Here is a 461,373-nt window from a genome sequence, read left to right on the forward strand (position 1 = left end):
GATTGAAACTTGGTATAATAGAAAAAGATTACACACGGCTTTAGGCTTAAAATCTATTGAAGAATTTGAAACAGAAATGAACAATCAAAAATTAGCAGCATAATCTCTCTTCTTTTTGTCCAGTTTTTTGTTGCAAGTCCACTATTTTTGTATGTCCTAATTTGAAACACGACCGTAGGGTGTTTATTGGAAATCAATTAGCAAAATAATTTTATATCTTTGTTATACTCATGTTAAGGGATGAGTACAAATTAATATTTTTAGCTTGAGCAAATACAATGCATTGTATTTGCTCTTTTTTTTTGAAAAATAAAAACCCTTACTAATTGTAAGGAAAACTAAAACACTTCATGAGCATAAACGCATAGTACAGGATATACAATGTATTGATATGGACTATCTTATTATTATTTATACATTAACAATTTAATACATGAAAACACTTCATTTTGAAGTGTTTTTTGATGACGATGTCATTAAAGTGTAGTTAAGTCATTAAAATACAGACAACGGCTTGAGTGTTGTTAAGTCTTATCGCTTTAAAGTAAAATGCCCTGTATAGCGTTTTCCATTTTGCCTATAGACTACAAACCAATAGTCGGAAGCTGGTAAAGGATTCCCTTTTAATGTACCGTCCCACCCATGACTTGTTGGTTTTAATTGCGTGATGAGTTTACCATACCTATCGAAAATATAAATAACGTTTTGTGGTTCTTTATTGGAGTTTTTTATATTCCATGTTTCGTGTACTCCGTCTCCATTAGGTGTGAAATAGTTAGGATAATATAATAAGTAAACCTCTTGATTAACAATACCACAACCGTTTTTATCTCTTACATAAACCGTGTAATCATCGATACTTAAATTGGTAAATACATTACTGTCTTGATAGGTTATATCATCTAACGAGTATTCATAGTCTCCATTACCTTCTACGGTTACGGTAATGGTGTTATCATTTGGAGTCCAATCTACGGTTTCAATATTAGTAATTGTAGCTATGTTAGATTCTACAACGGTAATTTGTTTTGTGGTTTCGCATACTAAATCTCCATAAGTATTTATGGCGGTTACACTATAGGTTCCTGCTTCAAACACGGCTATATGCTGCGATGTTTCTCCTGTAGACCATAAATAACTATCGTAACCTGCATCGGCTGCTATATCTACAGAACTTCCTTGGCAAATAGTCCATTGAGACGGCATAGTTAAAACGGGTTGTTCATTAACTATTAACTCAAAACTTGTGGTGTTATAGCAATTAGTATTATTTGTGTTTTCTACTCTTACATATACTATTTGCGGGTTTATAGTATTGGTAAACGTATTGCCTAATGCATTGCTGTTGGTTTCTGCGTCATTTTGTGTTAAGTGGTAACTTATTATGTTATCTGTACTCGATTGCCCATTTAAAATAGCCGTGTTTTGATCGCTTAGTGTAAAGGCTTCAAAACCATCATTAGTAGCATCATCACAAATACTTATGTTTTCTGGAGTATTAGCTATTGGTAAATAAGACACGCCTATTTGAAACATGGTGGTATCAAAACAAGCATCGTTATTATTGTTTTCTATTCTTGCATATAGGGTTTCAGTTACTGATGTACTGGTATAACTATTAGGTAACGGATTCATTTTTGTATCTGCATCGTTTTGAGTACTATAATATGTAATTGTATAAACCGTATTATCTTGCCCATTGAGTACTTCTGTGTTATAGTCTAACAAATTAAACACATGTGCTCCATCATTTGAGGCATCGTCACATACAAAATCATTTTGAACTGTATTTGCCACAGGTTGACTACTCACTGTAAAACTAAATGACGTCTCTGCAAAGCATATTGCATTTGCTGGGTTTTCTACTATTGCTGTTATGGTTTGCGTTTCTGTAATAAATGGGTTTGGTAATGGGCTTGGCAATGCATTTCCGCTAGAATCTTGGTAACTTACAGTTACATTGGTTTGCCCATTTAATATTGTGGCTTCAATGGTAGATGTATCGAAAGCAAATTGCCCATCGTTATTATCGTCGCAGGCGTTTAAGTCTGAAACTGTATTTGCTGTTACTCCTGCATCTATTGTAATATCTATTGTGGTCCATACCGAGCACGTACCATCTGGGTCTTGCGAATTGGTATTTGTCATGGTGGCGGTTATAGACTGCGAACCTGTTACCAATGGGTTTGGTAATGGGTTTGGTAATGCATTTCCATTAGCATCTGTAAAGGCTATAGCTACATTGGTTTGCCCTTGTAATAATTCTGCGTTTATTGTAGACGTGTCTATTGCTTCTGTGCCATCGTTTCCGGCATCGCACTGTTCTATTACAATTGGTCCTGTTGCTAATGGTAAGGGTTCTACATGTAAGGTTATGTGTTGCCCTAAGCCTAAACAATCGTTATTGACAGCGCTGTCTACGCGTATGTATATGTTTTGCGTGTTTGGGTAGCCTATATTATAATAATTACTAATATCTGTAATGGGATTATTTTCTGCTAAAGCATCGGTTTGATTACGGTAATAGTTTATGATTAGTTGCTGTCCTGTGGGAAACAGGGCTTCTATTTCTGTGGTTACCGTACTAAAATTAAATGCTGTAATGCCATTATAGGCATCTGCATCTGTAGCATCATCACATTCATAAAAGTCCCTTGTAAAATTTAATGGTATTTGTGTTGTAGAGACTAATAAGTTTACTTGTGTGGTTCTATAGCAACCATTTGCATTTTCTATTCTTGCCCAAACTGTATCGCTACTTACTATTTGGTTTGTATAGGCTGTTGGGTTTGTTATGGTATTGGTTGCTGTTTCTGCTTCGGCTTGGGTTTCGTAAAAGGTTATAGTTTCGTTTGCTGCATTAGTCGTGATTTCGTTAGCAACTTCGTTTAGGTTAAAATTGCTAAACCCATCGACATCGTCATCGCATTGGCTTAGTGTTACTACTGCTGTTATTGTTGGTAAGGCAAACACTTCTATAGTAAAACTGGTTTCTGCCACACAAACGGCATTGGTATTATTTTCTACTTGTACGTAAATGGTTTCTGTTGTACTTGTATTTTGGTAATTACTTGGTGTTGTTATTTCGTTAGTTAACCCTGCATCTGTATAATAATGCACCGTAAAGTTACTTGCTGATTGTCCATTTAGTATGTTTGCTTCGTTTTGGGTTAAATTAAAACTAATAACGCCATCGGTATCTGTACCTACACTTGCATTGTCGCAAAATTGTAAACTAGGCACGTTTTGGCTGGGTGTTGGACTATTAAATACTTGTACGTTAAAGTTTGTTGTAACCTCACAGTCTGGGTTATTACTATTTCTAACACTTGCTATAATATTCTGCGTCCCGTATGCTATTGTATTGGTATAGCTACTTGGGTTAGCTATAGGCGTATTGTTATTATAATCTGTTATGGATGCGTAATACAAGACCTCGAATGTAGTAGCCGATTGCCCGTTTAATATACTTGTATTTTGGCTTGTTAAATTAAATGTATGCAAGCCATCGTTATTGCTGTCACAGATTAATAGGTCTTGTGGTTGGGTGGCAGTGGGTTGCTCATATATAGTAACCGTTCTAGAATCTGTTGATGCATTACCAGATACAGTTACTGTTAACGACACCTCGTAATCTCCTGGTGTAGTATAACTATGGGTTGGATTTTCTAAACTAGAGGTTGTACCATCTCCAAAACTCCATAAAATACTGTCGTAGGTTGCTGGTAAGCTTGCACTAAATTGTGTGGTTTCTCCAAAACATAAATTTTCTGTTTGAAAGGCAACGTTAAAAAAGGATTGGATAAATGGTGGTAGGCCTCTTTTACATTTTTTTCCATTTAAATATAATCCTTCGTATTGATAATCGCAGCTAGCTCCTACAAAATTAGGATTATCTATATAATCTATATAATTACGATAACCTTTTGCCACATATATTTTTCCACTAGAAGCTAATTGTAAAGCTCCATAGGAATCTATTTCTGTAGTTAATAAGAATTGAGATTGTATAATATCAAAATTTGAACCTGCTTCAAGATTATATTGATAGACTCCAACTCCAGTTATACTTACATAAAGCAATTTACTATTAGGAGAAAACTCTACTCCATAAACTTCTTGATTATCAGAGGGCACATCTAAAATCGTTAACGGATTAGATACTATTCCTGTCGTTGCATCAAAATTAAACAACTCAACTTCAGCAACACCTAATAATCTTACTACCGCTAATTTTGTGCCATCTGGAGAAATTTTTATTTGACCAATTGCCTCAAAATTATTCCCTCCTACGTAAGTTCCTACAGAGCTTATAATAGGAGCAGTATTCACTCCCGCACTTGACACATTGTATGCTATAAATTCATCACTTTCCCATTTATGACTCACTACCCAAAATTCGTTTGTCGTATCATTTTTTATAGCAGTTATTTTTTCGGTTGTAGAGGTTTCTAATAATATATTTTTATTTGCAGTGATTCCTCCCAGTCCGCCATCTAAAGCCATATCTACTTCAGAATACTGTAAGCCATTGGATCCTAAAATATTATCTACTGTAAATATATAATAGGTATTAATATCTTCTGGTTTAGGGACAATAATGGCCGAATGTGTACTCGACACATCTCCATTAAGCCCTGTCCCGTTTAGCATAACCGTATGGTTTCTATTCCATACAGTAACACCATCTGTATAGAATAATAAGTTTCCAGAAGTATCTGCAATTGTCGCACAACCTTCCTCTGTATTTAATGCACCGTCTAATAGCGGTACTGGCATACCGCTATTAAAATCTAAGCCTGCATTTTCGCCAAAATACCAAATATTGGTTTCGTTTTGGGCAACTACTATTCTAGAAAACACTAACATTAAGACTATCAATACGATGTTAATAGCCTTTATATTAGTGTTTTTTTTCATTTTTTTCATTTTTTATATTACAAATAAATGTCTAAACATAGACACAATAACTATAGATTCATTCCTTTTTAGTATTGAAGTTATTTTAGATTAAAATTAATAAGGCTTAGAATCTTCAAAAATCAAATTTTCTGGAATATATTTTAAATGGTTAGAACTTTCGGCTTTTACATCTAGTTCTATAACTTTTACCAAAATAGTTTCATCAATTTGTATTCTAGAAATTGTAAAAGCATTTAATGTTTCAATATTCCATATAATCATAAAACCATTATTAGTGCCTTCAAATTTAAAAACCTTGAATTCAAACTTATTACTTTTCTCTTCAAAAAAATCATCTTTTGACTTAAAAGCTTTCAAAGAAATTTTCAACCAATTATCTAACATTTTTTCAATAATTTATAAATGTGCTTTCTAGTACTATATACCCGATTATATTCTTATAAGTTTACACTATAACCTCTAGAAAAACTTAATATACCATTGATAAAAAACAAATGTCTTTAATGGTTTCATTTGCAATAGTTGTTAATGTTACTATTTAACCTACTACAGTTGTGGCATGTTTCGTAACTACAACTTCAAGTTTAAAAAAGTTAGCATTATCCGTACCTGCCTTACCATCAGAAAACCTAGAGGCAAAATATAATAAAGGCATTAGTTTTTCATCCTATAATATCATTTTTTTAATAAGGGGATGCTCCTTCAAACACTAAATTTTCAGGCAAATACCCCAATTTATTTAAACTATCCCTGTTTTCAGAGTCAACATCAATTACATCAACTAATATATTTTTACCTACCTTCATTCTAGATACAGTAAAAGCATTTAATGTTTTTATATTCCATATAATCATAAAACCATTATTAGTGCCTTCAAATTTAAAAACCTTGAATTCAAACTTATTACTTTTCTCTTCAAAAAAATCATCTTTTGACTTAAAAGCTTTCAAAGAAATTTTCAACCAATTATTTAACATGCTTCCAATATTTTATAATAACATCACATCAATTAATTTAAAGTATTCAAGGTGTCTTCAGCCAATTTAATTAGTTCATTATATTCTTTTGTTTTTTTATTTAACGACAATCTCTTAAAGAAAACAATACTTTCTTTTAGAAGCATGCTAGTAAATAGTTTTTTAGAAACCACAAAAGTGTCATTTTCTATTGTTATTATAATTTTTTCACCTTTACTTCTTTTTAATTCAACAAGTAATGGCTGATCTGGAAACGAAAATGAACTTTCTATATTTCCTAAAACTAAAATTTGATGTAACGCTGTAATAAAATAAGAATATAATTGATCTATTAAGTCCCAATGTTTAAAGGACAAAACTTCTCTTCCATAACTCCATATACAAATACATCCTTCTAGATAAAAACTACTTTCTTTTAAGTAAAAACTTAATTCGCTATTATTAATATCTTTAAATCTATAGAAATAATCATTCCATACTTTTGAAATAGTATCAATATCCTTAATTACTTTTCCTTTTTTTCTCAAAAAAGATTCTATGTGTAATTCCTTAGTGTGTATATAATTGTCCAATTGTTCCATTTTTAAATATTATAACACATAGTCCTTAACACTCATTTTTAAGCAAAAAGAACTAAATATCATCTTCTAAATTATCGTAGACAGCTTCTACTCCATATATTTTTATTATACTCCCTATTTCTGATAGTATTATATCAAAATCGACCTCTTCATCTTCTAACATTTTATTAAACACTGTTTTAATTGATTCTATTTTTAAATCAGGAACAATTAGCATATCTGCACACCAAAAATAACCATCCCTACTCATTAATGTTTGAATATTCTGGACTGTAAATAGTGTTACAAAAAAAAACACTTCCGTTTTCTAAAATAAAATGAACATCTATATTATCATTAAAAACACTTTTTATATTATACCCTCCAGGGAATTTCACTTTATAATTCATATTAAAATAATTTAAATATTCTATTAATAACCTTTTGTTGAGTATCCTTATTTGAATATCCTAAAATATTTATCCCAGTACTTGTATTTTGATAATATACTCTCGCACCACCTTTTGATCTAGCTTCGAATATATTATCTCCTATTCTTTTCCCTCAAAGAACTCTATTATATTTTTTAATTAAAAGGATTATAGAAGTCTATTGTCTCTCCTGTATTTTTATATTTATACTCCCAAATATTTCTTTTCACCTCCTTACCTATCGTAGTTCTTTTATTAATTTCTAAAGAATTAAAATCTAATTCAATACCTCCAAAATCTCCTCCAAACCATATCTTTAATTTAAACTCTATATCATCCTTATTTTCAATATTAATATCCTGTAAAACCACATGGAATTTTGTTTCAGAAGAATTAAAAGTTTTATAAATATCATTTAACGGTTTGTACGTGCCTTTTGTTTTCTTAAAATTTGTAACCCCAGAGTATTTTAGTTTTATAAATTCTCTAAACCCCTCTTAACAGTATCTGTAATTATTACAAACTCTTGCTTAACTTCATTAAAATTATAACTTATAAGTAATGCTTCAATTATATTTAAATCTTTTATGTTTTGCACTTTTTGCATTCTTTTTTTATTTAATGCATCCGAGCATTGTATCTATTTTTATATCTTGATACTCTTCCCATTGATCATTATAATAGTTAAGAACTATATTGTTATCTTTTTTTAAAACGATTGAATAGTCTTCTTTAACAATCTTAACTAAATCTACAACCCAATTAATTTTATTATTAACATTGTAGGATACAATTTTATCAACAAAGAATACAATAAAAAGCATGTTTGATAAATCTTGATAAAAATCCTTAATCGAAAATTTTGATATTAATTTATATTCATTATTAATTCCATTAATAATGTAACCTATATTTCCAAAAATTATACTAAAATAATTAGGATTTGGCATTGAGCAAAAAGCATTTATTTTTTTAAAGCCATACAAAGTTTCATCTTCTCCGCCATCAATTACTAATAAAGTTTTAGTTAAAGTTATTTTATTTTGAATTTGAACTATGTGCTTCTCATTATTATTTTCTTTTGGAATGAAAAAATTATTAATAGAATCTTTCAAATAAAAAACCTCATCTACTATGTAATTGCATTCAAAAGTATTTATCTTTCTCATTTATTTATTTCTTTTAAACATTCTATGAATAATCACTTCAGTTCTTCCACTAAGTGAAGGTCTAGTTCCTATCTCGTAATGACCATCAATCATCCCTCCTCTTTTTGTATTAAGAATGGATCCTTCTAACCTATATGTTCTTCTATTATTTGTTAAATTTTTTCTCCCTTTTTTAAAGTGTCCGATTATTTCTTCAGACAAATTTTCTTTTTCAACTATTCTTCATCTCGTATTTTGTTTCTTGCTTTTTCAAGTATCTCTTTATAATCACCTTTCAATGTACCTGACACAGACTCTTCTAAAATTGATTCCAAGTCAAATAATACTCTTTCTTCTGCCTGGTCTTCAAATAATGATGGTATTTCACTTTCATTAAAACGAGTTAACCACTCAAGAAGCACTAGTGCTTCATCATTATTAAAGCTTAAAACTATATTGTCATTCTGTTTTTTAGATTCCATACTAATTTAATCCTCCATGTTTTAATACGTTCATTAATTGTTCAGAGCCAAGACGCCAACCACTATGGAATGAACCATTTGGATTAACTATCACATTCAACCCTGAATTTGCATCTAAATAATGTGTTACTGAATTACCTCGATATGTTCCATTCACAGCCTTAACTCCTGACGAATTAATATGTTGATTTAATGCAGAGTTAAATTTTCCTGCATTTACTTTATTGTAATTACCATTAACACCAAAATCAGCAGCATGTTTAAATTTCTTTTGAAGTTGTTTAGCTGATGTATTTACAATTCTACTGCTTGCCTTAGCGGGAACATTTCCTCCAGCTATTATACCTGTATATTTAGCAGAAACTGGGTTTAACAATTTTCGTCCAACTCCTTTGGCATAGGATTTAACACCTTGTTTTACGCCTGTTTTTATAACACCTTTAACTAAAGATGCCGACCCTAAAGTAAATACATCTGCTACTAGACCACCAACACCTAGTGCCACTTGCCAACCATTACCGTCTCTAATACCTTGGTATATGTCTTTTACACTACCTACAAAAGGTATAAAATCGGTAACTGTATCTGCAATATCTGCAGCTGTAATACCACTACCTTCTCCGTTTAAACTATTTCCATTTGCTAAATGATTTATTATAGGTACAAACGAAGTTATGTCTGATATATTAGAACTTTCGTTACTTGTAGCTTGGTAAACCCCTATAGGTTTATCTAGCTTATAATCTAGACTATAGGGGGATAGCCCAGATGTTATTTCTTGTGCGTTATTTCTACTGGTTGCAGAGATAGGGTTTGCTGGTTTTGCTCCAGAGCCGCTAGATTGGTCTGTTAAATTAGTAATTAAGGCATAAGTACCCACAGCTGCCGATGCTACAAAAAGTGCTTTTACTATAAAGGCAACAGCTAAACTTTCTAGAAAAAGCTCACCACTAGGATCTGTGTATAATAATGGATTATTAAGTACATAACCATACCTATTAAAATTTTGGGTATCCCCAAGGTTTTGAATAAAGTTATCAGGCGCTAAAAAACGACGTAATTTAGCATCGTACAGTCGGCCATTCATGTGTATTAAATTTACGCCTTGCAAATGCTCGTGCCCTGTGTAGCCTCTGTCTATAAATTGTAACTGGTTTAGTGTATTACCATCTCCATCGGCTACTTTAACAATATTTCCCCAAGCATCGAAATGGCGTTTTTCTTTTACATTACCATCAGCGTCCGAAATCATTAGAATACTCCCTAAATAATCACGATGTAAATAATAGTAATCTGAAGCAGTTTCTGAAATTTGCTCTGAGCGCCAAATTACTGGAGCAGAATACGCATCACCGCCTATATAAGTTACAAATGTAGTTTTTAATGTACTACTATCATAACTAATTTCCATACTACCATCGTAGGCATAATGTTTACGGTGTCTACGTTGTAAGGCATTGGTTTCTGTACCACCATAAAAACTATGCGAACGCCCCATAAAAGCATTGTATTGGTAACTTATTTTTTCTTTACCAACTTCGTTTATTTCAACAGGCTTTTTAAAGGCATTGTAAGTAACTTGTTGTAAATTGTTTTGTTGGTAATATAGGTCGCCTTGGTTATTTAAGTCTAGCTTATCTAATTTATAAGCATTGCCTACATAATTATAATCCCCTACAGTATTATTAGAAGTAATTCTTCCTCTGTCGTCATAGGTATGGTTATTGGCTCCATTATTATCGTTAAAAGCGACTAGTCTGTCTAGGTTATCATAATTAAAAGTCTCAGACCACGAAAACAAGCTATTGGTTCTGCTATTTAACACCCCTCTTTGTGTATCGAAATTAAAGTTGAGCTTCATAATCTCTTCGGGAGAGGTATTCGCATTCTTGTTTATTTTACTTTCTGCTAAATACCCATAAGCATCGTAAGTATTTTCTTCCTTAATACCATTACCCATAGTGGCTGTTGTTAATTGCCCCCATGCATTAACACCTTCTAAGCTCCATATTGTTTCGTTAGTAACAAAATCGTTTATGGCTTTTAGTTCTCCGTTTTGGTATACATTTTTTATCTTTTTTGTACTCGTTGCATTATTTAGTAATAATTTAGCATAGTACTCTTCTGTATCTATTCTACCTAACGCATCGTAAGTTAGTGTTTTATTAAACTGTGCATATGTATTATTCTCGTTTATACTGGTTATTCTATAGTGATTATCGTAAGCGTAATTATAGGTACTATTATTACCATCTGCGTTGGTTAAAGTAATTGTATTTAAAAATTTACTTGTTGGATGGTATGCATATTGTATATGCATGTTGGTGTTATCTCCTGTGATGTGTTTTTCGAGAACTTTACCTTCATTAGTATATGTGTAGTTTGTTTCTCCCTTAGGTGTTGTTTCTTTTGTTAACTCTCCAAAACCATTATAGGAATACTCATAAGTTCCTGCAGAAGGGTCTATTAATTTTGTTTTACGTCCCCATCCATCTTGTTCTACAGAAACAATAGTACCATTGTAATTGGCTGTTTTTAAATTACCATTGCCATAGTAATTGTAATTAATAGTTCCTCCTGGATCAGTAACCGAAACCGTGTTACCCATGGCATCTTTAGTTGTTGTTACTACTTTGGTACCATCGTTTACAGTTGTTTCTAATTGGTTATAATTAATATCTATAACTCTTCCTGTGTATAATGTCTGTGTTATTGGTCTCCCGTAAAAATCGTACGTTGTTTCATTCCAATGTGTAGCAGCATTACCAATATAAGGTTCACTTTCTTTACTTACACGGTCGAACTTGTCATACTCGTAACTAACATTTACCCATTCTCCTAATATGTTTTTATCTTTTATAGTAGTTAGTCTACCTAAAGGATCAAATATTTTAATCATACTACTCCCATCGTCTGAAATATCGGTTACAGTATACGAGTAATTGGATTCAACAAAACTATTCGTTAATTCATTCCCTAAATAATCTATTAATTTTACTGGTCTATACCACGAATCATACTCATAAGTAGTTTCTTGACCAAATGGATTAATCTCTTTAGTTAAGGTTCCATTATTGGCATTATATTCATACTGTATAGCGAGTCCCTCTACATTAACTAATTTTGTTAAGAAACGCTTGGAAGCATCGTATTCGAAATTTATTTCTCGAGAAGGTGTGTTGTGAGGACTTGTTATTTTTTTAGTAACGTTTCCATAACTATCGTACTGAAAGGTTTCACTATCAAAAGGTGTATTATTTCCTTTTGTTTTCTTTTCTGTAAGTAAATAGTTTGTATATGCGTATTGTCGTTCTGTACTAAAAGTTTCACTTCCAATTGTTTTTGTTTCTATTTCGCTTATTGGTCTTCCTACATAATAATTTGTTCCCAGATTATTTTCATAGATAATGTCTGAAGTCATCGTTCCTGCTCCTAAATAATTATCAGTTATTTTGGTCGGATTATTATAATTATCATATAAATAAGAGGTATTTATATTAATTCCTTCTAATGCATTTTGCGTTAAACTTGATGTTACCCAAAGCTTAAAAACTTTACTAGCTGAGAGTGAAAATGCGTTATTATAATCTGTTTTAACAGTATAATTAGATGTAGGAACACTAAACGAAAAATTGTGAGGTGTAATATACTCTACTTCTTTTGCTCCTCTTAATTCTGTATTATAGATTGAGGTACTATAAATAACATCATCTACACCCGTATGCCAATTACTTTGAGACATCCCTTGAAAACCTAAAAAACCTAAGCCTTCTAAATTAAAGACTGCTCCTTTATAAAAGTACTCTTGTTGTAACGTTTCGGTGTTATTACAGACTCGCTTTAGAAGGGTAACGACATAAGTATCTGGGTCTACTTGTACATTTACATTAGGATAATTAGCTTGATAATTGGCTTGGTATACTGAATTTAAATTAGTTCCAGTAGCATTATATTGAAATGGATCTAAGTTATTATAATCTATGTTATATGTCACCGCATTATTAATAACCGACTCTAATAAGACATCGCGTCTATGATCCATATTAAAAGTAAAAGAGGTTACCCATTTATTACTAATGGATGCGAAACTTAAACTTTTAGTTGGTTGATTGGATGTTAAAAATATGGGGATTGGATAGAGTCTTAAATTTCCTGTTCGGGTTGCAGAACCTCCTAACTGGAATTTAGCACTCCTTACATTTACTGATGGTTGCATACCCATATTTTTATAGACTTTTATGGTTTGACTTCCATTAGAATGTGCTGTATATGTTTTTGTATTATATTCTACAATATCTGTTCTACCATCTCCATTAACATCGGCAGCTATTAAATTGTAACCATTAAATATCGTTGTTTCGTTTTGAAAGTCTGTTTGTGTATCTAATTCTTTATATGTAAATGGAAAATCAATAAACTCTGACTGCTTATGAAAACTAACTCCAGTAGACATGTATGTATTAAATTTATTACTACCATTACCAATTGGATCCATAAAATCTGTTTTTCCGTCTCCATTAAAATCTCCCATTAGAAAATTTTGTCCTGGTTGAATGGATGCATCATTGGTAATTTCCCATAACAATGTAAGATGACCTGTTTCGTTTAAACTAGAAACAAAAAGTTTTCCATCTGTAACATGCATGATATCTGTTTTACCATCTCCATTAAAATCTCCTGTATAAATCTTATCTGTATCTTTTACTACTTGCTCTGTGAAACCTGCTCCAGTTATTCCTATAGACACATCTTGTTTTAAATCGATAAAGTGTACTCCATTATAGTTTACAGTATATGTACCACATGAATAACAAGTACCACCACCTCCATCTGGGTCATTAGGATCGTATGGATCTCCTGGGTCATTTGGATCTGGTATTCTCCCATGTTCATTTGTAGCTTTTCCTGATTCTATAGCTTTCTTTCTAGATTCGAATTCTAAGTTACTTTCATTAGTTAATTTTGTAATTGATTTAGAATTATCTTCTACTCCTACAGATTGTCTACAAGGATATTCTGAACAGTATTTATTGGTATACGCTTTCCCTATCGCTAAAACATCTGTTAAACCGTCTCCATTGAAATCTCCAGAAACGTATATTTTAGGAATTGCTTTTTTAGTTACATTACCAGGGTAATTTGTATAATTGTATGTTGGTGCATTCCATGTTTTTGTATACTGATAATTAATCGGTTGAGTTATTCCATTACCGTAAACTTTAAATTTAACATCATCTACATCTGCCTCTTGAACCACTGCAATACCCTCGCCACCTATATATTTATTATTGGAATTAATCCAATTAACAGGAAAAATAGTCTCAAATAATCCTGTATTTATTTCATAGGGAGTATTATTACCTCCTGGCTCTAAATCTTTAAATAACCAAAACTTATTTTTATTATTAAGTGGTGTAATAAAGAAGTCCATTTTTCCATTTCCAGTTAAATCTAAGGACGTCGCTTTAGAATTTCTTTGTTCTATATTAGTTAACCCTAAATCTGTTGTAATATCTGAAGCTGTTATTGTTTGTGGAGTATTGGTATAATTAAAATATACAGGGCTATGATTTAATGTTCCGTCTCCGCTATATTCTGTAATACTCTCTACTCTAGAATAGTTAAGGCTTGTGGTATTATATGTTATTTCGTATGTTCTGTATGTAACATTATTACTTTTAACTTCTATTTTTTTAAGTCTTCTTGAGGATGCAAAAACCCTATCTTTAATATACCCTTCTTCTAATCTTCCAGTGTTTTCCGTAGTAAACTCAATTTCATTAATACTTTCTCCACCAAATTGACCACCATACATAATTTTCTTTATACTTATACTCCCTTTGTTATTAAGTTCATATGCGTTATTATACTCGTATTTTATTCTCAATCCTTGAGGATTTTGCCAGTAAGTAATAGCGTATCTTGTAGGTGTTATAGAATTATTATTAGCTCCATAGTGCCCAATAGATCCATCTGGATAATTTACTACAAAATAAGCTGGCCCATATTCAGCTCCAAACGGAGATACACCATAAGAGGTTATTTTTAAGTTAGAATAACTTTCCGTTTCATAAACAGCACCATCTCCTGCATAAGTTCCACTTTTTAGTATTAATCGCTTACCATCTAGCGCAAAACGATCTAAATTATCAAAATCTACTTCATCTATAACTCCATCATAAAACTTACTAGATGGAATCCTACTTATAAATGATACGCCACTTACATTCCATCCATAACCCGCTTCTCCATTTCCTCTTTGACTGTTATATGTTAGTGAAATATCTGGGACAACACCATTAATTCCTGTAGGTACCGCAATTGGTAAATTATATATTGCCCCTCCAGTGGAAGATACTGATAACTGACCTAAGGTTTCCCCAATTCCTTCGTTTGAATTTTTGTTAAACTGTTGTTGGTTTAGAGTTTTATTGCTATTAGAAACTCCTGTAAGCACAAGATTATCCTCTTTTCTATCTAATACCCCAATTTTTTTATATGTAAAATCATCTGCTTCACAAGTAGTCTTCATTTCTTGAGAAAACCCTAATAAACTAGCTAAGAATAATACTAAACTAAAATGTAATGTTTTATTTGTCATTTCTATATCTGCTTTATTATTCTTTAATTATTTTTTTAGTTATGCTCTCACTACCATCATTAAAATGGATGTGTACAAAATAAACCCCTGATGGTTTGCCTGATAAATCGACTTCTAAATCTTTAGAGTTATAATCTGTTTTATTAAATTCTTGTATTAAAACAGAGTTTATAGTGTAAAGCTTTATAAACTCTACTTTTTGTGTGAGTTTTGAGTCTATTTTAATTGTAGCGATTCCTTTTGTTGGGTTTGGAAAAATCACTATTCTTTTTGAATAATTCTTAGTCTCATTTTTCAAATCTTCTGTTTTTACAATATCTTCTTTAGCATGCTCTTTACTCTCTTTAGAAGAAACAGAAGGCGTACACATATTCCCGTCTGGGCAATACAGACGCTGTATTTGGTTTCCAGCAGTATCATAACTTAAAAACAATTTTGAATTTGGGTTAAGACTTAACAATTGGTTAATTGTAGATTCCCCGCCATTAATCTCCTCTATCCTTGGTTCGTATAAGTACTGTCTATCTTCTAAATTAGGGTCGTTGTATAGAAATGAACGTAACATTAAATCTGTAGCTGTAGACTTAAATTTAAAATCTCTACCTAAAGTGGAAGCTACTACAACTTCACCTGTTACTCCATCATAAATCGCCCCCAACATAGATCCAGAATATCCGACAGGATGCACATAACCAACTAACAGATACCATCGATCTAACATAGGTAAATCTCCATACCAAAAGTAAGGATATGGATTCTCTGTTCCGTTTAAATTTAAAACATTTACATTATTGGCTGCTCCACTTAAACAACCGAAATAAGTAATGCCATCGGTTGAGTTTGTCTTTTTTATCCACACCGATAGTCTATACGTTTTTGTATTGTCTATAGTTTTGTATGCAGAATAAATACCACCTTCTTCTACACTAGAAGTATTTGGCGTTGCTTTCCATAACACAACATTTTCTCCAATATGGTTATGCCCAAGTTCTCTATTATTAGAACTTGCAGAGCCATAAGTACTAAAATCTGTAATACTACCTGTGCCTACGGACCAGTCTGTAAGATCTAATAAATTTTGGTTTTGAGATTCACTACTACTACTTATTAATAAGCAAAATAATGCCACTTTAAAAAAGAGGAGTTGTTTATAATTCATATTGATTAATTTAAAGGGGTTTTTATTTTTAAGAATCGGCTAAATTAGGTATTATTATTGGTTAAAAAAATACGTAGATCTACGTATTTTTTTTAACCAGAGATCTATTATAATTTCGTCTGGACAAAGAATCAAAAACAATACCACTAAACAAACAGAAATTGAGTAATGTATCGTTTTGATTGAGTGAAAGAGTATTTCTACTAATAAAAATATTCATTAAAAAACAATTAATAGTAAATAGGATATTGCCCTTTATTTTTATAGCTAAACACAGAACTCTGCCTAAATCAATACAACAAGCCAACTAACTCTTTGATTATTAGCACATGTTGGTTCGATAGTGTTATATGAGGGGGAGCAAGTTACAAAAGCCTTCACAGAAATGTGGAGGCTTTTTTTATTTACTACACATCTAATGAACTAAATGCTTATACTTAACTAATAGGTCTACATGTTTAATTTATATAAATTGTTCGAATAATTATTTTAACAGAACTGTTCTTAATTTTAATTTTGATAGGTAGGCATAGAAGTTAACATCATTGCCTAAAATAAAAAAAGAGGTTACCCATGCATGAACAACCTCTATCATTATATACATTTTAAAAGTATTAATGTTTTCTCATTATAGTTTTGTTCTCTTTATTAAAAGCTATAACAATAGAATTACTTTGAGCTTTTATTATCTTTAATCCGTCATCTATAGTTTCTTTTTCTCTCTTTCTATATAGCTTTCCATTTATTTTAACTAGCACCATTTTAGTTTCATTCTGAGTACTTTTCACAAAACCATAATATTCTATATTTGGCCAAATTAATTTTTTAGCACTCTTGTTTTTATTAACCGCAATTGTATATGTGCTTGTTTGTTTATTATTTTTCACTATTCTTCTTTTAGAGGCTTTAAATGGATCTCTACTAGTTAATTTAAGCGTAAAGGTATCTTTTGCAATAGCATAATCTATAGTTGAATTTGAAATATTAATTGTATTCTCTTGTAATACTATCGATTCTTTTACAAAATATTTATATACAACGCTTCCCCAAATAACAATTAGGAATATAATTAAAATACCATTTAAATACTTTTTATCCATTTTTTACTGAATCTCTATGGTTCGTATAATACTAGCATCACTAGTATTACCTGCAGCATCTGCTGCCTTTACTCTCCAATAATATGTTCCAGTTGAAGCAAACGTATATTGGTAGGTATTGTTTTCTGTTTGAAATGTTTCAATTATTGTATTAAAATTAATATCTGTAGCTATTTCTATTGTATTTGTAATAGATGATTGTAAATTACCTGTATCTGTGCCATTAGCCCAATTAAAGGTAACTACTAAATCTGTAGTAGTCTCCATATCATTTGGAGACATTAAAACAGGTTGATTAGGAGCAACTCTATCTATAAATATAGAGCGCTGAGAGTTTGGTGTTTCTGAGGTTGTATTTACAGCTTTTACCTTCCAAATATATTCTGCATCAATGTTAAAAATCGAAACGTCTGTAATTGCATAACTTCCTGTTGTAATATCTACTATTGGACCAACTATTGTTTGCTGGCCTCCGTCGTTTCTTATTAACTCAAAAGTATAACTATCTGCCGTTACTATTGGAGACCATGTAAAAGTAAAAGCACTATTATTTGTATAAATAGCATCTTCTGGTGTTAGCAACGTTAGGTTTTGATTGGTTAAATTTTCAGAAGATTCCACTGTAAAATTATGGGGAAATGTATAAGCGGTTTCGTAAGCAAAGTTAACGCCTTTTACCCTCCAACTGTATGTTCCTGGATTAATAGTATAATTAAATGTGGTTCCAGTAACTAATGAGTCTAAAATAGTGGTTTGCGCACTACTTGCTATTTGTATTCTGTATTGGTCTGCACCGTTTACATTAATCCATGAAAAATTAGCAGTATTTCCTTCTATTACACTACCTTCTGTTGGTGCTATAATTTGCACAATATTATCTGTAATATCTTCTTCTACGATATCATCACAAGCATATACTAATACTAGTAATACAAAGATTGCTATGGCACTATTTATTTTTTTCATAATTCTGTAATATTATTTTTAAGTACAGTTTTGTTTTTTTAGTTTGATAATTTTTTTTCGAATATAGTTTTGTACTTACTACTCTAGATTCTTTATATTTTTTTTCAATATTATAAAGCAAATCGACAAGGTTATTAAACATACCTTCTACTATTATTTGATTAGAATACACTTTAAATTCTATATCTAAATACATATGTACATCATCTATAGAAACAACATCTACCTCATTATTTTGCTTTGTAATAAAATCTAAAATACTTGATTGTACCAGCTCTGGTTTTAAATTATTTCCTCCTATAATATTATCTAAATTCTTAACCTGTTCTTTTAAACTAAATAGCATATAGTGCGATTGGTTTATATTTGCTAATTGGTTTTCTACAATATTAAGTTCCTTTTTAGCCGCCAATGTATGGCGTATGTTTTTTTTATATACTGCTAAAAAAAGAATAACAAATCCTATTATTACAGCAAAGAATTTTTGTTTATATGTTAAATTGTTAAACACTTATAGTTTAGTTTCTATTTTAAAGGTATTTATGTTTTTATCTGATTGATTGTATTCTACTATTTCAAAGGCCTCAATCCACTTTATAGCCTCTAACTGTTTTACCCAAGTATTAAAACTATCGTCACTTAAGGTTTCGCCTTCGATAATAATAATATCTGATCGTAAATTAATTTTTTCATTGGGTCTAATTTTCTTAATCTCTGGAAATACTGCTATTGTTTTTAATGTAATATCATTTGAGATAGAATTGCTTAGTTCTGAAATATATTTTGTAATAAAGTTTTTATTATTTATTCTGTTATCTAATAGAATTTTTTCTTTTAAAGCGACTTCTTCTTGTAGTTTACTGACGTCTACTGCCATTTTTTGAGCACTTATAAAACTTACGCGTTTTAATGTTAATTGCTCTTGATAATAACCTTTTAAATAATGGCTAGTAAATAGTAGACTTATTATAAATACAAGTGCTAAAATGCCTGCTATTTTAAACCTCTTTTTATACTTATATTCTGATTTATTTACATTAAAATCAGGGCCATCTTCTTCTATAGCTTTATTTGGATACTTATAATTAAAAAATGATGCTAATAATGGTATTTCTGATTCTGTAAAGGTTTCCTCATTTATTGTATACCGTTCATTGGTAGTTGTTTTATTTTTAAAAGCAACAATACGATTATCTAATAGTTCTATAGCGTAGTATTTGGATTGTATTGTTAAACAGCCTTTTAATAATGGTAATAAATTTGCCATTACAAAGGGGCCAAAAGCTACATGGTATACAAATAGGTTTTGTTTTTTTAATGCATCTATATGAACACTTACACTTGTTTTTCTACATACTGAGGCATATACTTTATCACCTTGATGATATTCGTAAAAATAAAAATCGTCTGGATTTGCTTTAAAAATTAAGTTATTTCTATAGCCTACTGTATTATCTACAATTTTATTTATAACATTATCTCCTTCTATGTATAATAATACAGGGTAATCCTTTTCTACTTTTTTAAAAAAAATATCGTCTAGCTCACTATGTGTATAACGGTCTTCTATTTTAAGTTCCTCACCTTTTAACTCAATAGTTAATAATGAATAGCTTAGATTATCTTCTTTATTAGAGACTCCAATAACATAAAACTTATTTTCCAGAATTAATATGTTCTTAATTATGTTACGCATTAATATGTTACTGTTGGTTTAATAAATATATGCAGTTTTGATTTTTCTTTACGTTTTTTACGACTACTAAAAAACCATTTTATTACTGGAATTCTAGAAAAGAATGGGGTTCCTGTTCCTGAATTTTCATTTTCTAATTCATCTAAACCTCCCAACAATACCATCTCGTTATTTTTAACTCTTACCATAGATTCAAATTGTTGTGTGGCTTTTCCTGGTGGTGCATTTTCACCTGCTCTAGCCAAGAAAGAGCTTTTTTCTACAGCTATAGTTAAGGTTACATTCTCATCTTTAGATACAAAAGGTGTAATATTAATGCTTAAATTAGCTTCTGTAGATTTCCATGAACCACTTTGTAAAATATTATCATTAACTCCTCTATTTATTAATTGATTGCTTTGCTCAAAATAATAACTAGTTTCTCCAATTGAAGAATTTGCTTCATGCCCATTAAGGGTTACTAGCTTTGGCGTTGATGATAGTTTAATTAGCGAGTTGTTTTCTAAGGCTTTTAAGTTTAAATAGAAATTTTCTGTTACTTTACCTAACTTAACTATTCCTAAACCATTGAAAGCATCTATTAAACTATTTACAGAGGTAGAGTTTAAAGCAACTTCACTGGTTGGAAATAACACTCCAGAGGTTGTTCGTTGTTGGTTATCTATTCCTGCTTGTAAGCCTGTTTGGATTTCGTACGATTTTTGATACTGAACTATTATGACTTCTATTTGTATTACTGGTACTACACGATCTATCTCCCTTATATAGTCTTTAAATTCCTGTATGTGATTTCTTGATCCAGCAACAACAAACCCATTAAGTTCTATAAATTCTTTTACTTCTAAATTTTCTATAACCGATTTTGGCAAAGATGCTTGTACAGATTCTATAGACCTGTTTTCTAGTTGCACTAATTCTGTTGTACGTAACCCTTCTGTTTTATGTTCTCCTATTAAATATAAATCGTCTGTTTTTTTATAAGTATACTTTTCTCCTTTAAACAAGTGATCTAATAAATTATCGAATGTTATTTCATTAGCTATTAAAGTTGTTTTAACACCTTCTGGTGTATTATACATAAAAAAATTAATGTGTAGTTTCTCTGCTGCCTCCGTTAACATATCTGTTGCATCTGCTTCAAATGCTTTTACATTTAAAAACCCTTGCGTATTTGTTGTTATTTCGAAACTTCCCGAATTCCCTTTAATATAAGTACTTGGCTTACCTCTTTTTCGCCCGCCTCTTATAACACTTGTAGCATTGTCTATGTTTTGTTTAGGGCTTGTATCTTTTTCTAGGAAGTAATTTTCGTTTTCATCTTTAGTTAGTATCAAACTATTAGATTTTGCGACCATTTCCATTACCTGATCGAATGGTCTATTTAAAATATATGCTGATACTTTTTCAGTTTTAACATTAGGTGCTAATACAATATTTCGTTTAGATGCATCTGTTATAGCTTGTGCTACTCTAGGTAATGAATCATTTTTTAGTTTAACAGATAAAAACTGATTTTGATTATTAAAACTTACATCTATTGTTTTTATTTGTTTTGGTTTTTCAACAATAATTTTTTTCTTTTTTTTATTAAAAACAATGATAGTATTCGAAATACTTGCTTCTAAATTATATTTTTTTACTAAAAATAGAAAGACTTCTTTAATGGGTATATCGAAAAAATTCCCTGTTACCATTTCATTTAATTCTGAGTCTACACTTACATTTAATTTATGCTCTCCCGCTAAGGTGGTTATAAAATCGTAGAGTGTTAATCCTATTAAATCAATCCTAATAGCATCGTTTAATCCTTCTCTTGTTTTAGAGAGTTCTTCTAATTTTTCTTGAAAATTTGCAGTTTCAGATTGTGAATAGCCTAAATTGAAGATGCAAAAAAAGAGTGTTATTACTATATATTTATAGGACATTGTTAAGTATTTATAAGCATTGGATAAATTTCATCTAAAGAGGTCAATCCTTTCAACAATAAATCGAAAGCCTTATCAGACAATCTATTGTCGTTAATAAAATTAGCTTGTTCTAGTGTATTATTTTTTATAGCTTCTGCTACGTCACGGTTTATTGGTAATATTTCATAAATAGCACATCGTCCTTTGTAGCCTGTATGGTAGCATTGATCGCACCCTTCTGCTAAATAATGTGTTTGTATTGGTTTAGGCATTGTAAAAGAGTGTGGCAAATCTAATTCATTAAAATCTGCTTCTTGTTTACAGTTTTCACAAAGTGTTCGTACAAGACGTTGTGCTACCGATATATTTATGGTTTCTGCAATTAAAAATGGAGGCACCCCCATATCTATTAATCTTGAAATAGTTCCTATTGCAGAGTTTGTATGTATTGTAGAAAGCACTAAATGCCCTGTTAAAGAGGCTCTAATAGCCATTTGTGCCGTTTCGCCATCCCTTATCTCCCCTAACATTATAATATCTGGATCTTGCCTTAAAAACGATCTCAATGCAGAGGAAAATGTTAAACCTATATCTTCTTTTAATTGTACTTGATTAATACCCTTTAATGTATATTCTATAGGGTCTTCTACCGTTACAATATTTCTTTTTACTTCATTTAAATATTTTAACGTCCCGTATAATGTTGTTGTTTTACCAGATCCTGTTGGCCCACTAATTAAAACTATTCCGTTTGTTTTTTTAACGGCTTCCATATATAGGGCTAATGCTTCATCTTCAAAACCTAGCTCGTTAATATCTAAATGAGAGGCGTCTCTTCCTAAAATTCTCATCACTACTTTTTCCCCATGATGCGTTGGTAAAATTGAAACCCTAACATCGAAATCTTGATATTCTATTCTACCATCTTGTGGCAATCGTTTTTCTGTAATATCTAGGTTAGATTTTATTTTAATTTGATTAATTAACTCTAAGTAATAGTCTTTTTTAATATGGTTTTTTTCAATTAAATGCCCATCTATTCTTAAACGCACTCTTACGTCTTCTTCATATATTTCTATATGTATATCACTAGCATTTATGTGTTTTGCTTCAAAAATAAGTTCTTCTAAAAAATCATTACCGTAAGATACTATTTTAGGTTTATCTTCATTTGTTCTGTAATAGGTTGATAATGCTTTTCGTATTAATGATGTATTTATAGTTTCTAGTATAATTGCTTTATCTAAAATTAACTTTAGCTCATCTTTTATACTAGTAAGTTGGTTTGCTTTTTCTTCATCTATATAAAAAGATATTGTTTTGTCTTCTAATGCTTTTGGGATTATTGAAAAATAATTGGCAATCTCAGCGCTTATAGACTGTTTTAAATCGACACTTAAACTTAAGCCTTGTATGTTATTAGGTGTTTTCAAAATACAAAATCCATTTTTAAAATATTTTTTGCAAATAGGTTAAGGATTAAAAATAGTGCTAAATATCCTGCTAATGGAATCATTTTATCCTTTTGAAATAATGTATATACTATACCATGTATTATTAATGAAAATATGAGGCCTACTATAAAAAACAGTATAAAGGCTCTAAAACTAAACAACGGTGTCACTGCTATAAAAAAAAGAACATCTCCCATTCCTAATGTATTATCTATAGGGTTTACCAATGCCTTTTTTTTAATTGAATAGTATATAACTATTCCAATAATATTTATTAAAATAAATAGTAAATTGTATAAAATATTTTCTAAAGCAAGGGTTTCTGACACATAGTTTATTACAATTGCTAGAATAAATATTAAAATAGGCAATAGTATATGTATGCTTCTGTTTTTTACATCTTGAAATAAAACAAAAAATAAAATAATACCCAGAATAGATATAGAGATAGTATATACCAATTTAGTCTTTTATTATTTCTTTCAACTCTCTATTCTCATCTATTTGCCATGTACTATAAACCCCATCTCCATCTAAGTCTTGAAGCGACGTTGCAGTAGCTTTAAACCCACTTAAAGAGGCTTCAATAATTTCAATTTTATATACCGCAAGACCACCTTCTGCAATTGTTGCTACTTGCTCAAAGTTTATTTCTTTAAGGTCTGCCGAATATTTTGAATGTCTATAAAAATGGTTTTTCTCTAAACTATGCACCATGGTTAACATATTCTGCGCTTCTATAGATTTTGCCATTCCTACAACTGGCGCCTGACTGGGTAGTACCAAGTATATTAAAATACCTATAATACAGAGTACTATTAATATTTCGGAGAGAGAATAAGCTTTTAAATGATGGCGTTTTTGTTTTGTCCTTATCATTTTTTTAGTGTTTAGAAGAGGTAACTGTTTGAAAAATAGCTCACAAATATATAATTTTTAATTAGTTTTCTATGATTTTACTTAAATCAAATAATGGAGAGTACATAGCTACCATTATAAATCCAACAATTCCTCCTATTATTAAAATCATTAGCGGTTCTAATATGGTTCCAATCATTTTAGTAGAGTGGTCTATGTCTTCGTTGTATTGATTCGCCAATCCATCGTACATTTTATCTAGTTCATTTATTTGTTCTCCTATTGTTGTTAAAGATATTATTTTGGGTGTAAAGAACTTATGTTTTTTTAAGCTATTAGTTAACGTCTCTCCTTTTAAAATATCTTTCTTACTAGTGGAAAGAGCTTGTTTTAAAGGGTAAAATGTAATCATCTTTTCTGTGAGTTCCAAGGCTGTTATTAGTGGTGTTTTTGCTGATAATAATAGGCTTAACGATTGGCAATATCGTGCTAAATATATTTTTTGAATTAAATTTCCAAAAAAAGGTGTTTTTAGGAGTATTGTTGCAGTTATTGCTTTGTATTTATTATTCTTCCTGAGTAAACGATGAGCAATAAGCAGTATGGCTATAACACCCCCAAATAGGGCTGCTATTAAGCTAAAATTATCTGAAATTTTCACTACAAATTTGGTGATTTCTGGTAATTCTTTTCCAAACTGTTGAAATACACTTGCAAACATAGGAACTACATAGTTTAGCATAAAGTATAATACTATAAATGTAATTAGTAATACAAATACAGGGTATGCTAATACTGAAACTATTTGTCGTTTTATTTTAATTTTTCGCGTATAGAACTTTTGTAACTGATCGAATATTTCTGGTAAACGTCTAGTTTCTTCTCCTATTTTAATACTATAATATTCGTAAGGCGAGAAAAAGGCATAATTCTGTATGGTTTCATGCAATGGCTTCCCTTTTACAACAGCATTGTTTATATCTTTATATACTGAACGTATGTATTTATTTTTTTGCTGTTCTGTTAAAATAATTAATGCATGATTAAAATCTACTCCAGATTTTATAAGCGTAGAAAACTCTCTATAGAAATCTTCTTTTTGCTTATCTGGAAAGCGTTTAAAAAATGAGTTTTTTAGTTTTAAATCTAGCTTTATAGACTCCTTTTTATTTCTCTCTTTTGCAAAGGAACTAACATCAATCTTCATTAAAATATTTTTTATTTATTTGTTCTGCATTATTTTGATTTAGAAAATAATAAGCTACAATATCTTCATTTAACAATTCTAAAGTTAATTCTAATCGTTTTGTACTATTTGTTTGTTTGTTTTTAAAGATATTAAAATCTAAAACTTTTAATTTAAAAGTATCTAAAGTTTCTAATCTCATTCTTAATATGTATGCTTTTTCAAACTTATAACTTACACTAGAATTATTATATTGTTTTAAAAGAAGTGTATTGTTTTTTACACTAAAATTATTAGCTGCATTTATATCATATTTTATGGTTTTATTAAATATATTATATTGTAATATCTCTGTGCTTTCTTTTTCAAATAATAGCATTTGCTTATTAAACATGTTAATCATCATATAGCTTAAGCTTATAATAATACTTAGAATTAAAAGATTAAATAATGTTTCTAATAGGGTAAAACTCTTTAAAAACCTACTCATATGTATAAGGTATTATTTTCTTTACATTATAAACATTATTTATTGTTTTTATAGTCCATTTTAAGACTGCTATTTTTTCATTTTCTCTTATTTCTACTGTTTTTATAATACTATAGTTTTCATATTTATAACTATTTGCTTCATAGTCTTTAGTCTCTAATACTTCTTGTGTTAAAAATTCTACTTTTTGCTTCGCTTTATAATATGTTATAGGCTTATCTCGTTTTACAACATTTATATAAATAGTAAATGCAACTAACACACAAACTGATATAATAACTATTGCTATTATCGACTCTAGTATGGATGAGCCTTTAAAAGATTTAGAATGTTTTAATAACAACATATTCTTTTTTAATGCTTTTAGTTTCAAATAGAGGTAGACCTACAAAATTACGTGGTAAACTATCTCTGTTAATAGTCGCATTTAAAATAACATTTTCATATTGAGACGATTTTGTTTTCAAATAAAACCTATCTGAATAAATACTCCCTATTATTTCTCCTTTAACTTGTGTTCTTCCGTAACAATAAATATCTCCAATTATAGTAGCTTTCTCTTCAATAGTTAATTTACGTTTTAAAGAGCCTATGTAAGTATTTCCATCTATAACGATACCTCCTGCTAATTTGGCGCCCTTTTTTATATCTACAGTAGCAGAATCTATATCATTTTTTATATAAATACTTGATGGGTATAATAGTTTTGCTTTTTCTTTAATAACAACTTTTTCGTTTGCTATAATTTGAATATTACCTCTAAATCCTGAATCTATAACTACTTTTGGAGCCATTAATACAATATCTTCTAACGTAGTTGTGGCATTAATTGTTACAGGGTTATTAGTTTTTAATATGAGATTGCCTTTACAAGTTAAATTATTAAGGCTTGTTATTCCATTTAAATCCAATACTTTGGTTTCGTTCTCAAAACTATTAATTATAATTTCGCTTTCAATAGTTTCTAACGATATCTTATCGTAATCATCAATAGGCACCGTAATATTTTTACTTAACTTAGGTAATTTATCTCCAGATTTCTCTTCATTGCCTTTAATAACAACATCATTATTTATTTTATTGTTAATGTAAGTTTGTTCTGTTTTTCCTATTGGTACTTTTATATTTCCATAAATTCTAGATTTACCAGAAAGTTTTAATGGCTTATCGTAATCTGTTACATATAAAGCTAGGGCTGTATTATTTTTTTCTTTTGTACCTACTAAAGCTATTTTACAAATTGTATCATTTTTAAAAATAGTTTTAATCATTAAAATATCGTAGAAACCCCAATTTTTTTTTTCTGCATAAGAGTAGATTCCATCCTCGAAAATATCTATAGTAGATTCTTTATTAATGCTAAGTGTTTCTATATTATTTACATAATAGTTAAATGCTGAGTTATTTCTACTTATTAGATGATTACTCATTTCTAATTTAACATTTAATGCATTTTGATAATGAGATATTAAAACCAAGCTCCCACATAAAATAGATATGATAAGACATAAAAAAATAGCGTTACTTAAAGACGATGCTTTGTAATGGTTTTTTATAATCATTTATTATTTATAGAAACTAACATTATTGAAGTTAGCTCTTTTTGTTTTCTGCCTGTTTATTCTCTTTTTTTGTTTGAGTTGGCTTTTTTTTCTTTTTAAATAACCTTTTAAAAAAACCTTCCTTTTTAGATTCTTTATTTTTTTTCTTGAAAAGCCTATTAAAAAATGAATTTTTAGAAGTTTCATCTTTTATATGTAGTATTCCTTTTTTGTAAATTGTAGTGTCTTTAGTTTGTAAATTAACCCAAATACCTGTTTTATTGTTTTTTCTGTAACGTCCTTTTTCTATTGTATTACCCGCTTTATCGTAAGTAATATAATCCCCATTTTTTTCTCCTTTATGCCAAGTTATAACTGCTTTTAATTGCCCATTTTTATACCAAGTTTTCCAAAACCCATTTTTTAATCCAAAAACAAACTCTCCTTTTTCTGCTAATTGATTGGATTTATAGAATTTAGAATACGTTTTATGTAATACATAGCCACCAACATCGTATCTTGAAGAATGAACTTCTCCAGATTTAAACCAGTAATAATCTTTATCTTTATCTAATGAAGAAATTTGTTTTAAGGAAACATAACACTCTATATCAAACTCTCCGCTTCTTATTATTTTTTTTTGAATATCATTATTTGGCTCTATAGTTTGTACAGAAAGTAAGAGCATACAACAAATTAGAGTAAATTGTTTTAACATAATATAAAGTTAACTGAACAAATATAGTTTAAAATAATTAATGTATTTAAGTTTATAAGGTGCTAAATACAAGCACTGTTTGTTACTTTTTAATGTCTAACAAAACTATTAATGTGTTTTTAATAATCTTGCTTTAATTTAAATATTTATTTTTTGTTGAAAATATAAAATTAAGCTTATCGAAAAGTAATCAGTAGTGCTTAATATCATTAAATAAACGAGTCTTTTAAGTTTCTTTTTTGAAAGATTAAATACACAAGTATAAGAAAAACAGAAACTACTCTCCACATAAATGGATCCTTTTATTATTCTATTTATAGTATTATGACTGGTATTATTTTCATTATTATACAAAGGAAGGACTATTTTAAACAAGTCATTAGAAATAAAGACTTGTTTTATTGAAATCTATTACATTTGCAACTTATGTCCCTACTACTTAAAACATTTACTTTAATAGAAACTTATAATTTCGATTTTGGAAACGTTCGTTTTTATGACAACTTTTTAATTACCGAACTAAATGAAGGCATCTCTTTTGACATTGATGATGCCATGAAAATTTCTGAATTGGTTTCTTTTCATTTTAAAAATAAGCCGTTTGCATACATCTCTAATAGAGTAAACTCTTATGCTAATGTTCCTGTTAATTATCTTAAAATAAAAGAGGTATTTCCTACCATTAAAGTATTTGCAGCTGTAACTTATTCTGAGCTACAAAAGTCCATTATAAGTATAGAGAATAGTTTTTTAAATGGAATGTTAACCGATTTTAATAATTTGGATGATGCTATAAAATGGTCTCAAAACAAATTATTAGAGGACTAGTTTTTTTTAGAATTCTTGCCAACCTAGCTTATAATGTTTTCCCCTCTTTTGCGTACTCTTTTTTGATTCCTTCTATAAGATAAGATTCTTTTATTACATGCGTTCCACTTGCTAATGTTTTTAAACAAGCATACTGTACTATATTTACAATATTAGCACCTGTTATTCCATATTTCCTTGAAAGCGATTCTAACGACAGAGTTTCTTCTAATGGAATTTCTTTAGGCAAATTATTTTCCCACAAACGTAGACGCTCAGCATGTGTTGGTATTTGAAACTCTATTATAGATTGAAAGCGTCTTGTAAACGCCGTATCTATATTGTTTTTAAAATTTGATGCTAGAATAACCAACCCTGGATGTGCTTCTATTCGTTGAAGTAAATATGAGACTTCTTGATTTGCATACTTATCATGCGCATCTCTTACATTAGTTCGTTTACCAAATATAGAATCGGCTTCATCGAAAAATAGAATCCAATCTTTATTTATGGCTTTATCAAATAAACTAGATAGGTTTTTTTCGGTTTCCCCAATATATTTAGAGACTACCATAGATAAATCTATTCTATAGACATCTTTATTGGTATACTTTCCTAATAAACCTGCTGTTAATGTTTTTCCTGTTCCAGGTGGTCCATAAAACATAACTCTATATCCTGGCTTTATAATGCTTCGCATATTCCAGTCGTTCATTAAGGTTTCGTTATGTTTTAGCCAGACTTCAACTTCTTTTATTTCTTGAATAGTTTTGTCTTTAAGTATTAAATCTTCCCATTCCATATCGGTTTCTATTAAACTTGCTGGGAATTCCTGACTTAATTGTGGCTTTAAAATAGCACCAGTTGTTATTTTAGCCAAATACTCTTCATCTATAAGTATACGGCCGCTCATTTTTGGTTCTCCAGCTGGAACTACTTCTAACATGAGAATTTTATTTTTAAATAAAAAAGACTCTGTTTGTATGTAGTCTATACCTTGTAAGCGTTCTTCTATATCATTTCCATACAAAATGTATAGTGCTGTTTCGGCTGTTGGTAAAATACCGCGATGGTTTTTTCCTTTAATGCCTCCAAATTCTGCAAATTCGCCTCCATTTGGTAAAAATTCGGTAATAATATTACTTAGAAAACTAGGACTTAATTGTGGTACTAATGCCAGTAATAATAGTATTACATCTTCATTTTCTAATCTATAGTTTAAAATAAATTGTGCTAAATACGATGGGTTATGTTCTATATTAAATTCTGGAATCGATAATACTTCTCCTGTTAACTCTAGAGTTAATCGGTGCTTTATTGTGTCTTCTAAGTGATTAAATATCGCCTTAAAGGTTGTTTTTGAATTTATATTTATGATTCCGTTTTTGTCCATTTATTTTACCTTATTACATTCTTTTCTCTTGAACTAAAATTTTAAGCGCCCAAAATTTTAACATCTTTTGAAACTATAGCAAATGCTGTTGCTAAAGAATCTGGATTTAATAACTTACATGCATCTATATTTAATTCTGCTATCGCATCATCATAACTTGACATACTCATAATTGATACAACAGTTGTATTTCTTAATTGTTTTAAATACAACTCAAAATCATTCCTTTTTTTACAACTTACAGCGACTTTTAAAAGTTTCACAACCCCTCTAGGGTTTTGCCCTGTATAGACATCTGGAACTTCAATTAAAGGGCTAAACACCGAATCTCCAAGGACTCTCTCTAAATCATCAATTGATTTCATTGCCGCATCGAACGTAGCTATTCCTTCTCCTGACACCTTCCAATAGCCTATTACTTCATCATCATATGTACTCCAAGCTTCCTTCTCTATTATTTTTAAAATACTTTCCTTTGATACAGCTATTTCATTTTCAGCTTGAGCTCCAAGAAATATACTTAACAACTCTATACTTATAAAAGATTGCTTTTTTATATAGTCTTCAATTATTTTAAGAGCATCCTCTGGTTCCGCTATAGAATCTATAATTGGAATACCAGCTAAATGATGTCCTAAATCTGCTTCCTTCCATAAAGTATCAGAAATAGGATCACTATAACTCCATCTAGAAAAACTCTCCTCTATTTTACTCCAAAACAACTCAGGTACCTTTTTTACTTTAGGGATTTTAGCATACATTAAATTCATTGTTTCTTTTAACTTCTCTTGTTCTGAAGTAAAATAAGCAGCATTTCTTAACCACATAGCCCTAGGGAATGATGCTAATTCATTACAAACAAATTCTGGGCCATTATAATCGCTATTATATATATAAACAAATGGAGACACTTCAATCTCTCTGCTAGGCCATAAGTGTATTGCTAAAACTCCATCTGAATCCCTTGCTATTGGCAAAAAAGCAGGCGATACAAGTCTGCATAGCCTAGCAATAATTTCCACTAACAAATCATCTTCTACAGGCTCAAACATCAAATTCTCTAAAGCTTTTCTATTAATTAGATTTAATATTTTTTTTGCTGAATTATTTACAAATTCAAATGCAGTCTTATCCATTATATAATTAATTTAATCAAAATATATTTAGTTCTTTTATACCGTCAACACTTTCCCAATTACTACTAGACTTTCCTTTAAGTTCATCCGTTGCCGCTTTTCTTTCTTCTTTTGTACCATCTCTATTAGATTTTTCTAATGCAACAACAACTGCTAAATGAGCCTGTCTAGCTCCAGCTTTCGCTACATTCCCCACTCCTTTTTGAAATTTATCAACTTCAGTAGACCACAACTCATTTTCTTTTTCTAATGCTGCATTTAATTCCGTTTGAAAAAACTGTGATGATAACACTTTTGGTGTATCTGTATCTCCATCACTTCCTGCAGTAAACGTAGGTACTGTAGCACCTGCCTCTAGTATTAAGTTCCTGTACTCTTCTTTATCATCTGCTGATAGTTCATTAAATTTCTTTAGATAAATTAATCTAAGTTTCTCGCCATTCAATCTCCTTAAAACTTCTGCTGCTGTTTCTCTACCAAAATGAGCTCTCCAAAAATCTGCATCAGTATTTGTCTTTTTTATATGGGTATGCTTATTAATATTTATAGCCATTAAATTATCTCCTGGTGTGTGTTGTCCCTTAGGCATTTTTGCTATATCATTAATCCATTTATTTTCTTTAATAAACTCTCGCTTTTTTGCTCCTGTAGAAAAACTATTTATTACACTTTGCGCCTTTATTGAAATCCATTTCAACAATCCTTTAGAAGGAACATGATGTGCCTCTTGCTGTTTTGCACCAGATTTAGTTTTTAAATCTTTATACAAACCAACTTCTGGCTTATGTCCTCCTTCTGCCCCCTCTACTGCAGATTCTAAAACAAAATCGTTAGGAGCTATTCTTATTTTATAATCCATATCACCATCTTTTTGATCTTCTTTTGGATCTTTAAAAGTGATTTTCATTTTAATAGGCTTTTCTAATTTTTTGTTATACTTTTTCTCAAGTTTATCTGCTAGTTTTTCTTTTTCTTTACGAGTTTCTTTATAGTCCTTATTTTTAATTGGTTTAGACATTTCTTTTGAAGCTTCTTTTCCAAATTTAGCGTGCTTCTTTTTATCCTTGTCAGAGGTTTTATTCTTACCCTTTTTCTTGCTAAAAATCTTACTAAACTTAGCCTTAGCTTTCTTAATCATTTTTGTAACCGCCTTATCTATACGTTTACGTACCTTTTTAATGATTTTCTGAACTTTTTTAACAAGTCCGCTAAGTCCTATCAATTTAGCAAATAAACTAATAACAAGAGGTAATAACATGGCTAAACCTTTCTCTATAGCTTTCGCTACTCCTGCTACATTTCCACTTGCTAACGACCTAATAGCCTCAATTAGAGATGGTATTAGCATGATTGCAGATTCTACAAAGAATACTATAAGATCTTTAATTGCCATTATGGCTTTTATAAATCCTGCACCAGGAATTAATAGACTTAATAACCATTTTATACCTGCTTCTATTACTTGCGTAATTAGCATGCTCTTTATGGATTCTATAATGGTCTCTTTAAGATCTGTAAATTGTTCTTTAATGTGCTCCCACATTCCAGAAACCCCTTTTTCTCTTATAATTTGAAACATTTCGAAACCTTTTTCCATAGCTTCAACCATAGGCTCTCCTAAAAGTAATACTGCTTTTTTACGCATAAAATCCCACCCTAAACCTAGTACCTGCATGACTAAACTAAAGATTCCTTTAAGACTAAATAAGTCGTCTGGAATAGTTATACCAACTGGTCCCATCGCTCCTGTTAACCAAGTAACAAAACCACCTAACATGTGTTTTTGTATGTTAGCCATAAACATATCAATCCCTTTACCAACACCTTCGAATAGTGTAGAGACAAAACCTATTGGATCTTCCATAATAACATCCATAGCATTTTGTATTTCTGCTAAAAGGGTTGCTATTAAATCTCTAAGTTTTTTTATGGTTTCTATAATCCCATTAATAAAGCCTAAGGCTGCATCTATAAGCCCACGATTAGCGGCTTTCATTTCTTCTATACGTGCATCTACAGCATTTAAGCCTTCCATGTATTGTTCTGCTAAACTATCTACTAACTCGTCTTGTTTACTGTTTACCGAATCTTCTAACTCGTCGAATTTATCGTTAATGTCTTCGGCTGCTTCTTTTCCTAATTTTTGAAGGTTTTTAGGTAGCGACGCTACATATTCTTGTACTTCTTGTTTACCTGTTGTTACTCGTGTTTTGGCTTCGGTTAATTTTGTAGCGACATACTCTGCTACTTTAGTAATAACCTTGTCCATAGTGTCTATATATACTTGACGCCCTGTAACAAAGAAATCGTTTACTTCGTCTGGCATTCCTGCAAACTTATCTTTAACCCAACGTCCCGCTCCAATTAATCCGCTATAGCGTCTTGCTTTGTATGCACTCATTTTTGCATCTACATGCTGTTCAAATTTTCTTTTTGCTAAATCTGTTCCTGCTTTAAATGCTGTTTTTACGTCTGTATCTAAATCGTTAAGTATTTTTTCTACATCTGCTTTAGACTTCTCGTAAATTTTATTTATCTCTGTTGCTATACGTGTTCGCTCCGAAGTATCGTTTGCTCCTGTTTTAGTTTGTGATCCTGCAACTTGATTTAATAATTGACCTCTCACCTGATGCATTCCTGCTAAGCCTGCTTGTTCTTTTCCTGCCGCGCCTGCTTTAACATTATTAAGTACGCCTTGCTCTTTTTTACGTAATTGTGCTGGTGCTGTTTCTGCATCTTTTTTAGCCTCCTTTTTAGCATCTAACCCTTTCATAAAAGACGGTTCGTTAGATTTTTCTAACTGCTCGTCTGTTACTTTATTATTAGCCATTTGCTGGTCTACCTCTGCCACATTATCTTCTAGTGGTTTATTAACCTCAGCATCTCCTCGTTTTGGAGGCATTGCAGCTGTTGGATTTGTTGTCGGTGGCTTAGCTCCTACTGGTGCTTCTGGTAATGGTGTTACTTCTCGTTCTGGAACTGCATCAACATTAGGTTCTTGCTCTGTGGTTTGTGCTACTGGCCCTGCTGCTGCTGCTTTTTCTCCTTCTACATCTTGTGCTGCTGCCTCATTTACTTCGTCTATATTATTATTTTCATCGAAGTTAGCGGCTTCGTCTTGATTAGCTGGTAATTGCATTGCTGCAATACGCTCCATTAATTTCGCTTTAAAGTCTGCTGCATTAAAGGTTCCTGGCTCGGCTTCTGCCATAGCATCCACTTGTCCAGATTGCGCCATACTTTCTCTTTCATTTGCAGGAGAAACTGCAGCACTTTGTGCCGCACTTGCAGAGGCTTCTGGTTCTTCGTGGTCGCCTTGTGCTTTTGCAGTATTATCTATTCGTCCTTCTAATTTTTTAAAGTTTGGATCTTCTTTAGGGTTTCTTGGTGTTGTGGTTACTGGCGCAGCTTCTTTTTTACCTCCTTTCCCTCCTACTTTTCCTTCTACTCCTTGTTTCCCTTCTACTTTGTCTAACTGTGTTCCTGCTTTAACTTCTGCTCCTTCTACTTTTACGTCTCCTTTTCCTGTTTCTAGGTCGGCTACATCCCCTTTGCTTTTGGTGTTAGTTCCTGCTTTTATTGGCGTTTCGGCTTTTGAATTCTCTATTGCTTCTTTTCCTTCTGCTTTAGCTTTAGAGGCGCCTTGTTGAATTGTGTGTGTTAACTCATGAGCAATAAGTGTTTGTCCTTCTTTAGAGTCTGGACTAAATTTTCCTTCGTTAAAGAAAATATCATTTTTATTGGTAAATGCTTTGGCTCCTAAATCTTTATTCATTTGAACAGAGTCTGAGCCTGTATGAATTCTTACACCGCTAAAATCTGCTCCAAAACCTGATTCCATATTGGTTTTTAAGGTCGATGGCATTTCGCTTCCTTTACCTTTTGCTCTTTTAATTCGGCTACTTAGGTTTGTTTTTTTAGGTGTTGAAACATTTAATTTTGCTTGTACTTCTTCGTCTTCCTTAGCTTGAACACTCTCTTCTTCTTTACTCTGTATTTCTTCGTCTTCCTTAGACTGAACGCTCTCTTCCTCTTTACTCTGTACTTCTTCGTCTTCCTTGGCCTGAACGTTCTCTTCTTCTTTACTCTGTACTTCTTCGTCTTCCTTAGACTGAACGTTCTCTTCTTCTTTACTCTGCACTTCTTCGTCTTCCTTAGACTGAGCGTTCTCTTCTTCTTTACTCTGCACTTCCTCGTCTTCCTTAGACTGAACGTTCTCTTCCTCCATTTTTTGCACCTTTTCTTCTACTGGTGCTAATTGTACTGTTGGTGTAATGTTTTGTGCAATAGATTTCTCCTGTACTTCTGTATCTTCTTGTTTTTGAATTGTTGGTGTTGCTGTTGGTGAGAAAAATGCCGAATCTCCTCCTAATGTTCCTCCTTGTTGTTTAGATACAACTTTATCTGCAACTGTATCTGCTTCTACTTCATATTTATCTCCAGGCTTTCCAACATTAAGCTTAGCCTGTATAAAAGCACTTTCTCCTTTTGCTTTTTTAAAAGGGTTAGAGTTGCTAGGCTTAGCGTTGGTGTTATTTTTTGCTGCTGGTGTAAACATATATTACCTTACATTTTATATTTATTGCGTTATTTTTTTATTTTTTTACCAATCTGTATATATTAATTTATCAATCCAAGGCAATTTACTTAGACTCAAAGTCCATGGTAGTTTATCTAATAATAGATCGAATACCTTGCGTTCTACTATTATTTTAGGGTTTTTATTTTTAAAACTTATTTTTCCAGAGCGTTGTAAAAACTCATTACGCAATAAGCTTGTAGAGGCATTATTTAACGCTTTCCAATGTTCTACAACTGCTGTTAATAAATCTTCTGCTTTTTCTTTTAAGTCTTCTGGTATTACAACTTCTCTTCTAATTGATTGTTCTATAGCAATACCACAGAGAAATTTTTCGAATACCATATTGTTTTCATACTGCTGTTCTTTTTTTGTTGCTAAATAGTGTAATAAGTGAATTGCTAATTCTGGGTTTATTATTTCATTTGCTTCATTTAATAGTTTACAGGTAGTAAAAAAGTTTTTTAAGTAGGGATGCAGTATAATTAATCCTGCGTTTTTAACGTAATATTCTCCTTTATTCTCTTTCTTAAATTCAGGGATATAAGCTCGTTTTTTAGTTAAATCGAATATTTCCTTTTGTTTTAAAGTTAATGACTCCTGACTAATTTTATTGGCTTTTGGTGTTTTTAGTTCATTGTCTGCTTTTATCTTCTTTTCTTCTGTATTTCCCTCTACATTTACTTGATTTTTAAGATGGTTTTTCTCTTCATGTCTTGGCTTTAAATCATCTTCTTTGTTTAAGGTTTTCCTTCTTTCATCTTCTTCTCTATTAGCATTAGTTATTGAAGTCTTTATTTCTTTTTCTTGCTTCTTAACTGCTATTTCTTTTTTAATAGTATTTTCTAATGTTTCATTTATTGTTTCTGCAGTGTGCTCTACTGCATCTTTATCTTTTTGACTTTTTTGTTCTTTATTTTTTTCATCTAGCGCATTTTTTTCACTCAAAGATTCGTTGGTATAAGCCTCTTCTTTACTTTTATTAATTTCGTTTATTCCCTTTGCCTTATTAGTGTTTTTTGTTTTTTGTTTTAGAATATTTTTAGATCGTTTACGGTCTTCTTTTTTGTTTTCTGTAGTATTTTCTAAAACATCTTTTGGTTCTTTTTTAACTTTTTCAGTTTCAGTTTTGCTTGCTTTTAAATCGTTTTCTTCTTCTACAGATTCAGAATTGCCTAATATTTTTTGAATACTATTTGATATCTGTTTTTTTTCTGATTCTTTAGCTTTATAATTCTCAATGCTAAATGGGTTTTTAGCTGTTAGTTCGTTTAATGTTTTTTCGGGAATTGCTTTAAGTATCAATGTTGTTAATTCTACTATTTCATTATTCTCTTTTACTGGTTTAGATTCTAATACCATAATAAACTTAGAGACTATATTTTCTTTATTTTCTTCTATACAATATTGGATAACTTGTTCCCAAAACCATTGCTTATATTTAGGTTTTAATTGATTAATTAATGTGTTTATTATTTTATCTCTTTTTAAAATTGTTATGATTTCGTTTTTAAAAACTTCTGATAGAATGGTTACTATTTGTATACTAGAAAACTGATTTATAATTCTATTTTTAACGCTAGGGTTTTCTATTTTTCTTTTAAATAGTGTTTTAAAACTGTTTGTTTTAAATAGTTTAATTATTGCTTCTTTATTGTATTCTGTTGGTGTTTCTTTAGTATTCCACCAAGGCATTGTTCCATACTCTAAAAAGAAAATAAAGATTTCTTGCTTGCTTTTATTTATGCTTAAAAAAACAGCTTTGTTAGGGGCTTTACTTGGGTTGCCTACTATTTTTTTTACTTCTTCTTTTATTTGTTTTTTTATATTTTCTTTTAAGGCTTCAAAGTTATTTCTACTATCTCCTGTTACTTCTAGTTTTAGTTTAGGTATTTGAATTATTTCTGCTGGCAATTCCTTTTCTAGAGTTTTAAAATAGTTCTCCATGTATGGAAATATGTCTTCTTTTAAAAACCCATCAATATTATCTTTGATTGCAAATGCCGTTTTTTTACTATTGGTATTTACATCAACAAAAACCTTGTTTATAATATGTTTATGGGTGCTATTCATAATTAAATAATCATTATAACTAATTAATTTGGTGCTATTTGACCGTCTAACAACGGTAATAGTTCTTGTATTATAAATGTTCTTAAATAATTTACAACTCCTGTGTCTTTGCTATATAATGTTAAGTAATCTCTTAATTCATTATTTGTATCAAAGACTATGTTTTTATTTTTTAACGTTTCTAAACTAGATTTAAGTTTATCCATTATTGCTAGAATACTATCTTGCTGATCTATTAACACTTGTTCTGGCTGGCAGTGTAACACATTAAATAGTAGTTTAATTTGGGCACTATAAAACTTGGAAGTTATTATAAACTCAGGCCCTTCTTTTAACTGTAGTAACGCAGCTGTTCCTAGCTCTAGCAGATTAGTAAATTGCCCATTTATTATTTCTGGGTTTTTATTTCCATTTAAAAACGCTTGTATCTCTGGTGTATTAACTGTTGTATAATACTCTACTATTGGCATTAATACATTCTTTTTAATTGCTGCATCAAAATTTGAAGGAATGGTTAATGTTTCATGGTCATTTTGAATAGCCATTGTTGTACTTGAGATACAATCTAATCCATCTTTTACTTTAAAGGATTTAATTGTTTTTGTGTTTGACCCACAGGTACTAATTGCTGTTAATGAAATATCTATACTATTAGTTTCAAAAGCGTTTACATCTAATTTTACTTGAGATCTTGTTGTTCTCTTTATAACTTGTCCTCCAATTTTCCAAACATAAGAGTCTGCTAATTCTGATGTGTTTTTAAGTATTAAAAATGTACCTTCATTGTTTTCTTCAATATTTGCTGTAAAATTTGCTGTAGAGGCTTCTTTTAGAGTTACGGCTAATAAATTATCTCCGTTTATCCCTAAGTTTATAATTCCAGCGCTTGTTAATTGCGTTGCGCTTGGTATAAATACATAGTTCCCTAATGGTTGCAAGACAACTCCTGGCCCTTCTGGCACAGTATTGTTTATAGCGGTTGGTAATGTTGTTATAGCATAAGGATTGTCGTCATTAAGACAAAATTCAACTTGATTTTCTGGTAATGTTATAGCAAAATCTGGATAGTTTACTGTTTCTGTTATTTGTACTGTGGTAATACAGCCTCCAATGTTTGTTACTTGTAATTCTACAGTAAATACATTCTCTCCTTTGTCTATAGGCAAATTAAATTTTAGCCCTTGTTTTGTGCTTACTATTTTATTGTTAATTTTCCATTGGTATGTTAATTGGTCACTAAGCCCTACTGGTGCAGCTCCATAACTTCTAAATAAATTACCATTTGCCCAGAAAAAGACACCTTGAGCTTTAGAGATATTAACTGCTAGTAATTGATTTATTGTTATTGTTGCATTTGTCGGTAATCCTAAAACTGAAAATTTAATTATTTTACCAAAATTATCGGTGTTAAAATCGTTAGGAATTATAATTAGTTCGTCTCCTTGCACTTCTACGCCTTGGAAATTACCATTTGCTATTTCTATTGGCGCATCGACTGGGTTTTTACCTGTAAATGGTATTTTTATAATTTCTGAGTTTGATATGTCTAAACAATAGGTTTCGTCTATTGTTAAAGCGACGTCTATTGGATCGTCGAAAATAATGGTTTCTATTGCTATATTATTTTCACAAAAACCATTACTAATGGTTAATGTTGGCGTAATACTATTCTCTGTATTTACTGGTAGGTTATATGTTATTACAATTTCTCCATCGGAATTAGGTATTTCGTTAGATAGTTCTCCTTTTCCAAAATCCCATGTATAGGTTAAGTTAGGTATAGCATTAACTACTGTGTATGTTACTGTTGCTATCGTTTTTGCATTATTGTATACTACTTGTGGTGTATTTACACTAATATTAGGGTCTGCGTATACTGTTATTTTTGCGCTTGTTTCTTCTCCATTTACTGTAAATGCTATTTCTGTACCGTGTAGGCTTGCATCTGTTAATGCTGGATCGAAAACGGGTTCTCCTAGTTCGTTTGTTGTTACTCCACTAGCTATACCTTCTGGAACTTTAGCTTTTATATCTGCATTTGCTGGAGATGCTTTAAATGGTAATGGCGTTAAATCTACTCCATTTTTTAAACAAATAAATGTCTGAGGTAAGCTAAGCGAAATTGGATCTTTTGGTACAATAAAGTTTATTGGTGAGCAATCTGAACAACACATATATGGTAATGCAAAATCTGCAATTACTGTATTTTTTGCTGCTATATTGGCTTGCAATACGGTGTTTTCTTCAAAGTATATTTTAGTATTTGTTCCTACTATTGCTGGGTTTGCAAAGTGAATATAGTTTTCTTCTTTTTGTAATATTCTATCTGTAATACGTATAATTAGTTTTTTTCTATCTGCTATTGCTTTTATTGATCTTTCTCCTGCTCTTTCCCATATATTATTTAAGAAAATAGCTAAGTTATTTACTGTTTCTTCTATTGTTTTTCCTATAAAAACGATTTCGCTTAGTGGGTTTTGAGTATCGTCTATAACTTTATGTAAAAATGCAAAGTTTGTACTTAATCTATTATCCCATAGTTTAATTTTACCTTCATCTCCATCTAATCCTTCGTCGTCTATATTGGGTTGTTCTAAGAAGTCTAATTCTAAGGAGACGGTTTCGTATGTTGGTTTGTCTGCTGCATTTTCTGTTAAATATGCCATAACAAACGTTCCGCCTTCTCTTACTCCTGCTTTGTGTTCTAATCCTGGATGTTTTTTTACAAATTCTGATAATTGAATTTGTGCTAATATTTCTTGTTTTCTTTTTTCTATTTCTTCTAATAGAATTTCTAGTTTTTTACCAGAACAGCATACTGTTGATAGCTGGTTTATTATTAGTCCTAATATTTGCTTAGAGCCTTCTTTTATTTTTGTGGTTTGGTATTTAGCTTGCAAGTCTTTAACGCGCTTACATAATTGGTCTATTGTTAGTTTATAGTTTGTAAGCGTAAATTTATCTATCTGCGTTATTCTATCTGGAATTCTATCATCTAAAATATAAGAGTATACTAATGTTTCTGTTACATTAGTAAATATAAAATCTGCTAATGGTGCTTCTGCTTCCCATTCTGGTAAGTCTTTAATTTCTGCAGCGCTTGCATTAAATGTTGCTAATATATCATTAGCCGAGCCTTCTTCGTTTAGTTTTATGGCATTCTCTAAAAGAATCCCCAATGTATTTTCTTCTACTGTTAATTGTTCTTTTACAATATTTGTTTTTACTAAGTCTGTTTGTTGAGTAAATTGTTCTAATTGAGAGCTATTGCCCGATAGCATTTCATTTGTAACCGAATTTCCTACTGTTCTAAAAGTTCCCGAAGTTGGGCTAATATCATCGTTTGTAAGGACAACTGTTCCCCCAGTTGTTACACCTCCTGCTGCTCCTCCATCTGTTATTACGGTTGGACCTTGTGGAGCTATTTCAAATTCGAATCCGTTATTTACTGCTACTACATTGGTTCCTACTTCTGTTGTACTAAATGCAGAGAAGAATCTACTCATTTCTGAAAGAATACAGTTTTGCTCTGTTCTCCATGCATTAAGTAATATACTTAAATCTTCAAATTGGCATTTGTAGTCGTTTAAGTTAATTGTTTGTGTTGTTGCATTTATAGACAATACTTTAACATCGAAATTTAAACCATTGTCTTCTTTTTTTCTTAATATTTGGTCTAAGGCATCTTTGTATAATTTTCCTTGATGTCCTTCTATTCTATAAAAATTATAATTATCTATATTATACGATAATGGTTCTTGTACTGAAGGGGTTTGTGCTAAATTACCTCTTTTATAGCTTAAATTATAGTGTGATCTTAAATTGCTTAATTTCTCGAAGCTCCAATCTTTTAAAAGCGTATTATCTACATCGTAATAAAAAGGAATCGCTTTGTTACCTAATTGTCCTGAGGCTTGAGATGGTGTTATTTTTATTGCATCTCCTTTATTAAAATCGATATAGCTCGTTGCTAATGCTGTTATTCTATTTATTAGGCTAATTACTTTTTTATAGTTTGCATCTTCATGACCTATTACTGGAGATTTATAGAATTGATGCCTAAAGGTTAAAAAGGGTTTTACTTCTTCTATTCGTCCTATCATTAAGTGTTTTGGAAATGCACCTATATTTGGACAACATGCTACATTAATATGTAGTAGCAAATCTTTAATTTCGTTATAGGTATCTATTAAATCTTTTAGTACATCGTAACGGTATTGGTAGTCTGTTGGCGTCCCATTAGAACTAAAGTTAAATAAACTGTCTATTCTTGTATCTAAAGACGCTCTATTAAACCTAGATAAAATTGTTTTTAATCCTGTTTTAAGGTTTGGTATTGTATTATTTTGTTTTATTGCATTAAAATAGTTTTGCTTTAGTGTTGTAAAAGTTGCCGTATTTTTAGTGTTTAGTATTATTCTTTTTGCACTTACTTCTGGCAATGCTACAAAGGTTTCGTTCCAATTATGTTTATTGTAAATAGCATCTTGACCAATTATATACCTTGCGTTTTCTAAAGTTACTAATAGTACTTTTAATTTTGAAACTTGCTCTATTCCTTGATTATCGCATGATAGTTGTGTGCATAATTCGCCTTCTTTAGAGTAGTTTTCTACATACAGCAACACTACCATATTTTTTATATTGTCTAAGGCTTCTAATGCTGTGTAGGATTCATCTCCTGTTTCTGCTAATTCCCATAAATCGATCTGCTCATTGTCTGGGTTTAAAAAATGTTTGTATTTTACATTTGCATCTGTAAACTTCTTATAAAACTTGTATGTTTTTTTAGATAGGTTTATAGATTTTAGTGTTTTATCTTTTACGCCTTCTTCTGTAGTCGATGGATTCTGCAATGCTACCAAGTCGCCATCTGTTGTAACACCTCTTCCTTGTGTTATTTCAATGGCATTTTCTGTTTCTATATATGTTAACTTAAATCCACAGGCTATCCCAACACCGCTAAGGCTTGTTCTCGTTAAACGGTCTTGATCATCAAAATAATCTAAAAACTCATTTAGCTGATGTTCTGTTAGTACTTGGTTTGTACTAAATTTTCTATATTGGGTGGTTATATCTTTTAATTTAGTTTTCATCGCTGTTTATTTTAAGTGTTCCCAAATTGGTTTGTCCTAATATGATTCTTCCTTCTAATTCATCGCTCTCATCATTACAGTCTAATAAACGCCCTACGGGATAGATTGTATTTAATTGAGACATAGCATCTATTAGTTTTTTATGTTCATTATTGTTAATTGTTGGTTGCTCTTGTAATGCTAAATTTGTTTTAGCAAAGAGGTAATTTTTATAGGCTTCTTCAAATTGCCTTAAATCATTTTCATTGTCTTCTACAACACCTCTTCTATATCCTACCCAGCAAATTTTAGGTAGTATGTGCGCTGGTAATTCTTCTTTAATAATATTTTCCATGTAGCGCCTAAAATCTGGATTTGAGAATCGGTATGTATAGCCCGGCAAAATAATGCTTACACGGTAGGAGTAGGGGTCTATATTACACTCATCGCACTCGTCTGCACATATTTGTATAAATGTATCTTCGTCTGTTGTTTGCTTGGTAACATCTGGACGTAATAGCATGTGCTCTACTAAAAACATACCTTCTTCTGAGAATTCAGTTTTTATAAAATCTACTAAATCTATTATTCCTTGTTTTAGGTTTTTAAGGGTGTTATAAAATATAAATTGTTTGGCTATTATATAATTTGTACTCGATTTAGGTTCTTCTGGGTTAATAATTTGAAAGGTGTATACTCCTGCATCTGTTTTATTTATTTCTATGGTATCTATAAGTGTTTCATTCTCTACCTTGTTTTCAAATTGTTTTTCTATTGTTTTTTCTGAAACTTGAATAATTTGTAGTATGGCAAAATAGAGTTCTTCTGATGCTTTGCTGGCTGTTTTATAGTTTGTTGTAGATGATAAAACAATGTCGTTATTACTGTTACGAACTCTCCATCTGTATTCTTCTGGTGCATTTTTATATACTTCAACAAAAGAATCTGTTAAATGGCGTCTTGTATAGTTTTTAACACCTACTAATCGTGATACTCTTTTTTGAAATCCTGAAACATTATCTGTATCCCACAGTGCTTTATTTTCTTGCTTGTAATAATTAAAAGCACAGCCTCTTTGGGAGCTAATTGCTACATAATCTTTTAAAAAGGCTTCTTTGTTTGCTAAAGTCATTTCGTCTGCAGAGCTACCGTATAAGGTTTTCATTAAAAATGTATAATCGCCAAAGCGTTCTGCAAATCGTGCTAAGAGATGGTCTAAAATTTTGTTTCTTCGTTCTATATTATTATCAAACTTATCGAACAGTAGTTTTGTTAGTGCGTCTTCGTTTGCTTTTGGATAATTTTTTACTAAATCATCAAAATCTTTTATACCGTGTAAGGCTTGAGTAAAATATGTTTTTGTTTCTGATCCATTTATAGATAATAGGTCTTTAACTTTACCCAAGTGTTTAAAATAGTTTGCTAATATTTTATCGAAAAACAATAGGTACGCTTTTAATTGTTTTGCTTGTGCTTTCCTTTCTGTTGTGGCTCTTGCGTTTAATCCATCTAGACCAATACCATAGGTGTCTGGAAAATCATTTTGTATGGTGTTATACTGGCTGGTCTCTAAACTAATGCCTTTAGGTATGTCTAAGTTTTTATTTGTTTTGGCTACTTTTTGCGCTTCTATAGTATCTGTTTTTAATGCTTCAGAAAAACGTAATACTTCTGCTTCGTTTATATTTAATGGCAACACTCCTTTATGGTAGTTAAAGGTGCTTCTTTCACAAAGTTTAGGTTTTTTGTTAGGGTCTATACAAATAATCCAATCGTTTCCTAATGGTTTGGAAGCGTCACAATGCCCTATTGAAATGTCTTTAATTAGTTTTACGCCTTCAATATTCATTAGTATTTTCATTAAGTCCGAAAGTCTAACTTCTGTTCTTAATTCGGCCGCTTTTAACTCTTCTATATCTATAAAACCATTTTCTAATGATGGGCCATCGAAAATTTGATCGGGTGTATAGCCTTTTTCTAGCATTTCTTTTATGCTGTAAAAACGTAGTTCTGGAGAAAAATAGTTATTGATTTGATAGAGTACGTTTGCATGCACTTCTTCTTCATTAGCTTCTATATCTACTTCTATATTAGCACAAACTGAAACGCCTTGAGTTTCTACAGTATTTATGGTTACTATATCTTCACATAGGTTTCTATTGTTATAGTATGCTTCTTTTACTAATTCTAGTATATCTTCTTTTTCTTGCTCTGTTAGGTCTTCTTCTAAGGCATCGTATTCTATAAATAGTGCATACAATCCTTTGAGTTGAAATTTATTTTTAAAGGCTTTATCTAGCGTACTAAAATCATTTTCGTTATATGATAGTTTATTTTCTTTGCAGTTTACATAAACTGTTTTCTCATATTTACGAAGCCAACAGTTTTTAACTCCTTTAACATCTATAAATAGTTTTCTATAATCGTTTGCTGTTAGTGCTTTTGTAGGAAATACATCTGCTGCTTTATAAAATTGGTTTTGAATAGTATTATTTGAATCTTTTGAAGCTAATAGGTTTTCTATAGGCATTTCTATACGCATCCCTAAATCTGTGATAGCATAGCATAGCATTTCCATAATAGTTATGCCTGGATCATGGGCGTTTAAATCTGTCCATAAACTACTTCCTAATTGCTCTATATATTCTATTCCTTTTTCTCTTAAGAAATGGAAATCTAAGTCGTTTTTTGTAGCAACGTCTTTTGGTATCGATATGTGTTTTTCTACGCTTTGCATTCTATTGTTGCTTCTGTTTTTTGTTGTTTACATGGCGATTCTGCTAATGTTATACTGTGTTTTTTAGCAGATACTAAAATAGATTTTGGGTTTAATGGTGTAATACTATTATTGCTAGAAACGCCATCTTTATCCATACTTACATTTTGTAAATAGTCTACATACTCTAATTTCTCTAAATAGTCTATTAATACACTTCTATGTAGTGTTATACCAAATTCTATTTCCTTTGTGTCATCGTATGCCCATGGTGACAAAAACTTAATAATGTCTGTTTCTAATTTTTTGGTGTAGAAACTCTCGTCTAGACCTTCATAAAATTTCGCTTCTAGTGTTATGGTTACTTTTTCGTAATTTGGGTTTATTACTTTTGCATTTACATGCATGGTATTAAGTGCATTTAGGTAGTTTTCTACTTTATTCATTAATGCTTTACTTAATCTTGGCTCGAAAATATCGAACACGTTTTTATTTACTGTATCTGGTACTACTACTATAGTTACTTCTCCTGCTGCTGTAAAGTTTTCTTCTTTTGTATGGTTTAGACATTTTACTTTATAGATTTCTGGAAATTTCTGTAATACTAGGTGTTCGTAATCCCATAGTGTTATTGCTCTATTTTTATGTCTTAATCGTTCGCTAATTCTTCTATAAAATAGTGCATCGGATTCTTCTGGTATGCCTCCAAAGGAGCTATAGGGTTGTTTTATAGATTTTATTTGTGGTTTTCTTGTTATTAGTTTCGATATGGTTTCTGCTGGTAGTCCTTTTTCTAAATGAGATAATTCGTTCTCATTGTTTACAAATGTTGCTTGTACGGCTTGCGCGTGTATGTTTATAGCTTTACAAACGGCATCGTAATCTCTATGCATTCTTGCTCGTAGCCATATTAATCCTTCTGGGAGTTCTGTATTATGTTTTGTAGCTTCTTTAGGTATGCTAATTTTTACAATTCCTGAGGTCAAAAAGTTATCTGTATTATTAGATATTATATCATCTTTTAAGCTTTTCCATTTATTATCGCATAGTATAGACCAGTTTATTTTTTCATTAGTATTAAAAGAGGGCACTAAAGGGTTTTCGCTTCCTTCTAATACTTGAACTAATAAAGCTACAGTTTGTGACACTTCTGCATTTTCTAATCCTATATATAATGCGCCTCCTTTACAGTATTTTGGAACTAAATAGGTATTTATATTATTAGTATCGAACACATCTTTTATTCCGCTACTTTGCTTTATTATTTTTAAATAGTTATGTTCTTCTTTTTGACCAAATGGATGGTTATGAAATAACTGTATTCTATTAGCATCAAACGCTTCTCTTGTTTCTAACAAATCTGCTTCATTTATTGGTAATGTTTGAGAAGCAATGTTTATTGTTTCTTGTGCCGAATAGTCTAATGTTATACTTTCTACTATAGGTGTGTAAGGTTCGTTTGGAATTAAAGGGTCGTCCTTGCTTGTTAATGCTAAAGCATAGAGTCTTGGGTATATTTCATGAAGAAATGTTTCTTCTAGCGACAAACGCATTGGCCCTGCTTTATCTATTTTAAAAACAGAGTTGTTTGTCCATTTAATATTACTTTCAAAATCTTCTGTTTCCTCATTTGTTTTGGGGTCTTTTATTTTTGTAAATAATATTTGCGGTATTGCTTCTATACTCCATTCTTCTTTATGAAGTAATGCTTTTTCTGCTTTAAAATGGCTGTTGCTTGTTACTATAAACTTATCATTACTTATTGCTATTGGTTTTCCTTTTCCATCTTTAAGTACAAATTGACTTGGTTTGGTTGCTAACTTTTGTGTTTTTAAATAGGCCTCATACCAAGTTTTAAAGTCTTCTGGTGTATTTTTCCATTTTAAATTAACGTTTATCTTGTTCCAATTTTTAGAAAATACTTCTGGGTAGTCTATATAAAAGTTTGAATTTTTAACTGGTTTTGTACTAAATGGATAAAATGGTTTTACAGTTTTTAATACTCCATTATCATTTTCTAGTAACAACGATTTTGCGCCTTCTACATTTACATTTACAGTAATTTCACTAACTATTCTATTTACTATAGCACTATAAAACTTGTATCCTTTTTGGTTTGCTGTATCTATAGTAAAGCATACTAGAGGAAATTCTGTATTGTATTTTTTTAATAAGGTTTCCTCGTTATAATTAACTAAAGCGTCTGTGTCTTTACTTAATTGAAATACTAATTTTACTGATTGGTTTGATGGAATAGCTGTTACAGATTCTCCTGTAATGCCCTCTATTTTAAGTCCTGGTATGTCTATCCATTTTTTAGTACCACTTGCTTTAATAGATAGAATGTTATCTAAATCTGCAGCTGTAAAATTACTTATATTGTTTTTATTTTCTTCTGCTTTTTCTTCAGTAAAGTCTATTGTTATTTCTACTGTTCTTAATCCTTCTTTTAAATTAAGTAAAGGGGATGCAATGGCAAATCCAACCTGCGCATTTTCTAACTCTGAATACGCTTCGTTTTCTGCCGAAGTGTAACCAAAAGGATACCAATAGGGTGCTTCTTCTGGAAGGGCTTCTTTTACTCCATCTAATGTATTTGCTACTCGACTTACTTTAAACTCTGGTACGTTAGTACCTTTAAAATTAGGGTCACTGTTTTTTAAACCATTATAAACTGTTTTTAAACTTGCTACACTTGCTTTATTTACAATTAACTCCTCTTCTGTTTTATATTCTCTTGGGTTGCCTTCATTATCTTTTTTAGCATTTAAAGCTGTTTTTGTTTTTATTTGCTCTTCACTACTTTTTTTGGCTAATTCAAAAATAACGTGAACCTTATCTGGTGTTGCTGCTAGTTTATTGACTTGTAGCAGCTCTTTATAATAAAAGTCTAGGTGTCTTTTTGTGATGCCGTTAAAGCGTTCTTTTGAAAACTCTAACAGTTGTAGAAAGCAAACAAATAATGTTAAATGTGGCGTTAAATTTTTATCATCTTTATATTGCGATAATGTTTTTGATATAGACTCTTTTAATACAGAATACCTAGGGTCTTCTCGATCTGGAACATTACCATCTTCTAGTTTTAAATTATTAAAAAAGCCTTGCCAGTTCCCAGAAGGGTTTTGGGCATCGTTTGTGTTGTAATAATTAATATTTTCTGCAAAATTATAAGCAAATAGAATCCAATCTTCAATATCAAAATCATGCAATTGAAAGGTTTTTGGATCTAACACGTCTATAAATCGCTGCCCTTGCCCTGTACCGCTTCTTTTTAATACTTTATCTATGTTATTGCTATTGCTCATATTAGTTTACTAATTAATATCTGTTCCTTCTTCTTTATAGAACGGGAATACTACGTTTGTTCTCGAATTTGTAGCTCTTATTCTATATTCTATTTCAATAATTAACTTTCCTTCTAAAGGATCGGATTCTGATATGTCTATTTTTATTACATCTATTCTTGGTTCGTGATAAAGTATTGCTGTCTTTATAAGCTCTGTTATATATGTAATTAGTGTTCGGTCTAAATTTTCGAATAATAATTCTTCAAGGTTGCAACCATACTCTGGTAACATTACACGTTCTCCTAAACGGGTTGTTAATAGAATGTGTAGACTACTTTTTATATCTTCTTCGTCAGAAATCATCTTCACACTTTTCTGCCCCATTTTAAATTCTGGAGGAAAACTCCATCCTACTCCTAAAAACGATTTTTTATTTTCCATTTTATCCTATTAAAACTGTTGGTTCTCCTAATACTATAGTGCCTCCATGTGCTGTAGAATCTCCTAATCTTGCCGCTGGTGCTCCTCCTATTAATACTGTTGTAGACCCTAATATTATAGAGTCTGGCGGCCCAACGCATGTTGCCATGTCACCTACTCTTGCTGCTGGTAAGCCTCCTATTAATACCGTTGGTTCTCCTGCTGGTAAAATTGGCCCGCCTACATGGGGTACAACTCCTGTTACCATTGGACATACATGCATGTCTGTTATTCTTGCTGCTGGTGCTCCCATAATTGTTAATTAATTTGTACTAGCGATCCTTTTAATACTGCAATTGCACTTGTTGATACTTCTGCTCCTGCCGAGCCTTCTGCTTTAAATTCTGCATTTGCTATAATGTTTACGTTGGTTCCTTCTATACTTACATCTCCTGATGCTTTTATACCTATATCTCCTGCACTTTCTAGCATTATCCCACTGTCATCTATAGTTATTACATTAGAGTTATCGTCTTCTATTATAATGGTTCCCGCATCTTCATCTAGTGAAATTACTTTTCCTGCTGGTGTAGAAATGTTTATTGATTTTTTATCGTCATCAAAAAGCACTTTCATTTCACTTCGTGTTACAAATCCTTTTTCATGGTTATCATCGCTTGCTGTTATAGGCGATGGTTTTGCACTACTATGTAACATGCCTAGCACTACAGCATCATTGGGATCTTGATTTATAAAGCCTATTATAACCTCATCTTCTATTTCTGGTCTAAAAAAGGCGCCTCTATTTTCTCCTGCGTCTAATGATGCGACTCTACACCAAATGCCTTGCTCTTCGTTATTAATTATTGGTATTTGTACTAATATGCGATCTTCTCCATCTGGGTCTTCTTCTAATTGAGACACTATGCCTATTTGCAAACCACTTATTGCTGGTAATAAGCCAGATGCTGGTTTTGCGCTCACCTCGTAAGTTTCTGAGTACCATTCTGGGTTTAAACCAAATTGCGCATCTACTAACCAGTTTCCATCTATAATTTTATGGCTTACTCCTGTGATGTAAACATTACCGTTAAAACGATCTCCTACGCCTTCTAGCTTTATTATTGTATTTGGTTTTACTGCTGGAATGCCTTGAAATTTCATTCTTCCTCTTACTTTCGCCAACTGTTGAAATAGCCATTTACCATCTGCCCAATCTTGCAATTCGGTATCTGTAACTGCTCCGCCGTGTCTTAATTCTAGATTTTCTAAGCCAATAACACTGTTTAAATCATCGTTAGATATGTTTCCATTTAATGCTACTGCTGGATCGCTTCCTTCTATTTCTATGAGCTCTTGATCTGCATGATTCCATCCATAGGATGATACTTTTTGTATTTGATGTCTTGCATCTATTTCTGCATCGAAATCTAATAGTGAAGCGCCAAAGGTTACGGTTTCTATTTCCGATTGTCCTACATCTGGTTTTGCAATAGTAATTTCTCCGTCTTCTACAAAACATAATTTTCCATTGGCTTGTGCTCTTACTACCATAAAATCCCAATCGGATGCGTTGTATTGTACTAATTCTGCATGTGTGTGAGTGGTTGCTTCTACTGAGCTTGACAGGCCATAATTACTTATTAATTCTTCTGCAATGTCACTGTCTTTACTATCATAAAAATAGTTGCTTTTTCTTCCTACAGTCATCTTTACTGCTTCGTCTTTGCATTCTATTATAAGCTGTGCTCCATTAGCTCTAATGCGTATATTATGCTTAATTACGATACCTTTAAAAATGGTTTCTTCGTCTGAGTGATACCCTGCTGTTATTTCTATAGCTTTACCCGGAATTAAGAACTCTTCGTTACTTAATTCGAAATCTCTTTTTGCTGCATTTCCATCTATTAAAACAATTTTAGCGGTTGGGATTCTATTAACCTCTTTGTTTACTACAATACTTTTTACTTCGTATATTTTTGAAAGTTCTTCGCCTTCTGTTAATATTTTAAAAGTAACTAAGTCTGCACTTTTTGAAGTTTGTATGACGCCGCTATTATTCATTTATGATTGTTTTGTTAATGGTGGAAAAAATAATTCTTGTCCTGCTTTTAGTTTTCTAAAATTTACTAAGTTGTTTACTCTTGCTACTTCTAAATAGTACTTAGAGTCTCCATAAATTCTATGGGTCATTAATGGCAAAGTATCTCCATCTTTTGCAACTCTGTAGTGTGTTAAGTCTGGCGATTGGTTATTTTCTCTTGCGGCTCTTAAGTTATCGTCTACCGATCCTCGTACTTTAATTTTTGCTACTGCTCGTATTGGTGTGCCATCTGGTGCGAACAGCTTAAATTCTATACTTAAATCTACTAGTGATCCTTTAAATAATAATGCTCCCCATCCAACTTGTAAATAGTATGGTTTATGCTCTTCTCCACTGTAATCGAAAACAATTTTTTTAAAAGCATCTATTTTATCTATAATGCCATCTTTTTTATTTGGTTCTCCATCTATAATACCTGTACTATCAAATAACAGCTCGAAATCTAATTCTTGTGGTGCTATTCTTAGAAAATTAGGTTGCTTTGTACTTGTGCCTTGCCCTTGTTGTTCTTCGTACTCTGGCTTGTATACAACAACATATTTGTCTGGGTTTACTAAAGTTGTAAACTCACCGCCATCTACTGGACTATTAAATTTTTCATCTGTATAGGCTTTTATTGTCAGTTTTTTTAATTCTCCTTCCCCCATTTTATCGTTCTTTTGCTTGCTCTAAAATTTCCATAACGCCTTCTATACAAGCTTCAATTATTGCTTTAGTACTTTTTTTATCATCAGACTTTCCACCTTTTGGACTTCCAGAAGGACCTTCATCTACATTAATTTTAATGTGCATTTCTTTAATTTCTATTGGCATTATTTATAGTATTTCGAAATAGTTATAGGATAGTTCTAATGTTTCAATAACAAACTTATTTTCTTCGGCATTAAAATCGCTTACATTCCATTTTACTGGAAACGCATTTTTTATATTCCATGAGCGTAAGGGTTTTGCTGTAGCCGATGTGGTAATGTCTCCTTCTTTAACTAGAAGGTTTACCATGATATCTAAGGGTTCAAAATTGTAATTTTCTAGTGCTTCTCTGCACCAATCGATTACTTTAGAGTCCACTATCATTCCACGCTTTAAAACTAAATTTGGATATTTAGTTTTAACTGGTAACTTGTACTTAAACCTATTCTCTCCACCTTCGGCAATCTCTTCGGTTTCCAAGTCTATAGATAGACCTGAAACCGATTGAAATTGATTGTCCTTAGTATTTTCATCGCTTCCTAATGAAAACTCTACCGAAAAATAAAACCCTACTGGTGGAAAATACTTTGCCATTATAGTATTGTTAACTTGTTAACAGAGAATACTGCTGTTTCTATTGCTATTTCGTTAGCATCTGCTTTTAGGTCTGTAGATTGTATTTTCTTAATAAAAGCTCCCGATGCTAACCAAGACATTACTGGGTTACCGTCTTCTCCTAATAAACTTATTGTTAAGTCTCCTCGGTATTGCTCTCCATTTTCTTGGAAATAAACTGTTTTAGCCCATTGTGTATAAAACTCTTTTGTTTTACCCACAAAGGTTCCTCTTTTAAGGGTAATGTCTGCGTATTTAAACATCCCTGCTTGCTTTCGTTTGTGGAACTCGCTATCTGCTCCTCCTCTATATTCTATGGGTTCGTTTTCAAAATCTAACCCTGAAACTTCAGTACAGTTAAATTCTGCACCTCCAAAGTCTACTTTAAAATAAAACTTTGATATTGGATATTCTGTTGCCATGATTTATATGCTTTTTTAAATTATTTAATAATGTTAATTATGCTTCTTGCATTTTATGAGAGAATTTTAATACAATAAACTCTGCTGGTCTAACGGCTGCCATACCTATCTCTACAATCATATTTCCTTCTAAAATATCTTGCGCTGTCATTGTTTCTCCTAAACCAATGTTTACGTAAAATGCAGATTCTGGTGTTGGTCCTGCAAGTGCTCCTGCTCTCCATTGTAAAGTCAAGAAGTTGTTTATCATTGCTTTTATCCTTACCCATGTGTTAGCATCGTTTGGCTCGAAAACAAATTGCTCTGTTGCTTTTTTAACAGATTCTTCTACCATGTTAAAGAAACGTCTTACTGGTACGTAACGCCATTCGTTATCGTTTCCTGCCAAAGTTCTTGCTCCCCATACTAATACGCCTTTTCCTGTAAAGCTTCTAATAGCATTAATAGATTTTCCTGCTACGGTGTCTACATTAAGGTCTTTTTGGTCATCGTGAGATACTTGTACAGATGGCTTTACTGTGTATGTAACGCCAACATTTGCTGGTGCTTTCCATACGCCTCTATCTGTATCTACTCTTGCATATATTCCTGCCATTGCCGAACTAGGTGGTAGTTTTATTGGCATAGAATTTATTTCTGCTTTTATACGATTATAGGTTTGATCGTCTTCATCCTTTAATACGTTTAATTTTTTTACAACTGCACTTCCGCTAGATGTTGGTAATGCAGAAATAAGATCTCTTAATTCTCCTGCTCCAGTATCGTCTAACTTATCTACTTTATCTGTTATAGCATCTGCTGCTACATTATCGTCGTGTGTTCCTAATACACGTTGTAATGATGGATTATTTGTTGCTGATGCTGTTAAATAGTCTACTTCCTTAATTAAGGTTGCTTTAGTAGTATCGGCATTTAATCGATCTATTGTTTTGTTTAAATCTAGATTTAATTGTTCTAAAACATTGGTTATCCATGTATCTAAAGCATTAGCTTGGGTTGCTGCTGTTGGTTCCTCACTAGCAATGGTTAATGCATCATTAAGCTGCCCTTTTACTTTGTCTACTTCTGCTTTTACTTCATTTATTTTAGATATAAATGATGGAATCATAGCTACTGCATCTGTATCTTGACTAGGTCCTGCAGGAATAGCATTAACATCGTCTGCTAATGTTTTTAGCTCTGTTATTAAATTTCCTAAATTATTGGTTTTAGTTTTTGCCGAAATATTAATTACTTCTGCTTGTAGGTTTCTAGGTGCTGTTGTACTAATGGTTACATCTATTGCTGTTTCATCATACCTGTAATCTAGAATAGTTTCTAAAAACGGATAGTAGGCCGCTCCATATTTTAAGTAATCTTTTCCTAAAGAAATTCCATTTCTTAATCCTGCATCTGGTAGAATGTCTGGATCTGCTGGTACTTTATTTGCAAATGGCAAATCTGAGTATGTGTCTATAATTGTAAAACGATCTTGTAATTCGTTACACTGTGTTAATGCATCTCCATATACGGCATAAAAATCATCGTAATCTGCCAATGATGTAGCATCTGGAAAAACCAATAATGTTGGCTCGTCTACTTTTCTAATTTCGGCAAGACCGTTATCTAAAGGGCCTTTTGTAACAGAAGATACTTTATTAACTTCTCCTTCTCCATATTGTCCTACAGATGTAATGTAACATGGCCCTCCTCCATTAGCAAAATATAACTGTAATGAATAGTACATTAAAAATGGAGATTTGTTTGCTGCCGATGGTGGTGTTGCTGCCACAACGCCATCTATTACATTTACTGTAATATCTGTTTCTGCTTTTGCCAAACCAAAATGATTTTCGTACTCCAACATAGAAGTAATACGTGTTGGCCTTTCATGTAAATCGCCAGTAACTTTTCTAATAGCTGTTTCCGTATACCCTATAAAGGCCGGAATAGCTGTTTCTACTTGAGCTACAGAAGGCGGAAACTTTACAATCTCCTCTATGTAAACTCCTGGTGTTTTGTAAGATGTCATAATTTTTAATATTTAATTTTAAATGAATACTTCTGAATAATATTTATTATTCTCTTTTTTAATAATCTCTGCTGTTGGATTTGGAAATTTATAATCGCTAGGATTTGTAGTTGGAGGGTCTAGTCCTGCTGGTAAAAAATCTGAGCTATTAATTTCTACATAGCCATTTTTAGAGGACCATTTTTTATTTTTAGTTGTTAATGTTGCTCCATCTGATAGGCTAATGAATCTCCAAAATGTTCTCTTATTTATAAAACTGATTATAAAGTTTGGATGTTCATTTATTGCGTATTGCTTTAGCCCTTCAAAAATTAATAAGTCTTGTGTATTATCGTCTCCTTTTATGGTTAGCCTTACGTAGCCCACTACGCCTTTTTTCTTTCGTTTTTTTATAATAGTATCCAGAAGGCTATTTACTGCGCTTGTTTTTTCACCATTAGTTAAGGTATCATCGGTTTCAATAGTATTAATTTCGTTTACTATAGAGAATTGATCTGTAATTAATTCATCTTCTTCTGCTATAGCTCTTATTAATGTTCTTGTAGATACTTCTTTAAGTAAAAAATTAGAGTCTATTTTACCATCTCCATTTTCAAAAAGGGTTTCAAAACTATTAGATTCTCCTGCTGGTTTTTTATTAGTAAACAAGTACATTCTATCATTATCAAGACCTGTACTTTGGGTATAGTTATAAAAGTATGGGTCTACAGCTTTTAGCTCGAAGGTTAATGTTAACTCGTCTCCTAATTTTATTATTGGCGCAAATTTATCTTGCACTTCTTCTATAGTACTCATTAATACTCTAAAACCTTGTTTATCTTTTTTATAGAGCATACGGTGGTTTTTTAGTATTTCTGTGGTTGCTGCAGTTGGAGAAACTATAAGGTACTTTGAAAAGTCATATTTTTTTAATGCTTCTTCTTTCTCTTCATCACTCATTGCATTATTGTTATTGGAGGTAAGGAACTTTTCTTGTCCATTATCCAAAAAATAACCGTGGTGAATGTTTATATTAAATAGTGTTTTATACTGCATACCTAGTTATTATTTAAATCATTACTAAGTCCAGAAATAACTGTTCCTTTTTTAAGAGTAACTTCTCTTTCTATTTCTATTAGAGATACTTTATAGATTGCAGATGGATATTGTTTTCCTCCTAATGTTCCCCATATATAATTAAGCTCTTCAAACGATGGGGTAAACAAGTCCACCAAAAACCTAAAATTATTAACATTACTTAATTCACCTTCTCTTAAAAATGTAGTATTCTCTTGTGTAAACACCCGTTTTCCTTGAAAGTACTGCATTACTTTAGAGATGCTTTTTAAGGACTCTGTATAAGTAGAATTATTAGCACTGAATAGTACATACAGGTTTAAATTAATTTTAGGGTTTTTATAATTTACTTCTGTACCGTTAATTTGATTGTTGGAGTGATTTTTTAGTGTATACTCTTCTTTCATATTAAGTAGTGTAAGGATAACACCACTAGAATCTCCTTCTCCTTCTTGCTCTATATTAGCAATGTTCTCTAAAGAGACCGTACTTACTTCAAAGTAATCGTTTATTTCTTCGGTTATAATCTGTAAGATTTCAAAAATCATTGAACAGAATTTTTATGGATTAATAGCTTTAATTGCGAGAATTAAAAGTACTTCCACTATTTATATTAATAGCAGGTTAAAAAACCTATTTATAGAAAGTTGAAAGACCTATTTTTTTACAGGAAAAACACTGTTTTTATTTTTACACACAATATTGTTGCATTTTTTGCAGAGATAGATGTGCTCTTAAAAAAACAGAATTCTTGTTCTTTTGAAACTGTAAATAGGTTAAAAAATGTATTTTTGAAGGAAGTTTCTATGGAACAAATTATGTAAACCTAAATATTTTAAGGTATTATTCATAACTCATTTTTATAAAACAAAACTAGACATGTAAGTTTTTAAATAACTTAATTGCATGAATAAAATAACAGAAATATATCCAGTCATTGAAATGAGTCCCTGGCGTGTAAATGAAAATGCAAATTTAAAAACTGGCGAAGATTATGAAAAATTCGCATTAGGTGTTTTTAATGACGCAGGAATTAAAAATATTAATAGACTAGATAAATACGCTTATAGTTCTATTATTGTTTCAGACATTAATGATGAGGATTTAAGTGTACTCATTAAAAAAGAACTTCAAGATGCAGAGATCTCAAAATACCAACTAGAAAATGTTTGCGATTTTGAAGGCGGATTAGTTATAAGATTTGAAAATGGAGAAGTTATTAACCATAGTTGTTGTGGCAGTCTTTCTAACTATAAAAATTGGTTAGAATTAATAAAAGACAAACCTAAATACTGGAAAGAAATTTGGATAGGACATCCTTGGATTTATGGTAAAGTAATAGAGAATAAAATTTTACTATCAAACCCATTAGACGAAACTAATCCTAAACCCAAAGAAAATGATGCTAAATTTGAAATTGATTTTTTAGATTTTAAAAACAAACTATTAGATGCAATTAACGATTTGGCTCTTTTAAAAAAACGAATTCGGACAATTCTTCTTAACGAGAGGAATCAATTTGCAAATGAATTACCTGAATTACTTATTGAGAATGAATTAAAAATGAATCCTAAAAACGTATAATTATATACTTAAGATTTGCTTCTTTTTTTATAATCTACCATTAACGCCATAAGTTTATCTGTAGAAATATTATAGGTTGACTGGAATGCTCCTTCGTTTCCAGACAAAAATTTAGATACTTTTTTTCCTGCATTCCATTTTTTATGCTCATCTGTGTAATTATAAAAAATCATTTTATTTCCACTAATATAGCCTTGTCTGAAATCTTTAACTTCAGGCCATTTTGTAAAATGAGCACGAAACAAGCTTTTAACTTCAAATCCTTCTTCATTTAATTTTATATATGAAGCATTAGGGTAAAATTGAATTAAAGACACAATAACTCCAAGTCCAAAAAAAGTAATTACTAACCACCCAAAAAATGGCTTATCTTTTAATGCCATAATTCCTAATGCAACAAAAGCAGAACAAACCAGAAGCAAGATTAAGTTACTCCATTGCTTTGGTCTAAATATCTTATGCTGGTTTTTCATAACGAGATACAATAATAATTAACTCATTTTTTGTAGTGTTTTATTCTTTTCTTTTAAAATAGCTAATTGCTTTTCTAAAAATGTAATGGCTTGTTCTGTTTTATAACTTGTTTTAGAGGCTAAATCTTCCATTTCCTGCTTAAGTTTCTCTTTCCCAGAAACTGCTGCTTTAGATAAATCGTCTTTTACCTCATTAAAATCTTTTACTAGTTTATCTTTTACATCCTTACCTTCTTTTTTAAGGGTATCTCGGGTAACACTTCCTTTTTCTGGTGCAAGCATTACACCAATTCCTGCGCCTATTAATACGCCTAATACTAAAGCTCCTTTATGAATCATGTTTTATTTTTTATACAATTAAACTTCTTTTACTTATATGTATCAAAATCCGTTTTTTTGTTACACACACAAAGTCAATGACTTAAAAAAACATTATTGGTTAAGTACTATGGAAGGTTTCTGTCGCTATTAAAAGCCACGTTCCTTTTGTAATCTCTCATATGCTTTTTGTACTTCTCTAAATTTAGCTTCTGCTCCTTTTTTATGCTCTTCTCCTAAATGTTCAACTTTATCTGGGTGGTATTTTTTAACCATCTTTCTGTAAGCACGTTTAATTTCGTCTGGCGTTGCTTTTTTATCTATTTCTAATATTTTGTAGGCATTGTCTGCACTGTTGTAAAACATTGCTTTTATACTTTCGTAATCTCTAGAGCTAATTCCTAAATACCCAGCAATGGTATATATTTGGCGCACCTCATCTTCTGTAACCATTTCATCTGCTTTAGCAATACCAAATAAAAAGTGTAACAACTGTAAACGCGATGCATGATCCATCATTTGTTGAATTTGTTTGCAAACCTGACGGGTAGGTATATTTTTTTGCGTGTTTATTTCTTTAAATAATCTAAAGGCATTATTAGCGCGTTCTTTACCATACATGTTTACAAATTGCTGACGCACATAATCTAACTCACGCTGATCTTGTTTTCCATCTGCTTTAATAACTATTGAGGCTAGTATAAGTAAACTTACTTCAAAATCTCCAGGTTTTGTTTGAGACCGACGTTGTGTTTGCGATCTATAATTAGGTCTATTTCTAGAACTACGTCGTTGTCCATACTCTGGTCTACTAGTTCTAGGCTGCCCTTCTCCTATATATTTATCTCCTGAAGAAAACGCATCTCCTAAACTCCCTAATGCTAAACCTATTATTGCTCCTATTGGCCCTCCAAAAGACCAACCTATTGTAGCACCTATCCATTTTAATGCACCCATTTATGTATAATTATGTTCTGTCTGTAAATATAATATTTTGTTTGTTGTTGCTTTTATGTTTTTGTTACGATTTGTAACTATAAATATTAAAAAACTAAACTATAGACTGACCTTATGACACCATAAAAGTTATAATGCAACATATAAATAAGTATTGCATGGTTTTTGATTAACTTTGCATAGTTAGAATTAATAAACATAAAATATAGAAAATATGTATCCAGCAGAATTAGTAAAACCTATGCGTGAAGATTTAACAAATGTAGGTTTCCAAGAATTACATACAGCAGATGCTGTTGATGCTGCTATAGCAAAAGAAGGAACAACTCTTGTTGTTGTTAATTCTGTTTGCGGATGTGCAGCTGCCAATGCAAGGCCTGGTGCGATAATGAGTACTAAAAATGCAAAATCTCCTAATAATTTAGTAACTGTTTTTGCAGGAGTAGATAGAGAAGCTACTGATAAAGCAAGAGCACATATGGTACCTTTTCCACCAAGTTCGCCAAGTATTGCTTTATTTAAAGATGGACAATTAGTACACATGTTAGAGCGTCATCATATTGAAGGACGTCCGGCAGAATTAATTGCAGAAAACCTTAAGGATGCTTATAACGAGCATTGCTAATATTATAATTAGCATTAAAAATATTAAACCACTACATTGTTTTTGTAGTGGTTTTTTTATGTGTATTTTTGACAATACAAGCAGGTATACCATATTGCAATGATGAAATTATTAGCTTATCCTTTAACTATTATTTATTTTATATTTTTTGGATTAACACTTTTAGTGTTTCATCCTATTCAATGGTTTTGTTTCAATGTTTTTGGTTATCAAGCTCATAAAGTAAGTGTCGATTGGCTTCAGTTTTTTTTAATGCGTTGCCTTAATATCTTAGGTTCTAGATACACTTTTAATAATCCTTATACTATTTCTACAAAACAGCCACTTATTATAGTTGCTAATCACCAAAGTATGAGTGATATTCCTTCTTTAATATGGTTTTTTAGAAAACACCACGTTAAGTTTGTTAGTAAAAAAGAGTTAGGTAAAGGTATACCAAGTGTCTCCTATAATTTACGTCATGGCGGATCTGCATTAATAGATAGAAAAAATCCAAGAGAAGCTATTATAGCTATTAAAAATTTCGCAGAATATATTGCAGAAACTAATCGTGCTGCTGTTATTTTTCCTGAAGGTACAAGAAGCCGAGATGGTGTCCCTAAAAAATTTCACACTAAGGGGTTAGAAACTCTTATTAAATATATTCCTAATGCTTTAATTGTTCCTGTATCTATAAATAACTCATGGAAAACGTTAAAGTACGGTAAGTTTCCTATGGGATTGGGTGCGCATTTAAAGTTTAAAGTACACCAACCTATAAAAGCTAGTGATTTTGAAACCAAAGTTCTTTTAGACAATTTAGAACAGACCATTAAGGACGCTATTGTTGTTGAAAACGCTATTAAATAACCTTTTAATTTTTCCTTTTTTAATACTTAATATGACGACAGATTTTTATATTTCCAAAACAATAACTTTTGTAAAAGAACAACTAAAAGGTGCCGAAGGTGGTCACGATTGGTTTCATATAGAGCGTGTTTATAACAATGCAATGCTTATTGCAAAAAATGAAAATGTAGATGTTTTAGTTGTTGCTCTTGGAGCCTTATTACATGATATTGCAGACAGTAAATTTCATGATGGTGATGAAACTGTAGGTTCTAAAGTGGCTAGAGAGTTTTTATTTAGTATTAATGCAGACTCTACAGTTATTGAGCATGTTATACAAATTATTGAAAACATCTCTTTTAAAGGTGGTAATGTGGCACAAAAATTTAAATCTCTAGAGTTAGATGTTGTACAAGATGCCGATCGTTTAGATGCTATTGGAGCTATTGGTATAGCTCGTGCTTTTAATTATGGAGGCTTTAAAAACAGGACTATTTACGATCCTGAGATTAAACCTAATCTTACCATGACGAAAGCGGAATATAAAGCTTCAACGGCTCCTACTATTAATCATTTTTACGAGAAATTATTGCTTTTAAAAGATAGAATGAATACTAAATCTGGTAAAAAAATAGCTTTAGAGAGACACCAATATATGCTTGGGTTTTTAGAGCAGTTTTATGCAGAATGGAATGGTAAAAAATAATATTATAACACTTCTCGATACTATTTGTTCGTTCCTCGCAAATCACTGCTTTAGATTTGTTTTTCTATTTAATTTTTATCAAATTATCATTTCTAGTGCTTCTACAAAAGAGAAGTGTGTCGACAAGTTTTAAATATAATATTTTAAAAACGAGTTCTCAAAACAATTTTAACTGCCCGTCTTTACACGTTTCATGCAATACTATATTTAGTTTTGGCATTGTTTTGTCTTTAAAGTATTTTAACCTCGCTAACTTTATTAAATTATTTATCTGCTCTGCTATTTTTCCTTCTCCACTCATACGTTTACCATAACGACTATCGTTAAGTGTGCCGCCATGGCAACTTTCTATTTGGAGTAATACTTTATCTGCTCTATCAGGCATTGTTTTTTTTATCCAATCTGAAAATACTTGCCCTATTGCTCCATTTAACCTAACTATTGTATGCGCTATAGATAGTGCACCATATTCTGAAACTGTTTTGGCTAACGGTAAAATTTCATGACTGTTTATAGATGGTATTATTGGTGCTAACATTACATTTACTGGAATATTATTTTCACTGAGTATTTTAATTGTTTCTAATCGTTTTTTACTCGTGGTTGTTCTAGGTTCTAAAATACGTCTCGTGTTTTCAGATAAGGATGTAATGGAGAGGTTTACACTTATTAAGTTATCTTTTGCTAGCTCTTTTAGCACATCTAAATCTCTTAGTATTAATGCATTTTTAGTAATTATTGAAACGGGATGCTTGTATTTTAAAAATACTTCTAAACATTGCCGCGTAATTTTAAATTCTCGTTCTGCTGGCTGGTAACAATCTGTATTACCAGACATAACAATAGGGTGAGCTTTCCAACTTTTCTTTTTAAGTAATTGTTCTAAAAGTTTTGGTGCGTCTTTTTTAACTAAAATACGTCTCTCGAAATCTAACCCAGCGCTATACCCCCAATATTCATGACTATTTCTAGCATAACAATATATACAACCATGTTCGCAACCTTGATATGGGTTCAAAGAAAAGGTCATACCAACATCTGGACTAGTAACTTTGTTAACTATAGTTTTTGGAAACACCTCTAAATATAAGGTCTTGTTTTTATCTGCTTGCTCTCCTTCCTTCGCACAAAATTCTAAAAAATCATCACGTGTTTCGTGTTGCAATTCGAAAAAACGATTATGAACATTTAGTTGTGCACCACGCCCTTTTATTATAGAGTTATCCAACATATTTTATAATTTCTGTGAAATTACAAAATATTAAAACAAAAAACAGATGTTATATTTTATGTTATTAACAAATGATTTATTTTCCTGGAAACTCAGCTTTACGCTTTTCTAAAAAGGCTGTTGTTCCTTCTTTAAAGTCTTCGGTACCAAAACATTCTCCAAATTGCTCGATTTCTACATCATACCCATTTACACCATCTTTAAAGTTTGCATTTACTGCTTTAATAGCTTTACTAATTGCCACAGAGGAGTTGCGCATAATTTTGCTGGCAATTTTTTCTGCTAATGTTATTAATTCTTCTGGTGCAACAACATGGTTTACTAAACCATAACTTAATGCTTTATCTGCATCTATCATTCCTGCTGTCATAACCATTTCCATAGCGCGCCCTTTGCCTACTAATTGAGGTAAGCGTTGTGTTCCTCCATATCCTGGTATAACTCCTAAAGAGACTTCTGGTAATCCCATTTTAGCATTGGTACTTGCTACTCTAAAATGTGCTGCCATTGCTAGTTCTAATCCGCCTCCTAATGCAAATCCATTAACTGCTGCAATTACTGGTGTGGATAAGTTTTCTACAAAATCGAATAATAATGTTTGTCCTTCTGCTGCTAATTTACCTCCATTTTCTACATTAAAGTCTGCAAATTCACTAATGTCTGCTCCTGCTACAAAAGCTTTATCTCCACTTCCTGTAATAATAATTACTTTACTATTTACATTTTCGTCTGCTGCTTTAAAAGCATTATGTAGCTCATTAATTGTAGCCTTATTTAAAGCATTTAATTTGCTTGGACGGTTAATAGTTATTGTTGTAATTCCTTTTTCGGTTGTGGTTAAAATATTTTCGTAGTTCATTGTAAAATATATTTTACATTCCCTGTTAATAGAGAATTTTTTTAATTAGTATTTTATTTTTTTAAACAGATTCTATCCTTTTGGAAAGGCTACTGTAAATGTAGTGCCTTTTCCTTCTTGAGATACAAAGGTAATTGTTCCGCCATAAGTTTCCACAATATTTTTCACCATTGGTAATCCAAGCCCCATTCCGCTTGTTTTTGTTGTAAATTTCGGCTCGAAAACTTTAGGTTTGTTCTCTTCGGTAATACCTACTCCATTGTCTGACACTTTAATCTTTACTGTTTCATTTTCTTCAGATACTGTTACAACTATTTTTGGAACTTGCCCTTCTGGAATGGCTTGTATACCGTTTTTAATTAGGTTTGTTACTACACGTATTAATTGTGTTCTATCGAACTTTGCTATTAATTCCTCTCTGTCTGGTTGGAATGTAATGTAGTTTTCATTAAATATATCTAACGATAAGTGTACTACTTCTACAACATTTAGCATTTCGTTTTGCTGAGCCGGCATTTTAGCAAAGTTTGAAAATGCGCCAGCTATTTTACTCATTGTATCTATTTGTTGTATTAGCGTTTTACTGTACTCATCTAATTTATGGTGTATATTTTCATCATTTGGGTCAAATTTACGCTGAAAGCTTTGTACTGTTAGACGCATTGGTGTTAATGGGTTTTTAATTTCGTGCGCAACTTGTTTCGCCATTTCTCGCCAGGCTTGTTCTCTTTCGCTTGCGGCAAGCTGTACAGCACTTTCTTCTAACTCATCAATCATACTATTATATGAATTTACAAGAATAGAAATTTCTTCACTCATATTTTCTATAACTACTTTTTCGTTTCGCTTTTCTAACCTAGTTTCGCGTAATTTATCTCCTATTGCTTTTAAAGATTTTGTTATGTATTTAGAAACAAAGAACGCTAAAGCAATACCTATTAAAAGCACTATTAATGAGGTGTAACTTAACCTCTCTAAGAATTCATCTAACTCCTTTGCCAAAAACTCATCTTTTTCAAGATAGGGTAAGTTAATTATTGCTAAGGGCTTAGACCGTTTATCTAATATGTAAATATAAGAGGACAGAAAAGTGTCTTCTCCTTCTTGTCGTTTTTCTACGTAACGATGTTCAGCAGTATTTGAAAGTGCATTTAAAACTTCTGCGTCGAGACATTTTTTTTCTGCTCTCTCGTTTAATTCTGCTTTAGAGGATATTAAAAAACTCCCTTCTAAATCATAAATATCAATAGATTGATTATGTATATCTGCTGTTTTATGAACTTCTTCTTTAAAAATTAAAGAAACCTTATCTGGAATAATTTCATAAGATGTTTCTTTTAATTCGTAGCTTAAACTTGCTATTATAGCACGTTCTTTACGTTCTAGTCTTTGTTTATTGTAATCTTGTGTTTCTTCATTGTATTGATGTATTGCTACGGCTGCGATAAGTATAGAAGACAACAATACTAACAATATCATTGCAATAAAGATACGTACTCGTAAGGATAGTTTTTTTAATCTCATGTATGTTTTTTAAATAGCTTATACAGTTCGACACAATAATCACACCACTATTTATAGAAATAGATTTTAAACTTATTTAAGCATCAGGATTTTTCTCCCTAATACGCTTATATAGCTTAAAGCCTAACATTAATAATATTGCTAAAACAAAAATACCTACCACTCCAAAAATCCAATTGATAGCGTTTTGCAATATCACTAAAAATACAACTGCAAATAAAATAAAGGTTGCGCCTTCATTCCATAACCTCATAAAACTAGAGCTCTTTTTAACAATGTCGTTTTGTAATTGCCTGTAATATACATGTGTTTGTATTTGGTACGCTATTAATAGTACTACAAAACCTAATTTTACATGCATCCATGGCTGCTCTAAATAACCAGGCCTTAATATTAATAATAAAATAGCAAATAAAGTAGCTAGTATAGAAGAGGGCCATGTAATAATAAACCATAGCCGTTTTGCCATAAGTTTTAGTTGTTTTCCTAAAATCTCTTTTTCTGGAGAGGGTTTATAAAAAGCTTCTATTTGGTATACAAACAATCTAGGAATATAAAACAGCCCTGCGAACCAAGTTACTACAAAAATTAAGTGTAATGCTTTTATGTAATAGTAATATGCTCCCATAATAAATTATACCGTAGCAACAGGTTTTACTGCCCATTTGTTAATCCATTTTGCTAAAAGAGAAACCCATGCTGCATCTGTATTTAAGCATGGCACTGTTGTAAAGTCTCCGCCTCCAACTTCATGAAAAATTTCTTCGCCTTCCATTGCTATTTCTTCTAAGGTTTCTAAGCAATCACTTACAAATGCGGGTGTTACAATTGCCATACTGTTTACACCTTTTTTACCTAAACGCTCTATAGTTCTATCTGTGTATGGCTGTAACCAAGGATCGAACCCTAAGCGCGATTGAAAAGATGTAGAGTAAGCCGCTTCGTTTAAATTTAACTTTTCGGCTACTAATCTAGTAACTTCATAACATTGGTGTCTGTAACAAAACTCGTGTGCTTTAGATGGTGTGTTACAACAACTCCCATCTATTTTACAATGCGATTTTGTAACGTCACTTTTTCTTATATGTCGCTCTGGAACACCATGATAAGAGAACAATACGTGTTCGTATGTTTTATCTTTTAAATGCCTTTCTATAGAATTTGCTAGTACATCTATATATTCTGGCTCATTATAAAATGCAGGTAAGGATTCTATTTTTAAATCTGGAAAATCTGTTTTTCGTATCTCTTCAGCCAATACTAATATTGTTTCTGTTGTAGCCATTGCAAATTGTGGATATAATGGAATTAACATTACTTCCTCTACACCTTTGTCTACTAATTCCTGAAGTCCTTTTTTAATAGTCATACTACCATAACGCATAGCTAATGCAACAGGAAATTCTACTTGTTGTTGCACTTTGTCCTTTAGCTCTTCAGATAAGACAATTAACGGTGAACCATTATCCCACCATATTTTTTTGTAGGCTTCTGCAGATTGTTTTGGTCTTGTGTTTAAAATAATTCCTTTTACAAGCAATGTTCTTGCCCATAGCGGAACATCTATAACGCGCTCGTCCATTAAAAATTCTCCTAAATATTTTTTAACATCTTTTGGTTCTGGGCTATCTGGAGAACCTAAGTTAACAAGTAAAACGCCTTTTTTCATTTACACTCTTTTTCTTTTAATTCGCATTACCTTATAAAGTACAGACAAAATCACTGTTAATTTAATTATTAGGTAAGGGAAGGTTATACACTAGACATTCAATAAAACATACTTAATAACAAAAATACAACTCTAAATTATAATACACCCACAAATTAAACGTTCAAAATAAAGAAAGAGTACTTAAAGCATATTATAAAAGTATCTTAATTAAACCGTATTTTGTAACTTTCAAATTATTTTTGACACTATTACTATATATATTTACAATTCTATTCTAACTTTTTAATGACAAAAAAACTTCTATACCTAGCCTTGTTTTCCTTTTTAATAAGCTTCTCTCAAGAAAAACAAAAGAGTTTACTTTGGGAAATTTCTGGTAATGGTCTTGAGAAACCCTCTTATATATATGGTACCATGCATGTAAGCAAAAAGGTTGCTTTTAGATTAGATGATGTGTTTTTTGAAGCCTTAGAAAATAGTGAGTCTATCGCTTTAGAGTCTGACCCTTCTACATGGTTAGAACATAATTACGAAACGCTTTCCTTAATTCCTCAAAATTTTTCTAGTGGTTATGATAATTCTTTTTACAGTGCGCTTTTTAAAATGGAGCCTCCAAAGGAGTTAATGATAAGACGTATTATTCGTTCTGATAATAATATGATTAATGGTTATTTATATCGTAAGCAGTCTAATCTAGATAATTTTGAAGAAGAGACCTATTTAGACATGTTTATATACCAAGCTGGTAAAAAGAAAAATAAACCTATTATTAGCCTTGAAGATTTAGAAGAAGCGCAATATTTAACCTCTAAAGCAAGTAAAAATGCTTACAAGAAAAAATTAGATCCTTGGCTTGCCGAGTTATACGAAAAAGAGAATCCTTATTTATTACAAGAAAACACCTATAGAGAGCGTAATCTTGACCGTTTAGACTCTATAGGAAACGCCTCTAATACCGAGTTTTTTAGAGAGCACATGCTATATAAAAGAAATAGTAATATGGTTACTGTTTTAGATTCTGTATCTAGAAAAAAATCTGTGTTCGCAGGTGTTGGCGCTGCACATTTACCTGGAAAAAAAGGCATGCTAAATTTACTAAGAGAAAAAGGGTATACTGTAAAACCTTTATTATCTAAAAGAACGAAAAAAGGGAAAGAAACAAAACAAGCATTAGAAAATTTTGTAGCTATACCAAGTTTAAAAATGTATACTACTCCAGATGGCTTTATAAGTTTAAAAAGCTTTACAGAGCTTAAAGAGTTTTATTATGGTGGCCAAAAGTTTATTATAGCTCCAGATATGACTAATGGTGCTTATTTAGCAATAAGCAGATTTAATACTTTCGAATATTTACCAAACGACAAAACCATTTCTTTAGACAGGTTAGACAATTTCTTGTTTGAAGATATACCGGGAGATATTGTCTCTAAAGAAAAAATAAAAACGCCGTTTCCTGGTATAAGTATATTAAACAAAACTAAAAAAGGGGATTTTCAAAAATATCATATTTATAAAACACCTTTAGAGCTTATTATTATAAAATTAGCTGGCCCAAAAGACTATGTGTTAAATTATGAAAAAGATATTTTTAACTCTATAAAGTTTAAAGAACGCTCTGCAAAACAAGAACTAATTACATCTCCATTTAACAAATACGAAGTTTTGCTACCTGCATTTAATAATTCTGACAACCTCTATAATGCTGGAAACAAACTCATGCAAGGTGTTATTAATAATGACTATTATTTTGTTAAAGAATCTGTAGTACCAGACATTAATTACATAGAAGAAGATGCTTTTGAAGCCAAGTATAGTGTAGAAAAATATCTTGAAGATTTGGATTTAAATATTAGTTCTGCTGGTTTTACAGAAACAAATTATAAAAGCTATAAAGCGGTTGCCAAAATAGATTCTACATCTAATAGAAGTATTCATTTAAAAAGTATTGTAAAAGATGGTAGTTATTACCTTTTAGGTTATGTTGGAGAAAAAAGTAACAATGCCGAAACATTCTTTAAGTCCTTTACTTTTAAAAACACTCTTTATGATGGTTTTGAAAAACATACAGATACATCTCTACATTTTTCTGTATTAACAAATACAAAACCTATTACCGCTCCTTATAATAATTACAATACAGAGCATCAAAAACCTTACGATAGGCAAAATAAAAAAACCATATACTTCTCTAAAGCAAATGAACAAATATATGTAAGCAGAACAAAGTTTCATGACTTAAAAATGTATCATAACATTGATAGTTTATGGAATGAAATAGATACTAATTTAAAAGTAAGTTCCGAAGATTTTCAGCCCATTATTACTCACAGAAAAAAAGGTTCTAATAACAATAGTTACACATATAGCTTTAAATACAAAGATTCTTTAAGTGCTAAAGTTGTTTCTGTAAAAAACATATTAAAAAAAGGAGTGCTTTTCGAGATTAAATCCCTTGCAGACTCAATAGCCAAGCCATCTGCATTTATAACCAATTTCTATAATAGCTTTATACCCAAAGACACCCTTTTAGGAACATCCATCTTTAGCGATAAAACAGATCGTTTTTTTACGGCTTTAAAAAACGACGATAGTATAGTATTAAACACAAATGGCATGATAAAGTTTAAGAATAAACATGCCAATAAAATTATTAATCTTTTAAAAACCTATACATTTCCAGAAAACAAAGCACATATTAAAAGCGACTTAATAGAACAATTGGGTAAGTTAAAAAACCCAAAAGTTATTCCGTTTTTAAAAACAATGTATATAGATTCGTATTCAGATCCGCAAACACAAACCGATATTTTAAAAGCGATTTTAAGTCGTAAAAACAAAACCGCACAGAGTCATTTTATAAAATTACTAAGCAAAGATTTACCTATAGAGGCTTATGCAATAAAACCGTTATTTAGAACTTACAGGGACTCTTTAGAATTAAAAAAAGAGTTATACCCAGAACTTTTAGAATACTCAAGTATAAGAGAATACAAAGAGCCTATATATAATTTACTGGCTAAATTAAAAGATAGTGGATTGGTAAAACCAAAAATTTACAAACGTTATAAAAAGCAAATTATAAATGATGGTAAAATAGAGGTAAAGCGTAATTTAAGTAAAGACAACGATTACAATTATAGTGCATTAGATATATATGTAAAGCTTATTTTTCCGCATAGAAAAGAACAATTAGCAAAAGAGTTCTTTAATAAATTATTAGATGTTAAGGATGCTTATGCTTTAACAACGTATTACGTATTACTAGAAGAAGCTAACGAAACTATACCAAATAAACTTAAAGAAAAAACACTACATAACTATAAAAACCAAGCCTTATTAGTTAGAATGCTTTATAAAAAAGGACTAAAGCCAAAGTACTTAAAGCAAAACATAGATCAAGAAAAATACGCTAAATCTTATTTATTTGATAATGAAGAACTAGAAGGCGACAAAGACTCCATTACGTTTTTAACAGAAAAAACATTTAAAACAGATAACGGCAAACAAGGGTCTGTATATTTTTATAAACTACATAAAGTTACTGACTATGGAGAGTATAACAGATTGTATTATGTAGCCTTTTTAACTCCAAAAAACTCAAATGACATTGCAACTAAAAGATATTATAAGTCTGAGTACAGAGGAAATAAAATAGGAGAAACCGACAAAGATGAAGATTTAATAGAAGACGTTTTAGAGCTAATAAAATATAAAACTAGAAAGCGTATTAACACAAAGCTTTAAACTATATTACAGACTGAATATACTTTTTAGGAGTAATTCCATATTTCTTTTTAAATGCAGCAATAAAATGACTAGAAGTACTATAACCTACTTTTAGTCCAACTTCATTAACATTATGCTCACCAGATTCTAACAATTTTCTAGCAAATTCCATTTTATAATCAAATAAAAAACTAAATACAGAGTCTCCATAAATTTGCTTAAACCCTTCTTTTAGCTTCTTAAGGCTTAACCCTATTTCATCTGCTAACGCTGTTAAAGTTGGTGGCTCTGCCATTCTGTTAATTACAATATCTTTAGCCTTTCTAATTTTTATAACATTAGTCTCATCTACTAAAAATGGACATTGTTCAATATCTGCATCTTCACCTCTGTTAAAGTACAGACTTAACAATTCGTATGCTTTTCCTTTAAAGTAAAGATTCTTAATAGACTGATTTAAATTGTAGTTAATTAATTGATTTAAAACAATAGCCATAGAGGGCGAAATATTACCATCTTTATAATATTTTTTATCCTTGTTATCCTCACTTAAAAACGTAATATAATCTGCCTCTTGTGAAAATAATCCATGAAACTTTTTAATAGATATAAGTATCGAAATTAACCAAGTATTTGTGCTTGCTTCTAAGTTTATAGGCAAATCACGCTGCGGATTATATAATAATAACGAATGTTCCTCTAACACGTCTAAAGCATATCTACCATTATTAAATTTAAATTTACTATCCCCCTTGATACAAAAATGAAACTGAATAAAACTACTATCTATTTCTCTTACAACTGTTTGAGAGCTATCTGTTTCATTTTTATAAGTTAACACATAAACGCCTTCATCTACTTTTGTTTCATTAAAAGAACCTGTAGCGACATTTTTTAAATTACTATTTTCCATATTTGTGAGCCTATTTATTTAGATTCATTCTAAACTAAAACGCTAAAAGCATTGCTATGACTACAAAAATAGGTATAAATACCTGTTTTTACTATAAATAGGGTATAAAACCCACATAGCGACACTAAAAGTTCTTCTAGCGTTATTTTTTTTTAATCACTACCTCTATTTTTGTGCATGCAATAAAAAAGCACAGTAACGACTAAATGCAGCATAATAAAACGACATATTTCTACGCTATTGGATTAAGCTACAAAAAAGCTGATGCAGAGATAAGAGGTCATTTTAGTTTAGATGAAACTGCTAAGCTTAATTTACTTAAGCAAGCAAAAAGCAACACTATAGAAAGCTTAATTGTAACTTCAACTTGCAATAGAACAGAAATTTATGGCTTTGCAGAGCACCCTTTTCAATTGATTCAATTACTCTGCGATAATACTAAAGGTACTGTAGAAGAGTTTCAAAAAGTAGCATATATCTATAAAGGTAAAGAAGCAATAAATCATTTATTTCGTGTAGGCTCTGGGTTAGATAGTCAAATTTTAGGAGATTTTGAAATTATTAGTCAACTTAAAAAAAGTGCGAAATTATCTAGAAAATTTAATTTATTAAACTCCTTCATAGAACGTTTATTAAACTCTGTTATACAAGCAAGTAAGCGTATAAAAAATGAAACGGAAATTTCTTCAGGAGCAACATCTGTTTCTTTTGCATCTGTACAGTATATTTTAAAAAACGTGAAAGGCGTTTCAGATAAAAATATTTTACTTTTCGGAACTGGAAAAATAGGAAGAAATACTTGCGAAAACTTGGTAAAACACACCAAGAATGAGCATATTACTTTAATAAACAGAACAAAAAATAAAGCAGAGGCTATTGCTGGAAAATTTAACTTAGTAGTTAAAGACTATTCCGATTTACAAGAAGAGATAAATGCTTCAGATGTTTTAATAGTTGCAACTGGCGCACAAAATCCAACAATAGATAAATATTTAATTCAATCTCAAAAAGAGTTATTAATATTAGATTTATCTATTCCCAAAAATGTAAATGCAAATGTTTCAGAATTAGACAATGTAACTCTTATACATTTAGACGATTTATCGCAAATTACCGATGAAACATTAGAAAACAGAAAAGCACACATTCCTCTTGCTGAAAGCATAATCGAAGACATAAAAACAGAATTTAATAGTTGGCTAGAAACACGCAAATTTGCACCAACAATTAAAGCTCTAAAACATAAATTATTAGACTTTAAAGCTGCCGAATTAGATACGCAACGCAAAAAAATATCTAATTTTAATGAAGAACAAGCAGAATTAATAAGTAATAATATCATCCAAAAAATAACCAATCACTTTGCTCATCATTTAAGAGAAGACAACATTTCTACTAATGATAGTCTTGAGCTAATAAAAAAAGTGTTTCAGTTAGAACAATCACAAAATGTCTAAAACAATTAGAATTGGTACTCGCGACAGTGAGTTAGCGTTATGGCAAGCCAAAATAGTACAAAGTCAATTAGAACACTTAGGTCATAAAACAACATTAGTTCCCGTAAAATCTACAGGAGATATTGTATTAGACAAACCACTTTACGAACTAGGAATAACAGGCATTTTTACCAGAACTCTAGATATAGCCATGCTTAATGGAGACATTGATATTGCGGTACATTCGCTTAAAGATGTCCCTACAGTATTACCAAAAGGTATAGTACAAGCCGCAGTTATAAAACGTGGGAATGTAAGAGACACCCTTGTTTACAAAGACAACGAAGAGTTTTTAAGTTCTAGAGAAGGTATTATTGCAACCAGTAGTTTACGTCGTCGTGCACAATGGTTAAACCGTTATCCTACCCATAAAATTGAAGATATTAGAGGTAACGTCAACACGCGTTTACAAAAAGTTGAGGATAGCGAAACGTGGAATGGAGCCATATTTGCAGCAGCAGGATTAGGCAGATTAAACCTAAGACCAGAAGAAGCTATTAATTTAGATTGGATGGTTCCAGCACCTGGGCAAGGCACCATTATGATTACTGCACTAGGAGAAGATGAAGACACACTAGCCATCTGTAAAGAAGTTAATCATGAAGAAACAGAGATTTGCACGACAATAGAACGCACCTTTTTAAACAGATTAGAAGGTGGTTGTACAGCTCCAATTGGCGCTTTGGCCTTTATAAAAGATGAAGAAATTCACTTTCACGGGATTCTTTTAAGTCCAGATGGCACCAAAAAGATTGAAATAAAAAGAAGCAAAAAACTAGGTGAACATAGTGATTTAGCAGAATTTAGTGCCGATTATATTATAGAAAAAGGAGGGAAACGCTTAATGGATAACATTAAAAATTCGCACCGAAAGACTAATATATATTCTACAAAGACATTTACTGAAGATCAGCGTTTATTATTTAACGAAAAAGTAGTAGCAGAAAGCTCAGACTTTATAAAAATAAACATTAACAGAATACACCCGCGCCATTTAAAAAATGAAATTAAAAATGTTATAATTACAAGTAAAAATGCTGTAGAGTCTTTAATTACTAACTACTCGGCAATAGAATTACAGTTTAAAAACATTTATTGTGTTGGGCGCCGAACAAAACGTTTAATAGAAAACAGAATAGGCCCAGTAACACATACCGCAAAAAATGCAAAAGCGCTTGCAGACCATTTGGTTGAGTATATAGAAGGCAACGAGGTAACTTATTTCTGTAGTGATATAAGGTTAGACGAATTACCTACAATCCTTACTGAAAATAATATAAAAGTTAACGAAATAGAAGCTTACCAAACAAAATTGGATGCTTTAAAAATTGATGATACAGTAGAAGGCGTTATGTTTTATAGCCCATCTACTGTAAAAAGTTATAAGCAGGAAAACAATGTTAAAGATGGTATGATCGCTTTTTGTATTGGAGATACCACTGCAAAAGAAGCAAAAAAACATTTTAAAGATGTTAGAGTTGCTAAGCTACCAACTGTAGAGAGTGTTATTGCATTGGTAAACGAACATTATAATTAGCTGTTGGCCTTTTGCCTTTAGCTTTTGGTGACACTCTAAGATAAAATAACGACTAAAATTATAAAATATGAGGGATTTTAGAAAGTTTGAAAAACGGTATTGAAATCGTTAAACAGATTTATAAACTTTCAGAAAAATTACCCAAGGAAGAAAAATTTGGTTTACGAAGTCAAATAACAAGAGCAGCAATATCAATCCCTTCAAAGATTGCAGAAGGGTGCAGTAGAAATAGTGAAGTAGAGTTTAAACGCTTTCTAGAAATCGCTTTAGGCTCACTTTTAAAAATAAAAACACAATTAATTATTATTTCAGAATTAGAATTAATACCATCTCAAAAATACAGAGGCTATTATGACTTTAATTCAAAAAGAAGGAAGAATGATTAATAGTTTAATTAATAAAATTAGAAATAGCTAAAGCTAATAGCGAGTATTAAACGACTAATAGCCAAAAGCTAAAAAATAATTAAAAAAGATTTCCGCCTTCGCGGAAATGACAAAAAGATATGTTGAAAAACGATTTATTTTTAAGAGCATTAAAAGGAGAAACTGTAGAGCGTCCACCAGTATGGATGATGCGTCAAGCTGGGCGATACCTTCCAGAGTTTATGGAAATTAAAGCAAAGTACGATTTCTTTACACGTTGTCAAACACCAGAATTAGCTAGTGAAATTACTGTGCAACCTATTCGCCGTTACGGTATGGATGCTGCTATTTTATTTAGCGATATTTTAGTGATTCCGCAAGCCATGAATATCGAGGTACAGATGAAACCTAATTTTGGACCTTATCTACCAAACCCTGTACGTTCTCAAAAAGATGTCGACAATGTTATCGTTCCAGACGTAACTGAAGCATTAGACTATGTTTACCAAGCTATAAAAGCAACTAAAGAGAAGCTTAATAATGAAATTCCATTAATAGGTTTTGCTGGTTCGCCATGGACTATTTTATGTTACTGCGTACAAGGACAAGGCAGTAAAAACTTTGACAAAGCCAAAGAATTCTGTTTTACAAATCCTGTGGCGGCTCATCAATTATTGCAAAAAATTACAGACACTACCATTGCTTACTTAAAAGAAAAAGTAAAAGCAGGATGTAATGCTGTTCAAGTATTCGATTCTTGGGGAGGCATGCTATCCCCTGTAGATTATCAAGAATTTTCTTGGAAATATATTCAACAAATAATAGATGCTTTAAAAGACCATGCTCCCGTAATTGCTTTTGGAAAAGGCTGTTGGTTCGCACTTAACGAAATGTCAAAATCTGGAGCATCTGCTTTAGGAGTAGATTGGACATGTTCTGCACAAAATGCACGTTATTTAACAGGAGGAAATATTACACTACAAGGTAATTTTGATCCTACGCGACTATTTTCGCCACCAGCAGAAATTAAGAAAATGGTACACCAAATGATTAACGAATTTGGTAAAGACAAATATATTGTTAACCTTGGTCATGGAATTTTACCAAACATTCCATTAGATAATGCAAAGGCGTTTATAGATGCTGTAAAAGAATATAAAGCGTAAATCCATTTTATATTTTTAGGTTTAAAATGAAGATTTAATGTCAGTTCGAGTGATTTTGAGGCACAAAAAAATTGTATCGAGAACTTATTTTTAAAATAAATTCTTATTCTCCGATATAAATTTCACTCATTTTCAATCGTATAAATGCACTCAAATTGACGAATTTCGCCAAAAAACACAAATAAATTACACCTTTTTTTAAGGTATAATTATGTAACATAAAATAGGTTTTTACGTCTTTTAAGCATTCACAATCAAAATAGAATAAGATGATAAAAAACATATTTTCAGGAATAAAAGCCTATTCAGGAACATTTGCCCTTATCTCCAAACTAAAACTTTGGAAGTATTTTCTTGTCCCCGTAATTATAAGCATTATTACCTTTTCTATTGTGGCTATTACCGCCTATGGATTATCTGATAATATTGGAGGATTTATAGCTAAAATATGGCCTTGGGAAACCGGAAAAGAAACCTTTACTTCTATTTCTAGTTTTCTAGGAGGACTAACAATAGTCGTTATTGGTTTTATACTTTATAAGCATATTGTTATGGCTTTATCTGCACCGTTTATGAGTCCTGTTTCCGAAAAAATTGAAACGCATTTAACAGGAGTGCAAAAACATGAGCATAGAATTACTTCCTTTAAAGAACAGTTATGGAGAGGCATTAGAATTAATGTAAGAAACCTCTCTAAAGAACTCTTACTAACTATTCCTATTTTAATATTCAGTTTTATTCCTGTTATTGGCATATTTGCAACCATATTACTATTTTTAATGCAAGCTTATTATGCTGGTTTTGGTAACTTAGATTATACTTTAGAACGTCATTTTAAATATAACGAAAGTGTAAAATTTGTTAGACGGCACCGTGGAGTAGCTATAGGAAATGGTATTATATTTATGCTGTTTTTACTAATACCCCTTATAGGAATTATTATTGTTTTACCACTCTCTGTAACAGCTGCAACCACAAAAGCAGTAGAATTATTAAAAGCAGATAACGAACGCATTGTAAGCAAACAAAAACAAGTAGTAACTAAATGATAGCACATTTTAATGGCTTTTACATTGATAAGATTACTTTAGAAGATGCTAAAAGTATTCATCTACTTATGGTTAGCAATGCTGAACGCTTCCAACGTTATTTCCCAAAAACATTAGAAAAAAACACTACCGAAGCACTTTCGGAAGACTTTGTAAAATCTAAAACTAATAGTTTTAATTCTAAAACAGAGTTTCTATTTACAATAAAAGAAATAGCAACAAATAGTGTAGTTGGTTTAGTGTATATAAAAGAACTCGATTGGAATACTAAACAAGGAGAATTTGCCTATTGTATAGATGTAAAATGCGGAGGTAAACAATTGATGAGTAAAGCAATTAAAGTACTTTCGGAATATGCTTTTACAGACCTTAATTTAAAGACACTTCAAATTATAGCACACAAAGACAATGTACCAAGTGTAAAAGTGGCTTTAAATAACAACTTTAAATGGGTAAAAACATTAATAAACGAATATACGCCTGTGGGTGAATCACCTATAGATATGGAACTTTACGAAAAATATAAATAAGGTAGAAGACCTGTCAGGTTTTAAAAACCAGATAAGTCTCTCAAAATAAAAAAAACTTAAAATGAAAGATAAATTCTTTAACTACATACATGAACTACAAGATCGCATTACTTCAAAATTTGAAACCATAGATGGTAAAGCAAAATTTAAAGAAGATATTTGGGAGCGTGCTGAAGGTGGCGGAGGCAGAACACGAGTAATAGAAAACGGAAATGTTATAGAAAAAGGAGGTGTAAACATTTCTGGTGTACACGGTAAGTTACCAGAAACTATGCAAAAGTACTTTGGCGTAGAAGATGCAAACTTTTTTGCTTGTGGTTTAAGCCTAGTAATACATCCAAAAAGCCCAATGGTTCCTACAGTACATGCCAATTGGCGTTATTTTGAAATGTATAATCAAAAAGGAGAAATGGTAGATAGTTGGTTTGGCGGCGGACAAGATTTAACGCCATACTACTTGTTCGATGAAGATGCTAAACATTTTCATGAAACCTGTAAAACAGCTTGCGATAAGCATAATCCAGAGTTTTATCCAAAATATAAAGCACGTTGCGACGAATACTTTTATAATTCTCATAGAAATGAAGGTCGTGGTGTAGGTGGCTTATTTTTCGATTACTGTAAAGCATCAGAAACAATGACTATGGAACAATGGTATAATTTTGTTACTGAAGTTGGAGACAGTTTTTTAGAGGCATACGCACCAATTATGGAAAAAAGAAAAGGACTAGAATATACTAAAGCACATCGTAAATGGCAGGAAATACGTCGTGGTCGCTATGTAGAATTTAATTTAGTGCACGACAAAGGTACCCTTTTCGGTTTAAAAACGAATGGAAGAATAGAAAGTATATTAATGAGTTTACCACCCCATGTACAATGGGTTTACGACCATCATCCAGAAACAGGTAGTGAAGAGGAACGTTTAATAACCATTTTACAAAATCCAATAGAATGGGTTTAATCATAATCATCATTTAAAACTATGAACTGCTACTGTGGAAGCCAAAAAGCATACACTAATTGTTGCGAAATTGCTCATAAAAACAACGGACGTACTGCAACAGCAGAACAATTAATGCGCTCTAGATATAGTGCTTTTGTTTTGGCTAATGGCGATTATTTAATGAAAACGCACCATGTTTCTACAAGACCTGTAAAAGAAAAAAAGGCCATTGTAAAATGGGCAAAATCTGTACAGTGGATAAAGTTAGAAGTTTTAGAAACCTCAAAAGGCAAACCACAAGACACAGAAGGCACAGTAACGTTTAACGCTTTTTTCTATGAAAACGGAAAAGTAGATGTTATCCACGAAAAATCTGCTTTTATAAAAGACAATGAGCAATGGAAATATTTAGGATTAAGCAACTAATAACCCTAAAAACAAACATGTTAAAACTTATTAAACGAACAGGCTTAATTATAAATTGGAAAACGCTAATTATTACGTCTTTATCCATTGCCTCTACTGCATTTTGTTTGCATTTTCATATAAAAGCAAATTTCCCTTTAACACTAATAAGCACTGCAATTGTATTTCCAATAGTATTTTCTATAGGAGGAGCATATAAGCGTCGTGAAGTAGCTTTAGATGAATATGGCTCTATTAAAGCGCATGGTCGCTCATTATATTTTGCAGTGTCAGATTGGTTAGAAAATCCCCCTAAAGAATTAAAAGAAGAATTAAAAATACATTTAGCAGATTTAATGAATTCTTGTAAACTCATTTTTACACACTCTGTAGACGAGTTAGAACAAAATGAAAAAGAAGTTTACAATAGCTTTAGAAAACTGTCTTTATTTATAAAAGATATGCGCAGTCATGGACTCCCTTCTGGGGAAGCCTCCAGATCTAACCAGTTTTTAAGTAAAATGATGATTTCTTTTGAGCGCATTAAACATATTTATCAATACAGAACACCAAGAACACTACGTACTTATAGCGATATATTTATAGTAGTTTTACCCATAATATATGGCCCTCATTTTGCCGAGAATGTAACCAGTTACAACTATGGCTTACAATATGCAGTACCTATTTTATTTAGTGTTATTTTAGTTGCATTAGACAATATACAATCGCACCTAGAAAACCCATTTGACCAACAGGGAGAAGACGATGTTGATATTAATGTCGAGAAATTTATTCGTAATTTGGAGTAAGGTTAAACTAATTTATATGCCTTGATTTCTTGTACTCATTAAAAAAACATCTGTATTTAATAATTTATTTCCATATAGTCACCGCTCTTGTTGTTTTTATAAATGACGTACTTATATGATGCAGTCTTGCTTTTAACAATAGTTTTCTACCTTCAGTTTGTCGTGTATAAATCAATTTAGAGTCTCCTACAAAAGCATTCCAATGTTTCTGAAAAGCAAGAGCCTTTTTCTTTTTATCTCCAAATATCTCAGGAACTGGGTAAAATTTTTCAATATCTAAAGCTTTTTTAAACCAACTTTTTTTAATTATTAAATAACGTGGCGATTCTATTGGTGCTAACAAATCGCTTAATGCATTATTAAATTGGGTTTCTTCTAATTGGGTTCCTCCCACCAATCCGCAAAAAATAGCGCCATCATTCTCTAAATACGATTCCACATGTAATATTTCAATAGAAGAGGTTAAATAGTTAAGCGTATTAAGCGTTGCTAAAATAGCATCTCCAAATTTGTGTATTTCTTTATATAAAAATCCATGTTTTATATAAAGTTTTACTGCCTTATATAGTTTTACTCCAAAAGAGGCTATTAATGAAGCCAGCAAAATGTATATAAAAAACAAAAGTCCTTTATTAATAACAACTTGAATATTACTTGCAATAAACTCAAGAAAAAATAATGATATAGAAAAAGTTAATTCTAGAAAAACAAATTTTACAATATCTAGAAAGTAGGCTTTCTTTTTAGCCTTAAAGGGAATGTCATCTAAGTAGTTAAATCGTATTTTCTTACCCAATTTCATACCATTCCCAATAGCACTTTGCCATTTTTGGGTTATTAAATTACGGTTAGACGCCAACTTTAATGTGTTTGTATTTAAAACATCTAACGTTTCTCCATAAATATAATCTGGAAACTCTATACGCTCCATTCCATTTTCAATAAAAGGATAATCGTTATTAGATACCCCTAAAAAGGTTTCAAAACGTCTTCTTAAAATGTCTACATCGTGCCCTCCAGTGTCTACACTTGGATCTATACAAGCTAAATGCCAAATATTACCTGTTTTATGTGGTTTATCTTGCTGTTTGCGAATAGCTCGTCCTCGCATTTGATTTGATGATACAAAAGAACCTACAAAAGAAGCGAGCACTAAACTATTAATAGAAGGCGCATCCCAACCTTCTCCCAACAACGACTTAGTGCCTATAAGTACTTTTATAATTCCAGCTTCGAATAAACGTGTGATGATACTAATTATAGCTTTTTGATTGTTTTGAGACCCAGAAACACTTAAAAAATTAGAATCTAGTGCAGAGAAAGAAAATGAGTGTGCTTCTGCATAACTTTTAAACGTCTCTAAAATAGAATTGTGTATAATAACAATACTTCCTGTTAAAACAGCAATACTTGGTGTTTCGGGAAAAGATTGCTTTATAAAATGAAAAATAGGAATAACCCCAATTTTATTAATCTCTGAAAACGTGTTTGGTGTTGTTTTTAAAAACTCTTTTCTAATATAATCAGTTAATATAACACAACGTAATTGATTTTTTAAATGAGCGTATTCAAAGTTTACAATAGTTTCAATACTTTTTAATTTACTTACACTATTCGTTAAAGACCTGTAAATGTGGTGTTGCCCTGTAAAATTCACAGTCTTACTATCAAACAAGTGAAGCTTTTTTAAGTTTTTACTTAATGAGGATAAGTAATCTTCATCTTTATCTTTATAAAGCTGTTCTCTATCTGTAACTAATAGATTTTGCAATAGTACTGTTAACCATTCTAAAGACAACTCTGGAAAATCTATAGTTTCTGTTTTAGAAAAGCCTAAAATAGTTAATTTCTCTCTAGATATTTTAAATCCTGTAGCATTCAAAAAAATTAAAATAGACGAAAAATATGCTGTATTACCATATAATTCATCTAAATAATTAACTGTATCAGTATAAAAGCGATGATTTTTAATAAATGTAATAAACACGTCATCTTTAATTAATGCCTCAACAAAACTGGCCGATTTTTGTCTAAAATCGTAAATAAAGTCTATCTCTAACTGTTCTGGTTTAGACAAATACACATAGTCTTGATGCGGACATAAATCTGTTGCTCTAACTAATTCTGGAACAGAAATCTCTTCATCAATCTCACCACAGAGTGCAAAATATTTCGAAATTTCTGCTTGCTCACTATCATAAGGAGGCGTAGCAGTTAAAGCAACATTTATAATAGGAATATTGTTTTTTAAAATCATTAAACACTGCCACCAAGCATTTTTTAAATGGTGTGCTTCATCTAAAACAAAAACATCAATACCTTTAGTTTTAAAATAAGTGTAGTAACACTCATCAGTTTCAAATGTTTTATAAAATGCATGTAATGATTGGTAAGTTATAAATGTAATTGTAGCTGGCTCGCTAATATTAAAAGAAACCGATTCAAAACTTTTATCTTTAGTAAAAAACTGCTGTAATCTACTTTCCCATTGGTTTCTAATTGCTAGCGTTGGGCTTAGGATAAGGGTTTTCTTGTTTATTCTTTTTACAAGCTCTATTCCTAATATTGTTTTACCAGATCCTGGAGGCGCTATAATATGAAAGTGATTATCCTCTATATATTTTTCAAAATTATTTAAAACTCTAGATTGATACGTTCTCCATGTGTAAATAAAGTTTAGTTTTTCTAGTGATGAACCCAATACATAAATTATTTTAATAGTTAACTTTGCTAAAAGTAACGAATTCTAAAAATCTGAATTGTTATTTATATAAAATTTAAGTTATGTACCCAATAAGAAGAAACAGAAGACTAAGAACAAGTGAAGCTATAAGAGGTTTAGTTCGTGAGACTATAATATCTCCCAACGATTTTTTAGTGCCATTATTTGTAGCAGAAGGTAAAGGTATAAAAGAAGAAATTGCCTCTATGCCTAACTACTATCGTTTTAGTTTAGACCTACTAGAAAACGAAGTAAGAGAACTATGGAAACTAGGGTTAAAATCGGTTTTATTATTTGTAAAAGTACCCGATAACTTAAAGGATAATAAAGGCACAGAAGCCTTAAACCCTAACGGCCTTATGCAACGTGCCATTAAAACAGTAAAAACAGTTTGCCCAGACATGTTAGTAATGACAGATGTTGCTTTAGACCCATACTCTTCATTTGGACATGATGGTATTATAGAAAATGGAAAAGTTATAAATGACGATACAGTAGAAGTTTTGGCAGAGATGAGTTTATCTCATGCCGAAGCTGGCGCTAATTTTGTAGCTCCTAGCGACATGATGGATGGGCGTATTTTAGCCATTAGAGAAACCTTAGAAGACGAAGGCTACACAGATACAGGAATTATGAGTTATTCTGCAAAATATGCCTCTGCGTTTTATGGGCCATTTCGTGATGCTTTAGATTCTGCTCCAGCAGATGTAAAAGATATCCCAAAAGACAAAAAAACCTATCAAATGGATTATGCTAATCGTTTTGAAGCCATTAGAGAAACCGAAATGGATATAGACGAAGGCGCAGATATTGTTATGGTAAAACCTGGACTGTGCTACTTAGATATTGTTCGTGAAATTAAAAACGAAGTCGATGTTCCTGTAGCTGTTTACCAAGTTAGTGGAGAATATGCGATGTTAAAAGCTGCTGCCGAAAAAGGCTGGTTAGACCATGACGCCGTAATGATGGAACAAACTATAGCTATTAAGCGTGCTGGTGCGGATATTATTGCAAGTTATTTTGCTAAGGATGTAGTGAAATTGATTAATAATTAATTTAAGCAACAATATTATATTCAACATCTTAAAATTGCCCTAAATAATTAGTAAACAGTATTAATGTTTTTAATAAAATAGAACCATGAAGATAATTTTTCTATTTCTTTTCGCACTCTTTTTTTTCAGTTGTAATCAAAATACTAAAACTGAAAAAGAAATGGATACAACTGAAGTAAAGCCAGAAGAGAAAAAAGTTGAAAAAGAAATTATAATAGACTATACAAATATAGATTGTGATTCTATAAAAAACACTTTTGTATTTGAAGGATTAGAAATAGGATACAAATTCGAAAATAAATTATTAAAGTATTATGAATGTCTAAACAGCAAGTCTGAAAATAAATATGATGACAAAATTAAACAGTTAAAGGACTACGCTGGGGTATCTAACGAAGGAGATGTAATATTAGCAAGAGAAAACCTTTCTCCTTATGAATATGTTCTTTTAGATAAAAAACTTAACGAAATTACACGCTCTAAATACATATCACACAATCATAATAATATCCTTTTTAAAAAAATAGATACTATTGAAACATTTGAAGCATATCTCTATTATGAAGACACTAATAAAGCAGAATATCTAAAAATTAGAAGCAACAATTATTTAAAATTAATTGACATACAAAATAAGCCTCTTAATAAAATGAGGTTTCATGCTATTAGTTTCTATGACAAAGAAGAGTTTATGGAGGTAAAATGGGTTCTTAATTATGGTATAGTAGATTTTAATGGTAAAGTATTAATTCCTACTAATTATAGAGATTTAAGTTACGATTATAATAGGAAAGTTTTTAAAGCGCGATATAAAAGAAGATGGGGTGTAATTGATTTAAATAATGAAATTTTAGTTCCGTTTAAATACAAAAGTGAAGAATTAGTAGAAGCAGAACTAATGAGATTATAGTATATAAATCTCATAATATGTAAGTTATTAAATAAGGTGTCGACTTCTAGAGAAACATTTTAGACAATGAGACATGCAATCACCTTTATTCTTTTAGTAGTAACTGTTACTATAAGCAGTTGTATTGGAGAAGATATTATAAATGATGAAATCGATCCCGAATTAAGAATTTTAAATCCTATACAAAGTATTGCCGTTTCTGAAACGCACCAATACAATGCTAGATATTTTAACAATATTGGTCAAGAAGAAGAAGCTACAGTTACATGGTCTGTTTTAAATGAATCTATTGCTTCCGTAACATCCAACGGTTTACTTACAGGAATTACAGAAGGAGAAACAATAGTTAATGCCACTGTAACTTCTAGCAATGGAACAGTAACGGAAACCAATACCTCGGTAACGATTACAATGGATACTGTTACCCAAGAGCCAATTGTAAAAACAGGAGTTATAGCCACAACAAGCAGTTATACTTTAACAGGAGATTTTACAATAGGAGAAGTTGAAAACACAGATAATCTTTTACTTTCTGTACAAAGTAATTATCAAGCCTCTACAAATCTTCCTGGCTTATATTTATACTTAACAAATAACCCAAACTCTATTAATGGGGCATTGTCTTTAGGACCTGTAACCGTTTTTAATGGCGCACATACTTACGCAATAGATAATGTTGGTATTAACGATTACACTTATTTGCTTTACTGGTGCGAACCATTTGGAGTAAAAGTAGGAATAGGAACAATTAACGATTAATAATTTTTAATAATGAATTCAAAACAACTTACTTTATTAGTATTCTTAGTCTGTTTATGTTCTAAACCAGCATTTTCACAATGGACAAAAGAAAAAGGAAAAGGGTATTATAAATTATCTGCATGGTATTTGGAGTCAGACCAACACTATACAGATACCGGAGACACAGATCCTAACATAACTAGAGGACAGTTTAATATTAATTTTTACGGAGAATACGGGCTTACTAAAAAACTAGACATTGTTGCCTATGTTCCTTTTTTCTCTAGAGTATACCAAAACGATGTAATTTCTGGAACTTCTGGAGCAACAATTGGTGTAGGAGAAGACCTTAACTCAATTGGAGATATAGATTTAGGACTAACTTATGGCTTTATAGACACTGGAAAATTTGCATTATCCGGAACCTTAAAATTTGGACTTCCAACTGGTAACGATTCTGGAGGTAGTGATGATAGCTACCAAACAGGAGATGGAGAGTTTAACCAAATGGTATTAATAAATGCTGGTGCTCCATTTAAATTAGGTGAAACCGCACTTTACTCTAAAGCTTATATTGGGTACAATAATCGAACTCAAAACTTCTCTGACGAGTTTAGATCTGGGTTAGAAATTGGTGCTAACTTTTTAAATAAAAAGTTATGGTTTATAGGGCGATTAGACATTGTTAAATCTTTAAACAATGGAAGTTTAAATGCACAAAATAGCCAAGGTAGTATTTTTGCAAATAATGTAGAGTATACTAGTCTAGGAGGAGAAATTGCTTATTATTTTACAAAAAAATGGGGTGCTTCCTTTAACTATACAGGAGCAATAGATGGTAGAATAATATATGCAGCGCCTTCTATTTCTTTTGGGGTATTTCTAGACATTAAATAACAAATTATATTAGCACCGTTTTTATACTATAAAACACAATTAATATTGTAAATTTATTGCATGAAAACGGTATTACTTTTATGTGCTTTAGTAATTACTTTAGGCTTTTCTTTATTTATTTTAGTGATTAAACAAGAAAACACAAGGGCGTTATGTGGCACACCAACTCCTCAATTTATATGTGGCACTAAAAGTTTAGCAGCATTTAACCTTAATAAGAGCGCAATAAAAGGAAAAAGTATTTTTAATACTAATTGTGCAGCCTGCCATAAATTAGATAAAAGAATGACTGGGCCTGCACTAAGGCATTTGAGTGAAAAATACGATTCTATAACACTCTACAAATATATTCAAGGGAAGCCCACTAAACTTTTAAACAGGACAAATTCAACATTTACTTGTACCTTTTTTCCTCAATTAACACAGCAAGACATTGCTAACTTAATAGAATATACTAATTAAGTCCTTCATTTTTTAAATAGTTAGCAATGACACTTAAAAACTCAGAACAGTCATAAGGTTTATAGAAAATAGCATTCATTCCTGAGTCTAATATTTCAACATACAACTCTAAAACCCTATAATTGTTAAAGCTATTTAAGGCGACATCACCTTTCTTTTCAACGTTTTTATCTAGCCAATAAATCTAGAAAAAAGCTAAACTCTGCTCCTTTACCCAAATCACTTTATAAATGAATATTGCTTCCAAATAGCTTTAACAATTTTTAATCTATTGCCAAACCTAACCCTGTTTCTTTATAACTATTATCATTTATAATCTGCGAAATAACTAAGCCATTATAATTTACAGAAAACTATCGTTTTTTTAATTAAATTAGCGGAAACAAAATCACTCAATGACTTTACTTATATTTTACGCTTTTATTTCAATATTTTTTTCTTTTTTATGCTCTATTTTAGAAGCTGTTTTATTAAGTGTAACACCAACATATATTAATGTAAAAAAGAAAGAAGGTAAAGGCTTTGCTGATGAATTAGAAGCTTTAAAAAAAGATGTAGACAGGCCTCTTATTGCTATTTTAACTTTAAATACCATTGCCCATACAGTTGGCGCTATTTTGGTAGGTGTGCAAGCTAAAGTTGCTTATGCCGAATTATATGGCAGCCAAACTCAATCTATTTTTGGAGTTACATTTACTGAGGACCTTATGGTTGGTGTTGTTTCTTCTATAATGACTATTTTAATATTAGTGGCTTCAGAGATAATACCAAAAACTATCGGTGCTACATATTGGAAAAAACTATCAAATTTTACTACAAAAGCACTAAAAGTTCTAATCTTTCCTTTACGTTGGACTGGTATTTTATGGATTTTACAATTAACCACAAAACTCATTGGTGGTAAAGGACACCACGGAAGCGTATTAAGCAGAGAAGACTTTCATGCCATGACCGATATGGCTGCAGAAGAAGGTGTATTTTTAGAAAGTGAAAGCACAGTTATAAAAAACCTATTAACATTTAAAGATGTTGTTGCCAAACATATAATGACGCCTAGAACAATAATGAAAACAGAAAATGAGACCACCACTGTGGAGGATTTTTTTAATAAAAATATAAATCTTCGTTTTTCTAGAATTCCAGTATTTTCAGGAACAGTAGATAATATTAAAGGGCTTGTTTTAAAAGATGAAATCTTTAAAGAAATGGCTTTAGGGAATGGCTCTAAAAAACTATCAGAAATTACTCGCCAAATAATTATTGTTAATCGCGATTTAGCAATACCTAAACTATTTGAACAATTAGTTGAAACTAGAAATCACATGGCTTTAGTTGTAGATGAATATGGTACCGTAAGTGGCTTAGTAACCATGGAAGATGTTATAGAAACTCTACTAGGTTTAGAAATAATGGATGAAAGCGATAATGTATCCAACTTACAAATGTTAGCCAGAAAAAATTGGGAAATTAGAGCAAAAAAATTAGGTATATTAGAAGACGAAACTAATAATGAATAATATTAATTATGGAAACTTGTTATATCAATTCGCCCCTAGGAATTACAAAAATTAAAGGAGATGAAAATGGTATAGTTTCGGTTTCTGTACTTAATACCGAAGAAAAAGTTTCTGATATCATTCCTGAAGCTTTAGAAGATTGTGTCTTTCAACTTAACGAATATTTCGAAGGAACTCGCAAAGAATTCAGCTTAAAATTAAATCCACAAGGTACAGCATTTCAAAATAGTGTTTGGAATGCTTTACTAACTATCCCGTATGGTAAAACTACATCGTATTTAGCACTCTCAAAACAGTTAGGAGATGTTAAAGCTATTAGAGCTGTTGCAAATGCAAACGGTAAAAACCCACTTTGGATTATAATACCCTGTCATAGAGTAATAGGTAGCGATGGTAGTTTAACAGGCTATGCAGGAGGATTACATAGAAAACAATGGCTTATACAGCATGAAAGCCCCTATAAACAACAATCTTTATTTTAGTAAATGTATAGAGTTTTAGTAACATTTCTAAAGCGGTTTTTTAGCGAAAGCCAAATCTACAAATATGGCTTTAATTGGTCGCCAATGTACAGACGGACTACAGCAAGACTAATTATGGTTAGTAAAGACCTACATTATGTAAAAATTAGAATTCCTATTAACTGGAAAAACAGAAATTATGCTGGTTCAATTTTTGGAGGCAGTATGCTATCTGCAACAGACCCTATTTACATGATTCAGCTCATTCAAATATTAGGAGACGACTTTGTCGTTTGGGATAAAGCAGCAAGTATTAATTATAAACGGCCAGCGAAAGAAACTATTTATGGAGAATTTGTTTTTTCTGCTGAAGAAATACAATCGATTAAACAACAACTTGTTAACCAAAATGAACTAGAAATAATAAAAAATATGACACTTGAAAACACAAAAAATCAAGTATTTGCCGAAGTTTCAAAAACCATCTACATTGCTAACAAAGCCTACTACAAAGAGAAATTAAAGCGACGACAATACTCTAAAAAATAGTATGCACGCATATTATTAATTTCTTATCTTTAATTCCTAAACTCAGTGTAATGAAATTTCTTAAAAAGCTATTTAAGGTTATAGTGGTATTATTCGCTTTAACCATCGCAATCTTATATATTACAGATACAGATTATTTAATTAAAGCTGTACGTACAATTTACATGAGAGGGTATACAACTGCTTTTTTAGACGATTATAAACGTTTTGATAATAGAACTATAGCTAATGGCAAACCACAAGCTTGGCCTAACCATAAAGATTACAACAGCGTTAAAGAAACTGAAGCCTTACAAAAAGCAAATAACGATTATGGCACCATAGCCTATGTTATTATAAAAAACGATAGTATTTGGTTTGAAAACTATTACGATAATTACAACGCAAATTCCAAATCTAACTCCTTCTCTATGGCCAAAAGCTATGTTTCTGGTTTGTTAGGAAAAGCAATTATGGAAGGTTACATTAAAAACCTAGACCAGCCCGTGAGCGATTTTCTACCAACATTTAATGAAGGAAACGCAGCAAAAATGACTGTAGGAGATTTATCATCAATGGCATCGGGAACTAATTGGGACGAAGCCTATTACTCACCTTTATCCATAACAACACGAGCCTATTTCGATGATGATTTAGAAAAAGTAATGCTAGGCTTAAAGGTTGTAGACGAGCCCGGAAAAGCCTTTAAATACGCAAGTGGAGACACACAAATGCTTGCTATGGTTATAGAAAAAGCTACTGGTAAAAAACTATATAACTATCTTGAAGAAAGCTTTTGGAAACCCCTTGGAGCAGAAAATGAAGCGTTTTGGCAAGTAGATAGTGATGACCACGATCTAGTAAAAGCTTATTGCTGTATAGCAAGCAATGCTAAAGATTTTGCTCGTTTTGGAAAACTTTATAAAGATTATGGTAAATGGAATAATCAACAAATTTTAGACTCTACTTTTGTTGCAAAATCGCTAAAACCACGTTTTAGTGATGTATATGGTTATGGTTGGTGGTTAAAAAACCACAAGGGTAAAAACTTTAAAATGATGCGTGGTCATTTGGGACAGTATGTAATAGTACAACCAGAAGATAATGTAATTATAGTACGTTTAGGGCATCAAAAATCTCCAGATGCTGCAGTAGGAAGCTTTACTAATGACATTTCCATTTATATAGACGAAGCTTATAAAATGCTGAACTCAAAACTTTAAAAATACAATTTATGATCTCGAAACTTAATTTAGAGAACATACTGTTCTTGGATATTGAAACCGTACCCGAAACACAACATTTTTCAGAATTAAGCGAAACTAAACAAGAATTATGGGATTTAAAGTCTAAATACCAACGTAAGGAAGAGTTTTCCGCCGAAGAGTTTTATGAACGTGCTGGTATTTGGGCAGAATTTGGAAAAATAATATGCATCTCGGTTGGTTATTTCACAATGCAAGGAGATATTAGATTATTTAGAACAACTTCCTTTTTTGGAGAAGAAGCTAAATTATTAAAGGATTTTAAAAACTTAATCATTTCACATTTTAGCCAAGCAAAACATTTACTTTGTGCGCACAATGGCAAGGAATTCGACTTTCCGTATATAGCCAGACGTATGATTATAAATAATATTGAATTACCATATAAACTAAACCTCTTTGGAAAAAAACCATGGGAGGTATCACATTTAGACACTTTAGATTTATGGAAATTTGGTGACTACAAAAACTATACATCATTAAAATTATTAACTAATGTTTTAGGCATACCATCGCCAAAAGACGATATTGATGGAAGCGAAGTGTATAGTGTTTATTATGAAACTAATGATATAGACCGTATAGTTACTTATTGTGAAAAAGATACTATTGCTGTAGCACAAATTTTACTAAGACTTCGAGGCGAAGCTATTTTAAATGAAGATGAAATTCTTCATGTATAAAACTATTTAAATTAACAAATAGTTCTCACACATAAGTTTATCAACGTTAAACCATAATAATATTATATATTAAAAAAGCCTCGAATGATATCGAGGCTTTAAAATACAGTTAGTTAATTATAATTATTCTTTAATAAAACGTTTAGTCATTTTATTGCTCTCATTAGAAAACTCTACAACGTAAACAGCTGCCTCTAAATTAGAAACATTTATACTGCTACCTTTTAGCTTTCCTGTAGAAACAACTTGCCCTAGCATATTGTATATTTTATAATCTAAGTTTTCTGTAAATGTAGAAACATTCAATAATTCTCCTTTAACTGGGTTTGGATAAATTTTAATATCAAATGTAGTGCTACTATCTGTAACCGCTCCCCCAGTAGTTAAAGCATTAAAAGTGGTAGATGTCGTTAAATTTATATTATCTATAGCCACGTCAGACTGCCATGTGCCTCCAGTGATACGATTAAAACGTAACTGAAGTCCAGATCCAACATAAGCAGAAATATCTAAAAAGACTGCATTCCACTGATTACCTTGATTACCTGTTTGATTCCAAATACTTGTCCATGTAGCACCATTATCATTACTAGCTTCTAAATCTATACGGCCACCATCTGTAGAGCCAAACATATGATAATCAAAAGCAAATGCAGCACTAGAAGCTCCATTAAGATCTAAACATGGTGAGTTTAAAATAGCTCTTTTATTAGGAAAACCTGTACCGTTACTTGATGCCTCTACATACATATAAGAAGCGCCTTCAGATCCTGTAGATGGCCCAGTTCCATTAGAAGGTGTACCACCTGAATCACGAGTCCAATTTAAATCATCTCCACTCGCTTGCGTCCAAAGTCCAATACTAGACTCAAATCCTTCATTATAAGGAGCCGTTTCTCCTCCAACACATCCAGAATTGCCTCCTCCTGCTATTAAACGGGCATTATCTAATGCAAAATCCGATTGCCATGTACCGCCTGTAACACGATTAAAACGTAATTGAACAGAACCTCCTACATATGCAGATAAATTAATTGAAACGGTATTCCATTGGTTCCCTTGGTTTCCTGTTTGGTTCCATAAACTTGTCCAAGTAGCACCATCATCACTACTTGCTTCTAAATCTACACGCCCCCCATCTGTTGAGCCAAACATATGGTTATTAAAAATAAATGTTGCCTCAGTTTGAGTTGTTAAATCAAAACATGGTGAGTTTAAAATAGCTCTTTTATTTGGGTAGCCTGTGCCGTTAACTGAAGCCTCTACGTAAACATAAAAAGCGCCATCTGCTCCTGAAGATGGTCCTGTGCCGTTAGATGGTGTTCCACCTGAGTCACGAGTCCAATTTAAATCGTCTCCAGTAGCCTGAGTCCAAAGTCCAAAATCAGCTTCAAAACTTTCTCCATATGGCAGAGAATTAACTCCATTTAAACAGCCTCCAGGTGGTGGTGTTGAATTAGTCGTTACATTTAGTGTATTACTAAATCCAGAGTTATTTCCTGCGGCATCTTTTGCGCGAACTCTAAAAGCATAAGCTGTATTAGCAGTAAGTCCTGTTACTTGCATTGTTGTATTTGTAACATCTCCTAAACTAGTATTTCCTTGAAAAACTTCGTAAGCAGTAACTGCGACGTTATCTGTAGAAGCATCCCAAGATAAATCTACAGTTGTTTGTGTAATTCCAGTTGATACTAAATTTAAAGGTATACTAGGCGCCTCTGTATCTACAGTAGTAGATGTAATATTAAAAGCATCTATGGCTATATCTCCTTGCCAAGATGTACCTGTTGTAGCTCTGTACCTTAATTGTATTGTTTCGCCTACATAAGCAGATAGACTTACACTTTCACCAACCCAATTAATACCTTGATCTCCTGTTTGAGACCATATTTCTGTCCATGTTTGGGCACCATCTACTCTAACTTCTAATCTAATAGTACCAACGGCATTACCAATCATTTGATAATGAAAATTAGCTGTTGGATTTGTTAAACCTGTTAAGTTAAAACATGGAGAGTTTAATATTGTGTTCTTGCCTCCAAAATTTGGACTAGACGCTTCTACATACACATAATATGTGCCTTCAAAAGCACCAGTTGGCCCTGTATTATTAGAAGGCGTACCTCCTGTATTAAGTGTCCAGTTAAAATCGTCTCCTGTATCTTGAGACCAGCTACCTAATGTATTCTCGAAACCTTCGCTGTATGGAAAACTAGCAATTGTAGTATCGCATGTTATTGGAGGTGGAGGAGAAGAACAACCACTTGTAAAAGATGCCGTTTGATCATTATTAGTGTTAGTTCCTCCATTCGTATTTTCTACAGCATCTACTCCCACTCCTCTTTTAGCAAAAGCATCCCAAATTAAACAATTATATTGTCCTCCATAAAGATCTTGATCTGCTTGTAAAATACCATCTCTACCAGAAACAAAACCTGGATTGTTAGCCGTATTTTTAAGTCCTTCAATAACTAAAGCCATAGCAATGTTATTTCCTCCAGTACCTGTATATAGGTTAGAATCATAGCCTTCTAAATCTATAAGATCCCAAGTCATATCCCATAAAATAGTTGCAAATGCATAACCAACTCCATGAGGTACAGAAAGTCCAGAAATATCATTATAATCTGTTCCATTAACTGCTGTATCTGTAGAATACCTTGTAGGACGAATTCCACCACCATCTGTCGCTTGACCTATAGCGTACGTACCTACACCTCTTGCTGTATTTCTAGTATCTCCTGGACGAATGGTTAGTATTAACCCCAGCCAGTCCGACCATCCTTCTCCCATTTGTTCCGATCCTCCTAATGCATTAGTTGATGGCCCTCCAACTAATCGTGTTGAAACTCCATGACCATATTCATGAGCAATAATTACATTATCTAAATCACCATCTCTAGTAGGATTTGTAAATAAAAACATTTGCATTCTTGGATTACTTCCGTCTGGAGGAGTAGCAAAATTTGCATTATTTGTTCCGCTACCGTCTTGAGCATCTGCATTTACAGAATCGCTACCTGCCCCTCCTTTACCATAATTGTTTTCTTGAAAATTACCAGATGCTTCGTTAAAACCATACTGATAGGTTATATCATGTATAATATTATTCCAATAAAACAAATTGGTAGTTGCTGCTGGTAAAAATGTTGAAGGTGCATTGTTTAAGTTTAATGGAAAATCAAAATTTAATGCACTTCCTCCATCTGGAGAAACACCTATTCCATTATTACCATTGGTATCATCCTGTGCTCTAACATTATTTCCTATTGTTGTGGTAAATTCTGCTCCAGCACTACCGTTAGTGTCATGCCACCCAAAAGGAGATGCTATTGCATTTGCTGGATCTGTAACTATTGTTCTACTTCCATGATTAGGGCTTTCTATTCCCAAAGGATATACATTGTAAGACCCTCCGCCAACTACAAATTCTGTTGTAGTTTTTTCTTCTCTTAAAAATAAATCCGTTTTTTCTACAGTAGAAATACTTTCATTGTTATGATCATGGTTTTTATGGTTAGGATCTCCAAAATTGCAAGAAACAACCCAATCTTCAGTATATAGTATTTGTCCTGTATTTGCATCAATATTTTCACTCCACCAATGCTCACCATTTTTTTGATATAGGTTAACATTCCAAACCAACCTCAACCTTTCATTATATTTTTGGTATAATAACTTAACTTTAATAGGTTCCGAGCTTATTCCAGAATTTTTATATTCATAAATACCATTCTCATTTTTAACTCCTTTTAGCGTAGGGTTTTTTAAACGATGCTTATTAATTGTTTTTAATATAGCATCTTCTGGAGTAATTGATGGTATTGCTGCATTTGCTTTAGATGATATGTCTGAAACAAACTGATTAATTTCCCATGTTACTTGATTATTTTTAATTGTTAATTTATAACCAGCAAACTGAATTGGAATATTATTGTGATACTGTTGTACGTACACATGCTGGATATTTGGATTCAATGATGGAACGACATCTGTAATTTTCCATTCGGCCAAATCCATTTTTTTAGCTTCAGAAACTTCTGAGATGCTATTAAAATGATTTTGAACAACGTTTTTAACTTGTCTTTGAGAGAATGAGCTTTGTACTGCAAAGATTAGCAGCAAAAACAATTTGTAACTGTTTTTCATAATAATAATTTAGTGGATTAGTTAATATTCTGTTTTATAGTATATTAAAGTAATAAAAAAACCGAATGATTATTCGATTTTTAGTTTTTTTTCGATGAAAAACACTTAAAGACATCAAATTCATACAGTTTTAACGCTTTTATTAACAAAAAAAGCCCTGATTACTCAGGGCTTTAACAAAAATTAAATTTGGTTGATTTCTACAAATTATTGTTTAATAAACTTTTTAGTAATAACCTTGTTATTTACATTAAACTGAATCATATACAATCCTGTTTTAAAGTCGCTAACATTAATACCATTTCCTGTAGTATTTCCTCTCTCTACTTCTTGGCCAAGCATATTAACTATTGTGTACGATAAATTCTCCGTAGTTTTAATATATAAAATATCTTTTACAGGATTAGGATAAATGCTAATTGCAATAGTTTCTGCAACTAACTCTCTTACATTTCCTCCACCAATATTTACAGTATAGTCTTCTACCTCTCCATATTGGAAGCTTTCGCAAGATGTTGGCACACCATTATATTTCATAGATACTCGCATTCTTGTTACTCCATTTGCAACATTATTTGGTATAGTAAATGAACCACTTACTGGGCTTGTTTGCGATGCTGCTTTAGTCCATACAGTTTCTCCAGAATCTGTAAAGTCTCCATCTCGGTTGTAATCTATAAATACGGCATAACCTTCATTATATTTAGTTCCCGTCCATGTTGGTGTTATAGTTATTGTAGAAGAAGTTCCTTTAGATAAGTTTGTACTTGTTGATGTAAAATTTGAATATCCTGTACTTGTAGTACCAACTCCAGATGCTTTATTAATTGATCCTATTCTTACTCTAGAAATATACTCATCGTTTGTACTATTTCCATTTGATGAACAATAGTTAACTGTTGGTGTAGATCCTACAATATTTACTGTATAATCTTCCACTTCTCCATATTGGAAACTTTCGCATGATGTAGGTATACCGTTATATTTCATAGATACACGCATTCTGGTTGCTCCTGTTGCCGCTCCAGTTGGAATGGTAAATGTTCCTACTGCTGGTGTAGTTTGAGATGCTGCTTTAGTCCAAACAGTTTCTCCTGCATCTGTAAAATCACCATCTTTATTATAATCTATAAATACAGCATAACCTTCATTATACTTAGTTCCTGTCCAAGTAGGTGTTACTCTAATAGTAGCTGTAGCTCCTTTAGATAAATCTGTTGAAGTATTAGTAAAATTTGAATACCCTGTGCTTGTAGTACCAGCTCCAGATGTTTTGTTTATAGACCCTAACTGTACGCGACTAATATACTCATCGTTTGTACTATTTCCATTTGATGCGCAATATTGGTTACCTGTTTGGCATGGTGAACAAGATCCTCCACAATCTACTCCAGTTTCGTCTCCATTTTGAATACCATCTGTACAAGTTGGTTGTGGTGTTACCGATCCGCATTTATCTGATAAAGCTAAACTTCTTCGTGCTCCACCAGCTTCTAATACTGCTCTCATTCTATTTTTTTGACCTAATGTAAATAAGTTCATACATGAATCGTTTGTATAATCCATATAATTTTGTGGCATATCTGTAGATGAGCAAGATACTTGACCAACTGGACAACCACTATTAGAGGTTCTATGTGTAGGCGTATCGCTTACAAAGTCATTTCCACAATTTGAATCTCCCCAAATATGGCGTAAGTTTAAAAAGTGTCCTATTTCGTGAGTTGTTGTTCTTCCTCCATCATAAGGAGCCGTCACTGCTCCAACTCTACCAAATGCATTATATATCATAACTAATCCGTCTGTGGCAGCCGATCCCCCAGGAAATTGAGCATAACCTAATAAATTAATTGTTTGTCCTTGAGATACTGTTGTCATTTTTGGAACAATCCACATGTTTAAATACTCTGAAGTATTCCATGGGTTTATACCTCCTGATGATGCTCTTTTTGCATCATCATTAGCCCCCCAATCTTGACGTGTTGTTTGTTTTCTTGTAATACCAGTTGTAGCATTTCCATTAGGGTCTATTGTAGATAAACAAAACTCTATTTGCGTGTCTGCCGCTTGAGACCATGTATTATCTGCATTACTATTTGTACGTCTAAAATCTTCATTTAACACATCTAATTGCGATTGTATTTGAGCTTCACTAATGTTTTCTGTGCTATTTCTATATAATACATGTACAACTACAGGAATAGTAATTATCTCTCCGTTAATTTTATTCGAGGATGCTTCTAGTTCTGCAACTTTAACCTTAGTATAAGCCTCAATCTCCTCCATTCTTTGTTCAAGATTTGGGTCTTTCTGTTTTCTAAGTTCTAAGTTTTCCATTGTACCACATGTTCTTTCTTGAGAAAAAGTAGTTAATACAAAAAGAAAACTAAATAATGATAAAATAATTGTTTTTTTCATGAGGATTATTTAATAATTTAATTAATATTCTATGATATAGACAATAAAAATATCTAAAAACACAGAATATTTATTCTGTTTTGTTTTTTTTCGATTAAAAGCGTTGAAGAAAAAAATCGTTCGCGAAAAAGTATGGTTTTTACCGTAATGCAAGAGGTTAAATTTTCCTTCGTTAAACAAAAAAAGCCTCGATTTTCATCGAGGCTTCTAACAATAATTAGTGGTTGGTTAGTTATAATTATTGTTTTATAAACTTTTTAGTGATTATTTTACTATTTGAATTAAACTGAATCATATATAATCCAGATTTTAAATCGCTAACATTAATTTCGTTAGATTGTGTTCTACCTTTTGCAACTTGTTGTCCTAATGCATTAACTATTGTGTACTCTAAATCTGAACTAGATTTAACAAATAATGCATTACCTCTTACTGGGTTAGGATATATACTTATAGTATTAGATAAGTTCTCTTGTGTATCTATTAAAGTATTATTTACAACAGTTGAAGAACCAGAGATAGATAAATTGTCTACCGCCATGTCTCCTTGCCATGTAGTACCTGTAACACCATTAAGTCTTAATTTTACATTACTATTACCTGCATAAGTATTTAAATTAACTGTTGCTGTTTGCCATGAGTTCCCTTGGTTTCCAGATTTACTCCATACAGAGCTCCATGTGCTTCCATCGTCTGTACTTGCTTCCAGAGCTAAACTCCCCATAGCATTAGATCCATACATGTGGTATCTAAAAGTTATTGTTGCACTACTTAAAGAACCAAAATTTAGACAAGGAGAGTTTAAAATTGCTCTTTTTGTTGAATAATTTGGTGTTGAAGATTCCATATAAATATAGTAACTTCCTTGATTAGCACTAGATGGCCCTGTATTTCTTGATGGTGTTCCGCCACTTCTCAATGCCCAATTAAAATCATCTCCACTAGCTTGTGTCCATGACCCTAATGTGTTTTCAAAGCCTTGACTGTACGGGAATGATGTTATTCCAGATGTGCAACCTGTAGGATTACCTCCACCACCTCCAGTAGTAATATTTACAGTGTAATCTTCTACTTCTCCATATTGGAAACTTTCACAAGATGTTGGTACTCCATTATATTTCATAGATACACGTAGTCTTGTTTCTCCAGATGTTGCCGAAGATGGCACAGTAAACGAACCAGAAACTGGTGTTGTTTGAGACGCTGCTTTTGTCCATACTGTTTCTCCTGCATCTGTAAAATCTCCATCTTGGTTATAATCTATAAATACCGCATAACCTTCATTATATATTGTACCTGTCCATGTTGGTGTAATTGTAATTGTAGAAGATGCTCCTACTGATAAATCTGTTGATGTACTTGTAAAGTCTGAATATCCAGTACTAGTTGTTCCTACGCCAGATGTTTTATTTATAGATCCTATTTGTACTCGACTAATATACTCGTCGTTAGTATTGTTTCCGTTAGAGCTACAGTAACTAACGCCACCTCCGCCGCCTCCGCCAGAGTACGCTGCACCAACACCAACGGCATGCCATGCATTTGTTACTGCTATTTCTTCTGCTCCACCTGCACCATATAAATCTTTTGCTGCTTGTATAGCTCCAGTTCTTGCATTTGCAAACGTTGAGTTAGCAGACAAATAATTGTTTAATGTTCTGTATGCAATTTTAGCCGATTTATCCATTCCAATACCAGAAACATTAAATGCATTTCCAATATCATTTGTTCCACTACCTCCTACTACACTTAAATAGAACCAGTAGTTTAATACGCCTGAATTTGTATGTACTCCACAGTAATCGTTTGCTTGAGTTGGAGTTCCACAGTTAGGGTTTTTCCAGTATGTTCCACCATAAGTATCTGGTTGGTTACGATCATTAGGGTTACTCATAGAACGCAATGCTATAGATCCAGATCTTCTATCTATTTCATCTCCTATTAACCATGTATCTGCGCTTGGGGCTGCATCATTTCCATTTCCTTTAGCATAGTGTTCTACTGCTGCTCCCCAAATATCGGAGAATCCTTCATTTAAACCACCAGACTCTCTTCTGTATGCTAAATTGGCTGTATTTGTTGTCACTGCATGACCAATTTCGTGCGCTGCTACATCTAAAGATGTTAAGGCATCAAAGAAACCATTTCCTTCATTTCCATTAGAGGACCCATCACCATAAGTCATTACACTTCCATTCCAAAAAGCATTATCATATCCTGCTCCTCCTGGTTGGTTATCGTAATGTACCCAACTGTTTATTGCAGCACCAGAGCCATCAAAACTATTTCTTGAGTGCGTTGCTTGCCAATAATCGTAAGTTACTTCTGCTCCCCAATGCGCATCTAACGCAGCATTATCTTTATTAGAGTTGTTAAATTCTGCAGCTGTCCAATCGTTATTAGCATCTGTAAAATTCGTTGTTGGGTAACTATTTTGTCCTCCACTATTATAAGTATTAACGCCTCCACCTCTAGTGTTATCTCGTAGAGTATAAGGAGATCCAATTTGTCTAGTAGTAATTGTTCTTGTACCACTGTATCGTGTTGCAGCATTACCTGTTGCTCTATACTCCATTGTTTTTTCTACCGTATGCCCATGCTCATCACTTACTGCACCTAAGTTAGATGCTGAATTAGCATGCTCACCAACGTGCTTTATTACACTATTGTAAAATAAAGGTGCTCCTGTAACGGCATCAATATATAAAACACCTCTGCTTAGAGGTTGTGTTGCATAAATATCGTATTTATATGCTAAATAGGCATTATTAGCAGTGTTTTTACCTTGATAATCTAAATTAGGCAATAATACTAATTCTCCTTCTGGTTTGGTATAACCCAATTTATTTGCTGCTTCTACATTATCCCACATATAGCTTTGAGCTCCTATATGGTTTAATGCTGCTTGTAAACCTTGTTCTTTAGTTAATACAGGTGTAGTATTTACATCTTTAACATTGTAAAACTCTCCGCTCATAGTATTTACTCTACCATTTTTTGCATGTAATGTATAAGTGGCAAATTCTACAGCAACCCCGTTATATTTTTGTTGATATTTATGGTGTACATACCCTAGATTATCTGTTTCAGATTTAATCTGAACAAAAGTGTCATTCTCGCCTGATTGTAATTGATTTTTAAAAAGTGTATTAGCATCTTGTAACCTATAAGATGACTCTTTTTGAAAGACAATTAAACCAGGTTCTCCATTAGCATTATTAATTTTTTCTGAAAGATTTTTTTGTTCTTGACCATAACTTGATGTGCTAACTAGACCAGCAAGTAATGGAAGAGCAAGAACGCGTAGTACTTTTTTCTTCATAATTTAATGAGGTTTTTGGTTGATTAATTAATTTTTTGTGAATTTTATTGAAAAATCCGTAATAAATGTATCAAAACTCGACCGAACAAATAGTCGGGTTTTTATTTTTTTCGATAAAATACATATCGAAAAAAAATCATTCTCTAAAAATTACGGGTTTTCCCGTAATGAACTTATTCTTAAATATTTAGTTATAATTTCAAAAATTATTTAATACATTTTTTACTCTATTTAATGAAGATTACCCTTTTTTTCAATTATTATATGTCATTCGTCGGATATAAACCACTATTTAAAGTTTTTAATACTAAAAGTGTTAAAAAATTATATTTTATTTAATAAATTAATATCACTAACCAAAATAATATAATATAATGAGTAAAAAAACCAGTTATTTTCTAGGGATTTTACTGACTATTATTCTAGGTACAATTCTGTATTATTATTTATGCTGTAAATCTTGTTATGAAGACAGCAACAAAACAACAGAAATTGAGACAATAGTCCCTGAAGCCCCCAAAATTAAAGATCCTACAAAGCACAAATTTTCTATTATAGATTCCAAAAGCGGTATGTCTTTTAAATCTATTGGTAATTTTAATTTTAAAGCTTCAAGCTTTTCTATTCTTAACCCTGTGCCAGAAGACCTAAACTCTGAAGTTAGAAAACTAACTAATTATTTAAACAACAATACTAATAAGGCTATTGATGTTACTGGGCTTTACACTAGTACAGAAAAAAACAATAGTGCTTTCCCTAATTTAGGACTAGCTAGAGCCAATATTGTAAAAAATCATCTTATTAAAAACGGAGCTTCATCTAAGTCTATAAATATCTTTGGAAAAATAAACGATAGCTTAGTACCAAATACAAAAGGTATTTATTTTGGCCCTGTAGCATATTTATTAAAAACAATAGATACCAGCGATAAATCTGCAAATGATGATTTAGCTGCTTTAAAAGAAACGATTATAGCGAACCCTTTAATCATGCATTTTGAAATAGGAAACACTAGTATAAATCTATCTCCAGAACAGCGTGAAAAAGTTGCAAAAATATCTAGATATGTAGATAAAACTGATAATGCTACAATACAAATTATTGGGCATACAGACAGTAAGGGTAAAAGAGCAGATAATATTATATTAGGACAGAATAGAGCTAATGGAATCAAGGAATACTTTAAAAAGAATGGAATCTCTGAATCTAAAATAAAAACCTCTTCTAAAGGGCCAGACCAACCTATTGCAGATAATACTACCAAAGAAGGTCAAGCAAAAAACAGAAGAGTAGTAGTAACCATTAACTAATAAAACAAAAAAATTATGTGGTGTATATTAATCCCAATATTAGTAGGACTTATAAGTGCTGTTTTAGGCTACTTATTAGGGCGACTATTAAAAAACAACAGTAATGTAGATATTAATGTATTTAAGAACAGAATAGCCATATTAGAGGCAGATCTTGAAAAATGCAGAGCCAGCAATAAAAAAAACACTAATGTAGATAATGGTGTTGCTTCTGGTGCTGGTAATGGTGGCTTAGGATCTAACATGATGGCTTCTAATATAACTGCAACACCTACAAGTGAAAATATAAGCACAGTTGTTTTTAATGCAGATGCTGCAAAGTCTATTTTTGGAAAACGTATTAAAGAAAATGACTTAACTGTAGTTGAAGGCATTGGCCCTAAAATACAAGAATTATTTCATAATCATGATGTAAAAACATGGGTAGAACTTGCTAATTGTAGTGTAGAAAAATGCCAATCTATTTTAAACAGTGGTGGAGAACGCTTTAAAATACATAAACCAGGAACTTGGCCTAAACAATCGCTTTTAGCGTCTCAAGGTAAATGGCAAGAGCTTAAAGACTGGCAAGATAGACTTGATGGTGGTAAATAATAAAACCTATCTAAAAAAGCCTTTTAATTAAAAGGCTTTTTTAGTTTAAATAGATTGAATATATTTATCTAATTCTTCTTTTGAATCTAGTTTTAGTTTTTTTCTAATTCTGGAGCGAGCCATTTTAATGGAGTCTTGACTTACACCTCTTATTATTGCTGTTTCTTTTATAGATAGATTTAACTTTATAAAGGCACAGACTTCTCTTTCTGTTTTAGATAGCGATGGGTACCTTTCCATAATTATAGCCTCAAAATTAGTATTAACATTGTTAATATCACTTTCTAATACAGAGAGTCTATTTTCTAATGTAATTTGCGCCTTAACATCATTAATTATAGATAGTAAACCACTGCTTTTATCTTCATTATTTTTATTAACAAAAAGCTCCATTCTCTCTAAAAGAAGTTTTAAAAAATTTGTTCTAATTTTTTTATCTGTAATAATGCTTACAATATCTTTATTTTTAGCTTCTAATTTTTGGTTTAAAATTTTCTTTTCTAAAGTTGTATTTTCTAAAACCAATTTAGTTATTACATTTTCTTGTTTTATTCTAGAGTTTCTAACCTTGAATAATAAAAATAATACTAGAATTATTATTAAAAATAAAAATAACACAGCATACAAGTAGTGCTGTTTTTGTTTTAATTCTTTTTGTTTTAAGGAAGCGATTCTTCTTTCTAGTTTTATTTTTTTCTTATGACTATTTTGAATTAAGTTAACATAACTATTAAAAACATTTTTATTTAATGTATCCTGGTATTTTTCTTTATATTTTAAACTCTCTTGGTATTTAGTAGACACGTAAACATAATCTTCTAGTTTGTTAACCTGTTTTAAATAATGTAATTTAAGTTTTAAATACAACTCGTAACTATTTACATCTGTTTCTTGGTTAATTTTACTTCCAAAAAAAACACTTAATGAATCATCTAATTTCTCAAGGTTTTTATAGTCTTCTAACAGCAAGAGACAATTATACTTTTTTACATCTAATTTACCAGCACTAGTTAAGTGATTATTTAGCCTATAAATATTTGAAGCTTTATTATAACATGAATACGCTTTTTTGTATTCTTTATTTTCGATTTTTATATGGCCTATATTTTCTTCAATGTTTGCTTCAAAAATCTTATGTGGTTTTAATTCCAGATTCAATTCTTTTTTCGCCTTATTAAAATAATGCAAGGCCTTTTTTAAATCTCCTTTACCATTATTATAATAAAAGAACCCTAAATCATTTAGAGACGAGGACAACCACAACTTATTATTTAGTTGTTTCGCTTCTCTATGAGCCTTTTTATATGCTAAAAGAGCATTATCATAATCTTCCTTTACAATATATATTGCGGCTATATTATTATAATTGGTAAACCTTTCTATGTTAGGATTAGGGCAGCTTGTATCCATTAACTTAGAAATCTCATAGTATAGTTTTAGTGCTTCATCATATCTAGATGCCATCTTTAAATAAACGGCGTAATCGGACATAATAGAAATAGCATATATTTCGTTTTTCATGCCATACTCTTCAACGACACGATAGGCTTCAGTAATATAATTTAATGCTTCTATTAGCTTATTCTCATTATGTCCAATTATAGCAAGCAACCTATAACAATATATTTGTAGTTCTATGTCATTATTAATTTTAGCTTTTTCTAGAGTATTTATAGCAAGATTATAACTTTCTTCTGGAGTTTCTAAAAATTTAGCGTTGTAAAAATCATCTTTTATTCCTTTTAAGAGTTTAGAATCGTTTACATTATAATTAGCTAAGCAGTGCTCAGGAAAAAGTTTATCCTGACTGTAGGAAAAGGTTGAAAAAACAAAAAAATAGATAAATAAATAATTAGGAAACATATAAGTAGGGAGCATGCGTGCAAAAATAAATTTTTCTGCATAATCTCTAAATTTGATTTCCAAAAATAGATTGAAAAAAATAGATTGTTACATTTTGTTACCTGTAAATTTCATTTTAAATAAAAGCTTTGTATTAGATTAGCCCACCCCCAAACCACTAATACCTATAATCATGCTATGTATTCACAACTACATTTTCAGGAATCGACTCTGGATTCTAACAAACTATTATTCTACTACATTTTTAGATTTTGTATGCAAATAAAAAGCATGTAGAATCAATAAAATACAAAGATTCTATTGTTCTATATAATGTATAGTTAACTACTAAACATTATAGGGATATTTTACCCTACCGCTATTTCTATAAATTTTAACAAAAAACTAATTAATATTCTATTCATCATGAAAAACAAATTAATTATACTGGTTCAACTTACTGTACTATTTCTCTTCATAAAATTGCCTGCACAGGTAGGTATTAACACAACGTCTCCCAATCCCTGTTCTATATTAGATATTTCATCAACAGATAAGGGCGTGTTGATTCCAAGAGTGAATTTAACTAGTACATACGATACTTTAACAATATTAAATCCAATAACTTCTTTATTAGTTTACAATGTAGCAACAACTACAGGCACCAATAGAGTTTCTCCAGGATTTTATTTTTGGGACGGCACAAAATGGTCTTCTTTATTAGACAACTCTAATACTGTAAGTAATTGGTTAATTACTGGTAATGATAATATTACCTCTAATATTTTTTTAGGTACTACAAACAATAATAATGTAAGTATACGCACCAATAACACAGAGAAAGTAAGAATCACTGTGAAGGGACAAATTGAAACCTACAATATAGGACAATCTGTTTTTATAGGAAGAAACTCTGGAAACAACAGTAATATAAATCCTACTCTTGCAAGTGTATTTATAGGTGAAAACTCTGGATTTAACAACTCTAATGGTATACGTAATACTGCAGTAGGTGCTTTTTCTTTTAGAACCAATAGTTCTGGAATAGAAAATGTTGCTATAGGCCATAATGCTTTAACTAACAATACAAATGGTAATGGTAATGTTGCTCTTGGTTTTAATTCGGGAAGATTAACTACATCTGGAGCAGACAATGTCTCTATTGGTAGAAATTCTGGTCCTAATGCAAATTGGATTGGAAACTCTGTAAGCATAGGCACTAACGCTACAACAACTGGGTGGGGTCAAGTAAGAATAGGTAGTACAAGTGTAAGTAGTATCGGTGGTTTTGCCAACTGGACTAATTTATCTGATGGTCGTTTTAAATTTAATATTAAAGAAAATATTCCTGGTCTAAACTTTATAGAAAAGTTAACACCTGTAAGCTATAATGTAGATTACGAAAAACTAAACACTTTTTTAGGGGTAACTCCTTCCAAAACACATACTAATTTTATTAAAGAGAAACAGGCTCAAAGGCAAATAGGCTTTATTGCTCAAGATGTAGAGCATACTGCAAAAAGCTTAGGCTTTAACTTTAGTGGTGTTGAAATCCCTACAGACAAAAATAGCTCGCATTATGGATTAAGATATAGTGAATTTGTTGTCCCTTTGGTAAAATCTGTTCAAGAGCTAAAACAATTGGTAGATTTACAACAAATAGAAATAGAAAAGTTAAAAGCTTTAATTAAAGAAAATAAAAAATAACCCCTATAAACTAACTTTATTCTATGAGAGCAATTTCACTTTCTTTCTGCAAAATTAATTTTCTAGACAGAAATAGGGTTGCAGAAATAATTATTAACGATGGAGAGCTTTTAAACCTAAAAAAAATAACTGAACTACATCGTGTCCTTTTAAACCAATATAGCTCTAATTCTTTTTATTTATTAATTAATAAAAAAAATAGTTATTGTTATACGTACAAAGCTCAGTTAAGATTAGCAGACTTATCATTAATTAAGGCTATAGCTATAGTTAATTATACGAAAATTAGTGAACTAAGCACAAATTATGTAATGAATTTTGGAAAAAAAAGCAGAATTAAACATAAAAGTTTCTATAACAGAGAGTCTGCTTTAAATTGGCTTGAACATATTAGCTATACTTCACCTTTCTTAACACTCTAACTGCTTCTTTGTAACGTATGTAAATATCAGCGCCAAACTTTTTTAAAAAGGGTTTGGCTGCTTTTAGTTTGTCGAGTGCTTCTGGAAACGAGTTAAGATAACAGATTAAATATTTTACAGGTAAATTTTGTAATTCTTTAACTTCTATTAAATTTAAAGATATCCCTCTTTTTAATTTTTCTAATAAAGCATTATTAGCATTATAGGTATGATATAACATTTTTTTATCATATTGAGGAGGCTCAAAAACTAAAGTACTATCGATTGTGTAATTTGCATTATTTCCAAAATTTATAATCGTCTCTTCAAGAGGGTAATATTTAAAACTATTTTGAAGCCCCAATTTTACGTATTCAACAATTTTAAAACTATTATTATCTATAACAATAGACACCTCATCTAGTGCCGAAAAAACAAACGCACCTGCTCATTTATAAGCTCTATATCTACTCTAGAGTAAAAAATCTCATCCTTAACTTCCTTTTTTTGCCCAGACCAACACACCACAAAATACTCCTTAAACACTTTGTATTGAGGATTGTAATCTTCCCTGTTCTTCATAAAATCAAAGACACCATCTAATGTATACTCTATATTGTTTTGCGAGTGATTTTCTATGGATTGCACAATTTTAGAATTGACATCCTTTATATCACTTTCAAATACTTTTGGCATACTTATGCTACCGTCTCTAAAAAAAACAGTTCCTCCAAAATACTTCCAAATATTTTTCCGAAGAGAGGTTAATTTATCAATAGGGCGAATAGTAACTAAACCAACTACCTTATGTTCTGGTAAATGAGGAAAAGGTACATTTTCATACTGCACTATTGGTGGGTTGGTTAAATATGCATTTATAAGGTTTTGAATTTTACTATCATCAAAAAAATCAACACCTATAATATTATTATCTGCATCTTCAACCCCAATAACTATAAAAGAATTGTTTTTAGGGTTACTATTAGACAATGCGCAAACGTGTTTTAAAAACTTAGCTTTCCCTTCTTTTTGCCCTATATCTATTTTGCGTTTTTTATCATAAAAACTGTTCTCGTCATTATGAGCGAGTAAGTTTTTAATTAAAAGACGCTTATTAATCATAATCTATTTTAATTAGTTATCTATTTCAATCTGTTACACCTATAATAACTCCAAAATCACCTTCTAATTGCTCCCAATGTTTTGCTGGTAAATAGGTTTTAGAAACAAAACCATCTAAATATAACGCATTTTTACACCCATTGTTTTTAAAGTAGGTAGCAAAATCGTAAAAATTAATTTTTGTTTTAGACATTGCAAACAATAACTGCCCATTAGGTAATACCCCTACTCCATTTCTAATATTTAAATTTTTGGAATCTTTATTAAATTTTGGATGCAATGCCCCATCAATTAATAACATTGGTCCAGATTGTGTTGCATATTCAATATTTTTATTAGCGATAAAATTAGATGTTGTTACCACTTTAGCATCCTTACTTCTTGTTACGTAGAAAACACCATTAGGTTGCAAATAAAAATTACCATAGCCCTTTGTTGCTTTATCAATTTCTGAAAGTTCTTTAAAATCTTCAATATATAATCCTTGAGGCGAACCCTCTTTATTATACATCCCACCATTAGTAGCAAATAACAATTGTTTATTATTTTTTTGAAGCTTGGTTTTTAATCTTTTAAAGTTAAAGTAATTAGAGTCGTTATTTTGTTTCCAGTAGAATTGTAGATTTTGGGTTTTGGGATCTGCAATGTAACTTAATATTTCTGGAGATACTGTTAAAACAGTTTTATCTGCTTTTTTACATGAACATAATATAACAAAGCTTGCCAATGTTATAACTCCTATATATACAACTATTTTTTTTATCATAGTAAATGGAGTTCTTTATTTATATTTTCTCTAGCTTTTATTTCAAATTGATTCTTGAAATGTTCTGAAAAAAATAAGGATTTCTTTTCTAAAAAATGCTTTAAGACTTTTTTCCTTCCTTTGTTATACACAAAACTAGGGTACAGGCTATATTCCTTTCTTATGTTTAAGCTGTATTCCTTATAAATATTCCAGTTTGCACCTAATATTGATAAATCTAAATCTAGAAAATATCCATTATCTTCGTTTTTATAACACAATATCTCATGTTTTTTAGTTGAAACGATTAAATCTGATATTAACTGTAATCGTTCTTCATTAATACTAAACGATTTTAAGCAATTTACAGCAAAAATGGCACTTTGTTCTTCATTATCACTTTGGGTAGATTTGTATACAATATCGTGGTACCAAATGGCAAAATGTAACGCATCAAAATCTATAATTCTCTTCTTAACATTCTCCGCTTGAATTAACATATTATAGATATGTGTAGCATTATGGTAATGTCTATTTTTACTCGTGTAAGCTAAACGAATTTCATGCCAAAAACGGTCTATAACTTGTTGGTCTTTACAATATTTTAAAGCCAAATTAGTCCACTCCGTTTTTAACCAATCTATCATATTTCTTTTTTAACAATAGTAGCACTAGCTTGTGCTGTACAAAACATTAAAACATCTGCAATATTAACATGGGGAGGTCTTGATACTGCAAAATAAATAACATCGGCAACATCTTCTGCTTGTAGCGCTTTATACCCTTTATATACGTTATCTGCAACGGCATCTCCTTTGTAACGTACTTGAGAAAACTCTGTTTCTACTAAACCTGGGTTTACAGACCCTACTTTTATTCCGTAATTATTTAAGTCTATTCGCATACCTTCAGTTACCGCTACAACAGCATGTTTACTGGCACAATACACATTTCCTTTTGGATAGACTTCTTTCCCAGCAGACGATCCTATGTTTATAATGTGTCCAGAGCACCTCGCTGTCATTTGTGGTATAATTGCTTTACTTACATATAGCAAACCTTTAACGTTAATATCTAACATAGCATCCCAATCTTCTAGGCTTCCTGTTTCTATAGGATCTAACCCATGGGCATTTCCAGCATTATTTATAAGTATGTCTATTTGCCTAAACGCTTCTGGCAAGCTTTCAATAGCATTAAAAACTGCTGTTTTATCACGAACATCAAAATTTAAAGTATGTATCTCTGTTTGTTTAGATAAAGCTTCTTTAATTGTATCTAAACGCTCTTGTCTCCTACCACAGAGTATTAACTTAATGCCATGTTTTGCAAATTCGTGAGCCGTTGCTCTACCTATTCCACTTGTTGCTCCTGTTATTAATGCTACTTTATTTTTCATATTTATTTTCCACGAAAGAGGATTTTTTTTTAATTCAACTTCTATTTTTACATTATGATTACTGCTTTCACAGAAATCAAAATTAAGGAACTTTATGCCCTTGTGAGGCCACCAACATTAAAAACCAATCTTCTAATTCTAAATCTATTGCTAATGCTTTACTTGCATTACCTATTCTGGTTAGATTCGTCGTTCCAATTACTGGATGTATTCCTGCTGGATGCTTTAAAACCCATGCTAGTAGTAATTGATCTTCGGTGGCGTTATACTTATCCATAAGTTCACCTAACTGTTTATGAATACGTCTAGTTTGCTCTACATCTTCTTTAAAAACAGTACCTAAAGGTGACCACGCCATAGGCTTACAACCTTTAATTATCATATCGTCTAAAACACCATTGTGCATAGCCTTATGTTGTGTTAAAGAAAATTCTATTTGATTAACAGAGACCTCAACAAATTTAGAGATTAAATCTATTTGAGATACCGTAAAATTAGAAACTCCAAAAGCCTTAATTTTACCTTGTTTTTTTAATACAGCAATAGCTTCTGCTATAACTTCTGGATGCATTAATGGGCTTGGTCTATGCAATAACAATAAATCTAAATAGTCAGTTTTTAAATTTCTAAGAGATTCCTCAACAGACCATACAATATAATCTTTACTGTAATTATAATGTTTTACACGATTGTAACTTCTAGACTCTCCAATATATTGAATACCACATTTAGAAATTAATTTAATACAGTCTCTAGCAATTCCACTTTCTGCTAAAGCATTACCAAAATCTAATTCTGTAGTATAATCACCATAAATATCTGCATGATCAAACGTATTAATAGCATTATCTTTACAACAATGCAACCTATCTATTATCTCTTTTTTAGAAAGTTTAGCGCCCCATTTCCCCCAAGTCATTACACCTGCAATAACTTTAGAATACTCATTATTAATCATGTTTTATTTTTTGAACTTTAAAAATAGGGAACTAAATAAGGTTAACGAGTGTTAACAAGCGGAATTTTTAACCAATTATTAACAACGTATCATTAAAAATTTTAACAATTTGCACTTCCCGAATATGAATGTTAAATTCGTGAGTTTTAAAAATCAAAAATGATGGAAGATACAGGTACAATTGATATTAAATCTATTAATGAAAAAATTGAAAAAGAAAGCGCATTTGTCGACATGCTAACGCTAGAGATGAATAAAGTTATCGTGGGCCAAAAACACATGATAGAGCGTTTACTAATTGGTTTATTAGGACAAGGGCATATTCTACTTGAAGGTGTTCCTGGTTTAGCAAAAACATTAGCCATTAACACACTATCTAAAGCAATAGATGGTAGTTTTAGTCGTATTCAGTTTACACCAGATTTATTACCTGCCGATGTTGTTGGTACCATGATATACAACATGAAGGATAATGATTTCTCCATTAAAAAAGGACCTATTTTTGCAAACTTTGTTTTAGCAGATGAGATTAATAGAGCTCCGGCAAAAGTACAATCTGCATTACTGGAAGCCATGCAAGAAAAACAAGTAACCATTGGAGAAGAAACCTTTAAGCTGGACAAACCATTTTTAGTAATGGCAACGATGAACCCTGTAGAACAAGAAGGAACCTATCCTTTACCAGAAGCACAGGTAGACCGTTTTATGCTAAAAACAGTTATAGACTACCCTAAGCAGAATGAGGAACAATTAATCATGAGAGCTAACTTAAAAGGTAGTTTTGAGAAAGTAAACCCTGTTGTTTCTATTTCGCAAATATTAAAAGCACAAGAAGCTGTTCGTGACGTGTACATGGATGAGAAAATTGAAAAATATATTTTAGATATTATTTTTGCAACACGTTACCCAGAAAAATATAAACTAGCAGATTTAAAACCACTCATTTCTTTTGGAGCCTCTCCTCGTGGTAGCATAAATCTTGCAACAGCAGCTAAATGTTATGCCTTTATTAAGCATAGAGGGTATGTAATTCCTGAAGATGTACGCGCAGTTGTATACGATGTTTTAAGACATAGAATTGGTATTACCTACGAAGCAGAAGCAGAAAACATTACCTCTGTAGATATTATAAATAAAATTGTAAACGAAATAGAAGTGCCATAGTCGGCAGTAAACAGTTTGTAGTAAGCAGTTGTTTACTCTCAAACTTTTAAATACTGTTACTGCAAATCGATGACTATAAGAAATGGATACTAAAGAATTACTAAAAAAAGTACGTAAAATTGAGATTAAGACACGTCGTTTGTCTGATCATATTTTTGGAGGAGAATACCATTCTACCTTTAAAGGTCGAGGTATGACTTTTAGTGAAGTTAGGCAATACCAGTTTGGAGACGATGTACGTAATATAGACTGGAATGTAACCGCTCGTTACAACGAGCCTTATATTAAAGTTTTTGAAGAAGAGCGCGAATTGACCATGATGCTTATGGTAGACATTTCGGGATCAGAATTATTCGGAACAGACCAACAGTTTAAAAATGAGGTAATTACAGAAATTGCAGCGACATTAGCTTTTTCTGCAACACAAAATAACGATAAAATAGGGTTAATTCTGTTTACAGACGACATAGAACTTTATATCCCTCCAAAAAAAGGACGTTCTCATGTGCTTAGAATTATTCGTGAGCTTATAGAATTTAAACCTAAAAGTAAGCAAACCAATATTGCAGAAGCTTTTAAGTTTTTAAGAAACGTTATGAAAAAGAAAGCTATAGTATTTGTACTTTCAGATTTTATCGCAGACGATTATAAACAAACACTAAAAATAGCTGCTGGAAAACACGACGTTACAGGTATAAGAATATACGACAAAAGAGAAGAAGCTATCCCTAATTTAGGAATGGTGCAAATGCAAGATGAAGAATCTGGAGAATTAATGTTGGTAAACACAGCATCAAAAAAAATACGTATTAATTACAGTAAATTCTATAAAGAAAAAGTAGACTATTATAAAGACAGCTTTGCAAAATCTGGAGCAGGAACTATAGATTGCCGTGTAGATGAAAGCTATGTAAAAAAGCTATTAGGCTATTTTAAAAGAAGAAATTAAATTAATGACAATTTAATAATGACGTATTACGAATTAAATAAAATAAAAAACAGATTACACCTTAAGCCTAGCAAAACAAATGCTTGGGGTCTTATCTTTTTCTCTATATTATTTTCTATATTCTCTATATCGCTAAATGCACAAGTTAAAACCTCTATAGACTCAACCTCTGTAAAAATTGGTGAACAAATAACTTATAAAATAGAAGTTGAAGTAGACACAACATCATTTGTTGTATTTCCAGAAGGACAAACATTTCTTCCTATGGAAATGATAGAATCTTTTAAAATAGACACCACTAAAGTAAATTCAAAATACAACCTAATTAAAAAATATGGATTAACGCAATTCGACTCTGGTAGCTACACAATTCCAAGACAAAAAATTGTTATTGGAGATAAACCTTTTCTAACAGATTCTTTACGTGTTGAAATAAAAAACATTGCTATTGATACTACTAAGCAAGGCTTATACGACATAAAACCAATTATAAAGGTTGAAAAAAGCCCAAGTAACTGGTGGAAATACCTTTTACTAGTTTTAGCAATTTTAGGCACAATAGCCTTTTTAATATACTGGTTTATATTTCGTAAAAAACCATTAACAGAAGAAGAAGAAATAGCATTACTTCCTCCTTATGATAGAGCTAAGTTAGCCCTACAAAAGCTAGATAACTCAGGGTATCTTGAAAATGAAGCCATGAAAGAATATTATTCTGAGTTAACCTTTATTATCAGAAAATATTTAGACGAAAAAGTCTACGATAAAGCCCTAGAAAGCACAACAGACGAATTAGTTTCTAGATTAAATCTTTTAAAAGATGGCAACCAAATAGAACTAAGCAAAGAAGATATTAGAAACATTGAAACCATATTAAAACGTGCAGATTTAGTAAAATTTGCGAAATCTGAACCAGACATTGCCCTAGCAGAAATTGATAGAAAAACAATTGATCTGGAAATAGACCACGTAAAAGAAGCTTTACCAGAACCCACGGAAGAAGAAAAACTATTAGACCAACAATATAAAGAAGAACAAGAACGTAAAAGTAAACGTAAAAAAATAATACTAGCGAGTGCTATTGTCATTTTTTTAATGCTAGCAACATTTACAGGGTTTGGTATTAAATATGGGTTTGGTTATGTTAAGGACACCATTATAGGTCATGAAAGCAAAGAGTTATTAGAAGGCGATTGGGTTACTAGCGACTATGGAATACCATCAATAACCATAAGTACGCCTAAAGTTTTAAAACGAATAGAGACACCTATCCCAGATGCATTAAAAGGTAAAATTAATGTCTCCACATTTGGTTATGGTAGTTTAATAGATGGCTTTAATGTTATGGTTTCGACAACAACTTTTAATAAACCACCACAACAAAGCAATCAAGAAACAGATAATAAAAATAACACTACAGACTTAAATAAGGCCATTGATGGAAACATACAGGTTTTTGAGCAACAAGGAGTCCAAAACATTATTTTAAATAAAGATAAATTTACCACACCTAACGGAGCCGAAGGTGTTAAAACAACAGGAAGCGGTGATTTCCCAACATTAATAGAAGGTAATACAGAAAAAGGAAAATTTACTTTATTTACTTTTTCTTCAGAAAATGTATTACAGCAAATAATAATGACTTGGAGGCATGACGACACATACGCAGATCAAATTGTAGAACGCATGATTAACTCAATAGAATTAAAACCTAAAGAAGAAGAATAATGTTTGAAGGCATAGAATTTTTAAACAAACCCTTTTTCTGGTTGCTTACACTGCTACCAGTAGCAATATTGTGGTATATACTTAAGCACAAAAAACAAACAGCAGAACTAAAAATATCTAGTTTAAAAGGATTTAAAGTTACCAAATCGTGGCTCCCTAAATTAAAGCATGTGTTATTTGCTATCCGCTTAATAGCATTAGCACTTTTAATAACAGCATTAGCTAGACCACGTACAGTAGATGTATCAACAAAAACAAAAACAACAAGAGGTATAGATATTGTTATGGCTATAGATGTTTCTGCTAGTATGCTTACTAAAGATTTAAAACCAAACCGTCTAGAAGCTTTAAAAAATGTTGCTACCGACTTTATAAAAGGAAGACCAAACGATAGAATAGGTCTAGTGGAATATGCAGGAGAAAGCTACACTAAAACACCTATAACAAGTGATAAATCTATTGTTTTAAGATCACTAAACGAAATAAAATACAACTCTATTATAGAAGGCGGTACAGCTATAGGGATGGGGTTAGCAACTTCTGTAAACAGATTAAAAGATAGTAAAGCCAAAAGTAAGGTTATTATTCTATTAACAGATGGAGTAAACAATTCTGGATCTATAAACCCAAAAATTGCAAGTGAACTTGCTGTAGAATTTGGTATAAAAACCTACACTATAGGACTAGGAACAAATGGTATGGCTTTATCCCCAATATCAAGAAGTAATAACGGACAATTTAGATATGGAAGAGTTCCTGTAGAAATCGATGAAGCATTACTAAAAGAAATAGCACAAGTAACCGGAGGTAAATATTTTAGAGCAACAAACAATAAAAAGTTATCAGCTATATACGACGAGATTAACAAGTTAGAAAAAACAGAAATAGAAGAGTTTAAATTCTATAATTACGAAGAAAAATTCCGCTTTTTTGTTTGGGTAGCTGGCCTTCTTTTATTGTTAGAGTTATTATTACGCTACACAATATTTAGAAGTTTCGTGTAAATGACAAAAGGAATCATCATACAAGCTAGTTCTAGAAGCAAAGGCAACACCTTCGCTATGGTATCTTACTTGCAAGAGCAAACAGGTTTTGATGTGGTAGATTTAAGCACAAAACAAATAGGTCATTTCGACTATGAATTTAAAAACCAAGATGACGATTTTAATGCGCTGTTTAAAAATATTGTTACAAATTACGACACCATTATACTAGCAACACCAATATATTGGTATACCATGAGTGGATTGCTTAAAGTTTTTTTAGATAGAATTTCAGACTTTTTAAAAATTGAAAAAGATTATGGAAGACAACTTAGAGGAATGCAAATGGCTAGCCTAAGTTGCAGTGATGAAAACGAAATATTTGATGGATTCACTATGCCTTTTGTAGAAAGCGCAAAATATTTAGGAATGTTTTATAAAGGGCATATACATACATGGCTTGAAAATGAAACTATTTCTGAAACAATGAAAACAAAAATTAAAACATTTAGTGAACGTATTATAGCTTAACACTAAAACGAAATAAATTATGTTCGATTTATTAGAAGAAAAAATATGGTTTTGGACACTACTAGTTATCCCAGTAATTGTAGTACTATTTTTAGTGCTTCAACTCTGGAAACGTAGTGCGCAAAACAAATTTGCTAACAAAACAATAATAAATAGGTTAAGCCCTAACAAATCTGTTTTTAAATCTATATTAAAACTCATAGTCTTATGCTTAGCATTTGCCTGTCTATCTATAGCTTTAGTAAACCCAAAAAACGGATCTAAACTAGAAACTGTTAAACGAGAAGGTGTAGATATTGTATTTGCTGTAGATGTCTCTAAAAGTATGTTAGCCGAAGACGTTGCACCAAATCGTTTAGATAAATCTAAGCAGTTAGTAACACAAATTATTAATAATTTAGCAAGCGATCGTGTAGGAATAATAGCCTATGCAGGAAAAGCATTTCCGCAACTGCCTATAACAACAGACTATGCCTCGGCAAAAATGTTTTTACAAAACATGAATACCGATATGCTGTCCTCTCAAGGAACAGCAATAGATGAAGCCATTACACTAGCAAAAACCTATTACGACGACGACCAACAAACCAATCGTGTATTAATTATAATATCCGATGGAGAAGACCATGGCGCATCGTCTACAAGCGTAGCAGAAGAAGCTAGCAAAGAAGGTATTAGAATTTTTACTATAGGCGTAGGTGACACTAAAGGAGGCCCAATACCAATAAAACGAAATGGAGTTGTACTTAATTATAAAAAAGACAGGCAAGGAGAAACAGTAATAACACGCTTAAATGAAGACACTTTAAAAAATATAGCAGAAGAAGCTGATGGCGCCTATATAAATGGACGTGTAACAGCTAATGTTGTAGACGAGATAAAAGAAATTCTAAATAAAATGGATAAAACAGAATTTGAAGCAAAACAATTTGCCGATTTCGAAGACCAATTTCAATGGTTTTTAGGCATCGCCATCTTCCTGTTATTTTTAGACATTTTCCTTTTAGAACGAAAAACAGAATGGCTTAAAAAATTGAATTTATTTAACGAAAACTTTTAACCAATTAGCAACACAGCTAATTTTATAAAATCATTAACAAGAAAAAGAAAGATGATTTTATACCTTTAAAAGTCAGAAAAGCACGAAGTTAAAATAAAATGAAACAGATAATAATTTACATACTACTACTAACAACAGTATTTTCTTATGCTCAAGAAGAAGATAAAGCCTTAGAATTAGCTACAAAAAAAGCTAACGATTTAGTATACAAAGCAAATGATTTGGCTAGTAATGATGATTTTATTTCTGCAGAAATGGAATATCGTAAAGCCTTATCTCAAAAGCCAACAAGTGTCGCAGGCACATACAATTTAGCACACTCATATTACAAAGAAGGCAATTACGAAGAAGCCTTATACCGTAATAAACAAGCAGCAAAAAATGCAACAGACAAGGCCGAAAAACATAGAGCATATCATAATATAGGTAACATTTTAATGCAAAATAACGAATGTAAACAAGCTGTAGAAGCCTACAAAAATGCCTTAAGAAACGATCCTACCGACGATGAATCTAGATACAATTTAGGTCTTGCCAAAGAATGCGCAAAAAAACAAGAACAAGAGCAAGAACAAGACGACAAAGGAGACGATAAAAAAGATAAAAAAGAAGACGAGAATAAGGACGAAAAGGATAAGAAAGAAAAAGACAAGAAGGACGAAAATAAAGAAGATCAAAAAGATAAAGGCGATAAAGACAAAAAAGAAGGAGACGACCAAAAAGACGACAAAGGAAAGCCTAAAGATGAAAAAGACGATAAAGGAAAAGAAGGAGACGATAAGAAAGAACAACAAAAACCACAGCAACAACCTGGGCAATTATCGCAACAGCAAATTAAAAATTTGCTAGAAGCAATGAATAACCAAGAACAAAAGGTTCAAGAAAAAATGAATGCTAAAAAAGCAAAAGGAGTTAAAGTACAAACAGAAAAAGATTGGTAAAACAAATAGAAAACAACAATTTAAATTTTGTTAATCGTTGTTCATTAACCATTATGAAACAAATAAAGCACATAACGTTACTTCTATTAATACTTAGTACAAGTATACTTTCGGCTCAAATAAAATTTGAAGCAAAAGTAAGTAAGAAGAAATTAGGAATAAATGAGCGTTTACGCGTTGACTTCGAAATGAATAAAGACGGAGATAACTTTAACGCACCTAACTTCGACAACTTTAAAATTGTAGCTGGACCAAACCAATCGGTAAGCACCTCTTGGATTAACGGAAAACGATCCTATAAAAAAACATATAGTTTTTTCCTTGCACCACAAAAACGAGGAAACTTCACCATTAAACAGGCAACCATTGTAGTAGATGGGCAAACTTATAAAACATCCCCTATAAAAATTACTGTAACTAAAGCTGTAGACAAACCAAAAGATGGCAACAACGCCGATTATATTGCTTCAGAGAACATTCATCTAGTTGCAGACGTTTCCAATTATAACCCTTATTTAAACGAAGCAATAACTGTAGAATACAGACTGTATGTTTCACCAAATACAGGAGTAAGCAATTGGCGAGAAATAGACAACCCTAAATTTGATGATTTTTGGAGCCAGAATATAGATATAAAAGGACTTAAAATACTTAATGGTACCTACAAAGGAGAAGATTACCGTTATGTTGTACTACGTAAATCTGTATTATACCCTCAAAAAACAGGAAAATTAAGTATAGAGCCACTTAGCCTTGATATCACAGTAGACGTCCCTACCAATAGAAGAGACATCTTTGGAGGACGTTTAATGACACAAGTACACAAAACCGTATCTGCAGGTAATAGAACCATTAATGTAAAACCATTACCAGAAGCAGGAAAACCATTAGATTTTACAGGAGCTGTTGGAGAGTTTCAATTTAATTTATCCACCTCTAAAACAGAACTTAATGCAACAGAATCCTTACAAGCCAAAGTAGAAGTCTCTGGAAAAGGAAACTTAAAATTGTTTGAGCTTCCAAAACTAAACTTACCAAGCTCATTAGAAGTATACGAACCAGAACATCAAGAAGCTATAAAAACAAACACAAGTGGCATGCAAGGCCGTATAGCAGACAGTTATACAATTGTTCCACAATACAAAGGGAAGTACCCAATACCTAGCATCTCATTTTCGTATTTCGATATAAAAACAGAAACATACAAACGTCTTTCTACCAAAGAAACAGTTATAAATGTGTTAGAAGGCCCAACTTTTGGTAGCTCAGAAAACACAACTAGCACAAATAACGCTTCAGGGAAACAAGCTGTAGTACTTAGTAACGACCAATTTGCGTTTATAAAAACCAATGCAAATTTAGAACCAAAACAAAGTACAATTTTCTTTAAGTCTACCTCATTTTGGACAGCACTACTTCTTCCTTTTTTAGCCATACCTTTAGCTATAGTATTTAGAAAAAAGAAAGCAGAACGCGATGCCGATGTTGTTGGCAATAGATTAAGAAAAGCAGACCGTTTAGCAAAACGCTATTTAGGAGAAGCAAAAAAAGCACTAGGAAACAAAGAAAGCTTTTATATTGCTCTAGAAAAAGCATTACACAACTATTTAAAAGCTAAACTTAATATAGAAACTAGCGATTTTAGTAAGGATAGAATTAAAACATTATTATCTGAACGAAAAGTAGAAATTTCAGTTATTTCAGAATTTGACAGCCTTCTAGAAAGCTGCGAGCTGGCACGATATACGCCTTTTACTTCTGTAACCATGCAGCAAGATTACGATAAGGCAGCACAAACTATTAATAAAATAGACAAACAGATAAGATAAGTTTTATTAAGCATAAAGATTATAAAAGCAATGAAATCATTATTATACATATTACTTTTTCTTTTAAGCGGAAATATTTCTGCACAAGACAATACTGTTTTCGAGCAAGCAAATAAGCTATACAACGACGGTAAATATGCTGAAGCTTTAGATAAATATAACGCCATTTTAGAAGGCGACTCGCACTCTGCTGAACTCTATTTTAATATTGCTAATGCACACTATAAACTAAATCATATTGCACCTAGTATATATTACTACGAGAAAGCTGCAAAATTAGCACCAAACGATGCCGATATAAAAAATAATATGGCCTTTGCCAATAACATGAAAATTGACGCCATTGAAACCTTACCAGAAATTGGTATTAAAAAATTCATGAATAAAATAACTAATAGTTTCACTTTCGATGGTTGGGCTAAACTCTCTGTTGTTTTAGTCTTTGGCTTCGTTATTTTATTTCTGTTATATTACTTTACATACACTACTACTGCAAAACGATTATACTTTATAAGTAGTTTAGCTTCTATATTTTTAGCCTGTATTGCTTTAGCATTCACCTTTCACAACTACAACCTAGCACAAAAAGACAAGGCAGCTATTGTATTTGCGCAAGAAAGTCAAGTTAAAAGTGAACCAAATAATAGAAGTGATGAAGCCTTTGTATTACACGAAGGTACCAAAGTACAAATTTTAGATACGGTAAGCGACTGGAAAAAAATTAAAATTGCTGATGGAAAAACTGGCTGGATTCCGCAAAAGGATATTAAGGAACTTTAAATCTCTGTTTCCTCCTGTTCCTCTTCCCCATTATTAATAATACTAGGAAAAATCATAGGCGCTAACGACTTTACAGGCTTATAAAGAATAGAATCGTTAATATTTTCTTCGTCTATAAACGTAATGGTATTATTCATTTTATTAAAAACGATTAATACTACACTTAAAATCAATCCAATTTTAAGCATTCCAAAGACGCCACCAAGTAACTTATTTAAAATTCCTAAAGAAGCAAAATCGGCTAGCTTTGTCAATGCTTTACCAGCTAAAGCAATAACCACAATAATAATGACAAAGGTAATTGCAAATGCGGTTATATTTATAGTCTGCTCGCTCCATTCTGTTTTACTTTCTAGATAAGATGCTGCAAAATTACTAAAGTGTATAGCTCCATAAACCCCTCCTACTAAAGCGACCAAAGATGCAACCTCAACAAATAACCCTTTCATAAACCCACGAACCAAGCCAAACAATAAAAGTGCAGCTAAAACAATATCTATAACAGCCATAATATTATATTTAATGTGTAAATATAACTTAACTTTGCGATTATTATTTTTATAACAAAAAAATATTTCTACATATAGGAAAAATAAACATGTCCAGAGATCAAGAATTAAAAGAACGTTGGGAATTGGTAGTACAAAAACTATCTAACCAATTTGCAGATGGAGAAACTTTAGATTTAGATGCTATTATTTATTTAATAGGCGTGCAAGAATTAGGGCAATTAGAGCGTAAATTTAAAAAAGACCATAAGTTAGATTTAATGCATATTGCTATTTGCAAACTCTTAGAACCTTACGGCTATTACGAATTCGATTTTGTTGATAAAGAAGGCTGGCCACATTATAAAGTAAAAGAGCAATTACCACATTTAAAAGCTGGAGAGCAAAGTGTTTTAATGAAAGAAGCCATTGTAAACTATTTTTTAGAAATAGAATTCATTAATTAACATAATTTTGGCACATTGTTTGATGCGTTAAAAGAATCAAAAAACGAACAAACAATGAAAAAATTAATTTTACTTTTAAGTGTTTTTGTACTCACTTTTACATCTTGTAATAATGATGATGACTCTCTACCACCTCCTGCAGTAAACCCAATCGTTGGTACTTGGACCTATCACAAATCTTTTGAAAATAATGTAGAGCAAACATTAACAGATTGCGAAAAACAAGAAACTCTAATATTTAATGCCGATGGAAATTACATGTATACTTATTATGAGGTTATTTCTGGAACTTGCCAATTAGAAGAATCTACATCGGGCACTTGGACTAACGAACAAAATAGTATGTACACAATAACTGTTGGAAATGAATCTAGCACAGAACCTGTTACTTTTGAAAACAATACCTTCTTTATAATTGATACCGAAACCATACAAGGAGAAACGATAACTTATAAAGAAGTATACATAAAACAGTAATAACTTATAGCTATTAAATCAATTTAACACCTTCACTAATCAGAAGGTGTTTTTTTATACGAGATATTTAAAATAGCAAACGGTATTATACATAAAATCACTAAATTTGCCATCATTTTATAATGACCATCATGATAGACAGGATAAAAGAACTTATCGCAGAAGCAGAAGCATTTAAAGCACAATCTAAAGAAGAGGTTGAAGCGTTCCGTATAAAATACTTAGGTAAAAAAGGGTTGCTAAACGATTATTTTGCTGAGTTTAAGAATGTAGCAAACGAACAGAAAAAGGAGTTTGGCCAAACTATTAACAAGCTTAAAAAAACAGCCGAAGAAAAAGTCGCAGCTTTAAAGAACGAATTGGAAGCTAATGAGGAAGAAAAAGGGCTTTTTGGCGACTTATCTCGTCCAGGAGAACCTATTGCTTTAGGCGCACGCCACCCAATATCGTTAGTAAAAAACCAAATTACAGATATATTTTCGCGTATAGGTTTTAATGTAAGTGAAGGTCCAGAAATTGAAGACGACTGGCATAACTTTACCGCATTAAACTTGCCAGAATACCACCCAGCGAGAGATATGCAGGATACGTTTTTTATTCAAACAAATCCAGATATTTTATTACGCACCCACACTAGTTCTGTACAAGTACGTTATATGGAGAATAATCAACCACCTATTCGTACTATATCTCCTGGTAGAGTATATAGAAACGAGGCTATTTCAGCACGTTCGCACTGTTTTTTCCATCAAGTAGAAGGTTTATATATAGATAAAGATGTAAGCTTTGCAGATTTAAAGCAAACATTACAATACTTTACAACCGAGTTATTTGGGAAATCTAAAATTAGATTACGTCCGTCGTATTTCCCGTTTACAGAACCAAGTGCAGAAATAGATGTGTACTGGGGACTAGAAACCGAAACCGATTATAAAATTACTAAAGGAACTGGATGGCTAGAAATTGGAGGTTGCGGAATGGTAGACCCTAACGTTTTAGAAAACTGCAAAATAGACTCTACCGAATATTCAGGGTTTGCTTTTGGTGTTGGTATAGATCGTATTGCGATGCTATTACACCAAATAAGCGATATTCGTTTGTTAAGCGAAAACGATGTACGTTTCTTAGAACAATTTAAGAGTGCTTTGTAGAATTACAAATTAATATAAAAACTAAAGCCAAATGTGATTATTACATTTGGCTTTTACTTTTTTTCTTGTTTATTAAACTATAAAAAATCTCATAAATTCACTTATTTCATATGCCACAAAAAGAGTTACAATAGACAATTCTTTGATCATCCTTTTTTTCTTTACAAGTCTTAAAAAACAACACGCTATTGGTATTATCATTAACAGTTGTATTAGGCTTGTATATGGATAATGTTGTATTTTAAAGAAAAAGGAAACAAAAGCAGCTAAACCAATTACTAGATTCAACCAGTTTTTGTGCAATACACTATAGATAGAGTATATAAAGCTCAAAACTCCAAAACTTACAAACGCTATATTTATTAACGCATTAATTTCCGAAAAAGGCAAAATAAGGCTTAGTAGTAAAGCGACTAAAACACCTTTTAAAAAATTGGGTTTTGTTTTTTTATAAAGAAGAATTCCAACACAAATTCCAATGATGATTATAATTCTTAATTCTTCCATATTAATTCAATTAACTCTATGCTATTTCATATATTTCTATTTATCTAAAGCATAATTACTAAAAAGGTATTTTCTATTTCTTCTAATTAACATCATCAAAACAAGTAATTATACTTACTTATTTTTATCTTTTGAAGATTAACTCATATTTGTAATAAAAACCAACCAAATGTTATAACATATAATCAATAGAAAATAACTTCTTCTTATTTTTGCACAACCAAAGTATTAATTTAAAATCAGATTTCTGCCTACGCAGGAAATATTATGAAAAAAGATATCGATATCCCAAAAGTAGAAGATGTATACATTGCAGTAGTTAATGAGTATAACGACATTTATAAAACGCAAGATTGGAATGCTTACATTATAAATGATAAAACAGAGGATTTAGATATTATTATAATAGTTACCAATGGGTATTCTGAAGATAAAATTACGTCAACATTTCGTAAAAAACTAGACAAGCTTCCTGCTAAAAGCTATGCAAAAATAGAATTAATGCAAGAAGAATTATTTGCGCTTAATAACCAGTTTAAAGTGTCTTTTTTTCAAGGCAATAAAATGTTTGATAAAACATACTTATTTAGAAAAAACACTATTAATTTAAAAGCTTTACAACCCATTCCTTTAATGGAAGCGAGAGGTGTTTTGGTAAAATAATATGCCTGTTATATACCATACTCTAAATTAAACAGATATTTAAAGAGCACTTAAGAAAAAAATAGACAACTTAATCCTTTAAAATTTTTGTTGTAAAAAACCCATCTCTTGCCGAAATATTTAACAAATACAACCCAGAACTTAAAGCAGACATATCTACAACCGTAGTTTCCGTTGTAATTGCATCTTTTTTTAATACTAGCTTCCCCGTTATATCATGAAGAGCAATACCAACAGGTCCTTTAATAAAATTAATATATAATTTATTTTTTACAGGGTTAGGAGATAAAGAAATAGATTGTATCAAATTAAATTCTGGTGTGCTTAAATTATCTATTAAAACCGATTGCGAAGAAGTACTTGTCTCCCCACATTTAGTAACAGTTAGTGAAACTACATAATCTCCATTTGCTAAATAAGCATGTGTTGGATTAGATTCTGTAGAAGTATTACCATCTCCAAAATCCCACAAATAACTATCTAAATTACCTACAGAGTTAAAAGAGACTTCTCCATTAACTATTGTTGGCGTAAAACTAGAATTGGCAGGGTTTACAGTAAAATCCCAATCTGAAATAACATCGTAGATAATCGTTTTTGTAGCCAATTTTATTGTAGAAGTTACAGTTTCAGATAAACTAGAATTCCAAGTAATTAAAGTAGGGTCTAGTTTATATATCATAGTATAAAAAGCAGTAGCAGCAGCATACGTCCCAGTTAAAGATGGATGAGATCCATCTCCAGCATATAAGTCTATTTCGGGGTGATTTTCCCTTAAATAACGCCAAACAGCACCAACTGGAGATACCTCAGCAAGATTATTATTTGCCATAAATGTATAAGTTGTTCTAATAGCGTCATCCATGCCTTGATAAGTACACACCCAAGGGTAAGTTGCACAATTATTAGCATCTCCATTTTCGCGTCCCCATGTCATATAAAACATAGGCTCAGAACATACGTTGTTAGCTCTAATAGCATTACAAAGGGTAGTAGCGTGAGGATATACATCTGTTTCCATTTGTTCCTCATTTAAAGATGTTTCTTGACTTTGCGCTTGTAACACTACATAATCCCAATCATTAGAGTTAATTTTATTTAAACTGGTGGCATTAACAACATGATTTAAAAAACGGTGCCCACCAGGTGTATTAGAATCGTACTCTAGAACATTCCCTGTACTATTAGCCATATTACTTACCATTAAAGGTAAATTATTAGATGCTGTATAACTATTTCCTAAAAAAAGAACCTTCTTAGAATCTTGCCCATGTAGTAATAACGAAAAAAAAGTAAAAAGAATAAAAGGTAAGTAATGTTTCATTTTTAGTAATCTAAAATAGTTATACAAAGTTAACGTGCTGTTTTTATAAAACAACTTAAAAGCTTAGTTCCCTAATTACATCATTTTAACTCTTACAATATATTAATCCCCAATAGTCAAAAAAAGTATAAAAAACCTTAGACATATTGCACAATTAAGAATGTACTTGTACACTTAAACGATAAATATGCATCTGTCGTTCATTTTTTCAAATAAACTAGACTCGATTCAAATGGTTTTAGCTGTAAAAAAAACACCTAAACCCCTAAAAATAAAGCAAAAGAATAAAAAATTACCAAACAACAAAATTACACTTTATCGTCATTTTATGTCTTTTAACCGAAATTAACCATGATTTCGTCTTTTTTATAAAAAGAAAGACAACACAATTCTTTTATTTTGATGTAAATACTTACAAATTATGTATAAAACCTCTCAAATATTAATATTCGTTTTCCTATTATTTAACTTTAATAGCTTTTCTCAAACGGGGCCTGGTGGTGTAGGAAATACAGACGGAACTTCCGATTTAATTCTATGGTTTAAAACAGATAACGGTTTAACTACTTCTGGATCTAATGTATCATCATGGGAGAATTCTGCTGGTTATTCAGAATTTAACCTAACGCCTTCAAGTGGTACAGCACCAACAATAGTTTCTAATGCTGTTAATGGTTATGACGAAGTACTATTTAATGCTCAAGCTTTTTTGTACACAGGTTTAAACCTAACAACAAGTAATTTTGTAACTAATGAAGCATCAACATTTACAGTAACACAATTAGTTTCTAAAACAAGTTCTAATACATATGGTACTTATCCTTTAAATGCCAATCGTTTTAATGCTCATATACCATGGAGCAATAATCAAGCATATTTCGATATAGGACAATGTTGCGGATCGTCAGCTAGAGTTAACATAACACAATCATTAAGTAGTTACTACAACTATTCTGTATGGACCTATGGTGCTAATGCAGCTTCAGGAAAACAAATGTATAGAAATGGAAACTTATTAGTAAGTAGAAACGGCACCTCTACATTTAATAGACATAGTACAAGTAGGTTTCAAATTGGTCAAAATTATAAAGGAAAAATCCCAGAAATAGTTATCTATAAATCTAAAGTAAATACTGCCCAGCGCATTATTGTAGATAATTACCTTTCTGCCAAGTACGGATTATCTTTATCCTCTAACGATTTATATACTCAAGATAATTCTGGTAATGGAGATTACGATCATAAAGTAGCTGGTATAGGTCAAGCATCAGATGGCACTAACCATACAGATTCTAGAGGAACAGGAATTGTACGTATTAACACACCATCTGCACCATCTAATGGAGCATATTTATTTTGGGGAGAGAATGTTAAAGACGCAAATTATGAATTTTCAACAGACCCTGTTAGTTATACAGAGCAATTAAGCTCTAAATGGAGAGTATCTAAAATAAACGATTTAGGAACCGTAACAGTTAGTTTTGACATCTCTGCAATAGATCTCTCTGAAAAACAAGATTGTCAACCTTTACAATTAATAGTAGATAGCAATAGCAACTTCTCTACAGCAGTTGGCTATAACCTCACAATAACAGGCAATACAGCAACAGCTACTAATGTTTCATTTAACGATAACGATTATTTTACATTACAATTTTTAGATGAAATTACATGGGATGGAGCTACATTTTTTAATGGATCTGGTACAGCAAATGCACCAAATGATACTAACGAATGTTTAAAATTAACTGTAAAAGCAGGAGCTACAGCTATATTAACAGCAAACGCACACGTAAGAGAAATTGAAGTAGAACCTGGAGCTACACTAGAAGTAGAAAATGGTATTTTATTAGAAGTAGAAAATCAAGTAGTAATAAATGGTACAATAGACCTTCAAAAAGAAGCTCAACTAATTCAAAACCATACAGGATTAAGTGCAAACTCTGGTAGTGGAGAATTAAAAATAAGCCAACAAGGTTCTCTAAACTTATATAACTATAACTACTGGAGTTCTCCAGTAAATAGAAGCGGTACATGGAAAATTAAATATTTAGAAGAAACCAACGGCGTTGTAAATTTTGCATTTCAAAATGATGCAGACCCAACAACAAGCCCTATAACACTTAGTAGCAAATGGTTATATGGTTTTAATGCAGTTCAAGGCAATTATTATGGTTGGAATTATTTAGGTATAGAAACAGATATCTTACCAGGAATTGGTTATTCTATGAAAGGGTCTGGTAGAACCCCCACACCTTCAATGTCTTTATTAGAAGAAAACTACTTTTTTAAAGGCATTCCTAATAACGGAGATTACTCTTACACAGTTACAGCAGGGAATAACTTCTTAGTAGGAAACCCATACCCTTCTGCATTAAATGCTATACAATTTATTAACGATAATTTATCTGCTATAGATGGAACCCTCTATTTCTGGGAACAGTTTGAAACAAACGATACACACATCACAGCAGATTATCAAGACGGGTATGCTACCTTAAATTTAATGATGGGTATTAGCGCAGTAGCTGCACCAGATACTAATGGAGGAACATCATCTAAAGGAGCCCCAAAAACAAACATTCCAGTTGGTCAAGGCTTTTTTGTAAATGTAGATAATGGAGGGACTTTAGTCTTTAAAAACTCGCAACGTATTTTTGCAAGAGAATCTTTATCTGAGTCAACATTCTTTAAAACAGGTACTTCAGTTAGTACTAATACAGATAATCGTACAAAGTTATGGCTAACCTTCACAGACGCCATGGATAGAGAAAGAGAATTAGGTTTAGGCTACGACTCTAATGCTACTAGCGGTTACGATAGAGGTTATGATGCTATAGATTACAGTACTATTCCAGATAACATATCTTGGGCCATTACAGATTATAAATTATCTATACAAGGGCTACAATCATTAAGTATAGAAGATGAAATGCCACTATTTACAAAAATAGAATCTCCAGGAATTTATACATTATCTTTAAAAGACACTGCAAATTTCCCTGAAGACCTTCCTATCTATTTAAAAGACAATTTAAATAGTACATACTATAACCTAAAAGAAGCTCCAGTATCCTTGTTTTTTGAAACAGGAGAAAGCGATACAAGATATTCTATAGTATACAAACAAGAGGAAACTTTAAGCGTAGACGAAAATACGCTTACTAATAGTGCTTTTTCGGTTACTTATAATAACCAATCACAGCAATTAACTCTTAATAATTATAAGGAGTTAGGTGCTATTAAAAACTTAAATATTTACAATTTATTAGGGCAAAAGATAATATCGTTAAATACATTAGAAAGTAACACAATTACATTATCTCAATTATCTAATGCAGTTTACATAGTAGAAATTATAGAAAAAGACAATGGTAGATTTACTCGAAAATTTATTAAAGATTAATAAATGATTAGTTGATATTGGAGGCGTTATTTCCTGCCAAAATCGGCAGGAATTTCCCCCCAAGCTTTTGTTTCCCATTTAACAATAGTAGTTGTATAGGTATTATTTTTAAGCCAAAGTTCTGCACGATCTACTAAATCGTACACTGGTTTATTTTTAGCATTGCGTTCTAATTTAGAGTTACATTTCTTTTTACGCACCCAACTCATAGCTGTTTTAGAATCTGTATATATAATACGATCACTTTTATGCTTTTTAAGAAAGCTTAACCCGTGTACTAAAGCTAAAAACTCACCTATATTATTAGTTCCTTGCTCAAAAGGTCCTTGTATAAACAACTGTTTCTTACTTTTAGTATCTACACCACGATACTCCATAATACCAGGGTTTCCACTAGAAGCAGCATCAACTGAAATAGAATTATAATTTGGCTGTCCTATTTTTTTTAATTCAGCAGCACTTAATCCACTTTTAAAGGTTTTATTCTTTCCTATATAATCAAAATAATTACCCTCTAAAGCCTTTTTGGCAGCATCTAAAGAATCGAAAGATTTATACTGTGCGCCTTGAAAATCTTTAATCTGCTTTTTACAGTCTTTCCAAGTTTCAAAAACACCAGTTTTATGTCCTTTCCAAACGGTATAATATTTTTTCTTTTTAGACATTCTTCGTCATTTCCGCGAAGGCGGTAATCTTTTTTATATAATACTTAACTTTTCTTATATGAGATTTTCTACTTAACTAATTTCTCTTAAAACACTAGCCAATCTATCAAAATCAACATGAGTACAAATTTTAATCTTTTACATAAATAATTAACTATTCAAGTAATTCCTCAACTACCTTCGGAAAGTACTCCATTTCTAATTCATGAATCTTTTTAGCGACATCCTCAGCAGAATCCTCAGGTAAAACCTTACATTTTGCCTGAAAAATGATTGCACCTTCGTCGTAATGCTCATTTACATAGTGAATTGTTATGCCCGTTTCAGTTTCTTTTTGGTTAACTACGGCCTCATGAACATACATACCGTACATACCTTTTCCTCCAAATTTTGGTAACAATGCGGGGTGTACATTTATCACTTTATTTGGAAATTCGTTAATAATATGCTCTGGAAATTTCCATAAAAACCCAGCAAGAACAATTAAATCTGGCTGAGCTAACTTTAAAATATTAAGTACATCATCTGTACCCGTAAAAGCTGTTCTATTAAAAGACAATGCACTAACTTTCAGTTTTTTACACCTATCCAACACTTTGGCATGAGGATTGTTAGTAAGAACTTGAATGACAGAAGCATTATCTCTGTTGTGAAAAAACTTAATTAAATTTTCAGCATTAGTTCCACCTCCGGAAGCAAAAATTACAATACGTTTCATTTTACAGACTATAATGTTAAAATTCTTCGAACAAAAAAAAGAATAATTATTAACAATTATGGGGTAAAAGCCAATAACTTGAACTTTATTTATTAAATTCGAAACACATTTTCACAGTAAACTGTTGTTTTAAAATAAAGTTTTTTATTTTTGCGTCTTAATTAAAACTAAAAAATTAAAATTATGTCAGACATTGCATCAAGAGTAAAAGCGATAATCGTAGACAAATTAGGAGTTGATGAAAACGAAGTTGTTACAGAAGCAAGCTTCACAAACGACTTAGGAGCAGATTCATTAGATACTGTTGAGTTAATTATGGAATTCGAAAAAGAATTCGATATTCAAATTCCAGATGACCAAGCAGAAAACATTGCAACAGTAGGTCAAGCAGTTTCTTATATTGACACTGCAAAAAAATAAGCACTAAAATTTATGGAACTTAAGCGAGTTGTAGTTACAGGACTAGGAGCACTTACGCCAATTGGAAACACCAAGGATGAATACTGGGATGCTCTAATTAATGGAAAAAGTGGCGCTGCGCCTATAACTTATTTTGATACTGAAAAGTTCAAAACAAAATTCGCTTGTGAGTTAAAAAACTTTAACGTGAACGACTTTATACACAGAAAGGAGTCACGTAGAATGGACAGGTTTACGCAGTACGCAATGGTCGCATCCGATGAGGCTATTGCGGACTCAAACCTAAATTTAGATACCGTTAACAAACTACGTGTTGGCGTTATCTGGGGAGCAGGAATTGGAGGTCTAGAAACATTTCAAAACGAAGTATTAAACTTTGCAGAAGGAGATGGAAGCCCTAGATTTAATCCTTTCTTTATTCCAAAAATGATTGCAGATATCGCTCCAGGAAACATTTCTATAAAAAATGGCTTCATGGGACCTAACTATACTACCGTATCTGCATGTGCCTCTTCTGCAAACGCCATGATAGATGCCTTAAACTATATTCGTTTAGGACATTGTGATGTTATTGTAACAGGAGGTAGTGAAGCTGCCGTTACTATTGCAGGAATGGGAGGATTTAATGCCATGCATGCTTTATCTACAAGAAATGAAAGTCCAGAAACAGCCTCAAGACCTTTTGATGGAACTAGAGATGGTTTTGTATTAGGAGAAGGTGCTGGAGCAATTATCTTAGAAGAATACGAACACGCTAAGGCAAGAGGCGCTAAAATTTATGCAGAAGTTGTAGGTGGAGGCTTATCATCAGATGCGCACCATATGACAGCACCACACCCAGAAGGAATTGGAGTTGTTGCAGTAATGCAAAACTGTTTGCAAAACGCAGGTTTAAAACCAGAAGATGTAGACCACATTAATACACATGGTACTTCTACGCCTTTAGGAGACGTTGCAGAACTAAAAGCAATCTCTCAAGTCTTTGGTGAACATGCCAAGAACTTAAATATTAATTCTACGAAGTCTATGACAGGGCATTTGTTGGGAGCAGCTGGAGCTATAGAGTCTATAGCCTCAATATTAGCTATAGAACATGGTATAGTACCACCAACAATTAACCACACAACTGTAGACGAAAACATAGACCAAGAATTAAATTTAACCTTAAACAAAGCACAAAAAAGAGACGTTAAAGTCGCCATGAGTAATACTTTTGGATTTGGTGGGCATAACGCTTGTGTATTATTCAAAAAATTAGACTAAATCTCGAATGAAACGCATTCGAAACATATTCGGTTCTCGTTCTAAAGAAAACGAGGGCTTTTTTATGGCCATATCTAAAATTTTAGGGTTTAAACCTAAAAATTTAAAACACTTCGAGACTGCGTTTACCCATCGTTCTATGAATATAAAAAACAGTCAAGGACACACTGTTAATTATGAACGATTAGAGTTTTTAGGAGATGCTATGCTTAGCGCTGTAATAGCAAACCATTTATATCTAGAAGTCCCTAGCGGAGACGAAGGTTACTTAACAAAAATGCGCTCTAAAGTAGTAAGTAGAGAACACTTAAACGAGTTAGGTCGTGGGTTAGGACTTATAAACTTAGTACAAAGTAAAATACCAAAAGGACAATTTGGAGACAACATACATGGTAATTTATTTGAAGCTTTAGTAGGCGCTATTTACCTAGACAGAGACTATAAATACTGCGAAAAGTTTATTTACAAACAGGTTATTATACCCTATGTAGATATCGAAAAACTCGAAGGAAAAGTAATAAGCTATAAAAGTTTATTAATAGAATGGTGCCAAAAAGAAAAGAAAACCTTTAACTATAATGTTTATGAAGATACAGGAAACGATAACACACGTCATTTCTCTGTAAAACTCTCTATAAACGATAAAATTGTATCTAAAGCAAGAGCCACTTCTAAAAAGAAAGCAGAAGAAAAAGCTTCTAAACGAGCCTTTTTTGTCTTTCAAAATCAGATCTCTAAAACACTTTAAATATAAAATAGGTAATAACCAACATGCCTATAAAAAACCTAACAATACTATAACGTTTGCGTAACTATTTCGTACAAAAATGTGCAATAATAAAGGTTTTATATGCTATATTTACAATTAATTTTAGCAATAAATGGCCATTCATAAACTTGTTTTAGATGACTTTTTAGAAACAGAAGTATATACTTTAATAGGTATACATTGCACTATAGAAGACTATAGATTAGCATATCTTTTAAATAAGGCTTTACAAATAAACCTAACCAGAAAACCAAAAGATCTAGACAACTGTAACCTAAAAACTACCTATTCTATTTTTGAGTGGGAAAGCCCATCGCAGTTAGCCACATGGAATTTAGTATCAAATAGTTGTAAGGTAAAAAGTAATCCAGACACCAATACAGTAAACTCGCTATTTAATGCGCAACAAACCAGTACTAAAGTATACTATTTAGTACCAGAATATAAAAAAGTAAACTATATACTAAAAATAGAAAATGAGTTAAATAGTAATAGACAAAAACTTATTTTAGACAAAATACTAAACATACCGCAAGTTGTTACAGCATATAGTATAGATGCAGAACAATTAAAAGCAAAAGACAATTTAATATTTAACTAATGTTAAACAGAAAAAAAACCAAAATAGTAGCAACCTTAGGCCCAGCAACAAGTACAAAAAAAGTATTAAAAGCAATGCTTGAAGAAGGCGCTAATGTATTTAGAATTAATTTCTCTCATGCCGATTATACCGATGTTAAAGAACGTGTACAGATGATTCGTGAATTAAATGACGAATTTGGTTATAACGCTTCTATTTTAGCCGATCTACAAGGCCCTAAACTACGTGTTGGGGTTATGAAAGGAGAAATTATTGTAAATCCAGGAGACGAAATTGTTTTTGCAACAGGAAAACGATTCGAAGGCACAAAAAAGCGTGTCTACATGACCTACGACAACTTCCCTCAAGATGCAAAACCAGGAGAGCGCATACTTTTAGACGATGGTAAACTCATTTTCGAAGTCCTTTCAACAGACAAAAAAAGCGAAGTAAAAGCCAAAGTAATACAAGGCGGACCATTAAAATCTAAAAAAGGTGTAAACCTCCCAAACACCAACATATCTCAACCCGCATTAACCGAGAAAGATATAGAAGATGCAAAATTTGCATGCCAACTACAAGTAGATTGGATAGCATTATCCTTTGTGCGCCACGCAGAAGATTTAATGGTATTACAAGAACTAATAAAAGAAAACAGCGAACATAAAATTCCTATAATTGCAAAAATTGAAAAACCAGAAGGCGTCGCTAACATCGATAAAATTGTAGCCTATTGCGATGGCTTAATGGTAGCCCGAGGAGATTTAGGAGTAGAAATACCAGCAGAAGAAGTACCACTAGTACAAAAAAAGCTAGTACTACGTGCAAAAAAAGCAAGAATACCTGTAATTATTGCTACGCAAATGATGGAAACTATGATAAATAGTTTAACCCCAACACGAGCAGAAGTAAACGATGTTGCTAATTCTGTAATGGATGGAGCCGATGCCGTAATGCTATCTGGCGAAACCAGTGTTGGCCAATACCCAGTACAAGTAATAAAACAAATGGCAAGCATAATACGAAGTGTAGAAGACTCTAGCCTAATACAAGTACCACAAGAGCCACCACACATACGTACTAAGCGTTACATAACAAAATCTATATGCTATCATGCAGCACATATGGCCAATGAAATAGATGCAAAAGGCATCTCTACACTAACCAATAGTGGTTACACAGCCTTTCAAATATCGGCATGGAGACCAAAAGCACACATATTAGTATTTACATCCAATAAACGTATACTAACACAACTAAACCTATTATGGGGCGTAAAAGCCTTCTTCTACGATAAGTTTGTAAGTACAGACGAAACCATAGAAGACGTAAACCAAATAGCACAAGACAAAGGCTATCTAGAAAAAGGAGACATGTTAGTAAGCCTAGCAGCAATGCCAATACAAGAGAAAGGCATGGTAAACACACTTAGAGTAACAGAAATATAGAAAACAAAAAGAATCTATAGTAATCTGTTTGCAGTACTTACTCGAAACTCTATAAATAATAATACATAGGGCGTTACCCAAGGGTCGCGCTTTCATTACTCGCTCTCTGCGAGGAGCTCAAACAAATCATTCAATCGCTAACGCGAGGACAGTAATTTATAAAAAACCAGTTATAACACTATAGCTGGTTTTCTTATTACACACAAAACCCATAAAATATATTTTACACAATTATTTAAATAAAGACTACAATAAAAAAGAATACAACCATTCCCCATTGTAGGGTTTTTCACCCCAAAACTGTTAAATAAGTAATAATATTATTATAATTAACAATTTTAGTGTAATTATTAATAATAAAAACCCACTAAAACTTATATTAATAAAAACCCTAGACATTATGTTAAGTACACAAATAGAAACTATAGAAAAAGAACAAATAAAATATTTAAAATTCCCTAAAGAAGAAGTATTAACTACCAAAACCGAACAAAACGAACGCTGCATAACACTAAAACGCGCTATGGCCTTAGGCAATTTAGAACGCGGTAAAGTAGGTATTTTATTTATGGATAACGATGGCTTTAAAAAAGTAGAAACAACCGTTTGGGGCGTAACAGATAAATCTGTAATACTAAAAGAATCTACAGTAATCCCTTTAAAACGTATTTTGTGGGTATCCTAGTTACTACCAAAATACTTTAATTAATACTAACAACGACCAACCCCTTTATTTTGTCAAGAAAAACAATGCTTAAAAGATTAACCTCTATACTTTTTGGCATCACCATATTGTTTTTACTCTGTATTATAAAAGCATTATTTAATACAAATAGCATGTAAACGCTAAGGTCTATTATTAAAACTCAAACTTTAATTGCACAGTAACCGCTTTAGGCTTTTCTTTTTTAACCACTTTCTCAGTATTTAAATTCGATAACGAAATCCCTAATAAGCGTACAGAATTATTCAACGTATCCTGGTAGAGTAAATCTTTGGCCGTTTCTAAAATTAAGGCCTTATCGCTAATAAAATATGGCAATGTTTTACTGCGCGTTTGCAAGGTAAAATCACTATACTTAATTTTTAAAGTTACCGTTTTACCGGCCACTTTACTTTTACTTAAACGCCTAGCAACCTCATCGGCAATATGGTCTAGTTTTTCTAGCATAAAAACCTCTGACGACAAATTCTCATTAAACGTACGCTCTGCAGCTAACGATTTTCGTATACGATTGGGTTTTACCTCACTATGCTGTATGCCTCGAACTATATAATAATAGTACTTGCCCGATTTCCCAAAATTGGTTTCTAAAAATTCTATAGATTTCGATTTTAAATCGGCACCTGTAAAGATGCCTTTTTGGTACATTTTTTCGGCAGTAACCTTACCAATACCGTAAAATTTTCTAATATCTAAAGCCTCTAAAAAGTCTAATACTTCTTCAGGGTTAACTGTTTTTTGTCCGTTGGGTTTGTTATAATCGCTTGCTACTTTAGCAATAAATTTATTTATAGAAATCCCTGCCGATGCCGTTAAACCTACTTCATTAAAAATACGGGTGCGTATCTCTTCGGCAAGCATAGAAGCACTTGGGTTTCCCTTTTTGTTTTCGGTAACATCTAAATAGGCTTCATCTAGAGATAAAGGCTCTACCAAATCTGTATACTCATGGAAAATAGCACGTATTTTTTTAGAAATCTCATTATAACGATCATACCGTGGGCGTACAAAAATTAAATCTGGACATAAACGTCTTGCCTTAACACCGCTCATAGCACTACGTACACCATATTTACGCGCTTCGTAACTAGCAGCACTCACCACACCACGTTGGCTACTGCCACCAACAGCCAACGGTTTACCCTTAAGCTCAGGATTATCCATTACTTCTACAGACGCATAAAAGGCATCCATATCTACATGAATAATTTTTCTAATTGGTAAATCGCTTTGCATGGTGTAAATTTATAACATTAAAGTAAAAAGCTCTAGGTTTTTAACGCTAACTAAAGTTGGTGCTTACTTTATAACTTGCTATAACACTATAGCAAACCATATTAATCGATAATAAAAACCACCTTATGGCTACACCTCCACCTCCTGGATTTAAAAATGAATTAGAATATTTACAAAATACTTTAGAAGCAGAAATTCCAAAGAGTCAGTATCAATTGAATAATCTTGGCCAAATAGTATACTTGAAATTATCTGATATTGGCTTATACACTATAGATGCACTATCGCATTTAAAATCCCTTAAAGAACTATTAGTTGTAGGAAACTTGATATCAGATATAACACCATTAAAAAATCTGTCTAACCTAGAAGTATTGGATCTTAGTTATAATAAAATAACTAATTTAGAATCTATCTCAGGGCTGAAAAAATTAACTTATTTTCATGCAAGAGACAATCAAATTCAAGATATTGAACCACTCGAAAATTTAAAATTCTTAAATAACCTATCACTGTCTAGAAATAAAATTAGAAATCTAAATCCGCTTGAAAATTTGATTAAATTAAATCATCTTTTTTTAGGTAATAATCAAATTCAAGACATCAAACCGCTTAAAAACTTGAATCAATTATCGGTCTTAGAACTTGATAGTAATTATATAATGAGTATCGAACCTCTTAAAAACTTAATTAAATTAAGACAATTAACATTAGGTGACAATAAAATTTATAATATTGAAGCTCTAAACAATTTACACGAGCTTAACATACTATCAATTCCATTTAATCAAATATCTAATATTTTCCCTCTAGAAAGTTTAAGGTCGTTAACTCAACTGTCTCTTAACAATAATCAAATATCTTCAATTAGAGCTATTAGAGAATTAAACAAATTAACTCGTTTAATACTTAACAGCAACGAAATAGAGCATATTGAGCCTCTGAACAATCTAACTAAATTAATTCAACTATCTCTTTCAAAAAATAAAATTACAAAAATAGAACCGTTAGAAAATTTAAATAAATTAGGACAACTAGATTTATCTAATAATGAAATATCTAATCTTACTCCTTTAAAAAAACTACTTCATTTAAAAAGTTTAATTATTCGAGAAAATCCAATAGAAAACATTCCTACAAACATATTAAACAGCTCTGCACAAGAAATTATACGTTGGTTAAATGAAAACACAAACCAACCAGAGTATAAAAAACAGCTTTTAAAAGATATTAAAGTATTACTGTTAGGCAACACCAACATAGGCAAATCTAATTTATTATTTCTATGGCAACAACATTATAAAGCTATAGACGGCAGAACAAAATACCCAGAAAACAGTGACTCTACACATGGTTTGGTCTACGAAAGCTTTTCTAAAACAAAAGAGAGTACACAACTACACCTTTGGGATTTTGGTGGGCAAGACTATTTTCATGCCACACACCAGCTCTTTTTTAGCCCAGACGCCTTGCATATTATACTCTGGGCAAAACAACATCCTACCCGTAAGGCTAACGAGCAAGTGTTTCAATTAGATTATTGGCTCCGTTGTGCAGAGCAATTAAGCACTAGTAACAATGCTATAGAAACCGTATTAGTAGAAAACTATATAGACCTAGAAAACACTGACAGTACAGAATATTATACACACTTTCCAGAAAGTGCACATTTAAAAAAGTTTGCAGTGTACTCGCCTCACAATACAGAAGCTTCTAAACAATCCAAATCAAACTTTGTAATTAATACTTGCTCTGTGAGTTTACTAAAAAAACAACGTATTAATGGCTTATTCGAAATATTAGAAGAACGTATAGACCACATACAAAGCAAAAACAAATATCCTTCAATTTATATAGAGATTAGAGATAAACTGGCTAATTCCAATAAAACCGTTTGGACACTTAAAGATTATAAAACCGAGTTTAAAGAAACAGACAATACCATATTAAAAACACTACACCGAGCAGGTTGTATTTTGTACTTTCATGAGCAACTACCCAATATTATTTTTAATAAACCAGAAGCACTTTTAAATTTAATATATAAAGACATTTTAAATGAAAAATTACAAAAAGCCCATGGGAAAATTACTGAAGAAATTAAAAATGCAGGTAAAAGCAATAATTTAGGACTCACAGCTACAAACATAGAAACCCTGCTCGATTCTTTTAATTTAATATTTAAAACCAAAGGCAAAAAAGATAAACAATACACTTGGTACGTACCACAATATTTACCAGAAGCCGAACCGAGTTGGCTAGAATTACTAAAAAAATACACCTTTAGTTATGCTAATGTGGTAATCACTTCCGATCACTATTTAATGAATGTGATTCTGTTAGAAATTTTTCAAGAATACGGTGTCGAAATTAAGCGCAACGAAGACCAATCCTATATGTTTTGGCAAAATGGCTTAATTATAGAAAAGGACGAGCAATTGCTATTAGTAATATACGATAGACAGAACATGACATTACAATTGTACGGCGACCAACAAGGCAATAATTTAAAACTGCAAAAAGAAGTGGTCGATTTTGTTTTAAAAACAACAACTCCAGAAGAAAAAAATGTAATGGATTATCGCCATTCTGAAATTAAATTAGATGCAACCTCAAAAGGCGAAACATTTGATATACCAGATAAACATAAGGATAGAGATAGCTGGAAAAGCGATATCATAGACATTATGGTAAGTAAAGACGGTAAATATTACATAAACATTAACGAACTCTACAACAATGTAGAGAGTAAAATGTACACTGTAAAAGGTTATGATTATACAGATAATAGTAATTTTAAAACCTTTTCGGTATTTAGTTTTAATCAATATTTAGCAGACAAAGACCAAGGACAAATGAAAAAAGTAGCCATTAGTTATTCTAAAGACGATTTAACCTTAGTAAATGAATTTATAAAAAACCTAGTACCGTTACACGACGATGGTTTAATAGAAAACCCTTGGTATTGTTCGCAATTAGAGGCTGGTAGCGAATGGAACAAAGAGATACAAGATAAATTTAAACAAGCCAATATTATCTTTTTTATGGTAAGCCCAAATTTTTTAGCAACCAAATATATTAAAGAGCATGAAATTAAAACGGCCATTGCCAGACGCGAAAAAGAAATAGTAGATAATATATTACCGAGACAACAATTAAAAATAATCCCCATTATTTTAGATTTTTGCCGTTGGGACCGTAAAGACGACCGTTATAACTTAGGGAAGTACACTGCCTTACCTTATACAGCAAAACCTGTAGCAGATTTTAAAAACAAAAACAAGGCATGGTACATTATAGAAGAATGCATACGTACTGCAATAGAAAAAGATAACGACCCAGAATTTGACACCAACTTAAGTAAAGCCGTTAAAAAGATATATGAAGACATTATTAATAGTAAAGTTTAGAGTACAAATTTTAATGGTTCTCGATACTAAATTTCTAAAAAAAGGAATTTCACATGAACTGACGCTAGTACTTCAAAACTATCTCTATCCGTCACTTCGAGTGATTTGTGAGGTACGAGCAAATTGTATCGAGAAGTCTTAGTAACTATAACACAATATAACGTTCAAAAAACAAAATAGTTCTCGATACAAAATCCTAAAAAGGATTTCACTCGAACTGACGATAGTGCTTAAAAACAAACCCAAAACGTCACTTCAAGTAATACTGAGGCACGAAGCATTGTATCGAGAAGTCTTAATAGATTATAGTCGCGTACTTACGAGATTATTGTGGTTTCATATAAAATTAATAGATTTAGCATTAGATTTAGAGACTAATTAAAGAGAGACTTCCGTTTTCACGGAAGGCAAGCATGATAGAAATAGAACGTAAATTCCTAGTAAACTCTACAGCTTTTAAAGCCGAAGCTTTTAAAAGTACGCGTATTATACAAGGGTTTTTAAGCACAGACAAAGCACGTACCGTACGTGTACGCCTAAAAGGCGAACTGGGTTTTTTAACCATAAAAGGTAAGTCTACAAACGATGGCTTATCGCGTTTTGAATGGGAAAAAGAATTACCAAAACACGAAGCAGAAGCTCTTTTAAAACTCTGTTTAAAAGGTATTATCAATAAAATACGATACGAAATAAAAGTAGATAGCCATATTTTTGAAGTCGATGAGTTCTTTGGAGACAATAAAGGTTTAATCGTTGCAGAAGTAGAGCTAAACACAGAAACAGAAACGTTTACCAAACCCAATTGGTTAGGTAAGGAAGTAACTGGAGATATTAAATACTACAACTCACAATTAAGCAAACACCCCTATACATTATGGAACTAAATAAATACGTTATAATTGCTCTATTAAGTGCATTATGCTTTACAAGTTGCAAAACAGAACTTGAAAAAGAAACGACTATTACCGAAATAAAAGAAGAGGTCATAGAGAAAAAACAAACCACGAAACAACTTTTAGAAGAACTAAAAGCAAAAGGTTTTAAAACGTTTAATTATTATGACGAAACCCTTAAAGACACCGTTGTTATGCAACAGTATTTTATAGCCTTTTTAAAGCGTGGTAAAAATCGTTCGCAAAACAAAGAGGAAGCAGCTAAAATACAAGAACAACACCAAGCACATTTAGGTAAAATGTACGAGTTAGGTTATGCCGATATTTCTGGGCCAATGGGAGACGATGGCGATATTAGAGGCATTACTATTTACAACGTACCGACTTTAAAACTAGCCGATAGTTTAGCCAATGCTGATCCTGCTGTAAAAGCTGGAAGATTAGAAATAGAAATACACCCTTGGTGGGTTGGTAAAGGGTTTCCGTTACGCTAGTTACTCTTCTTCATTACCCATATCCTCATAATCATAATCTGGATATAAAAAATGGTTGTATGGAAAACGGGTTATGTGTATATCTCTAACCTCATCGTACACACGCTTTTTAAAATCTTCTAAGTTTTGTTTATTTATGGCCGAAATAAACAGGGCATTGTTTCCTATTTTATTCATCCAAGTTTTACGCCACTCATCTAAACTATAGTGTTTTTCGGTACGTTCTGCTATTAAATCGGTATCATCAAACGGTTCCGCTTCGTAAGCATCAATTTTATTAAACACCATTATGGTTGGCTTATCGGCACTTTTAATTTCACCTAAAATTTTATTTACAGAGGCAATATGATCTTCAAAATTAGGATGCGAAATATCTACTACATGTAGTAACAAATCGGCTTCACGAACCTCATCTAGAGTACTTTTAAAAGAATCGATCAGTTGTGTTGGCAACTTGCGGATAAACCCAACGGTGTCGGATAACAAAAACGGTAAATTTTGAATCACCACTTTTCTAACCGTTGTATCTAATGTAGCAAAGAGTTTGTTTTCTGCAAACACTTCACTTTTACTAACGGTATTCATTAAAGTAGATTTCCCTACATTGGTATATCCAACCAATGCAACACGTACCATTTTACCTCGGTTACCACGTTGCACAGACATTTGTTTGTCTATCGCTTTAATTTTCTCTTTTAGTTGCGAGATACGGTCGCGAACAATACGTCTATCGGTTTCAATCTCTGTTTCTCCAGGTCCACGCATTCCAATTCCACCTTTTTGTCTTTCAAGGTGTGTCCACATCCCTCGTAGTCTTGGCAGCAAGTATTGGCATTGTGCTAACTCTACTTGGGTTCTTGCATAGCTAGTTTGTGCACGTTGTGCAAAAATATCGAGTATTAAATTAGTTCTGTCTAGTACTTTACAGTTTAATATTTTACTTATGTTTCGTTCTTGAGAAGCCGACAACTCATCATCAAAAATGGCTGTACCAACATCATTATCCTCAATAAACTGGCGTACATCTTCCATTCTACCACTTCCTATATAGGTTTTAGGATTAGGCATGTCCATTTTTTGAGTAAATCGCTTTAAAACCTCTCCACCTGCAGTATACGTTAAAAACTCAAGCTCGTCTAAATATTCTTTAGACTTAATCTCATCTTGTTCTCTTGTTACTACTCCTATTAATACTGCTTTTTCTAAAGCTATATCTTTTTTTTCTAACATAAATAAATTTAAAGGACAAAGTTACATAATTGAAAGCAGATAAAATTTGCTATTTTTAGCCTTTTCAAACTTAATTGATGTTAAACCTCTTTAAATCGAAAGCTAAAAAGCATACGGTAGCTTTTTACAATATTGAAAACCTATTCGACATTTACGATGAGGAATTTACTCGCGATGACGATTTTGTTCCTACTTCCGATAAGCGTTGGACTATAAAACGCTACAGGAATAAACTAAAAAAAATAGGCTATGCTATTTCTAATATTGGAAAAAAAGAAACCAAAAAGCACCCTGCAATTATTGGTTTAGCAGAAGTAGAAAATGCCGATGTTTTAATAGATTTAGTACAATCTAAACACATAGAGGACTTTAATTATAAGTTTGTACACTACGACTCTAATGATGAACGCGGTATAGATGTCGCATTATTATACGACGACTCTGTTTTTAAAGTAGCATATTCTGAAACATTTTCTGTAGAATTAATTGAAGAAGATGGTACGGTAGATTACACTAGAGATATTTTATTAGTTAGTGGTTTGTTTGAAGGTTTAGAGCTTCATGTTATCGTTAACCATTGGCCATCTAGACGAAGTGGCGATGACCAAACCGAGCCAAAACGTATGGCTGCCTCACAAAAGGTTAGCTATATTATTTCAAAAATAAAAGCAAAAAATAACAATGCTAAAATTATTGTTATGGGAGACTTTAATGATGACCCAGCAAGTAATAGCATTAAATCTTTAGTAAAAACTAATGGTTTGTTCAACCCTATGGACACCCTTTTATCTCAAGACCGAGGTACAACAACTTACAGAAAACAGTGGAATTTATTCGACCAGATTTTAATAACACATAACTTCTTTGAACGTAAATCTAATAGCCTACGCTTTAAAAAAGCTAACATTTTCGACGAAGATTTTTTAAAGCTTTACGACGGTAAATATAAAGGCAGCCCGTACAGAACTTATGTAGGCAAACGATACAAAGGCGGCTATAGCGATCACTTCCCTGTATACATAACCATCTATAAAAAATAAAATCTAAAAACTTATTAATTAAGCTTTTAACCCTTAGTTAAACATTTTATTAAAAATAATAATGTATCTTTAGTATTCAAAAATAATACTTCCCTAGGTGTCTTGTATTAATAGCATAAAACAAGTACTTAAAGATTATGAATACACCTTCGCATAGAAAGCTTAGGGGTTATGCTTTTGATCCCTCTTTATCAATACGATTAGACACGCACAGTATTAACGAGATAATCTACCAAGTGCCTTGGGAGGATATAGATTATACAGACGGAACCTTAAGAGGCGAATACATAGAAGTTATTGATTACGATCCTACTGTAGGAGAGTTTTATGAAACTGTAGATTTTAAAAGCGAATCTTTTTTAGCTCAAAACGGACTATCTCCAAGCGAGAGTAACCCTAAGTTTCATCAGCAAATGGTTTATGCTGTTGTTATGACGACCATTAAAAATTTTGAACGCGCTTTAGGTAGAAAAGTACTTTGGTCTACCAGAAAACTAGAATACGACCCCGCACTAGGTAAAGATAAATACGAGGAATATATAGATAGAATACGTATATATCCACATGCCATTAGAGAGGCAAATGCCTATTACAGCCCACAGAAGAAAGCCTTATTATTTGGTTACTTTCACTCTAACCCAATAGACCAGGCAGACCAAATGCCAGGAACTTTAGTTTACACCTGTTTAAGTCATGATATTATAGCGCATGAAACCACTCATGCCATATTAGATGGGTTGCAACATCATTATAATCACCCTACAAACCCAGATGTATTGGCCTTTCATGAAGGATTTGCAGACATTGTTGCGCTATTTCAACATTTTTCATTTCCAGATGTATTAAAACACCAAATAGCTAAAACAAAAGGAGATTTATCTAGACAAAATTTATTAGGAGAACTAGCACAACAATTTGGAGTTGCTATTGGACATTATGGTAATTTAAGAGATGCCATAGGCGACATTAATGAAAATGGAGAATGGGAACCTAAAAAACCCAACCCAAATGAGTATAACGAAATTATGCAACCCCACGAAAGAGGCAGCATTTTGGTTGCTGCTGTTTTTGAAGCTTTTTTATCAATATACCAAAGGCGTATAGCAGATTTAAATCGAATAGCATCTAACGGAACAGGTATTTTACCAGAAGGAGAGCTACATCCCGATTTAGTAAATAGATTGGCTACAGAGGCCTCAAAAACAGCTCAACATATTCTACACATGTGTATTAGAGCTATTGATTATTGCCCGCCAACCGATATTACTTTTGGAGAATACTTAAGAGCCATAATTACCGCAGATAGCGACTTAGTAAGTTCCGACCCTTATGCTTATAGATTAGCTTTTATTGAAGCTTTTAAAAAACGAGGTATTTATCCTGTTGGTATAAACTCATTAAGTATAGAAAGTTTAAGGCATCCAAAAATTACTATCTCGGAAGAACCAGATTCACTTATTAAAATTATTGCTTCTTTTTTACGTAGTTATGCCAATAGAATAGCTTACCATACCCATAGAAAACATATTTATGAAATAACAACAGCAGTTATATCTGGAATACCACTAAGAGAAGATTCTGAAAGAGAATACAATAGAAAGATCAGGAGACAAAAAGATGATTTTAAAATACGAGCCGTTTCAGAATCTAAGGCTCCATATACTTATAATGAAAAAGTGGAAGCCTATTCAGAGCATTTACAGTATTTACGAAATATTATGGATATGCAATACTATGAACAAGTTATAGGCTTACACAAAAGAGTTAGTGTTAAATTCAACAAATTCTCCGAGTTTGTTGAATTAACAGGTCTCGTTTTTGGAGATAGCGGTAAGCGCTTTGGTATAAAAGACTCCTCTACAGATTATGGTAGAAATATGGCAGCATTTTCTATTCAAAACCTTCGTTTAGTCTCTAGAGTTGGCCCAAATGGTAACAAAGTAAACCAAGTTATTTTTTCAATTATTCAAAAATCTGCTGTAGTAATGAAAGATAATAAAGTTGTAAAACCATATACTAGCAACCTTAATAATAAGCCTAGTTTAAAGGATGGTGAAAAACTATTTTCTTACAAAGGTAGTTGTACCCTTATAATGGATTTAGACACTAGAGAACTAAAATACTCTATTAACAAACCTATATTATTAAAAACATCTAAAGGCATAGTACTTAATAAAAAGGAAATTGAAAAACAATGGTTATTTCAAAATGAAATTACTGTAAATGCCATGAGCGAATTTCAAAAATACTTTAGTGCGCAAATAAATGATAATGCTTTTGAGCCTTTTGCACTACTACACCAACACTAAAAAATTATGATTAATACTAAAACGATTACAGCTGTAGATGTTAGAATGTACGGTACAGGAACAGGAGATTGTTTTGTGCTAAAGTTTTTTTCTAATACATCTGCTATTTTTACAATGATGATAGATGGAGGCACTTGGAAAGGTACCAAAAAGCATTTAACACAATATGTTGAAGATTTAAAAGCATATGTTAATGGCCATATTGATTTATTAGTTATTACTCATGAACACAAAGACCATGTGTATCTTTTTAATGCGTGTTCAGATTTATTTATAAACGATTTTACCTTCGATGAAATATGGATGGCTTGGAGCGAAGATGAGCAAGATGATTTGGTAAAGGAATGGAAAGAAAAATTTGGACAAAAGAAAAAGGCACTCGCCATAGCTTCAGATGAAATAAACCTTAAATTAAAAGATACAGCATTAACCAACCAATTAAAAAGAGGGTTTAAAGGAGAAGAAATTGTAAACCGATTTAATAATTTTTCAGAATCTCTAAACGATTTTAAAGAACTTCATTTTTCGCCAGATAAAACAAAGAAATATAAAGGCGGTTTAAAGGGCATGGAAATAATAAAAAATGAGATTGCTAAAGACAATATTAGATATTGTAAACCTGGAGAAATAGAATCTATTACTAAATTACCAGGAGTAAAATTTCATATACTTGGTCCTCCAGAATCTATTAAAGCTGTAAAAAAAGAACATGGCAAAAAAGGAACTAACGATACTTACGAGCATAATAAGGTGTTAAAACGCAGCGATTCATTTTCGGCAGTAATAACAGATAAATCTTCTAGTGTTGGCCAATCGCCGTTCGATTCTAAATATAAAACCAATTGTACAAAAATTAAGGACTACTATAAAAAAGAAGATACTTTTTGGAGAACTGTAGATTTAGACTGGCTAGTAAGTGGTGCGGGTAATCTTGCGTTAAGAATTAACACTGGTATTAATAATTTAAGTCTTGCAATGGCAATTGAATTAGAAGACTCTAAAAAAGTATTGCTATTTCCTGGAGATGCAGAGTTTGGTAGTTGGGAAAGTTGGCATAACATAGATTGGGACAAAAAACCTGAAAATGGAAAACATTTAACCGAAGATTTATTAAATCGTACCGTTTTCTATAAAGTAGCACATCATTTAAGCCATAATGGCACAGCTAAAGACAAAGGATTAAAAATGATGACCTCTCCAGATCTTGTTGCTATGGCAACTTTAGACTTTAATGCTATTAGTAGTAATTGGAAATCGACAATGCCAAATAGAGGAATTTTAAAAGATTTAATAAATAAAACTAAAGGACGTTTAATTATCATGAACGAAAAAGATTTATTTTATGATTTTGATGAGAAAATTCCTCTAAGCCAAAAAATTAAAGAGGAGCGTTTAAGGTTAAACGAAAAACAACAACAAGCATTTAATGAGGCTTACACGCCAAAAAAACTATACAAACAATACAGAATAACCGTATAAAACTAAAACACTATTACAATGGCTACAGCAAATAAAAAACCCATTATAAATTGCCATACTCATATTTTTAAAGGGGAGCATGTGCCTCCTTATTTAGCAAAGGCATTTGTACCTTGGCCTTTTTATAAACTATTAAGTGTTCCTTTTATTTTATGGATATTTAAGCGTTTTATAACCAAAAAAAACAAAAAATATAAAGATCCATATATAGAGCAGCAAAGAAATAAAACTAAAACCAAAATAAAAGTACAGAGAAATATAGTGCTTAAAACCATAATTATGGTTTTAAAAACAGCTATTACTGTACAAGCTATTTTTATTGTATGTAATTGGTTAAAACTTAACACCAATAATAACTTTATCTATAAAATACAAAACTGGCTAACAGAACATAATTTATTAGTACCTCTAGACCATTTAATTATTACTATTTTAATTGTTGTTATAGTTATTTTATTTGTAAAATCTGGGCGAAACTTATTGTGGTTTATAGCAAAAAAGTCCATAAAACTACTCTCTATTTTACCAGGTAAAATGACTCGAGATTTAATTGATCGTTATATACTGCTTGGGCGTTTTACAATATATCAAAAACAAACCACTACGTTTTCTAAACTAGTACAGCAATACGATTCTGGTAGTAAGTTTATAGTATTACCTATGGATATGGAGTATATGGGCGCTGGGAAACTAAAAAAAGGCTACGAGTATAAAGACCAAATGCAAGAATTAGCAGATATTAAAAATAAAAGTAAAAATAAAGATGCTATTCTACCTTTTGTATTTGTAGAGCCTAGACGCATTGTAGAAGACAAAACACAACTAAAATATCACTTTAATGATAATACAGGAACTGTAACACTACAAGATTGTTTTATAAAAAGGTATATAGAAGACGAAAAATTTAGTGGTTTTAAAATATATCCTGCCTTAGGGTATTATGTCTTTGATGAGACATTATTACCATTATGGAAATATGCTGCAGATAACCAAATTCCAATTATGACGCATTGTATTAAAGGAACCATATTTTATAGAGGTAAAAAGAAAAAGGAATGGGATACACATCCAGTATTTGAAGAATACATTAGTCTAGAAAAAAAAGAGCGTGGTCCTCTATTACTACCTCAGTTAAAAAACATAGATTTCTCTTTAAATTTTACACATCCTTTAAATTATTTAGTACTACTAAAAGAAGAACTGTTAAGAGTTTGGGTTGGCAAGTGTTCGCAAAAAACTAAAGACCTTTTTGGTTATACAAACAGTAATACTAAACTAAAATGGGATTTATCGCATTTAAAATTATGCCTTGCTCATTTTGGGGGAGAAGATCAGTGGTGTAAATATTTAGAGTCTGACAGGTATAATTATACTGCAAAACTAAAAACAAACCCTGAGGCTGGTATTGACTTTATTAATACTAAAAATAAAGATGAAACAGAGATTAGCTGGAAAAAGCTAGAAGATTGCTGGAAACACGTGGATTGGTATTCCATTATATGCAGTATGATGCTGCAACACAAAAATGTCTATGCAGACATTAGTTATATTTTATATAATGAAGCCATTTTTCCGTTATTAAAAGAAACCATTAATCACCCAAACTTAGGTGACAAAGTATTATTTGGAACCGACTTTTTTGTAGTACGTAACCATGCATCAGAGAAAGGTCTGGTATCTAAAACATTAAGTAACTTATCTAATGAAGAATTCGATAAAATAGCACGAGAAAATCCAAGTAATTTTATAAAACCAACAGAAAACCTCTAGTATAATCATATCCATATTATAATAATTAAACTAGTTTAAATAAAAAATTAACATTCTTAACATTCACCTTACATTTTAGAGTTCTTTTCATAATTTATTCTTAACATCTAAATTTTTACAAATAGTAAAACAATATATTTATTTGCGTTGTAATTTTTAATAATTGTAAATAAATTATAATGAACACTAAAAGAACACTGTTATTATTTTTAATAACTTTAGGTATATTTTATAAAATAACTGCTCAAAATGGAACGCTAACTGGTACAGTTAGTGATTCTAGTTTCCCTTTACCTGGAGCTTCTGTATTAATTCCTAATACAATAAAAGGCACCTCAACAGATTTTGATGGTAAATTTACACTAAACAATTTACCATCTGGTGTAATCACCATTGAGGTTTCCTATATAGGATTTAATAAAAAGAGTATTGAAGTTACTATTAAAGACAACGAAAATACAGATTTAGGAATAATAAATTTAACACCTTCATCTGAACAGTTAAACGAAATTGTTTTACAAACAGGAACAAAACGAAATAGCGAAGCTAGAGCATTAAATATCCAGAAAAAATCTTTAGCGATTTTAAATGTAATCGCTGCAGACGGTATTGGAAAACTACCAGACAGAAATGCTGCCGAAACTGTACAAAGAATACAAGGAGTCTCTATTGAAAGAGATCAAGGAGAAGGACGTTTTGTATCTGTAAGAGGTTTACCTCCTTTCTGGTCTTCTACAACAATAAACGGTAATAGATTGCCTACCGCAGAAGAGGAAACAACGACACGTGCAACAGCTTTCGATTTTTTCCCATCTGAAATGATTGCTTATGTTCAAGCCGCAAAAGCAATAACTCCAGATATGGAAGGAGATGGCATTGGTGGTTCGGTTAACTTTATAACTCAAACTCCTCCCACTAAAGAAACATTATCGGTAACCATAGGTACAGGAACAAATGTAAAAGCAGAAAAAGCAAACTATAATGGCTCTTTTACATACGGAAACCGTTCGGAAAATGGAAAACTTGGTTTTTTAGTAAATATATCTCATTGGAATCGAAATTGGGCAACAGACAATTTTGAAGCACGAAGAAAAGGAGACCAAGGCGTTTTTAGGTTAGAATTAAGAGATTATACAGGGCAAAGAGAAACAACAGGAATTAATACTGCTTTAGACTACAAATTAAACGCTAACAATACTTTAAATTTTAAAGGAGTATATGGCACATTAGTAGATGAAGAAACTCATTATAAGCATAGAATTCGTTTTGATAAGTATGATGAAGCAAATAATACAACCCGTATTGAGCTACAAAATATTAACAACGAATTAATAACCGAATTAACCGCTTTAGATTTTGGAGGAGAACATAAATTAGCTAATGGTTCTGGCACCTTAGATTGGAACATTGGAACTTACGAAAATGAGTTTAGATACGGAAACATACCAAATGCAGAAGACAACAGTTATTTTGTTTTAAAATTTAATCAATCTGGTGTTGGCATTAAACCAGCTTATGCTATATCTAGGCCAGATGGAGCAGATGACCACAGAGCATATTGGAAAGCGGATGGAGGACCTTTAGACTTTAACAATCCCGAGTCTATTTTTAATGTGTTTTCAGACTCTAATTTTAAGCTAGATCCAGCACAACAATCATTAGCTTCAGACGGATTAAATTTTTATAAAGTATATGTAAATGAAAAAGATAAAGTTGTATTATCTATAAATTATAAACATGATGTAAATGATATATTTTCTTTAAAATTTGGAGGAAAATACAGAGATAAAGAACGTATTGCAGAATATGGAGATTATTTTTACACGTTTAATCAAGATGTAACTTTAAATGATTTATCTCAATATTTAATTGAACAACCAGGCAAGTCAGATTTCCTAAAAGAACTTACTGGTAACGCCTCTAACGCTTTTAATCAGGTTTTATCTACAGCTGGAATGAGTGAGTTTTATAACTTAAATCAAGGTGGTTTTTCTTTTATCCTAGGAGATTCAGATGCTTTAGCTTCTGGCGGAGGATTATCTAGAAACTTTACAGTAAATGAAAAGCAATATGCTGCCTACGGAATGGCTACTATTAAACCATCTGAAAAACTTACAATTGTTGGTGGCGCGAGGTTAGAGGTTACTAAAACTGATGTAAAAGGCTTTTCTTATGATGAGGACAACGAACAACTTAATAGAGTAAATAACAAAAAATCATATCATGCTTTCTTACCCATGTTACATGTAAAAATGAAGCTTACAGATAAAAGTAATTTGCGTGCTGCAATTACAAGAACATTTGCAAGGCCAAATTTTGGAGATATTTCTCCAGGTGTATCTTTTAGTGAAGCAGACAATGAGGCTCAAGGTGGTAACCCCAACTTAAACCCAACATTTTCATGGAATGGTGATCTTCTTTTTGAACATTATTTTTCAAACGTAGGTATCTTTAATGCTGGAGTATTTTATAAAAAGCTAAAAGATCCTGTCTTTTCATCTACCTCCTTTATAAATACTATAGAAACTAAAAGGCCAGAAAACGGTGGAGAAGCCTACATTGCTGGGTTAGAATTAGGAGCAAATATTCGTTTCGACATCTTTGCTAAAAAAGGGTTTTTAAGCAAATTAGGTGTACAAACTAACGCAACATTTATGGATTCTAAAATGACGATTCCTAATGGAGATGTTAACGGAAACGATCGTGAAATTAACACACCTTATCAAGCCAAAAAACTATATAATGCTCAGCTATATTATGAAGATGATAAATTAAATATAAGAGCTGCATTTAACCATAAAGGCAAGTACATTGTAGATTTTGGAAACCAAGATATAAACGATGAGTATTATGGTAAATATTCTACTCTAGATTTATCTGCTTCATTACAATTAAATAAAAGATTTTCGCTGTTTTTAGATGTTAATAACATTTTAAACGAGCCTTTAATTTATCACTATGGCGAAAACGATACAGCAAGACCAAAACAAGTTGAATATTACGGTGTAAAAGGAAGTTTTGGTATTAAATACAACCTTTAACACAAATTAGTCTTTTTTAATTAAAGTTGTTTATTAATAGCTCTCTGTAAAAGGAGAGCTGTTTTACTATTTAAATGCAAAAAATTAAAACAAACCATTTCACGTTTATAATACAAGCTTCAATAGCAGCCTTTGGCACCTATTTTTGCATGTATGCTTTTAGAAAACCCTTTACCGTAGCAACATACGAAGGTTTAAGTTTTTGGGGAATAGATTATAAAATTTTATTAATAATTGCTCAAGTTCTAGGTTACACACTTTCTAAGTTTTTAGGAATAAAAATCATTGCAGAAATGAAAGCCAATAAACGTATTCACTATCTTATTGGTTTTATTCTTTTAGCAGAATTAGCCTTGCTTGGTTTTGCAGTAATACCAGCGCCTTATAATATTAGTTTTTTATTTCTAAACGGTATTCCTTTAGGTATGGTTTGGGGTATAGTCTTTTCTTATTTAGAAGGTAGAAAAACAAGCGAAATTATAGCAGTAGTATTATGCTCTAGCTTTATTATGTCGTCTGGAATAGTAAAATCTGTTGGTAAATATGTTCTCGATACGCTTCATTTCTCTCAACAATGGATGCCTTTTATTACTGGTTTATTTTTTATTCTTCCCCTACTTCTATTTGCCTTTTTATTAGAGCGTTTACCAAACCCAACAAAAAAAGATCAAGAAAGTCGTACAACAAGAAAACCCCTTAACAAAAAACAACGCACACAACTTTATAAAGAGTTTGCATTTCCACTAACCTTAATTATTATATTTTATATTTTTATAACAGGGATACGAGATTTTAGAGACAATTTTGCTCGTGAAATTTGGGATGATTTAGGCTATACAGATAGTGTAAGCATCTATTCTTTATCTGAAATACCTATAGCTATATGCGTCTTAATTATTATGGCTTTAATAGGTTCTGTTTCAAAAAACTTTAAAGCTTTTAAATATTACCATATAGCCATTTTGTTAGGAGGTGTTATTATTGGCCTGTCTACTCTAGCCTTTCAACTACAAATAATGTCTCCTGTTATATGGATGATTTTATCTGGTTTTGGTATGTATTTAAGCTACCTTCCTTTTCAAGGTATGTTTTTTGATCGTATGATAGCTACTTTTAAAATTAACGGTAATGTAGGGTTCTTAATTTACATTGCTGATGCCTTTGGGTACCTTGGAAGTATCTTAATTCTATTATATAAAAACTTTGGAGACGATAAAATGTCTTACTTATCATTTTTCACCTATTTAATATATGTTATCTCATTATTATGTATAACTATAGCAATATCTTCTTATTACTTTTTTAAAAAAAAATATCGTAAAAAAACACCAACAACAATACTATTAGCATATGAACAATAAAATATACGACCTAATTATAATTGGAGGAGGCGCGTTAGGTTCCTTCCATGCCTACCATGCTTTAAACCTTGGATTATCTGTTTTAATGATTGAAAAAAACTCTAAACCTCAAGGCGCTACAGTACGTAATTTTGGACAAGTAGTACCTTCTGGCATGAATACCAAATGGCAAAACTACGGAAGAACAAGTTTAAACATATATAATACTATTCAAAACCAATTTGATATTAGTATTAGACAAAACGGAACCATATATGTTGCTTCAAACGAAGAAGAAGTTCAATTAATTGAAGAATTGCATCAAATTAATAAAGCAAACGATTATGAGTCTCATTTACTAACCAAACAACAATGTTTAGAAAAGTATAATGGATTGAAGGCAGATTACTGTAATGCTGGCTTATTTTTCCCTCAAGAAGTTACAGTAGAACCAACAGTTATGATTCATAAATTACGAGAATACATGATTGAAAACTTCAAGTTAAACTATTTATCTAATACTACAGTAATAAATACTCAAGAAGCTAATGGTTATGTAGAAACAATAACTTCAGGTGGACAAGTCTATAAATCCTCTAAAACAGTTATTTGTAGTGGAAACGATTTTAAATCCTTATACCCAGAGGTTTATAACAAAAGTGATTTAGTAGTTTCTAAACTACAAATGATGCAAACAAAACCTCAACATAATTATAAACTTAATGGTTCTATTTTAACAGGATTAACCATTAGACGTTATGAGGCATTTGAAGAGTGTGCTTCATGGAAAACTGTTAAAGCAAAAGAACTTGCCGATAGCTTCGAAAAACAATTTGGAATACATATTCTATTTAAACAAGCTACAGATGGCTCTGTAATTATTGGAGATTCTCATGAGTATGCAGGTGCAAAAAATAGCGATGATCTAGACTATAATTTAAATATGGAAATTGATGATTTTATGATAAAAGAAGCTAAAAAAATTATTAATCTTCCTACTTATAAAATACAAAATCGTTGGGCAGGATTTTACAGCCAATGTAAAACCAAAGATATTTTTGAACACCAAGTAAGCCCCAATGTACGTATTGTAACGGGAATAGGAGGAAAAGGTATGACTGGTAGTGCTGGCTTCTCTGCAGAGAGCTTAAATAAAATTTTAAACTAAAATACAATAAATGAATACAATAAAAATGGTAGTGCTTGATATGGCAGGAACTACAGTTAATGAGCATAATGTTGTTTACAAAACATTACAAAAAGCAATTACTAATTATGGTATAGATATATCGTTAGATAAAGTATTAGAAATTGGAGCTGGAAAGGAAAAGTTTCAAGCCATAAAAGATATTGTAAACACTATAAATTCAAATACAAACGTTAATGTAGAAGCTATTTTTAGTGATTTTAAAACACTATTAGACCAAGCCTACAATACACTGGAGGTCTCTCCCGTAAAAGGTGTAGAAGATGTTTTGTTAAAATTAAAAACCGAAGACATAAAAGTTGTTTTAAATACAGGGTATAATAGTATAGTAGCTAATAACTTACTACAAAAATTAAAGTGGAACCTAGGCACTCATTATGATTTATTAATTACTGCCGATGATGTAGATAAAGGAAGACCACACCCAGATATGATTTTAAAAGCAATGCATCATTTTAATATAGATAATCCTTTGCAAGTATTAAAAGCTGGAGATTCTGCCATAGATATAGAAGAAGGTAAAAATGCTAATTGTGGTATTACAATAGGCGTTTTATCTGGCGCGCAAACAAAAGAACAATTAATGCAGATGAATCCAACCTATATTTTAGAATCTTTAGCAACATTAAGAACAGTTATTTAATAATAGTTAGATAATAAAACAAACATTAACTAACTGTTATGCATACTTAAAGTAATACTAATTTTAATGTTATGAGTTTTACAAAATGATTACCAATAGTCATTATTTTAATATTTGTAAATAAAATGATTTAATTTTAATTATTAATTTACAAATATTAAAATAATGAAAACAAAAACTATCAACGCATTAATTGTTTACCTATTATTAATTTTTCTCGGTTGCGAAAAACCAGACATTTCAAATAATACAGACGAAGTAAATAACACTCCTCAAACACTAAAATCTAACAAAAAAAGAAAAGTTTTATTAGTTGGTATTGATGGCCTACAATTTGAAAAAATTGCAGGAGTAAATACACCTAATATAGATAAGCTAAATATAGTACGAGCGTACAGTGCTGGCATTACGGGAACAGCATCTGAACAAAAAACGAAGAGCGGCCCAGGGTGGACAACAATATTAACAGGTGTTTGGCTTAACAAACATGGCGTTTCAGATAATAGCACATCTAATAGATCCCAAGCTAAAAGTGTTTTTCAATACATAAAAGAATATAACCCTAGCTTAAAAACAAGTAGTATTGCAACTTGGTCTCCTATTCATGATTTCTTTACAGAGCAAATGAATTTTGTAGATAATAGATACGATGGAGGCAATGATGATAATGCAGTAACACGAGCTTTAAACGATTTAAATACTAATAACCCCGATTTCCTCTTTGTTCATTTAGACGAAGTAGATGGTGTTGGGCATAGTTCTGGTTTTGGTACTAATTATAACAATAGTATTGTTAAAGCAGATACTAGATTAGGTAGTATAATGGATGCTATTGAATTAAGAGAGCAAACATTAAATGAAGACTGGTTAATTATTGTAACTACAGATCATGGAAGAAGCCCTAATGGCGGATACTCTCATGGAGACCAAACCTTATCAGAAAAAAATATTTTTATTGCCATGAATAAAACCGGCAATGAAGAATTTAACGAAACTGCCAATTCTGTGCCAAATACAGGTTTTAATGGCTTATATAAAATTCCAGCACAAACAGCCATTGTCCCTACAATATTAACCTATTTGAGTGTACCTATTAAACCCGAGTTTAAATTTAACTCCACTTCTTTAATAAATACTGTTGGTCCAAGAAAAGTAATGTTAGATGAAAACAACAAGCTTTTTTGGTTATATAATGGTAGTGAATCTGCCAACATATACAGAAATAATGAACTTATAGCAACTGTAAGCGCTAACCAAGGTACTTATAACGATACTAATGCCTCTACTATTTCTGGAACAATAAACTATACTATTGAAATAAATAACCAAATAGGCTCTGTACAATTTAATAACTCAAATATTATAGCAGCTTTAGATTGGAATGATGCTTTAGATATTAGAGCTTATTTTTTTAGAAACGATTTAAACTATTTAAGATATAATAAAGCTACAGACCAAACAGATGCTGGATATCCGCTAGCAATAAATAGCAATAACTGGCCTGGTTTAAACGACTATAAAAATTTAATAACTGCTGCTTTTAAAGGGAGCAATGATAAAGGGTATTTTTTCTTAAATAATGGTACGTATATTCGTTATGATATGGATAACGATAGTATGGATTCTGGATACCCACTTAATATAGATAATTCTACATGGCCAGGATTAGAAAACTATGGAAATAAAATAGTCGCTGCTTTTAAATGGAATAATAGTAAGGCCTACTTTTTCTTAAATGATGGTACTTATGTCCGCTATAATCTTTCTAACGACAGTGTAGACAGTGGTTACCCAAAAGCTATTAACAATAGTACTTGGCCTGGTGTAGAAAATTATGCTAATATGATTACTGCTGCTGTAGATTGGAACTCACAATACTTTTATTTGTTTTTAAGTAATAACACCTATATAAAATACAATAAACTTACAGATAGTGCAGTTTCGGGATACCCTAAGCCTGTTAATAATACTACTTGGCCTGGTTTATTAAATTAATCTGAGTAAAAATATAATACAAGCATCACGCAATCCGTGGTGCTTCTATTTTCTGGAACATGCGGTAAACGTCCATTAAAATAAATAGAATCTCCAGCTTTTACTAACACTTCTTCGTTATCTATTATATATGTGCATTCTCCACTAATAACATATTTAAACTCCCATGCATCTGTAATAATTTTATCTCTTTTAGAGTTTGGTGAAACAGTAAGTAAAACAGCCTCAAAACCTATAGCATTTAAACTTTTACCAAATATTTGATGATATGTAAAACCCTCTGCTTCAATTTCTTTTTCTATAAATTGCTGCTCTTCTTTTTTTACATGTATAAACTTAGCGCCTGTTTTTTTCTCTACAGCTTCAAAAAAGGTACTTGTATCTATACTTAAAGCATTTATAAGGCCTAATAAAACAGGTAAAGAAGGAATTGTTCTTCCATTTTCTATTCTAGATATTAACCCATTACTAACTCCAGCATCTCTAGCTAAATCGCTAATAGTTATACCTTGTTTTTTTCGAATTGACTTTATGCGCTTACCAATACCAATTAAAAAATCATCCATTCTATTCTTTTTTGTAAAAAAACAAAATTTAATCTACAGTATTACATGTTAATATATAAAAATAAAAGAGGGTGCTAATAACACCCTCTTTATAATTATCAAAAAAATTGTTGTTCTATTATTTTCCTAACATTAACAGTTCATTACACACCACTTCTGTAGTGTAACGCTTCATACCATCTTTATCTTCCCAAGTACGCGTTGTTAACTTGCCTTCAATAGCTATTTCCTTTCCTTTCGCAACGTACTTTTCAATAATCTCAGCTACTTTACCGAAAGCAACAATGTTATGCCATTGGGTGTCAACAACCTTTTCTCCTGTAGCATTTTTATAGCTCTCATTAGTAGCTAAAGCAAATTTTGCTAATATTTTACCCGATTCTAGATTAATAATTTCTGGATCATTACCTAAGTTACCAATCAACTGTACTTTGTTTCTAAGTGTGTTCATAATTTCTATATTTTAATTGTTTAACAGTTAATACTATTGAACCTTCATGGATTCAACACTGCAAATATGAAACAACAACCAAATACTATTCGGTTAACACACATTTAATTTCGTTTGTAAACATTTGTAGTCGTTTAAATTCGATTAATTAGAAGGATAATCCTTAGCAATCCTAAGGATTATCCTTAGCACTTTTTTAGTTAATCTTTTTACCTTTATTTTTTTAAACCCTACATTTTTTGAATAGTTATTATATAATAGATAATGAAAACGATCTAGTTCAAAACATTAGCAATGTTATGGCAGATTATTCTACGTTTCATTCTTTAGGAAACTCTTCAAATTATGAAGAAGCCATGAATACTATTTTAAAACGCAAACCAGACATTGTTTTTTTAAATTTAGATAATGTTTTAGACAATTCTTTTCAGTTTGTAACAGAGTTAAATAACTATTTAGAAACTATTCCTCATTTTGTAGGTATTTCTACTACCAAAGATTTCGCATATCAAGCTATTAAGCATAATTTCTTAGACTATTTAGTAAAACCTCTTTTAGAATTAGATTTAAGGAAATTTATATTAAAATATAAAAAAAATCACGCTGTCTCTTGTAATAAAATGTTGTGCTTAAAATCTTATAACGATTATCAATATATTAATATTGATGAAATTATGTTTCTTAAAGCAGATAACAATACAACAGATTTTTACATTAATGATGGTAAAATTATAAGTGCGTACAAGACCTTAAAAATTTTTGAAAATTCTTTACCTAATAATTTTTTAAGAATTCATAAAAGCTATATAGTAAATAAAGATTATGTCTCTAGAATTAACTATAGCAAACTTAAATGTACGGTAGACCGAACCTCTCATAAAATTCCTTTTACCAAAACTTATATTCATAATATTGAATTTATAAAAGAATCCTTATCTAGTTTATTTTCTCCAAATTAAAAGTTCTACTTGTAGTTTTTATAAAAAAACTACTCTAATTTATCAAATAAAATTATCGCCTTAGAAAAGCACATTTAAAATTAGTAAAACCTTAAAAAAAAGCATTTCCCTAGCGTAGAGGTGTTGTTTACTACTATACTCTAGGCGTTCACTAAAGCCAGTATTGTTTTCTAGTTCAATCCTTTATATCCTACTACATTTGTAGTATAAGAAGCTTCTAAACCAAACATTAAATAAACAAACCCAACAAAGCCACTCCAAATTTTTGGAGTAACTAACTAATTTAAACAATCTAAAACTTATACTATGAAAACCTCAACAAAAATACTCGCGTTACTACTTTTTGCTTCATTATTTTTCTCTTGCTCAGTAGAAGACGTTAATGAAGATAACTCACAAAATATCGAGTTAGCTACTGGAGGCGAAGATTCCTCTGAAGTTGATGACGATAGAGACCCAAACGGAGAATAAAACTATTTTTTATAGTTAAAAAAAGCCTTAAGCCTAAGTTTAAGGCTTTTTTTTTTAGCTTTGTTAAACCACAAATAATTACCCGCTATAATCTTAAACTTAAAACTACATATTACTAAATATTGTTTCATTTTTATAACACTAATTGTGTTATACAATTGTTCTGATAATAAAGAGCCAGTAACAGAGACAGTAATAATAGAAAACGACTCTATTAGAAACAAGCGTTTATTAGATGAGGCTTACGAGATTTCTTTAGGAGAGGACTCTATTAGTTTTATAGAAGCTAACAAAAAAGCCTATAAATCCTCTTTAAAATTAAAAGACACTTCTGGAATAGCCGAAACACATTGGAATTATGGTACCTATTACGCAAAAAAAGAAGTATTCGACTCTTCTTATTACCATTATTACCAAGCCTACAAATCTTACGAAGCAATAAACAACGATTATTTTTCTGGAAAAATGTTGTTTAATATGGCCTTTGTTCAAAGTAGGTTTAAAGATTATACTGGTTCCGAGAGTAATCTTTTTGAAGCTATTTCAAAATTTGAGCCTCTAGATAAAAATTTATCTCTTTATAATTGCTATAAGCTTTTAGGCACCATTTATAAAGAATTAGAAGATTACGAAAACTCTATTAATTATCACAATATTGCTTTAGACTATTTAAAGCGTGTTAAAAATAAAAAAGGCAATATAAAGGAAGGTGCTTTAAATGATATTGCTATAACTTATCAAAAACAAAAAAATTACGATAAAGCTATTGAGTATTTAGAGCGTGTACTAGAATTAAAAGATCTATCTACAATAAACCCTAAATTATACGCCAAAATCATTGATAATTTAGCCTATACAAAACTTTTAAAGAAAGATACACTAAACATAAAAAAAGACTTTGAAAAAGCATTAAGTATTAGAAATAAAGTAGAAGATTTTTCAGGTATAGTAATAAATAAACTGCATTTAGCAGAGTATTATATAAAAGCACAAGACACAGCAAAAGCAATTACTTATGCCAAAGAAGCCAATACTTTGGCTAATTCAACTAAACACCATAGAGACATTCTATCTTCCTTACTTTTACTATCTAAGGTAGACACAAAAAATGCTTCTAGTTATTTAAATGAATATGTTTCGCTTAACGAAAGGCTAGAAAAGCAAGAACACAAAATAAAAAACAAATTTGCTCGTATACGTTTTGAGACAGATAATTACATTTATAGATCCGAAAAACTATCATCACAAAACACCATAATTCTAATTACATCAATTGCAGTAATATTTATACTTATATTATTACTATTTATTAGATCTGAACGTGCTAAAAACAGAGAGTTAATATTAGAAACCCAGAAAAAGCAAGCAAATGAAGATGTTTATAAATTAATGCTTAAACAACAGTCAAAGCTAGAAGAAGGTCGATTAAAAGAACGCAATAGAATATCTGAAGAATTACACGATGGCGTTTTAGGCAAAATTTTTGGAACAAGAATGGGGTTAGGATTCCTTAACCTTCATGGAGAACCAGAAGACAAAGCCAAACAACAAACATACATTGATGAGCTACATAAAATAGAACGAGAAATTAGAGCCATTTCTCACGAACTAAAAAATGATGTTTTACTCTCTAAACAAGACTACATTACACTTATTAAAGCCTTAGTAGAAGAACAAAGTATTGCAGGGAATTTTAAATATAATATTACAACTATAGATGAAGAGTATTGGAATGAAAGTAGCGATGTTATAAAAATAAACTCCTATCGTATTATACAAGAATCTCTTTTAAATATTATTAAACACGCAAAAGCGACAGATGTAAATATTACTTTGGGTTATACAAATGAAAATCTTAACTTTACTATTGAAGACAATGGCGTAGGATTTAATAATAAAAAAATAAGTAAAGGGATTGGAATTTCTAATATAAACTCTAGAGTAAAAACAATAAACGGCACCTATTCTTTAGTCTCCCAAAAAAACAAAGGTACCAAAACCACTGTATTAATTCCTTTTAAGACTAAAACCAATGAAACCGATTAATGTATTAATTATAGACGACCACCCTATAATTGCAGATGCCTACAAAAGTGCAATGTTAAAAATAAGTAAAACAGAAGAAACTTATAATTTTAATATTAAAGTAGCAAACGATATCGATACAGCTATTTATGAGCTTAAAAACACAAATGATAACAAAATTTTTAACATTATATTTCTAGATATTAAACTTCCTAAATCTAGTAATGGTTTGTTACTGTCTGGAGAAGACCTAGGTCTAGAAATAAGACGTATTACCCCAAAATCTAAAATTATTGTGGCAACTACTTACAACGATAATTATAGACTTAATAACATATTAAAAAGTATAAACCCAGATGGCTTTTTAATAAAAAATGATATCTCTTCAGATGAATTGGTAGAAGCCATAATAACCGTAATAGAAAAACCACCACATTACAGTAAAACGATATTACAACTATTACGTAAACAAGTTACTAACGATTTTATATTAGACAAAATAGATAGGCAATTACTATACGAATTATCTATAGGAACAAAAATGGGAGACCTACCAAATGTAATTCCATTATCTATTGGCGGTCTAGAAAGACGTAAACGACAATTAAAAGTTTCTTTTAATATTGCTAAAATGGATGATAAAACCTTAGTAGAAATAGCAAAACAAAAAGGTTTTATTTAAATATTAAGCAAGTTTCCTTAGCAATTATAAGGAAAAGCCTTAGCAATATCTCTTCTTTTTTATATAACTTAGTTACTCCTTGAATACTAGGAATTTCCTCCCACAGCAAAAAATCATTGCGTCACTATTTTTTAACTAAGTTATAATACCCCAAACATTATGAAATTAGAAGACATATTAGAATTAGAGGAAAAACAATTATATAACGAAGCCTACCATAGCTATAATATTTTACTAAATGAAAAAAAACAAGATTTCAAACTCTGGAAACACTATTATTTCTTTTTATGGTATATGCTAGATGTTGTAGATGGCCAATTTACTATAGATATAAATTTACGCAGAACGCTAGTTATAGAGTTTAAAAAAGGGCTAAAACTATTTAAAAACATACCAGAGTTTAATTTTATTACAGGCTATACTATATCAATCATGCCATACATATTTGGTAATTGTAATAAATATGAAAAAAAAGGAATACAACTGTTAGAAAAAGCAAACCACCTAGAGCCTAACAATTCTATATATAAAATGACATTATTAGGAGCACAATGGGATTTTGGTGGACAAGAGCGATCTTACAACGAGGTTTGTATAAAATCTAAACAAGAAATACTTAAAAAATATAAAGGTAAAGGACTAATAGATAGCTATTTTAGCAGAACCCTAAACAGGTATGAAGAAGTATTAAAGTAAAAAAAATGTTTTTCCTTATTAATACTAAGGATTTTCCTTATAGGTATTAAAAGTTAATAATTTATCTTTACAATAATAAAATTATAGACATGGTCAAGTTTATAAATGTTATTAATAAAAAGAATGAATAATAGTAAAAAGAAGCTTAACTGGCTTTGAAAGTTATTTTGATGGGAGCAAAAATAATATATCAAACCAGTTAGCTTTTTTTATAAAAAACATATAATATAAAGAAGCTATTATAATCAATAAATTGATTGATTAAAGATAACCAAAATCTAGCTGGCGATAAATCACTTAAGTGTAGGGACTTCAAGTAGACTAAGTCGGTTAGATTTTTTTTATGCGTTTATTAAACAATAAAGCAACTCTTCACCTTGTATTCCCTTATTACAGGTCTTATTGTTAAACTTATAAGTTTGTTACAATTATATTAAGTTTATTATCTTAGATTATTAAAATAATACCTCTACAGTAATGAAGCTTATATTAATTCTTGCACTCTCCTTTAGTCTAAGCTATTGTAATAGCCAAAACACCTTACAATATAACAATAACAAAAACGCTCCAAAAGCAACACTACAAGACGTATCATGGATAGCTGGACATTGGATGGGGGAAGCCTTTGGAGGGATTACCGAAGAAATATGGAGTCCTCCCCTAGGAAATTCTATGATGTTTAGTTTTAAACTAGTTAATAATGGTAAAGTAGTATTTTACGAGCTAGGAGCCATTACCGAAACTAATGGCACACTATTACTTCAATTAAAACATTTTGGTCCGGACTTTAAAGGCTGGGAAGAAAAAGACGACTCTGAGGTTTTTAAATTAGTAAAAATTGAATCTAATCGTGCTTATTTTAACAACTTTACCTTCGAAAAAATAAGCGATAACGAAATTAATCTTTATGTAGTTATTAGTGAAGAAGGAGCAACAGAAGAAGTTAAATTTAATTATAAGAGAAAACTATAATGATTCGTATAGAAACAGAACGATTAATTCTTCGCGAATTTATAGATAGCGATGTCGATGGTTTATTTGAGCTGGACTCTAACCCAATAGTACACAGATATTTAGGCAATAATCCTGTAAAAAGCAAAGACGAATCTTACAAGTACATACAAGATTGCAAACCAAAATATAAAAAACACGGTATATGTAGGTTAGCAGTAATAGAAAAAGCAAGTGGTAATTTTATTGGTTGGTCTGGCCTACGCTTTATAGATGATTATACCTTTAACAATCATACAAATTTTTACGACGTTGGTTACCGGCTAATTCCTAAATACTGGGGCAAAGGTTATGCAACAGAATCTGGTATAGCATCGGTTAACTACGGGTTTAACACCTTAAAACTAGATACTATTTATGGTATTACAGAATTAGGTAACGAAGCATCCCATAAAGCACTTTTAAAAATAGGTCTAGATTATCTAGAAGATTTTTATTACCCAAAAGAACAACTAAAACTACGCTGGTATAGTATTAAAAACAACTAAAACTATGGAAAGAAAATGCCCAGAATGTGGTGAGAAAATTGCAGGTAGAATAGATAAAAAGTTTTGCAGTGACTACTGCAGAAACTCGCATAATAACAAATTAAATAAAGATGGTAAAAACCTTATTAGAAACATTAACAATAGACTCCGTAAAAATTGGCGCATATTAGAAGTTTTAAACCCTAACCAAAAAACAAAAACCACTAAATCTAGATTAATAGAGCACGGTTTCGATTTTAATTACTTTACAAGTACTTATACAACTAAAGCTGGTAAAATATATTATTTTGTATACGATCAAGGCTATCTTCCTTTAGAAGATGATTTTTATGCCTTAGTAAAAAGAACATAACACAGCCATAGCAGATTTACTGTAAACACATTAAACCTTGTAAATCATTTCCAATTTTGTCCCTTTAACTCCATAGCAGCTTTTAAAATATCTTTTTGACTTATTTGTCCAACCAATTTTCCATTCTCTACAATAGGAAATCGGCGACGTTTAGATTTTAAAAATTTATTAGCAGCATCAAAAACATCTAAATTACCATCTATGGTTTCTACATCTTTAACCATATGCTTTTCAATTGTATTTTGCTCCATTGGCATATTGTAATAACGGCTTTCGCTTATCTGTTTTATACAATCGCCTTCAGAGATTATACCTACCAATTCATTTTTATCATTAACAACCGGTCCGCCAGAAATACGATGTTTTATTAGCATATTAATTACCTCTTCTACAGATTGATTTGGGTTAAATGTTATTAAATCTCTAGACATATAATCACTAACTTTTAAAGGCGAACTATCTGCTTTTTGCTCTTGTCCTTTTCTTGCCCCTTGAAAACTTTTAATACCCATAATATCTTTTTTTAGTTTAAAACTAAAGTTACTCATTTTTAAACACTTAACCTAAACACAAATAACTATCAATAATTTCTTATTTTTATAACTCCCATAAAACCTCAAACTAATGTTTAAAAAAAGCATAGCATTATTACTAATTATATTTTCTGTTTATGTAAGTTTTGATGCGCTTTTACCAGATCATATTTCTTCTATAAATACTAGTAAAACACAATTTTCTACAGCTCGTGCATTAACACATTTGTCAGAAATTTCTAAAGCACCTCATTTTGTTGGTAATGCTGAACATAAAAATGTAAGAAATTATATAGAACAGCAATTACAAAATCTAGGATTAAAAACACAAATACAAGAAGGTTACACTATAAGCCAATGGGGAAACCTTACTAAAGCAAAAAACATTTTAGCTAGAATTAAAGGAAGTACAAAAGGCAAAGCACTAATGCTATTAACACACTATGATAGTAATCCACACTCTTCATTAGGCGCAAGCGATGCTGGATCTGGTGTTGTAACCATTTTAGAAGGCCTTAGATCTTATTTAGCAGAAGGAAAAACACCAAAAAATGATATTATTATACTTATTTCTGATGCTGAAGAACTAGGATTAAATGGTGCCGATTTATTTGTAAATCAACACGAATGGGCTAAAGATGTTGGTTTAGTTCTTAACTTTGAAGCTAGAGGTAGCGGTGGCCCAAGTTATATGCTTATTGAAACTAATAATGGCAACGCTAATTTAATGAAAGCTTTTGTTAAAGCAAACCCTAAATACCCAGTAGCAAACTCCTTAGCTTATAGTATATACAAAATGCTACCTAATGATACCGATTTAACAGTATTTAGAAAAGATGGAAATGTTAATGGTTTTAATTTTGCTTTTATAGACGATCATTTCGATTACCATACAGCATTAGACACATACGATCGTTTAGATAGAAACACTCTAGAACATCAAGGCTCGTATTTAATGCCTTTGCTTCATTATTTTGCAGATGCAAATTTAAATAACTTAAAAAGTACCGAAGATTATATCTATTTCAATGCTCCTTATTTTGGAACAGTAATTTATCCTTTCAATTGGATTTTTCCAATGTTAGTATTAACTATTATTGCATTTATTGGCTTATTAATATATGGTTTCAAAAATAAAAGACTAAAAAGGCAAGAAGTCTCTAAAGGTTTTTATGTATTTATAACTACTTTAATAAGCTGTGGCTTATTTGTTTTTTTAAGCTGGAAATTAATTAATATTATATACCCAGGTTACAAAGAGCTACTACATGGCTTTACATACAATGGCCACAGTTATATATGGTGTTTTGTATTATTAAGTCTCGGTATTATATTTTATTGTTATCATAAAGTATACAAGCCTTTTAACACAGCAAGTTTATTAGTTGCTCCCATAACATTATGGCTTATTATTTGCACTCTGGTAGCTTTTAATTTAAAAGGTGCTAGTTTTTTTATTATTCCTGTAATTTTTGCTTTGTTAGCCTTTTTTGTTCTGCTAAAACAACAAAAACCTAGTATTATATTATTAACCTTACTTTGTATTCCAGTGTTGTTTATAATAACACCACTCATTAAAATGTTTCCTGTAGGTTTAGGATTAAAGATTCTTTTTGTAAGTGCAATTTTTGTTGTTTTAATTTTTGGACTTACACTACCCGTTTTTGGTTTTTTTAAACATAAAAAACGATGGAGTTACCTATTCTTTTTATTTGGAATCTTTTTCTTTTTTAAAGCACATTTTAACTCTAAATTTACAGCAAACACACCAAAACCTAATAGTTTAGTTTACATCTTAAATAACGATGATAATACAGCACTTTGGGCAACTTACGATACTACTTTAGATGCTTGGACTAAAAACTTTATTGGAAATGCACCAAAAGAAGCTTCTTACTTAAATAAAAATATATTTAATAGTAAGTATGCTTCTGGGTTTACCTATGCTACAAAAGCGCCTATAAAAACTATTTCTAAACCAAAAATTGAAATTTCTAACGATACTATTATAGGAAACAAAAGGTATTTTAATATCTGTATAATGCCCACAAGAGCGGTTCAACGTATGGAAATTTTTTCAGACTCCACAAACGTCTTTCATTCTTTTAAAATTAATGGTGTAAAAGCCTATAGAGCAAAAGACTCTGATTTTGTTTTCGAAACACGAGAGCATAATAGATTATTTAGCTATTATGTTACAGACAACGAACCACTAGACCTATTCATTAGTGTTCCTGCTGCACAAAAAACATCATTACAGCTACATGAAGCTACTTTCGATTTACTAGAGAATAATTTATTCACTATACCAAAACGGGAAGAAAACATGATACCAAAACCGTTTGTTTTAAACGATGCAATTATTACAAAACAGTCTATTAACATTAATTAGCATTGTTTTAAGAGTTTAAGTCTATATTTTTTTTATTTTGGCAAACCATAAACACAAAACAAATGAAACGACTATTAGTATTAGCGCTTTTAACAAGTTGCTATTTTGTAACTGCGCAAAATAAATCTGAATTAACTAAGCATTACGAAGCCTATTATAAACAGATGAAAACACAAGGCGATGCCCAAGGTGTTATTAATGCCTTAACACACTTAAATGTTATTGCGCCTTCTCAAGCTAGAAAAGATACTTTAGCTTATGTTTACTTAAACGAAGGAAAACACATACAAGCCATTAATACTATAGGCTACGAACCCAATGCAACAGACTCTAATTTAGCTAAGGAAATCAAGGCAGTTTCATTAAAATCTTTAGGAGAAGCTAAATTAGCAATACCACACTTTGAGGCGCTCTTTAAAATAAACCCAAGTCCTAATATTGCATACGAATTAGCTGAATTAAATTTACAACTAGGCAATCTAGTAGAAGCTAGAAAACATAGTGCTTTTGGTGTTAACAACTCAAAAGATGACATGTTAAAAACATACTACGAAACACAACAGCCTTATCAAGTACCTTTAAAAGCTGCCTTTACTTATTTAAGAGCATTAATTAAGTTTAATGAGGATAAAAAAGCAAACATAGACACTGCTGTTTTAATGCTAGACGAAGCCATAAAACAAGCGCCTAACTTTAACTTAGCGTATGTAAGTAAAAAAGCAATATTATCTTTAAAAGCAAAACCAGAGACTGGTACAGCAGCCCCAAAGAATTAAATAAGAAAAAACATATTTAAAAGCAGTAATTAGAAGGTTCTAATTACTGCTTTTTTGATTTTAATCATCTTTTTTAGGTAAAATTTGTAACAGCTAACTATTATTTAACGTCCTATTTTATTACTAATAAATCAAACATTGAAAAAGCATATTGTTAATAATTGCTCGAAAATAGCATAGATGTAAAATAAAATACGCAGAAACGTTTTTGGTATATAAAACTATAATAAATTATGAGTGTAGATGGAACGTATGGCAGGCTAAGTGGACATAACCTAAGGTTTAAAGAATTGCGAAGAAAAAAATTAGATCGCAGAGAATCTAAAATTTGGAAGAACACATACATTTTGCAGAATAATAAAAAAGAAACTCATTTTAAATCTGTCCTCCAGAACAGCTAAACAAAATTAAACAACAAATACAAAAGAAAGTTAAACGTCAATTGTACATAGACCTCTTTGTTTTTGCAGTATCAATGATTCTAGCTAGTTTGTTATTTATTTTTTTATTTGTTAAATAACCATAGCATTTACTTTAAAAAAACACCGTAACAAAAAATGCAACCCTAAATAGAGTTGCATTTTTTGTTATTTTAAACTTGGTATTATTACCAAATTCTCACACGCTTTTCTGGTGCTATATACATTTTATCTCCTTCTTTAATATCGAAAGCTTCATAGAAAGCATCAACGTTTAATAATGGTTGTACAGCTCTATTCATTCCTGGTGAGTGCGGATCTGTTTTAATTCGTGTTTTTAATGCATCATCACGCATTTTTGTTCTCCAAACGGTTGCCCAACTCATAAAGAAACGTTGCTCTGGTGTATACCCATCTATTTTTTCTACTTCTTTACCTTCTAAACTCATTTGTAAAGCATCATAAGCAGCAAGTACACCTCCTAAATCTCCAATATTTTCTCCTAAAGTAAACTCTCCATTTATATTTACATCTGGTAACACTTCTATAGCACTGTATTGATCTGCTAATGCTTTACCTAACCCTTCAAATTGTTTTAAATCTTCGTCTGTCCACCAGTTATTTAAGTTTCCATCTTTATCATAACGCGCACCAGAATCATCAAAACTATGAGAGATTTCATGACCTATTACGGCTCCAATACCTCCATAATTAACAGCATCATCTGCTGTGTAATTATAAAATGGTGGTTGTAAAATTGCTGCCGGAAATACTATTTCGTTGTAAGCTGGATTAAAATAAGCATTTACCACTTGTGGTGCCATAAACCATTCGCTTTTATCAACTGGTTTACCTAATTTTTCTAAATCGTCTTTAAAATTCCATGCTCTTGCGTTTAACATATTTTGAAGATATGTTCCGCCTTCTTCAACACCTTTTATGTCTAGTGCAGAATAATCTTTCCATTGGTCTGGATAGGCAATTTTCACTTTAGTAGCTCTTAATTTCTCAATTGCTTTCTTTTTAGTGTCTTCGCTCATCCATTCTAGCTTATTAATTCTGTGCTCGAATGCTAAAATGACATTTTTAATCATTTTTTCTGCTTTCACTTTTGCTTCTGGTGGAAACTTTTTATCTACATATAACTTTCCTAATGCTTCACCAATAGTTCCGTTTAATGTTTGTAAGGCACGCTCTTCTAAAGCACGTTGTTTTTTAGCACCACTTAATTCTTTACTGTAAAAATCCCAGTTTGCTTTATTTAACTCTGTAGATAATAATCCTGCTGCATTATTTAATGTAGACCAACGTAAATATGATTTCCAATCAGAAACATTGTTCTCTGCTAATATATCTTGTAGAGCATCAAAATATTTAATTTCGCTAACTATTACTGTATCTAATTGTTTTACACCAATTCCTGTAAAGTAATTTTTCCAGTTTACTGCTGGAACCATTTTTTGTAAGTCTTCTATAGATCTTGGGTTATAACGCTTACGTGCATCACGACGATCTACTTTATCCATTTTAGGTTCTGCTAATCTAGTCTCGAACGCTAAAATTTGCTCTGCTTGTGCTTTAGCATCTGCTTCTGTGTCTCCTAAATACTGTAGCATTCTAGTAATATGCGCCACATACTTTTCTCTTTTTTCTTTAGAATCGGCATCATCTTTTACATAGTAATCTCTATCTGGCAATCCTAAACCTCCTGTTCCTAAATAAGCTACATTTCTGTTACTGTCTTTAGGGTCCGATCCTACTCCAAAACCAAAGAAACCTGCACCTCCTGTTGGCTCCATTTCTATTAAAAAGTTTTGTAAATCGTCAATGTTATTTATAGCTTCAATTTTAGCTAAATATGGTCTTACTGGATCTAATCCTTGTTTATTTCTTCCAACAGTATCCATTATTGTTTGAAATAATTGTACTGCTTTTTCTTGGTCTGATCCTGGTAAAACTTTAATACTTTCTAAGTCTTTATTATCAGACATTGCTGCTTTTAAAATAGACAAAGCATCCTCATCAGTTTTTTTACGCAACTCTGCAAAACTTCCCCACGAGGTTCTATCGTCTGGAATCTCGTTAGTTTCTAGCCATTTACCATTAACATGTTTAAAAAAGTCTTCATTAGGTTTTACAGATGTATCCATAAAATCTAAATTAATACCAGGTACTTTTTCTACTTCAACTTTTGCTTGTGCAGTGTCTTCTTGTTTTGCATCTTCTTTACAAGCTACAATGCTTAATAAAGCAAAAGTACCTATGATTGATAGTTTTTTCATTTTAACTTTTTGATTAGTTTTTAATTGTACAATTTACTTAGATATTTTTAAGTAGTAAATAAATTAACATTTTCATAATTTTTTTTAACAAAAAACGCGTTCAAAGTAATGAACACGTTTTACTATATATAAAAAATTGTAAAAAATTTAATTTTTTGCTTTTAGAGTTTTGGTTAGTTTATCGTCAAATGTTTTCTTTAGTTCTATAACATCCTTTACGTTTTCATTAGGGATAGCAATTGAGAGTACATAGTGTGCTACTTTCCACTCATTATTTTCTAATTTCATTATACCAGAACCTCTACATAATTTCATTTGTGTATCTAATAACTCATCAAACCATGCTAGTTTTTGATCTTCATAAATGTAAATGTTACGTTCTACAGCGGTAAAGCTCCATGCTTTTCCTTTATCGAAATAAGGTTTAGAAAAAGCTTTAAAAGCTTTAAGTTGCCAATTTTCGGTAGCATCCGTGCCTATAAACACACCATCTTTGGTCATTAAGTTAAAATAAGCATCAAAATCAGCATTGCCGGCTGCTTTATGCCAAGCATCTAATGTCTTATTAATGTCTTTTTTTAAATCTACTTTTGCAACTACTGGTGTTCTTCCATTATCTAACTTTGGTGTTTCTTGACTAAAACTGTAGGTTACAAAACATACAAATAGGAGGGTTAAAAATGCTTTCATTCTATTTCTGGTTTTATGATGTTTTGAGCTTCTTTTTCGAATTTTTTATTAATTAATAATGTAACATAGGAAAAGGCCTGAAATACTTCTTTTATAACTAATAAATGTTCCTTTTTCGTAGTTGTAGATAACCTTGTAGCTTCTTCTAACTTATATAATTTTGTTTTTAAAACTAATACCCTAGCACGAACAGCTGCAGTGTCTATATTTTCTGGTATCGTTGTTTCTAAATCCTCTATTGTTGTTTCAAACACAGCCTTATCATCTATAAAAAAACCAAAATCTCCATTATTAACTGCTGCAATGGCAGTTGCTATAGTATTATATGCTAGCCAAGAATCTAGTGTGTTTTTAGCTTTAGTATCTACACCATAATCTAAAAATTGAATTTTAGCTATGTCTTTTTTAGACACCAAAGTAGTGTCTTTTAGCTTTGTTTCCTTAACAGTCCCTTCTGTTGTATCTTGTGTTTTTTTACAGGATACTAAACAAGCAAGTAGTAACAGTACACTTAAAAATTTCATTTATTTATTATTCTTTTTTTCGGCCAAAACATACAAAATAATTATTTTGATAATATTAAAATTAAATCTTTTTATTTTATACATGGTTTAACTCTTTGAATTACAAATATATTGCATTCAATACGTTCGTTACGATAAATTATATAAAATTTATGAGTCGATTTTTACCTAAAAATTACGATATTATGATTAAAATCTTATTATTTTTACGCATTATCTAATTTATGCTTAAAATATGTCATCAAGAATTTTAATTATTGGAGCTTGTGGTCAAATTGGGTCTGAACTCACTTTTAAACTTAGAGAGATACATGGAAACGATAATGTTATTGCTAGTGATATTAGCTATAACAACCTAGATGTTGTTAATTCTGGTCTTTTTGAAATTATTGATGCCATGGATTACGCATCGGTTAAAGTATGTGTTGAAAAGTATAATATAGATACAGTATACCTAATGGCTGCTATGCTTAGTGCCACAGGAGAAAAATACCCTATGAAAGCATGGGATTTAAACACAAGTTCTTTGTTTCATGTTTTAAATCTAGCTAAGGCTAATATTATTAAAAAAGTATATTGGCCCTCTAGTATTGCTGTTTTTGGTCCATCTACTCCAAAAGTAAACACTCCACAATATACTACTATGGAGCCTACTACTGTTTATGGTATTACTAAGCAAGTTGGAGAACGCTGGTGCGAGTATTATAATCAAAAATATGGGGTAGATGTTAGAGGTATTCGTTATCCTGGTATTATTAGCTGGAAAACCATGCCAGGTGGTGGTACTACAGATTATGCTGTTGAAATTTACCATGAAGCGGTAAAACATAAATCTTATGAGTGTTTTTTATCTGAAGATACTGCTTTACCTATGTTATTTATGGATGATGCTATTAAGGCAACTGTAGATATTATGGCCGCAGACGATAATGCTATTAAAATACGATCGTCTTACAACCTAGCTGGTATTACTTTTACGCCAAAAGAAATTGCTGCTTCTATACAAAAATACATTCCTGATTTTAAAATTACTTACAAACCCGATTTTAGACAAGACATTGCTAATTCTTGGCCGCAAAGTATAGATGATAGCGAAGCTAGACAAGATTGGAACTGGCAACATGATTACGACTTAGATGCTATTACTAAAGAAATGTTAGAGCAGTTGGGTAAAAAGTATAATAAGTAATTATCTTTCTTACTAATACTTCAAACTTAATCAAACTCTACTGTAATAGAATCTCCGTATCTTCCATTATAATTAATAAATATTGGTGTTTGATATGTTCCTGAAGGAAACATCCCACTATTTACATTCATTTGAAATGTTAGCATTGTGCCTTCAGAATTCACACTTACTGGTGAAGATGAAGACTCATTATAAGCATAAATAGAGCCATTATGAGCTGCTATTCTAATTCCTGGAACTAGATTAGTTCCTGTTAAAATTAGTGTGTCGCCAAAATTATAGCTTGATTGGTTTGAAGATGTAATTACAGGAACGTTTTCGGCAAGCACATCAATTAATTCAATCGTTTCTGTTTTTATAACATCGTCTACTACATATTTTAAAGTATAATCACTAGCAGTAACGATATTATTAGGGAATTCTATTTGAAAATTTGTGAATATATCATCTTCAAAAGTGGTAAAACTATAATTGCTGTAACTTAATTCATAGCTGTTTGTAGCATTAGCCAAAATAATTTTTGAGTTTGGAAGTGTTAAATCAACATTTTGAGTTCTAACATAAGGTTTAGCATTACTGTAGTAAGCAGTAGAAAAATCACTTGTAGAACTTACACTGTTTACGGTAGTTATAAGTAATACCTTTGTCCTAACAGTATATATATTAAACGTTCCATCTTCTGCCGTTACAGTATATTCAACGTCTTCTAAATAGTTTTGAGCATCATCTACTCCTGGCGAAAATGTAGCATTTTCCGAAACTGTAATGGTAGGAACTAAAAGTTGTGCCGTATCTCCATAAACCTCTATATCTATTGTTAAAGCATCATGATTTATAACACCATCAAAAGTATTTCCATTATTACTAAGTTGAAAACTTAAAATCTTTTTTTCGTTAGAAGGCACAGCAATCTCAGTATTATTGGTAGTTACAGTGTAAACTGCCTCATCTCCATTTTCGGCTGTAACTGTATATATAACTGGCTGACTAAAATCTTGTATTGATGTTGGATCTGGAGAAATTGTTGCTTTAGCCGAAAATACTATTTGTGGAACAATGTTACTATTTACTTCTAATCCCACTGTTTCTATTTCAATAGTTTTATTTTGTTCGTTAATTACCCCTGCATAATTAATATCATTAGGCTTTATAGTGAATGATATAACTTTATTTTCAGAACTCAACTTTGCTTCTTGCGAGTCGTCGTCTTTTGAACAATTAATAAATATTAAGCTAACAAAAAGTAGTATTAAGGTTTTAAATTTCATAGTTAATTATTGATTAAGAGCACAAATATAAATAATGTATTCTAAAACTATTATAGTTTTGTTAACGATGCATGGTATCTAAAATCTCGATAACCTCAGCTTTTTTACGAACAGAAACGGGTACATTTTCACCATTTTTAAGCATTAAATAGCCGCCATCGGTTTTTATAAATGCACTTATACATTGTAGGTTTACTAAATGACTTTGGTGAATACGTAAAAATTCGTAAGGCTTTAACATATCTGCAAAATATTTAAGGGTTTTAGTAACAAATACTTTTCTACCATCTTGAAGGTGAAACACCGTATTATTGCTATCCGACTCGCAACGTACGATATCGTCAAGGTTTACAATAATAATTTTATCTAGTGTGTGTAACGATATTTTATTAGGTTTTTTTTCTGGCGCAGATAATGTTTCCTTTAAAATATCTAGTCGTTCTTTATTAGGTTTTATTTGTGCTTTTGCTCTTGTTATAGCTTGCTCTAACTCTTCATTAGAATAGGGTTTTAGCACATAATCTATGGCTGCAAACTTAAATGCTTTTATAGCAAACTCATCACTTGCTGTGACGAAAATGATTTTCGATTTTAATTCTGGAAAAATCTCTAGCACATCAAATCCAGTACCATCGCCTAATATAATATCTAAAAACAGAATATCGGGCTGTGCTTTTCGTAATGCTTTTGCGGCTTCTACTACACTTCTTGCTGTATCTATAATTTTAATTTCTGGATGCTTAGTTTCTAAGTCATTTTTTAGAAGAGCCATAGCATCTTCTAAATCTTCTACTATAATTGCTGTTAGCATAATTTGTTTTTAATAATCTGTTTCTAATGGAATTTTAAAGGTAATATTTGTGCCTTCTACAATGCCATTATTGTTTTTAATTTCTGAAATCTGTAATGCATCTACTCCCGAAATCGATTCCAATCGTTCTCTTGTTACTTTAAGTGCCATAGATTGATGATCTGTTTTTGGTTTTGCTTCTTGAGATGTAAAAATACCAATCCCATTATCTTTTATGGTACAGTATAAATGTGTTTCTGTTGTTTTAAAAGTGATATCCAATTGCCCTTCTTTTTGCCCTTTTAAAATACCATGCCTAATCGCATTTTCTACAAAAGGTTGTATTAACATTGGAGGCACTAAAATTTCTTCTGGGTCTAAATCACAATTTAAAGTAATAGTATGTTCAAATGATTTTTCTGCCATTAGTTTCTCTACTTCAATATAATGACGCAGTGTCTTTATTTCTTGCTCTAGAGTAATTGTTTCTTTTCTAGAATTAATTAACGTTTCACGTAATAATGTTGCAAAATTATTAATGGTATTATTCATTTTATCTGGCTTTGTTATCGCCATAGCTTTAATACCATTAAGGACATTAAATATAAAATGCGGATTCATTTGCAAGCGTAATGCTTTTTGCTCTAAAGACAACAAATGGTTTTCTAGCTTTAGGCGTTTTTGTTCTGCTTCGTTTTCACGTTTTAAACGCTTAATATAACGCCAAGTAAATAGTGCTAAAAGGGCTAATATTACAGCAATAAGGGTCCACCGAAACCATGCTTTTTTATGTAATGGACTATCCATATAAAATGCGAAAGCTATTGGCTCGCTATTTTGCCAACGGTTATTTCTGGATTGTACTTTAAATGTATGCGCACCATATTCCAACCCTCTTAGACTTTGTGTATTATTAGTTGTCCAAGGGCTCCATTCTTGGGCATCTAATTTTGTACGGTATTGGATTTCGGTTGGATGATCTAAATCTACAGTTTTATAGCTAAAGCCTATTTGAGTTTGCTTTGGGGTTAATTGCAAAACGGTATTATTATCTATCCATTGCTTTATAGCTATAGAATCTACTGTTTTAAAATTTACTTGCAAGTCTTTAAAGTAAACTTTAGGCTTTAAGCTTTCTTTACTTATATCACTTGGCTTATATTGTGTTAAACCATAAATAGCACCAAACCATAAATTACCTTGCTCGTCTTTTTCTACAGCATTTAAACAGGTCTCAATTCCTAAAAATCCATCGTTCCTTCCAAAATGAACAACATCTACAATAGTGTTTTCTTGATTTAGTGTTATTTTATCTACACCACTTTCGGTTCCCGCCCATAAATAGCCTTGATTATCGAAGATAAGTTGGTATATATTTCCTGAATAAACTTTTTTCTCTCCATTTAGCTTTTTAAAATCGCTTACGCCTTTAGCATTAAGAGTTGTCCACCATATACCTCTCCCAGCAGTTCCTATAAATAATTTATCATTTTGAAATAGTAAGACTCCTATCGATATTTTTCTATTTAAAACAGCTTCAAAATGTGTTACTTTTCCATTTTTAATATAACCTAAATCGCCACTTTGAGTGGCGTACCATAATCGTCCTTGGTTATCTTTAACCATTGTTGTTATGTATAAATCTTTAATTCCTTCTTTGCTTCCAAATGTTTTTTTAATATTTAGTTTTTCGTTTGCAGCATTGTAACTAAACTTTGTAATTCCGCCCGAATAACTAGCCACCCATGTATTTTTATCTTCCACTACTATTTTTCTAATCCAGTTGTGTGGAAAGCCTGTTTCGGAATTTAAAATATGGTTTTTTATTACAGTTTTAGTGAAGCGTTCTTCTTTTACATTAAACACATCGCTAGAGTCTATAGCAATACTATCTACTGTTTTTGTTTCTCTGTAAAGCAATCCTCTACCATCAGATCCTGCCCAGATATTTCCTCTACCATCGCTTGCAATCGTTTTAATTTTTACATTAGAAAAGGTTTTATATCCAGGTATCTGCTCTATTCCTGATGTATCTATTTTCACCAAACCTTTTTCGGAATTAGAGAGCCAAAGTGCATGCTTTGCTTTATGTACTGCATAGACTCGATTTCCCTTTAAACCATTGTTTTTATTAAAATGCTGAAAGTTATTTTGGAAGTATTTATACAATCCCCAACCCGAAGTTGCTATCCAAATGTTAGATTGTTTATCGGTAATTACTTTTCTAATATGCGGTACAGCTAATCCTGTTTTTGTATTAATAAATGCTTTTTCTGTATTTGTTTTTGTGTCTATTATAGATATACCATCGTTATGAGTTGAGATCCATAATTCATCTTCATTAAGAATAGCCATCTCATTAATATTTAATGGTTCACGCATTAAAATAGGACGTTTTAAATTGTCTACGTTATAAATAAAAGTACCATCATCAAAAGTAGCAGCATAAATACGGTCTTTATATGCGGTAACCGCAGTAAAATCATTAAACTCTAAGCGTTCTATAGTTTCGGCTTTATTATTTAACTCGCTTAATTTCCAGAAGCCTTTGTCTGTTGCCATCCAATAAAAATCATTGTAATAAATAATGGCCTTAATTTTACTTTGGTTTAGTATTGGGTTTATATTAATTTTTTGAAGACTATTATTATCTAAAAGGTGATATAATCCTTCAACAGTTGCTATATATTTTTCTCGTTTAAAATTATATATTTTGTTTACTTGTGGTGCTTCAATATTTACAAATACATCTTTTCTTTTTATTGAAAGGCCTCGTCTGCTTCCAATATATACAGCATCTTCTAAAACGTATAATGCATGGATGTAGTTGGATAATAACCCATCTTTTTCTTTCCAAACTTGAAATGTTTGTCCATCAAAATTACACAACCCACCACCTTGTGTCCCTAACCATAAATAGCCCATATCGTCTTGAACAACGTCTAATACTTGAGATTGCGGCAAACCATCTTCTATAGTATATGCTCTAAGTTGCTTGTTCTGACCAAAACAAGACGTAGAGACTATTCCAAAGCACAAAAAAATAAAGAGGAGATAAAAACGGTTCAATAGAATTATAATTTAATTAGGTTACTAATACAAGAAATTTATTCTTCAGCTTAAAACAAATATAACTAAACTAATGTTTCAGTTATTGTATTCTTTTAAAGCGAGAAACACTACGCTTAAAAAGCGCAGTGTAACTCATTGATTAAATAGCGTGATTACTCTTTAGCTTCTGAATAAAATAAGTAGCAGCAATCTTCGGTAGATAAGGTTTCGGCAGTTGCTATTAAATTTTCTGTTTTTTGTAGTTTATTGTCTTTCCAAACAACATATAACGATTCGCTTGGTACTTCGCAACTGTCTGTAATGGTATTTAATACTATAATATCGTCTACGCCTTCTATACCTTCGTTACCTATGTTTTGTACATTAGCATAGTGTAATACATCTGAAGCGATTATCATTTTATCTAATTCCACTCCATTTTTAACAGCTCTTAATTGGTATTGCTTTTCATCGTCGCTGTTATAACCTGCTTCTCCAAATACAAATCTTACTTCGGCATTAGCTTGACTTACAAATGTTTTTTGCGAAATTAAACCGCCCCAAATCCATCCTTCTTGTGGTCCTAGTTTTACTTTGTACCATCTGCTTGTTATACCGTTTAATTCTTGTGACTCTTCTGTTTTTTCTAATAATCTTACGTTAGTTCCAATTCTAATTGTTGTTAGTTTTTCGCAAAAAGTAGATGGGCAATCTCTCATAGCTACATCGTTTGCTAAAAGGTATTTTGATGCATTTTGTTTAGACTCTGCATAGGTGTCGAATTCTACTTCTGGAGTTTGTGCAAATACGTTTGCTGTTACGACTAAAATTAAGGCTACGAATGTGTTTTTTAAAGTGTTCATAATATTTTGTTTTAATGGGTTTGTTTTTATTTATACTCCAAAGGTACTGGGGGAATACTCTTAAATATTAGCGCTTCTAGAATTCGTAGTTGCTAAACTAGAATTCGTTTTAATAGTTATACTTGCTAGTAAAACAACTACGAATTCTAGTTGCTAGAGCACAAAAAAGCCTTACAAAATACATTGAAAGGCTTTACTATTAAAAACTATGATATCAACTATCAAAAAAACAATAATCAGTCTGTTTTATATTATGCTGCGGTTTTAATTTCATATAAAGGAGATGTATTTATTTTATCTAAAGCAATTACTTTTCCTGCTTCTATCCCTCTACTAAATGCCTGAAGTACTGTATATGAAAACCATATACTCAATAATTTATAAGGTATTTGTAGTGCATCTTTTACTCCTAATTTAGAATCGTCTACATGCACCCAACGGTCTAAAGGTTGCTCGTACATTCTATCCATAATTTGTGCTTTTCCAAAGTGCTTTTTAAGTCTAATAAATATTTCTACATCAAATAACCATCGTGTTATAAAAGCGGTATTATATGCTACAGGAATAATGCTACGTCTAAATACTTTTGCTCCACATTGTGTATCTTCTATTGGTAATCCTAAAATTAAAAACACAATAAGTTTTACAATTTTTGAAAATAGGTTTCTAAATACATTACGTTCTATTTGCCCATCTCCTTTTCCTCTAGAACCGTATACTAAAGATAAATTATCGTTATTATGCAAAGTATCTACCAACTTTTTAAAGTCATTAAAATCGGTAGATAAATCTGCATCAATAAACCCAATATAGTCTACATCTTGTCTGTTAAATAAGTAACGTGCACCAGAACGTACAGCTGCTGCTTTTCCAGCATTTTTCTTTACATCTACAATACTTACTCTAGTTCGTGCTTCTTTTTGTACGGTTTCTAAAACAGATAATGTGTCGTCTTTACTTCCATCGTTTACAAAACATAAATGATAGGACTCATGAGTTGTTATAAATTCTATAAAAGCATTAACATTTAATCGTTTTGCTTCGTTGTAGCATGGTATAATAATTCCAGTTTTCATAGTAGATTTGTTTAAGATTATACCCCAAAATTAGAGGAGATAGCGGCCTTATTTTGGTGTAATTCGATGGTTGGAAGTTTTCTGTAGACGAATGTGTTTTTTGTTTCGATGGCACTACTCGTCGAAACAAAAGATTGTTATATCTTTATTAAAATGAAAAACAGGACTCTTTATTAATGCCTAAAACATCAAATAAATATTTAATAGCGGCTTTACTTATTGGTATTGCATTTCATGGTACGTCTATTTTTTTTACATTAGAAACCACATACGATGCACTAATACACCTCTTTTTTGCAGATCATTATGCTAATAGCTGGTTTGAACCTTGGAATTATAAATGGTACACTGGTTTTACGGTTATGAGCTATCCGCCATTAGTACACCAAGCTATTGCCGCTTTTTCTTTTATTGGTGGTTTAAAATTTGGACTATTTACTGTAGCCTTAATAAGTATCCTCTTATTTATTACTGGAGTCTATCGGTTTTCTCTACTTATTACAGCTAATAGAACTGCTGCTGGTTATGCGGCTATACTTGCGGTATTATCGTCTTCGTTTGTAGAAACCCTGCATGTGTTTGGACAATTACCAAGTATTATAGGGATTTCGGTATTAATGCATGCGTTACCAGAAATTTATTTATGGTTAAAAACAGGAACGTATCGTTATTTATTAACATCTCTGTCTTTAATAGCTGTAACAGTTTGTTCGCATCATGTAACTCCTATTTTTGGAATGGTCTTTTTTATTTTCCCATTAATAGGTATGGTTATTATGGATGCCTCTAAAGAGAAAGTGGGTACAATGAAAGCGGTTACTTTTAAAGTATTTTTAAGCTCCTTTTTTAAGTTATTTAAGCGCATTGTTGGTTTTGGAATGCTCTCGTTAGTTATTATTATAGGTTGTATTTTACCGTATTGGATTAATTCTAAAAATAATCCTATAACACAAGTGCCTATTCCTCATGGCTCTCGCGATAGTTTTCTGGAAGTTACCTCATCTGGTTTGGTTTTCTTTTTAATTCCTTGGGGTATTTTATTGGTTTTATTGCCTTACTTTTTTTACAGATACTATAGTAAACGTTATTTGTTTTTTGGGTTGTCCTTTACCTTATTAACTGTTTTAGGAACTGGAGGTACAACACCAATACCAAAGCTTATTTTAGGGGATACAGCTTTTAATATTTTAACCTTAGACCGTTTTACGCTTTGGGCTTCTATAATGGCATTACCACTATTTGGAGAATTTGCCTATCGTTTTATTGAAACTGATTTAAAAACCAGAATACAGCATAAGTTTGGAGCTATATATCATCGCATTATTGTTGGCATTTTAGCAGGGCTATTTATATTCATGACGATTTTTACAATGAGTTTAGGATACTTTAGGCCCTCTCAACCTCAGAAAATTAAAATGCTCCCTATTGTTAATTTTTTAAATCAAGATCAACATGACCAATGGCGCTATTTAACTCTAGGGTTTGGCGACCAAATGGCATGGCTTGCGGCGCAAACCAACGCGTTAAGTGTAGATGGCAATTACCATTCTGCAAGGCGTTTGCCCGAATTAACGACCAGAGCTATCGAACGTTTAGAGAATTCTAAATTTAAGGGTATTGAAGGCATTGGTTCGCTACAACAGTTTTTAACGGTTCCAGAAAAATATAACTTAAAATACATTTTTTCTAACGATAAGTTTTACGATCCTATTCTGTATTTCTGTGGTTGGCAACGTTTACGACAATTAGAAAACGGTATCCAAGTATGGGAAAAATTAAATGTTCCCCCAATAGCTTCGGTATTACCAAAAAACGATGTTTCTAGATGGCAAAAAATACTTTGGGGTGTTGTTCCGTTTTTAACTGTACTTATTGCTTTTGTTTTAAATATTCAACTGTTATGGATTCGTGCTTTAAAAACAAAAGTGAAGACAATTCCTGAGTATCTATATTTTAAAACACAGTACAATAGTTTTTCAAAAGGACTCTTAAAAATTACACATATTTGGTCTGTTATTCTTGCAGTTATTGTATGCTATGGAGTCTACATATTTTATTTAAAAAACGATTCGCAACGTACACCCGAAAATGCAGTTCTAGCCTATTATAATGCTATAGATTTTAAGGCTTTTGAAGAGGCTTACAATCTTATAGCCCCTAATAGCGAATTATCTATTGCACAATATATGTTAGAGATTTCTGTAACCGATGGCCTATTGAGCTCTTACGCTAAATTAGAAACAATTACCACGGATATTACTTATAAAAATGATAGCATAGCAACTGCCAAAGTAGAAACTAAATGGATTACACCGCTAGAAAAGATTGCTAAAACGGACTATAAAACTATCGTTAAGCATTATAACAAGTGGTATTTACAGCCAGACGATTTAGATACAGATTTACCTCCAGACCAACTGTACAGTAATAATACAACAACATTTTACAACCAAGGACGCAGACGTATTACTAGTGAGCAAACACACCACGAGGATGTATTAAAACAACCTATTCTAGAAGTGCTAAAAGCAACATTGGTAAAATACGATAACCACTATGCCATAATTGGAGAAATACAGAATATAGATAATACCCCAGCAGATGTTGTTTTAAAAGGTACATTATATAACAGTGCAAATAAGTCTCTTGCCACGTACAATGCAAAATACCATGTAAAACATAAACTCATGCCCAAAGAAACGAGTGCTTTTAGAATTAATTTTGAAGGCATTGCATGGTCTAAAACCAAAGACTCTATTCCTAAAACATTTAATCCAGACGAGTTTACACCTGTAGAGTTTAGCGAGCAACCTACTAAATTTAACCTTCAAGTTGCTGGCAACGTATCGGGATCAGATTTATACAAAAAAACAACGCTTAGTGCTATTAATATAAATAAAACAACTATTAACGGTACCTTATTTAACAGTGGTGTAGAAGAGGTAACCATACCACAACTTTTAATTACTTATTATAACGAACACAAACAAATGCTTTGGGTAGATCATTTGTTTTTAAAAGACGGTATTAGGCAACAACGACAGCAACAATTTAATTATACATTGCTAAAAGCAATGCCAATACAAATTATTTCTAACGATATGAGTAATTGTTTTGTAAACGGCCTACCAAATAGGGATATTGCAACAAAAATAATAAGTAATAGAATTAAAAACCACACCTATAATACATTGCAACCCATAACGCACCCTAACTATAGTTTTATAAAAATTGAATTAAATAATTACATAGGAAACCCCAACTAATGCGTATTAAACAACTATACATATTACTACTTGGTCTTTTACTATTGTCTTCTGCTACTTTAGTAGAGTTTACAGAATATGCCAATATAGAGCTACTATCTAAAGAACGCTCCTTTAAAGCTGGCGAGAATATAATATTACGGTTTTCTGCATCTAACAATGAAATTCCAGACCTATATTGTACCCACAGTTATGGTACAACAGTAATTGAACCAGTTTTAAAAAAGAATACTATGGAGTATCACATTCCGCAAAGTATTGGCAATAAATCTGGTGTAGTATTTTGGCAACTTATTAATCAAAACTTATCGGGACAATTTGAGATTATTCCTAAAGCAAAAGTAAATAGCCTGGAAACCTACATTGGACCACCAAGTATTGCTGCTGGCGGAACCGATTATGCTATGTTAGTTGTTATCCCAACTGACGATTTAGATAACCCTTTACAAGTGAATACGCCTGTAAACATAAAACATTGGTTTTTAGCTTCTCAAGAAAACGATACTGTACACACTAAAAATTTTATAGCTTATAAAAACATCTATTCTAAGCCCGAAACTGGCCGTATTTTAATAGCCACAGACTGTTTAGGCAATGACTCTAAAGAGTACGATATTACTATTTTAGCAGCACCTCCTACTAACTTTACAATTTCTGCAACACGCCATCATGATTATGCCGATGGCAATCAAATCACTCAGTTTTCTACCTCGATACTAAAAGATACTTACAACAATGTGGTTAATGATGGTACCTATGTTGAGTTTTTAATAACAAATTCAGAAGGAAATAATTTAAAAACTAGTGGTACAACTATAAAAGGTGTTGCTACAGCTAGCTTAATTCATCCAGATTATAAAACCCAATGGGCTATACAGGCGTTTGTAAATGGTATGGCCGAAAGTAATAGCATAACACTTAATTACAAACAGGTTATTACGGATTTCGATATTGCTTTTAAGAATAATACGGTTACAGTTGGCCCGCTTAAAAGTTTTATGGCGCAACTTATTCCAGATGGTTTACAAGTTTCATTATCTATTGTAAAAGAAGGTACGGTAATACATTCTACAACAAAGCCATCTAAAGCTGGTTATGCCAATTTCAATTTAAAACAATTAAATCTAGAACAGGGCATTTACTCAATAAGGGTTACAACTGCTGGGTTAGAAAAAACACTTCAAAATATAACCTATGAGTAGTATAAATAAAAACATATTACGAGGGGTTTTAATAAGTTCATATATTGTTATTATTGCAGTATGCGTTTACGGTATTAGCGCATTATATAGTTATTTAAATACTGGAGCAGACCGAAGTACTATGCTGCATACTGAGCTTAAAAAAATAGACCAGTATTTACCCAAAATAAATTGGACTCCTTTAAATAATGAGGGAAGACCAATGGATAGTGAAACCTTAAAGACTATTGAAAATGATTATTTAGATGCTTGGTATGTTAAAAGTATTGCCTACAAGACAAACACAAAACAAGGCATTGAAGATTATTACACTAATAATGCAAGACAAAATATCTATAATACAGTAACCACAAATAGTGCTAAAGGTATTACCATAGCGTCAACTTCTTTAGAGCATCATCCTACTTTAGAGTTTTTTAGCGAAGATGGACAATTAGCCGTTATCACAGACCGTAATGTTGTAGAATACAAGCGTGTTTATAACACAGAAACATTACTTTTAGAAACTACCGAAACGTCTACTTATAAAGTGGTTTTATTATTAGAAGACGGTTTTTGGCGTATTCGCCACATGGTAAAACAGCAAACCGAAATAACCAAAGAAAAGAACTCCTTAATACCAATAAACAACTTAGTAATAAAAGGCATTAATTATTATCCTAAAGAAACACCTTGGGATGTTTTTGGGAAGGGTTTTAATATTGAAACAATTGCTGAAGATTTTAAAATTATAAAAACTACAGGCTTAAACACTATTCGAGTTTTTGTTCCATACGAAGACTTCGGAAAGGCAAATATTAATCCTGAAAAATTAGAAAAGTTAAAACAACTTTTAGACACTGCCGAAGCACAACAACTTAAAGTGGTCATTACACTATTCGATTTTTATGGTGATTATTCGGTTTTAGATTGGACATTAACACACCGACATGCTGAAACACTTGTGTCTACCTTGAAAAATCATCACGCTATTTTAGCGTGGGATATAAAAAACGAACCTAATTTAGATTTTGAATCTCGTAATGCTTCTTTGGTAACTGCTTGGTTAAAGCAAATGCTGCTAGTTGTAAAATCTGCAGACCCTAATCACCTAGTAACTATTGGTTGGTCTAATAGTGACAGCGCTAGTATTTTAAAAGACGAGGTAGATTTTGTATCATTTCATTATTACAAATCACTTGATGATTTAGAGGCGACTTTTACAACCTTAAAAGAAAACATTCCAAATAAACCTATTGTATTAAGTGAGTTTGGAATATCGTCTTACAGCGGGTTTTGGAACTTTTTTGGAAGTTCGGAAGCAACACAAGCAAACTACCATAAAACCGCGCAAGCTATTATTAAACAACAGAACATTCCGTATATGTCTTGGACCTTATACGATTTTAATAACGTGCCAAAAGCAGTCGTAGGGAGACTGCCTTGGCGTAGAAATATTCAAAAAAATTTCGGGTTTATTTCTATAGATGGGACAAAAAAGATGGCTTTTAAATTTATTTCTAAATCGGAAGAGTAGGCTTATACTTTCAATTCTATACCTATAACATAACTTATAGCTTTTAATAAGCTCTTCTCGATGCAAAATTCCTGAAAAATAAATTCTATTCGAAGTAACGACCAATTAAAAATTAAAGTTAAATCGAGTGCTTCTGAAGCATGAAGAATTGTATCGAGAACCTTTTTTACAGAGCTAACAAACTATTATATTTCTCTACATTAATCGCTTCAAAAGCTTCTAAATACAAATCTGTTATTTTTTCCATTGGAAAAGCTGTTGCTGCCTTATAATTTGCTTTACCTAAAGCAACTCTATAGCTGTCTTTAGTTATAATTGCTTCTATAGCTTTTGCTAAACTTGTTACATTTTCTGGTTCAAAAAATTCACCTCTGTAACCTTCATCTTTTACTAATAAAGCTAAATCTCCTAAGTCTGGCATAACTACCGCTTTACCATAACTTCCTGCTTGGTGTAATACTCCAGAACTTCCTGTTGTAGAAGTATACGGAAACACCACTACCGCACTATTGTTAAATAATGTAGAGACTTCATGTTCTTCTACATAGCCTGTAAAACGCAATTGCGAAACGTGTTTATACTGTTCTTGTACTTTTGCTAAATATCCTGGTACATTTGGGTTGTCTGTTCCTGCAATTACAATTTCTAAATCTAAACCAGTATACTTTCTAACTTTTTCTACAGCTTCAATCATGGACTCTACTTTTTTATAGGTCCCAAATTTTCCAAACGTCATAATCTGTAATGGGCCATCTGGTAAAGTGTAGTCAGGCTCTTTTTCGGAAACCTCGAAAGTACCATGTGGTATTAATTTTATGTTTTTGGCATTGTATTTTTCTTCTAAAATAGTTACATATTTTTGCATCGTTACAGCTAATACATCGGTTTGTAAAACTATTTTTGTAAGTGTTGTTCCTATATAATTGTATATTTTTTTAAGTATCGGGTTTTCTGTAAACCCTGCACTTTTTAAATCTACTTCTTCTAAAATATTATGTAACAATACAATATTTGGAATGCGTTTTAATTTGCAAACTAAAGGTAAAAATAAGCCTAATGCTGCTGCTGCTTTTTTATCGCCAAACTTCATGAATTGTAAGTTAAATAAAACAGCATCTGGTTGTGTTTGGTTAAGTGCTTTGGTAACAGTGTAAAGGTTTAAATAACTATTAAACTTCCAGCATTGTTTTACCGTAATTTTACAACTGCCTTTAGTAAATGGTAGATCTTTAGCCTGTGGTGTTTCATCGGTTAATAATATTAACTCTGTAATGTCTTCCTTTTGTCTAAAATGTTTTACTAAATGAAAAGCGTATTCATTAAGTGTTACTTTACTAGGCGGATATGCGGTTACAATGGCTAATTTCATAATAGTTATGTTTTAATTACATTACAAATTTGAAGATTTTAATGCATTATAATGGAGCAACTCAGATGAGTTGCCATTTACTGTAGACGAGTTGCAAATTGCTTTAGGTGGTGTTGGTTTTTGATTTAAAAAATAGACTATTTAGGAACTGGTAATACATCAATAACTTATCGCACGGTTCACACAAGAGCTTAAAAACGTTTTATTACATTTATTTTCTATTATTATATTTTAGATGATAGCATTACCAAAACCTAACCTATATAAAATGATAAAAAGGCTTCTATAACCAGCTATTTCTAAGTTATCAGCTAAAGGATTTATATTAACTTTAATAAAGAACTCATTTATAGATGTAAATTTTGGTATAACTTTTGATTTTTAGTAAACAATATCGTTTATTTTTAGTAAACATTTTTGTTTACTTTTTAAATCTTTTATATTTTTATATTAAATAGCAAAAATCATGTTACCCAAATTAAATAAAATTAAAGGCATACATCCTGGTACTCTATTAAGGTGGGCATTAGATCATAAAAATCTAAAAGGTTCTGAATTAGCTAATGCTATTGGTGAACACAAACAAACAATAAGTGCTATTCTTAATAAACGGAGAGACATTAATCCAAGTCTTTCAATTAAATTATCAAAAATATTTAAAACCGAGATAGATTACTTTATGTTACTACAGGCAAGCTATGATGTAAAAATAATAGCAGATTCTGAAACAAAAAAAACACCTAATATCAATAACATTAGGAGAATACTTTTTTGGGATACAGATTTTAATACGATTGATTGGGATAAAAATAAAAAAGCGATTATAAAAAGAGTTTTAGAAAGAGGAAATACAGCTGAAATAAATGAAATCATTGCATTCTATGGAAAAAAGACTATCGCTAAAGAGATTAAATCAATGACAAAAAGTTATTTACCGTCTTTTGATAAAAATGTTATAAAGCATAATTTAATATAATGGATTTACACTTAAATACGGTTTCCGATTTACTGTGGGATGCTCTTAAACAATTAATGTTAATTGAAGAATTTAATAATTTTAGAATTGTTGGAGGCACAGCATTAAGTCTTCAATTAGGTCATAGAGAATCAGTAGATATCAATTTATTTACAGATGCAGAGTATGGCAGTATAGATTTTTATATACTAGAAACTAAATTAAATGAAATGTTTGCCTATGTAGATTCATTATCAGTTGATTTGGTAGGAATGGGTAAATCCTATTTTATTGGTAATACTAAAAATGAATTAGTAAAATTGGATTTATTTTATACCGACCCTTTTGTTTTTCCTGTTATTCTGGAACAAAATATTAGATTTTCGAGTATTGAAGAAATTGCTGCAATGAAATTTGAAGTCATCGCTAATGGTGGTCGAAAAAAAGATTTTTGGGATATACACGAACTATTAGAAACGTTTACCTTAAATAAAATGATTGACTTTTATCTCAAAAGAAATCCATATGGTTATTCCAAAGAAGAACTACTGCTTAAAGTCATTGATTTTTCTAATGCAGATAACGATTTTACGCCAAACTGCTATAAAGAAAAAGTATGGGAATTAATTAAGTTAGATTTTGAAAAATTAGTAAAGAAATAAAGTCAATCTGCTAAGAAATGTATAATCAAACCCCACACAATTAGTCTCTAACCCTAAAATAATCTAAAAAGAAGAAAGCTAATTGTACTATTAACAACAATACCATAGCTACAATTTGCATGGTTACAACCTCAGCTAGACTATTATGAAAAACCATAATTAACCCGACTTGTAGTAGCCCGAAAACACCCGATAATACCACAGGAATATAACGATCTAAAGACAAATAGTAGTATGCAAAAATATTAGACACAGCAAATAAGCCTGTTGCTAAAGCATATTGCCATAATAAAGGTGACATTATTAAATAATCTTCACCAAATAGTAGTGATATAACCAGTTTAGGGCATAACGCACAACCTAATATAATTACAGAAGCAATAGCAGAAATATACCCCACATATTTAAGCAAAATAGGCGCTGTAGCCTTTCCTTCTTTTTTTAATTGTACTACCGTTGGTAATAATAGCATAACAAACATCCAAGCTATAAAGTAAACAATACGACCAATAAGAGCTAAAGCCGCATATAAACCAGCATCGTAAGCATCGAAATAGTGTTTTACCAATAAAATATCGCTGTTGTTTATTATAATTTGTGTTAATTCGTAAAACGCCGTTATAGCGAAAAAATTACGGACTAACTTAGTATTGTAAGTGACTTTAGTTGTCGTTATTTTAAAGTTTTTCATTTTAAAAGGCAAGAGTCCAAAACCTAAAGACACCAAAATACCAATAGCCACTGCTGTAGATGATGGAATGTCTAGAAAATATAATAACCCTAACGTTATTAATAAACGACTTAGCATTTCTGTTTGGTAGGTAATAGATAACGATTTAAACGCTTTTTTACCTTGAAAAACCCCTCTATTTACACTCATTAAAAAGTATAACGGCACCCCAAAGCCAAAGACCACAAATAATGTAGATGTCGCTGTATTAAATAGCTCTTGTAATTGTTTTGAAAACACAATAGTAGCAATACCTAAAAGCAAGCCTACAATTACTGCATTTCTGTACATTCTAGAAATAAAACTAAAAAAAGCATCTGCTTCAAAAAGTACCGAGAATTTTGCAGTTACTAATTGAAACGTCATTGCCATAAACGATAACACTAATAAAAAGGTTATTAAAACAGCAGCATCTGCAAAAGCTTCTGGTCCTAAAAGGCGTCCTAGAATAAGGTTATATAAATAATTTCCGCCGTTTACAACCAGAACACTTAACATAAATACGTGTTCTGGCGTAATTGTCTGTTTTAATATTTTAGTGTTAATAGTCATGTTAAAAGGGTGTTTTTTATGGCTACAATTAAGCCACTTGGTAATAATTGAATTCTTCGTATATGTCTTTGCAGCCGTTACCTGTAACAAAAAAGCCTTTGTATTGTTTTAATGCACTTGCAAACAAGGTTTTAAAAGCGGCAACACCGTTAGCATCTATTTCTGTTACCTTATCAATGTTTACTGTAACATCTTTAACCGTTTCTATTTTATGTTCTAAATGAATAATAAATGCTCTAGATGTTGTTGCATTAAGGTTTCCTTGTAAGTAAAATGTTCCGTTGTGTTCTAAAATTTGTAAAGCCATAATATTAAAATTTAAAAGTGTTAGTGATTGTTTCTGTTACAAATATCATCACTAAAGCTGTTTTATTATGGCAAATTTCGGCGAGATGCCATTTACTGTAGACGAATGAATCGCTTCTATTGACTAACTTGCATATAGTTAAAAATCAATGATGACATTAAAACACACCATAACCTTAGCCCTTACTTTTATTGCCTTTTTGGGGTACTCCCAAAATATGCAAGAAGGATTTACGTATTTAGAAACTGGTAAATACAATCAAGCAGAAATATTTTTTAAATCTGTTTTAGCAGACTATCCCAATAATAAAACTGCGAAGTTATGCTATGGAAGAGCAGTAGGTTTAAACGGAAACGCAACACAAGCAGTATCTATTTTTTCAAGCTTATTAGACACTTACCCTAATGATTTTGAAATACAACTTAATTATGCCGAAAGCCTACTTTGGAATACAAACTATACTGAAGCAAAACAGTATTACAAAACATTGGTTTTAAAAAACAACACAAGTTTTCCTGCGCTTTTAGGCTATGCAAACACATTGTCTAATCTTAAGAGTTATGATAAAGCTTTAGAATATGTTACTAAAGCACTAGCTGTATCACCTGATAATGTCAATGCATTAACTTCTAAAAAATACATACAGTTAGGGTATGCTAACCAATACATACAAAACCAAGAGTATGATAAAGCTTTAAGTTTACTACAAAACAATCTAACGTTTTTTAAAGACGATAAAGACACGCTTTTAAATATTGCTAACATTTACCTTATTACAAATGCATTAGATAAAGCAAAAACAACGTACCAAACTATTGCTGTAACCGATGCTGTTACTGCTTTAAACGGATTGGCTTTGGTTTCGCATTTAAAAGGGAAAGACAAAACAGCATTACAACTTAGCACTAAAGCGTTTTCTAGTGTTGAAACCCTAACTGATACCATTATAATTAACCAAACAAAGGAGCGTTATATACAAGCCTTAATTTGGAATAAAAAATATAAAACTGCTGAAAAGTTAATTGATACCTTATTAGTAGAGTACCCTGAAGAAAACTGGGTATTATCGCTACAAGCTACACTTAATATTTACAAAAGTAATTTTAAAGAAAGTATTGCTAATTACAATGCTATTTTAAAGCATGATAGCTTGTCTTTTGATGGTAACTTAGGAAAAGCCAATGCCCAAAAAGCGGCTGGTTTATTCGATGGTGCTTATGCTTCTGCGGATAAAACACTACAAATTTTTAAAAACCAAAAGGATGCCTTACAGTTTTTAAAAACACTAAACCAACAGTTTACACCGTTTATAGAAACAAAAGCTGCCTATACTTTTGATAATGGCGATAACGAAGCGGTTGCATTACAAACACAAATTAATTATCCTTTAACTACTAAGTTTAAATTATTAGGGTATTATAATTACAGAAACACTACTAATGCGGTTACTAATGCAGAAGCAACGTCTCATGATGCTGGTTTTGGTGCAGCCTACCAATTATTGCCAAACATTACCGCAAAAGGAACTTTTGGCCTTACCTCGGCACAAGCCAATACAAATAATTATACGCAATTATTAACCGATATTTCTTTTGTTATAAAACCGTTTAAATTACAAGTTTTAGATTTGGGTTACAAACGTGAGTTACAAAATTTTAATGCCGAATTACTAGATCGTGAAATTGTACAAAATCACTTTTACGCCAATTATAACTTAAGTACTAACTTTAATTTAGGCTGGTTTACCCAATACTACTATACAGCGCAAAACGATAATAATAACCGAAATTTACTATTTACCTCATTGTACTATAATATTCTAAGCAAACCGGGTTTAAAAGCAGGTGTAAATTACCAATATATTACGTTTAAAAATCAAGTACCAACCCTCTATTTTAGTCCAGAACAGTTTAATGCCACCGAAGTGTTTGCAGAGCTTATTAAAAATGAAGCAAGTGCTAAACCTAAAGAGTGGTTTTACCAATTGACAGCTGCGACTGGATTACAATACATTGAGGGTAATAGCAGCCAAAGCACTTATCGCTTTCAAGGAAAACTAGGCTATAAATTATCCGAACGCTCGTTGGCAAATATTTATGGTACACATAGTAATATTGCTTCTGCTACTGCCTCTGGTTTCAGGTTTACCGAAATAGGCCTTCGTTTTAAGTGGTTTTTGATGGATGGGTCTAAGTTTAGATTTTAAATTAATCAAACATCATTTAAAAATTTCTAATTCAGTAGTTGAGATTTTCTTAAGTGATTTATTGAAATATCTAGATACCTATCATCAGAGAATAGTGTCTTTTTTCTATTATTCCAATTATAAAGTTTTTCTTTGATTAAATCTTTATCTGAAATCTTATCTGTTTGAGAGATATAATCAATAGACGATAATAATTCTAAACCAAATGATGAATAAAACCCTGTCAAAAACTGATTTGTTTCTAATACAATCTTTTTTAATTCATCATTTTCTTCAATATAGTTTTTAACATCTATTTCAGAATCTATTAATAAATTTAATTGCTCAAATGGTTTTTTATCTTTTCCTGCATACCCCATAAGGTAACTACCATTTAAATAATTTAATACATGTCTAACCTTTCCAGAATATGGACCATAAAAATTAGCAGAATAATTTAATTTAAAATATTTTTCAGCACCAAATCTCTGCAAAAAGTAACATAGTTTTTCACTAGCAAATTCTGATACAAACTCTCCATTTTTCACTAATTCGAAGAGCATAAAGAGTAACATTGCTCTAGCAGGAGTCAATTTAACTCTCTCTTTCTTTAAAACCTCTTTAACATGAGCATTTGGCTCGTAAATAAAAAATTCACAATCTTCAATATTAGAAAGTCTATTTTCAATTATTTCCTTTACTTTAAACCATTGTAAACCTCCATTTCCACTTCCTAGAGGAGGAATTGCTATTGATTTTATTTTTTCTTTTTCAATCACTTTAATAAGTTCCTCCAAACCTTTTTCAATATATTCATACTCTGAAGGACTCTTCCAATGTTTTTTTGTTGGAAAGTTTATTATGATCTTTTCTCCAGTGACAGTATTCTGGTCTTTAGTCACAATTAACTGACCTATTTCAAACTCTTTTTCATTACATATATTTTTGTACAGTCTATAATTATTTGGAAATAATCTCTTGAATTGTAAAGCTATTCCTTTCCCCATAACACCAACAGTATTTACTGTATTAACTAGTGCTTCTGCTTTACTATCAAATAAATTACCTGTTAGATATTTAATCATAATTTAAAAATATAAGTTTGGCTTTACAATTATTTTTTTTTGAACTCCCATACCTAAAAGTTTCTGTTTTGAATTTTGGTCAAAAGTAATGAAACCAAGAATATCATTATATTCTAAGTCTTGTTTTATTAAAAACTCAGCTTCTTTTCTTCTTTTTAAATCCAAATCATTCTCATCATTCCAAAATTTAGCATTTATTGCTTTGAAGTCTAATTGATTTTTTATTCCTTTAATATCTTTTGGTGTATAGTATTTTGAAAAACCATTAGTGGCATGACCGTCTGTATATATGAAATTTAAGTTAGCATCTATTATTTTTTGTATACTAGTAACACAGTAAATAATTTTACTTGGCTTAGTAATTTTTACACCATTATATCCTTTTTGAATTACATATAACATTGGAGTCCTACATCCTAAATAAAATGGGATATAATCACCTAATAAATCTCCATTAGGAGTATCAAAACTATCTCTAGTATTAATTAAACTATTATCTCCAATTGATTTATAATTTTGGTTTGATTTAACTGAATCCTTATGAGTTATTCCATTTCCAAAAATATGAGGGATATTTTCGATATGAGTCATACGATAAATATATATCTTTTTTAAATCCATCTAAATTTTGGAAAATTAATATGTGATAATTAACATGAACTATTGAAGTAAATATACCAATTAAATTGTAAAACAAAAAAAAGGCAAAAGAACCTCTCAACTCTTCTGCCTTAAGGTTAAAAAATAACCTGCTATTAATCAAACATTCATCGTATTATTATTTTTGCAGTTTTATAATTTGTGATACCACTTTTTATACTGTAGAAATATAATCCAGACGGTAATGTGCCACGTTCTAACTGTACTTCGTTATTCCCTTTTATCATGTTTATAGCTTCTTGCTTTACTAACTTTCCTATTTGGTTGTAAAGTAATAGTGTTCCTGTTTCTGCTTTTGGTGCGCTAAAATAAATAGTGGTTCCGTTTACCATTGGATTTGGTATGGCTATGGATTGCTTTATAGCATCTTCGGCTTCAAACGTTTCAACAGATAATGTATTTTTATTGGTAAAACCAATGTTTTCTAATTGCATGGTTTTAGTTTCTGTGGTTCCATTTTCGGCGACCATTGTAAAGACTATCGTTACTACATCGTTTAGGTTTAATGGTTCGCCATTTGTAGAGGCAAAATCATTGTAAGCTATTATATAATCTTGTGGATTTTCGGTTAATGTTACTGTAGCTTTGTATTGTTCTTCCCAGTTGTTAATGCTTTGTTTTACAAATCGTATATTTAATGTTCCTGTGCCTTTCCCTGTAAACATAAAGGTATCGTAGTTAGATAAATCTACTGCTTTAAATCGTGGTGTTAATGCTCTGTAGGCAGCAACATATTCGTTTGTATCTGCGGTTAAATTTAAGTTACGTTCTATACCAAATACATTGTCTGAAAAGTCTGTTTCGTTTGGTAAAATACTATAGTCTGTAACATTAGTACTTTCTGCTGCATCATCAATTCCCCATGGGCCATCGGACATAAATAAATCGTCTGGTGTTTGTATACCATCTCCTATTCTAAAACCAACATCGAATAAATTACCTGTATCTACTTCTAGATTTGTAATGTAATTAGTTTCTAAGTTTAATGACGATGTTACGTACTCTATCTCGCTTGTTTCTGTAGCTCTCAGTCCTGCATCGAAAGTAACGGCTTCACTCGCATTGGTATTTACAATTTGTAAGTCTAATTTACCATTAGTATATGCTCCTTTTCTAACAAATACAGTTGGTGGTGTAGAATTGTTATATGCTGTTACTGGTTTTTGTACATTTAATAGGGAAACAACTTCTTCTGCCAGTAATAATAAATCGTCTAAGGTATTTGCCCAAATTTGAAAGTTATAAAAGGCAACGTCTGCTTCATATTTATCTAAATTCCAGTGGCTTTCTATTTCAAAGGCTTCATCGTTTTGTATTGTTTTTGCCGAAAGGCTAAGCACAAACTCCATAGAGCCGTCTGCATTTTTAATAATCGATTTTATAAACTCTTGTCCGCCAATATCTATTGTAGATACCGAAATTAATTGTGCGCCTAAAAGTCTATCGCAAATATACTTTGTGTGTTCGTAAACGCCATTTTCGGTTTTTAAGGCTAGTATGGATGCTATGGCTTCGTTATTATTCATGTAATCTACAGCATATAATTCGGTAGCATTGGTAATGGTTACTAAATCTAATGGCGAAGATTCTATAATATATTCTTCATTAATAGCATTTACAGGTATTAAATCGGTTAATTGAATGTTAGTATTAGCCGTTCTATAACCATAATTTGTTGGTTTTACAAAACGATTGACTGTTGCTCTGTTAAACTTATAACTGGTTTTTGCTCTGTTAAAATTACGCTTGTTTATTAATTCAGACAGTCTATTATTACTTTCCAATCCGCCTCCATTTGCACTAGAGGTTGGTGCAGCTATTGTAGGGCAAGCTTCTACTCCAGAACACGAAGGATCATCACAATCTATTAAGCCATCGCCATCATCATCTATTCCATTATCGCATATTTCTTGTGGTACTGGTGCAGTTGGGCATCTTGCGCCATCGTTACTTGAACTAGATGGCCCAAAAGCAAAAAGGTTAGAGTTTATGGCATTGCTTCCGTTTAAGTCTTGCACATTTTGAATAACATAAATAGTTCCGGTTTGGTTGGCAGAGACATAAAAACGTCCTGAAGCATCAAAATATACAGCTCCATAGGTATAATTTAATCCCGATAATATTGGAACTTCTCCTAGATTTACAACTTCGCTAGTTTCTGCATTAATTCTATATAAAATATTTGTGTTTTTTTCTACTGTATATAATTGACCATCTACTGCATTAAATGCCCAATCGTGTATACTTATATTTTGTGATAATGTTTCTGTTGCCATATGCTGTGCATAATTAACAGATTCTGGGTCAACATTTATTTTATAGTAAGTTGTTCCGCCTCCTTTTAAATAATAAACACCTGCGCTACTTACATCTCCTATATATCTATTAGAGGTTGGTAACTCGTCTATATAAAATTGAACAGTGGAAAAGTCTTTACCAATACGTACTATTGTTTTAGCTGGTGAACTTAACGACCCCCAAATAAAACCATCTGCTGGATTGTATGCTGCTGCGTTAATGCTTCCTGGTGTTACATTTTCTGCAACTACAAAAGCGTTTCCTGATGCTAAATCTATTGCATACACATCATTATGTTGAAATAAATAGGCATTGTAGTCGCAATTAAAAGGGATATCTTGAGCTGTTGTTCTATTACTTAATAGAAAGAAAACAAGTAATATAAAGCTTGTTTTGTAAGAGTAGTTTTTACGAGTCATAATGTTTCTAGTTTATGTTATAGAGACAAAGCTAGTTTGTAATACTCTTATTTTCTGGACTTTTCGATTGCTATAGTTTTCGCTTAGTTGAATACCTTTTAAGTGTCGATGAATGGTTTTTTGGTATTTAATACGCTCTTAAAAGATAAATTAGAAAAAGTGGATTCTAGTTTTCTTAGAAATGAAAACCGAACGTTTAAATCTCTTTATTGTATTCTATAAAAATCGACTTGTGAATTTGAGCTAAAAAAAGAAAAGGCAAAGCGTTTTCGCTTTGCCTAATCTAAGCTATTAATTAATTTCATCCTTAGGGAAAAATACTGATACAAAGGTAGTTACACGACAAGCCTTACAGAGATTTTAAAATTTAAAAACCACCTAAATACGATAAAATGCTTAAATAACCGACAAAATACTACAATAGGTTTAACCGTTGCATTAATTCTGGTCTGTTAGAGCGGCTCACTGGTACTACATCTTTTTTTATAAGCACGCTATTATCCTCTATATCAATAATTTTGCTAACATTTATAATGTACGACCGGTGTACTTTTAAAAAAATATCTTTAGGTAATTTTTCCTCTATTTTCTTTAAGGTAGAATGTACTGTGTAATTTTTATCTTCAGTTTTTACATGTATATAATCGCCTTTTGCTTCTATAAGGTAAATACTTGGAATGTCTAATTTTATTAATCGTCTGTCTATATTTATATATAAATCATTCCCCGAAGTTGTTTCCGAAGCTTCTTTTGATAGTGCTTTTGCAGTTTCTACAGCAGCTTTCTCTGCTTTTTTTATTGCTTTTTCAAATCTTGGAAACACTATAGGTTTTACTAAATAATCTACAATACAATCGTACTCGAAAGCTTCTATTGCGAAATTAGAATCGGATGTTGTTAGTATTATTTTTGGCAGATTTTTTAAGGTTTGAATAAAATCGAACCCTGTAAAATCTGGCATGTGTATGTCTAAAAATATTAAATCGATTTCGTTTTGATTTAAATATTTTATAGCTTTAATAGCGTTAGGAAACTCTGCTACAACATTTAGGTTGTCTATTTGCGAGCATAATTGGTTTATAATTAATCTTGCCGTGGTTTCGTCGTCTATAATAATGCAGTTCATAGGTTAGTTAGATTGAAGCGTAGTTAGGTATTGTGTTATGTGTTTTAAAATACTATCAAATTCCTCTTTTAAAACAGTATTGTTTTCCTTAAGGTTTTCTTCGTATTTAACAGCGATTTCATAACTTTTCTCTAGTCCTAAAATACTAATTTTATGCTTAATTTTATGTACATTTTCGGCGGTTTCTTTATATTTTTTTTCAGCTATATTTTTAAAATAGATTTCTTTTTCTTCAGGAAATTCTAATTGTATTACGCTAATCAATTTAGCTTCGAATGCGTCATCTCCTCCAGATAATTGTTTTATATAATTTAAATTGGGTTGTTCCATTGTATTTATTTTTTAATTGTAAAATAAAATGTTGTGCCCTCTTTTAATTGCGATTCTACCCAAATTTTACCGTGGTATAAATCCACTATTTTTTTTACTATAGATAAGCCTATGCCTGTAGAGTCTTTGCTTTTATTTAAGGCATGAAAAATTTTAAAAATTTTATCATGGTACTTTTGCTCTATACCCACACCATTATCTTTTACAGAAAATTGATAGTGCGATTTGTGTTCTAAATAATCTATTTCTATAAGGCCTTTTGCTTTATCGTTAAACTTTATTGCATTGCTAATTAGGTTTTGAAACACTTGTTTTAACTTCGTTTTATCGCCTTTTATTTTTGGTAATGTTTTTAATGTGTGTATAGAAATATGTTCTGGTACAAATAGCACTTGTTTTAACTCTTCTACAAGTTCATTTAAATTAACATCTTGCGCATCGGAGTCATTAGCACCTACACTAGAGTATTCTAAAATATCTGTAATAAGTTGCTCCATTTTTTCTAAAGTGGTTTCTATAAGTTCGAAATTTTGAAGACTCGTATCATCCAACTGCCCTTTGTTATCTTCTTTTATCCAAGCTGTTAATGCATTAATGCTTCGCAACGGTGATTTTAAATCATGAGATACAATGTGTGCATATTCTTGTAGTTCTTCATTACTTTTTGCCAATGCTACTAACAACTCATCATTTTTAGCTTCTACTTTTTCACGTGCTCGTAAATTAATAGCACTTTTTAACTGCATGGCTACCAAGCTAGCAATATTTTCTATGGTTTTTAAATGTTGTGTATTAAAGTAGTTTTTGTGTTTATGTTCTGCATCTATAATACCTATGACCTCTCCATTGTTTAAAATTGGGATTGTTATTTCTGAATAACGGTGTTCTCCATCTACTATATATGCTTTATCTTTAGAGGTGTCATTTATAATTTCTGCCACTCCTGTTTTTGCGACTCTACCAACTATGCCTTCTCCTAAAGGTAATACTATGGCATTTACTATTTCGTTACCTTTTTTAACCTTGTCGCCATAAGCGGCTATTTGTTCCATGGTTTTTTGTCTTGTGTTTACTAAATAAATTACACAATCTTCGGTACCTAAAAACTTAGCGATACTATTTACTATTTCCCATGCTATTTCATAAATATTCATTTTCCCTAAGACAGATTTCGCTACTTCATTAATCATATTAATAATGAGAGCTTTTTCTCTTTGGGAGGTGATATCTTCTATTAAAGCTACTTGATATTTTATTTTTCCTAATTGATCTCTAACTGCATTAACGCTTGTTTTTGCCCATATTCTAGAACCATTTTTTTTCCTGTAGCGTTTGTCTACAACAAAATTGTCTATCTCTCCTGCATCCATTTTGTCGATATGAATTTTAGACTCAGGAAAATCTTCGGGAACAGAAATATCTTTTACAGTTATATTAGTTAGTTCTTCTTCTGTATAGCCTAAGGAGTACTGAAATGCTTTATTTGTTTTTACTATTTTACCAAATTGGGTTAATGCTATACCAAATGGTGCATTTTCTACAATAATATCTAGTTGTGTTTTTTGTTCTTCTATTAACTCTGCTGTATATTTAGATTCTGTTATGTCTCTTATTATGCCTTGCGCAGCAATAGGTTGTTTTTGTTTATCGTATACAATACTAGCATTAATATGCACCCATTTTACTTCTTTTTGTTTTGTATATACTCGTGCAGTATAATCAGAAAAATAGCCTTTATCTGTTAGCTCTATAAAGGACTCCATAGCATACGCATAATCTTCTTTATAGACTAGGCTTATAACATTAACTGCTTCTTTGGTTATATCATAGCCAAAGAGGTCTACAGCGGCATCATTCATTTTAATAGCGTTGCCTTTTAAATCCATAACAAGATAGGCATCGTTAATGTTCTCAAAGATGCCTTGCAATTGTGCGGTTTTTTCATCTAAAAGTCCTTCTAATTTCTCATTAGCGTGTTTTAGTTCTTCAGCTGTATTGTAGAGTTGTAATGATTTTTCTTCCAGAATTTTCTCAGCTTGTTTCCTAGCAAGTTTTTCACGCTTTAAAGCGCGTTGAAGTATGTCAATTTGATTTTGACTCATTAATTTTTATTAATAATAAATTTTACTTCGGTTCCATCTTCTTTTATATTTTCTAGAGTAATGGTTGCGGTCGAGTTAAAGTGTTCGAACGTTTTATTCATTAATCCTAAGCCAAAATGGTGCATTGCTCTACTAGATTTATATATCATTATTAATGAATTCTCTGTTTTGCTCTCTATAACAAATGTTGGTAATTCTGCATCTGGGTATATTTTACGTACCTCAACATGTATATGGTTTTCTATGGACGACAACATTTCTATTGGGTCTTTATAGGTTGCCAATAACTCTGGATAACTGTCTTTTAAAACACCAAAAAAATGTTCTGCATAAACTAATAACAAATCATCAATAGAAATGTTAGTATTTTCACTTAAATGTTGTAATAATTGTAACATTTCTGAAAACTTGTAGGTGCCAACCGATGTATAAACTCCTCCAGATTCTAATTGAGAGTTATTAATAATATTATCTACCATTTCTAACCCAAATTTGTCTTCCACAAGATCTAAAAACTCAGTAAAAACTATACCTTTCATATTATGTTGTTGTTAATTCGTTTATACTCCAATACGATAAAAGTGTTTCTATTTTAGAAACATAATCATCATATCGTAGTGGTTTTAATACATAACCTGCTATTCCTATTTTATAACACTCTAATAAGTCTTTTTGGTTATTAGATGTCGTCAACACTATTGTAGGGATGTGTTTTAATAGGCTATCTTTCTTTAAAATAGATAGAAATTCAATGCCATTAATTTTTGGCATATTTAAATCTAATAAAATAATATCAGGTAGCAATTCTTTTTGCTCTAAAATTTTTAAAGCATCTTCACCATTTCTAGCCTCTATAATATTATGGTTTAATTTTAAAGTTGAAATTGATCTGTTCAATTTCATAATTTCGATAGTATCATCTTCTATTAAAAGAATGTTTAGAATTGATTTCATTGTAAGGGTTTAATGAATTTAATTTATGAAAGTAATATAATACTACAGAGCTTGTAGATTGTTTCGTTTAATCCGTTTTAAGTGTCGGTGAATAACGTTTAAGTGTCGACGAATGGTTTTTTATACTTATTCTAGTACACCTTTTTAAGCTAAAAAACCCTTCTGGGGATAGAAGGGTTTTAACTTAAAATCAATTCAAAATCAAAAAAACATCTAAAATTATGTAAGCTTTTAATTTGGGACAAAAAAGCCTTTTAATCGTTATACTTACTATTAATTTATTTATTATGAAAACTTATTGATACAAAGGTAATTGCAATACCAATTATTATATTTTTTTGGTCTTAGAAAAATCAATCAACACGATGAAATGCATATAAAATCGATAAAATACTTAATTTGTAGTCTTTTTCAAGCATCTATCACTTACGTAACACGTTAAATATCAAACAAATAAAACACACTTTATTAATATTACCCAAACGTTCCTTTATAAGAATATAAAATTAGTGTATAGTTTATCTGGTTGTTCGTTTTGTATTATAATACTATTTATAACGTCATACTGAACTTGTTTAAGCATTGCATAACATTTAAAAGACATAGAGGCCTCATGGTGAAAACCTTAAAATAGTTTATTATTATTTTATTAGTAATATCGTTTATAATACTATTATTCGCAAAAAGAGAAGTATTAGTAGTTACATCTAGCAAACCTTTAGTATTTTTAATACTAAATTATAAGCTTATGGCAACACAACCTAAATTAACGCGGTTTAACCAAAATGTACTCTCTAAATATCAAATTTATAATGGTATTTTTATGACACTACCTTTCGATACTATTACTAAAACAGGCGTTTTATTACCATTGTTTCATGAAACTTGTAAAAAAGGTTTTGAAAAAGGAATGAATCCAGAGGCCATTGTAAATAGTTTTTTCGAAAAATATCAAGCAAGGCGTTCGCCAGAAAGTCGTATTAATTTACTATTCCGTTTTATTCAATACATAGAGCGCCAAGTGGTGTTGTTTGATGCTATAGAAGATGCTGCTTTTCCTGTTATTAATAATATGGATGGTATTGGGACATTACGTAGCTTAAAAGAAACTGTTGTGGCCGACAATAAATTAGAAACGCTTCGCAATTACTTAGAAGCGTTTAAAGTACGTATTGTACTTACCGCTCACCCAACACAGTTTTACCCTGGTTCTGTTTTAGGTATTATTACCGATTTAACGGCTGCTATAAAAGCAAACGATTTATTAAAAATAAACGATTTACTAGCTCAGCTTGGTAAAACACCTTTCTTTAAGCATAAAAAGCCAACACCTTACGACGAAGCCGTAAGTTTAATTTGGTATTTAGAACATGTGTTTTACGATTCCTTCGGAACAATTTACGATTATATACAACAAAATATATTTGATGGTGATACTATAGATAACGATATTATAAATGTAGGGTTTTGGCCCGGAGGAGATAGAGATGGAAACCCATTTGTAACGCCAGAAATTACGTTAAAGGTAGCCAAACGCCTGCACGAAAGTATTATTAAAAACTATTATAGAGACATACGGAGGTTGAAACGAAAGTTAACCTTTCAAGGTGTCGAAGAACGCATTATAGCTTTAGAAATAGAACTTTATAATCTAATTCTAGATAAACCTTCATCTTTAACATTAGAATATTTCATTACAGAGTTACAGGCCATAAAACAAGTTGTTATTAAAGAACATCAATCGCTATACGTTTCTGAGCTAACAAGCTTAATCAATAAAATTCATTTATTTGGTTTTCATTTTTCTAATCTAGACATTAGGCAAGACAGTCGTGCTCATAATAATGTATTTAATACTATGGTAAATACATTAGCAGAGCATGGAAGTACTATTTTTCCAGCTAATTATCATGACTTGTCCCCAAAAGAACAAGTTAAATTGTTAGCTAAAATAAAGGGTACTGTAGATTTATCGTTAATACAAGACGAAGACACATTAAAGGCTTTACACACCATGAAAGCCATAAAAACAATACAAGAAACTAATGGTGAACGAGCTGCAAACCGCTATATTATAAGCAATAATCAAACCGCATTAAACGTGATGCAACTATTTGCCATGTTAAAATTAGTTGCTTTTAATAATGACTTAACTGTAGATATTGGGCCTCTTTTTGAAACCATTACAGATCTTGAAAATGCGCATTTGGTTATGGAAGAGTTGTATACCAACCCAGAATATGCAGCACATTTAAAAGCGCGTGGTAATAAACAAACCATTATGCTAGGTTTTAGCGACGGAACTAAAGATGGTGGTTATTTAATGGCAAATTGGGCCATTTATAAAGCCAAAGAACGCTTAACCACTATATCTAGACAATACGATATTACTGTTATTTTCTTTGATGGGCGTGGCGGACCTCCAGCACGTGGTGGTGGAAAAACGCATAATTTTTATGCCTCTTTAGGGCCAACAATTGAAGATAAAGAAGTACAGCTAACCATACAAGGACAAACTATTAGCTCTAACTTTGGCACACCAGATTCGTCTCAATATAATTTAGAACAGCTTATTAGCTCGGGTATAACTAACCGTTTAAACGACTCTAATGCACTCATGTCTCCTAAGAATAGAGACGTTATGAATCATTTAGCTACTTTAAGTTATAATACCTATTCCGATTTTAAAAATCACCCCAAATTTATTTCTTATTTAGAGCATATGAGTACTCTAAAATATTATGCCAAAACTAATATTGGAAGTCGTCCTTCTAAACGTGGTAAGGCCGAAGGTTTAGTATTCGAAGATTTAAGAGCGATCCCATTTGTTGGGTCTTGGAGCCAATTAAAACAAAATGTACCAGGTTTTTTTGGTGTTGGCACCGCTTTGAAACATTATGAAGACGAAGGTACTTTTGAAAAGGTTAAGCAACTTTATAAAACCTCTAGTTTCTTTAAAACACTTATAGAAAACAGTATGATGTCCTTGTCTAAATCGTTTTTCGATTTAACAAAATATATGAGTGAAGATCCAGAATACGGCGCATTTTGGTCTATTATTTATACAGAATACGAAACCTCAAAACGTCTTATTTTAAAATTGACAGGTTATACCGAGCTAATGCAGGAAGAACCTGCAGGAAAAGCTTCTATTAATGTTCGCGAATCTATTGTATTACCATTATTAACAATACAACAATTTGCTTTAAAACAAATACAGCAATTAGAAAAAGCAGATAACAAAGATACTGAGCGCATTGCTATTTACGAGAAATTGGTAACACGATCGTTGTTTGGTAATATTAATGCGAGCCGTAACTCGGCATAAAAATAAAAGAAGCTTTTACAAATTAGTAAAAGCTTCTTCTTTAGTTTTTTTGTTCGAACAATTAATTTTAAAAAGATTAGTCTATGTCTACACCTGGAGCATCGCCAGATACTGTTTCAGTTAAGTCTTCTAACAATTCAAAAGTATAGGTGTTTCCTATTTGGTTTCCTTGGGTATCCATCATTCTTCTAGAAATTAAAAAAGCATAACCAGGACTAGAATTAAATAATCTTGCGCCTTTATATGTAAATACTTTATCTTTACTATTAGACTCTGTTGATTCAGAAATAAGTAAACTTGGCTCTGCAAAGTTTTCTTCTATTTGCGACGTAATTTCTACAGTTACATAAGCGACTACGTTATTAGGGTCATGTATTATAGTGGTAGATGTGTACGTATTCTCTTCATCTTCGTTTTTACTAATCTTGGCTGTTTTTAAATAAGGGGTTCCTTCTTTTTTAAATTTAGCACTTGTAGTAGATAATGTATTTAAGCCTGTCGCTTCTATGTTTTCTTTTTCACAACTACAAAAAGTAACAACAAAAACAACTAACAATAATTTAGTAATATTCATTTTAATAGGGTTTTTAATTGGTATTAAGATAAAAGTAAACTGTTTAGAATAAATAATTTTATAATACTTTCTGAAAGTGTACTTCGAACTTCTAAACCATTATCTTATCAACTTTAAATAGCTATTAAGCTCTTCTTTTACTTTACCCTTTAATAAAAATAGACCTATCATGTTAGGAACTAACATAGAGAACACCATAGCGTCGCTAAATAGCGTTACCGAACCTAAAGTAATGGCTGCTCCTAAAACAGTAAACATGCAAAATAGTGTTTTATAGATATATTCGTACTTTTTATTTCTGCCAAATAAATAACTCCATGCTTGATAACCATAATAGGACCATGATATCATAGAGGAAAAGGCAAATAAAATTACCGCCATAGAGAGTACATAAGGAAACCAAGACACACCACTTTCTAATGCAGAAGCAGTTAACAGCACACCTTGCTCATCACTTAAAATGGTTCCTGGAACGATTTGCCCAGTAATTATTAACACTAAGGCTGTCATGGTGCACACGACTACGGTATCTATAAATGGTTCTAAAAGAGCCACTAAACCTTCACTTGCAGGATATTTAGTTTTTACGGCACTATGCGCTATCGATGAACTCCCTATGCCTGCTTCGTTACTAAAGGCTGCTCTTTTAAAGCCTTGTATTAGTACACCAACAAATCCACCTGTTACACCTTCTGGGCTAAATGCCCCATTCCAAATAGCTTTAAAGGCGTTAGGTATTTCGCTAAAATTTAGCCCTAAAATAGTTAATACAGCTAATAAATATATAACTACCATAAAGGGCACCACTTTATCGGTAACATTTGCTATTTTTTTAATGCCTCCTATAATAACAATCCCGACTAACACAGCCATTACTAAACCAAAAATCCAACCTTTTCCATGAATAAAACTTTGTTCTGCTCCTGTAACATGTTCAAATAATTTAAAGGCTTGATTTACCTGAAACATATTACCGCCTCCAAACGATCCACCAATGCACATCACTGCAAATGCAATTGCTAGAATTTTGCCTAGTTTTGGTAAACCTGTTTCTTGCAATCCTTTTTTTAAGTAATACATTGGGCCTCCAAAAATAGTTCCGTCTACGTCTACTTCTCTATACTTTACTCCTAAAGTACATTCTACAAATTTTGAAGCCATGCCTAAAAAGCCAATTAATACCATCCAGAACGTTGCACCAGCACCACCAATAGATAGTGCGATGGCAACGCCTGCGATATTTCCTAAACCTACGGTTGCAGATACTGCCGCGGTTAAGGCTTGAAAGTGACTTACTTCACCTTCACCTTCTACTCTAATGGTATCTGGGTTATCACCTCCTACATTAGATACCGATGTTGATGCTGTTACTACACCATCGTCTTCTAAGTCATCGTATTTACCACGCACTACTTGTATGGCTTTAAAAAAGCCTCTAAAATTGATGCCTTTAAAGTAAATGGTAAAATAGCTTGCGCCTAGAATAAGCACAACTAATACCCAAGGAATACCTACCGTATCGGTAATTGGGATTTCAGCAAATACGGCATCGGTAAACCAACTTGTGGCTGCACTAAATTGTTCGTTTACTCTGTCGTCGAAAGATTGGGTTTGTTGTAGTAAAAGCATATCGTGATTTTTTTGGCAAATTGTACCAAAAAGGGTTACGACAAAAGGTTACGTACTATTGAAATTAGTAACCAAATATGGTTAACCATATAGTTACTTGTTTGGTACTAGTTCTAAAAATAAGGCATGGAAAGGCAATGTTAATGCGAGTAATGCCAATAGTTATCAGGATTGTATCGAGAATCAATTTTTAATACAAAACCTTATTCTCGTTACTAATTTTATACATTTTCAATCGTAGAATATACTCGAATTTAGGAATTTATGTAAATCTCCGAAAACTTTACTCCTCTTTTTTAAGTGTAGAAAAATCTAGAAATCCATTTTTTATTGCAAAGTCTATTAATTGTTCTTTTCCTCCGGTACCGCTAATGTTAAGGATTTTTTTTATTTGGTGAATGTGGGTTTGCAAGCCATCTACACTTATATTCATATCACTAGCTAATTCTGAATACGATTTTTTTAAGCCGCTATATGCTAGATTGCCTAAAACTTCTTTTTGTCTATCTGACAATTCAATTTTATTAGTATTTTCTATAATACTAATCTCGTTTTTTAAGTGTTTAATTGTATCTAAATGGCTTTCGTTTGCAATACTGTATTGTTCTAATTCTTTTTTAATTTTCGAATTTTCTAATGCTAATGTTTGTGCTAAATTTTGCTGTTCTTCTTTTTCAGATAAAAATTTCCAACTGTATAATAAAATTGAAAATAATAAAATGAATAAAAATTTAAATGAAATTGAAGTTATACTTCCCACTAATGCCCAAAACTCTTGATTTATAAATTCCACTGCTTGATCTTGTGGAATAATACGATGTGATACTGCTATAATTATTAATATAAACAATGTAAATGTTGGCAAATACATAAACTTCATTTGTCTACTAGAAAAGGCTTTATTTAACTCAAATAACAAGGAAATTGCTACAAAAATAGAAATAGGTATATCTATGAGCCATGTAAAATTTGTACTTAACTCATTATTGGTAAACGATGTGGCTAAGAATACAAAAGCTATCATCCCTAACACACCAGAAAATAACATTATAAACTCTTTTGTGGTAAACTGCTCTACCAATTGCACCCCTAAACCTCTTGGCTTTGAGTGCTCTATTGAAGGTAAAGACAATACTATAAATAGAGAGTTTGCTAATGAGATTAATACTCCCCAATAGATTACAAACTTATTAGAAACTCCCGTAAAATTAGTAAACACTAAATTTCCTAAAGCGCCTATTCCCCATGCGAAAATGGCTAATCCAAACCATTTAATACCTTGAACAGACGTTAGTTCTTTACGCTTTTGAAATTCTTTTACATAAATACGCTGAATAACAATAGATGTTATTATACAAACAATAGCTGTAACCGTGTATTCTACTATATTTAACAAAAGAAAGTTGTTTTAATGCTAAAGATATAGCTTTTTTTGAAAGCCTTATTAGTAAAAAGATTACTCCTTAATCTTTTATTAAATTTAGACTATTCATTTTTTATGAACTACATGACAACATTGAGCAACCTACTTTATGCCTAGCCCATTCTGGACGTTTCGCATACCATTTTTCGTACTCAGGTTGCTCATTATATGGTTTTTTAAGCATCTTAAATAGCTCATCTATTACTCTATAGTCTCCTTTATTAGCTGCATCTATTGCTAGCTGTGCCATATAGTTACGTAACACATATTTAGGATTTACTGTATTCATTTTTTTTCTTCTTTCTTCTGTAGTGCTATCGTCTCTATTTAAACGAGCAGCATAATCCTGAAACCAAGCTATCCATTTTTTATTTATATCTATCGAAACACCATCAGGCTCATAAAATGCATCTTTAATAATGTTTACCCCTTCTAAAGGTTTTTCAATAGAAAAAAGAGATAAGTTTCTAAAAAAGATGGTCATATCTGTTTCGGTTAACTGAAGTATTTCTTCTAATTTAAAAATTAGATTTCTATCTGTTTTTTCTTCAGAAAACAGCCCCAGTTTATTTCGCATCATAGCTAAATATTGCTGCTCTTCTTTCTCTTTATAAGAGTTTAAAATATCTTCTAAACCTTTAGCCTCTCCAATTATTGGATATAGTGCATTTGCTAATTGATATAAGTTCCAAAAACCGACATCTAGTTGTGCTCCATAACGGTAGCGTTTAAATTGATTATCTGTAGTGTTTGGAGTCCAATTATGGTCGTAACCTTCCAACCAACCATAAGGTCCGTAATCTATAGTATGCCCAAGAATAGACATATTATCTGTATTCATTACTCCATGTACAAAACCAACACGCTGCCAATGGATAATTGTTTCTAATGTTTTGTTTAATACTGCTTCAAAAAAGTGTAAATATGTTGTTTTAGATGGTTTACCAAGCTCTGGATAAAACTGTTTTATGGTATAGTCCACCAATTTTTTTAATGTTCTTACATCTTGTCTCGCTGCAAATATTTGATAACTACCAAAACGCAGAAAACTAGGGGCAACTCTACACACAATAGCTCCTTTTTCGTATTCCGAATTTCCATTATACATAATATCTCGTAAAACCTCATCTCCTGTTAAAGCTAAAGACAAAGCTCTAGTTGTAGGAACTCCCAAATAATGCATGGCTTCACTACATAAATACTCTCTAATTGAAGACCTTAAAACCGCCAAACCATCTGCTCTACGAGAATACGGTGTTTCTCCTGCTCCTTTAAGTTGTAGCATCCAACGTTGATTTTTACATTCAACTTCAGCTAAATTAATAGCACGACCATCTCCTAACTGTCCTGCCCAATTGCCAAATTGATGACCTCCATAACACATAGCAAAAGGGCTGGTGTTTGGTAATATTTTATTTCCTGTAATTATTTTTAAAAATGTTGGAGTACTAGCCTCTTCTTGAGATAAACCTATTGCATTAAGCATATCTAAAGAAACATGCAATAGTTCTGGTTTTGCTGTTTTCTTAGGTGTAACATAAGAGAAACAGGCTTCTGCAACTTGTCTTCTTGAGTTCTCCTTAATTGGATCTGCTGGCAACTCTTTAATAAATGTATCTACTATATTAAGTTTCATCTTCTGCTAAATCTTATTTATTATTAAACCTTTTATAAGTTTGTAACACTCCTTCTTGAATAATTATCTCTCACAAAATTAAAATGTTTACTAAACAAAAGTAGTTAGTATAATTTCAAAAAACAGAGATATCTTTCTGTAATACATCTGTTTTTATAGTATTTTTAGAACTACTCCTCCATATTTTAGTTAAAAACAAATCTGAAATAAAAAATATTAATTGTATATTTATCTCGTCTCACAAACAATAAAGTGAGATTCTTTGCTTTCTAACATTAAGGAAGAGAATAGGGAAAGCAATTATATGTTACGGAAATAAAACCGTATACCTTAAATCTAGAGTATTGCTCTAATTTAAGGTATACGGTTTTTTTAATTTAAAATAATATGGCACAAATTATTAAAAGAGAAGACATTAACAAAATAATTCCATTAATAGACAGTATTACTCTTATGGAAGATGCTTTTATAAACTATAGTTTAGGCAATGCAGTAATACCACCAGTAGCAGAATTACTGTTTGAAAACCCGCCGGGAGACGTACACATTAAATATGGTTATGTAAAAGCAAACGATTTTTATTGTATTAAAATAGCTTCTGGTTTTTATGAAAACACAAAACTAGGCATTTCCTCTAGCCAAGGGCTAAATTTATTATTCAATCAAAAAACCGGAGAATTACGCGCTATATTATTAGATGGAGGAGATTTAACAAATAATCGTACCGCTGCTGCAGGAGCATTGGTTGCTAAATATTTTGCACCAAAAAATATAAAAGCGGTTGGTATAATAGGCACAGGTATTCAAGCAAAATTACAATTACAATACCTTCAAAAATACACCCCTTGTAAAACTGTTTGGGTTTGGGGCAGAACCATAGATGCTGTTAAAAAATACAAAAAAGAACTTAGTTCAGAATTTAATATTCATATAGCAGAAAATACTTCAGAACTAGCAAAAAACTGTAATTTAATTATTACAACAACACCTTCTGTAACGCCCTTACTTTTAGCAAAAGATATACAACCTGGTACACATATAACTGCTGTAGGCTCTGACACTTCTGAAAAGAGAGAATTAGAAAGTGAAATATTGAATAAAGCAGACATTGTAATTTCAGACAGTATTCCACAAAGTAAAAGTAGAGGTGAAATATACAGAGCGACTAAGGATGGGATTATTTCTCCAGATAAGGTTATAGAACTAGGGCATGCATTACAAGATGTTTCTAAACAACGTTTAAACGACAATCAAATTACTGTTGCCGATTTAACAGGTGTAGCTGTACAAGATATTGTTATTTCACAATCTGTCTATGAAAATTATATTATAAAAAATAATTCCAAACTGTAAATTATGCTTAAATATATTAGTAATAAAGGAGGTGGAACTCCCGTAGATTTTGAAACTGCCATTCTTGATGGTTTTGCCGTAGATGGCGGATTGTATGTTCCTGAAAAACTCCCTAATATTACAAGGGAACAATTAAAAGCATGGAAAACGTTAGACTATGTAACATTAGCTTTCGAAATTCTTTCTCTTTTTATAGATCGCTCTATTATTTCAGAAACAGAGCTAAAGCAATTACTAAAAGAAGCCTATACGCCATTTGAAAAAAAAGAGGTAATACCTCTATATTCCTTACAGTCCAGAAAGAATACTTTTATCATGGAATTGTTTTATGGGCCTACTATTTCTTTTAAAGATGTTGGTCTTGCCTTTTTAGTAAATATTGTAAACTTCTTCTTAAAAAGGCGTAATGAACACTTAACTCTTATAGTAGCAACCACAGGAGATACTGGCCCAGCAACAGCTTTTTTTACCGCCGGTAAAACAAACCTTGATGCCTGGGTATTATATCCTAAAGGAAAAATAACAGAGGAGCAAGAGCGACAAATGACAACGCTTCAACATGCAAACATACACCCAGTAGGTGTTTCTAACTGCCCAGATGGAGGGGATGATTTAGACCTTCTAATAAGTAATTTATATGCTAATAAACGTTTTAAAGACAAGTTAAAACTATCTAGTGTAAACTCAATTAACTGGGGACGCATTATGATGCAAACAGTACATTACTTCTACGGCTATCTGCAAGTAGTAGATTATATTGGAGAGCCTGTAAATATGGCTGTTCCTTCTGGTGGGTTTGGTAATTTATGTGCTGGATCTTTAGCTCGCGAGATGGGACTGCCAATACAATATTTAGTAAGTGCTAATAATAAAAATGCTTGTTTACATCGCATATTTTCTGAAGGAGTATTCTCTAAACAACCTATTTTCGAAACAGTATCTTCAGCAATAGATATTCTTATCCCTATTAATTTTTGGAGGTATTTATATTTTGTTATTGGTAAAGATTCTAAAAAAATAAAATTATGGATGCATCAATTTAAAGGCACAGGAATCGTAAAATTTGATAAAGAAACATTTTTTAAATACACCCAAAATTTCTTATCAAATAGTGCTACAGATGAAGATACCATTGCTTTAATAGAAGAAATTTATACTAAAGAGAACTACCTATTAGATCCTCATGGCGCTGTTGCATTGGCCGCAACAGATACTCTAAAAGCAAGGTTAGGAGATACAAAATTAATATGTTTAGCAACGGCGCACCCTGCAAAATTTCCTGAGATTATTAAAGAGGCATTACAAATTGAAGACCTACCAAAACAGGCGTTACACCATTCTATAGAAACAGAAAAAAGAAGGTGCCAAAAAGTGCATTTGTGTGACTATGTTCATTTAGAAGAAGCTGTAGTTCATGCTATGGAGACAAATTGGGATCTAACTAAAGGTATAAATAGATAAAAAATGACTCAGTATACAACTTTAAAACACCAAGATATTAATTCAATTTTAGCCTTATATAATAATGACATTGTAAAATCTTACGTAATATTAAGTGGAGGTTCAGAAAACACAAACTATTTAGTAACAACTAATAACTCTAAATTTGTGCTTACGGTTTGCGAGCATAAATCATTAAAAGCCGCAATTGAATTAACAAAACTATTAAACCATTTAGCCAATCATAACTTTTCTACCTCTAAAGTTTTATCGTCAATTAAAAATAAACCTATAATAACATGGAATAATAAACCCGTAATGCTTAAAGAGTATATAGAAGGTAAAATTATGAAAAATTTACCATCTCATTTACTTGAATCTATTGGTAAAACCCTTGCAGAATTACATCAAATAAAAGCCCCAAACTATGTCTCTAATGTAATTAGCTATGGCAAAGAAAAATTTAGAGAGGTTGCCGCTTACGATTCTGAATCTACATTTAGGAAATGGTTAGAGGAGATACATAAATATGTTCTTAAAAAAACACCCAAAGCCTTACCAAAAGCATTAATACATAGCGATCTTTTCTATAACAATGTAATTATTAACAACAGCGAGTCTCAAGCAACTATAATGGACTTTGAAGAAGCTAGTTATTACTACCGTGTTTTTGATATAGGGATGGCAATTGTGGGGCTTTGTAGTGAAAACGCTATACTAGATTTACAAAAAGCACAGTGTATACTAAAAGGTTATCAAGACAAAAACAAATTAAAATACACCGAAACTAATAGTTTAAAAGTCTTTACAGTATATGCTGCCGCTGCTACAGCTTTTTGGAGACATAAGCACTTTCGTGTAGATGAGCCAGATTCTAAAAAACTAAATCATTATTTAGAAATGAAGAATTTAGCAGATTATATTAAACACTTACCAGACGATTGTTTTACTATAACCAGCACCTAGATAACAAATTATGCCACAATTTAAAGATATTACACTCGACAAAATATACCAAGCACAAGAACGCATCGCTCCTATAATAAACCAAACTCCGTTACTAAAATCAGCACCACTTTCTTCTAAATTAAACAAATCTGTTTTTCTAAAATTAGAAAACTTACAACCTACTGGTGCTTTTAAATTACGTGGCGCAGCTAACGCTATTTTAAGTCTTTCTAATAAAGAAAGAAAACGAGGAGTGGTTACTATGTCTACTGGCAACCATGGTAAAGCAATTGCTTATGTAGGAAAACAACTTGGTATAAAAACCGTTATTTGTATTTCGGAATTAGTACCTAGTGTAAAAATTAAAGCAATGGAAGCCTTAGGTGCAAAAGTTGTTATCTCTGGAACAAACCAAGAGGAAGCAACCAATAATGCATTGAAAATACAACAAAATAAAGGACTCCGTTATATTTCTGCTTTTGATGATCCTGACATAATTGCTGGACAAGCCACTACAACATTAGAAATATTAAAACAACAACCACAAACCGATACTTTAATAGTTCCTGTTAGTGGTGGCGGATTAATGAGCGGTATGGCATTTGCCGCTAAAACTATTAACCCGAATATAAAAACAATTGGAGTAACAAATGATACAGAACCAGCTATTTATACAAGTATAAAAGCAGGCCATATTGTTCAAGTTAAAGAATTTAAAAGTTTGGCAGATGCTCTTCCTGGCCCTATTGCAGAAGATAATAAATATACTTTCGAAATGTGCAAAACCTATGTTGATGCTATTTTATTAATTTCTGAAAAACAAATAGCACAAGCCATGACTCATGCACTTCTTAAAGAAAAACAGGTTTTAGAAGGCGGTGGTGCAGCTACTATAGCACTTTTATTAGATAAAAGAATTCCTGATTTTATTGGGCAACATATAGCAGCTGTTTGCTCTGGAAATAGTGTAGATATGGATGTTTTGTTGTCTATTATTAAAAAGTATAAAGATGAAATAAATTAATACTAAAGACACTCTCATAGCATATAACTACAAAAAGACCTCAATTAATTTAATCAAAACTCACTTTTTAAGTTAATAGATATAGCCGATGTCACGATTGTGGATAATATTGTGGACGAAACAAAATATATAGAGGCTAAGCTAAGATAATAGCACACAACTTTTATAAAGGCTCTTTTTTTTAAAACATTACACAAACATTTATAAGTATAGACCAGACCATAACTGTAGGACGAACTAATTATAACGGTATTGGTTGCGCAACTCCTACTTATAAATAAAATCGCCTTATTTGGTTGTACTGTATAAAAGATAAAGCCTTTTAAATAATTTAAAAGGCTTTATCATCTCTAAAATATTCCATTTAAAATTAAAATAGAATTTTATCTATGAATAACTGTTGAAATATTCTATTGGTTTCTATTATAAAACTCAAAAGAAATAGAAGCACTTATGCTACCCCAAGACAGGTATAATGTATTTGGAGAATCTTGGAATAAACTCACATCAAACACTTCTCCAGCCGTTACAGGAATATATTGCGACGTGTAATTAAATCCATATTTACTATTAAAAGACTGGTACATAGCATACCCATTATTAGACAACGTAAATGGCGAACCGTCTTTATTAAATAAAATACTAGACTTACTTTCGTCTGGTGTACCTTCGTAAATAATAGAAGAATATATTTTTATATGTGTTACTCCAACAGGAATTGTAATTTCAGTATTATTAGTACCACCTAAACTTGAAGCATAATTATCTGAAACACCTAACCATCTTAATTTAGTAAGCGTATTACTTGGTATTTCATTATTTGGATTTGGATTTGGTGTTCCTTGGTTTTTTGCACGTACCGCTCCTAAATAGGTAAATGTATTTTTTGCGCGTCCACTCTCTTTAGCATATAAAGCATACGGAACACTTAACAATTGGCTAATACCTGTAATAGTGTACGAACTACCTCCATTTACATCGGTTTCTGTTTTTACATAATACGTTCCGCTGCTCCAATCTATTGTGTTAAATGTACCCGAAACCACTGTTCCTGTTCCAATTTCTATACTAACTAAACCATTAGCATTCGTTGTTGGTGTTTGTGTCTCTGTATAAACACTTGGTCCATTAGTAAAACCTTGTATAATACTAATTTGCATCCCTACAGTTTGGTTGGTAATTAACGCATCTGAAGCGTTTCTTACAACAGCCTGATAGCTCATTTTCTCAGGAGATTGCGCATATAAACCGAATGTAATTAGTATAGCGAATAATAAAGTAATGTTTTTTTTCATAGTATTAATTTTTGATGATTTTGAATGTTTTAATAGTTTTTTGATTTCTAAATACAGTCATGAAATAAGTAGTAGCTGGTAGATAATCCATTTGAATTATTGTGTTACTCGTTACCAACTTTTCTGTAGTTATTAATTTCCCCGTTATATCTATAATTTGAAAGCTAAGCTCAGAAACATTTGTGTCCTTTAAACGCAAGTTTAAATAATCCGTTGTAGGGTTAGGAAAAATAGAAGCTTCTAATAAAATTGCTGTATTATCAACACTTAAAGTTTCAGAAATTTCGAAGGATTGCTGTACACCTTGAGTAATAGTTCCATTTGAACCTGTGTAAGTATTGTACGTTAATTGCCCTACCGAATAACTAACACTACCACCACTACCTGTTGCCACTTCCCCAGAAGCATTTATAGATTCCTGGGCAGAAAGGAAACCAATTCCAAAAAGGAAGCAGATGGTAATTAAGCCCGTTTTTTTGACTTTCATAAATTAATTAATTTTAATTATTGTTATTTTACATCGTTTTAAGTAGTTACACATTAAAATGCTCTTAACACCTCTTGGGCAACTATTTTATTGTGTCGCAAAAGTAGTTTGACAAGGCTATTTCTCAACAATTACACATACGCATTAGATACGTAGCAACTAATTATAGGGTACGCAATAGTTACGCATGCGCAGCTTATTTAGCAGTAATCTATTATTTTTTATACCAAAGCCCTTACATTAGCAATATGAAGTTAAAACACCTTCTCATATTTTTTAACCTATGGCTTGTAGTTAGTATTAACACTATAACAGCTCAATCTAATGCACAAGAAGTTGCAGCTATTATCGACACAATTAAGTCCTTAGAAAACGAACCATTAAAGCGTGTAGAGTATGTTTCTAAAATTGATCATTTATACATAGAAATTTATTCTCCTCAATTTTACACCTACGTAAAAAGAGAATTTGATGCTGCTAGTACAATAGAAGATCTTGATGTAAAATTTGACATATATCATTTAATGGAAGCTATCTATTATGCATTTAGCGATTATGATAGCGCAGCAACGATTGCGTACGATTTATTAAAAATTGCACAACAAACAAAAAAACCAGAACACCTCTATTTTGCATACTCTTCTATAGCTGCAGACGAAGAGCAATTAGGAAGCACCTACAAAGCCCTAGAGTTTTTATTACAGGCAAATGAATATACGGCGCATGACGAGTCGCTAAGAGCGAAATCGAATATAGAATTGTCTTATATCTTTATGGATTTAGATAATTATAAAGAAGCTTATAAATACATTTTAAAAGGTATTGATATTGCTACAAAAGAAAACAATACGTTACAATTAATGTATGCCTACTCCACTATGGGGGAGTATTATTACCAAACCGAAAACTACAACCAAGCATTATTATTTATTGCTAAAGCAGATTCTATTGCAGAAATAGATAAAGAGTTAGCAACCTCACGTGATATTATGGAAAATAGTATGACTGCAGGAGCTATTTATATTGAAAAAAATGAGCCTATAAAAGCTAAACACTACTTAAATAAGGCAATGGCTTTAGCAAACCAAGCTAACGATCTGGAAACAACATCGCTTATTTATTCGTTTTTAAGCAAGCTAGAAGAACACAAGAAAAACTATATACAAAGTTTAGAATATTATAAACAATATACAGAACTTAACGACTCTATTTTTAACGAAACATCAAGCAAACAATTAAACGCACTAAAAATAACTTACGAATTAGAGAAAAAAAACTTAGAAATTGTAACTGCTAAAAAAAATGAAGAGTACTCTAAAAAACAAAGCTGGTTAGTTATCTCTATCGGCATTGTGTTTATAGGCGCTTTAATATTATTATTACTTTATTCTAAATCGAAACTAAAAGCTTCAAAAATAGCTACAGAGTTAAACAATAAAAAGAATAAAATTAATAAGATTGAAATTAAAAATCTAGAGTTCGAAGTACAATTGAAAAATAAAGAACTCGCAGACTTATTTCTACACCAATACGAAAAAGCACAACTACTAACCAATGTTATTGATAATATAGACCGTTCTAACGACGAATTAAAAACTAATTTACAGGAACAATTAAATAAAAATGAGGATTGGACAAACTTTAAGCTTCATTTTGATAAAGTACACGAAGGATTCTTTAAAAAGCTAAACGAAGTTGCGCCAAACCTTACCTCTAAAGACATTCGCTATTGCGCTTACATTCGTATGAATTTAACTTCTAAAGAAATTGCAATCATGCTCGGTATCTCTCACAGAACTGTACAAGGCATTAGAGGTCGTGTTAGAAAAAAATTAAATCTAGACTCTAAAGACGATTTGGTCTTGTATTTAATGAATTTATAGAGGATCTATTACTTATTATACTTTATGTACTTAAAAGCTTCTAAAAAACTAAAAAAGCCTTTCAATTACTTGAAAGGCTTTACAATTTCTAAGTGGTCCCACTTGGGCTCGAACCAAGGACCACCTGATTATGAGTCAGGTGCTCTAACCAACTGAGCTATGGGACCGAAATCGGAGTGCAATATTACTACTTATTTTAATTACGAGCAAGAAAAATTATTGCTTTATTTCTTGGCATAGCTCAATTAATACTCCATTTGATGATTTTGGGTGTAAAAAAGCAACCAATTTATTGTCTGCTCCATGCTTTGGTTTTTCGTTTAACACGATAAACCCTTCTCCTTTAAGTCGCTCTATTTCAGAGACTATATCGTCTACATCGAAGGCAATATGGTGAATACCTTCTCCTTTTTTCTCTATAAATTTAGCTATTGGGCTATCTGCTTTAGTAGCTTCTAATAATTCAATTTTATTTTCACCAACTTTAAAAAAAGAAGTATTTACACCTTCGCTAGCCACTTCTTCTACCTTATAATGTGGTTCTCCAAAGAGTTTTGCAAACAACTCGTTCGAATTTTCTAAACTCTTTACAGCGATCCCTATATGTTCAATTTTATTCATTGAAAATTTTATTTTCATTTCCGTGAAGACAGAAATCTTAATTATTATATATTTTTTATTCTCTTTTTACTATTCATTTTTCATTAAAAACAGACCTCTTTCCTTTTTAAGGTACGAATTTTGCCTTCAAAAGTAAGATAATCTTTAAATAACGTCTATTTTTGCACTATAAAAACCTAAGAACTTGTTTCTTAATAGAGTCATTGTACTTAAAAATAGACCATTACGATACAATGATTTATAAATTTTAATGAAGATGGAAGAAAGTCAAAGACAAAAAAAAATTGCTTCGGTATTGCAACGCGATTTAGTAGACATTTTACAAGGTGCTGCTACACAAGGTGGTATGCGAGGTGTTATTATATCGGTTTCTAAAGTATCTGTCACCGTAGATTTATCTATGGCAAAAGTATATTTAAGTATTTTCCCTAATAATAAAGCACAAGAATTGGTTGAAGGTATTAAATCTAATCAACCCTTTATTAGACATGAATTAGCACAACGTACTAAAAACCAATTACGACGCATGCCTCAACTTCAGTTTTTTGTTGATGATTCTTTAGAATACATTGATAAAATTGAACAATCTTTAAAAGGAAAAGACAACCCTATAAATGATCCTGATTTATTAGGTAAACGTAAAAAATCATAATTATACTCTACAATTTTTACTGTACAATACATGAACAACATTTATAATCTCATTATTTTTTTATAATATTATAGTTTATGAATGTATCCTATTACATCGCCAAACGTTATTTACGCTCTAAGAGCAGTAATAATGCCATTAATTTTATTACCTACTTAGCTATTATTGGTATTGTGTTAGGCTCTGCTTCTTTACTTGTTGTACTCTCTGGTTTTGCAGGATTAAAGGATTTTACTTTAGAGTTTTCTACAATTATAGATCCCGACTTAAAAGTTGAGACTGTTATAGGAAAATCATTTACAACCACCGCTGAACAAGACCAAAAACTTAATACTATTGAAGGAGTTACAGTTTTCTCTAAAGTAATTGAAGAACGTGTTTTAGTGTCTTTCGACGAGAATAAACACCCTGCTTACATAAAAGGGGTTGACGAAAATTACAGTACAGTCAATGTTGTAGATTCTATAATTCGTAATGGTAGTTGGTTAACTCCAAAAACAAACCAAATTGTATCGGGTTATGGTGTTGCCAATATATTATCTATTGGTGTTTTAGACTATGGTAAAAGCGTCTCGTTATTTGTGCCTAAACCTGGAAAAGGACAAATTACTTCCCAGAAACAAGCCTTTAAACAATTAAATAGTGTAAATGTTGGTATTTTTGATGTAAATGAAAAGCTTAACGATTCTTATATTTATTCTTCTATAGATTTTGCTCAAGAGCTATTAAGCTTCGATAAAAACGAAATTACTGGTATTGAATTTAAACTTGATGAAAATGCCAATGAGGAAACTGTACGTTCACAAATACAATCTATCTTAGGTAACACTATTAGTATAAAAAATAGAACTCAGTTAAACGATGCTTTATACAAAATGCTTAATACAGAGCATTTAGCTGTTTACTTAATACTAACTTTAGTTTCAATCATCTTAATTTTTAATGTTATAGGTTCGCTTATTATGATGATTTTAGATAAAAAGAAAACCTTGAACACTCTATTTAGTATGGGAACTACACTACAAAATATTCGCCGTATTTTCTTTTTTCAAGGTATTACTATGACTGTTTTAGGAACTATCGTGGGGTTAATTATTGGATGTATAGTTGTTGTATTACAACAACAATTCTCTTTAGTTATGATTACACAAAAATTACCTTACCCAATGGCTTTAAGCGTAGAAAATTGCTTCCTTGTTTTTATTACAATAACTGTTTTGGGTATTATAGCTTCAAAACTTGCTTCGGTAAGAATTTCAGAAAGTATGTTAAAAACAGAGTAATTATTGTACTTGAAACGGATTCTTATCGAATTGATAATCTGAAAAATCTCTTAAAACAGCATCAAAAGCATTAAACACATCTTTAGAATCATCACTCGTTACCATTTTAGTTCGGTATTCTTTAAAATGCGGAATCCCCTTAAAGTAATTAGTATAATGTCTTCTAGTTTCTAAAACCCCAAGAATTTCGCCTTTCCAATCTATAGCCATTTGTAAATGACGTCTTGCAGCATCAACTCGCTCTTCTATGGTAATAGGTGTTAAGTGTTCTCCTGTTTCAAAAAAGTGTTTTACTTGTTTAAAAAACCACGGGTTTCCAATAGTAGCACGACCAATCATACAACCATCTAGTCCGTAAACATCACGCATTTCCATAGCACGCTCTGGGCTGGTAACATCACCATTTCCAAATACAGGAATATGCATTCTTTGGTTATTTTTTACTTCAGCAATTGGCTTCCAATTGGCATCACCCTTGTACATTTGCGCACGTGTACGTCCGTGTATTGCAATGGCTTTACAACCTACATCTTGTAAACGCTCGGCTACCTCAACAATTTTTATAGAATCGTGATCCCAACCTAAACGTGTTTTTACTGTAATTGGTAAATGTGTACGCTTTACCATCGCCTCTGTTAGCGAAACCATTAAATCGATATCTTTTAAAATACCTGCGCCAGCACCTTTAGACACTACTTTTTTTACAGGGCATCCAAAATTAATATCGATAATATCTGGCTTAGAGCGCTCTACAATATCTACAGTTTGCAGCATACTGTCTAAATTAGCTCCAAAAATTTGAATTCCTACAGGACGCTCTTTCTCGTAGATATCTAACTTAATAACACTCTTTGCAGCATCACGTATTAAACCTTCGCTAGAAATAAATTCTGTATATACTACATCGGCACCTTGCTCTTTACATAATGCTCGAAAAGGTGGATCGCTTACATCTTCCATAGGTGCTAAAAGCAACGGAAAATCTGGTAGTTCTATGTTATCTATTTTTACCAAAGTATTCTTTTTTTGAAGTGCAAAATTACAGTTTTTTATGTAAATCAATTATTCTCAGAGCAATTATTGTATTTTTAGAATTAAAATAATACTGTTTGAACATTCCTTTTGAACCTCATCTTTTTGGCTACAACATCAATATTCATCTCATTTTAGAGTATGCTGCCTTTTTTATAGCCTTTAGATATTATGTTTACATCCGAAAAAACACAGATGATAGTATAACATCGTCCAACAGATTATCTATTATTTTAGGTGCAGCTATTGGCGCATTAATTGGTTCTAGATTAGTTGGTTTATTAGAAAACCCGTTAGCAGAATTTTCTCAAGAAAACCTCATTCAATTACTTAATACTAAAACCATAATGGGAGGGCTTTTTGGCGGTTTATTAGGTGTAGAAATTGCTAAAAAAATTATTGGAGAACGTACCTCATCTGGAGACTTATTTGTCTTTCCTATTATCCTTGGTATTTTTATTGGCCGTATAGGTTGTTTCCTTTCTGGAATTAACGAATTTACCTACGGAAAACAATCTCACTTTTTTACTGCAATGGATTTAGGTGATGGTATTTTACGACATCCCGTTGCGTTATACGAGTTATTGTTTTTAATAGTTTTGTTTTTCAGTTTAAAGCAGTTAAAAAAGACTGTTGTTTTAGAAAATGGTGAACTATTTAAATGGTTCATGATTCTCTATTTTGGTTTCCGGTTTTTTATAGAGTTCTTAAAACCTAATGTATTTTACGTATTAGGGTTAAGTACTATTCAACTTTTATGCATAATTTGTATCCTGTATTATAATAAAACCCTTTTAAAACGCTTAAATCATGCCCGTTAGAAAATATACTTATTACGATTTTACATTAAGTTTATGTCCAGAATGTTTGCGTCGTGTAGATGCCAAAATCGTTTTCGAAAACGGTAATGTTTACATGCTTAAACGTTGTAAAGAACACGGAAATTCTAAAGTACTTGTTGCAGATGATATAGAGTATTATAAAAACATAAGAAACTATAATAAGCCAAGCGAAACACCATATACATTTAATACAAAAACAGATTACGGTTGTCCATACGATTGTGGTTTGTGCCCAGACCACGAACAGCACTCTTGCTTAACAGTTGTAGAAGTTACCGATCGCTGTAATTTAACATGTCCAACCTGTTATGCGGGGTCTTCTCCAACCTACGGAAGGCATCGTACTTTAGACGAAATTAAAACCATGTTAGATACTATTGTAGCTAACGAAAAAGAACCCGACGTTGTACAAATTAGCGGTGGTGAGCCAACGATTCACCCGCAGTTTTTTGAGATATTAGATTATGCAAAATCGCTTCCTATACGGCATTTAATGCTGAATACTAATGGGATTAAAATTGCTAAAGAAGAAGGATTCGCCGAGCGTTTAAAAACCTATGCTCCCGATTTCGAGATTTATTTACAATTTGATTCTTTTGAAAACAGTGTGCTTCGTGAATTGCGTGGTGCCGATTTAAATACTATTAGAGAACAAGCTATTGCTAATTTAAATGCCGTTAACTTATCTACAACTTTGGTCGTTACGCTTCAAAAAGGATTAAACGACCATGAAATAGGAAAAATTATCGATTATGCATTACTGCAAAAATGTGTACGTGGTGTAACACTTCAGCCTACACAAATTGCTGGGCGTTTAGAGCATTTTAATCCTGAAACAGATAGAATGACATTAACAGAGGTACGCCGAAAAATTATGGAACAAACGTCTGTTTTTAATAGCGACGATTTAATTCCTGTACCTTGTAATCCTGATGCTTTAGTTATGGGCTATGCACTCAAATTAGGCGGGGAGGTATTTCCGTTAACGCGATATATAAACCCAACAGATTTATTAGATAATAGTAAAAACACCATTATTTACGAGCAAGACGAATCCTTACATGGTAAAATGATAGAATTATTTAGCACAGGTAATTCTGTAGAAGTTGCTGAAGAAAACCTAAAGTCCATTATGTGTTGTTTACCTAATATAGATGCACCTAATTTAGGTTACGATAATTTATTTAGAGTTATTATTATGCAATTTATAGATGCTTATAATTTTGATGTTAGAGCCATAAAAAAATCATGTGTGCATATTGTAGATAAGGATAATAAAATTATCCCTTTTGAAACTATGAATCTTTTTTACAGAGATGACAAAAAACAACATTTAGAAGTATTAAGAAACGAACTGTAATATGGGAATATTATTAATTACACTTTTAGTATTAATATTACCTGTTTTCTTTTTGTTTGTGTTAGGCAATACAGTAAAAGCGAATAACAATAAAGACAGAGCAAAATTATTTTATATCTTAGGTGTTGTCTATTTAATAGTAGGCTTAGGTGTTTGTGGTACTTTATTATTAGATTTTAGAATAAATTAATTTATAAAAAGAGCAAATATTTATGGTAATATGATGTAATAAACGTAATAATTATGACATTTTTAGAAGTAGGAAATTTAGACGGCATATTTGTATTAATAGGGCTTATTATGTTTGGTCCAGCTATTGTGCTATTTATTGTTGCCATAATATTGGGTGTTAAAAATAAAAAGAAAGCTGCTAAAATATTTTGGATTTTAGGTGTGGTCTATTTATTAATTAGCTTGGGTATTTGTGGTACTATATTAGCTGGTTATTAATACGTTTTAAAACCCACAAACCGTAAATACCAAGAAATAATTCGGCAGCAGTTCCAAAAACATAACCAAATGTTGGGATGCCATCTAATAAAATACTCACGACTCTACCAAAACCTAAACCTAACATAAATACAATATTGGTAGTAATGGCGGTTTTAAAACAAGTTGCTTTAAACAGTCCTAAACACCAAAGTGTAGAACAACCTAAATAGAGCCCCATTATGGCTTTATAAAAATTATGTTCGTCTATGGTTTCCAATTGCATATCAAAGGACAAGTCTGGATTAAATCCATAAACGAAAGCCACAGGAACAACAATTAATAATGAAATTATTAAGTGAATTTTATTAATAAAGTCGTTTTGGGTTTTTATCATGTAATAATGACTTAAAATGTTACCTCAACTTCAACCTCTTCTCCATTTCTATTCACAACAACTTTGGTAGTATCACCTTTTTTATAAGTAGATAATGCTTTCATATAACTCATCATGTCCAAGATGTCACTATCTCCCATTTTAATTACAATATCTCCTTTTTGTATACCTGCATTGGTTGCTGGCGTATCTGCTCTAGTACCATCTATTCGCATACCTTTACCATCAAATAAATAATCTGGTGTAACGCCTAAACCTACTTCAAATTTAGGTACGGCATCACTTTCATTTTTAGTCGCTCTAAATGGTAGTTTTCCGTTATTATCTAAATCGGTAATAACTTCAAAAATATAATTAGAAATGGTTTGCATCCCCTCATAATTAAGCTTTTCTACATCATCTCCTGGTTTGTGGTAATCTTCATGTTGTCCTGTAAAAAAGTGAAGTACAGGAATATCTGCATTGTAAAATGAGGTATGGTCACTTGGGCCAACGCCAGATTCTTTTTGTACTAATTTAAAACTAGTATTATGTGCTTTAAGCGTTTGTTTTAGTATTGGAGAAGTCCCAACGCCATAAACAGCTAAGGTACTGTCTTGTTTTAAGCGGCCAACCATATCCATATTAATCATATAATTGACTTTTTTAGTATCTATTGTTGGGTTCTTTACAAAATAATTAGAGCCCAATAAGCCCATTTCTTCTCCAGAAAACGCCATAAACAAATAATTGTTTTTAGTATTTACACCTTTTAATTTACTCGCTAAATTTAATAATACTGCAACACCGCTGGCATTATCGTCTGCTCCATTATGGATTGCGGTTTCTCCTCTGTGCAAAGATCCTTCAGCTCCCAAACCTAAATGGTCGTAATGCGCTCCAATAATAATAGTATGCTCAGCTTTATTATTTATATAACCAATAACATTGGTTCCTGTAATAGTACTATCTCCGTCTTTTACAGTATAGTTTACTGCTTGATGTGGATCTGTTTTAGGTCTAAAAGAAAAAGTTTGAAAATAATTATCAGTTCCTTTAGGTAGCAACCCTAAGTCTTTAAAACGTTCCGAAATGTATTTGGCAGCTTTCTGTTCCCCATTGCTTCCGGTTTGTCGTCCCTCTAAAGCATCAGATGCTAAGTAAGCAACATCATCTTTTATACTTACAACACGCTTACTTTCTGTTGTACAACTGATTAAAAACATTAAAAAAAAGGAAGCTATAGCGTATTTCATTTTAAGAAGTATTAATTTTACACAAAATTAGGCATTAATTATTATATATACTTAGCATGCGATTTACTTACTTTTTATTTATCTCTATAGCCTTTTTTTCTTGTAAAGAAGAAAAGAAAAACGAAACTACAACCCCTGTGGCAGAAACTCCTGTAACAAAAAACCCGTTAATATATCCAGAAGAAAAACATTTTAAAGACTTACGTCAAGTAACATTTGGTGGAGATAATGCTGAAGCGTATTGGAGTTTTGATGATAAACAGTTAGTGTTTCAATCTAATAACGAAAAATGGAATGTAGGTTGCGACCAAATGTTTTTAATGAATGCAGATGAAACCTTTAATGGTAGCATTCCTCCAATGATTAGTACAGGAAAAGGGCGTACTACTTGTGCTTATTTTTTACCAGATAACAAACATATTATTTACGCTTCTACACATTTAGGCGCAGAGGAATGTCCAGACACACCGTTGCGTAAAAACGGAAAGTATATTTGGCCAATTTATGATTCTTACGACATTTTTGTTGCAGATTTACAAGGTAATATCGTTAAGCAATTAACTAACGAGATTGGTTATGATGCCGAACCAACGGTATCTCCTAAGGGAGACAAAATTGTATTTACCTCAACTAGAAGTGGCGATTTAGAGCTATACACTATGAATATAGATGGTAGCGATGTTAAACAAATAACTAACGAATTGGGTTACGATGGTGGTGCATTTTTCTCTCCAGATGGCACACAGTTAATTTTCCGTTCTTCTCGCCCTAAAACAGAAGAAGAAATTAAAGATTATAAAGATTTATTGGCCGAAGGTTTGGTAGAACCAACAGAAATGGAGTTATATATATGTAATGCAGATGGAAGCAACTTAAGACAACTTACAGATTTAGGCAATGCTAATTGGAGTCCGTTTTTTCACCCTTCTGGGAAAAAGATATTATTCTCTTCTAATTTTGAAGCAGAGCGTGGTTTCCCTTTTAACCTTTATCTTATAGATACAGACGGTAAAAACTTAGAGCGTGTAACGCATGGCGAAACCTTTGATGCTTTTCCTGTGTTTTCTAACGATGGTAAAAAATTAGCCTTTTCATCTAATAGACATAATGGTGGCGGGCGCGATACTAATTTATTTATAGCCGAATGGCAAGATTAATTATTTAAACGATTACGCTCGCTTGACGATTTTGTGCGTTGGTTAGTTTTTAAAGTTGTATTGCCAAATTTATAGCTAAATCCTAATCTAATATAACGATTGTCTAAATCTCTAAAATTAAAGTTATCCTGATTAGCATATTTAGAAATAATTTCAAAATCCTGCATATTAAATAAATCGTTTACTGCTAAAGAGAGTGTTCCTTTTTTATTAAATATTTTCTTTTTAACGGATAAGTCTGAAATTAATCTTGGAGCGACTCTTCTAAATCCACTTTGATTTTTACTAATGTATGTTAATCCAAAATCTAGACTCAAGCTTTTATCCTTTAAAAAAGAAAGGCTATTACTTAAGGTTGTATAATTGGTCCATTGATCTGCTTTTATAGCATTATTATTAAAAACCGTTTCATCTTGTATATTATATATAGAGGTATATAAGTACACCGACCAGTTTTCTTTTAAATCAAACGATGTTGTAAAATCTAACCCAAACTCTCTTGTCTTATTTAAGTTTATTGGAGAGTAAATAATAATGTTGTCTGTATTATTTTGCAATGGCAACTCAAAAATATTCGATTTTGTATCCTTATAATACAATTCAATATTGTAATCTGAAACCGTAGTTCCTATTAACACTCTATTAGTAAAAGTAGGTTGTAGTGTTGGGTTTCCTGAAACAATTGTATTATCATTTAAAAAGAAATTAAACGGGTTTAAAGATTTATAACTAGGTCTCCCTATACTTCTTTTAAAATTAGTATAAACAGTTGTTTGGTCAGACACTTGATGGCTTATATTCAAGGTTGGAAACAGCTCTAAATAATCCTGATTATTCTTTTCGCTAGTATGCACAGATTTTCCTTCAATGTGGGTGTGTTCTGCTCTTAATCCTGCAGAAAAACGCCATGCCTCCCATCGTTTATCAAAACTAATATAGCCAGCAAAAATAGATTCTTTATAACTATAATCATTCGTGTTATTTACATTTAATGTTTGCTCTCCTGTATTAGGGTCTATATCCAATTGTACTATATCGCTCTTTGTTTTTATGTTAGACGATTTAAGCCCAGCACTAAAGGATGCCTTATTTTCTAAAGACAAATCATAATCTATTTGTGTCGTAAAAATGTCTGTATTTTGATTACTATTCGTTCTAAAAATAGTTCTAAAATCAAAGGCATTGTTTGCATCAAAATAATTACTATTTACCATCTGGTCTCTATCGTAATCGTATGCCGTAAGATGACTATTAATAGATAATGTAGATTTACTATTAAGTTTATGCACAAAGTCTAAATCGAAACCTAGATTATGTTTTTTATCTCTAGATAGGTTATGTGAATCGAACCGAAAGTCTATGGCATCGTTAGCATCAAAAATTATCGATTCTCCATTTGTTAAATATTTAAAATAGGGTAAAAACAAAAGATTCGAGCTTAAACTCAATGTGTTTTTATCGTTTATTAAATAATCGAAATTAAAGTTTAAATTATGAGTTTCAGACCATGTATTCCTGTTTAACCTAGAATCCCAACGCTCATTAATATTATTATTAGCATCTAAGTAATTAACTTTTTCTTCGTTATTTCTGTTAATTTTATTTTTTGAAGCACTATAGTTAGCGTTAAGACTCACTTTTTTAGTTTTATAAAACTGACTTATTCCAGCATTATATCTAGGAAAAACACCTTGCCTGAAATTTGCAAAAACATTACCTCTATATCCCGTAATTAAATTTTTAAGCATTACTATATTTAATACAGCACCATTATCTGCATCATACCTTGCAGAAGGGTTAGTAATAACTTCTATTTTTTGAATACTATTTGCCGATGAGTTTTCTAATAGTTGTGTTAATTCACTAGATGATAAATTTACCTTTCTGTTATTAATATATATCGTAGGTGTTGTATTTTTAACAGAAATTTCATTATCAAAAATTAAAACACCTGGTGTACGTTTTAATACTTCTAAAATAGAGCCTTCACTTAACGATGTGTTAGCGATATTAAAAATTAAACGATCTGATTCTTTTTTTAAAGTTGGGCGTTTGGCAGTTATTACAACCTCTCCTATATTTTCTGTAGTGGCTTTTAAAATAATAGGATCTAAACTAGTATTTTTAAACAACTCTAAGGTACTTTCTCCTGTTTCATATCCTAAAAAAGAGGCCTTTATTATATATTTCCCTGGTTTTAACCCTTCAAATTTATAGAGACCTTCATCATTTGAAGACATTCCTTTTAACTGGTTAACCTCTAAGTTAACAACTTCAAAACACAGAATATTGGCATAAGGAATTGGCCTATTTTGTTCGTCTAGTAAAACCCCAGAAATAGTAAGGTCTTGAGCAAATATTACTGTAGACCAAAACAGTAAAAAGATGTACAGAGAATACTTCAAAAAATATAACTTTTATTTGCTTCGCAAGATAGTATTTGTTTATCACTTATTATTACGGTAAAAACCGTAAATTTAAAGGAGCTGCTCCCTAAATAAAATTCAAGAAAAACTTAATAAATACTCTATATTTGCAACATCTTACACATGGGAAGATTTTAGACTATGAAGAACATTAGAAATTTTTGCATTATTGCACACATCGATCACGGAAAAAGTACGTTAGCAGATCGTTTACTTGATTATACAGGTGCTGTAACTGCTCGTGAAAAACAAGATCAACTTTTAGATAGTATGGATTTAGAGCGCGAACGTGGTATTACCATTAAATCGCATGCCATACAAATGGAATATATTTATGAAGGCCAAGAGTATATTTTAAACTTAATTGATACACCTGGTCACGTGGATTTCTCTTACGAAGTGTCTAGATCTATTGCGGCCTGCGAAGGTGCTTTATTAATTGTAGATGCTGCACAAAGCATTCAAGCGCAAACCATTTCTAACCTATACTTGGCTTTAGAAAATGATTTAGAGATTATTCCTGTACTTAATAAAGTAGATTTACCTAGTGCTAACCCAGAGGAAGTAACCGATGACATTGTGGATTTATTAGGTTGCGACCCTAGCGAAGTAATACACGCTAGTGGAAAAACAGGGTTTGGTGTAGATAATATATTAAAAGCAATTATAGAACGTATTCCTGCTCCAGAGGGAGATCCTGAAGCTCCTTTACAAGCTTTAATTTTCGATTCGGTTTATAATACTTTTAGAGGTATTGAAACTTATTTTAGAGTCTTTAATGGAGAAATCAAAAAAGGGCAAAAAATAAAATTTGTTGCTACAGATAAAGAGTATTTTGCTGACGAAGTTGGTACTTTAAAGCTTAATCAAGTTGCAAAACAAAGTGTAAAGGCTGGAGATGTAGGGTATTTAATTACTGGTATTAAAACCGCCAAAGAAGTTAAGGTTGGAGATACTATTACAGATTTTGCAAACCCAACAACTAATATTGTTGAAGGTTTTGAAGATGTAAAACCTATGGTATTTGCTGGTATTTATCCTGTAGATACTGAAGATTATGAAGAGCTTAGAAGTTCTATGGAAAAGCTTCAATTAAATGATGCGTCTTTAGTATTTCAGCCAGAAAGCTCTGCTGCATTAGGTTTTGGTTTTCGTTGTGGTTTTTTAGGGATGCTACACATGGAAATTATTCAAGAGCGTTTAGAGCGAGAGTTTGATATGACTGTAATAACAACAGTGCCTAACGTATCATACTTTGCTTATACTAATAAAGAACCCGATGTTCCTTTTACAGTAAACAACCCAAGTGATTTACCAGAACCAACGACTATTAACCGTGTTGAAGAACCGTATATAAAAGCCACCATAATTACTAAAGCAGATTTTGTTGGTAATGTTATGAGTTTGTGTATAGAAAAACGAGGGATGATTACTAATCAAACGTATTTAACACCAGAACGTGTGGAGTTAACATTCGATATGCCTTTGGCTGAAATTGTTTTTGATTTTTATGATAGATTAAAAACGGTTTCAAAGGGTTATGCTTCTTTTGATTATTCGCCAATAGGTATGCGAGTGTCTAAATTAGTACGATTAGATGTCCTGTTAAATGCACAACCTGTAGATGCTTTGTCTGCATTAATTCATGCCGATAATGCGCAACAAATTGGTAAGAAAATGTGCGAGAAGTTAAAAGAACTTATTCCTAGACAACAGTTTGATATTCCTGTACAAGCAGCTATTGGGGCAAAAATTATTTCTAGAGAAACCATAAAAGCATTACGTAAAGATGTAACGGCTAAATGTTATGGTGGAGACATTTCTCGTAAAAGAAAGTTATTAGAAAAACAGAAAAAAGGAAAAAAACGTATGCGACAAGTTGGTAATGTAGAAATACCTCAACAAGCATTTATGGCTGTATTAAAGCTTAACGACTAGTATACTTTTTAGAAAAATAAAAAATGCCTTTAATAATTTATTAAAGGCATTTTTTATTCAAAATAGGCGCAGCTCTAGTCCATTTCCGACTCTACAACTTCAACATCAAAAGGTTTACCTAAATATACTAAGGTCTTTTCATCTCCAATTTCCATAGTTTTACTATGAGATGATATAATAGTTAACTCTCCTTCTTTATCTTTAATAAATAACGGAATAATATCTTTATTTTTATTAGTTATCTCTATTAAACTATTATAATGATCTTTATCTCTTATTTCTATTTCCTGAATGCTAGGGTATTTTCTTGTAGCATTTGTTAACGTATTAAAATCATCTGTATGCGAAAACAAACCTTCCTTTGGGTTATTGTTTTCATCTTGCATTTCATCAACAGAAACTAATCTAAACGACCCATTCTCCCCGAACTGCTTACTAAACTTGTTAATTGCATATTTATTAATGTCTGCATTTCCTGTTAAGGCCATTAAGTAACCCATATCACTAAGTTCTATATTATCTAATAAAGTGTCTGAATAGATATTAGTATTTATGGCTTCTAAGCCCAATTCTTTGGCTTTATTTATGTTATTTTGATTACTATCTATTAATACAACGTGTCTACCATTAGACTCTAAATAATGTCCTAATAAGCGAGAAACTTTTGATGCTCCTACAATTAAAATACCATCAGATTTTGTTAAAAAGACACCTACTAACTTTGCAAACAATCTAGCAGTTGTAGCATTAAGTAAAACTGTTCCTAAAACAATCATAAATACTAATGGGGTAATATATTCTGCTCCTTCTACGCCTTGTTTCATTAGTTTACTACCAAACAGCGAAGCAATTCCTGCAGCCACAATCCCTCTTGGTCCTACCCAGCTAATAAATAACTTTTCGTTTACTTTAAGCTTAGAGTTTGCAGTGCTGAGAAAAACAGCCAAGGGTCGTACAATAAATACAACTAAAACAAATAGTACTGCTGTTTTCCAATTATATAATAATAGCAAATCATCAAAATTAATATTTGCGGATAGTAATATAAAAAGTATAGAAATTAATAAAACACTTAAAGATTCTTTAAAATATAATAGTTCTTTTAAGTTCTCTAATTTTCCATTTCCTAACACCATTCCCATAACAACTACTGCCAATAAACCAGACTCATGTGCAAAGATTTCTGACTCAACAAATACTAACAATACAGCAGAAAGTGATACAACATTTAAAAGGTAGTGCGGAATAAACTTTTTATTAATAGCGTAAGCCAATGCGTGCGCAAATGTAAAACCAAAAGTAGTCCCAAAAAGTATAATTTTGCCAAACTCTATTAATGCTGTTTTAGTAAAGCCACTATCGCCCTCTACACTTATAAACTCGAAAACCAGTACTGCCACTAAAGCTCCTATAGGGTCTATTAAAATACCTTCCCATTTTAACACAGTAGAGATGTCTTTTTTTAATGGAATATTTCTAAGAATAGGTGTAATTACCGTTGGTCCTGTTACTATAATTAATCCTGAAAATAAAAAGGATAACTCCCAACTTAAACCAAAGGTAAAATGTGCTATAAGTCCTGCTCCAAAGAATGTTATAGCAGATCCTAGAGTAATTAACTTTGTAATTACGGGGCCTACGGTTTTAATCTCAGATCTCTTGAGTGTTAAGCCTCCTTCAAATAAAATAATACTAATAGCTAACGATACAAAATAATACAAGCTTTCTCCCGGAAACAATCCTTTTTCGCCTGTCCAAACGGGTTCTATCCATTTACTACCATCTTCGCTTAAAAATTCTGCAGCTATAGGCCCTACAAGTAAACCTATTAATATTAATGGTAAAATAGCTGGTATTTTAAACTTCCATGCAACCCACTGTGCTAAAATACCTAGTATAATTATTCCTGCTAACTCTAACATATAAAACGTTTTATGTGAAAATAAATAATTTAATTAATATTACCTTTATTTTATTGAGCTAAAAATAAACCTTAAAATCTTTAAATATGGTCTGTTTCAAAGTTTTTTTAAATTAAAAAAAATGTTATCTTTCAATTTTTCTGAATTTAAAATACGTGACTTTAAAACCTTTTAAAAGTATTGGCATTGGTGTAGCATTTTCACCAAACTTAAAAGCAAACCTTTTTGAGGTAGCTCGTTTATCACAGTTTTTTAATTCTAAATTAATATTAATTCATGTTGGTCCAGCTTCTCAAGAAAAAACAGAGGCTTTAAAAATTATCTTAGATAATTTTAGTTACATAGATTATGAGGTCGTTTTTAAAACAGGTGACCCCGTTAATGTTATTTTATCTATTTCTGAAGAAAAAAAAATAGACTTATTAGTGCTTGGTGCCTTACAGCGAGAAAACTTTTTAAAATACTACGTAGGCTCCATTGCTAGAAAAATTACTAGACGTGCTAAATGCTCGATTTTATTATTAATTAAACCTTCTATAGAAAGAGTATCTTGTCAACATATTGTAGTTAATGGTTTAAAAGACCCAAAAACGGAACAAACCATAGCCACTGCTTTTTATGTTGCCAAGCAATTACGTGCAGATCGTATTACTATAGTTGAAGAGATAAAACAAAATGAAGTTGCTATAAAAGTAGATGATGACAAATCATTACGGAAGGCTACTATTTTCAAAGAACGATTAAAATTAAGGGAAGAAACACGTATTAAAGAAATTATTGCACACATTCCTGAAACATACACAAAAAATATAGCAATAAAATCACAGCCCATTTTTGGAAAACAGGGTTACTCTATTGGGCATTATGCACAAATTTCTCGTGCCGATTTATTAATTATGAATGCACCAACAAAAATGACTTTTTGGGATCGTCTATTTCCACATGATATTGAACATATTTTAACCGAATTACCAACCGATGTTCTAATTATTCAATGAGCCCAAAAAAGGATAATATAGCTCAGTTTTTTAAAGCATTACCCAAAAATATTTTTTCTGGTTTTGTTGTAAGTCTTATTGCTTTACCTCTAGGTTTGGGCTTAGCTATGGCAAGTGATGCTCCTCCAATTTCAGGAATAATAGCGGCGGTAATTGGTGGTTTTGTTGTATCTATTTTAGGAGGTAGCCATGTAACTATTGCTGGACCAGGTAATGGTTTAGTTGGAGTACTGTTAATAGCTATAACAACTCTAGGTATAGAAAGTGCATATGCTGCTATTATATGTTCTGGCGGTTTACTAATGCTTCTTGGTTTTTTGCGACTAGGCAAGTTAGCAGATTTTTTTCCATCTTCTGCAATTCAAGGCATGTTGGCTGCTATTGGTTTAATTATTTTAGGGAAACAATTTCATATCATGTTAGCGCATCGTATAAAGCGAGAAGACACTATAGATTACCTTTTAGAGATTCCGTATACTATTAACGATGCTATACATTATGACAACACAGGGCTTATTTATGCTGCCATTGCTGGTGTTTTAAGTTTTGCTATAATGATATTTTATTCAAAAATTAGAAATAAATATTTGCAGCTAATTCCTGCTCCAATGTGGATTGTTATTCTGTCTATAGCCTTTAGTTATTATTTTGAATTAGTAGCACATGAAAAGAACCCTATAGATATTAGTTACATGATTTCGGGCATACCAGAATTCTCAGAAATTATAGCACAATTACCTTCGGTTAATTTTAGTAAAATAGGATCGTTTCCGTTTTGGACAAGCGTTTTAGCTTTAACCCTTATAGCAAGTATAGAATCGTTATTAAGTATAAAAGCAGTAGATAAATTAGATCCAGAAAAACGACGTTCTAATGTTAATCGCGATTTAAAAGCGTTAGGGCTAGCAACTGTAGGTAGTGGTTTTTTAGGCGGACTAAATGTTGTTACTGTAATAGCGCGGAGCTCTGTAAATGTAAATAACGGGGGAAGTAACCGTTCTTCTAACTTTTTTCATGCTACATTTCTAGTCATATTTATTGTATTATTTAGCTCACAATTAACTAGAATACCGCTTCCTGCATTAATGGCTATTTTAGTATATACAGGTTATAAACTAGCTTCGCCTAGCACTATTCGTAATATATTTTCTATTGGTAAAGAGCAGCTTATTATCTTTTTTGTTACACTTTTAGTAACCTTAAAAATTGGATTAATAACAGGTATAATATCTGGAGTTTTAGTTACTTTTATTATCCATGTGGTTATAAACAAAAACTTTGGTTTGTTTGCAAAAAACGTGTTAAAACCAAACGTTTTAATGTATAAAGAAGTAAATGATGAAAACAATTACTATTTAAGTATAAAGCACTTTTGTAGTTTTTTAAACTATTATAAGTTAAAGGAAAAAATTAATGCCATTCCAGAAAATGAAGATGTCGTTGTAGATTTTTCTCTTTGTAAGTTTGTTGACCATACTGTTATGGAAAACCTCAACAATTATCAAGAGTTATTTAAAAAACGTGGTGGTACTTTTGAGGTTGTTGGTTTAGATCTACATGATACAGACTCCAAACACCCTTTTGCTTTACGCCGCTTACTTCCTGTGCCAAATATTATTAAAAATAATTTAACAAGGAGACAAACCAGTATTGAAGAATTAGCTATAGACTACAAGCTAAACTACATGCATGAAAAACAAAAAAACATTGATTTTTTAAATACTTTTTTATTCTTTAGAACAAAGCAAATAAACCATATTTATAATCAGTTAGTAAATACAAATGAAGCATTAACACTTTTTGATATTGAATTTTCTGAAGGAGAGTTTATTGCAAAAGAAGTAGTACGCTCTACAATGCTATACATAGATTTAAACAAAGACATTCCTGAGTTTACGTTAGACCGAGAGGGTTTTTTAGAGAAAATTTATGCATTTGCTGGTTTTAAAGACATCCCAATACAAAACCATAATGACTTCTCTAATCGTTTTTACTTATTAGGAGAAGACGAAACTAAAATAAAAGCGCTTTTTAATGACGATGTCACCCACTTCTTTGAAAGTAACCCTTATTATCATATAGAGTCTAACGGTAGTAGCTTACTAATTTTTGGACGCGAACGCCAAGCTAGTATTAAAGAAATTAAAGCGCTTTTTGATTTTGGTAAACGTTTAAAAGAGGTACTCTCTTAATTAAACTGTTTTCGATTTTTTTTGGGTTCTTAAAAACTCTATTATTACAATTAGTATTGCGCTTATTCCAAATAAAGGAAACACAAGTCCTAATAAAACAATACAGGCTATTATACCATAACCAACTTTAAATTTACCAGGAACTTTTGGTGTTCCCCAATTGCCTTTTTGTTTGCGTTTTAAATACGATAATAACCCTGCAATACTTAAACATAATAACAATACAGCAATACTTAGCATTAAAAACCAATTCCATTGCCCAAATTGTCCTTGGTGAAAAGCCATTAACCATAGTCTACCTCTCATTAAAATACCTACATCTCCCCATTCGTGTTTAACTAACTGCTCGCCTGTATATTGATCGAAATGAAAGCGTTTTTGTTTCCCTAAATTAAAGGTGGTATTAAAAATACTATACACTCCTTTTTCGTTTTTAGGCAAACCAATACTTACTTCGCCTTCTAAATTAATAGATTTTGCTAACGCAACTATAGCATCTAAAGGCATTGCTTCTCCTGTTGCTTTCGATTGTACTGTACTTGCATCCCATGTTTTTGGATATCCTGTATTAGTTACTTTTTGAACCCATTTAAAATTAGCTCCAAAAACATCTGTCCAAGGAAAACCACCAGCTAATGTTAGTAACAGTAATAATGAAATCCAAAAGCCTAAAACGGCATGTAAGTCTCTAAATAACATACGTTTTCCTTGCTTAAGTCTTACCGTAAAAAATCCTTTTAAGCCTTGCTTTTTACTAGGCCAAAACACATAAATTCCAGTAATAATTAATACCACCATCCAACTAGCAATAAACTCGATAATTTTGGTTCCAAATTTGCCTAAAAGTAGCTCGCCATGTAATTTTCTAACGGTATGCATTTTAGAATCTTTAGGGCTTATTTTTCCTGAAACCTCTCCTTTATATGGGTTAATATAGACACTATTTTTATGGCTAAATCTCCCAGAAACAAATTCTGTTGCTTTATTTTTTTTATTGGGTATCACCATAATATTTGGCTGTTTTTTAGCAACTGTTTTTGCTAACTCCCATTGTTTTTGAAACGATATGGCATCACCTTCTGCTTTTATAACCTTTATGGCTTCTTGTTTTGGTCCATCGTAATTATCTTTAAAAAGATAAATACCTCCAGTGATTGCCAATAGTATTATAAAAGGTAAGGACACTAACCCTGCTATAAAGTGCCACTTCCAAAGCCATTGATTTAATTTATTGTTCTTTTTTAACATTATTAAATACTTTAAAAGCAACCTAAAAGATTTGTTTTATTTTACCTTTCAGGTTGCTTATTTATATTAAAACTTATATTTCAACCCAAAGTGAAAAGCTCTAGGGTTACCAATGGTGTAAGAATTCTCGCTTCTAAATCTATTATATGATGCTCTTGCAGCATATAAATCATCAAATAAGTTAAGCGCATGTACCCAAATATTAATACCTTTTATTTCGTATGATATAAGTGCGTTAAATATATTATGCCCATTATAAGTTGCAGTACTAAAAGTACCATCCTCGTTATCTATTTGGCCTTCAAAACTAGTGTTGTATTTTCCAACCAATTCATGTGTAACACTAATGGCAAGGTTTTTAATAGCATTGGGTTTATATATTATTTTAGAGGTTCCTAAAAGTTTTGGTGCTGTTTCTCTATCGGTATCAGAATAATCTACTCCTCGATCAAAAAAGTCTACATACCTATGTTTTGCAAAACTTCCATTATGGCTAATGGTTAATTCTTGAGTAGGTTTATAATTTACACCATATTCTATACCATACGACCTTGTTTTACCTGCATTAGTATTAAAAAACTCATCATTTTCATCGCGAAGGGTAATTAAAGTATTCTTTCCTTCTAAAAGATATATGGCAGCATCGATTTGTAAGTCTTGTGTTGCCTTAAAATAAGTTCCTATTTCAAAATTATTATAGTTACTTGGTTTTAAATCAAAAACATCACCTCCTACACCTACAAAACTATTTCTGTATAATGTAGACGTTTGCGGTGGGGTAAATCCGTTAGAGTAATTAGCATATAACCCTAAAAATCTATTTACATTATAGTTTACTCCTAATTTAGGAGATACGTTATTATAGTTGTTTTTTGAGTCTTTAGGCCCTGCAATACCATCTACTAAATTATTATAATCATATTCAAAACCATCATAACGTAATGCTGCTGTTACTTTTAAAGCATTTGTTGGGTTTATTTCATATTGTAAATAGCCAGCATAGTTTAAAATACTAGCTTCATAATTTAAAATAAAGTCATCTCCGCTGCCTGTAAAGTCTATATTTTGTCCAGTTTCTGTGTCTACAATTACCGAAAGTCGTTCTGCAACATAATCTTGGGGCGAATAATCTACAGAAGACCCTACAATTAAAGACGAATTAGCAAAATCAAAATCCATTTTATGTTGTATTAAACCAACATAACTTTTAAAAGCATTATTATTTAATTCTCCACTACCAAATCCTGTTAACTGGCCTTGGTTTCTAAACTGACGAATGCGATATGATGGGTTTTGCCCCATTTCGTTAGCTCTTAAAACAAAATTAAAGGCTGTTTTGTGTTTTGTATTCCACTGTTTGTTTATTGTACTTCTTACCCTAAAAGCAAAAGCGTCTCGTTCTGTAAACGTTTGATCGCTTTCGTAGTTTCCGCCTCTGTAATCCGATTCACTTAGAGAGCCTGTCATGTCCGATCTATAGTCTACTATATCAAAAACATTGGTCCACTCTAAAGTTGGAGATAAATGGTTTACATTTTTAAATGTTAGTGCAAATTTTTCGTAATTACTATGTTGCACTGGGCCATCTTCTCTTTTTACATATTGTGTTCCTAAATAAAATCCAACATTTTCGCCAGCGTATTTAGACAATTCTAAATCGTAACGTGTTAACCCTAAATCGTTAATTTGAAATCCAGCACTTCCTGTAAAATCTCGGGTTGGATTTTTAGTTATAAAGTTAAAACTTCCTCCAATAGCTTCACTTCCATAAATACTAGATGCTGGCCCTTTTAATACCTCAACTTTATTATATGATATGTCATTCATTTCTAATAAAGCGTTATGGTTAAATACCGCTGTAGGTCGTATTGGTAAACCATCTTCTACATACAAAAACAATGATTTTGTTGAAATTGGAGTACGTGCGGCCATAAAATGCTGCTCGTTGCTTGCCGCTCTAGAAGTAGACATTAAAACACCTGGTACATCATTTACCAATTGATCTATACCAAAAGCTTTAGTTTGTTCTATTTCTTTTGCTGTAATAACAGAAATAAAAGCTGGTACTTCCTTTCGTTGTTGTGCTTCTCTACTTGCAGAAATAACAACCTCATCTAAAAGTTCATCATTCTCTGTTAGTATAATTACATTATTTATTTCTGAAAGGTTTTGCTCTAAAGTGGTAAACCCTACAAAACGAATAATAACCGTTGTATCATTTTGTAATGCTATAGAGAAGTTTCCGTTTACATCGGAGATAGTTGTATTATTTAAATCTGTTTTAGATTGAATTGTTGCTCCTTGTAAGGGTTGGTTATTATTATCTAATACCTTTCCCTTATATTGGTTTTGCGCGTATACGCATAAACTCGTAAATACCATTACGAGTTGTAATATATGTTTCATCTGTTTTTTTATTTTTTCAGACAGAAGCAACTAATAGTAATAAAACCATATTATGCCTTATATTACATTAGCACTTCCTTTTTAATTTAGTTTTAATACTTAACAATAATGTGCATTGCATTTAATGCCTAAAAAATAAGCATATACACATCTATGCTTGAAAGTCTTTCTGTTTTCAAACATTATTTTTTGATAGAATGTAAACTAAATAAGCCGAGGAGGAGGATCTATACAATCCTTAAAGAGAGATAAAAATTGATTATTATAGCTCCAATTGTTTTGTGCTACAACTGCATTACTTTTTAACTTGTAATTGTAGTTATATTCTTGAAAATAAACAGGAAAAAAAGCTTCAAAAAATGTTGCTAGATATGTAGTATTAGTCTCATCTACATCTGTAGCATTTAAGGTTAGCTGTTTTGCTAAGTGACATTTACCATTACATTGTAATTGTGGTTTTTCTTTATTAACACAATACGTTTCTATAATGTAATCAATATTTAATTCAAAATAAGCAACATAGCCTAAATTATATACAGGCCTAAGTGCAAAAGCAAGAAATAATATGTATGTAAAATAGACTTTCAATTTAGGCAATAAATTATATTTGCGATTGCAAAAATAGTCCATTTATACAGCATAACTATTATACTCTCTTAATAAAATCTTAACGTTTTCCTATTTTTCAAGGTATTTTAGTACTTTGCAGGGCAATTATGAATTTATATCCAATACTTGCTGGTAATTTTAAATTAGATGGTGGCGCCATGTTTGGTGTTGTCCCTAAATCTCTATGGACCAGAACAAACCCTGCAGACAGTAATAACATGATAGATATTGCTGCCAGATGCTTATTAATTGAAGAAGGAAACCGACTTATTTTAATAGATACTGGTATGGGAAATAAACAAAGCGATAAGTTTTTTGGTTACTATCATTTATGGGGAGATGATACTATAGATAAATCTTTAGCTCAATATGGTTTTCATAGAAATGACATAACAGATGTGTTTATGACGCATTTGCATTTTGATCATTGTGGTGGAACGATACAGTACAATAAAGACAGAACACTTTTAGAACCCGCTTTTAAAAATGCTAAATTTTGGAGTAACGAAAAACATTGGCAATGGGCAACACAACCTAATCGTCGTGAAGTAGCCTCGTTTTTAAAAGAGAATATTTTACCAATGGAAGAAAGTGGACACCTAAATTTTACAGCGCTTCCTGAAAAGGATATTCTAAAAAATTCTGCTTTAGGGTTCGACATTTTTTTTGCCAATGGTCATACCGAAAAGCAAATGATTCCTATGATTAATTATAAAGGAAAAACCATTTGTTTTATGGCAGATTTATTACCAACCGTTGGGCATTTACCAATCCCTTTTGTAATGGGTTACGACACTAGACCTCTACTAACATTAGATGAGAAAGAAAAGTTTCTTAATCTAGCAGCAGATAACAATTATTATTTATTTTTGGAACATGATGCGCACAACGAAATTATAACTGTAAAACATACGGAAAAAGGCGTACGATTAAACGAAACATTCACTTGTAAAGACATTTTACATTAAACTTAACTATATGAAATTAATTAATAAAGCAGTATTATTATCAGCAGTTTCTGCTGTAATGCTATCAAGTTGTGGTGGTGGGGCACCAATTCTATCAACTCCTATAGAGAACATAGACAATACTCCTATTAAAGAATCTCCTTTAACTGAAGCAGAAAAACACAACTGGGGACATTTAGATTTAATAAAAGACACTATCCCTGGAATGAGTGTAGATAAAGCTTACTCAGAAATTATTAAGGGTAAAAAAGGGCAAAAAATTATTGTTGCTGTAATCGATTCTGGAATTGATATTAATCATGAAGATTTAGATGGCGTACTTTGGACTAATAAAAAAGAAATTCCTAATAACGGAATTGATGATGACAAAAATGGATATATAGATGATATCCATGGATGGAATTTTCTTGGAGATGGACATGATGAGCAATTAGAATATATTCGTTTAGTTGCTAGTGGAGATACTAGTGCTCCAAGGTATGCAGAAGCCAAAGCTATGTATGAGAAAGATTATAAACAAGCTTTAGCTGGAAAAAACAGGTTAGATCAAATTTATGGTAGATTAAAAGATGCTCATGAAACCTTAACTGCTCACTTTAAAAAAGAAGATTACACAAAGGAGGAAGTAAAGGCTATAGATGCTGGTGACAATGCAGAATTAAAAGGTGCAGTTGAAACAGCTAACTTTGCTTTTGCTAATGGTTTAAGCTCTTTAAAAGAAGCTGTAGAACAAGTAAAAGGTGGAGTAGAGTATTATACAGATCAAGTAAATTACAATTTAAATAAAGATTTTAATGGTCGTAAAACTGGTGATAATCCAGATATTTTTAACGATAAACCAGGTTATGGAAACGGAAACGTTTTACCTGTAAAGAAATCTGAAAGCCACGGAACACACGTTGCTGGTATTATTGCCGCAGAACGTAACAATGGACTTGGAGCTAATGGTGTTGCTAATAATGTAGAAATTATGAGTATTCGTGCAGTTCCAAATGGAGATGAGTACGATAAGGATGTTGCAAAAGCAATTCGTTATGCAGTTGATAATGGTGCTAAAGTTATTAATGGTAGTTTTGGTAAGAGTTTTTCTCCTCATGCAGACTGGGTTAGAGATGCTATTAAATATGCAAGCGACAATAATGTTGTTTTTGTTCATGCAGCAGGAAACGATAGTAAAGATGTAGATACAGAACCAAATTTTCCAGACGATAATGTTAACTACGTAGAAGTATCTAATACTTACATTAGAGTTGGAGCATTAGCACCAAAATACGGAAGCGAAATGGTTGCAGGTTTCTCTAATTATGGAAAAAAGAATGTAGATGTATTTGCTCCAGGAGCACAAGTTTACTCTACAACACCAGAAAACGAATATAAAACTATGGGAGGAACATCTATGGCTGCTCCTGCTGTTGCTGGAGTTGCTGCTCTAGTTTGGTCTCAATACCCAAAATTAAAAGCCTCTCAAGTAAAACAAATTATTCTGGATTCTGGTTTACCAATTCCAAATAAAGTTGTTGTTGGAGGTAACGCTCAAGATATTAGACCTTTTGCAGACTTAAGTACATCATCTAAAATAGTAAATGCATACAATGCCTTAATAATGGCATCACAAATATCTAAATAATATAGGTACTCTTTTAAAAACCCCAACGTTTACTGTTGGGGTTTTTATTTTAATACAGAATATGTCATCATAAATTATTTTGACATGTAATAACACTAAAAACAAACAGATGAAAAAGACTCTTTTATTCGGCCTTTCAGCTTCTTTAGTATTACTGTCTTGTAATACATCTAAAAGCGTTACAAGCAATACAACATCTAGTAGTACTAGTACAGTAACTAATACGGCTTCAAAATCTACTTATTGGCAGCAACATGTAGATTATAAAATGGACATTGATATGGATGTAAACAACTACCAATATCAAGGCACACAAAAATTAGTGTATACTAATAACTCTCCAGATGTATTAAATAAAGTTTTTTATCACTTGTATTTTAATGCGTTTCAACCAGGTAGTGAAATGGACGTTCGTTCTCGCACTATTGCTGATCCAGATGGAAGAGTTGGAGACCGTATTAGTAAGTTATCTCCAAATGAAATTGGTTATATTAAAGTAACATCTTTAAAACAAAATGGAACTATACTTAAACACGAAACTGTTGGTACTGTTTTAGAGGTTGACTTAGCTAAACCAATTCAACCAGGAGAAAAAGTAACTTTCGATATGGTTTTTAATGCTCAAGTTCCTGCACAAATTCGTCGTTCTGGACGAAACAATAAAGAAGGTGTTGCTTTATCTATGACGCAGTGGTACCCTAAATTAGCAGAGTACGATTTTCAAGGTTGGCATGCAGATCCTTATATTGCAAGAGAGTTTCATGGTGTATGGGGGGATTTTGATTTAAAATTAACTATTGATAAGGATTATGTAGTTGGAGGAACTGGTTACTTACAGGGGGAACCTACTGTTAAAGGGAATAAAAAGACATTACACTATAAAGCGCCAAACGTTCATGATTTTACTTGGGCTGCAGATCCAGAATATATTCATGATACTATGCAAGTACCTAATGGCCCTTTATTAAACTTCTATTACAAAAAGACATTACCTACAGAAAATTTAAAATTTTGGAAAGATTTACAGCCAAAAACGGTTGAATTAATGCAATATTTTAGTGAACATATTGGTAAATATCCTTACGACCAATACTCTGTTATACAAGGTGGAGACGGAGGTATGGAGTATGCTATGTGTACTTTAATTACAGGAAAACGTAGTTTTGGTAGTTTAGTTGGCGTTACTGCACATGAATTAGCTCATACTTGGTTTCAGTTTTTAATGGCTACAAATGAGGCTAAACATGAATGGATGGACGAAGGTTTTACTAGTTACATTAGCGATCATGCAATGAACACTATAATGGACTATAAAAAACCTATTGCTAATGCAGGTGGTTATGCTGCTTATAACTTTTTAGCAAAATCAGGAACAGAACAACCACAAACAACACATGCAGATCGTTATGATACAAACAGAGCTTACGGCATAACTGCTTATGGTAAAGGGTCTGTATTTTTATCTCAACTTGGTTATGTTATTGGAGAAGATAACTTAAAAGAAACTCTAAAGCAATATTATAATAACTGGGCATTTAAACACCCAACACCTAATGATTTTATTCGTGTTGCAGAGAAAGTATCTGGCTTAGAATTAGATTGGTATTTAATGGATTGGACACAAACTACTAATACTATAGATTATGCAGTTAAAAGTGTAGATAATACAACGGTTATTTTAGAGCGTATAGGCTTAATGCCAATGCCTTTAGATGTTACTGTAACTTATACAGATAATGCTACTGAAGAATTTAATATTCCTTTACAAATGATGCGTGGAGAAAAACCAACAACAGCTACTATTTTAAAGGACTGGGCTTGGGCATATCCAACATATACTTTTAATACTAAAAAACCCGTAAAATCAGTAGTAATTGATTCTAAAGGGTTAATGGCTGATGTTAACAAAGAGAACAACAAAAATTAAAAATAATTAATTTATAAAACTAAAACCTCATCTAAAAAGATGAGGTTTTTTTATTTAAACAACCTTACACCAATGCCTATATTATGTGTTGGGTTTTCTACTGTATTTAGATTTAATCTATAGCTTGCAAACCAACGTCCCTTTCGGTTGTACTGCAAACCTACACTTATGTTATTTAAAGAGCTTGTATTTCCTCCTATCTCGCTAAAAGCGTATAAACCACTTCTAAATGTTTTAGGGTGTTCTATAACTTTAGTTACTGTTATTTCTCGAGGTACTTTTAGCTTGTAAGATAATTGACTATCTAATAAATTACCACTTAGTAAATTATAACTATAAATATCTATATCATCATTACTTAAAGTATCTTTATATACTCTTGCCTCTTCATAAAGCGATAAGTCCTTAATATCTGCTTTTGTTTCTACTATATTGGAAACATCCTTTTTATTTACATAAACTGTTTTATACTTAACAGTTTGCACTTTAAACGTATCGATTTTAGTCTGCCATACAGTATCTCTTGTTAGTGTTACTTTGGGCTCTTCATTATTAGTCTTAAAACGACTACATTGTTTTAAAACTAAATTACAGATAACTAATGCCAGAATAATTAACAATAGTAATCTTTCTGTTTTTATTGAAAATTGCATCATTAAAAATGTGTTTTATTGACATAAAAAGTAACCTTCCCAATTATTCTATTAGGAAGGGTTTACTACTTTTTCTTAAAGATTTTGATTGTAATTACGCTTATTTTGATGCTTCTTTTGAAGCCTTATCGTCTTCTGAAAGTGTTTCTATTGTTTCTTTTAAAGGTGTTAATTTTATTAAATTAACTAATGCTCTAAAAGGGTTTACACCATAGATTGTATTATAGTTTTCTAAAATTGATTTTATCTCAGTTATTGCTATAAAACCAGCTATTATTTTTAAAAAAGGCACTTCGTTTACAATGTGCTTTTCTAAAAAGAAAGCTGCAAGAATAACCAGATTATAAATAAAAAATTTAGAAATGGTATGTCCAATTCGTGAACTACGTATAGGGATATGGTTTTTAATTGCGGCATACGATCCTGTAATAAAATCTACCAATATTAAAAACACCATTGTTACCATAACACCATTAACAGGCGACAAAAGCGTAAGTAACCAAAAGGTAAATTTGACCACTCTATCCATTATGTCTTGTTTTAATCTGTTATTTTTTTGAGTTTTTTATAGTCTAACACACGACTTTTTGCATAGGCTTTAATACAGACCATGTTGCGTTGATTACCTCCTAATACATACACATAATTTTTAGTTTGCTTAATAAAAAACCCTACATGACCTTTCCAGCTTTTTGGGCTTTCTCTCCAAAAAACAACTATATCTCCAATTTTAGGCGTGTTAGTAGATTCTCCTACAGTAAGCCAGCTTCTAGCTGTTAATTTTTTAGAGTGTTCGTAACCAGCTGTTTTTGCAACCCAATTAGCAAAAGCACTACACCAAGCTGTTTCGTCATGTAATTTTGAACCATTAAACCCTATTTCATTGAAATATTTTAAAATCCTGAGGTTGTCTTTAGACCCAATAATCTCCTTAACGCCATACTCAGATAGCGCTGTATTAATTATACTCATACATATGTTTGATTTTTAATTTTAAGCAGACTAAACTTTTTAGCTAAAGGTTTCTTTTTATATATTTCCTTAATCAGGTGAGATTAAACCTAGCTTTTTAAGTTTCTACTTAACACGAATTAATATTAACTCCGGTAAACCGTTGTTAGAAAAGCGAATACAAATATAATCATTTTACAAAACAAAAACAAACATTTTACAGATTAATTTATATTTTTTTGTAATTTGTTTAAAAACGTAATGTTCTAAGAAAAATTTACTTCCTTAACGTTTACTATTCAGATTTAGTAACGCTGTCTAATAGTTTTAAAAGTGTCGGTATTCTGTGTTCTCCATGAAGTTGAGACACTATATCTATAGCCCTTTTTAAATCCATTCCAATTGCAGAAACGTATAATGGATTTTTGCTTTGGCCTTTAAAGACTTCTTTTGAGACCTCATCTGTGTTATGAAAAGAACGTTTAGCTACACCTATAATTGGTATTTGTTTATTTAAAGCTTCGTACAGATGCCCACCAAGACCCAAACTACAATTGTTATCTACATACACATGGCCATCGACAATAATAGCTTCTATTGTACTTAAATCTACTTTTTCAATAACTTCAAGCAAACATGGCAACTCTCGCTTGTAAAATTGTCCTGGTACATACTCTTCTACCTCATCAATTATTTCAACTAAAGTTTTTACAGAGGTATCATCTGTGGTATTAAATAGTACACCCACACTTTTAGCGTAAGTTTCTTTGTAGTGTACGTCCAGAGCTAGTAGCATTTTAGTTTTAAATTTATAATTATCCTTAAAGCTAAATTAACATTTGTGTTTTTTATATACTAAACAAAAGAGCATCAAATTAAATTTGATGCTCTTCTTAACATTTAACGAGATTACGAACTAACTATTGTTTCTATTCGTTCCCCTTTTTGCCATATAGAGTGATGAATCAACTCTCCTGTTTCATCCCATATCTTAAAATCTCCATCTGGTTTAGCAAAATATTTCTTATACTCACTTTTAAGTTGTCCATTTTCAAAATATTCTCTTTGAACACCTCCTAAATGGCCATTTGTAAACTCTACTTCGTCTCTTAAATTTCCATTTTCATAGAAAGACTCAGTAATTCCTGAAAATAAATCTCCTTTGTACTTATATACTGGTGACCCCGAATTATCGACACCGAAAAGTTTTAACACAGTATCGACATCATTATCGTTTATTCTTATCATTATAAAATTTTTTATTTACTTAAAGACTATTGATTCATTAAAGAAAATGCCATAAAACCATTATCTAAACTTATACTTATTATTCATCTTCTTGAATACTTAAGTGTTCGCTTAACGTTTTATTATCTATAAGCATATCAGGAAATTCATCCATTAATTCTGTTATAAAAGGAATATAGAAACTTTCTGTAGCATGGTCTGGTATTTTATAATCCATTTGACTTATTGAACCATAATCTTCTATTATACCAAAAGTACTATTAAAATCTTCTACATTAGGTAAATCTATACTTATATAACCTAAATCGTCACCTTTACTTATAATAAAGATATCTTCTTCATCCTCTTTTATTTTAAGATTCTGATTTCTGCATACTTTCTTTAAATGTCTTTCAAAAACATCTTTATTTATATACTCTTTATTTGAAAAAATATTTGTTAAATCTGCCATTTTTAATATAATTTTTTTATTTGATCTAATTCTGTTAAAATAATAACTCCTTGACTTTTTAAAGTTTGCAATACTGATTGGTTAACGCTTCCCCCATTTGTAAATTGTTTTATAAAAAGCACTACAGGTTTTCCTTCTACATTAATATATTTCTGAGTAGTCTCATCTAAATATTTTTTAAATTGGTTTTTAAATTTACTAGATTTTGTGGTACCTGAAACATTAAATTTAACTTCAATATGATATTTTGATACTCCTACATCAATGTCTCCTAAAACCTCCTTAAATTGTCCTTTGCTATTTTTCCCAAAAACATTATTTGCAAAACTTGTTAACTCGTCATGCTTAAGAAATTCTTTTGCCACCTCAGCTTCTAACGAATCTGATAATAAATCTTGTTGTTTTTTATTTATAGCATTCCAATCGCCTCCTACATCATCTAGTCTTTTATAAGCTGGCTTCCCTTTATTTATAAAATCATCTATTTTAGTGAACATTTCTTCTCTAGTCTGCTTTAGCCACTTTAGTTCTGTTCCATACTTGTTTTTTGCTTTCCAAAAACCTCCTTCTAATTTAGGTATTGATGCTATTAATTCATCTAAATACTCTTGAGGGGAAATTTTTCTTGCTTTAGATTCTTTGTATACTTTTCTAAAAAAATTCTTTACATCGCCATTTTTTTGTTTGACTAAAACTTGTACATTTTTCCATGACAATGTTGGTTTTTTATTAGAGATACTAGAAGTAAAACACCCCAAAACTATACCCGTGTCTTTCTTGTAAAGAATTTTTAAATTAATATCTCTACGAATTGCATTTATAGTTTTTCTTTCTTGTTTTAAAGCTTCATAATATAAGCTTATTATATTTAATATATTTTTCATTCTCATATTATTTTACCTTGTTATTGGACATAGTGTTAATATATCATCTTCAAATTTACTTGCTCTAAAGCCTAGCTCCTCTATCAAACTACGTTCTTTAGTGGTAAAGAATGATTTATAGGCATCATCTACAACTTTTGAAACTTTATTTGCAGCTCCTTTAAGGCTGTTTAACAACTCATCTATCCATCCTTTTAAAGTTTCAAAATGCTTAGGTATATTTTTCACAAAAGATTTTACACTTCGCATAATCTTTAAAAAGAGCTCTACAGAAATTGTTATTTTTCTGTGCACTCCTTTTGCTACTTTACTAGAGACACGCCCAATTGCTTTCCCTAACTCTACATACGATCGTACGGCTCCTCTAATACCTTCGGCAACTGTACCTACTCCTGCTGTAGCCATAAAAATAAGGACCTCTTGTGCTATAAAACCAATTATATAACCCGTATAATAGCCAATACTATCAAACGGAATACTAACATCTGTAGCTTCACTAGCGGCATCTTTTATGTCTGAAAGGCTTAAGTTTTGCAAGCTTTGTATTGCACTAATACCTAACTCTCCTACTTTTTTTACAATAAAAAACTGGAAGCCCATGAACGCTTTTAAATTATCTAAGGTTATGGCATTGGTTATTATTTCGATACCATTTTCTAAACCTTCTATAATCATCCCCATATATGCTCCTGGAGAGTTTACGAATTTTACACCTTCTTTTAAAAGTGCGTATAACCCTTTACATATTAACGCTAAAATATCGAAGACTGTTTTTAAAAGGTCTACCAAACTATTTATAATACCCACTAATAAGCCATTATAAAACTCGAAAGCGCCTTTTAATGCAGATTGTATAAGCTCTAATAATGTTGTTAAATATTCTGGTATTTTATCTATAAAACGCTCTACACTATTTAATCTATTACCTATAAGTTTATCTAGTGGTTTTACACTTTTTAATTTTGTTACAATGTCCTTAATTTTTGGTGTAAACGGTTTAAAATACTCTTCATCTATGGCTTTCGATAATTTTTTTGGAGAAAAGCTTTCTGTTATTAATTTATAGCCTGGTAAAATAGGCTTATAATCTGGATTTGGTTTTCCTTCTTTAGTAGCTTCCCACCTATTGTCTGACAACCTTAAATTATCATGTATACCTATAGATACATACTCGAAAAAGTTTCCTAATGGTGCTAAAGTAAAATCTGCTGCAATTTCTACTAGTCGTGTTCCTAAATGTAAAAGTCCTCTTTTTAAGATTAAGAAAAAGGAGTTTTCATTTTCTGTTCCTTTATCTTTAAGATGCTTTTTTATTATTTGCGATACATAACCTGTGTCTACACTATTACCAAAAGTTCTAGCTATTCTTGCCATTTTTCGAGTTGGTAAAAATGTTCTATTATCTATGCCTGCTCCAGATTTAACTCTAAACACCGAACCAAAAATATTACTTGAGTCGTCGGCTTCTATAAATAACACAACTTCTCTATCCATAACTTGATTTATATTCAAGTAGGCGCGTTCTAATTGTGCTCCGTCACTGGAAATAAAAACGGTTACAAAAGCATCAATATCTTCAATTTCGTTTGCTATACGGTTTTGTTTTTTTGAGCCCTCAAACGGTTTTCCTTTTGCTGTTATAACCACCTCATCTAATTCTGTTGCTCCATCTAAAATGATATAAAACTGACCATCTATTTTATAATAATCTGCTCCGTTTGAAATAAGAAAATCTGGGCTATTTAACAGCTCTTCACTTAGTATAAAATTCGAAATATGACCTACTTTTGAGTTTGGGTTTAACTCTAAATACAAATCGCCATATTCTCCACTTAATGCCTCATGAAAATTAACTTTCCATGCGTCGCTACCTTCTACTGGCTCGACATTAACATACCTATTTTCGCTTGTAGGCAACTGCTCATCGAACGTTTGCTTTTTTTCCTCATTAGAAAACACAACAATATTCCTAAAACTCACTTTATGATCAAAGTTCTTGACTCCATAGTCATTTGAATTCATAATTTCTTCTTTTTAATTGTTATTGAATTATTTTAATCTAAAAGGTCTTGTAGTTGATTCTCTGGATATAGTATTTTAGTTTCTCTTAAATACTTAAGTATTGTATTTGCTTCTTCTTTACTAATCACTTTTAAGTCTATATGGTAGTTTTTATCTCTAGTCCATATTTCTGTATTTATTAGTGGAGAATCTGCTACTACTATAATATCCCAATCTTTGCCTTTTAGCATGTTCCAATTCTCAATGCTTGTTTTTGCTCTACTACCATACAATACTATTTTGTGCACTGTAGTAATGGTTTCTATTTGCTGTTTTAAATCATTGAGAATGTATGGCAGCACAGTATCGTGCTGCCATATCATTTCTAATTTCACTTGACTCATACTAAAAATCTATCTATAGGTAGGTTTGCATTTAAGTCTGAGTTTGATAACATTGTATCACTCTTATCTGCAATTCTATCTAAGTAATCTTTAGGAGCTGTTACTTTTAAAGCTTCTTCATTAATCGAAATTTTTAATACATCGTAATTAGGGTCTATTAGACTTCCTTTCTCTGTAAATCTTTCGAAAGTGAATGTTGGAACTTTTTCAATATCTACTTGAAATTGAATTTTTAAAGGCTCTCCTTTTTTGCTAAACATTTGTTTAGCTTCTACCCCAGGTATTAAAGAAATTTCTTCTGCTAGTTTTTGATAAATAACGCCTGAACTTGTATTTCCATTCCATGTAGCATCTCTATGTATTTCTATTTTTTGTCCCATACATGTAAATACTAAAGGAAATGCTTGCTCTCCATCGTACTCTCCTATATTAGTAAAGTAACTCCCTGAGTTATCTGTAAAACTAAACTCTACGGTTTTTCTTTCTTGTGATGCATCACTGACAACACCATCTTCACCTCCAATTAAAGTATTGGTTTGTTGAATTGGGTTATCTGTTAATGGATTGCCTTCAGAATCAAAAATTGGATTTCCATCGGAATCAAATAACGCAAAGTCATCGCAGTCTGTGTTACATGGTAATCCTTCTACATTTAGCCCTATAGATCCTGCTTGTAAAACGGTTAAGCTTGTTGGTAAACGTGTTTCCCAAGTTTTCTCTACTTCGCCTTCAATCGTTTCCATTTCTTCTGCAATAGACACATATAAATCGTTGTCTTGATCTATAATTAATCCTTCTCCATTCCAGATTTCTCCTGTAGACATGTACCAGTTTATAGCATCTTCAAATCCTGGGCGTACTGGTATTACCGTTCTTGCCATACCTGATTGTAAGAAGGCTTGAAAAATTGGATCTGCTGCATCTTGCGATTGGAATAATGCTTTCCAATCTGCTTCTTTAGCATAGAAATATGGATAGAATATGTAAGCCATAATTTCCCAATCGAATGCTTGTTCAAAGAATTTAACTGTTGAAGCATGATCTTGTAGTCCTTCATTCTTTTTAACTGTAGATAAACCTGTTGATTCGTCTACTGGGTTATAGTTATCTTTAGAGACTTTGCTTTGCTCTATTAATAATTCTATAGCTATACGTTTTAACTCTCTTTTCTCTATACTTCTGTTAAGTAACGGGTTAAAGCTTAGTTTTTCTCTATCTCCAGTATTTGCTTCTAACTCTTTAGCTAATGTTGCTTCGTTATATTCACGTAAACGGTCGTTATATGCTTCTATAATTGCATTATAGGTTTCGTTTTTCCACTCGTTATAATACGCATCTGTACGCTCACATCTTACTACAACATTTACATTGGTTACCCAGTTAAGGTTAAAGTATCCAGATACCGGAACTTCTTCTCTATAATAAGGCCAAATACCTACAAAGTTTCCACTATTAACTCCTAAATTAAGTCCAGCTACGGTTACTTGTACTTGTCCGCTATGCTGCTTTCCAGAGGTTTTAGCTGCTGTTGCTTTATAGCCTTTAGGCACTTTAATAACCTCTTTAGAGGCTTTATTTGTTAATCTGCCACCATCTCCGCCTTGCTGAGATTTTGTTAATGAGGTACCTACATAGCTATAATATTCTGGAGCTGCACTTACTTCTGCTCCATATTTAGCTGCGTAATATTGGTAATTTCCTTCGTGTAAAAACCCTGCATGCTCTATACCATAATAGCTTAATGGTTTTGGTGCTTCTGGTAAAATTACTGCCGATGTGGTATCTGTACCGTCTTCTAAACTTTTATATATTGCTTCTTTAAAAAAGCGTGCTGGTTCTGGTATAGCAAATTCATACATTAATCGTTTACCGTAGTTTATTAACTTGTTTTTGTAGATTTTATCTACCCAACGGTAAACTCCAGTAATATGCTTATCTCCTTTTCTATTATCGAATCCGTGTGTGTTATTTTCTTCGAATTCTCTTAAAATTCTAGAGGTACGTTTTCTACTTACCTTTTGTACTATACGCTCCATTGCACGCTCTGTAACTTCTTGTGCATAGGTTTGTGCTTGACTGTTTGAATTTGATGTAGAGCTTGATGTTGAAGCATCAAAATATGCGCCTGCTCCAAATGTTATATTTCCACCTGGTGTTTTACCGCTTACACTAGCATTTGCTCCAAAGTTAGTAGACTTGTCCTCGTTAAGTACAGTTGCTACTTCGCTTTGCATTTCGTTACGCTCTGTAGTTGTTGTATCTGTTAAGTTTTCTACTTCTTTTTCAGAAGTTTCCTCCGTCGTATTTTCTATACTTGTTAAGCTTCTTGTAGAACGTTCTTTGTACTCACGCGCCATAATATTCTCTATGTGAGAGACTTCTCCTGGAACATAGCAGCATACTTCTTGCTCTACGCGTCTAAAATCTGCAATACCTAAACTTGTTACACCATATATTTCTGGCTTTTCTATATCTACAGGTGTTGTATCGTCTCCTTTTACAATTTCGCAACATCCGTTAAATACTAAACGCCTTTTAGAACTATCGTTTGTTACATCAAACCTTAGTGTTACGCCATTATTTAAAGTAAATGTTCCTGAAAAACGATAACTTGCCGTATTACTTAACGGTTGGTTTATTGGAAAAAATAATCTCGCACTTGTATTGTCTAAACCTCCATTTACTTGCGCTGTTGTTCCTGCAATTTTTACTCCTGAATCTAAATTTGCTAGTTCGTAAGATACATTAGACACTTGCACACCAGAATATCCTGTTCCTAAAAACATGTTTAACCCAGGGTTATTAATTGCGCTTAAATTAGACACAAAAAAGCAATACGGATCTAACCTTAATTTATTACTACTTACTGCTGTTTTAACACCTCCTACTAATACGGTTTTTGGCGTAGTTCCTTCCTCGTTATCTATAATAACTTGAGTTTCGTTTTTAATTTTCGTGTTAATTTGCTCGTATACTTCAGAAAACTCTTCGTAAATACCTAACTCTTGCTTTTTAAAAACATCCATAGCTTCATTAGACAGAACTCTGTTAAGCTCTCCCTCATTTACAGTTTTACGTTTTGTAAATTTGAATTTTGGTAATTTTAAATCTGGATAACTTTCTATTACTCTCTTTTCTCCTGTTTTTGGATCTGTTTCCTCTACAAGTACTGGTGTTGCCGCATCAGTAATTTTATCTACATTGGCATTGTACTCTATTAAAGCTGCATCGTACTCTTTCTGTAATGCTTTATTAGATTTTGCTTCTACTTCTTTTAACTCACTATCTAGCTTTCTAAAAACCTCTACATTACTTTTTGCAGTTTCAATTTCTACTGCTTTTAACATGGCTCTTTCTTGAGCTTCTGTTATGCGTCTTGGTTTTGCTACTCTTGGTTTTACCTCATCTGAAAATAATGATTTTGTAATAACAACACTTGCACAGGCTCTACGTGTAAATAACTCTTCTTGGTCTGCTGTAAATACAATATCTGACTTTAATGATGCAGAAAACGTATTAAATGCTACTAAAAACTGATCTGCAATTAACATCTGTATTAATGCCTCGCGTACATGTACAGATTTTTTAGTTACTGTTTGGTATATTAAGTTTTCCCAAATGGTTAATTTTAAATTCCCTAATGGAGTAGCTCCATTTAAATTATCTTTAATTGCTTTATACGATAATCCATTTTTATTACGCATTAACCAAGATGAAAACTTGTACAACCCTTCGTTTTGTTTACGTACATCTGTTCTGGTTTTATAAGCTGAAAACGTTGCTGCTTTTTCTTGTAGTTTTGCTGCTTTTTCTGCCTCTCGCACCCCTTCTATTGCCTTAACAAATGCACTACTTCCTTCGTTTGGATGAAATACAAAACCAGGATGGTTTTCCTTTTTGTCTATTAATTGTGGGTTACGTACGGTAACAAACTTAAATAGGTTTTGTTTAATTTCTTTGCTCATGTTTACTTTATTAAATTTTATACTTATTATTAAATTCTTGTTATCAAGAACTGCTGTCGTTTCGCTTTTCTAACAGATTTACCTTAATACAAACCTTTAATAATAAAAGGCATTACTCTCCACCCTATTCAATAATATGTTTGAATAGTTAACCGTCGTTGTTTGATTTTTTAAGACGTCTATTTTATGTAAAATCAAGAAATTGTCGTTTTTTATACAAATGATTGATTAATAGCTTCTTTTGCATAATTACGACCTAATCACAATACAAATATACAACATTTTACAAACACAAACAAACATTTTACAATGTTTATTTGTAAAATGTTTAATTTAGTTGTTTAGAATTCTTTGAAGTGTTTTGTAATTATGTAATTTGTTGAGGTTTAGATGATTTTACTGTATAAAAAAAGAGCATCAAAATAATGATGCTCTTAATATTGTTTGTTTGTCCCGTCCTAAAATAGCGATACACTAAAACCTTAGTGTAATGAAAACATCAGAAAACAATGGGTACACCAAGCGTACCCAAAAAGATTACTCGCTCTCTTTTAAACTTCAATTAGTTGAAGAAGTAGGGCAAGGACATTTGACAAAATCACAACCCAGATAGCGCGGATTTGCAATTCGTGCCAATACTAAAACACATTTAAAACCAAAATATCTATCTCACTATCTAAACTAGTATAATTTCTTGCTGAACTAAAAACATAATCTTCTGGTTTTTCAACTATTTTATCTACCACTGGGTTATTATGTATATAATTTAATTTCTGTTTGATAAATGTATTTGAAACACACATCTCTGCATGATAACCATCTTGCCATACTTTATAATTTTACTCACGTTTTAAATGAGCGCAAGCTTTTTTAAAATAATCTAACAACCATTCTCTTCTACTTTCTGGATAAACTTTTATTGTTTCTATTATTTGTTTTGAAGTATACTTCTTAAAATCTCGTATAATATTAGACAAAATATAACCTTCTTTTGCTTTACATAACAAATGTAAATGACTAGGCATAATACAATAAGCATATATTTCTAAGCCTTTTTGTTTTTGACAATAATCTAAAGCTTTTATAATAACATAACGTTGCCTTAATCGAGTAAAAACATCTATCCAACCTACAGTTGTTATAGTTATAAAATAACCTGTAGCCATGGTGGCTTTGTATTTTGTTGACATAAATTCTTTTTTTTACAATTTAAGCTTTTATATAATGTAAAAAGAGCGTCTAAATTGACACTCTTTTTTACTCTTTAAAGGCACGGATTCCAAATCCGCGCTATCGGGTTATTTAGGACTAGACATAACATAAAAACCCTACAATGATTTCTTAATAATGTTATCAATAAATTCGCTAAAACTATTAGCTATTTTTCTTTTTAATTCTCCGCCCTCATCTAAATATGCTGGATGACTTGCATAAACAGGCGGATTTTCTGGGTCTTCTGCATCTGGATCATTAAAGTAAAAAAAGTCAAACTGTTCACCTCCATCTAATTCGCTTATCACCCAAAAATCACCTCCTTCAATTTTTAGATTAGCTTTTTCAAGGGTCTTTTTTATTTCATTTTGCCTCTCTAAAGAATATTCTAATGTAGTGTTTGTTATTCCTAAATTACATCTGTTTCCGCCTATATTCAAAAATTCTTGATAAGCTTTTGGGAAAATTACATTCTGTTCATTTTGAAATTGTTGTATTTCTAACTCTTTTACACCAATATTTATTCTTTCAAATATTTTTGGTGTGTCTTTCATTAATTGTAAGTATTGTATATCCATAATTATGTTATTCTTTTAAAAATCGTTTAAATTTCTCAATATCAATATCTCCTTCTCCATCAGGAAACTTAACATAATCAACATTAATAGTAGTATATTGTCCTAAGTTTTGTTGACGTAATAGTATTTCTCGTTTACATATAGTACAAGGTATAAATGTACTTTCCATATCTATTTCAATAACCAGCTCATCAATATCTATACCTTTTTTATCTGCAAATAAAATAACATCTTCTTCTATGTCTCTTAACAATGGGATTATTGCTTTATATTTAGTAGACATATTTGTTTTTCTTTAATCTAAGCTTTTTATAAATGCAAAAAGAGCATCGTATTTGATGCTCTTTTATTCTTTATTCAACATAAAAGCCCTACAATGATTTCTTAATAATGTTATCAATAAATTCACTAAAACTATTTGCTATTTTCCGTTTTAAATCTCCACCTTCATCTAAATATGCTGGATGACTTGCATAAACAGGTGGATTTTCTGGGTCTTCAGCATCTGGGTCATTAAAGTGAAAAAAGTCAAACTGCTCACCTCCATCTAATTCGCTTATAACCCAAAATTCTCCACCTTCAATTTTTAAATTAGCTTTTTTAAGAGTTTTCTTTACGTTATTTTGACTTTCTAGGTTATAGTCTAATTGACAATTATCTATACCTAAATTACAATACTTTCCTGCTAGGTATAAAAACTCTTTATAAGCTTTAGGAAACATAACCTGATAATCCTCTTCAAATTTTAAAATATCTTCTTCAGAAACTCCTTCATTTGTAATATTAAACACATTAGGTGTGTTTTTCATTAGTTGTAAATATTCTATATTCATATTCTCTATTCTAAATATTCTTTATATTCCTTTATACTGTTTTTAACAATTTCACCAGCTAGCGCTTGTCTGTGGCGAGTGACTAAAAAACAATATGTAAAATTTAAATAAATACTTTTTTAAAAATACAAAAGCCACAGATATTACACTGTAGCTTTTGCTTAGTCTTCTTTAATAATTTCTACGTTAATTCATTTATAATTTCATCTATAAATTCGCTAAAACTATTAGCTATTTTTCTTTTTAAATCGCCTTCTTCGTCTAAATAAGCAGGATGACTTACATAAACAGGTGGGTTTTCTGGGTCTTCTGCTTCTGAATCATTAAAGTAAAAGAAATGAAACTGTTCTCCCCCATCCAATTCACTTATCACCCAAAACTCTCCACCTTCAATCTTTAAGTTGTTGTTTTTAAGTATTCTTTTAACGTTGTTTTGACTTTCTAAATCATAGTCCAACATTGTATTTGATAATCCTAAATTACACCTTTTTCCTCCTAAAATTAGGAACTCTTGATAGGCTTTTGGAAAAAGTACGTTCTGCTGATTTTGAAATTGTTCTATTTCCTGTATGTCAACACCAATATTTGTTCTTTCAAATATCTTTTGAGTGTCTTTCATTAATTGTAAATATTGTATATTCATTATTATATTTTTGTTTTAAAAATTGCTTAAACTCTTTACTGTTTTCAATAGCTTCTCCATCCAGAAATCTAGGATAATCTATATTAATTGTAGTAAATTGACCTAAATTTTATTGACGTAATAATATTTCTCGCTTACAAATAGCGCAAGGAATAAATGTACTTTCCATATCTATTTCAATAATCAACTCATCAATATCTATACCTTTTTTATCTGCAAATAAAATAACATCTTCTTCTATGTCTCTTAACAATGGGATTATTACCTTATATATTAGTAGACATATTTGTTTTTCTACAATTTAAGCTTTTTATAAATACAAAAAGAGCATCGTATTTGATGCTCTTTTATTCTTTATTCTAAATAGAAACTCTATGTTGATTTCTTAATAATATTATCAATAAATTCACTAAAACTATTTGCTATTTTCCGTTTTAAATCTCCACCTTCATCTAAATATGCTGGATGACTTACATAAACAGGTGGGTTTTCTGGGTCATTAAAGTGAAAAAAGTCAAACTGCTCACCTCCATCTAATTCGCTTATAACCCAAAATTCTCTACCTTCAATTTTTAAATTAGCTTTTTCAAGGGTTTTCTTTACGTTATTTTGACTTTCTTTATCATAATCCAAAGAACTAATATCTATATTACAATAACCACCTGCTAAAAATAAAAATTCTTGTTCCGAAATTCCTCGGTTCTTTGAACCAAATATTTCTGGAGTGTTTTTCATTAAGTTTAAATAATTAATATTCATAATCTTATTTTATAAATTTATTAAATTTTATACTGTTTTTAACAATTTCACTAGCTAGCGCTTGTCTGTGACGAGTGACTAAAAAACAATATGTAAAATTTAAATAAATACTTTTTTAAAAATACAAAAGCCACAGATATTACACTGTAGCTTTTGTTCGTTTTGCAAATCTTTACTGTCACTCGTCTGCGACGAGTGCTAACCTAGGGCTTTTACTTGTTTTTATTCATAGAATGCCTTTAGTTACTTTTGCAAGTTTTGCCAGCTTTGTTAAATGCCTAAATTTTAAAATATTACCAACACCTGTAAAGGTTGTTACAATATCTAGCACTAGCCAAGCGAGATATATAATGAGTTATTATTCTCTAAAGCTGATTCACAGATTTCTTTTAAACCACTATATGCCTTTTGATAAGGCTCTTCAATATAGTTTTGAATATCTGTTAACTGATTATAAAACTCTTCAACTCTAGTGCATTCCCAGTCATCATTTTCAAACCATCCTTCTCCTGCTCTCAAATAATTATATATTATACTTTCTTTATTATAATCTTGGCTTAAAGGAATTAAATTTAATATAGATGACCAATAACCATCCCATATTCGTAATTCAAATAAGATTTTTCTATCACTACTTTTTTCTTTAATTAATAACTCAGTTTCTCCCTCAAATCCTTTATATAAATCAATTTTTCTCATATTTATCTGACTTTAAAATGTCCTTCATTTAAAATTTGTAATTCTTTATTTTAAAAATCAAACTCCTTTCTTTCGAAGTCTTTTTCAAAATTAAAATTGTGATGTAAATAATAATTTTCCTTGCTTATATATTCGTACGTGTCATTTTCGTTTTTTATAATAAACCTCCTTCTTGGTGTTTCACTTATAGTAGGATCATTATAAAAAGAAACTAAACATTGGGGCGTGCCATTATAAAGAAAATACATAACATAATCTTCATTCTCTACATTAATATTAAAAACCCAACCCTCTTGCTCGTAGTACCCTTCATCTTTAATAGGATAAAGTTTAATTTTACTATTCTCTATAGAAATTGTTTCTAAATTATAACTTCTGTCTTCAATATCATTTAAGATATTTAATGCTATAACTTCTATCTCTTGTTTTGTTACCTTTTCCATGTTAGTATTTTATATTTCTCAATATTCTAACTTTAGAGGATTCAATCCTTATTTTTTCTGTTTTATAGATTGCGTTTACTTATAAAACTGTTTTAAACACACCTTCTACTCTTGGATTATCTTTCCATGTATTGAAAAGTTTAAAAAACTCTTTATTATTCCTATATATAACTAGCTAGAATACTAAAAAAACACCTATAACATTACTTCCTTTCTGTATATTGAATTTATGTTCTTAAATTCAAGTTTAATTTCATCTACATTTAATGCCTTTGTTTTTGTTTTCAAAAACGCTATCGGGTCAAGACAGGGGAGTTTTAATCTAACTCGACCTTATAATACTTCCCTTCTTCATCTTTCTCTATATCGAACAAAATCATATTAAAATTATTGTATAAGACAGGTTCTCCTGTTTCATCAGAAATAAATAAATGATCTGAATTATCAAAAATAGCCTTTATAAAAACTGTCCAACAAGGAATAATTTTTCCTTCCATTTTTCCTGCTAAAATCTCATTATCTTTTTCAAATATTAATCCATCAGTACAATCTTCAAGATAGAATTCTTCTCGAAAATCTTTCATTATTTGTTTAGCCTTTTTTATTATTTGTTCTTCTGTATGTTTCATAATTTTATTTTTAATATCGGCACTCCTGCTTTTAACCTTTCGCTATTAACTTAACTAAAACTTACTGTAAGTTCTTTCTTAGTCCAATATCGTTAAATTTAAAAACTTTAAAAAACACAAAAGCTACAATAATATTATTGTAGCTTTTATTATCAATTATACTATGCATTTAGCACTTATAACTTACCCTCCCGTTTCAATTTGGATAGACGTCTTTGTTCTTCTTTTTTCGATTGTTCTTCAGGTGTCATTAAATCCCATTCTATAGTTTTTATTTGTTCATGAAGATCATAATATTCATCAAATAAAAGGTTGTTTTCATTTACATATAAATCTAACTCTTCGTCTGTTTTAAAGCCTTTTGAAATTATTGGTTTTAATTCCTCAATTCTCTGCTTATATACCTGTAATTGCTCTTTTAAGTCCATAATTATTTTTCTTTTAATATTACTTCAAATATTCTATCATTTCTTCTACTTGGTAAAGGATGCATTATTTTTTTTATAGACAATACATCAAACTCTGTACCTGATTTAAAAAGGAGTTCTGCTTCATGAGGCAGCATTGAAGCTTCTTCGATTAATTTAGCATTTTTTCCTTGTACTTTAAAAATTACGTTTTGTAAAGGATTATCTATTAACCAAGAATTAAGTGCTTCGTCCGAGTGTGTTACCGAAAAAAAACCTTTTTCTTTATAAATGCCTCCCTCTTTGAAAATTTTTCTTAAATCTTTTTCACTAAAATACGCAGATCTTTTTAAAAAACCTCCATTATATGAAGAGTTTGGTAACTTAGACAAAGCTTTATTAAGTACTCTTTGCATAGCCAGTAATTCATCATCTAAATTAACTCCTAAACCACGTAATGATTTATTTAAACGAATATAAGTACTCCCTGTATACACTCTAACCATTGCAGAAAAATCTGCTGACATCCATTTTTCAAATATTTTATATTTCTCAACAAATGTTTTTGCTTTTTTATAAGCTGGATTTTTATTTAATAACGTTATACTTTCTTGTAAAATCCCTGACAACTCATCCAAATCATCAACAATTTTGTTAACCTGTTTTTGCTTGTTAACATCCTTAGTTTTTTCAATTAACTCATATCCTACATCTCTAGTTTTTCTAGCTTGAGTTCTTAATAAATTATCTATACCATCTACACTTAATGTAGCAATATCTAATAGTATTAAAAAATCCCTTAAATGTTGACAAAATGTTTTTTTACCATTATTATTTTTCTCAGCTCCAGGATCACATTCGTTTACAAAATTTAACATAGTACCTAAAGCACCCGAAGCAACTTCTACTGTTGCCAAACCTAGCTTTAATTTAATAACATGGTTTGCTTTATGAAGCTTTAACAAGTGCCTAAATTTTAACAAGTTACCAAAACCTATTAAGGTTGTAACTGCATCTAAAGTAAGCCATGCTGTTTTTTCAAAATTATCCCAAGCTGCTTTATCATCGAAAGCTTTTAAATAAAATGCTGGTATTGGTGTACTTGGCAATGTAAGGGAGCCTTCTTGATTGACTTCTGGTAATTGAATAGGTTGAAATAAATGATATTTTCCAACTATTTTTGGATGGTGTTTACCTTTTACCTGTCGTGTAACAAACATTGTCGGTCTTTTATAACCTGGTAGAAAATGGAAATTAAAACCGTTTTTATAAAACCCTAATATTTTTTTATTTTGATATGCAAGATAATTAGGTCCTGTTTCTTCATTGTCTACATACAAATCTTCGTTTTTATAACTACTGTTTGCCCAAAAAACATATATCATTTTTACAAATTTCGTAAAATTATCTTCACCTCCTCTATCGTTTAGTTTCATATAAAGTAATTCGAAAATAGAAAAGGAGCCTATCTTCTCGTCTATTAATATACTTAGAAAGTCATTATTCCCTTTTAAATCACTTTTTTCTTTTAATTTTTTATTAAGTGCTGTTAAGATATTTAAAACAGCTTTTTCTTCGTTACTTCCTGTCTCATCTACTAAACCTCCTAATAGATTTTTTAAGTCTGAAACTATATCGAACTTTCTTCTTGACTCTATTACAAACTGGGGTGCAAATTCATAAACTTTATCTAATTTATTTCTATCTCTACCTGTTTTATAAAATTCGTTATTAAAAGCCGCACGTATTTGATACATTATTTTTGAATCGAAACTAATATTTATCTCTTTTAAGAATAAAGATAACTCATCAAAGTTTTTACTCTCTATTACTATACCATATTTTTTATTAAAAGGATCATCACTTTTATAACTATTGAATGGAAACAAAACTCTGTATTTAAAAAAGTCTTTTTCATAATTAATATTAAAGCTAAAAACAGCTTTATTTTTATTTATTGTTTTACCTTTATACGGAGATAAAAATGCATCAAAAAAATACTCTTGCTCTTTATTTTTATATGTAATTTTACTTGTGTTACTAATAAACCATGTTGAATCTGGATATTTATTACTATTCCCTAAAAGATAGTTTTCAAGATTTTTTCTTAAACTTAATTTAGTTATCATCCCCCTAAGAAGACTATCTGGATTGTAAATAAAACTTCCTGCGTTAAACTTATCAACCAATTTATTATAGTCTACAACACCTGTCCAAATAAAGTTAAAATCATTTGTTAAGTCATCAAACTCAAAAGGAGACTCAAACCCCAGCCGTTCGGCAAATTCAAATGTATTACTCATTTTTCTTTTTTTTAATTGTTAAACATTTGTTTAGTTATATTTAAACACACCTTACTAAGAAGTTGTTTTTGTTGAGGTACTAGATGCTGCTGCATCATCTATAGCACGTTTTAAAGCTTCTACAGATATTTGTGCAACGGTCTGCCTGTTACTACCTTCTGTTGTTAACTTTAAATAGCCATTATCTATATCTACGTTTTCAATTAAACGGCTTTGTACCTTTTCTAATTCAGTAGGATCTAACTCCCCAGCTACCGCTAGTTTGTAACTAGTGGAAGCAAGAGTAAAAACACACAAAAGTAGGTTTTAACTTAACATAAAGACTTAATGTACTACCAAAACCTATTTTAAAAAAATTAAAATATCTTACTAATAACAAAAGCTTTTACATTTCTGTAAAAGCTCTTATTTTTATACTTACTCGAATTTGCCACTAGCTAAAAGCTAGCAGGAGCGGGTAGCCTTAATTTTTATCTAAAAAGCTTTTCCACTCTTTTAATAAACTTATTAATTCTTTTAAAGGCATCACTACTCTTGGTGAATCTGTTACATCTTCAAAAGGTTCAAAGTATGCTGTTTCTCCTTCTACTTCAAAATAACCCGAAGCATTACCAAAACTCCATGACATCTCAGGGTCTTGAATATCATCAAAGACCTTTTCTCCTTCTATTATGCTTTGTAAATCATTTATCACATTCCCCCAATCCAATTGCTCTCCCATAAAATATGATAAAAGCATATATTTTTCATCAATTGCTTTAGGACCTATAACTTCTGATCCATCTATTAAACTTTTTACTGTAAATGCTATTTTATTCATGATTTAGATTTTTTAATTATTGTATTACTGGGTAAGCATTTACATGATTGCAAATTTTAAATAAACACTTTTATAAAGTACAAAAGCCACAGAATAATCTTTGGCTTTTGTTTGTTTTCTAATATTTAACTAACATATTATTAATTATAAATAAAGTTTAATTCATTAAGAAACTCAATAATAGTTTCTTGATTAGATTCATTTAAATTAATTTCAACTTTTTCATCTTCAGAATATTTTTGAAAAAAGACATTTGCTTCCTCTGAAGAATTAAAATAATTAATACTTCTTAAGTCTTTCATTAAACTGATAATACTGTTATTACTATTATCTTCTCTTTTTATTACTAATTTTGATTTCATTTTATCTATTTATTTCCCATCTATTATTCACCTCTAACAAATAACTAAAAAAATTAAACAAATACTTCTACAAAATACAAAAGCCACAGAATTATCTGTGGCTTTTATTTATTTTCCTTTAACTACATTCATCACAGACAAACACTAGTTAGTAGAAATACTATAAATATTATTCTTCATCTATTACGTTCATAGATTCTAAAAACTCTGTAAAAGAATTAGCTACTTTATACGGCCCTTCATCTGAAAAATAAATATAAATTTCACCATAATTTCCAGTTTGATAACCCATTGCTAAATAACCTCCTTCTATTGTTCCAATTGGCAACAATTTAGGAAATAAAAAATCATGTTTTCTATTATAGTATTCTTCCAAAGTCCCACCTCTATCACTTTTTAATTTATGAAATGTTGCCAAACTAATTTCTTCTCCTTTAAAAGAAAATTCATATTGTTTTTCCCAAGGAACACTCCCTCCATTGTATTTTAATAGGTGTGTTTTATAATCTTCAGGTAACTCTTTCCCTATAAGCTGCTCAAAAGCTTGAACATCTATTTCGGTTATTGATTCTCCATATGTATTAAATTCTAACATGATTAATAGTTTTTAATTATCTATAACCTTTGAAATATACAAACAAAGGAACTACAGTAAGATTACTGTAGTTCCTTTTATTTTTTTATCACAAACGAGTTTAAAATAGAGAGCCTTAATTTTTATCTAAAAAGCTTTTCCATTCTTTTAATAAACCTATTAGTTCTTTTAAAGGCATCACTACTCTTGGTGAATCTGTTACATCTTCATAAGGTTCAAAGTATGCTGTTTCTCCTTCTACTTCAAAATAACCTGAAGCATTACCAAAACTCCATGACATCTCAGGGTCCTGAATATCATCAAAGACTTTTTCTCCTTTTATTATACTTTGTAAATCGTCAATTATTTTATTTATTTCAAATTTTGCGTCAGTGACAAATAAGCCTAACAAATCATATTTATTATCATTGGCTACTGCCCATTTCACTTCTTTTTTAAATGTCAAGTATTCCATATTATTCTCTTAAAAAATTATATATGCTGTTTCAATTTCTTTAGTTGATCTATTTATATAAAATTCAATCATTAAACCATCATTAGTTTTTCCAACAAATCTACGATTATTATGTTCAATAATATTTTCTGTAGCTTCAAAAACTATATTCCTCACCTTTTTAATATCCCAATTTTTAGGCCACATTGTTGATGGGTTATTCTTAAACTTCCATGCGTTCAATTCTTTTACAAAAAAGTCTAATTTCACTTGTCGAACCGTTTCTCCTGTAGATAATTTTTTTGTAAACACATTTTCAGCTATTCTAACAGAATTAGGATCTAATTCTTTTAAAAAATGTGCCCCTCCTACAGAATCTATTTTATAAGCTTGGTTTGGAAGTAAATCCTGAAAAACTCTTCCCCCTTGACCAATTGTATATTCGTACACTTCGGCAATATAATTAGGGTTAGGTTCTCCATTAGGTAGTTTTTTTAGAACATTAGTATTAACTACCGTAACTTTAATGTGACCAAACCTAATATGGTCTATAAATTTAGAAGAAAATTTAAACACTTTGAAACCAAACCTTTTTAAGTTTGAATTTTCTTTTGCCAAACCATCCAAATGTTTTTCAATAGTTACACCCGCTTCTTTTGCACTCTCTTCTAATTCATCAATAACCTTACCAATTTCTTTTTCTGGTATATTAGTAACAACTTCTTCTCCTTTATGTACTATAGATATTTTTCCATCTATTTTTTTGTAAGTATAACAAAATGTTCCCTTTTTTCCCATAACGTAACTATTTATTTGCCAATTGGGCAAAGGGTTAATAATCCTGTTACCTCATCATACTTTGTAGGTTTATATCCACGGTTTTTAAAGTAGTTCCTACTTTTTGTAGACTTAAAAAAAGTATTAAAAACATCGTCTAATGCTTTAGCAACACCTCTAACGGCCTCATCTAACACTTTACCTACGTTAGCAAGTACTATATCTAAGAACTCTAGTAGTTTATTTTTGCCTTTTCGTATGATACCAACAATGGTAGACCACATACTCATAATGCTTTTTATACTAAAAGCAACTGTTTTAAAAGCCACTTTAAACACCAAAGCCATAGCATTTTGTACAGCAATTATAATTTTTGCCAGTACTTTTCCTGCTTTTCCTAGCTTAGCTATTTTAGTTGCTAATAGCCCTGGAAAGAAAAAGGACAATATAATATCTACAATTAATAATATAGCATAAGCGATATAGTAAGCCCATTCTGCATAATTTAAGCCTTCAAGTGTTTTTCCTGCTTTGTTAAAAATACTTGCTAAAAGGCGCAACCTAAATAACTCGAATTTTAAGAACGACTGTTTAAAAAAGTCTAACCAATCTATAGCTCCAAAGCTTTGCAGGGTGTTATCTATATTTTCTAAAGTTAAGTTATAATATAAACCAAAGTTTCTAATAAACGATTTTGTTTGTTCTACTTTAGTGCCTATTGCTTCGCCTATTTTGCTCACTCCTGCTATAGCTAGTTTTATTATAAATAAAAATAGCCTTATTACATCGGCCACAAAGTCTACTAAACCAGACCAAAGCCCAGAGATAAATGCTAACACAACATTTATTGCCGTATTAACTCCCTTTATTAGTTTTTCTAAAGTGTTATTTAAAAACTCTTTTAGTTTACCAAGCGCTCCTTTTATTTGTGTTTTCATACTGTTAAACACACGCTCTATCTCTTCGGAATACAAATAAAAAGCTGCTGCTCCTGGCGCTAAAACAAAAGCAAAAGGGCCTGAAACGATAGTGGCTAAACCTCCTGCTGCAACCATGTTTTTGAAGCTTAACTCATCTATTTTACTACCTATAACATCTAATGATGAGGTGAGCGTTTTTATTTGCTCTTTTGTAATATTTACTGCTGGTTTAAAATCTTTATGATCTGGATTCCAAAAGCTAGGATCTATTTTTAATGATCCTTCTACAAACTCATCGAAGCCTTTGATAGCTGAGTCTATCATTTTTTCTGCTAAAACTAAACCTACTGTAGCAGCCGGTCCAGCTACTTTTCGTGCTTTTTCTATAATAGTAATTAAAGCACTTTGTAATGCCGAAGTATCATCGACTCTATTAACTATACTGGTTAATTGGTCTGATGTTATTTCGTAACGCTTATTAATAAAGGCTGTTAATGACTTACTCGATTCACTAAAGTCTATGCTTTCATCTTGTTTAAAGCGCATAATGGCTTTAGAAAAATCTTTATCATTTTTTTCTAAAAGAATGATTTGTTCTCCTTTTTTAGGCACTAATCCGTTGTGTGTTTTTAGTATTTCGGCGCCATCGGTTCCTATTATTAAAACAACGGTTCCTATTTTTTTTCTTTTCCCATCTATTTTAGTAACTCTATTGGTTCTGTATACTTTATTTATTCCACCGCCTGTGTACGTTTCCTCTATTATAGTTCCGCCATATTTTCCAGATTTATTTTTTACTTCTACACATTCTACTCCTTGAAAAAAATAGTTTAAAAAATTATCTGTTGTACAGGTTTGAAATATAGAGCTAGAAACAGGAGCGTTTGCAGCAAAAGCATTAGCGGCATTAGAAATACCATCGGGAAAATTAACATTACCAAATGGGCTATTTTCATTTAAATTACTCATTTTCTAATTTTTTAGTTGTTAAACAATACATAGCCTCTTACTTTACCCAACCTTATATTGTTACACACAAGGTTAGGTAATAGTTGTAAGAGTACTATACTTACCTAATGTTTAGCTTATCTAGCTGTTGTTTTTATTACAGGGTCTGTATCTTGAGTTCCGCCAGATGTTGGAGGTAAAGCTTCTTCTGTTGTATTCCCGCCAATTAAAGTATTAGTTTGCTTAATTGGATTGTCTGTTACTTGCTCTCCATTAGCATCTAAAATTGGTTTACCATCACTATCAAACAACGCAAAATCGTCGCAATCTAAATTACACGGTAAGCCTTCTACTTTTAAACCTATAGATCCTGCTTGAATAACGGTTAAGCTTGTTGGTAAGCGTGTTTCCCAAGATTTTTCTACTTCGCCTTCTATGGTTTGCATTTCTTCTGCAATAGATACATACAAGTCATTATCTTGATCGGTAACTAATCCTTCTCCATTCCAAATCTCTCCTGTTGCCATGTACCAATTTACGGCATCTTCAAATCCTGGACGTACAGGTATTACCGTTCTTGCCATACCAGATTGTAAAAAGGCTTGAAAAATTGGATCTGCTGCCTCTTGAGATTGAAATAATTCTTTCCAGTTTTCTTCTTTTGCATAAAAATATGGGTAGAATATATACGACATAATATCCCAATCGAAAGCCTGTTCAAAGAACTTCACAGTAGCTGCATGGTTTTGTAAGCCTTGGTTTTTTATAACTTTAGACACACCTGTAGTTTCGTTAATTGCTGTATAGTTATCTTTAGAGACTCTGTTTTGGTCTATTAATAACTCTATAGCCACACGTTTCAACTCTTTACGCTCTAAGCTTCTATTTTGTAAAGGGTTAAACTTTAAGGTTTCTCCGTTAGATTCTGTCCCTAACTCTTTAGCTAACATAGCTTCGTTGTACTCACGTAAACGATCGTTATAGGCATTCATAATTGCGTTAAAAGTTTCGTTTCTCCAAGCATCCATAACTGCATCTGTTAACTCGCAATCTACCGTTAGATTAAAGTTATATATTCCTATATCCCAACTTGTTAAACTTACACCTACAACTTCTGTTATTGGTTTTACAAAAGACACATTAATAGGGAAGTTACTTGTTTGCCCAGGGACATAAATTTTTTTACCTCCAATAAACAGTTCTGCATGCATATTACTCCATGTTGCACTATGGTTTCCGTGTCTTGGATCGAAATAGCCTTTTACGTTTTTTGCTTTGTATCCATCTGGAATATCTATATCGAAACCTCCAGATCTTACCCAACGGCCAGAATCTCCCCAAACATCGATAACTTCTTGTTTAGAAACAGTTTTGTATTGCTCTGGAAATGCTGGCACTTCGGCATTATACAATCCTGCAATTTCTTTATAGTTTCCTTTATTTAAATCTTCGGCATTACGCATTTTAATACTATAACTTAAATTTTTTGGATGCGTAGGTTTTGTAGGTAATACTACCGCAGAGTCTAATTCGCTATTTTCTGTTTGCTTAAAAATAGCTTCTTTAAAGAATCTTGCTGGTTCTGGTATAGCAAACTCATACATTAAACGTTTACCGTAATTAATAAGTTTGTTTTTGTATATTTTATCTATCCAACGGTATACACCTGTAATATGTTTATCGCCTTTAGTATTATCGAAGCCGTGTTTATTATTTTCTTCAAATTCTTTTAAAATTCTAGAGGTGCGTTTTTTACTTACTTTACGTACTATACGCTCCATAGCTCGCTCTGTAACTTCTTGCGCGTAAGTTTGTGCTTGACTGTTAGAGTTTGATGTAGAACTAGAGGTAGAAGCGTCAAAATAAGCACCTGCAGAAAAATTAAGACTTCCGTACAACTTACCACTTACACTTGCATTAGCGCCGTAGTTTTTAGATTCATCTTCATTTATAACAGACGATACCTCACTTTGCATTTCGTTACGCTCTGTAGTAGTTGTATCGGTTAACTTCTCTGTTTCTTGTTCTGTAGTTTCTTCGCTAGTGGTTTCTATACTATTTAAACTTCTTGTTGCTCGTTCTTTATATTCACGAGCCATAATATTTTCTATATGAGACACTTCGCCTGGTACATAACAACATACTTCTTGTTCTACACGTCTAAAATCGGCAATACCTAAATTAGTTATACCAAAAAGTTCTGGTTTAGATATGTCAATTGGGTCTATTGTATCGTCTCCTTTTACGATCTCACAGCAACCATTAAATCTTAAAAAACGCATTGAATCACTGTTAGTAACGTCAAACCTTAATGTTACACCATTATCTAAGCTAAATGTTCCCGAAAAACGATAGTTAGCACTATTATCTATTGGTTGAGGTATAGCGAAAAATAAACGTACTGTACTATCGTTAAGCCCTGCTCTGGTTTCAACAGAGGTTCCTGTATATTCTATATTTGTGTCTAAATTTAATAATTTGACCGATGCATTAGATGCTGTAGCATTAGCATATCCTGTTCCTAAAAACATTGATAAACCTTGCCCAGTACTTATTAAACTCTTTCTAGCTGCAAAAAAGCAATATGGTTCTAAATTAAATGTGCTTCCGCCAACAGTAGTTGAAACCCCGCCAACAACTACTGTACTGGATGTTTTAGGACCTCCCGCAGCTACAACTTGATTTTGTGTTTGTATTTTAGTATTAATTACTGTATATACTTCGGAAAATTCATCGTAGACATCTAATTCTTCTGTGTTAAAAAGTGCCATTGAACTAGCTGACAATTTTCCGTTTAAATACCTAGAGTTTATAGCAATTTCTTTATCGAAAGTAAAGGTTGGTAATTCTAACCCTGGATAGGTTTTTGTTGTCGTTTTTACTCCTGTTTCTGGATCTATTTCTTCAACAAACACGGGCTTTATTTGCGCCATTAAATTATCTACTGTCGCTTCATGTTTGCTTAATGCTGCATCGTACGCTTTTTGAGAATCTTTATTGTATTTAGTCTCTATAGTTTTTAATTCTTTTTCTAAAATTTTATAGGCATCTATACTTTCTTTAGCTGTTTCAACTTCTATTGCTTTTAACATTGCGTTTTCTTGAGACGCTGTTAATTTTCTTCTTTTTGATGGTACAGGTTTTACTTCATCTGAAAACAATTCTTTTGAAATTACTACGCTTGCACAAGCACGACGTGTAAATTCTTTTAATTCAGCTTCCGTAAACTTATAACCTCCACCTCTAGCTATAGGCTCAAATGGTCTGTTTATAAATTCGTTTAAAAACTGATTAGCAATAAGCATTTGTATTAACGCTTCACGAACATAAACTGACTGTTTTGTAATGGTTTGATATATTAGGTTTTCCCAAAGCTTAATATCTTCTTTCTGCTCTATATTTAAAAGTGTTGCACCATTTAAGTTATCTTGTATAGCATTGTAAGTTAAGTTATTTTTATTACGCATTAACCAGTTAGAAAATGCATATAAATTTTCGTTAATTGCAGCTACTTCTTTTCTAGTTTTAAAAGCATAAGCAGCCATCTCATTGGCCTGTTCTTGGATTCCAGCTCTTAATTCCTCTGGATTAGTTGAATCAGCAATTACTTCTGAAAAAACACTGCTCCCGTTAGGGTGAAACACAAATCCAGGATGCCCCTCTTTTTTATCTATTAATTGCGGGTTACGCACTGTTACAAATCTGAATAGATTTTGTTTAATCTCTTTACTCATTTTTAATGTTTTAATTATTATTTTTTTGTTTTTAAAACTGTTATTGTTCACTTTTCTAACAGTTTACCTTAATACAAAGCCTTAAGTTTTAGGCATAGTTTTCCACCCTATTCAATATTATGTTTTGAATAGTTAACCGTCGTTGTTTGATTTTTTTTAAGACGTCTTTTTTATGTAAAATCAAGAAATTGTTACTCTTTTTCTATACAAATGTTAATCGATTATTAATTTGTAAAGATTTAGAGGTAATAGCTCTGCAAAAATAAAACATTTTACAAATAAATACAAATTATGTTATAATTATTTTTGTAAAAAGTTTAAATTTTATACTTAAATAAATATTATTATGTAATATGATTTAAATTTAAAGTTTAACCATCTATTAAAATAAGACTATAGACTGTACACTTCTATATACTTATTTTTTATAATGGTGTATAAAACGCATTGAAAAAATTAGATTTTTGCTGTAGAGTTTAAAAGCCGGTAAAAATAAAGGCCTTTATTTTTTTTAGAAATACAAATTCTTAGGGATACTGATTTTCTTTTGTTTAACATGTTTTAATTATTGATTTTTTATTACACATTATAAATTGTGGTTTAGCGATGCGTTAGCTGTATTAAAACGCTACTCTTTTTTATTTATTTTAAATAATATTGATAATTCTGTGTTAAAATATACCATCAATACAATAGCTTATAGTCTAACATATAAGTCTCTATAAATTATAATTAGTTACAAAATATTATGGTATTTCAAAGTTGGATTTTTTTATAAAACATAAAAAACAATAATGAGTAAAGCCCTCCAATTTATTAGGTAACGCGCTTTTTATATAAAATTAACAATTTGTTTATTAAATTTTATACAAATGTTTGATTTATAGATAATTTTGTATATTAGCAATGTGTTTATCGTGTAAATATACCACATTTTACAAATCAAAACAAACATTTTACAACCATATCTGTAAAAAGTTTAATTTTATTTTATTTTATTTATGGAGACTATTGACGAGAAAATAAAAGCTATTATCACTCATTTTAAATTAAACAACTTTTCTTTTTCTAAACGCATTGGCGTTACTGGAACAACTGTAGATAGTATAGTTAATGGTAGACCTCAAGCCGATGGTTCTAGAAAAAAAACAAAACCTGGATACGATGTTTTATCTGCTATTATAGATGAGTTTGACATTAACCCAGATTATCTTTTTGGTAAAAGTACAGTAATGTTAAAAGAAGATATTCCAGAAATTCAAACATATTCGGGAGTGCCACAAGTGGTTTCTGTTAACCAAGAAAACGAAGAAAATGTAGTTTATGTACCTGTAAAAGCTAGAGCAGGATATTTAGATGGTTATGGAGACACTGAGTTTATTGAAACTTTACCTTCTTTTAATATGCCACACCTTAATAATGGTACCTTTAGGTGTTTTGAAGTACAAGGCAACTCTATGGTACGTACTTTTTTTGATGGTGATTTAGTTTTTGGTAAATATGTAGAAAGTTTAAATGAAGTAAAAGATGGTCGTGTTTATGTTATAGTAAGTAAAAACGATGGTATTGTTTTAAAACGTGTTATTAACAGAGTAGAAAAACGAGGTAAGCTTATTTTAAAAAGTGATAATAAAGATGGTAATTACCCAACTTATACTATAGATGTTGAGGATATTATGGAAATTTGGTACGTTACTATGTTTGCGTCTAAACAAATGCCAGAACCTGTAGATATTTACGATAGATTGCACGAACTAGAAAGCCAATTAATAGAGCTTAAAGATGCGCTTAATACTAAAGCTATAAAAAATTAGAAGATTTTTTGCTTCTAAACTCATGAAACTTACATATAATAAAACCGAAAAACTAAAAAGCGAAAAAGCTATTGGACAGTTATTTTCTGAAGGCGAGAGTATTTCGGCATACCCTTTGCGTTTAGTCTATTTAAAAAATAACGAACAATTAAAAGTTGGTGTTTCTGTTAGTAAACGTCATTTTAAAAAAGCAGTAGACCGTATTAGAATAAAACGCTTAATGCGTGAGGCTTACAGGCTTAATAAAACACTATTGTTAGACAACAACATAACTAATTATTCGTTTATGATTTTATATATTAATAAAGAGCTGCCAGATTTTGAAACTATAAACAGAAAAATGAAGGCATTATTTATTAAATTTAATGACCGTATTTCTAAATTACCAAAATAACAAATGTTACTAATAATTTGGAATTACTTAATTAAGATGAATTTTAAGCGTTTTTTAAGATAAATTCAATTTAAGAATCTTCATCTTGCTTATTAAACAAATACACCATGAAAACACTTTTAAAACGAAAAGTTATTATTCCTGTTTTTGCTGTTACTATATTATTTACAGGAACAGCTTTTACTAAGTATAATAACGATTTCTTTGAAATTGCTAAGCAAATAGAAATATTTACAACGCTATTTAAAGAACTCAACATGAATTATGTAGACGAAACCAATCCGGGTGATTTAATGGATAATGCCATTAAAAATATGCTAAACGAATTGGATCCCTACACTCGTTTTTATAATGAGCAAGATGTTGAGGCCGAACGCATAAAACGTACTGGAGATTACACAGGTGTTGGTGCCAGAATAAAAACGCTTAAAGATAAACTTGTTGTTATAGAACCTTATAAAGATTATCCTGCGGATAAAGCAGGTTTAAAAGCGGGAGACGAAATTATTAAAATAGATGGTGTACTCATTTCTACATATAAAGATGATGCTTCAAACTTACTTAAAGGTACACCTAACTCTTCTTTTGTTGCAACTTATGTAAGACAAGGTAAAGAATATACAGCTACAATAAAACGCTCGGAAATAGAAATAGACGCAGTACCACACTTTTCTATGGTAGATGAAAAAACAGGGTATATTGTTCTTAAAAAATTCAATACAAAAGCCTCTGCACAAACAGGCTATGCTTTAAAAGATTTAAAAGCGCAAGGTGCAGAACGTATTATTTTAGATTTAAGAGGAAATCCTGGAGGTTTACTTCGCGAAGCTGTAAATGTGGTAAACTTATTTGTACCCAAAGGCCAATTGGTCGTTACCACAAAATCTAAAGTTAAAAAATACAATAGAACTTACTACACTAAAAAAGACCCTATAGATACAAAAATTCCTGTAGTTGTTTTAATTAATGGTGGTAGTGCCTCTGCAAGTGAAATTGTTTCTGGAACGTTACAAGACTTAGACAGAGCTGTAGTTGTAGGAGCTAGAAGTTTTGGTAAAGGACTAGTACAACGCCCTAAAAAACTTACCTATGGTACTCAACTAAAAGTAACTATTTCTCGTTATTATACGCCTTCTGGTCGTTGTATTCAAGCTTTAGATTACTGGAATAAAGATGAAAAAGGAAATGCAGTACGTGTAGAACAAAAAGATTATAAAGAATTTAAAACCAAAAATGGTAGAAAAGTCTTTGATGGTGGTGGTGTATTCCCAGATGAGGTATTGGCTTACTCTAAAAACTCTGCTATTACAAAAGCAATTCTTAATAGTCAAAGTATTTTCGATTATGCTACTAAATACTATTACAGCCATAAAATAGAAGATATTAACACCTTTAAATTAACAGATAGCGATTTTTCTAATTTTAAAAAATATTTAAAAACTAGCGATTTTTCTTTTGAAACTGATACAGAAAAATCGCTATCTAAAGTTTTAAAAGTTGCTAAAACAGAAAAGCTAGACGACGACATCCAAAAAGATTATAATACTTTAATATCTAACTTAAATAAATCAAAACTTCGCGCTATAGATGAAAATAAAACACAGTTAATGGGTTTATTATCTGACGAAATTGTTAAACGTTATGTTTACAGAGAAGGTTTATACGATTATTACAAAATACACAATGCAGAAATAAAAAAAGCAACAGAAATACTAGCTAACCCTAATATTTACAATAAATATTTAAGATAACTCTTATAAAATTATAGCCCTATTTAAAATTTGGTATATTTAATGCTGTACTGATAATTATGAAACGACTACTTATTATATTATTATTAATTTCTAATATTACTTTTTCGCAAGAAGAAATTACACATGATGTTTATTTTGATACAGATAAATACATTGTACCATTAACCGAAGAAAATAGATTACTCTTATTTATTTCTTCTTTAGATGATATAGACATTGAAAAAATATCTATATACGGGTTTTGTGATGATCGTGGTACAGACCAATATAACTTAGAACTCTCTCAAAACAGAGCAGATAAAATAAAAGAATTGTTTTCGGGTTATGGTATAGATCCAGACTTAATAACCAACGTAAACGGAAAAGGAGAAATTCTTTTAAAGATACTAAATGAAACAGAGGTTCATAAAATAAGAGGATTAAATAGGAAAGTAGAAATTATTGTTACTACAAAACAACCAAAAGAAAATGAAGATAAAGCGGAAGAGGTTGTTGTAAACAATGGTCCAAAAACTACAGACGATATAGAAAATGGTACCATTAAAAAAGGAGATAAAATACGTTTAGATAAAATATACTTTAAAACCAGTTATAGTTATGTAACTGCCGAATCTAAAAAAACATTAGAAAAAATAGCTAAACTTTTAGTAAAACACGATAACATTTATTTTACAATTCAAGGTCATGTATGTTGTACACAAATGAGTAGAGATGCTGTAGATAAAAGAACAAGAAAACGTAATTTGTCTGTAGCACGTGCCAAATACATTTATAATTACTTAGCCAAAAAAGGAGTAGATAAAAAACGCATGAAATATGTTGGGCTAAGACGTAAATTTCCGCTTGGTGGACCAGCAAAAAATGACCGTAGAGTTGAAATTTTAGTTACTTATGTTGGTAAGAAAAACTAAATTCTAGTATAAAATATTACAGTAAAAAGCAGCTAAATTTAGCTGCTTTTTTTTACTCCAAATTTAAGTTATCTATAAAATGTTAATAATAACAGATAACTAGCATAGTCTTTTATCGTAAGAAGTTTACCACTTATCCTAAGTCATGCACTTAAACCAAAAATATTTGAAAGTTAACTAAAATGTTTCGCCACTTCTTTATATCGCCATAGCTTTGCGGCGCCCAAACAAATTAAAAGAAATAATGAAACATTTTGCCTTATTATTAATCTCTATTTTATCGCTAAATATTACCCTAGCTGCCAGTGGTATTAAGAAAGATAAACTTAAAGAAAAAGACAATGTTACTTTAAGTCATGAGGTTTATTTTAATACAGATAAATATGCTTTAACAACAAAAGAGTTTAAAAAACTATTAGAGTTTATTAAAGCAACAGAAACTATAGATATAGAAAGAATGTCTATAATTGGTTTTTGTGATGATAGAGGTAGTGCTGAATACAACCAACAGTTATCTAATAAAAGAGCTAATGCTATTAGAAATATAATAGCAGATTACAGAAATAGCGATAAAAAGCCAGAGATTGTTAAAACTAATGGAAAAGGAGAAATAGCTTTAACAACTTCTGAACAAGCTTTATTTAACGAATTAAGAACATTAAACAGAAAAGTAACTATAGTTATAGCACCAAAAAAACTAATTGCTGGTTCTTTTTACGGAGAAGATCTTAAAACCGGAGACTTAATAAACTTAAACGGTTTAAAGTTTAAAATGGGGTTACGCTATTTAACACCAGAATCTGTAGAAACTTTAAAAGAATTAACAGCTTTTTTAGTAAAAAGAGACGATATCTTTTTTACAATTAACGGCCATGTGTGTTGTACAGAAAACGGAAGAGAATCTAAAGACAAGGAAACAGGAAAACTTAATTTATCTACAGTAAGAGCTAAATATATTCGTGATTATTTAGTAAAAAATGGTGTAGATGCAAGACGTATAAGATACCAAGGTATGAAAGGACAATATAATCTAGGTGGCGATGCTAGCGAAGATAGACGTGTTGAACTTTTAGTAAGATATATTTCTAAGTAGTTTATTTTAGTAGGTAATAGCTTTGAAATTTAAAAACTCACTTCTTCCCAAAGTGAGTTTTTTTATTCTATTGTAATACTATTTAGTACTTTTTCATCATCTAATTTATGAAGTCCTGCAGGACTTATATATAAATTATGAAACACCTCATTAATATTACCTAATTTAACTTTATATGCTACTAATCCAGATTTGGTATTTATACGTAAATAAGTACAAGAATCTATCCATTTAACATTAAATACATTAGTTTTACCATTAGTAATTACTGTTTCTAGTTCTTTATTATTTTTAATATTTCTAATTATAGTGTCTCTATCATCAACTAAAAATGTTCCATATTTTAACACATAACAATCTTTATAATTAGATACAAATTCTAATTGTTCTCGTTCTATAATAGTTTTAACAGGTGTAGTTTCTTTTGTAAAAAGAAATTGCTTTATAAATATTGAAATAAAAAAAGTAGCTATAAAAATTATATAAGCTCTTGCATAACCTAAACCTACTAAATTGTAATTAATTTTACTGGAAGATATTAAAGTAATAACTAAGCTGTACAATAAGAGTGTCCCTAAAATTATCCCTACTATATTTACATAAATACTAGATTTAAAAATGTTAGCATTTTGTCCTAAAATAAAAAAAATAAAAAATAATTCTCCTGCTAAAATAGCAAGTATATACTGCTTTTTGTTTTTCATTTATCCTCTAATCATAACAATATGTGGTATATTGTCTTCTAGATACTCTTCGCCTACTTCTTTAAAACCTAGATTATTATAAAAACGTTTTAAATACGTTTGTGCAGATATTTTTATTGTAGTTGTATTATACTGTGTTTTTACGGCTTCTATAGAAACTTCCATTATAGTATAACCATACTTAAATTGCCTTTCGTGAGCTCTAACCACTACTCTACCAATACTAGCATAATCAAAATAATCACCAGGTTTAAACATACGTGTATAAGCCACTAATTTATCTCCCTTGTACCCTAAAACATGTAAAGCATTTTGGTCTTTTCCATCTATGTCTTGGTAAATACAGTTTTGTTCAACCACAAAAACTTCACTACGTAATTGTAATAATTGATACAGCTCGTTTGTAGTTAATTCTTTAAAAGCTTTTACTTTTACATCTATCATAGGTATTAACAATGCGCAGGTATTTTATCTACCCTATTTTGGTGTCTTCCACCTTCAAAATCTGTTTCTAAAAAAGTATCTACCATTTGTAAAGCTTGCGGTATAGCTGTAAAACGAGCAGGAATACATAATATGTTAGCATTATTATGTTGGCGTATTAAAGATACAATCTCTTTAGTCCAGCATAAACCAGCACGAATATCTTGATACTTATTAGCTGTCATAGCAACACCATTTGCACTTCCACAAATTAAAATACCAAAGTCTGCTTTTTTATTTATTACATCTTTAGCTACAGGATGTACAAAATCTGGATAATCTACACTATCATTTGCATCTGTACCATAATTAGTAACAGTAATACCTTTAGCTTCTAAATGTTTTGCAATAGCAAATTTGTAATCTGTTCCTGCGTGATCGTTTCCAATAGAAATAGTCATGTGTTTAAGTTTTTTATTTCCCTATAGCGGAAATTTTAGTAGTTGTGTTATTAAACCTCAAAGTTAATAATTACATAACAACTACCTATTAATAACCTTTACATTATTAACAAGCTTATTTAATTTTGATAAATATAATTTTTAGCTATTAACAGTTATTACCTTTTAGTTCTATTTTTTGAAGTAAAAACACAATTTTAAAATTAGTATTTGCAAGCTTTATTTTAATATTTATCTATTAAAATAATTAAATTACTCATTACTAAATGGTTATATACGTTATCAACAATCGTGTAAAATTGTTCATTACTTAACGTTTAGATAATGATTACTTGTTAATATCTTATCAAAGGTTTTTAAAACTTTTATTAGGTTTATTAAATTAATTTTTCCATCACAGAATAGATGTGAAACAACCAAAAAAGTTAGCACTTTTTTTTGGTCAATTTTTCAAGCTAAAAAACACACATACCAACATGTAATTTTTAATTTTTTATTAAAGATATCTTGTTAAACAGAGTTATTAACACCTGTTAATAGTAATTTTAATTACTTTAAAAATGAGCACTTTAAATACATTATAACTTGTTAATAGAGTACTTTAATAAACAAATCAAACAAAAACTTAAAAAAGTTATACCGCTATTAACACCCAATAATAAGCATCAATATTTTTTTTAAATTTTTAAAAGAAAAAGATATATATGTATATATGTGTGGATAACTGTTTTTATTAATTTAATTTTAAAGAAATATTGATTTAATATTAAAAGTGTAGCTTTGCAGTAATCTTAATAGATTGATTTAAAAAGAATTCATATCCTTTTAAATCCACTTCCTATGAATTTAAGTTCGTCCGAACGTAAATAAAATCAATACTTTTAAGAGAATTAATTAATAAGATTTTCACTGAATTAGTGAAAACAAGAAGAAATAAATGACAAGAAAGAAAACAAGGAAATCGTCGAAGAATAAGATTTCCAACCTTACAAATACAATTCTAAGTATTTTAAAAAAAGATAGAAACCAATCCTACAATTATAAACAAATAGCTGCTAAACTTGGAGTAAATGATGCCAGTAGTAGAAATCAAATTATAAAAACCTTAGCTAAACTAGCTGCTAAACAAGAAATAGAGCAAGTAGATCGTGGTAAATTTAAAGCTATTAACAATGCAGAATACCATACAGGAATTTTTGATGCTACCCAAAAAGGCTCTGGCTATGTTATTTGTGATGATTTTGAAGACGATATTTTTATAGCATCAAACAATGTTAATAAAGCATTAAATGGCGATGAGGTAGAATTATATGTTTACAAGCGAAGAAAAAAAGGAAAATTAGAAGGAGAGATTACAAACATTATAAAACGTGCAAAAACAGAGTACGTTGGTGTAATCCAAATACACGAAAAAAAGAATTTTGCTTTCGTAGTAGTAGATGGAAACAAAATGTATAAAGACATTTTTGTACCCATAAATAAAACAAATAAAGCAGAAGATGGAGATAAAGTACTGGTTTCTCTAGAAGATTGGCCAGAACGCTCAGATTCGCCTAATGGAAAAGTACTTAAAGTATTAGGAAAACCAGGAGAACACAATACCGAAATACACTCTATTTTGGCAGATTACGGTTTACCATACGAGTTTCCTAAAGCAGTAGAAGACTATGCCAATAACATAGATTTAGAAATAAAACCAGAAGAAATAGCTAAACGAAGAGATATGCGTAAAGATTTAACCTTTACCATAGACCCTAAGGACGCTAAAGATTTTGATGATGCCTTATCCTTTAAAATATTAGATAATGGCTTATACGAAGTAGGAATACATATTGCAGACGTATCGCACTACTTAAAAGAAGGTACCGTTTTAGACGATGAAGCATACGAGCGTGCAACCTCTGTATATTTAGTAGATAGAGTAGTACCAATGCTACCAGAAATATTAAGTAATGGTGCCTGTTCGTTAAGACCACATGAAGAAAAATATACATTCTCTGCAGTGTTTCAATTAAACGATAAAGCCGAGATTAAAAACGAATGGTTTGGTAGAACGGTAACCTATAGCGATGCCCGCTTTGCATACGAAGAAGCACAAGCAATTATAGAAAATAACGTCACTTTAAACAAAGCAGAAGTTATTAACACTATTAATAAAATAGATACTACAATTCCTGCAGAAGTATCGTTAACAGGAAAAGAATACAAAACCAATTCAGAAATAGCACAAGCCATATTAAAACTAGATGAGTTAGCTAAAATTATGCGTGGCAAACGTATGCGATCTGGAGCATTATCTTTTGATAAAGTTGAAGTAAAATTCAATTTAGATGAAGAAGCAAACCCAGTAGGAGTATTCTTTAAAACCAGCAAAGACGCTAATAAATTAATTGAAGAATTTATGCTATTAGCTAACCGCAAAGTTTCAGAATTTATAGGAAAACAAAAACCAGAAAAAACATTTGTTTATAGAGTACACGATGAACCAGACGAAAGTAAATTAGCAGCTTTACAAGGAGTAGTATCGCAGTTTGGGCATAAACTAAACCTTAGAGATAAAAAAAGTATAGCAGCTTCTTTAAACCAGTTATTAACCGATGTAAATGGAAAAAAAGAACAAAACTTAGTAGATACTCTAGCAATACGTACCATGAGTAAAGCCGAATATACAACAGATAATATTGGGCATTACGGTTTAGCATTCGATTATTACAGTCACTTTACATCACCAATACGTCGTTATCCAGACGTTATGGCACACCGTTTATTACAACGTTATTTAGATGGTGAAAAAACGGCCAATGCAGAAGTTTACGAAGAAAAATGTAAACACTCAAGTAATATGGAAAACTTAGCAACAAAAGCCGAGAGAGATTCCATTAAATACATGCAAATACGTTTTATGCAAGACCACCAAGACGAAGAGTTTGTAGGTGTCATATCTGGAGTAACAGATTGGGGTATTTATGTAGAAATAATATCTAACAAATGTGAAGGTATGGTAAGAACTAGAGATATAAAAGATGATTATTACGAGTTCGACCAAGACCAATTTGCATTAGTAGGAAAAGAAACTAAAAATATGTACCAATTAGGAGATGAGGTCGTTGTAAAAGTAAAGCAAGCCGATTTAGTAAAACGACACTTAGATTTTGATTTAATAGGAAAAGTAGAAGACTAAATGTACTAATTACAATTTGTAAATAGTACATTTATATAACACCAGAGTACAAAATATATTTTGTACTCTGGTGTTTTGTTTATTAACAAAACTGTATTTATGGTTTTGTACTACATTTAATACATTATTATTTATATGAGAGCAGGAATCTTTGATAAAAGTTATTAGTATTTTAATACTTTTAAGTAACAATTTAATAAAAACAACTACCAATAAGAAACTTAAAAATTATGATTTTAACCACGACAAACTCAATAGAAGGCTCAAGAATAGTAGAATACAAAGGCATTGTAACCGGCATATCTTATAACTCAAGTTACTCGTATAAAGGTAATAACATGTCTTTTAAAGATATGTTTAAAATGTCTAAATACTACGAAGCATACGCAGCAGGATTAGAGCAAATAAAAGAAGAAGCCTTTCAAAAACTAAAAGAAAATGCAGACGCATTAAAAGCCAATGCAGTAGTAGGTATAAGTGTAGACGTAGAAGCCATAGCAAACTCTAATACATTAATGGTATCAGTAACAGGAACAGCCGTAAGCATTGTAAAAGAATAAAATAATTACAATAATACCAGACTAAAAGCAGTTATATACAAAAGAGTAATAACCAGAAGTAAAAATTTAAACATATAAACTGTAACAATTACAAAAGATAAGGCTCTTTACTTAAAACAATAAAAAATTAAGACATGAGAACTATAACATCTGTATTACTATTATTTATAACACTAACAGCTTTTGCACAAAACCCAAAAGAAAAAAAAGTAGGAGACTTTACAACAGTAAAAGTTTTCGATTTAATACATATAAGCTTAGTAAAGTCTAACGAAAACAAAGTTATTATTACAGGAGAAGACGTAGACGATGTAGAAATAGTTAATAAAAATGGAACCTTAAAAGTACGCATGCGTTTCGATAAAATATTTAACGGATCTGAAACCTTTGTAGCAGTACATTACACAAATTTAAAAGTTATAGATGGTAATGAAGGCGCTATAATAGTAGGAAACGAATTAATAGAACAAGACGAAATAGAACTAAAAGCACAAGAAGGAGCTGTACTAAAAATAGGCTTAAATGTAGATAAAGTTTCTATAAAAGCTATTACTGGAGGTGTTGTAGAAACTAGAGGAAAAGCAAATTCGCAATCTGTACTTATTAATACAGGAGGTATTTATGAAGGCAAAGCCTTCGAAACAAAAAACACAGAAGTAAAAATAAGAACAGGAGGAGAAGCAGAGGTAAACACAACAGATGTTGTAGATGCTAAAGTAACAGCAGGTGGCGATATTTATATTTACGGAAACCCAAATACAGTAACAAAAAAAACAACTTTAGGCGGACGTATTAAACGAGTAGATTAACACTATTTTTTTATAAAAAGTAAAAGCTACAGTAATATTACTGTAGCTTTTTTGTTTAATAGTAATTAATAAACTTGTAACTATTACTAGCAAATAAAGACTACTATTTTTAAATAATTTCTTTACTTTGTAGTAAATCCGTTTTACTTATATGTTCGATGATATTTTAGCAGCAATTCCTTTTGGTATTATATTAGCATTTACCATTGGTCCTGTGTTTTTTGTTTTACTAGAAACTAGTGCAACAAAAGGCTTTAGAAGCGCTATAATATTTGATGTAGGTGTAATTTTAGCAGATATTGTTTTTATTCTTCTAGCCTATTACAGTACTAATAACTTATTAGAAAAAGTAAAAGACGATCCTAACTTTTTAATATTTGGAGGCGTTTTGCTAATTGTTTACGGTATTATTTCTTTTATAAAAACCTCTAAATCTTTTAGAACCATAGTAAAAGAATACCATAAAGTAGAAATACAAAAAGACTATTGGAAACTCTTTGTAAAGGGCTTTTTACTTAATTTTATAAACATAGGCGTACTTATTGGTTGGTTAGGGTTTATTGTTATAGGAAACTCCATTACAACCTCTAAAAATGGTGTAGTTATTTTTATAAGTACTATGTTAGTAAGTTATTTTGTTGCAGATGTAATTAAAATATTGGCAGCCAAACGACTAAGAAATAAATTAACACCAAGACGCATTTTTAAAACTAAAAAAATAGTAGCTCTATTTATTTTAGGATTTGGAGTCTTACTACTTACTCAAGGTTTATTCCCAGAAGCTTACGAAAAAAACAAAGAAAAATTAGAGAAAATTAATCCTATAAAAAAGGCTAAGCATATTGAGTAAACCTAGAAAAAAAGCGCTTACTTTATCGCTAAGAATAGCATTATCTTCTGTTATTCTAGGTCTTTTATTTAAACTACATCACTGGCCTTATGGTAATGAAATAATTCTTATAGCTTGTATAGCATTAGTTATTTTATATAGTGTTCGTTTTGCACTTAAAAAAACTAAAGTAGTGTTAGATTATGTTAAGCTACTTTTAATAGTATTATGGGCTTTTAATTATATAAATAGTACATTACATTTTATAAATTTAAGTACTTTTTTAAATTATATGCTTCTTATTTTATTAGGCTATTGGTTTATAAATGAAGGTACAACCTATTTCTCTAAAAATAGAAAATTAAAAGACATTAAAGATTTAAAAACAGGCTATTATGTAGCTTGGATTATTACTATCATTCCTTTAATATTAGGTATTTTATTTAAAATTCAACACTGGCCATATGGAGCTTTATTAACTACAGTTGGTTTTTTATTTTTAAGTGTCATGATTTTGGTGGATTATTTTGTCACGGAATAGATATCAATTAAAATAATTTTAATGGCACCCACACATACCATATTTGCTGTTATTGTATTTATTGTATGTTATATAATAGCTTACACTATAAATATTAAATATAAGCTAAAACCTAAACCTAATAGGTACGAAAGTATAGATGGTTTAAGAGGGTTTTTAGGTGTTAGTGTATTTATTCATCATGCTAGTATATGGTACGTATTTGCTAAAACTGGAGCTTGGAAATTGCCAAAATCTAACCTCTATGTTCATTTGGGGCAAACGAGTGTCTCTTTATTTTTTATGATTTCCAGCTTTTTATTTATAAGTAAGCTATTAAACTCTAAAACAGCTTTTAATTGGAAACAATTTTACAAGTCAAGACTTTTAAGATTGGGTCCGTTATATTTATTCAGTCTATTACTACTACTTATATGTATTATGGAAATTAGTAATTGGAAAATAGTAGTAGAATTTAAAACATTTATAATTAGTATTTTAAAATGGTTAGGTTTTACCATATTTGGAGAACCAATACTAAACAATGTATACTACACACCGTATATAAATGGAGCAGTTTGGTCATTACCTTACGAGTGGTTATTGTATTTTAGTTTGCCAGTATTATCAATAATTATATCTAAAAAAAAGCCTTCAATAGTAATAATAATTATAAGTTTAGTATTCATTGTAGTGTTTAGTATTTATCATGGTTATGGCTACCATCACTTACTATCATTTATGGGAGGTGCAATAGCACCATTTATAAAAAAATACAGCAAAATAAAATTGAATTTTAATACGCTATTTTTTAGCATTTTAGTGCTATTCTGTTTCTTTTTAATAATTCAATTTAGTAGTTCGTATTCTATAATTTGTAAACTATTAATTACAATAGTATTTACTATAATCGCTCTAGGAAATAACCTTTTTGGTATTTTAAAAAATACTACATTAAAATTTTTAGGAGAAATAAGTTATAGTACTTACTTACTACATTGCATTATCCTTTTTGTAATTGGTTATTATATTATAGGTTTAGAAAAAATGAAAAGCTTTTCTGAAAACGAATATTGCTTACTTATATTTTTAATAGCACCGTTAGTAGTTTTAATTAGTTTCTTATCTTTTTATTGGATAGAAAAACCTTTTATGCAACTATCTAAGAAATTAAAAACAAAAACCTCCAAGTAATACTTGAAGGTTTTATTAGTTTAAAATTGTTGTGAGTATTTTACAGACTAACTCTCTTCCTCTCCAACATGTTCTCCTTGTGTGGTTACAGAACCAGTAGAAGCATTACCATAAACAGGTGTTTCATTTCTTAAAATGTCTAGAACTCTAGCAAAATTACTAGAAGTCATATAAGGTGTTTCTTGTCTTTTTCCTTGAAAAGTTGTAAAATAGAATTTACCTAAATCAATTTTTGGATCCCATAAAGCTTGGTAAGCTTTTAATTTTGTCCAACCCGTTGTACCTTGTGCATGATGTGCCATAATTATATGTTTTATTAATTAATAGTGATGCAAATGTACTATGGTATTATAATTATTTAACCAGTTGATATACTGTTTTTTAAAAGGGGTTTTTCCTAGAAAAAGAAAAATCGGATGGTTTTACCTAAAATAGCGAAGCTTATTTTAAAGTAAACATAACTTTTGATATTGATTGGTAGTACACCTTACCATCAATTTTTCATAAAAATTAGAGTATAAAAAAACCTCCAAGTAAACTTGAAGGTTTTTTAGAGGCGCCGAGCGGATTCGAACCGCTGTACAAGGTTTTGCAGACCTCTGCCTAGCCACTCGGCCACGGCGCCCTAAATTCCTGTGGAAACAGGAATCTCATTTATGTTTATCTAAACGAGTAGGCAAATGTAAAAAAAATTACGGTTTTACACTATTACTCGTTGTTTTTTCTTTTTCTATTTAATTCTATGGTTACCATTTGTACATCGCCACCAATAGGAGGATTAATTTTACTTACAGTAACCGTTGCTAAGCTAACTAATTTATCCTCAGTAAAAATACGATCTAAAATACGCTGTGCAACATGCTCTAAAAGAGCACTAGGAATAGCCATTTCTTCAACAACAATTTTATTTAAAAGAACATAATCTACAGTGTCGTTTAAGTTGTCTGTAGTAGCACTTTTCTGTAAATCGGCCTTAACCTTTACATCTACACGGTAATCGCTACCAATTTTAGTTTCTTCTTTTAAGCAACCATGATAAGCATATACACGTATATTTTCTACTTTTATAATTCCCATATGTTGAGTATTAATTTTTCTTTAAAATGTGGTCCAAAGAAAGCGTATCTTTATCAAAAGTCATAGCTAAAAATATTAAAAATACACTTCTTACAAAAACATGTTGTAAATCCCATATAGGCGATTGCAGTCCATGACCAAAGGTTACAATTAATAAAATTAAAGCTAACCCATAGTATGCCTGTTTCCTAAATAACCCTAGTAGAAGCAAAGCACCAAAAATAAGCTCTCCATAAGACGTAAAATAAGCAGAAAATTTTAAAATAAAAGTAGGCAGAAAAGTGGCTTCGAACGATTTAAAACCACCGTTGTAAATGGCTTCTACACCCATTTTAAAAACTTTACCAAAGCCTTGCCAAAAGAAAATAAGACCAGTAAGTAATCTTACAAAAAGTGTAATAAGTTTAATATCCATAATGAAAGTTAATTTATATAAAAATAGGTTTTATAATAAACTAGGTCGTAAAAAATAGACATATACAACATAAATAAGCTTATTTAACAAGCCTGTTTCTATAAAAAGATAGTATTTTGCTAAAAATACTTTTAATGAGTTTAGAACTTTCTATTGATTCTATTGTAGATATTTTAACACTAGCAACAGCATTAATGTTAGGCTTTTTATTTTTAACAGTAAAAACAGAAAATAAAAAAGCAAACCTTTTTTTAGGATTATTTTTATGGAGTTTAACAATAGAAGTATTAGGAGTATTAACTCAAAGTATTTCTGAAGATGTTTTTAATATTCCAATAACAGGATTGTTTACCATTCTGTTTTTATTTCTATACGTAAATCAAACCATTAATAATACTTTAAAAAAATGGTATCTATTATTATTTATTCCAGGTGTTGTAATAAACGGTATTAATTATTTAAATATAAATATTAATTTGCTAGAAATATTCGATTATATTTTTAACATATTTCTATTAGTTTATATATTAAACACATTAAAACAACATAAAAATAATATAAGCAATTATTACTCAGACTTAGAGCATAAAACACTCTCATGGATTAAAACCATAGTGTTTATTTATTTAGGTTTTCATGTTTTGTGGATTGTAGAAGACATAATAAGTTTTAAAAATGAAGACATTATAGAATACTTTGCAAGCTTATCTACAATTCTTACTTTTTTTATGGTGTATTGGATAGGGTATAATGGATTTTCCCAATCGGAAATATTTAAAAGCAAACTATTTATCCTTTCTAAAAAAGAAGATGACAATATAGAAGATAAAATAGATATACTTTACGAAGAAAGTAAAAAAGAATACATTAAAATAAAAACAAGAATAGAAACAGAAAAGCTATATACAAATAGGGCATTAAATTTGCGAAACCTTTCTGCTATTTTAGAAATCAAAGAAAAAGAACTATCAAAACTTATAAACGAACACTCTAAAACTAATTTTTATCAATTTATTAATGGTTTTAGAGTAGCAGAATTTAAAAAACTACTAGCATCGCCAAAAGCAAAGCAATTATCCATATTAGGCTTAGCAGAAGAAGCAGGATTTTCTTCTAAATCAACATTTTATACAGCATTTAAAGCAGTGGAAGGTATTACTCCAAAACAGTACGAAATGTCTTTAAAAACGTCCGAATAGAAGCAGCCGGACTCTTACAGTCGCATAATTCTTAGAGCAGGCCGTTATTTTGCTGTAAACACAGTATAAATAATTTTAAAAGCTCAAAAAAACTATGAAAAAAGTAAATTCATTTTTATTGATTGCAACATCAATAATCTCATTAAATTGTACCTCTTGCTCAAAAGACGATAGCCCTACAATACCAACCACACCAGTACAAATAAATTCTGGTAATGACCCTAATTTTACTATAGTTGCAAATTCCGATGCTGGTTACACAGCATTTAACAGAAAAGTTGAGGTTTTTGGCATTCCTATATATGCAGTAACTGCAGTTGAAGATACTAAACTGTTACATGCAGCTAACATAATGGCTCAATACTTAGATAATGATGAAAATGGTACAGTAGATAATTTGGCTGTTTTAACAGCTATGAAAGATAATAATGCCTTTTTATTTCTATGGAAAAATGAAAGTGATATAGAAAATATAGAACCACCAGCAGGAGCAGAGGGCCAAGATCTTGGAAATGACGAAACCATTCCAGTATGGCATACAAATGGACATACAGGGCAGTTTGATGCTTCTTTAGAAGAAGTATGGCACATAATTACACATGCCGGTTATGCAAGTGCCTATCCTACTGTTTTTGGAGAAGATGCAGGAACTTCATTAAGCAATGCAATGGATACAGCAAGAGGAGGAAACTTTACAACAATACCTAATCCATATCCAGAAGGAGCATGGTATACATACGATGATGCTACTTGCAATTATAATTGTATGACTACAGAATATATATACTGGGCAATGACCTCTATTTTAGGAGCACAAGAAAACCGATTAGGTGAAATTAGTCAAGAATGGGATTTAAATACAAACGCATTAGTACAAAGCACAGATACAGCAGTATACAGTTTATTAACAGATTCGCAATACAAGTTTCCAACAATATTACCAGACGGTACTTACAGACAATAAATTACTAAACAAGCTTTTTTTATAGTAAAAAAACAAGTAACTATAAAATATTAATAACAGTAACACTTCGTTGAAATAAATATAATACATCATTTCAATCTTTTAAAAGTATCATTCCATATAAATAAGTTGTTACCAATAACAACACAAGTTTCTACAGGAGAAGATGTACATATAAAAGCTGCTATAAATTATATATTACAACAAAAAAATACTATAAAAATAAGTTTTATAAAAACGAATATAGAACCCCTTATATTTACATTAAGCCTTTCTAGTTTATGGAAAGTTTTTTTCTATTTATATCTCGCTTTATTTCTATAAATTTGTGCTTTAATTCAATATAATGTCTGAAGAAACAAAATCGCTCAACTTTATAGAGCATATCATAGAAGAAGACTTAACGAACGGATTATCTAAAAACAACTTACGTTTTAGATTTCCACCAGAGCCTAATGGTTATTTACACATAGGCCATACTAAAGCTATAGGTATTAGTTTTGGTTTAGGAGAACGTTACAACGCACCAGTAAACCTTAGGTTTGATGATACTAACCCCTCTAAAGAAGAGCAGGAATATGTAGATGCTATAAAAGAGGATATTAATTGGTTAGGTTATCAGTGGGCAGAAGAATGTTACTCTTCAGATTATTTTCAAACCCTTTACGATTGGGCAATACAATTAATAAAAGAGGGAAAAGCCTATGTAGATTCGCAAACTAGCGAAGCTATGGCAGAACAAAAAGGAACACCAACACAACCAGGTGTAGATGGACCATATAGAAATAGAACAATTGAAGAAAATCTGGATTTATTTGAAAGAATGAAAAACGGAGAATTCAATGAAGGTGAGCATATTTTACGTGCAAAAATAAACATGCAACATCCAAACATGTTAATGCGAGACCCTATAATGTATCGTATTTTAAAAGCACATCATCACCGTACTGCAAACGATTGGTGTATTTATCCAATGTACGACTGGACACATGGAGAAAGTGATTATATAGAACAAATATCGCACTCATTATGTTCACTAGAATTTAAGCCACACAGGGAGCTTTACGATTGGTTTTTAGACCAAGTAGTAGTTACAGATAAGTTAAGACCTAAGCAACGAGAATTTGCTCGTTTAAACTTAAGTTATACTATAATGAGTAAACGTAAACTTTTAAAACTAGTAGAAGATGGTATTGTATCGGGGTGGGACGATCCAAGAATGCCTACAATATCTGGTTTACGCCGTAGAGGATACACACCAGCATCTATTAGAAAATTTGTAGAAACAGTAGGAGTAGCTAAGCGTGAAAATGTTATAGAAGTTTCTCTACTAGAATTTTGTGTACGCGAAGACTTAAATAAAAAAGCAGCACGAGTAATGGCTGTTTTAAACCCAATAAAACTAGTAATTACAAATTATCCAGAAGATAAAGAAGAGTGGTTTGAAGCAGAAAATAATCCAGAAGATGTAAATGCAGGTTCTAGAAAAGTACCATTCTCTAAAACCTTATTTATAGAAAGAGAAGACTTTAAAGAAGAAGCCGGTAATAAATTCTTTAGACTAACATTAGGAAAAGAAGTAAGACTTAAAAATGCTTACATAATAAAAGGAGAAAGTGTTGTAAAAGATGATCAAGGAAATATTACTGAAATTCATTGTACATACGATCCAGAAACTCTAAGCGGTAGTGGTACAGAAGCAAGTTTAAGAAAAGTAAAAGGAACCCTACATTGGGTATCTAAACAACATGCTATTAAAGCTGAGGTTAGGGAGTATGATCGTTTATTTAGCGATGAAGCTCCAGACAGTCATGGAGATAAGAGTTTTATGGAATTTATAAATCCAAACTCTTTAAAAGTTATAGAAGCCTTTATAGAACCAAGTTTAACAACTGCTAAGGTAGGAGAGCAATTTCAGTTTCAAAGAATAGGATACTTTAACGTAGATAAGGATACAACCAAAAACCATTTAGTATTTAATAAAACAGTAGGATTAAAAGATTCTTGGGCTAAAGTAAAACCAAAAGAAAATAATAATAATAATCAAAAACCACAACAACAGCAATCGCAACGTAAAGCGATAGATGTTATAAAACAATTAGGTAAAAAGTACACTAATTTACCAGAAGAAAAGCAGCAAAAGGTAAAAGCAGAAATTCTTGAGTTAGCAAAAAATGTAAATTATGATGAACTAGAACCTTTATTTGACACAGCTGTTAAAAAAGTTGGAACACGTATAGCGGTTATGCTTACTTTAAGTATTTTATTAAAAAACGGACTTAATAAAAACGATGCTATAAATGCATTTATAACAAAAGCACTAGAAGATAAAAACGAACTATTAGTATTAGAAGCTAAAGCTATATAAATAAGCTTATTACATAAATTAAAAACCTTAAAAGAGATTTCTTTTAAGGTTTTTTTGTACATTGAAAAGACTAACTTAATACAATCTTAAATTATGGAACCTAATATTTATGCCATTATAGTTGCAGCCATAGTGCCAATTATAATAGGGTTTGTATGGTACAACCCAAAAGTTTTTGGAAATGCTTGGATGAAAGCTTCTGGATTAACAGAAGAACAATTAAAAGGAGGAAATATGCTTGTTATTTTTGGAGTTACATTAGTATTATCTTTTTTATTAGCATTTTTTGCGCAAACATTAGTAATTCATCAAATTGGAGCATTTGGAATGATAGGAGGGAAACCTGAAGACTTAGAAGCAACCTCTTCTTATTTCGCTTTTATGGAAGAATATAAAGATGCCTTCAGAACTTATAAACATGGAGCATTTCATGGTGTTTTAGCAGGAGTATTTTTATTTTTCCCAGTAATAGCAATTAATGCATTATTTGAACGAAGAAGCTGGAAATATATATTTATTAATTCTGGTTATTGGATTGTTTCTTTAGCTGCAATGGGAGCAATTGTATGTGGTTGGGCATAGTGTAAAGTTGCTTAATTATTATTAAAATAGCTATTTAAAAGTCTTAAATTTTGTATTATTAATGTAATATAAAGTTATATTGTAAGACTTTTAAGTAGCTTCTTTTTTTATTTACTGTAATTGATAGACTTTAAAATTTATAAAACAACAAAAGCACTACCCGATTCTTGGGATGCTTTACCTACTAAAGATATTTTTTTAAAACGCTCATTTTTAAGTGCTTTAGAATTATCATCACCTAAAAATATCTTTCCATATTATTTAGGCATTTTTAAAAAAGAAAAGCTAGTAGGCATAGCTATTATACAACGTGTAGAAATGTATTTAGATGATATTTTTAGAAATACATCATCTAATAGCTTTAAGCAGTTAGCAAAACGTGTAGTTTCAAAAATTGTTAGAGGGAATGCTTTAGTTATAGGAAATTTAATGCACACAGGGCAACATAGCTTATTTTTTATAGAAGAAGAGATATCATATCAAGACTATCTTAAAACAATTTTTAAAGCCTTAAAAACACTACAAAAACAAATAAAAGAAGATTATAATAAGAAAGTAAGAATTATAGCTTTTAAAGATTATTTTGAAACAGATCCTATTCATAAACAAGTAGAATTATTTAAAACAAATAAATTATATAAAGTACAAGTACAACCAAATATGCTATTACCAATTAAAGCAGATTGGGAAACAGCAGAACACTTAATAGCATCCTATACCAAAAAGTATAAAAAACGTTATAAAACAGCTAGAAAAAAGAGCAATGGAATTGAGCGTACAGAGTTAAGTATAGATGCAATTAAGCAGTACGAAAAAGAACTATATGTGCTGTATAAAAATGTTTCAGATAATGCAAGAGTGAATTCTTTTGTTTTATCTAAAAACCATTTTTACACTTTAAAAAAAGAGTTGAAATCTAATTTTAAAGTTTTCGGCTATTTTTTAAACGATGAAATAGTTGGTTTTTATACCCTTATTTTAAATTATAATACATTAGAAACATACTTTTTAGGATACAATAAAATAATACAACAGAAGCATCAAATGTATTTAAACATGCTGTACGATATGGCTTGTTTTGCAATAGAATATAAATTTAAAACTATTGTATATGCTAGAACAGCAATGGAAATAAAAAGCTCAGTAGGAGCTAAGCCCAATACAATGCATATTTACATGAAACATACTAATAACTTTATAGCTAATACAGTTTTAAAATTTATAGTTAAGTATTTAAACCCAGTTAGAAAATGGACAGAAAGAAATCCTTTTAAATAAAAAAACAGTTTTAAAATTAATTTTAAAACTGTTTTTTTATCAAGTTTAAAGCATACACCTATTCTTTACTTAATTTTTTATTTTTTTTAGCTTCTTTCATAGCCTCTCCAATTTCATTACTAGCAGAAAAACTAGCAACCATGTCATTTAGCATATTACTTCCAGCTTGTGGTGAATTAGGTAGTAAAATTAAATTACTATTAGTCTCTCCACCTATAGATTGTAAAGTATCGTAGTGTTGTGTTACTACTATTAAAGCAGAAGCTTCTTGAGAGTTAATACCAACTTTATTTAATACTTCTACAGATTCCTCTAATCCACGTGCAATTTCACGACGTTGATCTGCAATACCTTGTCCTTGTAAACGTTTACTTTCTGCTTCAGCTTTTGCCTTTTCTACAATTAAAATACGTTGTGCATCTCCTTCAAATTGTGCAGCAACTTTTTCACGCTCTGCAGCATTAATTCTATTCATAGCTTCTTTTACTTGTTGATCTGGATCAATATCGGTAACTAAAGTTTTTATAATATCATAACCATATTCCATCATCGCTTCATTAAGCTCAGATTTTACTGCAATTGCAATATCATCTTTTTTAACAAAAACATCATCTAATTTCATTTTTGGTACTTCAGCACGAACAACATCAAATACATAAGAAGTAATTTGATCATGAGGATAATCTAGTTTATAAAAAGCATCATACACCTTATCTTTTATTACTTTGTATTGTACAGAAACTTTTAAACGAACAAAAACATCATCTAAAGTTTTTGTTTCAATAATAACATCTAGCTGTTGAATTTTCAAGCTTAATCGACCAGCTATGCGGTCTACTAATGGGATTTTTAATTGTAAACCAGATTGACGAATACTTAAAAACCGACCAAAACGTTCTATAATTACTGCTGTTTGTTGTTTTACAATGAAAAATGCGGATATAAATAGAAGTAATCCGAAAATAGATAATACAATTAATAATACAGGCATAATACTTTTTTTAAATGATTAGAAAATAATTGAATACTAAATTAAGTTATATTTGCGCAAAAATCCCTTAAATTTAATATGAAAAAAATACAATTTATCTTATTAGTAGTACTAACACTAGGTTTTGTTACAAATTCTTTTGCACAACGTAAAAGTTATGATATAAAAAATGGATTTGGCCTGTCTGGTGGGATTACACAATATGAGATAATTACAGATAACTTTAAAACAACTAAAGGAGAAGGTTGGATAGGTGGGATGTCTGCTACCGTATCTCTTCCTCATAGATGGTACGGCGTTAGTTATGGTATGCAATTATCTGAAAATAAGTTTGGTATAATGGGGCGTACTAATCCTGTAGATGTTACACAACAAGAAATAGAGTATAAAATATTTAAAGCACAATTAGTATTTTTATTCCACATAAAATTAGTAGACGATTTTGTTACACTAGATGCAGGACCAGTATTACAATATAATAGTAAACTAGAACTTGTAGATAAGTCTCAAGAAAATTATTTTATATCTGGTTATAATAATTTGAAAGCAGAAGACATATCAGATATTTCAAATGTAAACTTTAATGGAGCGATAGGTTTAAGTGCAGGTTTTAGTCATTTTAGAGTAAAAGCACAATATATTTATGGCTTTACTAATATCTTTAGTAAATTAAATAGTCAAGACCTTAATATTGGTGATAATAATGCCAAATTTAAAGGGACACAATCTATGATTGCCCTTACTGCAATGATAACATTTTAACCATAAAACCATAAAAAATATAAGGTAAAGTAGGGTTTTGTTGCCTAATGTTGTTTATATTAAAGAATTAATTAATATAAAAAACAACTAAAATGAAACAAAAACTACTATTATTGTTTGCTTTATTTTTTAGTATTTCACAGTTTACATCTGCTCAAATGAGTAAACAAGATGTAGCTTTGAATTGGCTAACTAAAAATAAAGACATGTTAGGCGTTCAGCCAACACACGATTTCGAAATGCTGTTTAGCAGAGCTGGTTTATCTGGAGAAACCTTCCGTTATTATCAAATGTTAAATGGAGTACAAGTATTTGGTGCAGAAGTTACAATTCACGTCTCTAATAATGACGAGGTTACATATCATGCTAGTTCTTATGATAGAACAATAGCTGCTATAAATACAGTACCTTCTCTTACTGTAAATGAAGCCTTAGAATTGGCTAAAACTAATTTAAATGTAGCATCTTCAGATGTTATAGATAATACAAATAAACTTTACGTTTATAATAAGCAAGGAGAAACAAAACTAGTTTACAGAGTTTATATTCAAGCTTATTCTAAAACAGGAGCTTGGGAAGTTATGGTAGATGCACAAACAGGAGCTATTTTAAGTTCTAAAGATGTTGCTATTTACTACAAGCACGATCACGATAAGGATAAAAAGAAAGGGAAAAATAAAAAAGAAGCAAAAACTAATTCTGAAGCAGCAGTAATGGCAACAGGAGCAGGTTTTGTTTTTGAGACAGACCCTTTAACAGCTACAACAAGTGCTTACGGAGGTCAATATGTAGACGGAAACGACGCTACAAACGCTGCTTTAGATGCAGCTAGAACTTCAGTTACATTATTAGATATAGAATTTGCTGGAGGAAATTATACACTAAAAGGGCCTTACACACAAATTGCTGAGTTAGACTCACCTAACAAAGGTTTATTTGTACAAGCATCTAACAACTTTGAGTTTAATAGATTTGAAGATGGTTTTGAAGCTGTAAACGTTTATTACCATACAGATAAAAGTATGCGTTACATTAATAACGATTTAGGAATTTCTTTAGCACCACCACAAAATGGAGGCGTAATTCGTTTTGATCCACATGGAGCAGGAGGAGCAGATAACTCTTTTTATACATCAGGAACTTTAGTTTTTGGTGAAGGATGTGTTGACGATGGAGAAGATGCAGATGTTATTTTACACGAATTAGGACATGGATTACACGATTGGATTACTAATGGAGGATTATCTCAAGTAAACGGTTTAAGTGAAGGATCTGGAGACTACTGGGCAAACTCTTACAAGAGAAGTTTAGGACAATGGTCATCTACAGATGCTGCTTACAACTGGGTATTTGGTTGGGATGGACACAATACTTGTTGGCCAGGAAGATCAACAGTTTACACTGCACAATATCCAGGAGGTTTAGTAGGTCAAATCCATACAGATGGACAAATGTGGGCAACTACATTAATGGAAATTTGGGAAGACATAGGTCGTGAAAAAACTGATAAAGCATTTTTAGAAGGTTTAGGTATGACAAACGGTAGTACTAACCAAGAGCAAGCAGCAATAGCTGTTAGACAAGCAGCAATAGATATGGGAACTGCTGGAGGTTATACTTGTGCAGATATACAAGCTATGACAGATAGATTTACAGCACAAGGTTATAATTTACCTGCATATACTTGTACTTTAAGTGTAGATGAATTTGCAACTAGCAACATTTCTATTTACCCTAACCCAACAAATGGTATGATTACATTAAAGAACATTACACAAGAGTATGATGTTAATGTATATAACATGTTAGGACAAAGTATGAAACAACAATCTGTAAATAGCTCATCTAATACAATAGATGTTACTAACCTTTCTACAGGAACGTATTTTATTAAATTTAAAGGATACGATAAAGTATTAAAATTTATAAAACTATAATGTTTTAATACAGATTAAACATAAAAAAAGCGACCATTAGGTCGCTTTTTTGTTTTATATACTTTAAAAAAAGTTTATAATATACCAATTACTTTTTCTAAACGTTTAATGGTTTCATCTTTGCCTATCATATACATAATATCAAAAACATCGGGTCCCTGTAAAGCACCTACTAAAGCTAATCGTAAAGGCATCATTACTTTACCAAAACCAATGTCGTTTCCAGTTATCCAACCTTTTACTTCTTTTTGAAGCGTTTCTACTTCAAAATCAGAAATATTTGAGACTATAGATATTACAGATGTTAAGATCTCTTTAGTACCATCTTTAAAAGCTTTTTTAGAGGCTTTTTCATCGTAGTTTTCTGGAGCAACAAAGAAATAACTGCTTAATTGCCAAAAGTCGCTTACAAAGGTTGCTCGTTCTTTAATTAAATCAACAACCATAGCAATGTAATTAACATCAATATCGGTTAATTCAGAATACTTAGCTTTGAAAGCTTCAGCTAAAGCTTCATTATTTTGCTCTTGCATATAGTGGTGATTAAACCATTTTATTTTATCTGGATCAAAACGAGCACCAGCTTTATTTACACGATCTAAATCGAAAGCAGAAATTAATTCTTCTAGGCTAAAAAGTTCTTGCTCAGTGCCTGGGTTCCAACCTAAAAAGGCTAAAAAATTAACTACTGCATCTGCAAAATAACCTTCTTCCTTATAACCCGTTGAAATAGCACTTTCTTTAGGATCTTTCCACTCTAAAGGAAACACAGGAAAGCCTAATTTATCACCATCACGTTTGCTTAATTTACCTTTTCCTGTAGGTTTTAAAATTAATGGTAAGTGTGCAAATTCTGGAGCTTCCCAGCCAAAAGCAGTATATAATTGTATATGTAAAGCTAAAGAAGGCAACCATTCCTCTCCACGGATTACATGAGAAATTTCCATTAAGTGGTCGTCTACAATATTAGCTAAATGATAAGTCGGCATACCATCGCTTTTAAATAAAACCTTATCATCTAAAACATTAGTGTCGATTTTTATATCTCCTCTAATTATATCTTTTAGATGTAGTACTTCATCTTGAGGAGATTTAAAACGAATAACATAATGATCTCCAGCCTCTAATTTAGCTTTAGTTTCTTCTGTAGAAAGAGATAATGAGTTATTTAATTTTAATCTATTATGCCAGTTATAAATAAATGTTTTACCATTAGATTCATGGTCTTTTCTATGAAAATCTAATTCATCTGCAGTATCAAAAGCATAATATGCATTACCAGAAGCAATTAATTTATCTGCATATTGTTTATATAAATGTTTACGCTCACTTTGTCTGTATGGACCAAAAGTTTCATTTTTTCCAGGACCTTCATCAAAAGGAATATTACACCAGTTTAACGCATTAATTATATAACTTTCTGCACCCTCAACATAACGATTTTGATCTGTATCTTCTATTCTTAAAACAAAAGTACCATTATGTTTTTTAGCAAATAAATAGTTGAATAGTGCTGTACGTACACCACCAATATGTAAAGGTCCAGTTGGACTTGGTGCAAAACGCACCCTAACATTTTTAGACATTATCTGTGTTTTTAATAACAGCAAAGATACTTTGATAAGACTAAAGATGAAAGGTGAAACAGACTTGATTTATAAAAACAGGTTAAGTTTTTAATCTATAATCATGGATTTAGGAATTCGTTTATTCATTACGTAAAACCAAAGTGGCGGAATTAAAGCTAAAACCATAGCTGTTGGGTAACCACAAGGCATTTGTGGACTCTCGTCATGACAGTCTAAAATTTTACAATGAAAAAGTTTATCAAATTTTAAAATACACTTCTTTTTTATCTACTCTTTTAATAGAAAATTGATTGGATTAGTTAAGGAGATACATAACGTTTGCCTATTTACAGGCCATATACCTAGTTACTGTTGGCAGTATCTCAATCTTCAATTACTGACCAATCATCAACCCATGCTACTTCATATTTTATGATTTTTTTATCTGATTTTTTTTCAATAATATATATATTATTAAACGGATTATATCTTAAAATATTTTTGGCTTTTTTTTCATTCATGTATTTTAAATTCACAAGTTTAATATTATCTAAACTTTTTATTGAACAGGTATCTTTAAAACTTTTTGTTCTGTGTGATGTAAAAGTTTCATTGCAAATTCTAAAATATATATATTCTGCATTAAAGTCTTTTCTAAACTTATTTAAGTTTAGAGAGTTACCTAAACCATCTTCAATAATACATTTTTCTTTACTCTGGCTATTGAATAATAGATAAACAGATTCTTTTTCTCTACTTTGCGAATAAGAGGATATAGATGATAGTATAAAAAATATGATTATTAGGTTTTTCATTATACCTAAAAATAAAATAAAACCTTTAAATATTAAAATACTTAAAGGTTTTATTAAAAAGGTATATTAAAACTTATTGCTTAATAAATTTTATAGAATGGCTTTTATTTGTTTTAGTTTTAACATGTAATATATATAGACTTGCATTTAAATTAGAAACATCTATTTTATTTTCACTAATAGTATTGCTCTGTATTTTTTTACCTAATAAATCGTAAATTTCATAGGACTCTATAGTTTCTTGGGTATTTATGTTTAAAATACTCCCTACAGGATTTGGATAAATAGATAAAGAGTTCTCTATAGTATTTATATTTTCAGCTCCATCAAAAGATTTAAATAAAGCCTTTATATGTTCTTTAACCTCTGTTGTAAATACGGTATCTAAATTACTGTCTGAGTTTTTAAAACCGTTTAAGGTTAGTTGATAAGACCAAGCCTCATCATAACAACTATCGCAACAAGATGGAACATACATACCAATAACATACAATTTATTGTTTTCAAAAGTATAATTAGGAAACGTTGTGGTTAAATCCCAAGTTGGGTTTGCCGATGTTGGTAATTGGCTGCTAAAACCACCTATATTACTAGACCACGAAAACGAATTTGGAGCCATATTTACAAAATCTATTGGCGCATTAAAAGGGAATGATGCCAACTCGTAAACGAACCAATAATACTTGTTATCATCATCATTATTAAAGCAAGAACCTTCAGTAAGCAAAGCATCATCCACGATATCTATTGTATTTATAGAACCAGTTATTTGCTGTGGATTCCCTTGATTTTGGATAGTTAAACTTAAGTTTTGATCTAATTTTTGTTGTACAGAAATATCATCTATAGCTAAGTCATTTCCATCACCCAAACCATCTTCTTTTAAAAGAATTTTAATGGTAGTTACATCACTTTCCCCTGTAAAGCATTCAGTAATCTGTAACCAATCGCAAGGATTTGTAGGATCTGTATTTATTTTTTCCCAACCGTAAAGTTGTCCATTAATTTCAAACTGAATTTCTGGTAAAATATCAAAAGTACACTGCGGCATATTTTTAAAATTTGCACAAAGCTTGTAATTTTTTTCAGGATCTGTATTTATTGTTTGTTCCCATACCGTAGCAAAAGTTCCTGCAGACTGTGTAGTCTTTCCGTTAACCAATAAAAATTGACTATTATTTGCATATTGTGTAGAATCTGAACAAAAAGAGTGATCGTTTATAGTAGCTCCAAAAAGTGTTGCATTATTATCTATGTTGTAAGCTCCAGGAAATAATGATGCATCATTAGTATAATCGCTAGAAAAACTTGTATTAGTAGACTCAAAATTTCCATTATCTACTAAATTCTCTCCTTCGCAGCAGTATGCACCTTGGTTATTTGGAGCTAAAGTTATACAAATATCGTCTATGGTTAAATTTACTTGACAACCATCGGAAACTTGTTTAAAAGGGTAAACCCACAATTGCGAGTAGTTTGCTGTAGGAGTAAATGTAGTCGTTATACTGGTCCAGTTGTTTAATGAAGCAGATGCTGGTTGGTTTAGTATAATATCACCTGTAGGTGTAGCTGTCACTGCACCTGCATTATTTGTTGCAACTATAAACACTTGAGAATTAGTAGCTATGTTTTCTGTGCAATCAGCATTAACACCATCAGTTTTTATTCTAAAGGAAATAGTATAAGTTGTATTTGCTGTAAAGTTAATACTACCAGCAATAGACTCTCCGCCACCTGCATGCGACCATAGCCATGCATAAGCATTAGTAGGGTAGCCATGTAAAGATGGAGAGCCACTAGATCTAACCCAGTTAGTTACACAGTTGCTTTGAAATGCAGAATCCCCACCGCAAGTTGCTGTACTGAAATCTCCATTTGTTAATAAATTGTTTGGACAATTATTATCTTGTCCTTGAGTTGTAATTACAGACATTATCAATGCCAGATAAAAGAATAGTTGATTTTTTCTCATGATTAAATTAATTAAATAACGCCTACTTTATTGTTTTGGCTGTTCGGCTTATACCATTTTTACAGCAGGCAAAGTTATCTTGGAACTTAATTTTTATACGCAGTGTATTCCTCCTTTTTAAAGCGTTATGAGGTCAATTTTATTTAGGTTATTTAACCCTGCTGTTTAAAAAGTTGTTAAAAAGTAAAACCTTAAAAATCAAAATCGTATTTTAGAGAGTTAAAAACTAGAAATTTTGAATAGCTTTAAAAACATACAAAGTAAACTAGAACAGTTTATTAAAAAATACTATACCAATGAGCTTATAAAAGGCGCTATTTTATTTTTTAGTATTGGGTTACTCTATTTCCTAATTACACTACTTGTAGAATCTGCACTTTGGTTAAACACTACAGCAAGAACCATTTTATTTTGGTTGTTTGTAGCTGTAGAGATCGGTTTATTTTACAAATTTATTGCTATTCCATTAGCAAAACTATTCAAACTAAAAAAAGGAATAAATTATGAAGATGCTTCAAAACTAATAGGAAATCATTTTCCAGAAGTAAACGATAAATTGCTTAATGTACTCCAGTTAAATGCAGAAGAATCTAACTCAGAGTTACTTGCAGCAAGTATAGACCAGAAATCTGCAGAATTAACACCAATTCCGTTTAAATTAGCCATTAATTTTAAGAAGAATGCTAAATATTTAAAATATGCTGCTATACCAGTACTCATTATTATTATAACAGCAGTTTTTGGTAAAATGAATTGGTTTAGTGATAGTTACCAACGTGTAATAAATTACCAAACAGCTTATGAGCCACCAGCACCATTTCAATTTTTTGTAATAAATGAAAACTTACAAGCTCTAGAAAACAAAGAATTTAGATTAATAGTAAAAACAGCAGGAGAAGTAGTACCAGAAAACGCCCAAATAACATTTAATAATGAAACCTATTTTTTACAGCAACGAGGCGCTGGAACATTCGAGTATGTTTTTGAGCAGCCAAAAAAGGACATTACATTTAAACTTTCTGCAAATAATGTAACCTCTAAACCTTACACGTTGAGTGTTGTAGAAGTGCCAACTTTGTTAAGTTTTGAAATGCTACTAGATTACCCAAGTTACACCAAAAAGCGAGATGAAGTTTTAAAAAGTACAGGGAGTGCAGTTGTTCCACATGGAACAAACATTACATGGAAACTAAAAACAAAAGCAACAGACAAAGTTTATTTATATTCTAAAGATACAATAGTATTTAATAATGAATCTAAAGACGATTTTAAAGCGTCTAAGCGCGTTTATAATAATTTAGATTATAGTCTTAGCACAAGTAATAAAAACCTTAAAGACTACGAGAATTTAGCGTTTAATATATCGGTAATAAGAGACGAATACCCAGAATTAAGCTTAAAAACTAAAATAGACTCGCTCGATCAACAATCACTATATTTTTTCGGACAAGTAAATGACGACTATGGATTATCTAAATTACAGTTAGTCTATTACCCAAGTGATAACGATACAAACAAACAATACCAACCAATAGAAATTTCTAAAGCTACTTTTTCAGAATTTATAAGTGCCTTTCCAAATGACTTAGATATAAAAGAAGGCATTGCTTACGATTTGTATTTTGAAGTATTTGACAATGACGCTGTAGGAAAAAATAAAAGCACAAAGAGTACAGTATTTACATACAGAAAAAGAACCAAAGAAGAAGAGGAGCAAAAACAACTACAAGAACAAAATGAAACCATTCAAGATTTAAATAAATCTTTGGAAAAATTCGACAAACAACAAAAAGAATTAGAAGAACTCTCTAAAACACAAAAAGAAAAATCAGAATTAAATTTTAACGATAAAAAGAAATTTGAAAACTTTTTAAAGCGTCAGAAACAACAAGAAGAAATGATGCAGAAGTTTAACAAGAAGTTAAAAGATAACCTTGAAGAATTTCAGAAAGAAAACAAAGAAGAAGATCAATTTAAAGAAGATTTAAAAGAACGCTTAAAAGAAAACGAAGAGCAACTTAAAAAGGATGAAAAACTATTAAAAGAACTAGAAAAGCTTACCGAAAAAATAAACAAAGAAGAATTAGCTCAAAAACTTGAAAAATTAGCAAAGCAAAATAAAAATCAAAAAAGAAGCTTAGAGCAAATGCTTGAACTTACTAAACGTTATTACGTAAGTAAGAAAATGGAGAAAATAGGAAATGAGTTAGATAAGCTAGCAAAGCAACAAGACTCGTTAGCACAAAAAACACCAAAAGAAAACACTAAAGAAAAGCAAGACGAGCTTAATAAAAAGTTTGAAGACATACAGAAACAACTTAAGGCATTAGATAAAGAAAACAAGTCGTTAAAAAAGCCTATGAAGTTGCCAAGAAACGAAAATAATGAAGACACAATAAAGCAAGAACAACAAAAAGCATCTGAAGCATTAGAGCAAAAAGAACAAGCACAAGACCAGCAAGAACAAGACAAAAAAAATGCAGAGGCAAAAAAGAGTCAAAAGAAGGCCGCTCAAAAAATGAAAGAAATGAGCCAAAAAATGCAATTGCAAATGAGTGCAGGAGGAGCAGGAGGAGACGAAGCATTGCAAGAAGATATAGAAACATTAAGGCAAATATTAGATAACTTGGTTGTATTCTCTTTCGATGAAGAAGCCATAATGAATCAATTTAAAAGCATAGAAGTAAACCATAACGAGTACGCACAATATTTAAGAAAACAAAAAGAATTACGTTCGCATTTTGAGCATATAGACGATAGTCTTTTTGCATTATCATTAAGACAACCAAAAATATCTGAACAAGTAAACAAGGAAATATCCGAAGTTTATTTTAATGTAGATAAAGCCATGGCGCAGCTAGCAGAAAATAATATATATCAAGGTGTAGCCGCACAGCAATATGCAGTAACATCAGCAAATAACTTGGCCGACTTTTTAAGTAATACAATGGATAATATGCAAGACCAAATGGGAATGCCATCGCCTGGACAAGGACAAGGAGATGTCCCTTTGCCAGATATTATTATGAGCCAAGAACAGCTTAATGAAATGATGAAAGAAGGCATGAAAAAGAGCAACGAAGGCAACCCGCAAGAAGGAGAAGGAGACAAACCCGGAGGCAAACCTGGAGAAGAAGGAGAGAAGCAAGGCAAAGGGGAAAAAGAAGGTAAAGATGGAGAAGAAGGAAAAAAGGGAAAAGGAAAAAAAGGCAAGAACGGTAAAGGAAAAGATGGTAAAGAAGGCGAAAATGGAAACAGTAATGGAGAAGGTAAAGGAGGTAAGCAAGAAGGCTCAGATGGATTTAATGAAGATATAAACGGAGAACTTTATAAAATTTACCAGCAGCAACAGCAAATACGAATGGCGCTAGAAGAAAAACTATTACAAGATAAATTGAATGGTAAAGGTGTAGGCGGAGATGCCAAAAAACTACTTAAAGAAATGGAAGATGTAGAACTAGATTTAATAAATAAAGGGTTTACAAATGAAACATTATCTAAAATGATTAATCTACAACACCAATTACTAAAACTAGAAAAAGCAACATTTCAACAAGGGCAAGATACCAAGCGAAAATCTACAACCAATAAAAAAGAATACAGTAACACAACACGAAATCAAATCCCAAAAGCAAAAGAATATTTTAATACTACCGAAATTTTGAACAAGCAAACACTACCTTTGCAGCAAGTTTATAAAAAGAAAGTACAAGACTATTTTAAGCAGAATAATGATTAGCTTTAATTACGAAAACAAATTTACGTTACCAAACGAAGAGAAAATATCTAAATGGATATCTAATGTAATAGCATCCGAAAATTATAGAGAGCAAGAAATAAATTACGTATTCTGTGACGATGAGTATTTACACAAATTAAATGTAGAATTCTTAAAACATGATACCCTTACAGATATTATAAGTTTTGATTATTCTGTAGGAAAAGAACTACAAGGGGATATTTTTATTTCTACAGAAAGAGTAGCGGATAATGCTAAAGATTTTGATAATTCTTTTGAAGAAGAACTACATCGTGTTATCGTTCATGGCGTATTACACTACTGTGGATATAAAGATAAAACTGAAGCAGAAGCAGAAGAGATGAGAACAAAGGAAAATTTCTACCTTAACGTCTTAAAAGAGAATTAACTAATTCGACGTATATTTGCAAATTCTAAAACGTGAAACAAAAACGTTCCACGTGGAACAATGGAGTTTGTGTATAACAAAACCCTAATTAAATATTTAAAATTATAAAACAATAGCGTGTCTAATACAAATTAAACACGCTGTTGTAAAATCATAATAGTTATGTTTAACGAAGTATATGATGTAATAGTTGTAGGAGCAGGACACGCAGGAAGTGAAGCCGCAGCTGCAGCCGCAAACATGGGAAGTAAAACATTGTTGATTACAATGAATCTTCAAAACATTGCGCAGATGTCTTGCAACCCAGCAATGGGAGGAATAGCAAAAGGACAAATTGTAAGAGAAATAGATGCGTTAGGAGGCTACTCAGGAATTGTAAGTGATACGTCTGCTATACAATTTAAAATGCTTAACAAATCTAAAGGACCAGCAATGTGGAGTCCTAGGGTGCAAAGCGATAGAATGCGATTTGCTGAAGACTGGAGATTACTTTTAGAACAAACTAAAAACTTAGATTTCTATCAAGAAATGGTTGCTGGGCTTATCGTTGAAAACGGAAAAGTAACAGGAGTAAAAACCTCTCTTGGAATAGAAGTAAAAGCAAAAACAGTAGTACTTACAAATGGCACCTTTTTAAACGGCTTAATACATATTGGAGATAAAAACTTTGGTGGCGGTAGAGCAGGAGAAAAAGCAGCAACGGGAATTACTGAGCAGTTAGTAGATTTAGGCTTCGAATCAGGAAGAATGAAAACAGGAACGCCACCAAGAGTAGATGGTCGGTCTTTAGATTATTCTAAAATGATAGAGCAACCAGGAGACGTTACACCAGAAAAATTTTCGTATTTAGATATAACCAAACCATTAAAAAAACAACGCTCGTGTTACATGACTTACACAAGCGAAACGGTTCATGATTTGTTAAGAGAAGGTTTTGATCGTTCGCCAATGTTTAATGGTAGAATTAAAAGTTTAGGACCAAGATATTGCCCATCTATAGAAGATAAAATAAATAGGTTTGCAGATAAAGATAGACATCAATTATTTGTAGAGCCAGAAGGCTGGAATACGGTTGAAGTTTATGTAAACGGATTCTCTACATCGCTTCCAGAAGATGTTCAATTTAAAGCGATGCGTTCTGTAGCCGGGTTCGAAAATGTAAAATTCTTTAGACCAGGATATGCAATAGAGTACGATTATTTTCCGCCAACACAATTAAAGCATACACTAGAAACTAAACTAGTAGAAGGTTTGTTTTTTGCTGGGCAGATTAACGGTACAACAGGGTACGAAGAAGCAGCATCTCAAGGATTAATGGCTGGAATAAATGCAGCTTTAAAAGTACAAGAAAGAGAAGCATTTATATTACAGCGTAACGAAGCTTATATAGGTGTTTTAATAGACGATTTAATTACAAAAGGTACAGAAGAACCATATAGAATGTTTACGTCGCGGGCAGAGTATAGAACACTGCTTAGACAAGATAATGCAGATTTTAGGCTAACACCAAAAGGATACAATTTAGGATTAGCTAGTGAAAATCGTTTGCGAAGAATGGAAAAAAAGCAAGCGCAATCTGAGCAATTTGTAAAGTTCTTTAAGGATACAAGCGTTAAGCCAGAAGAAGCAAATCCTGTTTTAGAAGCTAAAGGATCAGCAACAGTTAAACAGCAAGGAAAAATGTTTAAGCTATTTGCAAGACCAAACATAGAGATGGAAGATGTGCGTAAATTTAAAGCCGTTGAAGATTATATAACAGAACATAATTTGGATAGGGAAGTGTTAGAGCAAACAGAAATTCAAGTAAAATATTCTGGATATATAGATAAAGAAAAGAACAACGCTGATAAATTAACTCGCTTAGAAAATATAAAAATCCCGCCAAATTTCGATTACTCAAAACTGAAATCTATGAGTTTAGAAGCAAGAGAAAAACTAAATAAAATTCAACCCGTGACCATTTCTCAAGCCTCAAGAGTAAGTGGAGTTTCACCAAGTGATATTTCTGTGCTTTTGGTTTTTATGGGAAGATAATTACTGGATAAAATTTAAATTTAGCAGTTAAAAAGGGTGGTGAAAAAACCTTTTTAACTGCTTTTTTTGATTTGCAACTATAACAGTTTTTTTACTTAATAGAGATTGAATACATGTGTTAAATTATTAATTAATCTCTGTTTTTTTTATAAAGGTTCCACGTGGAACACTTCGTGGATATTCGAGTTGTTTATTTTTATTTAGATGTAAATTGCTGTTTATTTGTGCTTGTGCAAAATCACTAAGGTTAATATAATTAAAGTCTATAGGAGAATATTATTTATAATAATTGGTGTTTTAGTAGCACTTAATAAAACGTATACTTTCTACAATGCACTAAAGGTGTTTGAGTATACACAAAAACCAGGAGTCTCAACATATAAAATAGCAAGCAAAATTGATTTCGAAAACTATAAAAACCAAGCTGATTCTAGTAATAAATTCTCTTTAAAAAAATAGACTTTAAAGTTCCTATAACCCAAAAAGTAGTATACGATTCATTGATAAATGGAAAAGCGAAAGTTATCAGTTTTATAGACAGTACTTCTATAGTAATAAAGTATAGTTCAGATATTGTTGGTTTAGATTTTATTAAACACATTAGTGATATAGATAAAGGTATTGATGAGAAAATATTTAAAGACTACTTTAACAAGCATAACATATCTACGAATTATAATTAAGTTAAACATGTTTTTAATTTCACACCCGATGATATTAAATGGTATGATTCTAATAAAGATGTTTTAGTTAGATATTCTCTAATGAGATTTAAAGAACTAATAATGGCAAAAGGATATAAAGATTATCTTAATAATTTCGAAACAGAACATATAAAGGGATTTCAATTTGGTAATCCTGAATATTCAAAAAGAGGTTTATCTTGATTTTTTTGACATAAAAGACAAACAGTACTCTATTATTTTTACAGGTAAATTTACCCAAGGATTTATCGATTATGTTTTAAAAAATATAAAAACAAATCATAAATTTGAAGTATCAAAAAATAATCGATAATAATACGTTGACAATTTATAAGTAAGAATAAAAGTTAGCGTCAGTTCGAGTGATTCCGATTATTATCGGAATTGTATCGAGAACTAATTTAGAATTATGAATTTTAGGTACTAATTTTAATTAATGCAAAAAGCATTTTAAGTTCGTGAACAAAACACAAAACACATATATTACAGTAAAAGATTATTCTGTATCAGGAGAAGACTTTCAATTAATTCATAATGCTGAATACGATTATTTAGAAACAACACCTAAACCTTCGGTTGAAGATTTACCAGGATATTATAAAAGTGAAGATTATATTTCGCACACAAATTCTAAACGTAACATTTTCGAGAAAGTCTATCATCAAGTTCGTGAGATTTCGCTAAAGAATAAATTAAAACTAATAGAGTCTTTTCAACCTAAAGACAAAACTCTTTTAGATATAGGTTGCGGAACAGGTGCTTTTTTAAAAGTGGCTAAAGATAATGGTTGGTCTATTTATGGAGTAGAACCAGATCAAGATGCAAGAGCAATTGCAAATTCAATAACAGGAAATACAATTTATAACACCAATCAACTTTCAAAATTTGAAGACCATACTTTCGATGTTATTACACTTTGGCATGTTTTAGAACACTTACCTAATTTAAAAGAACAAGTCTCACGTTTTAAAAGATTATTAAAACCAGAAGGAACTTTAGTAATAGCTGTACCTAATTATAAAAGTTACGATGCTAGCTATTATAAAAACTTTTGGGCAGCTTACGATGTGCCAAGGCACCTTTGGCATTTTTCGCAAACGGCAATAAAAAGACTCTTTCAAAAAGAGAACATGAAAGTTGTAAAAACACTACCAATGATTTTCGATGCGTTTTATGTAAGTCTGCTTTCCGAAAAATATAAAAATAAAAGGATGAATCCTTTTAACGCTTTTTTAGTTGGTTTAAGATCAAATGTAAAGGCGAAACGCTCTGGAGAGTATTCTTCACTAATTTATGTAATAAAAAACGATTAAAAATTATTTTAAATAAGTTTTATAGCGTGTTTTGTTGTTAAAAGCCATATTGCATTAGTCTTTTTTAAAAAGCGCTTAAAACGCTTTATATGAGCTTGTTTTTTATAAATAATTCTTATTAGTCTTTGTTTAAGTTATAATAAATTCTTATGATTGTTATTTCAACATATTTAGTTGCATAATAATAGTCTTATCTTTTATATTTTTGCGCCACACTAAAAAATATAAAAATGAAGAATTTAATTTTAGCAACGTTTGCACTTTTAATATTTGCATCATGTCAAGAACAAAAAATAGGATATCTTGATAGCGGAGATGTTATTAATGAATACCAAGAAAAAAAAGACATTGAAGAAAAATTTAAAGCTAAAGAAGAAGCATTTAAAAAAAGAGCAGATAGTATAGGAAAAGCTTTTCAGTTTGAAGTTCAAAAATACAATGCTGAAAAAACTAGAATGAGTGCAAAGTCTAAACAAGAACAAGAACAAGAACTAGGGCAGAAGCAGCAAATTTTGCAGCAACAAATGCAGTTCGAGCAACAACAATTACAACAACAATATAGAGCAGAAATAGATTCTGTAATTGTTAAGGTTAAAGATTTTGTTAAAGGTTATGGAAAAACAAACGGTTACGAATATATTTTAGGAACAAGTGAAGCTTTACCAAGTGTTCTTTATGGAAAAGAAGAAAATAATTTAACAAAAACAATTCTTGACGCTATAGATGCTGAATACAAAAAGAAATAGTTAGCTATATAAATAAAAATTTAACTAAAAAGAAAGCCCGCTACTTATATAGTAGCGGGCTTTGTAATTTAATCAATAGTTTAATAATCTTTTTAATTTTCCCAATATTAATTTTATTAAGCTTGATAAATCACATTTGCTATTGTAGTTCTAATAGCAAATTTGTCTTTTTCTCATATTTAATCGTGTTTCTTGAAGGGGTTCTTAACAAACGTTTTTGTTTATTCTGCTTTATTTTTTTCAAAATCATTATAAATAACATTGCAATCATTCTATCTATAAATTTTGTAATAGAAAACAAGTTTCTATTTGTTTTTTCTAACGTATAATCTGCAAGCAAAGCCTTTATATTTGCTTTGCTGCAAATTATAACCAACCAATCTAACTAATAACTTTTATCTTTTGTTAGCCGGTTTTTAAGATAATTTGCGGGCAAAGATTTAATGTTTAAAAACTACTTTGCCGCAAATTATAACTAACCAACTAATCTAACTTTTATTTCAACAGACTTAGCTTTCTATAATTTACGAGCAAAGTATTTAACTTTGCCGTAAATTATAACCAAACCAACTAAATCTAAAAAAATCTTAAATAATTTATCTTTTTTACATATTAGAAATACACTATAGTTTAAAAGATAAACAAGACTTTAATATTTTAACAAGATTACATTATAATATGTAATTGCTTTGATTATTAAACAGCTTAGAAAAGAAATACCCTAATTTTATTTTTTTTTATTTAGATTTGAAGCAGGAAAACCCCTTTTAAAAACCGTTTTATGGATAAAAAATCTGTTTGCGAAAAGAAAAATTATGAAATAATTTTTAATAATTATTCAGAATCTATGCGCAATTATATGTACTATAAATGCGGAGATTTACAGCAAGCAGAAGACTTAGTTCAAGATGCTTTTATTAAACTATGGAATAATTGCGAAAAAGTAATTTTTGAAAAAGCAAAATCATATTTATTTACATTAGCTAATAATGCCTTTTTAAATGAAGTAGCACACAAAAAAGTTGTATTAAACCATCAAAAACTAAATTTAAAGGTAAGTACTAATGAAACTCCACAGTTTATATTAGAAGAAAAAGAGTTCATGGCCAAATTAACAGGAGCTATAGATAGTTTACCTCCAAAACAGAGAGAAGTATTTTTATTAAGCAGGATTGATAAAAAAAAATATTCAGAAATAGCAGAAATAACAGGAATTTCTGTAAAAGCAGTAGAAAAAAGAATGAGCCAAGCATTGGTTATATTAAGAGAAAAAATAGGAAATGTATAAACTAAGTATACAATATAAGTAGGGTAAAATCTACATAAATTGTTTTATACATAAAAAGTAAAGAATTTTAAGATGAGAAAAGAGTCATTTGATGAAACTTTTTTAGCAAGATGGATAGCTGGTGAATTAACACCAGAAGAAACACGTGCATTTAAAGAATCGAAACATTATCTAGAATATAAAAAGATTAATAATGGTATGAATATGCTTGAAATGCCATCATATAATCATGAAGCTAATTTAGCTAAGTTATATAATACAATAGATAATAAAGCAAATACAACGAAAGTTAAAAAACTAATACCAAATTGGATATATAAAGTTGCTGCAGTACTTATTGTAGCATTGGGTATTATGTTTTTTAATAATACCAATGAGTATGAAACTAATTTTGGAGAACAAGAAGTGGTAACTTTACCAGACAACTCCAAAGTATATTTAAATGCGAATTCTATATTAGACTTTAATAAAGGTAATTGGGCTAATAATAGAGTGTTAGAGTTTAATGGAGAAGGATTTTTTGACGTAGAAAAAGGAACTAAATTCTCAGTGCAATCCAGTGAAGGATTAGTAGAAGTTTTAGGTACAGAATTTAATGTTATTTCTAGAAAAGACTATTTAGAAGTTAAATGTCACGAAGGAAAAGTAAAGGTATCTACTATAAATGATAATAACATTACTACTACTACTGTTTTAACTGTAGGAGATGCGGTTAGAGTAGTTGATAATGTAGTAGAGAAATGGAACTTTAATGAAGAAAAACCAACATGGTTAAGTGGCGAAAGCTCTTTTAAAGATACACCACTAACCCAAGTTATTAAATCATTAGAAAACCAATATAACCTTGAAGTTAACCCATCTGGAGTAGATTTAAACAAACGTTTTACAGGAAGTTTTACACATAAAGACGTTAAAATAGCTTTACAAACGGTATTCGGTCCAATGCATATCTCTTATTCTGTAGATAGCGATAATACAATTACATTAAAATAAGAAAACTTGAGTTTTTTTTGTTAATTTGCTGTTTTTATTAAATAGTTTTTAACAAATACATGAAGCTTAAGCTTATTACATTAGTATTTTTATTCACTTACTCTGTAATGATGTCTCAAACAAAGACATCATTTACATATAAGAATACTCCTGTAAAAGAAGTTATACTAGATTTAGAAAATAAATTTAATATAAAACTGTCTTTTGATTCTGAATTAATTGATAGTCAACTTGTTAACTACATTAGTGATGGCTCTACTCTAGAAGAAGTTTTAATTGTAATAGAATCTCAAACTAATTTACAATTTCAAAAAGTCTCAGACAGATATTATACCATAACGGGAGAACCTGATTATAATTTTCAAAAACCCCAAGGATTAGACGAAGTATTTATTACAGAATATTTAACCGCAGGTATAAAAAAAAGAAAAGACGGATCTATAGTTATAACACCAAAAAGCCTAGGAATTTTGCCTGGCTTAACTGAGCCAGATGTACTACAAAGTCTACAATTATTACCAGGCATAAAAAGCCCTAATGAAACCGCAACAGAATTATATGTAAGAGGTGGCACACCAGATCAAAACTTAGTACTTTGGGATGACATAAAAATATACAATTCCGGACATTTTTTTGGCTCTATTTCTGCATTTAACCCGTATATAATAAAAGATGTTAAACTATTTACAAGTGGCACAACAGCAAAGTATGGAAATAGAATATCTAGTGTTATAGATATTAGCTCTCAAAATGATATCCCTAATAAAACTAAAGGAGGTTTTGGTTTTAATATGACGCATGCAGATGTTTATGTAAAAACACCAATAAGTGAAAAACTCGGTTTAATGGTCTCTACACGACGTTCGTATACCGACTTAATAAATACATTTACTTTTCAAAATTTATCTAAAAGAGTCTTTCAAAACACTAAAATATCAGAAGGAAATACCTTCTTCGATAGTGACCCTATTAAAATAACTAAAGAATTCTTTAGATTTTCTGATGTAACAGCTAAAGTAATATACGAGCCTACAGAGCAAGATAAAGTAGTATTTAGTAGCTTATTTACCACTAATAAACTTGATTATAATTTTTTTAATGAAGCTTTCGGTGACATTTCTAAAGATAAATTAGATGTAGAAAACCAAGGGATGAGTATTAAATGGATGCATAGCTATAACCCTAATTTTTCTCAGGCTTTAAAAGCATATAAATCGTACCATGACTTAAAATATAAAGGAAGCAATATTTTTTCAGAAGGTTTCAGCGATTACTACCAAAAAGAAAATAATATAGACGATTATGGAATTGCTCTGCATAATATTTGGAGGCTTAATGATAAAAAAACTATAAATTTTGGATACGATTTTTCCAGTAGCAAAGTATACTACGCCTTTAAGTATAACACAGATGCATACGATTTAGGAGATTTAGAAGATAGATATAATTTTTCGAATACTTCAGTAAATAATATACACGCACTTTATTTAGAATATAACTACAGGAATGATGATAAATGGCTTTTTAACATTGGTCTTAGAGCTAATCAAGTTTCTTTATTAGATGAGTTTTATGTAGAGCCCAGGTTTAATTTTGAAGCAAAACTAAACACAAACTTTAAGCTAAAATTATCAGCAGAACAATTGCACCAAACTATAGTGCAAATAGAAGAATTGGTAGTTAGTAACTTTGGCTTGGAATCTGAATTATGGATCTTAGCAGAAGATAATATATCTCCATTATTAAAAAGCGAACAAGCCTCTGTAGGTGTTAATTTTAATAAAGAAGGTTGGAATTTAGATGTCGATTTTTACGTTAAAAAAATAAAAGGATTAACGTCTTTTTCTAGAGGGTTTAATATACTTCCTTTTTCTACAGGAGAAAGTGATATTAAAGGAGTCGATATTTTATTAAAGAAAAAAATAGATAATTACAGAACTTGGTTTGGCTATTCTTTTGTAAACAACAACTTTAAATTTAAAAACCTTAATAATAATGAGCCTTTTCCAGCAAACTTTCATATAACCAATCAAATCAATTGGTCGCACTCATACATATGGAACAATTTAAGTTTTTCTTTAGGCTGGAACTATAGAACAGGCGCACCGTATACTAGAGGACTTGGCTTAGATGAGGATGATAATGTTACCATAATTTACGATAAAATAAATAACGAGCGTTTACCTAGCTATCATCGTTTGGACTTCTCTACAACTTATAAGTTTAATTTTTCTCCAAAAGAAAAATGGAAAGGAAAAATAGGACTTTCTATTTTTAATATTTATAATAAAAAGAATATTTTAAGTAAAACCTACGAAGTAGGGTTTACAAGCAGTGGAAATAATGTATTACGAGAACTAGAAAAAACCTCTTTAGGCATAACACCTAACTTAATTTTTAGAGTTGAGTTTTAAACTAAACAGATTTTTTATGAAGCAAACGCGTTAGCTTTATAGATAAATCTGTGAGTATAATTTTAGAGTTACCATTACGCTCTATATGGTAAATAGCATTCTGTAACTCATTAGAAATATCTAGGATATTGTTATTATGAATAAAAGGGGCAAAGTTTTCTAACTTAAACTTTTCGGTTTTAATATCTATATAAACCAAGTCATTGGCGTTGTAATTTAATAATAAAGCTTGCCTAAAAAAGTCTAAGCAAAAGTTTAAAAATTGTTTTTGAGTTTCCCTACCAGTTTTAGCAATATCCTCGCTCCACTTAATTAAATCTAAAATAGCGCCTTTATTACCTTTAGCTTTAAAAGCAGAACGAACCCAAAAAATAAACCAAGTTTCAAACTGTAAATCTTCACTGTCTTGATATACTAAATCGCAAGCTTTGTTATAATTCCCGTTAGCCTGATGTGCAATTTTTGTAGCAACACTATCATCTAAACTATAATTTTTAATTAGAGCAGCTTTTATGTCATTCTCTGCCAAAGGAGGAAAATGTAATATCTGGCAACGAGATTTAATGGTACTAATTATTTGTTCTTCATCTTCGGCTATAAGAATAAAAATGGTTTTGTTAGGAGGTTCTTCAATAAGCTTTAAAAGTTTATTGGCAGCGGCAATATTCATTTTTTCTGCCATCCAAATAATCATAACTTTATAACCACCTTCATAAGCTTTTAAAGTTAAAGCTTTAACAATATCTACAGATTCATCAACACCAATTTGACCTTGCTTATTATCTACTCCAAGAAGTTTATACCAATCAAATAAATTACCATAAGGTTGTTTGGTTAATAATTCTCTCCATTCTTCTAAAAAATGACTAGATACAGGGTGTCGTTTTACTTTATCGTTAGTAGTAACAGGAAAAGCAAAATGTAAGTCTGGGTGAGAAATGTTTTTAAACTTTAAATTACAGGCCTCATTACCGTTAGTATTTTCTCCAGAAACATTAGAACATAAAATATACTGAGCATAAGCTATAGCCATAGGAAGAGTTCCGGAACCTTCTGGCCCAACAAATAATTGAGCATGAGGAATTCTGCCGTTATCTACGCTTTTTGTTAGATGAGTTTTTATATGGTTTTGTCCTAAAATATCACTGAATAGCATAAAGCAAATATAGTTTACAAAATAAATAAAAACTATTTTTTTAGATTGTATAAATATCATTGTTTATTTTGTGTGTAGAAAGACTTAACGGTATGCTCTTAATTACATATCTTTGAAGGTTTTAAAAAACAATAGCTATTTGGTTTAAAGTATAGAGAAGTCTCTTAAAATGAAAAACAGTATTCTAATTGTATTTTTTTTATTAGGAAATAACTTATTTTTTGCTCAAGAAAATAGGCCTACACAAGACGATTCATCTATTGAAGGTAAATCTTTTAAACAAGTAAATGAATTCTATATTTACGGAGACTCTAGGATAATAGGAAATAACATACTAAGTGTTAACAAAACCCAACCATTTAACGATGTAGAAGCTAATAATGATGATCTAGAAATGCTATATGTAGATATAGATAACGATCCAGAAACGTTTAGCTCTAGTTCTGCATTACTTAACTTGCCAGATGATTTAGAAAAAATATCTTATGCCGGTTTATACTGGAGTGCTACTTACCCTTACGATACTGGGACTAGACACAAAAATTATAATAATTTTGTTTATAAAGGGCACAACAAAAGAAAGAAGAACATAGAAAAAATAAAGTTTAAAACACCAAACGGAAAATACCAAGATATAGAAGGCGAAATTATTTACGACGGAATAAATGTGCCAACACACACTATAAACGCTCCGTATGTTTGTTATGCAGAAGTAACAGACATTCTTAAAAACATAGAAGAAGTAAAAGGAAATTATACCGTTGCTAATATAAAAGCAGCAAATGGTTTTATTTCTGGAGGAAGTGCTGGTGGATGGCTATTATATGTTATTTATAAGGCGCCAACTAAAAATGCAAAATATATAGCAACATACAATGGATTTAGTTTAGTTAATAAAAACACTGTAGATATTAAGTTTAAAAACTTTAAATCTATAGATCAAGGCTATGTAAAAACAGACCTGTTTTTATCGGCTTTAGAAGGAGATGCCTCTTTACTTTTAGATGACGTTTCTATTATAAAAAATGATAAAACGTTTTTACCTTTATTAAACGATTCTAGAAAAACATATAATTTTTTTAATAGCAGTATTACAAAATACAGCTGTATAAATACAACACGTTTACCTAGCAGCAAAAATACTTTAGGGTTCGATATAGCAAGGATTAAAATACCTAATTATAAAAAATCGATAATAAGTAATGATATAACCAGTACAACACTTAGGTTTAAAACGAAATCAGATAGATATTATTTGTTTTTTACTGCGTTTCAAACAGAAATAAGTCAAACCCCATTTAATAATAAAGTAGAAATAAAACCCCCAGTTATTGCTTCTAAACAGCCAAAACATCAAATTATATCGAGGGCTCGCATAAAGCCTAGTTTTAATGAAACCAAAACAGATAAAAGTACTTTGGATGAAAAATTATTAAAACGTAAAGATTATAATTCGGATGAGTTTAAAAATTTAGTGAACCAAAAATCAACACTTATTGCAGGATTAAAAAGTGGTTATTATGTTATAACTAATGCGTTTACAAATGCTAAAAGTGCAGGTAAATGGGAAGCCTCCTTAATAACTAAAGGATATAACCCTAAAACATTTATAGACCCTAAAAATAATAAGAGATATGTTTATGTTTTAAAAACAGAAAGCGCAAAGGAAGCATTTAAGAAGCAACAAGATATAATTCAAGATGTTCTTTATAGAGAAGCTTGGATTTTAAAAATAAATTTAGATTAATAATATACTAATACAATATAATATAATGAAGACACTTAACGACTTTAATTTTAAAAATAAAAAAGCACTAATACGAGTAGATTTTAACGTACCACTAAATGATGATTTTTTGGTTACAGATGCTACAAGAATTACATCGGCAAAACCAACTATTATAAAAATATTAGAAGATGGGGGGAGTTGTGTATTAATGTCTCATTTAGGAAGGCCTAAAGGAGTAGAAGCTAAATTCTCTTTAAAGCATATAGTTGGTAAAGTAGAAGATGTAATAGGAGTAGAAGCTAAATTTGTGTCTAATTGTGTTGGAGAAGAAGCAGAAAAGGCTGTCGCTAACTTAAAACCAGGAGAATTATTAATTCTTGAAAATCTGCGTTTTCATGAAGAAGAAAAACAAGGAGATAAAGCTTTTGCAGAACAACTATCTAAACTAGGAGATATATATGTTAACGATGCTTTTGGTACAGCACATAGAGCGCATGCATCTACAACGATAGTTGCAGAGTTTTTTCCAGAAACCAAATGTTTTGGTTACTTATTAGAACAAGAAATAAAAAGTATAGATAAAGTACTTAAAACTGGAGAAAAGCCAGTTTTAGCTATTTTAGGAGGAGCAAAAGTTTCATCTAAAATAACGATTATAGAAAATATTCTAGATAAAGTAGACCACCTTATAATTGGAGGAGGTATGACGTTTACTTTTATTAAAGCACAAGGCGGAAGCATAGGAAATTCTATTTGTGAAGATGACAAAATAGAGTTGGCCTTAGATATTTTAAAACAAGCTAAGGAAAAAAACGTACAAATACACTTACCAGTAGATGTTTTAGCAGCAGACGCCTTTAGTAACGATGCTAATACACAGGTTATGGATGTAAATGCTATACAAGAAGGATGGCAAGGTTTAGACGTAGGACCAAAATCTGTAAGCGTATTTCATGAAGTAGTTATGCAATGCAAAACAATACTTTGGAATGGACCTTTGGGAGTATTTGAATTAGAACGTTTTGCTAATGGAACAATAGAATTAGGAAATGCCATTGCAGAATCTACTAAAAAAGGAGCATTTTCATTAGTAGGAGGTGGAGACTCTGTAGCAGCCGTTAAACAATTTGGATTTGAGAAAAAAGTAAGTTACGTAAGTACAGGAGGAGGAGCTATGTTAGAAAGCTTAGAAGGTAAAACACTACCAGGTATAGCTGCTATTTTACAATAGAAAGAATTAATTATAAGATATTTTAATACGCTACGTTGTAATATAAAGCACTTTAAATGATTAAATATAAATACATATATATACACTTTTTAATGTTACTAAGCTGTGCAGGATTGCAAGCTCAAGACACGTTACAGAAAAAAACAAATAGGCATACAGAAGCAGAATTAGTAGCAGGAGAAAAATATGTTGTAGATACAATAATAGATGGTAAAACACTGTATAAAAAAACAATAGAAGCCGTTGTAAAACCTACAGATACTGTAAAAACGTTTCAAGATCATGCCTTTGCAGCTGAGGTAGATAAAAAATGGATGGAAGAGTTATATAATAACTCTCTTTTTGATACTATTTATAGAGAGGTAACAGGTTTAAAATATGAAGCTGTTTATTATCCCGAACTACCCACAGACACCTTAAAAGCAAGATTAGAGCGATTAAATGCAAAAACACCATTTAATGTAGAATATAATCCAGCTCTAGAAAGTGTAATAAAGTCATTTTTAAAAAATAGACATCAATCTTTCGAGCGTTTAATGGGGTTAAGTAAGTATTATTTTCCAATGTTTGAGCGTGAATTAGATAATTACAACATTCCATTAGAAATGAAATACCTTTCTATTGTAGAATCTGCTTTAAAACCTAGAGCAAAATCTAGAGTAGGGGCAACTGGCTTGTGGCAGTTTATGTTTGCTACAGGTAAACAATACGGATTAGATGTTAGTAGTTATGTAGATGAACGTAGCGACCCTATAAAATCTACAGAATCTGCTTCTAAGTATCTTGCTAAACTCTATGAAATATTTGGAGATTGGGATTTAGCATTAGCAGCATACAATTCTGGCCCTGGAAACGTAAGTAAAGCAATACGACGTTCTGGAGGATATAAAAATTATTGGAACATACGCCCTAATCTTCCACGTGAAACAGCTGGGTACGTGCCTGCATTTTTAGCTACGATGTATATTTTTGAATATGCAAAAGAGCATGGCTTTATTCAACATAAACCAAAGTTTAATTATATAGATACCGATACAATTAGAGTAAAACAAATGATTACTCTAGATCAAGTTTCAGAATTTACAGGAGTTAAAATAGAAACACTTCAGTTTTTAAACCCTTCGTATAAGTTAGATATTATTCCAGTAATAGAAGGTAAAAACTATACATTGAGGTTACCCGCAAATGTTGTTGGAGCTTTTGTAAATAATGAAAAAGAAATGTATGTATTTGCTAAAGCAGAATTTGATAAACGAGAAAAACCACTACCTCAATTACTAAAAGCAGATACTAAAACACGATATAAAGTACGAAGTGGAGATTATCTTGGAAAAATAGCAAGAAAGTTTGGTGTTAGGGTTAGCCAGATTAAAAGATGGAACGGTTTAAGGAGTAATAATTTAAAAATAGGGCAAAGGCTAACCATTTTCCCTAGAAACCCATCAGCGGCTTTAAAAAAGCCTAAAAAAACAACAAAAACGAATAGTAAAAATTTTAAAGGAAAAACGTATAAAGTAAAGAGTGGAGATTCTTTATGGGGTATAGCTCAAAAGTTTCCTGGAGTTTCTGTTCAAAATATTAAAGATTGGAACGATATTAGTGGTAATAAACTTAAACCAGGTATGGTTTTAAAAGTTTCAAAAAGTTAACAATCTAACAAAACAAATATTATATCATGCGAAAACTACTATTAATTGCAATAACTATATTGTGTATAACGTCTTGCAAAGAGGATAACAAAAAGAAAGTAAAAATACTACCACAATCTGCATCAAAAATAAATACGCTTTCCGTTGTTATGGATAATGAGCTTTGGGAAAACTCAGTTGGAGAGACTTTACGAGAAGTATTAGCAGCACCAGTAGATGGTTTACCTCAAGAAGAACCGTTGTTTTCTATGAATCAAATCCCTACTGAAGTTTTTTCTGGCTTTGCTAGAAATAATAGATCTATAATTAAGGTAGAAAAAGGTACAGAAAGTGGTGTTAAAATATTTAAAGACAAATATGCCAGACCACAAAAACTTATAGTGGTTAGTGGTACTTCTATTAGCGATATAAAAGCTCAAATTAAAGACAATGCAGATTTAATAGTAAAAGCATTTAAAGAAGAAGAAATTAAAGAGTATCAGCGTCGTATAGCAAAGTCTTTGCATAACACAGATGATATAAAAGAAAAATTAGGAATAGATATTCGTTTTTCTAAAGCATACCGAATTGCTAAAGCAGAAGATAAGTTTTTCTGGATAAGAAAGGATATTCCAACAGGAACCCTTAACCTAATGCTTTATGAACTTCCATTAAAAGCTATTAATAAAGATGAAAATATTATAAGCCAGATAATAAAAATAAGAGACTCTGTTGGTAAAGTGCATATTGAAGGACCAGTAGAAGGTAGTTATATGGCTACAGAAATGTCTTATGCACCATACTTACTTAATACCACAATAGATAATAAACCAACGCTAGAAGCTAAAGGGATCTGGGATGTTAAAGGTGCTTGGAAGGCTGGTCCATTTATTAATTATAGTATAGAAGATAAAGCAAATAATAGAATTATTATAGCAGAAGGTTTTGTAGACGCGCCATCTATTAGTAAGCGTGAACATGTTTTTGAGTTAGAGGCGATGATAAAGTCTATTAAAATTCAAGAATAAAAAATTGTATTAACAACATAAAACCCAATATAACATTGGGTTTTATGTTGTTAATATTGTAATGTTGATAAAATTAAACACTTGTATTGTCGGTACCAGTTGTTGTAATTGCAGGAGGCCTCACACCATTACAAATACCAGTTGAGGTGTTTTTACTTTCGTGTATTGAAATTGTAGTAGTATTACCTCCAATAATTTTATGCGATAGTTTTTCGTTTAATTCTACTACATTTAGTTTTTTTAATTGTAACACATTTACTTTTGTTTTCATAATATATTTGAGTTTGTAAATGACCTTATATAATTAAGACACATTTAGATTAATAAATTCTTTTTAAACTTGTAGATAAAACTTTTATTGAAAAGTTACACTTCGAATTTCTTATTTTTTATAAGTAAAACAAAAGAAAAAGAGATCTGTTTTATAAAAAAGGACTTTTAAATCTCTTAAAACAAAAAACTTAATTCGTTGTATAACAACACTGTAGATGTAGTATTATAAAACTATTTTATAAAAAACAAATACTATATTCTTAATTAAGAAATTAATTGCTATTAATAATGATTAAAAATCCCTATAGCATTTTCCTTATTCTTTTTTTACTCTTTTTAAAAATTGGAAAAGCTCAAGTAGTTACAGAAACAGAAGTCGAAGCACTCAGGAGTTCATTAATAAAATACTACAAAAATGATAGAGAAAAAGTAATTCCTTCAACTAAAAAATTTATTAGTATGAGTAAGGCAATTAATAAAGAAGAGTATATACTAGAAGGTTATGGTACTCTAATCTTAATGTATACTCATATTAATAAAATGGACAGTATTTTATATTTTCATGAAAAAGCATTACAACATTGTTCAAAACCAAAAGATAGTGTGCGCTTTATACTAGACCTTGCAAAAACATATGAGAAGAGAAATATGTATATGGAAGCCATAGAGCAAGTACATTTAGGTTTAAATATTGCAGAATTAAACGGAATAGATAACCAAATAGAAAAGATTGACAAAGATTTAGATTTTTTAAGATATAAAGTGTTTGATCTTAAAAGAGAAGGATTAGAAGAGTTAAAAAAGCAGTACAAACTGGCAAAAGAAAATGGAGCAAAACAAAGAATTAAATACATAAGATTATATTTAATACAACGACAAATTGAGCATAAGCAAGCTAATGAAGCTATTATATTAATTGAAGAAGGACTCGCAGATATAAGCGCAACAAATAATCATAAGTTTTTATATGATTTTTACTTATTAAAAACAAAAGCTTATATCCTAAAACAGGAAGAGAGACAGGCTAAAATAGCAATGCAAAAAGCATTAGCTATAGCTAAAAATGAAGATTTAGGAGAGTATGTTTTTAGTGAAGTAAAATATGAACAGGCAAAAATTTATGGTTTACAAAAAGACTATAAAAACCAAGTAATAATTTTAGAAGAAATACTTAAAAAAGATATTACTTATAGTCCATACCAATTAAGAGACTATTATGAGTTATTAAAAGAAGCTTACGAGCAATTAAATGATATAGAGCTTTATAAGAATTATTCTAAAAAATATGAAGAAGAGGTAAAGAAGATTCAAAAAATTGAAAAAGAATCTCTTGTTTTATCTCATTTTTTAAAAGAAGACATCACCAATAACGAAAAAGAAAAACAAAAGAAACAAAAGAAAATACTAGGCATTGCTTCTTTTTTGCTACTTATAGTATTAGTACTTATGTTTTATAAGTATAAATCTAATAAGAAAGAAAATCAAGAGTTATTCGAAATTCTCATGTTACGTATTAAAGATCATGAAGAAAACAGAGTTAAGTTAGAAGAAGCTTTAAAACATAAAGAATTAAATACTGTAAAAAGAGAGCAAGTAGAGCCACCTAAAAATGATTTGAAAGAACAAGAGGAACCCCTTTATGTTATTGATGATGAAAAAGTAAACGAAATTTTATTAAAACTTAAAAAGTTAGAAAGCCAAAAGTACTTCTTAAGGCAAGATTGTACACTACACAATATGGCTAAAAAACTTAAAACTAATACCAGTTATCTTTCTAAAATTGTAAATAAACACCTAAACAAAACGTTTAGCGCATATATAAACGAATTAAGGATAAATTATGCCATAATAGAGCTTAAGCATAATAAACAACTAAGAGCATATTCTACTAAAGCCATAGCCCAAGAATTAGGGTATAAAAAAGCAGCCTCTTTTACTAAATACTTTAAAGAAGCTACTGGTATTACACCTGTTGTTTATATTAAGAAAATTAAAGAATTAACTTAACTATAAACTATTTTTTAAACTTATTAGAAGTCTTAGTCTTTTTTATAAAAATGGCTAGGACTCATTTGTTTTACGCGTTTTTTAAAGGTTAATTTGAGTATCAAAATTTTGATTAAATCATACCTTTTTCTACAAATGCATAGTAGAAAATATTAACATTTTAAAACAAGAATTATGAAAACACAAAACAAGAATGTATTAAATTTTAACAAAAACACGATTGTTGCACTAACAGAAAAAAACATGAATGCAGTTTTTGGCGGAACGATTATTAACATACCAACTTTTACATGTGGTGGCGGAGAAGATATGTGTCCAACAAGAAAATAACCTATAAATACAGGTACTTATGAAAACACAAAACAACAAATTAGATTTTAGAAAGCGGAATATTATTGAGTTAAATGATGAAAAAATGGATGCAATTTCTGGTGGTACAACTTCATTCTCTTTAGCTGTTTCACTTTCAGTATATACAATAACCATATTAACTAAAAGGTTTTAATAAGAATGTATTACTCGTTTAATTAAAAGCACAAATTATGAAAACTCGAGGGACAAAAAAAAAGCTACATTTTAAAAGAAGTGCTATAGTAGAGCTTAATGATAAGAAGATGAATGAAATTTCGGGGGGAACTTCTGCTCCATGTATTATTATAGGTACAATTTTGTTAACAATACCTAGAAATACTTTTTAGTCCTCAATTTAAACCTGCATTCTGCATTAGAAACTATCGTACTTAACAATTTATTGTATGCATAGGAATATATTCTAAAACTCTAAGGATTAATTACTTTGCTATTGCAAAGTAGCGAACTATGCTTATAAATAGCGCTATGTACTAATAGTCGAGAATTCTATTGTATAATTTAGATTTAAAATGAGAACATTAAAATTCTATTATTCTCTTAAATAAAAACCCCAATGCATTGCATTGGGGTTTTTATTATATAAAAAAGAAAGATTAATCTTCTTTCACTTTTTTTGTAGTATCCTCTTCCTCCTTACTAGCGTCTTTAAATTCTTTAATTCCACTACCTAGACCACGCATTAATTCTGGTATTTTTTTACCACCAAATAATAATAAAATTAATACTACTATTATTGCAATCTGCCAAGGCCCAATCATGCCTAAATATATACTAGCTGCTATCATAACTTTAAATTTAAAGTACAAAGTTAATAATTAATGTTTAGAAAGTAAGTTAAAAAAGAATAATACTAATGACATATAAAAATACTAATAGGTCCAACACAACGCGTTGTGTTGGACCTATTAGTACATATTTAACTATATGTAGAAATTTAAATTACCATTCCAGTATTTTTACAAAGTGCTCCAGATGTTGGTCTGTCGTTATTTGTAAAAGGCCTAAGTAATGAAGTATTAATAATTACAGAGCCATTATTTCCTGGATCAAGAACAGGGTTATTGTTCATAATTAAACCACCATTAATAGAATATAACGTTGAGTCGTTAAGTTCTACTATAGCACTTCTTTTAAAATGTAGCTTTTTTTTTGTCCCTCGAGTTTTCATAAGTTTTTAAGTTTTATCATTAATCAACATAACAAATATATTTTTACTTACTCTTAATATAAAGTAATAGCACCGAGTTTTTATAAAAATGAGCTATATAAAACTCATTTAATTTTCTGTTTTTCAATAAGTTATGTGTTTTTGGTGTTTCAAAAATTAAAAATGAATTATTTACACATAAAACAATATAATCGTATAAATTTTTAACTAAAATAGTTAAAAATAAAAGAATAATTAAATAGTAGCTTGTGGGTGTTTGCAATATTTTTTACAGATTAATATAATAGCTACAAGTTAAAAACTGGACATAAAATTATATGTCAGATTGTATTTTTGAGTAAGTCAAAAGTTTTGTTTTATTATCATTATAAACTAACTTAGTCGCTGTATATATTTTAAACAGATGTAATTGTTTTTATGTTTTTATTAAAAAAAAACTTTTTATTTTTTGCGCTATTATTTAGTTTCATTTTTTCATGCTCACCTAAAAGAGAAACTTCATCTACAAAAAACATAAAAAAACCTTACCAAGACTCTATAAAAAAATACATCTACAGCAACCCTGTAAAAGGGATTGTGTACAGTAAAAAATTCTTAGAAAAAAGTAAACAAGAAAATAATACAAAAAACATATTACTTGCTTTAGGCACGTTAGCAGTAGAGTACGAAGTTCGTGGAATAATAGATAGCACATTATACTATTATGATAAATCTAAGGAGGTCTCTAAAGAACCTCAAAATATAATAGATATTACACATAGTGTTGCAATTATATATGAAAACCAAAGTGATTATAATAAAGCAGTAGCACTACAAAAAGAATGTTTAGAGTTGTCTAAAAAATTTGAATTAGAAGAAGGAAAACAAAGAGCTCTTAATGCCTTAAAACATATTAAAAATAAAGTTAATAAGTCTGAAGAAATAATACCTCTTTTTATAGAAGCTTATAATAAAGAAAGTAAAAAGTCTAAAGATAAAAGGTACAACTTAAGATATGCTAGGCTAGATTTAGTTAAAAGCTATCTAACACATAAAAAATTAGCAAAGGCATTACTGTTTTCAGAAGAAGGTGTAACAGAATCTAAGCAAACTAAAAATTTAGAATTTCTATATTACTACCAACAATTAAGGTCTAGAACACTCTTTGAAATGAAAAAAATTGCTTTAGCAAAAACATCTTCAAATGAAACTTTAGAAACAGCTAAACAATTAAATAATAATGAGTTTATTAATGAAGCTAACTATGTTAGAGCATTAATCTATTTAGAAGAGGGAGAACCCGAACAAGCAATCATTTTATTAAAAAGAAATTTAAATTACGAGCATTCTCCAGAGCAGTTATATAACTATTATCACCTTATGGCTAATAGTTATGAGGCCATAGACAGTATAACGCTTTCTAACTTATATAACCAGAAGTCTCTTAAAGAAAAAGAAAAAGTATCTCAGAAAAAATTGAAAACATTAGATACTATTCATGAAGTTTTCATGAAAGAAGAAATAGAAGAGAGAGAGAGACAAGAAAGAAATAAACTATTCTGGATAATTTCATGTATAGTTTTTATAGTATTGTGTATACTGGTTATCTGTAAATTAAGATTAAACCAAAGGCAAAACCAAAATCGTTTTGACGATTTAATGCTAAAAATTAAAGATTACGAGGCACAAAATAGCAAAGCTAAATCAAAGGAAAAAATAACTGTTAAATCTATAACTGAAAAAAAGGATATAGAACTCGAAGAAGAAAAACTTTTAATTGATAATGAAACAATAAGTGACTCTGGTGATAATAGTTACATTATAGACGATGAAAAAATAGAAGAAATACTCTCTAAAATAAATAAATTAGAAGAAAAGCAATACTACTTAAGGCAAGATTGTACACTGCCAAATATGGCAAAAAAGCTTAAAACAAACACATCTTACCTTTCTAAAATAATAAATACTCACCTTAATAAATCTTTTAGTACATACATAAATGAACTTAGAATAAATTATGTAGTTATAGAACTAAAAAATAATAAACGCTTAAGATCATATTCAATTAAAGGTGTTGCAGAGGAAATAGGTTATAAAAATGGAGATTCCTTTGCTAGAGCTTTTAAAGCATCTACAGGAATTACCCCTTCTGTCTATATAAAAAAAATAAACGAACTATAGTAAATAAGTATTTCTTAAAATGTTTATATATAGTTGTTTAAGTACTAGTTATAGTGCTGATATTTTATAAAAACGCGATTACTTCTCTTGCGTTCTAGCTTTATTTAAAATTACTTTGGACTAAGAAATAAATACCCTAGATAGTTTTAACTCTATAAATTTATTTAGAATTATTATAAGGCTTAACTGAATTCATGTGCTAAAGAATAAAAATGCTTTATACCAATCCTTTTTAAATTTTATAAAGAAATTATTTAAACGTATTTAAAACTTACTAAGTTTTTTGAGTTGGTAAACACTAGTATTAGTTAGTAGCCAACTCTTCTATAGAGCTAAAAATAAGTTACAAGAGAATATAGTAAGTTTAAAAACAAACATTGTTTCTATAATTGTTATAGTAATTATTAGTAATAATTTTATGTGGTCCTAGTCCAAAAGTTCTTTGAATTAAATATAATTATTATGACTAGTTGTAGAAATAAGAATTGTAGTATTAACTGCTTTTAAATTATAAAGGTTTAATCTAAGCCGTCGACTTTATCGATAAACAAAAAAACAATTATAGTTTTATAATTTAAAAGTAGTTAATTATTTAATAAGGGGGGAATTAATAAATATGTTTACTAGAAAAGTGTAATTCTATGAAAAATTGCATAAAAATAATAATCTTACTTCTAGTAATGTATCCTTTATTAAAATTAGGAATTTTCTTTTATAACTTTATTATTTACGCTCCTTTATTGGGTTGTGCGTTGTTGCTTTTATTGTTCTCATTAACTATGTTTTTTTATTCTTTAATTATTTTCTTTAAAAAAGAAAGTACTGTTAATAAGCAAAAGATAAAAAGATTTTAAGCAACAAGTTTTTTTAACTTTAAAACTATGTTTTGGTCTGTAAATAGCGTTACTAAAATAAATTATGTAATGTCTATTATAAAAAACTTTATTAGTTTAGACTTAATAGTAAAAATAGAATTTTCTTTATAGTATTAGAAAAATAAAAACCTCTGTGAGTTTAAACACACAGAGACTTAAAATAAGCTTTACAAACCTTTAAAGGTTATCTAAAACAGGTAAAGTGAGACTATAGTTCTTTATTATTTCAATAAATCTACGGTAAAACATATTGGACTAGATCCATTAGGGTCATCACTAGTAATGGTTATAATACCTACAGATGTTCCTCCTTTTACAGAGTGCATTGTTGAATTATTCAATTCAACAATTCCATTTTTTTTAAAGTTTAACTTTTTTTTTGCTTGAGTTTTCATAATAATAAAAATTAATGTTTAATAATTATGTCATTAGGGACTGACCTGAAGTCAAATATTATTAATATATAGATTAAAATAAAATAAAAAAAACAATCATTTATAAAAAAAGCCTTGTGTTTTAATAGTTAAGATGTTGTTAATTAGTTTGTTATGGTTAATGTGTGATTAAAAAAAAAAACAGTAATTTTACATTGTATTTTATTACTATAAACCTATAAATGAAGTATAAAACTCAAGCCTTAAGTGTAATTTTTAGTATCTTTTTTTTAAATTATTTAATTTGTCAAGATGGTGAAAATGTTTCTACAGGGGATTCAATAAGTAAGTATATATATAACCAACCACATAAAGCAATAGACTATTGTTATGATTATATTAAACTAAATGAAAAGATAAACAATATAGATGGTATAATTTTAGGATATTCTGCATTAGCTACTGCATTTGGTGTTGTAAATGAACCAGATAGTACATTACATTATTATTATAAGAGTTTAAGTTTAGTTAAAGACCCGGTAAACCTTATTGTTAGAAAGTATTACATAGCCAAGGTTTATGATAAAAACTCTAATTATAATGAAGCTTTAAGACTTTATAACCAAATATTAGATTTAGCAAAAAGGGAAAAAGAGCAAGATATAGTAGATGCAGTAAATTTTGCTATAGCATTGATAAAAAGTAAGATAGATTTGTATAATGAAGGTTTTCCAAAAGAATCATTATTATATTTAGAAAATTTATATAATACAGAATTAAAAGAAAGTCGATTAAAGTCTCTTAGGTACACAAGAAAAAAACTTGTAGAAGTTTACATAAAAGACAAACAATTAGAAAAAGCAAAACAATTAATAGAAGAAGGTCTTTTACAAGCTAAAAAAGAAAATAATAAGGAATTTTTATTTCACCAACACCATTTAAAATCTAAAGTTAATAAACTAGAAAAAAACTATAATATTTCAATTAGCGAAGCTGAAAAATCTATTAAGTATGCTAAGGATATAAAAAACCAGTTATATATAAATCAAGCAAATTTTAATCTTGCAGAAATAGCTTATGAATTAAAAGAGTATAAAAAAGCTCTAAAATATTTAAAAAGAATTTTATATAATAAAAATAATAAAACGTCACTTCAGTTATCTCGAGATTATAAACTAAAAGCAGACATATATAATGAACTAGATAATATAAGGCTTTCTAACAAATTTTATAGCAAACATTTCAAACAAAAAGATAAAGCAAATAAAGAGTATTTAGATGCTTTAAAGAGTATTTATACAATTAATACTAAAGAACAAGTTCTAGAAGTTCAAGACTCATATGAAACAGAACTTCAAGAAGAGATTATTGAGAAAGAACAACACCAAAAAACAAAATGGATTTGGATAGGGATTAGTGCGATACTGTTAATGTTAATTATTTCAATAATACTATTCTTTAAAAACAGATCGAGAATGAATCAAAAACGTTTTGATGAGCTAATGCTAAAAATTAAAGCTTACGAAGAACGTAAAAAAGAAGAAAATCAGTATAAGGCTCATGAAAATAAAGAAGAAGAAAGTGAGGTTATTATAGTAGCACCAAAAACGTTAGAAAACAATAAAGAAGAAGTTATAGAAGAGGTGGTAATAGAACCCAATGAAGATAAAGTTATAACAAATGTTATTGACGATAAAAAAGTAGAAGAAATATTAATTAAACTTCAAAACTTAGAAGATAAAATGTACTTTCTTAAACAGGATTGTACGCTACATAATATGGCAAAACGCCTTAAAACAAATACCTCTTATTTATCTAAGATAATTAATACTCACCTAGGAAAATCATTTAGTAGTTATATAAATGAGTTGAGAATTAACCATGCTATTCTAGAAATAAAAAACAACAAACAACTTCGATCTTACTCAGTAAAAGGTATTGCCCATGAAATGGGATATAAAAGTGTTGATGCTTTTACAAGATATTTTAAAGCAGCAACAGGCATTACTCCCGCTGTATATGTTAAAAAAATACAAGAGATATAAAAATACAAGTTTAATTATAAGTTGTTGATTTATAGTGTGTTTTGTGTCTTGTAGTGTTGTGTTTTTTATAAATCACTGCTTATATACTTTGGAAGGAATCTTTTTTTATAATTACTTTGAATCAGTAAGAGAAACTAAATCTAATTACACATTATATAAGTAATTAAAAAAACAGAGCTCTGGAAAGCCCTGTTCGTTTTTTTGAAAATAAAATTTTCATGTATTTCATGTCGGTCAACATGTAGTACTCTGCAAATATATAATTTTTTACCATGTCAATCTACTTTGGTAAAAATGGTATTAAGGAATACTTCATAATTTATAGAAATACTGGGTTTTATAATATAGCCTTGAGCTAAATGATGCTTGAGTTGAAGGGTTGACGAACATCTTTTTTTAGACTAGTAGTCAGCTCTTTACAAGCTATATAGTTAAAAAATGTAATAAACATTTAAATACATAATTATGAAAACACAGCTTAAAAAGACACTAGATTTTACAAAACTGTCAATCACCGAGTTGCATGAAACACAAATTGGTGAAATTAAAGGAGGAACATTAACCCCAGGAGGAGGAATTTCATGCTCATTCTGTATTAGTAGCAGTAATGGCGGTAACCCTACAGTAGAAATAAGTATTACAGCGGCTATAAACGAGCAATAATATTTTAATTAATAACTCAATAAACACAAATTATGAAAACACAAAACAACAAATTAGTTTTTGGGAAGCACACCGTAACAGAGTTACAAAACCAAGAATTACTAAGTGTAAATGGAGGTACATCTATTATTCAACCATCAATTACAGTAACTATAGCAGAACTTACTAAGCAATTAACTTGTGGAGGAGGAGAAGATAGTTGTGTTACAAGACACCAATAAATTATTAAAACAACAACAATTATGAAAACACAAAACAACAAATTAGTATTTAACAAGCATTCTGTTACAGAGCTTTCAGATTTAGAAACACAATCTATAAATGGAGGATGCCAATGGGGAGATTCATCAGGAGTAACAGTAACCATTAAAATATCTATAGTAGATAATCCACCTCCAACAGATACCATTATAGTGCAATTCTAACAGTGAAAGTTATGAAAATACAAAAAGGTAAGCTAGAGTTTAAAAAAAACGATTTAGTTGAGCTAAACTCTGAAGAAATGTTAGGTGTAAATGGTGGTACAGCAAGTACTACTATTTTAACAACTGTGCCTTGCGTTGTGGCAGCATCTGTTGTAGCAGTATCAGTTATAATTATTGCTACAGATGCTGCAGAAGGAGGGAATGAAAAATAAACTAACAAAATCATTTAGTAAGTCCTGTTTATTATAGCCATCGACTATATCGATTATACATATGTTAATAAATAGAACAAACCTAAAGCGGTAAAAAGTTGCCTGCCGTAAATAGCAACAATAAACTATTAAAACACAAATTATGAAAACACAAAAATTAAACGGATTAGACTTTAAAAGAAGTAGCATTGTAGAATTAAACGAGTCACAATTAACAGATGTGAATGGAGGAAGTACGCCTTTATTAGCATCATCAGGATTATGTTTAAATGCAGCAGCAGCATTATCATCGGCAAGTTGTGGAGCGGTAGGAGCAGCTATAGTAGGAGCAGTAGTAGGAGCAGTAATTGCAGAGAATTAATATAAAATATAGTATTATGAAAACACAAAAAGCAAACAGATTAGATTTTACTAAAAATAGTGTAGTAGAACTAAACGAAGTAGAATTATTAGACGTAGATGGAGGAACATCTCCTCTTTGCGTTATTGCTGTAGCATCTTCAGTAAAATGTGTAGGTATATTAGTTGCAAGTATAGCGCTTAGTTATAACATAACTAAAGACCAAAATTAAAGACCTATGAAAGCACTTAAAACTTAATTAAGGTATAAGTGCTTTTTTTTGTTTAAACAAATTAAATCATAAATGAAAAGCTCAGATAAAGTTTTAATATCTGTATATACTCTATATATAGTGTATACATTGTATCGTATTTTTAAAGATAAAGCTTTGGTTAAAGAAAACTATGGCTACCTTTTTTTAATGATTATTTTTCTTATTCATATTATATATTTAGTTGTAAATCATTACAAGTCATAAAAAAACATGTCAGTATATACAAAAGGAAGGCTTGTTTGTAGCTATATAAATGGTTGGTTTTTTTAAGCAAAATAAGTCGTTTTTTAAAGGACTAATAAACGACTTGTTATATTAAATATTTTAGAAATTAATTATTAATAAACACAAATTATGAAAACACAAAAATTAAACGGATTAGACTTTAAAAGAAGTAGCATTGTAGAATTAAACGAGTCACAATTAACAGATGTAAATGGAGGAAGTACGCCTTTATTAGCATCATCAGGATTATGTTTAAATGCAGCAGCAGCATTATCATCAGCAAGTTGTGGAGCAGTAGGAGCAGCTATAGTAGGAGCAGTAGTAGGAGCAGTAATTGCAGAGAATTAATATAATATAGCATTCATTATGAAAACACAAAAAGCTAATAGATTAGATTTTACTAAAAATAGTGTAGTAGAACTAAACGAGGTAGAATTATTAGACGTAGATGGAGGAACATCTCCTCTTTGCGTTATTGCTGTAGCATCTTCTGCACAATGTGTAGGAATACTTATAGGAAGTATAGCACTTAGTTATAATATAACAAAAGACTAACTGTAATAATATTCTAAAAAATCGTCTGAAATTTATTTTTCAGACGATTTTTTTGATCTTTTTTTAATATGATAGCGTCTTGTTATAAGACGTTGGATGTTTTCTTTTATAACTATCAATTTTTGATTGTAGTTTAAAGTATTCATTTCTAGATAAATGATTTTTTGTATGAATCCTTACCTTTAATTTTTTATTGACCAAACCCTAATTCATCTTGGATCATTATACTACATAGCCAAGAAGTTCCTCTTGGTGGCATGATACTTTCAACTATAGACGAATTTAGCGTGCATTGAATGGTAGATATTGTATCTGTACCTCCTTTTATATTAGCCATATTAGCATCATTTAATTCAATAATGTTTTGTTTGTTAAATTGTAATTTGTTTTTTGCTTGAGTTTTCATAATTACTTTATATTTTGTTTGTTCAACAAATATGAGTAATATATCTTTTCTTACAAAGTCAAGGGTAGTATGATTTATAAAAAATAAGGCAACTGAATTTAGATTAAAGTATTGTTTTTCAACTATTTATAAATATTTTTTATTCTTTTTAAAAAACGTAGTTTTGTAATGTAATTATTCTAAATATTATAGAAATTAATGAAAATAAAAAATACCTTTTTATATTGTTTTTTATGCTTTAGCTATTTTTTAAATGCTCAAGAAAGAATTTCTTCTATACAGGATTCAATAGTAAAATATATATATAGTAATCCAGAGAAAGCAATCGGATATATCCATAAATATGCGAAAATTAACAAGAAGGAAAATAATAAAGCTAATGTAAGTATGGCTTATTCTGCATTGGCAGTTGCTCATGAGTTAATGAGTGAGATAGACAGTACCCTATACTATTATAATAAAAGATTAGAGTTAATAGATGATCCTTTAGGAATAATAGAAAACAAGCATTACATAGCTAGAATATATGATAATAACTATAACTATAATGAGGCGCTAAGAGTTTATTATCAGGTTGTTGAACTAGCTAAAAAAGAAAACAAAAAAGATATTGTTAAAGATGTTAAATATACTATAGAACTCGTAAAAGCAAAAGTTGGTCTTAGTGAAGCAAAACAATCGGAAGAAGCATTTAAATACTTAAAAACTGAGTATGAAAAGCAAAAAAAAGCAAATGCTAAAATGTTAAAATTTAATAGGAAGAGCTTAATAGAGATGTATATATCTAAGAGAGAATATAATGAGGCTATTGCTCTTGTTAAAGATGGTATTATTCATGCTAAAGAGACTAATAATGTAGAATTCTTATATTATATGTATGAGTTTAACTCTAGAGTTAATTTTTTATTAGGAGAATATGACAAGGCCAAAGGTGAAGCAAAAAAAGCAATACAATATGCTAAACAACTAAATAACGAAGTTTTTATAAATGAAATAAACTTTAGATTAGCTTCCATTTTTTACAATACTAAAAGTTATGAAGAATCATTAATAAAATTAAAGATGATTTTAAATAACAAAAAAGAAAAATCGGCTCTTCAAAAATCTAAATATTATAAACTTCTAGCCGACGTTTATAAAGAGATGGATAGTGTTAGACTTTCTAATACATATTTCTCTAAACAAATTGAGGAAAAAGAAAAGGCTTTACAAGGATACCAATCTGCAATAAAAAGTATTCATGATATAGAAGTGCGAGAAAAAGTTTCAGATGTTCAAGATAGTTATGAAGAAGAGCTAAAAGAAGAAATTTCAAAAAAAGAAAAAGAAAAACAAACAAAACAGTTTTGGGTAGTAATAAGTTCTGTTTTATTATTATTAATAGTTGTAGTTGTTTTACTTAACAAAAAGAAAGCCGTTAAAAACCAGCAACGTTTTGAAGAGTTGATGGTTAAAATAAATACATACGAAAAGCAACAAAGTATTATTAAAAACACAGCCAATACTTTAAATAAAGAAAGCATATTACAACCTATAGTTGGAATTACTGATATAGAAGAAAAACCATCTAACACAAATTCAATTCTTTCTAAAGAAAATGGAATAGAAACTGTTATTAATACTAATGAGGCAACTAAAGAAGAAGCTAACGTAGAAGAAGAGCAATCTACAATAATTAAGGATAAAAAAGTAGAAGAAATTCTAGTTAAGCTTACTAAGTTAGAAGAGAAAGCCTATTTTTTAAGACAAGATTGTACACTTCATAATATGGCAAAACGCCTTAAAACAAATACAACATATTTATCTAAAGTAATAAATACACACTTAGGGAAGTCTTTTAGTACCTATGTAAACGATTTAAGAATTAACTATGTTATAATAGAATTAAAAAACAATAAGAGACTTCGTTCTTATTCTGTTAAGGCAATAGCAGAAGAAATGGGCTATAAAAATGCTAATATTTTCTCAAGATATTTTAAAGAAATAACAGGAATTACACCATCTGTCTATATTAAAAAAATACAAGAAATGTAATTTTGTCTTAAATCTACTAAGTATTTGAAAACCAGTTCTTTATATGTGGTTATTGAGCGTAATTTTTATAAAAAATATAATATAACTTTTATAAAAGTTAGGTGAAGTCATTTGTTTTCCACTTTTATTTCAATGTATCTTTGTCTCAGAGATATCACAGTAAATAATAAATAAGTAATTACTTTAAATTTATTAGAATAAAAAAACAGAGCTCTGTAAAGCTCTGTTAATTTTGAAAACACAAATTTTCTGTATTCCATATCCGTCAATATGTTATACTCTGCAAATATATGTTTTTTATCACTTTTATACAAAGCGAGAAAAATATTACCTAGAGTCTCATATTTTAATATTTAGAATACAGAAAAACAATTAGAGGGCATTTATCGTGCTTGAGATGGAGAACTGATGAACACTATTAACGCTATTATTAGTTAGTAGTCGGTTCTTTACAAAGGTAAGTTATGTCTAATTTTTTAAACTTTAAATATTAGAATTATGAAAAAACAAAACGAAAAGTTAGTATTTACAAAAGAGTCAATACTAGAATTACAAGATGGGCAATTATTAGGTGTTAATGGAGGATGTCAACACAGTGATTCATCAACAATGGATACATCTATTAAAATATCTATAAAAGATACAAAAGATATGTCTTTTCATTTACCAGATGACATTATAATCGATTTTACTAACTAACAAGAAACAACACTTTAAAAAAGATGAAAAATTCAAAATTAGTATTAGGATTAACAATGTGTTTAGGATTATTATTTTCAATGAACACGATAGAACAAAATGTAACCGCAGAAATAGGATGGGCTATTGCAGATAGTATGGATGCAGATACAACAACAGGAGCAGCAATTGGAGCAGCAGCAGGCGCGACAACTATGATTGTCGCAGCAGAATATGGTGCTTCAATTGGAGCAGTTGGTGGGCCAGTAGGTATGTTAGTAGGTGCTGGAGTAGGAGCGCTTTAATATTAAATTTTAATAAAAATAGCAAATTATACGTATTGGTTACAGCTGTCGACTTTTTCGAATATTATATAAAGAATCAATACCTAAATAATACCGTCAATGCTATTCAATAAGTGGTAAAGCTCATTATCACTATAATTAAAAATGAGTATACAAATAATTAAACACAAAATTTCAAAATTATGAAAAATTCAAAATTAGTATTAGGATTAACATTATGTCTAGGATTATTATTCTCAATGAGTGCTATTGAGCAAAATGTATCTGCAGAAATAGGATGGGCTATCGCACAAGAAGTAGACGCTAGTGATGGAGTAGAGGTTGCTTTAACGGCAGCAGGATCTGCAGCAGGAGCATTAGCAGGAGCAGAAGTAGGTGCATCTATAGGATCATTAGGAGGACCAATTGGAACAGTAGTAGGAGCTGGATTAGGAGCGCTATAATATATAAATTTATCGAGGGTGTTCTTTTAAAATAGATGCCCTCGATATTTAAAAAATATAAATATGTATAAGAGTTTTTTAATTGGTATGTTATTATATATTTCTTTATTTATTATAAGGATATTGTTTTTTACATGTATTTCTATATATAATAAAGAAAAATTAAATAGCCTTATACACTTTAATTATAAGGAGGTAATTATTGAAGCTTTTATTTTTACAGCATTATTAGGAACAATACTTTGGGTTGTAACGGCATATATAGAAACCGAAATAGTAATAATTGTTCTTTCAATGTTGCTAATAGCATTAATACCAAGTTACAATTATATCATTGCACCTATGTTGTATTTATTTTCTAGGCCAAAACATTATAAATCTAAAAAAGTATATAATTTTTTAAAAAAAGAAAAACTTAATTATAATGTACGTATTCTTAAAGGGAATGTAACTAATGCTTATGCAACAGGAGTACTTCCATTTTCGAAAACAATATTAATAGGAGAAAACTTAATAAACGACATAGATGACTCGCAACTAAATGGTATTGTACTTCATGAAGTTGGTCACTTAAAGAAAAACCATTTATCAAAATTATATATCATAAATCTAATATTATCTTCATTAATATACCCTTTGTTTTATATTAAACAACATCATACAATTCCTTTATATGATAGTAAAATAGTTGAAGGTTTAGAAATCTTTTTTCTAGGCTTATTAATAGGCTTACTTATATGGTACATTCCTAGTAAAATTCAATATTATTTTGAATTAGAAGCTGATCTATTTGCAGCAAAACGAATAGGTGTTACACAATATATTTCTTCCTTAAATAACTTAGATAATCTTTCTAATGGTAAAGTTTCTAAAGGAGGTATAACATACCCAACGCTAATAAAACGTATTAATAATATTAAATTAAAAACTCATGAAATATAAAATTGCAGCCTTTTCTATATTTATTTTAGGATTTTTATATTATACACTGTTCGTTTTAGATTTAAATAACGATACTGCCTTAGATTGTATTAATGATAAATTTGCAAAAGTAGACTACTCTAAAATACAAGCTGTTAGTTTTGATATAGATTTCGTAAATATCTTTATTAACAATTTAATCGTTGCCCTATTTCTATCAATCTTAGGTTTTTTTTCTGGAGGTGTTTTAACAACTGCTATTTTATTTTGGAATGGTTTTTTATTTGCAGCAGTTTTTATACTTGGTTTTTATGGTTTAAGTATAGACACATTATTATATGTATGTAAACATGCACCAATTGAGTTATATGCTTTATTTCTTTTTTCAGAATTTGGACTAAAAGGAGCCTCTTTTTACAAAAAGGTACTCATTCAAAAAGCTATAGACTTTAAGTTATTTCCAAATATTAAAACATTACTACTTCCAACATTACTACTTTTAATCGCATCAATAATAGAAACATTATGAATAAAGCTACAGAAAATAAAATGTCTAAATATATAATGTACTTACTTATATATTTTATAATAGTTGTTATCTCAGGAGTCTTTAAAACTAATATAATTACTAGTGTTTTAGAACCAGAAATTGTAAAACCAGCAAGAATTTCAGCTTATATTAGCATAGCTGTGTCTGGAATATTTGCTGTTTTTTTAATATATATACTGTCTAGTATATGCTACTTTGTTAATTCGTTATTAAAAACTAAAATAAAAAACATTACAATTGTTGACGCACTTGGTCGTGTTATACTTGTTTTTATAGGTTTTGAAGTTGTAAAGTTTTTAATGGTAATTTTCATGTTATCAAATGATATGGAAAGCATTAGTTTGCAAGAAGATTTAATAACACAAATAGAGAATACAGATTGGTTTTTTTATAGTAAATATTTTAAATATGCTATGCTACTATTAGGAGCTTATATCTTTGGCGTAGAATTAGAAGCTAAAACAAAAAATGTTAAATATAAAAATGTTTTAGCGTTAAGTGCTGTTTTATTTTTAAGCCTATTTATTTCTACAGTAAAATTATTTTAAGAAGATAAAATAATAATAAAAAACGTGTAACCTTTACAGTTCACGTTTTTTTATTAGGCTACATAGCAGATAAAACTTGATTACATAATGGATGAGTAGGTCTATCAACAATACTAACAGGCGGATTTGTTTCAGTTTGAGTATCATTACAAGTTTCCATACTACAAAACCAACTAGTATCTCTCTTAGAGATAAAATACTAACTCCATTTATAGTGGATATAGAGTCTTCACTTAATTCAAACAATTATTACTTTTTTAATTCTAATTTTTCATAATATCATTATAACTATTATGAAAAATTAGAATTTAAAAAACATTTATCTATAAATAAAAGTAACTTTTCCAGTTTTCTTTGTTTTTAAAAAAGACTTATCTAAAAACAGGTTAATATCTTCATCATTATTAAAAACAGAATCAACAGGGATGTTACAATCTGTATTGTTGTTTAATAATTCGATTGCATTTTTAAGGTCTTCAGAGCTTCCTAAGCAATTTGCTTTAATGCTAATGTTTTTTGAAATTAATAAGCTCATTAAATATGATATGTTAGTATAGGCTTCTTTTTTTTGCATTTTTTCAGAAGACTGGTTAAACATCCCACAAGTAACATAATTAGCTTCAAGATTAAGATTACGTTGTAATGCAACAATATGAGTGTCTGAAAAAGGATCTAAAACAGCATTAAAAAGAAGGTTTTTAGGAATATCTTGTTCTTTAAAGTTAAAAATGTTTTTAATGAAAGGAAATAACTCTTTTACTTTCTCTGTATTTTCTCCAGAGTAGGATAATCCGTATACATTACAGTTTTTGTCTCTTAAAAAATTTAATATTATTAAAGAAGTATTTGATGTTACTGAAGTCACTAATACATTATCACCCTCCTTTATGTCTGCTTTTCTAATCATAGACATACTTGTTTGTGCTCCAATACTCATTCCTGCAGCTTGCTCTACAGGGATACCTTCAGGAATTGTAGTTAACTTTCCTTTGTAGAAAACTTCAAGCTCTTTACTTGCATGATTACTAGGTATGCCAGGTGGTGCGTTAAAGGGAGCTAAAGGGTAAGAACAGTCTGCAATTACATAATCTCCCACTTTTAAATTGGTTACATTTTTTCCAATTTTTACAACTTCTCCGCAAAACTCAGAACCAATGGGGTAGTATGTATCTTGATCTGTTTTTTGTAGTTTTTTCCATGCGTTTTCAATAATACCAAAATCTCTGTAATTAAGAGAAAACCCTTTTTTTCTTACTAATACTATATCGTTATACTCATCACTATCCTCATCAAATTCTGTATCGGGAATATGTATTAATGCTAATGGTATTTTTAAAGAATCTATTTCTAAAATATATTTATCGTCTTTATCTAGTTTTTCTGCTAAAGATGGACTTAACACGCCTAATGCTCTCATAATAATTTAGTATTTAAAAGGAGCGCACAATACGCTCCTTTTTAGGTTTAATGTTAGATTAATAGCTAAGCTATACGGTAACTTCTTTTTTACTCTTTTTCTGTGTATGTAACTGTTTACTGTAATATTTAAATAACATATCGTAAACTACCATTTCATGAATACGTTGTTTAGCTAAGAAAATACGATTACAAACCATGTGTAAATAACTTAAAACGGTATTTTCTAACCCTCCAGGTAAAATATTATTACTGGCTAATGTTTTTAATTCGTTTACGACTTCTTTATTTTTAAAAGAGCGTTCTTTTAAAATATCCCATAAAGGCTTATAAATGTCTGCCTTAGTGTCTTCGTTTAAAAAGGTTTCAATATTAGTCATGTTTTCACTATACAACTCATTTACTTGCTTGTTTAAGGCTCCAGTTTTATTAAACTCTTTTCCAAAACTAGTTTTAGCAATATTTAATAAATGCATTTTTTGTTTAACACTAAAACCAAAGTCATTAAGTAAATGATCCATAGAAAGTAACGAGAATAACCAACGAATACGCTCTCCTGCATCTCCTTCAATCATATCAGCAAATTTAACAGTACACTCACTATCATTATAATATAAAGCTTCGGTAGCATCTATAGATTCAAAGCCATAACGTTGTAATTCTCTTAAGTACGTATCGGTTTGTGTTTTCCAAATTAACAGATTGTTTTCGAACGGCTGAATGTGTTTTTTGATAATTGATACGCACTCAGAGAATTTAGTTTGATCCTTTAAATGAATTCTAAAACGTAAATGGTAGCCATCTTTATCAGAATAGCGTATAAAGAACCATTTCGTTATTAAGTTATTCGCCTCAAGTTCGTCAACTGTTGGCTTAATGGCTTGGTTTAGTAATTTTTCTCCTACTCGTTCCCCGCAATAAAACTTATAATAAAGCCACTCATCTCCAGTAGAATAAGATGCTTTTTGAATACTAGCAGGTGTAGCAGGTGTTGTTTCTACAAGTTTATTTTCCTTTTGTTTAGGAATGTTTTTATAAGAAGGCAAAACAAATTCATTACAATAAGCACCAGTTATTGTGTCTTCTTCAAAGAAAAACTCTTTAAGTTGTATAAAATGTTCGCCTTTTAGCATGTAATAAAAAGTGAAACAACTTAAGTCGTTTTTAAAATTTACTACAACTTCATTATCCCCTTGGGTAAAAGAAACAATGTCTGGGATATTACGTTTCTTCTGAAAAACTCTAACAGCATCAATAGCGTTTTCTTCTTTATTTTTAAGAATAGCCTTCATTGTATCACTTGTTAAGTTCCAAGTGGCACGAGATAAAACAATATCTTTATAATTTACTCGCGGTAAATAGTCGAAATCATTTTGTAAGCTTCCCCAACTAAAACTTAAACCAGATTGTTCTTGGTCTTGCATATCACATAAAAAATGATAGATAGGCAAAGCATTAGCGCTATAATTATGGGCGTTTCCTAAACGAGGTATAATTTCTTTATTTAAACGTTTAGAACGTAAAATAATTTTTCCTCTCTTAACAGAGATGTATAAATCAGTAACATCTAATTGGTATTCTTTATCAAGAGAGGAGTTTCCTAGATATGGTATTTCGTAATCTCGTTGAAATTTTCTATAAAGAATATTCCCAGTTCTTGCTTGAGGTAAATGAATAATTTCTGCTAGTATTTTATCTGGGTAAAGTGCTTTTTCATGATTGTGTATTTCATCGCACATAGTTTCTATAGAAGCATCTAAGTGAGCAAAACGACCAATTAAACTATTCGCCGATGGCCCCCAAACAGATTTTAAATGTACTTTTTCTTCTCCTTTTTCATGAAAAACATTGAAGAATGTCGAAAAACTATCTGGATATAAACTTTCGTTTTCGTCAAACTGATTAATTTCCTCATCAGTTAAATTAATTTCTGTAGCACCATTTTGTAAAGCTTTTAAAGCTTTTTTAAATAGAAAGCCAGTTTTATTATTCCATGAAATTTTTCGTTCATTTGCATATCTGCCTCTTATAGCTAGTTTGTCTACTAAAGGTGTCTTTGCTCCTGAACCTGAACCATAACCAATACCTAAATCTGGATCTAGTACATTAATAAGAGGTTGTTCGTATTCTTCATAACGTTCTTGAAACTTCTTTTTAAAATCATCTAAAGTTGGGTTAGACCTTTTATTTTGTAACTTATTTAAAACAACTATGGCACTACGTAGCTTTTTTATTGTTGAATAACTTAAAGTAGCGTTAGGTATTGTTTTGTAACTATCTACTTGAAATAGTTTTGTTATATCTGTTTCTTGGATCTTTTCTTCTATTTGAGTGTGTATTTCTCTATATTTTTCTGGATTGTTTATTCCAGATTCATCAATAGCAGTTATTTTACTTTTTAAAGAATGCAATAATTCTTTAACAACATTTGCCTCATAAAAATCAAATCGCTTTTCGCTTAAAACAGTTAACAAGCCTTCTAAATAATCATCTCCAGTTAAAGTAAATTCAAGTTCGTTAACAAAAAACTGACTGTCAATAACTTGGTGAACAAAATCTCTAGCATCTTCATCGCTAATATTATCATCTGTAATGGGTTTTATAAGTTGACTTATTGTGGCTCCTTGATGAGCAATTTTTATTGTTTTTTCTAAATAGTCATTAATGTCTACTTCAGATATTTTATGTCTTCTAGCACTTTTTTTAAAGTAATACTCAACAAAACGATATTTGTCCATTACCTTATACATCGAGTTGTTAGGGTAGTATTTTAAAACGTTACGTATGTCTTTATTTTTGGTAATTTCTGGTAGTATCTCACCCAGAAAATACATATCGAACTTAGTGGTACGTTTTATTTCTCCACTGTCTACATCTATACTGGTTTCTTTTCCTAGATTTATGGTGCCTACAGAAGCCCATAAACCAAAAGGAGTACAACGATTTGCTAGTCTTGAGGTGTATTTATAAAGAGACCCTTTAAGGCTTTTAAGCTCGTCTTCTGTTTGAAAAGCTTCTCCCTTTTCCCATAATTCAAATGCTTTATATATATTGGGAGATCCAATAAATAATGCTTCTCTATGCTTAGGGTTTTTAAATATATCTTGAATTTCTTCCCAGGTAATATCTATTTTCTTAGGACTTAAAGGCGTCCTAACAACCGCTTTGTTTGCAAATGAATGATTTTTCATGATTAACGGATTTTTTTAATTATACATTTAAATTACTCCACATTTTACTGTAATATCCTTGTTTGTCTAAAAGCTCTTGGTGTGTTCCAGTTTCTATAACCTCTCCTTTTTTAAGAGCAATTATTTTATCGGCTTTTACAATAGATTGTAGTTTGTGGGCAATTATTATTATTGTTTTTCCTTGTGATGCTAAATCATCAATGAGATCTTTTATAACTAATTCAGATTCTGAATCTAATGCTGAGGTAGCCTCGTCTAGTATTAATATTTCTGGTTCTTTATATAAAGCTCTCGCAAAGGCTATTCTTTGTCTTTCGCCTCCAGAAAGATTGGCTCCAAACTCCCCTAAATAGGTTTGGAAGCCATTAGGGAGCGATTCTATAAACTCATAAGCGCCTACTTGCTTACAAACTTTAATTATTTTCTCCATATCTGGGCTATATTCTCCAATAGCTATGTTAGATATAATGGAACCATCAAATAATTCGACATTTTGAGGGACAGTAGTAACTAAAGCATTAATACTATCTTTAGTAATATACTTTAAATCGTAATCTCCAATAAGTATTTTACCTTCATAGGGTTGATATACATTTTGAATTAATGAAGCAATCGTACTTTTTCCACTACCACTTTCTCCTACTAGAGCTGTAAACTTTCCTTTAGGTATAGTTAAACTAATATCTTTAAAGATGTCCCTTCCTAATTCGTAATGAAAACGAACATTGTCGAATTGAATATCTCCAAAAGAATGTTCAGAGATTGTAATATTTGCTTCGTTAACTTCGGTTTCCAGATCCATGATGCCAAATAACCTATCTGCCGCAATCATAGCATTTTGAATAGATTTATTAGTACCTATTAATTGTGAAGCAGGGCCAGTAAAATAACCTATTATAGAATAGAAAGAAAAGAGTTCTCCAGGTGTAATTTCGCCATCAATAACATAATAAGTTCCAACCCATAATAGGATAACTGTAAATATTCTAGAAATAAAACCTGTAGATGTACTGGCAAAAATATTATTTAAGCCAGATTTATATATTGTCTTTAATAAATCTATGAACTTTAACTCTGTTTTGTTTTTAGAAAAATCCTCTAGAGATAATCGCTTTACAGTTCCAATATTTTTAATAGATTCTACTAGTTGAGATTCTAGCAATGCATTTTTCTCCATTACCTGTCGCTCTACCTTTTTATTTAAATTGTTTACAATAAAGTAGATGATAATGTATAATGGAATAATTAACGTAATAATAGCTGCTAATTTCCAATAATAGGTATACATGAAGATGAATGAAAAAATAACGATAAATACATTTACTAAAATATTTAAAGCAGTTTCATTAATTAGCAATCTAATTTTTACAGCATCTCCAATTCTGGACATAATTTCTCCAATACGCATAGTATCGAAGAATTTTTGAGGCATTGTAAATAAGTGTTTATAATACCCTAAAATAAGCCTAGAATCTATCTGTTGGCTGGTTTTAAGCATAAAAACATCTTTTAATGCTCCAAAAATAAATTGAAGAACAACGCATAATAACACAACAACACTCATTAAATTAAGCAGACCTTTATTACCACTAACAAAAACAAAGTCGGTTATTTTTTCTATATAAATAGAAACAGAAAACCCTAAAAGTGTATAAATTATAGAGCCTATAAGTGCTTGGAAAAGAATGTGTTTGTGTGGGTTTAAAAGAAAAGCCATACGTTTTAAATTCGAGAACTTTTCGTTTCTTTCTTTAAAAATATCTTCGTCTGGTATTAAAATTAACATGTATCCAGTGAAAATGTCTTTAAAGTCTTTAATAGTTTTCTTTTCAAGTTTTCCCGTTGCAGGATCCATGACTTTAACATAGTCCTTAGTTACCTTGTAAATAACCATATAATGAGGAAACTCGTGCTCATCGTGTTTTATTAACACATGGGCAATTGCAGGAAGTGGTATTTCTTCTAAACTTTCTAGAGATGCTTTTACCCCTTTTGCTATAAAGTCTAACTTTGTAGCTGCTTCACGTAAACCTAAAAGTGTTGTTCCTTTTTGGTTAGTATTGGCATATTGTCTTATTCTAGCAATTGGCAAACTTAGTTTATAGTGCTCTGAGATAGAAGCTAAACAAGCGGCTCCGCAATCGCTAAAATCGTGTTGTTTTATTTCTATTTTACTCATTTATGTCATTATAAGGGTTAAACCAATCGTCTATACTATCTGTTAATAGCTGAAATAATGTTCTGTTGGTTAAAAAGAAACGGCTAGTAACATTCATTCCTTTCTTTAATGGGCCTTTTACACCATTAGATAGAGATAGTGTTTTTTCATTTAAAGAGCTTCTAACTTTAAAAACTGGTGTGTTTTGTATAACAACGATATCTTTTCCTACTTCAATAATTTCACCAGTAGCAAAACCCCATTGGTTTGAGTTATAAGATTCTACTTGATATTTAACAGGAATACCTTGTTTTATATAACCAATATCTTTAGGGTTCATGTAAGATTCTACAATTAAATTACCGCTAGGAGAAATTGTTGCTAAATTACTACCTGGGTTTATAAGGCTTCCTAGGTGATGAGCTTGAACATTAATTAAATCACCATCTACAGGAGCAATAACAACTTTCATGTTTCTCTCTTCTTTTAATTGCTCTTGATTAGAGTTTAAATTATCTAGAGATTGTTCATATTCAGAAAGTTCAATTTGCCATGCTTCTTTTGCTTGACTAATAAAAAGAGCTTTATCATCTTTTGCTTTATCTAACTGAAAAAGGGCTTCCTCGTCCTGTACTTTAGTGTAAGCATCTTTTTTATATAATTCATTTACTCTCTTATAATTGTTTTTGGCTTTTTCAATAACTGTATTTAAGTTGTTTCTTCTTTGGTTATACTGAAGAAGCGCTTTTTTGTATTTATTTGTTTTTATTTTATAGTGCTGTCCATTAATGAGTAACCTTAAATCTGATATAAAGCCTAAAATATCTTCTTTCTGATGTTTTAATAAATCATCTCTTACATCTTGATCTTTTTGGCTTATAATAGCCAAAGTATCTCCTTTAGAAACAGTTTGATTTTCTTTAATATTAAAATAAGTAATTCTACCTCCAGAAGAAGTGTATATAGAAACTGGAGTTTCTTTGGATACAACCCTTCCTAGACTTGTAGAAGGAACATCTATGTTTATAAAAGGTAAGGATATAAATATCCCTAATAGCGTAAGAAATAATAGCCAAAAAATAAGATTAGTTTTTTTGTTGTGCTTTGCTATGTGATACTCGACTGTGTTGTGTAATATGTCCTCTGGGAATATATTATTTTCGTTCATAATTCAATCGTTGTTTAGGGTATTATTTTTTCAGACTGAATTTTCTAACGAAAAAATCGTTGTATGTAAAATATGTCATTTGCTTGAGTTTTGATTCAAAGCAACATATTATTAATAATATATACAAAGTATAGCTGCTTATATTTATAAATTAAGACCCTGTTTTTTTGTTTTATTTTTTTGAAAATTAGTTATTTATACGATTTGTGTAACGAAAATAAAATTTTAGTTTAATCCTAGTGTATGTGGTTGTTGTAAGAAATAATTTTAGAAATATTAGATCATTTTTTTGTTAATTATAAGCTAAATTACAATTACTTTTAGCACAGAAATAAACAAATTAAACCCTTTGTCTATATTTGTAATAGATAAAGTAGTATGAGTAAAAAAGAAAAGAAAATTCCATTAAAAAGAAAACTACTTCATAAGTATCGATTAGTAATATTAAACGAAGATACTTTTGAGGAGCGCATTTCATTTAAGTTAACACGACTAAATGTATTTGTATTAGCTACAATTTCATCAATATTATTAATAGCACTTACTACATTATTAATAGCGTTTACTCCAATTCGGGAATATATTCCTGGTTATTCTTCTACAGCATTAAAAAAGAAAGCAGTAGAGCTTAATTATAAAACAGATTCATTACAAAAGGTTATTAGGTTAAATGAACAATATTACAGCTCTATAAAAAAAGTGCTAAAAGGAGAGGTAAGTACTGTAGAGTTTAATAGAGACTCTATTTTATCTGCAGCAAAACTAGATATTGGCGAGGTAGACTTAGACCCAATTAAAGAGGATTCTATTCTTAGAGAAAAAGTAGATAAGGAAGATAAATACAATTTATTTGAAACAGCTAAAACCAAAGCCAGCTTTGTTTTATTTCCTCCAGTGAGCGGAACCATAAGTGAGACATACAACGTAGAAGAAAAACATTATGCAGTAGATGTAATAGTTGCAGAGAATACACCAGTAAAATCTGCAGCAGATGGAACTGTTATTTTTGCAGAATGGACTACAGAAACGGGGTATGTAATTATAATAGAGCATAGCCATGGCTTAATATCTGTTTATAAACATAATGAGTCGTTAACTAAAGCTCAAGGGGATTTAGTTAAATCTGGAGAAGTTATAGCAATGGCAGGAAACACAGGAGAATTAACAACTGGTCCTCATTTACATTTTGAATTATGGAGTGATGGTTACCCAGTAAACCCAACTAATTTTATAGATTTCAAATAATTTAATGATACCATTTAAGTCTGCATTAGCAAAACAATTTGCAAAGAAAATATATAAATCCATTCAAAAATGGGCAAATAACCCAATTGAAACTCAAGAGAACGTTTTTAAAAACTTAATAAAAGAAGCTTCTCATACTAATTTTGGGAAAGACCATAATTTTAAGACCATAAAAACTCATGAAGATTTTGTAAAACAAGTTCCTGTAAGAGATTATGAGTCTATAAAAAAATATGTAGATAAAGTTGTTGAAGGCGAGAAAGATGTTTTATGGAAAGGAAAACCATTATATTTTGCAAAAACGTCTGGCACCACTTCTGGAGCAAAATACATACCAATTACAAAAGAAAGCATGCCATATCATGTTAATGCGGCGAGAAATGCTATATTAATGTATATACATGAAACAGGGAATACGAAATTTGTAAATGGTAAAATGATTTTTTTACAGGGTAACCCAATACTAAAAGAAAAGAATGGTATACAGTTAGGTCGATTATCTGGTATTGTGGCACATTATGTACCTAAGTACCTTCAAAAAAACAGAATGCCATCTTGGGAGACAAATTGTATAGAAGATTGGGAAACTAAAGTAGATGCTATTGTAGAAGAAACACTACCTGAGAATATGACTATTATTTCTGGAATTCCTTCATGGGTACAAATGTATTTTGAAAGACTTCAAGAAAAAACAGGAAAAAAAGTAGGAGATATTTTTAAAAACTTTAATCTATTCATTTTTGGAGGCATAAATTATGAGCCATATAGAGCTAAGTTTGAAAATTTAATAGGGAGAAAAGTAGATAGTATAGAACTATACCCTGCAAGTGAAGGTTTTTTTGCATTTCAAGATAAGCAAAACGAAAAAGGAATGTTGCTACAGTTAAATTCGGGTATGTTTTACGAATTTATAAAAGCAGATGAATTTTTTAATGAGAATCCAAAACGTATAACCATTGCAGAAGTAGAAAAAGGTGTAAATTACGTAATAATAATATCTACTAATGCAGGTTTGTGGGCTTATAATATAGGAGACACTGTACAATTTACAAGTTTAAGTCCATATCGAGTTATTGTCTCTGGTAGAATAAAACACTTTATATCTGCCTTTGGAGAACATGTAATAGGTAAAGAGGTAGAACAAGCATTAAAGGAAGCTATAGAAAGTTCTGAAGCTAGAGTTAATGAATTTACAGTAGCGCCACAGATTACGCCTCAATCTGGTCTACCCTATCATGAATGGTTTATAGAATTTGAAAAAGAACCGGAAAATATTACTAAATTCACTAATAAAATAGATAAAGCATTACAAGAACAAAATAGTTATTATTTAGATTTAATAAAAGGAAAAGTATTACAGCCTTTAAAAATATCTAAAATAGATAAAAATGGATTTCAAAATTATATGAAATCTATAGGAAAATTAGGAGGGCAAAATAAAATTCCACGCCTTTCTAATGATAGGAAAATTGCAGATGCTTTAGAAACGTATATTCTCTATAAATAATAGTATATTTGCAGGCTAAAGAAAGATTATGAGTAAAATAACATATCATGAAAGAACGAGGGCTCAAGAAAGCTCAAATGCAATAGAAAGAATGTATATTACTATGCGTCATTTATTTAATAGAGGGTTTTATAAACCAATGGGAGTCTCTGGAGAAACCTTAAGAGAAGCACTTTTAGTTTTAAGGCCAGAAATATATGGTTCTATTGCAGATGAAAAAGCAGAATTAGATGGTCTATTATATGTAATAGATAGATTGCCAATAGGCATAGAAGAGTGTCGTTTTATTAATTTAACAAGTGATGAAGGCTATGCTAATTCACATTTTGAGGCGATAATACCACCCAAAAGAAGACGTAATTGCTATCGTATAGACGATGAGCAAATGAATATTGAAATTACCCGAGGACGATCGGAAATTTATGATATTTTAACTCACTTAACGTTTCTTTTTGTAGAGTCTCATAAAATTAGTAAACGTGTAATAATTAATGACGAAGGGCATACTACAAGAGATTGGTTAAAACTAGAAAAAGCAGTTTTAAGTAAAAAGAAACTTACTCAAAAAGAAAGAGAAATAGCCATTACTCATACAGCCAATATACTTGGAAGAACGTTTAGAGAATTATCTTCTGTATATTCTAACTTTGCAACAAAGGAAAAACCAGAACGCTTATTACATATTGTATATTGGTTAGGTAAATTGGCAATAGATGAAGTTGTTAATAATACTAAACGAACAGTTACTTTTAGTCCTGTTTTAAGAGAGAGACTGGGGCACCATATACATGGTGAAATATGGGCAAATACAATTAAAGAAACACTTAAAAAGAATAATTTATTAGAACGCCCAATACATATAATTAGTGCAAACTTGCATAGTGTAATGAATACGCTATATGCACCAATAGCATTAAAAAATTTAATATCTAAAAAGGATATTTTTGGTGTTTATGAAGACTTAAGTAGTAGTAAAAACGAAGCCCTACGCAATAAAGTAACACAAAAAGCGTTACAGCAGGGAATGATTTATATAAAAGATACCTCTGGAACTAATATAGATGTTCAAATTTTTGATACAGCTAAGCTAGATTTAAGCCAAACAGACTTGGGTTTAAATAAGCAAAATAAAGAAGATAATGAGGCTCCAGTTATTTTTGTTATGGATTATGCTTTTGGTGAACAAGCTTATGAAACTATAGATGAACTTTTAAAACCTTATGGGGATAAAGGTACTAAAGTTCACTTAAATGTAGAATCTATTTCTGTAATGGGGAAGGCTGGAATTTTAGAAGGAGGAAAAGGAGATATAATGATACCGTCTGCACATATTTTTGAAGGCACAGCAGATAATTATCCTTTTAAAAATGAATTAAGTAAGTCAGATCTAGAAGGGCAAGGCGTAGATGTGTACGAAGGTTCTATGATTTCAGTGTTAGGAACATCATTACAAAACAAAGACATATTAAAGTTTTTTTTCAATTCAACATGGAATGTAATTGGATTAGAAATGGAGGGAGCACACTATCAAAAAGCTATTCAAGCAGCATCGAAAGTAAGGGGGAGTATTAATCCAAATGTAAAGGTAAGGTACGCATATTATGCTAGTGATAATCCATTAGAAACAGGAGGTACTTTAGCATCTGGAGGATTAGGAACCTCTGGAGTTCGGCCAACCTATTTAATAACAAGAAAGATTTTAAAACAAATATTTAATTAACCATTTTACCGCAATTATGAGTAAAGAATTACCATCGAATAAAAATACATCTGAAGAAGTCGACTTAGTTGTATTTTTTAATATAATAGGCAATCTGTTTACTAGACTTTTTAATTTTATAGGTTCCATTTTAAAGTCAATTTTTTCAGTAATAATAATTATTATTAAGTCTGTTGTTATTAATTGGAAAATAATTGCAAGTGTAATTATTGCTACTGCTATATTAGGATACGTTCTTGAGCGAAATAAACCCAAAGTATATAGCTCAGACATGTTGGTGAGGCCATATTTTGACTCTAAATATCAGTTAGTTACTAATATTAATTATTTTAATGCTCTAATTGCCAATCAAGATTATAATACATTAAAAGCTATTTTCGTAAAAAACGATACTGTAAAGATTGATATAGATAAAGTAAAATCTTTTAAAATTGAACCTGGACCTGAAACAGAAAACGATAAAGTTTTACAATATCAAGGTTTTTTAAGAGCATTAGACAGTTCTAGTGTAGAAAATGTATCATTCGAAGACTATATAGATAATCGAAGTATATATTCTGGAAGCTTATTTTTAATAACAGTAGAATCTTACAAAAAGGATATTTTTAAAGATTTAGAATATGGTATTAATTCGGCATTCACAAATGATTTTTCTGAAAGAAAGAAAAAGAAAGAGAATAAATTATATGAGTTAGAAAAAAAGAATATTCTTGAAAACTTAAAAGAAGTAGACTCCCTACAAAGAATTTATATAGATGTTTTACAAGAAGAAACAAAGAATCCTAGTAAGGATTTTAAATTAGGAGGGTTTTCTCTGCAGCAAGAAAAATCAGGAACAAAAGAATACGAGTTACTTGAAAAAGAAATAAAATTAAGAGAGCAATTAAGAGAGTTAGAAGAAAAAGCGATATCTAAAGATGTTTTTGTAGATGTAATATCTAGTTTTCAAAGAGTAGGGAATCAAAAAATCACCTTTAAAGAAAGGTATTCTATTATTTTTCCATTATTAGCTTTTGTTATGTTATGCTTGATTTATATAATAATAAGAATTATAAAATATGCAATGCAATATGAAAACTAATACGGTTTTAGTCACAGGAGGAGCAGGTTTTATAGGTTCTAATTTTATACCTTTTTTTTTAGAAAAAAATAAAAACACCAAGGTAGTAAATATAGATAAACTAACTTATGCAGGAGAACTGACTAATTTAAAAGAAATTTATAATCATGAAAACTACACCTTTATCGAAGGAGATATTTGTGATGGTAATTTAATTGAAGAACAGTTTAATAAATATAATTTCAATGGTGTTATTCATTTTGCTGCAGAGTCACACGTAGATAATTCTATAACCGATCCAGGAGCATTTATAAATACAAATATTGTAGGGACATTTAATCTCTTAGAAACAGCAAAAAAATATTGGATGAAGGGGCCTAATAAAATAAAAGAAGGCTATGAAGATTGTCGATTTCACCATATATCTACAGACGAAGTTTATGGAACTTTAGGAGAAAATGGGTTATTTACTGAACAAACACCTTATGCTCCTAATAGTCCATACAGTGCATCTAAAGCATCTTCAGATTTTATTGTTAGAAGTTATTTTCATACTTATGGAATGAATGTAGTTACTACCAATTGCTCTAATAACTATGGGCCTAAACAACATAACGAAAAGCTCATTCCTACAATAATTAGAAAAGCTATTACAGGAGAGCAAATACCTATTTATGGGAATGGTAAAAACATAAGAGATTGGTTATATGTTTTAGATCATTGTAAAGGCATTGATTTGGTTTACAAAAAAGGTAAAACAGGGGAGACCTATAACATAGGAGGTAGAAATGAAAGAGATAATTTATATATAGCAGACACTATTTGTAGAATTTTGGATGAAATAAAACCATCTAAAAAATCTTATAAAGAACAGATAACATTTGTAAAAGATAGACCTGGGCATGATTTTAGATATGCAATAGATGCCTCAAAAATAGAAATGAATCTTGGGTGGAAAGCCGATGAAAACTTTGAGACAGGTATTAAAAAAACCATTGATTGGTATTTAAAGAAGTATGATAATTAGTTCTTTTAAAAATAATTTATAAAAAATAGATGAAAGGAATAATACTAGCTGGAGGATCAGGCACACGACTGCACCCATTAACGTTGGCGGTAAGTAAGCAATTAATGCCTATTTATGATAAGCCAATGATATATTATCCTTTATCTACATTAATGTCGTCAGGAATTAAAGAGATTTTAATAATATCTACACCTCACGATTTACCTCTTTTCGAAGCTCTTCTAGGTGATGGAAAAAAGTTTGGATGCAATTTTCAATATGCAGTGCAAGAGGCCCCTAATGGGTTAGCAGAAGCATTTATAATTGGAGAAGAATTTATAGGTAAAGATAAAGTCGCTTTAATATTAGGAGATAATATATTTTATGGAACAGGGTTAGAAAAATTACTACAAGCAAATAATAATCCAGAAGGAGGTATTATATATGCTTATCATGTTCTAGATCCAGAGCGTTACGGTGTTGTAGAATTTGATAACAATGGAGAGGCAATTTCTATAGAAGAAAAGCCAAAAAAACCTAAATCTAATTATGCAGTACCTGGTATATATTTTTATGATAATAATGTAGTTCGTATAGCAAAAAATATAAAACCTAGTCATAGAGGAGAATTAGAAATTACAGACGTTAATAAAGAGTATTTAAGGCGGAAAAAATTAAAAGTTAGTGTATTAGATAAAGGAACTGCCTGGTTAGATACAGGGACTTTTAATTCGCTAATGCAAGCTTCTCAGTTTGTTCAGGTAATAGAAGAAAGGCAAGGGCTAAAAATTGGAGCTATTGAAGAGGTGGCTTATAAAATGGGGTATATAAATAAGGAACAATTAGGTGAGCTCATTCAACCATTAGTTAAGAGTGGTTATGGAAAACACCTTATTAGTATTCTAGATAAATAATACTTTTTTAAGATTGTATGAAAGCTATTAAAACAAAACTTGAAGATTGCTTTATTCTTGAACCTACTATTTTTAATGATGAAAGAGGTTATTTTTTCGAAAGCTTTAATAATAGTGTTTTTAATAAAATAATGGGAGTAAATACGGTTTTTGTTCAAGATAATGAGTCTTATTCAACTAAAGGGGTTTTAAGAGGGTTACATTATCAACAAGGAGAATTTGCTCAAGCAAAATTAGTTAGGGTCGTTAAAGGTAAGGTGTTAGACGTTGCTGTAGATCTAAGAAAAAATTCAAAAACCTATAGCGAATACATTTCGGTAGAGTTAACTGAAGACAACAAAAGGCAATTGTTTGTTCCTAAGGGATTTGCACATGGTTTTGTCGTGCTAAGTGATACGGCTATTTTTTCATATAAATGTGATGGTTTCTATAATAAAGATGCAGAAAGAGGCATCATTTATAATGATATAACTTTAAACATAGATTGGAAATTACCAGAAAAGGAATTAATTATTTCAGAGAAAGACCTACTTTTGCCAAAATTTGATACTATAGAATTATGATTACAAAAAGGGTTTTAGTTACTGGGGCTAGCGGGCAACTTGGTAAATCCATACAAGAACTCTCTCATAATATAGAAGATGTTGATTTTACTTTTATGGATAGTAAAATGTTAGATATTACAAATAAACTTAAAATAGATAGTTTGTTTAATTCTAAACATTTTGATTATTGTATTAATTGTGCCGCATACACAGCTGTAGATAAAGCTGAGGAAAATAAAGAAAGAGCATATGAAGTAAATGTAATAGGAGCTAGGAATTTAGCAGAATTGTGTGAGATTAAAAATGTAACATTAATACATATTTCAACTGATTTTGTTTTTGATGGAAATGGTAATATACCTTATATAGAAGATGATATAACAAATCCTATATCCATTTATGGATTAACAAAACTAAAAGGTGAAAATGAAATAAAAACGACTTTAAAAAAGTATTTTATTATTAGAACCTCATGGTTATACTCAGAATATGGTGGTAATTTTGTTAAAACAATGCTTAAGTTAAGCCAAGAGAGAAATCATTTAACAATAATTAAAGACCAAGTAGGAGCTCCTACTTATGCTATAGATTTAGCAAAGGTTGTTATAAGGATTATAAAAGATCAAAGCCATAATTTTGGACTTTATCATTACAGTAATGATGGGTTGGGAAGTTGGTTTGATTTTGCAAAGGCTATTTTTGAGTATAAAAAAATAGACCTTGATGTTAAAGGAATATCTAGTTCGAGTTACAAAACATTAGCAAAAAGACCACACTTTAGTGTGTTAGATAAAAGTAAAATAAAAAGAGAATTAGGGATTACTATTCCTTATTGGAGAGATAGTTTAAAGGAGTGTTTGAATAAAATAGACTAAAAAATGAATAAGACAATTGCTATAATCGGTTTAGGTTATGTTGGCTTACCTCTAGCTGTAGAATTTGCAAAAAAATTTAGAGTTATTGGTTTTGATATTAATAAAACTAGAGTGAATGCTTTAAATGAAGGTCATGATAGTACATTAGAAGTTAGTGACGATAATTTAAAAGCAGTACTAAATAAAACGAAGGCAGGAATAGGTTTACAGCTTAGTTACGATGTTAATACAATTGCAGATTGTAATGTATATATAGTAACTGTTCCTACTCCAGTGGATAAGAATAATAGACCTATTCTTACACCATTAATAAAATCATCTGAAACTATTGGTGAGGTTTTAAAAAAAGGTGATATAATTATATATGAATCTACTGTTTACCCAGGGGTTACAGAAGACGAATGTGTCCCGATTTTAGAAGAAATTAGTGGCTTAAAATTTAATAAAGATTTTTACTGTGGTTATTCACCAGAAAGAATAAATCCAGGAGATAAAAAACATACTGTAGCTAATATTAAAAAGGTAACATCCGGTTCAACAAAAGAAATAGGAGAAGTTGTAAATAGCTTATACGCATCTGTTATCACTGCTGGTACGCATTTAGCACCAACCATAAAAGTAGCAGAAGCAGCCAAAGTAATTGAAAATGCTCAACGAGATATTAATATTGCTTTTGTTAACGAATTAGCTAAAATATTTAATAAGTTAGACATAGATACACATGCTGTATTAGAAGCAGCATCTACAAAATGGAATTTTTTACCATTTAAGCCAGGATTAGTTGGAGGGCACTGTATAGGTGTAGATCCATATTATTTAGCTCAAAAAGCACAAGAAGTAGGTTACCATCCTGAAATTATTTTAGCAGGAAGACGTTTAAATGACAGTATGGGAGAATACGTTGCTACTGAAGTATTAAAATTAATGGTAAAAAGTAATATAGCTATAAAAAATGCAAAAGTTTTGATGTTAGGTATTACATTTAAAGAAAACTGTCCTGATATTAGAAACACCAAAGCTATAGATGTATATCGCGCTTTAAAAGAATTTAATATGGATGTAGATGTATATGATCCATGGGTATCTAATGCTGAAGTAATGCATGAATATAATTTAGAAACCATATCAGAAATTAGTGAAACATATGACACTATTGTTCATGTTGTAGCTCACAAGCAATTTTTAGAATTAGATTTAAATAAAATTAAGAGAGATAATGCAGTAGTTTACGATGTAAAAGGTGTTTTAGATAGTAAATTAGTAACAAAAACGCTTTAGAAATGTATTCTCAAAAATATCATAATAAAGATCTTTCGAGTTTTTCTTTTTTAGTAACAGGTGGAGCCGGTTTTATTGGCTCTAATCTTGTTGAATACTTGTTGAAATATAATGCGAAAAAAGTAGTAATACTAGATAACTTAGCCACAGGTCATATAGAAAACATAGAACCTTTTATAAAACTTCCAAATTGCGAGTTTATAAATAATGATATTAGAGATTTAGAGGTTTGTAAAAAAGCAATGAATGGTGTTGACTACGTCTTACATCAAGCAGCTTTGGGGTCAGTACCTCGATCTATTAATGATCCTATAACATCAAATGATGTTAATATTTCAGGTTTCTTAAATATGTTAGTCGCAGCAAAAGAGTCTAAGACAGTTAAAAGAATGGTTTATGCAGCATCTTCTAGTACTTACGGAGATAGTAATGGGTTACCAAAAGTTGAAGATACTATTGGTAAACCGTTATCCCCTTATGCTGTAACTAAGTATGTAAACGAATTATATGCAGACGTATTCTATAAAACATATAACTTAGAAACTATAGGATTGCGTTACTTTAATGTTTTTGGACAAAGACAAGATCCAAATGGAGCATACGCAGCTGTCATTCCAAAATTTATTGGTCAATTATTAAATCATCAAGATTTAGTTATAAACGGAGATGGTAAGCATTCTAGAGATTTTACTTTTATAGAAAATGTGGTACAAGCAAATATAAAATCTGTTTTAGAAGAAAGTAAAGATTCTGTTAATCAGGTTTATAATGTAGCCTTTGGTGAAAACACAAGTTTGTTAGAACTTGTAGAAGCTATAAAAGAAGGTTTTAAAAATTTGAATATTGATATAAAATCATCAGTTAAGCATGGACCGGACAGAATAGGGGATGTAAAACATTCTCTAGCAGATATTTCAAAAGCAAGAAATTTGTTTTCATATACCCCTATGTATTCTTTTAAAGAAGGTATTAAATTAACTGTTAAATCATATTGCGAGAAATAATGGGAAACTTTTTTATACATGAAACAGCAGTAGTAGATGAAGGGGCTATTATTGGAGAAGGCACTAAAGTTTGGCACTTTTCTCATATTATGTCCAATAGTAAACTAGGAGAGAAATGTAACATTGGTCAAAATGTAGTTATCTCACCCGAAGTAGAATTAGGTAATAATGTAAAGGTTCAAAATAATGTATCTATTTATACAGGAGTAAAATGTGAAGACGATGTGTTTTTAGGCCCATCTATGGTATTTACAAATGTAATAAACCCTAGAAGTGCAGTAAATAGAAGAGGTAATTATGCAAAAACAATTGTGAGAAAAGGAGCTTCAATTGGGGCAAATGCAACTATAGTTTGTGGTAATGATATTGGAGAGTATGCTTTTATTGGAGCAGGAGCTGTAGTAACAAAAACAGTAAAACCATTTGCATTAGTTGTTGGAAATCCGTCACGGCAAATAGGGTGGATTGGGGAGTATGGACATAAACTTATTTTCAATGATGATAATATAGCTATTTGCGAAGAAAGTAATCAAACATATAAACTAGAAAATAACAGCGTAACACGAGTTTCATAGTATGAAAAATTTTGCATTAATAGGTGCATCAGGATATATTGCACCAAGACATCTTAAAGCAATTAAAGACACTAATAACAATTTAATTGCAGCATTAGATCGTTTTGATTCTGTAGGAATAATTGATAGCTATTTTCCAGAAGCAGATTTTTTTGTTGAACCAGAAAGATTTGATAGACATTTAGAAAAGCTTAAATACGATAAAAAAACAAAATTAGATTATGTAAGTATATGTACACCAAATTATTTGCATGATTCACATATAAGAATGGCATTAAGAAGAGGTTCAGATGCGATTTGCGAAAAACCTTTAGTTCTCAACCCATGGAATATTGAAGCTTTAGCAAATGTAGAAAAAGAAACTGGACGCAGAGTTTGGAATATTTTACAATTAAGACTACATGATAGTATAATTGAATTAAAGAAGAAGATGGCATCAGCTCCAAAAGATAAAATTTTTGATGTTGACTTAACCTATTTAACTTCTCGCGGTAATTGGTACTACACTTCATGGAAAGGAGATGTATCTAAATCAGGAGGAATAGCCACAAATATTGGAGTTCATTTTTACGATATGTTATCATGGATTTTTGGTGAGGTTAAAAAAAATATTGTCCATGTGCATAGGCATGATCGTGCTGCTGGGTATTTAGAATTTAAAAGAGCTCGAGTACGTTGGTTTTTATCGATAAATAGTGATGTATTACCAGATTATATTAAAGAAAAAGGACAAAGAACATACAGATCTATTCAAATTGAAGGAGAAGAATTAGAATTTAGTGGGGGATTTACAGATTTACACACCAAAGTCTATAAAGATATACTAGATGGAAAAGGTTATGGTCTAACAGATGCAAAACAAGCCATAAATATTGTTCATGATATTAGAAACTCAGAACCAATAGGTTTAAAAGGAGAATATCATCCATTAGCAAAAAAAGAATTTACAAATCACCCTTTTGGGAAACTTTATAATTAATAAAATGAAATTAGACAATTCAAGAGTACTAGTAATAGGAGGAGCTGGGTTTATTGGAGGCTTCGTAGTTAGTGAACTATTAAAACATAACGTTAAAGAAGTTGTTATTTATGATAACTTTGCAAGAGGAAAACAAGATAACATTATTGAAAGTCTTAAAGACTCAAGATGTACAATATATCCATATGGAGGAGATGTAAGAGAAACAGATATTCTTGACACAGCAATGCAAGGTGTTGATTATGTATTTCATTTAGCAGCGATGTGGTTATTACATTGTAAAGATTATCCACGTACAGCATTTGATGTCAATGTTGGTGGAACCTTTAATGTTTTAGAAGCTTGTGTGAAAAATAATGTTAAAAAATTGGTGTCATCATCATCTGCATCTGTATATGGTGATGCGGCTGAAGTACCAATGACAGAAGCTCATCCATTTAATAACAAAAACTTTTACGGAGCAACTAAAATTGCAGGAGAAGCAATGGCTACAGCTTTTAATGATCGCTATGGATTAGAAGTTGTGAGTTTACGTTACATGAACGTATATGGTCCAGGACAAGATCAACACGCTGTTTATAGTGGTGTAGTGCCAATTATGCTTAATAAAATTGAAGCAGGAGAGCAACCAGTGATTAACGGAGATGGAAGTCAAGCATATGACTTCGTATATGTAGAGGATGTTGCAAAAGCTAATATTGCAGCTTTAGAATCGGATGTTAAAATAGGAAACTATAACGTAGGAACTGAAGTACAAACAACTATAAAAGAACTTTGTGATACTATTTTAGATCTTAAAAAATCAGATTTAAAGGTGAAATACGTACCATATTCAGCTGATGATGCAAGAGCATTAGTCCAGAATAGAATAGGTTCTCGCCAAAGAGCAGAAAAAGAATTAGGGTTTTTGTACAAAGACTCATTAAGAGAAGGATTACAAAAATTAATAGACTGGAGAAAATCTGTCGGAATCGATAAAGAATAATTGTTATGAATATTCCATTAATAAAACCATATATTACTCAAGAAATTAAAGATAAAGTTATAGAAGTTCTTGATAGTGGTTATTTAACTGAAGGTCCAGTTACAAGAGAATTTGAAAGTAAATTAAAAGATTTTTTAGGAGTTAACTATTGTCTAGCAGTAACATCTGCTACTACAGGGTTAGAAGTTGCATTAAGAGCCTTAAAAATTGGTCCAGGCGATGAAATTATAGCGCCAGATTATACTTATCCTGCTACTGCAGCAGTTGGGCCTATTGTAGGAGCAAAAGCTATAATTGTCGATGTTGAAAAAGATACAATGAATATTGATTATGATGCTATTGAGGCGGCCATAACAGACAAAACAAAAGCAATTATACCTGTATCATTGTTTGGAGCGCCATTAGATTATAATAGATTAAATACTATTAAAGAAAAGTACGGTGTTTATATCGTAGAAGATGCTGCATGTTCAATTGGTGCAGAATTTAATGGAATTCGAGTTGGAAGTCAGGCTGATATTACAATTTTTTCTTTACACCCAAGAAAATTTATTACAACTGGAGAGGGAGGAATTATAACCACCCAAAATAAAGAATGGGCAGATTGGATGAATTCATATAAACATTTTGGAATGGATATGAGCGGTAATTCAAGAGAAGGTATTCAATTTGAAATTATAGGAACTAATTATAAATTATCTAATATTCAATCGGCGGTTGGATTAGGTCAATTAAATCATATAGATAATTTACTTTCAAAAAGAATTGAATTAGCAAATAACTACATTAAATTATTTAAGGATGTTGATGGAGTTGAAATACCAAGAACGGTAGAGAATAGTCAACATTCATATCAGACGTTTGCAGTTTTTGTTGAGGATAGAGATCGTATTATGACAGAAATGCGAGCTAAAGGAATAGAAGTTCAAATAGGGACTTACTCATTGCACAAGCATAAAGCGTTTCAAGATAACGACTTAGTAGAGATCAAAGGTGATATGAAAAATAGTACATGGTGTTATAAGCATGCTTTAGCTCTGCCTCTGTATAATGATTTAACAGAAGAACTACAACAAAAAGTTGTTTCAGAATTAAAAGCTTGTATATAAATGTGTGGAATTGTAGGTGTTTTTAATCTTAATGAAGAAGCTGTATATAGAGATCAATTAAAATCTATGACAGATCAGATTGCTCATCGTGGACCAGATGGGCAAGGTTTCTTTGTAAAAAATAATATTGGTTTATCACATAAAAGACTTGCGATATTAGATACAAGCGATAAAGGGGCTCAACCTATGAGCTCTAGAAATAATGAGTGGACTATTATTTTTAATGGATGCATCTACAACTTTTCAGAATTAAAACAAGAATTAAAATCAAAAGGGCACATTTTTGTCTCTGAAACGGATACAGAAGTCATTTGTGAAGGGTTAGCAGAGTACGGAGTATCCTTTTTCGAGCGTTTAAATGGTATGTTTGCTATAGCTGCTTGGAATGATAAAACTAAAGAACTTTACTTAAGCAGAGATCGTTTTGGTATTAAGCCTTTATACTATTGGTTTAATGGTAAAACGCTCTGTTTTTCAAGTGAAATTAAAGCGATTATTAAACACCCTGATTATAAAATAGATGTAGATTTAAAGGCTTTAAATGAGTATTTTACATTTCAAAATGTCTTTTCATATAATACATTATTTAAGGATGTAACAATGTTGCCTCCTGCAAATACAGTTAAAATAGATACTAATACCACATACGTTGAACACAATTCATGGTGGGATTATGATTTTACTAAAACTGATGAGTCAATGTCTTTTAATGAGGCTCAAGCTGAAACTAAACGATTATTTAAACAAGCTGTAACTAGACAAATGATTGCAGATGTTCCAGTTGGATCTTATTTGTCTGGAGGTATGGATTCTGGTTCAATAACCGCAGTCGCTTCAGAGCATGTAGACAGACTATCAACCTTCACTTGTGGGTTTGATATGAGTGAAGTTACAGGCAGGGAAGCTAATTTTGATGAAAGAAGAGACGCCGAATTAATGGCAAATCACTTTAAAACGGAACACTTTGAACAAGTTATGAACGCAGGTGATATACGCTGGTCTTTACCAAAATTGGTATATCACTTAGAAGACCTTAGGGTAGGGATGTCTTATCCGAACTATTATATATCTAGATTAGCTTCGAAATTTGTTAAAGTATGTTTACAAGGAACTGGAGGCGATGAGTTATTTGGTGGTTATCCTTGGCGTTATTATAAAGTATTTGATTCTATTAGTAAGGAAGATTATTTTGATCAATATTATGAATTTTGGCAACGTTTAGTTCCAGATACAGATAAAGAGGCATTATTTACAGAAGAAGTTTTTAAAGAAATAGATATAGACGAACCACGAAAAGTATTTGAAAGGGTATTTACTTTTAACGATAAATTAAAGTATGATACACCAGAACAACATATAAACAATTCATTGTATTTTGAGATTAAAACATTCTTACCAGGTTTGTTTTTAGTCGGTGATAAATTAGCAATGGCTCACGGTTTAGAGGAGCGTTTTCCTTTTATGGATAACGACTTGGTAGATTTTGCTATGAAAGTTTCTGTAAAGCATAAGTTAGGTAATTTAGAAAAAGAAATAGAAAAAATAGACGAGAATACAGAACGAAAAAAGAAAGTATATAGAGAGTTTGACGATGGTAAAAACGTGTTACGTAAAGCAATGGCAGACTTTATACCGGAAGATATAATTAATCGAAAAAAACAAGGCTTCTCTGCACCAGACGAAAGTTGGTATAGAGGTGAAAATGCCGAATATGTAAAAGAGTTATTACTTTCAGAAAGCACAGTAAGTACTAAGTATATAAATAAAGATTATATTATTAAAACGGTTGATGAACATATAAATAAAGGAATTAATCATCGTTTATTAATATGGTCTTTGATGAATTTCGAATGGTGGTGCCGAATATTTATTAATGGAGAAAAAGTATAGTTTTAATGTCCATAAATTATAGAGCAATACAAATTATAAAAGATACCATTAAAAGTTTAAATTTAGATTTAACTTCTTATGTTGTTTTAACAGAAGTTGGGAGTAATAATTATTTATATACGCCAATTATTCCATTATTAGCAGGCGCTAAAAAAGTATATGCTTGGACTAGAGATTCCTATTATGGTAAAGGAGAGGAAATTGTTAATCAATGTCTAGAAATTGTTAAATACTTAGGTTTAGAAGATACCATAGAGTTTTCTATAAATTCTGGTAATGAAAATCATATTAAAGAAGCAGATATTATTACTAATTCAGGTTTTATTAGACCAATTACTAATGCTTTTTTAAAAAATGTAAAACCTGGTGTTGCAATTCCTTTAATGTTTGAAGCTTGGGAGATTAGAACACAAGATTTAGACTTAGAAGCTTGTACAAATTATAACGTTAAAGTTGCTGGAACATGGGAAAATCATCCCAAAATTAAAGTATTTAACTATGTAAAAGAATTAACATTAAAAATGTTGTTTGAAGCAGGTTATGAGATTAGTGGTAATAAATTCATTATTTGGTCTAACGATCATTTTGGAGAAAAAGCAGAAGAAGTGTTAAACTTAAATAATGCTAGAGAAATTATTGTCACTACAGACTATCAAGTTTTAAAGTCTAATATTTATAACGTAGATGCAATTTTATTATTTGATTATCACGAAACAAAAAATTATTTTGGAGACGATAGCATATTCAATTTAAGAGAATTAAAACAATTAAATAACCGCTTTGGTATTGTTCACCTATATGGTAATGTAGATTATAATTATTTATTAGAAAGAAATGTAAATGTCTACCCAGCTAAGGATGGAAAAGCCTTAAATATGACATTTACATTAGCATATGTTGGGTTATTACCCGTTTTAAGACTATTAACAGCAGGATTTAAAGTAGGGCAAGAAAGTCTTCAAAACACCAAATCAGAATTATCACAACCTATAAATTTTTAATTTAGAAAATGAGAATAGCAATTATTGGTAGAAGTGAGTTATTATATAGTACAGCCGAGTTATTAGTTAATAAAGGGTTTGAAATCCCTTTAGTTATCACAAGTAAAGCTGCACCAGAATATAAAAAAACAGAGAAAGATTATAAGAATTTGGCTGAAACACTAGATGCAGAATTTATCCAAACAGGAAGAATAAATACTGAAAAAATAATTGCTAAAATAAAATCATTGGAAGCTATAGATATTGCTGTAAGTATTAACTATTCTGGTGTAATTGCTGATGAAATTATAAACTTATTCCCTATGGGGATTCTTAATGCACATGGTGGAGATTTACCTCATTATAGAGGAAATGCCTGTCAAGCATGGGCAATTATTAATGGTGAAGAAAGAATAGGGTTATGTATCCATAAAATGATAGGTGGAGAATTAGATTCAGGAGATATTATATCAAAATCATATTTACCTATTAATATTAATACAAGAGTAGGCGAAGCTTATAACTGGATGGAAAATGAAATTCCTCCATTAATGCTTAATGCAATTGAGAAATTATCTAAAAACCCAAGTGAAGTAGAGAAGCAATCACTAGACCCAAAAAAAGCATTAAGAACGTATCCTAGGAATCCAGATGATGGAGAAATTGATTGGACTAAAGATAGAGAATCAATAATTCGATTAATCAACGCATCTTCAGAGCCTTTTGCAGGAGCATTTACTAGTTATGAAGGAGAGAAAGTGATTATTTGGCGAGCAAAAATATATATTGATGATGAAAATTATTATGCAGTACCAGGTCAAATTGCGAAAATTGATAAATTAACTGGGAATATTATAATAATAGCTGGTAATGGTAAAATTGAAGTTGAAGAAATTGAATTTAAAGGAGACAGAAATAAACCATCTAATTTTATTAAATCTATAAGAAAACGTTTTAAATAAGTTGTATCCAAATATTTTACATTGAAAAAATATAAATGAAAAAAATAGCATTATTAGGAAATATGAATAATAACCATAATTCCTTAACACGATATTTAAGAGATGCAGGGTTTGATGCTCAATTGTTTTTATATGAAAATGAAGTAGATCATTTTATGCCAGGTTGTGATCAATACGGCACTGTATATAAAGAATATACAAACTACCTCAAATGGGGATCCTATAAGAGTTTAGTTTTCTTTAATAAAAAGAAGATTAAGGACGATTTGAAAGATTTTGATTTTGTTATAGGAAGCCGTCTAGCTCCAGCAATATTAAACAAGGCTGGTATGAAATTAGATGTAGCAATACCTACAGGAAGTGATTTGTATGAGTTTCCATTTTTTCAAGGATATCGTTTAAAAAATTTATTGAAGTATTTCTTTGTTTCAAAACATCAACGTAAAGGTTTTGAAGAGTGTAGTCATTTAATTTGGGATGAAACGAATCCTGGTATTGAAAATAAAATAGGTAAAATAAAATTTAAAGGAAATAGATTAAAATGTGGTATACCTATGATTTATTTGCCCGAATATACAAAGGAGAATATCCAAAAACATATTTCTGAATCGCATCTATACAGCAGGTTTAAAAAGATTAGAGACGAAAATGACATAGTTATATTCCACCAAACAAGACATTTATGGAAATCTGTGCCAAGTAATATGCCAGAACATAATAAAGGTAATGATAGATTATTTCATGCTGTAAAAAAGCTAATTGACAACAACCCGAATTTAAATATTGCGGTTAATACCTTTAGTTATGGAGGAGATGTGGATGAGAGTAAAAAACTAATTAAAGATTTAGGCATAGAGAAGTACGTAAATTGGTTTGAAAAATCTCCAAGAAAGGAAATTATGATAGGAATAGATCTAGCTGATATTGTCGCTGGACAATTTAAAAATTGTTATTACACTTATGGTTCTGTTTTAGAGGGTGTTACTATGAAAAAAGTGATTATCCATAATAGAAGTAATGAAATGGAATATAAGAAAAAACTTTCTAAATTATTTCCAGTTATTCATGCAGAAACAAAAAATGACATATATGAAGGTTTAACGAAGTACATTAATAATAAAGAATATTATGATACTGAAGTTGCTAAAGAAGCTTATAATTGGCTAGAAAATGTACTTATAAAAAAACCAGTAAATTATATTATAGACGCCATACAAAATAAAACTTAGTAAATTAATGTCTATAAAAACTAAAATATCAAATTTTTATTCTAATAATATATTATTTAAAAAAGGAATTAAAGATTCCTTATTGTATGCTTTGTCTATTATTTTGGGTAGAGGTTTAAGTATTTTAGTGTTTCCTTATTTAGCAATAAAATTGTCTCTTGAAGATGTTGCTAAGTATGATATTTTTTTAATTGGGGTTAATTATATTCAACTTTTCTTGATATTAGGCATAGATTCTGGAATTGCAATTAGAATCGCAGATAATAAAAGTGATAAAAAAAAACTCTCTTTTTATTATACTATTTCAATAGTTATTTTAGCCATTACATCAATTGTTTTATGCCTTCTCACTTTAATAATCTATTTCGTAACAAACCTAGGTTTGTTTTTACTTATTATCTTACTCATACAAGGTATTTTAATGAGTTTTCAATATTTATCTTATAATTATTTTAAGTGGCTCGGAGAATCTAAAAAGGCTTCACTATTAATGTCCCTTGGTCATGGATTGGGGGTTTCTACGGGAGTTGTTTTGTTGTTATATAATAATACTTTTGAAAGCTTTTTAATAGGTATTATATTAGGTAACTGTATTGGCTTTATAGTTAGCCTTTATCTAACAAAATCATTTATAAAAATTTCCTTAAATAAAGAAACAGCATTAGAGTCTATTCGTTTACTTAAACTCTCTATACCGTTTTTCTTTAATAGTCTATTAAACCAGTCTTATAAATCTATTGATAGATTTATAATTTTATACTTTTTAACTCCAAAAGTTTTGGGTATTTATAGTTTACTAATAAGAACAGGGCAATTATTTATTTTAGGGGGAAATGTTATTTTAAGTGCTTTTCAAGCCATAACATTTCTAAATTACAAGAGTAAGGAAGGTGTTAAATTATATAATCAAGTACTCAGATTTAACTATACAATAATTGGGTTTGTAATTGTGTTAATTTCATTACTTTTATTTTTTTCTGTATCACTAGTTCCAAAATTGGATGGTATTAATAATTATGCTTTTCTGTTTCCATTAGTATTATGTAATTTAGGGTTTATAGCATTAAGATCTTATGGAGGGTTTTCTTATTACGCACACACCAAAACAGTATATATTACCTACATTACTTTAGTTTCATTAATAGTGTATGTTTTGTTATCTGTATTGCTAATCAATTTTGGTATTGTTGGTATTGTAATTAGTGGGGCATTAGTTTCTTGTATAGGTACATATACATTTTATTATGTAGGATATAAAATAGAATCTTTTAATGAGGACATGAAATTAATAATGTTGTTAAGTATTTTTAATTTAATTGTTGTATTTGGCTTAACCTATACATTATGGATTTCGTAAAGAAGCATTATTTATATATTCTATTTCTACCTTTAGTAGCTTTTCCACTTTTTGAGTTTTCTTTGTCATCAAAGTTCCTTATAATATGGTCTGCCATTAGTGTTGTAGCTAATTATAAGACATTTAACAAGCAATATAAAATTTTTAAACTAAAGCCTGTTTTAATATTATGTGGATGGTTTTTCCTTTTTTTTATTACGCAGTTATTTTCAGATAATCCCTCTCTTAATTTAAAAGCACTAAAAACTTTAATTCCAATTTTTATAATTCCTTTTATTTTATTTTATTTTACTCCTAAAAAATTTACAAATAAGCAAATTAAAGGTATTTATGTTGTATTTATTTTAGCTAATTTTATTTATCTTTTATTAGTACTAAGATTTTTACATTATAAATTTTTACCACTCTATCAAAACAAGTTTGAATATTTTAAAATTCTAGAATACATAAAATATTTATACGATAATCATCATTATTTATATGATAATAGACCAGATATAGGATTTAATTTATTTTTTCATAAACTTTATAATTCTTCTTATATAGCTATCACAATATTATTCCTATTGGAGTTATATTATAACAAGTACAAATTATACATAAGGGTATTAGTTATTTTGTCCATAATACTATTTACAATTGTTTTAATCTTACTTATTTCTTTTCCTATACTATTAGCTTTTTCAGTTGTTTTAACAGTTTATATATATTTAAAGTACATAAAAACGAAAGTTAAAAAAACTGTTTTTATTATATCTATGGCTGTGGTATTGTTAGTTGGTGGGTATTCCACTGTAGAAAAAGTATCTATAGAAAAAATAAAAACAAATATCTCACAAGGTATTTCAGATAGAAGTAAAATTTTGAGATGTGCTAATGGATTATTATCATTAAACCCAATATTAGGAAATGGAATTAAAGAACAGCAATTTTTGTTAAACGAATGTTATAATAATTATACAATAAAAGGAAAAAGAAATTTTCTTAGAACGGAAGCGTTAAACTCTCATAATTACTATTATTATTTAATGTTATCGTCAGGTATTTTTGTTACTTTATTATTTATAATAATGCTTATTTATTGTTACTATATATCTATAAAAAAGAACTTAATACTTTATTTTTGTTTTTTAATTTTAATAACATTAAGCTTAATAATAGAAAATTATTTACAAAGAATGTATGGTGTTTTCTTTTTTGCAATTTTTAATACTATATGGATTCGTAATATATGGAAATAATATCTAACATATATTTTCTTGTTTTAAATGCATTAATATTAACTATAATAGTTGCTGCTAATATTATTGTGGTAAAGAGAATAATTAAAAACAATAAACATTTAAGTCTATTCAATGCTTCTTTTCTGTGGTTTTTATTATTAGAACATTTACTATTAGGTATATTATTTTATATCATTAGTTTAAACTCTCAAGTTGATTCAATAGGTTACTTTAATACAACGAAAAACTCTCAAAGCCTTTTTGAATTATTTAGTGTTGGTACAGGGTTTATAAGATTTATAATATATCCATTTATAAAATTAGGAGTATCCTATTTTAATTTATTTTTTATTTTTTCAACAATAGGTTTAATAGGTATATATAAGCTATACATACTACTTATAAGCGAGTTTAAATATGAGACTAAAAAAATGTTTTGGGTGTATTTTCTTTTTTCTTTACCAACATTACATTTTTTTACTAACGGTATTGGTAAAGATAATTTAATAATATTTCTTTTAGTACTAATGTTTAATGCTCTTAAATCGAATAAATCGATTACTGTTAACCTTATAATATTTTCTGTTTTTCTCTTTTTAATAAGACCTCATATTTTCATACTTTTTATACTTTCCTATGTATTAGTAATTTTCTTTAGTAATAGAGTAAAGTTACTTTATAAAATTGCTTTACCTCTTTTAGCATTACTAGTTATTATTATTCTTAGTCCAATAATTAATGAAAAATTTAAAATGGATATTTATTCTATAGATAGTATAAATAATGCATTGTCGAGATTTTCGTCGCGTGGTGCAAGATCTAATATGCCAGGTAGCACAGTAAATTTTGCTAAGTCCCATTTTTTAATAAAAATGTTTGCTTTTTCATACCTGCCCTTATTTAAGTATGCAGATAATATTTTTAAATATATAGTCTCGTTAGAAAATTTATCACTAATCGTTTTATTCTTAGGATACTTTATTAAAGGAGGTAAGTACAAATTTTTTAAAAAGGGAGAATTGTATTTAAAAATAATGCTTGTTTATTCTATTTTAACTTGTTTTGTACTAAGTTTAACAATATATAACTTAGGTTTGTCAACAAGGCAAAAATATATGTATATTCCATACTTCTATTTTACTATACTTCTGTTTTTTAATAATAAAAAAACAGTGGTAATAGATAAAACTATAAAAAGTTAATTATTGGCTCAAATATAAATGAAGAAATTAGTAAGAATAACAACTGTCCCATTATCGTTAAATAAGCTCCTTGAGGGTCAATTAAAGTTTATGACCTTACATTTTTCAGTTACTGCTATTTCTTCAAATAAAGAGGAATTGGAAAAAGTCGGTAATAAAGAAGGTGTTAATACGTATTGTATAGAGTTAACAAGAAAAATCACTCCTTTTAAAGATTTAGTATCTGTATATAGATTGTATAGATATCTTAGAAGTGAAAAACCTAGTATTGTACATACGCATACTCCTAAAGCAGGTATTGTAGGCATGTTAGCCTCTTATTTAGCTAAAACTCCTAATAGGTTTCATACTGTTGCAGGATTGCCTTTAATGGAAGCACAAGGATTTAAAAAAAAATTGTTGATTTTTATAGAGAAATTAACTTATAAGTTTGCAACTAGAGTTTATCCTAACTCTTTTGGATTAGAATCTTATATTTTAGATTATAAACTAGTTTCACAAAATAAATTAAAAGTAATAGCTAATGGAAGTTCTAATGGAATAAATATTAGCTATTTTTCTCCTCAATCTATAAATGAAGTTCAAACAAAAAATTTGAAAGAAAATTTAAACTTGAATAGCAAAGACTTTATATTTATATTTGTTGGAAGAGTTGTTAAAGATAAAGGAATAGAGGAACTAGTTTCAGCATTTAGTCAACTTTGCAAAAAGTATAAAGATATAAAACTTCTATTAGTAGGCAGTTATGAAAAAAAATTAGATCCTATAAATTTAGCTAGTGAAAATACTATAAATACTAATAATCAAATAATTCATGTAGGTTATAAGGAAGATGTTAGGCCATTTTTTACTATTGCCAAAGTTCTTGTTTTCCCTAGCTACAGAGAAGGGTTTCCAAATGTGGTTATGCAAGCCGGAGCTATGGCTTTACCTTCAATAGTATCGAATATTAATGGATGTAATGAAATTATAAAGAATAATTATAATGGATTAATAGTTCCTCCAAAGGATACTAATTCATTGCTAAAAAAAATGGAATATTTCATTAATAACCCTAAAGTAGTAGATGAAATGGCAACTAATTGTAGAGAAAATATAATTGCAAAATATAGCCATAAAATGATATGGAAAAAATTACTAGAAGAATATAAAACAATAGAATGATATGAAATTTAAAAAAAATATTTGGTACACTTTTTTAATATCCTTTATGATTATTCATACTTCATGTAAAAATGATAAAAAAATTACTGATCCAATTAATGAAAATAAAGAAGTTGTTAATGAAGACAATAGTTCAGAAGAAAAAATTAATGAAGATGAATTAAGAATTAAAATGGAATTTATTGTAAGTGAAGGTGGGTTATTTCAATTTGTCTTTAAAAGTGAAGAAAACCCTGTAATAACGAAAACGGTATATAAATCTATTAAAAAGTTAGATGAATTTCAATCTGTAGAAGTTATTTATGATTTAAAAGAAAATGATTTCCCCCATACGATTAATTTAATATTAGGACATGAAACTCCTAAAACTATTATTTTTAATCAAATAGAATTTAGAGGAGATGGAAATACATTGAATTTAGACTGCACGAATTTAAATGACTATTTTATTTTTAATGGTTTTGTAAAGTTTAGTAGTGATAGTAAAAAACTTACTACTTCTAAAATCGATGATAGGCATCTCCCAATCATAGCACTTAGACAAAGTGTATTAGACTCATTATTATATTAACTAAGTTGAAGTTTTGTATCAAAAATATTTTAAACGGATTATAGACTTTATAGGCTCATCACTTGGCCTTTTTTTATTTAGCCCTTTATTTTTAGTAGTTTATTTTTATTTGTTAGTATATAACAATGGTTCTCCATTTTTCTTTCAAAAAAGACCAGGGAAAAATGAAAAGATTTTTTCTATCATTAAGTTTAAGACCATGAATGATAAAAAAGACTCTGAAGGCAACTTACTTCCAGATGAGAAAAGATTATCTAAAGCTGGTAAAATAATTAGAAAAACCTCTTTAGACGAATTACCACAATTAATAAATGTTTTAAAAGGAGATATGAGCTTAATTGGTCCAAGACCTCTTTTACCGGAATACCTACCGTTGTATAATGAAGAGCAAAAACTGCGTCACAATGTAAAACCTGGAATTACTGGATGGGCTCAAGTTAATGGTAGAAATGCAATAAGTTGGGAAGAAAAATTTAGGCTAGACATATGGTACGTTAAACATCTGTCATTTCTTTTAGATGTGAAAATTTTAATTAAAACAGTATTAAAAGTTGTGAAATCTGAAGATATTAATAGTGCAGGACAAGCAACTACTTTACCATTTAAAGGGAGTAATTAATGAGCAAGCAAGTTTTTTTATATGGAGCAAGCGGGCATAGTAAAGTTATTATCAATACCTTAGAGTTGTTGGGCATTTCTATAGCTCGAATATTTGATGATGATTTAAATAAAAAAGAACTATTATCTTATAAAGTTAATCGCTTTAATAAATTACTGATTCAAAATATTCCTTGCATAATATCAATAGGAAATAATATAATTAGGAAAAAAATAGCTGAAAATTATAAGGAATTAAAGTTCCTATCTATTAATCATCCATCTGCAATAATAGATAAATCAGTAAATATAGGAGAAGGAACGGTTGTTATGGCAGGAGTTGTTGTAAATTCTAGTTCGATAATAGGAAAACATTGCATAATAAATACAACGGCATCAATAGATCATGATTGTTTAATTAATGATTTTGTACACATTTCGCCAAATGCTACTTTATGCGGAAATGTAACTGTTGGACAATGCAGTCAAATAGGAGCGGGAAGTGTTATTATACAAGGTGTCACAATTGGAGATAATGTAATTGTAGGAGCGGGAAGTGTTGTACTAGAAGATGTTCCTAACGATACCATTGTTGTTGGAAACCCAGCTAAACCAATAAATAAAAAATAGAGAAATGAATTCTAAAATATGGTTGTCATCACCACACATGGGAGGAACGGAATTATCGTTTGTTAATGATGCTTTCGAAACTAATTGGATTGCTCCTTTAGGCCCTAATGTTAATGGTTTTGAAGAAGACTTATCTTCATACTTATTTGAAGACGTTAAAGTAGCTTGTTTAAGTTCAGGAACTTCTGCAATCCATTTAGCTTTAATAATGGCTGGAGTTGGCTTGGGAGATGAAGTAATTTGTCAAAGCATGACCTTTTCAGCATCAGCAAATCCAATTGTATATCAAGGAGCAACACCTGTTTTTATAGATAGTGAAGCAGAAACTTGGAATATGTGTCCTATTCATTTAGAAAATGCTATAAAGGATAGAATTGAAAAAGGAAAAATACCAAAAGCTATAATAGTAGTTCATTTATACGGTATGCCAGCTAAGATGGATGAGATATTAGAAATAGCAAACAAATATAAAATTGCACTAATAGAAGATTCGGCAGAAGCTTTAGGATCAACCTATAAAGATCAGAAGTGTGGTACTTTTGGAGACTATGGTATTTTATCATTTAATGGAAATAAAATAATAACAACCTCAGGTGGAGGTGCTTTAGTTTGCAAAACTAACGAAGTAAAAAATAAAGCTGTTTTTTTAGCTACTCAAGCAAGAGATAATGCACCTCATTATCAACATAGCGAAATAGGCTATAATTATAGAATGAGTAATATAACTGCAGGAATTGGCCGAGGACAAATGCAAGTTTTAGATAAACATATTGCTTTAAGAAGGAAAAATAATGTGTTCTATAAAGAATTATTTAGCGATATTGATGGTGTAACCGTTTTTACAGAGCCAACTAATAATTATTTTTCTAATCATTGGTTAAGCTGTATTGTATTTGATTCATCAGCTAAAATCTCATCTAAAGAATTACGTATAGCATTAGAGAAAGAAGATATAGAATCTAGACCTTTATGGAAACCAATGCATTTACAGCCTGTTTTTAATGAAAACCCGTATTATGGAGATAAAGTTTCAGAAAACCTATTTTTAAGCGGTTTATGTTTACCTTCAGGGTCTAATTTAACGGATGATGATAGATATAGAATAAAAAAAGCAATACTTTTGGCTTTTAAGTAATAAAAATAAAATAATGCCTAAAACTCTTCAAGAAAAAACATACGATTATTTAATTGTTGGAGCAGGAATAATTGGTTTAACTACAGCTTACGAGTTGTTAAAAGTTAAACCTAAAGCATCAATATGTATAATAGATAAAGAGCATGATGTAGCACAACATTCTAGTGGTAGAAACAGTGGTATACTACATGCCGGTTTTTATTATACTGCAGATTCTCAAAAAGCTAAACATTGCTTAAACGGTAATATTTTAATGAAACAGTTCTGTAAAGAGAATGACATTGAAGTAAAATCAACAAAAAAATTAGTTGTTACTAATAATGAAGAAGAGTTGGTACAATTACATGAGATAAAAAAAAGAGCAGATGCTAATGGTGTAGAAACGTATTTGATTTCTCAAGAAGAAGCCGAGCAAATAGAGCCTAATATTAATACATATAAAGAAGCGCTTTATTCGCCTTTAACAGCATCTGTAAACCCAATTGAAGTATCTATTAAATTAAAAACAATACTACTCGAAAAAGAGGTTTCTTTTAAATTTAATACACCTTACAGTAAAAATTTAGACATTAATTACAATTATATTATTAATACTGCTGGGTTATATTCAGATAAGATTGCACAGACGTTTGGTTTAGCAAAAAAATATACATTACTTCCTTTTAAAGGTATTTATATGAAAGTCAGTAATGGAGTAATACCAACTAATATTAATATTTACCCAGTCCCAGATTTAAAATTTCCTTTTTTAGGTGTTCATTATACAATAACATCGGATAATGATATAAAAATTGGACCATCAGCTTCTCCTGCATTTTGGAGAGAAAATTATGCAGGATTTAAAAACTTTAATTTAGGTGAGTTTTTAGAGATTTTAAGAATTAATGCTAAACTATTTGTTACTAATGCATTTAATTACAGAAACTTAGCGTTGCGTGAAATAAAATATTATTTACCAAAAAACCTAATTATGGAGGCAGAGCATATGGTTAAAAATGCTATGAATTCTAAATACAAGAAAAAAAAACCAGGCATAAGAGCTCAATTATACGATAAAAAAGCTAATACTTTAGTTAATGATTTTATCATAGAGCATACATCAAATAGTACACATGTATTAAATATCATTAGCCCAGGTTTTACTTGCTCTTTTTCATTAGCCAAAGAGATAATAGAAGAAGTTTTTAAAAACGAAAAAAAACACGATTAAATTGATAATAAATGCATTGTTTGTATTATTGCTTGTTATTTTTACTGTAAGTAAAAGTTATTTATTTTTAAAAAAAACGAATAATACCTTTGTTACTTATTTATTAATTTTAATGAGCATCTTTCATTTTTCATTGTTCGTCTTTCATTGGGATTGGGCATTAAATGCAAAAGCAGATTCCTTAACTTTTTTTAATAGAGCTAGCGCTTCAACCAGTTGGTTATATTTGTTTGGTACAGGAAATAAATCTCTTCCCTTTTTAATTTATCCGTTTACTAAAATAGGGTTAAATTATTTTAGTATTTCTTTTATGTTTTCAGTAGTTAGTTATTTTGGGTATTTAGCCTATCTAAAGTTCTTAACTAGTGAAATAACTGTTATGACCTATTTAGAAAAAATAATCATAGCTCTATTTTTTATGGTGCCTTCAATACATTTTTGGACAGGTTCGATAAGTAAAGAAGCCATTATTTTTTCTTTAATGGCTATTATCTTCATTAGAGTAAATACTAAAAACGTAAATAGTTGGATTCTATTTTTTAGTGTTTTACTAATTCTGTTTGTGAGACCTTATTTAGCGATTCTTTTAATTGCACCATTAGTTTTATTATACTATAAAAGTTTTAATCGTCTTTCTAAAATAATAATTGTTTTTTTTATTGTTTTCGCTATACCTATATTAATACGTTTTTTGAGAATTAAGAATGTTGATAGTTTTTATGAGAACTATCAAAAAATCGTAATATATGCTCAAAATTACGGAGGAAGTTCAATTAACTTATTAGAATCTAATTATTTCGAAAGATTAATTTTAGTTTTATTTAGACCGTTTTTCATTGATGCTAAAACAACTATGCAGTATTTTGTATCATTTGAAAACTTTATTTGGCTTATTATGTTTTTTTGCATTATACTTTTGTTAAAACATTTTAAAGAAGGGTTTAAATATAAAGTTTTTAAATTCCTTATCATTTACCTTATTTCTATTGTTGGTTTTTATGGTATTTATATGTATAATTTAGGTTTGGCTAGTAGAATGAGAGTCCTTTTTATACCATACACAATAATTTTTCTTTTAATACTTATAAACATTAAGAATAAGAAACTTAAAAGTTTGAGGTAATTCCTTAAAAGAAGTATTGTCTTAATTATATTTCGATATTGTAATTATAATTAAGATATTTGCTACATATATGTAATTACCCAAATGCTTAAAAAAATAAAACAAGCTTTAAGACAAGTATTAGAATCTAGTAAGAAAAAAATAGATTTTAAAAACATAAGTTATTTACCGAGATGGGCAATACTATGTTTTGACTCTGTAATTCTTTTTATAGCTCTAATAACAACTAAAATAATTGTAGGTAATTTACAGAACATAAATTACATATACTTATCACCAACAAGTCAGGAGTTTATTGTAATTTTAGTTAATATACTATTCTTTATATTATTTAGAACCTATGCAGGGTTAATTAGGCACTCAACTTTTATAGATGCTGTAAAGTTTTTTTTAGCAACAGCATCTACAATAGTAACAGTACTAGTAATCCATTATGCTTATCTTTTAATTGCAGGAAGCGCATTATTTTTAGTTCCTCAAATATTAGTATATGCTGTTATTTCTTTTTGTGGCTTATTTTTATTTAGAATTATGGTAAAACAAGTTTTTGAAGTTTATCTAAATTTTAATTATGCAGAATCAGAATTAAATGTATTAGTGTACGGCACTGGAGAAAATGCAATAGCAATAGCGAGTGCGTTACGTTCAGAAAAACCAACACGATATAAAGTAGTTGGTTTTATAGATAAAGCAGATAAAAATAAAAGTAAGGAAATACTAGGTCTACCAATTATTCATCTTAATAGAAAAACGGCTGTATTATTAAGAATCTATAAAGCACAAGCATTAATCTTAGCAGATAATGAATTAACTAAAGAACAAAGTATATCTATAGTAGATAATTGTTTGGAATATAATTTTAAAGTCTTTAGAGCACCTTTAATTTCCGATATAGAAAGCAATACAAATCTATCGAATCAAATTCAAAATATTCAGATAGAAGATATATTAGAAAGAGAACCTATACGGTTAGATAATAAGTTGGTAGCTAAAGAAATATATAACAAATGTATTTTAGTTACTGGAGGAGCGGGGTCGATAGGAAGTGAAATTGTTAGGCAAGTAGCTAATTACAAGCCAAGTATGTTAATTATTCTAGATCAGGCAGAATCCCCACTATACCAAATACAATTAGAAATAAAAAATAACTTCCCTAGTCTACCTTTTGAAGCTGTTATTGCAGATGTTAGAAAAGAAAAAGTAATAGACGAAATATTTAAAAAGTATAAACCAGATGTGGTATATCATGCAGCAGCATATAAGCATGTGCCACTAATGGAAAATTATCCTTCTGAGGCCATATTTGCCAATGTGTTAGGGACAAAAAATATTGCAGATTTATCCTGTAAATACAATGCAGAAAAATTTGTAATGGTTTCTACAGATAAAGCAGTAAACCCAAGTAACGTCATGGGTGCCTCAAAACGTATTGCAGAAATATATGTACAAGCACTACAAGATAAAGTAAAAGAAAAACGAAAAATTAAAACAAATTTTGTAACCACTAGATTTGGAAACGTATTAGGCTCTAATGGCTCTGTAGTACCATTATTTAAAAGACAAATAGAAGAAGGCGGGCCATTAACCATAACACACCCCGATATTATAAGGTACTTTATGACTATTCCCGAGGCATGCCAGTTAGTAATAGAAGCAGGAGCCATGGGTAACGGAGGGGAAATTTTTATATTCGATATGGGAGAAGCTGTAAAAATTATAGATTTAGCCAAAAAGATTATAAGACTAGCTGGCTTTGTACCATATAAAACTATGGATATAAAAGTAATTGGGTTAAGACCAGGAGAAAAGTTATATGAAGAACTTTTAAACGAAAAATCAAAAACGTTACCAACATATAACGATAAAATAATGATAGCTAAAATTGAAACGTATGATTATGATTCTATAAGCGATTCCATAAACGACTTAATAAATATAGCAAGAAGAGAAGATAAAACTGAAATTGTAAAGAAAATGAAGGATATAGTTCCTGAATTTTTAAGTATGAATTCAGATTTTGAAACATTAGATAAGAAAGTAGTATAATATGAAAATAACAGTAGTAGGAACAGGGTATGTTGGTTTAGTAACAGGAACCTGTTTAGCCGAAACCGGAAACGATGTACTTTGTATAGATATAGATGAAAATAAAGTAAAACAAATGCAGCAAGGAGAGGTGCCTATTTATGAGCCTCACTTAGATGTTTTATTTGAACGAAATATAAAAGCAAATCGTTTAAAATTCTCTACTAATTTAGAAGAAGGATTACAACACGGAGATATTATTTTTTTAGCATTGCCAACACCAGAAGATGAAGATGGCTCAGCCGATTTAAAATATATACTAGGTGTAGCCAATGATATAGGAAAATTAATAACAGATTACAAAGTAATAGTCGATAAAAGTACAGTACCAGTTGGCACATCAGATAAAGTTAAAGAAGCAATATCTAAACATACAACAGTACCGTTCGATGTCGTTTCTAACCCTGAATTTTTAAGAGAAGGATTTGCAGTAGATGATTTCTTAAAACCAGAACGAATAGTCGTAGGAGCAAGTAGCGAAAAGGCGATTGCACTTATGGAAAAGTTATATAAACCTTATGTAAGATCTGGAAACCCAATTATTATAATGGATGAAAAGTCTGCAGAACTTACAAAATACGCCTCAAACTCATTTCTCGCAGCAAAAATTACTTTCATGAACGAAATTGCAAATTTTTGCGAGAAAGTTGGAGCAGATGTAGATAAGGTAAGAATAGGTATGGGAACAGATTCTAGAATAGGGAAACGTTTCTTATTCCCAGGAATAGGCTATGGAGGATCCTGTTTTCCAAAAGATGTAAAAGCGTTACATAAGTCTGGAAAAGACAATAATTATAATTTTAAAATATTAGATGCTGTTATTTCTGTAAATGCAAAGCAAAAACTAGTGCTAATACCTAAGATAAATCAATATTTTAATAATGATTTAAAAGGTAAGAATATAGCCGTTTGGGGTTTAGCATTTAAACCAGAAACAGATGATATTAGAGAAGCCCCAGCACTAGATATAATAGATAGCTTATTAGAATCTGGTTGTAATATAACAGCGTTTGATCCAGAAGCTATGCCAAATGTAAAGCGAAAGTTAGGAGATAAAATTAAGTTTGCTAAAAGTATGTACGATACTTTAGAACAAGCAGATGCCTTGGTTATTTGTACAGAATGGAGCATATTTAGAACACCAAACTTTGAAAAAATAAAGACGCTAATGAACGGAAATGTTATTTTCGATGGTAGGAACCTTTACGATGTTAAAGATGTCGAAAACGAAGGATTTAAATATGTTTCAATAGGTAGGTAATGGAGAACAAAAAAGTATTAATTACAGGAGCAGCTGGGTTTCTAGGATCTCACTTATGTGATCGTTTTATAAAAGAAGGTTACACGGTTATAGGAATGGATAATTTTATAACTGGAGACAGAAAAAATATAAAACATTTAATAGACCATCCTCGTTTTAATTTTATAGAACATGATGTAACAGAATTTATTAAAATAGAAGGAGAGCTAGATTATATTCTTCATTTTGCATCACCAGCAAGCCCAATAGATTATCTTAAAATACCTATTCAAACACTTAAAGTAGGCTCTTTAGGAACCCATAATTTATTAGGATTAGCAAAAGCTAAAAAAGCCAGATTATTAATAGCATCTACTTCTGAAGTGTATGGAGATCCATTAGTACACCCACAAACAGAAGAATACTATGGAAATGTAAATACCATAGGACCTAGAGGTGTTTACGATGAAGCCAAACGATTTCAAGAATCCATAACAATGGCCTACCATAGATTTCATGGATTGGAAACTCGAATTGTAAGAATTTTTAATACCTACGGGCCAAGAATGAGGCTAAACGATGGTAGAGTTATTCCAGCCTTTATGGGGCAGGCACTTCGAGGAGAAGACTTAACTGTGTTTGGAGACGGATTACAAACACGTTCGTTCTGCTACGTAGATGACCAAATAGAAGGTATCTATAGATTACTACTAAGCGATTATTCAAGCCCAGTAAATATTGGAAACCCTCATGAAATAACAATAAAAGACTTTGCCGAAGAAATTATTAAGTTAACAGGAACCTCGCAAAAAGTAATCTATAAAGATTTACCTGTAGATGATCCAATGCAAAGACAACCAGATATCACTTTAGCGAAAAAGCTATTAAATTGGGAACCTAAAGTAGATAGAGCGGAAGGTATGCAAATAACTTATGATTATTTTAAAAATTTAAGCGAAGAAGAACTCTATAAGAGCGAGCATAAAGATTTTTCTAGCTACAATAAATAATAAGTTTAAAATATGGAATATAAACGCGGAAGGTATTCATGGCTTATACGCCCCTTTCTTATCATTTTTGATATTACTGTCATAAATGTATTAGCGTTTTATTTTTTCAATTTTAATGAAGAAAAATTATATTTTTTTTCCAACGATTTTTTTAATAATAAACACCTTCTATATTTTTTCTATTCAATAGAATTATGGATACTCTCAACATCATTATTAAAATTTTATAAAGTATATCGCTATACTTCTGCATTAAATATTATATCTCTACTAATAAAACAGCTTTTTGTTTACAGTATTATATTTTTAGCCTTTGTAGGAGCCTTTAGAAGTATAAATATTCAAGCATTCGAAATGCTTAACTATTTGTTACTTTCATTTGCGGTTATTAGTTTGATAAAACTATTAAGTTATTATGCTTTAAAAACGTATCGATCTTATTTAAGAGGAAATGTAAGGCGCGTAATTATAATAGGTAAAAGTGAAGGCGCTAACGAGTTAAAGGCATTATTTACTCAAAAAAAAGAATTAGGATATAACCTATTAGCAACATTTAGCGATTCTAAAACAGGAGAATATACAGGAACAGTTGCAGAAAGTTTTAATTACCTTAATGAGAACACTGGAATAGACGAAATATATTGTGCTATAGATGAATTAACAGAAAAACAAGTTAATGACTTTGTTAAGTATGCAAATATTAACCACTGTAACATAAAATTTATTCCAAATACAAAGAAACTATTAACAAAACGACTTAAAACAGACTTTTATAATTACCTACCCGTTCAGTCTATTGAAGAAGTAGCACTAAATAACGATTTTAATAAAATTATAAAACGTACTTTCGATGTAATATTTTCTATATTTATTATCGTTTTTGTTCTATCCTGGGTTTCTGTAATTCTTTTTATTTTAATAAAATTAGAATCTAAAGGTCCTTTATTTTATAAGCATACACGTAATGGAATAAACTATAAAGAATTTAATTGTTATAAATTTAGATCGCTTAGAACTTTAGGCGAAGTAAAAGGAACATACGTAAAACAAGACGACAATAGGGTTACAAAAATTGGGCGATTTTTACGTAAAACAAGTATAGATGAATTACCACAATTTGTTAATGTATTAAAAGGAGACATGTCTGTTGTTGGGCCAAGACCACACATGCTATCTTATACAGAAGATTATTCTAAAAAAATAGACAAGTATAACTTTATATTTAGGCACAATGTAAAACCAGGTATTACAGGTTTGGCACAAATAAAAGGTTACAGAGGAGAAGTAAAATCTGATGAAGATATAATTAACCGCATAAAGTACGATATCTTTTATATAGAAAATTGGTCTTTATTAATAGATATAAAGATCATTCTGCAAACCGTAGTACATATTTTTGTAGTACAAGACGAAGCTTATTAAAACAGCTTTATAAATGAATAAATTAGTCTCTATAATAACCCCAATGTATAATTCTGAAGCTTTTATAGTAGACACTATAAACAGCATTATAGCACAAACCTATACAAATTGGGAGTTATTACTTATAGACGATAAGTCTTCAGATAAAACAATAGAGATTGTTAACCGCTTTATTAAAAAACAGTCTAATATAAAATTATTAGAAAATACTGTAAACTCTGGAGCGGCAATTACTAGAAATAAAGGCATCATGGCTGCAAAAGGAGACTACATAACCTTTTTAGATGCAGACGATTTATGGAAACCACAAAAACTTGAAAAGCAAGTTGCTTTTATGCAAATTCATAATTGCGATGTTAGCTTTAGTAGCTATGAACAAATAGACGAACAAGGAAAACCATTAAATAAATTAGTAAAAGCATTACCAGTTTTAACCTATAAAAAATTTTTAAAAAGTAATTATATCGGTAACCTAACAGGAATGTATAATACTGCAACTTTAGGTAAAGTAATGTCGCCAAATTTGCGAAAACGCCAAGATTGGTTAATATGGTTAGCAGCCGTAAAAAAATCTAAAAAACCAGCACAAGGCATTCAAGAATCTTTAGCATATTATCGTATTAGAGAAAACTCAATATCTTCAAATAAAGTTAATTTGTTAAAGTACAATTATGCTGTTTATAAAAAAGGATTAGGATTTTCTACAATAAAATCAATCTATAGTATGTTAGTGTTTTTAAAAGAACACTTTTTAGTAAAATCTAAGCAAACGGTTAATTTAAGTGAGAACTAAACTGCTTCAGTTTACCACTTTTAGCACGTTTTAATACTGTTTTACGCTCAAAAGAAACAGATAAACCTGTTTCTAAATATTTAGAAATAGCGCCCTTAATAAGCTCTATTTTCTCTTTAGAAAGAGGACTTTCACTAACATAGCTTATTTTAAAAGTATCTAGTTTAAGTTGTTCAATAATAAACTCTTTTACATTTCCGTCGTCTTCAATAATAGTTTTAGTAACGTAGTAAAAGGTTAAACCAGCTGCACGTTTTCCACTAGGTAAAATAGCAATATCGTTAGTGCGTCCAACTAAATGTTTTAAAATAGGTTTTCTAAGAGTGCTTTTTTCCGAAAACGCACCAATATCTCCCAATTGATAACGAATAAAAGGATGTGCTTTGTTGTAAAGCGAAGTAATAACAACTTTGCCTTCTTGTCCATTAGGAACAGGTTGGTTGTTTTCATCTAGGATTTCAATAAATAAATCCTCACTATTTACTATCCATTCATCATCGATATTTTGAAATGCTATTAAGCCCAACTCGGCTGCGCCGTATTCGTTCACTACGGGAATACCAAATTGTTTTTCTAAAAGCGCTTTATCATTATCAAAAAGCATTTCAGAAGTTACAATACAAACTTGTAAGCTAGGGCAACTCTCTTTTAGAATACTATTTTTGCGCTCTAAAAATTTAGCAAACTGAACTATAGAGCTCGTGTAGCCATTAATATAATCGAAAGCAGTATTTTTAAATTTGTTGAGGTTTTTTTCTAGTTGAGCATCACTTAAATCAAAAACTGAAAATCGATAACGACGACTTAAAAGGTCTTTTAAGCGCTCCTTATAATACCCTATTGTATTTAAGGGGATTCCGTAAAAACGAGCTTGTTTAGAAGTGTTAAAATCTAAATTATACCAACTATATCTATCTATAAAACCAGACCAAGTAATAGCATGGCAATATTTGTCTTTTGCAAAAATAAAAGGCGTTCCTGAAGATCCAGAAGTTTTATGAATATGGCAATTTTTAGCCGAGTACCCTTTAGATAACCTATTTTCTAGAGGTTGTTGTAAATCTAGTTTTGTTATTACAGGAATACTATTCCAATCTTTTGGGTTTATATTGGAGGCTAACTGTTTGTAAAACGAATTATTTTGTAAATGATAATTTATAATAGTGTCTCGCTGCTTATAAAAATAAGCTTCATATTCTGTGTCGTTTAAGTTTTTAATAACTTTAAAAGCAGTAGAAGCTTCTTTAATAGGGAAGCCATTAATTCGTAGAGAAAGATTAAATAAATTCAAAAGAAAAACGTATAAATATGTTTATGTAAAGTAAATAATTATTTTTGCGCAAACAACAACAAACTATGACTATTTTAATACTTGGTTCTGGTGGAAGAGAACACACTATTACTTGGAAATTGGCACAAAGTCCAAAAGCAAAACAATTATTTGTAGCACCAGGGAACTCTGGTACTGCCCAAATAGCAGAAAATGTAAATATAAAAGTTACAGATTTTGAAGCAATTAAAGCCTTGGTTCTAGAAAACAACATTAATATGGTTGTTGTAGGGCCAGAAGATCCTTTAGTAGAAGGTATACATGATTTCTTTTTAAATGATGATGCTTTAAAAAACGTAGCAGTTATTGGGCCACAAAAAGCAGCTGCAGAATTAGAAGGGAGCAAGGAGTTTGCTAAAGAGTTTTTGTTTAGGCATAATATACCAACGGCAGCATACCAAAGTTTTAATAAAGATACTGTTGAAGAAGGCTATACCTTTTTAGAAACATTAAACCCCCCTTACGTATTAAAAGCAGATGGTTTAGCAGCAGGAAAAGGAGTTGTAATACTAAATGATATTAATGAGGCTAAAGCTGAGTTAAAATCTATGTTAGTAGATGCTAAGTTTGGAAACGCAAGTACAAAGGTTGTTATTGAAGAGTTTTTAGATGGTATAGAATTAAGCTGTTTTGTATTAACAGATGGTAAAAACTATAAAATATTACCAACAGCAAAAGACTATAAACGCATAGGAGAAGGAGATACAGGATTAAATACAGGAGGAATGGGTGCCGTTTCGCCAGTGCCATTTGCAGACGAAGCCTTTATGTCTAAGATAAAAGAACGCATAGTAATTCCAACCATACAAGGACTAGAAAAAGATAATTTACCATATAAAGGGTTTGTATTTATTGGCCTAATTAAAGTAGGTAATGATCCTTTTGTAATAGAATATAATGTACGATTGGGAGACCCAGAAACCGAAGTCGTGTTACCGCGCTTAAAAAACGATTTAGTAGACGTTTTTGAAGCCATAGCTAACCAAACGTTAAACACTATAGATATAGAAATAGATGAGCGTGCAGCAACTACAGTAATGCTAGTGTCTGGAGGTTATCCAGAAGCCTACGAAAAAGGAAAAGTAATATCTGGGATTGAATCTGTTGAAAACTCAATAGTATTTCATGCAGGAGCAACAGTAAAAGAAGGTAAAATAGTAACCTCTGGAGGAAGAGTAATGGCTGTAACTAGTTATGGAGAGACTTACCAAGAAGCCATAAAAAAATCTTATCAAAATATAGAAAAACTACATTTTGATAAGATGAATTATCGAAAAGATATTGGTTTCGATTTATAAGATAAAATAACGATTATAGGTAAGAGTGTGATGATATGCTCTTATCTTCTTCGTTATTGGCATTAAATTTCTTTAATTGAATCATCCAGTAAGTTATTGCAACAGCACCAACAATCATAAAAATCCAATTCATAATATTTGCAGACCACCAATTTTCAAGTTCTTGAGCTCTAAAAGCATCAAAAGGAGCAAATAAAACGTTTACAAATAAATCTTGGATTGCGTAAAATAAATCTTTCATATTAGTATATTTATAAGGCAAAAATACAAAAACAGATAATGATTACAAGTATTTTTAGTAAATCTAAACCAATTAATTTTTTAATTGTTTTTTTCATTTCGCTTTTAGCCTTTTTTGTAGCTATTTTAAAGTTTGATGAAACTGAATTAACAGCAAGCTATATTGTAAAATTAAACCTTGTTTTTCTGTCTTGTTATTTTTCGATTTTATTAACAGATTTTATAGTAAGTAAAAATTATTTATCGCAAAAAAGTAATTACGAAGTTTTCTTTTTTAGTTTGTTTTTACTTCTTTTTCCTAAAGTTTTTTTGCATATAGATATTGTTTTAGCTAACCTTTTTTTGCTATTAGCTATACGCCGTTTATTAAGTCTGAGGTCTCAAAAAGAGCTTGTTAAAAAACTGTATGATGCTGCTTTATTTATTGGTATAGCAACACTTTTCTACTTTTGGGCGATTTTATTTTTTGTTATTATTTTAGTCACTTTATTTTTTCACTCTAAAAATAAAATAGAACATTGGTTCGTTCCAGTATTAGGCATTATAACTGTAGCTCTAATTGCTTCGGCGTGTTCGGTTATTTTTAATAATGATTTCTTTTCGATATTAAATATTACTCCAGAGATAAGTTTAGATTATAGCTATTATAATTCAACACAGTATATTGTTGCTATAACATTATTATTTTCTTTTGGTATTTGGTCTTCTGTATATTATTTAAAAGCTATTAAAAAGAAAAAAAAGGTATTGCGGGCTACTTATAGAATTGTGTTTGCAACAAGTTGTATTGCCTTTTTAGTTTTGTTATTATCGCCAGAAAAAGATGGTAGCGAGTTTTTGTTTTTATTTGCGCCATTAGCTATTATAATTACTAATTATGCAGAAATGATTAAAGAGAAATGGTTTAAAGAGGTGTTTATATTAATAATAGTAATTACACCATTTATACTGTTAATGCTGTAATTTCTCCCCAAAAGCTAAATCGCCAGCATCTCCTAATCCAGGAACAATATAGCCTTTACTATTTAATGTTTGGTCTATAGTGGCAATCCATAAATGCGTATTATTAGGAAATTTATCCTTAATAAAATCAATGCCTTCTTCTGCCCCAATTACAGCAACTAAATGTATTTCTTTAGGCTCTCCAAAAGGTTTTAAAGCTTCATAAGTTGCGACTAAAGATTGTCCGCTAGCAACCATTGGATCTGCTAAAACTAAAGTCTTACCTTCTAAATTAGGGCAAGCTAGATATTCTACAATAATTTCAAATACTTCAGGATTATCTTTATGGTGTCTGTATGCAGAAATAAAAGCATTTTCAGCTGTATCAAAATAATTTAATAAACCATTATGTAAAGGAACACCAGCTCTTAAAATAGAGCATAAAACTACATTATTTTCTGGTAACTCCATTATGGCTTTGGCTAGAGGAGTTTGTATCGTTTTAGAATTGTATTTAAAGGTTTTGCTCATTTCGTAACCCAAAATTTCTCCAATGCGTTCAATATTTCGTCTAAAACGCATGCTATCTTTTTGGATAGATTGATCTCTTATTTCAGAAATAAATGTATTTAAAATAGAGTTTTTAGAAGATATATTGTGTATAATCATAATAACAAAACTTGATTTTTAAGAATGTAAAGTTAATTATTTACTAGCAGAGTTACATTTATCTATTATAAGATTCTTATATAATTTGCGTAGTTTTGCGTTTTAAAATTATATAATATGTTTACAAACAAGGCAAATGCTATTTTTCAAGATGTAATAAATAAATACCATGTAATAAATACGGTAGATCAAGAGTTTACCAATGTTTATGATAAGAATGAGCATTTAATAGAGCATTTATTATATAGAAAATGTTGGATAGATACAGTGCAATGGCATTATGAAGACATTATTAGAGATCCACAAATAGATCCTGTAGCTGCCTTAACTTTAAAACGTCAAATAGATGCTTCTAACCAAGACAGAACGGATATGGTGGAGTATATAGACAGTTATTTTTTAGATAAATATGCAGATATAATCCCTAAAGACTCTGCAAAAATAAACTCCGAAAGTCCAGCTTGGGCAATAGACAGATTATCTATACTTGCATTAAAAATTTACCATATGAATGAAGAAGTAGAAAGAAAAGATGCTTCTGAAACTCATATTGCAACCTGTCAAAAAAAATTAGATATTTTACTAGAGCAACGTGTAGATTTAAGCACTGCTATAGATGATTTAATTGCAGATATAGAAAAGGGAGATAAGTACATGAAAGTTTATAAGCAAATGAAAATGTACAATGACGACGAATTAAACCCTGTATTAAGAAACCAGAAGTAATAAAACTTACTTATTGTGTTAATATAACATGCCGAAGCCAAAACATATTTTAGTGATTCGTCTTTCGGCTATGGGAGATGTAGCCATGACTGTTCCGGTCTTGCGGGCATTAACCAGCCAATACCCAGAAGTTAAGCTTACAGTTCTTACACGTGCTTTTTTTAAACCATTTTTTCGCGATTTACCCAACACTTCAATATACGAAGCCGATTTAAAAGGAAGACATAAAGGTATCTTAGGTATATTTAAACTATCTAAAGAATTAAAGGCGTTAAAGATTGATGCAATAGTTGACCTACATAATGTATTAAGAACTAAACTTCTTAAGTTTTTTCTATTTGGAAAAGTGTTTAAGCAGATAGATAAAGGTAGAGCAGAGAAGAAGTTATTAGTAAAAGGAGAAATTTTTAAGCAACTAAAAACAACTCATGAACGCTATGTAGATGTCTTTAAAGAGATAGGTTATTTTATTGATTTATCTAAAAAAACAGATATTAGAACTAATAAAATAAATGATACCGCTTTAAAATTAATAGGTAATAATACCAAAAAATGGATTGGTATTGCCCCTTTTGCACAATACAAGTCTAAAATGTACCCATTGGATTTGCTTGAATCTGTGATTAAAAATCTATCTGAGAATTATAAAATTTTACTATTTGGAGGCGGTATAAATGAAGAGGAAAAGCTTAATAAGTTTCAAAATAAGTATAGAAATGTCGTTAACTTAGCAGGAAAGTTTAATTTAAATGAAGAATTAAATATCATTTCTAATCTAGATGTAATGTTAGCTATGGACTCAGGGAATGCCCATATTGCAGCAATGCTAGGAGTAAAAGTAATTACTATTTGGAATGTTACACACCCTTATGCAGGCTTTGCTCCATTTGCACAACCAGAGCAACACCAAATACTTCCAGATAGAACGAAATACCCTTTAATACCTACCTCTATTTATGGAAATAAATATCCTGATGATTATGAAGATGCGGCAAGAACAATTACTCCAGAAACAATAATACAGCGATTAGAAAGTATTATATAAAAAATGTCTCACCGAAAGATGAGACATTTTAATTTATAACAATCTTAAAATCGAGTATCATCCCTTAAACTAACAAATCTATTTTTAGAGTTATAAACTAAAATAAATTTAAGCGTTTTGTCGATAAAAAATACTTTTAAATGAGAAAAATAATATCATTTCGATAAAGTGTTTGTTTTTATAGATTAAAAGTATTTTAATCGTTAACAACCTGTAGTTTACTTTCGATAGCTTTTAAGCTAATTACTTTTTTGATTCTATTAATGTTTTAAGAGATTTATTCTGTTTCTTTAATTCCTCTACAGCCTCTTTTAATAACTCTATTTGCTCTTGTTGTTCTTGGATAGCTTTTACTGTTACTGGTATAATTTGATAAGGCATTATGCCTTTTGGTTTAGCATAGGTAACTCTCGTTTTTCTGTCAGATTCATCGAGATGTACCCAATCGGAAGTTTTAACAGCTTCTGGAATAACTTCTAGAAGCTCATTGGCATAGAAGCCCAGTTTAGTATCTTTCAAATTGTCTGGTATACTAGTTTTATTAACAGTAGATGTATTGTCTAAATAAGAGATGGGTTTCAATCTTAATATTTCAGACAACCCTCTTTGACTTAAATTTGATGCCCTTCCACTATTTCTAGAGTATGTATTTGTTGGTGTGATAAAGTCATCTGCGTAGACATCATCCCACATTCTTGTGGTTCCAGAAAAAGGATCTGCTCCTAGATCTGCTCCAAGGTTAGTCATGGGGCTAAATGCACCACCTTCATAGAATAACTCGTTGGTTCCATCAACGATATATTCTATGGAGCCTAAAGCTATTGAAGTTCCTCCAGATGCTCCATTATAGGCGCCTAAAACAAACGTTTTAGTAAATGGGCCACCTCCATATGTATCGGTAAATGTGGTTCCATCGTCAGCATCTACAAAAGCACTACCAGAGCCAAAGTTTATATAGCCTTCTGCAAAATTCGTAGTCATAGCGGGTTGGCCTGCATTGTCTTCAAAAGTAATATTTCCTGTTCCACTACCTTCAAAATATAAATCATTAGTATTTAAATCTAAATAAGTAGCATTAGTTAGAGTGCCACCTAATCTAACAGTCCCTAAAGATTCTGTCAACCCGTTCGTAAAAGTATAAATTCCAGTTCCTCCAGAAGTTGGTATAGTTACTGTATTGCCATTGGATATGCTTAATTGGTTTCCAGTTATAGAAAGTGTTTGGCTATCTGTGCCAGAACCTCCGTTGGGAGCCATCCATGTTGCATAGCCATTGGCATCACTTGTAAGAACATAACCAGATTGTTGTTGGCCATCTTCTAGCCTAAAAGTATAGCTACCTGAACTGGCTGTAGAGGTCTCTGTTACTAGAACATTATCTACAGTGGCACCGTAAGCATATGTTCCAATATACTCTAGCCTTAACGAGTAGCCTGTGCCAGCTGTTACGGTTAATGTTCCAGAATAAGAGGTATCTGTATCTCCTCCAGTATTTATATTTACAAGATTTGCTCCAACTTGTGAGGTGCCATCATGTAAATAAACTCTAAAAGAATCAGCTCCAGAAGAATATTCTCTAACAGCATAATCAAAAGAGAGGTCTACAGATGTTGTTGTTGGAGTAAAATTAAGTAAAGCAGTAGCATTTTGATCGCACCCAGAATCGTCTGAATCAATATATAAATAGGGAGCAACACAATTAGAACATTCGTATGTGGCTGGTGCAGTGCTACTGGTAATCCAACCTGTGGTAGTTGTACATGAAGCATCGGGGCTATAGTTTTGGATAACAGTGTAGCTTGAAAAATCTTCATTAATTAAATTAGTAGTACCACCAGTACTTCCTAAAGTTGTAGTCCCAACTATATGTAAAGTTGCATCAGGAGATGTTGTGCCAATACCTACTTGAGAATAGGTAAGAGTAGTTAGTATACTAAACAACATTAGAATAAAATGATTTGTTTTCATGGCGTTTTTTTTAGATTTTTTCAAATCTATAGATACTATGTATAAAAGAAGATTTGATGATGTACAGTATTACGGAATCAGTACTATTTTCCCTATATTTGGTTAGTTGTCCCAGCTAATTTTATGAAACCTGCAATAATTACAATATCCTTTTTGGCCTTTTCAATGGCTCTTTTTCATTATGCTAAAAAGAAGAGAAGCAGAATAGAACTCTTTTTTTACCTGTCTTGGTTTTTGCTTTTTGGTAGTTTGATTGTAGCATCAGATTATAAATCTGTTTTTGTAGAAGAAGTAATAAATGTTTTTTCTCTACTGTTTTTTGTTTGGCTTACGTTATTACCTCCATTATTATACAACATAGTGTATGATAGGTTGAAAATAGGGGTGTATGATAATAAAAATTATTATTTACCAGCAGCGTTATTTCTTATCAATATTTTCTGCTTAATATATTTTGGTATAGAAAAGGACGATGATAATTTTACATATGAAGTTGTAGAAAATGTAATGAGTTATTCCAATTATGTAATTATTCTATTTATTTTTCCTATATCAACAATATACTACAGTTATAAAGCTTATAAACTACTCAAATACATACCCTCCAAGAAACTTTATATAGAGGATAAGAATAAGTTTTTCTTGTTTTGTTTCGTTTTACTTTACGATGTTTACATATTGATATGGATTATTCAGAATTATTTCATGTCAGATTCATATCTAAAAACAACGTTGAAGTTTTATTACATACTATATTTTATAGTTTCATATTATTGTGTATGGAAGGTTGCTCATTCTCAAGTAATGGTCGATGATAATGAAGGGGAAGATTTCGATAAGGTTTTGAATGATATAAATGAAAAACTCATTCAAAAGATTAAAATGGAGAGTGTATTTTTAAACTCAAAGCTTACGGTTAAAACATTGGCAAAAGACATAGGAACAAATGAGAAATACCTCTCTCATTTAATAAATAAGAGATATGATAAAAATTTCTCTAATTTTATCAATGACTACAGAATAGAATACTCAAAGAAACTACTAACCGACAAAAATCATCAAAATTATACAATTGAAGCCATAGGGGGATTGTCTGGTTTCAATTCGAAATCTGGTTTTAATTCAACTTTTAAAAAATATACAGGGTATACACCCTCGCAGTACAAGAACAAAGAAAGTTTGTAATAAGGGTTACTTATACATCATCATAATCTACTGTTATTTTTGCTGTAGTAGGCTGTGCTTGGCATGTTAACACTAAGCCATCTGCAACTTCACTATCGGTAAGAATATTGTTTTGTCTCATTACCGCGTTACCTTCTGTTATTTTTGCAATACAACTACTACAAATACCTCCTTGACAGGAGTAGGGCGCATCTAAATCTTGATCTAAAGCAGCTTCAAGTATGGTCTTTTTTTGAGACATTTTAAAAGTAGCTTCTTCATCATCAACAATAACTTTTATTAAGGTATTGCCGTCTGCACCAATATTTTCCTCAGCATTAGTTGGTGTAGAAGCTTTAAAAAGCTCGTAAAAAATAGAAGAATCTACAATGCCGTTTTCAGATAGGACATCTTTAACGGTATTAATCATAGCTTCTGGTCCGCATAAGTAAAAGGCATTAATAGTAACATCTTTATATCTATTTTTAACAATTAAGTTAACAGTGCTTTTTTCTATTCTTCCAAAAAGAGCATTTTGCTCTTGTGCTTTACTATAAACGAATTGTATAGTAAAACGATTGCTGTATGTGTTTTGTAGTTCTAATAATTCATTTAAAAATATAGTGTCTTGTATTGTTTTGTTTCCATAAACTAATATAAAAGTACTATTAGGCTCGTTTTCTAAAACTGTTTTTGCAATACTTAATATAGGTGTAATCCCACTACCAGCAGCAAAAGCTGCAATAGTTCTGGTTTTAGAAGCATCAGCTTCAAAAATAAAACGTCCGTTTGGTGGTGCAACCTCTAAAGTATCACCTTCTTTTAAGTCATTGTTAGCATATTTAGAAAAAGTACCATTCTCTACTTCTTTTACAGCTACTTTAAAAACACCACTTTTAGGAGAAGAACATAATGAATAGTCACGTCTTACGTCGTTACTATTAATATTTGCTTTTAAAGTGATGTATTGTCCAGCTTTAAATGCAAAAGTATTTTTTAAATCGTTAGGAACATTAAATGTAAGCGTAACACATTTAGCAGTTTCTCTATGTATATTTTGTATTGTAAGTTTATAAAATTGAGACATCGTATAATTTTTTTGTAAAAATAGTGAAGCCGTTTTAGTTAAATAAACCAATTATGAAAAAAATAATACATAATTTTCTTATGCATAAGAAAATTATGTATATATTTGTGTTATGAGCAATTCAAAATTATATAAGGGGAGTTTAGCGACCATTATTTTAAAACTTTTAAATGAGAGTGATAAAATGTATGGTTACGAAATAACTCAAAAAGTTAAAGAGATAACAAAAGGCGAACTAAAAATAACAGAAGGTGCTTTGTACCCTGCGCTGCATAAGTTAGAAGCAGAAGGTTTACTAGATGTAGAAGTACAAAAGGTAGATAACAGACTCCGTAAATATTATAAGTTAACAGAAAATGGGACTAAAGAAACCGTTAATAAGTTAGCAGAATTAGAAAGTTATATTAAAACAATGCAAGCATTAGTTAATCCTAAATTTAGCTTAGAATAATGAATACATTAACAAAAGAAAATATAGAGTTTATAGATAATTACCTGGGTAATTCGGGGATTATTTATAATGATGTTAGGTTAGAGATGATAGATCATATTGCTACAGAAATAGAAGAGCAAATAAGAACTGGTGATGATAGATCTTTTTATGTTATTTTTAAAGACTATATGGTGAAAAATAAAAAGACCATATTAGATAATTACAGGATATTTATAAAAGCAACAGATAAAAGAATATTAAAAACACTTTTTAAGGAGTTGTTTTCAATAAAAGGAGGTTTATTGTTTATAATAATTGGGTTGATATTATATTTTGGACTAAACCAATTAGAGGTTCAAACTTTTAATGATCTTGTTAGCAATGTTACTGCCTTTTTAATATTGGGGTTTATTTTGATGAATATAATAACCTGGTGGAAAAATAAGATAAGATATTCTGCCTTAGAACGATTGCTGATTGTTTTCGGGATGTGTTTCTTATATGTGTATATAATTTTCAATTTTAAATATAACCCTGATTTTTCTAAAGGCTATACCTATGTTTATTTAATAGGGAAATCTATTTTATTTATACTGCCTGTTTTATTCTTAATGACTGCTGTTAAATTTAAAAAAGAATCTGAACTAAAGTTTAAAAATATTATTTAAGTGAAGCTCTCTAAAGAAGAAATACAGTTTATAGACCAATATTTAATTAAGAATGGCGTGAAATATTGGGACGTTCGTTTAGAGTTATTAGATCATATAATTTTAGCAGTTGAGTACAAAATAACAAACGAAGGTATTTCTTTTAATGAAGCATTAATTGAAGTTCATAAAGGATTTGGTAATACTGCTAATACTTATGGAGTAAGTTTAACATCTATATTTAATAAAGCATTATATAGTGATAATAAGGGTTTTAATAAATTCACATTATCAAAGCAAAAAGAATTAGGGAGAAAGCTAAGAAAACAAATATGGAGAACGGTATTGGACAATTTTAAAACACCTAAATTTTTATTAGAATATATTGTAATAATCTTCTCGCTATTTATCGTTTTTCAGAATTCAGAAAAAGCAGCATTAATTTTAGGGGTAGCTTTTGTTTTTGTACCCTATACTTATATTCTTTTATATGGTGTTAATAAAAAATTCATTCGTAAATCATTAAACATGAGTCTAGTTACAAACCAATTATTTGGTTTAGTTATGCTTGTGCAATTGCCTTTAAATACAATGAATCTTTTTTATGACAAAGGAGAGCCTAAACCTTATATTATATTTATAATTATGATTTTTGTGCTATACCCTTTTGTTAGAGCAAGTATAGATACCTATCTAAAAACAGCTAATAAATATAAAACATATTATAAATTAATGCATTCTTAATTTAATATGTAGTTTCATTACTATATTATACAGTTACATTAGTCTAGTGTTATTGCAATAAGAGGTAGAATACTTGTTAAAAGAAACCTATATAGAATATAGTTTGTAACAATTTTCAGTTTTATAATACTAACATTTAAATCTAATCAAATAATAATATGTTTAAACGTTTTATAAGTTTGGAGTGGAAGCAATTTAGGCGGGCTTCCTATTTCCAAAAAGGATTGGCAATTAAAATATTACTCTTTTTAGCTGTGTTATATTTTGGAGGGGCGGCAATTATGTTAGGTGCAGGATTGTTTTTCATTCTTAAAAAAGCAATACCAACAGTCGATCCTATTCAAACAGTCAATAATTTTTTAATTTACTGGTTTCTTTTCGATTTACTTATTCGTTATTTTATGCAGCAATTACCAGTAATGAATGTAAAGCCATTAATGACGATTCCTGTTAAACGAAATACAGTCATTCATTTTCTGTTAGGAAAAACAAGTATATCGTTTTTTAACTTTTTACCATTATTTATATTCGTGCCATTTAGTATTGTGTTATTAGCGCAGGGATATCCAGTAATAAATGTGTTATGCTGGCTTTTGGCTATGGTAGCAATTACGCTTTCTAATAACTTTCTAAACTTTTTAATTAATAAAAATAATAAAGCCTTTTATGCTATTTTAACATTACTAGTCGCTTTTGTAGCTATGGAAGTCTATGGGGGCTTTAAAATATCAAAACCTATAGGAGTTGCATTTAATTATCTATACAACACCCCATATTTAGCTATTGTACCAATATTATTAGCTATTATACTTTATAGAGTAAACTTTAATTTTATAAAGAACGGATTTTATTTAGACGATGCTGTATCTAAAAAAGTGAAAGAAGTAAATGCAGCAGATTTATCTTGGATGAATCGCTTTGGAGCCGTGGCACCATTTATTAAAAACGATGTAAAGCTAATATGGAGAAATGTAAGGCCTAGGCAAGTTATGTTTATGTCTTTTCTTTTTCTTTTTTATGGCTTAATATTTTACACACAAGAGACTTACAGAGGTATGCCTGCATTTTTAGCTTTTGCATCTATGTTTGTAACAGGAGGATTTTTAATGACGTTTGGGCAATTAGTACCCTCTTGGGATAGCGAATACTATAAAATGTTAATGAGCCAGAATATACCATACAAAACCTATTTACAATCTAAATGGTACTTAATGGTTTTTGCGGTAATATTATCGTTTATTTTAAGCACACCATACATTTACTTTGGGTGGGATATTTTCGGAATGATCGCGGCAGGAGCATTGTTTAACATAGGGTTAAACTCTTTTTTAACACTGTATGGAGGTGTTTTAAATAGAGTGCCAGTAGAGTTAAATGTAAAAGCAAAAGCATTTAGTAATACAAATGGATTTAATCCTACCCAGTTACTTATAGCATTACCAAAGTTTTTATTACCAATGCTATTGTTTTATATACCGTATAAATTAATAAATTATGAAGCAGGGATTATTACGTTAGCGCTAGGTGGAGCATTAGGAATAATTTTTAGAAACTTTATTTTTAGAAAAATTGAAGCAGAATACCAAAAAGGAAAATACAAAACAATAGCAGCTTTTTCAGAAAAAAAATAACACAACACTTAAACTAAACAAGATCATGATAATAACATCAAATCTTTCAAAAAAATATAATGATGTCACTGTTTTAAATATAGAAGGCATAGAAATACCAAAAGGACAAAGTTTTGGGCTAGTAGGAAACAATGGAGCTGGAAAGACCACTTATTTTAGTTTGTTATTAGATTTAATACAACCAACAACTGGCCATATAGAGAACAATGGTGTTATGGTTCATGAAAGTGAAGATTGGAAACCGTTTACCGCTTCGTTTATAGATGAAAGTTTTTTAATAGGCTACCTAACAGCAGAAGAGTACTTCTACTTTATAGGAGAGCTTAGAGGACAAAAACCGAGTGATGTTGATGCACTATTATCGCAATTTGAAGACTTTTTTCACGGGGAAATCTTAGGGCAGAAAAAGTATTTAAGAGACCTAAGTAAAGGAAACCAGAAAAAAGCAGGGATTGTAGCAGCATTAATAGGAAATCCAGAAGTAATTATTTTAGATGAACCTTTTGCTAACCTAGATCCAACCACGCAAATACGATTAAAAGGAATCGTGAAAAATTTAGCCGAAAAACAAGGCGTAACGGTTTTAATATCTAGCCATGATTTATTGCATGTTACAGACGTTTGCGAGCGTATTGTGGTTTTGGAAAAAGGAGAAGTTGTTAAAGATTTAAAAACAAGCGAAGCAACTTTAAAAGAATTAGAAGCACATTTTTCTCAAGCAAGCGAAGTGTAAAAGCCTTCAATTTTTCAGTTTAATTGGTAAAAACTGAAAAAGATGCTTATTTTTACGTGCTTGTGCGATAAATATATAATATTTGCGCAAGTTTAAAGTTTATGTATTAGACTAAATACAACAACGTTGAAAATAGCACTAAAACCCATAGTATTCGTAGCAGTTTCTGCAGTAATTATAACAAGTTGCTCTCGTAAAAAAGACAATTTTATAAGTAGAAATTTTCATGCGGTAACCGCAGAGTATAATACTCTATTCAATGGTTATGAAGCCTTAGAAAAAGGAAGAGAGAACCTTAATAATTCATATAAAGACAATTATTGGGAGATACTTCCTATAGAGCGTATGCAAGTAGATGAAGATGCTATTTTGCCTGGGCAATCTAAAAATGAGAGTTTTTCTAAAGCCGAAGAAAAAGCCGTAAAAGCCGTGCAGCGACACGGTATGAATATTCAAGGAAAAGAAAAAAACCCTCAAATAGACGAAGCCTACTTATTATTAGGGAAAGCACGATATTTCGATCAACGCTTTGTACCAGCACTAGAAGCCTTTAATTATATTCTGTATAAGTACCCGGCAAGTAGTAATATAAATCAAGCAAAAGTTTGGAGAGAGAAAACAAATATTCGTTTAGAAAATAATGAATTAGCTATAAAAAACTTAAAACGTTTACTAGACCAAGAAGAATTAAAAGGACAAGACTTAGCAGATGCTACATCTATATTAGCACAAGCCTATATAAACACAAAGTCTTTAGACAGTGCACTAACACAAATAAGTGTAGCAGCAGATGTTGCAAAAAAACGAAACGAAGAAGGACGCTACCGTTTTATACAAGGACAACTGTATAATGCGTTAAACGATAAAGATAGTGCTAACATAGCTTTCGATAAGGTTATAGAATTAAACAGAAAAATTCCTCGTAAATATCATATTGCAGCACATGTAGAGAAATCTAAAAACTTCGATTACGAAAAAGGAGACAAAATAGCTTTTTTAGAATACCTAACAGATTTAGAAGAAGACAGAGAAAACAGACCGTTTTTAGGTAAAATTTATCACCAAATAGGAGAATACCACCTTAAAACAAATAACGACTCTTTAGCATTTGCTTATTATAATAAATCTATAAGAACCCAATCTCAAGACAAAATTTTAGTAGCTAAAAACTTTGAAACATTAGGAGATATGAGTTTCGATGCAAACGCATACAAAGATGCAGGAGCATATTACGATAGCACAATGACTAATATGGTTAAAGACAGTAAGCCATTTAGAGTAATAAAACGAAAAAGAGAAAATCTAGACGACGTAATACGATATGAAGATATTGCAGAGGCAAACGATAGTATTCTAGGGCTTGTAAGAATGACAGATGTCGAACGCTTAAGTTATTTTGAAGAATACACAAGTAAGCTAAAAGCAGAGGCAGAAGCTGAAAAAGAACGAAAAGAAATCGAAGCTCAAAAACAAGGTTTAGCAATAAATAATACTGGAAGCGGAAACATTGTAACCCCTAAAGGAGGGCCAAATGCAGAATCTTCATTCTATTTTTATAATACGCAAACAGTAGGGTATGGTAGAAACGAGTTCTTAAAAATATGGGGAGAACGCGAATTAAAAGACAATTGGAGGTGGTCTAGCTCTAAAGCATCAACAGGAATAGGCATTGCGTCAGGAACAGGAATTTTAGATGTAGATGCAAATAGCGAAGCTTTCAACCCGCAAACGTATATAGCTAAAATACCAACAGAACAGAAAGTAATAGATAGCCTGTCAAAAGATAGAAACTATGCTTATTACCAACTAGGGTTAATTTATAAAGAAAAGTTTAAAGAATATAACCTATCAAAAAGTAAATTTTTAAACTTATTAAAAAGCAATCCAGAAGAACGATTAATATTACCTTCTAAATATAACTTATATAAAATTTATGAAGCTTTAGAAGAAAATGGAGAAGCAACGATAGTTAAAAACGAAATTATAACGAACTACCCAGACTCTCGTTATGCACAAATTTTAAGTAATCCAGAATCTGTAGCAGCTAAAGATGAAAATAGCCCGCAGAGTCTTTATGAAAACACGTATAAACTATTCGAAGAACAAAAATATGCAGAAGTTATAGAAAAATCTGAGAATTATATTACTGCACTCGAAGGAGATGCTATCGTGCCAAAATTCGAGCTATTAAAAGCAACAGCATCTGGTAGACTATATGGTTTTGAAGCTTACAGTAAAGGTATAAATGCAATTGCAGTAGATTATGCCAATACAGAAGAAGGAGTACAAGCACAGGACATTATTAATAAAGCATTTAAAGTAATCTCTAATAAAAACTTTAACGATGATGCAGATGCCAAGCATTTTAAGGTAATATACCAATTTAAAAATGCAGAAAAAGAAGAGATTAACGATTTTGTAAAAGCTCTGGATGAAGCTGTGAAAAAAGTAAAGTATTACGAATTAACAACATCTATAGATTTGTACAACCCAAATACAACCTTTGTTGTAGTACATGGCTTAAAAAGTATAGAAGGTGCAAAAGGGTTTTCTCAATTATTAGAAGAAGGAGAAGGGTATAAAATAGAAAAACCATCGTTTGCTATTTCTTCCGATAATTATAGAATTATACAAATTCACAAAAACTTAGAAGCGTATTTAACAGCACAATAATAGCAAAGTATAATCCCCTAAAATTAATAGCAAATGTTTTCCGACAACAAAAAAGACAAAGGACAAGACGGTACCTCCATTCAAAATAAAATAGCAAAAGGCACTAAAATAGTAGGAGATTTTTCTAGTGAAGGAGATATAAGAATAGACGGTGTAATAGAAGGTAATGTAAAAACACCAGGAAAAGTTGTAGTTGGGAAAACAGGAGAAATTATTGGAACTCTAGAAAGTGCTAATGCGTATTTTGAAGGTAAATTTTCAGGAAAATTAAATTTAGCAGGAACACTAACTTTAAAATCATCTGCTCAAATAGAAGGAGAGGTAACAATACAAAAATTAGCTGTAGAACCTGGAGCTACATTTAATGTGTCGTGTGTTATGCAAACAACAATAAAGGAACTACAAAGTGGCTCAAAAACCAAAAAAACAGCCTAGTCCATATTTAAGATTTACTACAGTTGCTTTTCAAATGGGAGCAACAATATATCTTGGTAACCTTTTAGGTTCTTGGTTAGATGAAAAATATAATCTTGAAATTTGGGAAAAAATAATTACTCTTTTTGCTGTTTTCGCTGCAATGTATCTAGTAATAAGTCAGGTTTTGAAAATATCTAAAGACAATGATTAAAAATAGTTTTAAATATTGTCTTCTTTTAATAACTACAGCAGTAGTTGTTTTCCTGAGTCATAACTATGCTCTTAGTAGTCTAGGCAAGTTATTACGTTTTGCTTTATTAGATATATATGTTTTTCATGCTTTAGCCTCATTATTCATATGTATAAGCTTAATGTTTTTATCGAAGACAGAGAAGTGGGCAAATCAAATAGGATTTATATACATCTTTTCTTTTGTTACTAAGCTATTATTTTTTGGAGCTGTATTTAAAGACTCTATATTCGAAATAGAGAATTTAACTAAAATAGAAAGCTTTAGTCTATTAATTCCAGTGTTTATTTTTTTGTTTTTTGAGGTTTATATTATTTCAAGAATTTTAAACCCAAAATAACTTAAAACATTATTATCTAAAAATTAATTTTATTTTCAAATAATTAACTACCTTTGCACGGAATTTAAAAACGCGGTTTTTTTTTATTTTATTAACAATGAAGGTAGCTAAACAAACTTTTAAATTTTTCGTAATTATATGTGCACTCCTAGCAAGTAATTTTGCAGTGGCTGAAACGACCGATAAAGATGGAGGTCAGGTAGATACGAAAAAAGAGGTAGAAGAATATATTTTACATCATATTCAAGACTCTCATGATTTCAGTTTGTATTCTTATACAAATGATGCTGGAGAACGTAAACATGTTGGTTTTCCGTTACCAGTGATTTTATGGACAAGTAAAGGTTTGACAACTTTTATGTCATCTGAATTTCATCATAATGATGATGGACATGTAATTGTTGAGAAAAATGGACTAAAATTCGCTAAAATTCATTCTAAAATTTATGAGTTGGAGCCAGGAGCTTCTAAAGTTGCTTTCGATGAGACTCACCATGCTACAAATGCTCACAAAGTATTAGATTTTTCAATTACTAAAAGTGCTTTTGGAATTTTAGTAATAGGGTTATTAATGCTACTTTGGTTTTCACGTTTAGCAAAACAATACAAAACAAAGAAAATACCTACAGGGTTTGCTCGTGTATTAGAGCCTTTAGTTTTATATGTTAGAGATGAGATTGCAAGACCAAACATTGGAGAGAAACACTACAGAAGATTTACAGGATACCTATTAACAGTATTCTTTTTTATATGGTTATTAAACTTATTAGGGTTAACACCTCTTGGGTTTAATGTTACAGGGCAGTTAGCAGTAACAGCATGTTTAGCTATTTTTACATTAATTATATATACAGTTAGTGGTAATAAAGATTATTGGATGCATATTTTATGGATGCCAGGAGTACCAGTTTTAATTCGCCCAGTTTTAGCAATTATAGAATTAGCAGGAGCTTTAGTAATCAAGCCATTCTCGTTATTAGTGCGTTTATTCGCAAACATTTCAGCAGGTCACATTGTGGTAATGAGTCTAATTGCAATTATGTTCACATTAAAAGAATCACTTGGTGTGGTTGGTGCAACAGGGTTGTCATTAGTATTATCATTTTTTATAACATTAATTGAGGTTTTAGTAGCTTTCTTACAAGCCTATATCTTTACAATGCTTTCAGCATTATTTATAGGTATGGCAGTAGCAGAGCACGAGCATCATTAATACATTTGTTTAATTTAATAAATCAATTATTATGTACAATTTAATTGGAGCAGGTTTAATCGTAATCGGAGCAGGAATTGGTCTTGGTCAAATTGGTGGAAAAGCAATGGAAGGTATTGCACGTCAGCCAGAAGCAACAGGAAAAATCCAAACAGCGATGATTATTATTGCAGCACTTTTAGAAGGTTTAGCATTCGGTGCTTTATTCTTAGGGAAATAAGCAGCAATCAAACTATTAAAACACAAATCTGCAACGGTTGGTTGCAGGTTGTGTTTTTCAAATTAAACAGGAAAAAAATAAATACATTTAGAAATGGATAAATTATTAAATGACTTTTCACCAGGATTATTTGTTGTTTCAACAATCTTATTATTAGGATTAATTTTCCTAATGGTGAAGTTTGCTTGGAAGCCAATTCTTAATTCTTTAAATGAAAGAGAAGAAGGAATTCAAAGTGCATTAGATGCAGCAGAGAATGCAAAGTTAGAAATGCAAAACCTTCAAGCAGATAACGATAAGCTATTAAAAGAAGCACGTGCTGAGCGTGAATCTATGCTTAAAGAAGCGCGTGAACTTAAAAACACAATGATTGAGGATGCTAAAACTGAAGCTCAGACACAAGCAAACACAATGATAGCACAAGCACAAGCTGCAATAGAAAGTGAAAAGAAAGCAGCTATGGCAGAACTTAAAAATCACGTAGCTGGATTATCTGTAGATATCGCAGAAAAAGTAGTACGTCAAGAATTATCTAACAAAGACAAGCAATTAGCTTTAGTAGAGTCTTTATTAGGAGAAGCAAAACTTAACTAAACAATATGGCAGGGTCAAGAGCAGCAATACGTTACGCAAAAGCAGTGTTAAGTTTAGCATCAGATCAAAAAACAACTGAAGTTGTAAATAATGATATGAAGTTAATCGCTAATACTATTGCAGAAAGTAAAGACTTACGCGACATGCTTAATAGTCCTGTAGTAAGTTCTTCAATTAAAAAAGCATCATTATTAGAAATCTTTAAAGGTTCTAATGCATTAACAGTTAATGCAATTGATACATTAATAACTAACAAGCGAATAGCTTTATTAGAAAATGTATCTCTAGAGTATACAAGACTGTATGATGAGCAAAGAGGAACAGAAGTAGCTACAGTAACTACTGCTTTACCATTAACAGACGACTTAAAAGTAAAAGTTTTAGCGAAAGTTAAAGAATTAACTGGAAAAGAAGTTGAGGTAGAAAATATTATAGATGAAGACATTTTAGGAGGTTTCATCTTACGTGTAGGAGATATACAATACAACGCAAGTATTGCAAATCAACTAAACAAATTAAAAAGAGAATTTACATTAAACTAAGATATATTTATATCTAAATAAATAATAAGATGGCAGAAGTAAAACCAGCTGAAGTATCAGCAATCTTAAAACAACAACTTTCAGGCTTTGAAGCAAGTGCTTCATTGGACGAAGTTGGAACAGTATTAACTGTAGGTGATGGTATTGTACGTGCTTACGGATTAGCTAACGCACAATACGGAGAATTAGTAGAATTCGATGGTGGTGCAGAAGGTATTGTACTTAACTTAGAAGAAGATAACGTAGGTATCGTATTATTAGGAGGATCAACTGGAGTAAAAGAAGGTTCTACAGTAAAACGTACCTCTCGTATCGCATCTGTTAAAGTAGGAGAAGGCATTGTTGGACGTGTTGTAGATACTTTAGGAAACCCTATCGATGGAAAAGGACCTATTACTGGAGAAACTTACGAGATGCCTTTAGAACGTAAAGCACCAGGAGTTATTTATAGAGAGCCAGTAACAGAGCCATTACAAACAGGAATTAAAGCAATTGATGCGATGATTCCAGTAGGTAGAGGGCAACGTGAGCTTGTAATTGGTGACCGTCAAACTGGTAAAACAACAGTTTGTATTGATGCAATCTTAAATCAAAAAGAATTTTACGATGCTGGTAACCCAGTATATTGTATATATGTAGCTGTTGGACAAAAAGCATCAACAGTAGCAAACATTGCTAAAACTTTAGAAGAAAAAGGAGCTTTAGCTTATACAACAATAGTAGCTGCAAATGCATCAGATCCTGCTGCAATGCAAGTATATGCACCAATGACAGGAGCATCTATTGGAGAATATTTTAGAGATACAGGTAGACCAGCTTTAATTGTATTTGATGATTTATCAAAGCAAGCCGTAGCTTACCGTGAGGTATCTTTATTATTAAGACGTCCACCAGGACGTGAAGCATATCCTGGGGATGTATTTTACTTACACTCAAGATTATTAGAACGTTCTGCAAAAGTAATTAACGATGATAACATTGCTAAGGAAATGAATGACCTTCCAGAGTCATTAAAACCATTAGTAAAAGGAGGTGGTTCTTTAACTGCATTACCAATTATCGAAACACAAGCAGGTGACGTATCGGCATATATCCCAACAAACGTAATTTCTATTACAGATGGGCAAATCTTCTTAGATGGAGATTTATTTAACTCTGGTGTACGCCCAGCAATTAACGTGGGTATTTCTGTATCACGTGTTGGAGGTTCTGCACAGATTAAATCAATGAAAAAAGTATCAGGTACATTAAAATTAGATCAAGCACAGTTCCGTGAATTAGAAGCGTTTGCTAAGTTTGGTTCAGATTTAGATGCCGTTACATTAAACGTAATTGAAAAAGGTAAGCGTAACGTAGAGATCTTAAAACAAGGTCAAAACGATCCTTATACAGTAGAAGACCAAGTAGCAATTATCTACGCAGGTTCTAAAAACTTATTAAAAGACGTTCCTGTAAATAAAGTAAAAGAATTCGAAAGAGATTTCTTAGAGTTTTTAAATGCTAAACATAGAGATGTATTAGACACTCTAAAAGCAGGAAAATTAACTGATGAGGTTACAGACACACTATTATCTGTATGTAAAGACCTTTCAGCTAAATATAAAGGATAATTAGATTTCAGTATTGAGTAGTGAGATACTATAATTCTCACTACTGAATACTCAATACTTAATTCTAAAAAAATGGCAAACTTAAAAGAAATACGTAACAGAATATCATCTGTATCTTCTACAATGCAAATTACCAGTGCTATGAAAATGGTATCTGCTGCAAAGTTAAAGAAGGCACAAGATGCTATTACTGCTATGCGTCCTTATGCAGATAAGTTAACAGAGCTTTTACAAAATTTAAGCGCAACACTTGATGCAGATTCTGGAAGTAAATTTGCGGAGCAACGTGAAGTAAAAAATGTACTTATAGTTGCTATTACTTCTAATAGAGGATTATGTGGTGCATTTAATTCTAACATTATTAAGCAAACAACTAACTTAATTAACAATGTGCATGCAGACAAAAATGTTTCTGTTATTGCTGTTGGAAAAAAAGCAAATGATGCTTTTGAAAAATTAGGATGTGTTATTGCTAATAAAAGTGAAATTTTTGACGATTTAACATTCGATAATGTTGCTGAAATAGCAGAGATGTTAATGGAGAAATTTGTTGAAGGTGAATTCGATAAAATCGAGATTGTTTACAATAAATTTAAAAATGCTGCAACGCAAATAGTAATGACTGAGCAATTTTTACCAATTGTACCAGTAGAAGGAGAAGAAAATGCTAATCTAGATTATATCTTTGAGCCATCTAAAGAAGAAATCGTAGAAGAGCTAATACCTAAATCTTTAAAAACACAGTTGTATAAAGGTATAAGAGATTCTTTTGCTAGTGAACATGGTGCGCGTATGACGGCTATGCACAAAGCAACCGATAATGCAACTGAGTTAAGAGATCAATTAAAATTAACATATAACAAAGCACGTCAAGCAGCGATTACTAACGAAATCCTTGAGATTGTTGGTGGAGCAGAAGCTTTAAATAACTAAAACAGAGTTGTTATATAATATATACAAAGCCTTACTTTTTTAAGTAAGGCTTTGTACTTTTATAGATAGAGCTTTTTAAAACAGTAAACATCTATTTTTCATTGTAATTCGTATCTTTAGAAAAACATAATTACAAATGACGTTTTCAAGCCCCACTTTCAAATCTCTTGTAATATTAATTACCATAATGACACTTTTCAACTGTTCTAGCTCTAAACTAAAACTACAGGACAAAGCGCCCATAGAGCATACTCGACCTTATTTTCAAGAATGGGTTGCAGGAATAAAAGATGGAGGATCTGGTATAAATATATACTTTCCTAATTTAGTAACTAAAAACAATGCTATTATAGATAGTGTTTTCTTTAGAAAGATGAAAGGTAAATTAAGAAATGGCAAAGCATCTTATTTTGCAACACTTAAAAAGCCTAAGCCCATAGACTTAACCATGAGTAGCGACCCTAAATCTGAATATGGAAATAAACTTCCAAAGTTTCCTTTTGAATTAAAAAACAACGAATGTGTTATTAGTTACATAGAGGAAGGAGAAACAAAATATGTTAAAATAGGTAATTTAAAAGAAAAAGCAGGAGAATATTACCCTTCTAGTCCACCAGTTAACTAAAACAAGAGAGAATACTTTTTTAGGTCTAATGAATTCAATACTTTTAGGCTAAATTTATACTACATTGAGCGTACTTAAAAAGTTCTTTAAAGACACAATTATATATGGTTTAGCTACCGTTTTGCCTCGTCTTATGAATTTTGTTTTAGTACCATTACATACAGATACGCTTGAAACTAATAGTTATTCAGATAACACAACGTTTTATGTGTATGCAGCCTTTTTTAATGTGCTACTAACTTATGGAATGGAAACCGCTTTCTTTAGGTTTTTTAGCAAAACAGAAGAAAAAAACAAAGTATTCTCCACAACTTTTATTAGCCTTATAACAACAACCCTTTTATTTTTACTTGTAGTAATACTATTTAACACTCAAATATCAAATTGGATGGGAATTAATCAAACCTATTTTAATTTGTTAATAGGCTTATTGGTTTTAGATACATTAGTTGTAGCTCCTTTTGCGTATTTAAGAGCTACAGGTAGGCCAATAAAATTCGCAGCAATAAAGATTATTAATATTATTGTAGTAGTCGTTTTAAATTTCTTTTTCCTTTGGGCAATACCAAAGTTTAAAATTAATTTTCCAAGTTATGACTCATCAGATCTGGTGAAATATATATTTATAGCTAATCTAGTAGCAAGTATTGTTACTTTTCTATTACTTATACCATACTTCTTTAAAACGAAACTACAATTTAGTACTACAATTTTTAAACAACTATTAAGTTATGGTTGGCCAATAATGGTTGCTGGTATAGCTTATGTTATAAACGAGAATTTCGATAAATGGATTTTACCTAGTTTATTAGGAAAAGATGTTAATGGCGCTTATAGTGGTTGCTACAAAATAGCAGTATTTATGACTATTTTTATTCAAGCATTTAGGTTAGGAGCCGAACCTTTTTTCTTTAACCATGCAAAAGAAAAAAATGCACGAGAAACCTATGCCACAATTATGAAATACTTTGTAATAGTAGGAAGTCTTATGTTGGTATTTGTTGTTGCATATTTAGACTTTTTTAAACTACTTATTGTAAGAGATGAAGCCTATTGGGTAGCAATAGATATTGTTCCAATAGTATTATTGGCAAACTTATGTTTAGGAATTTATTTCAATCTAGCCATTTGGTATAAGCTTACAGATAAAACAAGATATGGAATGTATCTATCTATAGTTGGAGCAGTAGTTACTATTGTTTTTAACCTAATCATGATTGAAAAACTAGGCTTTATTGCAGCTGCATGGGCAACATTAGCAGCCTATGGAATAATGATGTTATTATCTTACCTTTTAGGCCAAAAATACTATCCTGTACCTTATAACCTTAAAAAAATAATGGGGTATTTAGTATTAGCTATCCTATTTTCGATAGCAGCATTAAAGACTAATGCTAATTATTATATAAACACAGGTTTAGTTTTATTATTTTTGATGGTTGCTATACTTCTAGAGAAAAAAGAATTAAAACAATTAATAAAAAAATAGAGGAGACTTAATTGTAGTTTAAACAATAGAATAAAAAACATGCAAATAAAAATTATAAATAAATCTAATCATACCTTACCAAGTTACGAGACCATAGCCTCAGCAGGGATGGATTTAAGAGCTAACATTACTGAAAATATGATATTAGGTCCAATGGAGCGAGCTATTATACCAACAGGACTATTTTTAGAGCTCCCTATAGGAGCTGAAGCGCAAGTAAGACCAAGAAGTGGCCTAGCTGCTAAAAAAGGAATTACAGTGCTTAATGCGCCTGGAACAATAGATGCAGATTACAGAGGCGAAGTAGGTGTAATTTTAATAAACCTTTCTAAAGAAGCTTTTACAGTAGAAAATGGAGAACGCGTAGCGCAATTAGTCATAGCAAAACATGAACGGGCAGAATGGGTAGAAGTAGAAACGCTTACAGAAACAGAGCGCGGAGCAGGAGGATTTGGAAGCACAGGAGTTAAATAATTAAAAAGAGTAGAGATGAAGAAAGCCGTATACATTACAGTTATTTTATTTAGTAGTTTTTGTTTTGCACAAGATAATTCAGAAAAAATAGTAGAAGTCGCATACAATGCCTGTGAATGTATTGGTAAAATGGATTTAAAACTAGATTATAAAGAGAAAAGCGAAGCTATAAAAGAATGTATCAAATCGGCTAACATGTCATACCAATTAACGAATAAGTTAGCAGGTATTTCAGAGAAATTAAAGGACACATTACCAGAAACAACAACAAACAAAACTACAGACACCATTAATGTAGAACCTTTAGAAGTTAATATATCAATAAATGAAAGTGAAGATTTTAAAGAGATAGAAGCCTACTTATTGGAAACCTGTGGAGATTTAGAAAGTCTATATTTTTCTAATAATAAAGAAACCTCAAAGAAATCGATATCACAGAAAGAAGAAGCTTTAAAATATTATGATTTAGGAATAGACGCAGGAGAAAACCAAGACTACGAAAAAGCATTAGAGTATTACAAGAAGGCGCTAAAAATAGACAAAAAATTTACTTTTGCATGGGATAATTTAGGCATAACGTATCGTAGACTGGGAAATAATAAAAAAGCAATTGAAGCATATAAAAAATCATTAAAGCTAGACTCTAAAGGCAAAATGCCACTTATGAATATTGGTGTGGCTTACGCAGCAGAAGGCCAGTATGATAATGCAATTAAGTATTATAAAAAGTATAGAAGAATATATAAAAAAGACCCAGAAGCACCTTACGGATTAGGAAGGATGTATTTTGAGAAAAAAGAATATGAATTAGCTGTAGATAACATGATGCAGGCCTATGTATTATACACTGAAATAGGATCACCTTATAAAAAAGATGCAGAGAAAATGTTATCGATTATGTATAATGTTTTAGAAGATAAAGGCAAATTGGATATTTTTAAAACAGTAGCTAAGAAAAACAATATTAACCTTAATTAAAAAACACATTTAATAGTGTTCTTTAATTTTATAAGAATAAGTTTAACAATAAAAGGCACCTACGTTAGTAGTAATAAATATGAAAATAATAGTACCAATGGCGGGACGAGGATCTCGATTAAGACCACACAGTTTAACAGTACCAAAACCATTAATACCAGTAGCTGGCCAGCCTATTGTACACCGATTAGTAAAAGATATAGTTAAAGTTTTAAATGAACCAATAGAAGAAATTGCTTTTGTTTTAGGAGACCCAGCTTGGTTTGGAGAAGATGTAGTTGCCAGTTTACAAGAATTAGCAAAAGGTTTAGGAGCTAAAGCCTCTATTTATAGGCAAGACCAACCTTTAGGAACTGGGCATGCTATTATGTGTGCAAAAGATTCTCTGTCTGGCCCAGCAGTAATTGCTTATGCAGATACTTTAATTAGAGCAGATTTTAACTTAGATCCAGACGCAGACGCTGTAATTTGGGTAAAACAAGTAGAGCAACCTGAAGCCTATGGTGTCGTTAAATTAAACGAAAAGAAGGAAATTGTTGAACTAGTTGAAAAACCAGAACAATTTGTAAGCGATCTAGCAGTAATTGGAATATATTATTTTAAAGATGTTGCTGTTTTAAAAGAACAATTACAACACGTTTTAGATAATAACATTATAAATGGAGGAGAATACCAAATTAATGATGGTATAAAAGGAATGATGGCTAATGGTAAAGTTTTTAAAACAGGAGAAGTAAGCGAATGGATGGATTGCGGAAATAAAAATGTAACTTTAGAAACCAATACTAGAATGTTAGGCTTCTTACAAGCAGATGGAGAAGAGCAATTAATAGCTAATTCTGTAAAGCAAGAAAACGCTACAATTATAGAGCCCTGTTACATTGGAGAACATGTAATTTTAAAAAATGCTACTATTGGGCCAAACGTATCCATAGGAAATAATTGTGTTATAGAAAACGCAAGCGTTAAAAATAGCCTAATACAAAGTAATACAATTATAAAAAATGCTAATTTAGACGAAGCTATGATTGGTAACCACGTTAAATACAATGGAGAATTTACTAAAATTAGTATTGGCGATTACACAATTATGGAATAACTATTGATTATACAGTTCCCGTTTGCTAACAGGAAATATTATGAAACATAAAATCTACATACTTTATATTCTACTAGGATTATTTATTTTCCCAAAAATAAGTGGTGCACAAGTAGACTTCAATAAAACACCAGATGATGATTTAGGGAATGTTTCAGATGAATATCAAGAATTGTTTTTTGAAGCCTTAAAACAAAAAGGAATTGAAAACTATGATAAAGCAGTAACAGCATTACTTAAATGTTTGCAGTTGGACGATTCAGAATCTATTTTATATTATGAATTAGGTAAAAACTATAACAAGCTCAAAAATTTTGGTGCAGCAGAAGATGCTCTTAAAAAAGCAGTAAAAAAACAACCAGATAATGAGTGGTATTTAGATGAGCTTTATGAAGCCTATGTGCAGCAAAAAAACTACGATAAAGCTATAAAAACAGTTAAACAACTGGTAAAATTTCATCCTGATTATAAAGAAGACTTAGCTTCTATTTATGTTAGAACTAAAAAGTACAAAGACGCATTAAAAGTATTAGACGAGTTAGACGATGAATTAGGAGTTTCAGATATTAGAGATAGACTTAGAAACCAAATTTATAATGCAACAGGTCGAAAAAAAGAACAAATAGCTAATTTAAAAGAACGAGTAGAAGACAATCCAAATGTAGAAAAAAACTATCTCGAACTTATTTACAGGTATAGTGAAAACAACAATGAGAAGAAAGCATTTGAAACGGCTCAAAAACTATTAGAAATAAATCCAGAATCGCAATTAGTTCACTTAGCTTTATATAAGTTTTATTTAGATAAAAACGAAGCAGAAAAAGCGATTGAGTCCATGAAAATTGTTTTAAGTAGCAGGAAAATAAAACCAGAATCTAAAGCAAAAGTGTTATCAGACTTTGTAAAATTTGTTGCATTAAATCAACAATACGAAAAAGATTTAGTAGAAATTACTACTATGGTTACTAATACTGCAACAGACGGAAAAACATTGGTAGAGTTAGCACAATATTACTTAATAAAAGGAGATAAAGAAAAAGCGTTAAAACACTATCTAGAAGCACAACGATTAGAAGTCGATAATTTTGGATTATTACGAAACATCTTATTATTACATATAGATTTAGAGCAATATAAAGAAGCTGAGAAAAAAAGCGATGAAGCATTAGAGAAATTTCCATCTCAGCCAGTTTTATATCTTATAAATGGAGTAGCATTAAACCGTTTAAATAGAGCAAGTGATGCAGTAGATAGTTTAGATGCAGGCTTAGACTATATTATAGATAATAATAAAATGGAAGCTGATTTTTATAAACAATTAAGTAAAGCTTACACTACTTTAAACAATTTAGAGAAAGCAAAAACGTTTAGTGATAAAGCAAAAGCATTAGAACACTCAAACTAAATGAATAGTAAAAACATTAAATTTTCCGTTTTTTTAATTATAATAATGTTTAGTACAGGCTGTAAGTCTGCTAAAACAATAATAGCTAATGGTACATTAAATTCTAATTTATCTACCAAGCAAATAATAAAAGAAACAAATAGTAAAAAGTCTAATTTTAAAACATTAGCAGCACGTTTAAAAATAGAAACCAATGATGGTAAAAAAAGCCAATCAGTAACAGTTTCTATGCGTATGGAAAAAGATAAAACCATTTGGCTAAGTAAATTAGGGATTGTAAAAGCATTAATAACACCAAACCGTGTTGCTTTTTATAATACATGGGATAAAACCTATTTTGACGGAGATTTTAGTTACATAAGTGAGTTGTTAGGCACCGAGCTAGATTTTAAAAAAGTACAAAATTTATTATTAGGAGAGACTATTTTAGATTTAGAACCTAAAGGATATAAAGGAGATGTAAATGATAAATCGTATGTGTTAAGCCCTAAAAAACAAGATGAATTATATGAAATATTTTTTCTAATTAACCCAAGCCTTTTCAAGCTTGATTCTCAGCAGATTTCGCAATCTGAAGAGAAACGGCATTTACAAATAGATTATACTGCATATCAAAAAGTAGAAACAGAAACATTACCTAAAATTTTGGATATTGTTGCCGTACAAGCAAATGAAGAACTTAATATAGATTTAGAATTTAAATCAGTGTCTTTAAACCAGAAATTAAAGTTTCCATTTAGAATACCTTCAGGGTATGATGAAATTGAATTAAAGTAATGATAAAACCATCAATACAATTACTCCTTTTTATAAGTGTCTTTTTATTAAGCACAACAATATCCCTATCACAAAGCGGAAAGCAAAAAGAGTTGGAAGCAAGACGCGTGGAGTTACGTCGAGAAATTAAAAAAATTAATGATTTAGTCTCTTCAAATAAGTCTAAGGAGAAATCTGAAATAACTCTAATAGAAGATTTAAACTATAAAGTTAGAGTAAGACGCGATTTAATTAAAGTAACAAATCAACAAGCTAATTTATTAACACGACAGATAAATAATAACCAAAAGCAAATAACAGCGCTTAGAGATGAGTTAAAAGGCTTAAAAGCAAATTATGCTAATATGATTCAAAACTCATATAAAAACAAAAACAAGCAAAGCCGTGTCATGTTTTTATTATCTTCTAATAACTTTAAACAAGCATACAAAAGACTTCAGTATATAAACCAATATGCAGATTACCAAAAGCAGCAAGGAGAAAATATAAAAGTTAAAACAAAAGAGTTACAAGACGTAAATATTAAGTTATTAGCACAAAAAGAAGAGAAAAATAAACTTATAGCCGAAAATAAGGTTGCTCAAAAAGAATTAGAAAAAGAATTGAAGCAGCATAATACCATAATGAGTGCTATAAAAAAGGATTTAAAGAAGTATACAGCCCAAATAAGAACAAAGCAAAAAGAAGCCGATAGAATAGATCGAGAGATAGATAAAATTATTAGAGACGCTATTGCAAAATCGAATAAAAAAGCAGGTAAAAAGAAAACAAAATCTGCGGTATTTGCAATGGCTCCAGAAGATAAAGCATTGGCAAAAGACTTTTTAGGAAGTAAAGGTAAGTTGCCTTGGCCAGTAGAACAAGGCGTAGTAAAAGTACGTTATGGGAAACAACCATCACCTATAGATAGATCGCTTACTATTAATAGCACAGGAGTGAGAATTTCTACAAGCAAAGGAGCAAAAGTTCGTGCCGTATTTAAAGGAGAAGTCTTAAGAATTATAAAGCCAAAAAGGAGCAACCCTACAGTTTTAATAAAACACGGTAATTATATTACTGCGTATAAAAATTTAGGAAAGCTTTATGTTAAACCTGGAGATAAAGTAAGTACAAAGCAAAATATAGGTGAAGTATTTACACACCCAAGAACTGGAGAAAGCTTGCTAAGGTTTAGTATATATAAAGAAACTAAAACTCAAAACCCAGCGAGTTGGATTTATAAAATGTAATACAGTTATACACTAACAATTTTATAGCCTCTGCATTTTTTATCTAAACAATTTTACTAGTTTAATAGCTACCCTAAGTTGAGTAAGAAGATAAATTTAAAGCAAAACAGTAGAAATAGAATAAATATAGCAACTCTAAAACTCTAAAGACTAGAAAATTAAAGTGCTATTTTGTTGTAAAACAATATAAAAGTTAAAACTATTCAAATAAAGCCTTTAATTCGGTAGCATCATTTGGTTTCATTTTCCCAGCAAGAACTAAACTTAATTGTTTACGCCTTAAAGCGCCATTAAAACGCTCTATTTCAATATCTGTTTCTGGTTTTAATTCTGGAACACGAACTGGTCTTCCAGTTTCATCAACAGCAACAAAAGTATATATAGCCTCATTTGCTTTAGCTCTAATGCCAGATTCTCTATCTTCTATCCAAACATCTATATAAACTTCCATAGACGATTTAAACGCTCTAGAAACCTTTGCGTCGACAGTTACAACGCTACCTAAAGGAATAGCTCTATTAAAAGCAACATGATTAACAGATGCAGTAACTACAATTCTTCTAGAATGACGACGAGCACTAATGCCAGCAGCACGGTCCATTCTTGCTAATAACTCACCACCAAATAAGTTATTAATAGGGTTAGTTTCACCAGGTAAAACCATATCCGTCATAATAGTTCTTGAATCTTTAGCAGTTTTTGTTTCCATAACAATATAATTTGAGTTTCGCAGTGATGCGAAAAAAGATATTTAAGTAAATGAAATGCAAAGGTAAGCCGAATAAAATTTTCGACATTATATATTTTTAGAAATATTAAGGTAAATTAGTTTAATTGCTTAACTAGTAACCATGCATCGCGATTACTCGAATTTCTAATAGCATTTAAAGCATTTAAAGCCTCAATTCTATCAGAGTGGCTAGAATAGGCTACTTGATGTAAACCATATTTATTCATGCCAATTTTTCTAGCTTTAAAACCTTGCTCAATAAGCTGTGCTACTTTTTTATCGCAGTTTTCTTCAACCCTAAATGCTCCAGCTACAATATGGTAATTTCCAGATTGTTTATTTACATTTAAAGTAGCAGCAGGTAAAGGTGTGCTAATTGCAAAAGTAGCTTCCTGAATTTTAGTTTCTAATTGCTCATTAGCTTCTTCTTGTGCTAACTCATTATGAGTTTCAATACTATTTATGTAGTGATTAGAGAAAGCTAATCCACCTAGAGTTAAAGCAATTACAGCTACAGCTGCATATTTAAAGTAAGATTTAGACTTACGCTTTTCAGGAGTAATAGTTAAAGGAGTTTCTTCTTCAATAACTTCTACTTCAGCTTTATATGTTTCACGCATAACGGGAGGTGAAACAAATTGAGATAACCCAAAGGCTTCAGTTAAGTAATTTAAATGATAAGAAGGATAAAACTGAATCTTACCTTCGCTATTTAAATTTAATTCTCCAATATTTTCAAGCTTTAAAGTTTTTCCTTCGTTTAAATATAACTTTAAAGAATTCACTTGCTTAGCAATTTTGGTAGAAGCAGTCTCAAAAGGAATTTTTTCGGTATCTGCAATATAGCGAGTTAGCAAACCATCATTAGTTTGTATTTGCTCGTTAAAAGACAAACGTTTTTTTGGAGGATAAAAAGCATTTGTAGATTCATGAACTGTAGCCGAAACATGCTGTGATAAGAAAGCACCAAAATTGGGCACTATAACACATTCATAACGGTATAATAAATCACTAATGTAAGTCTCTAATTGCATAAAACAAATTTAGAAATTTATTAAAACAGAATACTATTTATGATGTATTAGTTATTAACAGGGTAAAAAAATATAATCTTTTAAGCTCTAAATCAGATTTATAAAACTTTTATTTTTTTAAACTTTTTAAACAATAAATAATTCTAACATTTTAAATAAAAGACCTTCTTAATAAAGATGAGGTAGATTGGAATAGAGAGGCTGTGGTGTAACTTATTGTTTTTTAACATTTTATATCGCTTTTTATAAGTGTATTTTTATAAATTACACTATACATTGTTTTATTTGATCTAATTAAAAAAGTACTTTGTTCATATAAAACAAAGTAACAAGAATAGATTATGATGCAAGAGAGTAAAAAACATACAGTTTTAATTATAGAAGATCATCCGTTAATAGCAGAGGCATACAAGCAAGCTTTTAAAACAATAGAAAACAATAAGGAAAACATGTTTTTTGAAATTATAGAAGCAAAAAACTGTGAAATAGCAAAAACTATAATTGATGACTATAAAGCTAAAGATAAAACAATAGACATTGCATTTCTAGATATCATGTTAACACAATCAAACAATGCAAAAATAGTATCTGGAGAAGATTTAGGTGTTATAATTAGAGATCTTATGAAAGAAACTAAAATTATAGTTTCTACTTTTTTAAATAATAATTACAGAATACATAATATTATAAAAAATATTAATCCAGAAGGATTTCTTATAAAAAACGATATTGATACTAAAAATTTAATAGAAGCTATTAATAGAGTCATTACTAACCCGCCATATTATAGCAACACAGTAATAGAAATATTAAGAAAAAATGTATCATCTAAAATAATGTTAGATGACATAGATCGAAAAATTCTATACGAGCTATCAATAGGGTCTAAAATGAAAGAGTTGCCCAATGTAATTCCATTATCTAAAGCAGGTATCGAAAAGCGAAAACGCGCTTTATATTCTGTTTTTAACATAAAAGAAAATAGTGATAGACAATTAATTATTGAAGCAAAAAAAAGTGGGTTTATATAATAACTACAAGGAAATTTAAATGCGTTTTTATACTATAAAGTCTTAAATTAGTTGCTAACTAATCACAATTAATTAATGACCGATAACGACCTAATTTACATTTTAGCATTACAAAATGTTCCAGGTATTGGAGATACAACTGCAAAGAAATTAATAAATCATTGCGGGTCTGCAGAAGCCGTTTTTAAAGAAAAAAAGGGAAATCTTTTAAAAATTGATGGTATAGGAAGTGTTACCATTGGAGATTTATTTAGTAAAAATTATTTTGAAAAAGCGCAAAATGAATTAAAGTTTATTAAATCTGAAAATATAAAATGCCATTACTTTACTTCTAAAAGTTACCCTGAAAGATTAAAGCACTGTATAGATAGCCCTATTTTATTATTTGAAGCAGGAAATATTAATTTAAATAAAAAACATATAATAAGCATTGTTGGAACACGTAAAATTACCACTAGTGGTATAGCATTCTGTGAAAAGTTAGTTGAAGAATTGTCTATATACAACCCAATAATAGTCTCAGGCTTTGCTTATGGTACAGATATAACAGCGCACAAAGCTGCTATTAAAAACAATTTGCAGACTGTAGGATGTTTGGCTCATGGCTTAAATCAAATCTATCCTAAAGTACATAAAAAGTATATGGTAGAAGTAGAACGTAATGGTGGCTTTTTTACAGATTTTTGGAGTACAGATGCTTTCGATAGGAATAATTTTTTAAAACGAAATCGCATCATTGCAGGTATTAGTGAAGCAACAATTGTAATAGAATCTGCAGAAAAAGGCGGTAGTTTAGTAACAGCCGACATTGCTAACTCATACAACAGAGATGTGTTTGCTGTTCCTGGCCGAACAACAGATTCTCAAAGTATAGGTTGTAATAATTTAATTAAACAACAAAAAGCACATTTATTATCAACCCCTTTAGATGTACCATATTTATTAAACTGGCAGTTAGAAGATTTAAAACAACCAATAATACAGAAGCAATTATTTGTAGAGTTAGAAGATAATGAAAAAGTAGTATATAATTACCTTAAAAATAATGAAAAACAAATGCTAGATATTATAGCATTACACTGTAATATACCCATTTATAAACTTGCAGGCTTGTTGCTAAACATGGAGTTGAAAGGTGTAGTAAGGCCTTTACCAGGGAAATTGTTTGAGGTTGTTTAATGAAATAATAACTACTATTCTACATCGTCAATCTCTGAAAAATCAAACAAAGTAGTAAAATTGACTTTTAGACCTCTTGAGATTTTTCTTAATGTCTTTATTGTTGGATTAGTTCTACCTTTTTCAATTCTTTGTAAGGCATTTTCCTCCATTTCACATTTAATAGCTAGATCAAGTTGCGTTAATTCAAATTTAAGACGAAGGTTTCTTATTTGTTTTCCAATCTTGATAATAAATTCCTTGTCAGAAGTGCTACTCATTATATAATATGTATCTATATAATTTCAAATTAGAGTATTTATAAAACTTAAAAGCCAACATATATGTTGGCTTTTTAATAATATTTTCTATATTTGTATGTAATGACTTTAAAATGAATTTTTTAAAGTTTAAAAAACCAAAGAAGATTAGTTTTGTATTTAACAATAAAACCACTTTTATCATTGTTATGTACATAACCAAATAGTTATTAATATTAATTTTTTAATCCTTATAACCAATGAGAAAAAAACAATTCAAGCATTTTTTGAAAATAGTAATACTGTTATTCAGTATTTCATTACTAGTAACAAATTGTCAAAAAGATGATGACTTAAATATTGTTCAGGAAGAACATTTAAAAAGCAAAAATAAGTTTAAAGTTTCTACAATAGGAAAATCTAAGATTGATGCTAACAAAGAACTTCTCCTAAGACTAGACAAACTTTCAGAAAGTATCAAAGAAAAAAGTAATACTCAGAATAAAACAATTTATTCAAATGACTATGATTTTTACATTGATACAGATTTTGCTACATATATAGAAAATACGGATTCTAATTATCATTCTTATACTTTTCCTATTGAACGTAGTGAAGAGACTGATTTACTTGAAAATCTAGTATTATCTTTTCAAGAAGATGGAACGTATAAGGCTATGATAGTTACATATGATATTACTAATCAAGAAAAATTAAATTTAATAAATAGAGCTAGTTTAGATTTAGCTAATAAAGTATCTTCTTATCTAATTGATGATAGAACATTAGTAAGTGATATTTTTGACAAAGAATTAGCCCAAGGTGATTGTGTGGGGATTTTAATGTGTCCTTATGGAGATGACCATCCAGCAACCCAAGTATGTATTAATGAGGATCGAGGGGATTTGTATTTAGATGATTCCATGTGTACCGAGGATGAAATGAATAACGATAATAGTGATGGAGGAGGTTCTAGTGGAACAGGAACAATTCCAAGTGGGGGAGATATAGGGAATCCTACAGGAACCAGTAATGGAGGAGCTTATAATACAAACGTAAATCCTGATGCTACTATACCTGTATTATCTATTAAAGATAAGATAGAGCTTTGTTTGGGGCAAATAAATGAAAGTGGAGGGAGTAACGGTTTTACGCCAGGAATGTTAGATGGAATTGACAAGATAAAGCTTGGGCAAATTAATGGTTTTTTAGAAAATAGTAATTGTGACGAAGAGACTCAAGAATTTGCTTTAAACGTTATACAGGTGTTAATGGCTAACCCTGATGCGAACCCTCTTTTAGGGGCAGATTGCAGAAGTTTTGAGTATGCTCAACCACCAGGTGCTTTACAAAAAGGCTGTGCGGTAATAAATTTTAACCATACTTTTTATACAGCTGGAATTAGACCTAATGGGAGTCCTTATTATGGAGATATTGATATTCCTGTAAATATTATATATTTTACAATGCCACCTTGGATGACCAATGGACAAGCAGCTAATGCAACGGCAATAGCAGTCACAAATGCAATTAAAGAAGCCGATGTCTATTTTTTCGATAACCCAGATGTTTCGCAATATGAACTAGCAGATGTTTTTAGAGATGCTATAAGTGCTCATCTATCACTTGTTGGAGGTGCGTTTAGTACAACACAAGAACCTTTTCCTATACCTAGCTCAGCGCCCTATATTACGAGTATTCTAGGATTAAGTAATCCTTTTGATTGTTAATATTTTATATATGATTAAATTAGTCTTATTTTTAGCTTTAAACATGAATAACCAATCTATGAATTATATTGAGTTTGAAAAATTACTAGGGCAACATACTTTGGTTGTAGAAAAAGCTATTGGGAGCGATTTTGACAATACGCTTTATGGTGAAGATTCTTATTTTATTAAAGACGAACATGTCATTAAGGATTTTTATGGTATGTCATATAATTTTATTTCTGTAGTAAAAACAGAAAATGATACTCTACATTCTATTACAATTCATTTTAGAGATGTAATTAATCGTCAGTTTTTTGATACGTTTAATGAAAAATATGGAGAGCCAGATAACATACAAATAATTGAAAATAGGAAAGTAATAAGTAGAAGTACAGGAAAAGAGAAAGATATTTTTCATCAAAAACTAACAAAAAGTACTTTTGATTTAAGAGAAGGTACATTTGAAGAAAAACCTTTGTTCATAATATGGAAAAAAGAAAACTATCATATAAGAGCTTTTTTAAGACACAAGCAAAACATAAGTGAAATAAGGTTTGGTTACCCAGAAAAGTTACCTATGGTTAAAAATAACTAAGAATTTTATTACAAAAAACAAAGCCTCTAAATTTAAAATAGAGGCTTTATTTTTTGTATGAGTTATACTTTTTAATACCCTACTTTTGCTCTAACACGTTTTAAAACATCATTAGCAACTACAGTAGCCTTTTCAGCACCTTTAGCTAAAGCATCGTCAATAGCATTAAGATTATTCATATAATAATCATAACGCTCACGCTGTGTTTCAAAAGTTTTTAAAATAAGCTCAAATAGGGCTTGTTTCGCATGACCATAACCATAATTACCATTTTCGTAATTGGCTTTCATAGCATTTATTTCTTCTTCCGAAGCTAATAATTTATATATAGCAAAACAATTACATGTTTTCCAATCTTTAGGGTCTTCTAACGGAGTACTATCTGTTTCAATACTCATTATTTGTTTACGTAGTTTCTTTTCAGGTAAAAATATATTAATAATATTACCTTTACTTTTACTCATTTTAGCACCATCAGTACCAGGAATTAACATTGTTTCTTCTTGTATTTTGGCTTCAGGTAAAACAAATGTTTCACCAAGTTTAGCATGAAAACGAGTAGCAACATCTCTTGTCATTTCTATATGTTGCTTCTGGTCTTTACCTACTGGAATAATTTCTGCATCATATAATAAAATATCTGCTGCCATTAACATAGGGTAAGTAAATAAACCACCATTAACATCATCCAATCTATCTGCTTTATCTTTAAAACTATGTGCTAGCTCTAAACGTTTAAAGGGGAAGAAGCAATTTAAATACCAAGATAATTCGGTTACTTGTGGGACATCGCTTTGTCTGTAAAATACAGTTTTGTCTATGTCTAAACCAAAAGCTAACCATGTAGCAGCAGTAGAGTAGGTATTATTTCTTAACGTGTTGCCATCTTTTATTTGGGTTAAAGAATGCATGTCTGCAATAAATAAATAAGAATCGTTTTCCTTATCTCTAGACATTTTTATAGCAGGCATTAATGCGCCTAAAATATTTCCTAAGTGTGGAGTCCCTGTACTTTGTATTCCTGTAAGTATTCTTGCCATATTAATTTCCCGAACAAGTGGGAATCTTTTTTATGTGTACAAAGTGTTTTGCTTTGTACGTTATTTCTATTAAATTTCTTTTGTTGAAAAACAAAGGTAATTTTTTTAAGTAAAAGGAAAACGAATTACTTCAAATCAATTGTTTATTTTTGGCACTTATGATTGTATTTAAATACATTTTTTGGTTAGTATACCGCATTTGGTTTTATATTGTTGTTGCGATACCAATAATAATTTTATTTCCATTGCTTGTTGTTTCTATTTTAAAAGAATCTTGGTACCCATATTTTTTTAAGTTAGCGCGTATTTGGGCTCGTTTTATATTAATAGGAATGGGTTTTAAAACCAAAATAGAAAGAGAACAGACTACAGATATTAATAAGAGTTATATGTTTACAGCTAACCATACCTCTATGACGGATATTATGTTAATGTTAGTAGCTGTAAAAAATCCTTTTGTGTTTGTAGGTAAGGCAGAGTTAGCAAAAATTCCATTATTAGGATTCTTTTATAAACGAACCTCTATACTAGTAGACAGAAGTAGTGCAAAAAGTAGGCAAGCTGTTTTTTTAAGAGCACAAAAACGTTTAAAACAAGGTTTAAGCATTTGTATTTTTCCTGAAGGGATGGTGCCAGAAGAAAATGTAGATTTGGCTGAGTTTAAAGATGGTGCCTTTCGTTTAGCAATTAACCACCAAATACCGATAGTTCCATTAACATTTGCAGATAATAAAAAACGTTTTTCATATACTTTTTTTAGTGGAGGCCCTGGAATAATGCGTGTTAAAATGCATCGCTTTATAGATACTAAGGGGTTAGCAGTCGAGGATACAAAAGCATTAAATAAAAAAACAAGAACAGTTATTTTAAATCAACTTAAAGATTACGGAATAGTAAAAAAGTAAAAAGCTACTCTTGGCACTGAGCAGCTTTTTAACCTCATTGTTTTCTCGTCAAGCGAGAAGGGTATTTAGTTTAACCAACTAAAAAATTAAAACCTGTAGCTAAAGCCAGTATAGACTCCTATAATGTAAGGTTTAAAATCTCCTGAAACCTCACTGTATGCATTAATTTGATATTTAAATGTTGGTTCTAAGTTAAACTTAAAAGCATCATTAAATTTATAATCTATGCCTATACCTAAATTTGTACTAAAGCTTATATTATTTATATTATTGGCTTTTCCAATAAGTGTTTTTCTGTTATCAACTTCTGTAACGACTTCATTACCATTTAAAATAAAAGTACTAAGCCCTCCAATAATATTTACACCAAAACGTTTATTAACCAAAGCGTATTCCAACTCTACAGGAACTTCTATATAGTTAATACGTTGGCTTAAAGCAGCATTTAGTTGGTCATTTGCAATACCACTTATTTGCTGTATTCCAAGATTGTCTGTGCTTAAAACAGATAATGTTTCTCCTTGATTATTAGGTATAAAATCTATATTTCTTAAAGGGTTATGCCCAGGTGTGTTAGTTACTGTTTCATATACAATAACATTAGCAGTGTCATAACTTAAATTAAGTTTGCTAACTCCAGAACGTAGTTTTAACCTATTATTAAAAGCATAACCAACGTGTATACCGTAACTAGTATTTAACTCTCCATTTTTAGGATTGTCTATAAATTGATCATGAATGTGAGAGCCTTTGCCAAGAGTGTTGTAGTATACAGGCGCAATGTTTGCATTAACAGTCCACCTGTCTACTTCTTCTTTTTCTTTTTCATTAATATTTTGATTCTTGGCAATGGCCTCTTCTATAGCATTAGATTTTGTATAATCTAATGCCACAGCAATGTTCTCTTTTTCTTTTTCATTAAGAGAGTTAACTAATGCTATTGCAGTAGCATCAGTTGTTGTATTTATATCGTTTTTAGTATAATTATTTGAATTTGTTGTTACTGAATCGTATTGATTGGTTTCATTAGAACTGGAAACTTGAGATGAGTTTTTAACAGAATTAGCATAATTATTATTGTAAACAGTATTATTATTCGTTTTCTGTGAGGTGTTTTTTAAACTATTGTTGTCACCATTTGTTTTATTAAAAGTAGTATTAACTATACCTTCTAGTGTTGTAGTACTATTATTTAACTTATTAAATCCTGTTTTGTCATTAGAATTATTGTTTGTAGTGTTGGCTACAGCTTCGTTGATGTTAGTAGTAGATTTTTTTGAATTGTAAGGATTACTAGTATTTGTTTTCTGTGAGGTAACAGTTGCATTATTGCTCGAATTAGAACTGTTTTGTTTTTTAGTAGTGTTATTTACAACACCTTCATTTTTAGATGAGAATAAAGAATTTTCTTCAGGGTTTTCAGCAGTATTATTTGAATTTACTAAATTATTATTTGCTTTATTACTATCTAACTCTTTCTTCTGAGCATCGATATTAGTGTTTTCTTTTTTATCATTTATATTAACAACTGGCGGGGACGTCGAGTCATTATTACCTGTAAAAATGCTTCCAATAGAGATAAATAATAATAAAATAGCAGCAATACTTGCAACTTTAGCCCATAGAGGCATTGCTTTTTTATGTTTCGGGGTAGGCTGTTCAAGTTGATTTTGAATGTTTTCCCAAACTTTCGCGCTAGGTTGGGCTTCAAAATCCTTAAACTTTTCTTGGAAAAGCCTATCTATGTGTTTTTTATCACTCATTATAATGATTGGGACTGTAATCCTTTTTTATATTCTAATATTTTATTCTTTAAAATCTGTCTAGCTCTAGCTAGGTTAGATTTAGAGGTTCCGGTGCTTATTTTTAGTAATTCTGAAATATCACTATGCGAGTAACCATCCATAACGTAAAGGTTAAAAACTAGTCTGTATCTATCGGGTAAGCCTTGGATAATCTCTAATAAAAAATCCAAAGATACATCATCATCGTCATCATCTATATCTACAGTTTCATCTTCTATAGCATCTTCATTAACTATTTCAAAAACACCTTTACTTCTGTAACGTTGTAAAGCTGTATTTATGGTTATTCGTTTTAACCAACCTTCAAAAGAACCTTTATTTTTATATTGTTCTATCTTTTTAAAGATAGTAATAAACGCATCTTGTAAATTATCTTCTGCTTCTGCATAGTTTTTTGAATACTTTAGGCAAATAGAAAACAGTTTACCCGAAAAGAGTGTGTATAGTTCGCTTTGTGCCTTAGTATCATTAATTTTACAATTATATATGAGTTGTTCTAAACTCAATTGATTATGTGTTAGTTAAAATTCAATTTTTAATTTACAGGTACTTCAACCGTTAAATAAACATCTTCTCCTCCTTCATCTTTTCCTTTCCAGAATTTAAATATGTAAGATCCAGGAGTTGTAGCTTCAAAATCGAAAGTGGCTCCCAATTCTGTATTTGTTAATACAGTACAATTTCCATTACTATTAAAAACGGTACTTATTACAGCAATAGTTCTTTCATTATCTTGCTTTAAATAATATATGTCATTAAAAGCATGACAAGTTGTAGGTCTTAAGTATGTAATCGAAATTTCATAAGTTTCACCTAGTGTAAACTCTTCTGGCATATCTATATTTTCTATAGGTAATAACTCTTGAGTATCTGCCGATGATGAATCTTCAGAAAGACTACAAGAGAAAACCGTAGCTACCATAATAAGGCAAATAATTATTTTTTTCATTGTCATTTCTGTTAACTAAAACGTATCTTATTTTATACTTAGATGCGCAAATAGTTAAATGGTTGCGTATAAAAATAAAAAAATCCCGAATTTTTCGGGATTTAATTTTTATTGAGCCTCTTTAATGGCTTCTTTTATTTTTTCTTCCAGTTCTTCAAAAAGTTCTGGATTGTCTTTTATTATTGCTTTTACAGCATCTCTACCTTGCCCTAGTTTGGTTTCTCCATAACTAAACCAAGAACCACTTTTTTTAACGATACCTTTATCTACAGCAACATCTAAAATCTCACCAACTTTACTAACACCTTCTCCGTACATAATATCAAATTCAGCTAATTTAAAAGGTGGAGCTACTTTGTTTTTAACAACCTTAACTCTAGTTTTATTACCCATAACTTCACCATCTGTTCCTTTTATTTGGGTAGATCGTCTAATATCTAAACGTACAGAGGCATAAAATTTTAGAGCATTACCACCAGTTGTTGTTTCAGGATTTCCAAACATTACACCAATTTTTTCACGTAATTGGTTAATAAAAATAACAGTACAATTCGTTTTACTTATAGAAGCCGTTAATTTTCTTAAAGCTTGAGACATTAAACGTGCATGTAATCCCATTTTTGAGTCTCCCATTTCTCCTTCTATTTCACTTTTAGGAGTTAAGGCGGCAACAGAATCTACAACTACAATATCAATAGCTCCAGAACGAATTAAATTATCTGCAATTTCTAATGCTTGTTCACCATTATCTGGCTGAGATATTATTAAATTATCAATGTCTACACCTAATTTTTCGGCATAAAAACGATCAAAAGCATGCTCGGCATCAATAAATGCAGCAATACCTCCTGCTTTTTGTGCTTCTGCAATAGCATGTAGCGTTAAAGTTGTTTTACCAGAAGATTCAGGACCATATATTTCTATAACTCGCCCTCTTGGATAACCTCCAACACCTAAAGCAATATCTAACCCTAAAGACCCAGTAGGGATAGCATCAACATCAACGATTGCTGCATCGCTCATTTTCATTACTGTTCCTTTTCCGTATGCCTTATCTAATTTATCTAAAGTAAGTTTTAGTGCTTTTAATTTTGCTTCTTTTTCACTGCTCATTTTTCTAGTTTTATTGGTAATATTTGTGCTAAAATACCAATTCTTTTTAGGTATTACAATTTTATGACGCAACCTTTTTATACTTTCTGCATCTACTAAATAAAGCGGGAAATAATTAGCTGTGAAAAAGAAAAATTTACTCCGTTTTTTAAATGAATTATCTTTAATTTTAAGTGTTAAAGACATGGTATATTTAAAAAAAACATTAACATTGAACACATTAGGTGTTCCAGTTGCTGTCTTTGTGAATAGTAGCTGTAAAGCCGATGGAGGTTAGCTCGTTTTATTTTTTTGTGAAAGAAAAAATTAATAACGAGTTAGTCTATTAAAAGTCCTTTTTAAAGAAAAAGGACTTTTTTTATGCCTTGTTTTTTAAGTTAATTACCTGTAATAAAGTTATAGCCTTGTTTAATTAAGATTAAATAGTACTTTTGCAAAAAATAATCTTTTAACTTTAAAAATTAGTATAGCATGCAACTGTACAATAAACTAAGTGCCAAAGAAAGAGCAGAATTAATTGAAAGCGCAGGAAAAGAACGTTTAACGCTTTCATTTTATCAATATGCTAAAATTGGCAATCCACAATTATTACGAGACCATTTATTTATTACCTGGGATGCATTAGACGTTTTAGGACGTATTTACATTGCAACCGAAGGTATAAATGCACAATTATCGCTACCAGCAGATAATTTTAATGCATTTAAAACGCATTTAGATACCATAGACTTTCTAAAAGACATTAGATTAAACATTGCTGTAGAGCAAGACAATATGTCGTTTTTAAAATTGAAAGTTAAAGTGCGTAATAAAATTGTAGCAGATGGATTAAATGATGATACTTTCGATGTTACCAATAAAGGAATACACGTAAATGCAGATGTCTTTAATGATTTAATTGAAGATGAAAATACTGTTTTAGTAGATATGCGTAACCATTACGAAAGTGAAATAGGCCATTTTAAAAATGCAGTAAAACCAGATGTAGATACGTTTAGAGAATCGTTGGACATTATTGAAGACGATTTAAAAGCACATAAAGAAGATAAAAACTTAGTGATGTATTGTACCGGAGGTATTCGTTGTGAAAAAGCGAGTGCATACTTTAAACATAAAGGCTTTAAAAATGTTTACCAATTAGAAGGAGGTATAATAGAATACACGAGACAAGTTAAAGCAGAAGCATTAGAGAATAAATTTATAGGAAAAAACTTTGTGTTCGACGATCGTAGAGCAGAAAAAATTAGTGATGATGTTATTGCAAACTGCCACCAATGTGGTAATCCTTGCGATACACATGTAAACTGTGCTAACGAAGCCTGCCATTTGTTGTTTATACAATGCGAATCGTGTAAAGCAGAAATGGATAATTGTTGCTCAACAAACTGTAAAGAAATTATAGCATTACCTTACGAAGAACAAAAAGCATTGAGAAAAGGACAAGGTAACAGTAACGATATCTTTAAAAAAGGAAGAGCAGACCATTTGCCCTATAAAAAAGATTTAAGAAATATTTTTGAAACCTTAAAAAAAGAATAAATTACAATAAAATATTAATGTAAAACAAGCAGTGTTTACACAAATAAAAACCCGAAGTGATGCTTCGGGTTTTTTATATTTTCAAGTCTTTAGAATAATCTTATCTTTACAATCAAAAGTTATACATCTATACACAATGTATTTTAATATGTACTAACTTTAAAACTAAATCATATTTGTCATGCTTTTTTAAGTCATGTACAATTAATAATAACCATCTTCTGGTACGTACGGTACTCAGAATCAATATATAAAATTATATGGCTTGTAAAAGTTGCTCAACTAAAGACGGGAGCCCAAAAGGATGTAAAAACAATGGAACCTGTGGTACCGATAGTTGTAATAAATTAACAGTTTTCGATTGGTTATCGAATATGTCTGTTCCAAATGGAGAAAAACCGTTCGACTTTGTTGAGGTTCGTTTTAAAAACGGAAGAAAAAATTACTACAAAAACACAGAAAACCTATCACTTTCTATAGGAGATATTGTAGCTACTCAAGCACAATCTGGACATGATATAGGTATGGTAACCTTATCTGGAGAGTTGGTTCGTGTACAAATGAAACGTAAAAAAATAAGCCAGAAACCAGAAGATATTTTAAAAATATACCGAAAGGCATCACAGAAAGACATTGATATTTGGTCTAAAGCAAGAGATAGAGAAGAACCAATGAAGGTAAGAGCTCGTCAATTTGCTATAGATTTAAAATTACAGATGAAAATTTCTGATATTGAATTTCAAGGCGATGCAAGTAAAGCCACATTTTATTATACCGCAGAAGACCGTGTAGATTTTCGTGAGTTAATAAAAGTATTTGCAAAAGAATTTAGAACGCGAATAGAAATGAAACAAGTTGGCTTTAGGCAAGAAGCAGCCAGACTTGGAGGTATAGGATCTTGTGGAAGAGAATTATGTTGCTCTACTTGGTTAACCGATTTTAGGTCTGTGAGTACATCTGCTGCCAGATACCAACAATTATCATTAAACCCGCAAAAACTAGCAGGGCAATGTGGTAAACTAAAATGCTGCTTAAACTACGAGTTAGACTCTTATTTAGATGCTTTAAAAGCATTTCCTAAAACAGATGTAAAATTATACACTCAAAAAGGAACAGCAGTATGCCAAAAAACAGATATTTTCCGTGGACATATGTGGTATGCCTACGAAGGGGAATGGATGAATTGGCACAAGATTACAACCGAACAAGCTAGAGAAATTATCGAGTTAAATAAGAAAAAAGAGAAAATTGCTAGCTTAGAAGAATACGCATCAGATTTAATAGAAGATACTAAAGTAGAGTTCGAAAACGTTGTTGGACAAGACAGTTTAACACGATTCGATAATCCAAAAGGCAATAAAAAACGTAAAAACAATAAGAGTCGTAATAATCGCAACAGGAATAAAAGAAAACCCCAAAACAAAACAAACAATGCTAAAAACAGTTCTAAAAAAACTACAAAATAAAATAGTATTAAGTAGTGTTCTATTAGGAGTTTGTTTCCTTTCATGCGATTCAAATAGCATTTTCGATGAATATAAAACAGTACCCAACGTATGGAATAAAAACGATGTGGTAAGCTTTAATATTCAAGTTCCCGATACAACAAGTGCACATAATCTTTTTGTAAACGTTAGGAATACTAAAGACTATAAATACAGTAACCTCTTTTTAATTGTTGAAATGGATTTTCCACACGGTAAAATCATTAAAGATACATTAGAATATAAAATGGCAGACCCTAATGGGAAGTTATTAGGAACAGGCATAAGTAGTGTAAAAGAAAATAAACTTTGGTATAAAGAAGGTGTAGTATTTAATGAATCTGGAGAATACACTGTTAAAATACAGCATGCCATGAGAAAAAATGGAGAAGTAAATGGTATAGAAGATTTAGAAGGGGTAACAGATATAGGGTTTAGAATAGAAACACTAACCCAAAACTAAGTGTTACTATAAACACTTACATAATTATTTAAATTTAAGTAATAAATGGCAAAAGCAAAGCAAGCAAAAGAAAATCAAGGCTTCGAAAAATACATTCGTTGGTTTTGGGTGTTGTTTTTAGCAGGAGTACTATTTGTGGTATTATTATTTTCATTAGCATCTTGGGGTGCTTTTGGAGAGATGCCAGATCACACCGTTTTAGAGAATCCAAAAACCAACTTAGCATCCGAGATAATATCTAATGACGGCAAAACATTAGGAAAAATATATTTCAAGGACAATAGAACACCCGTTAGTTACGATGAGTTACCAAAGCATTTAGTAGATGCATTAGTTGCAACCGAAGATGCCAGGTTCTACGAACATTCTGGAGTAGATGCCAGAGGAACGTTAAGAGCCGCAGTATTTTTAGGTAAAAAAGGAGGAGCTAGTACAATTTCTCAGCAATTAGCAAAACAACTATTTCACGGGGAAAGAGCAAGAGGATGGAGACGATATACCCAGAAATTTAAAGAATGGATTATAGCTATTCGTTTAGAACGCCAATATACCAAAGAAGAAATTATAGCGCAGTACTTCAATATTTACGATTTTAATAATAATGCAGATGGAATACGTTCAGCAGCAAGAATTTATTTTGGAAAAGAACCAAAACAATTAAGCTTAAAAGAATCGGCTATGTTAGTAGGAATGTTTAAAAATTCCACACTATATAACCCAAGACCTCACAGGAATCCAATAGGAACAAAAAACAGGAGAAATGTAGTATTAGCACAAATGGCTAAATATGGATATATAGAAAATACCGTTAAAGACTCATTAAAAAAAACAGATTTAGATTTAAGGTATACGCCAGAATCTCATAACGAAGGCCCTGCACCTCACTTTAGGAGTTATTTAGACAAAGAGATGAGAAAATGGATAGCAGATAATCCAAAACCAGATGGCACTAAATATAATTTGTACAGTGATGGTTTAAAGATTTTCACAACAATAGACTCACGTATGCAAAAATATGCAGAAGAAGCAGTAACAAAGCATATGGCTAGACTACAAGCAGAGTTTTTTCATCAGAATACACCAAAAAAAAATCCTACAGCACCATTTGTAGACTTATCTAAAGCAGAGATAGATAATTTAATGCGAACATCTATGTCAAGAGGAGAACGATGGAGAGTAATGAAAGAAGCAGGGAAATCTAAAAAAGAAATAATAGCATCTTTTGATGTCCCTACAAAAATGACAATTTTTAAATGGATAAAAGGTAAGCCAAGTGAAGTAGATACTATTATGAAACCAATAGACTCTATGCGTTATTATAAATCGTTATTACACCCAGGAATGATGAGCATGGACCCACATACAGGCCATGTAAAAGCATGGGTTGGAGGTAATGACCATAAATATTTTAAATACGATCATGTAAAACAAGGAAAACGTCAAGTAGGATCTACCTTTAAACCATTTGTTTATGCCACAGCAATAGACCAGTTACATATGTCTCCTTGCGATAAACAACCACTATCTCAAATAACAATAGAAGCAAATAAGTTTGGAAACCCAGAGCCATGGACACCTAAGAACTCAGATGGAAAATATGGAGGAGAGAAAACATTAAAAGATGCTTTAGCAAACTCGGTAAATACTGTAACAGCCCGTTTAATGAATAAAGTTGGGCCTCAACCAGTAGCTAAATTAGCTCATAATTTAGGAGTTACTTCAGACATTCCAGAAGTCCCATCTATAGCATTAGGAACACCAGATATTAGTATCTATGAAATGGTTGGTGCATACTCTGCCTTTGCAAATAAAGGAGTCTATACAAAACCAGTAATGATAGAAAGAATTGAAGATAAAAATGGAACAGTATTATACCAATTTACACCAGAAACTAAAGACGTTTTAAGTGCAGAATCTGCATATGTTACTGTAAAACTAATGCAAGGTGTAGTAGAATCCGGATCAGGATCTAGATTACGTCACACATGGGCAGGAAAAACAGATGTTTATAAAGATATAATAACAGGATACCCATATAAGCTAACAAACCCTATAGCAGGAAAAACAGGAACAACACAAAACCAAAGTGATGGTTGGTTTATGGGAATGGTACCTAATTTAGTTACAGGCGTATGGGTTGGTGCAGAAGATAGAGCAGCACATTTTAAATCTATAACCTATGGTCAAGGCGCCTCTATGGCATTACCAATTTGGGGAATGTATATGCGTAGCTGTTATGATGATAAAACATTAAACATCTCTAAAAAAGACTTTGAAGCACCAAAAGATTTGTCTATAGAAGTAGACTGTAGTAAGTATAAGCCAGAAGGCGCTCCTGTAGATAATGGAATGCCAGATAAAATAGAAGATGATTTAGAACTTTAAAAAAATATTTAAAAGCCATTCGTTACAGAATGGCTTTTTTATTTCTTAATTTTAAGCCTCAATAAATTTTTGAATAAATGATTAGCAAAAAAGTAAACTCGGTTAAAGAAGCAACTGAAGGTATTGCAGATAACATGACCTTTATGCTTGGAGGCTTTGGACTGTCTGGAATTCCAGAAAACGCAATAGCAGCATTAGTAAAAAGTGGTGTAAAAGGATTAACCTGTATCTCTAACAATGCAGGAGTCGATGATTTTGGTTTAGGATTATTATTGCATCAACGTCAAATAAAAAAAATGATATCATCATACGTAGGAGAAAACGATGAATTTGAAAGGCAGATGCTGTCTGGAGAGCTAGATGTAGAACTAATACCACAAGGAACCCTTGCAGAACGATGTAGAGCAGCTCAAGCAGGATTTCCAGCATTTTATACGCCAGCAGGTTATGGAACAGAAGTAGCAGAGGGAAAAGAGACAAGAGAATTTAATGGTAAAATGTATGTTTTAGAGCAAGCCTTTAATGCCGATTTTGGTTTCGTAAAAGCATGGAAAGGAGATGAAGCAGGAAACTTAATTTTTAAAGGAACAGCCAGAAACTTTAACCCTAACATGTGTGGAGCTGCAAAAATAACAGTTGCTGAGGTAGAAGAATTAGTACCAGTTGGAACATTAGATCCTAACCAAATACACATACCAGGTATATTTGTGCAACGCATATTTCAAGGAGAAAAATACGAAAAGAGAATAGAGCAAAGAACCGTTAGAAAAAGAGAATAAAAAAACAATTTGATGATTAAATAATTTGAAAAAGAGTAACGATAAGGATAATTTAATAGTAAAATTAACATTCGAATTATCACTTGAAATGATTTCTACAATTGAAATCTGTAGTACTTATTATTTCTAAAATTATTTCAACGAGTAAAAAGAGGTTAATCATCAAATTATAACATTATTAAATTAATATTATGTTAGATAAAACAGGAATAGCAAAACGCATAGCAAAAGAAGTACAAGACGGTTATTATGTGAATTTAGGAATTGGAATACCAACTCTAGTAGCTAATTATGTTAGAGAAGATATAGAAGTCGAATTCCAAAGTGAAAATGGAGTTTTAGGAATGGGCCCTTTTCCATTTGAAGGAGAAGAAGATGCAGATGTAATAAATGCAGGAAAACAAACCATAACAACTTTGCCTGGAGCAAGTTTTTTTGACTCAGCAACCAGTTTCTCTATGATTAGAGGTCAGCATGTAGATTTAACTATTTTAGGAGCAATGGAAGTTGCAGAAAATGGAGATATAGCCAATTGGAAAATTCCAGGAAAAATGGTTAAAGGCATGGGAGGTGCTATGGATTTAGTAGCAAGTGCAGAAAATATTATTGTAGCTATGATGCATACCAATAAAAGAGGAGAATCTAAACTGCTTAAAAAATGCTCATTACCGTTAACAGGAGTAGGATGTGTAAAAAAAATAGTAACAAATTTAGCCGTTTTAGAAGTTACAAAACAAGGTTTTAAATTATTAGAAAGAGCTCCAGGAGTTTCTGTAGAAGAGATAATAAAAGCAACAGAAGGAACGCTTATTGTAGAAGGAGATATCCCAGAAATGAATCTTGAATAAGTAAGTGAAAAAAAAGTACAAAATAGCAGGTGTTGTTATACTACTAATTATAGTAACATTAGCATTTGTAATAAATAATGTGTTGCCGTATGCACTTTTACAACCAAAAAGAATAACCACACCCAATTATCTAGAAATAGAAAAACAAGACTACACAAAGTTAAGTCTTTTAACAAAAGATAGTATTGCTCTTAAAGGTTACCATGTAAAATCTAATAAAGATACAATCTATGGCTCTGTAATATTAGTACATGGTATAGGAGGGTGCAAAGAGCATTTTACAAAATTAGCAATAGATTTAGCTAACAGAGGATACGATAGTTGGCTTTTCGATAATAGAGCACATGGAGAAAGTGGAGGGCTATATTCTACTTATGGATATTATGAAAAAACAGATATTTCGCTTATTGTAGATGAAATAAAAAAGAAACAGCCTGACACTAAATTAGGTATATGGGGAAACTCATTAGGAGGAGCTATTGCATTACAAGCAATAGAAAGAGATAAAAGAATAACATTTGGAATTATCGAAAGTACATTTACAGACTTAAGGCAAATCGTTTACGACTATCAAAAACGATTTTCCTATGGAGTTGGTTTAGAATGGATTTGTAACATAACACTTGAAAAAGCTAGTGAAATTGCAGCATTTAATCCAGAAAAAGTAAAACCCATAGAATCTGTTAAAAATATATCTTGCCCAATTTTAATAGCCCATGGTAATGCAGATAATAATATAAAGTTTAAGTACGGAAAACAATTATATGCAAATTTAGCATCAAAAGACAGAGTATTTGTTACAGTAGAAAATGCAGATCATTATAACATATACGATATAGGTGGGCAAGAATACAGTAATAAACTATTTAAATTTTTAAAGCGACAAACCTAATAAATTCTGCAAAGAATCATAAGAATTGATAGTATATAAACACTTTAAATGTTAAAATTTAACGCATTTCGTCTAAAAATAATGCTTTTAAACAGAAATTTTAAAAACAAATGTATATTTGTAACCCCAAACCTATCAAAATTAATAAACCCAAATGTATCATAATTTAACCATTATGTTATGTTAACCCAAGTTTACTAAATAGATAATAACAACCCTAAATCTATCATAATTTAACCTACTTATGAATATTACAGCTAATTTACCAGAGATTCAAGAAACTAAGATAAATAAGCTGTATTATGGATTTAAAAACACAGTAGTTTTTATTAAGAATATAATTCATATCACTAAAAAAGTATTCATGCTATAACCCTTTTGGGATAGCGTCAATAAGTTTTTTAGTATATTCTTTTTTAGGAGAATTATAAATAACATCGGCATCATCTAATTCTTCAACTTTCCCTTTATTCATTACCAATAATTGGTCCGACATGTATTTTACAACAGCCAAATCGTGTGAAATAAAAATATAAGTAAAGCCAAAATTTTCCTTCAATTCATTTAATAAGTTTAATACTTGAGCTTGTACAGAAATATCTAAAGCAGAAACAGACTCATCGCAAACAATAAGTTTAGGATTTAAAGCAATAGTTCTTGCAATACCAATACGTTGACGTTGTCCTCCAGAAAATTCATGAGGATAACGATTAAAATAGGCCTCAGACAAACCAACACGTTCCAAAATATGTATAGCTTTAGCTCTACATTCAGCATCAGTAGCATATAATTTATGAACCTTCATGGGTTCTATAATAGCATTGCCAATTGTTATCCGTGGATTTAAGGAAGAATACGGATCTTGGAAAATGATTTGAATATCTTTCCTTAGCGTTTTAAGTTGAGAGCCACTTAGTTTTGTAATATCTATACCATTAAATAAAATCTGTCCAGCAGTAGCCTTATCTAATTGTAAAATAGCATTTCCTAAAGTCGATTTTCCGCAACCAGATTCTCCAACCAAACCTAGTGTTTCGCCTTCATATACTTTAAAACTAACATCGTTAACAGCTTTAAAAGATTCAGGTTTAGAAAACCAACCAGATCTAGAAATATATTCCTTCTCTACATTCTTAACCTCTAATAAAGGAGTTTTATTATATATTTTTTCATGTTGAAGTTTTCGCATGGTTTTAGTAACAATACTATTAGAAACATTGTCATTTAAAATAGCATCAATAGTAGGCAATGTCTTTAATCTAACATCTAAAGAAGGCCTAGATTTTATTAAAGCTTTGGTATAATCATGCTCAGGTGAATTAAAAATTGCTAATACATTATTTTGCTCAACAATAGTTCCTTTATACATTACCAATACACGATCAGCAATTTGAGATATTAAAGCCAAATCATGAGTAATGAAAATAATACTCATATTAGTTTCCTCTTGTAACTCTTTTAAAAGAGAAATAATCTCTTTTTGTACAGTAACATCTAATGCAGTTGTGGGTTCGTCTGCTATAAGAATTTGAGGTTTGCATGCTATAGCCATAGCGATCATAACACGCTGTTTCTGTCCGCCAGAAATTTCATGAGGGTATGAAGAGTAAACCCGATTTGGTTCAGGTAACTTAACTTTTTCAAGTAATGATAATGTCTCTGCTTTTACTTCTTTTTTAGATAAAGAAGTATGTTGAAAAAGAATTTCTTCAACTTGTTTACCACAAGTCATAGAAGGATTTAAAGAACTCATAGGTTCCTGGAAAATCATAGCAATTTTTTTGCCTCTTATAAGTCGAAACTTATTTAAAGGAAGCTGTGTTAAATCTTTATTTTCAAAAATAATAGAGCCAGATGTTATTTTAGAGATTTTTCTAGGAAGCAAACCCAAAACGGCTAAAGATGATACCGATTTACCAGAACCAGATTCTCCAACAATACCTAAAATTTCATTTCTATTCAAATCATAAGAAATAGAATGAATAATTTTAGTTTCTTTTTTGTTAGAAAAAAAAGAGATTGATAGATCTTTAATAGACATTATTTTTTGTTCCATCATATAAATGTAAGAATAAAATTACTAGGCATTACGGTAAATCCCGTAAATTTAATAAAACGATTACGTTACTGTATTTAATAACTTAAAATTAAAAATTGATAGCAATTTTTTCTTATTTTAAGTGTAGAAAATGATAATACCCCAATTTATCATTAAAATAAAACACCTACTTATTATGAAAAAAACAATGATTTTATCACTGTTTAGTTTCTTGTTTTCATTTACAGTTGTTGCTCAACAACCCAAAAGTAAAACAATACAAAACTTACAGCCTAAAAAAGAAAAAACTGAAATTAACACCCAAAAACAGCCTAAAGAACTACCAAAGCAATTTAATAAAATAGCCTGCGATGAAAACCAAGTTAATGTTGTTGTTATTTTAGATAATTATCCAGAAGAAACCTCATGGAGTATTAAAAATACTAGTGGAGTAACTATAGCAACAGGAGAGTACTCCACTGCAAACCCAGATGGTTCTATAGTAACAGAATCGTTATGTTTACCAGATGGGTGTTACGAATTTGTAATTACAGATAGTTATGGAGATGGTATATGTTGTACCTACGGGTTTGGGGCTTACGGAATTATATCTAACGACGATATTTTAGTATCAGGAGGTAGTTTTGGAAGTGTAGATGTTGCAAATTTTTGCATAGGAGAGATTGTGTCTAGTTGTAGTGATGGAATACAAAATGGAGACGAAACAGGAGTAGATTGTGGCGGACCATTTTGTCAGCCTTGCGTAGTACCTTGCATAGATAACGAGATAGAAGTTAGTATTACTTTCGATGACTACCCAGAAGAAACAGGGTGGAGCATAAATAATACAGATGGAGTTAGTGTTGCTTCAGGAACATATTCTGTAGCTAATCCAGACGGATCAACAGTTACAGAAACCCTATGTTTGCCAAATGGTTGTTACAATTTTGTAATTACAGATAGCTATGGAGATGGTATTTGCTGCGATTTTGGTAATGGCTCATATTCTGTAACCAATGGAGAAGAGGTTTTAGCCTCTGGAGGAAGTTTTAATAATACAGAAACAACTAATTTTTGTGTAGACAATAGAGGGCCACAGCCAACCTGTAGTGATGGAGTACAAAATGGAGATGAAACAGGAGTAGATTGTGGAGGAACAGATTGCGAACCCTGTACAGAAATATGCACCGATATTTCTGTTGTTGTAGCAATAGTGTTCGATGCATACCCAGAAGAAACCTCGTGGGTATTAAATGATGCCAATGGAACTACTGTAGCATCAGCTAATTATACAAGTGATAATGATGATTATTCAACTATAGAGCAAACATTATGCTTACCAGAGGGCTGTTATGATTTTATTATTTCAGATGCTTCAAATGATGGGATGTGTTGTTCCTATGGAAACGGCTCTTATACTATTACAGATAATGATGGTGTTTTAGGTTCTGGAGCTTCGTTTCAATCATCAGAAACAACAAACTTTTGTGTAGGAAGCGAATCCACCAGAATTGCTGGAGTTATACGTCCAGTAAACATTAATAATAATGACTTTAAAATGTATCCAAACCCAGCAAAAGATGTCTTAAATATTAAACTTAAAGGAGACATAGCAGCAACATATAAAATTATGGATATTACAGGTAAAACAGTAATTAAAGGCGAGTTAATGAAATCAATAAATTTAGAATCGTTACAAGCCGGTGTATATTTTATACAAGTTAATGATGGCGTTGCAACCATGAATAAGAAATTCATAAAACAGTAAAAATAAAATTGTAAGAATAGTATTATTTGAGATTACGGTTTTTGCCGTAATCTCAATAAAACTATGTTTTTTTAGAATATTTTTTATTAAAAATGCTTAAAAACTGAGAATTTTTCATAATTTTAACCATAGAATAATAATGCTCCCACAATCATTAACCTATAATATAGTATTATTATGAAGAAATCAACTACTTTATTTTTATTGAGTTTTTTGTTTGTATTTACTGTTTTTGCACAACAGCAGCGAAACTGTAAATCTATGGAAAACTTAGAGTACAGAAAGCAACTAAACCCTAATTTAGAGCAAAACATGCAAGACATTGAAACTTATACAAAAAATAAGCTTCAAGAAATGCAAAGTCAACAAAACAAAATTGTAGGAGACATTATTACAATACCAGTTGTGGTACATGTAATATACAGCAATGCTAATGAGAATATTAGCAATGCTCAAATAATGTCTCAGATGCAAGTGTTAAATGACGATTTTAGACGAACAAATGCAGATGCAGACAATACATGGTCTCAAGCAGGAGATTCGCAAATAGAATTTTGTTTAGCAGCAGTAGATGAGAATGGTAATCCCACTAATGGTATTACAAGAAAATCCTCTACAAGGACTAGTTGGGGAACTAATGATGCAATGAAAAAATCATCTCAAGGTGGAGTAGATCCTTGGGACACCTCTCAATACTTAAATATGTGGGTATGTAATATAGGAGGAGGAATTTTGGGTTATGCACAATTTCCTGGAGGAAGTGCAGCAACCGATGGTGTAGTAATGTCTCCAAACTATTTTGGTAGTAAAAATGGAGGATCAGGATTTTATTTATCTGCCCCTTTCGATTTAGGAAGAACAACTACACATGAAGTAGGGCACTTTTTAAACTTACGTCATATCTGGGGAGATGGTGGTTGTGGAGTAGACGACTTTGTAAGCGACACACCAACATCAGATGCTCCTAACTATGGTTGTACGCCATCGCATTCATCATGCGGTAGTACAGATATGGTTCAAAATTATATGGACTATAGTGATGATGCTTGTATGAATTTATATACTCAAGGACAAATAGATAGAATGCGTGTAACATTATTACCAGGTGGTGTTAGAGCAAGTCTTGGAGCATCAACAAAATGTGATTCGGGTAGCACACCAACATGCGACGATGGAATACAAAACGGAGATGAAACAGGAGTAGATTGTGGTGGATCTTGTGAGCCATGTAATACACCACCAACATGTGATGATGGAATACAAAATGGAGACGAAACAGGAGTAGACTGTGGAGGTTCTTCTTGTGAGCCATGTTCAACAGCTTGTACAGATAATGAAGTTAATGTAACCATTACTTTAGACAATTACCCAGAAGAAACAGCATGGTCTATAGTAAATGCTAGTGGAACAACAGTTGCTTCAGGATCTTATTCTTCTGCTAACCCAGATGGATCTACAGTTTCAGAAACACTTTGTTTACCAGATGGATGTTACGACTTTATAATTACAGATTCTTATGGAGATGGTATATGCTGTGCATACGGTAATGGATCTTATAGCGTTACAAATGCTTCAGGAACATTAGCATCAGGAGGTAGCTTTAATAGTTCAGAAACCACAAATTTCTGTGTAGGCGCTCAACCAGCATGTACAGATGTTACAGTATCTATTAAGTTAGATAACTATCCAGAAGAAACCTCATGGGAGCTTAAAAATGCAAGCGGAACAACTGTTGCATCTGCAAACTATACATCGGCTAACCCAGATGGTTCAACAGTAGAACAAACAATATGTTTACCAGATGGATGTTACGATTTCGTAATTAATGACTCTTATGGAGATGGCATATGCTGCTCATACGGAGTAGGTTCGTACACAGTATCAGATGGATCAGGAACGTTAGCATCTGGAGGAAGTTTTGGAAGATCAGAAACCACTAACTTCTGTATAGGAAACTCTAGAACAGCTGGTAACTTGAGAACTATAGATGTTAATAATAATGATTTTGTAATGTATCCAAACCCAGTAAAAGGAGATCTATTAAATATTAAAATAAAAGGAGATCTTGAGGGGACTTATAGAATTTTAAATATCACAGGTCAAACTATAGCTAAAGGGCGATTAACTAAAGCAATAAACGTTAGTGCTCTAGAGCAAGGAGTTTACTTTATAGAAATTAATGATGGTATTGCTACAATGAACAAAAAGTTTATTAAACAATAATTATTATATATTAATTAGTCTATTAAACCAACCAATTATTTTGAAAAGGTCTCGATGAAAATCGAGGCTTTTTTATTAAAAGTCTATCATTACTATATGATTAACAGGTAATTATAGCATTTTTAATAACCATTCGTCGAAAAATAGTACTATCGAATGTTTATTCGGTGTTATTTTATTAATTTAATAGAGTAATCAATAATTAATTAACCAAAAAAAAGTAAACTACCATGAGAAAAACACTTTTAGTTGTGTTTTTGTTAAATGTGGTTTTTGCATTTTCGCAAAGCAAATCATTTTGGCAAAAGCAAAACTCAGCAAGTATTACTAATGTAAAAAGTAGTAGACAAGACCTACCAAAACAAGAAACTTATGTTTTAGACCTTCAAAATTTAAAACAAGCATTAACTTCAGTTCCATTAAGAGGAACATTAACAGGAAACTCTGGCGTTATTATCTCTTTTCCAAACTCAGAAGGAGAGTTTGAGAACTATAGAGTAATGGAAGCTCCAGTAATGCATCCAGAATTAGCAGCAAAGTACCCTAATATAAAGTCTTATGCAGGCCAAGGCGTAGATAACGCTTCAGACAGAATACGCTTTAGTATTTCACCTTTAGGATTGCAAAGTATGCGTTTATCTGCAACCAAGCCAGCTACTTTTATAGAACCTTACACTAATGACCTTAAGGTTTATACAGTATATAAAAGAGCAGATAGAACAGCAGATTTTAATGATTTTGAATGTGAGGTAACCGATGCAACAAACAAAACATTATCAGGAAACAATACAGTCTTAAAAAATGCAGACGATAGTACTTTACGAACGTATAGATTAGCAGTTTCAACAACTGGAGAATATGCTTCATATCATGGAGGTACAAAAGCCTTAGCATTGGCTGCTATTAATACCACGATGACTAGAGTGAATGGTATTTTTGAAAACGATTTTAATGTTACAATGGTACTTATTTCTAATACAGATGATGTAATATATACAAATGCGTCATCTGACCCTTATGGCTCGTCTGGCGGTTATAATAGTGCATTACAATCAACACTAACCAGTCAAATAGGAGAAGCAAATTACGATGTCGGGCATTTATTTGCAAGGTCTGGAAACAGCGGAAATGCAGGATGCATAGGCTGTGTATGTGTAAACGGACAAAAAGGAAGTGGTTGGACATCGCTTAATACACCAGAAGGAGACCCTTTTGATGTAGATTTTGTAGCCCATGAAATTGGACACCAATTTGGAGGAAACCATACCTGGACACATGGAGGAAATGAAGGCACAAATGTACAAATGGAACCAGGAAGTGGTAGCACAATAATGGGGTATGCAGGAATTACAGGAGCCAATACAGATGTACAATCTAATAGTGACCCATATTTTCATGGTGTAACAATACAGCAAATAACAAATTATGTAAAAACAACAAGCTGTCAAACTAACACTAACACTAATAATGCTGTGCCAACAGCAAATGCAGGAGTAAATTACACAATTCCTAAAGGAACAGCTTTTGTATTAACAGGTGCAGGCTCTGATGCGAACTCTCAAGATGTATTAACCTACTGTTGGGAGCAATTTGATGAAAATAATTCAGCAACACAGAAACCAAGTGTAACAGCTACATCAGGCCCAGCATTTAGATCATACAACCCTACTACAGATACTAAGCGTTATTTTCCAAGATTAGCTACCATAAAAACTGGCGCAACAGCATGGGAATGGGAAGCCGTACCAAACGTAGCAAGAACATTAAACTTTAGGCTTACAGTTAGAGATAATAGAGCAGGAGGGGCAAATAATAATAGCGACGATATGGTTGTTAACGTTAATGGTACAGCAGGACCATTTGTAGTGAATGCACCAAATACTAATGTAACATGGAGCGCAGGTACAACACAGTCTGTAACTTGGGATGTCGCTGGCACAACAGGAAACGGAGTTAATGCCGCTAATGTAGATATTTTCTTGTCAACAGATGGAGGAGATACCTACCCAATAACTTTAGCGTCTGGAGTTACTAATGACGGGGCTCACGATATTGTAGTGCCTAATAATCAAGGTTCGCAAAATAGAATTATGGTAAGAGGCGCTAATAATATCTTCTTTGATATTTCTAATACTAATTTTACTATTAGCGGTCAAGTATTATGTACAGCATCTGTACCAACTGGTTTAGCAGCTTCTAATGTAGGAGCATCTACAGCAACACTAAGTTGGAATGCTGTTACTGCAGCAACCTACGATTTACGCTACAGAGAAACTGGTACAGCTACATGGATAACAAATGCCGTAACAGGAACTTCTTCTGCATTGTCAGGTTTAAATGCATTAACACAGTATGAAGCCCAAGTAAGAAGCAAATGCTCTGGAGGTGCTAATTCTGCATACAGTAGTTCTATTAATTTTACAACAACCGAAGTGCAGTTAAATTACTGTGCATCTAACGGAAATGATGTAAGTGATGAGTATATTTCTAGAGTGCAATTAGGAACCATAGATAATACATCTGGTGCAGCAGCAGCAGGATATGCCAATTTTACATCGCAATCTACAGATTTAGCTAAACAAGCGGCAGCAACAATAACAATAACACCAACGTGGACAGGAACTGTATATAATGAAGCCTATGCAGTTTGGATAGATTATAATAAAGATGGTGATTTTGAAGACGCAGGAGAGCAAGTGTTTACACAAGCACCAACGCAAACAACACCTGTAAGTGGAACATTTACAGTGCCAAATAGTGCAACAGAAGGAACGACAAGAATGCGTGTGTCTATGAAATATAATGCGGCTCAAACACCATGCGAATCTTTTCAATATGGAGAAGTAGAAGACTATACTGTAAACATTACAGGAGCTGGTGCAGATACAACAGCACCAGTTATTACACTTTTAGGTACTGCTACAGTAAACATAAATGTTGGAGATGGATATACAGATGCAGGGGCAACAGCAACAGATAATATTGATGGAGACATAACAGCAAATATTGTTACATCAGGTTCTGTTAATACAGCATCAGAAGGAACGTACACAATAACCTATAATGTAAGTGATGCAGCTGGAAATGCAGCAATAGAAGTTGTAAGAACAGTAATTGTAAATGCTACAAGCTCTGGGTGTTCTGAAGGTATTAGCACATTTCCATACGCAGAAGGGTTTGAAACAGGTTTAGGAACGTGGACACAGTCTAGTGCAGACGATATAGATTGGACTATTGACGCTAGTGGAACCCCATCAAACAATACAGGGCCATCAAGTGCAACAGAAGGATCTAATTACATTTATGTAGAAGCTTCAGGGAATGGAACAGGGTACCCAAATAAAAGCGCAATACTTAATTCTCCTTGTTTTGATTTAAGCGGATTAACTGAAGCGACATTTAGTTTTAGTTATCATATGTTTGGAGCTACAGATATGGGAACCATAGCATTAGAAGCCAGTAGCGATAATGGAACAACTTGGGCATCCATTTGGAGTGAAACAGGAAATAAAGGAAACTCTTGGTTAACTGCTAATGTTAACCTTGCGGCATATGTAGGCGGAGATTTACAATTGCGATTTAATAGAGTTACTGGTAGTACTTGGCAAGCAGATATAGCTTTAGATGCCATTAACTTAACCGAAGGTACTGTTACTAATACTGGTTGTACAGGAGGTATTACTGCATATCCATATACAGAAGGGTTTGAACCAGATTTAGGAGATTGGACACAATCCAGTACAGATGATATAGATTGGACTGTAGATGCAGGAGGGACACCATCTAATAACACAGGACCATCAAGCGCAGCAGAAGGGGCTAATTATATTTATGTAGAGGCTTCTGGTAATGGAACAGGATACCCTAACAAAAGAGCAATAATTACATCACCTTGTTATGATTTAAGCGGACAGACATCTGCAACGTTCGATTTTAGTTATCACATGTTTGGAGCTGCCGATATGGGAAGTATTGCTTTAGAAGTAAGTAATGATAATGGCGCAACATGGACAAGTGTTTGGAACCAAACAGGAAATCAAGGTAATTCTTGGTTAACACAAAGCGTTAATTTATCTGCCTATGTAGGTGGAGGTATTCAATTACGATTTAATAGAGTAACAGGAAGCACTTGGCAAGCAGATATAGCAATAGATAATATTAATTTAACAGCCTCTGGAACCTCTAGAGGAGAGGATTTAATCCATGTAAGTGAAAGTGATACTATTTTAGATTTTAGTGTATATCCAAACCCAGTAAAAGGAGCTGTATTATACATTAAAACGCAAGGCGATTTACAAGGCAATTATACTATTGTAAATATGGCTGGACAAACTGTAATTAAAGGGCGTTTATCAAACGAAATAAATGTAAGAAACTTAGAAAGCGGATTATATTTTATAAACGTTAATACAAAAGAAACAGTAATTACTAAAAAGTTTATTAAAAGATAAAAGAATTTAGCTACCAACTAATTTTCGATAGAAAGCCTCGGTATTTTTTTAAACCGGGGCTTTTTTATTTATTAAAAAATGACCCATTGAAGTATTAAGAATACAATAAGAATGCAAACGAAACCTATAATACGTTCGCTTCTATTTTGTTTTTTAGCACGAATACAGATTTGTTGTTTAATAACGTTTAATTTTTCTTGTGAAATGGTTTTAAAGCTTAATTTTTTACTTTTAGTATTATTTTTAGAGTATATAGTATTGCGGTTGTTTTCTCTAAACTTAGCCTTATTACTAGTACGTAATGCTCGGTTTTGTTTTAACCGATTATTCATATCCATTATATGTCCAGCACCAGAGCCCATAGTTTAAATATATATAACTATATGTAGGACGATTTTTAATAATGTTACAGTGTAATACTGTTAAAATTGATTTTTTCAACAATTATATTCTATAGAATATATTTTACACAAGAGCTTACTGATGTAACCATTCATTTTTTGTAATGGAGTACCAATTATGTAAAGCGTTATCATAATTAAAGGTTTCCTTAAACTGCATACCTATCTTTTGTAATATTTTATTAGAGCCCATATTATTTACATCTGCAGCAGCACAAATTTCATTTAAATTAAGAGTGTTAAACCCATGCTTTAGGGAAGCAATAGCGGTTTCTGTAGCAATACCTCGTCCCCAATACTTTTTAATAAGCCTATAACCTAAATCGTAATAACTAAAGTTATCTCGTAACGCTTCTTCATATTTTAATCCAGACCAACCAATAAACTCTTTTGTTTTTTTATCAATAATAGCCCAGCGACCAATACCGTTAGTTATATATTGATTTCTAATAAAACGGATAATGCCTTCTGCTTCTTCAAGTGTTTTAATAGGGTGATTTCCTAGATACTCATGAACTTCAGAATCTGAGTCTAATTCAAAAATACCTTGTGCATCTGTGAGTTCTAAATCTCTTAAAATAAGTCGATCAGTTTCTATATGAATATTCATAGCCATTTAAAATGTATTTAAAAAATGAAGCAATAATTTATTTGGTAACCTTTAAAAAACCTGTCCCATCATACCGATAAAGAGACATCCAGCCACCTAACCAAAAAATGCCCTCATTATCTTCATAAATGGTTTGTATAGCACCAGAAGCTAACCCATCTTTATTATGGAAATTAGTAAACGTTTTGCCATCGTAGCGATAAACACCCGAATGTTCAATTGGAAACCAGATATTACCCTTACTATCTTCATATAAACTCCAGCCTTCGGTACCAATAACACCCTCTTTTTCTGTAACATTAGTAAAGGTTTTACCATCCCAATAGCAAATACCTTTATGAGACGTTGCAAACCAAAATACCCCGCTTTTATCTTCTAGAATAGCATTTACATTATTATCGCATAAGCCCTCTTTTTCCGAAAGATTAGTCAACCCTTTTCCATTGTAAATATAAGCGCCACCATTGGTTGCAAACCATAGATGACCTTTGCTATCTTCTATAATACTATGCACTATTTTGGCACTAGTAACCCCTCTAGTTGGATCTGGTTTACCTTCTGGAAGTTTAAAAGCTGTAAAAGTAGTGCCATCAAACTTGCTAACACCCTGAAGTGTGCCTACCCAAATAATACCACTTTTATCTATAGTTAAACACCAGGTATTATTATCTGCTAATCCATCTTTTTTAGTATAATTAGTAAATGATTTTCCATTGTATTTTGTTAAGCCGCCAGAGGTTGCAAACCATAAATTACCAGTTTTACCCTCTGCAATACCTCTTACAGCGATACCACCAAACCCTTCATTAATAGAAAAATACTCTAATGTATTACCATTATATCTAATAACACCATTACCATTAGTGCCAAACCATAAATGACCATTGGAGTCTTGAAACACTCTACGAACTACAATGTCACCAATAGGAACTGTGTTTGCATCAAGTAAAGGCGTTCCGTAGGTAATTTGAGTTTCTTTTACCGTTGTTTTACTAATTGAGGTTTTCTCACTTTGTTGTTGTTTTGCCTCTTGCCCATTACATGCCATTACAATAATAAATAGAAGAAGCAAAGACAGTGTTTTTAAGCTTTTATGTTTTATAGCATTCATTAGTACTTGATGTGTAAGACTAGCCTAATGTACATAATTTTACAATAGTAATAGAGATGACAAATACAAGATTTAGCAGTAAACTTTTTTTATACTAAACATAAAAAAGCTTATTTTTCTTCATATTCAGGACAATCTAATCTAATTTCGTTGTTGTGTAGTGCTTTTTCAAGTAAATTACAAAAATCTAAACCCTTGTTTTTCGTATAGTATTTACAACCATAACAAGTACGCTGTACACTTAGAATTCCTGTACTATTTAACTTATATATTAATTCACTTAATGTTTTATAAACACTATTTAAATCGGTTTGATTAAAATTACTAATTAAAGATTTTAAAGGATTTGCAAAATCATTAGTTTGGGAAACAATATCTTTTCCTAACTGAGATAGAAGAATATGGTATCTACGACTATCTGTAGAAGAGTAATCTTTTATAATTAGTTGTTTCTTATCTAAAACCTTAATAGCATCACTAATAGTAGGTTTAGTAACATTAAATTCTTTTGCTAGATGGCTAACATTACATAATTCTGTCTTATGATAAGCAATAAATAATAGTATTTGAATTTGAATAGGGCTTAACCCAACTAATTTAGCTTTTTCCCATAGTAGAACTTTAAACACTTCAGAAATTCTCTCAAGACCAGAAACTATTTTACTTGAGATGTCTTTTTGTTGGTAATTGGGGTTGAAAATACTGTTGCTCATAATAAAAAAACCTGCCGAAAAAGATTTGTTCGACAGGCAAAGTTAGTAATCCTAATTAAATTAATTGCAATTTTCCATTTCTATAATAGCATAACCATTTGTATTAATAGAAGTTATCATGTCTTCTGTAGCTTGTTCTATGTGGCATAAACGACACTCGTTAGCCGTTAATAAATTCGTTTTAAAAGATTTAGTTTTTAGATAATGCATACCAAAATTAAAAATGGTTTGCTCATCTGTAACATGGTTAGGCACTAGAATATCAAAGTGCATTGTGTTACCATCCTCTTTTTTACATAAGTGTCCCAAACTGATATTTTCATTTTATTGTGTTTTTACTTTATATGGTAATGATAAATCACCGCTTGCTACGCTAAAAACGTTATAAACGCCTAGCATTGGCAAATCATCTTTACTTGTGTTTACTTTCATAAATGCGGTTACACCATCATAATTAAAATCAGTTTGATTATTCATTCTATAATTTGGTACAACTACTTTTATTACGTGATTTTTTGTTATTACTGGGTAGCCAGGAGAATCCATGTACATTGGCATTCCCGGATTTGTAGGAGGTAGTACTACTGTATCGTCAGCTTTTTTAAATTGCTTTACAGCAAGTCCTCCAGGAACTCTTTTGTCTTCGTGTAGAATAACCCAATGTGGATGCCAAATGATACCATCATTATTAAAAATTTTATCATTGTTTTCATCCCAAAGTGGTGTGTCATCAAAATCTGGATGTGAGGTTAAAGCAAGTGCTACAATACCATCCGTTTTATTAAAACCAACATCAGTCGGTTTTAAATTAGTTGGGAATACATATCCCAGCACAGGAGCACCATCTAGTTGTCCTGCTTTAATTGGTGTTGTTTTTCCTGCTGTACCTTTTACTGTTATTTCCCATACAGTTATATCTAAATCGGAATGATAGGTTACAGCAACGTTATTAATAGCAAAGTCTTCATTTTTGTATGTATTATCTTCTTGAGCACAAGAAAATGTAGAACCAATAAGTAGTACTGTAAAAAGTGTTAAAATTGTTTTCATTTTAGTTGTGTTTTATAAGTTAGGATTCATAATATATTTAAATTAGGAATCCTAACTATTTAATTTAAAAATTAGCCCTTTACATCTGCCATAGAAGCACCGAAGTTAATATGTAAAGTATTTCCATTTGGTGTTACTAAAGCAGGAACCGATTGTACTCCTGCATTTTCAGCCTCAGCTATTCTTGTTCTGTCTTCACCGATATTAACTATTTCTACATTATTTGCACCTACTAGGTTAATAACATCGTGTTCTGCACTTACACATACAGAACATCCTGCGTGATAAAAAATTGATTTACTCATTTTAATTATTTTTTATGATTTATTGCACTATTGCTTTGCAAATATAGTAAGGAATCCTAACTAAAAAAATAAATCAAATGTTTTTTTAATAAATCTGTAACATTTAAAAATTAAAACAGCCTTAGAAATCACTTCCTAAGGCTGTTTTAATATTATAAAGTAGTTAACTACTATAAATCGAATTTAATCCCTTGAGCTAAAGGTAAATCTGTAGTATAGTTAATAGTGTTAGTTTGGCGTCTCATGTAAACTTTCCATGCATCTGATCCAGACTCGCGTCCACCACCAGTTTCTTTTTCACCACCAAAAGCACCACCAATCTCAGCACCAGAAGTACCAATATTTACGTTTGCAATTCCACAATCTGAACCAGCAACAGATAAAAATGCTTCAGCTTCACGTAAGTTATTCGTCATAATTGCAGAAGATAATCCTTGTGCAACACCATTTTGTATCTCTAAAGCATTTTCAACACCACCAGAGTATTTTAATAAGTATAATACAGGCGCAAATGTTTCGTGCTGTACAATTTCGAATTCATTTTTAGCCTCAGCAATTGCAGGTTTTACATAACATCCAGACTCGTATCCTTCTCCAGAAAGCACACCTCCTTCAACTACAATATTTCCACCTTCTGCAACAACTTTTTCTAAAGCAGCTTCATACATTTTAACGGCATCTGTATCAATAAGTGGTCCAACATGATTGTTTTCATCTAATGGGTTACCAATACGCAATTGTCCGTAAGCGGCAACTACAGCATCTTTTACTTTATCGTACATGCTTTCGTGTATAATTAAACGACGTGTAGATGTACAACGTTGTCCAGCAGTACCAACAGCACCAAATACAGCACCAATAACTGTCATTTTAACATCGGCATCAGGAGTAACAATAATAGCATTGTTTCCGCCTAACTCTAATAATGATTTTCCTAAACGTCCAGCAACTTCTTTAGCAACAATTTTACCCATTCTAGTAGAGCCCGTTGCAGATACTAAAGGCACACGTGTATCTTTAGTCATCATTTCTCCAACTTTGTAATCACCATTTATTAAGTTGCAAATTCCTTCTGGTAAGCCATTAGCAGCAAAAACTTCTGCAGCAATATTTTGGCAAGCTACACCACAAATAGGTGTTTTTTCACTTGGTTTCCATACACACACATCTCCACAAATCCATGCTAAAGCAGTATTCCATGCCCAAACAGCAACAGGGAAATTAAATGCAGAAATAATACCTACAACACCTAGTGGGTGGTATTGCTCGTACATTCTGTGCCCAGGACGCTCAGAGTGCATTGTTAAACCATGTAACTGGCGAGATAAACCAACTGCAAAATCACAGATATCTATCATTTCTTGAACCTCACCTAAACCTTCTTGGTAAGATTTTCCCATCTCGTAAGAGACTAACTTACCTAGAGCTTCTTTTTTCTCTCTTAATTTTTCTCCAAATTGGCGAACGACTTCTCCTCTTTGTGGAGCAGGCATTTTTCTCCAATCTTTAAAAGCAGACGTTGCAGTAGCCATTACTTTATCGTAATCTGCCTGAGTCGTTGCTTTTACTTTTCCAATTAATTGACCATCAACAGGAGAATAAGATTCTATAATCTCACCATTTGAAAAATTGTTAGAACCTGTAGAAGTTCCTTCATTTATATCTTTAACACCTAATTCTATAAGCGCTTCTTTTATTCCGAAATCAGCTGAAACTGCTGCCATAATTACTTGAATTTTACGAATTATTAAATTTTGATGCGAATATACTAATAAAAGTCCTTTTTTAGGACATAACGCTTTTAAAAATAGTAACTTTAAAGCGTCTTATAAAAACCATCTATTTATGAAAAAATTACTTTTTTTAAGTATGCTTTTGGCATTACTTTTTAATTGCGGCGAATTAGTGCCTAATCCAGATGATAACCCTAAAAAAACAAAACAAGTAGAAGCTAAAAATACCAAGATTAACGATTTTGCAATTGTTATTCATGGTGGAGCAGGAACCATTTTAAAACAAAACATGACTTCTGAAAAAGAAGCTAAATACAAGGCTAAATTAGAAGAAGCCATAAAAATAGGCTATACAATTTTAAAAAATGGAGGCAGTAGTCTAGATGCTGTAGAAAAAACAATTAACGTATTAGAAGACTCCCCATTGTTTAATGCAGGAAAAGGTGCTGTTTTTACAAACTCAGAAACGAATGAATTAGATGCTTCAATAATGGACGGAAAAACATTAAACTCTGGTGCCTCTGCAGGAACAACAACCGTAAAAAACCCAATAAATTTAGCACGTAAAATAATGGATAAATCTCCGCATGTAATGATGGCGGGCACAGGAGCCGATTTATATGCCAAAGAACAAGGCTTAGAGATTGTATCACCAGACTACTTTTATACAGAAAACAGATTTAAATCCCTACAACGTGCTAAAAAGAAAGCGATAATAGAGCAAGATCACGACGACCAAAAAGATAAAAAAACAGCAGGTTATTACGATGCAGATATTAAAGATTATAAACTAGGCACAGTAGGCTGTGTTGCACTAGATAAAAACGGAAACTTGGCAGCAGGAACCTCTACAGGAGGGATGACCAATAAACGCTTTGGACGCGTTGGAGATACACCAATTATTGGAGCAGGAACCTATGCAAATAATGCCACATGCGCAGTATCTGGAACAGGATGGGGAGAGTATTTTATTAGAGCAACAGTAGCACATGATATTTCGGCATTAATGGAATACAAAGAGCTGTCTCTTGAAGCAGCAACAAAAGAAGTAATCCATAATAAATTAACCAAAATGGGAGGCACAGGAGGTGTCATTGCTGTAGATAAAAACGGAAATATGGTTATGGATTTTAATACTGCCGGTATGTATCGAGCAAAAATGAATGCTAAAGGCGAATTAACTATAGAGATTTATACTAAAGAATAGTAAAAAACGAATCCTAAACACTAGCTAACGAATCCTATAAACTAATCAACGAATAGTAAAGTTTATATAGGTATACAAAAGGCTTTATGTAGTTTTATAAAAACTTTAAAATTATGCAATCAAAATCACTCTTAACGCTTTTACTCTGCTTGGTATTAGCAATGTCTTGTAAAAAGAAAGAAACCGAAACCGATAATGTCTTTAAGTTTAGAGACTATATAAGTTACACAACTTCGGGTAGAGTTTCTGTTAGTAACCCTATAGCGATAAACTTAACTAAAGATGTAGAAGGATGGGGTATAGATAAAGACATTACCGAAGAGTTGGTTAGTATAACACCACATGTTTCTGGACAATTAGTCTCTAAAAACAAGCATTTTTTAGCATTTAATCCAGACGAACCATTAGACCCAGACACCGAATATTCGGTTACAGTAAAACTAGGAAAGATCTATAAAAATATTCCTAGTGAATTTAAAAACTACACCTTTCAATTTAAAACCATTACACCTAATTTTAATATTACTACTAACGATTTACAATCGTATAGTAAAGAGTGGCAATACTTATTAGGAACATTAAAAGCAGCAGATAATATAACAATAGAAGATGCTAAAAAATTAGTAAGCGCTTCACAGAAAGGAAAGAACTTAAAAATTGAATGGGACGAAGAAAGTGTACCATCAAAATATTTTGCCTTTAAAATAGATAGCATAAACCGATTAGTTGAAGATAGCGAGATATTAGTAAAATGGAATGGAAAAGCAATAAGTGCGGATAATTCTGGAGAAAGTAAAGTCCTTATTCCAGGGAAAAATAACTTTACCATCACTAAAATGGAAGTGGTACAAAGCCCAGAACAATACCTGTCTATTAATTTTTCTGACCCTATAAAAAAACAACAAAACTTTGATGGTTTAGTAACCATTCAAAATACCAAAAACCCAAAATATATTGTAGACGGGAATGTATTAAAAGCCTATCCAGACTCTAAAATAATAGGAACCGTTCGTATAGACGTATTTCAAGGAATAAAAAATACAGAGGGTTATAAATTGAAGAGCCCATTTTCTGAAACCATTTCTTTCGAACAAATAAAACCACAAGTACGTTTAGTAAATAACGGTGTGATTTTGCCAAATTCTGAAGAATTGAAATTTAATTTTGAAGCAGTTAACTTAAAAGCAGTAGATATAAAAGTCATTAAGATTTTTGAAGATAATGTATTACAATTTCTTCAAGATAATGAATTAGCAGGAGGCTATGATAATAGCATTCGTTATGTAGGGCGCCGTATAGCAAAAGAAAAAATTGAACTTATGGAAAGTGCTATAGAAAACACTGGAAAGTGGAAAACCTATAGTGTCGACTTGTCTAAATTTTTTAATGCAGACCCTGGAGCAATTTACAGAATAGAAGTAGACTTTAAACAAGAGTATTCTCTATACAATTGCGAAGGCAACCAAAACATTACAAACTCTGAAAATAATGATGACTATTATGAAGACGAGTACTACGAAGAAGAGTATTATGGAGAAGATTATGGAGAAACCACTGCAGAAGAAGACGATTTACGCGAAGAAAAATACTGGGATAACTTAACCTATAGCTATCGTAATAATAATTACAATTGGAGAGAGCGTAAAAACCCATGTAAACCATCGTATTATAGAGTGAATAATAAAATCTCTCAAAACCTATTAGCATCAAACATAGGCGTTATCGCTAAAAAAGGAGCCAATAACAATTATTACTTTGCAGTAACTAATATTTTAAACACTAGTGTAGAAGCCAATGCTACAGTAGCCTTATATAACTATCAACAACAAGAAATAGCAACAACTAAAACAGATACAGAAGGCTTAGCAACAATAAAAGCAGATAAGCGAGCAGCATTTGCTATAGTCTCAAAAGGAAATAATAAAACCTATATAAAGTTAAAAGATGGAAACTCACTATCATTAAGTAAGTTTGATGTATCAGGAAACCGTTTACAGCGAGGGCTTAAAGGTTACATATATGGAGAACGAGGAGTTTGGCGACCAGGAGACACCTTGCATTTAACCTTTATGCTAAACGATGTTGCTAATAAATTACCCAATGGGCATCCTGTAAAAATGGAAATAACAGACCCTAACGGTAAACTAGCATACAAAAAAGTAACAACGTCAAACATTAACCAGTTCTACAAGTTTACAGTGCCAACGGGAACAGAAGATAAAACAGGAAATTGGAATGCTAAAGTAAGTGTGGGTGGAGCTAAATTTTATAA

At 30.8% G+C, this 461,373-nt stretch carries 401 protein-coding genes, 2 tRNA genes and 3 pseudogenes (1 of these 406 only partly in view); 228 read left to right on the plus strand and 178 right to left on the minus strand.

The annotated features are described in order from the left end of the window. Positions 1-531: 531 nt before the first annotated feature. The 24 genes from ACVC08_RS15850 to ACVC08_RS15965 form a co-directional block, all read right to left on the minus strand. Positions 532-4,920, minus strand: a complete 4,389-nt coding sequence (locus ACVC08_RS15850; RefSeq protein WP_452602772.1) for a T9SS type B sorting domain-containing protein — start codon at positions 4,918-4,920, stop codon at positions 532-534. Between the two features lie 96 nt (positions 4,921-5,016). Continuing rightward, positions 5,017-5,307 carry a hypothetical protein gene (locus ACVC08_RS15855; protein WP_452602773.1) on the minus strand — a complete coding sequence of 97 codons (291 nt, stop codon included), beginning with the start codon at positions 5,305-5,307 and terminating at the stop codon, positions 5,017-5,019. Between the two features lie 299 nt (positions 5,308-5,606). Beyond that, positions 5,607-5,900 carry a hypothetical protein gene (locus ACVC08_RS15860; RefSeq protein WP_452602774.1) on the minus strand — a complete coding sequence of 98 codons (294 nt, stop codon included), beginning with the start codon at positions 5,898-5,900 and terminating at the stop codon, positions 5,607-5,609. A 32-nt stretch (positions 5,901-5,932) separates the two neighbouring features. Beyond that, on the minus strand, positions 5,933-6,481 hold the full coding sequence (locus tag ACVC08_RS15865) for a hypothetical protein (RefSeq protein WP_452602775.1): 549 nt from the start codon (positions 6,479-6,481) through the stop codon (positions 5,933-5,935). A gap of 52 nt (positions 6,482-6,533) precedes the next feature. Then, positions 6,534-6,731: a hypothetical protein gene (locus ACVC08_RS15870; RefSeq protein WP_452602776.1), complete on the minus strand. Its 198-nt coding sequence runs from the start codon at positions 6,729-6,731 to the stop codon at positions 6,534-6,536. After that, entirely contained in the window at positions 6,724-6,870 is a 147-nt protein-coding gene (locus ACVC08_RS15875; RefSeq protein WP_452602777.1) for a hypothetical protein, read from the minus strand. The genes ACVC08_RS15870 and ACVC08_RS15875 overlap by 8 nt, the downstream gene beginning before the upstream one ends. Before the next feature lie 176 nt (positions 6,871-7,046). Continuing rightward, on the minus strand, positions 7,047-7,262 hold the full coding sequence (locus tag ACVC08_RS15880; RefSeq protein WP_452602778.1) for a hypothetical protein: 216 nt from the start codon (positions 7,260-7,262) through the stop codon (positions 7,047-7,049). Positions 7,263-7,505: 243 nt separating this feature from the next. Next, positions 7,506-8,060, minus strand: a complete 555-nt coding sequence (locus tag ACVC08_RS15885; protein WP_452602779.1) for a hypothetical protein — start codon at positions 8,058-8,060, stop codon at positions 7,506-7,508. 215 nt (positions 8,061-8,275) lie between these two features. Next, the gene (locus tag ACVC08_RS15890; protein ID WP_452602780.1) at positions 8,276-8,521 is read right to left on the minus strand and encodes a hypothetical protein; all 246 of its coding nucleotides are present in this window, start codon (positions 8,519-8,521) and stop codon (positions 8,276-8,278) included. Position 8,522: 1 nt separating this feature from the next. Continuing rightward, entirely contained in the window at positions 8,523-15,122 is a 6,600-nt protein-coding gene (locus tag ACVC08_RS15895) for a colicin D domain-containing protein (protein ID WP_452602781.1), read from the minus strand. 16 nt (positions 15,123-15,138) lie between these two features. Continuing rightward, a complete protein-coding gene (locus ACVC08_RS15900) occupies positions 15,139-16,281 on the minus strand; it encodes a T9SS type A sorting domain-containing protein (RefSeq protein ID WP_452602782.1) in 1,143 nt (380 codons plus the stop codon). 614 nt (positions 16,282-16,895) lie between these two features. Next, positions 16,896-17,381, minus strand: coding sequence for a hypothetical protein (locus ACVC08_RS15905; protein ID WP_452602783.1), 486 nt, complete (start codon positions 17,379-17,381; stop codon positions 16,896-16,898). 3 nt (positions 17,382-17,384) lie between these two features. Continuing rightward, the gene (locus ACVC08_RS15910; RefSeq protein WP_452602784.1) at positions 17,385-18,347 is read right to left on the minus strand and encodes a hypothetical protein; all 963 of its coding nucleotides are present in this window, start codon (positions 18,345-18,347) and stop codon (positions 17,385-17,387) included. Further along, positions 18,331-18,858 carry a hypothetical protein gene (locus ACVC08_RS15915; RefSeq protein ID WP_452602785.1) on the minus strand — a complete coding sequence of 176 codons (528 nt, stop codon included), beginning with the start codon at positions 18,856-18,858 and terminating at the stop codon, positions 18,331-18,333. Before ACVC08_RS15915 ends, ACVC08_RS15910 begins: the two co-directional genes overlap by 17 nt. Further along, positions 18,859-20,043: a hypothetical protein gene (locus ACVC08_RS15920; RefSeq protein ID WP_452602786.1), complete on the minus strand. Its 1,185-nt coding sequence runs from the start codon at positions 20,041-20,043 to the stop codon at positions 18,859-18,861. It lies immediately after the preceding gene. After that, entirely contained in the window at positions 20,043-21,968 is a 1,926-nt protein-coding gene (locus ACVC08_RS15925) for a type II secretion system protein GspD (RefSeq protein ID WP_452602787.1), read from the minus strand. Before ACVC08_RS15925 ends, ACVC08_RS15920 begins: the two co-directional genes overlap by 1 nt. 2 nt (positions 21,969-21,970) lie before the next feature. Further along, the gene (locus ACVC08_RS15930; protein WP_452602788.1) at positions 21,971-23,383 is read right to left on the minus strand and encodes a GspE/PulE family protein; all 1,413 of its coding nucleotides are present in this window, start codon (positions 23,381-23,383) and stop codon (positions 21,971-21,973) included. Further along, positions 23,380-23,733, minus strand: coding sequence for a hypothetical protein (locus ACVC08_RS15935; protein WP_452602789.1), 354 nt, complete (start codon positions 23,731-23,733; stop codon positions 23,380-23,382). Before ACVC08_RS15935 ends, ACVC08_RS15930 begins: the two co-directional genes overlap by 4 nt. A gap of 133 nt (positions 23,734-23,866) precedes the next feature. Then, the gene (locus tag ACVC08_RS15940; RefSeq protein WP_452602790.1) at positions 23,867-24,283 is read right to left on the minus strand and encodes a type IV pilin protein; all 417 of its coding nucleotides are present in this window, start codon (positions 24,281-24,283) and stop codon (positions 23,867-23,869) included. A 61-nt stretch (positions 24,284-24,344) separates the two neighbouring features. Next, positions 24,345-25,469 (minus strand): type II secretion system F family protein, encoded by a 1,125-nt coding sequence (locus tag ACVC08_RS15945; RefSeq protein WP_452602791.1) that lies wholly within the window; start codon positions 25,467-25,469, stop codon positions 24,345-24,347. Further along, positions 25,459-25,854: a hypothetical protein gene (locus ACVC08_RS15950; protein ID WP_452602792.1), complete on the minus strand. Its 396-nt coding sequence runs from the start codon at positions 25,852-25,854 to the stop codon at positions 25,459-25,461. Before ACVC08_RS15950 ends, ACVC08_RS15945 begins: the two co-directional genes overlap by 11 nt. 76 nt (positions 25,855-25,930) lie before the next feature. Continuing rightward, complete coding sequence (locus tag ACVC08_RS15955) at positions 25,931-26,284, minus strand: hypothetical protein (protein WP_452602793.1); 354 nt, start codon at positions 26,282-26,284, stop codon at positions 25,931-25,933. Next, the gene (locus ACVC08_RS15960; protein ID WP_452602794.1) at positions 26,262-27,500 is read right to left on the minus strand and encodes a polymer-forming cytoskeletal protein; all 1,239 of its coding nucleotides are present in this window, start codon (positions 27,498-27,500) and stop codon (positions 26,262-26,264) included. Before ACVC08_RS15960 ends, ACVC08_RS15955 begins: the two co-directional genes overlap by 23 nt. Positions 27,501-27,531: 31 nt before the next feature. Further along, complete coding sequence (locus ACVC08_RS15965; RefSeq protein ID WP_452602795.1) at positions 27,532-28,167, minus strand: toxin-antitoxin system YwqK family antitoxin; 636 nt, start codon at positions 28,165-28,167, stop codon at positions 27,532-27,534. A 456-nt stretch (positions 28,168-28,623) separates the two neighbouring features. Between ACVC08_RS15965 and ACVC08_RS15970 the strand changes: the two genes are divergently transcribed. Beyond that, positions 28,624-29,025 (plus strand): hypothetical protein, encoded by a 402-nt coding sequence (locus ACVC08_RS15970; protein ID WP_452596841.1) that lies wholly within the window; start codon positions 28,624-28,626, stop codon positions 29,023-29,025. 28 nt (positions 29,026-29,053) lie between these two features. On the opposite strand, the gene ACVC08_RS15975 is transcribed toward ACVC08_RS15970, so the two are convergent. Genes ACVC08_RS15975 through ACVC08_RS16055 form a run of 17 tightly spaced genes read right to left on the minus strand, consistent with a single transcriptional unit; the run spans position 29,054 to position 57,129 of the window. Continuing rightward, positions 29,054-30,397: an ATP-binding protein gene (locus tag ACVC08_RS15975; RefSeq protein WP_452602796.1), complete on the minus strand. Its 1,344-nt coding sequence runs from the start codon at positions 30,395-30,397 to the stop codon at positions 29,054-29,056. A 41-nt stretch (positions 30,398-30,438) separates the two neighbouring features. Then, positions 30,439-31,533 carry a hypothetical protein gene (locus ACVC08_RS15980; RefSeq protein ID WP_452602797.1) on the minus strand — a complete coding sequence of 365 codons (1,095 nt, stop codon included), beginning with the start codon at positions 31,531-31,533 and terminating at the stop codon, positions 30,439-30,441. A gap of 16 nt (positions 31,534-31,549) precedes the next feature. Further along, entirely contained in the window at positions 31,550-36,091 is a 4,542-nt protein-coding gene (locus tag ACVC08_RS15985; RefSeq protein WP_452602798.1) for an eCIS core domain-containing protein, read from the minus strand. Between the two features lie 45 nt (positions 36,092-36,136). Beyond that, a complete protein-coding gene (locus ACVC08_RS15990; protein ID WP_452602799.1) occupies positions 36,137-38,185 on the minus strand; it encodes a contractile injection system tape measure protein in 2,049 nt (682 codons plus the stop codon). A gap of 23 nt (positions 38,186-38,208) precedes the next feature. After that, positions 38,209-43,281 carry a hypothetical protein gene (locus ACVC08_RS15995; RefSeq protein ID WP_452602800.1) on the minus strand — a complete coding sequence of 1,691 codons (5,073 nt, stop codon included), beginning with the start codon at positions 43,279-43,281 and terminating at the stop codon, positions 38,209-38,211. Then, complete coding sequence (locus ACVC08_RS16000; protein ID WP_452602801.1) at positions 43,271-45,997, minus strand: hypothetical protein; 2,727 nt, start codon at positions 45,995-45,997, stop codon at positions 43,271-43,273. The genes ACVC08_RS15995 and ACVC08_RS16000 overlap by 11 nt, the downstream gene beginning before the upstream one ends. Then, positions 45,985-49,281, minus strand: coding sequence for a baseplate J/gp47 family protein (locus tag ACVC08_RS16005; protein ID WP_452602802.1), 3,297 nt, complete (start codon positions 49,279-49,281; stop codon positions 45,985-45,987). Before ACVC08_RS16005 ends, ACVC08_RS16000 begins: the two co-directional genes overlap by 13 nt. A gap of 9 nt (positions 49,282-49,290) precedes the next feature. After that, positions 49,291-49,704 carry a GPW/gp25 family protein gene (locus ACVC08_RS16010; RefSeq protein WP_452598739.1) on the minus strand — a complete coding sequence of 138 codons (414 nt, stop codon included), beginning with the start codon at positions 49,702-49,704 and terminating at the stop codon, positions 49,291-49,293. A gap of 1 nt (position 49,705) precedes the next feature. Continuing rightward, positions 49,706-49,996 (minus strand): PAAR domain-containing protein, encoded by a 291-nt coding sequence (locus ACVC08_RS16015; protein WP_452598740.1) that lies wholly within the window; start codon positions 49,994-49,996, stop codon positions 49,706-49,708. A 5-nt stretch (positions 49,997-50,001) separates the two neighbouring features. Beyond that, entirely contained in the window at positions 50,002-51,747 is a 1,746-nt protein-coding gene (vgrG, locus tag ACVC08_RS16020; RefSeq protein ID WP_452602803.1) for a type VI secretion system tip protein VgrG, read from the minus strand. Beyond that, the gene (locus ACVC08_RS16025) at positions 51,748-52,434 is read right to left on the minus strand and encodes a CIS tube protein (RefSeq protein WP_452598742.1); all 687 of its coding nucleotides are present in this window, start codon (positions 52,432-52,434) and stop codon (positions 51,748-51,750) included. A gap of 1 nt (position 52,435) precedes the next feature. After that, a complete protein-coding gene (locus ACVC08_RS16030) occupies positions 52,436-52,600 on the minus strand; it encodes a DUF5908 family protein (protein WP_452598743.1) in 165 nt (54 codons plus the stop codon). Positions 52,601-52,603: 3 nt separating this feature from the next. Beyond that, positions 52,604-53,071, minus strand: coding sequence for a phage tail protein (locus ACVC08_RS16035; RefSeq protein WP_452602804.1), 468 nt, complete (start codon positions 53,069-53,071; stop codon positions 52,604-52,606). Further along, on the minus strand, positions 53,071-53,514 hold the full coding sequence (locus tag ACVC08_RS16040; RefSeq protein WP_452598745.1) for a phage tail protein: 444 nt from the start codon (positions 53,512-53,514) through the stop codon (positions 53,071-53,073). Before ACVC08_RS16040 ends, ACVC08_RS16035 begins: the two co-directional genes overlap by 1 nt. A 37-nt stretch (positions 53,515-53,551) precedes the next feature. Further along, positions 53,552-55,525, minus strand: a complete 1,974-nt coding sequence (locus tag ACVC08_RS16045; RefSeq protein ID WP_452602805.1) for a phage tail sheath family protein — start codon at positions 55,523-55,525, stop codon at positions 53,552-53,554. Positions 55,526-55,543: 18 nt separating this feature from the next. Beyond that, entirely contained in the window at positions 55,544-56,560 is a 1,017-nt protein-coding gene (locus tag ACVC08_RS16050; RefSeq protein ID WP_452602806.1) for a hypothetical protein, read from the minus strand. Positions 56,561-56,562: 2 nt separating this feature from the next. Continuing rightward, entirely contained in the window at positions 56,563-57,129 is a 567-nt protein-coding gene (locus tag ACVC08_RS16055; RefSeq protein WP_452602807.1) for a DUF4255 domain-containing protein, read from the minus strand. A 358-nt stretch (positions 57,130-57,487) separates the two neighbouring features. On the opposite strand from ACVC08_RS16055, the gene ACVC08_RS16060 reads away from it, so the two are divergent. Further along, positions 57,488-58,165 carry a hypothetical protein gene (locus ACVC08_RS16060; protein ID WP_452602808.1) on the plus strand — a complete coding sequence of 226 codons (678 nt, stop codon included), beginning with the start codon at positions 57,488-57,490 and terminating at the stop codon, positions 58,163-58,165. Positions 58,166-58,173: 8 nt separating this feature from the next. Here the strand turns inward: ACVC08_RS16060 and ACVC08_RS16065 are convergent, their stop codons facing one another. The 3 genes from ACVC08_RS16065 to ACVC08_RS16075 form a co-directional block, all read right to left on the minus strand. Beyond that, positions 58,174-58,638 carry an STM3941 family protein gene (locus ACVC08_RS16065; RefSeq protein WP_452602809.1) on the minus strand — a complete coding sequence of 155 codons (465 nt, stop codon included), beginning with the start codon at positions 58,636-58,638 and terminating at the stop codon, positions 58,174-58,176. A gap of 18 nt (positions 58,639-58,656) precedes the next feature. Continuing rightward, positions 58,657-58,977: a YtxH domain-containing protein gene (locus ACVC08_RS16070; RefSeq protein ID WP_452602810.1), complete on the minus strand. Its 321-nt coding sequence runs from the start codon at positions 58,975-58,977 to the stop codon at positions 58,657-58,659. 129 nt (positions 58,978-59,106) lie between these two features. After that, entirely contained in the window at positions 59,107-59,913 is an 807-nt protein-coding gene (locus tag ACVC08_RS16075) for a TerB family tellurite resistance protein (protein ID WP_452602811.1), read from the minus strand. A 214-nt stretch (positions 59,914-60,127) separates the two neighbouring features. On the opposite strand from ACVC08_RS16075, the gene ACVC08_RS16080 reads away from it, so the two are divergent. The 3 genes from ACVC08_RS16080 (at position 60,128) to ACVC08_RS16090 (ending at position 62,072) form a co-directional block, all read left to right on the plus strand. After that, the gene (locus tag ACVC08_RS16080) at positions 60,128-60,538 is read left to right on the plus strand and encodes a BrxA/BrxB family bacilliredoxin (protein WP_452599244.1); all 411 of its coding nucleotides are present in this window, start codon (positions 60,128-60,130) and stop codon (positions 60,536-60,538) included. A 99-nt stretch (positions 60,539-60,637) separates the two neighbouring features. Continuing rightward, positions 60,638-61,387: a lysophospholipid acyltransferase family protein gene (locus tag ACVC08_RS16085; RefSeq protein ID WP_452602812.1), complete on the plus strand. Its 750-nt coding sequence runs from the start codon at positions 60,638-60,640 to the stop codon at positions 61,385-61,387. A 31-nt stretch (positions 61,388-61,418) separates the two neighbouring features. After that, positions 61,419-62,072: an HD domain-containing protein gene (locus ACVC08_RS16090; RefSeq protein WP_452602813.1), complete on the plus strand. Its 654-nt coding sequence runs from the start codon at positions 61,419-61,421 to the stop codon at positions 62,070-62,072. Positions 62,073-62,229: 157 nt separating this feature from the next. On the opposite strand, the gene ACVC08_RS16095 is transcribed toward ACVC08_RS16090, so the two are convergent. The 5 genes from ACVC08_RS16095 to hemH form a co-directional block, all read right to left on the minus strand. Continuing rightward, positions 62,230-63,303, minus strand: a complete 1,074-nt coding sequence (locus ACVC08_RS16095) for a PA0069 family radical SAM protein (protein WP_452602814.1) — start codon at positions 63,301-63,303, stop codon at positions 62,230-62,232. Positions 63,304-63,379: 76 nt separating this feature from the next. Continuing rightward, on the minus strand, positions 63,380-64,162 hold the full coding sequence (locus ACVC08_RS16100; RefSeq protein WP_452602815.1) for an enoyl-CoA hydratase/isomerase family protein: 783 nt from the start codon (positions 64,160-64,162) through the stop codon (positions 63,380-63,382). A gap of 72 nt (positions 64,163-64,234) precedes the next feature. Further along, on the minus strand, positions 64,235-65,686 hold the full coding sequence (locus ACVC08_RS16105; RefSeq protein ID WP_452599239.1) for an ATP-binding protein: 1,452 nt from the start codon (positions 65,684-65,686) through the stop codon (positions 64,235-64,237). Positions 65,687-65,762: 76 nt separating this feature from the next. Further along, a complete protein-coding gene (locus tag ACVC08_RS16110; protein ID WP_452602816.1) occupies positions 65,763-66,314 on the minus strand; it encodes a CopD family protein in 552 nt (183 codons plus the stop codon). Between the two features lie 6 nt (positions 66,315-66,320). Further along, positions 66,321-67,355 carry a ferrochelatase gene (gene hemH, locus ACVC08_RS16115; protein ID WP_452602817.1) on the minus strand — a complete coding sequence of 345 codons (1,035 nt, stop codon included), beginning with the start codon at positions 67,353-67,355 and terminating at the stop codon, positions 66,321-66,323. Between the two features lie 288 nt (positions 67,356-67,643). Here hemH and ACVC08_RS16120 point away from each other — a divergent pair, with 288 nt between their 5' ends. Continuing rightward, the gene (locus ACVC08_RS16120) at positions 67,644-71,102 is read left to right on the plus strand and encodes a TraB/GumN family protein (protein ID WP_452602818.1); all 3,459 of its coding nucleotides are present in this window, start codon (positions 67,644-67,646) and stop codon (positions 71,100-71,102) included. Between the two features lies 1 nt (position 71,103). Here the strand turns inward: ACVC08_RS16120 and ACVC08_RS16125 are convergent, their stop codons facing one another. Then, on the minus strand, positions 71,104-71,997 hold the full coding sequence (locus ACVC08_RS16125) for a helix-turn-helix transcriptional regulator (protein WP_452602819.1): 894 nt from the start codon (positions 71,995-71,997) through the stop codon (positions 71,104-71,106). 206 nt (positions 71,998-72,203) lie between these two features. Here ACVC08_RS16125 and hemA point away from each other — a divergent pair, with 206 nt between their 5' ends. The 9 genes from hemA (at position 72,204) to ACVC08_RS16170 (ending at position 80,303) form a co-directional block, all read left to right on the plus strand. After that, the gene (hemA, locus tag ACVC08_RS16130) at positions 72,204-73,454 is read left to right on the plus strand and encodes a glutamyl-tRNA reductase (RefSeq protein ID WP_452599087.1); all 1,251 of its coding nucleotides are present in this window, start codon (positions 72,204-72,206) and stop codon (positions 73,452-73,454) included. Further along, a complete protein-coding gene (gene hemC / locus ACVC08_RS16135) occupies positions 73,447-75,030 on the plus strand; it encodes a hydroxymethylbilane synthase (protein ID WP_452602820.1) in 1,584 nt (527 codons plus the stop codon). The genes hemA and hemC overlap by 8 nt, the downstream gene beginning before the upstream one ends. An 86-nt stretch (positions 75,031-75,116) precedes the next feature. Beyond that, positions 75,117-75,416, plus strand: a complete 300-nt coding sequence (locus ACVC08_RS16140; protein WP_452602821.1) for a four helix bundle protein — start codon at positions 75,117-75,119, stop codon at positions 75,414-75,416. A gap of 119 nt (positions 75,417-75,535) precedes the next feature. Beyond that, complete coding sequence (hemE, locus tag ACVC08_RS16145; protein ID WP_452602822.1) at positions 75,536-76,561, plus strand: uroporphyrinogen decarboxylase; 1,026 nt, start codon at positions 75,536-75,538, stop codon at positions 76,559-76,561. A gap of 269 nt (positions 76,562-76,830) precedes the next feature. After that, complete coding sequence (locus tag ACVC08_RS16150) at positions 76,831-77,610, plus strand: EI24 domain-containing protein (protein ID WP_452602823.1); 780 nt, start codon at positions 76,831-76,833, stop codon at positions 77,608-77,610. After that, positions 77,607-78,140, plus strand: a complete 534-nt coding sequence (locus ACVC08_RS16155; protein ID WP_452602824.1) for a GNAT family N-acetyltransferase — start codon at positions 77,607-77,609, stop codon at positions 78,138-78,140. Before ACVC08_RS16150 ends, ACVC08_RS16155 begins: the two co-directional genes overlap by 4 nt. Before the next feature lie 61 nt (positions 78,141-78,201). Further along, positions 78,202-79,104, plus strand: coding sequence for an oxygen-dependent coproporphyrinogen oxidase (gene hemF / locus ACVC08_RS16160; protein WP_452602825.1), 903 nt, complete (start codon positions 78,202-78,204; stop codon positions 79,102-79,104). A 21-nt stretch (positions 79,105-79,125) separates the two neighbouring features. Beyond that, complete coding sequence (locus ACVC08_RS16165; RefSeq protein ID WP_452602826.1) at positions 79,126-79,512, plus strand: YchJ family protein; 387 nt, start codon at positions 79,126-79,128, stop codon at positions 79,510-79,512. 17 nt (positions 79,513-79,529) lie between these two features. Next, positions 79,530-80,303: a hypothetical protein gene (locus ACVC08_RS16170; RefSeq protein ID WP_452599095.1), complete on the plus strand. Its 774-nt coding sequence runs from the start codon at positions 79,530-79,532 to the stop codon at positions 80,301-80,303. Between the two features lie 64 nt (positions 80,304-80,367). Here ACVC08_RS16170 and ACVC08_RS16175 read toward each other — a convergent pair whose 3' ends face one another. Continuing rightward, positions 80,368-83,004, minus strand: coding sequence for a DEAD/DEAH box helicase family protein (locus ACVC08_RS16175; RefSeq protein WP_452602827.1), 2,637 nt, complete (start codon positions 83,002-83,004; stop codon positions 80,368-80,370). Between the two features lie 83 nt (positions 83,005-83,087). On the opposite strand from ACVC08_RS16175, the gene hemB reads away from it, so the two are divergent. From hemB to ACVC08_RS16225, 10 genes are all read left to right on the plus strand, one after another. Beyond that, on the plus strand, positions 83,088-84,080 hold the full coding sequence (gene hemB / locus ACVC08_RS16180) for a porphobilinogen synthase (RefSeq protein ID WP_452602828.1): 993 nt from the start codon (positions 83,088-83,090) through the stop codon (positions 84,078-84,080). A 160-nt stretch (positions 84,081-84,240) separates the two neighbouring features. Next, the gene (locus ACVC08_RS16185) at positions 84,241-84,990 is read left to right on the plus strand and encodes a WG repeat-containing protein (RefSeq protein WP_452602829.1); all 750 of its coding nucleotides are present in this window, start codon (positions 84,241-84,243) and stop codon (positions 84,988-84,990) included. A gap of 66 nt (positions 84,991-85,056) precedes the next feature. Next, positions 85,057-85,749: an Ig-like domain-containing protein gene (locus tag ACVC08_RS16190; protein ID WP_452602830.1), complete on the plus strand. Its 693-nt coding sequence runs from the start codon at positions 85,057-85,059 to the stop codon at positions 85,747-85,749. A 12-nt stretch (positions 85,750-85,761) separates the two neighbouring features. Then, on the plus strand, positions 85,762-86,628 hold the full coding sequence (locus tag ACVC08_RS16195) for a hypothetical protein (protein WP_452602831.1): 867 nt from the start codon (positions 85,762-85,764) through the stop codon (positions 86,626-86,628). Positions 86,629-86,688: 60 nt separating this feature from the next. Continuing rightward, positions 86,689-87,090: a c-type cytochrome gene (locus ACVC08_RS16200; RefSeq protein WP_452599100.1), complete on the plus strand. Its 402-nt coding sequence runs from the start codon at positions 86,689-86,691 to the stop codon at positions 87,088-87,090. Positions 87,091-87,485: 395 nt separating this feature from the next. Beyond that, a complete protein-coding gene (locus ACVC08_RS16205) occupies positions 87,486-88,607 on the plus strand; it encodes a CNNM domain-containing protein (protein ID WP_452599101.1) in 1,122 nt (373 codons plus the stop codon). A gap of 8 nt (positions 88,608-88,615) precedes the next feature. Continuing rightward, positions 88,616-89,089, plus strand: coding sequence for a methylated-DNA--[protein]-cysteine S-methyltransferase (locus ACVC08_RS16210; RefSeq protein WP_452599102.1), 474 nt, complete (start codon positions 88,616-88,618; stop codon positions 89,087-89,089). A gap of 84 nt (positions 89,090-89,173) precedes the next feature. Beyond that, a complete protein-coding gene (locus ACVC08_RS16215; RefSeq protein ID WP_452599103.1) occupies positions 89,174-89,617 on the plus strand; it encodes a DUF4442 domain-containing protein in 444 nt (147 codons plus the stop codon). A 50-nt stretch (positions 89,618-89,667) separates the two neighbouring features. Beyond that, positions 89,668-90,819, plus strand: coding sequence for a serine hydrolase domain-containing protein (locus ACVC08_RS16220; RefSeq protein ID WP_452602832.1), 1,152 nt, complete (start codon positions 89,668-89,670; stop codon positions 90,817-90,819). An 11-nt stretch (positions 90,820-90,830) separates the two neighbouring features. Continuing rightward, the gene (locus tag ACVC08_RS16225) at positions 90,831-91,544 is read left to right on the plus strand and encodes a 3'-5' exonuclease (protein WP_452602833.1); all 714 of its coding nucleotides are present in this window, start codon (positions 90,831-90,833) and stop codon (positions 91,542-91,544) included. Between the two features lie 123 nt (positions 91,545-91,667). On the opposite strand, the gene ACVC08_RS16230 is transcribed toward ACVC08_RS16225, so the two are convergent. The 3 genes from ACVC08_RS16230 to ACVC08_RS16240 all read right to left on the minus strand — a co-directional run bounded on the left by ACVC08_RS16230 (position 91,668) and on the right by ACVC08_RS16240 (position 101,433). Further along, positions 91,668-95,693, minus strand: a complete 4,026-nt coding sequence (locus ACVC08_RS16230) for a M36 family metallopeptidase (protein WP_452602834.1) — start codon at positions 95,691-95,693, stop codon at positions 91,668-91,670. A 207-nt stretch (positions 95,694-95,900) separates the two neighbouring features. Next, positions 95,901-98,111, minus strand: coding sequence for a GEVED domain-containing protein (locus tag ACVC08_RS16235; protein WP_452602835.1), 2,211 nt, complete (start codon positions 98,109-98,111; stop codon positions 95,901-95,903). 238 nt (positions 98,112-98,349) lie between these two features. Continuing rightward, positions 98,350-101,433, minus strand: coding sequence for a M4 family metallopeptidase (locus tag ACVC08_RS16240; protein ID WP_452602836.1), 3,084 nt, complete (start codon positions 101,431-101,433; stop codon positions 98,350-98,352). A gap of 374 nt (positions 101,434-101,807) precedes the next feature. Between ACVC08_RS16240 and ACVC08_RS16245 the strand changes: the two genes are divergently transcribed. Together ACVC08_RS16245 and ACVC08_RS16250 are read left to right on the plus strand one after the other, a co-directional pair. Then, a complete protein-coding gene (locus tag ACVC08_RS16245) occupies positions 101,808-102,743 on the plus strand; it encodes an OmpA family protein (RefSeq protein ID WP_452602837.1) in 936 nt (311 codons plus the stop codon). Positions 102,744-102,758: 15 nt separating this feature from the next. Continuing rightward, entirely contained in the window at positions 102,759-103,337 is a 579-nt protein-coding gene (locus tag ACVC08_RS16250) for a hypothetical protein (RefSeq protein WP_452599110.1), read from the plus strand. Between the two features lie 45 nt (positions 103,338-103,382). Here ACVC08_RS16250 and ACVC08_RS16255 read toward each other — a convergent pair whose 3' ends face one another. Then, positions 103,383-105,215: a tetratricopeptide repeat protein gene (locus tag ACVC08_RS16255; protein ID WP_452602838.1), complete on the minus strand. Its 1,833-nt coding sequence runs from the start codon at positions 105,213-105,215 to the stop codon at positions 103,383-103,385. 390 nt (positions 105,216-105,605) lie between these two features. Between ACVC08_RS16255 and ACVC08_RS16260 the strand changes: the two genes are divergently transcribed. Next, positions 105,606-106,886, plus strand: coding sequence for a tail fiber domain-containing protein (locus tag ACVC08_RS16260; RefSeq protein WP_452602839.1), 1,281 nt, complete (start codon positions 105,606-105,608; stop codon positions 106,884-106,886). Positions 106,887-106,909: 23 nt separating this feature from the next. Further along, on the plus strand, positions 106,910-107,308 hold the full coding sequence (locus ACVC08_RS16265) for a DUF7793 family protein (protein ID WP_452599262.1): 399 nt from the start codon (positions 106,910-106,912) through the stop codon (positions 107,306-107,308). Here ACVC08_RS16265 and ACVC08_RS16270 read toward each other — a convergent pair. From ACVC08_RS16270 to ACVC08_RS16290, 5 genes and pseudogenes are all read right to left on the minus strand, one after another. Then, positions 107,277-108,409, minus strand: a pseudogene (locus ACVC08_RS16270) (DUF5929 domain-containing protein). The gene ACVC08_RS16265 and the pseudogene ACVC08_RS16270 overlap by 32 nt on opposite strands. Before the next feature lie 25 nt (positions 108,410-108,434). Next, positions 108,435-109,175, minus strand: coding sequence for a phosphodiester glycosidase family protein (locus tag ACVC08_RS16275; protein WP_452602840.1), 741 nt, complete (start codon positions 109,173-109,175; stop codon positions 108,435-108,437). Beyond that, complete coding sequence (locus ACVC08_RS16280) at positions 109,172-109,801, minus strand: HD domain-containing protein (RefSeq protein ID WP_452602841.1); 630 nt, start codon at positions 109,799-109,801, stop codon at positions 109,172-109,174. The genes ACVC08_RS16275 and ACVC08_RS16280 overlap by 4 nt, the downstream gene beginning before the upstream one ends. Beyond that, the gene (locus ACVC08_RS16285; RefSeq protein ID WP_452602842.1) at positions 109,798-110,553 is read right to left on the minus strand and encodes an SDR family NAD(P)-dependent oxidoreductase; all 756 of its coding nucleotides are present in this window, start codon (positions 110,551-110,553) and stop codon (positions 109,798-109,800) included. Before ACVC08_RS16285 ends, ACVC08_RS16280 begins: the two co-directional genes overlap by 4 nt. 82 nt (positions 110,554-110,635) lie before the next feature. Next, entirely contained in the window at positions 110,636-111,511 is an 876-nt protein-coding gene (locus ACVC08_RS16290; RefSeq protein WP_452602843.1) for an aldo/keto reductase, read from the minus strand. Between the two features lie 162 nt (positions 111,512-111,673). Between ACVC08_RS16290 and ACVC08_RS16295 the strand changes: the two genes are divergently transcribed. The 9 genes from ACVC08_RS16295 to ACVC08_RS16335 all read left to right on the plus strand — a co-directional run bounded on the left by ACVC08_RS16295 (position 111,674) and on the right by ACVC08_RS16335 (position 121,476). Beyond that, positions 111,674-112,675, plus strand: a complete 1,002-nt coding sequence (locus ACVC08_RS16295; RefSeq protein WP_452599265.1) for an AAA family ATPase — start codon at positions 111,674-111,676, stop codon at positions 112,673-112,675. Between the two features lie 82 nt (positions 112,676-112,757). Further along, positions 112,758-113,624 carry a DUF58 domain-containing protein gene (locus tag ACVC08_RS16300; RefSeq protein ID WP_452602844.1) on the plus strand — a complete coding sequence of 289 codons (867 nt, stop codon included), beginning with the start codon at positions 112,758-112,760 and terminating at the stop codon, positions 113,622-113,624. An 18-nt stretch (positions 113,625-113,642) separates the two neighbouring features. Continuing rightward, positions 113,643-115,352, plus strand: a complete 1,710-nt coding sequence (locus ACVC08_RS16305; RefSeq protein ID WP_452602845.1) for a BatD family protein — start codon at positions 113,643-113,645, stop codon at positions 115,350-115,352. Continuing rightward, entirely contained in the window at positions 115,352-116,356 is a 1,005-nt protein-coding gene (locus ACVC08_RS16310; protein WP_452599254.1) for a vWA domain-containing protein, read from the plus strand. Before ACVC08_RS16305 ends, ACVC08_RS16310 begins: the two co-directional genes overlap by 1 nt. Continuing rightward, positions 116,357-116,866 carry a flavodoxin family protein gene (locus ACVC08_RS16315; protein ID WP_452602846.1) on the plus strand — a complete coding sequence of 170 codons (510 nt, stop codon included), beginning with the start codon at positions 116,357-116,359 and terminating at the stop codon, positions 116,864-116,866. 19 nt (positions 116,867-116,885) lie between these two features. Further along, the gene (locus ACVC08_RS16320; RefSeq protein ID WP_452602847.1) at positions 116,886-117,926 is read left to right on the plus strand and encodes a vWA domain-containing protein; all 1,041 of its coding nucleotides are present in this window, start codon (positions 116,886-116,888) and stop codon (positions 117,924-117,926) included. A 98-nt stretch (positions 117,927-118,024) separates the two neighbouring features. Next, positions 118,025-118,867 (plus strand): tetratricopeptide repeat protein, encoded by an 843-nt coding sequence (locus tag ACVC08_RS16325; protein WP_452602848.1) that lies wholly within the window; start codon positions 118,025-118,027, stop codon positions 118,865-118,867. Positions 118,868-118,920: 53 nt separating this feature from the next. Then, positions 118,921-120,696 (plus strand): BatD family protein, encoded by a 1,776-nt coding sequence (locus tag ACVC08_RS16330; protein WP_452599113.1) that lies wholly within the window; start codon positions 118,921-118,923, stop codon positions 120,694-120,696. A 30-nt stretch (positions 120,697-120,726) separates the two neighbouring features. Continuing rightward, positions 120,727-121,476 (plus strand): SH3 domain-containing protein, encoded by a 750-nt coding sequence (locus ACVC08_RS16335; protein ID WP_452602849.1) that lies wholly within the window; start codon positions 120,727-120,729, stop codon positions 121,474-121,476. Here ACVC08_RS16335 and ACVC08_RS16340 read toward each other — a convergent pair. Beyond that, positions 121,473-121,985 (minus strand): CvpA family protein, encoded by a 513-nt coding sequence (locus tag ACVC08_RS16340; RefSeq protein ID WP_452602850.1) that lies wholly within the window; start codon positions 121,983-121,985, stop codon positions 121,473-121,475. The two genes, ACVC08_RS16335 and ACVC08_RS16340, sit on opposite strands and share 4 nt — an antisense overlap. A gap of 89 nt (positions 121,986-122,074) precedes the next feature. Here ACVC08_RS16340 and ACVC08_RS16345 point away from each other — a divergent pair, with 89 nt between their 5' ends. The 3 genes from ACVC08_RS16345 to pheS all read left to right on the plus strand — a co-directional run bounded on the left by ACVC08_RS16345 (position 122,075) and on the right by pheS (position 124,059). Beyond that, positions 122,075-122,431, plus strand: a complete 357-nt coding sequence (locus tag ACVC08_RS16345; RefSeq protein ID WP_452599122.1) for a hypothetical protein — start codon at positions 122,075-122,077, stop codon at positions 122,429-122,431. Positions 122,432-122,485: 54 nt separating this feature from the next. Next, positions 122,486-122,908: a lipocalin family protein gene (locus tag ACVC08_RS16350; RefSeq protein WP_452602851.1), complete on the plus strand. Its 423-nt coding sequence runs from the start codon at positions 122,486-122,488 to the stop codon at positions 122,906-122,908. 131 nt (positions 122,909-123,039) lie between these two features. Further along, positions 123,040-124,059, plus strand: a complete 1,020-nt coding sequence (gene pheS, locus ACVC08_RS16355; protein WP_452599124.1) for a phenylalanine--tRNA ligase subunit alpha — start codon at positions 123,040-123,042, stop codon at positions 124,057-124,059. Between the two features lie 72 nt (positions 124,060-124,131). Here the strand turns inward: pheS and ACVC08_RS16360 are convergent, their stop codons facing one another. Further along, positions 124,132-124,566: a hypothetical protein gene (locus ACVC08_RS16360; RefSeq protein WP_452602852.1), complete on the minus strand. Its 435-nt coding sequence runs from the start codon at positions 124,564-124,566 to the stop codon at positions 124,132-124,134. 267 nt (positions 124,567-124,833) lie between these two features. Between ACVC08_RS16360 and ACVC08_RS16365 the strand changes: the two genes are divergently transcribed. After that, positions 124,834-125,229 (plus strand): hypothetical protein, encoded by a 396-nt coding sequence (locus ACVC08_RS16365; protein WP_452602853.1) that lies wholly within the window; start codon positions 124,834-124,836, stop codon positions 125,227-125,229. Between the two features lie 70 nt (positions 125,230-125,299). On the opposite strand, the gene ACVC08_RS16370 is transcribed toward ACVC08_RS16365, so the two are convergent. Beyond that, a complete protein-coding gene (locus tag ACVC08_RS16370) occupies positions 125,300-126,553 on the minus strand; it encodes a PKD domain-containing protein (protein WP_452602854.1) in 1,254 nt (417 codons plus the stop codon). A 421-nt stretch (positions 126,554-126,974) separates the two neighbouring features. Here ACVC08_RS16370 and ACVC08_RS16375 point away from each other — a divergent pair, with 421 nt between their 5' ends. Next, on the plus strand, positions 126,975-129,959 hold the full coding sequence (locus ACVC08_RS16375) for a T9SS type A sorting domain-containing protein (RefSeq protein ID WP_452602855.1): 2,985 nt from the start codon (positions 126,975-126,977) through the stop codon (positions 129,957-129,959). 26 nt (positions 129,960-129,985) lie between these two features. Here ACVC08_RS16375 and ACVC08_RS16380 read toward each other — a convergent pair whose 3' ends face one another. Together ACVC08_RS16380 and purN are read right to left on the minus strand one after the other, a co-directional pair. Further along, complete coding sequence (locus tag ACVC08_RS16380) at positions 129,986-130,624, minus strand: ribonuclease H1 domain-containing protein (protein WP_452602856.1); 639 nt, start codon at positions 130,622-130,624, stop codon at positions 129,986-129,988. 154 nt (positions 130,625-130,778) lie between these two features. Next, positions 130,779-131,342, minus strand: coding sequence for a phosphoribosylglycinamide formyltransferase (gene purN / locus ACVC08_RS16385; protein ID WP_452602857.1), 564 nt, complete (start codon positions 131,340-131,342; stop codon positions 130,779-130,781). Positions 131,343-131,525: 183 nt separating this feature from the next. On the opposite strand from purN, the gene ACVC08_RS16390 reads away from it, so the two are divergent. The 6 genes from ACVC08_RS16390 (at position 131,526) to ACVC08_RS16415 (ending at position 136,507) form a co-directional block, all read left to right on the plus strand. Beyond that, positions 131,526-131,762, plus strand: a complete 237-nt coding sequence (locus ACVC08_RS16390; RefSeq protein ID WP_452599130.1) for an acyl carrier protein — start codon at positions 131,526-131,528, stop codon at positions 131,760-131,762. Between the two features lie 12 nt (positions 131,763-131,774). Further along, on the plus strand, positions 131,775-133,025 hold the full coding sequence (gene fabF / locus ACVC08_RS16395; RefSeq protein WP_452602858.1) for a beta-ketoacyl-ACP synthase II: 1,251 nt from the start codon (positions 131,775-131,777) through the stop codon (positions 133,023-133,025). A 7-nt stretch (positions 133,026-133,032) separates the two neighbouring features. Next, a complete protein-coding gene (rnc, locus tag ACVC08_RS16400) occupies positions 133,033-133,773 on the plus strand; it encodes a ribonuclease III (RefSeq protein WP_452599132.1) in 741 nt (246 codons plus the stop codon). 133 nt (positions 133,774-133,906) lie between these two features. Beyond that, complete coding sequence (locus ACVC08_RS16405; protein WP_452599133.1) at positions 133,907-134,395, plus strand: IPExxxVDY family protein; 489 nt, start codon at positions 133,907-133,909, stop codon at positions 134,393-134,395. Further along, entirely contained in the window at positions 134,395-135,822 is a 1,428-nt protein-coding gene (gene pyk, locus ACVC08_RS16410; RefSeq protein WP_452602859.1) for a pyruvate kinase, read from the plus strand. Before ACVC08_RS16405 ends, pyk begins: the two co-directional genes overlap by 1 nt. 400 nt (positions 135,823-136,222) lie before the next feature. Further along, positions 136,223-136,507 (plus strand): hypothetical protein, encoded by a 285-nt coding sequence (locus tag ACVC08_RS16415; RefSeq protein WP_452602860.1) that lies wholly within the window; start codon positions 136,223-136,225, stop codon positions 136,505-136,507. Between the two features lie 174 nt (positions 136,508-136,681). Here the strand turns inward: ACVC08_RS16415 and dinB are convergent, their stop codons facing one another. Continuing rightward, complete coding sequence (dinB, locus tag ACVC08_RS16420; protein ID WP_452602861.1) at positions 136,682-137,782, minus strand: DNA polymerase IV; 1,101 nt, start codon at positions 137,780-137,782, stop codon at positions 136,682-136,684. A 125-nt stretch (positions 137,783-137,907) separates the two neighbouring features. Here dinB and ACVC08_RS16425 point away from each other — a divergent pair, with 125 nt between their 5' ends. From ACVC08_RS16425 to ACVC08_RS16435, 3 genes are all read left to right on the plus strand, one after another. Beyond that, on the plus strand, positions 137,908-141,192 hold the full coding sequence (locus ACVC08_RS16425) for a leucine-rich repeat domain-containing protein (protein ID WP_452602862.1): 3,285 nt from the start codon (positions 137,908-137,910) through the stop codon (positions 141,190-141,192). Positions 141,193-141,605: 413 nt separating this feature from the next. Beyond that, positions 141,606-142,076, plus strand: coding sequence for a CYTH domain-containing protein (locus ACVC08_RS16430; RefSeq protein ID WP_452602863.1), 471 nt, complete (start codon positions 141,606-141,608; stop codon positions 142,074-142,076). Further along, entirely contained in the window at positions 142,067-142,579 is a 513-nt protein-coding gene (locus ACVC08_RS16435; RefSeq protein ID WP_452602864.1) for a YciI family protein, read from the plus strand. The genes ACVC08_RS16430 and ACVC08_RS16435 overlap by 10 nt, the downstream gene beginning before the upstream one ends. On the opposite strand, the gene hflX is transcribed toward ACVC08_RS16435, so the two are convergent. Continuing rightward, on the minus strand, positions 142,580-143,809 hold the full coding sequence (gene hflX, locus ACVC08_RS16440; RefSeq protein ID WP_452602865.1) for a GTPase HflX: 1,230 nt from the start codon (positions 143,807-143,809) through the stop codon (positions 142,580-142,582). It lies immediately after the preceding gene. Positions 143,810-143,886: 77 nt separating this feature from the next. Between hflX and ACVC08_RS16445 the strand changes: the two genes are divergently transcribed. The 9 genes from ACVC08_RS16445 (at position 143,887) to ACVC08_RS16485 (ending at position 158,633) form a co-directional block, all read left to right on the plus strand. Then, positions 143,887-144,849: an endonuclease/exonuclease/phosphatase family protein gene (locus tag ACVC08_RS16445; protein WP_452602866.1), complete on the plus strand. Its 963-nt coding sequence runs from the start codon at positions 143,887-143,889 to the stop codon at positions 144,847-144,849. 137 nt (positions 144,850-144,986) lie between these two features. After that, positions 144,987-147,158 (plus strand): hypothetical protein, encoded by a 2,172-nt coding sequence (locus ACVC08_RS16450; RefSeq protein ID WP_452602867.1) that lies wholly within the window; start codon positions 144,987-144,989, stop codon positions 147,156-147,158. A gap of 6 nt (positions 147,159-147,164) precedes the next feature. Then, complete coding sequence (locus ACVC08_RS16455; RefSeq protein ID WP_452599143.1) at positions 147,165-148,637, plus strand: hypothetical protein; 1,473 nt, start codon at positions 147,165-147,167, stop codon at positions 148,635-148,637. Between the two features lie 18 nt (positions 148,638-148,655). Beyond that, complete coding sequence (locus tag ACVC08_RS16460; RefSeq protein ID WP_452602868.1) at positions 148,656-150,407, plus strand: hypothetical protein; 1,752 nt, start codon at positions 148,656-148,658, stop codon at positions 150,405-150,407. 179 nt (positions 150,408-150,586) lie between these two features. Next, positions 150,587-153,448: a TonB-dependent receptor gene (locus tag ACVC08_RS16465; RefSeq protein WP_452602869.1), complete on the plus strand. Its 2,862-nt coding sequence runs from the start codon at positions 150,587-150,589 to the stop codon at positions 153,446-153,448. Between the two features lie 74 nt (positions 153,449-153,522). Further along, complete coding sequence (locus ACVC08_RS16470; protein WP_452602870.1) at positions 153,523-154,809, plus strand: DUF5690 family protein; 1,287 nt, start codon at positions 153,523-153,525, stop codon at positions 154,807-154,809. Next, on the plus strand, positions 154,799-155,956 hold the full coding sequence (locus ACVC08_RS16475) for a TIGR03364 family FAD-dependent oxidoreductase (protein WP_452602871.1): 1,158 nt from the start codon (positions 154,799-154,801) through the stop codon (positions 155,954-155,956). Before ACVC08_RS16470 ends, ACVC08_RS16475 begins: the two co-directional genes overlap by 11 nt. 10 nt (positions 155,957-155,966) lie before the next feature. Then, positions 155,967-156,638 carry a phosphonatase-like hydrolase gene (locus ACVC08_RS16480; RefSeq protein ID WP_452602872.1) on the plus strand — a complete coding sequence of 224 codons (672 nt, stop codon included), beginning with the start codon at positions 155,967-155,969 and terminating at the stop codon, positions 156,636-156,638. Positions 156,639-156,803: 165 nt separating this feature from the next. After that, positions 156,804-158,633, plus strand: coding sequence for an alkaline phosphatase family protein (locus ACVC08_RS16485; protein WP_452600312.1), 1,830 nt, complete (start codon positions 156,804-156,806; stop codon positions 158,631-158,633). Here the strand turns inward: ACVC08_RS16485 and ACVC08_RS16490 are convergent. Continuing rightward, complete coding sequence (locus ACVC08_RS16490) at positions 158,630-159,199, minus strand: helix-turn-helix domain-containing protein (protein ID WP_452600313.1); 570 nt, start codon at positions 159,197-159,199, stop codon at positions 158,630-158,632. The genes ACVC08_RS16485 and ACVC08_RS16490 overlap by 4 nt on opposite strands. 118 nt (positions 159,200-159,317) lie before the next feature. Further along, complete coding sequence (locus ACVC08_RS16495; RefSeq protein ID WP_452600315.1) at positions 159,318-159,650, minus strand: single-stranded DNA-binding protein; 333 nt, start codon at positions 159,648-159,650, stop codon at positions 159,318-159,320. Between the two features lie 239 nt (positions 159,651-159,889). Between ACVC08_RS16495 and ACVC08_RS16500 the strand changes: the two genes are divergently transcribed. From ACVC08_RS16500 to ACVC08_RS16535, 8 genes are all read left to right on the plus strand, one after another. Then, complete coding sequence (locus ACVC08_RS16500) at positions 159,890-160,609, plus strand: LytR/AlgR family response regulator transcription factor (protein ID WP_452600316.1); 720 nt, start codon at positions 159,890-159,892, stop codon at positions 160,607-160,609. A gap of 306 nt (positions 160,610-160,915) precedes the next feature. Next, positions 160,916-161,080, plus strand: coding sequence for a hypothetical protein (locus tag ACVC08_RS16505; protein WP_452602873.1), 165 nt, complete (start codon positions 160,916-160,918; stop codon positions 161,078-161,080). Between the two features lie 147 nt (positions 161,081-161,227). After that, entirely contained in the window at positions 161,228-163,126 is a 1,899-nt protein-coding gene (locus tag ACVC08_RS16510; RefSeq protein ID WP_452602874.1) for a tetratricopeptide repeat-containing sensor histidine kinase, read from the plus strand. Continuing rightward, entirely contained in the window at positions 163,113-163,787 is a 675-nt protein-coding gene (locus ACVC08_RS16515) for a response regulator (protein ID WP_452600319.1), read from the plus strand. Before ACVC08_RS16510 ends, ACVC08_RS16515 begins: the two co-directional genes overlap by 14 nt. A 159-nt stretch (positions 163,788-163,946) precedes the next feature. Further along, complete coding sequence (locus ACVC08_RS16520) at positions 163,947-164,483, plus strand: hypothetical protein (RefSeq protein WP_452600320.1); 537 nt, start codon at positions 163,947-163,949, stop codon at positions 164,481-164,483. Between the two features lie 477 nt (positions 164,484-164,960). Beyond that, positions 164,961-165,455 (plus strand): DUF6265 family protein, encoded by a 495-nt coding sequence (locus tag ACVC08_RS16525; protein WP_452600321.1) that lies wholly within the window; start codon positions 164,961-164,963, stop codon positions 165,453-165,455. Next, positions 165,455-165,982 carry a GNAT family N-acetyltransferase gene (locus ACVC08_RS16530; RefSeq protein ID WP_452602875.1) on the plus strand — a complete coding sequence of 176 codons (528 nt, stop codon included), beginning with the start codon at positions 165,455-165,457 and terminating at the stop codon, positions 165,980-165,982. Before ACVC08_RS16525 ends, ACVC08_RS16530 begins: the two co-directional genes overlap by 1 nt. 4 nt (positions 165,983-165,986) lie before the next feature. Next, positions 165,987-166,334, plus strand: coding sequence for a hypothetical protein (locus ACVC08_RS16535; RefSeq protein WP_452600323.1), 348 nt, complete (start codon positions 165,987-165,989; stop codon positions 166,332-166,334). Positions 166,335-166,378: 44 nt separating this feature from the next. Here the strand turns inward: ACVC08_RS16535 and ACVC08_RS16540 are convergent, their stop codons facing one another. Further along, entirely contained in the window at positions 166,379-166,846 is a 468-nt protein-coding gene (locus tag ACVC08_RS16540; RefSeq protein ID WP_452600324.1) for a CBS domain-containing protein, read from the minus strand. A gap of 112 nt (positions 166,847-166,958) precedes the next feature. Here ACVC08_RS16540 and ACVC08_RS16545 point away from each other — a divergent pair, with 112 nt between their 5' ends. Both ACVC08_RS16545 and ACVC08_RS16550 read left to right on the plus strand, forming a co-directional pair. Then, a complete protein-coding gene (locus ACVC08_RS16545; RefSeq protein ID WP_452602876.1) occupies positions 166,959-169,259 on the plus strand; it encodes a M28 family peptidase in 2,301 nt (766 codons plus the stop codon). Between the two features lie 62 nt (positions 169,260-169,321). Beyond that, positions 169,322-170,035 carry a hypothetical protein gene (locus ACVC08_RS16550; RefSeq protein ID WP_452602877.1) on the plus strand — a complete coding sequence of 238 codons (714 nt, stop codon included), beginning with the start codon at positions 169,322-169,324 and terminating at the stop codon, positions 170,033-170,035. Positions 170,036-170,642: 607 nt separating this feature from the next. Here the strand turns inward: ACVC08_RS16550 and ACVC08_RS16555 are convergent. The 3 genes from ACVC08_RS16555 to ACVC08_RS16565 form a co-directional block, all read right to left on the minus strand. Beyond that, a complete protein-coding gene (locus tag ACVC08_RS16555; protein ID WP_452602878.1) occupies positions 170,643-172,736 on the minus strand; it encodes a M13 family metallopeptidase in 2,094 nt (697 codons plus the stop codon). A gap of 147 nt (positions 172,737-172,883) precedes the next feature. Beyond that, positions 172,884-173,426 carry a nuclear transport factor 2 family protein gene (locus tag ACVC08_RS16560; RefSeq protein ID WP_452602879.1) on the minus strand — a complete coding sequence of 181 codons (543 nt, stop codon included), beginning with the start codon at positions 173,424-173,426 and terminating at the stop codon, positions 172,884-172,886. Further along, positions 173,423-173,950: a hypothetical protein gene (locus ACVC08_RS16565; protein WP_452602880.1), complete on the minus strand. Its 528-nt coding sequence runs from the start codon at positions 173,948-173,950 to the stop codon at positions 173,423-173,425. The genes ACVC08_RS16560 and ACVC08_RS16565 overlap by 4 nt, the downstream gene beginning before the upstream one ends. A gap of 235 nt (positions 173,951-174,185) precedes the next feature. Here ACVC08_RS16565 and ACVC08_RS16570 point away from each other — a divergent pair, with 235 nt between their 5' ends. Further along, a complete protein-coding gene (locus ACVC08_RS16570) occupies positions 174,186-175,139 on the plus strand; it encodes an NAD-dependent epimerase/dehydratase family protein (protein ID WP_452600330.1) in 954 nt (317 codons plus the stop codon). Positions 175,140-175,165: 26 nt separating this feature from the next. On the opposite strand, the gene ACVC08_RS16575 is transcribed toward ACVC08_RS16570, so the two are convergent. The 5 genes from ACVC08_RS16575 to ACVC08_RS16595 all read right to left on the minus strand — a co-directional run bounded on the left by ACVC08_RS16575 (position 175,166) and on the right by ACVC08_RS16595 (position 182,187). Beyond that, positions 175,166-176,407 carry a DUF5018 domain-containing protein gene (locus ACVC08_RS16575; protein ID WP_452602881.1) on the minus strand — a complete coding sequence of 414 codons (1,242 nt, stop codon included), beginning with the start codon at positions 176,405-176,407 and terminating at the stop codon, positions 175,166-175,168. A 61-nt stretch (positions 176,408-176,468) separates the two neighbouring features. After that, positions 176,469-177,218: a LytR/AlgR family response regulator transcription factor gene (locus ACVC08_RS16580; RefSeq protein ID WP_452602882.1), complete on the minus strand. Its 750-nt coding sequence runs from the start codon at positions 177,216-177,218 to the stop codon at positions 176,469-176,471. Positions 177,219-177,227: 9 nt separating this feature from the next. Continuing rightward, positions 177,228-180,266: a histidine kinase gene (locus tag ACVC08_RS16585; RefSeq protein ID WP_452602883.1), complete on the minus strand. Its 3,039-nt coding sequence runs from the start codon at positions 180,264-180,266 to the stop codon at positions 177,228-177,230. A 155-nt stretch (positions 180,267-180,421) separates the two neighbouring features. Further along, complete coding sequence (locus tag ACVC08_RS16590) at positions 180,422-181,111, minus strand: SH3 domain-containing protein (RefSeq protein WP_452602884.1); 690 nt, start codon at positions 181,109-181,111, stop codon at positions 180,422-180,424. A gap of 251 nt (positions 181,112-181,362) precedes the next feature. Beyond that, a complete protein-coding gene (locus ACVC08_RS16595; RefSeq protein WP_452600335.1) occupies positions 181,363-182,187 on the minus strand; it encodes a dolichyl-phosphate beta-glucosyltransferase in 825 nt (274 codons plus the stop codon). Between the two features lie 176 nt (positions 182,188-182,363). Here ACVC08_RS16595 and ACVC08_RS16600 point away from each other — a divergent pair, with 176 nt between their 5' ends. The 3 genes from ACVC08_RS16600 to ACVC08_RS16610 are packed head-to-tail and all read left to right on the plus strand — an operon-like array spanning position 182,364 to position 188,171. Then, on the plus strand, positions 182,364-185,453 hold the full coding sequence (locus ACVC08_RS16600) for a hypothetical protein (RefSeq protein ID WP_452602885.1): 3,090 nt from the start codon (positions 182,364-182,366) through the stop codon (positions 185,451-185,453). Further along, the gene (locus tag ACVC08_RS16605) at positions 185,453-186,655 is read left to right on the plus strand and encodes a hypothetical protein (RefSeq protein WP_452602886.1); all 1,203 of its coding nucleotides are present in this window, start codon (positions 185,453-185,455) and stop codon (positions 186,653-186,655) included. The genes ACVC08_RS16600 and ACVC08_RS16605 overlap by 1 nt, the downstream gene beginning before the upstream one ends. After that, a complete protein-coding gene (locus ACVC08_RS16610) occupies positions 186,648-188,171 on the plus strand; it encodes a glycoside hydrolase family 2 TIM barrel-domain containing protein (protein WP_452602887.1) in 1,524 nt (507 codons plus the stop codon). Before ACVC08_RS16605 ends, ACVC08_RS16610 begins: the two co-directional genes overlap by 8 nt. 166 nt (positions 188,172-188,337) lie before the next feature. Here ACVC08_RS16610 and ACVC08_RS16615 read toward each other — a convergent pair whose 3' ends face one another. Continuing rightward, entirely contained in the window at positions 188,338-189,540 is a 1,203-nt protein-coding gene (locus ACVC08_RS16615; protein ID WP_452602888.1) for a glycosyltransferase, read from the minus strand. Positions 189,541-190,006: 466 nt separating this feature from the next. On the opposite strand from ACVC08_RS16615, the gene ACVC08_RS16620 reads away from it, so the two are divergent. Further along, entirely contained in the window at positions 190,007-190,516 is a 510-nt protein-coding gene (locus tag ACVC08_RS16620; protein WP_452602889.1) for a HigA family addiction module antitoxin, read from the plus strand. Further along, positions 190,516-191,157, plus strand: a complete 642-nt coding sequence (locus tag ACVC08_RS16625; protein ID WP_452602890.1) for a nucleotidyl transferase AbiEii/AbiGii toxin family protein — start codon at positions 190,516-190,518, stop codon at positions 191,155-191,157. Before ACVC08_RS16620 ends, ACVC08_RS16625 begins: the two co-directional genes overlap by 1 nt. A 40-nt stretch (positions 191,158-191,197) precedes the next feature. Here the strand turns inward: ACVC08_RS16625 and ACVC08_RS16630 are convergent, their stop codons facing one another. Both ACVC08_RS16630 and ACVC08_RS16635 read right to left on the minus strand, forming a co-directional pair. Continuing rightward, positions 191,198-192,439 (minus strand): oligosaccharide flippase family protein, encoded by a 1,242-nt coding sequence (locus tag ACVC08_RS16630; RefSeq protein WP_452602891.1) that lies wholly within the window; start codon positions 192,437-192,439, stop codon positions 191,198-191,200. 28 nt (positions 192,440-192,467) lie between these two features. After that, complete coding sequence (locus tag ACVC08_RS16635) at positions 192,468-192,746, minus strand: STAS domain-containing protein (RefSeq protein ID WP_452602892.1); 279 nt, start codon at positions 192,744-192,746, stop codon at positions 192,468-192,470. Positions 192,747-192,897: 151 nt separating this feature from the next. Between ACVC08_RS16635 and ACVC08_RS16640 the strand changes: the two genes are divergently transcribed. After that, positions 192,898-194,952, plus strand: coding sequence for a tetratricopeptide repeat protein (locus ACVC08_RS16640; protein ID WP_452603077.1), 2,055 nt, complete (start codon positions 192,898-192,900; stop codon positions 194,950-194,952). A gap of 26 nt (positions 194,953-194,978) precedes the next feature. On the opposite strand, the gene darG is transcribed toward ACVC08_RS16640, so the two are convergent. From darG to ACVC08_RS16680, 8 genes are all read right to left on the minus strand, one after another. Further along, complete coding sequence (darG, locus tag ACVC08_RS16645; RefSeq protein WP_452602893.1) at positions 194,979-196,016, minus strand: type II toxin-antitoxin system antitoxin DNA ADP-ribosyl glycohydrolase DarG; 1,038 nt, start codon at positions 196,014-196,016, stop codon at positions 194,979-194,981. Between the two features lie 3 nt (positions 196,017-196,019). Next, positions 196,020-196,607, minus strand: coding sequence for a type II toxin-antitoxin system toxin DNA ADP-ribosyl transferase DarT (gene darT, locus ACVC08_RS16650; RefSeq protein WP_452602894.1), 588 nt, complete (start codon positions 196,605-196,607; stop codon positions 196,020-196,022). A gap of 176 nt (positions 196,608-196,783) precedes the next feature. Continuing rightward, complete coding sequence (locus ACVC08_RS16655; RefSeq protein ID WP_452602895.1) at positions 196,784-199,393, minus strand: DUF6923 family protein; 2,610 nt, start codon at positions 199,391-199,393, stop codon at positions 196,784-196,786. Positions 199,394-199,808: 415 nt separating this feature from the next. Then, complete coding sequence (locus ACVC08_RS16660) at positions 199,809-200,519, minus strand: LytR/AlgR family response regulator transcription factor (RefSeq protein WP_452602896.1); 711 nt, start codon at positions 200,517-200,519, stop codon at positions 199,809-199,811. A gap of 3 nt (positions 200,520-200,522) precedes the next feature. Continuing rightward, positions 200,523-200,849, minus strand: coding sequence for an Hpt domain-containing protein (locus ACVC08_RS16665; RefSeq protein ID WP_452602897.1), 327 nt, complete (start codon positions 200,847-200,849; stop codon positions 200,523-200,525). Positions 200,850-200,854: 5 nt separating this feature from the next. Further along, a complete protein-coding gene (locus tag ACVC08_RS16670) occupies positions 200,855-202,951 on the minus strand; it encodes a PAS domain-containing sensor histidine kinase (RefSeq protein ID WP_452602898.1) in 2,097 nt (698 codons plus the stop codon). Further along, on the minus strand, positions 202,951-203,490 hold the full coding sequence (locus ACVC08_RS16675) for a heme NO-binding domain-containing protein (RefSeq protein WP_452602899.1): 540 nt from the start codon (positions 203,488-203,490) through the stop codon (positions 202,951-202,953). Before ACVC08_RS16675 ends, ACVC08_RS16670 begins: the two co-directional genes overlap by 1 nt. A 1-nt stretch (position 203,491) precedes the next feature. After that, on the minus strand, positions 203,492-203,905 hold the full coding sequence (locus ACVC08_RS16680; protein WP_452600350.1) for a response regulator: 414 nt from the start codon (positions 203,903-203,905) through the stop codon (positions 203,492-203,494). 748 nt (positions 203,906-204,653) lie between these two features. On the opposite strand from ACVC08_RS16680, the gene ACVC08_RS16685 reads away from it, so the two are divergent. Next, entirely contained in the window at positions 204,654-207,233 is a 2,580-nt protein-coding gene (locus ACVC08_RS16685) for a phosphoenolpyruvate carboxylase (RefSeq protein ID WP_452602900.1), read from the plus strand. Between the two features lie 76 nt (positions 207,234-207,309). Here the strand turns inward: ACVC08_RS16685 and ACVC08_RS16690 are convergent, their stop codons facing one another. The 4 genes from ACVC08_RS16690 to ACVC08_RS16705 form a co-directional block, all read right to left on the minus strand. Then, a complete protein-coding gene (locus tag ACVC08_RS16690; RefSeq protein WP_452602901.1) occupies positions 207,310-207,807 on the minus strand; it encodes a hypothetical protein in 498 nt (165 codons plus the stop codon). A 99-nt stretch (positions 207,808-207,906) separates the two neighbouring features. Continuing rightward, the gene (locus ACVC08_RS16695) at positions 207,907-209,436 is read right to left on the minus strand and encodes an alanine/glycine:cation symporter family protein (protein WP_452602902.1); all 1,530 of its coding nucleotides are present in this window, start codon (positions 209,434-209,436) and stop codon (positions 207,907-207,909) included. 283 nt (positions 209,437-209,719) lie between these two features. After that, entirely contained in the window at positions 209,720-210,832 is a 1,113-nt protein-coding gene (locus ACVC08_RS16700; RefSeq protein ID WP_452602903.1) for a helix-turn-helix transcriptional regulator, read from the minus strand. A gap of 100 nt (positions 210,833-210,932) precedes the next feature. Continuing rightward, positions 210,933-212,495 (minus strand): protein adenylyltransferase SelO, encoded by a 1,563-nt coding sequence (locus ACVC08_RS16705; protein ID WP_452602904.1) that lies wholly within the window; start codon positions 212,493-212,495, stop codon positions 210,933-210,935. Positions 212,496-212,882: 387 nt separating this feature from the next. On the opposite strand from ACVC08_RS16705, the gene ACVC08_RS16710 reads away from it, so the two are divergent. Genes ACVC08_RS16710 through ACVC08_RS16725 form a run of 4 tightly spaced genes read left to right on the plus strand, consistent with a single transcriptional unit; the run spans position 212,883 to position 217,260 of the window. Then, on the plus strand, positions 212,883-213,848 hold the full coding sequence (locus tag ACVC08_RS16710; RefSeq protein ID WP_452602905.1) for a hypothetical protein: 966 nt from the start codon (positions 212,883-212,885) through the stop codon (positions 213,846-213,848). Positions 213,849-213,851: 3 nt separating this feature from the next. After that, entirely contained in the window at positions 213,852-215,309 is a 1,458-nt protein-coding gene (gene thrC, locus ACVC08_RS16715; RefSeq protein WP_452602906.1) for a threonine synthase, read from the plus strand. A gap of 3 nt (positions 215,310-215,312) precedes the next feature. Next, the gene (locus ACVC08_RS16720; RefSeq protein ID WP_452602907.1) at positions 215,313-216,254 is read left to right on the plus strand and encodes a phosphotransferase; all 942 of its coding nucleotides are present in this window, start codon (positions 215,313-215,315) and stop codon (positions 216,252-216,254) included. A gap of 10 nt (positions 216,255-216,264) precedes the next feature. Further along, entirely contained in the window at positions 216,265-217,260 is a 996-nt protein-coding gene (locus ACVC08_RS16725) for a pyridoxal-phosphate dependent enzyme (protein WP_452602908.1), read from the plus strand. Between the two features lie 410 nt (positions 217,261-217,670). Here the strand turns inward: ACVC08_RS16725 and ACVC08_RS16730 are convergent, their stop codons facing one another. Both ACVC08_RS16730 and ACVC08_RS16735 read right to left on the minus strand, forming a co-directional pair. Next, positions 217,671-218,555, minus strand: coding sequence for a hypothetical protein (locus ACVC08_RS16730; RefSeq protein ID WP_452602909.1), 885 nt, complete (start codon positions 218,553-218,555; stop codon positions 217,671-217,673). A 4-nt stretch (positions 218,556-218,559) separates the two neighbouring features. Continuing rightward, positions 218,560-219,042, minus strand: coding sequence for a T9SS type A sorting domain-containing protein (locus ACVC08_RS16735; RefSeq protein WP_452598056.1), 483 nt, complete (start codon positions 219,040-219,042; stop codon positions 218,560-218,562). A 248-nt stretch (positions 219,043-219,290) separates the two neighbouring features. Here ACVC08_RS16735 and ACVC08_RS16740 point away from each other — a divergent pair, with 248 nt between their 5' ends. After that, on the plus strand, positions 219,291-220,925 hold the full coding sequence (locus ACVC08_RS16740) for a tetratricopeptide repeat protein (RefSeq protein ID WP_452602910.1): 1,635 nt from the start codon (positions 219,291-219,293) through the stop codon (positions 220,923-220,925). Between the two features lie 93 nt (positions 220,926-221,018). Here the strand turns inward: ACVC08_RS16740 and ACVC08_RS16745 are convergent. Together ACVC08_RS16745 and mce are read right to left on the minus strand one after the other, a co-directional pair. Then, positions 221,019-221,092, minus strand: a tRNA-Ile gene (locus tag ACVC08_RS16745). Positions 221,093-221,141: 49 nt separating this feature from the next. Then, positions 221,142-221,546: a methylmalonyl-CoA epimerase gene (gene mce / locus ACVC08_RS16750; RefSeq protein ID WP_452598054.1), complete on the minus strand. Its 405-nt coding sequence runs from the start codon at positions 221,544-221,546 to the stop codon at positions 221,142-221,144. Between the two features lie 256 nt (positions 221,547-221,802). Here mce and rbfA point away from each other — a divergent pair, with 256 nt between their 5' ends. Both rbfA and ACVC08_RS16760 read left to right on the plus strand, forming a co-directional pair. Beyond that, the gene (gene rbfA / locus ACVC08_RS16755) at positions 221,803-222,198 is read left to right on the plus strand and encodes a 30S ribosome-binding factor RbfA (RefSeq protein ID WP_452598053.1); all 396 of its coding nucleotides are present in this window, start codon (positions 221,803-221,805) and stop codon (positions 222,196-222,198) included. Positions 222,199-222,275: 77 nt separating this feature from the next. Beyond that, on the plus strand, positions 222,276-223,481 hold the full coding sequence (locus tag ACVC08_RS16760) for an ABC transporter permease (RefSeq protein ID WP_452602911.1): 1,206 nt from the start codon (positions 222,276-222,278) through the stop codon (positions 223,479-223,481). On the opposite strand, the gene dusB is transcribed toward ACVC08_RS16760, so the two are convergent. Beyond that, complete coding sequence (gene dusB, locus ACVC08_RS16765) at positions 223,482-224,495, minus strand: tRNA dihydrouridine synthase DusB (RefSeq protein WP_452598051.1); 1,014 nt, start codon at positions 224,493-224,495, stop codon at positions 223,482-223,484. A gap of 95 nt (positions 224,496-224,590) precedes the next feature. On the opposite strand from dusB, the gene ACVC08_RS16770 reads away from it, so the two are divergent. The 4 genes from ACVC08_RS16770 to ACVC08_RS16785 are packed head-to-tail and all read left to right on the plus strand — an operon-like array spanning position 224,591 to position 227,165. Further along, complete coding sequence (locus ACVC08_RS16770; protein ID WP_452602912.1) at positions 224,591-225,334, plus strand: prolipoprotein diacylglyceryl transferase; 744 nt, start codon at positions 224,591-224,593, stop codon at positions 225,332-225,334. Beyond that, positions 225,324-226,715, plus strand: a complete 1,392-nt coding sequence (locus ACVC08_RS16775) for a radical SAM protein (protein WP_452602913.1) — start codon at positions 225,324-225,326, stop codon at positions 226,713-226,715. The genes ACVC08_RS16770 and ACVC08_RS16775 overlap by 11 nt, the downstream gene beginning before the upstream one ends. Before the next feature lies 1 nt (position 226,716). Then, positions 226,717-226,905, plus strand: coding sequence for a hypothetical protein (locus ACVC08_RS16780; protein WP_452602914.1), 189 nt, complete (start codon positions 226,717-226,719; stop codon positions 226,903-226,905). A gap of 53 nt (positions 226,906-226,958) precedes the next feature. Further along, a complete protein-coding gene (locus ACVC08_RS16785; protein ID WP_452602915.1) occupies positions 226,959-227,165 on the plus strand; it encodes a hypothetical protein in 207 nt (68 codons plus the stop codon). On the opposite strand, the gene ACVC08_RS16790 is transcribed toward ACVC08_RS16785, so the two are convergent. Both ACVC08_RS16790 and ACVC08_RS16795 read right to left on the minus strand, forming a co-directional pair. Continuing rightward, the gene (locus ACVC08_RS16790; RefSeq protein ID WP_452602916.1) at positions 227,146-227,541 is read right to left on the minus strand and encodes a DUF4345 domain-containing protein; all 396 of its coding nucleotides are present in this window, start codon (positions 227,539-227,541) and stop codon (positions 227,146-227,148) included. The genes ACVC08_RS16785 and ACVC08_RS16790 overlap by 20 nt on opposite strands. A gap of 11 nt (positions 227,542-227,552) precedes the next feature. Then, the gene (locus ACVC08_RS16795; protein ID WP_452602917.1) at positions 227,553-228,776 is read right to left on the minus strand and encodes a M28 family peptidase; all 1,224 of its coding nucleotides are present in this window, start codon (positions 228,774-228,776) and stop codon (positions 227,553-227,555) included. A 56-nt stretch (positions 228,777-228,832) separates the two neighbouring features. Between ACVC08_RS16795 and ACVC08_RS16800 the strand changes: the two genes are divergently transcribed. Continuing rightward, entirely contained in the window at positions 228,833-229,933 is a 1,101-nt protein-coding gene (locus ACVC08_RS16800) for a TolB family protein (protein WP_452602918.1), read from the plus strand. Here the strand turns inward: ACVC08_RS16800 and ACVC08_RS16805 are convergent. Next, positions 229,930-232,338, minus strand: coding sequence for a TonB-dependent receptor domain-containing protein (locus ACVC08_RS16805; RefSeq protein WP_452602919.1), 2,409 nt, complete (start codon positions 232,336-232,338; stop codon positions 229,930-229,932). The genes ACVC08_RS16800 and ACVC08_RS16805 overlap by 4 nt on opposite strands. Before the next feature lie 162 nt (positions 232,339-232,500). Between ACVC08_RS16805 and lepA the strand changes: the two genes are divergently transcribed. Next, positions 232,501-234,297, plus strand: coding sequence for a translation elongation factor 4 (gene lepA / locus ACVC08_RS16810; protein WP_452598041.1), 1,797 nt, complete (start codon positions 232,501-232,503; stop codon positions 234,295-234,297). 74 nt (positions 234,298-234,371) lie between these two features. Here the strand turns inward: lepA and ACVC08_RS16815 are convergent, their stop codons facing one another. Then, complete coding sequence (locus ACVC08_RS16815) at positions 234,372-236,219, minus strand: cation:proton antiporter (RefSeq protein WP_452598040.1); 1,848 nt, start codon at positions 236,217-236,219, stop codon at positions 234,372-234,374. 155 nt (positions 236,220-236,374) lie between these two features. Here ACVC08_RS16815 and ACVC08_RS16820 point away from each other — a divergent pair, with 155 nt between their 5' ends. Both ACVC08_RS16820 and ACVC08_RS16825 read left to right on the plus strand, forming a co-directional pair. Next, positions 236,375-237,217, plus strand: coding sequence for a universal stress protein (locus ACVC08_RS16820; RefSeq protein ID WP_452598039.1), 843 nt, complete (start codon positions 236,375-236,377; stop codon positions 237,215-237,217). Next, positions 237,214-239,409, plus strand: a complete 2,196-nt coding sequence (locus ACVC08_RS16825) for a SulP family inorganic anion transporter (RefSeq protein ID WP_452598038.1) — start codon at positions 237,214-237,216, stop codon at positions 239,407-239,409. The genes ACVC08_RS16820 and ACVC08_RS16825 overlap by 4 nt, the downstream gene beginning before the upstream one ends. Here ACVC08_RS16825 and ACVC08_RS16830 read toward each other — a convergent pair whose 3' ends face one another. The 3 genes from ACVC08_RS16830 to ACVC08_RS16840 all read right to left on the minus strand — a co-directional run bounded on the left by ACVC08_RS16830 (position 239,410) and on the right by ACVC08_RS16840 (position 243,651). Then, positions 239,410-240,657, minus strand: coding sequence for a PepSY-associated TM helix domain-containing protein (locus ACVC08_RS16830; RefSeq protein WP_452602920.1), 1,248 nt, complete (start codon positions 240,655-240,657; stop codon positions 239,410-239,412). A gap of 66 nt (positions 240,658-240,723) precedes the next feature. Continuing rightward, positions 240,724-243,063 (minus strand): TonB-dependent receptor domain-containing protein, encoded by a 2,340-nt coding sequence (locus tag ACVC08_RS16835; RefSeq protein ID WP_452602921.1) that lies wholly within the window; start codon positions 243,061-243,063, stop codon positions 240,724-240,726. A 204-nt stretch (positions 243,064-243,267) separates the two neighbouring features. Continuing rightward, complete coding sequence (locus tag ACVC08_RS16840; RefSeq protein WP_452602922.1) at positions 243,268-243,651, minus strand: hypothetical protein; 384 nt, start codon at positions 243,649-243,651, stop codon at positions 243,268-243,270. Positions 243,652-243,779: 128 nt separating this feature from the next. Here ACVC08_RS16840 and ACVC08_RS16845 point away from each other — a divergent pair, with 128 nt between their 5' ends. The 3 genes from ACVC08_RS16845 to ACVC08_RS16855 all read left to right on the plus strand — a co-directional run bounded on the left by ACVC08_RS16845 (position 243,780) and on the right by ACVC08_RS16855 (position 248,194). Continuing rightward, positions 243,780-244,640, plus strand: a complete 861-nt coding sequence (locus tag ACVC08_RS16845; RefSeq protein ID WP_452602923.1) for an MBL fold metallo-hydrolase — start codon at positions 243,780-243,782, stop codon at positions 244,638-244,640. Positions 244,641-244,650: 10 nt separating this feature from the next. After that, the gene (locus tag ACVC08_RS16850; RefSeq protein ID WP_452602924.1) at positions 244,651-246,267 is read left to right on the plus strand and encodes a S8 family peptidase; all 1,617 of its coding nucleotides are present in this window, start codon (positions 244,651-244,653) and stop codon (positions 246,265-246,267) included. Between the two features lie 109 nt (positions 246,268-246,376). After that, a complete protein-coding gene (locus ACVC08_RS16855; RefSeq protein WP_452598032.1) occupies positions 246,377-248,194 on the plus strand; it encodes a M1 family metallopeptidase in 1,818 nt (605 codons plus the stop codon). A 50-nt stretch (positions 248,195-248,244) separates the two neighbouring features. On the opposite strand, the gene ACVC08_RS16860 is transcribed toward ACVC08_RS16855, so the two are convergent. The 10 genes and pseudogenes from ACVC08_RS16860 to ACVC08_RS16905 form a co-directional block, all read right to left on the minus strand. Further along, on the minus strand, positions 248,245-248,850 hold the full coding sequence (locus tag ACVC08_RS16860) for a hypothetical protein (protein WP_452598031.1): 606 nt from the start codon (positions 248,848-248,850) through the stop codon (positions 248,245-248,247). A gap of 97 nt (positions 248,851-248,947) precedes the next feature. After that, a complete protein-coding gene (locus ACVC08_RS16865) occupies positions 248,948-249,376 on the minus strand; it encodes a phage holin family protein (protein ID WP_452598030.1) in 429 nt (142 codons plus the stop codon). An 11-nt stretch (positions 249,377-249,387) separates the two neighbouring features. After that, the gene (locus ACVC08_RS16870; protein WP_452602925.1) at positions 249,388-249,819 is read right to left on the minus strand and encodes a TIGR02594 family protein; all 432 of its coding nucleotides are present in this window, start codon (positions 249,817-249,819) and stop codon (positions 249,388-249,390) included. Positions 249,820-250,093: 274 nt separating this feature from the next. Beyond that, positions 250,094-250,606 (minus strand): annotated as a pseudogene (locus tag ACVC08_RS16875) (endonuclease V); the annotation flags it as partial. Positions 250,607-250,707: 101 nt separating this feature from the next. Next, positions 250,708-251,046, minus strand: a complete 339-nt coding sequence (locus ACVC08_RS16880; protein ID WP_452602926.1) for a toxin-antitoxin system YwqK family antitoxin — start codon at positions 251,044-251,046, stop codon at positions 250,708-250,710. A 79-nt stretch (positions 251,047-251,125) separates the two neighbouring features. Further along, a complete protein-coding gene (locus tag ACVC08_RS16885) occupies positions 251,126-251,497 on the minus strand; it encodes a hypothetical protein (protein WP_452598027.1) in 372 nt (123 codons plus the stop codon). 2 nt (positions 251,498-251,499) lie between these two features. After that, positions 251,500-252,381, minus strand: a complete 882-nt coding sequence (locus ACVC08_RS16890; RefSeq protein ID WP_452602927.1) for a hypothetical protein — start codon at positions 252,379-252,381, stop codon at positions 251,500-251,502. A 12-nt stretch (positions 252,382-252,393) separates the two neighbouring features. Continuing rightward, entirely contained in the window at positions 252,394-254,403 is a 2,010-nt protein-coding gene (locus tag ACVC08_RS16895) for a hypothetical protein (RefSeq protein ID WP_452602928.1), read from the minus strand. Positions 254,404-254,435: 32 nt separating this feature from the next. Continuing rightward, positions 254,436-254,786, minus strand: coding sequence for a nucleotidyltransferase domain-containing protein (locus ACVC08_RS16900; protein WP_452598024.1), 351 nt, complete (start codon positions 254,784-254,786; stop codon positions 254,436-254,438). After that, positions 254,783-258,751, minus strand: coding sequence for a hypothetical protein (locus ACVC08_RS16905; RefSeq protein ID WP_452602929.1), 3,969 nt, complete (start codon positions 258,749-258,751; stop codon positions 254,783-254,785). Before ACVC08_RS16905 ends, ACVC08_RS16900 begins: the two co-directional genes overlap by 4 nt. A 490-nt stretch (positions 258,752-259,241) precedes the next feature. Here ACVC08_RS16905 and ACVC08_RS16910 point away from each other — a divergent pair, with 490 nt between their 5' ends. After that, positions 259,242-259,364 (plus strand): hypothetical protein, encoded by a 123-nt coding sequence (locus ACVC08_RS16910; protein WP_452602930.1) that lies wholly within the window; start codon positions 259,242-259,244, stop codon positions 259,362-259,364. 25 nt (positions 259,365-259,389) lie between these two features. On the opposite strand, the pseudogene ACVC08_RS16915 reads toward ACVC08_RS16910, so the two are convergent. From ACVC08_RS16915 to ACVC08_RS17010, 20 genes and pseudogenes are all read right to left on the minus strand, one after another. Continuing rightward, positions 259,390-259,941 (minus strand): annotated as a pseudogene (locus tag ACVC08_RS16915) (REP-associated tyrosine transposase). Positions 259,942-260,079: 138 nt separating this feature from the next. Further along, the gene (locus ACVC08_RS16920) at positions 260,080-260,541 is read right to left on the minus strand and encodes an SMI1/KNR4 family protein (RefSeq protein ID WP_452602931.1); all 462 of its coding nucleotides are present in this window, start codon (positions 260,539-260,541) and stop codon (positions 260,080-260,082) included. Between the two features lie 7 nt (positions 260,542-260,548). Then, on the minus strand, positions 260,549-260,824 hold the full coding sequence (locus ACVC08_RS16925) for a hypothetical protein (protein WP_452602932.1): 276 nt from the start codon (positions 260,822-260,824) through the stop codon (positions 260,549-260,551). Positions 260,825-260,912: 88 nt separating this feature from the next. Beyond that, a complete protein-coding gene (locus tag ACVC08_RS16930) occupies positions 260,913-261,374 on the minus strand; it encodes an SMI1/KNR4 family protein (RefSeq protein WP_452602933.1) in 462 nt (153 codons plus the stop codon). A gap of 181 nt (positions 261,375-261,555) precedes the next feature. Next, positions 261,556-262,017, minus strand: coding sequence for an SMI1/KNR4 family protein (locus tag ACVC08_RS16935; protein WP_452602934.1), 462 nt, complete (start codon positions 262,015-262,017; stop codon positions 261,556-261,558). A 109-nt stretch (positions 262,018-262,126) separates the two neighbouring features. Further along, positions 262,127-262,270, minus strand: a complete 144-nt coding sequence (locus ACVC08_RS16940) for a hypothetical protein (RefSeq protein WP_452602935.1) — start codon at positions 262,268-262,270, stop codon at positions 262,127-262,129. A 119-nt stretch (positions 262,271-262,389) separates the two neighbouring features. Then, positions 262,390-262,776 (minus strand): SMI1/KNR4 family protein, encoded by a 387-nt coding sequence (locus ACVC08_RS16945; RefSeq protein ID WP_452602936.1) that lies wholly within the window; start codon positions 262,774-262,776, stop codon positions 262,390-262,392. 330 nt (positions 262,777-263,106) lie between these two features. Further along, a complete protein-coding gene (locus ACVC08_RS16950; RefSeq protein WP_452602937.1) occupies positions 263,107-263,475 on the minus strand; it encodes a hypothetical protein in 369 nt (122 codons plus the stop codon). Positions 263,476-263,525: 50 nt separating this feature from the next. Beyond that, positions 263,526-263,918, minus strand: a complete 393-nt coding sequence (locus ACVC08_RS16955; RefSeq protein ID WP_452602938.1) for a hypothetical protein — start codon at positions 263,916-263,918, stop codon at positions 263,526-263,528. A gap of 317 nt (positions 263,919-264,235) precedes the next feature. Then, the gene (locus ACVC08_RS16960; protein ID WP_452602939.1) at positions 264,236-264,547 is read right to left on the minus strand and encodes a hypothetical protein; all 312 of its coding nucleotides are present in this window, start codon (positions 264,545-264,547) and stop codon (positions 264,236-264,238) included. A gap of 176 nt (positions 264,548-264,723) precedes the next feature. Next, on the minus strand, positions 264,724-264,975 hold the full coding sequence (locus ACVC08_RS16965; protein ID WP_452602940.1) for a hypothetical protein: 252 nt from the start codon (positions 264,973-264,975) through the stop codon (positions 264,724-264,726). 2 nt (positions 264,976-264,977) lie between these two features. Then, complete coding sequence (locus tag ACVC08_RS16970; protein ID WP_452602941.1) at positions 264,978-267,257, minus strand: ADP-ribosyltransferase; 2,280 nt, start codon at positions 267,255-267,257, stop codon at positions 264,978-264,980. A 54-nt stretch (positions 267,258-267,311) separates the two neighbouring features. Continuing rightward, complete coding sequence (locus tag ACVC08_RS16975; protein ID WP_452602942.1) at positions 267,312-267,554, minus strand: hypothetical protein; 243 nt, start codon at positions 267,552-267,554, stop codon at positions 267,312-267,314. 166 nt (positions 267,555-267,720) lie between these two features. Next, on the minus strand, positions 267,721-268,077 hold the full coding sequence (locus tag ACVC08_RS16980) for a hypothetical protein (RefSeq protein ID WP_452602943.1): 357 nt from the start codon (positions 268,075-268,077) through the stop codon (positions 267,721-267,723). 140 nt (positions 268,078-268,217) lie between these two features. Continuing rightward, a complete protein-coding gene (locus tag ACVC08_RS16985) occupies positions 268,218-268,439 on the minus strand; it encodes a hypothetical protein (RefSeq protein WP_452602944.1) in 222 nt (73 codons plus the stop codon). 169 nt (positions 268,440-268,608) lie between these two features. Continuing rightward, a complete protein-coding gene (locus tag ACVC08_RS16990) occupies positions 268,609-269,034 on the minus strand; it encodes an SMI1/KNR4 family protein (RefSeq protein WP_452602945.1) in 426 nt (141 codons plus the stop codon). A gap of 115 nt (positions 269,035-269,149) precedes the next feature. Next, on the minus strand, positions 269,150-269,488 hold the full coding sequence (locus ACVC08_RS16995; RefSeq protein ID WP_452602946.1) for a hypothetical protein: 339 nt from the start codon (positions 269,486-269,488) through the stop codon (positions 269,150-269,152). Positions 269,489-269,497: 9 nt separating this feature from the next. Next, complete coding sequence (locus ACVC08_RS17000; RefSeq protein WP_452602947.1) at positions 269,498-270,265, minus strand: EndoU domain-containing protein; 768 nt, start codon at positions 270,263-270,265, stop codon at positions 269,498-269,500. 11 nt (positions 270,266-270,276) lie between these two features. Next, positions 270,277-272,133 (minus strand): hypothetical protein, encoded by a 1,857-nt coding sequence (locus ACVC08_RS17005; protein WP_452602948.1) that lies wholly within the window; start codon positions 272,131-272,133, stop codon positions 270,277-270,279. Positions 272,134-272,249: 116 nt separating this feature from the next. Further along, positions 272,250-275,846 carry a hypothetical protein gene (locus tag ACVC08_RS17010; RefSeq protein WP_452602949.1) on the minus strand — a complete coding sequence of 1,199 codons (3,597 nt, stop codon included), beginning with the start codon at positions 275,844-275,846 and terminating at the stop codon, positions 272,250-272,252. Between the two features lie 1,001 nt (positions 275,847-276,847). On the opposite strand from ACVC08_RS17010, the gene ACVC08_RS17015 reads away from it, so the two are divergent. The 5 genes from ACVC08_RS17015 (at position 276,848) to ACVC08_RS17035 (ending at position 281,812) form a co-directional block, all read left to right on the plus strand. Further along, the gene (locus ACVC08_RS17015) at positions 276,848-277,660 is read left to right on the plus strand and encodes a LexA family transcriptional regulator (protein WP_452600136.1); all 813 of its coding nucleotides are present in this window, start codon (positions 276,848-276,850) and stop codon (positions 277,658-277,660) included. Positions 277,661-277,682: 22 nt separating this feature from the next. Beyond that, on the plus strand, positions 277,683-278,054 hold the full coding sequence (gene rnpA / locus ACVC08_RS17020; protein WP_452600137.1) for a ribonuclease P protein component: 372 nt from the start codon (positions 277,683-277,685) through the stop codon (positions 278,052-278,054). Positions 278,055-278,161: 107 nt separating this feature from the next. Next, a complete protein-coding gene (locus ACVC08_RS17025) occupies positions 278,162-279,805 on the plus strand; it encodes a S41 family peptidase (RefSeq protein WP_452602950.1) in 1,644 nt (547 codons plus the stop codon). 59 nt (positions 279,806-279,864) lie between these two features. Continuing rightward, on the plus strand, positions 279,865-280,719 hold the full coding sequence (locus ACVC08_RS17030; RefSeq protein ID WP_452600139.1) for an OmpA family protein: 855 nt from the start codon (positions 279,865-279,867) through the stop codon (positions 280,717-280,719). A gap of 244 nt (positions 280,720-280,963) precedes the next feature. After that, positions 280,964-281,812, plus strand: a complete 849-nt coding sequence (locus ACVC08_RS17035) for an OmpA family protein (protein WP_452602951.1) — start codon at positions 280,964-280,966, stop codon at positions 281,810-281,812. 62 nt (positions 281,813-281,874) lie between these two features. On the opposite strand, the gene ACVC08_RS17040 is transcribed toward ACVC08_RS17035, so the two are convergent. The 3 genes from ACVC08_RS17040 to rpiB are packed head-to-tail and all read right to left on the minus strand — an operon-like array spanning position 281,875 to position 283,400. Further along, a complete protein-coding gene (locus ACVC08_RS17040) occupies positions 281,875-282,516 on the minus strand; it encodes a hypothetical protein (RefSeq protein WP_452602952.1) in 642 nt (213 codons plus the stop codon). Continuing rightward, positions 282,517-282,960, minus strand: a complete 444-nt coding sequence (locus ACVC08_RS17045; protein ID WP_452597916.1) for a GNAT family N-acetyltransferase — start codon at positions 282,958-282,960, stop codon at positions 282,517-282,519. A gap of 5 nt (positions 282,961-282,965) precedes the next feature. Further along, the gene (rpiB, locus tag ACVC08_RS17050) at positions 282,966-283,400 is read right to left on the minus strand and encodes a ribose 5-phosphate isomerase B (protein ID WP_452597915.1); all 435 of its coding nucleotides are present in this window, start codon (positions 283,398-283,400) and stop codon (positions 282,966-282,968) included. 937 nt (positions 283,401-284,337) lie between these two features. Between rpiB and ACVC08_RS17055 the strand changes: the two genes are divergently transcribed. The 6 genes from ACVC08_RS17055 to ACVC08_RS17080 all read left to right on the plus strand — a co-directional run bounded on the left by ACVC08_RS17055 (position 284,338) and on the right by ACVC08_RS17080 (position 290,493). After that, the gene (locus tag ACVC08_RS17055) at positions 284,338-286,581 is read left to right on the plus strand and encodes a ribonuclease R family protein (protein WP_452602953.1); all 2,244 of its coding nucleotides are present in this window, start codon (positions 284,338-284,340) and stop codon (positions 286,579-286,581) included. Positions 286,582-286,811: 230 nt separating this feature from the next. Next, complete coding sequence (locus tag ACVC08_RS17060; RefSeq protein WP_452599000.1) at positions 286,812-287,141, plus strand: YbjQ family protein; 330 nt, start codon at positions 286,812-286,814, stop codon at positions 287,139-287,141. A gap of 134 nt (positions 287,142-287,275) precedes the next feature. Then, positions 287,276-287,950, plus strand: a complete 675-nt coding sequence (locus ACVC08_RS17065; protein ID WP_452599001.1) for a head GIN domain-containing protein — start codon at positions 287,276-287,278, stop codon at positions 287,948-287,950. A gap of 151 nt (positions 287,951-288,101) precedes the next feature. After that, positions 288,102-288,800, plus strand: a complete 699-nt coding sequence (locus ACVC08_RS17070; RefSeq protein ID WP_452599002.1) for a LysE family translocator — start codon at positions 288,102-288,104, stop codon at positions 288,798-288,800. Then, complete coding sequence (locus ACVC08_RS17075) at positions 288,793-289,320, plus strand: GldL-related protein (RefSeq protein ID WP_452602954.1); 528 nt, start codon at positions 288,793-288,795, stop codon at positions 289,318-289,320. The genes ACVC08_RS17070 and ACVC08_RS17075 overlap by 8 nt, the downstream gene beginning before the upstream one ends. Positions 289,321-289,341: 21 nt before the next feature. Then, positions 289,342-290,493, plus strand: a complete 1,152-nt coding sequence (locus ACVC08_RS17080) for an acyltransferase family protein (protein WP_452602955.1) — start codon at positions 289,342-289,344, stop codon at positions 290,491-290,493. A gap of 47 nt (positions 290,494-290,540) precedes the next feature. Here ACVC08_RS17080 and ACVC08_RS17085 read toward each other — a convergent pair whose 3' ends face one another. The 4 genes from ACVC08_RS17085 to ACVC08_RS17100 all read right to left on the minus strand — a co-directional run bounded on the left by ACVC08_RS17085 (position 290,541) and on the right by ACVC08_RS17100 (position 291,985). Beyond that, positions 290,541-290,795 carry a hypothetical protein gene (locus ACVC08_RS17085; RefSeq protein WP_452602956.1) on the minus strand — a complete coding sequence of 85 codons (255 nt, stop codon included), beginning with the start codon at positions 290,793-290,795 and terminating at the stop codon, positions 290,541-290,543. Between the two features lie 252 nt (positions 290,796-291,047). Beyond that, positions 291,048-291,118: transfer RNA gene (locus tag ACVC08_RS17090), tRNA-Cys, on the minus strand. Positions 291,119-291,201: 83 nt separating this feature from the next. Continuing rightward, a complete protein-coding gene (gene folB, locus ACVC08_RS17095; protein ID WP_452602957.1) occupies positions 291,202-291,570 on the minus strand; it encodes a dihydroneopterin aldolase in 369 nt (122 codons plus the stop codon). Positions 291,571-291,580: 10 nt separating this feature from the next. Then, complete coding sequence (locus ACVC08_RS17100) at positions 291,581-291,985, minus strand: DoxX family membrane protein (protein WP_452602958.1); 405 nt, start codon at positions 291,983-291,985, stop codon at positions 291,581-291,583. 134 nt (positions 291,986-292,119) lie between these two features. Here ACVC08_RS17100 and ACVC08_RS17105 point away from each other — a divergent pair, with 134 nt between their 5' ends. The 5 genes from ACVC08_RS17105 (at position 292,120) to ACVC08_RS17125 (ending at position 298,376) form a co-directional block, all read left to right on the plus strand. Further along, the gene (locus ACVC08_RS17105) at positions 292,120-293,184 is read left to right on the plus strand and encodes a helix-turn-helix domain-containing protein (RefSeq protein ID WP_452602959.1); all 1,065 of its coding nucleotides are present in this window, start codon (positions 292,120-292,122) and stop codon (positions 293,182-293,184) included. Positions 293,185-293,278: 94 nt separating this feature from the next. After that, positions 293,279-294,148, plus strand: a complete 870-nt coding sequence (locus ACVC08_RS17110; RefSeq protein WP_452602960.1) for a hypothetical protein — start codon at positions 293,279-293,281, stop codon at positions 294,146-294,148. A gap of 346 nt (positions 294,149-294,494) precedes the next feature. Further along, positions 294,495-296,516, plus strand: coding sequence for a glutamine--tRNA ligase/YqeY domain fusion protein (locus ACVC08_RS17115; protein WP_452602961.1), 2,022 nt, complete (start codon positions 294,495-294,497; stop codon positions 296,514-296,516). Positions 296,517-296,609: 93 nt separating this feature from the next. Then, the gene (locus ACVC08_RS17120; RefSeq protein ID WP_452602962.1) at positions 296,610-297,098 is read left to right on the plus strand and encodes a DUF1761 domain-containing protein; all 489 of its coding nucleotides are present in this window, start codon (positions 296,610-296,612) and stop codon (positions 297,096-297,098) included. A gap of 120 nt (positions 297,099-297,218) precedes the next feature. Continuing rightward, the gene (locus ACVC08_RS17125; RefSeq protein ID WP_452602963.1) at positions 297,219-298,376 is read left to right on the plus strand and encodes a GNAT family N-acetyltransferase; all 1,158 of its coding nucleotides are present in this window, start codon (positions 297,219-297,221) and stop codon (positions 298,374-298,376) included. A gap of 58 nt (positions 298,377-298,434) precedes the next feature. Here the strand turns inward: ACVC08_RS17125 and ACVC08_RS17130 are convergent, their stop codons facing one another. Then, positions 298,435-299,367, minus strand: a complete 933-nt coding sequence (locus ACVC08_RS17130) for an SPFH domain-containing protein (RefSeq protein ID WP_452599017.1) — start codon at positions 299,365-299,367, stop codon at positions 298,435-298,437. 78 nt (positions 299,368-299,445) lie between these two features. Here ACVC08_RS17130 and ACVC08_RS17135 point away from each other — a divergent pair, with 78 nt between their 5' ends. Then, a complete protein-coding gene (locus ACVC08_RS17135) occupies positions 299,446-300,129 on the plus strand; it encodes a hypothetical protein (protein ID WP_452602964.1) in 684 nt (227 codons plus the stop codon). A gap of 92 nt (positions 300,130-300,221) precedes the next feature. Then, positions 300,222-302,066: a T9SS type A sorting domain-containing protein gene (locus tag ACVC08_RS17140; RefSeq protein ID WP_452602965.1), complete on the plus strand. Its 1,845-nt coding sequence runs from the start codon at positions 300,222-300,224 to the stop codon at positions 302,064-302,066. 74 nt (positions 302,067-302,140) lie between these two features. On the opposite strand, the gene gltX is transcribed toward ACVC08_RS17140, so the two are convergent. The 3 genes from gltX to ACVC08_RS17155 all read right to left on the minus strand — a co-directional run bounded on the left by gltX (position 302,141) and on the right by ACVC08_RS17155 (position 306,382). Then, the gene (gltX, locus tag ACVC08_RS17145; protein ID WP_452602966.1) at positions 302,141-303,652 is read right to left on the minus strand and encodes a glutamate--tRNA ligase; all 1,512 of its coding nucleotides are present in this window, start codon (positions 303,650-303,652) and stop codon (positions 302,141-302,143) included. 365 nt (positions 303,653-304,017) lie between these two features. Next, the gene (locus ACVC08_RS17150; protein ID WP_452602967.1) at positions 304,018-304,449 is read right to left on the minus strand and encodes a hypothetical protein; all 432 of its coding nucleotides are present in this window, start codon (positions 304,447-304,449) and stop codon (positions 304,018-304,020) included. A gap of 73 nt (positions 304,450-304,522) precedes the next feature. Continuing rightward, positions 304,523-306,382: a T9SS type A sorting domain-containing protein gene (locus ACVC08_RS17155; RefSeq protein ID WP_452602968.1), complete on the minus strand. Its 1,860-nt coding sequence runs from the start codon at positions 306,380-306,382 to the stop codon at positions 304,523-304,525. A gap of 274 nt (positions 306,383-306,656) precedes the next feature. Between ACVC08_RS17155 and ACVC08_RS17160 the strand changes: the two genes are divergently transcribed. The 9 genes from ACVC08_RS17160 (at position 306,657) to ACVC08_RS17200 (ending at position 320,061) form a co-directional block, all read left to right on the plus strand. Next, positions 306,657-310,160 (plus strand): DUF4175 family protein, encoded by a 3,504-nt coding sequence (locus tag ACVC08_RS17160; protein WP_452602969.1) that lies wholly within the window; start codon positions 306,657-306,659, stop codon positions 310,158-310,160. Next, the gene (gene ybeY / locus ACVC08_RS17165; RefSeq protein ID WP_452602970.1) at positions 310,153-310,569 is read left to right on the plus strand and encodes an rRNA maturation RNase YbeY; all 417 of its coding nucleotides are present in this window, start codon (positions 310,153-310,155) and stop codon (positions 310,567-310,569) included. The genes ACVC08_RS17160 and ybeY overlap by 8 nt, the downstream gene beginning before the upstream one ends. A 162-nt stretch (positions 310,570-310,731) precedes the next feature. Continuing rightward, the gene (gene mnmG / locus ACVC08_RS17170; protein WP_452602971.1) at positions 310,732-312,603 is read left to right on the plus strand and encodes a tRNA uridine-5-carboxymethylaminomethyl(34) synthesis enzyme MnmG; all 1,872 of its coding nucleotides are present in this window, start codon (positions 310,732-310,734) and stop codon (positions 312,601-312,603) included. Between the two features lie 500 nt (positions 312,604-313,103). Beyond that, positions 313,104-313,286, plus strand: a complete 183-nt coding sequence (locus tag ACVC08_RS17175; RefSeq protein ID WP_452602972.1) for a hypothetical protein — start codon at positions 313,104-313,106, stop codon at positions 313,284-313,286. A gap of 479 nt (positions 313,287-313,765) precedes the next feature. After that, on the plus strand, positions 313,766-314,620 hold the full coding sequence (locus ACVC08_RS17180; RefSeq protein ID WP_452602973.1) for a class I SAM-dependent methyltransferase: 855 nt from the start codon (positions 313,766-313,768) through the stop codon (positions 314,618-314,620). A gap of 230 nt (positions 314,621-314,850) precedes the next feature. Then, complete coding sequence (locus ACVC08_RS17185) at positions 314,851-315,366, plus strand: OmpH family outer membrane protein (protein ID WP_452602974.1); 516 nt, start codon at positions 314,851-314,853, stop codon at positions 315,364-315,366. Between the two features lie 781 nt (positions 315,367-316,147). Further along, complete coding sequence (locus ACVC08_RS17190) at positions 316,148-316,654, plus strand: RNA polymerase sigma factor (protein ID WP_452598698.1); 507 nt, start codon at positions 316,148-316,150, stop codon at positions 316,652-316,654. A 72-nt stretch (positions 316,655-316,726) separates the two neighbouring features. Beyond that, positions 316,727-317,647, plus strand: a complete 921-nt coding sequence (locus ACVC08_RS17195; protein ID WP_452602975.1) for a FecR family protein — start codon at positions 316,727-316,729, stop codon at positions 317,645-317,647. 59 nt (positions 317,648-317,706) lie between these two features. Further along, positions 317,707-320,061: a TonB-dependent receptor domain-containing protein gene (locus tag ACVC08_RS17200; RefSeq protein ID WP_452602976.1), complete on the plus strand. Its 2,355-nt coding sequence runs from the start codon at positions 317,707-317,709 to the stop codon at positions 320,059-320,061. Between the two features lies 1 nt (position 320,062). Here the strand turns inward: ACVC08_RS17200 and ACVC08_RS17205 are convergent, their stop codons facing one another. Beyond that, complete coding sequence (locus ACVC08_RS17205) at positions 320,063-321,217, minus strand: DNA polymerase III subunit (RefSeq protein WP_452602977.1); 1,155 nt, start codon at positions 321,215-321,217, stop codon at positions 320,063-320,065. Positions 321,218-321,386: 169 nt separating this feature from the next. Here ACVC08_RS17205 and ACVC08_RS17210 point away from each other — a divergent pair, with 169 nt between their 5' ends. Genes ACVC08_RS17210 through ACVC08_RS17225 form a run of 4 tightly spaced genes read left to right on the plus strand, consistent with a single transcriptional unit; the run spans position 321,387 to position 326,833 of the window. Next, positions 321,387-322,964, plus strand: coding sequence for a hypothetical protein (locus ACVC08_RS17210; protein ID WP_452602978.1), 1,578 nt, complete (start codon positions 321,387-321,389; stop codon positions 322,962-322,964). Between the two features lie 25 nt (positions 322,965-322,989). Next, on the plus strand, positions 322,990-324,177 hold the full coding sequence (locus ACVC08_RS17215; RefSeq protein WP_452598702.1) for a phosphoglycerate kinase: 1,188 nt from the start codon (positions 322,990-322,992) through the stop codon (positions 324,175-324,177). Between the two features lie 56 nt (positions 324,178-324,233). Then, complete coding sequence (locus tag ACVC08_RS17220) at positions 324,234-325,826, plus strand: LysM peptidoglycan-binding domain-containing protein (RefSeq protein ID WP_452602979.1); 1,593 nt, start codon at positions 324,234-324,236, stop codon at positions 325,824-325,826. 26 nt (positions 325,827-325,852) lie between these two features. Further along, the gene (locus tag ACVC08_RS17225; protein WP_452602980.1) at positions 325,853-326,833 is read left to right on the plus strand and encodes a DUF4837 family protein; all 981 of its coding nucleotides are present in this window, start codon (positions 325,853-325,855) and stop codon (positions 326,831-326,833) included. Positions 326,834-326,906: 73 nt separating this feature from the next. Here the strand turns inward: ACVC08_RS17225 and ACVC08_RS17230 are convergent, their stop codons facing one another. Next, complete coding sequence (locus ACVC08_RS17230; protein WP_452602981.1) at positions 326,907-327,104, minus strand: hypothetical protein; 198 nt, start codon at positions 327,102-327,104, stop codon at positions 326,907-326,909. Positions 327,105-327,394: 290 nt separating this feature from the next. On the opposite strand from ACVC08_RS17230, the gene ACVC08_RS17235 reads away from it, so the two are divergent. The 4 genes from ACVC08_RS17235 to ACVC08_RS17250 all read left to right on the plus strand — a co-directional run bounded on the left by ACVC08_RS17235 (position 327,395) and on the right by ACVC08_RS17250 (position 329,811). After that, positions 327,395-329,113: a helix-turn-helix domain-containing protein gene (locus ACVC08_RS17235; protein WP_452602982.1), complete on the plus strand. Its 1,719-nt coding sequence runs from the start codon at positions 327,395-327,397 to the stop codon at positions 329,111-329,113. A 174-nt stretch (positions 329,114-329,287) separates the two neighbouring features. Continuing rightward, a complete protein-coding gene (locus ACVC08_RS17240) occupies positions 329,288-329,443 on the plus strand; it encodes a class I lanthipeptide (RefSeq protein WP_452598707.1) in 156 nt (51 codons plus the stop codon). Between the two features lie 19 nt (positions 329,444-329,462). Continuing rightward, positions 329,463-329,618 (plus strand): class I lanthipeptide, encoded by a 156-nt coding sequence (locus tag ACVC08_RS17245; protein WP_452598708.1) that lies wholly within the window; start codon positions 329,463-329,465, stop codon positions 329,616-329,618. A 37-nt stretch (positions 329,619-329,655) separates the two neighbouring features. Continuing rightward, on the plus strand, positions 329,656-329,811 hold the full coding sequence (locus ACVC08_RS17250; protein ID WP_452602983.1) for a class I lanthipeptide: 156 nt from the start codon (positions 329,656-329,658) through the stop codon (positions 329,809-329,811). 267 nt (positions 329,812-330,078) lie between these two features. Here ACVC08_RS17250 and ACVC08_RS17255 read toward each other — a convergent pair whose 3' ends face one another. After that, positions 330,079-330,270: a Sec-independent protein translocase subunit TatA/TatB gene (locus ACVC08_RS17255; RefSeq protein ID WP_452598710.1), complete on the minus strand. Its 192-nt coding sequence runs from the start codon at positions 330,268-330,270 to the stop codon at positions 330,079-330,081. 149 nt (positions 330,271-330,419) lie between these two features. Continuing rightward, positions 330,420-330,653 (minus strand): hypothetical protein, encoded by a 234-nt coding sequence (locus tag ACVC08_RS17260; RefSeq protein ID WP_452602984.1) that lies wholly within the window; start codon positions 330,651-330,653, stop codon positions 330,420-330,422. Between the two features lie 417 nt (positions 330,654-331,070). On the opposite strand from ACVC08_RS17260, the gene ACVC08_RS17265 reads away from it, so the two are divergent. Then, positions 331,071-332,813 (plus strand): helix-turn-helix domain-containing protein, encoded by a 1,743-nt coding sequence (locus tag ACVC08_RS17265; protein WP_452602985.1) that lies wholly within the window; start codon positions 331,071-331,073, stop codon positions 332,811-332,813. A 1,096-nt stretch (positions 332,814-333,909) separates the two neighbouring features. Here ACVC08_RS17265 and ACVC08_RS17270 read toward each other — a convergent pair. Further along, positions 333,910-334,083, minus strand: a complete 174-nt coding sequence (locus ACVC08_RS17270; RefSeq protein WP_452602986.1) for a class I lanthipeptide — start codon at positions 334,081-334,083, stop codon at positions 333,910-333,912. A 221-nt stretch (positions 334,084-334,304) separates the two neighbouring features. On the opposite strand from ACVC08_RS17270, the gene ACVC08_RS17275 reads away from it, so the two are divergent. The 9 genes from ACVC08_RS17275 to ACVC08_RS17315 all read left to right on the plus strand — a co-directional run bounded on the left by ACVC08_RS17275 (position 334,305) and on the right by ACVC08_RS17315 (position 338,801). Then, positions 334,305-336,107, plus strand: coding sequence for a helix-turn-helix domain-containing protein (locus ACVC08_RS17275; RefSeq protein ID WP_452602987.1), 1,803 nt, complete (start codon positions 334,305-334,307; stop codon positions 336,105-336,107). 465 nt (positions 336,108-336,572) lie between these two features. Then, on the plus strand, positions 336,573-336,770 hold the full coding sequence (locus tag ACVC08_RS17280) for a class I lanthipeptide (protein ID WP_452602988.1): 198 nt from the start codon (positions 336,573-336,575) through the stop codon (positions 336,768-336,770). 32 nt (positions 336,771-336,802) lie between these two features. Beyond that, the gene (locus ACVC08_RS17285; protein ID WP_452599721.1) at positions 336,803-336,991 is read left to right on the plus strand and encodes a class I lanthipeptide; all 189 of its coding nucleotides are present in this window, start codon (positions 336,803-336,805) and stop codon (positions 336,989-336,991) included. Between the two features lie 21 nt (positions 336,992-337,012). Beyond that, the gene (locus ACVC08_RS17290) at positions 337,013-337,195 is read left to right on the plus strand and encodes a class I lanthipeptide (protein WP_452599722.1); all 183 of its coding nucleotides are present in this window, start codon (positions 337,013-337,015) and stop codon (positions 337,193-337,195) included. Between the two features lie 11 nt (positions 337,196-337,206). Then, positions 337,207-337,407 carry a hypothetical protein gene (locus ACVC08_RS17295; RefSeq protein ID WP_452599723.1) on the plus strand — a complete coding sequence of 67 codons (201 nt, stop codon included), beginning with the start codon at positions 337,207-337,209 and terminating at the stop codon, positions 337,405-337,407. Positions 337,408-337,549: 142 nt separating this feature from the next. Continuing rightward, on the plus strand, positions 337,550-337,768 hold the full coding sequence (locus ACVC08_RS17300) for a class I lanthipeptide (protein WP_452602989.1): 219 nt from the start codon (positions 337,550-337,552) through the stop codon (positions 337,766-337,768). 16 nt (positions 337,769-337,784) lie between these two features. Beyond that, entirely contained in the window at positions 337,785-337,979 is a 195-nt protein-coding gene (locus ACVC08_RS17305) for a class IIb bacteriocin, lactobin A/cerein 7B family (protein WP_452602990.1), read from the plus strand. A 396-nt stretch (positions 337,980-338,375) separates the two neighbouring features. Beyond that, positions 338,376-338,594: a class I lanthipeptide gene (locus tag ACVC08_RS17310; RefSeq protein ID WP_452602989.1), complete on the plus strand. Its 219-nt coding sequence runs from the start codon at positions 338,376-338,378 to the stop codon at positions 338,592-338,594. Between the two features lie 18 nt (positions 338,595-338,612). Then, positions 338,613-338,801 carry a class IIb bacteriocin, lactobin A/cerein 7B family gene (locus ACVC08_RS17315; protein WP_452602991.1) on the plus strand — a complete coding sequence of 63 codons (189 nt, stop codon included), beginning with the start codon at positions 338,613-338,615 and terminating at the stop codon, positions 338,799-338,801. A gap of 190 nt (positions 338,802-338,991) precedes the next feature. Here the strand turns inward: ACVC08_RS17315 and ACVC08_RS17320 are convergent, their stop codons facing one another. Further along, the gene (locus ACVC08_RS17320) at positions 338,992-339,207 is read right to left on the minus strand and encodes a class I lanthipeptide (protein ID WP_452602992.1); all 216 of its coding nucleotides are present in this window, start codon (positions 339,205-339,207) and stop codon (positions 338,992-338,994) included. 198 nt (positions 339,208-339,405) lie between these two features. Here ACVC08_RS17320 and ACVC08_RS17325 point away from each other — a divergent pair, with 198 nt between their 5' ends. The 7 genes from ACVC08_RS17325 to ACVC08_RS17355 all read left to right on the plus strand — a co-directional run bounded on the left by ACVC08_RS17325 (position 339,406) and on the right by ACVC08_RS17355 (position 344,686). Further along, positions 339,406-341,241 (plus strand): helix-turn-helix domain-containing protein, encoded by a 1,836-nt coding sequence (locus tag ACVC08_RS17325; protein WP_452602993.1) that lies wholly within the window; start codon positions 339,406-339,408, stop codon positions 341,239-341,241. Between the two features lie 498 nt (positions 341,242-341,739). Continuing rightward, positions 341,740-341,940, plus strand: coding sequence for a class I lanthipeptide (locus ACVC08_RS17330; RefSeq protein WP_452598971.1), 201 nt, complete (start codon positions 341,740-341,742; stop codon positions 341,938-341,940). Positions 341,941-341,963: 23 nt separating this feature from the next. Further along, the gene (locus tag ACVC08_RS17335) at positions 341,964-342,224 is read left to right on the plus strand and encodes a hypothetical protein (protein WP_452602994.1); all 261 of its coding nucleotides are present in this window, start codon (positions 341,964-341,966) and stop codon (positions 342,222-342,224) included. 182 nt (positions 342,225-342,406) lie between these two features. Next, the gene (locus tag ACVC08_RS17340; RefSeq protein WP_452602995.1) at positions 342,407-342,667 is read left to right on the plus strand and encodes a hypothetical protein; all 261 of its coding nucleotides are present in this window, start codon (positions 342,407-342,409) and stop codon (positions 342,665-342,667) included. A gap of 63 nt (positions 342,668-342,730) precedes the next feature. Continuing rightward, positions 342,731-343,609, plus strand: a complete 879-nt coding sequence (locus ACVC08_RS17345) for a M48 family metalloprotease (protein WP_452602996.1) — start codon at positions 342,731-342,733, stop codon at positions 343,607-343,609. Further along, positions 343,599-344,117, plus strand: a complete 519-nt coding sequence (locus ACVC08_RS17350) for a stage II sporulation protein M (RefSeq protein WP_452602997.1) — start codon at positions 343,599-343,601, stop codon at positions 344,115-344,117. Before ACVC08_RS17345 ends, ACVC08_RS17350 begins: the two co-directional genes overlap by 11 nt. Beyond that, a complete protein-coding gene (locus tag ACVC08_RS17355; protein WP_452602998.1) occupies positions 344,114-344,686 on the plus strand; it encodes a hypothetical protein in 573 nt (190 codons plus the stop codon). The genes ACVC08_RS17350 and ACVC08_RS17355 overlap by 4 nt, the downstream gene beginning before the upstream one ends. A 319-nt stretch (positions 344,687-345,005) precedes the next feature. Here ACVC08_RS17355 and ACVC08_RS17360 read toward each other — a convergent pair whose 3' ends face one another. The 4 genes from ACVC08_RS17360 to ACVC08_RS17375 form a co-directional block, all read right to left on the minus strand. After that, complete coding sequence (locus ACVC08_RS17360) at positions 345,006-346,103, minus strand: MDR/zinc-dependent alcohol dehydrogenase-like family protein (RefSeq protein ID WP_452602999.1); 1,098 nt, start codon at positions 346,101-346,103, stop codon at positions 345,006-345,008. Positions 346,104-346,173: 70 nt separating this feature from the next. Next, positions 346,174-349,293, minus strand: a complete 3,120-nt coding sequence (locus ACVC08_RS17365; RefSeq protein WP_452603000.1) for a lantibiotic dehydratase — start codon at positions 349,291-349,293, stop codon at positions 346,174-346,176. 19 nt (positions 349,294-349,312) lie between these two features. After that, positions 349,313-351,472 carry a peptidase domain-containing ABC transporter gene (locus ACVC08_RS17370; protein ID WP_452598492.1) on the minus strand — a complete coding sequence of 720 codons (2,160 nt, stop codon included), beginning with the start codon at positions 351,470-351,472 and terminating at the stop codon, positions 349,313-349,315. Continuing rightward, entirely contained in the window at positions 351,465-352,619 is a 1,155-nt protein-coding gene (locus tag ACVC08_RS17375) for an HlyD family secretion protein (protein WP_452603001.1), read from the minus strand. Before ACVC08_RS17375 ends, ACVC08_RS17370 begins: the two co-directional genes overlap by 8 nt. Positions 352,620-352,997: 378 nt before the next feature. Between ACVC08_RS17375 and ACVC08_RS17380 the strand changes: the two genes are divergently transcribed. The 33 genes from ACVC08_RS17380 (at position 352,998) to ACVC08_RS17540 (ending at position 389,244) form a co-directional block, all read left to right on the plus strand. Beyond that, positions 352,998-353,864 carry a M23 family metallopeptidase gene (locus ACVC08_RS17380; RefSeq protein ID WP_452598490.1) on the plus strand — a complete coding sequence of 289 codons (867 nt, stop codon included), beginning with the start codon at positions 352,998-353,000 and terminating at the stop codon, positions 353,862-353,864. 4 nt (positions 353,865-353,868) lie between these two features. Next, the gene (locus ACVC08_RS17385; RefSeq protein ID WP_452598489.1) at positions 353,869-355,371 is read left to right on the plus strand and encodes a GH3 auxin-responsive promoter family protein; all 1,503 of its coding nucleotides are present in this window, start codon (positions 353,869-353,871) and stop codon (positions 355,369-355,371) included. A 28-nt stretch (positions 355,372-355,399) separates the two neighbouring features. Beyond that, complete coding sequence (locus ACVC08_RS17390; protein WP_452603002.1) at positions 355,400-357,091, plus strand: DUF6909 family protein; 1,692 nt, start codon at positions 355,400-355,402, stop codon at positions 357,089-357,091. Positions 357,092-357,107: 16 nt separating this feature from the next. After that, positions 357,108-358,172, plus strand: coding sequence for a hypothetical protein (locus tag ACVC08_RS17395; RefSeq protein WP_452599554.1), 1,065 nt, complete (start codon positions 357,108-357,110; stop codon positions 358,170-358,172). Further along, positions 358,162-359,178, plus strand: coding sequence for a dTDP-glucose 4,6-dehydratase (gene rfbB / locus ACVC08_RS17400; protein WP_452599555.1), 1,017 nt, complete (start codon positions 358,162-358,164; stop codon positions 359,176-359,178). The genes ACVC08_RS17395 and rfbB overlap by 11 nt, the downstream gene beginning before the upstream one ends. 29 nt (positions 359,179-359,207) lie before the next feature. Further along, positions 359,208-360,071: a glucose-1-phosphate thymidylyltransferase RfbA gene (rfbA, locus tag ACVC08_RS17405; RefSeq protein WP_452603003.1), complete on the plus strand. Its 864-nt coding sequence runs from the start codon at positions 359,208-359,210 to the stop codon at positions 360,069-360,071. A gap of 17 nt (positions 360,072-360,088) precedes the next feature. After that, positions 360,089-360,634: a dTDP-4-dehydrorhamnose 3,5-epimerase gene (gene rfbC, locus ACVC08_RS17410; RefSeq protein ID WP_452603004.1), complete on the plus strand. Its 546-nt coding sequence runs from the start codon at positions 360,089-360,091 to the stop codon at positions 360,632-360,634. After that, on the plus strand, positions 360,631-361,491 hold the full coding sequence (rfbD, locus tag ACVC08_RS17415; protein ID WP_452603005.1) for a dTDP-4-dehydrorhamnose reductase: 861 nt from the start codon (positions 360,631-360,633) through the stop codon (positions 361,489-361,491). Before rfbC ends, rfbD begins: the two co-directional genes overlap by 4 nt. 3 nt (positions 361,492-361,494) lie before the next feature. Further along, positions 361,495-362,769 carry a nucleotide sugar dehydrogenase gene (locus ACVC08_RS17420; RefSeq protein WP_452603006.1) on the plus strand — a complete coding sequence of 425 codons (1,275 nt, stop codon included), beginning with the start codon at positions 361,495-361,497 and terminating at the stop codon, positions 362,767-362,769. 2 nt (positions 362,770-362,771) lie between these two features. Further along, positions 362,772-363,773, plus strand: coding sequence for an SDR family oxidoreductase (locus tag ACVC08_RS17425; RefSeq protein ID WP_452603007.1), 1,002 nt, complete (start codon positions 362,772-362,774; stop codon positions 363,771-363,773). Next, positions 363,773-364,348 carry an acyltransferase gene (locus ACVC08_RS17430; protein WP_452603008.1) on the plus strand — a complete coding sequence of 192 codons (576 nt, stop codon included), beginning with the start codon at positions 363,773-363,775 and terminating at the stop codon, positions 364,346-364,348. The genes ACVC08_RS17425 and ACVC08_RS17430 overlap by 1 nt, the downstream gene beginning before the upstream one ends. A gap of 1 nt (position 364,349) precedes the next feature. Continuing rightward, on the plus strand, positions 364,350-365,327 hold the full coding sequence (locus tag ACVC08_RS17435) for a Gfo/Idh/MocA family protein (protein WP_452603009.1): 978 nt from the start codon (positions 364,350-364,352) through the stop codon (positions 365,325-365,327). A 4-nt stretch (positions 365,328-365,331) separates the two neighbouring features. Further along, the gene (locus ACVC08_RS17440; protein ID WP_452603010.1) at positions 365,332-366,312 is read left to right on the plus strand and encodes an NAD-dependent epimerase/dehydratase family protein; all 981 of its coding nucleotides are present in this window, start codon (positions 365,332-365,334) and stop codon (positions 366,310-366,312) included. Between the two features lie 5 nt (positions 366,313-366,317). Further along, positions 366,318-367,421 carry a DegT/DnrJ/EryC1/StrS family aminotransferase gene (locus ACVC08_RS17445; RefSeq protein ID WP_452603011.1) on the plus strand — a complete coding sequence of 368 codons (1,104 nt, stop codon included), beginning with the start codon at positions 366,318-366,320 and terminating at the stop codon, positions 367,419-367,421. Continuing rightward, the gene (asnB, locus tag ACVC08_RS17450) at positions 367,422-369,311 is read left to right on the plus strand and encodes an asparagine synthase (glutamine-hydrolyzing) (protein WP_452603012.1); all 1,890 of its coding nucleotides are present in this window, start codon (positions 367,422-367,424) and stop codon (positions 369,309-369,311) included. A gap of 5 nt (positions 369,312-369,316) precedes the next feature. After that, on the plus strand, positions 369,317-370,312 hold the full coding sequence (locus ACVC08_RS17455; protein ID WP_452603013.1) for a hypothetical protein: 996 nt from the start codon (positions 369,317-369,319) through the stop codon (positions 370,310-370,312). An 8-nt stretch (positions 370,313-370,320) separates the two neighbouring features. Further along, positions 370,321-371,253, plus strand: coding sequence for a methionyl-tRNA formyltransferase (locus tag ACVC08_RS17460; protein ID WP_452603014.1), 933 nt, complete (start codon positions 370,321-370,323; stop codon positions 371,251-371,253). Positions 371,254-371,288: 35 nt separating this feature from the next. Next, positions 371,289-372,482, plus strand: coding sequence for a hypothetical protein (locus tag ACVC08_RS17465; RefSeq protein ID WP_452603015.1), 1,194 nt, complete (start codon positions 371,289-371,291; stop codon positions 372,480-372,482). 7 nt (positions 372,483-372,489) lie between these two features. After that, positions 372,490-373,839, plus strand: coding sequence for an oligosaccharide flippase family protein (locus ACVC08_RS17470; protein ID WP_452603016.1), 1,350 nt, complete (start codon positions 372,490-372,492; stop codon positions 373,837-373,839). Positions 373,840-374,597: 758 nt separating this feature from the next. Beyond that, positions 374,598-375,080, plus strand: a complete 483-nt coding sequence (locus tag ACVC08_RS17475; protein WP_452603017.1) for a hypothetical protein — start codon at positions 374,598-374,600, stop codon at positions 375,078-375,080. Continuing rightward, positions 375,071-376,264, plus strand: coding sequence for a hypothetical protein (locus tag ACVC08_RS17480; protein ID WP_452603018.1), 1,194 nt, complete (start codon positions 375,071-375,073; stop codon positions 376,262-376,264). The genes ACVC08_RS17475 and ACVC08_RS17480 overlap by 10 nt, the downstream gene beginning before the upstream one ends. 18 nt (positions 376,265-376,282) lie before the next feature. After that, positions 376,283-377,428 carry a glycosyltransferase family 4 protein gene (locus tag ACVC08_RS17485; protein ID WP_452603019.1) on the plus strand — a complete coding sequence of 382 codons (1,146 nt, stop codon included), beginning with the start codon at positions 376,283-376,285 and terminating at the stop codon, positions 377,426-377,428. Between the two features lies 1 nt (position 377,429). After that, positions 377,430-377,999, plus strand: coding sequence for a hypothetical protein (locus ACVC08_RS17490; RefSeq protein WP_452603020.1), 570 nt, complete (start codon positions 377,430-377,432; stop codon positions 377,997-377,999). A gap of 13 nt (positions 378,000-378,012) precedes the next feature. Beyond that, complete coding sequence (locus ACVC08_RS17495) at positions 378,013-378,618, plus strand: sugar transferase (protein WP_452603021.1); 606 nt, start codon at positions 378,013-378,015, stop codon at positions 378,616-378,618. After that, the gene (locus tag ACVC08_RS17500; protein ID WP_452603022.1) at positions 378,618-379,226 is read left to right on the plus strand and encodes an acetyltransferase; all 609 of its coding nucleotides are present in this window, start codon (positions 378,618-378,620) and stop codon (positions 379,224-379,226) included. The genes ACVC08_RS17495 and ACVC08_RS17500 overlap by 1 nt, the downstream gene beginning before the upstream one ends. A gap of 4 nt (positions 379,227-379,230) precedes the next feature. Then, positions 379,231-380,361, plus strand: coding sequence for a DegT/DnrJ/EryC1/StrS family aminotransferase (locus ACVC08_RS17505; protein ID WP_452603023.1), 1,131 nt, complete (start codon positions 379,231-379,233; stop codon positions 380,359-380,361). A gap of 13 nt (positions 380,362-380,374) precedes the next feature. Next, positions 380,375-381,571 carry an NAD(P)/FAD-dependent oxidoreductase gene (locus tag ACVC08_RS17510; RefSeq protein ID WP_452603024.1) on the plus strand — a complete coding sequence of 399 codons (1,197 nt, stop codon included), beginning with the start codon at positions 380,375-380,377 and terminating at the stop codon, positions 381,569-381,571. Positions 381,572-381,950: 379 nt separating this feature from the next. Beyond that, positions 381,951-382,694, plus strand: a complete 744-nt coding sequence (locus tag ACVC08_RS17515) for a hypothetical protein (protein ID WP_452603025.1) — start codon at positions 381,951-381,953, stop codon at positions 382,692-382,694. Positions 382,695-382,778: 84 nt separating this feature from the next. Beyond that, on the plus strand, positions 382,779-384,740 hold the full coding sequence (locus ACVC08_RS17520) for a polysaccharide biosynthesis protein (protein ID WP_452603026.1): 1,962 nt from the start codon (positions 382,779-382,781) through the stop codon (positions 384,738-384,740). Between the two features lies 1 nt (position 384,741). Then, a complete protein-coding gene (locus ACVC08_RS17525) occupies positions 384,742-386,040 on the plus strand; it encodes a UDP-glucose dehydrogenase family protein (RefSeq protein WP_452603027.1) in 1,299 nt (432 codons plus the stop codon). Then, positions 386,040-387,029: a UDP-glucuronic acid decarboxylase family protein gene (locus ACVC08_RS17530; protein WP_452603028.1), complete on the plus strand. Its 990-nt coding sequence runs from the start codon at positions 386,040-386,042 to the stop codon at positions 387,027-387,029. The genes ACVC08_RS17525 and ACVC08_RS17530 overlap by 1 nt, the downstream gene beginning before the upstream one ends. A gap of 12 nt (positions 387,030-387,041) precedes the next feature. Beyond that, positions 387,042-388,451, plus strand: coding sequence for an exopolysaccharide biosynthesis polyprenyl glycosylphosphotransferase (locus ACVC08_RS17535; RefSeq protein ID WP_452599916.1), 1,410 nt, complete (start codon positions 387,042-387,044; stop codon positions 388,449-388,451). A gap of 13 nt (positions 388,452-388,464) precedes the next feature. Then, a complete protein-coding gene (locus ACVC08_RS17540; protein ID WP_452603029.1) occupies positions 388,465-389,244 on the plus strand; it encodes a glycosyltransferase family 2 protein in 780 nt (259 codons plus the stop codon). Here the strand turns inward: ACVC08_RS17540 and ACVC08_RS17545 are convergent. Further along, positions 389,225-390,535 (minus strand): phenylacetate--CoA ligase family protein, encoded by a 1,311-nt coding sequence (locus tag ACVC08_RS17545; RefSeq protein WP_452599914.1) that lies wholly within the window; start codon positions 390,533-390,535, stop codon positions 389,225-389,227. The genes ACVC08_RS17540 and ACVC08_RS17545 overlap by 20 nt on opposite strands. Before the next feature lie 65 nt (positions 390,536-390,600). Between ACVC08_RS17545 and purD the strand changes: the two genes are divergently transcribed. After that, positions 390,601-391,872, plus strand: a complete 1,272-nt coding sequence (purD, locus tag ACVC08_RS17550) for a phosphoribosylamine--glycine ligase (protein ID WP_452599913.1) — start codon at positions 390,601-390,603, stop codon at positions 391,870-391,872. A 13-nt stretch (positions 391,873-391,885) separates the two neighbouring features. On the opposite strand, the gene ACVC08_RS17555 is transcribed toward purD, so the two are convergent. Continuing rightward, positions 391,886-392,113, minus strand: coding sequence for a DUF6341 family protein (locus ACVC08_RS17555; RefSeq protein WP_452599912.1), 228 nt, complete (start codon positions 392,111-392,113; stop codon positions 391,886-391,888). 38 nt (positions 392,114-392,151) lie between these two features. Here ACVC08_RS17555 and ACVC08_RS17560 point away from each other — a divergent pair, with 38 nt between their 5' ends. Continuing rightward, the gene (locus tag ACVC08_RS17560) at positions 392,152-393,075 is read left to right on the plus strand and encodes a DUF6427 family protein (RefSeq protein WP_452599911.1); all 924 of its coding nucleotides are present in this window, start codon (positions 392,152-392,154) and stop codon (positions 393,073-393,075) included. Here the strand turns inward: ACVC08_RS17560 and upp are convergent. Next, positions 393,064-393,723 carry a uracil phosphoribosyltransferase gene (gene upp, locus ACVC08_RS17565; RefSeq protein ID WP_452603030.1) on the minus strand — a complete coding sequence of 220 codons (660 nt, stop codon included), beginning with the start codon at positions 393,721-393,723 and terminating at the stop codon, positions 393,064-393,066. The two genes, ACVC08_RS17560 and upp, sit on opposite strands and share 12 nt — an antisense overlap. A gap of 117 nt (positions 393,724-393,840) precedes the next feature. Between upp and ACVC08_RS17570 the strand changes: the two genes are divergently transcribed. Both ACVC08_RS17570 and ACVC08_RS17575 read left to right on the plus strand, forming a co-directional pair. Continuing rightward, positions 393,841-394,449, plus strand: coding sequence for a DUF4254 domain-containing protein (locus ACVC08_RS17570; RefSeq protein ID WP_452599909.1), 609 nt, complete (start codon positions 393,841-393,843; stop codon positions 394,447-394,449). A gap of 28 nt (positions 394,450-394,477) precedes the next feature. Further along, entirely contained in the window at positions 394,478-395,494 is a 1,017-nt protein-coding gene (locus ACVC08_RS17575) for a glycosyltransferase family 9 protein (protein ID WP_452599908.1), read from the plus strand. Between the two features lie 243 nt (positions 395,495-395,737). On the opposite strand, the gene ACVC08_RS17580 is transcribed toward ACVC08_RS17575, so the two are convergent. Continuing rightward, on the minus strand, positions 395,738-397,462 hold the full coding sequence (locus ACVC08_RS17580; protein WP_452603031.1) for a hypothetical protein: 1,725 nt from the start codon (positions 397,460-397,462) through the stop codon (positions 395,738-395,740). A gap of 123 nt (positions 397,463-397,585) precedes the next feature. Here ACVC08_RS17580 and ACVC08_RS17585 point away from each other — a divergent pair, with 123 nt between their 5' ends. Further along, a complete protein-coding gene (locus tag ACVC08_RS17585; protein WP_452603032.1) occupies positions 397,586-398,647 on the plus strand; it encodes a helix-turn-helix domain-containing protein in 1,062 nt (353 codons plus the stop codon). A gap of 10 nt (positions 398,648-398,657) precedes the next feature. On the opposite strand, the gene ACVC08_RS17590 is transcribed toward ACVC08_RS17585, so the two are convergent. Then, the gene (locus ACVC08_RS17590; RefSeq protein WP_452603033.1) at positions 398,658-399,713 is read right to left on the minus strand and encodes a 2Fe-2S iron-sulfur cluster-binding protein; all 1,056 of its coding nucleotides are present in this window, start codon (positions 399,711-399,713) and stop codon (positions 398,658-398,660) included. Between the two features lie 112 nt (positions 399,714-399,825). Here ACVC08_RS17590 and ACVC08_RS17595 point away from each other — a divergent pair, with 112 nt between their 5' ends. From ACVC08_RS17595 to ACVC08_RS17705, 23 genes are all read left to right on the plus strand, one after another. Continuing rightward, a complete protein-coding gene (locus ACVC08_RS17595) occupies positions 399,826-400,164 on the plus strand; it encodes a PadR family transcriptional regulator (protein ID WP_452599904.1) in 339 nt (112 codons plus the stop codon). Then, on the plus strand, positions 400,164-400,814 hold the full coding sequence (locus ACVC08_RS17600; protein ID WP_452599903.1) for a hypothetical protein: 651 nt from the start codon (positions 400,164-400,166) through the stop codon (positions 400,812-400,814). Before ACVC08_RS17595 ends, ACVC08_RS17600 begins: the two co-directional genes overlap by 1 nt. Beyond that, positions 400,815-401,537, plus strand: a complete 723-nt coding sequence (locus ACVC08_RS17605) for a hypothetical protein (RefSeq protein ID WP_452603034.1) — start codon at positions 400,815-400,817, stop codon at positions 401,535-401,537. A gap of 158 nt (positions 401,538-401,695) precedes the next feature. Then, a complete protein-coding gene (locus ACVC08_RS17610) occupies positions 401,696-403,168 on the plus strand; it encodes a DUF5687 family protein (RefSeq protein ID WP_452603035.1) in 1,473 nt (490 codons plus the stop codon). A gap of 25 nt (positions 403,169-403,193) precedes the next feature. Continuing rightward, the gene (locus ACVC08_RS17615; RefSeq protein ID WP_452599900.1) at positions 403,194-403,901 is read left to right on the plus strand and encodes an ABC transporter ATP-binding protein; all 708 of its coding nucleotides are present in this window, start codon (positions 403,194-403,196) and stop codon (positions 403,899-403,901) included. A 126-nt stretch (positions 403,902-404,027) separates the two neighbouring features. Further along, positions 404,028-406,574: a type IX secretion system periplasmic lipoprotein PorW/SprE gene (gene porW / locus ACVC08_RS17620; RefSeq protein WP_452603036.1), complete on the plus strand. Its 2,547-nt coding sequence runs from the start codon at positions 404,028-404,030 to the stop codon at positions 406,572-406,574. 33 nt (positions 406,575-406,607) lie between these two features. Then, positions 406,608-407,009 carry a bactofilin family protein gene (locus tag ACVC08_RS17625; protein WP_452599898.1) on the plus strand — a complete coding sequence of 134 codons (402 nt, stop codon included), beginning with the start codon at positions 406,608-406,610 and terminating at the stop codon, positions 407,007-407,009. Continuing rightward, the gene (locus tag ACVC08_RS17630; RefSeq protein WP_452603037.1) at positions 406,981-407,202 is read left to right on the plus strand and encodes an AtpZ/AtpI family protein; all 222 of its coding nucleotides are present in this window, start codon (positions 406,981-406,983) and stop codon (positions 407,200-407,202) included. The genes ACVC08_RS17625 and ACVC08_RS17630 overlap by 29 nt, the downstream gene beginning before the upstream one ends. Continuing rightward, complete coding sequence (locus tag ACVC08_RS17635) at positions 407,195-407,581, plus strand: DUF6168 family protein (RefSeq protein ID WP_452603038.1); 387 nt, start codon at positions 407,195-407,197, stop codon at positions 407,579-407,581. Before ACVC08_RS17630 ends, ACVC08_RS17635 begins: the two co-directional genes overlap by 8 nt. 97 nt (positions 407,582-407,678) lie before the next feature. Continuing rightward, positions 407,679-408,794 (plus strand): F0F1 ATP synthase subunit A, encoded by a 1,116-nt coding sequence (gene atpB / locus ACVC08_RS17640; RefSeq protein WP_452603039.1) that lies wholly within the window; start codon positions 407,679-407,681, stop codon positions 408,792-408,794. Between the two features lie 31 nt (positions 408,795-408,825). Then, positions 408,826-409,014 carry an ATP synthase F0 subunit C gene (gene atpE, locus ACVC08_RS17645; protein ID WP_013993139.1) on the plus strand — a complete coding sequence of 63 codons (189 nt, stop codon included), beginning with the start codon at positions 408,826-408,828 and terminating at the stop codon, positions 409,012-409,014. Between the two features lie 93 nt (positions 409,015-409,107). Beyond that, entirely contained in the window at positions 409,108-409,608 is a 501-nt protein-coding gene (locus tag ACVC08_RS17650; protein WP_452603040.1) for a F0F1 ATP synthase subunit B, read from the plus strand. Positions 409,609-409,613: 5 nt separating this feature from the next. Next, positions 409,614-410,150, plus strand: a complete 537-nt coding sequence (gene atpH, locus ACVC08_RS17655) for an ATP synthase F1 subunit delta (protein ID WP_452603041.1) — start codon at positions 409,614-409,616, stop codon at positions 410,148-410,150. Positions 410,151-410,179: 29 nt separating this feature from the next. Continuing rightward, positions 410,180-411,760: a F0F1 ATP synthase subunit alpha gene (gene atpA / locus ACVC08_RS17660; RefSeq protein WP_452596718.1), complete on the plus strand. Its 1,581-nt coding sequence runs from the start codon at positions 410,180-410,182 to the stop codon at positions 411,758-411,760. A gap of 72 nt (positions 411,761-411,832) precedes the next feature. Continuing rightward, a complete protein-coding gene (atpG, locus tag ACVC08_RS17665) occupies positions 411,833-412,693 on the plus strand; it encodes an ATP synthase F1 subunit gamma (RefSeq protein ID WP_452603042.1) in 861 nt (286 codons plus the stop codon). Positions 412,694-412,829: 136 nt separating this feature from the next. Continuing rightward, a complete protein-coding gene (locus ACVC08_RS17670; protein WP_452603043.1) occupies positions 412,830-413,318 on the plus strand; it encodes a hypothetical protein in 489 nt (162 codons plus the stop codon). 64 nt (positions 413,319-413,382) lie between these two features. Further along, positions 413,383-414,807: an oligosaccharide flippase family protein gene (locus ACVC08_RS17675; RefSeq protein WP_452603044.1), complete on the plus strand. Its 1,425-nt coding sequence runs from the start codon at positions 413,383-413,385 to the stop codon at positions 414,805-414,807. A gap of 39 nt (positions 414,808-414,846) precedes the next feature. Next, the gene (dut, locus tag ACVC08_RS17680) at positions 414,847-415,281 is read left to right on the plus strand and encodes a dUTP diphosphatase (protein WP_452603045.1); all 435 of its coding nucleotides are present in this window, start codon (positions 414,847-414,849) and stop codon (positions 415,279-415,281) included. Between the two features lie 15 nt (positions 415,282-415,296). After that, the gene (locus tag ACVC08_RS17685) at positions 415,297-416,259 is read left to right on the plus strand and encodes a tetratricopeptide repeat protein (RefSeq protein ID WP_452603046.1); all 963 of its coding nucleotides are present in this window, start codon (positions 415,297-415,299) and stop codon (positions 416,257-416,259) included. Between the two features lie 79 nt (positions 416,260-416,338). Then, positions 416,339-417,358, plus strand: coding sequence for a sugar phosphate nucleotidyltransferase (locus ACVC08_RS17690; RefSeq protein WP_452603047.1), 1,020 nt, complete (start codon positions 416,339-416,341; stop codon positions 417,356-417,358). Between the two features lie 40 nt (positions 417,359-417,398). After that, positions 417,399-418,763, plus strand: coding sequence for a tetratricopeptide repeat protein (locus ACVC08_RS17695; protein ID WP_452603048.1), 1,365 nt, complete (start codon positions 417,399-417,401; stop codon positions 418,761-418,763). Further along, positions 418,764-419,540 carry a DUF4292 domain-containing protein gene (locus ACVC08_RS17700; RefSeq protein ID WP_452603049.1) on the plus strand — a complete coding sequence of 259 codons (777 nt, stop codon included), beginning with the start codon at positions 418,764-418,766 and terminating at the stop codon, positions 419,538-419,540. Beyond that, the gene (locus ACVC08_RS17705) at positions 419,540-420,769 is read left to right on the plus strand and encodes a murein hydrolase activator EnvC family protein (protein WP_452597093.1); all 1,230 of its coding nucleotides are present in this window, start codon (positions 419,540-419,542) and stop codon (positions 420,767-420,769) included. Before ACVC08_RS17700 ends, ACVC08_RS17705 begins: the two co-directional genes overlap by 1 nt. A 199-nt stretch (positions 420,770-420,968) precedes the next feature. On the opposite strand, the gene ACVC08_RS17710 is transcribed toward ACVC08_RS17705, so the two are convergent. Continuing rightward, on the minus strand, positions 420,969-421,478 hold the full coding sequence (locus ACVC08_RS17710) for an acyl-CoA thioesterase (protein ID WP_452597094.1): 510 nt from the start codon (positions 421,476-421,478) through the stop codon (positions 420,969-420,971). Positions 421,479-421,594: 116 nt separating this feature from the next. Then, complete coding sequence (locus tag ACVC08_RS17715) at positions 421,595-422,533, minus strand: HU domain-containing protein (RefSeq protein ID WP_452603050.1); 939 nt, start codon at positions 422,531-422,533, stop codon at positions 421,595-421,597. 341 nt (positions 422,534-422,874) lie between these two features. Between ACVC08_RS17715 and ACVC08_RS17720 the strand changes: the two genes are divergently transcribed. Both ACVC08_RS17720 and dprA read left to right on the plus strand, forming a co-directional pair. After that, the gene (locus ACVC08_RS17720; RefSeq protein ID WP_452603051.1) at positions 422,875-423,564 is read left to right on the plus strand and encodes a response regulator; all 690 of its coding nucleotides are present in this window, start codon (positions 422,875-422,877) and stop codon (positions 423,562-423,564) included. 75 nt (positions 423,565-423,639) lie between these two features. Then, a complete protein-coding gene (gene dprA / locus ACVC08_RS17725; protein WP_452603052.1) occupies positions 423,640-424,743 on the plus strand; it encodes a DNA-processing protein DprA in 1,104 nt (367 codons plus the stop codon). A 14-nt stretch (positions 424,744-424,757) separates the two neighbouring features. On the opposite strand, the gene ACVC08_RS17730 is transcribed toward dprA, so the two are convergent. Continuing rightward, on the minus strand, positions 424,758-425,003 hold the full coding sequence (locus ACVC08_RS17730) for a helix-turn-helix domain-containing protein (RefSeq protein WP_452603053.1): 246 nt from the start codon (positions 425,001-425,003) through the stop codon (positions 424,758-424,760). Positions 425,004-425,242: 239 nt separating this feature from the next. Between ACVC08_RS17730 and ACVC08_RS17735 the strand changes: the two genes are divergently transcribed. Next, on the plus strand, positions 425,243-426,712 hold the full coding sequence (locus tag ACVC08_RS17735) for a hypothetical protein (protein WP_452603054.1): 1,470 nt from the start codon (positions 425,243-425,245) through the stop codon (positions 426,710-426,712). A 10-nt stretch (positions 426,713-426,722) separates the two neighbouring features. Next, positions 426,723-427,289 carry a hypothetical protein gene (locus ACVC08_RS17740; RefSeq protein WP_452603055.1) on the plus strand — a complete coding sequence of 189 codons (567 nt, stop codon included), beginning with the start codon at positions 426,723-426,725 and terminating at the stop codon, positions 427,287-427,289. 71 nt (positions 427,290-427,360) lie between these two features. On the opposite strand, the gene trpS is transcribed toward ACVC08_RS17740, so the two are convergent. Further along, the gene (gene trpS, locus ACVC08_RS17745; protein ID WP_452603056.1) at positions 427,361-428,329 is read right to left on the minus strand and encodes a tryptophan--tRNA ligase; all 969 of its coding nucleotides are present in this window, start codon (positions 428,327-428,329) and stop codon (positions 427,361-427,363) included. Positions 428,330-428,487: 158 nt separating this feature from the next. On the opposite strand from trpS, the gene ACVC08_RS17750 reads away from it, so the two are divergent. Further along, positions 428,488-429,234: a lysophospholipid acyltransferase family protein gene (locus ACVC08_RS17750; protein WP_452603057.1), complete on the plus strand. Its 747-nt coding sequence runs from the start codon at positions 428,488-428,490 to the stop codon at positions 429,232-429,234. Positions 429,235-429,320: 86 nt separating this feature from the next. Here ACVC08_RS17750 and ACVC08_RS17755 read toward each other — a convergent pair whose 3' ends face one another. The 4 genes from ACVC08_RS17755 to recA form a co-directional block, all read right to left on the minus strand. After that, complete coding sequence (locus ACVC08_RS17755) at positions 429,321-430,997, minus strand: hypothetical protein (RefSeq protein ID WP_452603058.1); 1,677 nt, start codon at positions 430,995-430,997, stop codon at positions 429,321-429,323. Then, the gene (locus ACVC08_RS17760) at positions 430,997-431,545 is read right to left on the minus strand and encodes an RNA polymerase sigma factor (RefSeq protein WP_452598123.1); all 549 of its coding nucleotides are present in this window, start codon (positions 431,543-431,545) and stop codon (positions 430,997-430,999) included. Before ACVC08_RS17760 ends, ACVC08_RS17755 begins: the two co-directional genes overlap by 1 nt. A gap of 29 nt (positions 431,546-431,574) precedes the next feature. Continuing rightward, positions 431,575-431,988, minus strand: coding sequence for a hypothetical protein (locus ACVC08_RS17765; protein WP_452598124.1), 414 nt, complete (start codon positions 431,986-431,988; stop codon positions 431,575-431,577). A gap of 108 nt (positions 431,989-432,096) precedes the next feature. Continuing rightward, on the minus strand, positions 432,097-433,101 hold the full coding sequence (recA, locus tag ACVC08_RS17770; RefSeq protein ID WP_452603078.1) for a recombinase RecA: 1,005 nt from the start codon (positions 433,099-433,101) through the stop codon (positions 432,097-432,099). Between the two features lie 471 nt (positions 433,102-433,572). Between recA and trhO the strand changes: the two genes are divergently transcribed. The 7 genes from trhO (at position 433,573) to ACVC08_RS17805 (ending at position 441,491) form a co-directional block, all read left to right on the plus strand. Next, positions 433,573-434,640: an oxygen-dependent tRNA uridine(34) hydroxylase TrhO gene (trhO, locus tag ACVC08_RS17775; protein ID WP_452598125.1), complete on the plus strand. Its 1,068-nt coding sequence runs from the start codon at positions 433,573-433,575 to the stop codon at positions 434,638-434,640. Between the two features lie 260 nt (positions 434,641-434,900). Then, positions 434,901-436,106, plus strand: a complete 1,206-nt coding sequence (locus ACVC08_RS17780; protein ID WP_452603059.1) for a PSP1 domain-containing protein — start codon at positions 434,901-434,903, stop codon at positions 436,104-436,106. Then, positions 436,072-436,587 carry a gliding motility lipoprotein GldH gene (locus ACVC08_RS17785; protein WP_452598127.1) on the plus strand — a complete coding sequence of 172 codons (516 nt, stop codon included), beginning with the start codon at positions 436,072-436,074 and terminating at the stop codon, positions 436,585-436,587. Before ACVC08_RS17780 ends, ACVC08_RS17785 begins: the two co-directional genes overlap by 35 nt. Before the next feature lie 45 nt (positions 436,588-436,632). Then, the gene (locus ACVC08_RS17790) at positions 436,633-438,972 is read left to right on the plus strand and encodes a penicillin-binding protein 1A (RefSeq protein WP_452603060.1); all 2,340 of its coding nucleotides are present in this window, start codon (positions 436,633-436,635) and stop codon (positions 438,970-438,972) included. Between the two features lie 77 nt (positions 438,973-439,049). Then, positions 439,050-439,751, plus strand: coding sequence for a CoA transferase subunit A (locus ACVC08_RS17795; protein WP_452598129.1), 702 nt, complete (start codon positions 439,050-439,052; stop codon positions 439,749-439,751). Positions 439,752-439,942: 191 nt separating this feature from the next. Then, entirely contained in the window at positions 439,943-440,599 is a 657-nt protein-coding gene (locus ACVC08_RS17800; protein WP_452603061.1) for a CoA transferase subunit B, read from the plus strand. Between the two features lie 4 nt (positions 440,600-440,603). Next, complete coding sequence (locus ACVC08_RS17805) at positions 440,604-441,491, plus strand: alpha/beta hydrolase (protein ID WP_452603062.1); 888 nt, start codon at positions 440,604-440,606, stop codon at positions 441,489-441,491. A 367-nt stretch (positions 441,492-441,858) separates the two neighbouring features. Here the strand turns inward: ACVC08_RS17805 and ACVC08_RS17810 are convergent, their stop codons facing one another. Continuing rightward, a complete protein-coding gene (locus tag ACVC08_RS17810; protein WP_452603063.1) occupies positions 441,859-443,532 on the minus strand; it encodes an ABC transporter ATP-binding protein in 1,674 nt (557 codons plus the stop codon). A gap of 193 nt (positions 443,533-443,725) precedes the next feature. Here ACVC08_RS17810 and ACVC08_RS17815 point away from each other — a divergent pair, with 193 nt between their 5' ends. The 3 genes from ACVC08_RS17815 (at position 443,726) to ACVC08_RS17825 (ending at position 451,971) form a co-directional block, all read left to right on the plus strand. Beyond that, a complete protein-coding gene (locus tag ACVC08_RS17815) occupies positions 443,726-445,297 on the plus strand; it encodes a T9SS type A sorting domain-containing protein (RefSeq protein ID WP_452603064.1) in 1,572 nt (523 codons plus the stop codon). Between the two features lie 177 nt (positions 445,298-445,474). After that, entirely contained in the window at positions 445,475-447,520 is a 2,046-nt protein-coding gene (locus ACVC08_RS17820; protein ID WP_452598134.1) for a M43 family zinc metalloprotease, read from the plus strand. Positions 447,521-447,750: 230 nt separating this feature from the next. Then, the gene (locus ACVC08_RS17825) at positions 447,751-451,971 is read left to right on the plus strand and encodes a reprolysin-like metallopeptidase (protein ID WP_452603065.1); all 4,221 of its coding nucleotides are present in this window, start codon (positions 447,751-447,753) and stop codon (positions 451,969-451,971) included. A 71-nt stretch (positions 451,972-452,042) separates the two neighbouring features. Here ACVC08_RS17825 and ACVC08_RS17830 read toward each other — a convergent pair whose 3' ends face one another. The 8 genes from ACVC08_RS17830 to amaB all read right to left on the minus strand — a co-directional run bounded on the left by ACVC08_RS17830 (position 452,043) and on the right by amaB (position 457,885). Continuing rightward, positions 452,043-452,333: a hypothetical protein gene (locus tag ACVC08_RS17830; RefSeq protein ID WP_452598302.1), complete on the minus strand. Its 291-nt coding sequence runs from the start codon at positions 452,331-452,333 to the stop codon at positions 452,043-452,045. 115 nt (positions 452,334-452,448) lie between these two features. Further along, positions 452,449-452,982 (minus strand): GNAT family N-acetyltransferase, encoded by a 534-nt coding sequence (locus tag ACVC08_RS17835; RefSeq protein WP_452603066.1) that lies wholly within the window; start codon positions 452,980-452,982, stop codon positions 452,449-452,451. A 37-nt stretch (positions 452,983-453,019) separates the two neighbouring features. Then, positions 453,020-454,093: a ligand-binding sensor domain-containing protein gene (locus ACVC08_RS17840; protein ID WP_452603067.1), complete on the minus strand. Its 1,074-nt coding sequence runs from the start codon at positions 454,091-454,093 to the stop codon at positions 453,020-453,022. 110 nt (positions 454,094-454,203) lie between these two features. Further along, positions 454,204-454,806 (minus strand): MarR family winged helix-turn-helix transcriptional regulator, encoded by a 603-nt coding sequence (locus ACVC08_RS17845; RefSeq protein ID WP_452603068.1) that lies wholly within the window; start codon positions 454,804-454,806, stop codon positions 454,204-454,206. Positions 454,807-454,866: 60 nt separating this feature from the next. Continuing rightward, the gene (locus ACVC08_RS17850) at positions 454,867-455,115 is read right to left on the minus strand and encodes a DUF2024 family protein (RefSeq protein ID WP_452603069.1); all 249 of its coding nucleotides are present in this window, start codon (positions 455,113-455,115) and stop codon (positions 454,867-454,869) included. A gap of 15 nt (positions 455,116-455,130) precedes the next feature. After that, complete coding sequence (locus tag ACVC08_RS17855) at positions 455,131-455,856, minus strand: hypothetical protein (RefSeq protein WP_452603070.1); 726 nt, start codon at positions 455,854-455,856, stop codon at positions 455,131-455,133. A gap of 71 nt (positions 455,857-455,927) precedes the next feature. Beyond that, a complete protein-coding gene (locus tag ACVC08_RS17860; RefSeq protein ID WP_452598309.1) occupies positions 455,928-456,161 on the minus strand; it encodes a thioredoxin family protein in 234 nt (77 codons plus the stop codon). A gap of 170 nt (positions 456,162-456,331) precedes the next feature. Then, positions 456,332-457,885, minus strand: a complete 1,554-nt coding sequence (amaB, locus tag ACVC08_RS17865; protein ID WP_452598310.1) for an L-piperidine-6-carboxylate dehydrogenase — start codon at positions 457,883-457,885, stop codon at positions 456,332-456,334. Between the two features lie 121 nt (positions 457,886-458,006). Here amaB and ACVC08_RS17870 point away from each other — a divergent pair, with 121 nt between their 5' ends. Together ACVC08_RS17870 and ACVC08_RS17875 are read left to right on the plus strand one after the other, a co-directional pair. Next, complete coding sequence (locus ACVC08_RS17870; protein ID WP_452603071.1) at positions 458,007-459,101, plus strand: isoaspartyl peptidase/L-asparaginase family protein; 1,095 nt, start codon at positions 458,007-458,009, stop codon at positions 459,099-459,101. Between the two features lie 113 nt (positions 459,102-459,214). Then, positions 459,215-461,373, plus strand: partial view of an alpha-2-macroglobulin family protein gene (locus ACVC08_RS17875; protein ID WP_452603072.1) — the beginning only. Its footprint extends 3,427 nt past the window's final position; the window shows 2,159 of its 5,586 coding nt (coding positions 1-2,159); its start codon is at positions 459,215-459,217; the stop codon falls past the right edge of the window.

This window comes from Pontimicrobium sp. MEBiC06410 (genome assembly GCF_053601615.1).

Excerpts from the sequence above, each read along its gene's own strand:
- ACVC08_RS15850 (WP_452602772.1), bottom strand. The coding sequence starts at position 4,920 with ATGAAAAAAAACACTAATATAAAGGCTATTAACATCGTATTGATAGTC.
- ACVC08_RS15855 (WP_452602773.1), bottom strand. The coding sequence starts at position 5,307 with ATGTTAGATAATTGGTTGAAAATTTCTTTGAAAGCTTTTAAGTCAAAA.
- ACVC08_RS15860 (WP_452602774.1), bottom strand. The coding sequence starts at position 5,900 with ATGTTAAATAATTGGTTGAAAATTTCTTTGAAAGCTTTTAAGTCAAAA.
- ACVC08_RS15865 (WP_452602775.1), bottom strand. The coding sequence starts at position 6,481 with ATGGAACAATTGGACAATTATATACACACTAAGGAATTACACATAGAA.
- ACVC08_RS15870 (WP_452602776.1), bottom strand. The coding sequence starts at position 6,731 with ATGAGTAGGGATGGTTATTTTTGGTGTGCAGATATGCTAATTGTTCCT.
- ACVC08_RS15875 (WP_452602777.1), bottom strand. The coding sequence starts at position 6,870 with ATGAATTATAAAGTGAAATTCCCTGGAGGGTATAATATAAAAAGTGTT.
- ACVC08_RS15885 (WP_452602779.1), bottom strand. The coding sequence starts at position 8,060 with ATGAGAAAGATAAATACTTTTGAATGCAATTACATAGTAGATGAGGTT.
- ACVC08_RS15890 (WP_452602780.1), bottom strand. The coding sequence starts at position 8,521 with ATGGAATCTAAAAAACAGAATGACAATATAGTTTTAAGCTTTAATAAT.
- ACVC08_RS15895 (WP_452602781.1), bottom strand. The coding sequence starts at position 15,122 with ATGACAAATAAAACATTACATTTTAGTTTAGTATTATTCTTAGCTAGT.
- ACVC08_RS15900 (WP_452602782.1), bottom strand. The coding sequence starts at position 16,281 with ATGAATTATAAACAACTCCTCTTTTTTAAAGTGGCATTATTTTGCTTA.
- ACVC08_RS15905 (WP_452602783.1), bottom strand. The coding sequence starts at position 17,381 with ATGGATAAAAAGTATTTAAATGGTATTTTAATTATATTCCTAATTGTT.
- ACVC08_RS15910 (WP_452602784.1), bottom strand. The coding sequence starts at position 18,347 with ATGAAAAAAATAAATAGTGCCATAGCAATCTTTGTATTACTAGTATTA.
- ACVC08_RS15920 (WP_452602786.1), bottom strand. The coding sequence starts at position 20,043 with ATGCGTAACATAATTAAGAACATATTAATTCTGGAAAATAAGTTTTAT.
- ACVC08_RS15925 (WP_452602787.1), bottom strand. The coding sequence starts at position 21,968 with ATGTCCTATAAATATATAGTAATAACACTCTTTTTTTGCATCTTCAAT.
- ACVC08_RS15940 (WP_452602790.1), bottom strand. The coding sequence starts at position 24,283 with ATGATAAGGACAAAACAAAAACGCCATCATTTAAAAGCTTATTCTCTC.
- ACVC08_RS15945 (WP_452602791.1), bottom strand. The coding sequence starts at position 25,469 with ATGAAGATTGATGTTAGTTCCTTTGCAAAAGAGAGAAATAAAAAGGAG.
- ACVC08_RS15950 (WP_452602792.1), bottom strand. The coding sequence starts at position 25,854 with ATGATGATTAACATGTTTAATAAGCAAATGCTATTATTTGAAAAAGAA.
- ACVC08_RS15955 (WP_452602793.1), bottom strand. The coding sequence starts at position 26,284 with ATGTTGTTATTAAAACATTCTAAATCTTTTAAAGGCTCATCCATACTA.
- ACVC08_RS15960 (WP_452602794.1), bottom strand. The coding sequence starts at position 27,500 with ATGATTATAAAAAACCATTACAAAGCATCGTCTTTAAGTAACGCTATT.
- ACVC08_RS15965 (WP_452602795.1), bottom strand. The coding sequence starts at position 28,167 with ATGCTCTTACTTTCTGTACAAACTATAGAGCCAAATAATGATATTCAA.
- ACVC08_RS15970 (WP_452596841.1), top strand. The coding sequence starts at position 28,624 with ATGTCCCTACTACTTAAAACATTTACTTTAATAGAAACTTATAATTTC.
- ACVC08_RS15975 (WP_452602796.1), bottom strand. The coding sequence starts at position 30,397 with ATGGACAAAAACGGAATCATAAATATAAATTCAAAAACAACCTTTAAG.
- ACVC08_RS15980 (WP_452602797.1), bottom strand. The coding sequence starts at position 31,533 with ATGGATAAGACTGCATTTGAATTTGTAAATAATTCAGCAAAAAAAATA.
- ACVC08_RS15985 (WP_452602798.1), bottom strand. The coding sequence starts at position 36,091 with ATGTTTACACCAGCAGCAAAAAATAACACCAACGCTAAGCCTAGCAAC.
- ACVC08_RS15990 (WP_452602799.1), bottom strand. The coding sequence starts at position 38,185 with ATGAATAGCACCCATAAACATATTATAAACAAGGTTTTTGTTGATGTA.
- ACVC08_RS15995 (WP_452602800.1), bottom strand. The coding sequence starts at position 43,281 with ATGAAAACTAAATTAAAAGATATAACCACCCAATATAGAAAATTTAGT.
- ACVC08_RS16000 (WP_452602801.1), bottom strand. The coding sequence starts at position 45,997 with ATGCAAAGCGTAGAAAAACACATATCGATACCAAAAGACGTTGCTACA.
- ACVC08_RS16005 (WP_452602802.1), bottom strand. The coding sequence starts at position 49,281 with ATGAGCAATAGCAATAACATAGATAAAGTATTAAAAAGAAGCGGTACA.
- ACVC08_RS16010 (WP_452598739.1), bottom strand. The coding sequence starts at position 49,704 with ATGGAAAATAAAAAATCGTTTTTAGGAGTAGGATGGAGTTTTCCTCCA.
- ACVC08_RS16015 (WP_452598740.1), bottom strand. The coding sequence starts at position 49,996 with ATGGGAGCACCAGCAGCAAGAATAACAGACATGCATGTATGTCCAATG.
- vgrG (WP_452602803.1), bottom strand. The coding sequence starts at position 51,747 with ATGAATAATAGCGGCGTCATACAAACTTCAAAAAGTGCAGACTTAGTT.
- ACVC08_RS16025 (WP_452598742.1), bottom strand. The coding sequence starts at position 52,434 with ATGGGGGAAGGAGAATTAAAAAAACTGACAATAAAAGCCTATACAGAT.
- ACVC08_RS16030 (WP_452598743.1), bottom strand. The coding sequence starts at position 52,600 with ATGCCAATAGAAATTAAAGAAATGCACATTAAAATTAATGTAGATGAA.
- ACVC08_RS16035 (WP_452602804.1), bottom strand. The coding sequence starts at position 53,071 with ATGGCAAAGTATTTTCCACCAGTAGGGTTTTATTTTTCGGTAGAGTTT.
- ACVC08_RS16040 (WP_452598745.1), bottom strand. The coding sequence starts at position 53,514 with ATGGCAACAGAATATCCAATATCAAAGTTTTATTTTAAAGTAGACTTT.
- ACVC08_RS16045 (WP_452602805.1), bottom strand. The coding sequence starts at position 55,525 with ATGACATCTTACAAAACACCAGGAGTTTACATAGAGGAGATTGTAAAG.
- ACVC08_RS16050 (WP_452602806.1), bottom strand. The coding sequence starts at position 56,560 with ATGCAGTATAAAACACTATTTAATATAAACATTCACCACGGTTATTTT.
- ACVC08_RS16055 (WP_452602807.1), bottom strand. The coding sequence starts at position 57,129 with ATGATTTTTGAAATCTTACAGATTATAACCGAAGAAATAAACGATTAC.
- ACVC08_RS16060 (WP_452602808.1), top strand. The coding sequence starts at position 57,488 with ATGAATAAAATAACAGAAATATATCCAGTCATTGAAATGAGTCCCTGG.
- ACVC08_RS16065 (WP_452602809.1), bottom strand. The coding sequence starts at position 58,638 with ATGAAAAACCAGCATAAGATATTTAGACCAAAGCAATGGAGTAACTTA.
- ACVC08_RS16070 (WP_452602810.1), bottom strand. The coding sequence starts at position 58,977 with ATGATTCATAAAGGAGCTTTAGTATTAGGCGTATTAATAGGCGCAGGA.
- ACVC08_RS16075 (WP_452602811.1), bottom strand. The coding sequence starts at position 59,913 with ATGGGTGCATTAAAATGGATAGGTGCTACAATAGGTTGGTCTTTTGGA.
- ACVC08_RS16080 (WP_452599244.1), top strand. The coding sequence starts at position 60,128 with ATGTATCCAGCAGAATTAGTAAAACCTATGCGTGAAGATTTAACAAAT.
- ACVC08_RS16085 (WP_452602812.1), top strand. The coding sequence starts at position 60,638 with ATGATGAAATTATTAGCTTATCCTTTAACTATTATTTATTTTATATTT.
- ACVC08_RS16090 (WP_452602813.1), top strand. The coding sequence starts at position 61,419 with ATGACGACAGATTTTTATATTTCCAAAACAATAACTTTTGTAAAAGAA.
- ACVC08_RS16095 (WP_452602814.1), bottom strand. The coding sequence starts at position 63,303 with ATGTTGGATAACTCTATAATAAAAGGGCGTGGTGCACAACTAAATGTT.
- ACVC08_RS16100 (WP_452602815.1), bottom strand. The coding sequence starts at position 64,162 with ATGAACTACGAAAATATTTTAACCACAACCGAAAAAGGAATTACAACA.
- ACVC08_RS16105 (WP_452599239.1), bottom strand. The coding sequence starts at position 65,686 with ATGAGATTAAAAAAACTATCCTTACGAGTACGTATCTTTATTGCAATG.
- ACVC08_RS16110 (WP_452602816.1), bottom strand. The coding sequence starts at position 66,314 with ATGGGAGCATATTACTATTACATAAAAGCATTACACTTAATTTTTGTA.
- hemH (WP_452602817.1), bottom strand. The coding sequence starts at position 67,355 with ATGAAAAAAGGCGTTTTACTTGTTAACTTAGGTTCTCCAGATAGCCCA.
- ACVC08_RS16120 (WP_452602818.1), top strand. The coding sequence starts at position 67,644 with ATGACAAAAAAACTTCTATACCTAGCCTTGTTTTCCTTTTTAATAAGC.
- ACVC08_RS16125 (WP_452602819.1), bottom strand. The coding sequence starts at position 71,997 with ATGGAAAATAGTAATTTAAAAAATGTCGCTACAGGTTCTTTTAATGAA.
- hemA (WP_452599087.1), top strand. The coding sequence starts at position 72,204 with ATGCAGCATAATAAAACGACATATTTCTACGCTATTGGATTAAGCTAC.
- hemC (WP_452602820.1), top strand. The coding sequence starts at position 73,447 with ATGTCTAAAACAATTAGAATTGGTACTCGCGACAGTGAGTTAGCGTTA.
- hemE (WP_452602822.1), top strand. The coding sequence starts at position 75,536 with ATGTTGAAAAACGATTTATTTTTAAGAGCATTAAAAGGAGAAACTGTA.
- ACVC08_RS16150 (WP_452602823.1), top strand. The coding sequence starts at position 76,831 with ATGATAAAAAACATATTTTCAGGAATAAAAGCCTATTCAGGAACATTT.
- ACVC08_RS16155 (WP_452602824.1), top strand. The coding sequence starts at position 77,607 with ATGATAGCACATTTTAATGGCTTTTACATTGATAAGATTACTTTAGAA.
- hemF (WP_452602825.1), top strand. The coding sequence starts at position 78,202 with ATGAAAGATAAATTCTTTAACTACATACATGAACTACAAGATCGCATT.
- ACVC08_RS16165 (WP_452602826.1), top strand. The coding sequence starts at position 79,126 with ATGAACTGCTACTGTGGAAGCCAAAAAGCATACACTAATTGTTGCGAA.
- ACVC08_RS16170 (WP_452599095.1), top strand. The coding sequence starts at position 79,530 with ATGTTAAAACTTATTAAACGAACAGGCTTAATTATAAATTGGAAAACG.
- hemB (WP_452602828.1), top strand. The coding sequence starts at position 83,088 with ATGTACCCAATAAGAAGAAACAGAAGACTAAGAACAAGTGAAGCTATA.
- ACVC08_RS16185 (WP_452602829.1), top strand. The coding sequence starts at position 84,241 with ATGGATACAACTGAAGTAAAGCCAGAAGAGAAAAAAGTTGAAAAAGAA.
- ACVC08_RS16190 (WP_452602830.1), top strand. The coding sequence starts at position 85,057 with ATGAGACATGCAATCACCTTTATTCTTTTAGTAGTAACTGTTACTATA.
- ACVC08_RS16195 (WP_452602831.1), top strand. The coding sequence starts at position 85,762 with ATGAATTCAAAACAACTTACTTTATTAGTATTCTTAGTCTGTTTATGT.
- ACVC08_RS16200 (WP_452599100.1), top strand. The coding sequence starts at position 86,689 with ATGAAAACGGTATTACTTTTATGTGCTTTAGTAATTACTTTAGGCTTT.
- ACVC08_RS16205 (WP_452599101.1), top strand. The coding sequence starts at position 87,486 with ATGACTTTACTTATATTTTACGCTTTTATTTCAATATTTTTTTCTTTT.
- ACVC08_RS16210 (WP_452599102.1), top strand. The coding sequence starts at position 88,616 with ATGGAAACTTGTTATATCAATTCGCCCCTAGGAATTACAAAAATTAAA.
- ACVC08_RS16215 (WP_452599103.1), top strand. The coding sequence starts at position 89,174 with ATGTACAGACGGACTACAGCAAGACTAATTATGGTTAGTAAAGACCTA.
- ACVC08_RS16220 (WP_452602832.1), top strand. The coding sequence starts at position 89,668 with ATGAAATTTCTTAAAAAGCTATTTAAGGTTATAGTGGTATTATTCGCT.
- ACVC08_RS16225 (WP_452602833.1), top strand. The coding sequence starts at position 90,831 with ATGATCTCGAAACTTAATTTAGAGAACATACTGTTCTTGGATATTGAA.
- ACVC08_RS16230 (WP_452602834.1), bottom strand. The coding sequence starts at position 95,693 with ATGAAAAACAGTTACAAATTGTTTTTGCTGCTAATCTTTGCAGTACAA.
- ACVC08_RS16235 (WP_452602835.1), bottom strand. The coding sequence starts at position 98,111 with ATGAAAAAAACAATTATTTTATCATTATTTAGTTTTCTTTTTGTATTA.
- ACVC08_RS16240 (WP_452602836.1), bottom strand. The coding sequence starts at position 101,433 with ATGAAGAAAAAAGTACTACGCGTTCTTGCTCTTCCATTACTTGCTGGT.
- ACVC08_RS16245 (WP_452602837.1), top strand. The coding sequence starts at position 101,808 with ATGAGTAAAAAAACCAGTTATTTTCTAGGGATTTTACTGACTATTATT.
- ACVC08_RS16250 (WP_452599110.1), top strand. The coding sequence starts at position 102,759 with ATGTGGTGTATATTAATCCCAATATTAGTAGGACTTATAAGTGCTGTT.
- ACVC08_RS16255 (WP_452602838.1), bottom strand. The coding sequence starts at position 105,215 with ATGCTCCCTACTTATATGTTTCCTAATTATTTATTTATCTATTTTTTT.
- ACVC08_RS16260 (WP_452602839.1), top strand. The coding sequence starts at position 105,606 with ATGAAAAACAAATTAATTATACTGGTTCAACTTACTGTACTATTTCTC.
- ACVC08_RS16265 (WP_452599262.1), top strand. The coding sequence starts at position 106,910 with ATGAGAGCAATTTCACTTTCTTTCTGCAAAATTAATTTTCTAGACAGA.
- ACVC08_RS16275 (WP_452602840.1), bottom strand. The coding sequence starts at position 109,175 with ATGATAAAAAAAATAGTTGTATATATAGGAGTTATAACATTGGCAAGC.
- ACVC08_RS16280 (WP_452602841.1), bottom strand. The coding sequence starts at position 109,801 with ATGATAGATTGGTTAAAAACGGAGTGGACTAATTTGGCTTTAAAATAT.
- ACVC08_RS16285 (WP_452602842.1), bottom strand. The coding sequence starts at position 110,553 with ATGAAAAATAAAGTAGCATTAATAACAGGAGCAACAAGTGGAATAGGT.
- ACVC08_RS16290 (WP_452602843.1), bottom strand. The coding sequence starts at position 111,511 with ATGATTAATAATGAGTATTCTAAAGTTATTGCAGGTGTAATGACTTGG.
- ACVC08_RS16295 (WP_452599265.1), top strand. The coding sequence starts at position 111,674 with ATGGAAGATACAGGTACAATTGATATTAAATCTATTAATGAAAAAATT.
- ACVC08_RS16300 (WP_452602844.1), top strand. The coding sequence starts at position 112,758 with ATGGATACTAAAGAATTACTAAAAAAAGTACGTAAAATTGAGATTAAG.
- ACVC08_RS16305 (WP_452602845.1), top strand. The coding sequence starts at position 113,643 with ATGACGTATTACGAATTAAATAAAATAAAAAACAGATTACACCTTAAG.
- ACVC08_RS16310 (WP_452599254.1), top strand. The coding sequence starts at position 115,352 with ATGTTTGAAGGCATAGAATTTTTAAACAAACCCTTTTTCTGGTTGCTT.
- ACVC08_RS16315 (WP_452602846.1), top strand. The coding sequence starts at position 116,357 with ATGACAAAAGGAATCATCATACAAGCTAGTTCTAGAAGCAAAGGCAAC.
- ACVC08_RS16320 (WP_452602847.1), top strand. The coding sequence starts at position 116,886 with ATGTTCGATTTATTAGAAGAAAAAATATGGTTTTGGACACTACTAGTT.
- ACVC08_RS16325 (WP_452602848.1), top strand. The coding sequence starts at position 118,025 with ATGAAACAGATAATAATTTACATACTACTACTAACAACAGTATTTTCT.
- ACVC08_RS16330 (WP_452599113.1), top strand. The coding sequence starts at position 118,921 with ATGAAACAAATAAAGCACATAACGTTACTTCTATTAATACTTAGTACA.
- ACVC08_RS16335 (WP_452602849.1), top strand. The coding sequence starts at position 120,727 with ATGAAATCATTATTATACATATTACTTTTTCTTTTAAGCGGAAATATT.
- ACVC08_RS16340 (WP_452602850.1), bottom strand. The coding sequence starts at position 121,985 with ATGGCTGTTATAGATATTGTTTTAGCTGCACTTTTATTGTTTGGCTTG.
- ACVC08_RS16345 (WP_452599122.1), top strand. The coding sequence starts at position 122,075 with ATGTCCAGAGATCAAGAATTAAAAGAACGTTGGGAATTGGTAGTACAA.
- ACVC08_RS16350 (WP_452602851.1), top strand. The coding sequence starts at position 122,486 with ATGAAAAAATTAATTTTACTTTTAAGTGTTTTTGTACTCACTTTTACA.
- pheS (WP_452599124.1), top strand. The coding sequence starts at position 123,040 with ATGATAGACAGGATAAAAGAACTTATCGCAGAAGCAGAAGCATTTAAA.
- ACVC08_RS16360 (WP_452602852.1), bottom strand. The coding sequence starts at position 124,566 with ATGGAAGAATTAAGAATTATAATCATCATTGGAATTTGTGTTGGAATT.
- ACVC08_RS16365 (WP_452602853.1), top strand. The coding sequence starts at position 124,834 with ATGAAAAAAGATATCGATATCCCAAAAGTAGAAGATGTATACATTGCA.
- ACVC08_RS16370 (WP_452602854.1), bottom strand. The coding sequence starts at position 126,553 with ATGAAACATTACTTACCTTTTATTCTTTTTACTTTTTTTTCGTTATTA.
- ACVC08_RS16375 (WP_452602855.1), top strand. The coding sequence starts at position 126,975 with ATGTATAAAACCTCTCAAATATTAATATTCGTTTTCCTATTATTTAAC.
- ACVC08_RS16380 (WP_452602856.1), bottom strand. The coding sequence starts at position 130,624 with ATGTCTAAAAAGAAAAAATATTATACCGTTTGGAAAGGACATAAAACT.
- purN (WP_452602857.1), bottom strand. The coding sequence starts at position 131,342 with ATGAAACGTATTGTAATTTTTGCTTCCGGAGGTGGAACTAATGCTGAA.
- ACVC08_RS16390 (WP_452599130.1), top strand. The coding sequence starts at position 131,526 with ATGTCAGACATTGCATCAAGAGTAAAAGCGATAATCGTAGACAAATTA.
- fabF (WP_452602858.1), top strand. The coding sequence starts at position 131,775 with ATGGAACTTAAGCGAGTTGTAGTTACAGGACTAGGAGCACTTACGCCA.
- rnc (WP_452599132.1), top strand. The coding sequence starts at position 133,033 with ATGAAACGCATTCGAAACATATTCGGTTCTCGTTCTAAAGAAAACGAG.
- ACVC08_RS16405 (WP_452599133.1), top strand. The coding sequence starts at position 133,907 with ATGGCCATTCATAAACTTGTTTTAGATGACTTTTTAGAAACAGAAGTA.
- pyk (WP_452602859.1), top strand. The coding sequence starts at position 134,395 with ATGTTAAACAGAAAAAAAACCAAAATAGTAGCAACCTTAGGCCCAGCA.
- ACVC08_RS16415 (WP_452602860.1), top strand. The coding sequence starts at position 136,223 with ATGTTAAGTACACAAATAGAAACTATAGAAAAAGAACAAATAAAATAT.
- dinB (WP_452602861.1), bottom strand. The coding sequence starts at position 137,782 with ATGCAAAGCGATTTACCAATTAGAAAAATTATTCATGTAGATATGGAT.
- ACVC08_RS16425 (WP_452602862.1), top strand. The coding sequence starts at position 137,908 with ATGGCTACACCTCCACCTCCTGGATTTAAAAATGAATTAGAATATTTA.
- ACVC08_RS16430 (WP_452602863.1), top strand. The coding sequence starts at position 141,606 with ATGATAGAAATAGAACGTAAATTCCTAGTAAACTCTACAGCTTTTAAA.
- ACVC08_RS16435 (WP_452602864.1), top strand. The coding sequence starts at position 142,067 with ATGGAACTAAATAAATACGTTATAATTGCTCTATTAAGTGCATTATGC.
- hflX (WP_452602865.1), bottom strand. The coding sequence starts at position 143,809 with ATGTTAGAAAAAAAAGATATAGCTTTAGAAAAAGCAGTATTAATAGGA.
- ACVC08_RS16445 (WP_452602866.1), top strand. The coding sequence starts at position 143,887 with ATGTTAAACCTCTTTAAATCGAAAGCTAAAAAGCATACGGTAGCTTTT.
- ACVC08_RS16450 (WP_452602867.1), top strand. The coding sequence starts at position 144,987 with ATGAATACACCTTCGCATAGAAAGCTTAGGGGTTATGCTTTTGATCCC.
- ACVC08_RS16455 (WP_452599143.1), top strand. The coding sequence starts at position 147,165 with ATGATTAATACTAAAACGATTACAGCTGTAGATGTTAGAATGTACGGT.
- ACVC08_RS16460 (WP_452602868.1), top strand. The coding sequence starts at position 148,656 with ATGGCTACAGCAAATAAAAAACCCATTATAAATTGCCATACTCATATT.
- ACVC08_RS16465 (WP_452602869.1), top strand. The coding sequence starts at position 150,587 with ATGAACACTAAAAGAACACTGTTATTATTTTTAATAACTTTAGGTATA.
- ACVC08_RS16470 (WP_452602870.1), top strand. The coding sequence starts at position 153,523 with ATGCAAAAAATTAAAACAAACCATTTCACGTTTATAATACAAGCTTCA.
- ACVC08_RS16475 (WP_452602871.1), top strand. The coding sequence starts at position 154,799 with ATGAACAATAAAATATACGACCTAATTATAATTGGAGGAGGCGCGTTA.
- ACVC08_RS16480 (WP_452602872.1), top strand. The coding sequence starts at position 155,967 with ATGAATACAATAAAAATGGTAGTGCTTGATATGGCAGGAACTACAGTT.
- ACVC08_RS16485 (WP_452600312.1), top strand. The coding sequence starts at position 156,804 with ATGAAAACAAAAACTATCAACGCATTAATTGTTTACCTATTATTAATT.
- ACVC08_RS16490 (WP_452600313.1), bottom strand. The coding sequence starts at position 159,199 with ATGGATGATTTTTTAATTGGTATTGGTAAGCGCATAAAGTCAATTCGA.
- ACVC08_RS16495 (WP_452600315.1), bottom strand. The coding sequence starts at position 159,650 with ATGAACACACTTAGAAACAAAGTACAGTTGATTGGTAACTTAGGTAAT.
- ACVC08_RS16505 (WP_452602873.1), top strand. The coding sequence starts at position 160,916 with ATGAAAACCTCAACAAAAATACTCGCGTTACTACTTTTTGCTTCATTA.
- ACVC08_RS16515 (WP_452600319.1), top strand. The coding sequence starts at position 163,113 with ATGAAACCGATTAATGTATTAATTATAGACGACCACCCTATAATTGCA.
- ACVC08_RS16520 (WP_452600320.1), top strand. The coding sequence starts at position 163,947 with ATGAAATTAGAAGACATATTAGAATTAGAGGAAAAACAATTATATAAC.
- ACVC08_RS16525 (WP_452600321.1), top strand. The coding sequence starts at position 164,961 with ATGAAGCTTATATTAATTCTTGCACTCTCCTTTAGTCTAAGCTATTGT.
- ACVC08_RS16530 (WP_452602875.1), top strand. The coding sequence starts at position 165,455 with ATGATTCGTATAGAAACAGAACGATTAATTCTTCGCGAATTTATAGAT.
- ACVC08_RS16535 (WP_452600323.1), top strand. The coding sequence starts at position 165,987 with ATGGAAAGAAAATGCCCAGAATGTGGTGAGAAAATTGCAGGTAGAATA.
- ACVC08_RS16540 (WP_452600324.1), bottom strand. The coding sequence starts at position 166,846 with ATGGGTATTAAAAGTTTTCAAGGGGCAAGAAAAGGACAAGAGCAAAAA.
- ACVC08_RS16545 (WP_452602876.1), top strand. The coding sequence starts at position 166,959 with ATGTTTAAAAAAAGCATAGCATTATTACTAATTATATTTTCTGTTTAT.
- ACVC08_RS16550 (WP_452602877.1), top strand. The coding sequence starts at position 169,322 with ATGAAACGACTATTAGTATTAGCGCTTTTAACAAGTTGCTATTTTGTA.
- ACVC08_RS16555 (WP_452602878.1), bottom strand. The coding sequence starts at position 172,736 with ATGAAAAAACTATCAATCATAGGTACTTTTGCTTTATTAAGCATTGTA.
- ACVC08_RS16560 (WP_452602879.1), bottom strand. The coding sequence starts at position 173,426 with ATGAAAGCATTTTTAACCCTCCTATTTGTATGTTTTGTAACCTACAGT.
- ACVC08_RS16565 (WP_452602880.1), bottom strand. The coding sequence starts at position 173,950 with ATGAAATTTTTAAGTGTACTGTTACTACTTGCTTGTTTAGTATCCTGT.
- ACVC08_RS16570 (WP_452600330.1), top strand. The coding sequence starts at position 174,186 with ATGTCATCAAGAATTTTAATTATTGGAGCTTGTGGTCAAATTGGGTCT.
- ACVC08_RS16575 (WP_452602881.1), bottom strand. The coding sequence starts at position 176,407 with ATGAAATTTAAAACCTTAATACTACTTTTTGTTAGCTTAATATTTATT.
- ACVC08_RS16580 (WP_452602882.1), bottom strand. The coding sequence starts at position 177,218 with ATGCTAACAGCAATTATAGTAGAAGATTTAGAAGATGCTATGGCTCTT.
- ACVC08_RS16590 (WP_452602884.1), bottom strand. The coding sequence starts at position 181,111 with ATGAACACTTTAAAAAACACATTCGTAGCCTTAATTTTAGTCGTAACA.
- ACVC08_RS16595 (WP_452600335.1), bottom strand. The coding sequence starts at position 182,187 with ATGAAAACTGGAATTATTATACCATGCTACAACGAAGCAAAACGATTA.
- ACVC08_RS16600 (WP_452602885.1), top strand. The coding sequence starts at position 182,364 with ATGCCTAAAACATCAAATAAATATTTAATAGCGGCTTTACTTATTGGT.
- ACVC08_RS16605 (WP_452602886.1), top strand. The coding sequence starts at position 185,453 with ATGCGTATTAAACAACTATACATATTACTACTTGGTCTTTTACTATTG.
- ACVC08_RS16610 (WP_452602887.1), top strand. The coding sequence starts at position 186,648 with ATGAGTAGTATAAATAAAAACATATTACGAGGGGTTTTAATAAGTTCA.
- ACVC08_RS16615 (WP_452602888.1), bottom strand. The coding sequence starts at position 189,540 with ATGAAATTAGCCATTGTAACCGCATATCCGCCTAGTAAAGTAACACTT.
- ACVC08_RS16620 (WP_452602889.1), top strand. The coding sequence starts at position 190,007 with ATGTTACCCAAATTAAATAAAATTAAAGGCATACATCCTGGTACTCTA.
- ACVC08_RS16625 (WP_452602890.1), top strand. The coding sequence starts at position 190,516 with ATGGATTTACACTTAAATACGGTTTCCGATTTACTGTGGGATGCTCTT.
- ACVC08_RS16630 (WP_452602891.1), bottom strand. The coding sequence starts at position 192,439 with ATGACTATTAACACTAAAATATTAAAACAGACAATTACGCCAGAACAC.
- ACVC08_RS16635 (WP_452602892.1), bottom strand. The coding sequence starts at position 192,746 with ATGGCTTTACAAATTTTAGAACACAACGGAACATTTTACTTACAAGGA.
- ACVC08_RS16640 (WP_452603077.1), top strand. The coding sequence starts at position 192,898 with ATGACATTAAAACACACCATAACCTTAGCCCTTACTTTTATTGCCTTT.
- darG (WP_452602893.1), bottom strand. The coding sequence starts at position 196,016 with ATGATTAAATATCTAACAGGTAATTTATTTGATAGTAAAGCAGAAGCA.
- darT (WP_452602894.1), bottom strand. The coding sequence starts at position 196,607 with ATGACTCATATCGAAAATATCCCTCATATTTTTGGAAATGGAATAACT.
- ACVC08_RS16655 (WP_452602895.1), bottom strand. The coding sequence starts at position 199,393 with ATGACTCGTAAAAACTACTCTTACAAAACAAGCTTTATATTACTTGTT.
- ACVC08_RS16660 (WP_452602896.1), bottom strand. The coding sequence starts at position 200,519 with ATGAACTGCATTATTATAGACGACGAAACCACGGCAAGATTAATTATA.
- ACVC08_RS16665 (WP_452602897.1), bottom strand. The coding sequence starts at position 200,849 with ATGGAACAACCCAATTTAAATTATATAAAACAATTATCTGGAGGAGAT.
- ACVC08_RS16670 (WP_452602898.1), bottom strand. The coding sequence starts at position 202,951 with ATGAGTCAAAATCAAATTGACATACTTCAACGCGCTTTAAAGCGTGAA.
- ACVC08_RS16675 (WP_452602899.1), bottom strand. The coding sequence starts at position 203,490 with ATGAAAGGTATAGTTTTTACTGAGTTTTTAGATCTTGTGGAAGACAAA.
- ACVC08_RS16680 (WP_452600350.1), bottom strand. The coding sequence starts at position 203,905 with ATGAAATCAATTCTAAACATTCTTTTAATAGAAGATGATACTATCGAA.
- ACVC08_RS16685 (WP_452602900.1), top strand. The coding sequence starts at position 204,654 with ATGGCAACACAACCTAAATTAACGCGGTTTAACCAAAATGTACTCTCT.
- ACVC08_RS16690 (WP_452602901.1), bottom strand. The coding sequence starts at position 207,807 with ATGAATATTACTAAATTATTGTTAGTTGTTTTTGTTGTTACTTTTTGT.
- ACVC08_RS16695 (WP_452602902.1), bottom strand. The coding sequence starts at position 209,436 with ATGCTTTTACTACAACAAACCCAATCTTTCGACGACAGAGTAAACGAA.
- ACVC08_RS16705 (WP_452602904.1), bottom strand. The coding sequence starts at position 212,495 with ATGAAACTTAATATAGTAGATACATTTATTAAAGAGTTGCCAGCAGAT.
- ACVC08_RS16710 (WP_452602905.1), top strand. The coding sequence starts at position 212,883 with ATGGCACAAATTATTAAAAGAGAAGACATTAACAAAATAATTCCATTA.
- thrC (WP_452602906.1), top strand. The coding sequence starts at position 213,852 with ATGCTTAAATATATTAGTAATAAAGGAGGTGGAACTCCCGTAGATTTT.
- ACVC08_RS16720 (WP_452602907.1), top strand. The coding sequence starts at position 215,313 with ATGACTCAGTATACAACTTTAAAACACCAAGATATTAATTCAATTTTA.
- ACVC08_RS16725 (WP_452602908.1), top strand. The coding sequence starts at position 216,265 with ATGCCACAATTTAAAGATATTACACTCGACAAAATATACCAAGCACAA.
- ACVC08_RS16730 (WP_452602909.1), bottom strand. The coding sequence starts at position 218,555 with ATGAAAAAAAACATTACTTTATTATTCGCTATACTAATTACATTCGGT.
- ACVC08_RS16735 (WP_452598056.1), bottom strand. The coding sequence starts at position 219,042 with ATGAAAGTCAAAAAAACGGGCTTAATTACCATCTGCTTCCTTTTTGGA.
- ACVC08_RS16740 (WP_452602910.1), top strand. The coding sequence starts at position 219,291 with ATGAAGTTAAAACACCTTCTCATATTTTTTAACCTATGGCTTGTAGTT.
- mce (WP_452598054.1), bottom strand. The coding sequence starts at position 221,546 with ATGAATAAAATTGAACATATAGGGATCGCTGTAAAGAGTTTAGAAAAT.
- rbfA (WP_452598053.1), top strand. The coding sequence starts at position 221,803 with ATGGAAGAAAGTCAAAGACAAAAAAAAATTGCTTCGGTATTGCAACGC.
- ACVC08_RS16760 (WP_452602911.1), top strand. The coding sequence starts at position 222,276 with ATGAATGTATCCTATTACATCGCCAAACGTTATTTACGCTCTAAGAGC.
- ACVC08_RS16775 (WP_452602913.1), top strand. The coding sequence starts at position 225,324 with ATGCCCGTTAGAAAATATACTTATTACGATTTTACATTAAGTTTATGT.
- ACVC08_RS16780 (WP_452602914.1), top strand. The coding sequence starts at position 226,717 with ATGGGAATATTATTAATTACACTTTTAGTATTAATATTACCTGTTTTC.
- ACVC08_RS16785 (WP_452602915.1), top strand. The coding sequence starts at position 226,959 with ATGACATTTTTAGAAGTAGGAAATTTAGACGGCATATTTGTATTAATA.
- ACVC08_RS16790 (WP_452602916.1), bottom strand. The coding sequence starts at position 227,541 with ATGATAAAAACCCAAAACGACTTTATTAATAAAATTCACTTAATAATT.
- ACVC08_RS16795 (WP_452602917.1), bottom strand. The coding sequence starts at position 228,776 with ATGAAATACGCTATAGCTTCCTTTTTTTTAATGTTTTTAATCAGTTGT.
- ACVC08_RS16800 (WP_452602918.1), top strand. The coding sequence starts at position 228,833 with ATGCGATTTACTTACTTTTTATTTATCTCTATAGCCTTTTTTTCTTGT.
- lepA (WP_452598041.1), top strand. The coding sequence starts at position 232,501 with ATGAAGAACATTAGAAATTTTTGCATTATTGCACACATCGATCACGGA.
- ACVC08_RS16815 (WP_452598040.1), bottom strand. The coding sequence starts at position 236,219 with ATGTTAGAGTTAGCAGGAATAATTATACTAGGTATTTTAGCACAGTGG.
- ACVC08_RS16825 (WP_452598038.1), top strand. The coding sequence starts at position 237,214 with ATGAGCCCAAAAAAGGATAATATAGCTCAGTTTTTTAAAGCATTACCC.
- ACVC08_RS16830 (WP_452602920.1), bottom strand. The coding sequence starts at position 240,657 with ATGTTAAAAAAGAACAATAAATTAAATCAATGGCTTTGGAAGTGGCAC.
- ACVC08_RS16835 (WP_452602921.1), bottom strand. The coding sequence starts at position 243,063 with ATGAAACATATATTACAACTCGTAATGGTATTTACGAGTTTATGCGTA.
- ACVC08_RS16845 (WP_452602923.1), top strand. The coding sequence starts at position 243,780 with ATGAATTTATATCCAATACTTGCTGGTAATTTTAAATTAGATGGTGGC.
- ACVC08_RS16850 (WP_452602924.1), top strand. The coding sequence starts at position 244,651 with ATGAAATTAATTAATAAAGCAGTATTATTATCAGCAGTTTCTGCTGTA.
- ACVC08_RS16855 (WP_452598032.1), top strand. The coding sequence starts at position 246,377 with ATGAAAAAGACTCTTTTATTCGGCCTTTCAGCTTCTTTAGTATTACTG.
- ACVC08_RS16860 (WP_452598031.1), bottom strand. The coding sequence starts at position 248,850 with ATGATGCAATTTTCAATAAAAACAGAAAGATTACTATTGTTAATTATT.
- ACVC08_RS16865 (WP_452598030.1), bottom strand. The coding sequence starts at position 249,376 with ATGGATAGAGTGGTCAAATTTACCTTTTGGTTACTTACGCTTTTGTCG.
- ACVC08_RS16870 (WP_452602925.1), bottom strand. The coding sequence starts at position 249,819 with ATGAGTATAATTAATACAGCGCTATCTGAGTATGGCGTTAAGGAGATT.
- ACVC08_RS16880 (WP_452602926.1), bottom strand. The coding sequence starts at position 251,046 with ATGATAAGAATAAACGATAATGATGTCGATACTGTGTTAAAACTTTTC.
- ACVC08_RS16885 (WP_452598027.1), bottom strand. The coding sequence starts at position 251,497 with ATGGCAGATTTAACAAATATTTTTTCAAATAAAGAGTATATAAATAAA.
- ACVC08_RS16890 (WP_452602927.1), bottom strand. The coding sequence starts at position 252,381 with ATGAAAAATATATTAAATATAATAAGCTTATATTATGAAGCTTTAAAA.
- ACVC08_RS16895 (WP_452602928.1), bottom strand. The coding sequence starts at position 254,403 with ATGAATTCAAATGACTATGGAGTCAAGAACTTTGATCATAAAGTGAGT.
- ACVC08_RS16900 (WP_452598024.1), bottom strand. The coding sequence starts at position 254,786 with ATGAGTCAAGTGAAATTAGAAATGATATGGCAGCACGATACTGTGCTG.
- ACVC08_RS16905 (WP_452602929.1), bottom strand. The coding sequence starts at position 258,751 with ATGAGCAAAGAAATTAAACAAAACCTATTTAAGTTTGTTACCGTACGT.
- ACVC08_RS16910 (WP_452602930.1), top strand. The coding sequence starts at position 259,242 with ATGAAAACATCAGAAAACAATGGGTACACCAAGCGTACCCAAAAAGAT.
- ACVC08_RS16920 (WP_452602931.1), bottom strand. The coding sequence starts at position 260,541 with ATGGATATACAATACTTACAATTAATGAAAGACACACCAAAAATATTT.
- ACVC08_RS16925 (WP_452602932.1), bottom strand. The coding sequence starts at position 260,824 with ATGTCTACTAAATATAAAGCAATAATCCCATTGTTAAGAGACATAGAA.
- ACVC08_RS16930 (WP_452602933.1), bottom strand. The coding sequence starts at position 261,374 with ATGAATATAGAATATTTACAACTAATGAAAAACACACCTAATGTGTTT.
- ACVC08_RS16935 (WP_452602934.1), bottom strand. The coding sequence starts at position 262,017 with ATGAATATACAATATTTACAATTAATGAAAGACACTCAAAAGATATTT.
- ACVC08_RS16945 (WP_452602936.1), bottom strand. The coding sequence starts at position 262,776 with ATGAATATTAATTATTTAAACTTAATGAAAAACACTCCAGAAATATTT.
- ACVC08_RS16950 (WP_452602937.1), bottom strand. The coding sequence starts at position 263,475 with ATGAGAAAAATTGATTTATATAAAGGATTTGAGGGAGAAACTGAGTTA.
- ACVC08_RS16955 (WP_452602938.1), bottom strand. The coding sequence starts at position 263,918 with ATGGAAAAGGTAACAAAACAAGAGATAGAAGTTATAGCATTAAATATC.
- ACVC08_RS16960 (WP_452602939.1), bottom strand. The coding sequence starts at position 264,547 with ATGAAACATACAGAAGAACAAATAATAAAAAAGGCTAAACAAATAATG.
- ACVC08_RS16965 (WP_452602940.1), bottom strand. The coding sequence starts at position 264,975 with ATGGACTTAAAAGAGCAATTACAGGTATATAAGCAGAGAATTGAGGAA.
- ACVC08_RS16970 (WP_452602941.1), bottom strand. The coding sequence starts at position 267,257 with ATGAGTAATACATTTGAATTTGCCGAACGGCTGGGGTTTGAGTCTCCT.
- ACVC08_RS16980 (WP_452602943.1), bottom strand. The coding sequence starts at position 268,077 with ATGAATAAAATAGCATTTACAGTAAAAAGTTTAATAGATGGATCAGAA.
- ACVC08_RS16985 (WP_452602944.1), bottom strand. The coding sequence starts at position 268,439 with ATGAAATCAAAATTAGTAATAAAAAGAGAAGATAATAGTAATAACAGT.
- ACVC08_RS16990 (WP_452602945.1), bottom strand. The coding sequence starts at position 269,034 with ATGTTAGAATTTAATACATATGGAGAATCAATAACCGAAATAGATGTT.
- ACVC08_RS16995 (WP_452602946.1), bottom strand. The coding sequence starts at position 269,488 with ATGGAATACTTGACATTTAAAAAAGAAGTGAAATGGGCAGTAGCCAAT.
- ACVC08_RS17000 (WP_452602947.1), bottom strand. The coding sequence starts at position 270,265 with ATGGGAAAAAAGGGAACATTTTGTTATACTTACAAAAAAATAGATGGA.
- ACVC08_RS17005 (WP_452602948.1), bottom strand. The coding sequence starts at position 272,133 with ATGAGTAATTTAAATGAAAATAGCCCATTTGGTAATGTTAATTTTCCC.
- ACVC08_RS17010 (WP_452602949.1), bottom strand. The coding sequence starts at position 275,846 with ATGAGTAAAGAGATTAAACAAAATCTATTCAGATTTGTAACAGTGCGT.
- ACVC08_RS17015 (WP_452600136.1), top strand. The coding sequence starts at position 276,848 with ATGGAGACTATTGACGAGAAAATAAAAGCTATTATCACTCATTTTAAA.
- rnpA (WP_452600137.1), top strand. The coding sequence starts at position 277,683 with ATGAAACTTACATATAATAAAACCGAAAAACTAAAAAGCGAAAAAGCT.
- ACVC08_RS17025 (WP_452602950.1), top strand. The coding sequence starts at position 278,162 with ATGAAAACACTTTTAAAACGAAAAGTTATTATTCCTGTTTTTGCTGTT.
- ACVC08_RS17030 (WP_452600139.1), top strand. The coding sequence starts at position 279,865 with ATGAAACGACTACTTATTATATTATTATTAATTTCTAATATTACTTTT.
- ACVC08_RS17035 (WP_452602951.1), top strand. The coding sequence starts at position 280,964 with ATGAAACATTTTGCCTTATTATTAATCTCTATTTTATCGCTAAATATT.
- ACVC08_RS17040 (WP_452602952.1), bottom strand. The coding sequence starts at position 282,516 with ATGAAAAACAAAAAGCAGTATATACTTGCTATTTTAGCAGGAGAATTA.
- ACVC08_RS17045 (WP_452597916.1), bottom strand. The coding sequence starts at position 282,960 with ATGATAGATGTAAAAGTAAAAGCTTTTAAAGAATTAACTACAAACGAG.
- rpiB (WP_452597915.1), bottom strand. The coding sequence starts at position 283,400 with ATGACTATTTCTATTGGAAACGATCACGCAGGAACAGATTACAAATTT.
- ACVC08_RS17055 (WP_452602953.1), top strand. The coding sequence starts at position 284,338 with ATGACAAGAAAGAAAACAAGGAAATCGTCGAAGAATAAGATTTCCAAC.
- ACVC08_RS17060 (WP_452599000.1), top strand. The coding sequence starts at position 286,812 with ATGATTTTAACCACGACAAACTCAATAGAAGGCTCAAGAATAGTAGAA.
- ACVC08_RS17065 (WP_452599001.1), top strand. The coding sequence starts at position 287,276 with ATGAGAACTATAACATCTGTATTACTATTATTTATAACACTAACAGCT.
- ACVC08_RS17070 (WP_452599002.1), top strand. The coding sequence starts at position 288,102 with ATGTTCGATGATATTTTAGCAGCAATTCCTTTTGGTATTATATTAGCA.
- ACVC08_RS17080 (WP_452602955.1), top strand. The coding sequence starts at position 289,342 with ATGGCACCCACACATACCATATTTGCTGTTATTGTATTTATTGTATGT.
- ACVC08_RS17085 (WP_452602956.1), bottom strand. The coding sequence starts at position 290,795 with ATGGCACATCATGCACAAGGTACAACGGGTTGGACAAAATTAAAAGCT.
- folB (WP_452602957.1), bottom strand. The coding sequence starts at position 291,570 with ATGGGAATTATAAAAGTAGAAAATATACGTGTATATGCTTATCATGGT.
- ACVC08_RS17100 (WP_452602958.1), bottom strand. The coding sequence starts at position 291,985 with ATGGATATTAAACTTATTACACTTTTTGTAAGATTACTTACTGGTCTT.
- ACVC08_RS17105 (WP_452602959.1), top strand. The coding sequence starts at position 292,120 with ATGAGTTTAGAACTTTCTATTGATTCTATTGTAGATATTTTAACACTA.
- ACVC08_RS17110 (WP_452602960.1), top strand. The coding sequence starts at position 293,279 with ATGAAAAAAGTAAATTCATTTTTATTGATTGCAACATCAATAATCTCA.
- ACVC08_RS17115 (WP_452602961.1), top strand. The coding sequence starts at position 294,495 with ATGTCTGAAGAAACAAAATCGCTCAACTTTATAGAGCATATCATAGAA.
- ACVC08_RS17120 (WP_452602962.1), top strand. The coding sequence starts at position 296,610 with ATGGAACCTAATATTTATGCCATTATAGTTGCAGCCATAGTGCCAATT.
- ACVC08_RS17130 (WP_452599017.1), bottom strand. The coding sequence starts at position 299,367 with ATGCCTGTATTATTAATTGTATTATCTATTTTCGGATTACTTCTATTT.
- ACVC08_RS17135 (WP_452602964.1), top strand. The coding sequence starts at position 299,446 with ATGAAAAAAATACAATTTATCTTATTAGTAGTACTAACACTAGGTTTT.
- ACVC08_RS17140 (WP_452602965.1), top strand. The coding sequence starts at position 300,222 with ATGAAACAAAAACTACTATTATTGTTTGCTTTATTTTTTAGTATTTCA.
- gltX (WP_452602966.1), bottom strand. The coding sequence starts at position 303,652 with ATGTCTAAAAATGTTAGGGTGCGTTTTGCACCAAGTCCAACTGGACCT.
- ACVC08_RS17150 (WP_452602967.1), bottom strand. The coding sequence starts at position 304,449 with ATGAAAAACCTAATAATCATATTTTTTATACTATCATCTATATCCTCT.
- ACVC08_RS17155 (WP_452602968.1), bottom strand. The coding sequence starts at position 306,382 with ATGTCTGTAATTACAACTCAAGGACAAGATAATAATTGTCCAAACAAT.
- ybeY (WP_452602970.1), top strand. The coding sequence starts at position 310,153 with ATGATTAGCTTTAATTACGAAAACAAATTTACGTTACCAAACGAAGAG.
- mnmG (WP_452602971.1), top strand. The coding sequence starts at position 310,732 with ATGTTTAACGAAGTATATGATGTAATAGTTGTAGGAGCAGGACACGCA.
- ACVC08_RS17185 (WP_452602974.1), top strand. The coding sequence starts at position 314,851 with ATGAAGAATTTAATTTTAGCAACGTTTGCACTTTTAATATTTGCATCA.
- ACVC08_RS17190 (WP_452598698.1), top strand. The coding sequence starts at position 316,148 with ATGGATAAAAAATCTGTTTGCGAAAAGAAAAATTATGAAATAATTTTT.
- ACVC08_RS17195 (WP_452602975.1), top strand. The coding sequence starts at position 316,727 with ATGAGAAAAGAGTCATTTGATGAAACTTTTTTAGCAAGATGGATAGCT.
- ACVC08_RS17200 (WP_452602976.1), top strand. The coding sequence starts at position 317,707 with ATGAAGCTTAAGCTTATTACATTAGTATTTTTATTCACTTACTCTGTA.
- ACVC08_RS17205 (WP_452602977.1), bottom strand. The coding sequence starts at position 321,217 with ATGCTATTCAGTGATATTTTAGGACAAAACCATATAAAAACTCATCTA.
- ACVC08_RS17210 (WP_452602978.1), top strand. The coding sequence starts at position 321,387 with ATGAAAAACAGTATTCTAATTGTATTTTTTTTATTAGGAAATAACTTA.
- ACVC08_RS17215 (WP_452598702.1), top strand. The coding sequence starts at position 322,990 with ATGAAGACACTTAACGACTTTAATTTTAAAAATAAAAAAGCACTAATA.
- ACVC08_RS17220 (WP_452602979.1), top strand. The coding sequence starts at position 324,234 with ATGATTAAATATAAATACATATATATACACTTTTTAATGTTACTAAGC.
- ACVC08_RS17225 (WP_452602980.1), top strand. The coding sequence starts at position 325,853 with ATGCGAAAACTACTATTAATTGCAATAACTATATTGTGTATAACGTCT.
- ACVC08_RS17230 (WP_452602981.1), bottom strand. The coding sequence starts at position 327,104 with ATGAAAACAAAAGTAAATGTGTTACAATTAAAAAAACTAAATGTAGTA.
- ACVC08_RS17235 (WP_452602982.1), top strand. The coding sequence starts at position 327,395 with ATGATTAAAAATCCCTATAGCATTTTCCTTATTCTTTTTTTACTCTTT.
- ACVC08_RS17240 (WP_452598707.1), top strand. The coding sequence starts at position 329,288 with ATGAAAACACAAAACAAGAATGTATTAAATTTTAACAAAAACACGATT.
- ACVC08_RS17245 (WP_452598708.1), top strand. The coding sequence starts at position 329,463 with ATGAAAACACAAAACAACAAATTAGATTTTAGAAAGCGGAATATTATT.
- ACVC08_RS17250 (WP_452602983.1), top strand. The coding sequence starts at position 329,656 with ATGAAAACTCGAGGGACAAAAAAAAAGCTACATTTTAAAAGAAGTGCT.
- ACVC08_RS17255 (WP_452598710.1), bottom strand. The coding sequence starts at position 330,270 with ATGATAGCAGCTAGTATATATTTAGGCATGATTGGGCCTTGGCAGATT.
- ACVC08_RS17260 (WP_452602984.1), bottom strand. The coding sequence starts at position 330,653 with ATGAAAACTCGAGGGACAAAAAAAAAGCTACATTTTAAAAGAAGTGCT.
- ACVC08_RS17265 (WP_452602985.1), top strand. The coding sequence starts at position 331,071 with ATGTTTTTATTAAAAAAAAACTTTTTATTTTTTGCGCTATTATTTAGT.
- ACVC08_RS17270 (WP_452602986.1), bottom strand. The coding sequence starts at position 334,083 with ATGAAAACTCAAGCAAAAAAAAAGTTAAACTTTAAAAAAAATGGAATT.
- ACVC08_RS17275 (WP_452602987.1), top strand. The coding sequence starts at position 334,305 with ATGAAGTATAAAACTCAAGCCTTAAGTGTAATTTTTAGTATCTTTTTT.
- ACVC08_RS17280 (WP_452602988.1), top strand. The coding sequence starts at position 336,573 with ATGAAAACACAGCTTAAAAAGACACTAGATTTTACAAAACTGTCAATC.
- ACVC08_RS17285 (WP_452599721.1), top strand. The coding sequence starts at position 336,803 with ATGAAAACACAAAACAACAAATTAGTTTTTGGGAAGCACACCGTAACA.
- ACVC08_RS17290 (WP_452599722.1), top strand. The coding sequence starts at position 337,013 with ATGAAAACACAAAACAACAAATTAGTATTTAACAAGCATTCTGTTACA.
- ACVC08_RS17295 (WP_452599723.1), top strand. The coding sequence starts at position 337,207 with ATGAAAATACAAAAAGGTAAGCTAGAGTTTAAAAAAAACGATTTAGTT.
- ACVC08_RS17300 (WP_452602989.1), top strand. The coding sequence starts at position 337,550 with ATGAAAACACAAAAATTAAACGGATTAGACTTTAAAAGAAGTAGCATT.
- ACVC08_RS17305 (WP_452602990.1), top strand. The coding sequence starts at position 337,785 with ATGAAAACACAAAAAGCAAACAGATTAGATTTTACTAAAAATAGTGTA.
- ACVC08_RS17310 (WP_452602989.1), top strand. The coding sequence starts at position 338,376 with ATGAAAACACAAAAATTAAACGGATTAGACTTTAAAAGAAGTAGCATT.
- ACVC08_RS17315 (WP_452602991.1), top strand. The coding sequence starts at position 338,613 with ATGAAAACACAAAAAGCTAATAGATTAGATTTTACTAAAAATAGTGTA.
- ACVC08_RS17320 (WP_452602992.1), bottom strand. The coding sequence starts at position 339,207 with ATGAAAACTCAAGCAAAAAACAAATTACAATTTAACAAACAAAACATT.
- ACVC08_RS17325 (WP_452602993.1), top strand. The coding sequence starts at position 339,406 with ATGAAAATAAAAAATACCTTTTTATATTGTTTTTTATGCTTTAGCTAT.
- ACVC08_RS17330 (WP_452598971.1), top strand. The coding sequence starts at position 341,740 with ATGAAAAAACAAAACGAAAAGTTAGTATTTACAAAAGAGTCAATACTA.
- ACVC08_RS17335 (WP_452602994.1), top strand. The coding sequence starts at position 341,964 with ATGAAAAATTCAAAATTAGTATTAGGATTAACAATGTGTTTAGGATTA.
- ACVC08_RS17340 (WP_452602995.1), top strand. The coding sequence starts at position 342,407 with ATGAAAAATTCAAAATTAGTATTAGGATTAACATTATGTCTAGGATTA.
- ACVC08_RS17345 (WP_452602996.1), top strand. The coding sequence starts at position 342,731 with ATGTATAAGAGTTTTTTAATTGGTATGTTATTATATATTTCTTTATTT.
- ACVC08_RS17350 (WP_452602997.1), top strand. The coding sequence starts at position 343,599 with ATGAAATATAAAATTGCAGCCTTTTCTATATTTATTTTAGGATTTTTA.
- ACVC08_RS17355 (WP_452602998.1), top strand. The coding sequence starts at position 344,114 with ATGAATAAAGCTACAGAAAATAAAATGTCTAAATATATAATGTACTTA.
- ACVC08_RS17360 (WP_452602999.1), bottom strand. The coding sequence starts at position 346,103 with ATGAGAGCATTAGGCGTGTTAAGTCCATCTTTAGCAGAAAAACTAGAT.
- ACVC08_RS17365 (WP_452603000.1), bottom strand. The coding sequence starts at position 349,293 with ATGAAAAATCATTCATTTGCAAACAAAGCGGTTGTTAGGACGCCTTTA.
- ACVC08_RS17370 (WP_452598492.1), bottom strand. The coding sequence starts at position 351,472 with ATGAGTAAAATAGAAATAAAACAACACGATTTTAGCGATTGCGGAGCC.
- ACVC08_RS17375 (WP_452603001.1), bottom strand. The coding sequence starts at position 352,619 with ATGAACGAAAATAATATATTCCCAGAGGACATATTACACAACACAGTC.
- ACVC08_RS17380 (WP_452598490.1), top strand. The coding sequence starts at position 352,998 with ATGAGTAAAAAAGAAAAGAAAATTCCATTAAAAAGAAAACTACTTCAT.
- ACVC08_RS17385 (WP_452598489.1), top strand. The coding sequence starts at position 353,869 with ATGATACCATTTAAGTCTGCATTAGCAAAACAATTTGCAAAGAAAATA.
- ACVC08_RS17390 (WP_452603002.1), top strand. The coding sequence starts at position 355,400 with ATGAGTAAAATAACATATCATGAAAGAACGAGGGCTCAAGAAAGCTCA.
- ACVC08_RS17395 (WP_452599554.1), top strand. The coding sequence starts at position 357,108 with ATGAGTAAAGAATTACCATCGAATAAAAATACATCTGAAGAAGTCGAC.
- rfbB (WP_452599555.1), top strand. The coding sequence starts at position 358,162 with ATGAAAACTAATACGGTTTTAGTCACAGGAGGAGCAGGTTTTATAGGT.
- rfbA (WP_452603003.1), top strand. The coding sequence starts at position 359,208 with ATGAAAGGAATAATACTAGCTGGAGGATCAGGCACACGACTGCACCCA.
- rfbC (WP_452603004.1), top strand. The coding sequence starts at position 360,089 with ATGAAAGCTATTAAAACAAAACTTGAAGATTGCTTTATTCTTGAACCT.
- rfbD (WP_452603005.1), top strand. The coding sequence starts at position 360,631 with ATGATTACAAAAAGGGTTTTAGTTACTGGGGCTAGCGGGCAACTTGGT.
- ACVC08_RS17420 (WP_452603006.1), top strand. The coding sequence starts at position 361,495 with ATGAATAAGACAATTGCTATAATCGGTTTAGGTTATGTTGGCTTACCT.
- ACVC08_RS17425 (WP_452603007.1), top strand. The coding sequence starts at position 362,772 with ATGTATTCTCAAAAATATCATAATAAAGATCTTTCGAGTTTTTCTTTT.
- ACVC08_RS17430 (WP_452603008.1), top strand. The coding sequence starts at position 363,773 with ATGGGAAACTTTTTTATACATGAAACAGCAGTAGTAGATGAAGGGGCT.
- ACVC08_RS17435 (WP_452603009.1), top strand. The coding sequence starts at position 364,350 with ATGAAAAATTTTGCATTAATAGGTGCATCAGGATATATTGCACCAAGA.
- ACVC08_RS17440 (WP_452603010.1), top strand. The coding sequence starts at position 365,332 with ATGAAATTAGACAATTCAAGAGTACTAGTAATAGGAGGAGCTGGGTTT.
- ACVC08_RS17445 (WP_452603011.1), top strand. The coding sequence starts at position 366,318 with ATGAATATTCCATTAATAAAACCATATATTACTCAAGAAATTAAAGAT.
- asnB (WP_452603012.1), top strand. The coding sequence starts at position 367,422 with ATGTGTGGAATTGTAGGTGTTTTTAATCTTAATGAAGAAGCTGTATAT.
- ACVC08_RS17455 (WP_452603013.1), top strand. The coding sequence starts at position 369,317 with ATGTCCATAAATTATAGAGCAATACAAATTATAAAAGATACCATTAAA.
- ACVC08_RS17460 (WP_452603014.1), top strand. The coding sequence starts at position 370,321 with ATGAGAATAGCAATTATTGGTAGAAGTGAGTTATTATATAGTACAGCC.
- ACVC08_RS17465 (WP_452603015.1), top strand. The coding sequence starts at position 371,289 with ATGAAAAAAATAGCATTATTAGGAAATATGAATAATAACCATAATTCC.
- ACVC08_RS17470 (WP_452603016.1), top strand. The coding sequence starts at position 372,490 with ATGTCTATAAAAACTAAAATATCAAATTTTTATTCTAATAATATATTA.
- ACVC08_RS17475 (WP_452603017.1), top strand. The coding sequence starts at position 374,598 with ATGGCTGTGGTATTGTTAGTTGGTGGGTATTCCACTGTAGAAAAAGTA.
- ACVC08_RS17480 (WP_452603018.1), top strand. The coding sequence starts at position 375,071 with ATGGAAATAATATCTAACATATATTTTCTTGTTTTAAATGCATTAATA.
- ACVC08_RS17485 (WP_452603019.1), top strand. The coding sequence starts at position 376,283 with ATGAAGAAATTAGTAAGAATAACAACTGTCCCATTATCGTTAAATAAG.
- ACVC08_RS17490 (WP_452603020.1), top strand. The coding sequence starts at position 377,430 with ATGAAATTTAAAAAAAATATTTGGTACACTTTTTTAATATCCTTTATG.
- ACVC08_RS17500 (WP_452603022.1), top strand. The coding sequence starts at position 378,618 with ATGAGCAAGCAAGTTTTTTTATATGGAGCAAGCGGGCATAGTAAAGTT.
- ACVC08_RS17505 (WP_452603023.1), top strand. The coding sequence starts at position 379,231 with ATGAATTCTAAAATATGGTTGTCATCACCACACATGGGAGGAACGGAA.
- ACVC08_RS17510 (WP_452603024.1), top strand. The coding sequence starts at position 380,375 with ATGCCTAAAACTCTTCAAGAAAAAACATACGATTATTTAATTGTTGGA.
- ACVC08_RS17515 (WP_452603025.1), top strand. The coding sequence starts at position 381,951 with ATGACCTATTTAGAAAAAATAATCATAGCTCTATTTTTTATGGTGCCT.
- ACVC08_RS17520 (WP_452603026.1), top strand. The coding sequence starts at position 382,779 with ATGCTTAAAAAAATAAAACAAGCTTTAAGACAAGTATTAGAATCTAGT.
- ACVC08_RS17525 (WP_452603027.1), top strand. The coding sequence starts at position 384,742 with ATGAAAATAACAGTAGTAGGAACAGGGTATGTTGGTTTAGTAACAGGA.
- ACVC08_RS17530 (WP_452603028.1), top strand. The coding sequence starts at position 386,040 with ATGGAGAACAAAAAAGTATTAATTACAGGAGCAGCTGGGTTTCTAGGA.
- ACVC08_RS17535 (WP_452599916.1), top strand. The coding sequence starts at position 387,042 with ATGGAATATAAACGCGGAAGGTATTCATGGCTTATACGCCCCTTTCTT.
- ACVC08_RS17540 (WP_452603029.1), top strand. The coding sequence starts at position 388,465 with ATGAATAAATTAGTCTCTATAATAACCCCAATGTATAATTCTGAAGCT.
- purD (WP_452599913.1), top strand. The coding sequence starts at position 390,601 with ATGACTATTTTAATACTTGGTTCTGGTGGAAGAGAACACACTATTACT.
- ACVC08_RS17555 (WP_452599912.1), bottom strand. The coding sequence starts at position 392,113 with ATGAAAGATTTATTTTACGCAATCCAAGATTTATTTGTAAACGTTTTA.
- ACVC08_RS17560 (WP_452599911.1), top strand. The coding sequence starts at position 392,152 with ATGATTACAAGTATTTTTAGTAAATCTAAACCAATTAATTTTTTAATT.
- upp (WP_452603030.1), bottom strand. The coding sequence starts at position 393,723 with ATGATTATACACAATATATCTTCTAAAAACTCTATTTTAAATACATTT.
- ACVC08_RS17570 (WP_452599909.1), top strand. The coding sequence starts at position 393,841 with ATGTTTACAAACAAGGCAAATGCTATTTTTCAAGATGTAATAAATAAA.
- ACVC08_RS17575 (WP_452599908.1), top strand. The coding sequence starts at position 394,478 with ATGCCGAAGCCAAAACATATTTTAGTGATTCGTCTTTCGGCTATGGGA.
- ACVC08_RS17580 (WP_452603031.1), bottom strand. The coding sequence starts at position 397,462 with ATGAAAACAAATCATTTTATTCTAATGTTGTTTAGTATACTAACTACT.
- ACVC08_RS17585 (WP_452603032.1), top strand. The coding sequence starts at position 397,586 with ATGAAACCTGCAATAATTACAATATCCTTTTTGGCCTTTTCAATGGCT.
- ACVC08_RS17590 (WP_452603033.1), bottom strand. The coding sequence starts at position 399,713 with ATGTCTCAATTTTATAAACTTACAATACAAAATATACATAGAGAAACT.
- ACVC08_RS17595 (WP_452599904.1), top strand. The coding sequence starts at position 399,826 with ATGAGCAATTCAAAATTATATAAGGGGAGTTTAGCGACCATTATTTTA.
- ACVC08_RS17600 (WP_452599903.1), top strand. The coding sequence starts at position 400,164 with ATGAATACATTAACAAAAGAAAATATAGAGTTTATAGATAATTACCTG.
- ACVC08_RS17610 (WP_452603035.1), top strand. The coding sequence starts at position 401,696 with ATGTTTAAACGTTTTATAAGTTTGGAGTGGAAGCAATTTAGGCGGGCT.
- ACVC08_RS17615 (WP_452599900.1), top strand. The coding sequence starts at position 403,194 with ATGATAATAACATCAAATCTTTCAAAAAAATATAATGATGTCACTGTT.
- ACVC08_RS17625 (WP_452599898.1), top strand. The coding sequence starts at position 406,608 with ATGTTTTCCGACAACAAAAAAGACAAAGGACAAGACGGTACCTCCATT.
- ACVC08_RS17635 (WP_452603038.1), top strand. The coding sequence starts at position 407,195 with ATGATTAAAAATAGTTTTAAATATTGTCTTCTTTTAATAACTACAGCA.
- atpB (WP_452603039.1), top strand. The coding sequence starts at position 407,679 with ATGAAGGTAGCTAAACAAACTTTTAAATTTTTCGTAATTATATGTGCA.
- atpE (WP_013993139.1), top strand. The coding sequence starts at position 408,826 with ATGTACAATTTAATTGGAGCAGGTTTAATCGTAATCGGAGCAGGAATT.
- ACVC08_RS17650 (WP_452603040.1), top strand. The coding sequence starts at position 409,108 with ATGGATAAATTATTAAATGACTTTTCACCAGGATTATTTGTTGTTTCA.
- atpH (WP_452603041.1), top strand. The coding sequence starts at position 409,614 with ATGGCAGGGTCAAGAGCAGCAATACGTTACGCAAAAGCAGTGTTAAGT.
- atpA (WP_452596718.1), top strand. The coding sequence starts at position 410,180 with ATGGCAGAAGTAAAACCAGCTGAAGTATCAGCAATCTTAAAACAACAA.
- atpG (WP_452603042.1), top strand. The coding sequence starts at position 411,833 with ATGGCAAACTTAAAAGAAATACGTAACAGAATATCATCTGTATCTTCT.
- ACVC08_RS17670 (WP_452603043.1), top strand. The coding sequence starts at position 412,830 with ATGACGTTTTCAAGCCCCACTTTCAAATCTCTTGTAATATTAATTACC.
- dut (WP_452603045.1), top strand. The coding sequence starts at position 414,847 with ATGCAAATAAAAATTATAAATAAATCTAATCATACCTTACCAAGTTAC.
- ACVC08_RS17685 (WP_452603046.1), top strand. The coding sequence starts at position 415,297 with ATGAAGAAAGCCGTATACATTACAGTTATTTTATTTAGTAGTTTTTGT.
- ACVC08_RS17690 (WP_452603047.1), top strand. The coding sequence starts at position 416,339 with ATGAAAATAATAGTACCAATGGCGGGACGAGGATCTCGATTAAGACCA.
- ACVC08_RS17695 (WP_452603048.1), top strand. The coding sequence starts at position 417,399 with ATGAAACATAAAATCTACATACTTTATATTCTACTAGGATTATTTATT.
- ACVC08_RS17700 (WP_452603049.1), top strand. The coding sequence starts at position 418,764 with ATGAATAGTAAAAACATTAAATTTTCCGTTTTTTTAATTATAATAATG.
- ACVC08_RS17705 (WP_452597093.1), top strand. The coding sequence starts at position 419,540 with ATGATAAAACCATCAATACAATTACTCCTTTTTATAAGTGTCTTTTTA.
- ACVC08_RS17710 (WP_452597094.1), bottom strand. The coding sequence starts at position 421,478 with ATGGAAACAAAAACTGCTAAAGATTCAAGAACTATTATGACGGATATG.
- ACVC08_RS17715 (WP_452603050.1), bottom strand. The coding sequence starts at position 422,533 with ATGCAATTAGAGACTTACATTAGTGATTTATTATACCGTTATGAATGT.
- ACVC08_RS17720 (WP_452603051.1), top strand. The coding sequence starts at position 422,875 with ATGATGCAAGAGAGTAAAAAACATACAGTTTTAATTATAGAAGATCAT.
- dprA (WP_452603052.1), top strand. The coding sequence starts at position 423,640 with ATGACCGATAACGACCTAATTTACATTTTAGCATTACAAAATGTTCCA.
- ACVC08_RS17730 (WP_452603053.1), bottom strand. The coding sequence starts at position 425,003 with ATGAGTAGCACTTCTGACAAGGAATTTATTATCAAGATTGGAAAACAA.
- ACVC08_RS17735 (WP_452603054.1), top strand. The coding sequence starts at position 425,243 with ATGAGAAAAAAACAATTCAAGCATTTTTTGAAAATAGTAATACTGTTA.
- ACVC08_RS17740 (WP_452603055.1), top strand. The coding sequence starts at position 426,723 with ATGATTAAATTAGTCTTATTTTTAGCTTTAAACATGAATAACCAATCT.
- trpS (WP_452603056.1), bottom strand. The coding sequence starts at position 428,329 with ATGGCAAGAATACTTACAGGAATACAAAGTACAGGGACTCCACACTTA.
- ACVC08_RS17750 (WP_452603057.1), top strand. The coding sequence starts at position 428,488 with ATGATTGTATTTAAATACATTTTTTGGTTAGTATACCGCATTTGGTTT.
- ACVC08_RS17755 (WP_452603058.1), bottom strand. The coding sequence starts at position 430,997 with ATGAGTGATAAAAAACACATAGATAGGCTTTTCCAAGAAAAGTTTAAG.
- ACVC08_RS17765 (WP_452598124.1), bottom strand. The coding sequence starts at position 431,988 with ATGAAAAAAATAATTATTTGCCTTATTATGGTAGCTACGGTTTTCTCT.
- recA (WP_452603078.1), bottom strand. The coding sequence starts at position 433,101 with ATGAGCAGTGAAAAAGAAGCAAAATTAAAAGCACTAAAACTTACTTTA.
- trhO (WP_452598125.1), top strand. The coding sequence starts at position 433,573 with ATGCAACTGTACAATAAACTAAGTGCCAAAGAAAGAGCAGAATTAATT.
- ACVC08_RS17780 (WP_452603059.1), top strand. The coding sequence starts at position 434,901 with ATGGCTTGTAAAAGTTGCTCAACTAAAGACGGGAGCCCAAAAGGATGT.
- ACVC08_RS17785 (WP_452598127.1), top strand. The coding sequence starts at position 436,072 with ATGCTAAAAACAGTTCTAAAAAAACTACAAAATAAAATAGTATTAAGT.
- ACVC08_RS17790 (WP_452603060.1), top strand. The coding sequence starts at position 436,633 with ATGGCAAAAGCAAAGCAAGCAAAAGAAAATCAAGGCTTCGAAAAATAC.
- ACVC08_RS17795 (WP_452598129.1), top strand. The coding sequence starts at position 439,050 with ATGATTAGCAAAAAAGTAAACTCGGTTAAAGAAGCAACTGAAGGTATT.
- ACVC08_RS17800 (WP_452603061.1), top strand. The coding sequence starts at position 439,943 with ATGTTAGATAAAACAGGAATAGCAAAACGCATAGCAAAAGAAGTACAA.
- ACVC08_RS17810 (WP_452603063.1), bottom strand. The coding sequence starts at position 443,532 with ATGTCTATTAAAGATCTATCAATCTCTTTTTTTTCTAACAAAAAAGAA.
- ACVC08_RS17815 (WP_452603064.1), top strand. The coding sequence starts at position 443,726 with ATGAAAAAAACAATGATTTTATCACTGTTTAGTTTCTTGTTTTCATTT.
- ACVC08_RS17820 (WP_452598134.1), top strand. The coding sequence starts at position 445,475 with ATGAAGAAATCAACTACTTTATTTTTATTGAGTTTTTTGTTTGTATTT.
- ACVC08_RS17825 (WP_452603065.1), top strand. The coding sequence starts at position 447,751 with ATGAGAAAAACACTTTTAGTTGTGTTTTTGTTAAATGTGGTTTTTGCA.
- ACVC08_RS17830 (WP_452598302.1), bottom strand. The coding sequence starts at position 452,333 with ATGGGCTCTGGTGCTGGACATATAATGGATATGAATAATCGGTTAAAA.
- ACVC08_RS17835 (WP_452603066.1), bottom strand. The coding sequence starts at position 452,982 with ATGAATATTCATATAGAAACTGATCGACTTATTTTAAGAGATTTAGAA.
- ACVC08_RS17840 (WP_452603067.1), bottom strand. The coding sequence starts at position 454,093 with ATGAATGCTATAAAACATAAAAGCTTAAAAACACTGTCTTTGCTTCTT.
- ACVC08_RS17845 (WP_452603068.1), bottom strand. The coding sequence starts at position 454,806 with ATGAGCAACAGTATTTTCAACCCCAATTACCAACAAAAAGACATCTCA.
- ACVC08_RS17855 (WP_452603070.1), bottom strand. The coding sequence starts at position 455,856 with ATGAAAACAATTTTAACACTTTTTACAGTACTACTTATTGGTTCTACA.
- ACVC08_RS17860 (WP_452598309.1), bottom strand. The coding sequence starts at position 456,161 with ATGAGTAAATCAATTTTTTATCACGCAGGATGTTCTGTATGTGTAAGT.
- amaB (WP_452598310.1), bottom strand. The coding sequence starts at position 457,885 with ATGGCAGCAGTTTCAGCTGATTTCGGAATAAAAGAAGCGCTTATAGAA.
- ACVC08_RS17870 (WP_452603071.1), top strand. The coding sequence starts at position 458,007 with ATGAAAAAATTACTTTTTTTAAGTATGCTTTTGGCATTACTTTTTAAT.